We start from the raw sequence: 461,373 nt of genomic DNA, 5'->3' as shown, positions 1-461,373 counted from the left end.
GCGCCTGCCCCTCCTCGTCGATGGTGAGCGCGACGACCGCCGCCCCGTGCTCGACGACGAGCTGCATGATCTTGGTGAACCGCGAATCCGGTCCGTCGCCGTCCTCGTAGTTGACCGAGTTCACCGCGCAGCGCCCGCCCAGCGACTCCAGACCGGCTCGGATGACCTCCGGCTCGGTGGAGTCGAGCATGATCGGCAGCGTCGACGAGGTGGCGAACCGGCTGGCGAGGGCCGTCATGTCGGCGGCGCCGTCGCGACCGACGTAGTCGACGTTGAGGTCCAGCATGTGCGCGCCGTCGCGTGTCTGGTCCTTCGCGATGTCGAGGCACTTCTGGTAGTCCTCGGCGATCATCGCCTCGCGGAAGGCCTTGGAGCCGTTGGTGTTCGTGCGCTCACCGATCACCAGGAAGCTGGCGTCCTGGTCGAAGGGCACCGCGGAGTACAGCGACGACGTCTCCGACTCGTGTTCCGGGGTCCGGGTCGCCGGGGTCACCTCGGACACCGCGTCCGCGACCTGCCGGATGTGTTCGGGTGTCGTGCCGCAACAGCCGCCGACGAACTGCAGGCCGAACTCGCCCACGAACTGCGACATGGCCTGCGCGAGTTCCTCGGGCGTCAGCGGGTACTCGGCGCCGTTGGCACCGAGGACCGGCAGACCGGCATTGGGCATCACCGACACCGGGATGCGCGCGTGCTTGGAGAGGTACCGCAGGTGCTCGCTCATCTCGGCGGGACCGGTGGCGCAGTTCAGGCCGATCAGATCGATACCGAGCGGCTCCAGCGCCGTCAGCGCGGCACCGATCTCCGAGCCGAGGAGCATCGTGCCGGTCGTCTCGACCGTGACGTGGGAGATGATCGGGATCCTGCGGCCCACCCGCTCCATCGCACGGCGGGCGGCCACCACCGCCGATTTGACCTGCAGCAGATCCTGCGAGGTCTCGATCAGGATCGCGTCGGCACCGCCCTCGAGCATGCCGATGACGCATTCCAGGTAGGCGTCGCGGATGGCCGCATACGTGGTGTGGCCGAGGCTGGGCAGCTTGGTGCCCGGCCCGATCGAACCCAGGACGAAACGGTCGGTGCCGTCGGCCGAGGGACCCATCTCGTCGGCGACGCCGCGCGCGATCGTCGTTCCACTGTACGACAGCTCCCGGATCCGGTCCGCGATGTCGTAATCGCCCAGATTCGAGAGGTTGCACCCGAAGGTGTTGGTCTCCACGGCGTCGGCGCCGGCCTCGAAGTACGCACGGTGGATGCCCTCGAGGACGTCGGGCCGGGTGTCGTTGAGGATCTCGTTGCAACCCTCGAGGCCACGGAAATCGTCGAGCGTCAGATCCGCGGCCTGCAGCATGGTGCCCATCGCCCCGTCGCCGATCAGTACCCGACGCGACATCGCCGACAGAAATGTCGTGTCGAAATCGCGTGGATCGGTTCCGGAGAAGTCAGGGGACATGGTTGACAGCGTAGTTCGCCCTCTCTGCGTGTTCGGTCGTAGGCTGGATCGGTGAACGCTGAGCAGACGTCGAACCTTCCCCAGCTGCGCAGACCCATTCTGCTCGCGGCCTTCGAGGGGTGGAACGACGCCGGGGACGCCGCCAGCAGCGCTGTCGAGCACCTGGCACTCGAATGGGACGCCCGACCCCTCGCCGACATCGACTCCGATGAATACTACGACTTCCAGGTCAATCGCCCCACCGTGAATCAGATCGACGGGGTCACGCGCCGGATCGACTGGCCGACGACGTCGATCTCGTACTGCAGCCCGCGGGGCGCCGACCGCGACATCGTGCTGGTCCGCGGCATCGAACCCAACATGCGGTGGCGGGCGTTCTGCGCCGAGATCGTCGACCTCGCGCAAGAGCTCGGTGTCGAGACCACGGTGATGCTGGGCGCGTTGCTCGCCGACACCCCGCACACCCGCCCGGTGCCGGTGACCGGTGCGGCCTACAGCAGCGAGTCCGCGGCCCGGTACAACCTCGCGGAGAGTCGCTACGAGGGACCGACCGGCATCACCGGCGTGCTCCAGGATCTCTTCGTCCAGGCGGGTCTGCCGGCCGTCTCGTTCTGGGCGGCCGTCCCCCACTACGTGTCGACGCCGCCGAACCCGAAGGCCACGGTGGCGCTGCTGACCCGGGTCGAGGAGGTCCTCGACATAGAGGTGCCGCTCGGCACCCTCCCCGAGCAGGCGGAGGAATGGGAACGCGCGGTCACCGAGATGACCGAGGACGACGAGGAGATCGCCGACTACGTGCGCGGGCTCGAGGAGCGCGGGGATGCCGAGGTCGACACCGACGAGGTCATGGCGAAGATCGACGGCGACGCGCTGGCCGCGGAGTTCGAGCGCTACCTCAAACGTCGCGGCCAGGGCCCGTTCGGACCCTGAACCAGGCGTCCGGCCGGAATCCGGGTCGTCAGCCGATCTTCTCGATGGACACCACCGGGGTGGTGATCCGCCACGTGCGGACGTCGGGATCGTCGGCGGCGCGCACCCAGAATTGCGCGGACTCCCCCAGGCGACAGGACTTCACCCCGAGCAGCGGGATGTCCTCGGAGTCGCGTCGGAGCCTGCTGACCGTCCAGTCCTCGTTCTCGGTGCCGCCGACCCCGGGGGCCCGGAGCAGCGTCATCTCGGTGAAATCCAGCAGGTAGGTCGACGTCCGGGTGACGACGGTGTACACCCCGGCGTCGGTCTCGGGTCGGATCTCTTGCACGCGCGCCACGTCAGCACTCTACCCAGACGTCGGCGCGCGGACATCCGGGTGTGGGGACAACGCCTATCGGACGTCGGGGACGAGCGGGATTCCCAGCAGCGCGTCGACCGCGGCCGCGAGTTCGGCGGGCGCCGTCGTCGACGAACCGATTCCGTTGCGGACATCCGCGCACCAACCGTCCACTGCGGCAAGCGCTTTAGGGGTGTCGAGATCGTCGGCGAGATGCTGGCGGAGCCGCGCGATGACCGGTTCGGCGTCGGGTCCGGTACTCGCGCCGAGCGCCGCACGCCAGCGACCGAGGCGTTCGACGGCCGTGTCCAGGACCGCGTCCGTCCACATCCGGTCACCGCGGTAGTGGTCGGCGAGCAGTGCGAGTCGGATGGCCGCGGGGTCCACGCCCTCGCGACGCAGGACCGACACGAACACGAGATTGCCACGACTCTTCGACATCTTCTCGCCGTCGAGCCCGACCATCCCGGTGTGCACGTAGTGCCGGGCGAACCGCCGCGAACCGGTGAGGGCCTCCCCGTGGGCCGCCGAGTACTCGTGGTGCGGATAGATGAGATCGTTACCGCCGCCCTGGATGTCGAACTCGATCCCGAGCCGGTTCAGCGCGATCGCCGAACACTCGATGTGCCAGCCCGGCCGGCCCGGACCGAACGGCGACTCCCACGACGGCTCGCCCGGACGTTCGGCGCGCCACAGCAGCGCGTCGAGCGGATCGCGTTTGCCGGGACGATCGGGATCGCCGCCGCGCTCGGCGAAGAACCGTTCCATGGTCTCGCGGTCGTACCCCGACTCGTAGCCGAACTGTTCGGTGGCATCGGTGCGGAAATAGACGTCCGGGAACTGCGCGTCGTCGACGGTGTAGGCGGCCCCGGAGGCCAGCAGCTTGCCGACGACCTCGACGACCTCGTTGACCGACTCGACCGCGCCGATGTAATCGCGCGGGGGCAGGACGCGCAGAGCGGTCATGTCGTCGCGGAACAGCTGCGTCTCCCGCGCCCCGAGATCACGCCAGTCGACGCCGTCCCGGTCCGCCCGTTCGAACAGCGGGTCGTCGACGTCGGTGACGTTCTGCACGTAGTGGACCTCGTGGCCCTGATCGCGCAGGATCCGGTTGACCTGGTCGAAGGTCACATAGGTGGCGGCGTGCCCCAGGTGGGTCGCGTCGTAGGGGGTGATGCCGCACACGTACATGGTCGCGGTGGCCCCGGGGGCGACGGGACGGACCGCACGGTCGGCGGTGTCGTAGAGACGGAGGGCGGGTCCACTGCCCGGTACGGCGGGGAGTTCGAGATCGGGCCACGTCTGCATGCGTCCACTGTATTGCCCACCGCGCGCAGGCCCTTCACGGCCTCGTCCGGGACGGAGCGCACTCGCTCAGAACGGCGGCCACGGGATGGGCCGGTGACCGGGCGGGTGCGGCATGGTCGCGCTCTCGGCGACCACGATCGCGCGGATCGCGAGCGACTCGATCTCGTCGGGCGTGATGTGTTCGGCGAGCTGTACGCGCAGGGCCGAGCCGTCGGTCTCCAAGCGCTCCGCCAGTTCGGCGACATCGGCGACGAGGTGCCCGGGTACCGGTTCGCCCGCCCAGCCCCACAGCACCGTGCGCAGCTTGTCCTCCTCGTGCAGGCAGATGCCGTGGTCGATCCCGTAGACGGTGCCGTCCAGACCTTCCAGGACGTGACCGCCCTTGCGGTCGGCGTTGTTGAGGATGACGTCGAGCACCGACATGCGCTGCAACCGCGGATCGTCGGCGTGCACCAGCACGACGGGGTCGCCGTACGGGTCGTAGGCCTGCAGGACCGCGAGATAGCCGGTGGGTACCGCGCCCACCGGGCACAGGTCGACCAGGTCGACCCGCGGTTCGGTCTCCGGGATCGGGTGATCGGTGTTGTCGGGTGTCTCGACCCAGCGCTGCACCATCCCGGGCCCGAGCGGCCCGTCGCGGTGCACCGTGGTCGGGATCGTGTCCCACCCCAGCGCCTCCGAGATCAGATACGACGCCACTTCCCGTCCGGCGAGCGTGCCGTCGGGGAAGTCCCACAGCGGGACCTCACCGCGCACCGGTTTGTAGACACAGCGCACCGAGGTCCGGTCGTCGAGCACCGCATCGCAGACGAGCGTCGCGTTGCTTGCCGACGGGATCCGGCCGAGGATGGTGAGTTCGCCGTCGCGGAGGACGTGGTCGACCGCGGGCTCGTCAGTCACGCGCGGAAGAGCCGGCGTCACCGGGCTCGTCGGGGTCGTCCGGGTCACCCGACGGCGGGGTGTCCCCCGCCTGACCGAAGGGGTCGTCATCGGCCGCCAGGCCCGGATCATTCTGTGCGGCAAGGCTGTTGAAGACATCGGGGTCGATGAAGTCGAGGGATTTGCTCAACTCCGCATCCCGTTTGTATCCGTTGGTCCGGATACACAGGTGACCTTCGGGATCGAGCGGTTCGCTGCACAACGGGCACGGCTGTCGTCCCGCGGATATCACCCTCGACGAACGGGCGGCGAACTCGCGGGCCGCCGCGGTCGTCAGGAAGACCCGCACCGCGTCCGGGCCCTCGTCGGTGTCGTCGAGGACCACGCTCTCGTCGAACTCCCCCTCGGTGATGGCAAGCAACTCGACCACGACCGCCTCGGATTCGGCGTCCCAGCCGAGACCCATGGTGCCGACCCGGAACTCGGCGTCGACCGGCATCACCAGCGGACTCAGGTCACCGACCCGGTCGGTCTCCGGCGGGATCGGCGTGCCGAAGCGTCGGTGGATCTCGTCGAGCAGGGCACCGATCCGGTCGGCGAGGATCTGCACCTGCTGCTTCTCCAGCATCACGCTGATGATGCGGGCCTCGTGGACCGCCTGGAGGTAGAACGTGCGGTCACCGGGTTGCCCGATCGTGCCCGCCACGAAGCGGTCCGGGCTCCGGAACACGTGAATCGCTCGAGACATCACACCTCCTTCGTCGTCTGGTTCATTATCCCGATGTCGCCGGGATCGTCGCGGCACCGTTGGCGGACGGCGCGACATCCGCGCCCGTGTCGCCGCCCACCACCGCGTCGTCGGACGGTCGTTGCCCGTCCTGCGCCGGCGGCGGGGGCTTCGGGATGGACAGCAACTCGGTCGCATTTACCGTATGGACATACGGCCGCGACGGCGTGTAGCGGATCACGCTGATCGACGCCGGTTCGACGACGATGCGCTGGAAGGCGTCGAGGTGGCTGCCCATGGCGTCGGCGATGATCGACTTGATCACGTCACCGTGCGAGCAGGCGATCCACACCCCGGAACCGTCCGGGCCGCCGTGGACGCGGTCCAGTTCGCGGATGGCGCGTACGGCCCGTGCCTGTACGTCGGCGAGTCCCTCCCCGTCGGGGAAGATCGCGGCCGACGGCTGCCGCTGCACGACCTTCCACAGCGGTTCCTTCAGCAGTTCCGAGATCGGACGCCCGGTCCACCCGCCGTAGTCGACCTCGGCGAGATCGTCCACGACGATCTCGGGTGGCGCCTGACCACCGGCGGCCAGCGCCGCCAGCAATGGCTGGACGGTCTCGGCGCACCGATCGAGCGGCGAACGCGCCACCGCGCGAATGGACCCGAGATGGTCGCCGAGGCGCCGAACCAGATCATCGGCCTGGACGCGCCCGCGGTCGTCGAGGTGGACGCCGGCGCTGCGACCGGCGAGCACCCCTGAGGTGTTCGCCGTCGAACGGCCGTGCCGGAGAAGGATCACGGTCATCCCACAACCATAGGCACCGGCCCGGCGGGACCGCACGGCGCGACCGCCCGGCGCCGCGGCCGTGGCATCAGGTCGCCGAGACGACGCCGGTCGACAGCAGGATGATCAGCGTGACGCCCAGCACGATGCGATAGGCGCCGAACCAGTTCATGGAGTGCGCGCTGACGAACTTGAGCAGCCAGGCGATCGCGGCATAACCGACGACGAACGCGACCAGCGTCGCGACGAGCAGCTGGGGCCCGCTGGCCTCCATGCCCTCCCCGCTCGGGTTGAACGCGTCCGGGAGGCTGAACAGGCCGGATGCGGTGACCGCGGGGATGGCCAGCAGGAAGGAGAAGCGGAAGGCGGCCTCGCGTTCGAGTCCAAGGAACAGGCCGGCACTAGCGGTCGCACCTGAGCGCGACACGCCCGGGATCAGCGCCAGACACTGGGCGCCGCCCATCACGAGGCCGTCCCGCAGGGTGAGCTGCTCGAGGTTCCGCTGCTTCTGCCCGTAGCGCTCGGCCAGCCAGAACACGCCGGCGAACACGATCAACATGATGGCGACGAGCCACAGATTGCGTCCGGTGGTGCGTATCTCGTCCTTGAACAGGAAGCCGATCAGGCCGATCGGGATGGTCGCGAAGATCACGTACCAGCCGATCCGGTAGTCGACGTTCCGCTCGTCGGCATGGCGGAGCCCGCGGAACCACGCGGTGATGATGCGGACGATGTCGCGGGCGAAGAAGACGAGGACCGCGGCCTCGGTGCCGAGCTGCGTGACCGCGGTGAAGGAGGCGCCGGCGTCCTCGCCGAACATCAGTTCGGAGGCGATCCGGAGATGCCCGGACGACGAGATCGGCAGGAACTCGGTGAGACCCTGCAACGCCCCGAGGACGATCGACTGGGTCCACGTCATGGTGTCGGTCACGGCGCCCGATGCTACTTGGGACCGCCGCAGCCGACCCGACACGGCGACACGGCCCCGACCCGCCTGAGCGGCGCGCGGAAGCGGTCGCGCAAGATGGGGACATGCTCTTCCCGCGACCTTCACGCCCAAGTCACCAGTCCCACACGGGCATGTCGCGGCTACGGGGTCCGATCGCGGCCACGGCGGCACTGGTCATCGGTGTGGGCATGATCACCGCGTGCGGCTCCGACGACGGCACCCCTGACGTACCGACCGTCGTGCCCGCGACCGCGCCGGAGGCGCCCGCGAATTCGACGACGGCTCCCGCGGGCACCGTCGTGCCCGCCCCGGCCGGGGCGCGTGCGCTCGCCGCGTCGGGTGGCAGCGTCGCCGTCCTCACGGCCGACGGCAACCAGATCCTCCGCTACGACGCCGGGGCGCTGACGACCCCGCCGCAGACGGTCGCGGTCCCGGGCCTCACCGCCCTGGCCGCCGGCGACGACGGCGGGTTCGTCGGCGCGGGCCCGGGTGCGCTCGTCGTCGTCGATGCCGACGGGCGGGTCCGCACGGGCGACCTCGAGTCCGACCAGCCGACGGCGATCGCCCGGACCACGGCCGGGCTGCTCGTCGTCGGCACGGCCGATGGACGAGTCCTCGTGTACGACAACGACTTCGCGAAGAAGCACGACGTCGATCGCTTCGTACGGGTGGACTCGGTGACGGCCGCGCCCGAGTCTGCGGAAGGCCTCGACGGCCAGGTCGTCGTCCTGGATCGGGCGCAGTCGTCGGTGACCCCCGTCGACCCCGAATCCGGTGAACTGGGGCCGGCGCTGCGTGCGGGCAACGGGGCCACCAACTCGACCGTCGACGAGTTCGGACGCGTGCTGGTCGCCAACACCCGTGACGGCGAGATCCTCGGCTTCTTCGGATCACCACAGGTGATGCGCTTTCGCTACCCGGTGGCCGGCGGACCGTACGCCGTAGACTACGACGACACCCGAGACCTGCTCTGGGTCTCGACGACCGGCGACAACGAGGTGGTGGCATTTGACCTGGCAGACGGTGAACCCACCGAGGTCCGGCGGTTCGCCTCGGTCGTACAGCCCGACCGCATCGTGGTCGACGGATCGGGCACCGTCTACGTGCTCTCGGCGCGGAACGGCGGACTCCAGGTGGTTCCCGACGACGGGCGGGCCGAATGAACCCCGGCGCCGGGAGCGAAGCGAGCGGGCCGAATGAATCCCGGCGCCGGGAGCGAAGCGAGCGGGCCGAATGAATACTGACCGGCGTCCGCACGCTCGTAGTGCGCGTACTGCTGCGCGCCTCGGTTCCCGCTATCCCGACGGGTGGGAGGTCACCTCGGAGGATGTCGAGTGCATCCTGCTACGTCTTCCCCCTGACGTCACCCGGGTGACCGCCTCGATGCGGTTGGCCCTCGAGGCGGAGTTCGGCGGTTGGGAGCTGTCCCGGGTGCGCCTCTACTCCGACGGAACCCGCAAGGTGCTGCTCAAACGGCGCCGACCCCCGCGAGGTTCACGCGGGCCCGACACCGCCGACCCGACCGGCGGCCGGTCCACCGGATTGACCGACAACGACCCACGGAGCGCCCGCGCATGCTGATGTCCCGCAGCACCACCCGAGTACTTCCCGTGCTCAACCGGTGGTGCTATCCCCTGCTGCGCTCGGTCATGTTCCGCGTCGATCCGGAGCGAATCCACCACATCGTCTTCTCGGTCCTGCGCGTCGTCGGGCGGTTTCCGCCGTTGGCGTTCCTGACCGCGAGGCTGTTGGCCCGGCATGATCCGATCCTGCGGACGCGGGTGTTCGGCGTCGACTTCCCCGCCCCGATCGGTCTGGCGGCCGGGTTCGACAAGACGGCGGGCGCGGTGAACACCTGGGGTCAGCTCGGCTTCGGGTTCGCCGAGATCGGCACGATCACCGGCCAGGGGCAGCCCGGGAATCCGACGCCGCGATTGTTCCGGCTGCCCGCGGACCGTGCGCTGATCAATCGGATGGGCTTCAACAATCCCGGTGCCGAGGTGGCCGCACAGCACCTGACCGAGGTGCGCCGGGGGCCGGTGTCGGTCCCCATCGGAGCCAACATCGGCAAGACCAAGGTAGTCCCGGTCGAGGACGCCATCGACGACTACCGGCGTTCGGCGGAACTGCTCGGACCGCTCGCGGATTTCGTCGTGGTCAACGTGAGTTCGCCGAACACCCCGGGGCTGCGCGATCTGCAAGCCGTCGACTCCCTGCGGCCCATCCTGGCCGCGGTACTCGCCGCCGTGGGCGTCCCGGTGCTGGTGAAGATCGCCCCCGACCTCGTCGACGACGACGTCGACGCCGTAGCGGACCTGGCCGTGGAGCTCGGCCTGGCCGGGATCGTCGCCACCAACACCACGATCGGCCGCGAGGGTCTGCGCACCGCGTCGCACGAGGTCGACGAGATCGGTGCCGGTGGTCTGTCCGGGCCGCCGGTCGCCGCTCGGTCGCTGACGGTGCTGCGTCGCCTCTACGACCGCGTCGGCGGACGTATCGCGCTCGTCAGCGTGGGCGGCATCGAGACCGTCGACCAGGCCTGGGAGCGGATCTGCGCCGGTGCCGACCTGTTGCAGGTCTACACCGGCTTCATCTACGGCGGCCCGGTGTGGCTCGCCGAACTCCATGCCGGACTCGCCCGGCGCGCCCGCGACGGTGGCTTCGCGTCGATCTCCGACGCGGTCGGTTGCGCGGCCCGCAACCAGCCCTGACGGCCACCGATCGCCCGGTACGCAGGGCACCGGGCGATCGGCCGTGCGAGAACTCAGACGTTCTCGGCTGGTTGCTCGTAGGTGCCGACGAGGGTCGCCCGCGCGATCGCATGCGAGAACAGGTTGAAACCCAGGTAGGCCGGTGTCGCGTTCTCCGGCAGCCCGAGCGATTCGGTGTCCACGGCGTGCACGACGACGAAATAGCGGTGCGGGCCGTGTCCGGGCGGCGGCGCGGCACCGATGTAGCGGCGTAGCGAAGCGTCGTTGGTGAGAGTGACCGCGCCGTCGGGGAGCCCGGACCCGTCGTCGTCGCCGGCGCCCTCGGGCAGGCTCGTGACCGAGGCGGGGATGTCGGCGACGGCCCAGTGCCAGAACCCGGCGGCGGTCGGAGCGTCGGGGTCGTAGACGGTGACGGCGAAACTCTTGGTCTCGGCGGGGAAGCCGGACCAGCTCAGCTGCGGGGAGAGGTCCTCGCCACCCGCACCCATGATCCCGCTCACCTGCCCGTTGGCGAGTGCGGCCCCGTCGGTGAAGCTCTCCGAGGTCAGGGTGAAACCGGGAAGGCTCGGCAGCGGGGAGTACGGGTCGAATGACGACATGTGTTCACCTTTCTCACGTTTCGCGCGTCGGAAGAGTGCCGGTCGCCCTCCGAACCGGTTCGCACGGATCGGCGGGAAGGCCGTGCCGCCCACTGTAGTGATGTGCTCAGCTGTGCCGCAGAAAGTGCTCGAAGACCTTGGTGCCGAACAGAACCGAATCGACGGGCACGCGCTCGTCGACGCCGTGGAACAGCGCCGCGAAGTCGAGTTCGGGCGGCAACCGCAACGGCGCGAACCCGAAGCACCGGATGCCCAGCTTCGCGAACGCCTTGGCGTCGGTGCCGCCGGAGAGCATGTACGGCACCGTCTTTCCCTGCGGATCGTGCTCGAGGACGGCGGCGTTCATCGCATCCACCAGGTCGCCGTCGAAGGTCGTCTCGTAGGAATCGAGATGAGTGATCCACTCCCGCCGCACGTTGGGCCCGATGAGTTCGTCGATCTCCTTCTCGAACGCGGCCTGCCGCCCGGGGAGCACGCGGCAGTCGATGACCGCCTCGGCCTTCTGCGGGATGACGTTGGCCTTGTAGCCGGCCTTGAGCATCGTGGGATTGGCGGTGTCACGCAGGGTCGCGCCGATGATCCGCGCGAGGTTGCCCAGCTTGAACAGCGACGTCTCCAGGTCGGGGGCCTCGGGACTCAGGTCCAGGCCCGTCTCCGCACTGACCTCGGCCAGGAACTGGCTGACCGATTCCGTCATCACCAGGGGGAACGTGTGCCGACCGATCCGGGCGACCGCCTCGGCGACCTCGGTGACGGCGTTCTCGTCGTGCAGGAACGATCCGTGCCCGGCCCGCGCCTCGGCGGTGAGCCGCATCCACGCGAGCCCCTTCTCGGCCGTCTCGACCAGATAGAGACGTTTCTGCGTGCCGTCGGGCCGGTCGACGGTGAGCGAGAAGCCGCCGACCTCGCCGACGGCCTCGGTGATGCCCTCGAACAGGTCGGGCCGGTTCCCGACGAGCCAGTGGGCGCCCCACGCCCCGCCGGCCTCTTCGTCGGCGAGGAACGCGAACACCAGCTCCCGGGGCGGCACGGTGCCGTCTCGTTTGAACTGACGCGCGAGCGCCAGCGCCATTCCGGCCATGTCTTTCATGTCGACCGCGCCGCGGCCCCAGATGTAGCCGTCCTTGATGGCACCGGAGAACGGGTGAACACTCCAGTCGGCCGGTTCGGCGGGCACGACGTCGAGGTGGGCGTGGATCAGCAGCGCGCCGCGATCGGAGTCGGGCGGGCCGGCGAGGCGCGCAAACACGTTGCCGCGGCCGGGACGGCCGGACTCGACGTACTGCGTGGTGTAACCCACCTCCTCGAGCTGCTGGGCCACCCACTTGGCGCACTCCTCCTCGCCCTTCGTGGTCTCGGGCTCGCCCGTGTTGGAGGTGTCGAAACGGATCAATTGGCTGACCAGATCGACCACTTCGTCGGTCGCAGACTGTGAAGACACCCCTCACTCCTACGGGATTTGGGATACACGGGCAACCTCGGTTAGGGTTATCCCGCTGCAGCGAGACGGGGTCGAGAGACCACCGGCGGGAGATCGTCGGACGCTCGCCGCGGCACGCAGGTCCGAGTGGCGGAATGGCAGACGCGCTAGCTTGAGGTGCTAGTGTCCTATTAACGGACGTGGGGGTTCAAGTCCCCCCTCGGACACCAGAACAACGAGAAGAACCCCGGCTCACCGCCGGGGTTCTTCTCGTTGTGCCGCAGCCGATCTCCGCGTCAGGGTGCGACCGAGTCCGCCAGCGCCGCCCACGCCCGCGAGTACGGCAGATCGATCGAGTTCTCCACGAAGGCCCGCAGGATCGCCCGACGCAGTCGCCGCTGCACCGCCCACTGGCCGTTTGGCTTGGTCTTCACCGTCAGACGCAGGACGACCTGATCCGACGACACCTCCTGGACGCCGAGCATCTCGATCTGGCCGAGGATGTCGGTTGAGTCCTCCTCCACCGCGGTGCGCGCCGCCTCGTCGGCCACCTGCTGCGCCTTGTCGATGTCGGCGCCGGGCGCCACCGGGACGTCGACGCGCGCGACCGCGAACTCCTGGCTCATGTTGCCCACGCGGGCGATCTCGCCGTTGCGGACGTACCAGAGGGTGCCGTCGATGTCGCGCAGGGTGGTGACGCGCAGCCCCACCGATTCGACCTCGCCGACGGCCTCGCCGAGATCGACGATGTCACCCACGCCGTACTGGTCCTCGAGCAGCATGAAGACGCCGGTCACGAAGTCGCGCACCAGGTTCTGCGCACCGAAGCCGATGGCGAGGCCGACGATGCCGGCCGACGCGATGAACGGCGCGATGTTGACGCCGAGCACGCTGAGCACCGAGAGCACGACCCAGACGAGGAGCACGATCGACACCGTCGACTTGAGCACCGACCCGATCGTCGCGGCCCGCTGTGCACGGCGTGCGGCGATCTGGGCGTTGCGCTCGGTGGAGGCCGACTTCGACCGCAGTCCGCGCATGAGAGCGGAGCCGCGGCCCGGCTCCCCGCCGGCGGTCCGTGGCCGGGTGGCGCGGTCGATGGCACGGTGGATCACGAAGCGGACGATCAACGCCACGGCCACGTAGGCGACGATGCGAGCGGGGTTCTCGATCAGCCATTCGCGGTTCGTTTCCGTCCATTCGAAGGCAGAGTCCTGAATCGACATGGGTCCGACCGTACGGATGATGAGATCGTTGTCCAGTCGTGACCGACCCCGTGTTGTGTGGCGGGTGCGAGGCGGTGACGCCGGAAACCGTTGTCAGCCTGCGGTGAACGTGACGATGTTCTGATCGAGGATCATCTGCTTCTCATGTGTGCTCTCCGTCACGCCGGGGGCGAGCCGCAACAGCACCCCGGTGGCCTCCGAGGCGTCGAACGCCGCGGTGTCGACCACCCGGCCGGTGATCGTGAACTCCTCGGTCACGCTGGGCACACCCTGCGAGCCGAGGAACTCCGGCCCGTTCATGACGTGGACGTGCAGGTGCGGCGCCACCGAGTTCCCGGTGTTGCCGACCTTGCCGATGACCTCACCCCGGCGCACCCGGTCGCCAGGGGCGAAGCGGACCGACCCGGGTTGCATGTGCGCATAGTTCACGTAGAAGCCGTCGCCGATGTCGAGGACGAGGTTGTTGCCGTCGGCGTCGCCGATGGCCAGATCCGGCGGGAACGTCCCCGGTGTCTGCTCCGGCAGGTCGTTGCGGCTGGCCACCACCGTGCCGTCGGCGACGGCGAGCACGTCATCGCCGAAGATCCGGTAGCTCGCCGGATTCTTCGCGTCGCCGACGAAGATCCGGCCATCGGCACCGGCCTGCTCCCAGTCCACCGCGTACCGCTGGGCGAGGACCGGTGACCCGTTCAGGGGTAGAAGCGCGCGTGTATGCCGGACGGCGTCGCAGCACGCGTCGGCGGCGATGTAGTGCTCACCGAGCAGGGGTGGTCCCAGGACCGGGACGGTCGAATCGCCCACCGTGACGGGCGCGAGGCGTTCGTCGACATCCCGCATACCCGGTGGCGCCGCGTCGGCACGCACGGAGATCTCGTGGATCAGCTGCTTCGGCGCATTCCCGGAGAAGGTGACGTGGAGGAAGAGGACGCCGTTCTGTCCCGGCGCCAGCACGTCGGAGTACCCCTCGGGTGCGCCCGGACCGGGCGGCACCGACGGGGCGCCGGTGGGCTTGAGCCGACCGCGGACCCCGTTGTCGTCGAGGGTGAGCAGCGGTTCGCGGTCGGTGGTGGCGTCGAGCACCTCGACTCGGGCGACCGTCACCGGTGTGCGCATGTAGTTGGTCAGCGAGATCTCGTAGACGAGGTGGTTGTCGCCGTCGGAACCGGCGAACGGTGTCGGCGCGAACATCACCGACCCGACCACCGGTGTGACGACGGGAGCCGACGGCGTACCGCTAGCGCCGGCCCAACCACTCGTCGAGGAAGCCTCGTGCTCGGCGCTGTTCGCGCCGCACGCGCTCACCAGGAGGACCGCACCGGCACCCAGGGCGGCCAGCGTGTGTCGTGTCGGGGCCATCGGTTCCTCCGGGGCTCATCGGGCCGACGACGGTCCGCCCCGGCTGCCGTGAGCCTAGGGTCCCGACGGGGTGGTGGACCCGCGTTCGCAGCGGACCCGGCACAATTGTGCGGTGACCCAGCGCCTGTTCTTCGACTGCGACACCGGCATCGACGACTCACTCGCGCTGATCTATCTGCTCGCGCGCACCGACGTCGACCTCGTCGGAGTGGCCTCCACGGCCGGCAATGTGCCCGTCGATGTCGTGACGGCCAACAATCTCTCGTGGCTGGAGCTGTGCGGACGCCCCGAGGTGCCCGTCCACACCGGCCCGGCCACTCCCCTCGTCGCCGCGCTGATGACCACCGAGGACACCCACGGTCCGCTGGGCGTCGGATACGCCGAACTGCCGGCCCCGACCACGACGCCGAGCCATCTCGACGCCGCCGACGCCTGGATCGAGGCGTCGCGGGCGCACGCCGGCGAACTCGTCGGCCTGGTGACCGGCCCCCTCACGTCCCTGGCGACCGCGATCCGACGCGACCCGGACCTGCCGGCGCGCCTGCGGCGCCTGGTCATCATGGGGGGCGCCTTCCACACCCACGGCAACACGACGCCCACCTCGGAGTGGAATGTGGCCGTCGACCCGGAGGCGGCCGCCGAGGTGTTCACCGCCTTCGGCACCGCGGGCGCCCCGGAACCGATCGTCTGCGCGCTCGACCTCACCGAGTCGGTCGTCCTGACACCCGACCACGTGGTCCGGCTCGCCGCCGCGGCCGGCAGCACACCCGTCGAGTGCCCGGACCCGACCGACGAACGCGGACTCCGTTCGGTCGCCGACAACGAGATCATCCGGCATCTCGTCGACGCGCTGCGGTTCTATTTCGAGTTCCACGACGATCACGACGAGGGTTACATCGCCCACCTGCACGACCCGTTCGCCGCACTGGTCGCGCTGGCCCCCGACACGGTCGAGACCCGCCCGGCGCGCGTCGACGTCGAACTCGCCGGGACGCTGACGCGGGGCATGACCGTGGCCGACGAACGCGCGATGACCGCACCCGGACCTAACGCCCGCATCGCGACCTCCACCGACGTCGACGCCGTGTTCGACGAATTGATCGAGACGATCGGCGCGTTCGCACGCAGTCGCGCACCCGAAATCGTCGGCACCGCGCCGGAGGAGTCCACCGGACTACTCTGAACGGGTGACTCGACTCGGTTACCAGATCCCGAACTTCACCTACCCCGGCGTCGCCGCAGACCAGTTGTTCCCCACCGTGGTCGCGCAGGCGCAAGAGGCCGAGAACTCCGGTTTCGACACCGTCTTCGTGATGGATCACTTCTATCAGTTGCCGATGCTCGGTGAGCCCGACGACCCGATGATCGAGTGCTACACCCTGCTCGCGGCACTCGCCCAGCACACCTCGAAGGTCCGTCTGTCGTCGCTCGTCACCGGCAACACCTACCGCAACCCGACGCTGCTCGCGAAGACGGTCACGGCCCTCGACGTGGTGTCGGGTGGTCGGGCCCAGCTCGGCATCGGTGCGGGATGGTATGAGCTGGAACATGATTCGCTCGGGTATGAGTTCGGGACGTTCACCGATCGGTTCGAGCGCCTCGAGGAGGCGCTGCAGATCATCCTCGGCATGCTCGCCGGCGAGGCACCCAGCCTCGACGGTGACCGCTATCGGGTCACCAAGGCTCTCAATGTGCCTGCGCCGCTGTCGAAGATTCCGGTGATGATCGGCGGCGGCGGCGAGCGCAAGACGTTGCGGATGGTCGCGCAGTACGCCGACGAATCGAACCTGCTGTGCACACCCGCCGACATCCCCCGCAAACTCGACGCCCTCGCCGAACACTGCGAACGACTCGGCCGGGACCGCTCGGAGATCACCGTGACCGTGCAGACGTCGGCCTGCGTGGCGCCGACCGCAGCCGAGGCGACCGCGGAGCTGGAGGCCTACCTGGAGCGCACACCGGCGGCCGAGTCACGCCGCGGGTCGACGATCGTCGGGGATCCCGACGAGGTGGCCGCCCGCTACGCCGAGCTGCTCGCAACCGGTGTCGACGGTGTCACGGTGAACGCTCCCGCCAACGGCCATGTGCCGGGGCGGGTCTCGCTACTCGGCGAGACGCTGGCACCGCTGATCGGCTGATGCTCCAACCCCGGGGGCGCCGGGCCGCACCAGATGTCCACGCCGCCGCCGCCGGGATTGACGTCGCATGCGACCTCAGTCCGTTGACGCGACCTCGATCGAGGTCGCACGGACGGATCGAGATCGCATGCGACCTCGATCGGTGCACTCAGCGCTCGTCGAACGCGTCCACGATCCGTTGCGCGGCGAGGGCCGGGGTCAGCGACCCGTCCCGCAGTTGCTGCTCCACGTCGCCGCGGATCCCGCGCACGGCCGGTGAGTCACCGAGCCGGGACAGCACGATGTCGTTGACCATCGCCCAGGTCCAGTCGATCTGTTGCTGGTTGCGGCGGGCGGTGAACTCTCCTGCCGCGGTGAGTGTCTCGTTGTGGCGTACCACGGTCTTCCAGAACTCGTCGACGCCGGTGTTCTCGATCGCGCTCATCGTCAGCACCGGCGGCATCCACAGCGCGTCGTGCGGATAGATCAGCTTCAGCGCGTTCTTCAACTCGCGTGCCGCGCTCTTCGCCTCGTTGAGGTGTTTGCCGTCGGCCTTGTTCACCACGACCACGTCGGCGAGTTCGAGGACACCCTTCTTGATGCCCTGCAACGAATCCCCGGTGCGGGCCAGGGTGAGGAACGTGAACGTGTCGACCATGTTCGCGACCGTCACCTCGGACTGCCCGACTCCCACCGTCTCGACCAGCACGACGTCGAACCCGGCCGCCTCGACGAGCACGATGCTCTCGCGGGTGGCCTTGGCCACGCCGCCGAGCGTGCCCGACGTCGGCGACGGCCGGATGTAGGCGTTCTCGGCCGTCGACAGCCGGCCCATTCGGGTCTTGTCGCCCAGTATCGAGCCCCGCGTGCGCGTCGAACTGGGGTCGACGGCGAGCACCGCCACCTTGTGGCCCAGCTCCAGCAGGTGCATGCCGAGCGCCTCGATCGTCGTCGACTTGCCCACCCCAGGGACGCCGGTGATGCCGACGCGGAACGACTTGCCCGCGTGCGGCGTCAGCTTCAGCAACAGCTCCTGGGCGGCGGCCCGGTGATCGGCGCGCTTGGACTCGACGAGCGTGATCGCACGCGCCAGATCGGCGCGGCGATCGGCCAGGACAGCGTCGGCCAGCGCGTCGACGTCGATGGGACGTCGCGGTTGGACCGCCATCAGTTCGCGGTCGCCCCGGGCAGTTCCAGGCCGAGGGTGTCGGCGAGCTTGCCGATGAGTTCCACGGCCGAGTCGGCGATGACCGATCCGGGCGGGAAGATCGCGGCGGCGCCGGCCTCGTACAGTTCGGCGAAGTCGCCGGGCGGGATCACGCCGCCGACGACCACCATGATGTCCTCGCGGCCGACCTCACGCAGCGCCTCCCGCAGGGCCGGGACCAGCGTCAGGTGCCCGGCGGCCAGCGACGACACACCCACCACGTGCACGTCGTTGTCGGCGGCCTGCGCGGCCACCTCCTCCGGCGTGGCGAACAGCGGGCCCACGTCGACGTCGAAGCCGAGGTCGGCGAACGCGGTCGCGATCACCTTCTGGCCGCGGTCGTGGCCGTCCTGACCCATCTTCGCGACCAGGACACGCGGCTGGCGGCCCTCCGCCTCGGCGAACTGGCGCACGGCCTCGATCGCCGCGTCGATGTTGCTCACCTCGCCCGCCTCATGTCGGTACACCCCGCTGATCGTCTTGATCTCCGCCTGATGGCGACCATAGACCTTCTCGAGTGCCTCGGAGATCTCACCGACCGTCGCCTGATGCCGTGCTGCCTCGATGGCCAGCGCCATCAGGTTGTTCTCCAGGCCACCCTCCGACGACGCGGCCGCGCGGGTGAGATCGGCCAGGGCCGCCTCGACCGCAGCCGAATCGCGTTGTCCGCGAAGCCGGTCCAGCTTCTCCAGCTGCTCGGCGCGCACCTTCGAGTTCTCGACCTTGAGGACCTCGATCTCCTCGTCGTCGGCGACCTGGTACTTGTTCACGCCCACCAACGGCTGCTGGCCGGAGTCGATACGCGCCTGGGTGCGTGCCGCGGCCTCCTCGATGCGCAGCTTCGGCAGGCCCTCGTTGATGGCCTGCGTCATGCCGCCGGCCTCTTCGACCTCGCGGATGTGCTTGCGCGCCTTCTGCGCCAGCTGATGCGTGAGCCACTCGACGTAGTTCGAACCGGCCCACGGATCGATCGGACGGGTGGTGCCCGACTCCTGCTGCAGGAGTAGCTGGGTGTTGCGCGCGATGCGGGCCGAGAAGTCGGTCGGCAGCGCGATGGCCTCGTCGAGGGCGTTGGTGTGCAGCGACTGGGTGTGACCCTGCGTGGCGGCCATCGCCTCGACGCAGGTGCGGGCCACGTTGTTGAACACGTCCTGGGCGGTCAGCGACCAGCCCGAGGTCTGCGAATGTGTGCGCAGCGACAGTGATTTCGCGTTCTTCGGACCGAACTCGGCGACGAGCTCACTCCACAGCAGACGCGCCGCACGCAGCTTCGCGACCTCCATGAAGAAGTTCATGCCGATGCCCCAGAAGAACGACAGTCGCGGGGCGAACTTGTCGATGTCCAGGCCGGCCTCGAGTCCGGCGCGGATGTACTCGACGCCGTCGGCGAGCGTGTAGGCCAGCTCCAGATCGGCCGTCGCCCCGGCCTCCTGGATGTGATAGCCGGAGATCGAGATCGAGTTGAACTTCGGCATCTTCTGGCTGGTGTACTCGAAGATGTTGGAGATGATCCGCATCGACGGCTTCGGCGGATAGATGTAGGTGTTGCGGACCATGAACTCTTTGAGGATGTCGTTCTGGATGGTCCCGGCCAGCTTCTCCGGCGGCACACCCTGCTCCTCGGCGGCCACGACGTAGAGCGCGAGGATCGGCAGCACCGCGCCGTTCATCGTCATCGACACCGACACGCTGCCGAGGTCGATCCCGTCGAAGAGCTGACGCATGTCGAGGATCGAGTCGATCGCCACACCGGCCATGCCGACGTCACCGGCGACGCGCGGATGGTCGGAGTCGTAGCCGCGGTGGGTCGCGAGGTCGAATGCGACCGACAGTCCCTTCTGGCCGGCCGCGAGGTTGCGACGGTAGAAGGCGTTGGATTCGGCTGCGGTCGAGAAGCCGGCGTACTGGCGGATGGTCCACGGCTGGTTGACGTACATCGTCGGGTACGGGCCCCGGATGAACGGTGCGGCACCGGGAACGGAGTCGAGCGGGTACGGATGTTCGGCATCGTCGAGGACGGCGTCGCGCTCGGCGCGCGTGTACACCGGCGTGACGTCGATCTGCTCCGGGGTGCTCCAGGTGACCTGGTCCACCGAATAGCCGTGCGCCGAGGCGAGTTCCTCGGCGACCGCGGCCGCGGCACCATCGGCGGTCGTCGCACCGGTGTCGTCCGATGTCAGACCGATTCCGGCGAAGTTCGGAATCGTCTGTGTCAGATCGGGTTCGGTCTGGGTCATGCCGTTGCTCCCGCCGTCTTCGGGGATGTCGAGACCAGCTGGTCGAGAAGGTCGCCGAGGGTGCTCACCGCATCGATGCCGACTCGCAGCGAACCGTCGGGACGGTCGTCGCCCTCGGGCCATTCCTTGTCCGGTCCGGCGAGGAGCACCGTCGACAGACCGGCCGCGCGAGCGGCCGCGAGTGCGGCGGGCCCCTCCTCCGCATAGCGCGCCTTGGTTCCGCAGAGGACCGCGATCGGGGTGTTCGCCCCGGCCACCGCGTCGCCGACCTTGTCCGCGGTCAGCGGGCCCGGGTTGACGACGGTGATGCCACCGGCACCCAGGAAGTTCGCGACGAACGTGGTGCGGCCGTTGTGTTCGGCGACACTGCCGAGCGGGATGAGCAGGATCGACGGCCGTTCACCGTGCTCGGCGAGCACGACGTCGGACCGGTCCCGCAGTTCCTCGAAGGCGCGTCCGATCCGCGCGAGGCGCGGCGTACCGGTGACGACGTCGGTGACCGCGGAGGCCGGGGCCCCGGTCGTCTCCGACAGTGCGCGCTCGTCGATGTTGGGGAACTCGTTGACGCCGGTAACCGAGATGCGGCGATGCGCGACCTCGGTGTCGCGGCGAGCGAGGGAGGCGTCGACCTTCTCGGCGATCCAGCCCGTGTCGAGCGCGACACGGTAACCGCCGGCGGCCTCGACCTCGGTGAACACCGTCCAGGCGTTCGTGGCGAGATCGTCGGTCAGGGACTCGACGAACCACGACCCGCCGGCCGGATCGAGGACGCGTCCGATGTTGGACTCCTCGAGCAGCAGCAGCTGGGTGTTACGGGCGATGCGTCGTGAGAAGGACGCGCTCGAGGTGCGCTTGTCCGCCGGGATGGTCGCGTCGTAGCCCAGGACGGTCAGCTGGTCGGCGCCGCCGACCCCGGCGCCGAACGCCGCGATGGTGCTGCGCAGCATGTTCACCCACGGGTCCCGCTGGGAGTACATCGACAGATCGGTCACGCCGTGGGTCAGCGCTCCGCCGACCTCGGGTGCGCCGACGACTTCGGCCACCCGAGCCCAGATCTTGCGCAGCGCACGGAATTTCGCGATCGTGGCGAATTGGTCGTCGTCGGCGGAGACGCCGAAGGTGATCTGACGCAGCGCGGCCTCGGGTGAGAGGCCGGCCGCGGTGAGATCACGGAGGTGGGCGACCGCGGCCGCCACCGTGAGTGCGAGTTCGAGGCCGTTGTCGGCACCGGCGGTGGCGAAGTCGCTGCCGTCCACCCGGAAGGTACGGACCCCGTCGGGCAGCCCGGATGCGGCGAGGGCCGTGGCCTCATCGGGATCGACGGTCGCCCGGCCCGAGAACGCGGCCGTCAGCGGCGACAGGCCGAAGGAGTGGACGGTGGCCGCCGTCGGAGCGGCGGCGACCGGAGCGGCCTGGGCCTTTTCCTTCAGGCCGAGCAGTTCGCGGGCCGCCGCGATGCCCTCGGTGCCCGCATCGAGCGTCACCGGCACCAGATCGAGGTAGACGCCGCGCAGCGCCGTCGCGAGGTCGGCGACCCCCAGCCCGTCACCGGGCCTGCTCACCGAGAGCCAGAGACCGCTCGTCCCGTTGGCCATCGCCTCCAGGATGAGCTCATTGAGGTCCGCCGCCGGCGTCGCGTCGTCGCCGAACCGTTCCGTGACGCGCCAGCCGGTGGTGACGTCACGCGCGGGGTCGGCGCCGCGGACGAACGGGAAGCGACCGGGGACACCGGGCTCGGCGAGTTCGTCGCGACGTGTGTAGAGCGGCCGGATGGTCAGCCCGTCGGCGGTGTCGGTCGAGAGCAGCGCCTCGGGTGTGTCGGGCAGCTCGTCGACGTCGACGCGTCGCGACTTCGCCAGAACGGCCGCGGCGGCCGTCGACCACGCCTGGTAGGCGTCGTCGAGTTCTGACTCGGGTTTGGGCTGGTCAGTTTGCTGTGGCATGTGGGGAAGCACACCTCCGTGAATGCACTGTGATGAGCGCGTACACGACACTAGCCGATCGCTCGCTCGGCTCGGCGTCGAGGTCGGCGTGACGTGGCGCACTCGGGGACCCGGTACACCGCTGGGCCCAGCGTAGAGTGTCCGGGTGCCCGATCGATCCGCTGTCAGCGAGGATGTCGCCGGCCCGACCGCGGCCGACGCGGAGATCGCGGACGCGGCGAGCGCCGGAGACGGTCACCCGCCGACGTCGGGCCGTCGTCGGGCCGATCGACGGATCCTGCGCCGGGCTCTCGTCGCCGCCGTGCTCCTCGCCGCCGTCCTGGCCGCGTCCTACTTCGTCCCGCTGCCCTCGATCTCGAGCGTCCGCGACTGGGGCGCGGATCTGGGACCGGCCTTCGTGTGGTTGTTCTTCCTCGCCTACGCGGTCGTCACCATCGCCCCGATCCCGCGGTCGACGTTCACGGTGATGTCCGGGATCTTCTTCGGACCGCTGGTCGGTTTCGCGGGGGCGATGATCGCCTCGTCGGTGGCGGCGGTGGCAGCCTTCGTCCTGGTCCGCAGGGTCGGACGCGACCGCGTGCAGCCGTACCTGAAGGCACCGGTGGTCCGTGCCGTCGAGTACCGGCTCGAGCGTCGTGGCTGGTTGGCGGTCGGGTCGCTGCGGTTCATCGCGGCATGCCCGTTCTCGGTGGCGAACTACTGCTCGGCTCTGTCCTCGGTGCGTCTCGCGCCGTACGCGATTGCCAGCATCCTCGGTATGGCCCCCGGCACCGCGGCGGTGGTCATGCTGGGCGATTCCCTGACCGGTGACACGCATCCCCTCCAGCTCGCGGTCACCGGTGGCCTCTTTGCGATCGGCATCGCCGGTCTGGTGCTCGACTCCCGCCTGCCGGTCTCGTCGTCGAACGCGACAAGCGCAGCGACTTGATCCCCGAGGATCAAGTCACCCAGCGCGATCCCATCCAGCCAGGGGGCTTGATTCACCGCGATCAAGTGCATAGCCTTGAATGATGTTCGTACTCACCGTCGACCAACGCGGGAGTCGCCGCGACATAGACCGGGTGGACGCCATCCTCACCGCTCTCGCGACGGTCCAGACCGTACGGGCCTTCGAACGTACCGCGGGCGACGAGATCCAGGGAGTCCTCGCCGATCCGGTGACGGCCGCCCGACTGGCCGTCGAACTCACCGCCGAGGGTCACTGGAGTGTCGGCATCGGCACCGGACCGGTCGATGAACCTCTCCCCCCGTCCACCCGGGCCGGGCGCGGGCCCGCCTTCGTCCACGCTCGCGACGCCGTCGAGGCCGCCAAACGACAGCGGGTCCCCCTCTGTGTCCGCGGCCCGGAAACTCGCTGGTCCCGTCACGCCCAGACGGCCGGCCGTCTCATCGCCGATGTGATCACCGCCCGCAGTGCCGCCGGCCGGGAGGCGGTGGAGCTGATGCGCCGCGGCCTCACCCAGGTCGAGGCCGCCGCCGCACTCGACATCACGCCACAGGCCATGAGTCAGCGGCTGCGGACCGCGGCGTGGGATCTGGAATCCGATTCCCTCGGCCTCGTCGCCGACGCGCTCGCCGAGGCCGACCGACACAGCCCGTCCGGAGGATCGGCATGACCACCGCAGCGATCACCCTTCTTCTCCTGACCGCGCTGGCGACGCCGACCTGGGCGCTCGCGACGCGGAAGAAGCGCAACCACGCGCCGGTGTCCGTCGTACGCAGACTCGACGTCATCGGAGCCGTCGTCCTGCTGGTCCTGGCCGGGGTGACCGCCGTCCTCGCCGCCGTGGCCGCGCCCGCCACGGGCTTCCTCGCCTCGGCCGTCCCGGTCGTCGCCGCGCTCGCGGCGGTCACCGGCGGCGGACCCGTGGTCCGGACGGTCCTCGTCGCCGGCGGGGTCGGCCAGCGCACGGGGCCCGGACCCGATCCGGAGGGGTCGCCGGATGACGGATCCGGGGACGACACCGACGCGCCCGACTCCCCGGCGCCCGCCCCGGCCGACCCGGCCGACCCAGCCGAAGCCGGGCCGTTGCGCGGCGGCCGGGTGATCGGATACCTCGAACGCCTCGCGGTCGTCACCACGTTGATGGCGGGGTGGCCCGAAGGCCTCGCGATCATCCTGGCCGTGAAAAGCCTCGCCCGCTACCCCGAGCTGCGCGCCCCGCATGCGGCCGAGCAGTTCATCATGGGCACCTTCGCCTCGGTGATGTGGGCGGTCGGCATGGCGGGCGTCGAGCACCTCATCCGCTGAGCCGTTCTCAGGTCGTGGGCTCGGCCGGCCCCGGCTCCTCGGGCTGTACGGGCTGGGACCACGCACCATCGGTGAGCTCGGCCGGCTCGGACCCCACCGGCGACGCATGGCGCGACGCGCGCGACGCACGAGCGGTGATCTCGGGCGCGACCGGGGTGCGGGCCACCGCCTCCGCCTCGGCGACGGCCTGGGCGACCTTGGGATCGGAGGCCATCGAGAACCAGTCCTCGGTCTCCGAGTCGTCGATCGGCGAGGGCGGCGAGTCGGCCGGCTCGTACCGGAACACGCCGTCGTCTCCCTGGACACCGAAGGATTTCGCGAAACCCTGGAGGGCCGAACCGAAGTCGGACGGCACCACCCACACCTTGCTGCCCTCGCCCTTGGCCATCTCGGGCAACTGCTGCAGATACTGGTAGGCCAGGAGTTCCGGGGTCGGCTTGGCCGCCTTGATCGCCGCGAAGGTCTTCTCGATCGCCTTCGCCTCACCCTGGGCGTTGAGGTACGACGCGGCGCGGTCGCCCTGCGCCCGCAGGATGCGCGACTGCCGATCCGCCTCGGCCGCAAGGATCGCGGCCTGCTTGGCACCCTCGGCGGCGAGGATCTGCGACTGCTTGTTTCCCTCGGCGGTCTTGATCGCCGACTCGCGCTGGCCCTCGGCCGAGAGGATCGTCGCCCGCTTCTCGCGGTCGGCCTTCATCTGCTTCTCCATCGACTCCTGGATCGACGGCGGCGGCATGATCGACTTCAGCTCGACGCGCGCGACCCGGAGGCCCCAGCGGCCGGTCGCCTCGTCGAGGACTCCGCGCAGCTGGCCGTTGATGGAATCGCGGGAGGTCAGGGTCTCCTCGAGCGTCATCCCGCCGACCACGTTGCGCAGCGTCGTGATCGTCAGCTGCTCGACGCCGGCGATGTAGTCGTCGATCTCGTACACGGCGGCGCGGGGATTGGTGACCTGGAAGTAGACGACGGTGTCGATGGACAGCGTCAGGTTGTCCTCGGTGATGACCGGCTGCGGCGGGAACGACACCACTCGTTCACGGACGTCGACGCGGGCGCGGATGCGGTCGATGAACGGCAACAGCAGGGTGAGCTGGCCGGACACGGTGCGGGTGTAGCGGCCCAGTCGCTCGATGACCGCGGCCTCCGCCTGCGGGATGAGGGCGACGGACTTGACCAGCATCACCACCACGAGCAACACGAGCAAAACGATGACGGTCAGGCCGAAGATCTCGTACTCCATGGTCACCTTCCAGCGTTGTCGTTCGGCGGTGTCGCGGCGGCACACTCAGGCGCGCCACACCACCGCGGTCGCGCCGTCGATCTCCACGACGGTCACGTGGGTTCCGGGTTCGAGCACCTGGGTCGGGTCCATCGTGCGGGCCGACCACACGTCGCCGCCGATCTTGACGCGTCCGTCACGGGCGTCGACCTGTTCGGTCACCACCGCCGGCCGACCCTCGAGCGCCTCGGTGTTCATCAGGACCGCCGGACGGTTCAGCATGTGCTTACGGGCGATCGGACGGACCGCAACCAGCAGCAGCACCGAGACGAGCGCGAAGACCAGCCCCTCGACCCACAGCGGCGTCTCGAACGCGAAATCGACACCGGCGGCCGCGAATGCGCCCCCGGCGAGCATGAGCAGGACGAGTTCGCCACCGAACATCTCCGCGACCACCAGGACGATCGCGGCCGCCAACCACAGCAGGGCGCTCATGGGTCCAGTCTGCCAGAGATGTCCGAACCGCCTTCGGCGCTCACGACGCGGGTGGGCCCCGGTGGGCGTCAGGCCGTGTGCGTCACCTGGGCTCTTCGGCCGCGGTCACGAAATCGATGAGTTCTTCCACCGACCGCAGCAGATCGACCTCGAGATCCCGGAAACTGCTCACCCCGCCCAACACCCGGCGCCAGCCGTCACGAGGGTCCCCCCAGCCGAGCTCGGCACACACCCCGGTCTTCCAGTCGGTGCCCCGCGGGATGTGCGGCCACGCCGGGATCTTCACCGACGCCGGCTTCACCGCCTCCCAGACGTCGATGTAGGGATGCCCGCACACGAGGACGTGCTCCCCGACCTCGGCGGTGAGTTGTGCTTCTTTGGAACCCGCCACCAGATGGTCGACGAGGACACCGGCCCGGCGATGCGGTGCCGGCTGGAATTCGTCGAGTGCCGCCTCGAGGTTGTCGAGGCCGTCGAGGCTGACGACGACCACGCCCTCCGCGCGGAGGTCGTCACCCCACACGCGCTCGAGGAGTGTCGCGTCGTGCACGCCCTCGACGAAGAGCCGGCTGGCGCGCGCGGTCCGCGCGCGGGCGCGAGGGGCGGCTCGCGATCCCGACGCCGTCATGGCCGGCTGCTGCGGGCCCCTGGTGCGCGGCCGTACGAGCGTCACCGGCCGACCGTCGATGAGGAACGCGCCGGGGTGCATCAGGAACACCCGCGTCTGACCTCGCCGGTCCTCCAGCCGGACGAGATCGCCGGCGTAGCTCTTCTCGAGCCCGACGACCGCACCGCAGAAGCCGGTGGCGGCGTCCTCGACGACCAGATCGCGATCCGCGGCGACCTCCGCGGGACGCGGCTTCGCCCGACGGGGCTGGGAGAGCACATCGCGTCCGTAGCGGTCATCCATCGCACACCACCATCTCTCGATCGGTCATCTCGTGATCACGCCGCCGCGATGGACAGGTCGGGCGGCGCACACACCGTATGCCCCGCGGGCCCGCCCGCGGGGTTGCCACGCCCGGCTCCCACCGGCCTCGCCGGTATCCTGGCTTCTTGATGAAACGCAGCCGCCTGCTCTCCGCCACCGTCGCGTGGCCGACGTGCGCCCTCGGCGCGTGGTCGGCCGCCTGGCTCACCGGCCGGTGCTCCCCCGACGACGTGATCGAAGCCCTGGCGGAATCCGCCGACCGGCACCTCCTGCACTGGCCCGACGGCGGGGTCGCCGGGGCCGAACAGAATTCGCCCGCAACGGGTTCGGCGAACGGGGTGCTCGATCTGCTCGCGCTGCTGCGACCCGCTCGACGCCTCGTCGTCCGCCTGCCCTCCACGGGTGATCCGCAGGGACTCCCACCGCATGTCGCGACGTCGGCCGCACTCGGCGCGGGCGAGGTGCTGCTCGTCGACGACGCGGCGGGCGCCGGCACGCTCGCGCTCGTACCGGAGTTCGCCGCCGACACCGCCGATCCACCGTTCGTCACGTGCACGTGGTCGGCCTACCGCTACGACGCGACCCTCGACCTCGGTCATCTCGTATCCGCGGGACCCAGTGCCGGTGATCTGGAATACGAGCTGCGGCAAGCAGTTCGAGAGGCGACCACGATCATCGGCGGGCTCGGCGGACGCCGGTCGGCCGACGCGAGCGACCTCCGTACGGAACTCGCGGCGCTCACCTCGAGGCATCGGGTCGCCCTGCCCCCGCACCTCCTCGACGCGCGCTCCACCCGCCTGATCGACACGGCGGCACAGGTCGAGGCGATCGTCGACCTCGCCGGAGCGCGCAATGTGGAGATCGGCGACAGTGCCGGACAATGGGATTCCGGCGACGCGACGCTCCGGGGCCTCCAGGCGCTGACGCGGACCGCACGGGCGGCGGCGGTCAATCACACGATCCTCGAGCTACTGCGACGCTAGGACCCGGGCCGCCACCGCCGGAAGGTCACTCCCGGAGCCGCGGCGGACGGTCGGACACGACGCCGTACAGATCGAGTCCGTTCCGCTGCTCGGTGGCGAACAACGTCGCCCCCCATTCGTGGACGAACCAGTCCCGCAGCCGAGCGGAGCCGGTCCAGGCGTACTACGGCCGGGCCGCAGAGACACAGAACCGTTCCACTTCGCGCATCATGCGAACGAGAGCGTCGCCACCACGAGCTTCGGGAACAATCGCCGCGATCCGCACATCGACGGCATCCGATGCCGGGGAGGGCAATTGTGGGCTGGTGAGGAACTCGATCAGCCGTTCGCGGAGTCCGGGAATGGCCGCGACCCGGACGAAATCAGCCGGGCCGAGCGGCGGTTCGCCGTCGGGCGACAATTCGACATCGTGGGGATGCCAGAGCAGAATTCCGACGAGATGCTCGTTCTGGAAGGAACCCAATACGCAGCCGGCTTTGAGATAAGGCCGCACCAAGATCTCGGCCAACCATTCCCGCAGCGTGAGATCCGGGAGGTGGTCACCCAACACCCATCGATACAACGGAATGTCCTCGACCGCTCGTGCGAGTAGCTGCGTAGCAGGTCGGAGATCAACTGGGATGAGTAGTCGTTCCGCGGTCAACACTGTTGATACACGCGCACAAAGGAGAGATCACGCCGCTGTGGGCTACGTCGTCAACGCAGCCCACAGCGGAAACGGATCTCAGTTGACGGGCTCGCTGCTACCGTCCGCGGAGCCGGTGGAAAGTGTCTTCAGAATCGGTCCGAGGAAATCGATCTCGAGCCTCAGTGGTCCTTCTGCCATGGAAATTTCTCTCTCACGTTCGCACCCCGATTCAGATGCGCGTGCCACGAGAGTTTCATTTCGACTGAGGCGCAGATCACATTATGGACCGTTCCTATATCAAATCGTTATGAAGGCACACAAAGCCAGTGAATCTACGCGCGGTCAGATGGCCTCGCCGCAGATCTAGGCCGCGCCGCGGGCACACAGCACCGGTCTCGACAGGTGCTGCCGTTGTCTCCGCATCCCATCGCCGACAGGTCGCCCAAGCCCCCGGCGTAGGCCTCCACGAATTCGCCGATCATCGAGATGAACCGCGGATCGGGACCCACGGTGTCGGCGCGGACATAGTCCAGGCCGAGGCGCTCGGCGACCTCCGCGGCCTCGTTGTCGAGATCCCAGATCACCTCGAGATGGTCGGAGATGAACCCGACCGGGTAGACGACCACCCGTCGAACACCCTCCGCGGCAAGGCTCTCCAGATGGTCACAGATGTCCGGCTCCAGCCACGGGATCTGCGGTGGACCCGACCGTGACTGCCAGACCTGATCGAAGTCGGCGACGCCGAGCTCGTCGGCGACCGCCTGCGACGCCGCCAGCACCTGGCGCGAGTACAGCTTCCCGCCGTCGGCCGCCGGACCCGACGCCTCATCGGCCGAGGTCGGGACCGAATGGGCGGTGAACACCAGCCGTGGCGGCTCCTCGCCGGGCCCGAGGGCGTCCAGAGCGCGGCGCACCGCGTCGGCCCCGGCCGCGACGAACGCCGGATGCGACCAGTACTGCGGGAGCTTGCGGAGCACCACCGCACCGTCGGGTTCGCGGCTCGTCGGTTCACGGTCGGCAAGCGCGGTCACCGCCCGGTCGATGTCCTCGTGATACTGCCGGCACCCCGAGTAGCCGCCCCACGCCGAGGTCGGGAACACGAGGATCCGGCGATGACCGGCGCGGTACATCTCGGCCAGGGTGTCCTCGACCATCGGGTGCCAGTTGCGGTTGCCGAAATACACCGGGAGGTCGACACCACGTCGGTCGAGCTCGGCACGCAGGGCATCGATCATCTCGAGGTTGAGCCGGTTGATCGGTGAGACGCCGCCGTAGTGCAGGTAGTGCTCGGCCACCGACTCGAGCCGTTCGCGCGGGATCCCCCGGCCGCGAGTGACGTTCTCCAGGAACGGCATCACGTCCTCGGGCCCGTCCGGTCCGCCGAACGACAGGAACAGGACGGCATCGAACGGAGCGGGATCGAACGGAGCGGGATCCACGGGCGCGGTGTCCCCCGGTGCTGGCGAACTCATGAGCCGGTGGTCATGCCCTCCGGGAACCAGGTGTTGTGGCTGGCGCCACCGTCGACGTAGACGATGGAACCGGTGGTCGCCGGCAGCCAGTCACTGAGGAGGGCACACACCGACTTCGCGACGACGGTGGGGTCGTCGACGTCCCAGCCGATCGGGGACGCGCCGTCCCAGTACTCGTTGAGCATGTTGAGCTGCTTGGCGTCATCGGTCGCGGTACCCGCGATCGCCTTCGCGGCCAGGGTCTTGATCGGGCCGGCGGCCACCAGGTTCGACCGGATGTTCTTCGCGTTGCCCACTTCGCGCGCCACGTACCGGTTCACCGACTCGAGCGCGGCCTTCGCCACACCCATCCAGTTGTAGTACGGCATCGCGGTGCGGGGATCGAAGTCCATGCCCACGATGGAGCCGCCCTCGTTCATGGCGGGGAGCACGGCGCGGGCGAGCGAGGCGTAGCTCCACGCCGAGATCTCGAAGGCCTTGGCGGCGTCGGGGCCCGGCCCCTCCAGGAACGGCTTGGCCTCGGGACCCATCAGGGTGCGCGGCGCGAAGGCGATCGAGTGCATGACGCCGTCGATGCCCTGCGGCGCCAGCTCGGCGAGCTTCCCGGCGAGCGCGCCGAGATCGTCCTCGTTGGTGACGTCGAGCCCGATGGCCGGCGGCACCTCCTTCGGCAACCGCTTGGCGATCCGGTCGATCAACCGGAGCCGTTCCGGGATGCCGGTGATGAGGACCGTGGCGCCCTGCTCCTGCGCCATGGCGGCGGCGTGGAAGGCGATCGACGCATCGGTGATGATGCCCGTGATGAGGACGGTCTTCCCGTCCAGGATTCCGCTCACGAAGATGTGCTCCTGAGTTCGACGTTGATTGACGTGCCTTACGACTGCGCTGTGCGGGTCAGTAGCCGTGCGACCGCGCTCGGCAGTTTCAGTGCCCCATGCCCATTCCGCCGTCGACGGGCAGGACCGCACCGGAGATGTAACCGCCCTCGTCGGAGGCGAGGAAGCTGATGGCCGCCGCGACGTCCTCGGGCTTGCCGGTTCGGCCGAGCGGGATCGCCTGCTTGGCCATGTCGATGTAGCGGTCCTCCATCGATGCGGTCATGTCCGTCTCGATGAACCCGGGCGCCACGACGTTCGCGGTGATGTTGCGCGAGCCGATCTCACGCGCGATCGAGCGCGCCATCCCGATCAGGCCCGCCTTCGAGGCCGCGTAGTTCACCTGGCCGGGGATGCCGGACATCGCGACCACCGAGCCGAGGAAGATCATCCGGCCCCACTTGGCGCGCTGCATCCCCTTGGTGGCGCGTTTGGCGCATCGGAACGCGCCGGTGAGGTTCGCGTCGAGGACCTTCTCGAAGGATTCCTCGGACAGTCGCATGAGGAGCATGTTCTCGGTGATCCCCGCGTTGGCGACGAGGATCTCCACGGGACCCTGATGCGCCTCGACCTCGGCGAAGGCGCGGTCGACCGACTCCGAGTCGGTGACATCGCACTTGACGCCGAACAGTCCGTCCGGGGCTCCGGAACCGCGGTGCGTCACCGCCACCCGGTGACCGTCGGCTGCCAGTCGCTGGGCCACGGCCAGGCCGATTCCGCGGTTGCCGCCGGTCACCAGGACCGAGCGGGAGGGATTCTGCGCTTCGTTGCTAGCTGCCGTCATGGGTGTTCAACTTATCCGTTCTCGTTGCGGGGGTGACACGCGGTCGGGGGGCGGGGCGCACGGCGGCACACCCCGGACACGTCCGCGTCAGGGCAGCCGGCGGTTGATGGCCAGCGCGGCGAACGCCGACACCAGCGCGAACAACGTACCGGCGACCAGCCACGGCTTCGAATTGTCCCCTCGACGGGTTTCGTAACCGATCTCGTCCTGGAGCTGCTCGTAGACCTTGTTCAACTCGTCGAGGCTGGCCGCGGTGAAGAAGTCGCCACCGGACAGGTTGGCGATCTTGCGCAGCGAGTCGTCGTCGACCGGCACCGGCACCCGGTCGCCCTCGAGTTCGACGGTGCCGGTCCGGGTACCGAAGGAGATCGTGGAGACCGGGATCTTCTCCTCCTTGGCCTTCCGGGCCGCGGTGAAGGCACCCCGCGGGTCGTCGGGGTCGTCCGGGACGGTCTCCTTACCATCGGAGAGCAGTACGATCCGCGCAGGTGGTGCGCCCTCGGTCCCGCCGAGCACCGCGTTCAACGTGCTGATCTGCTGCAGGGCCGCGAAGATGCCCTCCCCGGTTGCCGTCTTGTCGTCGAGCCGCAGTTTGTCCACCGCGACCTTGGTGGCGTTGTGATCCGGCGTCGGCGACACGAGGCTGGCGGCGGTACCGGCGAAGGAGATCAGTCCGAGGTTGATGCCCTCGGTCAGCTCGTCGGCGAACTTCTTCGCCGCCTCCTGCGCCGCGCGGATCCGCGACGGCGACACGTCGGTGGCGTTCATCGACCGCGACACGTCCATCACCAGGACGACGGTCGCCTTGTTGCGCGGCACCTTGCGATCGGCCTGCGGCCCGGACAGCGCGACCGTCAACAGGATCAGCGAGACGATCAGCAGTGCGATCGGCAGGTGCCGCAGACGACTACGGTCCGCGGGCGCGACCGACTTCAGCAGGTCCAGGTTCGCGAAGGTCAGCGCACGCTGCCGCCGCCGGCGCAGCATGTAGACGTACGCGGCGCCGAGCAGCGCCACGACCAGGAGCAGGAGCAACCACCAGGGACTGGACAGCATCGACCTACCCCACCCCCGCCGCGAGACCGCGGCGGCGTTGTGCGACGAACTTGACGGTGTCGGCGATCCACTCCCGATCCGTGCGCAACGTCAGGATCGCGCCGCGACAGCTGCGCAGAGTGCGGTGGACCCGCTGCTGGTGTGCGCGCGCCGCGGCCGCGAAGTCGCGCCGGAGGTCGTCGGTGATCGTCACGTCGTGGGTCTCCCCGGACTCCGCGTCGGCCAGGGTGACCTCCCCGATCGCCGGGAGGTCGAGATCGCGGGGGTCGAGGACCTCGACCGCGAGGAGTTCGTGGTGTGCGCCGATGGCGCGCAGCGAGCGCTCCCAGTCGATCGGGCCGAGGAAGTCACTGATGACGACCGCGAGGCCGCGACGGCGCTGGGGCCGTCGGAGCGCCTCGATCCCCGCCTTGAGGTCACCCCGGACGCCGGGCGAGCTGCGTCGCGTGGTGGCGATGGTCTTGAGGAGGTTCTGGGCGTGCGCGCGCCCGGCACGGGCCGGTACCCGCACCACGTCGTCACCGGTCACCACCAGCGCGCCGTGCCGGTTGCCGCCGCCGGTCGTGAGGTGGACCAGAGCCGCGGCCGCGGCGACGGCCAGGTCGCGCTTGGTGCAGTCGACGGTGCCGAAGTCGAGGCTGGCCGAGGCGTCGACGACGAGCCAGGTCTCGAGTTCCCGGTCGGCGATCATCTGCCGGACGTGCGGTTGGGTCGTGCGTGCCGTGACCGACCACTCCATCCGCCGGACGTCGTCGCCCGGCTGATAGGCCCGCGCTTCCCCTGGTTCCGAACCCGGTCCGGGGATCAGGCCCAGGTGCTCGCCCTGGAGCACGCCGTCGAGTTTGCGCCGCACGGTGAGCTCGAGCATCTTCAGCGCCGCCGTCAGCTGCGCCTCGTCGAGCAGCCCGGCGCCGAGACGCGGTAGGTCCCGATTAGCCGCCATACTGAGGTGAATTCCGGTTCGCCGGGGCCGAATTCGGGTCCATCGGACCGGCGGACTGCGGGACCTGCTGTCCCGCATACCCATTCGGCCCGTGTCCGGGATTGGGCGCGTGCTGCTGTCCGGGCGGGTACTGCCCCTGCGGCACCGGTTGCGCGCCGACCTGCGGCAGTCCGACGGTCTGCAGGACGCGGGCGATGACCTGGTCGGCATCGATCTCGTCGGCCAGGGCGTCGTAGGACAGCACGAGGCGGTGCCGCAGCACGTCGGGCATGATCTCGACGACGTCCTGCGGGATCACGTAGTCGCGTCCGCGGACCAGCGCCAGGGCGCGGGCCGCGGCCACGATGCCCAGCGTCGCACGAGGCGACGCGCCGTAGGACAGCCACGACGCGACGTCGTTCAGGCCCAGCTCGGCCGGCCGGCGGGTGGCGTTGATGACCCGGACGACGTAGTCGACGAGCGCGTGATGGACGAAGACGTTCGCCGCGGTCCGCTGCAGGCGCAGCATCGCGGCGGGGTCGAGAACCTGGGAGGCGGTCGGCGGGACGTTGCCCATCCGATAGACGATCTCGCGCTCCTCCTCCACTGACGGGTAGTCGACGAGGACCTTGAACAGGAAGCGGTCCCGCTGCGCCTCGGGCAGCGGGTAGACACCCTCGTTCTCGATCGGGTTCTGCGTCGCCATGACCAGGAACGGATCCGGCATCGAGTACGTCTTGCCGCCGATCGAGACGTGCCGCTCGGCCATCACCTCGAGCAGTGCCGACTGCACCTTCGCGGGTGCGCGGTTGATCTCGTCGGCGAGCAGGAAGTTCGCGACCACCGGGCCGAGCTCGGTGTCGAACTCCTCGCGGCCCTGACGGTAGATACGCGTACCGATCAGGTCGGTGGGCACGAGGTCAGGGGTGAACTGCACTCGCGAGAACGACCCGCCGACGACGCGGGCGAACGTCTCGACAGCGAGCGTCTTCGCGACACCCGGCACGCCCTCGAGCAAGATGTGTCCGCGCGCGAGGAGACCGACGAGAATGCGCTCGACGAGCTGATCCTGGCCGACGATGACGCGCTTGACCTCGTAGATGGCCCGCTCGAGCAGGGCGACGTCGGCGTCGCTCAGCACCGAGCCGTCCGCTCCTGCCGCCGCGGGATCCCCCGTGGCCGCCTTGCCGAGGGAGTGCGATTCGGTCAACCCGTGCTCCTGTTCCTCTGAACTGCTGTTCCGTCGAACCGCGAGGGCCCACGGGCGGCGCGAACGCGCAGCGCGCAGGCGTCGACCCCGCGTGTCTGTGCCAGCCTAGCCGTGCCGGCTGAAAAGGTGCCAAGAAGACTCGACGGGTGTCGGTCGTTCACAGCTGCCGCCGGAACCACCACGCCTCAGAGCAGACGGACCACGTTCGGCATCGCACCGTTGGTGCGCAGCGGGGACACCTTGACCACGTCACCCGACTGCGGTGCCTCGACCATCTTGTTGTCGCCGAGGTACAGCGCGACGTGCGCACTCGCGTTGGGGCCGTAGAAGATCATGTCGCCGCGTCGCATCTGTGACAGCGGGAACTGCGGTCCCGAGGTGTACTGGTAACCGGTGTAGTGCGGCAGTTCGATCCCGACGCCGGCGAACGCGTAGATCATCAGGCCGGAGCAGTCGAAACCGATCTTGTTGTAGTCGCCGTAGCTGTCGGCCACACCGCCGTCGCGGATTCCCTGCGTCGGGCCGTTCGCGTCGCCACCGCCCCAGGCGTAGGGCACGTTCAGCTGCGAGAGCGCACGGTTGACGGCGATCTCGACGGCTTGCGGACCGCGCAGCCCGGGTCGGACGACGCCGCCCCCGCCCCCGCCGCCGCCGCCGGAGGAACTGCCGAACAGAGAGCCGAGGCTTCCCGAACCGAGTCGCGCACTGAGGGTGTCGCCACCGCTGCTGCCGGTGATGTCCGCACCACCGATGCCGAGCTCGTTCAGCAACTCGGACTGGGGCAACTGCTGCTGCCCGACCAGACCGGCGAGGATCGACGAACCGACGTCGATGGCGAGGCGCGCGGCGGCCTCCGCCGCGACGGCCAGTGCCTGGTTGTCGGTGGCGGGCGTGGCGGGTAGCGCCTTGAGCGCCCCCTCGGCCGACGGGTCCGTCGGGAACAGGTTCGAGAGCAGATCGCGCGCCGACGGCCCCTCGACCGTCTTCTTCGGCACGTATCCGCGAATCGTGTTGAGGCGCTTCTGGACCCGGTCGCGTTCCCCGATCAGGGTGGCCTTGCGCTTCTGCTGCGAAGCGATGGCGGCCTTCGCCTCGGTGACCGCCGCCATGGCGTCGGTCTTGCGCTGTTCGGCGCTCTTGGCCGCGAACGACGCCTGCCGGCGGGTGGCCTCGACGGCGGCGAGTCGGTTGGCCTTCTGGTTGCGGGCCACCTGCAGCCGTCGAATCATCTCCTGCTGCTTCTTGCCGACCTGATCGATCAGCTTCATGCGGTCGAGGACGCCCTGCGGGTCTTCGGAGGCAACGTAGTTCGACATCGAACCCTGCTCGGGCCCCTGCTGGTACGCCAGGCGGGCGAACCGGTCGAACTCCTTCTGCGCGTCGACGACGGCCTTGCTCGATCGGTCGAGTTCGGTGCGTGCTCCACGCGCGGCCACCGTGGCGAGGCGCTGCTGCGCGAGCGAGTTCTGGAAGTCGACGATCGATCGGTTCACGTTCTCCTGGCGGGACGCGAGCGCCTGGTCGAGGTCGGCGATGTCCTGGTTGACCGTCGCGATCCGGTTGATCAGACCGGAGATGGGCGACTCGGGCGTCTTCTTGGGCGCCGCGTCGGCATGACCCGCGCCGACCGCGCAGACGAGTGCGACAGCAAGGGCCGCCGAGACGCGCGCCGGCCATGACGCACCAGTTCTTCCTCGCCTCACCTGGAACTCCTCGCGATTCGCGGGGATCTTCCGATCCCCGGTCCGGCGACCGTCCGGGGTGTCTGAACCCGCGGCGATCACGCACTGCACTTCCGCCACATCGGACCCTGTAGAGAACACAGGCATCACACGCGACATCAGAACCGTACGTCACATCAACCACACGAGAAAACCGTGTTCGCGAATTACAAAGGCGTGATTACCTGCGAAAATGCCGTGAACTGGCGAAAGATCGAACGGTCGTCAAGGTCTCGAATTGGCAACAGACCGGAAGACACGCCGAGAAGGGTCCCCGCCGCGCGAGAACGAGGTGCCAGGAGCCGGGCCCACCCGCCGCATCGCCGGCCGGCCGAGGTGGCCCTGGCCTGCGTACTACCGGCCGGAAGCGGTCGGCTCGCGACGTGGTGCCGACGAGTCATCCGACTCCGCGGCGGTGGCCTGCACGGGTCCCAGCGGACCGGCGGCCAGGTTCTTGCGGGTGCGGACCTGCCGGAGCCGGGCGAGCACGGCTCCGCCCGCGACGACCAGGATCAGCAGGAGGCCCACGATCGTCCAGTCCACGTTGGGACCGGTCATCGTGTCGATCATCTGTCGCGCCGCACCCGCGGGGTCGGTGAGGGTCAGGCCGTCGGTGGCCTGTTCCTGCACCACCCGGCTGAATTCGGGCGACGAGCTGCCGACCGAGTTGGGGCCGAGCACGATGACGGTGCCGCCGACCTGTTCCTGCAACTGGTTCGCGACGTCGCGGTAGAGAGTGAACCGGGGCTGAACCTGGTCGATGACCACGAAGCTGACGTCATGGCCCTTCGACTGGGCGTATTCGACGACCTCGAGCATGCCGGGCAACTGTTCGGGCGTCGCCCCCGCCACGCCGTCGTCGGCGATGTCCCGCGACAGCTCACCCATGTCGACCCCGACGAGTCCGGTGAGTTCGTTGTTCTCCGCGGGAGCTGCCAGCACCAGCGTCGTCGCCTGCGGACCCATCCGCCACCCCTGCCTCTCGAGATCACCCGGGGTTGCGTGCACGTTGACGGGCGGTATCGCGCCGGCGTCGAGTGTCTCCTCGCCGAACCCCGCCCTGCACCGTACGACACAATGGACTCGTCTGGGTATTCCGGTGTCGGCAGGTCCGATCCGGCGTGTCCCGGCCCGAGCTTGGTAACAGTACGCTCGTACTGTTAGACTGGACGACGTTGTCGCGGGTGGCCCTCGCGGACATCCGATGGTGCCGGCGCAGCCCGCCGGTGCAGAACGTCAGCCGGTGCGGCACGACTGCGCCGGATCGACCAGCCCCGCCCGACCGCAAGTGGATCATCGAGTAATCGCCGGCGCAGCCCGCCGGCACACGAGGAGAGTGGATTTAGACGTGAGTATCAATTCCTTCGGCGCCCGCGGCACGCTGGACGTCGGTGACAACAGCTACGAGATCTACCGTCTGAACGCTGTCGAGGGCACCGCCAAGCTCCCCTACGCTCTGAAGGTCCTCGCCGAGAACCTCCTGCGCACCGAGGACGGCGCGAACATCACCAAGGAGCACATCGAGGCCCTGGCGAACTGGGACCCGAACGCCGAACCGAGCGTCGAGATCCAGTTCACGCCTGCCCGCGTGATCATGCAGGACTTCACCGGCGTGCCCTGCATCGTCGACCTCACGACCATGCGCGACGCCGTCAAGGAACTCGGCGGCGACCCGGACAAGGTCAACCCGCTCGCGCCGGCCGAGATGGTCATCGACCACTCCGTCATCATCGAGGCTTTCGGCAATGCCCAGGCGTTCGAGCGCAACGTCGAGATCGAGTACCAGCGCAACGAAGAGCGCTACAAGTTCCTCCGCTGGGGTCAGGGCGCCTTCGACGACTTCCGCGTCGTGCCGCCGGGCACCGGCATCGTGCACCAGGTCAACATCGAGCACCTCGCGCGCTCGGTGATGGTCCGTGACGGCGTCGCCTACCCCGACACCTGCATCGGCACCGACTCGCACACCACGATGGAGAACGGCCTCGGCGTCCTGGGCTGGGGCGTCGGCGGCATCGAGGCCGAGGCCGCGATGCTCGGTCAGCCGGTCTCCATGCTCATCCCCCGCGTCGTCGGCTTCAAGCTCACCGGCGCGACCAAGCCGGGCGTCACCGCGACCGACGTGGTCCTCACCATCACCGAGATGCTGCGCAAGCACGGCGTGGTCGGCAAGTTCGTCGAGTTCTACGGCAACGGTGTCGGCGAGGTCCCGCTCGCCAACCGCGCCACCATCGGCAACATGAGCCCCGAGTTCGGCTCGACCTGCGCGATGTTCCCGATCGACGGCGAGACCGTCAACTACCTCCGACTCACCGGGCGCAGCGAGGAGACGCTCGCGCTCGTCGAGGCCTATGCCAAGGAACAGGGCATGTGGCTGGAGAAGGACGCCGAGGAGGCCGTGTACTCGGAGTACCTCGAGCTCGACCTGGCCGACGTCGTCCCGTCGATCGCCGGCCCGAAGCGTCCGCAGGACCGCATCGAGCTGTGGGACGCGAAGAACGCGTTCCGCAAGGACATCCACAACTACGTCGAGAACGGCAACTCCGCTCCGCAGACCAAGCTGGACGAGGCGGTCGAGGAAACCTTCCCGGCGTCCGACCCCGCGACCCTGTCCTTCGCCGACGACGACGCCGAGCCGCTGCACTCGGCCGCCAACGGCGCCGAGGGCCGGCCGACCAATCCGGTCCGGGTGGATTCCGAGGAACGAGGATCGATGATCCTCGACCACGGGATCGTGACCATCGCTTCGATCACCAGCTGCACCAACACCTCCAACCCGTCGGTCATGCTCGGCGCGGCGCTCCTGGCCAAGAAGGCCGTCGAGAAGGGCCTGTCGTCCAAGCCGTGGGTCAAGACGTCGATGGCACCGGGCTCACAGGTCGTCACCGGCTACTACGACAAGTCCGGTCTCTGGCCGTACCTGGAGAAGCTCGGCTTCTACCTCGTCGGCTACGGCTGCACCACGTGCATCGGCAATTCCGGCCCGCTGCCGGAGGAGATCTCGAAGGCGATCAACGACAACGACCTCACCGCCACCGCGGTGCTGTCGGGCAACCGCAACTTCGAGGGTCGCATCAACCCCGACGTGAAGATGAACTACCTCGCGTCGCCGCCGCTGGTCATCGCCTATGCCCTGGCCGGCACGATGGACTTCGACTTCGAGACCGACGCGCTGGGCAAGGACACCGACGGCAACGACGTGTTCCTCAAGGACATCTGGCCGACCAACGAGGAGATCGAGGCGACCATCGCCTCGTCGATCTCGCCGGAGCAGTACGCCTCGGACTACGCCGACGTCTTCAAGGGTGACGAGCGCTGGCAGAACCTGCCGACCCCGTCGGGCAAGACCTTCGAGTGGGACGACGAGTCCACCTACGTCCGCAAGCCTCCGTACTTCGAGGGCATGCAGCGTGAGCCGTCGCCCGTCTCCGACATCAAGGGCGCACGCGTGCTCGCGAAGCTCGGCGACTCGGTGACCACCGACCACATCTCCCCCGCGTCGACGATCAAGCCCGGCACCCCCGCCGCGCAGTACCTCGATGCCAACGGGGTGGCCCGCAAGGACTACAACTCGCTGGGCGCCCGCCGCGGCAACCACGAGGTGATGATCCGGTCGACCTTCGGCAACATCCGCCTGCAGAACCAGCTGCTGGACGGTGTGACCGGCGGTTACACCCGCGACTTCACCCAGGAAGGTGCACCGCAGTCGTTCATCTACGACGCCGCGCAGAACTACGCCGAGCAGAACATCCCGCTCGTCGTGCTCGGCGGCAAGGAGTACGGCACCGGATCGTCGCGTGACTGGGCGGCCAAGGGCACCAGCCTCCTCGGCGTGAAGGCCGTCATCACCGAGAGCTTCGAGCGCATCCACCGCTCGAACCTCATCGGCATGGGCGTCATCCCGCTGCAGTTCCCCGAGGGCGAGTCGCACAAGTCGCTGGGCCTCGACGGCACCGAGACCTACGACATCGCGGGCATCGAGGAGCTCAACAACGGGACGACGCCGTCGACCGTGCACGTCACCGCCACCAAGGAAGACGGCTCGACGGTGGAGTTCGATGCCAAGGTCCGCATCGACACCCCGGGTGAGGCCGACTACTACCGCAACGGAGGCATCCTGCAGTATGTGCTGCGCAACATGATCAAGAGCTGACAGGAGGCACTCGACGTGCCCAAGGTCAGCGATGACCGGCTTGCCGCGCGTCGTCGGGAGATTCTCGACGGCGCGCGGCATTGCTTCGCGGAGTACGGATACGACGGCGCGACCGTCAAACGGATCGAAGAGTCCACCGGCTTGTCCCGGGGTGCGATCTTCCACCATTACCGGGACAAAGAGGCGCTGTTCCTCGCGCTCGCGCGGGAAGATGCCGAGCGCATGGCCGACGTGGCGGCCGAGCAGGGCCTGGTGCAGGTCATGCGCGACATGCTCACGCGGCCTCAGGATTTCGACTGGCTCGGCACGCGCCTGGAGATCGCGCGGAAACTACGGACGGACAACGGCTTCCGCGCGGAGTGGGTGTCCTACGCGGCCGAGGTCGAGCAGGCGACACTCAGTCGGCTGGAGCGGGGTCGGCAGGCGGGGCGCCTGCGCGACGACGTCCCGACCGACGTTCTGCTCAACTACCTCGACCTCGTGCTCGACGGTCTGATCACCCGGCTGGCCACCGGCCAGCCCACCGACGATCTGCACGCGGTGCTCGACCTCGTCGAGGAGTCCGTGCGCGCACACGACTGACCTCAGTCCGGGGCCAGCAGGGACACGACCTCGTCGATCGAACGATTCGCCGACAACCGGTAGGCCCGCACCGCCTCATCGCCGGTCAGCTGGACGACGGGATCGCCTCTCGTACCTCTCGTCGTCCAGCGTGGCGATCCGGCCACCCCTGATCCCATCGGCCGCAGCTCCGGCACCGGCAAACGGGGGTCGTTCGGGACCGGCGTGAGTCCCTGCACCTGTCGCATACGCATTCCGACGGCCGCGACCAGCCAGCACTCGGCGACGCCGACGGGTCGGATCGACGACAGGACCTGATTCGCCCCGTCGAAGGTCATGGTCATGGTGTCGGCGCGCTGTACCCGCCACATCGAGCCGACCAGGTCGAACCGTGCCATCCGGTCGTTGTGCAGATCGAACTCCGCACCGAAGCCGCGCAGCGCCGCGGTGCACTCGCCGGTCAGATACCTTGTCGCCGAATCGCGTTCGCGGCGACGCTCGTCCTCCTCGCGTCGCCGATCACCGATCGGGCGGTACTCGCGTTCGAGGGCGCCCCGGTCCGCCGCGGCCCCCTCGGCGAGGCGCCGATGCAGCCACGCCGGGTCGATCTGCAGGAAATACCGGTAATGAATCCGGCACGGCACGTCGTCCGCGGTCACCGGTCCGTCCCCGACGAGCATCTGCACACCGTGGTCGGCCGACCAGACGGCGGCGACCCGGCCGTCGACGTCGGCCACCCAGGACCAGCCCCGAGAACGGATCTCGGGCGCCGCCGCGGCGAGGACGACACTCAGCGCCGTACCCGGCTCCACAAGGAGTGAGTGTGCGTGGGAAGCGACGTCATCCCCCATCGCCACGCTGTCGCGGTCCACCTCGATCTGCAGCGCAGCCGTCACACCCCGGAGCCTAACGTCCCGCGGCCCCGGCCGACTCGCCGATCGCGCACCGCGCCGGACGGCAACACCTTCGCCACGACGACCAACCCGGACAAGCGCGCCGCGTGGTTCGGCAGCCCCGCCGGGGCGAGTGCAGCGAGCGGCCTCCCGGTCGAGCCGTACCCCGGCGTCTTCGACCATGTGATGGGCAACGGCGTCGAGGCCGTGTACGGCGCAGGCGTCGGGGGCGGGTCGCTCGTGTTCGGCTCCTTCACGCCCGTCCCCCGCCGACAGGACTTCGAGCACATCTTCCCGGCGGCCGCCGACTACGCGCAGCTCGCCCAGACCTACTTCCCGCGCGCGAAGGCCGGGCTCGGCGTCTCGCCGCTGCCCGCGGACATCCTCGCGCACCCCAAATACGTCGGGGCCCGGTCCTGGCTGAAGGTGATCGAGCGCTACGGCGCGTCACCGCACTTCTTCGACTTCGCCATCGACTGGGACATCGTCCGCGACGAACTGGCCGGCCGGGCCACCCCGTCGGTGACCGCGGGCGAACTGAGCTACGGCGTCAACAGAGGCGCCAAGAAGTCTCTCGACCGCAGCTACCTCCTCGCCGCCGAACGGACCGGCAACGTCACCGTCAAGCCGATGCACGAGGTCTTCGACATCCGGCCTCGCTCGCGCCGCGCCGGATTCGTCGTCACTGCACGGGTTCTCGACGAGCAGGGCCGCACGGTACGCACCGTGACCACCGAGGCCGATCATCTCTTCATGGCCGCGGGCTCCTTCCACACCACCCGCCTGCTCGTCGAAGCGCGCGCGCAGGGGCGCCTGCCACGACTGTCACCGCGCATCGGTGACGGCTTCGGCGTGAACGGCGACTTCCTCACCATCCGGGCGAACCCCCGCGAAGATTTCGGCGCCGTCCAGGGCGGACCGGGCTACGCACGGATCTACGAGGACAACCTGCCCGGCGGACCGGTCTCGATGGTCTATCAGGCCACCCCGCTGCCGGCACCGCTCGGCAAGGCCGCGACCACCCACCTCGTGCAGGCCCACACCGACGAACGCGGCACGATCGACTACGACCATCGCACCCGGCGGGCGCAGCTGAACTACCCCCACCCCGCCGACCGCAACGACCTCGACCGCCGGAGCAACGCCTTCATCAAGCGTTTCCACGAACGCACCGAGGGCCGTTTCGGCTTCGCCGCCAACGGAACCCACGTGTCGTCTCGCGCGCTCGGATTCGGTTCCGCGAGTACCTATCACGGGCTCGGCGGCGTCGTCATGGGTGCCGCGGCCGACACCGACGGCGCAATCCGGGGCTACGACAACCTGTGGGTCGTCGACGGTTCCTTCGTACCCGGGGCAGTCGGCCTGGTGAATCCCGCTCTGACCATCACCGCGCTCGCGGAGCGAACCATGGACAGGTTTCTCGCGACGCACTGAGGAACTGCGAAATCGGACACGACGCTAGGGTACTGTGACTCGCAACACCCCGAACGAGCGTTAGATACGGTCGTTCGGGGTGGCCATCCCCTTCGTCACGAGGAGCGTCACTCTTGTTTCCTGGAGTCTTCGCGAAATCCACCCCCGACAAGCCGGCCGTCATTCGGGCCGCTACCGGCGAGGTACTGACCTACCGACAACTGGACGAGAACTCGACCCGGCTCGCCAACTACCTCGACTCCCTCGGACTCCGACGCGGCGACAACATCGCCGTGGTCTCCGCCAACGACTTCCACGTTTTCGAGGTGTACTGGGCGGCCCTGCGCAGCGGTCTGTACGTGACCGCGGTCAACCACCACCTCACCGCGGCGGAGACCAACTACATCCTCTCCGACTGCAACGCGCAGGTCCTGTTCGCCGGCGCCTCGGTCGTCGAGGCCGTGTCGGCCGCCGGCGAGATCGAGGCCCTTGCCGGCCCGGGTCGCCGCATCGTGTGGGGTGGCGATCTCGACGGCTTCGAGAGTTACGACAAGGTCCTGGCCAATGCGTCGGCAGAGCCCCGCACCGACCAGCCGCGCGGCACCGACATGCTCTACTCCTCCGGGACCACCGGCCGTCCGAAGGGCATCAAGACACCGATGCCCGAAGGGCAGGTCGACCAGGTGCCCGACGCCTACACCGCGATCTTCGCGCCCATGTACGGCTACGACGACTCCGCGGTCTACCTGTCCCCCGCACCGCTGTATCACGCAGCGCCGCTGCGCTATTGCGGGATGACCAACTCGGTCGGCGGGACCGTGGTCATGATGGACCGGTTCGATCCCGAAGCGGCCCTCGCCGCCATCGAGAAGTATCGCGTGACCCACAGCCAGTGGGTGCCCACCATGTTCATCCGGATGCTGAAGCTGCCCGCCGACGTCCGCTCGAAGTACGACGTCAGCAGCATGAAGATCGCCGTCCACGCGGCCGCGCCCTGCCCGGTCGAGGTGAAGCGGGCGATGATCGAGTGGTGGGGCCCGGTCATCCACGAGTACTACGCATCGACCGAGGCCGCCGGCGCAACGTTCATCGGCCCGCAGGAGGCGCTCGATCACCCCGGCTCGGTGGGCAAGCCGCTGCTCGGCGTGGTCCACATCTGCGACGAGGACGGCAAGGAACTCCCGACCGGTGAGGTCGGCCAGGTCTTCTTCGAACGCGAGGACGTGGCGTTCCAGTACCACAACGACCCCGACAAGACCCGCAAGGCCCAGCACCCCGAACACGAGAACTGGTCCACCACAGGGGATGTCGGATACGTCGACGACGAGGGCTACCTGTATCTGACCGACCGCAAGGCGTTCATGATCATCTCCGGCGGCGTCAACATCTACCCGCAGGAGGCCGAGAACGTCCTCATCAATCACCCGGCGGTGTTCGACGTCGCGGTGATCGGTGTCCCCGACCCCGACCTCGGCGAGGTCGCGAAGGCCTGCGTGCAGCTCGCTGACGGCCACGAACCCACCGATCGGCTCGCCGAGCAGCTGATCGCGTTCACCACCGAGAACATCGCGGCCTACAAGGCGCCCCGGTCGGTCGACTTCGTCGACGACCTGCCGCGCACGCCCACCGGGAAGCTCGTGAAAGGCGATCTGCGCAAGCGGTATTGGCCGGAGGCCTGACACCCCACCCCCTGACGCCGAACGTTAGCTTACGCTAAGCTAACTCACACTGAGTTGGTCCGGTTACGGACACCGGCGAATCGGCCGGTGCCGCACCGCTGTTCGGAGCTGGGGAATGCAGGGTTTGGACGCGGTAGGCGGGCTTGTGCCCGATGACGATCCGGGACGGGCGGCCGTGCCGGTGGCCGACCTCCTCGTCGCGCGACTCGTCGACGCCGGGGTGCGGACCGTCTTCGGCGTTCACGGCGCCAACATCGAAGACGTCTTCGACGCGGCGGTGCGGCACCCGCTGCTCACCCCGGTCGTCGCGAAACACGAGTTCGGTGCCGGCGCGGTGGCTTTCAAGACATGCTCGACCCGCCGGACACCGTGGACCTGCGTGCCGTGGTGTCCGGCGTCGTCGGATTCTGCGGGTTCGTCGACGAGCCGGCTCGTCTCGATCAGGTCCTCGACGAGGCGTTCGCCACCCTCGCACGAGGTCTGCCGGCCGCGGTGATCCTGCCCAAAGACGTGCAGTCCTCACCCGGGTACGCCACACCGTCGCGTACGGGCCCACCGACCGAACTCCGGTCGGTGCCCCCGGCGGTCGTCGACGAACTCGCCGACCGACTCGTCGGGGTGGCGCGCGACGGCGGGTCGGTGTGCATCTGGGCGGGCGAGGAGGCATCCCGGCTCGGATTGCACGGTGCCGTACAGGATCTCGCGGAGCTTCTCGGCGCCGGGGTCGTGGTCTCACCGGGCGGTCGCGACATCGGGCGCGGGTCCTGCTCCGGCGTCACCGGGGTGATGGGGCACCCGTCGGCCCATCGGGCCGTGCGGGAATCACAGCTGATCCTGGTGATCGGCTGCCGCATGTCGATGACCGATCGCGCCGGCCTCGACGACGCCCTCGCAGCGATCCCGGTCGTGCATCTCGGCAGCGCGCCGCCGCGCACCCCGGCCGACGTCGAGCACATCGGGACGGCACGTCTCACCGAGACCCTCGGTGCGCTCCAGCGGTCACTCGCCGACCGGCTCCCCGGACGCCGCCCACCCCGGGTCCACCCGCTCGACCACCTGTCCGTCGCACCGTCGGCTCACGCCCTCGGAATGCGCGACGTGCTCGTCACCATCGGCGCCGCCCTGCCCGCGGGGTGTGCGGTGTTCGCCGACGCCGGGAACACCGGCGCGGCGGCAATCCACCATCTCCCGTTCGGCGACGCGCGGTTCGTCGTCGCTCTGGGCATGGGTGGGATGGGATGGGCCATCGCGGCGGGGATCGGGTCCGCGATCGCCGCGCGGGACATCCGTCCGGACGGTCGGGTCGTCGTCATCGCCGGTGACGGCTCGTTCCTCATGCACGGCATGGAGATCCACACCGGGATCGAACACGATGCGCCGATCACCCTCATCGTGCTCAACAACGACGCACATGGCATGTGTGTCACGCGGGAGGCGCGATTCTTCCCCGGCGCGCCGAGCGTCAACCGGTTCCGCCACACCGACATCGCGGGTGGGCTGGCCGCCATGTTCGCCGGCCTCCCGGTGCGCACCGCCGGCGATCTCCTCACCCTGCGCTCGGCATGCGACGAACTGTTCTCGCACACCGGACCGAATTGCCTCGTCGTGGAAGTGGATCCCGACGAAGAACCCCCGTTCGCCCCACTGATCTCGAGAGGTACCCCATGACCACGCACTCCTCCGCGCTGTCCGATCTCGGGGACACCGCGGCCACGCTGGACGGCGTGGTCCGGGTGGAGACCCACCCCCGTTCCGCCAACACGGCACTCGTCGTCGACAAGGTCCGCTCGGTGTATCCCCATCACCAGGTGTTCGGCGACTTCTGCCCCGTGCAGGGCTACGTCGACGCACCGCCGCACGAACTGTACGAATGGCTGGCCGACACGCGCTCGCTCGAGGAATGGACCTACAGCACACGAGGTTTCGAGCCGACCGGGGAGCCGGACCTGTGGGACGGATACGACCGCCTGAACGAGGACACCAAGATCTACGTCCGGACCGTGGCGAACGCCGACGCGATGACCGTCGACTATCACTGTGCCTGGGATCAGGGAAAGCACCTCTGGATGATCTACCTGATGCGCGTCGTCGACGCGCAACTCGTTCTCGACCGTCCGGGTTCGGTGGTCCTGTGGAACAACTGCCACCACCCGTTCTACGACGAGAACCCCTTACCCGAGACCGCTCCGGCCGGCCGGGAGGAGTGGGTCGGCGACCTGTGGGACATGTTCGGTGCCGGACATCAGATCGAACTCGACAACCTCGCCGCCATCGCCGAACACCGCCATCGCCATGGACTTCCGCTGACCCCCGAATGGATGCGCTCATGCCCGCCGACGCCCCCGCCGTCTCGCTCGCCGACCTCGCCACCTACCGCCCGGCCGCCCGGGTGCCGGCGGAGTTCTTCGCGCAGTACGCCGAGGACGACGAACTCGCCGGCAACGTCATGTTCCGGGCTCCGTCCTTCCGCCACCACGCGGCCGACGGTGAGACGTCGGCGGACATGATCGTCGCCGCCGCACGGCGTCTCGTCGAGCGCCACGGCGACGGATATCTCGACGACGTGGACGTCGTGCTCACCCACAGCCAGCTGCCGGAGGTCCCGGTCCGCGGGTGTGTCGGCGAGGTCGCACACCGCCTCGGCCTCGCCCCGCGAACCGTGCTCGACGTGCACAACGGCGGCTGTGCGGCCTTCGTCCACCTCATCGAGATCGCCGGAGCGCTCCTGCGCGCGAACGGAGGCCGCAAGGCCCTGATCGCGCTGGCGCAGAACAGCGCCGGACAGATCTTCACCCAGGAGCAGGTACGGGTGAAGGCGCAGGCCGCGATCCCCGGTGACGGCGCGGCCGTGGCGATCCTGACTCTCGGCGACGAGGGTAACCCGGTGCTGGGGACCGAATGCCGGTCCTTCGGCCAGTTCTCGGCGGACATGACCGCCGTCGCACAGCCGGAACGCAAGTACTGGGAGGCGGGCCCGGGTCAGATCCATGTCGGCTTCACCGAGGCCAAGATCGCGAAAGTACTCGCCCGCGGGAACCGGATGGTCCCGGAAGTGGCTGCGGCGCTTGCGCATCGAATCGGGGTACGCCCGTCCGATCTGGACCTTCTCGTCACGAACCAGCCCAACCGGATCTTCCTGCGCAACTGGCGCGAGGCCCTCGAACTGCCCGAGTCGCGACACCCGGACACGTTCGACGACTGCGGGAACCTGTTCGCGGTCGGGATTCCGATGACTCTGGACGCGGCGATCGACGACGGGCGCGTGCGTCCCGGTGACATCGTGATGATGTCGGCGTTCGCCCATGCCGGCGACTTCGCCGCTGCCGGAGCGATCCGGTGGAGTGGGCGTTCGTGACGGTTCTGCTGCCGGCTCCGGTCTCCGAGCGCGCCACGGACCTCGCCGGCGTGCGCACCGACATCGTCGTGCGATGCGACCGGAACGAGTCCGCCTATCCCCCGTTGCCCGCGGTCGTGTCCGCGCTGCGCGACACGGTGGCATCGGCCCACCGCTACCCGTCGTTTCGTCCCGACGGTCTGCGCGCGACGATCGCCGAGCACACCGGTGTCGAGGCAGCGCACATCAGCGTCGGCGCCGGGGCGACGGCCGTACTCTCCGCGATCCTGCAGGACTCGGCTGCACGGGCCCGGGCCAGGGGTCGTACCGGACCGCGGATCGTCACCCCCGCACCGACATTCGAGGGTTTCGCGCTGCTCGCCGAGATGATCGGGCTCGGAATCGGCATCACCCCGCTGCTCGACGACGGGCGTCCCGATGTCGGTGCGCTCGCCGCGGCCGCGGGTCCGGACACCGCGGCCGTCATCGTCTGCAGCCCGCACAACCCGACCGGATTGGTCCTCTCCGACACGGAGATCCGTGATCTGCTCATGGCTGTCGACCCAGCGATCCCGGTGATCCTCGACCAGGCGTACGTCGAGTACTGCCGGAACGCACCCGATGTCCGGACGCTGGTCGACGAGTACCCCAACCTGATCGTGGTGCGAAGCCTCTCCAAAGCCCACGGTCTCGCGGGACTGCGGGTCGGTTATGCGATCGGGTCGGCGACGTCCATCGGCGGTGCCCGCCGTCACGAGGTCCCCTTCTCGATCACCGCGGCCGCCGAACACGCGGCGTCGCTGGCACTTGCCGCGTCCGACGAGCTGGCCGGACGGGTCACGGCGATGCGCCGCGAACGCGATCGAATCGCCGACGCGCTGCGCGACTCGGGCCACCCGGCGCTGCCGAGCGAGGCGAATTTCGTGTTCGTGCCGGGCACCGACGGCATCGAGTTCGGGCGGCGGCTGCGGGCCGCGGGGGTCGTCGGCCGGGAGTTCGCCGAACACGGTCACCGGCTGACGGTGCCCGACCGCGCCGGGACCAATCGGGTCATCGAGGCGATCAGGCGAGCTCGATGAGCTCCTGATACTCCTCGCTCCAGTGGTCCTCGGTGCCGTCGGGCAACAGGATCACACGCTGCGGATCGAGCGCGGCGGCGGCGCCCGGATCGTGCGTGACCAGGACGACGGCCCCGGTGTAGCTGCGCAGGGCGTCGAGGACCTGTTCGCGCGAGATCGGGTCGAGGTTGTTGGTCGGCTCGTCGAGGAGCAAGACGTTCGCCGCCGAGGACACCAGCCCGGCCAGCGTGAGCCGGGTCTTCTCACCGCCGGACAGCGTGCCGGCCGGCTGATCGAGCTGGGCGCCGCTGAACATGAACGCGCCCAACAGGCCTCGGAGGTCCTGCTCGCCCGCGTCGGGTGCCGCGTGCCGGATGTTCTCCCACACCGACGCCCGGTCGTCGAGGGTGTCGTGTTCCTGCGCGAAGTAGCCGATCTTCAGACCGAATCCCGGCTCGATCGACCCTGTGTCCGGCTTCTCCACTCCGGCAAGCATTCTCAGCAGCGTCGTCTTGCCCGCGCCGTTGAGGCCGAGGACGACGACGCGACTGCCCTTGTCGATCGCGAGGTCCACCCCGGTGAAGATCTCCAGCGAGCCGTAGCTCTTCGAGAGTCCGGACGTCATCAACGGTGTCTTGCCGCATGCGGCCGGTTCGGGGAACCGGATCCGCGCGGTGCGGTCGGCCACCCGCTCCTCGTCGAGGGCGTCGATCATCCGCTCCGCGCGCTTGAGCATGTTCTGCGCGGCGGTCGCCTTGGTCGCCTTGGCACCGAGCTTCGCGGCCTGCGCGCGCAGGGCGGACGCCTTCTTCTCGGCGTTGGCCCGTTCGCGACGACGGCGCTGCTCGTCGGTCGCCCGGGCATCGAGGTACCGCTTCCAGCTCATGTTGTAGATGTCGGCCTCACCGCGCACCGCGTCGAGGAACCACACCCGGTTCACCACGTCGGCCAGTAGGTCGACGTCGTGACTGATCACGACGAGACCCCCATCGTGGTTCTGCAGGAAGCTGCGGAGCCACGCGATCGAGTCGGCGTCGAGGTGGTTGGTCGGTTCGTCGAGCAGAAGGGTGGTGTCGGATTTCCCCGAGCCGTCGGACGCCGCGAACAGGATGCGTGCGAGCTCGATCCGTCGGCGCTGACCGCCGGAGAGTGTCCGCAGCGGCTGCTCGAGAACCCGATCGGGCAGACCCAGGCTGTTGCAGATCCGCGCGGCCTCGGATTCGGCGACGTATCCGCCGAGGGCGGCGAAGCGCTCTTCGAGGCGTCCGTACCGCGCCACGGCCTTGTCCCGCAGCTTGTCGTCGGCGGCCTCGGCCATCTGCGCCTGCTGCTTCTCCATGTCGCGCAGGATCTCGTCGAGACCGCGCGCGGAGAGCACCCGGTCCTTGGCCAGGACGTCGAGGTCGCCCTCTTTGGGGTCCTGCGGGAGGTAACCGAGTTCACCGGACCGGCGGATCGATCCCGCGTAGGGTTCGGTCTCGCCGGCCAGGATGCGCAGCGTGGTGGTCTTGCCGGCACCGTTGCGGCCCACGAGGCCGATCCGGTCGCCGGGCTGGATGCGTAAGGCGTCGCCGGGCGCCGCCAACAGGGTCCGAGCGCCCGCTCGTACCTCCAGGTCGGTCGCGGTGATCACGACGGTCGATTCTACCGGTGCCGCGCCACTGCTTTTTCCACGTGCGGACCCCGGCGCCGTGCGGCCGAGTCGACCACCCCCGTCACGGTGGACCGATACGGTGTGGGACGTGACGCACTCCACAACGATTCCGCAGAACTTCCCGCAGTCCTCCGACCTGACCGGCCGGTCCGCGCTCGTCACCGGTGCCAGTCGCGGCATCGGTGAGGCGATCGCGACGGAACTGGCCCGTCGCGGCGCCTCGGTCGTCATCACGAGCCGGAAGGCCGAGCCACTCGAGGAGGCGGCCGGCCGGATCCGGACGGCGGTGCCCGGAGCGACGGTCTCGGCGTGTGCGGGCAACACCGGCGACGCCGACGACCGGGCGGCCGCCGTGGCCGCGGCCGTCGCACAGGGCGGCGGCATCCACATCCTGGTCAACAACACCGGGATCGCGCCGCTGGCCGGCCCACTGATGGGGGCCGACCTCGCCGCGTACCGCAAGACGTTCGACACCAACGTCGTCGCCGCGCTCGGGTTCGTCCAGGAGGCCTACCGGGCGGGCATGAAGGACACCGGCGGGTCGGTCGTCAACATCTCCTCGGTCGCGGGCCTGCGGTCGACGGGCGTGATCGCGGCGTACGGCACGTCGAAGGCGGCGCTGATCCGTCTCACCGCCGAACTCGCCTGGGAACTCGGACCGAACATCCGGGTCAACGCGATCGCCCCCTCGATCGTCCGGACCAAGTTCGCATCCGTGTTCACCGAGGGGGACAACGAGGCCCGCGCGGCGAACTCGTACCCGATGAAGCGAATCGGGGAACCCGAGGACGTCGCCCGGGCGGTCGCCTTCCTCGCGAGCGACGAGTCGGCGTGGATCACCGGCGAGACCCTGGCCGTCGACGGTGGCATGCTCGCCACCGGCGGTTCGTGACGTCCCTGCCCGACGACACGTCACCGTCCGGATCGCCGCCCGCGCCGAAGGACAGGATGTGAGTTCCGGAGTCATCGTCGCGGGGGCCGGGCCGGCCGGCCGCGCCCTCGTCCACCGCCTGGCCCGTGCCGGCGTACCGGTCACCCTGGTCGATCCGTCCCCCGACCGGTTCTGGCGGTCCACGTTCGCATGCTGGTCCGACGAGTTGCCCGAGTGGGTCGACCCGTCCGCCGTCGCCGCCCGGACCGCGCGCATCGGGATCGCGGGCCGCGAACTCGAGGAGGTGGCCCGCGGCTACACCGTCTTCGACACCCCCGGCCTGCAACGGTCACTGACCCTCGACGGGGTTCCGACCCGTTCCGCCCGGGTGGTCGAGATCGACGGCGCGCGTGTGCATCTCGATGACGGTTCGGTCCTGACCGGCGATGCCGTGGTCGACTGTCGCGGTGCGCTCCCCCACGACGCACCTCGACAGACCGCGTACGGGATCGTCGTCGACGCAGAGGTGGCCGCACCCGTGCTGGACGGGCACGAGGCACTGCTCATGGACTGGCGGGGTGGCGCGACAGACCGCCGGGCGCTGCCGTCCTTTCTGTATGTCGTGCCGCTCGGCGGGGGCGAGTACCTCCTCGAGGAGACCTGTCTCGCCGGGCATCCCGCCCTCGGTCTCGACGAACTCGAACGCCGCCTGGCCGCGCGGCTCGGTGGGATGCCGTCGGGGATCCGGCGGGTCGAGCACGTCGACTTCCCGCTGACCGGCTCGTCACCACACCCCTGGCGCGATCCCGTTTTCCGGTTCGGCGCCGCGGGCGGTTTCAAGAACCCGACGACCGGCTACAGCGTCGCGACATCGTTGATGTGCACCGACGCCGTGGTGGCCGCTCTCGCCGCGGGTCGAGAACCCGCCGCGGATCTGTGGCCGCCGTCCACCCGTGCGGTACACAACCTGCGTCTCCGTGGGCTCAGCGCTCTGCTGGGGCTCAGTCCGTCGCAGACGGTCGCCTTCTTCGAGGCGTTCTTCACGATGCCCCTTGCCGCACAACGCAGTTACCTGAGCAGACGGGACGATCTCACCGGCACGATGAGCGCGATGACCAGGGTCATCGCCGCAGTCGACATGCGTACACGCGTCGTGGTGGCGCGCGGTGCCATGTCCACCCCGGCGTGGGCCGGCGACGCCGGCTGATCAGCGCCGCAGCACCCGCCACCGCCGGATCATGTCGTCGACGTCGACGGTGTGCGCGACGACGCTGTGCGGCAGCGCCATCTGGCGGGCGGCGAGATGTGCCTCGCGCACACGGCGATTGAAGTCGACGAGGATGTCGCGGACCGCGTCCTCGTCGGCGATGTGGCGCAGCGACTCCGGGAAATCCTGCGCCTCCCGGCGCAACAGCAGCGGCGCGGGGAGCAACGCCGACGAGTCGAGGTTCTCCTCGCGGATCTTGCGCTTGACCCACCAGTCGGGATCATCGCTGTCGGTCAGATCCAACGGCTTCCCCGCACCCGGCAGGTTGTCGAATTCGCCGCGTTCGGTGGCCTCTCGGATCATCCGCTCCACCCGCGACTCGAAACGCCTCATGCGATCAACTCCCGCACGGAAGGGCTCTACACGAACAAGCGCTGGACCCGGTCGTCGATCATGACCGGGGCCGGCGCAGTGGTGTGTCCGACCGTCGGTCAGACGGTGAAGCCGAGGGCGCGGAGCTGCTCGCGACCGTCGTCGGTGATCTTGTCGGGGCCCCACGGCGGCAGCCAGACCCAGTTGATCTCCATGTCGGTGCACAGACCGCTGGAGACCAGCGCACCGCGCGACTGGTCCTCGATCACGTCGGTCAGCGGACAGGCCGCCGAGGTGAGTGTCATGTCGATCTTCGCGACCGCGTCGTCGGTCACCTCGATGCCGTAGACCAAGCCGAGGTCGACGACGTTGATCCCCAGTTCGGGGTCGACCACGTCGCGCATCGCCTCCTCGACGTCCTCGATGGCCGGCAGCGACGTCGCGGGCGCGGCGGGTGTCCCCGTCACGCCGGTGTCGGTCGGGGTGGTGGTCGGTGTGTCCGTGGTGGCTGTGTCGTCACTCATGCTGTCTCCGATCGTGTCTCGTGGCTGTCCATCGTCTGCGCGAGTGCGTCCTTGAAGGCCATCCAGCCCAGGAGCGCGCATTTGACGCGTGCCGGGTATTTGCTCACCCCGGCGAAGGCGATCCCGTCGCCGATGACGTCCTCGTCACCGGCGTCCTTGCCGCGGGAGGTCATCATCGCGTTGAACGACTCGACGGTGGCCAGTGCTTCCCCGACCGGCCGGCCGACGATGAGGTCGTGCAACACCGACGTCGACGCCTGCGAGATCGAGCATCCCTGCCCGTCGTAGGACACGTCGTCGATGCTCGAACCGTCGTCGGAGACCGCCACGCGCAGGGTGACCTCGTCACCACAGGTCGGGTTGACGTGGTGAACCTCGGCACCGAACGGTTCACGGAGTCCGCGCCCGTGCGGGTGTTTGTAGTGGTCCAGGATCACTTCCTGGTACATCTGTTCCATCCGCATGGCTCAGACCGTCCCGAAGAACTTCTGCGCCGTGACGATCGCGGCACCGAGCGCGTCGACCTCGGCGAACGTGTTGTACGCGGCGAACGACGCACGCGCGGTGGCGGCGACGCCGAAGCGCCGGTGCAGCGGCCACGTGCAGTGGTGACCCACCCGGATGGCCACGCCCTCGTCGTCGAGGATCTGCCCGAGATCGTGGGCGTGGATGCCGTCGACGAGGAAGGCCACGGCGCCGCCGCGGTTCTCCGAGGTCGACGGCCCGATGATCCGCACGCCCTCGATGTCGCCGAGATGCTCCAGCGCCCGCGCGGTCAGCGCATGCTCATGCGCGGCGACGGCGTCCATGCCGAGGTCGGTCAGGTAGCGCACCGCGGCACCGAGTCCGACGACCTGCGAGGTCATCGGCACGCCCGCCTCGAACCGTTGCGGCGGCGGGGCGTAGGTCGACCCCTCCATGGTCACGGTCTCGATCATCGAGCCGCCGGTGATGAACGGCGGCAACGCATTCAGCAGATCGGACTTGCCGTACAGCGCTCCGACGCCACTGGGCCCGAACATCTTGTGCCCGGAGAAGGCGGCGAAGTCGACGTCGAGTGCACGGAAGTCGACCGGCATGTGCGGCACCGACTGGCAGGCGTCGAGCACGACGAGTGCGCCGACCGCGCGTGCGCGCGAGACCAGCTCGGCCACATCGGCGACCGCCCCGGTCACATTCGATTGATGGGTGAACGAGACGACCTTCACCGACTCGTCGAGGGTCAGCGAATCCAGGTCGATCCGGCCCTCGTCGGTGACCCCGAACCAGCGGAGCGTCGCGCCCGTGCGGCCGCAGAGCTCCTGCCACGGAACGAGATTGGCGTGATGCTCCAGCTCGGTGATGACGACGGTGTCGCCGGGCCCGAGCGCCGAACCCCCGAGGACGTCCGCGGACCGCGGGTCGCCGAGGGTGTAGGTCACGAGGTTGAGTGCCTCGGTCGCGTTCTTGGTGAACACGAGCTCGTCGGCGGACGCCCCCACGAACGCCGCGATGACCTCCCGGGCGTCCTCATACGCATCGGTCGCCTCTTCGGCGAGCTGATGCGCGCCGCGATGCACCGCCGCGTTGTGGTGCGTGAGGAAGTACCGTTCGGCGTCGAGCACCTGGACCGGACGCTGCGAGGTCGCCCCGGAATCCAGGTACACCAGCGGCTTTCCGTCGCGCACGGTGCGCGAGAGGATCGGGAAGTCGGCGCGCAGCGAATCGACGTCCAGGGCGGTGGAAACCTCTGTCGAAAGTGTCACCTGGTACACCTCCTGTGCTGGTCGGCTCGGATCGGTCGGGCGGTCTCAGCCGGCCTTGGCAGCCGAGGTGAAACGCTCGTAACCCTTCGCCTCGAGCTCGTCGGCGAGTTCGGGACCGGCGGATTCGACGACGCGGCCGTTGACGAACACGTGCACGAACTCCGGCTTGATGTAGCGGAGGATGCGCGTGTAGTGCGTGATCAGCAGGATCCCGCCGTTGTCGCGCTCCTTATAGCGATTCACGCCCTCGCTGACCACCCGCAGGGCGTCGACGTCGAGTCCCGAGTCGGTCTCGTCGAGGATCGCGATCCGCGGCTTGAGCAGATCGAGCTGGAGGATCTCGTGACGCTTCTTCTCACCGCCGGAGAAACCCTCGTTGACGCTGCGCTCGGAGAACGACGGATCGATGTCGAGCGAGGTCATCGCCTCCTTGGTCTCCTTGACCCAGTGGCGCAGCTTCGGCGCCTCACCGCGCACGGCGGTGGCGGCGGTCCGCAGGAAGTTCGACATCGAGACGCCGGGCACCTCGACGGGGTACTGCATGGCGAGGAACAGCCCGGCGCGGGCGCGCTCGTCGACGCTCATCTCCAGGACGTCCTCACCGTCGAGGGTGATCGACCCCGAGGTCACCTCGTACTTGGGGTGACCGGCGATGGCGTAGGACAGCGTCGACTTGCCGGAACCGTTGGGGCCCATGATCGCGTGCGTCTCCCCCGACTTCACGGTCAGGTCGACACCCTTGAGGATGTGGATGGGCTCGGCGTCGGCGTCGGTCTGCGCGACATCGACGTGCAGGTCACGGATTTCCAGTGTGGTCATAGTCTCAGGATTTCTTTCTCCGGGCTGGGAAGTTCGGATGGCGAGGGTGGTCGGTCGGCGGTCAGGCGCCGGCGAGTTCGAGTTCCTGCTCGACCGCCGCCGAGAGACGCTCGCGCAGCTCGGGCACCCCGATCTTGGCGATCACCTCGCCGAAGAAGCCGCGGATGACGAGGCGTCGGGCCTGGTCCTCAGGGATGCCGCGGGCCTGCAGGTAGAACAGTTGCTCGTCGTCGAAACGACCGGTGGCGCTGGCGTGTCCGGCACCGACGATCTCGCCGGTCTCGATCTCGAGGTTCGGCACCGAGTCGGCACGCGCGTTGTCGGTGAGCACCAGGTTGCGGTTGAGCTCGAAGGTGTCGGTGCCCTCGGCCTCGGCTCGGATCAGCACGTCGCCGACCCACACGGTGTGGGCCTCACGGCTGCGATCGCCGGAGACGTCGCCCTGCAGCGCGCCCTTGTAGACGACGTTCGAGCGGCAGTGCGGCTGGCTGTGGTCGACGAGGAGTCGCTGCTCGAGATGCTGGCCGGCGTCGGCGAAGTACAGACCCCACATCTCGACGTCGCCACCGGGCGCGTCGTAGTGGACGATCGGCGACAGCCGAACCAGGTTGCCGCCGAAGCTGATCGCGAAGTGGCGGACCACGGAGTCACGGCCGGCACGCACGTGATGCGTCGCGACGTGGACGGCGTCGTCCTCCCAGTCGTGGATGTTCACGACGGTCAGTGCGGCACTGTCGCCGACGACGAACTCGACGTTCTCCGCGAACGTGCCGCTGCCCTTCTGATCGAGGACGACGACGGCGCGCGCGAACGCCTCGAGCCGGATCTGGGTGTGGCCGAAGGCGGTCTCGCCCTCGCCGGGACCGGTGACCGTGACGGTGACCGGCTCGGCGAGCTCTACCTCGCGGCCGACGGTCACCACGGTCGCCTGCGTGAACGACGAATACGCCTGCGCGGCAACACGGTCGAACGGCACGCCGCCCTCACCGAGCCGCTTGTCGTCGCGACCGACGGTCTCGACGGTCACACCCTCGACGGCCCCGGCAACCTCTACGCCGGCCTCGCCGGTCCGCTGCGCGGTTCCGTCGTGCAACCCGCGGAGACGACGGAACGGGGTGAACCGCCACGCCTCCTCGCGGGGACTCGGCACCTCGAAGGCGTCGACGTCGAACGAGGTGAACATCTCACCCTTATTGACGACGGGCGCCGCCGAGCCGGGAGTGGTCACGGGCAATGTGGGATCGGCCATCAGCCGACAGCTCCTTCCATCTGGAGCTCGATCAGGCGGTTGAGCTCGAGCGCGTATTCCATCGGGAGTTCCTTGGCGATCGGCTCGACGAAGCCGCGGACCACCATGGCCATCGCCTCGTCCTCGGTGAGACCGCGACTCATCAGGTAGAAGAGCTGATCGTCGCTGACCTTCGAGACGGTCGCCTCGTGGCCCATCGTCACGTCGTCCTCGCGGATGTCGACGTACGGGTAGGTGTCGCTGCGCGAGATGGTGTCCACCAGCAGCGCATCGCATTTCACCGTCGACCGGCTGCCGTGCGCACCGTTGTTGATCTTGATCAGACCGCGGTACGACGCCCGGCCACCACCACGGGCCACCGACTTGGAGACGATGTTGCTCGAGGTGTTCGGCGCGAGGTGGACCATCTTGGAGCCGGTGTCCTGGTGCTGGCCCTCACCCGCGAACGCGACCGAGAGGACCTCGCCCTTGGCGTGCTCGCCGGTCAGCCAGACCGCCGGGTACTTCATGGTGACCTTGGAACCGATGTTGCCGTCGATCCACTCCATGGTCGCGCCGGCCTCGGCCTTCGCGCGCTTGGTCACCAGGTTGTAGACGTTGTTCGACCAGTTCTGGATGGTCGTGTAGCGGCAGCGGCCGCCCTTCTTCACGATGATCTCGACGACCGCTGAATGCAGCGAGTCCGTCTTGTAGATCGGCGCGGTACAGCCCTCGACGTAGTGCACATAGGCACCCTCGTCGACGATGATCAGCGTGCGCTCGAACTGGCCCATGTTCTCGGTGTTGATCCGGAAGTAGGCCTGCAGCGGGATGTCGACGTGGACACCCGGCGGCACGTAGATGAAGGACCCACCCGACCACACCGCGGTGTTGAGCGCGGAGAACTTGTTGTCGCCCGCCGGGATGACGGTCCCGAAGTACTGCTGGAAGATCTCCGGGTGCTCCTTGAGCGCGGTGTCGGTGTCGAGGAAGATCACGCCCTGCTTCTCGAGGTCCTCACGGATCGAGTGGTACACGACCTCGGACTCGTACTGCGCCGCGACACCGGAGACGAGACGCTGCTTCTCCGCCTCGGGGATGCCGAGCTTGTCGTAGGTGTTCTTGATGTCCTCGGGCAGGTCGTCCCACGTGGCGGCCTGCTTCTCGCTGGAGCGCACGAAGTACTTGATGTTGTCGAAGTCGATGCCCTCGAGCCCCGCACCCCAGCCGGGCATGGGCTTCTTGTCGAAGATCTTGAGGGCCTTGAGGCGCTGCTCGAGCATCCACTCGGGCTCGCTCTTCTTCGCCGAGATGTCGGCGACGACCGCCGGGGACAGTCCGCGCTTGGCGCTCGCGCCCGCGACGTCGGAATCGGCCCAGCCGTAGCCGTACTTGCCGAGGGCGGCGATCGTCTCCTCCTGGGTGAGGGGCGCCGCTGGGGTCGGGGTGGCCGGATCGGTGACAGTCATCGCGTGGCCTTTCGGGTTGTCGTGGCGGTCGGTGTCTGGTTCGGGGTGGCGCGAGGCGATACGGGCTGCGTATCGGGGTCCGCGACGGCCCCGGGTCGGTCTTCGGTGGTCCCACCCGGCGGTGGGTGGATCGGCACATGGGTGGTGCAGGCGCAGTCACCGTTGGCGATGGTCGCCAGTCGCTGCACGTGCGTGCCGAGGAGTTCGGTGAAGACCGCGGTCTCCGCCTCACACAGCTCCGGGAACTCGGTGGCGACGTGCGCCACCGGGCAATGGTGCTGGCAGATCTGCATGCCGGTCCCGACCTGACGCGTGTTGGTCGAGTACCCAGCGCTGGTGAGCGCGTCGGCGATCTCGTCGACCGTGTCGGCGACGGTCACCGGACCGGTGCTGGGACGGACGCCGGCCACGATGCGTTCGACGCGCTCGCGGGCGAACTCGGCGACCGCGTCGGTGCCGCCGAGATCACGCAGCTTACGCATCGCCGCACCGGCCAGGTCGTCGTACGCGTGGCGCATCTTGCCGCGTCCGGAAGCGGTGAGCTGGAAGTACTTGGCGGGTCGGCCCCGGCCGCGTTGGCCGAACCCCGGCGAGGCGACCTCGATGTCCCCGGCGCCGGTCAGGGCGTCGAGATGGCGACGGACGCCGGCCGCCGAGATGCCGAGCCGCTCGCCGATGTCGCCGGCGGTGAGCGGGCCGTCTTCGACGAGCAGGGTGACCACGGCCTCCCGAGTCTGACCGTCATGGTGCGCGTCGACACCGCCGGTCACTCCGGCACCCGTACCAGCGGAGGGCACGGCGCCGGCACTGCCAGAGGGCAGCACAACATCGTTCCGCATGGTTTTCACAACACGAGTGTGACGTAATTACTTCCCTGCTGCCAGCAAGGGTGCCCTTATCGCAGGGGGTCGTGAGGCCACCACGTCCGGCGATTACAGTCGTCGTGTGCCCGAAACCACAGCTCCGCGCCGCGTGCCGGACTACTTCGGACTCGTGTGGACCCGCTTGGTCGCCCTGCTCGACTATTTCGGACTGCGCAAACAGCGCCCTGCGGCTGCCGGCGCCGAACCCGGCGACTACGGCAAGACCGTGGCCCGCCTGCACGACGACGAGCGCGAGGTCGGCCCGCTCAACGCCGAGGAGACCCGCCGGCTCCGCCGGATCAAGCTCTTCGGCGCCACCGGCTCGGTACTGATCCTCATCGGCGCCCTCGGGACCGGTGCGGTACCCGTACTGCAGAACCCCGTTGCCGGGATGCGCGTCCTGTCGTTGCCGTCACGCATGTTCGGCACCGCCCTCGCGCTGTCCATCGGTGGCGCGATCACCCTGGTCGTCGCGTGGTTGTTGCTCGGCCGGTTCGCAGTCGGCCGGTTCAGCGTCGAGGTCCGCCACGGCCGGAGCCCGGAGCGCCGCATGAGCCGCCGGCAGGCCGACCGGACCCTCATGCTGTGGATCGCCCCGATCATCGTGGCGCCGCCGCTGCTGAGCAAGGACATCTACTCGTATCTCGCGCAGAGCGCCATCGCCTTCCGGGGCATGGACCCGTACTCGGTCAGTCCGGTCCGCGGACTCGGCGTGGACCACATCCTGACCAGGTCGGTGCCCAACCTCTGGCGTGACACCCCCGCGCCCTACGGCCCGTTCTTCCTGTGGATCGGCGAGGGCATCACCAAGGTCACCGGCGACAACATCACCGCCGCGATCTTCCTGCACCGCGTCGTCGCACTGATCGGCGTCGCGCTCATCGTCTGGGCACTCCCCCGCCTGGCCCGCCGCTGCGGGGTCTCGTCGGTGGCCGCACTCTGGCTCGGCGCGATGAATCCGCTGGTCATCCTGCATCTCGTCGGGGGCATCCACAACGAGGCCCTCATGCTCGGCCTGATGCTCGTCGGTCTCGAGTTGAGTTTCCGCGCCATCTACGGCGCCGAACGGCTCCGCCGACCCGGGACCCTCGTCCCCACCCGATCGGGCTGGTTGCTCATCGGCGGCGGTGCGGTGCTCGCGGCGTCGGCGATGATCAAGGTCACCTCGATGCTCGCCCTGGGCTTCGTCGGCATCGCCTTGGCCATGCGGTGGGGCGCCACCCTGCCCGTGCTCCGCCACACGCCGATTCGGGAATGGTGGGGTCGCTCCCGGTGGTCGGTGTACATGCTGAGCGCGTCGGCGGCCTTCTACGTGGTGGTCCTGGGCATCGTGATGATGGGGATCTCCCTCGGCACCGGGCTCGGCTTCGGCTGGACGGGCACGTTGTCGACGGGCGAGATCGTCCGCTCGTGGATGTCGATGCCGACCCTGTTGTCGGTGACCACCGGCCGGATCGGCGTCACCCTCGGCCTCGGCGAGCACACGCAGGCGATCCTCGAGGTGGCCCGGCCCATCGGCCAGCTCGTCGCCGCCCTGTTCATCGTCCGGTGGATGCTCGCCACGCTCGGCGGCCGGCTCCACCCACTCGGTGCACTCGGTGTGTCGATGGCCACAGTCGTGCTGTTCTTCCCGTTCGTGCAGGCCTGGTACCTCCTGTGGGCCGTGATCCCGCTGGCCGCGTGGGCCACCGGCGCCTGGTTCCGGATCTCCACGATCGCGGCGTCGGCGATCATCGCCATCGTGGTGATGCCCACGAGTTCCAACACGAGCGGAGTGGTTCTGGCACAAGGACTTCTGGCCGGCGTGATCATGGTCGCGGTTCTCACCGCCCTGTTCTTCGAGGACCGCGCGCCCCGTCGTCGACGCCGCCGCGGGCCCGTGTCGGACGACGACGAGGCCACGGCCGGGTCGGCGTCGGCACGACGATGAGCGCATGCGCCGTGTGCCCGGTCACCGCTTTTCGTCCCTGGGCTCCGAGCGCCTAGTCTGACCAGTGTGCGCAGCACGACCTCTCGGCAGATCAACGACGACGATCGGGTGAACGATCGTCGGCTCCGCGATCCCGGGTCAGCCGCCTCCGCCGGCACCCCGGCCGCCACTGCGGCGGCCGTCGAGGTTCGTGGTCTGGTCAAGCGCTTCGGGGATCGCACCGCGGTCGATCGGCTCGATCTCACCCTCGAACGCGGCGAGATCCTCGCCCTGCTCGGTCCCAACGGCGCGGGCAAGACCACGACTGTCGAGATCTGCGAGGGCTTCACCGCACCCGACGCCGGCAGCGTCCGCGTCCTGGGTCTCGATCCCATCGCCGACAACGACGCGCTCCGGCGCCGCATCGGCGTGATGCTGCAAGGCGGTGGCGCCTACCCGGGAGCCCGGGCCGAGGAGATGCTGCGCCTGGTGGCCGCGTATTCGGCCGATCCCATCGATCCCGAGTTCCTGCTCGACGCACTCGGCCTGACCGACGTGCGTCGAACGTCCTACCGACGTCTGTCCGGTGGCCAGCAGCAGCGCCTCGCCCTCGCCTGCGCGGTCGTCAGCCGCCCCGAACTGGTCTTCCTCGACGAACCGACCGCCGGACTCGATGCCCACGCCCGCCTCGTCGTGTGGGAACTCATCGACCGGCTCCGGGCCGACGGAGCATCCGTCCTGCTCACGACGCATCTGATGGACGAGGCCGAGGAACTCGCCGACCACGTCGCGATCATCGATCACGGCCACGTCGTCGCCGACGGGACACCCGCCGACCTCACCAGCACCGGCGCCGAGAACGAACTGCGCTTCACCGCACCACGTGGACTCGACCTGTCGATGCTGGTGCTGGCCCTGCCCGAGGACTACCACTGCACGGAGGCCACCCCCGGCTCGTATCTGGTCATCGGTCCGATGACGCCGCAGGTGCTGGCCACGGTGACCGCCTGGTGCGCCAAGATCAACGTCCTCGCGACCGATCTGCGCGTGGAGACCCGCAGCCTCGAAGACGTCTTCCTCGATCTCACCGGACGGACCCTTCGACCGTGACCTCATCCGCACCCACCGGGCTCCCCCGCCCCGCCGACCGTGCTGCCGGAACATTCCCCGACGGTCTGTTCCGCCCCGCTCCCCGGGCGGCGTCGCTGCCGGCGATGATCGCCGCGCAGAGCGGCCTGGAGCTCAAGCTCCTGCTCCGCAACGGCGAGCAGTTGCTCCTCACGATGTTCATCCCGATCACGCTGCTCGTCGGTCTGTGCCTGCTGCCGATCGACACCGGGTTCGGCGACGGCCCCGCCGAGCGGGCGGCGCTGTTCGTCCCGGCGATCCTGACCGTCGCGGTGATGTCGACGGCGTTCACCGGACAGGCGATCGCCGTCGGGTTCGACCGTCGCTACGGCGCGCTGAAACGCCTCGGCGCGACGCCGATACCGCGCTGGGGCATCATCGCCGGCAAGTCGATCGCGGTCCTCGTGGTGGTCGCGCTGCAGTCGGTGATCCTCGGTGGGATCGGCGCCGCGTTCGGCTGGCGACCGAGCCCCGTCGGTCTGCTCATCGGTGCGGTGGTCCTCGCGGTCGGCACCGCGTGCTTCGCGGCTCTCGGGCTGCTGCTCGGCGGCACCTTGAAGGCCGAGGTCGTGCTGGCACTGGCGAACCTGCTGTGGTTCGCGTTCATCGGCCTCGGCAGTCTCGTCGTCGTCGACTCCAACATCCCCGACGCCGTGCACTGGATCGCGCGGTGCATCCCGTCGGGGGCACTGAGCGAGGCGCTCGAGATGGCCTCGGAGGGTTCGTTCGACGCCTTCGGGGTGGGTGTCTTGCTGGTGTGGGCCGCGGTGGCCGGCACCTTGGCGGTGAGGTGGTTCCGATTCCGATGACATCCGATACTTCGAACGCCCCGGCCACGGCCCGGTCGGGCGATCATGCCGCGGCCGCCGGCGACGCGCGCCGGCCGCTGACCGGTCCGTGGCGGTTCGTCCCCGGCTTCGGCCGGCCGACGGCACGATTCGTGCATCGCTGGGCCATCGCCCTGCTCGTCTCGAACGTGGGCATCGTGGTCACCGGCGGCGCCGTGCGCGTGACCGCCTCGGGCCTCGGTTGCCCGACCTGGCCGCGGTGCACCGACGAGTCGTTCGTGCCGCACGGCGAACTGGGCATGCACGGCGCGATCGAGTTCGGCAACCGTCTGCTCACCTTCGTGCTGATCGTCATCGCGATCGCGACCTGGGTCGCCGTCCTGCGGTCGGCCGGAGCGGCGCGCCGGGACAAGTGGCTGGTCACCCTCATCGCGCTCGGTATCCCGTTCCAGGGGGTGATCGGCGGGATCACGGTCCTGACCCAGCTCAACCCGTGGGTCGTCGCGCTGCATTTCCTGCTGTCCATGGCGTTGGTCTCCGCATCCACCGTGCTCGTCTACCGGATGCGTCCGTATCCGACGCCCACCGCGCCCGATGCCGACGCCCCCTCGACCGCCACGCGCCGGCTCGGCATCTACCTCGCCTGGCTTGTCTATCTCGTCACCTGGGGCACGATCTACCTCGGCACGGTCGTGACCGGTTCCGGCCCGCATGCCGGCGATGTGGACGCCCCGCGGAACGGTCTCGACCCCGGCAACGCGACACAGCTGCACGCCGACGCCGTCTTCACCCTCGTCGGGCTCGCGATCGCGGCCCTCGTCTACGCGCGGGTGTTCGCTCGGCCGCAACAGCGCTCGGCAGTGGTGTTCATGCTGCTCCTGCTGCTTCAGGGGCTGATCGGGTTCGTGCAGTTCGCCACGGATCTGCCCATCGCCCTGGTCATCGCGCACATGTTCGGCAGTGCGGTCCTGCTCATCGGCGCCACCTGGCAGCTCCTGATCGCGCGGAACCCGGTCGCCAAGGAATCGGCCACGAAAAAGGCAGACCCGCTGCGCGAGCCTGCCTGATCGAGCTCCGGCCTCAGAGGATGGCGCGGTTGCGCGCACGCGGGAAGCGCTTCTGCCGCGCGACCCAACCCGCCATCTTGCGGTAGTGCGACGTCGACACCGTGGTCTCCGAGGTGAGGTCACGGTCCCACTCGGCGATCTCGAGACCGTCGACGGCGTCGACCACGGCCTGCGCGGTCGCGAGATCGGGCACGACCCGGTCCCCGAGGATGCCGTTGGCGTCGCCGACGAGCGTGATCCGCACACCGGCGTCCCCGATCGCCTGGAGGACGACCTTCGCGCTGCAACCTTCGCGCTCGACGAACTTGCGTACCGAGGCGACGACCTCGGTGGGTGCCTCGACCTTCTGCTGTGTGCCCGACTTCTCGTCGTCGGTGGTGTTCGTCATGGGGGTCAGCATACCGGGGCGATCCCGGCGTGTAGAACGGTGTCGTGCGAGCTATCCAGGTGACCCGCCACGGCAGACCCGACGTCCTGACCTTCGGCAGTGTCGACGATCCCATCCCGGCCGCCGACGAGGTGATCGTCCGAACCGCAGCGGTGGGCGTGAACTTCATCGACACCTATCTGCGCCGGGGCCTGTACCCCTCCACACCGCCCTACATCCCCGGTACCGAGGGCGCGGGCGTCGTCGTCGCGACCGGCTCGGATGTGACGTCGCTGCAGGAAGGTCAGCGGGTGGCGTGGTGTGCGGCCCCCGGTTCGTATGCGGAGCTTGTCGCGGTCCCGGCCTCGAAAGCGGTCCCGGTACCCGACGCGGTCGACGACGCGGTGGCCGGGTCGTCGCTTCTCCGCGGTCTCACCGCGCACTACCTCCTCGACGGGAGTGCTCATCCCCAAGCCGGCAACACGATCCTGGTGCACGCCGGTGGCGGTGGTGTCGGCCTGATCCTCACCCAGCTCGCCAAGCGCCGCGGACTGACGGTCATCACGACGGTCTCGTCCGATGAGAAGGAGGAACTCTCGCGCGCCGCCGGGGCGGATCACGTCCTGCGCTACGGGGAGGACCTGAGTTCCCGCGTCCGTGACCTCACCGACGGACGCGGCGTGCCGGTGGTCTACGACGGCGTCGGCGCGGACACCTTCGAGCAGTCACTGGCGTCGACCGCGGTCCGGGGGATCATCGTGCTCTTCGGGGCGGCGAGCGGGCCGGTTCCGCCGTTCGACCTCCAACGTCTGAACGCGGCGGGGTCGCTGTCGGTGACGCGGCCGACACTGGCGCACTTCACCGACACCGCCGAGGAACTGAACCGCCGGGCCGGCGAGTACTTCGAGGCGATCGTCGACGGCAGTGTCGAGGTGCGCGTCGGCCAGCGTTACCGATTGGCCGATGCGGCTGCCGCACACGCCGACCTGGAGGCACGTGTCACCACGGGTTCGACGGTGCTGTTGCCGGCCGGGACGTGAGCCGCGCTCAGAAGTAGGACGAGATGGTCTGCAGGCCGACGACCGCGTCGATCGCGAGGCCGCAGAACACGATGGCGAGATACTCGTTGGACTGCAGGAACACCTTCAGCGGTGCCACCTCGGCACCGCGCTTGGTGTCGCGGTACAGCTTGGTCACACGCTCCAGGAACCAGCCGCCGGCGGTCAGCGCGATCACGGTGTAGATCCAGCTCGTCGCCGGGATCAGCAGCAGTGAGGTCACCACGGTGAGGACCGTGTAGATCAGCATCTGGCGGGTGACGCGTTCTTCGGTCGCGATCACCGGGAGCATCGGCACACCGGCCGCCTTGTAGTCCTCCTTGTAGCGCATCGCCAGCGCCCAGGTGTGCGGCGGCGTCCAGAAGAAGATGACCGCGAAGAGGACGATCGGCTGCCAGCTCAGCGAACCGGTGACCGCGGCCCACCCCACCAGGGTCGGCATACAACCCGCGGCGCCGCCCCAGACCACGTTCTGCCAGGTCCGACGCTTGAGGATCAGCGTGTAGACGCCGACGTAGAAGAGGATCGTCGCAGAGACGAGCAGCGCCGAGAGGAGGTTGGCGGCGAAGTACAGGACCGCGAAGGACGCCGCCCACAACGCGAGACCGAAGATGAGCGCGCTCCGCGGCGCGACCGCGCGGCGGGCCAGCGGACGCCGGGCCGTGCGCTTCATCTTCTTGTCGATGTCGGCGTCGGCCACCATGTTGAGGGTGTTGGCGCTGCCGGCGCCGAGCCAGCCACCGATGAGGGTGAAGGCGATGACCGCGATGTCGACGTGGCCGCGGTCGGCCTGCAGCATCACCGGGATCGTGGCGACGAGAAGCAACTCGATGACACGCGGCTTGGTCAGCGCGATGTAGGCGAGCACCGTCGCACGCACACGCCCGGCCCACGATTGATCGGCCGGTGCGACCGTTTCGGTCGATACCTGCGGATTCGATGCGGTGTCGGTCGAGTGAGATGCGGCGGAACTGTTCCCGCTCACACGCTCCCCTATCCTCACGAACACTCCTCGTCCGCCCGCACAGACGCCCGCGGGCTACTACGGAGCATGGTAGACGTTTGCCTCTGCGAACCGTGAATCGAGGCATGGCACCGCCATGCGCGAGCTCTCGACCGGCGATGACGCCAGAACTCGCCGGTAACCCTCGGTCGGCGCGCAACGCATGGCCGGCGCCGATTACTCTGGACGCGTACGCGCCGACGATCGTCGGTGGCCGACACCGGTCAGCGCCGATACCGATCAACGCCTACACCGATCCCGCTGGTACCGGTCGCCCTGGTACCCATCGCCCCTTCTACGACCTCCGACCGAGTACGAATCGCACCGAGCAGGCACAGGAGACCTTCAGCATCGTGGCCGACACAGACGAGATCCGCGCTTTGACCACCCCCCGCCACCCGGACGACTGGACCGACCTCGACACCCGCGCCGTCGACACGGCCCGGATCCTGGCGGCCGACGCAGTGCAGAAGTGCGGAAGCGGACACCCCGGTACCGCGATGAGCCTTGCTCCGCTCGCCTACACCTTGTTCCAGCGAGTCATGCGTCACGACCCGACCGACACCGACTGGGCCGGGCGCGACCGCTTCGTCCTCTCGTGCGGACACTCGAGCCTGACGCTCTACATCCAGCTCTACCTCGGCGGGTTCGGTCTCGAGCTGTCCGACATCGAGGCGCTGCGGACCTGGGACTCTCTCACGCCGGGCCACCCCGAGTTCCGCCACACCCGCGGCGTCGAGATCACCACCGGCCCGCTGGGTCAGGGCCTCGCCTCGTCGGTCGGCATGGCGATGGCCGCCCGACGCGAACGCGGCCTGTTCGACCCCGATGCGGCGCCCGGACAGAGCCCATTCGACCACTACATCTACGTCGTCGCCTCCGACGGCGACATCGAAGAGGGCGTGACGTCGGAGGCCAGCTCGCTGGCAGGCACCCAGCAGCTCGGCAACCTGATCGTGTTCTACGACCAGAACCAGATCTCGATCGAGGACGACACCGACATCGCGTTGTCGGAGGATGTCGCGAAGCGCTACGAGGCCTACGGCTGGCACGTGCAGACCGTGGAGGGCGGCGAGGACATCGTCGCCATCGAGGCGGCGATCGAGGCGGCCCAGCAGGTCATCGACCGGCCGTCGATCATCTGCCTGCGCACCATCATCGGCTACCCCGCCCCCAACATGATGAACACCGGCATGGCCCACGGCGCGGCGCTCGGCGAAGACGAGGTCGCGGCGACGAAGAAGGTCCTCGGTTTCGACCCGGAGAAGAACTTCGAGGTCACCGACGAGGTGATCGGCCACACCCGCAAGCTCATCGACCGCGGTGCCGAGGAACGCACGGCGTGGACGTCGTCGTTCGATGCCTGGGCGGAGAAGAACCCCGACGCCAAGAAGCTGTTCGATCGGCTCACCGCCCACGAACTGCCCGAGGGCTGGACCGACGTGCTGCCCAGCTGGAACGTCGGCGACAAGGATGTCGCGACCCGCAGCGCATCGGGCAAGGTGCTCGGCGCGCTCGCGCCCGTGCTGCCCGAGCTGTGGGGCGGCTCGGCCGACCTGGCCGGCTCCAACAACACCACCATGGACGGCGAGCCGTCGTTCGGACCGACCTCGATCAGCACCAAGAAGTGGTCGGCCAACCCCTACGGCCGCACCCTGCACTTCGGTGTCCGTGAGCACGCCATGGGATCGATCCTGTCGGGCATCGCGCTGCACGGGCCGACCCGCGCCTACGGCGGTACCTTCCTGCAGTTCGCCGACTACATGCGTCCCGCGGTCCGCCTCGCGGCGCTGATGGAGATCGATCCGATCTACGTCTGGACCCACGACTCGATCGGTCTGGGTGAGGACGGCCCGACCCATCAGCCGATCGAGCACCTGGCCGCGCTGCGCGCGATCCCGAACCTCGACGTCGTCCGGCCGGCCGACGCCAACGAGACCGCATACGCCTGGCAGCACCTGCTCACCCGCCGCAACCACCCGGTCGGCCTGGCACTCACCCGCCAGAACATCCCGATCCTGGAAGGCACCTCGGCGCAGGGCGTCGCCAACGGCGGATACGTCCTGAGCGACTCCGAGGGTGATCCCCACGTCGTGCTCATCGGCACCGGCTCCGAGGTGTACCTCGCCGTCGACGCACAGAAGGCGCTAGCGGAGAAGGGAATCAAGGCGCGAGTCGTCTCGATGCCCTGTGTCGAGTGGTTCGACGAGCAACCGCAGGGGTACCGCGACCACGTGCTGCCGCCGTCGGTTCCGCGCGTCGCGGTCGAAGCCGGTATCGCCATGCCGTGGCACCGCATCGTCGGCGCCGGTGGCGAGATCGTGTCGATCGAACACTTCGGGGCCTCCGCCGACTACAAGGTGCTGTTCACCAAGTTCGGCATCACCGCCGAGGCCGTGACCGCGGCCGCCGAGCGCGTCGTCGCGGGCTGAGCGCCAACAACCCACAAGGAGAGAATCGTGACCCAGAACGAGAAGCTCGCCGAACTGTCCGCCGCCGGAGTGTCGGTGTGGCTGGACGACCTGTCCCGGGACCTGATCAGCTCAGGTGACCTCGCCGAACTCATCAGCACCAAGTCGGTCGTCGGGGTGACCACCAACCCGTCGATCTTCCAGGCCGCGCTGTCGTCGGGCCATGCCTACGACGACCAGGTCAACGAGCTGGCCGCACGGGGCGCCGACGTCGACGCCACCATTCGGACGGTCACCACCGACGACGTGCGCAACGCCTGTGACGTGCTCGCCTCGACCTTCGAGTCGACCGACGGCGTCGACGGACGCGTGTCGATCGAGGTCGATCCGCGCCTCGCCCATGACACCGACGCCACGGTGGCACAGGCCGTGGAGCTGTGGAAGATCGTCGACCGGCCGAACCTGCTCATCAAGATCCCGGCCACCGAGGCCGGGCTCCCCGCGATCAGCAAGGTCATCGCCGAGGGCATCAGCGTGAACGTGACGCTGATCTTCTCGGTCGAGCGCTACGAGAAGGTCATCGCCGCCTACCTCGACGGCCTCGACGCCGCCGCCCAGGCCGGCCACGACCTCTCCCGCATCCACTCCGTCGCCTCGTTCTTCGTGTCGCGGGTGGACACCGAGATCGACAAGCGACTCGACGCCATCGGCACCCCGGAGGCCACCGAGCTCAAGGGCAAGGCCGCACTGGCCAATGCACGTCTCGCCTACTCGGCCTACCAGCAGGTCTTCGAGGTCGAGTCGCGGTTCCCCGAGCTGCTCGCCAAGGGCGCCCGCCCGCAGCGCGCACTCTGGGCGTCGACGGGCGTCAAGAATCCCGACTACCCGGACACCCTGTATGTGAGCGAGCTGGTCGCGCCCAACACGGTCAACACGATGCCGGGCAAGACGATGGACGCCTTCGCCGACCACGGCTGGGTGAACACCGAGTCCATCATCGGTCTCGCCGCCGAGTCGCAGGAGATCTTCGACAAGCTCGTCGCGGTGGGCGTCGACCTGACCGACGTCTTCCTGGTCCTGGAGAACGAGGGCGTCAGCAAGTTCGAGGACGCGTGGAACGACCTGCTCAGCGCGACCGCCGAGCAACTGTCCGCGGCGAACAAGGGCTGACCCCAGGTGGCGGGAGGCGAGGAGTCAACCGGGACCGGTTCGTGGACCAATCCGCTCCGTGACCCGCAGGACAAACGGCTGCCGCGCATCGCGGGACCGTGCAGCCTGGTCATCTTCGGGGTCACCGGCGACCTCGCCCGCAAGAAGTTGATGCCGGCGGTCTACGACCTCGCCAACCGCGGCCTCCTGCCACCGTCGTTCGCCCTCGTGGGCTTCGCCCGGCGCGACTGGACCGACGAGGACTTCGGCGCCATCGTCCACGACGCCGTCCGTGAACACGCACGGACCGGATTCCGCGAAGAGGTGTGGGAACGCCTCGCCGAGGGATTCCGGTTCGTGCAGGGCGCATTCGACGACGACGCCGCCTTCGACAGGCTGCGCGACACGCTCAAGTCGCTCGATGTCGAACGCGGGACCGACGGCAATCACGCGTTCTACCTGTCGATACCGCCGGGGGCTTTCCCGACGGTCTGCGAGCAGCTCGAGCGCAGCGGTCTCGCCACGCCGACGGGCGACAGCTGGCGACGGGTGGTGATCGAGAAGCCGTTCGGTCACGATCTCGAGTCCGCACGCGAACTCAACGCGATCGTCAACAACGTCTTCCCCGAGTCGTCGGTGTTCCGCATCGACCACTATCTGGGCAAGGAGACCGTCCAGAACATCCTGGCCCTGCGGTTCGCCAATCAGTTGTTCGATCCGCTGTGGAGTTCGCATTACGTCGACCACGTCCAGATCACCATGGCCGAGGACATCGGTCTCGGCGGCCGGGCGGGCTACTACGACGGGATCGGCGCGGCACGCGACGTCATCCAGAACCACCTGCTGCAGCTCATGGCCCTGGTCGCGATGGAGGAGCCGATCTCCTTCGAGCCCAAGCAATTACAGGCCGAGAAGATCAAGGTCCTCGCCGCGACGCGCAACGTCCTGCCGATCGACGAGAACACCGCCCGCGGTCAGTACGGACCCGGATGGCAGGGCAGCGAGAAGGTGCCGGGCCTCAAAGAAGAGGAGGGCTTCGCGAAGGACTCGAAGACCGAGACCTTCGCCGCCATCGCCCTCGAGGTCGACTCCCGTCGCTGGGCAGGGGTCCCGTTCTATCTGCGCACCGGAAAGCGCCTGGGCCGTCGCGTCACCGAGATCGCACTCGTCTTCAAGCGCGCTCCGCACCTGCCGTTCGACCAGACCATGACCGAGGAACTGAGCCAGAACGCGCTCGTGATCCGGGTCCAGCCGGACGAGGGCATCACCCTCCGATTCGGGTCGAAGGTCCCCGGGTCGAGCATGGAGGTCCGGGACGTCAACATGGACTTCAGCTACGGCACCGCCTTCACCGAGGCCTCGCCGGAGGCGTACGAGCGTCTCATCCTCGACGTCCTGCTGGGTGAACCCTCGCTGTTCCCCGTCAACGAGGAAGTCGAATTGTCCTGGCGCATCCTCGATCCGGTGCTCGACCACTGGGCCGAGTCGGGGTCGCCCGACACCTACGAGTCCGGGACGTGGGGGCCGCGCTCGGCCGAGGAGATGATGGCCCGCACCGGTCGCGCGTGGCGCCGGCCGTGACGAGACGTCCGCACGCCCGCACCGACCGATCCGTTCAGGAGGCCTCCCGATGATCGTCGAACTGCCCGACACGTCGACCGGAAAGGTCGCCAAGAAGATCATCGAGGTGCGCGCCGCGGGCGGCGCGCTGAGTCTGGGTCGCGTGCTCACCCTGGTCGTGTGCGTCGAACTGGGTGAGCCGATGGAAGGGGCCATCGAGGCGGCGGTCGGCGCGAGCCGCGAGCACCCCAGCCGCGTCATCGTCGTGTATCGCGGTGTGCGCGAGAGCGACTCACGGCTCGATGCGCAGATCCGCGTGGGCGGCGATGCCGGCGCCTCCGAGGTGGTCGTGCTGTCGCTGCAGGGCGAACTCGCCGATCATCCGGACAGCGTGGTGACCCCCTTCCTCCTCCCCGACACCCCGGTCGTCACGTGGTGGCCGGGCAAGGGACCACGACGCCCCGCCGACGATCCGCTCGGCAAACTCGGGCACCGGCGCATCGTCGACGCGAGCAAGGCGGGCGACTCGCTCGCGGTGCTGGCGCAGCGCCTCGAGACCTACTCCCCCGGCGACACCGACCTCGCCTGGACCCACATCACCCACTGGCGGGCGATCCTCGCGTCCGCGGTCGACCGACCGCCGCACACCCCGATCACCGAGGTCGTGGTCACCGGATCGCAGAACTCGCCCTCGGTGGACCTGATCGCCGGTTGGCTGCGGTCCACCCTGAACGTCCCGACGCGACGCCGCCGCGGCAGTTTCGAGATCCGACTCAACCGCGACGAGGGACCGACCATCCTCGCCGTCGACGAGGAGAACAACGCCGTGCTGACGATGCCCGGCAAACCCGATGGACGCGTCGCCATGGGCCGGCGTGAACTTCCCGCGTGTATCGCGGAGGAGCTACGACGACTCGACACCGACGAGGTGTACATCGAAGCACTCAAGGGTGTGCCCGAGGTCGAGTTCACAGATGACACCGAAGGAGTTGCCGCCCGATGACCACCGAGACCCTCGTCTTCGGCTCCAAGCAGGAACTCGTCGAGACCGCCGCGACCCGGTTCGTGGACCTCGTGACCCGGGCCCAAGCCGAACGCGGCGTCGCGAGTGTGGTGCTGACCGGCGGCAGCAACGGGATCGGCCTCCTGTCGGCGCTCGCCGCCGACAGCGGCACCATCGACTGGTCCAAGGTCGACATCTACTGGGGCGACGACCGTTTCGTCCCCGCCGACGATCCGGAACGCAATTCGGGTCAGGCGCGCGAGGCGCTGCTCGACACCGTGCCCGTCGACCCGTCGCGGGTGTTCCCGATGGCACCGTCGGACGGACCGCTCGGCGACGACATCGAGGCCGCCGCCGCGGATTACGCCGCGATTCTCGCCGGCCGGTCGAGCGACGGCGTGGCGCCGGAGTTCGATCTCCATCTGCTCGGCATGGGCGGTGAGGGACACATCAACTCGTTGTTCCCGCACACTGCGGCCACCGCGGAGACCACGAAGTCGGTGGTCGCCGTCGAGGATTCGCCGAAGCCGCCGCCGCGCCGGATCACCCTGACCCTGCCCGTCGTCAACCGTTCCCGGCAGGTGTGGTTCCTGGTCGCCGGCGCCGACAAGGCCGAGGCCGTCAGTGCCGCACACGGTGGCGCGGACCCGGCCGACTGGCCCGCCGCCGGGGCGCGCGGCACCGAAGAGACCATCTGGTTCCTCGACGACGCGGCCGCCGCCGACATCCGGTGACCGTCCGCTAGCCCGAGTTCCGCAGCGCGGTGGCGAGGCCGTTCATCGTGAGCTGGATCCCGCGCCGCACGATCGGGGTGTCCTCCCCCGCACGGAAGCGCCGCAGCAACTCGACCTGCAGCAGGTTGAGCGGCTCGAGATACGGGAAGCGGTTGTAGACCGACCGCTTCAGCGCGGCGTTGTCGTGGAGCAGGTCGTCGGTGCCGGTGATCTTCGCGCACATCGCGATCGTCCGCTCGTGTTCGTCGACGATCATGCCGAACACCCGCTCGCGCAGCTCCTCATCGGGCACCAGCTGTGCGTACCGGTGGGCCAGGCCCATGTCCGACTTCGCCAGTACCTGAGCCATGTTCGACATCACGGTGCGGAAGAACGGCCACTTGGCGTAGTACCGCCGCAACGTCTCCAACCGCTCCGGATCGTCCCCGACCCATTCCTCGAACGCCGAGCCCGTGCCGTACCAGCCGGGCAGCATCACGCGCGACTGCGTCCACGAGAGCACCCACGGGATCGCCCGCAGATCGGAGATCTTCTCGGTCTGCTTGCGCGACGCCGGCCGGCTGCCGATGTTGAGGGCACCGATCTCCGACAGGGGCGTCGAGGTGGTGAAGTACTCGACGAATCCCGGGGTCTCGTGGACCAGCCGGCTGTACGCGGCTCGCGCCTTCGCCGCGATGTCGTCCATGATTTCGTAGGCCGAATCGGATTCGTCGCCGAGACCTTCGGTGTCCAGGAGCGAGGACTCGATGGTCGCGGCGAGCAGCGTCTCCAGGTTGCGCCGCGCCGTGACCGGTTCGGCGTACTTCGCGGCGATGATCTCGCCCTGCTCGGTGATGCGCAGCGAGCCCTGAACCGCACCGGGCGGCTGGGCCAGGATGGCGTCGTAACTGGGACCGCCGCCGCGCCCGACGGTCCCGCCGCGCCCATGGAACAGACGCAACCTGGTGCCCGACCGCGACGCCACGTCGACCAGATCGAGCTCGGCGCGGTAGAGCGCCCAGTTCGCGGCCATGTAGCCGCCGTCCTTGTTCGAGTCCGAGTAGCCGAGCATGATCTCCTGAATCCCGTTCTGGGACTCGACCATCGCCCGATAGAACGGGACGTCGAGAACGGCGAGGAGGGTCGCTGCGCCCTGCTGGAGATCCTCGATCGTCTCGAACAGCGGAACCACGCGGACGCTACACCGCGGAGAACCGTCATTCGCGTCGTAGAGGCCTGCCTCCTTGAGCAGGATCAGCGCCTCGAGCATGTCACTGACCGACGTGCACATGCTGATCACATAGTTGGGCACGGCCGCGGGACCGAAGGTCGCGACCGCCCTGGCGGCGGCCCGGACGATTCCGAGTTCCTTGGTGGCCAGCTCGCTCAGCTCGGCGTCGGGACTGGTCAACGGTCGACGCGCACGCAGTTCCGCGGAGAGGATCTCGACGCGCTCGGACTCGTCGAGCGACGCATAGTCCGGATGCACACCCGCCCACGCGAGCAGCTCGGCGACCACTTCCTCGTGCATGTCGGAGTTCTGCCGCATGTCCAGTCCGGACAGGTGGAACCCGAAGGTGCGCACGGCTTCTCGCAGGGCGAGCAATCGGTCGTCGGCGATCGTGTCGTCGTTGTTCGCGCGCAGCGCGCCGTCGATCACATCGAGGTCGGCGAGGAGTTCGGCGGCGTCGCCGTACGGCTGTTTCCCGTCGATGAGGAAGAGGTCGCTCGAGGTGAGGAAGTCGTCGTCGAACATCTCCCGGGCGGTCGCCACCAGACGGGACCGGATGGAGCGCAAGGCGAGCCGGAAGGGTTCGTCGGCCCCCGGGTCGTCGGCGTCGGCCCCGGCGAGGTCGAACAGGGTGTCGCTGGCGTCGATGAGCCGGGCCGACATGCTGAGTTCCTGTGCGAGACTCTCGAGTTCGGCCAGGTGATGTCCGACTGCGGTCTGCGCGGCGAGCGTGGTGGCCAGGGTCACCACCTCGGAGTTCACGAACGGATTGCCGTCGCGGTCGCCGCCGATCCACGACCCCATCCGGATCATCGGTTCGTCGGCGAGTCCGGCGTCGGGGTACGTCGAGCGCAGCGCGGCGCGCACCGAGGTGTTGATGGCGGGCACGACCTCGAAGAACGAGGCGTCGTAATAGCGGAGCCCGGAACGGATCTCGTCCTGGATGGTGAGACGTTCGAGCCGGATGAGGGCGGTCTGCCAGAGCGTCAGGATCTGCCGCCGGATCGACTCGGTGACCGCCGCGTCCTCGTCCGGCATCAGCTCGGTCCGGCCGCGGAACCGCATCAGCTCGGTGATGCGGTTCTGGGCCTCGAAGACGGTGCGGCGACGGGTCTCGGTGGGGTGAGCGGTGATGACCGGCACCACGGCGGCATCGGCCAGCGCCCGGCCGACCTCGTCGTCGCCGAGTCCCGCCTCGGCGAGCTTGCGGTAGGTGGCGGCGAGGCTGCTGTCCTGGGGCGGGTCACCGGCCCGGACGTGGATGGCGCGGCGCCGCTCACGGTGGATGTCCTCGGCCAGGTTCGCCAGCAGCGCGAAGTGGCTGAACGCGCGGATGACCGGGACCGCGGTGGAGATGTCCAGATCGACGAACATGTCGGCGAGTTCGGTGCGGTCGATCTCGTTGCGGCGCACCCGGAATGCGGCCACGCGGGCGGCTTCGACGAGGTCGAAGACGTCGCTGCCGGAGTGCTCGCGGACGACGTCACCCAGGATCCCGCCGAGAAGGCGGATGTCCTCCCGTAGGGGTTCGGTGAGTGCTCGGCCCTCGTCGTCGACGACGATGTGGTCGACGATGGAGATCGATGGGCGCCAGTCCGGGACTCCCCGCGCGGGAACGGTTTCACTCATGCCGTCAAGTATCCCGGCAACCTACGGGCGCGGCATCCCGAGGCGCGAACGGTGACTAGCCGGACAGTTTGATGTCGACGCCCACGCCGACGATGAAGATCACCCAGATGAGCCCGACGAAGATCGTCAACCGGTCCAGGTTGCGTTCGACGACGCTCGAGCCCGAGAGGCTGGACTGGACACCGCCGCCGAACAGCGACGACAGACCGCCACCCTTGCCGCGGTGCAGCAGGATGAGCACGATCAGCAACACGCTGGTCACGATCAATCCGATGTCGAGTGCACCTTGCACAGTCACGAGTCGCAACGCCCTTCCGTAAAGCCCCTACATACAGCTGTGGCAGGTCAACCCCCGAAAAGAGGCCAACCTGCCACAGTGTACGCGTGGGTGCGACCCGTCAGGGCAAGGGGCCACCCGCGGCGATCGCCGACAGCGTCGCGAACTCGTCGGACTTCAGCGATGCGCCGCCGACCAGGGCGCCGTCGACGTCGGGACGTCCGACGATGTCGCCGACGTTCTTGGCGTTGACCGATCCGCCGTAGAGGATCCGCACCGATGCCGCGGTCTGGGCGTCGGCGATCTCGACCAGCGCCTCACGGATCGCCTTGCACACCTCCTGGGCGTCGTCCGCACTCGCCACCCGGCCGGTGCCGATCGCCCAGACCGGCTCGTACGCGATGACGGTCTGAGCGATCTCGGCCGCGGACAGACCGGCGAGCGATCCCTTGAGCTGCGCCACGTTGTAGGCCACGTGGTCGCCGGCCTCGCGGACGTCGAGCCCCTCACCGATGCACACGATCGGGGTGAGTTCGTGCTTGAGCGCGGCCTTGGTCTTGGCCAGCACGACCTCATCGGTCTCGTTGTGCAGGGTGCGCCGCTCGGAGTGCCCGACCACCACGAAGGTGCAGCCGAGCTTCGCGAGGAACGCACCGCTGATCTCGCCGGTGTAGGCGCCCGAGTCGTGCGCCGAAAGGTCTTGCGCACCGTAGGTGAGCAGGAGCTTGTCGCCGTCGACGACCGTCTGCACGCTGCGGATGTCGGTGAACGGCGGGATGACCGTCACGTCGACCTTGTCGAAGTACTTCGCCGGGAGGGCGAAGGCGATCTTCTGAACCAGCGCGATGGCCTCGAGATGGTTCAGATTCATCTTCCAGTTGCCCGCGATGAGCGGTTTACGAGTCGCCATGGATCAGCTCTCCAGAACCTTCAGTCCGGGGAGTTCCTTGCCCTCGAGGTACTCCAGCGATGCGCCACCTCCGGTGGAGATGTGCGAGAAATCGGAGTCGGGCAGACCCAGAGTGCGGACCGCGGCCGCCGAGTCGCCGCCACCGACCACGGTGAACGCACCGTTGCCCGTCGCACCGGCGATCGCCTCGGCGACACCGCGGGTGCCCGCCGAGAACTTCTCGAACTCGAACACACCCGACGGGCCGTTCCAGAAGATGGTCTTGGCGCCGGAGAGGACCGCGGCAAACCGCTTCACCGATTCCGGCCCGATGTCCAGACCCATCCAGCCGTCGGGAATGGCGTCCGAGGCCACCGTGTCCGATTCGGCGTCGGCGGCGAACTTGTCGGCCACCACGACGTCGACCGGCAGGTGGATGACGTCACCGAACCGCTCGAGCAGGCTCTTGCAGACGTCGATCTGATCTTCCTGCAGCAGCGAGGACCCCACCGAATGCCCTTGTGCGGCAAGGAACGTGAACGCCATACCGCCGCCGATGACCAGCGTGTCGACCTTGGGGGCCAACGCCTCGATGACACCGAGCTTGTCCGACACCTTCGATCCGCCGAGGACGACGGCGTAGGGTCGCGTCACCTCTTCGGTGAGCTTGGACAGCACGTCGACCTCGGCCGCCACCAGCTCGCCCGCGTAGTGCGGGAGCAGCTTGGCGACGTCGTAGACCGAGGCCTGCTTGCGATGCACCACTCCGAAGCCGTCGGAGACGAACGCGCCGTCGTCGCCGACGAGCTCGACCAGCGCCTTGGCGAGCGCCTCGCGCTCGGCGTCGTCCTTGGCGGTCTCCCGCGGATCGAAGCGGATGTTCTCCAGCAGCAGGACGTCGCCGTCGGTGAGTCCTTCCGCGCGGGCCAGCGCGTCGGTGCCGACAACGTCACCGGCGAGCTGCACGTTGCGGCCGAGTTCCTCACCGAGGCGGGCGGCCACCGGTGCCAGCGAGAACTTCGGATCCGGCTCGCCCTTCGGACGACCCAGGTGCGCGGTGATAATCACCTTGGCACCGGCGTCGATGAGCGCGTTGAGCGTCGGCAGGGACGCGAGGATGCGACCCGGATCGGTGATCGTCGACCCGTCGAGCGGGACGTTGAAATCCGACCGGACCAGCACACCCCTGCCCGAAACACCTTCGTCCAGAAGGTCTTTCAGAGTGGAAACACCCATGAGGCGTTGACTCCTAAGGTCGTTGGGGGTGGGTCAGAGCGACTTGCCGACGAGACCGATGAGGTCGACGAGGCGGTTGGAGTAGCCCCACTCGTTGTCGTACCAGGACACGACCTTGGCCTGGTCGTCGATCACCTTAGTCAGGCCGGCGTCGAACAGCGAGCTGTGCGGGTCGGTGACGATGTCGGACGAGACGATCGGTGCGTCGTAGTACTTCAGGATGCCCTTGAGCGGACCGTCGGCAGCGGCCTTGAGCGCGGCGTTGATCTGCTCGGCGGTGGCGGTCTTCGACAGCTGGGCGGTGAGGTCGGTGACCGAACCGGTGGGGATCGGGACACGCAGCGCGTAGCCGTCGAGCTTGCCCTTCAGCTCCGGGAGCACCAGGCCGATGGCCTTGGCGGCACCGGTCGAGGTCGGCACGATGTTGATGGCGGCGGCGCGGGCGCGACGCAGGTCCTTGTGCGGGCCGTCCTGCAGGTTCTGGTCCTGGGTGTAGGCGTGGATCGTGGTCATGAGGCCCTTGACGATGCCGAACTCGTCGTTGAGGACCTTGGCCAGCGGGCCGAGGCAGTTGGTGGTGCACGAGGCGTTCGAGATGATGTTCTGGCTGCCGTCGTACTTGTCGTCGTTGACGCCCATCACGATGGTGATGTCCTCGTCCGAGGCGGGGGCGGAGATGATGACCTTCTTGGCGCCGGCATCGAGGTGTCCCTGAGCCTTGGCGCGGGCGGTGAAGATGCCGGTCGACTCGACGACCACGTCGACGCCCAGGTCGCCCCACGGGATGGCGGCCGGACCTTCCTTGACCTCGAGGGCCTTGATCTTCTGCTCACCGACGACGATGGTGTCGTCGCCCTCGAGGGTGACGTCGTCGGACAGGCGACCGAGGATGGAGTCGAACTTCAGCAGGTGCGCGAGGGTCGCGTTGTCGGTCAGGTCGTTGACCGCGACGATCTCGATGTCGGTGGTGCCCAAAGCTTTTTGCGCTTCGACGGCACGGAAGAAGTTGCGGCCGATCCGGCCGAATCCGTTGACGCCTACCCGAACAGTCACAGTTGTGCTCCTTAGCGGTATTCATGGTCGGGCCTGGTGGTCAAGCCCGGTCTGGCCGCGCGTGAGCGGTCAGCGAAGCACACCTGAGTGGTCACGCCTCCGCCCACGTCGCCACCAGCCTAGTAGGCGACCCTCTGCTCGGCACACCGCAGGTCCGTGTCAGGCCTCGTCGAGCAGCTCGGAGGTCACCGCGGATTCGGTGTCGGGGATGCCGTCTTGGCGGGCCTTCTTGTCGGCCATCGACAGCAGGCGGCGGATGCGCCCGGCGACGGCGTCCTTGGTCATCGGCGGGTCGGCGAGCTGACCGAGCTCCTCCAGCGACGCCTGCCGGTGGGTGATCCGGAGCTGACCGGCCGCGATCAGATGGTCGGGCACCTCGTCGCCGAGGATGTCCAGCGCGCGTTCCACGCGGGCCGCGGCGGCGACCGCCGCACGCGCCGATCGACGCAGATTGGCGTCGTCGAAGTTGGCCAGGCGGTTGGCGGTGGCGCGCACCTCGCGCCGCATCCGGCGTTCCTCCCACACGAGCCTCGTGTCGTGGGCCCCCATCCGGGTCAGCAACGCCCCGATGGCCTCGCCGTCGCGGATGACGACGCGGTCGGCTCCGCGGACCTCGCGGGCCTTGGCCGTGACACCGAGGCGTCGGGCCGCGCCGACGAGGGCGAGCGCCGCCTCCGGCCCGGGACAGCTGACCTCCAGGGCCGACGACCGGCCTGGTTCGGTGAGCGAGCCGTGCGCGAGAAATGCTCCGCGCCAGGCGGCCTCGGCGTCGGCGACACTACCGCCGACGACCTGGGCGGGCAGGCCGCGCACCGGGCGGCCGCGCAGGTCGAGCAGCCCGGTCTGTCGTGCCAGGCCTTCGCCGTCCTTGGTGATCCGCACGATGTAGCGCGCCGACTTCCGCAGCCCGCCACCGCGCAGGACGTGGACATCCGAGGCGTAGCCGTAGAGGTCGTGGATCTCGCGGCGCAACCGGCGCGCCACGTTGCCCATGTCCACCTCGGCCTCGACCACCACGCGACCCGCGACGATGTGCAGGCCGCCGGCGAAACGCAGCAGCGCGGACACCTCGGCTCTCCGGCAACTCACCTGAGTCACCGACAGGCGACTGAGTTCGTCCTTCACCGCCGCCGTCATCGCCACCGGTACCTGTCCTCCTGTCAACAGACCACACGTCCCTCGAGTGAAAATCGCGGAGACATCGCCCGAATCAGGCGTCCGCTCGGTCAGAGTAACGGGTCAGTTCACCTTCGCACAGTTCGTTCACCACGGCGGCGACTTTCGCCGGGTCATGGACCTGCCGGCCCGGCACCGCGACGTCTCCGACATTCAGCTCCGCGCCGAACAATCCGGCCGCACGCACGAGGTGATCGCGCTCCCGTCCCGCGGGCACCGACGACGCGTCCACGAGGACGTGGTCGACGCGGAAGGTGTTCGCATGGGCGTGCAGCACATGGAGGTGACGCTCGACCGAGAACCCCGGGGTCTCCCCCGGCTCGGGGGCCAGATTGACCACGAGCACCTTGCGAGCGCTGCTGCGCTGCAAGGCCTTCAACTGTTCGGGCACGAGCACGTGCGGGATCACGCTCGAGAACCAGGAGCCCGGCCCCAGCATCAGCAGGTCGGCCGATTCTATTGCGGTCAGCGCCGATTCGCAGGCCGGCGGGTCGCCGGGCAACAGCCGGACGCGGCGCACCTTGCCGGGCGTGGTGGCCACCGCGACCTGTCCCCGGATCTCGCGACTGATGCGTGGATCGGCCTCGAGTCCCGACACGTCGGCCTCAATGTCGAGGGGCACGGTCGACATCGGCAGCACGTGCCCCGTGATGCCGAAGATCTCCCGCAACTCGGCGAGGGCCCCCACGGTGTCGCCGAGCACCTCGGTGAGTCCGGCGAGGAGCAGATTGCCGATCGGATGCCCGGCGAGCGCCCCACGGCCGCCGAAGCGGTGCTGGAGCACCTCGGCCCACAGTTCGTGCCGGCGGCGGGCCGCCGGGCCGTCGGCGGACTGTGCGTCCGGCAAGCCGTCGGGCGTACTCATCAAGGCGGCGAGCGCCATTCGCAGGTCGCCGGGCGGGATGAGTCCGAGTTCGGCGCGCAACCGTCCCGACGACCCCCCGTCGTCGGCGACGGTGACCACCGCGGTGATGTCGGCGCTCAGATAGCGCATCGCGGTCAGCGTCGCGTACAGGCCGTGACCGCCGCCGAGCGCGACGATCCGGGGCTCCCGGGAACTCATTCGCGCCCCAGATCACGATGCATGACCCGGACGTCATAGGACGCGTGGCCGGCGTCGTCGACGGCGCGGCGCAACCGAGCCGACAGTTCCTCGGCGATGGCGACACTGCGGTGCTTGCCGCCGGTGCAGCCGACGCTGATGGTCATGTAGCGCTTGCCTTCCCGCAGGTAACCGCGGCCGACGATCGAGACCAGGCCGGTGTAGAGGTCGAGGAATCCGTCGGCGTCCGGCTGGCCGAGGACATAGTCGCGGACCGGCGCCTCCCGGCCGTTGTGATCGCGCAGCTCGTCGATCCAGTGCGGATTGGGCAGGAAGCGGACGTCGGCGACGAGATCGGAATCGATGGGCAGACCGTACTTGAAGCCGAACGACTGCACCGCGATCGACAGCCGCGGTTCGGTGTCGCCCGGCGCGACGCCCTCGACGATCGCGCGCAGTTTGGCCGCGGTCAGCGCCGACGTCTCCACCACCAGATCGGCCACGTTCTTGATCGGGGCGAGGATCGCCCGTTCGCGGGCGATCCCCTCGACGAGGGTTTCCTTGCCCTGCAACGGATGTCGGCGACGAACCTGCTCGAAACGGCGAACCAGCACCTGGTCGCTGGCGTCGAGGTAGAGGAGCCGGGTCCGGATCCCGGACTCTTCGAGACGGTCCCGCAGCTGTTCGAGCTGATGGGCCAGGTTGGCGTCGGACGCGCGCAAGACCATGGCGAGCCGGGTGATCGCCGGATCGTCTTCGCGGACCATCCCGACCATCGTCGAGATCAGCGAGGGAGGCACGTTGTCGGCGACGTACCAGCCGTCGTCCTCGAGCACGTTCGCCGCGGTGGAGCGTCCCGCGCCGGACATCCCCGTCACGAACAGGACGGTGAAGTCGGTGTCGTTCGCCTCGGCGATCGCCGCGCTCTGCACTTCGGTGTGGTCACTCATCGGCACCTCGTCCCGCGTCACCGGTCGCCACCGTCATCTCCTTCTCGGCCCGCTCCGGGATCGGGGCCGGGTTCGGGGTCTGGTCGGGCGCCGCCACCTCGCCGGAGAGCGCGGTCTGGACCGCACGCGCCGTGGTGAGGCCGATCCCGGGCACCTGGGATATCTCATCCAACGATGCCTCGCGCAGGCGCGCAACCGAACCGAAGTGGGTCACCAGCGCGGTGCGGCGGGTTCGGCCGAGGCCGGGGACCCCGTCGAGCACCGACTCGGTCATGCGCTTGCTGCGCTTGCTGCGGTGGAACGTGATGGCGAACCGATGGGCCTCGTCGCGCACCCGTTGCAGCAGGAACAGTGCCTGGCTGTTGCGCGGCAGGATCATCGGGTCGTCGTCGCCGGGCACCCACACCTCCTCGAGGCGTTTGGCGAGCCCGATCACCGAGACGTCGGTGATGCCGAGTTCGTCGAGGACCGCCGCGGCGGCGTGCACCTGGGGCGCACCGCCGTCGACGACGAAGAGGTTCGGCGGGTAGGCGAACTTCCGCGGTTGCGCCGTGGTGTCGGCCGCCGCGCTGATCTCGCCGGACACCGGTGGCGGCGCATCGCGGTCGGTGCGGTGGCGCAGGAACCGGCGTCGAGTGACCTCGGCGATGGACGCGACGTCGTCGGATCGGCCCTCGCCGGCGGCGTGCCGGATCGAGTAGTGCCGATAGTCGGACTTACGCGGCAGACCGTCTTCGAAGACCACGAGGGAGGCGACCACATCGGTGCCCTGCACGTGCGAGATGTCGACGCACTCGATGCGCAGCGGCGCCTGATCGAGCAGTAGCGACTCCTGCAGTTCGGTGAGCGCCGCCGATCGGGTCGTGAGATCGCCCGCGCGTCGGAGTTTGTGCTGCGCAAGGGCTTCGCCGGCGTTGCGGGCGACGGTCTCGAACAGCGCCTTCTTGTCGCCGCGCTGGGGCACCCGCAACCGCACCCGGCTGCCGCGGAGACCGGACAGCCACTCCTCGAGCTCCTCGGCGTCGGACGGCAACTCCGGCACCAGCACCTCACGGGGTATCGACTCCCCGTGTGCCCGATCGGTCCCGACGTCGACGGTGGCGTCGAAATCGACCTGGGCGCCGTAGAACTGGGTGATGAACTCCCCCACCACATCGCCGTCGGTGCCGTTGTCGCTGCGCTCGACCACCCATCCGCGCTGGCCGCGCACCCGTCCGTCGCGGACGTGGAACACCTGGACCGACACTTCGAGCTGATCGCCGGCGAGCGCGATCACGTCGGCGGTGGTGCCGTCGCCGAGCACGACCGCCTGCTTCTCCATGGCGCGTCGCATCGCACCGATGTCGTCACGCAACCGCGCGGCACGCTCGAAGTCGAGCTCCTCGGCCGCGACGTTCATGTCCCGTTCCATCTTGCGGATCATCAGGTCGGTGCGGCCCGCGAGGAAATCGCAGAAGTCCTCGACGATCTCCCGGTGTTCCTCGGCATCCACCCGCCCGACGCAGGGGGCGGAGCACTTGTCGATGTAGCCGAGCAGACACGGGCGGTCGATCTGCCGATGCCGTTTGAACACACCGGCCGAGCAGGTCCGGGCCGGGAAGACCCGGGTCAGCAGGTCGACCGTCTCGCGGATCGCCCACGCATGCGCGTACGGACCGAAGTAGCGCACGCCGCGCCGGCGCGGACCCCGGTACACGAACAGGCGCGGGTACTCCTCGTTCAGGGTGACCGCGAGCATCGGGTAGCTCTTGTCGTCGCGGTAGCGGACGTTGAAGCGCGGGTCGAATTCCTTGATCCAGTTGTATTCGAGCTGCAGCGCCTCGACCTCGGTGCCGACCACCGTCCACTCGACGGAGGCGGCCGTCGTCACCATCTGACGGGTGCGGGGGTGCAGCGAGGCGATGTCGGCGAAGTACGACGTCAGCCTCGACCGGAGGTTCTTGGCCTTACCCACGTAGATGACACGACGATGCTCGTCGCGGAACTTGTACACCCCGGGATCGGTCGGGATGGACCCCGGGGCGGGTCGGTAGGTAGTCGGGTCGGCCACGTGTTCCAGGCTAGTGTCCGGGCCGGACAGTCCCGCGGTAGCGCTCCTCGAGCTCGCGGAATCGACCCATCGCGTCGATGGCGCGCTGACCGTCACCGGCCTGAACCGCCAGGACAGTGATGTGTTCGTCGGCCGGGAAGAGCAGCCACGCCCCGAAACCCTGCTCCGGGTAGGTGAGACCGAGAACACGGTCCCATTCGAAGAGCCGCGCCGACACCAGGTTGCGCACCTCGACGCCGGCGGCTCCGACGCGCAGTCGCGGGCGGGTGAACAGCAGGATGGCTGCCGAGATGAGCACGCCGATGAGGATGATCGCGATCTGGTCGGAACCGCCGAGATTGCGGACTCCGACGTCGTCGATCGTGAGCAGTAGACCGAACGTGATGTGGATGGCCATCACCACGACCGCGGCGGCGATGGCCCACCGCGGTAGGTTGCGGGGCCGGTAGACCAGGTCCCAGCCGGCGGAGTCGGTCGGCGGGGTGTCCGCGGGACTCACGCCGATGCTCCTCCGACCGCCACCGGGAGGGTTTCGCCACGCGCGAGCGCGCGCAGGGTCAGCGCCGACGCCAGCGCGGCGACCGTCGCCTGTGCGCCCTTGTCCTCCGTCGAGCCCGGGAGTCCGGCCCGTGCGATCGCCTGGTCCTCGGTGAGCACGGTCAGGACTCCGTTGCCGACCGGGGTCGACTCGTCGAGCGACACCCGTGTCAGGCCGGCGGTCACCGCGTCACACACATACTCGAAATGCGGTGTCTCACCCTTGATCACGACGCCCAGCGCCACGACCGCGTCGTGCGTCCGCGCCAGTGCCTGCACGATGACGGGCAGCTCGATGGCGCCGGCCACCTGCACGATGGTCGGGTCGACGACGCCGTTGTCGCGCGCGGCCCGGATGGCGCCGTCGAGGAGCGCGCCGCAGACGACCTCGTGCCACTGCGACGAGACGATCGCCAGGCGCAGCGAGCCGGCGTCGGCGAGTTCGAGGGTCGGCTCTCCGTGGCCGCTCATGCAGGTGCTCCTTCGGACGCGCCGTCGGTGGGCTGGACGTGATCGTCGAGCCCGATCAGATCGTGGCCCATCCGGTCGCGCTTGGTACGCAGGTACCGCAGGTTCTCGGCGTTGGCGCGCACCGGCATCGGGACCCGGTCGACGATGTGCAGACCGTATCCGTCGAGCCCCACGCGCTTGGCGGGGTTGTTGGTCAGCAGACGCATCGACCGTACGCCGAGGTCGACGAGGATCTGGGCACCGAGTCCGTAGTCCCGCGAATCAGCGGGCAGGCCCAGTTCCAGGTTGGCGTCGACGGTGTCGGACCCCGCGTCCTGCAGCTGGTAGGCCTGCAGTTTGTGCAACAGCCCGATCCCGCGACCCTCATGCCCGCGCATGTAGAGGATGATCCCGCGGCCCTCGTCGGCCACCATCTCCATCGCGGCGTCGAGCTGCGGTCCGCAGTCGCAGCGCAGCGACCCGAAGACGTCGCCCGTCAGGCACTCCGAGTGCACCCGCACGAGGACGTCGTGGCCTTCGCCGTCCTCGCCGGTGATGTCGCCCTTGACGAGCGCGACGTGTTCGACGTCGTCGTAGACGCTGGAGTAGCCGACGGCACGGAAGTCGCCGTGCCGGGTGGGGATCCGGGCGTCGGCGACGCGGACCACGTGCTTCTCGTGACGGCGGCGCCACGCGATGAGGTCGGCGATCGAGATCAGTGCGAGGTCGTGCTCGTCGGCGAACACACGCAACTCGTCGGTCTGCGCCATCGAGCCGACGTCCTTCTGGCTGACGATCTCGCAGATCACGCCGGCCGGGGCGAGGTCGGCCAGGCGGGCGAGGTCGACCGCGGCCTCGGTGTGCCCGGGACGACGCAGCACGCCGCCCTCCTTGGCTCGCAGCGGGACGACGTGGCCGGGCCGGGTGAAGTCGGCGGCCGCGGCGTCGGGGTCGGCCAGCAGACGCATGGTGGTGGCGCGGTCGGCGGCGCTGATACCGGTACCGATGCCCTCCCGGGCATCGACGGTCACGGTGTAGGCGGTGCCGTGCTTGTCCTGGTTCATCGAGTACATCGGCGGCAGGCCGAGCCGGTCGCAGGCGTCGCCGTCGAGCGGGACACACAGGTAGCCGGAGGTGTAGCGCACCATGAACGCCACCAGTTCGGGGGTCGCCTTCTCCGCCGCGAAGATCAGGTCGCCCTCGTTCTCACGATCCTCGTCGTCGACCACGACGACCGCCTTGCCGGCGGCGATGTCGGCGATGGCGCGCTCGATCGTGTCGAAGGCGACGGCGCCGCCACCCTCGGTTGCCGTCGCGTCGTTCCCCTCGCGCGGTGACTCGCTCATCAGAACCTCACTCGTTGTGCTCATTTCGCCCCCGCTACATCAGGAGTACCAGTCGTGTCCGAACCCAGGTGAAGGCGCTCGACGTATTTGGCGATGACGTCGACTTCGAGGTTGACCACGGTGCCGGGTCGGGCGGCGCCGAGGTTGGTCTCGTTGAGGGTCGTCGGGATCAGGGAGATCTCGAACCAGGAGTCGTCGCCGGACCCGCCGACCGCGGACACGGTGAGGGACACCCCGTCCACGGTGATGGAACCCTTCTCGACGAGATACCGGGTGAGCGTCGCCGGCACGGCGATCCGTACGACCGTCCAGTTCTCCGACGGGTTCACCGCGGCGATCGTGCCGGTGCCGTCGACGTGTCCCTGCACGATGTGGCCGCCGAAGCGGCCGTTCGCGGGCATGGCGCGTTCGAGGTTGACGGTGCTTCCGGCGGCGAGGTCGGACAGCGAACTGCGGCGCAGCGTCTCGCCCATCACGTCGACGGTGAACTCACCGGGACGGAGGTCGACGACCGTCAGACACACGCCGTTGACGGCGATGGAGTCGCCGTGACCGGCGTCGGCGGTGACCACGGGCCCGCGGACGGTGAATCGGGCGGCGTCGGAGAGATCCTCGCGGTCGGCGATGACGCCGAGTTCTTCCACGATTCCGGTGAACACGCACTCCTCCTGCTCGCTCGGAGCAGACAGGGCGGCCTCGTGTCGCCTGTTCTCTCGCATCCGGACTATGACCGTCGGCTTCGGATTCGCACCGAATCTGCTGTCCCTGCCTGGTGGCAGGCGCTCGCGGGCTGGACGATGCGGATCCACCGCACCCTCATCACCGCCGGTGGGGATTTCCACCCCGCCCCGAGAACTGGTGACATCGACGCTAGCACGGTCGGCGATGTCAGTCGCATTGCGATTCCGGTGAGCGAAATGCGTCGCGGGCATGTCGTCTCGCTCAGCTGTCGCGCGGGGTGGTCGACGGCCGCGACAGTGTGACGAGGACGTCCTCCCCGAGTCGGGTCACCGATCTCGTGCTGAACCGCTGGCCGTCGTCGAGGGTGGTCACGCCCGGGATCTCGACCGAACTGCGACCGGCACCCAGCACCAGCGGGGCGACGTAGGCGTGCACCTCGTCGACGAGGCCCGCCGCGAAGAACGCGCCGAGGATGTGTGGCCCGCCTTCGACCAGCACCCACAGCGCGTCGGGCAGCGCGGCGAGGACGTCGGCGGGGTCGTGGGAGTCGATGCGGACCAGCGGTCCGCCGGCCGGATCCCGGAGCCGGGCGTCGGCCGGGATGTCGCGGTGGCCGAGGACCACGCGCGCGGGCTGGTGCGGGTGCAGTGCGCCGTCGGCGGTGCGCGCGGTGAGCGTGGGGTTGTCGGCCAGCGCGGTGCCGGTACCGATCACGATGGCGTCGATCCGGGCGCGCTGTGTGTGCGCGTGGTCGCGAGCCTGCGGGCCGGTGATCCACTGGCTGGTGTCGTCGGGCGCTGCGATCCGGCCGTCGACACCAGACGCGATCTTCGCGGTGACGTGCGGACGGCCCAGATCCTGCCGGGTGAGCCACGGACGGAGTGGTCCGTTCTCGACGTCTTCTGCGGCAACTCCCCCGGTGACGCGCACCCCGGCGGCCTGTAGCGTCTCGGCACCACCGGCGGCGACCGGGTTCGGGTCACTCACCGCGTACTGGACTTCGGCGATCCCGGCCTCGATGAGTGCCTGCGCGCACGGGCCGGTCCGGCCGATGTGGTTGCACGGTTCGAGGGTGACGATCGCGGTGCCGCCTCGCGCGGCCTCGCCTGCGGCTCGGAGCGCCATGACTTCGGCGTGCGGCCCGCCGGGTGGTTGGGTCGCCCCGACGCCGGCGACGGTGCCGTCGGCCGCGAGGATGACCGCGCCGACGGGCGGGTTGGGCGAACTGATCCCCATCGCCTCCCGGGACGCGCTGATGGCGCGTCCCATGGCGACGGCGATGTCCATCGGCTCAGGCCTGGGTCTGTGCCCGTGCGGCGGCGGCCGACTCGCGGAGTGCGGCGACGGCCTGTCCGGGATCGTCCGCGCCGTAGACGGCCGAACCGGCGACGAAGCAGTCGATGCCGGCCTCGGCGGCCTCCTCGATGGTGTCGGCGTTGATGCCGCCGTCGATCTCGACGAGGAGCCGCAGGTCTTCGGCGTCGATGAACTTCCGGATGGCGCGGGCCTTGTCGAGGACCTCGGGGATGAACTTCTGACCGCCGAAGCCCGGCTCGACGCTCATGATCAGCAAGGTGTCGAAGTCGCGCAGGATCTCGAGGTAGGGCTCGAGCGCGGTACCGGGCTTGATCGACAGGCCCGCCTTGGCCCCGGCGGCGCGGATGTCACGGGCGACACCGATCGGGTTCTCGGTGGCCTCGGCGTGGAAGGTGACGTTGTGCGCTCCGGCCTCGGCGTACGGCGGCGCCCACCGCTCCGGGTTCTCGATCATCAGGTGGCAGTCGAGCGGGATGTCGGTGGCCTTCAACAGGCTCTCGACAATCGGGAGTCCGAGGGTCAGGTTCGGCACGAAGTGCGCGTCCATCACGTCGACGTGCAGCCAGTCGGCGCGGGTCTCCCCCGGCTGCGCCACCGCAGCGGCCTCGGCCGCGAGATTCGCGAAGTCCGCGGACAGGATGGACGGGGCGATCATGGGCGCGGTACCGGCGGTGCACATGGTCGACAAGTGTAGGACGCGGGTTCCGCTACGGACGAAAGCGTGCCGGCGTCTCAGACGCCGTTCGCCGGCCAGCCGGGGGACGGGGGCTCAGGCGGGCGCGGGGTTGGGCCGGTTCCCCTAACCGCGTCTTCAGGCAGCACACCTTCGGGGACCGGGTGCGTTCGACAGATCTCCAGTTCCGCAGAGTTGTCGCGCCCGACGGCTGCGAATTCGAAGTGGTCGGCTCGCCACCCCCCGAATACGTCCAGTCGTGCCTCACGAGCGGCGCCACGTTGCCGAGCGGGCGGCGCCTGTCCCGACCGAGTGAAGGTGATCACGGATGGGACTGCACTTTTTGGGTAAGTGGTCCAGGCTCCCGCCCCGCCTGAGTTGTCACTAGAGGCGTAACCGTACTCGCACAGAACGATCTCGTCTTGCGGACCCAGTCGCTCCCGCCTGGACGCGACGAATACGGACGTCCCCACGAGACCGCCCTCAGCGCTTTCGCTCGGGATCGCGCGAACTCGCTGCTCAATCCCCGGTGCCGATGCGTTCACGAACCCCGGATACGCCCACTTCGTGGACTGCCCCTCTCGCGCAAGGTAGAACGACTCCACGTACGCGCGCACGAAGGTTCCTTCAGCAGAGAGTGGATCGAACTCGTCGTTCCCCACCCAGCGGAAGGTGACATCGAATCCGGGTGGCCGAACAGCGCTATGCGCGGGCGTGGTCACGCCCACATCCGGACTGTCGCTCGAACCGCAAGACGAGATTGCGAGGGCCATCATCACGGCCATGCCAACTGCAGCGGGTGGCGCGGATCGCCTCACCAGCCCGCGCCGTCCGCGAAGTTTTTATCGTTCATCCTTGCCAGTTGGTTGTTGTAGTCGGTGAAGAAATAGCTGCCGCGGGCTCCGACAAGCTCCTGAACAACCGATTTGAGAGCGATTCCGTCCCAGCCTGGCGGTAGGCCGTCCTTTGCAACTGAGTCCAGAAAATCCTGATCATAGGCTTGAGATCCATAGATGGACCGGAACGAATCCGTCTCGAGAAACTCCGGATGACTGGATATGTAGCCCTCGAGCATCTCTCGGTACACCAGGTCCAGGTCTGTGTTCTTGTACAAGCTAGCGCGCAAAGAAGCGAATTCAGTCGCTGAACCAACATCCTCAGGATTCGGCGGTAAGCCGGTGACATCGAGCTTGAGCGAGGGAGCCGCTATGTCAATCGCACCCTTGATAGCCGGGCTCAACCCGGGAATACCTGTTGCGAGCGACTTCACGGAATCGAACGCGGCGCCGTGCAGGGCGTAGTCGCGCGCCGCGTCATAACGCCGGTCGGCAGTATCTTCGTCTAGCATCGCGTTCATACCGGCGGTCATTCCACCGTGTAGTCGAGCCACCTTTTCCCCGAGATCAGTGCGCTCTGGGTCGCTACCGAACACCTGTTCAAGCACATTGGCTTGCCAGAGCGCGCTTGTGTTCATCACGCGCCCGGCTTCCGGGTCCGAGGTGAGGATTTGGAACAACGACTTGAACTGATTCGCCTCGCCGAGGGCGGTTACACCGCGAGTGTCGAACAGCGTCGGGTCCACCTCGGCCAGTTCGGCCAGAAACGGACTGACTGCTCGCGCAAGCGTTCTCGTCAGTTCGGGGTTGACCTCACCCAATGAAGCGGACCCGCCGTTCATGTCTTCGAAGTCACTCTTGTTCTCGGCGATGATCCTTGCCAGCTCGCTCGCGATCTGACCGGATCTGACGCCGTCGGCCATGCGCTCGGCAGACACACCATCTGGGGTGCTGGCGACCTCGGGCATCCAATTGAACAACCGGTTGATCCCGTCGTGTTCACGTCCTGCCTTGTCTGCCCAGTCGAACTGGAATAGCTCTTTCATTGCCAGCGATGGGTCGTAGGGCTTCTCGCCCCCATCAAGACTGTGAACTGCCGGCATCGACGAGTGCGAGCCGCCTGTGGCCCCCACCACCGCATCGTGGACGGCAATGTGGTCGGACCCAGCGACTCCCAGCATTCTGTCGAGCAGCCTCTCGACGGACGGGTGCGAGATGGTTTCGTTCCGGTCGGTGATGTAACGCTCGTTTACGTCCCCGCCGGCAATCTCGCTCGCACGAGCAATGATCGCCCTGTCGACGTCGCTCCCGAGCTGGACAGATTGCGACCCGTACGAGGCGAGACCCGAGTCCTCTGACCGGTGCTCCAGGACATCCATGAGGTCGTTGAAGTCGTCAACAGAGCCGAGCCGGGTGACCTCGATCATCCGGCTACCGTCTACGCCAGACGGATCGTTGGAGATGCTCGCCTTCGACGCTGCCGGACCACTCAGAAGGTCCCGTATCGGCGCTGGGAGTTGGTTCAATCCTCCTGCCACGAGTGGCGTATTTGTCCCCAAGACCTCGGCGATCGAATTCGAATCGGTCTGTCTGGTCCGCAAGTTCGGGTTCCCCAGCAGATAGACGCCGTCGCCGAGACCTCGTTTCAGGTTCTCTCGCTCTGCGCCGATGTATCTGTCGCCGAACGACTTCAGCGCATCAAGAGACAGCGGCTGCCCCTCGGGTCCGCCACCCCAACTCGGTGTGTAGATCGCTTTCAGGTAATCGAACTGCTCCTTCGAAATCTCCGCGAAGTCCCCGCGGGCCAACGCGGCCCGCTGTTCCGCGGTCAGGCTGGTCGCACGGAAGAACCGATCTTTCTGCTCCTTCGTGGCACTACCACTCATGATGGCCTGGACATCGATGCTCGCCTGGCCGGGCGAGTAGCTCGACGCGAGTGGCGCATTACCTTCGGCATCGCCAAAGGCTGCCGCGAGAACTCTCGCCCCGTTGCGATCGTCCTCGCCCATCTGATCGGCCAGGGAATGCAACGAGAGGGTCGCCGTCTTCGCCTCCTCCGCTCGGGCGGCCTGAGCGTCGAGAATCGAGCGCTCGGTCGCACTTCCCGCCTCCACGCCCTTGAGCTCGGCCGCATAGTCTCGGGTGTCTCGTACCGTCCAGTCGTCGGCAACGCTGAACTCGTCCCGTTCCAGCCCGAGCGCTCGAACCAGTGCGGTGGTGCGATTCGGACTGATCGCAGACGACGTATCCCGGAGCGCAGTGGCGGCGCGGGTGATGTCGGCCCCGAGTTTGTTGATCTCGGTTCGATCGGAGTCGGTGCGCGTCTCACAACCCCGCTGGGAGTCCCCCACCCACCCTTTGGAGTCACCCGCTTTCATCGGCGCTTCGGCCATCCTCTGGGTGAGATCCCTCAGGTCATCCACGGCCGCGTCGAGCGCAGTCGCGACCGCATCCAGAGACATCAGGTCCCAGCCGTTGACGACGGAACGCGACGGACGCGACATCAGAACTCGCTGATGGCACGGAAGCCGCTGGCCAGGGACTCCTCGGTATCAGCGACGTCACCGGCGGCCTGGTAGCAGGTCTGCGACACCTGGTCCATCCTCGCCGCCGCGCGGCCCAGCAGTGAACGGACGGTGTCGTCTTTGCCGGCGCACGCACCACCGATGGCCGACGCCGGCATCGCCCCCGACGCATCGTCGAAGGCGGACCTCCCACTCCACAGGGCTCGCGCCTCCGAGGAGCATCGAGCAAGCGCATCGCCCACGCCGGTGATGACACCCAGCTCCTCGACACCGAACCGCTCAGCCATACAAACCCCCGAGTTTGCACCGACAACGACGTGGCGGACCGCCACGACGAACAACCTAGTACAGCATCACCGGACTGTGCGTTCGCCATCCACAATGACGCCGCTGCGAGTATCTGGATCAGGCTGGTTTCGACGCCGCTGCGTCCTGGCGGTTGATGCCCGATCGCGGGTGGAGCGACACTGCGGTGTCGTCGCGCGGTCGGGGTGATCACGTCGATGACGCGGACGCCGTCGACCATCTTCACGTCGTAGAACCAACCGGGGGCCTCCTTGGCGCGGTTGTGCAGGACGCAGGTTCCATCAGCGTTGACCGCGCTCGTCGGGCCGTGGCGCCGATGGGGTGTGGCGTGGTCGACCTCGACGATCGGTGCACCGCAGTAGGGAGTCCGGCACCGTTGGTCACGCATCCGGATGAACTGGGCGAGGGTGGTTGGGAAAGCTCGTGCCCGTGACTCCATCGCCACCAACGCGCCGTCGGACGGTCTCGCGTACAACTTCCGCATCGTCGAGGCGGTGTCCCCCTCGGGCGACACCGAATCGGCCACCAGTAGCCGCGCGACCGTCGCCGGGATCGGTCCGTATCCGTGGACGTCGGCGGCCGAATCGTCTACGCCGAACAAGGACCGTTCGGACAGAACGACATTGAGCGCGATCGGTGTCGGCTCTGCGACAGCGCGTCCGGTGACACGTTCGACCAGGGTGTCGGTCATGACCTGTGCATGATTTCGGTCGTCCTGTCCGACCACTGAGTCGGCGTGCTTCTTCAACGCGGCGTACACCGCGATCCCGTCCGCCATCGGCAGCAGCACCGACAGTTGCGTCATCAGATCCGGCGCGGGTCGCACACTGACGCGGCGGTCCTCCTCGGCTTTTGATTTACGTGCCACCACCGCTTCGGGCTCCAACTCGTAGGCGTGGCGCTTGGCCGATGCCTCGATCTCGCGGTCGGACACCCCCACCAGCGCTGCGGGATCGGCGCAGATCCGGCGGTCGATCTCCTCACGCGCTTCACGTGTCAGATAAGCGGTTTCGCGTACCAGGATCGTGGCCCGCCACTCGGTGAGCACACCGGAAGTCAGTGCCGCCATCGTATGGGGCATCTCGTGCGCCAGGGCGCGGGCGAATCCGAGGCACCGGCTTCCCTTTCGGGGCGAGACCTTGCGCGCAAGACCGATCTCGGCGGCGAGTCCGCGACCGCGCCGGCGCTCCGGTACGTTCCGTGCGGCTTCGTCGGCTGCGCGCAGCGCGTAGATTCGCGGTCTGACGCACCTGGGCCGCCGTGCATGCCGACTTGATCTCTTCTAGAAGAGTGAGCCGATCCACCGACTCCGCCTCCTCGAGACCCACGGGCATTGCCGACAGCCCACCCACGATGGACCGTAGATGCTCGGTAGCCAAGAGGCCAGTTGCGTCCGAATAGTCCTCGTACATACATTCGATGGTATCTGAAAAGCAGCACATTGCGATGCACTTTCCACAAGGCCGATGCCAGATTTTCGCTTAGCCATTGAGTTAAGCGATGGGACCTGCAACACTTAGCCACATGGCATATAGTTCGGGCGCACTCGACGAGATCTTCGGCGCTCTGTCGGATCCGACGCGCCGCGCCGTCGTCGAACGCCTGGGGCGTGGGCCGGCCAGCGTCGGCGAGCTCGCCGACCCCTTCCCCATCACCCTGCCGTCGTTCATGAAGCATCTCCGCGTGCTCGAGGACAGCGGGCTCGTCTTGACCAAGAAGGTCGGACGCACGCGGATGTGCACCCTCGACAGGCGCCGTATGCGCCGTCTGTCGACGTGGCTCGAACATCAGCGCACCGTGTGGACCGAACGCACCGACCGTCTCGAACAATTCGTCACCGACACCGAGGAGACACCATGATCGACCCCGAGCTCGACCTGACCCTGCACCGGGTGATCGGTGCTCCGCGACAACGCATCTGGGAGGCGTGGACCCAGCCGGAGAACTTCGCCAAGTGGTGGACACCGGCTCCGACCGTCACCCGCGTCGACCGCCTCGAACCCGAACCGGGCGGTGGGCTCGTGACCCGGATGAGCGACGACGGAACCACTTTCGTCCCGCACATGGATGCCGTCTTCCTCGTCGTCGATCTCCACGAGCGCCTGGTGTTCACGAATGCCGTCGACAGTTCGTGGCGCCCTGCCGAACCGGCTCCGGTCCCCATGACCGCCGAGATCACGCTGGCCGAGCACGCAGACGGAACCGAGTACAGCGTCGTCGTGCGCCATCGGAGTCCGTCCGATCGTGACCGCCATGAGGAACTCGGGTTCTACGACGGCTGGCGTTCGGTCACCGCTGCGCTCGCCACCCTCGTGGAAAGCAGAACGTCCTGACCCGGAACTAGTCCCGCGTCAACGCCGCCAGGAACATGGCGTCGGTGCCGTGGACATGCGGCCAGAGTTGAACGTGGGGTCCGTCGCCCAACAGGTCCGGGCCGAGCTTGCCCACCGTCACCAACGGGCGGGCGTCGAGTTGGCGCACACCGTCCGTCGACGCCAGGACGTCGACCACCACCGCCGTCGTCTCGGCCGGGTGCGGCGAACATGTCGAATAGACCACGATGCCACCGGGTTTCACGAGACGCAGCGCTTCGGCGAGGAGCTCCTTCTGCAGGACGACGAGTTCGTCGACGTCGGCAGTGGTCCGGCGCCAGCGGGATTCGGGTCGTCGGCGAAGCGAGCCCAGCCCCGAGCACGGAGCGTCGAGCAGGATGCGGTCGTAACCGGCGTCGAGCCCACTGGACCGGGCGTCGGCGACATGGATGGTGACCGGGAGGTCGGACACGACCTTGCAGATCAGGCCGGCGCGATGCTCGGACACCTCGACCGCATCGAGTCGGGCACCGTCGATCTCGGCGAGCGAACCGATCAATGCGGCCTTCCCGCCGGGGCCGGCGCACATGTCGAGCCACCGCCCACCGTCGTCGGCGACCTCGGCCACGGTCACCGCACGGGCGATCAGCTGACTGCCCTCGTCCTGGACACCCGCGTACCCCTCACGGATCGCGGCGACGTCGCCGGGATCGCCGCCCGGGAGGTACACGCAGTACGGGGAGTAGTCGCCGACCTCCCCCTCGCTGGTGAGGGCGAGTTCCTCGGCGGTCATGAACCCCGGACGAGCGACGAGATGTACCGGCGGTCGCTCGTCGTCGGCGGCGAGTGCCGCCTGCAGCTGTCCCGCCGAACCACCGAGAGCGTCGCGGAACACCTCCGCGATCCAGCGCGGATGTGCGTACTGGAAGGCGAGATAGCCGACGAGATCGTCCGCGGGCGACGGTGCGAGCTCTTCCACCCACATGCCCTCGTCCTTCTGGGAGACCTTGCGCAGCACCGCGTTCACGAAACCGGACGGCCCCATCCCGTTTTCGGCGCGCACCAGGTCAACCGACGTGGAGACCGCCGCATGTGCGCCGACCCTCGTCCGCAACAGCTGATAGGTGCCGAGTCGCAGGACGTCGAGCACCGTGCCGTCGATGTCGGCGACCGGCCGTTTCGCGGCGGAGGAGATCACCGCGTCGAGCAGACCCTGGGCCCGCGCGGCCCCGTAGGCCAGCTCGGTGGCGAAGGCGGCGTCTCGTCCCTCGATCTTTTTTTCGCGCAGCATCTTCGGCAGGACGAGGTTGGCATACGCGTCGCGTTCGCGCACCGCGCGGAGGGTGTCGCGGGCGGCCACGCGCGCGGGATCGAGGTCCTTCTGCCGGAACTTGCCGCTCATCCCAGGACCGTCCCGTCGGTCAGGCGCGCGCCACGAGCCCAGTCGGCGGCGGGCATGGGCTTCTTCCCCGGCGGCTGTACGGTGCCGAGTCTCACCGGCTGCGAACCGGTTCCGACGAACACCGCCTTCTTCGTGACGGCGAGTGCACCGGGCGCCAGGCCGCCGTCCCGCGCCGCATCGGGCAGACCGGGATCGTCGGCCGACGCGACCGACACCGGCCCGACCTTGATCCGCGCGTCGTCGAGGCTGGTCCACGGTCCGGGTGCTGGTGTGTACGCGCGAACCAGGCGATCGATGATGTGTGCCGGCAGTTCCCAGCGGATCCGCGCGTCCTCGACCTCGACCTTGGACGCGTGGCTCACCCCCGTGGTGGGCTGCGGTTCGGGGGCGAGTTCACCGGCCTCGAGGCCGTCGAGCGTGGACAGCAACAGTCCCGACCCGGCATCGGCGAGACGCCCGAGTAGATCACCGCTGGTGTCGGTGGGTCGGATGGTCTCGGTGAGCACCCCGAAGACCGGACCGGTGTCGAGACCCTTCTCGAGCCGGAACGTGCTGGCCCCGGTCACCTCGTCGCCGGCGGCGATGGCGGCCTGGACCGGAGCGGCACCGCGCCAGGCGGGCAGCACCGAGAAGTGCAGATTGATCCAACCGTGGCGCGGCAGGTCCAGCAGTCCGGGCGGTACGAGCCCGCCGTAGGCCACGACGGCACCGCAGTCGGGAGCCCAGCGCCGGAGCACGTCGTCGACCTCCGGCTCCGACAGCCGGCGCGGGGTGATCACCTCAAGCGCATGCTTGTCGGCGAGTTGTCCGACGGGTGACCGCATCACCTTGCGGCCGCGGCCGGACACGGCGTCGGGCCGGGTGATGACCCCGACCACCTCATGTGAGGGCGAGTCGATGAGGGCCTGCAACGACGGCACGGCGACCTCGGGGGTCCCGGCGAAAACGATGCGCATTCATCCGATCGTAGGCGGGTCGATCTGCACCCGGATCGGCCCGGTCTGTCGATGTGTGTTGCGGCGCACCTGGCCCGCGACGAGCGCCTCGGCGAGGAGCCGTCCGTGCTTGCGCGGCAACCGCACCAGGATGCGATCCATCTCGTCGTCCGCGGCGGCCTCCCACTCGGCACTGCCGGCCGGTGGGCGGACGCCGGGCGGCAACGGCACCGGGCCGAGAACATCGGCGTCGGAGGGTAACTCGAGGTGCTCGACGAAGTCGGTGATCACACCGGTCGGCCCGTCGACCGAGGCCATCGTCACCGCCGGGGGGAATCCGAGTTCCACGCGCTGTTGCAACTGGATCGAGGCGAAACCCACCGGGTCCCAACGGATCAGGGCTTGCACGGGTGCGAGCGCCGAGTCGGCGACGATGACCACTCGCCCACCGTCACCGTGCGGGGTCACCATCGCGGCGAGCGCCATCCACCGCCGGACCGCGTGCTCTTCGGCACGCAGGTCGGCCCGGTCGAGCTGGGCCCAGGTGTCGACGACGATCGCGGCGCCGTATCCGCCCGGGGCCACCGGTTCCGCGCCGGGCGTCGCGACGACGAGCCGTGCGCCGGGTTCGATCTCGTCGAGGATCGTGTTGCCGCCGCTGGTCAGCACCGGCACGCCGGCGAAGGCACGTCCCAGCTCCTCGGCGGTCCGGCGTGCACCGGTCACCGTCGCGCGCACCGAGGTGTTGCCGCACTCCGGGCACCGGAAGGACCGTTCGGGCCGTCCGCACCAGCGGCAGCTCAGTCGTTGGTCGGCATCGAGCTGCAACGGTCCGTGACAGGCCCGGCACCGCGCGTGTTCGCGGCAGCGGGTGCATGCGAGCGACGGCACGTAACCCCGGCGCGGGACGCTGAAGATCACCGGACGATCGGCGGCGAACGCCGACCGCGCCGCGTCGAACGCGACTTCGGGGATGCGCGCCGACCGGGCCATGGGGTCGCGTGCGATCTGCCGGTCGTCGTCGGAGATGGCCTGGACACGGGGGCTGCGGGTGCGGACCGTCGTGCGGTCGGCGACGAGGTCGTGCGCCCAGCCCGAGACCACCAGCGCCTGAGCCTCGGCGGTCCGGGCGAACCCGCCGAGCAGCAGGCCGCACCGCTCGTGGTGCGACCGCAGCACCGCCACCTCGCGGGGATGCGGGTAGGGCGCCCGCGGGTCTGCCATGCTGTCGTCGCCGTCATCCCACACGACGACCAGGCCGAGGTCCTTGACCGGCGCGAACACCGCGCTTCGGGTACCGATCACCAGCTGCGCGGCACCGCGGCGCACGGCCAGCCATCGGCGGTAGCGCGCGGTGGGTCCGAGTCCGGCGGACAGCGCGACCCCACGGTCGCCGATCAACGGCTCACACTCGGCCCACACCCGATCGAGATCACGCTGATCGGGGACGACGAGGATGCACCCGCGTCCCGCTGCGAGGGTCGCCGCGGCGAGTTCGGCGAGACGGCGCGGCCAGTCCTCCCCCGGTAGGGCCTGCCAGACGGCCCGCGGATGACTGTCGGCCAGGTTCTCCACGTAGGAGTCGGCCAGGGCATACAGATGCCAGTCGGCGAGTTCGGGCGATTCGACGACAGCGGCCGGGTCGGGCGTCGTCTCCTTCTCGGTGCGCGCATGCCGCGGCGGTATGGCCAGGCGCACGACGTCGCCCATCGTGCCCGCGTACCGATCGGCCACCGCACGGCACAGCGTCGCCAGCTGCGGGGTCAGTACCGGCTCGGCGGACACGACCCGGTCGAGCCAGCCCAGCTTGCCGGGATGATCGCTCTTCTCGATGCGCTCGAGGAGGTAGCCGTCGACGAGCCGACCCGAGAATCGCACGCGGACACGAACACCGGGCTGCGCGTCCTCGTCCTGGTCGACGTCGATCAGGTAATCGAAGGGACGGTCGAGGTGAGCGAGCCCCAGAACAGGAAGAACACGGGCCACCGGCAGATCGGCGGCCGGGACCCGTGCTCCTTTGGGTGTCAGTGAGAGTACTTCCGCAGAGGGTCTACAGACCCGCGGCGGCCCGCAGCTTCTCCGCGCGGTCGGTCCGCTCCCACGGCAGGTCGACGTCGGTGCGACCGAAGTGGCCGTACGCGGCGGTCGGTGCGTAGATCGGGCGCAGCAGGTCGAGGTCGCGGATGATCGCGAGCGGACGCAGGTCGAAGTTCTCGGTGATGACCCGCTCGATGACAGTCGGATCGACGTTCTCGGTGCCGAACGTCTCGACGAACAGGCCGACCGGTGCGGCCTTGCCGATCGCGTAGGCGACCTGGACCTCGATGCGGTTCGCCAGTCCCGCGGCCACGGCGTTCTTGGCCACCCAGCGCATCGCGTAGGCCGCGCTGCGGTCGACCTTCGACGGGTCCTTGCCGGAGAACGCGCCGCCGCCGTGACGGGCCATGCCGCCGTAGGTGTCGACGATGATCTTGCGGCCGGTCAGGCCGGCGTCACCCATCGGGCCGCCGAGGACGAACTTGCCGGTCGGGTTGACCAGCAGACGGTAGTCGGTGGTGTCGAGGGTCGGCAGATCGATCTCGGCGAGCACCGCGTCGACGACCTGCTTCTTGATGTCCGGCGCGAGGAGATTGTCGAGGTCGATGTCGGCGGCATGCTGCGTCGACAGGACCACGGTGTCGAGGCGGACCGGGGTGTCACCGTCGTATTCGATGGTGACCTGCGTCTTGCCGTCGGGGCGCAGGTACGGGAGCGTGCCGTTCTTGCGCACCTCGGTGAGGCGCCGCGACAGGCGGTGGGCCAGCGCGATGGGAACCGGCATGAGTTCCGGGGTCTCGTTGGTGGCGTAGCCGAACATGAGGCCCTGATCGCCGGCACCCTGGCTGTCGATCTCGTCCTCCGAGATGCCGCTGCGGCTCTCGTGCGAGTTGAAGACGCCACCCGCGATGTCCGGGGACTGCGCACCGATGGCGACGTTCACGCCGCACGATGCGCCGTCGAAGCCCTTCGTCGACGAGTCGTACCCGATCTCCAGGACCTTGTCGCGAACGATCTTGGGGATGTCGGCGTAGGCGGTGGTCGTGACCTCGCCGGCGACGTGCACCTGTCCGGTGGTCACGAGGGTCTCGACCGCGACACGCGCCTTCGGATCGTCGGTGAGGATGGCGTCGAGAATCGAGTCGCTGATCGCGTCACAGATCTTGTCGGGGTGTCCCTCGGTGACGGATTCGCTCGTGAACAGGCGTGACGAGGTGGTCATCAGATCCTCTCGAGATCTACGCGCGTCGATGGTCGCCGCGCCGCTGGCGGTGTCGGCCAGTCCGACTGGCCGGGGATGTTTCCAACCTAATCGGTCGGTCGAGCTCCTCGACCATCAGGCACCAGTTGCCGCACTTCGTCAAGTATCCGACTCGACATGAGTGTTTTCGACCCGAAGGGCAAGGCGGTCTCGTCGCCGTTGGCGGCGAGCAACCAGCCGGTGTTGTCCTCGGTCCCGAAGGCCTTGCCGTCGCCGACGGCGTTGACGACGAGGAGGTCGCAGCCCTTGCGGGCGAGCTTGGCGCGGCCGTGGTCGAGGACACCGCCGGTCTCGTCGCCGGTCTCGGCGGCGAACCCGACGATCACGGTGGCAGTGGGAATGCGGCCCTCGTCGCGTGCGGTGACGAGTCCGCGCAGGATGTCGGGATTGGTGGTGAGATGGATCGGCGCCGGCCCCTCGTCGCCCTTCTTGATCTTCGACTCGGCGACCGCAACCGGTCGGAAGTCGGCGACCGCGGCGGCCATGATCACGACATCGGCGTCGGCGGCGCGCTTGGTCATCTCGTCGGCGAGTTGCTCGGCGGTGGAGATCCGCACGATGGTGACCCCGGCCGGGTCGCCCGGGTCGGCAGTGGACCCGGCGACGACGGTGACGCTCGCGCCGCGTTGGGCCGCGGCGCGGGCCAGCGCGAAGCCCTGTTTGCCGGAGCTGTGGTTGCCGAGGTACCGGACCGGGTCGAGCGGTTCCCGGGTGCCGCCGGCGCTGATGAGCACGCGGACGCCGGCGAGGTCGTACGGGAGTGCGTCGGCGCGATCGAGCAACAGCTCGCCCACCAGGGCGATCTCCTGAGGATCCGGCAGACGACCGCGGCCCGAGTCGGTGCCGGTGAGACGGCCCGACGCGGGTGTCATCACGACCGAGCCATGCGACCGCAGCGTCGCGATGTTGGCCTGCGTGGCGGGGTGCTCCCACATCTCGGTGTGCATCGCGGGCACGAACAGCACCGGGCACCGCACGGTCAGCAGCGATGCGGTCAGCAGGTCGTCGGCACGCCCCTGTGCGGCGCGGGCCATGAGGTCGGCGGTGGCCGGGGCGATGACCACGAGGTCCGCCCCCTGCCCGAGCCGGACGTGCGCGACCTCGTCGACGTCGTCGAACACGGTCGTGGAGACGGGGTTACCGCTCAGCGCCTCGAAGGTCGCCTTGCCGACGAACTCGAGCGCAGCCGGGGTCGGCACGACGCGGACGTCATGGCCGGACTCGGTGAAGTGTCGGATCACCGAGCAGACCTTGTAGGCCGCGATCCCGCCGCCGACGCCGATCAGGATGCGTCGCCGGGTTCCGGTCGGTTTGGTCATCACCGACGACGACTATTCGCCCTCGGTGTGCTCGAGCAGGTCGGAGTGGATCTCACGCATCGCGATCGACAGCGGCTTCTCCTGGAGGCCGGGCTCGACCAGCGGGCCGACATACTCGAGGATGCCGTCGCCGAGCTGGTTGTAGTAGTCGTTGATCTGGCGCGCACGCTTGGCTGCGTAGATGACGAGTGCGTACTTCGACGACGCGCGGTCGAGGAGATCATCGATCGGCGGATTGGTGATCCCCAGCGGCGTGTCGTAGGCCGGTGCGTCGGCGATCTCGGTGATGTCGAAATTGGTCGGGGTGCTCACACGAACTCCTGCGTCGAGGTCTGGGTGTCGGAAAGGGCCGGTCAGGTCGCGGATGCGGCCGGCTGTTCAGGTCCGACCAGCAAGGATACCAACTCATCGACGGCGCGGTCGACTTCGCTGTTCACGATGACGTGGTCGAACTCGTCCTGCGCGGCCATCTCGGTGCGCGCGGTGGCCAGTCGGCGCTCGATCGCCTCGGGCGTCTCGGTGGCCCGCCCGGTCAGGCGGGCTACGAGTTCGTCCCAGCTGGGCGGCGCGAGGAAGACGGTGATCGCCTCCGGGAGCCGGGCCACGACGTTGCGCGCACCGACCAGGTCGACCTCGACCAGAACCGGTTTGCCGGCTTCCAGAGCGGCGAGCACGGGGGCGATGGGGGTGCCCGAGCGCTGCAGCCCGCCGTGGATCTCGGCCCATTCCAGGAGTTCGTCGGCGGCGATCATCTTGTCGAAGTCGCCCGCGGACACGAAGTGGTAGTCGCGGCCGTCGACCTCGCCGGGCCGTGGGTCCCGGGTTGTCGCCGAGACGCTGAAGTAGACATCGGGTACCGCGGCGCAGACCCTCGCGACCACGGTGGACTTGCCGACGGCCGAGGGGCCGACCAAAACGATCAGTCGACCCCTCGTGCGTCCGGTTCCCTCGTGGTCCGGGCGGTGGTTCACCGCCGCGTCCACGGGTTCGTTCCGCTGCCGTATCCGGTTCGGTTGCTCACGCTCAGGAGCTGAACTTCTCGAGCAGAGCCTTGCGCTGACGGTCGCCGAGACCACGCAGGCGGCGGGTCGGGGCGATCTCGAGCTCGGTCATGATCTCCTGCGCCTTGACCTTGCCGACCTTGGGCAGGGCCTCGAGCAGGGCCGAGACCTTCATCTTGCCCAGGATCTCGTCGTTCTCGGCATCCTTGAGCACCTGCTGGAGATCGGTGCCACCGCGCTTGAGGCGCTCCTTGAGCTCCGCGCGGACGCGACGAGCGGCAGCTGCCTTCTCCAACGCAGCGGCGCGCTGCTCATCGGTCAACTGGGGAAGGGCCACGGGGTTCCTCCGTCTTTCGTTCTCGAGTGGGACTGCATCGTTCGCCCGGGGGCGTCCGAGGCTCTGTTGCCGTGCGACCGCGGCTGGATCGCCATCGCCGGCCTGTCAGCCGGGTCTGCACCCGGCCGACGCCATCAAAATGTTGGCGGCGAATGCGACCGTACCCACGTGAGCAGGCATTTGCGAGTGCGACCCCCCGTTTTCGGGGCGTTTTCTCATGTTGTAGGGCCTCGTGTGCGTTCACGGGAGCACAGCACCGATTCAGTGCCTCCCCCACCGCGCTGACTACGTGTTTCGTGACATTCTCGCAGGTCAGGGCAACATCGTGCGACAAGGTGGTCGATAGCAAAGCGAACGACCTCTCGCCCGGACGTCCCTCGACTGAGACGCGTGTGACACCAGTGATGTGGCCGGAAATTCTGGGATTGGGCCGAGGCACCGCGCGTGTCGCGGGCGGTCCCACGGCATCCCTGGGGAGAGCTGCCCGCCGTCGTCGGTGCACGCGGCTAGCATGATCTGACTTTCGGGGAAGTAGCTGATCGGGGGCGGTTGATGAAGGTGGTTCCGGCGCGGGTGCGCGAACTGGGCGAGAAAATGCGTGCGGTCGACGGAACGGTACGCAGACTCGCGCCGCTCGACGGCGGGGCCGACGCCTCCAGTGGTGCCGGTGGCAACGAGCTCGCCGCGAACCTCAGGGATGCGGCGAAAGCTCTGAACAAGGTGATAGACCACCATGCCGACAGGTACCGGGGTTATGCCGACCTGTGCATGCGGGCCGCTGAGTCCTATGAGAACTCCGACCGCCATGGCGCAGCCGGGATCGAGTCCACTGCCGCCGTACCGGCGACGCCGGGAGGCTGAGCGGTGTCGGATGGATTCGCGTACACCGTCGAGAAGGTGCTGGCGTGGGACTTCGGCAGCGCGAGGACGGTCAGTGACCGGTTGACGTCGAAGTCCGCCGACTTGAGGGGTACGGCCAGAGCAGCTGTTACGACCTTCGACGGCTCACTGGGATACTGGCGCAGTGACGGCGGACGGGACGCCCGGGAGTCGTCGAACGCGCACGCGGACGCTGCCGATCGCAGTGCCACCGTGATCGAGTCGCTGGCCGGGAGGTTCGATTCCCTTCTGGCCTCGATGGAGGGCGAGATCGCCAACGTGAGGTCGAAGAAGGCCGAGGCACTCGGCTCGGAGTTCGAACTCGCCGTCGCCGGTGACGGGGAGGTCTACTCGACGAAGTCGAACCTCGAATGGCTGAAGACCTGGAAGTTGGCCTACTAGGTCAAGATCGTGCAGAAGGAGTCGCTGGAGAGCTACCTCACCAGGGAGATCCGCGGTTCTCTGCGGCGCATCGAGGAGATCGACAAGGTCGGGTCCGAAGGGCTGCGACGGATCCTCGAGAAACTCCCCGACTCCGTGAAAGCAGGTGCGGCGGGTCACCACTCCGATCCCCGGCTCGCCGAAATCCTGCGCGAGTATCAGGTCGACGCGTCCAAGGGCGGAGCGCGACTGTGGCCCTCGGGCGACCTGCTCGACACGATCCGCAGGTTCGATCCCACGTTCAAGCCCACCCTCATGACGCCCGAGGAAGTCACCATGCTCGCCGAGATGGGAGCGGTTCCGGTGACGGGCTGGCGAGAGGTCTACGACTTCTTCCAGATCCAGTCGAAGGCGGATGCCGTTGCCACCGCACGGCACCCGAATCGTGACAGGCGGGAGAACTCACTGGCAGACGGCCACGGTGACGCGTTCCGCCACACATATTGGAACGCGCTCATGACCGACCGTTTCGGTCAGGAGTGGACCACGAGGTTCGCGACTGTTCATGAAGGCCTCGGCGGAAACCCAGCCAGCCGTGAGGCCATGGATCTCTACAACAACGAGGTGGGACGACGGATCGCGACCGAGAATCCGGACGCAGACCCGCAAAGGCTCGCCGAGCTGGTGGACAGAGCCATAACCGCAGGCCGCACGGTCGTCTTGGACGAGAACGGAGAGATCGAGTGGAGCGACAAGGTCGCGAAACGCGAGACAGGAATTGCGTTGAAGACAGACATCCCGTTGCCGGCGCCGACCACGTGACCGGGCAGATTACGCTTACTGCACAACGTATCCGCAGTTTGACACTCGTGGTCGTCATTGTGATGACCGCCTTGGGTGCGGCCGCGTGCCTTCCGATCCCGAGGCTCGGCGAGAAGCCCCAAGAGGAGTGCTCGCGCGAGTTCTTCCTGTGGAGTAACGATGCCCCATTGGGTTCGTCGGCCGACTTCTTCAGGGTGGCTGACGAGCTCGCAGCGACCGCCGGCACCACGACGAGTCTCGACGACATAGCCCGACGCGCGGGTTGGTCCTCATCCGAAGACTGGGACCGCCTCATCTACATCGGAATGTCCAGTGACAGCTCGGTGCTCAATGCCGCGGCCGGTACGACCAACATCTGCTACCGAGGGTTCAGTACGAGCGATCCCGACCGCGGCTCGGACGGCTACTACGTCTTCTTCAACGGACCGAACCCAGTGCAGACGGCAGGTGCGGGGTCTCAGCCGGTGATCGCGCCCGATGAGATCCCAGCGCTCGGTCGTGACGAAACCCTCTATTCAGATACGTCGATCAAACGGCCGGTGCTGCGGAGAGTTATCGCCGGTGGGCAGTGATCCGCATCGATCGATTCGATCGTCGTCGATACTGGCGGTCGCCGGAGCGGGCGTCGCCGTGGCGACCGCCGGTTGTCTCCCGAACCCGCGACTCCTGACCGCACCTCAGCCCAGCGCGGCCTCGACCTCGTCGCGGGCGCGGACGAAAGCGTCGCGCAGGGCGATGGGATCGGGCCCGGCTCGGAGCACGCCGCGGGAACTGGCGGGCAGCACCCAGGCCGGGTCGGCCCCCTCGAACACAATCGGCAGGTCGGCGGCCGTTGCACCCTGGGCACCCAGCCCGGGGGCCAGGATCGGGCCGCGGAGGCCGGCGAGATCGAGCCCGTGCTCACGTGTCGCCCCGACGACCAGGCCGACGGTCGCGGTCCCGTCCGTGTTCTCGGCGGCCGCGGCGTCGACGATCGATTGCGCGACCGTCCGCTCCCCCACCTGTGCCCGCTGCAGCTCGCCGCCCTCCGGGTTCGACGTCCGCGCCAGCACGAAGACGCCGCGCTCGCCGGACCGCGCGAGATCCAGTGCAGAGCGCAGGGATTCGTAACCCAGGTAGGGAGACGCGGTGACCGAGTCGGCGCACAGCGGCGACGACTCGGACAACCAGGCCTGCGCGTAGGCGGCCATCGTCGAACCGATGTCACCGCGCTTGGCGTCGGCGATGACGAGGGCGCCCGCCTCGCGACAGCCCGCGACGACGCGTTCCAGCACCGCGAAACCCGCCGAACCGAACGGCTCGAAGAACGCGACCTGAGGTTTGATGACGGCGGCCACCGGACCCAGCGCCTCGACGCAGATGTCGGCGAACGCCGACAGTCCGTCGATGTCCACCGAGAGGCCCCATTCCTCGAGCAACGCGGCGTGGGGATCGATCCCGGCGCACAGACGCCCGCGCTCGACGACCGCCCTCGTGTAGCGGCCGCCGAACCCGGACGCGTCCGTCACGAGCGGCCGGCCAGGTCGGCGTGCCGGTTCTGCAGCGACCGCACCCCGATGTCGCCGGTCATCGCGGCCTCGATGCCCTGCACGGCGGCCGAGGCACCCTGCACCGTGGTGATACACGGGATGTTCACCGACACCGCGGCGCTCCGGATCTCGTAGCCGTCGACGCGGGGCCCCGAGTTGCCATACGGGGTGTTGATCACCATCGTCACCTCGCCGGCGCGGATGATGTCGACGATCGTGCGCTGCCCCTCGGCGGCCTCGAAGTGCTTGCGCACCGTCTCGCACTTGATCCCGTTGCGGCGCAACACGTCCGCGGTCCCCTCGGTGGCCAGGATGTCGAACCCCAGGTCGGCGAGGTGCTTCACGGGGAAGATCAGCGCCCGCTTGTCCTTGTTGGCCACCGACACGAAGATCTTGCCGCTGGTCGGGAGCGAGCCGTAGGCGGCGGTCTGCGACTTGGCGAATGCGCGACCGAAGTCGGCGTCGATGCCCATGACCTCGCCGGTCGACTTCATCTCGGGGCTCAGCAGGTTGTCGACCCCGCTGCCGTCATGGCGACGGAACCGATTGAACGGCAGGACCGCTTCCTTCACCGAGATCGGCGCCGTCGCCGGAGCCTCTCCGCCGCCGCCGGTGGCGGGCAGGATGCCCTGCTCCCGCAGATCGGCGATCGTCGCGCCGAGCATGACGCGCGCACACGCCTTGGCCAGGGGCACCGCGGTGGCCTTGGAGACGAACGGGACCGTCCGGCTCGCACGCGGATTGGCCTCGAGCACGTAGAGGATGTCGTCCTTGAGCGCGTACTGGACGTTGAGCAGACCCTTGACGCCGATGCCCTTGGCCAGCGCCTCGGTCGAGGTCCGCACCATCTCGAGGTCGGCGCGGCCGAGAGTGACCGGCGGCAACGCGCACGCCGAGTCACCGGAGTGGATTCCGGCCTCTTCGATGTGTTCCATCACGCCGCCGATGTAGACCTCGTCGCCGTCGCAGAGGGCGTCGACGTCGATCTCCACCGCGTCTTCGAGGAACCGGTCGACCAGTACCGGATGATCCGGGGTCAGCTCGGTCGCGCGAGAGATGTAGTCCTCCAGGGACTTCTCGTCGTAGACGATCTCCATGCCGCGTCCACCGAGGACGTACGACGGCCGGACGAGCACCGGGTACCCGATCCGGGCGGCGGTGTCGCGGGCCTCGTCGAAGCTCGTCGCGGTACCGAACGCCGGGGCCGGTAGTCCGGCGGCGGTCAGCACCTTGCCGAACTCGCCGCGATCCTCGGCGAGGTCGATGGCCGCCGGGCTGGTGCCGACGATCGGCACCCCGGCCTCCTCCAAACGGTGCGCGAGACCGAGCGGCGTCTGGCCGCCGAGCTGGACGATGACACCTTCGACGGTGCCCGACTCCGATTCGGCGTGGTAGACCTCAAGGACGTCCTCGAACGTCAGCGGCTCGAAGTAGAGACGGTCGGCGGTGTCGTAGTCGGTGGACACCGTCTCCGGGTTGCAGTTGACCATGACGGTCTCGTATCCGGCGTCCGACAGGGTCAGTGCGGCGTGCACGCACGAGTAGTCGAACTCGATGCCCTGACCGATGCGGTTGGGGCCCGATCCGAGGATCAGGACCTTGGGGCGCTCCGTCTGGGGCGCGATCTCACTGGTCGCCCCGGGGTCGAGTTCGTAGCTCGAGTAGTGGTACGGCGTCTTCGCCTCGAACTCGGCCGCGCAGGTGTCGACGGTCTTGTAGACCGGCCGTACGCCCAGCCCGATCCGGTGGGCGCGAACGGCCGCCTCGTCGGCGAAATCCGAACGCAGAGCGGCGATCTGACGGTCGGAAAAGCCGGTGGACTTGGCCTCGCGCAGCAACGCCTCGTCCAGCGTGTCGGCGTCGCGGATCTCCACTCCGAGCGCGGCGATCCCGCCGATCTCGGCGAGGAACCAGGGATCGATCGCAGTGGCCTCGTAGAGGTCCTGGATCGTCGCGCCGGCCTCGAAGGCGAGCATCAGCTTGTACAACCGGCCGTCGCGCGGGGTCTTGATGTCCTCGAGCAGGGCGGGCAGGTCGACCGTCGCCGGGTCGGGGCGGTTGGGCTCGGCCCAGAAGCCGCCGGCCTTCGTCTCCAGCGACCGCATGACCTTGCCGAGTGCCTCGGCGAAGCTGCGACCGAGGCTCATGGCCTCGCCCACCGACTTCATCGTGGTGGTCAGCGTGTCGTCGGCGCCCGGGAACTTCTCGAACGCGAACCGCGGAGCCTTCACCACGACGTAGTCGAGCGTCGGCTCGAAACAGGCCGGCGTCTCCTTGGTGATGTCGTTGACGATCTCGTCGAGGCTGTACCCGATGGCGAGCTTCGCGGCGATCTTGGCGATCGGGAAGCCGGTGGCCTTCGACGCGAGCGCCGACGACCGCGACACGCGCGGGTTCATCTCGATGACGACGAGGCGGCCGTCGCGTGGGTCCTGGGCGAACTGGATGTTGCAGCCGCCGGTGTCGACGCCGACCTCGCGCAGGATGTCGATGGAGAGGTCGCGCATGATCTGGTACTCGCGGTCGGTGAGCGTCATCGCCGGGGCGACGGTCACCGAGTCGCCGGTGTGGACGCCGACCGGGTCGAGGTTCTCGATCGAGCAGACGACCACCACGTTGTCGCGGTTGTCGCGCATGAGCTCGAGCTCGTACTCCTTCCACCCGAGGATCGACTCCTCGATGAGGACGTTCGCCGTCGGGGAGGCGGCGAGACCGCCGCCCGCGATCCGGTCGAGGTCCTCGTCGTCGTAGGCCATTCCCGAGCCGAGACCGCCCATGGTGAACGACGGCCGGACGACGACCGGGAACCCGAGTTCGGCGACGGTGTCCCGCACCTCGTCCATCGTGTGGCAGACGCGGGACCGGGCGCTCTCCCCGCCGACCTTCTCGACGATGTCCTTGAACATCTGCCGGTCCTCGCCGCGCTGGATGGCGTCGAAGTCGGCGCCGATCAGCTCGATGCCGTACTTCTCCAGTGAGCCGCGATCGTGCAGTGCAACAGCGGTGTTCAACGCGGTCTGACCGCCGAGGGTGGCCAGCACGGCGTCGATGGGATGCCCGGCGTCGCGCTCGGCCTCGATGACCTTCTCCACGTACTCGGCCGTGATCGGCTCGATGTAGGTGGCGTCGGCGAACTCCGGATCGGTCATGATCGTGGCCGGGTTCGAGTTGACCAGGCTGACCCGCAGGCCCTCGGCCTTGAGGACCCGGCAGGCCTGCGTGCCGGAGTAGTCGAACTCGCAGGCCTGACCGATCACGATCGGCCCGGACCCGATGACCAGGACGTGGTTGATGTCTTCGCGGCGCGGCATCAGGCACTCGCTCCTTGGGACTTGTCCCCTTCGAGCAGGGTGACGAACTTGTCGAACAGGTAGGCGGCGTCGTGGGGACCGGCGGCCGCCTCGGGGTGGTACTGCACCGAGTAGGCGCGACCGGAGAGCAGCTCGACGCCCTCCACGGTGCCGTCGTTGGCGCAGACATGGCTGACCCGGGCGCGGCCGAAGTCGGAGTCGAACTCCTCGCCCGCCTCGCCTTCGAGCGCGAAGCCGTGGTTCTGCGAGGTGATCGAGACCTTGCCGGTGGCGTGGTCGACGACCGGGATGTTGATGCCCCGGTGACCGAACTTCATCTTGTAGGTCGACCGGCCGAGCGCGCGGCCCAGGATCTGGTTCCCGAAACAGATGCCGAAGAGCGGGATGTCCTGGCCGAGCACCCCGCGGGTCAGCTCGACGATGTCGTCGGCCGTGGCCGGGTCGCCGGGACCGTTCGAGAGGAACACCCCGTCGGGTTTGAGGTCGGCGATGGCGTCGAGCGCGACGGTCGCGGGCAGCACGTGGGTGCGGACGCCGCGTTCGGCGAACATCCGCGGCGTGTTGGTCTTGATGCCCAGGTCGATGGCGGCCACCGTGAACCGGTGCTGGTCGAGGGGTTCGACCACGTAACCGCTGTCGGTGGTGACCTCGTCGGCCAGCCGGGCGCCCTTCATGTCCGGCTGATTGCGGACGCGGGCGACGAGTTCGTCGGTGTCGGCGAGCGCCGGGCCGGAGAAGATCCCGGCCTTCATCGACCCGTGGTCGCGGAGGATGCGCACCACGGTGCGGGTGTCGATACCGCCGATCCCGACGATGCCCTGACGGTCCAGCTCCTCTGCGAGGGAGGTCGTCGCACGCCAGTTGGAGACGCGTCGGGTGGGGTTGCGAACCGCATACCCCGCGACCCAGATCTTGCCCGAGTCACCGTCGACGCCGATGCTCCCGGCGCTGCCCGTGCTCTCGCCGTCCTCGGTGTTCCAACCGGTGTTGCCGATCTGCGGCGCCGTGGCGACCACGATCTGCCGGTGGTAGCTCGGATCGGTCAGGGTTTCCTGATAGCCGGTCATCGCGGTGCAGAACACCGCCTCGCCAAGGGTCTCGCCGACTGCGCCGAAGCTCCGGCCGGTGAACACCTGGCCGTTCTCCAGCACCAAGACCGCTGTGTTCATTCCTGTGCCCCTTGTCCCTGTGGCCCGTGTCCACTGTCGTGCGTCCCGGCGAAGGCGCTCACCCAGCCGGGGTAGATCGTTTTGTCGTCGGCGCGCACCCCGGAGTCGATCTCGGTGCCGCTGGGCAGGACCCAGCGGATGGCGAGGACGCCGTCGGCGGTCATCACCTTGCCCGCGATGCCGCGTTCGGTCCGGACCGCGGTGATCGATTCCCGGGGAATCCAGAGGTCGCTGGCTCCCTGACGCGCGATGAGGATGCCCGTCTCGAACTCGGTCAGCACCGAGGACGCCCGGTCGCCGATGTCGCCGACGGTCACCCGGTTCTGCCAGCTCGGCGCGATGGTGCTGCCGAGGTAGAGGCCGGTATCTGGACCTCTGAGCACCGCGCCCGGCTCGGCGGGGATCGTCGGCAGCGTGCCGATCAGGTCTGCCTGCGCCGCGGTCTTCTTCCGATTCCCGGTTGCCAGCAGGTAGAACACCGACGCCACCCCGAGGGCCAGCAGCGCGACCACACCGATGAACCAGGCGTTGAAGACGATTTTGCCGTATCCGAGCAGCGACGCGATCACCGAGGCGACCACCAACACCGCGAGGACCGCCGGTACCAGTCCACGCCTGGGTCTCGCGGTCATCGGGTCTCCTGCCCGTCGTGAGCCGTCACCACGCCGCGCAGCACCGTCGCGGTGACGGTGGCGGGCATGGTCATCGACTCGAACGGGGTGTTGGCCGACAAGCTCGCCAGCTCGGGACCGTGCACCACCCAGGACGTGTCCGGGTCGACGACGGCCAGGTTCGCCGGCTCGCCGACCTCGATCGGACGACCCTGATCGGTCAGTTCGACAATCTGCGCGGGCCGCTCGCTCATCACACGCGCGACGCCGCGCCAGTCGAGCAGGCCGGGCTTCACGAGGGTCTCGACGATGATCGGCAATGCTGTCTGCAGGCCGAGCATCCCGGGCTTGGCCTGGGCGAACTCGCAGCACTTCTCCTGCGCGGCGTGCGGCGCGTGGTCGGTGGCCACACAGTCGACGATCCCCTCGGCCAGCGCCTGTCGCAACGCCTCTTTGTCGCGGACCTCGCGCAGCGGCGGATTCACCTTGTTGACCGGGTCGTACGTCTCCAGCCGCGAGTCGTCGAGCAGCAGGTGATGCGGGGTCACCTCGGCGGTGATCGCGATCCCCTGGTCCTTCGCCCAGCGGAGAAGTTCGACGGTGCCCTCGGTCGAGGCGTGGCAGATGTGGATGCGCGCACCCGCGTCGCGCGCGAGCAGGGCGTCGCGGATCACGATCGACTCCTCGGCCGCCCGCGGCCAGCCCGCCAGGCCGAGGCGCGAGGCCGTGGGCCCCTCGTTGGCAACGGCTCCGACGGTCAGTCGCGGCTCCTCGGCGTGCTGGGCGATGAGGACGCCGAGCCCGGTCGCGTACTCGAGCGCGCGGCGCATCAGGAGCGGATCGTCGACGCACTTGCCGTCGTCGCTGAACATCCGGACGCCGGCGGCACCGGCGGCCATCATGCCCATCTCGGCGAGCTGCTTGCCGGCCAGACCCACGGTCACGGCGCCGACCGGGTACACGTCGACGAGTCCGACCTCGCGCCCGGACCGCCACACGTTGTCGGTGACGGTCGAGTTGTCGGCCACCGGGCTGGTGTTGGCCATCGCGAAGACCGCGGTGTAACCGCCGAGCGCGGCGGCTGCCGAACCCGACCGGATGGTCTCGGTGTCCTCGCGGCCCGGCTCCCGCAGGTGGGTGTGGAGGTCGACGAACCCCGGCAGCAGCACGCCACCTTTGCCGTCGAGGACGTCGGTGTCCTCGGGTGCGGTGACCTGATGGCCGATCTCGCTGATGATGCCGTCGACTACGAGGACGTCGATCGGGTCACCCTCGCCGTATGGACGAACGGCGCGGAGAAGAACGGATCCGGTGCGGGCGGTCACTTCACATCTCCTGACACGATGTCATGGGCGGTCATAGGTGGGCACCCGCGGAATCGGAACCGACCAGCAGCCGGAACAGAACCGCCATGCGGACGTGCACGCCGTTGCGGACCTGCTCCAGCACGGTCGCCTTCGGCGAATCGGCCACCGAGTAGCCGATCTCCATACCGCGCAACATCGGTCCGGGATGCAGGACCACGGCATCATCGGCCAGCAACGCCATCCGACGATCGTTGAGCCCGAAGCGGACCGAGTACTCGCGGGCACTCGGGAAGAACCCGCCGTTCATGCGTTCGGCCTGGACGCGGAGCATCATGACGGCGTCGACGGCCGGCAGCTCGGCGTCCAGACTTCCCGAGACGCTCACCGGCCACTGGTCCACCCCGACAGGCAGCAGCGTCGGGGGCGCCACCAGGACGACCTCGGCGCCGAGCGTCGAGAGCAGGTGGGCGTTCGACCGCGCGACGCGGGAGTGGATGATGTCGCCGACGATCGCGATCCGCCTGCCCTCGAGCGAACCGAGCCGCTGTCGCAGGGTCAGCGCGTCGAGGAGCGCCTGCGTGGGATGCTCGTGCGTTCCGTCGCCGGCGTTGATCACCGCGGGACCGTCACCGTCGGGCGTGGTCGTCCAGTCGGCGATCTGGGCCGGCGCGCCCGACGCCGGATGCCGGACGATCAGCGCGTCGGCGCCCGCCGCGTGCAGGGTCTTGGCCGTGTCGCGCAACGACTCCCCTTTGCCCGCAGAGGAACTCGAAGCACTGACGTTGATGACGTCGGCACTCATCCACTTGCCCGCGACTTCGAAGGAGACTCGGGTGCGGGTGGAGTTCTCGTAGAACACGGTCATCACCGTCCGACCGCGCAGCGTCGGCAGTTTGCGCACCTCACGCCCGGTCAGGGCCTGCTCGAAACGCTCGGCGTCGTCGAGGAGGGCGGTGGCGTCGTCACGGCTGAGGTCTTGCGTCGACAACAGATGCCGCATCATGAATCACTCTCCGCGGCAACCGAACTCGACGCCGAGGCGAGGACGACCTCGTCGATGCCGTCGTGTTCGACGAGATGGACCGAGACCTGTTCGTCGCGGGCCGTCGGGATGTTCTTGCCGACATAGTCTGCGCGCAACGGGAGTTCGCGATGGCCACGGTCGACGAGGACCGCGAGTTGCACGGCCGCGGGACGACCGAGATCGCGCAGTGCGTCGAGCGCGGCACGGACCGTCCGTCCGGAGTAGAGGACATCGTCGACGAGGATCACGATGGCGCTGTCGACGCCACCGGCCGGCACCATCGTCCGCTCGAGCGGGCGGTGTGGCTTGCCGCGTAGATCATCGCGGTAGAGCGTGATGTCGAGATATCCCACCGGCACGTCGACGCCCGCGAACTCGCTGATCTTGGCACCCAGCCGGGTGGCGAGAGATGTTCCGCGAGTGGGGATTCCGATGAGGACGACGCGAGGTGCGTCGGGCGAATCCAGAGCAGTCTTCTCGATGACCTGGTGTGCGACGCGGGCAATCGTGCGCGACACGTCAGCGGCATCGAGCAGCACCCTGGGAGCGGGGCTGGCCAAAGCCGACCTCCTTCTCCGCCTCGCAGGACGGATCGTTAAAGGATGTCTGTCTCGCGACACTCTACACCGGGCGGCGACGCCGACGAATTCCCGCGACGTACGCCACACCCGGTGCGGATCAGTTGGGCTCCGGCCGTCCGGGTGCGGCCCCACCGGGTTCGGCGGAAGCGGCTGCGCGGACCTGCGGCGCGAGCTCGGCGATCTTGGCCAGCACGCCGTTCACGAAGGCCGGCGAGTCGTCGGTCGAAAGTTCTTTGGCGAGTTCGACCGCCTCGTCGACGACGACGATCGTGTCGACGTCGAGAGAGTTGAACAGCTCCCACGTCGCCAGTCGCATGATGGCGCGATCGACGGCCGGGAGACGTTCGAGGGTCCAGTCGCGCAGATACGACGAGATGACCGCGTCGACCTGACCCTGGTCCTCGGCGAGTCCCTGGATCACGGTCGCGGTGTAGTCGTGGATCGAGCCGACGCTCTCGTCCGAGCGGACGTATTCACGACGTTCGGCGACGAGCTGCGCGGGACTGACCTTCTTGGCCTCGGCCTCGAAGAGCAGGTCCACCGCGCGCCGCCGCGCCTTGTGTCGGGCTCCGGGTTGTTTCACAGGTCAGGAGTTGACGCGGCCGAGATAGCTGCCGTCGCGCGAATCGACCTTGAGCTTGTCACCGGTGTTGATGAACAGCGGAACCTGGATCTCGGCGCCGGTCTCGAGCGTGGCGGGCTTGGTGCCGCCGGTGGAACGGTCGCCCTGGAGTCCGGGATCGGTCTGGGCGACGATCAGCTCCACCGTGACCGGCAGTTCGACGAACAACGGGTTGCCCTCGTTCAGCGAGACCTGCACGGTCATGTTCTCCAGCAGGAAGCGGGCGCCGTCGCCGACGGTGGCCGGGGGCAGGGAGAACTGCTCGTAGTCCTGCGCGTCCATGAACACGTAGTCGGTGCCGTCGTTGTAGAGGAAGGTCATGTCGCGACGGTCGACCGTCGCGGTCTCGACCTTGACGCCCGCGTTGAAGGTCTTGTCGACAGTCTTGCCGCTCAGCACGTTCTTGATCTTGGTGCGCACGAACGCGGGACCCTTGCCCGGCTTGACGTGCTGGAACTCCATGATCTGCCAGAGCTGGTCGTCCATGCGCAGCACGAGGCCGTTCTTGAAGTCGGCGGTGGATGCCATGTGGTTTTCGTTCCCTTGCAGTCAGATGACGGTGAATGTCTTGTCGGTGGCGGTCAGCAGGTCGGGGTCGCCGTCGGTGACCACCAATGTGTCCTCGATCCGGACCCCACCCCATCCGGGTAGGTAGACACCGGGCTCCACGGTGACCGCAGCACCGCATGGCAGTGTACCCGCCGCGAGTTTGCCGATTCCCGGCGCTTCGTGGATCTCCAGTCCCACTCCGTGACCGAGACCGTGCACGTAGTTCTCGCCGTGGCCGGCGTCGGCGATCACGTCGCGGGCCGCGGCGTCGACCGCCCGCAGGTCGGCCCCGGGCGTGAGGGCCCGGCGGCCGGCGGCCTGCGCGGTGGCGACGAGTTCGTAGAGGTCCCGCTGCCACGACGCCGCGCGCCTCAGGACGAAGGTCCTGGTCATGTCGGAGTGATACCCGCCGACCACCGAGCCGAAGTCGATCTTGACCAGATCGCCGTCCGCCAGAGCCGTGTGGGTGGGCCGGTGATGCGGGATCGCCGAGTGCGCGCCGGCGGCCACGATGGTCTCGAACGCGATCCCGTCGGCCCCGAGGCGGTACATCTCCCACTCGAGCGCACGCGCGACCTGCCGCTCGGTCGTCCCGGCCCGCAGGACGCCGTCGGCGATGATCTGCGCCAGGGCCGCATCCCCGATCGCGCACGCCGCCCGGAGCAGCTCGATCTCCCCCGGTTCCTTGACCGCGCGCAGGTTCTGCACGACACCGGTCGTGCTGACGAGTTCGATCCCGGAGTCCCCGACAGCCGCGGACAGCGCTCGGTGCCCGGCCACGGTCTCGGTGTCGGCTTCGAAGCCGACGCGACCCGCCCCGGCGGCCCGGGCGTGGTCGACGAGGGCACGCGCCGCCGAGCGTTCGATGATCGGCTCGACGTCGGGCACCTGTTCGGCGACCTGGGTGAGATACCGGCCGTCGGTGGCGATCCGGTCGCCGGCCGGATCGTCGACGTCGATCAGCACGGCGGCGTTGGAGCCGGTGAACCCGGTCAGGTAGCGGACGTTGACGAGGTCGGAGACGACGAGGAACGAGACCGGGTCGTCCGCGGTACGCAGCTCGGCACGCAGCCGGGCGCGGCGGCCTGCGGTGTCATGGTTGATCGGCACCCTGGCCACGCTACGGCCGGCGCCCCAGCCGCGCGAACCCGCCCGACCCGCGAAACCCGGCCACTTCGACCAGGTGTGTCCGCTGTCACCACCCCCGTGCGTAAGATGACGCGCATGTCTTCGTGGTTGGTGCGCGGTCTGACGATGACCGCAGTTCACGTCCTCGCCCGCGTCTTGCTGGGATTCGCCGTGGTGCAGGCGCCGCTGAACTCGACGATCTGGCGCACCATCGCGATCGCGGTCGTCGTGCTCATCGCCCTGGTGTGGGGTGGTTACGACGGCATCCGCGACGCCCGCGCCAACCCGGATCCCGATGACTACGAGGATCTGACCGTGCGCTGGCTGCAGGCCGGTGTCCTCGCCGGCGTCGTCGCCGGGTTGATCTCCTGGATCCTCGGCACGGTCGTCCTGGCCGGCATCGGGCAGGCCAGCCTGTTCATCGAGCTGATCGCCGGGGCGTCGTTCACCGCACTGCTCGTCTTCGTCCCGGCCTTCGTCGGCGCGGCGATCGGCCGTTTCCTCGTCCGGCGCGACCAGAACAAGGGCGCAGCCGACGACGACTGGTCGGTGCACGAGGATCGGTCCCATCGCCACGACGGTGGGACCGAGGCCGACTCGGACGCGCCGACACAGCGCATTCGCTGAGGCTCAGGAAAGAGCCCGCGTGCGAGTGGCCGGATTCTCAGCTCCCTGAGGTACGAGCGAAGCGAGCCACCTCCTGCTCCCTGAGGAGCGCTCGGAGCTTGCGGAGGGCGCGTCACGAAGGGTCTTCGCAACTCGTCTCGCCAGGACCTCGCCTCAGAGCAATATCGACGTGCTCTTCTCCGCTGAGCCACCGGCCACTGCCGAGTAGGCAGCGGCGATCAAGCCGGGGTCGGGCCCTTCGAGCCGGCCCGGCTTGGCGAGTCCGTCGAGCACGACGAAACGCAGCACGCCGGAACGGTTCTTCTTGTCCCCCGCCATCCCCTGCAGGAGATCGGCGAACGCATCCGGGTCATAGGTCGTCGGCAGCCCCACGAGATCCAGGATCGCCTTGTGCCGATCCGCCGTGGCGTCGTCGAGGCGGCCGGCCAGGCGCGAGAGTTCGGCAGCGAACACGAGACCCACCGACACCGCCGCGCCGTGACGCCAGCGGTAACGCTCGCGGCGCTCGATCGCGTGGCCGAGAGTGTGCCCGTAGTTGAGGATCTCGCGCAGCGACGACTCCTTGAGGTCCGCGGACACCACGTCGGCCTTGACCTGCACCGAGCGCCGGATGAGATCGGGCAGTACCGGCGACGTCGGGTCGAGGGCGGCCTCGGGGTCGGCCTCGATGATGTCGAGGATCGTCGGATCGGCGATGAACCCGGTCTTGATGACCTCGGCGAGTCCGGCGACGATCTCGTTGCGCGGGACGGTCTCGAGCGTGCCGGTGTCGATCAGGACGGCGTCGGGTTCGTGGAACGAGCCGACGAGGTTCTTGCCCGCCTCGGTGTTGATGCCGGTCTTGCCGCCCACGGCGGCGTCGACCATCGCCAGCAGGGTCGTCGGGATGTGGATGACCCCGATGCCGCGCATCCAGGTCGCCGCGACGAACCCGGCGAGGTCGGTGGCGGCTCCCCCGCCGAGGCTGATGACCTTGTCGTTACGTTTGAGGCCGATCCGGCCGAACACCTCCCAGCAGAACGACGCGACAGAGAGGTCCTTGCCCGCCTCGGCGTCGGGGATCTCGACGCGATGGGCGTCGAACCCCTTGTCCGCCAGATACTCTCGGATCTGTTCGGCGGTCTTGGCCAGCGGCGGCTGATACAGGATCGCGATGCGGTCGGCGCCCTGCGCGGCCGCGGCCACCTCACCGAGGAGTCCCCGGCCGATGGTCACGTCGTACGGTGCGCCGGCGTTGACCCGGATGGCGATGGGTTCGTTCGCTGCCTGTTCGTTCACGGTGATACTCGGCTTCCTCACATCAGTTCACGGGCGAGTTGGACGACCACGGCGTCCGCCACCGCGTCGGGGTCGGGGTCGGCGTCGACGTCGAAGGTGCAGACCGCCTCGTAGACGGGTATCCGCTCGGCGAGCAGTTCGGCGTACCGAGCGGCGGGGTCGTCCGTCCCCAGGAGCGGGCGGTCGGTACCCGACACGCGGTCGTACCCGCGATCGGGCGACACCCGCAGGTATACGACGCGCTGGTCGGCCAGTGCCTCGCGGATCCCGGCGGTCGTCACCGCGCCGCCGCCGAGCGACACCACCCCGCCGTGATTGTCCAGGACATCGGTGACGACGTTCGCCTCGATCGTCCGGAATCCCTCGAGACCGTCGGATTCGAAGATCTCCGGGATGCTGCGGCCGGTGCGCCGGACGAGTTCGATGTCGGTGTCGATGAAGTCGACGCCGAGCCGGTCGGCGAGCATGCGACCGACGGTGGACTTCCCGGCTCCCATGAAACCGATCAGTACGGCCGCCGGACGGCGACCGGTCGTCGGACGCGTCGGGGTCGGGGGTGCCGGGGGCTGGGTCATGCCCGGGGCGGACGCGCGTCGACGGCAGCCCGGTAGGCGGCGAGGTTCGCGCCGGTCTCGGTCACCGAGTCGCCGCCGAACTTCTCGAGAGCGGCCTGGGCCACGACGAGCGCGACCATCGCCTCGGCGACGACGCCCGCCGCGGGCACGGCACAGACGTCGGAACGCTGATGGATGGCGCTGGCCGTCTCCCCGGTCGACATGTCGATCGTGGACAGCGCTCGCGGCACCGTCGAGATCGGCTTCATCGCGATGCGGACGCGCAGGTCCTCGCCGTTGGTCATGCCGCCCTCGAGTCCGCCCGCGCGGTTGGTCGATCGCAGGACACCGTCGGCACCGGGCACCATCTCGTCGTGGGCCTCACTGCCACGCCGGCGGGCGGTGGTGAAGCCGTCGCCGACCTCGACGCCCTTGATCGCCTGGATGCCCATCAGGGCGGCCGCCAGCTTGGCGTCCAGGCGGGTGTCGCCGCTGACGTGCGAGCCGAGGCCGACGGGCACCCCCGTGGCGACGATCTCGACCACGCCGCCGAGGGTGTCGCCGTCCTTCTTCGCCGCCTCGATCTCGGCGATCATGGACGTCTCGGCATCGGCGTCGAACGCCCGGACCGGACTGGCGTCGATGGCCTCGAGGTCGGAGATGCGCGGCGGCGGGCCGACGTAGGGATCGCTCGCGCCGATGGAGATGACATGGGAGATGACGTCGACGCCCAGTACCTGGCGGAGGAAGTTGCGAGCGACCGTGCCCGCGGCGACACGCGCCGCGGTCTCCCGGGCGCTCGCGCGCTCCAGCACCGGACGGGCGTCGTCGAAGCCGTACTTGAGCATTCCCGAGTAGTCCGCGTGCCCGGGGCGGGGACGCGTCAGCGGTGCGTTACGGGCACTCCCCTCGAGTTCGGCCGCGTCCACGGGATCGGCCGCCATCACCGTCTCCCACTTGGGCCACTCGGTGTTGCCGATCTCGATCGCGACCGGGCCGCCCATGGTCTGGCCGTGACGAACCCCGCCGAGCACGGTGACCTGGTCGGCCTCGAACTTCATCCGCGCACCGCGGCCGTAGCCGAGCCGGCGGCGTGCCAGTTGCCCGGCGATGTCGGACGAGGTGACCTCGACACCGGCCACCATGCCCTCGACGATGGCGACCAGGGCGGGACCGTGGGATTCTCCGGCAGTTATCCAGCGCAACACAGTGATCGATTGTTCCATGCTGCCGAGCCCGGACCGACGGCGGCGCCGCCGAACCACGCGTAGCACGCGTCACAACAGACCGGCGACCACGATCGTGGCGGCGACGAGCGCGGGTCCGTGCGGATGAGCCCCGCGGCCGGCGGGGTCCCGGCGACCCACGCGATGCCCGACCACCGTGCCCACCGCGATGACCGAGGCGAGCGCCACCACGAGCAGGGCGGCGTCCCACCGTACGGCGAGCGCACCGCACGCGATGGCGAGCTTGACGTCCCCACCGCCGCACCATCGCATCCCGAAGGCGAGCGCGTACGGGGCCGCGGCGACGAGCGCGGCCACCGCCGCGCCGGGGTGGACTGCGCACGCGCCCACCGCACCGCAGATACCGGGCCAGACGAGCACGTTCGGGATCCGGCGGGTGTCGGCGTCGGTCACCGCGATGACCGACAGCCAGATCAGGATCACGCACTCGGCCATCGGTCGAGCATGTCGGGGTGATCGACCGGCACCGTTCGCCCGTCCACAACCGGCACGTCCTGTGGACGGAGTCGGAGCTCCCCCGGGATCAGTCGGCGGTGAGTGCCGCGACCATCACGTCGCGGGGTGCGGGCAGCCCGGTGAACTGCTCGACCTGCCGGAATGCCTGGTTGACGAGCATGACCAGACCGCCGACCACGGTTCCACCGGCCGCGTCGACCGCGGACGCGAGCGGAGTCGGCCAGGGGTCGTAGATCACGTCCACGACCTTGCGTGCCCGCGCCACGGCGGGCGTCAGGACCACGGCCGCGTCGGCCGGCACCGTCGACACGACGACCGCGGACTCGCGACACCTTCGGGCCAGCGCCTCGGCGGGTTCGAAGGGCACGACGTCTCCGTTCATCCCCAACCGCTCACACAGTTCGAGGACGGCCGCGGCCCGGCCGGCGTCGCGGGCGACCACCGTGACGTCGGTGATGCCCGTCTCGGCGAGCGCCATGATGGTCGGAAGTGCCGTGCCACCCGCTCCGACGACCACGGCGACCGGTGAGGTCCCGGCGGCGAGGTCCGCGTCGACCGCGAGGTCGGTGAGCGCTCCCGACACGCCGTCGATGTCGGTGCAGTCCGCGCGCCAACCGGTCGCCACGCGCACCAGGGTGTTCGCCGACCCGACCAGTTCGGCGCGTTCGGTGCGTTCGGCGGCGAACTCGAGGGCAGCGCGTTTGTTGGGCATGGTGACCGAGAACCCGATGAAGTCGACGTCGGCTCCCGAGACGATCTCGGGCAGACGGTCGGCGGTGCACTCGATCCGGTCGTACCGCCAGTCGACGAGCCCGAGTGCCCGGTAGGCGGCCAGATGGACACGCGGCGAGCGCGAGTGCGTGATCGGCGACCCCAGAACCGCGGCCCGACGGCGGTCACCGTGCGGTGAGCGGATGCCGGCGGGCACGGTGTTCATGGCGGGTCCGCTGCTGCTCACTGGCTGCAGCCGGTGGCCACCAGCTTGTTGCGGCAGGCGACCTGGCGGTTGCGGATGTGATCTTCGAAGGTGTTCGCGAACAACGTGGTCCCGGCGGTGTCGACGGTGACGAAGTACAGCCATCCGCCCGGTGCCGGGTCGAGCATCGCCTCCAGGGCGGGCACCCCGACCGCCGCGATGGGCGTGGGCGGCAACCCCTTGTACCGGTAGGTGTTCCACTCGTTGTCGTTCTTGTACGCCTCGCCGTGGACATCGATGTTCGTGATGTCCGCGGTGTAGTTCTGCGTCGAGTCCATCTGCAGCAGCTGGTCGCGGTCGAGGCGGTTACGGATGACCCGCGCCACCTTCGGCGCATCCTCGACATGCCGGACCTCGCGCTCGACGATCGACGCCGCGATCAGGGTGTCGTACGGCTCGAGTCCGGAGTTGTTGCGGTCGAGCAGTCCCCATTGTTCGAACATCGTCGCGCTGCTGGAGATCATCTCCCGCAGGATCTGCGTGGCGGTGTGATCGGGTTCGATGCGCTCCCAGGTGGTCGGCGCGATGAGCCCCTCGATCCGGCGGTGATCGCCCGTCATCTCGGCGACGTTCTGTTCGGCCCACTCGGGCACACCGAGCTCGGCCGGGGTGGTCTCGGCGGCGGCCTTCTCGAGGTCGGCGACCGTCACCCCCTCCTGCTGCCCGTTGAACGAGAACGACGTGGCGTTCTCGATGAGCTGGAAGATGCCCGGGGTGACCTTGCCGTCGATACCGGTCTTCGAATCGAGCTGCAGCCCCGGCGGGATCACCACCCGCCCGACGCGGTGCACGGCGCCGTCGGCGGTCAGCATCTCCACGGCCGTGGTGGCCGGAATCTGGGTGCGCATCTTGTAGAGGCCGCCGGACATCGGCTGTCCACCGGCGGCGTCGACGAACGCCCGCACGCTGCCCACCACGTCGGCGTCGACGAGGATGCGGCCGAAGTCGGCGAGCGTGGAGTTGTCCGGGATGTCGACGACGACATCGCCGGAACCGGCGGCGTTGGTGTAGTCCTTGCGCGACTCGAGCAGGCCGGTGGCGCGCACACCGTAGTAGCCGACCCCGGTGATCAGCGCGAGCATGAAGACGATCGCGACGGCGAGGACCGCACGACGCTTGCCCCGGCTGCGCTTGCGGCGCTGCGTACGGCGCTGTTGCTGGTCGGGTTCGGTGTCGTCGGCGCCGGGCCACCAGTCGTCGTGCTCGTCGTGCTCGTCGATCCGCCGGTCTCGTCGGGCGACGCGATCGTCGTCGCGGATCGGGCGCGCAATGCCCGGCGTCTCGTAACGCCCGGTCTCGTAGCGCCCGGTCTCGTGGCCACCGGTGTCGTACAGCTCGGCGTCGTGGCGTTCTGCCGCGTAACCCGCCGACTCGTAGTCGGCAGCGGTGAACTCCTCCGCGGCGTGATCGTCCGGGAAAGGACGAGATTCGTCGGGGCGAGGACCCCGGGCCGCAGGCGCCGGAGCGGCCGGACGGGCCATGGTGAAGTCGGTGTCGACGTCGTCTTCGACCGGACCCCCGGCAGCCGTTGATGGACCGGGCTGCGGCTGACCAGGCTGCGGCGGAGCGGGCCGCGGTGGTGCCACCGGCGGCGGCGGGGTGGGCGGCTGCCCCGGCGGGATGCGGACCGGCGTCGCGCGGGGGCCGGGCGTGCCGGACACCGGCCGCGCCTGTTCGGCGGGCGGGACATTCGGCGGGGCCGGGCGCCGGGGAGCCGGTTCGGCATTCTCGCCACCGGCACGCCGGCGGCGGTGCCGCGTGTGGGGCGACCCGTCGGCCGACTGCGTGAAATACCGCAGACGCTCGGGATCCATGCCCTCGGCACGGCGTCCCTGGCCGTCTCGGTGCCGGGTGCGACGCCGATCATCGGTCACCGGAGGCTCCCCTGACTCACCGTCGCGCATCCAACCACCCCTGCAGAATAGCGACCGCCGCGGCCTGGTCGATGACCGCGCGCGAGGACTTCACCGTCCGCCCGCTGGCGTGCAGTGCCTGCTGTGCGGTCACCGTCGTGAAACGTTCGTCGTGCCAGTGCACGGCCACCGGGTCGATCCGGGTCGCGAGACGGTCCCCGAAATCCTGCGCGGTCTCGGCCGCCGCCCCCGCAGTGTTCTTGAGCGTCTTCGGCAGCCCCACGACCACGCCGACGGCCTCGTACTCCGCGACCAGCGCCGCGATCCGGTCGAGATCGTCTGTGCGCGACGGGGTTCGGCGCACCGTTTCCACCGGTGTGGCGAGGATGCCGTCCGGGTCGCACACGGCGACGCCGATGCGGACGCTCCCGACGTCGATCCCGAGGAGTCGCCCGCGGGTCCGTTGGTGACCGGCGGTCCGGGGTTGCGGATCCGGCATCAGGCGACGAACTCGCGGATTCGCGTCAGTGCCGCGTCGATCCCCGCGGGATCGGTGCCCGCGCCCTGGGCCAGGTCCGGCTTGCCACCGCCACGACCGCCGACCAGCGGTGCGACCTCCTTGACGAGGTCACCGGCCTTGATCCCGGCGTCGCGGGCGGCCGCCGTGGTGGCGATCACGAACGGCACCTTGGCATCTGGTCCGTCACCGCTCGGCGAGAACAGCGCGATCACCGCCTGGCGGTCGGCGACCCGGCCGCGGAGGTCGGTCACCACCGAGCGCAACCCGTTGGCGTCGAGGCCCGGCACCCGTCCCTCGACGACGAGGGTGGCACCGACGGTCGTCGCCGTGTCGAGGAGACCGGACACCGCGGCCCGGGCCGCCTCGGCACGTACCCGCTCGAGTTCCTTCTCCGCGTCACGCAGCTTGGTGACGAGCTGCTCGACGCGGCCGGGCACCTCTTCCGACGGCACCTTGAGCGACGACGCCAGGCCGGCCAGCAGCGCACGCTCCTTCGACAGGAACCGGAACGAGTCCATGCCGACGTAGGCCTCGACGCGCCGGACACCCGACCCGACCGAGGACTCCCCGATCAGCGTGATGGGTCCGATCTGCGATGACGACGCCACGTGCGTGCCTCCGCACAGCTCCATGGAGAACGGCCCGCCGATCTCCACCACGCGGACGACGTCACCGTAGTTCTCGCCGAAGAGCGCCATCGCGCCCATCGCCTTGGCCTCGGACAGACCCGTCTCGAACGTGTTGACCTGATAGTTCGCCTCGACCGCGGCGTTGCTGATCTCCTCGATCTCGCGTCGTTGGGCCTCGGTCACCGGGCCGCTGGCGTTGAAGTCGAAGCGCAGGTAACCGGGCCGGTTCAGCGAACCGGCCTGCGTCGCGCCGGGGCCGAGGACCTCGCGCAGCGCGGCGTGGACCATGTGGGTGCCGGAGTGGCCCTGCGTGGCGCCGTGACGCCACGCGGTGTCGACCGCTGCGAGGACCTCGTCGCCCTCCTCGATCTCCCCCTCGTCGATGCGGACCTTGTGCAGCCACACCGACTTGCCGACCTTCTGCACGTCGGTGACCGACATGCGCACTCCCGACCCGGTCGTGATGGTGCCGACGTCGGCCATCTGGCCACCGGATTCGGCGTAGAGCGGGGTGCGGTCGAGGACGACCGTCAGTTCCTGGCCGGCCGACGCCGCCGGCAGCCGTGCGCCGTCGGCGACGAGGCCGAGCACCCGCGCCTCCGACACCAGCTCGTCGAAGCCGGTGAACTCGGTCGGCCCGCGATCGAGGAAGTCCCGGTAGACGCTCAGGTCGGCGTGCCCGGTCTTGCGGGCGGTCGCGTCGGCCTTGGCGCGTTGCTTCTGCTCGGCCATCAGGGCGGTGAAGCCCTCCTGATCCACCGAGAGACCGGCCTCGGCGGCCATCTCCAGGGTGAGGTCGATCGGGAAGCCGTAGGTGTCGTGCAGCGTGAAGGCGTCGGAACCGGTGATGGTCGTACGCGACGCACTCTTGGTGGCGGTCGCCGCGTCGGCGAACAGCTTCGACCCCGCGGCCAGGGTCTTGGAGAAGGAGGTCTCCTCGCCCACGGCCACGTCGACGATGTGCCGGCGCTGCGTCTCCAGCTCGGGGTACGACGGTGACATCAGGTCGATGACCTTGCCGATGATCGTGCCCATGGTCGGCTGGTTGTCGGCGGTACCGATCCGATCCGGCCCGCTCGCTTCGCTCCCGGCGCCGAGCAGCCGCATCGACCGGACGACCCGACGCAGCAGGCGGCGCAGGACGTAACCGCGGCCGTCATTGCCGGGCAGCACGCCGTCGCCGATCAGCATCGCCGAGGTCCGCGCGTGGTCGGCGACGACGCGGAACCGGACGTCGTCGGCATGCGAACCGGCGGCGTATGCACGTCCGGACAGTTCCGCGGCGAGGTCGATGATCGGCTTGCACAGGTCGGTCTCGTACACGTTGTCGACGCCCTGCAGGATGCAGGCCACGCGCTCGACGCCCATGCCGGTGTCGATGTTCTGCTTGGGCAGCGGGCCCAGGATCTCGTAGTTGTCCTTGCCGCCCCCCGGACCGCGGACGTTCTGCATGAAGACGAGATTCCAGATCTCGATGTAGCGGTCCTCGTCGGCCTCCGGCCCACCCTCGACGCCGTACTCGGGTCCGCGGTCGTAGAAGATCTCCGAGCACGGCCCGCAGGGGCCCGGGACGCCCATCGACCAGTAGTTGTCCTTCATGCCCCGTCGCTGGATGCGCTCGGCCGGCACGCCGATCTCGTCGCGCCAGATGGCCTCGGCCTCGTCGTCGTCGAGATAGACCGTCGGCCACAGCTTCTGCGGGTCGATACCGAAACCGCCGTCGTCGACGCTGTTGGTCAGCAGCGTCCAGGCGAAGGTGATGGCCTCGCGCTTGAAGTAGTCGCCGAACGAGAAGTTGCCCGCCATCTGGAAGAAGGTGTTGTGGCGGGTGGTGATGCCGACCTCGTCGATGTCGAGGGTGCGGACGCACTTCTGCACGCTGGTCGCCCGCGAGTACGGCGGCGTCTGCTCACCCAGGAAGAACGGCTTGAACGGGACCATGCCGGCATTGACGAACAACAGATTGGGGTCGTCGAGGAGCAGCGAAGCGCTCGGCACCTCGGTGTGCCCGGCCTTGATGAAGTGGTCCAGAAAGCGCTTCCGGATGTCATGCGTCTGCACTGTGGGTTTCGTCCTAGCCGTTGGTGGTCCCAGCCGTTCGGGTAGCGGCCGTTGTTGTCGCGACATCCCAGCCTACCGTCGGCGAGTCGCCGGGGGCGCAGGGACTCTGCACTGGGAAAACGCCCAGCACGGACGGTCAGCGCGACCGGCGCCGCGACACCGCGCCACGCACGATCGATCGCAACTTCGCGACCCGCGGCCCGATTTCGCGTTCCAGCCCATGGTCGGTGGGCTCATAGTAGTCCCGACCGACCAGGTCGTCGGGCGGATACTGTTGTGGCACAACCCCGTCGGGATCATCGTGCGGATAGCGGTATGCGACACCGCTACCGAGCTTCTTGGCCCCCGGATAGTGACTGTCACGCAGATGAGCCGGAACCGCGCCGGCCTTGCCCGACCCGACATCGGCGAGGGCCGCGCCGATCGCCGACACCACGCCCGCCGACTTCGGTGCCGTCGCGAGGTGGATGGTGGCCTGTGTGAGCGCGAGTTTGGCCTCCGGCATCCCGACGAGGTTCACGACCTGAGCGGCCGCGACCGCGGTCTGCAGGGCCGTCGGGTCGGCCATGCCGATGTCCTCGCTGGCGTGGATCATGAGGCGCCGCGCGATGAACCGCGGGTCCTCCCCCGCCGCGATCATGCGGGCGAGATAGTGGACGGCGGCGTCGACGTCGGAACCCCGGATGGATTTGATGAACGCACTCGTCACGTCGTAGTGCTGGTCGCCGTCCCGGTCGTACCGGACGGCGGCGCGGTCGATCGCGGTCTCCACGTCGGCGAGGTCGATCCGGTCGGTGGCGTCGGCGCTGGCCTCCAGCGCCGTCAGCGCCCGGCGCGCGTCCCCACCGGACACCGCGACGAGGTGGTCGTAGGCGGCGTCGGTCACCTCGACCCTGCCGTCGAGCCCACGCGGGTCGGCGACCGCACGGGTCAGCACCTCCCGGATGTCGGCATCGGTCAGCGACCGCAGCTGCAGGACCAGCGACCGCGACAGCAGCGGCGCGACCACCGAGAACGACGGGTTCTCGGTCGTGGCCGCGACGAGCAGCACGATCCGGTTCTCCACGGCGTCGAGCAACGCGTCCTGCTGGGTCTTCGAGAACCGATGGACCTCGTCGATGAACAGGACCGTCTGCTGACCGCCGTTCTTGCCGTCACCGATGAGCCGGCGCCGGGCCACGTCGATGACCGCGCGCACCTCCTTGACCCCCGCCGACAGCGCGGACAGGGCCTCGAAGCGGCCGCCGGTGGCGCGCGCGATCAGCGAGGCCATGGTGGTCTTGCCGGTTCCGGGCGGCCCGTAGAGCAGCACCGACGCCGCGCCCGAGCCACTGATCAGCCTGCGCAGCGGCGAACCGGTACCAAGCAGGTGCTGCTGTCCGACGATCTCGTCGAGGGCCTGCGGCCGCATGCGGACCGCCAGGGGTGCGGTCGGAGCCGGCGGCGCGGTGAGACCACCGGCGCTGCCATGCCCGTCGGAGCCGGCCCGAGGATGGTCGGGTGGGTCGAACAGTCCGTCCACGAGCGTGTCAGGCCAGCCAGATGCGTTGCAGCGCGACGCCCATCGCGGTCGCGAACACCGCGATCTCCTCGTCGCCCGCGCGTCCCGCGGCGGCGGCGAGGTCGGTCCAGCGGCTGACGATCACGCGGGGGTCGTTCGTGTGCAGCGCCCAGTCATGCGTGAAGCCGGCGGCAGTGACGTCGGCCGGCTCGAAGTCGGGCGCTTCGACGTCCGCGTCCGGGCCGGTGGGAGCCAGCGGGTCGCTCGGCAGCATCCACACCGTCGACAGCCACACCCACAGCTGACGGGCGAGCAGCACCTTGCGCTGCATCTCCCGCTCATGGGCGAGCGCCGGCCAGATCGAGTGCACCTCCGAGCGCCAGGCGTCGACCATCGAGACCTCGAGGTCGGTGGCCCGGGCAGTGGTCCGGGGCGGAAGCTGCGCGGTGATGGTCACGAGCGCGTAGGCGATGTCGAGGGTGGCGTCGCGGAAGCCGCCCCACTCGTAGTCCATGAACTGCACGCCGTCGTCGTTGAGCAGGATGTTCTCGGGCCCGACATCCGACGGACTGAATGCGCGGTGATCGCCCTCGTCGAACAGCGTCGCCGCGGTACGCAACGACTCCACCACCTGCTCGGGGACCTCGACGTCGAGCGCGGCCGCGTGCCCCACCACCGAGTCGATCGACCGCAACGCCTCGTCGCGCAGGATGTCGCGTCCCTGCATCCCCGACGGTCCGCGCCGCAGCAGCGCGAGGAAGTCGCCCTCGCCACCGACCGTCGCCGCGTGCATCCGGCCGAGTGCCTGGCCCCAGGCACTGACAGCACGTGAGGTCTCGACCGGGTCGACGCCGGCCAGGTACTCGAGCATCGTCCGGCCGTGGCCGAGGTCGGAGAGCACCATGATGCGGAGATCGGTGTCGGAGGCGATCAGCTGCGGCCCCGGGCGCGATTCGTTCGGGAGTGCGGTCGCGTACTTGTACGACGCGATCTCCCGGTGGAAGGCCTGTGGGTCCTCGTGTTCGGGAAGGGCCTTGATCACCAGTGAGCGGTCCAGGCTGAGGGGGTTCTGGGCGACGCGGACCCGCACGACCGTGGTGCGTCCGCTGCCGCCGAGGTCCTCGGGATCGTCGAGAACCACTGCTGATCCGGCGCGGTGTGACAGCAGCGCCTCTGCCGCCCGCACCACGCTGGTGATGCGGCTTTCCGTAATGACCGTCATGTCGCCAACCAACCTACCCGTTGCAACGTTGTCGCAACAGCGCGTTCGTCCATCTGTACCACGTCGTTACCGGTATAGCCCGAAAACGTGCGACGAAAACACTGTGGCACAGCGACTTACCGAGCAAGCGAGTCCGATGTGCCCGGTTCAGCCCGCGGTGAGGTCATCTGTCGGCCGGACGTCGACCGACACGTCGATCCGGCTCTTCGTGGAATCGGTGTAGATGACCCCTCGGAGAGGCGGCACGTCGTCGTAATCCCGCCCCCACGCCAGTGTGACGTGGCGTTCGTCGACCAGCTTGTCGTTGGTCGGATCGAACGACAGCCAGCGGCCGTCGGGCATCCAGACGGCCGCCCAGGCGTGACTGGCGTCGGCACCGAAGACCTTTTCCTTGCCGGGCGGCGGCTCGGTCGCGAGATATCCCGACTCGTACCGCGCGGCGAGACCCTGTGACCGCAGACAGGCGATCGCGATCCGGGCGAAGTCCTGGCAGACGCCCTCGCGACGCTGCAGGACGGTGTCGACCCGGGTGGAGATGGCCGTCGACCCGGACCGGTAGGTGAAGTCGGTGAAGATCCGCGACGTCAGATCGATGACCGCCTCCGCCAGCGGCCGACCGGGGGTGAAGATGCCGGCGGCGTAGTCGCGCACCGCGGGGGTGATCTCCGGCGGGTCGAGATCGAGGACGAACTCGGCGGCCAGGGCGCTGTCCCGCCCGTCGACCACACACGGTCGCGCCTGTTCCCACGGACCCCGGGCCGCCGGACTCAGGAGGACGCCGGGGTCCACGGGATCCACCTCGACGACCGACCGCGCGGTCACGGTCAGCTCGCGGTGCGCAGTCCGGACGTGGAAATAGCTGTCGTGGTTGCCGTAGACGTCGAGCCCCGTCGACCGGTCGTCGGGTTCGGGTTCGATCTCGACCGACGTCGAGTGCACGCGCTGGCCGGGGAGGTCGCGCGGGGTCAGATGGCAGCGCCCGTACGAGGACGACACGTCGTCGTCGTAGGTGTAGCTGGTCCGGTGCAGCACACGGTAGACGCGCGTGGTCACGATTCCCCACCGGCCCAGATCGGTCGCGCCTGGCGCGGGGTGGCGAAGCGTGTGCGGGTGAGCAGGTCGGAGAGTTCACGCGCCCCGGTGCGCAGGGTCGTCATCAGTTCGACGAGTTCCGGGCGCCTCCGGTCGGCGTCGACCCGCACGAGGTCGGCGGGGTCGCCGCGGCGCAACTCGGCGATCATGTCCTGCACGGCCCGTTCGGCGCCCGCCGACCGCAGGGTCTCCGGAACGGACGACAGGTCGGCGTTCATCTTGTCGAGGCAGAAGATCATCGATCGCGGATTGGTCGGGTCGAACAGCAGCAGCTCGGCGACACTGGCCGCCTGATACAGCCCGCGGTTGCGGCGACGGTAGATCACCGACGATTCGTTGGCCACCAGGTAAGACTCCAGCAGCGCCTGCTCGACGTCGGTGTCCTGCGCGTCGGCGAACATCGCGAGCGTGAGGTCGGCGAGGGTGACGGCCCGTTCGATGCGTCGGCCGACGTCCATGAACATCCAGGCGGGGTCGTGCACCATCGACTCGGCCTGCAGCCCGGTCAGCGCCAGGACACCGTGCAGGATCTCGTCGTGCGCGCGGGCCAGATCGGGTCCGAGGTCCAGCGCGGCGGCGCCCGCCCCGGCGTCCGCGCGCGACCGGAGGACCAGCCGGGTCGTGCTCGCCATGATCCGTTCGACCGGCGCGAGCACCATCCAGGTGCTCGTGGACATCTGGTCCCGGACCGCCCGGACCGTGCTGATCAGCCGGTCGACCGAGTAGGCGATGGTCCCGGACACCGATCGCGACACGGTCAGGTCGGCGATCTTCTCGATCGCCTCGTTGACCTGATCGGGTGACGGCGGCCGGTCCGAACCCGGCAACAGCAGGTCGGCGGTGTCAAGGTAGCGCGCGGTGCCCGTCACCGTGGCGACCGCGTGCAACAGCAGCGGTACCGCCGGCGTGCCCGACATCCACGGCCGGTACTGGAAGTCCTGATAACGCTCGCGGGACACCTTGGCCAGGCGGGTCACGAGCTCGGTCCGCTCCCCGTAGCGGCCCAGCCAGAACAGGTCCGCCAGGACGCGCGGACTGGCCGCGGCCGCGACGTCGGAGTACTCCCGGGTCACCGGGCGACCCGCCGACGTGCCCGCGACGACCTCCCCGGCCGGCTCACCGCGGGTCTCCGACCGCCGCGACACGTGCCCGCCCACCTCGGTGCTGGTGACCCACACGTCCTTGGCGGCCACCACGTGGTGGGCGGCGCCGGCGACCCCGTCGGCGAGAACGGCCCCCAGGCCGCCCGGCATGACCGCGTACCCGGGACCCTGCGCCACGCTGAACGCGCGCACCGACACCGGCGCCGCCCGCAGCGTCGCGATCGGTCCACCGGAACCGCTGCCGGGGATGATCGTCGGGGCCACCGAGAACGCCTCGAGCTCGCGGGCCACCCACTGCCAGGTCTGGGCCTCGATCCGGGCGGCGAGGTCGGCGCGATCGGTCGCGGCGAGCAACGGGCCGATGAACTCCTCCCCCGTACTCGTGTTCGTCAGGACCAGGGCGGCCAGACGATCACGGATCAGGCTGCGCTGCAACGGATCTCCGGCCCAGTACGTGGTGACCGAGCCCAGCCGCAGGTCCTCGTCGAGCAGGACGGGCGCGAGACGTTCCAGCACGGTGTGCAGCGCCGGGTTCTCCAGCACCCCCGAGCCGAGGGTGTTGAGGACCGTCACCGTGCCGCGCGAGATCGCCTCGACCAGCCCGGCGACGCCGAGCTGGGAGTCCGTCCGCAGGTCCAGCGGATCGGAGTAGGCGGCGTCGACCCGTCGCAGCAGCACGTCCACCCGCTTGTAGCGACCCAGCGAGCGCATGTAGACCGCGCCGTCCCGAACGGTGAGGTCGGCGCCCTCGACGAGGGGGAAGCCGAGCACCGACGCGAGATAGGCCTGGTCGAAGGCGGTCTCGGACATGCTGCCGGGGCTGAGGACCGCCACCGTCGGGTCGTCGACCCCGGGCGGCGCGTACTCGGTGAGTGCCAGCCGCATCGTGCCGGCGAAGGTGGTCATCGGCCGCGGTGCGCACGCCTGGAACAGCTGCGGGAAGGTCTTCGACATCAGCCGCCGCCCGACGATCGCGTATCCGATCCCCGACGGCGCCTGGGTGCGGTCCCGGTAGGCAACGAACCGGCCGTCAGCAGTACGCGAGATGTCGACCGCGTGCAGGAACAGCGCGTGCGGCCCGGCGACCTCCAGTCGGGCGGCCTTGCGGATGTAACCGGGATGGCCGAAGACCATCTCGGGCGCGACCAGACCGGCCGCGATCGTCTTCTGATCGCGGTAGAGGTCACGCAGGAGCAGGTCGAGCAGCATCGACCGCTGCGTGATGGCCTTCTCGAGTTCGGCCCATTCGACGCCGTCGATCACCAGCGGCACCGCGTCGACATCCCAGTCGCGGGTCACGGTGTGCTGCCCGTCGAACTCGTTGTAGACCACGCCGTCGTCGCTGACCGCTGCGGCCAGCCGGGCCGCGGAGTCGCGGAGGCGGTCCGGACCGCGCAGCTGGTAGATGCGGGCCAGGTCGGCCCACGCCGGACGGATCGCGCCGTCGGCTTCCAGGAGCTCGTCGTAGGAGTCGGCCGGCCGGTCCGCGGATGCGGCCAGACGGGTCAGACGGTCGGGATCGAAGAGAGTGTGGCCCTCGGCGCGGTAGCGGTCGAACACCGCGGAAGCGTTGCCCGGCGAAGAGGTCACCGAAGAACTGTACGTGCCCGCCGGAGGTCGAGGATCCCGGGCACCCCGAAGTCGGTGGCCTGCCGGGACTGTCGTTCGCGCAACAGCCCGACGTCGACGGTGCCGGTCGTGTGACCGGCCGCCTCGAACCGCCCGTTGCGCCGGGACTCGGCCTCGACCGCGTTCACCGGCGGCCGATCGTAGGCACGTCCTCCGGGATGCACGACGTGGTAGGTGGCACCGCCCACCGATCGGCCGTTGACCGTGTCGATCAGGTCGAAGGTGAGCGGGGTGTCGATGGTGATCGTCGGGTGCAGCGAGCTCGGCGGCTGCCAGGCCCGGAACCGGATGCCGGCGACGCGTTCACCGGTGCGACCGGTGGCACGCAGTGGGATCGGGAAACCGTTGCAGTCAACAGGTAACGATCGTCCTCACCACCCAGGACGCGCACCTGCGCGCGCTCGACAGAGGAGTCGACGTACCGGGCCGTTCCCGTTCCGGTTGCCTCCTCCCCCAACGTGTTCCACGGCTCGATGGCACCGCGCAGCTCGATCTCCTGGTCCCGGATCTGGACGGTCCCCAGACGCGGGAAGCGGAACTCGGTGAACGGGTCCAGCCAGGCGGTCTCGAACGGATAGCCGGCCTCGCGGAGCTCCTCGGCGACCAGCGCGATGTCGGCGATGACGTAGTGCGGCAACAGATGTTTGCCGTGTAGGTCGCCGCCGTGGCGGATCAACCGGGCCCGGTAGGGCTTCTCCCAGAACCACGACACCAGGCTCCGCACCAGCAGCGACTGCACCATCGCCATCCGGTGGTGGGGCGGCATCTCGAACGCCCGCAGCTCCAGCAGGCCCAGCCGGCCGCGCACCGAGTCGGGACTGTAGAGCTTGTCGATGCAGAACTCGGCCCGGTGCGTGTTGCCGGTGATGTCGGTGAGCAGATGCCGCAGCGCCCGGTCGGTGACCCAGGGGTTCGGGGGCGCGCCGTCGAACCGTCCGCCGACGGCGTCCTTGACCGCGAGCCGATCGATCTCGGCGAAGGCGATCTCCAGCTCGTACAGCGCGGATTCCCGGCCCTCGTCGACGCGCGGCGCCTGCGAGGTGGTGCCGATGAACCGGCCGGAGAACAGGTACGACAGCGCGGGATGACGTTGCCAGTAGGTCAGCATCGACACCAGCAGGTCGGGGCGGCGCAGCATCGGCGAATCGGCGGGCGTGACGCCGCCGAGGGTGATGTGGTTGCCGCCGCCCGTGCCACCGTGGCTCCCGTCGAGGTCGAAGCTCTCGGTGCCCAGCCGCACCTGTCGGGCATGGTCGTAGAGCGATTCGAGCAGCTCGGACTGCTCGGCGAAACTCCCGGTCGGCTGGATGTTGACCTCGACAACCCCCGGGTCCGGGGTCACCGACAACGAGACGAGTCGCGGATCGGCGGGCGGTCCGTACCCCTCGACGACGACCGGCGTCGACACCGTGGCGGCGGCGTCCTCGACGAGTTCGACGATCGCGAGATACTCCTCCAGGGTCGAGGTCGGCGGCATGAACACGTGGACCACGCCGCCGCGGACCTCGGCGACGAGGGCGGTCCGGGGCAGGAACTGCGCGGGGTCCACCTCGCGGACGGTGTGCCCCAGCGCCGCCGACGGGTCGGTCGGCAGGTCGTCGTGGCGTGCGGACGGATCGGCTTCGAACAGCGTCGGGGCCGGACCCCACGACAGCGAGTTGAGCGGCAGCCGCAAGCCGGCCGGCGAGGTGCCGGGGGTCAGCACGATCCGTCCCCGCCGGGTCGTCCACACCGCGCTCTGCCACGCGGTCCGGTCCTCCGAGCGGCTCAGCGGCAACACGTGCGCACTCGGCTGGGTGACGGCGGCGTCGAGCCGCTCGATCAGGGCTCGTCTGCGTCGGACGGAATCCGTTGTCGGAGCGAGGCTCTCGTCGTCGTCGCCGTCCGCCGAATCGGCGTCGACGGCGATCTCGGCCTGCGCGAACGACCGTGCGGCGGGCAGGGTGGGGTCGGTTCCGGGGTCACCGGGCGGCATCGCGGCGAGTTCCCGCATCCGGACCAGCGGGTCCTCGTAGGCCGGCACGACCTGGGCGATCGGAAGTCCCAGTCGCGTCGCGAAGGCGGTGAGCAGTTCCCGTGCCGGGCCGGGGTCGCCGAGGTCGTCGGGGTTCGGGCCGTGGGTCTCGCGGTCGATCGCCGCGGCACAGTCGTCCGGCGTCGCCCACGGGTCGGCGAGCAACTCCGCATTCCGCCAGATCGGCAGACCGTCGGCGCGCCACATCAGTTCGAGATGCCACCGCGGCAGCGGTTCACCGGGATACCACTTGCCCTGGCTGCGCCGCATCAGGCCGCCCGGCGCGTACGCCGTCATGAGGCGGTCGGCCAGCCGCCCGGCCAGCAACCGTTTGTGCGGACCGTCCGCGAAGGTGCGCCACTCCGGGTCCGTCTGGTTGTCGATGGACACGAACGTCGGCTCGCCGCCCATCGTCAGGCGTACGTCGTTGCGTTCCATCCGTTCGTCGACCAGCGCGCCGAGGTCGGTGACCCGGCCCCACTGCTCCGCGGTGTAGGGCAGCGTGACGCGTGGGTCCTCGTGGAACCGCGTGACCGTGTTGGTGAAATCCAGAGTGGCGTGGCACGGGCCGGTCGAACCGGTGATCGGTGCGGCGCCGACCGGATGCGGGGTGGCCGCCAAGGGGATGTGCCCCTCGCCGGCGAACAGACCCGACGTCGGATCCAGTCCGACCCAACCGGCCCCGGGGAGGTACACCTCGGTCCACGCGTGCAGGTCGGTGAAATCGGCGTCGGGACCCGACGGACCGTCGAGCGACTTCACGTCCGAGGTCAGCTGGACGAGGTATCCGGACACGAAGCGTGCCGCGAACCCGAGTTCGCGGAGGAGGGCGACCAGCAACCAGGCCGAGTCCCGGCAGGAACCGATGGCACTGGAGAGCGTGTACTCCGGCGACTGCACGCCGGCCTCGAGGCGGACGGTGTAGCCGACGGCGTCGCGCACCGCGGCGTTGAGGCGCACCAGGAAGTCGATGACCCGCGTGCGGCCGGCCGGCCGGTGCTTTGCCGCGAACCTCGCGATCTCCGGATGCACCGGCGCACCGGCGAATTCACCGTCGGTGACCCCGGCCGGCCGGAGGAAGATCTCGAGGTCGCGCCGCAGCTCGGCCGGATAGTCGAAGCCGTAGAACTCGGCCCACTCCTCGATGAAGAAGTCGAACGGATTGATCGCGGTGAGGTCCGCGACCAGACTCACGGTGATCCCGAGGGTGGTCGAGGGTTCCGGGAACACCAGGCGCGCCAGATAGTTGCTGAACGCGTCCTGCTGCCAGTTCAGGAAGTGCTCACCGGGGTCGACGGTGAGCGAGTACGCCTCGATCGGTGTGCGCGAGTGCGGCGCCGGACGCAGGCGGACGACGTGGGGGTAGATCTTGGTCGCCCGGTCGAACGAGTACACCGTCCGATGCTCGAGGGCAACCTTGATCGTCACCGGCGGAACTCCCCGCCGGCGCCCGTCACCACGGTTCCGGCAGCCGACTCGATCCCACCGCTGTGCGCCATGGTGGAGATCTCATCACAGATGACCTCCAGGCGCCGGGTGACTAGTACCGGACCGGGGCCGCGGTGGCCGAAGTCACGTCGGCCCACCGTTTTTCGGCTCAGGCAGTGCTCCCGGCGTCCTTCTGGTCGGCGTCCTTCTGGTCGGCGCCACCCCGCGGTGCGGGCTTGGCGTCGATCCCCGATTCCTTGCGCTGCTGCGGGGTGATCGCCGCGGGGGCGTCGGTCAGCGGGTCGACGCCGCCACCCGACTTGGGGAACGCGATGACCTCGCGGATGGACGACTCGCCGGCGAGCAGGGCGGTGATGCGGTCCCAGCCGAAGGCGATGCCGCCGTGGGGCGGAGCGCCGTAGGCGAAGGCGTCGAGCAGGAAGCCGAACTTCTCCTGCGCCTCGTCGTGGCCGATGCCCATGATCTCGAAGACGCGCTCCTGCACGTCCCGCCGATGGATACGGATCGATCCGCCGCCGATCTCGTTGCCGTTGCACACGATGTCGTAGGCGTAGGCCAGGGCCGAACCCGGATCGGACTCCAAGGCGTCGATCGACTCCGGCTTGGGTGAGGTGAACGCATGGTGCACTGCGGTCCAGGCCGAATGTCCCAGTGCGACATCGCCGGACGCGGTCGCGTCGGCAACCGGCTCGAACATCGGCGCGTCCACCACCCAGGTGAACGCCCAGTCCCCGTCCTTGATGAGCCCGAGCTTCGAGGCGATCTCACCGCGCGCGGCACCGAGCAGGGCGCGGGTCGACTTCACCTCTCCCGCACCGAAGAACACGCAGTCACCCGGCTCCGCGCCGACATGCGCGGCCAGACCGGAGCGCTCCTCCTCGGAGAGGTTCTTGGCGACCGGCCCGCTGAGGGTCCCGTCTTCGGCGATGAGGACGTACGCCAGACCGCGTGCCCCGCGCTGCTTCGCCCATTCCTGCCATGCGTCGAGCTGGCGGCGCGGCTGCGACGCACCGCCGGGCATGACGACCGCTCCGACGTACGGTGCCTGGAACACGCGGAACGGGGTGTCCTTGAAGTACTCGGCACACTCGACGAGTTCGATACCGAAGCGCAGATCCGGCTTGTCCGAACCGAATCGGCGCATCGCATCGGCGTAGGTCATCCGCGGGATCGGGGTGGTGATGTCGACGCCGATGAGCTTCCACAGCGCGACGAGGATCTCCTCGGCGACAGCGATGACGTCGTCCTGGTCGACGAAGCTCATCTCGATGTCGAGCTGGGTGAACTCCGGCTGCCGGTCGGCGCGGAAGTCCTCGTCGCGGTAGCAGCGCGCGATCTGGTAGTACCGCTCCATGCCCGCGACCATCAGCAGCTGCTTGAACAGCTGCGGGCTCTGCGGCAAGGCGTAGAAGGTGCCGGGCTGCAGGCGCGCCGGCACCAGGAAGTCACGTGCCCCTTCCGGCGTCGACCGGGTCAGCGTGGGCGTCTCGATCTCGGTGAAGTCGTGGGCGGCGAGCACGCCGCGCGCCGCCGCGTTCGCCTTGGACCGCAGGCGGAGCGCCGCGCTGGGCCCCGCACGCCGCAGGTCGAGGTAGCGGTGACGCAGGCGCGCCTCCTCGCCCGGCGACTCGTCGAGCTGGAACGGCAGCGGCGCGGACTCGTTGAGGACCTCGAGCTCGACGGCGTTGATCTCGATCTCGCCGGAGCTCAGGTTGGGGTTCTCGCTGCCCTCGGGACGCACCTCGACGACGCCCGTCACGGTGACGCAGTACTCGGCGCGCAGACGGTGGGCGGCCGGCGCGACCGACTCGTCGCGGAAGACCACCTGGACCAGTCCGGTGGCGTCGCGCAGGTCGATGAAGACCACGCCACCGTGGTCGCGTCGGCGTGCGACCCACCCGGCGACGGTGACGGTCTGCGACGCGTCGGCGCGGCGCAGCGAACCTGCGGAATGCGTGCGGAGCACTGAGAATCCTTCCAGGAGTCGAAATCGGTCGGCGGAAACGCAGACCAGGTGTCCATGGTGCCGTATCCGCGCCCCCGGCCGTCAATCGCATACCTTCGCCGAGGCAGCGAGGGGCGGGTGACGATCGTGCCAGAATGGCCGCGTGACCTTCCAAGGCAGCGGATCGATCGACACCGGCAGCGTCTCCGGAGGCGGTGGAGGCGGTGGGGGCCGGATCGCGCTGGGCGGCGGCGCGGGACTCCTCATCACGATCGTCGCGCTGTTCTTCGGGGTGAACCCCGGCGATCTGCTCGGCGCCGGCGGCCCCACTCCCGGCACCTCGTCGGACGCCGCGCAGATCCAGCAGCAACTGGAAGAGTGCACCTATGAGATGGCCAACGAGAACACGATCTGCCGGATCAAGGCGACCACCGTCAGCGTCGACACGGTGTGGTCGGATCTGTGGCCCGAGTACGAGCCACCGCAGACGGTCATCTTCTCCGACGCGGTGAACACCGGGTGCGGCGCGGCGAGTTCGGCGACCGGCCCGTTCTACTGCCCCGCCGATTCGACGGCGTACTTCGATCCGACGTTCTTCGCCCAGCTGCGTCGCATGGGCGGCAGCGACGGGCCCCTCGCGCAGGAGTACGTCGTGTCCCACGAGTACGGACACCACGTGCAGAACCTCACCGGCGCCCTCGCCAAGGGTCAGCGGATGGGGTCGCAGGGACCGCGATCGGGTTCGGTACGGGTCGAATTGCAGGCCGACTGCCTCGCCGGGGTGTGGGCCCATCACGCCGACGACGGCCCCGACGCCCTCCTCGCGCCCATCACCGAGGAGCAGATCGCGACGGTCATCCAGACCGCGAAGGCCATCGGCGACGACACCATCCAGGGCGCGGGCTCCAATCCCGAGGGCTGGACTCATGGTTCGGCGGCCCAACGCACGCGGTGGTTCACCGTCGGCTACCAGTCGGGCGATCCGGATCGCTGCGACACCTTCGCCACCGACGACCTGTGAACGCCACCGACCCCGGCGGGACCGGCCCGCGCAGGCCCACCGCCGTCGATGCGATCGCCGAGGCGCATCTGGACCAGTTGTGCGAGCTCGATCCGCTGTTCGCCACCGAGATCGGGCGCGGTGGGCACGACGACCGGCTGACCGACTTCTCCGCGCAGGGGTGCGCCGAACGCGCCGAGGTCGCCGCCGGCACCCTCTCCGCCCTGGGCGGCGCCGACGTCGTCGATGCCATCGACCGCGTCACCGTCGCGACCATGAGCGCCTCGCTGCGTCGCGAGCTCGCACTCGCCGACGCGGGCGAGCACATCGGCAACTGCAATGTCATCGCGTCACCGTTGCAGGCGCTGCGCGACGTCTTCGACCTCATGCCCACCGACACCCGCGAGCAGCGGGAGACCTTCTTGTCCCGCCTCACCGCGATCCCGGCGTCGCTCACCGACGTTGTCGACGGCCTCGCCCACCGGCTTCGTCACGGTCCGCCGCCGGCCCGTCGACAGGTGGCGGCGGTCGCCCGGCAGGCCGACACCGCGGCCGACGCCATCGCCGGCAACACCGCACCGATCGCGGCCGACCCGGCGCTGGCCGGCACCCTCACCACCGCGCTCGACGCGGCGCGGACCTCGTTCGGGACCTTCGCCCACTACCTGCGCACCGGCGTTCTCGCTCAGGCCGTCGACGACGACGCGGTCGGCCGCGACCGCTACCTGCTGCACCTGCCGGCCTACCTGGGCGCCGACGCCGACCCCGACGACGCCTACGCCTGGGCGATGACCCGGTTGCGGCAGATCGTCGCCGAGCAGCAGGAGATCGCGGAGGGTCTGCTCCCCGGACAGGGGGTCGCGGCGACGCTCGCCTGGCTGGATCGTCAGCCGCAGTACCAGATCCACGATCGCGCGGAATTCGTCGACTGGATGCAAGCGACGTCCGACGCGGCGGTCGCCGGTCTGGCGGGCACGCACTTCGACCTCCCGGCCCGGCTGTCCCGGCTGGAGTGCCGGCTCGCCCCGTCGTCGACCGGCATCATCTACTACACCCAGCCCAGCGAGGATCTGTCCCGCCCGGGCCGGATGTGGTGGGCGGTGCCCGACGACCAGACCGTCTTCCACACCTGGCAGGAGAAGACGACGGTGTACCACGAGGGCGTGCCCGGGCATCATCTCCAGCTCGGATCGGCGATCGTCGACCCCGACCTCAACGCCTGGCGCAAGCTCGCGTCGTTCACCTCCGGACACGGCGAGGGCTGGGCGCTCTACGCCGAACGCCTGATGGACGAGCTCGGCTGGCTCGAGGACCCGGGCGACCGCATGGGGATGCTCGACTCGCAGCGGCTGCGGGCCGCGCGGGTCGTGGTCGACATCGGGGTCCACTGCCGCCTGCCCGCGCCGGAGTCCCTCGTCGGCGGGATGTGGGACGCCGACAAGGCCTGGACGTTCCTGACCTCGTCGGTCGCGATGGACCACGCCGTGTTGCGTTTCGAACTCGACCGCTATCTGGGCTGGCCCGGCCAGGCGCCCTCGTATGCGCTCGGCCAGCGCGTGTGGGAGCAGACGCGTACCGCCGCCCTCCGCCGGCACCCGGACTGGACGCTCAAGGACTTCCATTCGCGCGCACTGGCTCTCGGCGGTGTCTCGCTGGACGTCCTCGCGGCCGAGGTCGCCGGCGAGGACCAGGAGACGCGCCGCTGAAAACCACCCTCCGCAGCTTCGCCGACGCCTTTGAGCAGTCGCCGGTCCTGCACTGGGCGGTTTTCAGCTGCGAATGTATGCGCTGACCTCAGCCCAGGAGACGACGGACCTCGGCGACCAAGTCGTCCAGGGCGACCCGGTGCTGTTCGCCGTTGCTCAGGTCCTTGATCTCCAGCCGGCGCTCGGCGAGTTCGTTCTCCCCGAGCACCAGCGCCAGCCGCGCCCCCGAACGGTCGGCCGCCTTCATCGCGCCCTTGAGGCCACGATCGCCGTAAGCCAGGTCGACACTGATCCCGGCGGCGCGCAGAGCGCCTGCGACACCGACGAGTTCGGCTTTGGCCGCCGAGCCCAGCGGCACTCCGAAGACCTGGCAGCGGGCCGCCTCGGTGCCCGCGACACCCTCGGCCTCCAGCGCCAGCATCGTCCGGTCGACGCCGATCCCGAACCCGATGCCCGACAGATCCTGCTTGGCGCCCAGCTGTCGCATCAGACCGTCGTAGCGCCCGCCGCCGCCGATGCCCGACTGCGCACCGAGACCGTCGTGGACGAATTCGAACGTAGTCTTCGTGTAGTAGTCCAGGCCGCGCACCAGACGCGGGTTGATCTCGTAGACGACACCCAGCCGGTCCAGGTGCGCCAGGACGAGGTCGAAGTGCGCCTTCGCGTCGTCGGACAGATAGTCGATGAGCAGCGGCGCGCCTGCGGTCGCCGCCTTGATCTCCGGCCGCTTGTCGTCGAGGACACGCAGCGGGTTGATCTCGGCGCGCATCCGGGTGGCCTCGTCGAGATCGAGCCCGAACAGGAACTCCTGCAACGCCTCTCGATAGCGCGGACGGCTCTCGTCGTCACCCAGCGAGGTGATCTCGAGGCGGAACCCCGTCAGGCCGAGTCGGCGATAGCCCTCGTCGGCGATCGCGATGACCTCGGCGTCGAGCGCCGGGTCGTCGACACCGATCGCCTCGACGCCGACCTGCTGCAGCTGGCGGTACCGGCCGGTCTGCGGCTTCTCGTAGCGGAAGAACGGCCCGGCGTAGCAGACCTTCACCGGTAGCTGGCCGCGGTCGAGACCGTGCTGGATCACCGCGCGCACCACGCCCGCGGTGCCCTCGGGACGCAGCGTCACCGAGCGGTCGCCGCGGTCGGCGAAGGTGTACATCTCCTTGCTCACGACATCGGTCGACTCCCCGACCCCGCGTGCGAACAGCGCGGTGTCCTCGAACACCGGCAGTTCGATGTGGCCGTAGCCGGCACGACGCGCTGCGTCGGTGAGCGTGTCCCGGACCCTCCGGAAGTCCGCCGAGTTCGGCGGGAAGTAGTCCGGGATGCCCCGGGGGGCCTGAAATGCTCCGCTCACAGTCCGTGTCGTCCCTTCGGTCGAGTGCTCTGGTGCTCGAGGCCGGCCAGGAAGGGATTGCTCGCACTCTCCTGGCCGATGGTGGTCTGGGGTCCGTGGCCGGGCAGGACCAGCGTCTCCGCGGGCAGCGGCAGGAGTTTCGCCGCTATCGAGTCGAGCAACTGCTGATGGTTGCCCCCGGGGAGATCCGTCCGGCCGATCGAACCGGCAAACAATACGTCACCGGAGAAGCAGACCCCGACCACCGACGGCGTGTCGCGCCCGGCCTGATCCCGGGCCTCGTCCGGCACGTCGACGTCGACCCCGAGCAGCACCGAGCCCTGTGTGTGCCCGGGCGCGAGATCGACAGAGAACGCGACCCCGGCGAGTTCCACCGACTCGCCGTCGGCGAACTCGACCACCTTCTCCGGCTCGGTGAACACCTGGTCGCCGATCATCGCGCCCAACGCCCGTCCGATGCCGAGACCGGGATCGGCGAGCATCGGACGATCCGCGGGATGGATGTAGGCCGGGATCGAGTACTCGTCGCAGAGTTCCGTCGCGTTCCAGGTGTGGTCGAGATGACCGTGCGTGAGCAGCACCGCCACCGGGGTGAGGTCGTGTTCGGCGAGCAGTTCCCGCACCCGCGGCGCCGCATCCTGGCCCGGATCGATGATCACCGCCTCCGATCCCGCCTCGGCGGCGACGATGTAGCAGTTCGTCTGGAACATCCCGGCGGGGAATCCGGTGATGAGCATGCTGCTCCTCGGGTCGGCGCGGACAGGACGACGCACACACGTCGGTCTCCATTGTTGCGTAGGCGCCAGGGCTCGCGACCCGCCGCACCCCGTTCTCAGGTACAACTGGCACACTTGCCCCCGAGTAAGTGACATCCACGACGATGTCGGCACAGCCATGCCGAGGTTTCAGGAGGATCCACCCGCGTGTCCACCAATGAGGAGCGCCGCGAGGCGGCGAAGCGGAAGCTCGAAGAACGCCTCGAGACCGAGCGCCTCGCCCGGCGCAAGCGGAAGATCGTCATCGCCTCCGTCTCGACCGCCGTCGTGGTCGCCGTGGTCGCGGGCGTGACCGCCGTCGTGGTCAAGAAGATCATGGACGACCGCGAGGCCGCACGCTGGACGACCTGCGCCTACGAGGACTCCCCGAGCCGCTTCGACCAGCTGCCCGATCAGGTGCCCGACAACGTCCCGGCCGATCAGCGAGCGCAATACCAAGCCGAACTCGACGAGCTGAAGGCGGCCGCGGAGAACGAGCGGACCTCGCCCAAGCCCGACGAGCGCGTCCTCAAGTCGGGCACCGAGAAGGCCACGTTCGTCACCTCCCAGGGCACCCTGCCGATCACGCTCGAACGCGATGGCGCGCCGTGCAACACCGCGGCGGTGACTTCGTTGATCGAGAACAAGTTCTACGACGACTCCACCTGCCACCGCATGACCACCAGCGAGACGCTGAAGATCCTGCAGTGCGGCGACCCCACCGGCACCGGCATGAGCGGGCCCGGCTGGACCAGCCCCGACGAGCCGCCGACCGATCTGCAGACGGTCGGGCAGCCGGATCCGACGACCGGTTCGCAGCCCGTCATCTACCCGCGCGGCACCATCGCGATCGCCAACAGCAGCCAGGGCGGACAGAACCCGAACACCGGGTCCAGCCAGCTCTTCATCGTGATCAACGACAGCCAGTTGGGCCCGGACTACTCGATCGTCGGCAAGGTCGACGAACCCGGACTCGCGGTGCTCGACAAGGTCTACGCCGGCGGCATCAACCCCGGCCCGATCGGCAGTCAGCCCGGGGACGGCGAGCCGAAGCTCCCGGTGACCATCGAGACGGCCACGATCGACTAGATCCCGACCGACCGGGGGCCTCGGTCGGCCGTTCAGGCGGCCGAGGTCACCCGGTAGACGTCGTAGACGCCTTCGACGTTGCGCACGACGTTGAGCACGTGCCCGAGGTGCTTCGGGTCGCCCATCTCGAAGGTGAACTTGCTGATGGCCACCCGGTCCCGGCTCGTCGTCACCGACGCGGACAGGATGTTGACGCGTTCGTCGGCGAGCACCTTGGTCACGTCCGACAGCAGCCGGTGCCGGTCGAGCGCCTCCACCTGGATCGCCACCAGGAACACCGATTCCGGCGACGGGGCCCAGGACACGTCGAGAATTCGTTCCTCTTGCTGCCGAAGCGATTCGGCGTTGGTGCAGTCGGTGCGGTGCACGCTGATCCCGCCGCCGCGGGTGACGAAACCGAGGATGTCGTCGCCGGGCACCGGGGTGCAGCACTTGGCGAGTTTGATCACGACGTTGTCGAGGCCGTCGACCATGACGCCCGCGTCGCCGCCCTGACGTGCCCGGGTCGGCATCGTCGACGGCGTCGACCGCTCGGCGATCGCCTCTTCGGCGTCCTCGATGCCACCCAGTGAGGCGACCAGCCGGTTGACGACATGCCGTGCGGAGACATGGTTCTCACCGACCGCGGTGTAGAGCGCGGTGACGTCGGTGTAGCGCAACTCGCGGGCGATCGCCGACATCGATTCCGCGCTGAGGAGCCGCTGGAGCGGGAGCCCGCCGCGGCGGACCTCCTTGGCGATCGCGTCCTTGCCGGCCTCGAGGGCCTCCTCGCGTCGCTCCTTGGCGAACCACTGCCGGATCTTGGCCTTGGCGCGCGGCGAGACCACGAACGTCTGCCAGTCCTTCGACGGACCCGCGGTCGGCGCCTTGGAGGTGAACACCTCCACCACCTCGCCGTTCTCGAGCGTGCGCTCGAGCGCGACCAGCCGGCCGTTGACGCGCGCGCCGATACAGCGGTGCCCGACCTCGGTGTGGACCGCGTAGGCGAAGTCGACCGGGGTCGACCCGGCGGGCAGCGTGATGACGTCGCCCTTCGGGGTGAACACGAAGATCTCGCGCACGGCGAGGTCGTAGCGCAGCGACTCCAGGAACTCACCCGGGTCCGCGGCCTCCCGCTGCCAGTCGAGCAGCTGGCGCATCCAGGCCATGTCGTCGATCTCGGCGGTGTCGGACTTCTTGCCCGACTTGCGGTAGCCGTTCTCCTTGTAGCGCCAGTGCGCGGCGATCCCGAACTCGGCCGTGCGGTGCATCTCGTGCGTGCGGATCTGCACCTCGAGCGGTTTGCCCTCGGGTCCGATGACGGTCGTGTGCAACGACATGTAGACGCCGAACCGCGGCTGGGCGATGTAGTCCTTGAAGCGCCCCGCCATGGGTTGCCACAGCGAGTGCACGACACCGACGGCGGCGTAGCAGTCGCGGTCCTCCTCGCAGAGGATGCGCATCCCGACGAGGTCGTGGATGTCGTCGAAGTCGCGGCCCTTGACGATCATCTTCTGATAGATCGACCAGTAGTGCTTGGGCCGCCCCTCCACGGTGGCGTTGATACGCGCACCGGCCAGCGCGTTGTTGATGTCGGCTCGCACCCGGGCCAGGTAGGTGTCGCGGGACGGCGCGCGGTCGGCGACGAGCCGGACGATCTCTTCGTAGCGCTTGGGGTGCAGGATCGCGAACGACAGGTCCTCGAGTTCCCATTTGACCGTCGCCATGCCGAGTCGATGAGCAAGTGGCGCAATGACTTCCAGGGTCTCGCGGGCCTTGCGCGCCTGCTTCTCCGGCGGCAGGAAGCGCATCGTGCGCATGTTGTGCAACCGGTCGGCGACCTTGATGACGAGAACGCGCGGATCGCGCGCCATCGCGATGATCATCTTGCGGATGGTCTCGGCCTCCGCGGCGCTGCCGAGGGCGACCTTGTCGAGCTTGGTCACGCCGTCGACGAGGTGTGCGACCTCGGGTCCGAAGTCCTTCTCCAGCGCCTGCAAGGAGTAGCCGGTGTCCTCGACCGTGTCATGCAGCAGCGCCGCGATGAGGGTCGTGGTGTCCATGCCCAGATCGGCGAGGATCGTGGCGACCGCCAGCGGATGGGTGATGTAGGGATCGCCGGACTTGCGCTTCTGGCCGCTGTGCCGTTCGTCGGCGACGTCGTAGGCGCGCTGCAGCAACGCCACGTCGGCCTTCGGGTAGATCTCGCGGTGCAGAGTGACCAGCGGTTCGAGGACCGGCCGGACCTGACTGCGGGTCGCGGTCATACGGCGCGCGAGGCGGGCGCGCACCCGGCGTGAGGCCGAAGCACCCGGCTGGATGGAGCCGACCGCGGCCGGTGCGTTCGGCCGGTCGGCGGTCTCGGCCGACGTCGCTCCGGCGTCCGGGGTACCCGCGGGGGTCACGCCACGCTGCGCCGTGTCGGATTCATCGGGCATCAGCGGTCCTCCTCACGGTTGTCTGTCGGCATACGGTGACCCGTCCGGCCTACCGGGCGGGCTCAGCCGATTCTAGTCGCGGCCCGCCCATGACCGGGTCGACGCCGTCAGTCCAGTGCGACCGCATGGACGGGAACATCCGGTCCGAGGCCACGGGCGATCGTGTCCCGGCCGCCGAGACCCGCGAGTTCCATGATCACCGCGACCCCGACGACGTGCGCACCCGCACGATGGAGCAGTTCGGCCGCGGCGACCGCCGTCCCACCGGTGGCGAGCACATCGTCGACGAGCAGGACACGCCGGCCGCTGAGGTCGAGGCCGTCGGCCGGGATCTCGAGCGTGGCCTGTCCGTATTCGAGGCTGTAGTCGATGGCGAGGACCGGCGGCGGCAGCTTGCCGCCCTTGCGGACCGCCAGCACCCCGACCTCGAGCTCACGCGCGACCGCGCCGCCCAGCAGGAACCCGCGCGCGTCGATACCGGCCACGAGGTCGATCGACGAACAACCATGCGTGAGCGCGGTGACGATCGTCGACAGCCCTTCCGGGTCCGCGAGGACCGGTGTCAGATCCTTGAAAGCGATTCCGGGAGCCGGGAAGTCGTCGACGAGGCGAGCGTGTTCGGCGATCGCCGCCTGCGCTCGCGAGACCGCCTCCGCCGTACGGTCGGGCACGACACCACCCATCGCTTCACTCCCCTGCTCAACCACGGATCGTCCACCGATCCATGTTCCATCCGGTGCCGTCGCGGCCGAGACCGGCCACCACGTTGCCCACCCGATCCTTCCACTGCCGTATCCGCGGCGCCGCGAAGAGGGGCACCGACGGCATCGTCGCCCAGGTCGCGTTCTCGATGGACCGGGCCAGACGGAGTCGGTCGGGCGCCGAGACGGTCGTCGCGAGCTGATCCACTCCCCGACTCACCATCGGCTCCCGGATGCCGGACAGGTTCAACGGGTCTCCGCCGCGCAACGCGTAGGCGTCCCGGCTCGGGTCGGCGGCGCCGGCCGCGGCGAATGACGCACCACCGGCGACGATGAGTGCGTCGACATCGCGGCCCAGCGCGTCGGGCCGCAGGTCGGGTGAGGACGCGTCCTCGACGACGATCTCGGCGGCGCGGCACGACGCCGCGATCGCCGCGGTCATCTGCTGCCACCGCGGAGTCGGCGCGACGTAGCCGATGCGTACCGTCCGCGGTCGCAGCGCGACCTCCGAACCGGCCGCCTCGCCGCCGGCCGGGTCCTGTACCGCGCCCTGCCCGGTGGCCGCCCGGACGAGTCCGCGCGCTCGTTCGATGTCCGGCCGCTGATAGGCCTGGCCGAATTCGGTGTTCATCTGTGCGGCCAGGTTGTCTGCCGGGGAGAGCACCCGGAGATTCCAGACCTGCGCGCCGGCGCCGAAGTCGCGCGCGAGGTCGGCTCGCGGGACGCAGGAGGCGAACGCCCGGCGCATCCGGACATCGCCGAACAAGCCGCGGCCGGCCAGGACGAGTTCCTCGACGCCCAGCGCGCGCGCCGGCGAGGACGGCCCGGCGGCCCCCGCCGAACCGGCGATGTCACCGTCGACGAGGCCGGCCGTCACGTCGACGACGTCGAACCGGCCGTCGGGGAGCCGGCGGGTCGCGTCGGTCCCGCGCCCCCAGACGACGATGCGCGAGGTCTCCGGCTTGTCGCCCCACCACTCGTCGTTGGGCACCAGGACGAGTCCGCCCGAGCGCGAGTACCGGTCGATGCGATACGGACCCGACGCCGGATAGTGCGCGTGATCGATCGGTCCGAACGTCAGGTCGAAACCGGTGTTCCATGCGTCCGCGATGCGTCCGACGGCGGCCCGGTCCATCGCCCGGATCGGGTCGATGACGTCGGAGAGGCCTGCCACGCGGGCCACCACATGCGCCGGCATCATCGCCCCGGCGCCGAAGAGCGAGAGCCAGTTCCGGTACTCCCGTCCGGGCGCGAAGGTGACGGTCGCGCTCTTGTCGCCGGCCCCGCAGTTCACCGAGTCGATGTCGCGATAGCCGGCGGTGGTCGCCGGGGTGAAGCCGGGCAGCCGTCCGCTCATCGCCGCCCAGGCGAGCACGAGATCGTCGCAGTCGAGGGCCACCCCGTCGGAGAAGACCGCCTCGGGGTTGAAGTCATACCGCAGGGTCGGCACGCGGCCGGGCACCTGGGTGACCGTGCCGACGTCGCGATCCGGGATGACCTGGCCGGCCGGGCCCAGCAGACTGAAGCCGGGCAGCAGCCGGGTGGTCGCCATGAGGACGCCATCGGCGTTGCCGCTCACCGTGTTCGCGTTGTAGGTCGTGATCCGCGCGTCGACCACGTAGTCGATCGTCGGCGGCCCGTCGTCGCCGCAGGCCGTCACCAGCCCGACGACCGTGACGAGCCCGACGAGGAGGCTCAGGACCCTGACGAACTCCCGGCGTCCAACGCTCACGTCGCAGAGACTAGCGGTTGCGACGGCGTTTGCCGGTCGGGACCGCGCGGTCCGCGTCGTCGGTGTCGACTGCTGCCCCGGCGGACGCCCCTCGGCGCGTCCGGACCGGCCGCGGCTCGTCGGACGGGAGCCCGGCGCGACGCCGGAGGACCTTCTCGGTGTGCCGGCCGATGTCGGGGCGACGTTCCTTCAGTGTCGCCAGGAGCGGCGCGGCGAGGAAGACCGACGAGAACGTACCGACGAGGACACCGACGAGCTGGATCAGCCCGAGATCCTTGAGCGTTCCGACGCCGAGCAGCCAGACCGCGATGACCATCAGCGCGATGATCGGCAGCACCGAGATGACGGTGGTGTTGATCGACCGCATGAGGGTCTGGTTCACACCCAGGTTGGCCTGTTCGGCGTAGGTGCGCCGGGTGGTCTGGAGCACCGAGCGGGTGTTCTCGGAGATCTTGTCGAACACGACCACCGTGTCGTAGATCGAGAAGCCGAGGATGGTGAGCAGGCCGATGACGGTCGCCGGGGTGACCTCCCACCCGACGAGCGAGTAGATACCGGCGGTCACGATCAGGTCGAAGAACAGCGACCCCATCGCCGCGATGGACATCTCCCGGTCGAATCGCACCGCGATGTAGACGAAGACGATGACCAGGAACACGGCCAGCGCGATCAGCATGCGCTCGGTTATCTCGCTGCCCCACGTCGAGCTCACATCCGAGATGCTCACCTCGGCGGGCGCGAGTTCGGGACCGAATTCGTCGGCGAGCGCGCGCGTCACCGATTCCGCCTGGGCGAGATCGAGGGTCTCGGTGCGCACCTGGACCGTCTGGCTGCCACCGGCTCCCGCGGTCTGTACCGATTCGGGCGCCTCGCCGAGGGTCGCGGTGACAACTTCTTCGACGGACTCCGCGGTGATCTCCGAGGAGACGACCGGCACCGACATCTGGGTACCGCCCTCGAAGTCGATACCGAGGGTGAACCCGCGGATTCCGATCGAGGCCAGGCAGATCAGCAGGATCGCCGCGGTCACGCCGTACCACATGCGGCGGCGTCCCACGATCTCGAAGGCACCGGTACCGGTGTAGAGCCGGGACAGGAACGAGCGGTTGCGATCGGCGACGAAGTCGGCGTCCGCGCCGGGCTGCGCCTTGTCGGCGTCGAGGACGGCCGAGTCGCCGGTTGCCTTGTTGTACGGCCCGGTCATCGCACGGTCCCCTTCTCCCGAGTGGCGTCAGTGGTGTCGTCGGCGTCCGTCGGCGGCGCAGACGTGTCGGCGGTGGCCGCACCCGCTTGCCGGTGCGCGGCGACACGACGCTGGCGGGCGACCTCGCTGATCGCCCCGAGTCCGTTGACGCTCGGCTTCGACAGGAACGTCGAACGGCTCGCGTAGACGACCAGCGGGTGGGTGACCAGGAACACGACCATGACGTCGAGGATCGTGGTGAGACCCAGTGTGAACGCGAAGCCGCGGACCTCACCGATCGCCAGGATGTAGATGACCGCGGCGGCGATGAAGCTCACCGCATTGCCGGACCAGATCGTGCGGCGCGCGCTCGCCCAACCGCGGGGCACCGCGGACCGGAAGCTGCGCCCCTCGCGCATCTCGTCCTTGATTCGTTCGAAGTAGACGACGAACGAGTCGGCGGTCATACCGATACCGATGATCAGACCCGCGATGCCGGCGAGGTCGAGGGTGAACCCGATCCAGCGACCGAGCAGCACGATGATGCCGTACACCATGGCCCCGGCGAGGACGAGCGACAGCACCGTCAGGATGCCGAGCATGCGGTAGTAGGCCAGGGCGTAGATGAACACCGCGATCAGGCCCACCAGTCCGGCGATCAGACCGGCCTGCAGCGACGCGAGACCCAGTGTCGCCGAGATCGTCTCGGCGTCGGAGGCGGTGAAGGACAACGGCAGCGAGCCGTACTTCAGCACGTTGGCGAGTTCGTTCGACGACGACTCGGTGAACGGACTGGCGCTACCGCCGCTGATCCGGGTCTGCCCGCCCGGGATGGGCTCGTTGATCGCCGGCGCCGAGACGACGCGCGAATCGAGCGTGAAGGCGGTCTGGGTCCGGTTGGGGGCCTGCTCGGCGGTGTACCTGGGCCAGAAGCTGGCGGCCTCACCCTCGAATTCGAGGGTCACTACCCATTCGCCGGTCTGCGGATCGGTACCGGCGTTCGCGTTCTTGATGTCGCGACCGTCGATGATCTCCGGGCCGAGGAGGTAGACCTCCGAGCCGTCCGTCGAGCAGGCCACGAGGTACTCATCGGGGCGGTCGTTGCCCAGAAGCGGGTCGTTGGCCGTCGGCGAGCAGTCCATCTTCGCCATCTGCTGCTGGAGTGCCTCGAGCTGCTGCGGGGTCGCGTTCCCCGGCGCCTGACGGAGCTTGCGCTGCTCGTCGATGGCGGCTGCCGCGGCCTCGGTGGGCAGGGTGTCGGCCTGATCGTCGGCACTCTCGGGCTTCGGCGGTTGCGGAGTCGCCATGGCCGGCTGCCCGACGACCGGTCGGACGTACAGGCGCGCCGTCTGCCCGAGTGACTTGGCCTGCGCGCCGTCCTGGCCGGGGACCGTGATGATCAGGTTGTCACCGCTGACGACGACCTCCGAACCGGAGACGCCGAGCCCGTTCACGCGCTGCTCGATGATCTGCTTGGCCTGATCGAGCTGCTCTCGGGTCGCCGCCTGACCGTCCTCGGTCCGCGCGGTCAGCGTGACGCGCGTACCGCCCTGGAGGTCGATACCGAGCTTCGGTTCGATGGTCTGGGGTCCGGTGAAGAAGATCAGTCCGTAGACGACCGCGAGCAGGCCGATGAAGGCCACGAGCGGACGCCACGGCGGGATCTCTCGAGCCGGTCGCGACCGCTTCCCTGCAGTCCGGCCCTTCCCCGAAGTCCGAGAGGGAGTTGTCACAGCTGTTCAGGTCTCCTTGAGAGCGTCAACCGGCCGACGAGCAGCCCGACCGGCATGACCCATCGTCCACTCCTGGCCGGGACACGCCGGAAGCGCGTCGGAGGCGTGCAAACGGATGGGCGCGCCGCGTCGTGGATCGACGCGGCGCGGATGCGGCTTACTTGTCGTTGTCGCGCGCGTCGTCGGTGGCAGGCTTGTCCAGGCTGACCGAGTCGGCGTCGTCGTAGTCGTCGGACTCGATCTCCGGGGCGACGTGGCCGGGGTAGGTGGCCGCGGCCTCATCCGTCGGGACGACGCGCATGACGGCCAGCCGGTTCCAGCGGGTGACCACGCCGGTGGCGATCTCGACATCGACGACGTCGGGCGAGCTCGCGTCGATCACGGTTCCGAAGAGACCCGAGGTCAGCTGGACGCGGGTACCGGTGGACACCGAGTTCTGCATCTCCTGCATCTCGGCCACACGCTTCTTCTGCTTCCGCATCGACAGGAACATGAAGCCGGCCAGCAGGGCGAGCAGAAGCGGGAAGAGCAGAGCGTCCATGAGTGCGAGTCAGTCCTTTGGGTATCAGTGGGTACGGCGTGAGCGAGCGGCCTGTCCGGACGAATCCGGGCAGCATCAGCTCAGCTGTGCTCCACACAGTGTGCCACGTGTTGCGCGGAGCTCATCCCCGCAGGTGGTGCCCGTGCGGTCAGAGGTCATCGAACAGCGTCGCCGCGCCGACGTCGCGGGGACGGACGCCGAAGGTGGCGTTCATCGCACCGGCGGGCGGGGTGAGTCCGAGATGATGCCAGGCGGCGGCAGTGGCCACCCGCCCGCGCGGCGTCCGCGCGATCATGCCCGCGCGCACCAAGAACGGCTCGCAGACCTCCTCCACGGTCGCCGGCTCCTCGCCGACGGCCACGGCCAGCGTGGACACCCCGACCGGCCCCCCGCCGAAGGCGCGGATCAGGGCGTCGAGCACGGCTCGGTCCAGACGGTCGAACCCGAGTTCGTCGACGTCGTAGACCGCGAGGGCCGCGCGGGCGACGTCCACGGTGATCGACCCGTCTCCCCTTACCTCGGCGTAGTCGCGGACCCGGCGGAGCAGCCGGTTCGCGATGCGGGGCGTGCCCCGCGACCGGCGCGCGATCTCGCCCGAGGCGTCGCCGCGGAGTTCCATGCCCAGAATCCCGGCCGAGCGGTGCAGCACCCGGACGAGTTCGTCGGGCTCGTAGAACTCCATGTGCGCGGTGAACCCGAACCGGTCGCGCAGCGGGCCGGTCAGCGACCCCGACCGTGTTGTCGCCCCGACCAGCGTGAACGGCGCGACGTCGAGCGGGATCGAGGTCGCTCCCGGGCCCTTGCCGACCACGACGTCGACGCGGAAGTCCTCCATCGCGAGGTACAGCATCTCCTCGGCCGGGCGCGCGATGCGATGGATCTCGTCGATGAACAGCACGTCGCCCTCGACGAGATTCGACAGCATTGCCGCGAGGTCGCCGGCGCGCTCGAGTGCCGGACCAGAGGTCACCCGGATGGCGGCGCCCATCTCCGAAGCGATGATCATGGCCAGCGACGTCTTGCCGAGCCCGGGCGGTCCCGACAGCAGGATGTGGTCGGGGGTGCCACCGCGGCCCTTGGCCCCGTGCAGGACCAGTTCGAGCTGTTCGCAGACCCGCGGCTGGCCGATGAAATCAGCGAGTGACCGGGGACGGAGACCGGCGTCGAGGTCGCGGTCGGAGCGCACCGGCATCGCGCTCACGTCCCGGTCGTCGACGTCGTCCGGATCGCCGCCCATCTACGACGCCTTGCCGAGCAGTGACAGCGAGGAACGCAGCGCGGTGGACGCATCGGCGTCGGGATTCTCGGCGAGTACCGCCGTGACCGCCTTCTCCGCCGGACCGGCGGTGAACCCGAGCCCGACGAGCGCCTCGGCGACCTGCTCGCGAATACCGCCGACGGCGGTCACACCGGTCGACGCCTCGCCCGTGGGCCGGTCCACCTTGTCCCGCAGTTCGACGCACAGCCGTTCGGCCACGCGTTTGCCGATGCCGGGTACCGAGGTCAGTGACTTGGTGTCCGATTCGGCGAGCGCGCGTCGCAACGCATCCGGTTCGAGAACCGCGAGGGTCGCCATCGCGAGTCGCGGGCCGACGCCGGTGACCGTCTGCAGCAGCGCGAACAGCGCACGGGCGTCGGGTTCGGTGAAGCCGTAGAGCGTCATCGAGTCCTCGCGGACGATCATCGAGGTCAGCAGCGTCGCCTCGTCGCCGCGGCGCAGCCGGGACAGCGTCGCGGGCGTCGCCAGCACGCGGTAACCCACTCCCCCGCAATCGATCACGGCGTGGTCGAGCGCGATCTCGAGCACCGGTCCGCGGACTGACGCGATCATGCGCGACTCCCTTCTCGTGCCTGGGCCACCCGCGCGCGGTGCCGCGCCGCGGCCGCGTCGGCCTGCTTCTGTGCGGCTGCCATCCGCTCCATCATGGGTCCGCGCCAGCAGTGACAGATCGCCAGCGCGAGCGCATCTGCGGCGTCGGCGGGACGCGGCTTGGTCTGCATGCCGAGAATCCGGGTGACCATCGCGGTGACCTGAGACTTGTCGGCTCGTCCGCTGCCGGTCACCGCTGCCTTCACCTCCGACGGGGTGTGGAAGCGCACCGGTACGTCGCGCTGGGACGCCGCGAGCGCGATGACGCCGCCGGCCTGCGCGGTCCCCATGGCCGTGGACACCTGGTTCTGCGCGAAGACCCGCTCGATGGCCACCACGTCGGGCTGGTGCACATCGAGCCAGTGACACGCGGAGGTGTAGATCGCGAGCAACCGCTCGGCGAGTTCCATGTCACTCGGGGTGCGCACGACGTCCACGTCGAGGGCGGTCACCGTCCGCCCCCGACCCGACTCGACCAGCGCGATACCGCACCGGGTCAGACCCGGATCGACGCCCATGACGCGCACTCGTACCCTCCCAGGCATCGTGATCTGCGAACAGTTGTTCGAGATCTTATCGGGGAGAGCGGACAAGTCCGGTGATCAACACACCGGGCGGGCGGCGGGGTGTCAGTCGTTCTCGAGTTCGGCGAGGACCTCGTCGCTGATGTCGACGTTGCTGTAGACGTTCTGGACGTCGTCGGAGTCCTCGAGGGCGTCGATCAGCTTGAACACCTTGCGGGCGCCGTCGGCGTCCACCGCGACCTCGACCGACGCCCGGAAGCTGGCCTCGGCGGAGTCGTAGTCGATCCCGGCTTCCTGCAGCGCGCTGCGGACGGCGATGAGATCGCTTGGCTCGCTGACGATCTCGAAGGACTCGCCGAGATCGGTGACCTCTTCGGCGCCCGCGTCGAGCACGGCCATCAGGACGTCGTCCTCGGTCTGTCCGTTCTTCTCCAGCGTCACCACGCCCTTGCGGGTGAACAGGTAGGAGACCGAACCCGGGTCGGCCATGTTGCCACCGTTGCGCGTCATCGCGGTCCGGACCTCGCCGGCCGCACGGTTGCGGTTGTCGGTGAGGCATTCGATGAGCACGGCGACGCCGTTGGGCCCGTAGCCCTCGTACATGATGGTCTGCCAGTCCGCGCCGCCGGCCTCTTCACCACCGCCGCGCTTACGTGCGCGTTCGATGTTGTCGTTGGGGACCGAGGACTTCTTCGCCTTCTGGATCGCGTCGAACAGCGTGGGGTTACCCGCCGGGTCACCGCCGCCGGTCCGCGCCGCCACCTCGATGTTCTTGATGAGCTTGGCGAACATCTTGCCGCGCTTGGCGTCGATGGCCGCCTTCTTGTGCTTGGTGGTGGCCCATTTGGAGTGGCCGCTCATGTCCGTCGATTCCTTTCCCGGCGCCGGCACGTGCGGCGGGCCGTGGCCCGCATCCGGCGCACTCCTACCTGTATCCGGTCGCCCTGTTGGTGGTGCGCCCTGTTGGGTTGTTCCCGGCGTGCCGGGCTCGTGGTCTACCGCTGGTTCGGCACGATCTTACCGACGCACCATCTGCACGAAGTATTCATGTACGCGCCGGTCGCCGGTCACCTCCGGGTGGAACGACGTCGCGAGCACGTTCCCCTGACGCACCGCGACGATCCGCCCGGCCGCCGGGCCGTCGGGAACACGCGCCAGGACCTCGACCTCCGGGGCGACGGACTCGACCCACGGCGCCCGGATGAACACCGCGCGCATCGGCGCGGCGCCCTCGGCGTCGGTGATCCCGGTGAACTCCAGGTCGGTCTCGAAACTCTCCACCTGACGCCCGAATGCGTTGCGCCGCACCGTGACATCGAGGGCGTCCAGATGCCGTGCATCGGGCCGGGTGTCGAGGATGGTGGAGGCGAGCATGATCATGCCCGCGCACGACCCGTACGCCGGGAGGCCGTCGGACAGCTTGTCCACCAGCGGGTCGAACAGGTCGAAGATGCCGAGCAGTTTGCTCATCGTCGTCGATTCACCGCCGGGGATGACGATTCCGTCGATCTCGTCGAGTTCGGCCGGGCGTCGCACCGCCACGGCGTCGGCACCGGCCGCCTCCAGCGCGAAGACGTGCTCGCGCACATCGCCCTGCAGTGCCAGAACCCCGATGCGCGGCCGGTTGCCCTCGCTCACCGATTGGTCCGGGCGTGCTGGTCGTCGGGCATCACGCGGCCGGTGCGCGCCAGCCCCTCCTGGGTGACCGCCGCGACCAGGCGGCCCTGTCGATCGAAGATCCGTCCCTGGGTCAGCGCGCGACCACCGCCCGCCGACGGCGACGTCTGGTCGTAGAGGAGCCAGTCGTCGGCCCGGAAGGGGCGCATGAACCACATCGCGTGGTCGAGGGAGGCGACCTGCGGGTTGGACTCCGGATGGGGCACCCGCGAGGAGCCGAGCAAGGTCATGTCGCTCATGTAGGCGAGCGTGCCGACATGGAAGACGGTGTCGTCGGGCAGACGATGGCGGTAGCGGAACCAGACTCGTTGCTGCGCAGCGAAATACGACGAGGTGACCATCATCTCCGGGGGCACGATGCGCAGATCGAAGTTGCGCCACTCCTTGAACACCGCGCGCTCTTCCTCGGCCAGCTCGTCGAGGCGGTCGGTGAGCTCGTCCGGTTGCGGCGCCGGCGGCATCCGGTCCTGGTGCTCGTAGCCCTGGTCGGTCCGTACATGGAACGACGCAGACATGGTGAAGATCGCCTCACCGTTCTGGATGCCGGTCACCCGCCGGGTGACGAACGACCGTCCGTCGCGGATGCGGTCGACGAGAAACACCGCCGGACGATCCGGGTCACCGGGACGCAGGAAGTAACCGTGGAGGGAATGGACGTCGAACTCGTCGGACACCGTGCGGGTCGCCGACATCAGGGCCTGACCGGCGACCTGGCCGCCGAAGGTGCGCTGAAGGTGACTCGGGAACGCACCGCCGCGGTAGATGTCGGTCTCGATCTGTTCGACCTGGAGTATGTCCTCGATGGCTGCCACGCAGACCAGTATCGCGCACGGCGCCGGTGGGCACTCCCCTGCCCGCCGAAGCGCGGCCGGCGATCAGAGTTCGTCGAGGGTCATGATCCCGTCCTGGATGGCCCTGGCGACCAGCGATGCCTTCGTCGGGGCCGGACGGCCGATCTCGGCGTACTTGGCCCGGATCCGGGTGAGGTGGGTGTTCACCGTACCGAGCGAGATGTAGAGCTCCTGGGCCACAGCAGGTTTGGAGTCGACGAGCATCCAGGTGCGCAGGACCTCGACCTCGCGCGAGGTGAGATTCGGCTTGGCGCGGTCGGCCGTGGCCTCCGCGACCTCGGGGACCTCGGCGAGCGCGGGAACGGCGACCGCACGGTGCAGGTGGGGGTGTCCCGGACGATGGCCCAGGCCGAGCGGCTGACCCGCGCGCGGTGTCTGGATCTGGTGGCCGGGCAACGGCATCCGGCGAGCCGCCAGACGCGCCAGGGCTTCCTTCCGGCGGGCGATGGCCTCCGCGTCACGACGAGCGCTGACCGAGCGCAGGTGCTGGGGGGCCTGATGGGCGATCGCAGTCATGTGTGCTTCCTCTTCACTCATTCAACCGGTGGTCTTCCGGGTTCTCCCGGCGATGAGATGAAGATTATGGGCTGCGGCCCGGGTGGTCGATGGGGAGAACTCCCCTACCCGTGGGGAGAACTACCCACGGTGAAACCGCAGGTCAGCGGCGTGCAGACGCGGCGGCTGACTCAGTCGGCCGCGTTTCGGGCCGCCTCGGCGTCGATGAGGGGGAGATCTTCTCGCGTGACGATGCGTGACGACACCGCGTACTCCACCAGTTTGGTCCGGCGGTTGCTCGCGAGTTTCCCGCCCCCGCCGCGCATTCCGCTCACCCCGAGTTGATCGAGCTTGTCACAGACGTTGTCGAGCTTGCGATTGAACTTGGTCAGCGGCCAGCCCAGCCGGCGCGCCGCCTGCGCCGACGACGGGATGGCACTCGAGCCGGTCCCCTCACGCCGCAGGATCTCCTCGGCCAGCACGATGATCAGCAGCTTCTGACTCTCCGTGAGCGTCGGCACGCCCTGCGTCGTGTGCCCGCCGCTGTATTCCGGACGCGTCACCGACTTCACCTGCGGCGCGCGGGCGAATAGGCTCAGCTCGTAGGTCGTCGGCCCGGCGGTGAACACGATGGTCGTCTTACCGAAGACGAGCGGCATCCGCGCACCGGGGCCCAGGGTCGCCGAGAACCCGACGTCGCCCGCCGAGACGCTCGCCGACAGGTGCGTGCCGAGATTGGTGAGCCACCAGAGCCCGTTCTCGTTGTGTATCACCAAGAATCGGCGATGAAGGTACGGGTTGTCGTCGATGGACAGATCCGCTTCGCGGCCGATGAAGAACCGTCGGTCGGCGTCGAGCGCGATGCGCTCGCCGCAGTATTCGACGTAGGTCGCCCCGGCGTCCAGCGCGGCGCCGCCGGACTCTGCGGGGGATGTCTCGGCCCGGTCCTGACCCGTGGTCATCAGTCCTCCGATCAGCTCGGGTCGGGGGCCGGAGCAGCTCCGGCGGCCTCTCCCTGCGCCGAGTCGTCGAGCGCGGGCATCGTGAGAGTCGGCACCGATTCGTGGACACTCACAACGATGACGGTGACGTTGTCGTGCGCGCCGAGCGCCAGCGCGGCGTCGACGAGCCGCTCGGCCGCCTGCCGGGAGTCCTCCGCATTGCGCAGGATGTCACCGATCTCCTCGTCGGGCAGCTCCCCGGTCAGACCGTCGGTACACAGCAGCAGCACATCCCCCGGGAATGCCGGCGTACTCGAGTAGTCGGCGACCGGGTCGACCATGCCCGCGCCGAGCGCACGCGTGATCACGTTGCGGCGCGGATCGGTTCGGGCCTGCTCGGGCGTGAGGAATCCGGCGTCGATGAATTCCTGGACCTGCGAGTGGTCGGTGGTGAGCTGGTTGAGCGACCCGTTCTGGAAGCGATAGGTCCGCGAGTCGCCGATGTTGAGCACCAGCCAGTGCGGGCTCTGCTCGTGGGTGACGAGCACGATGCCGGTGGCGGTGGTACCCGCGCGTCGCTCGGTCTCGGTGTCGATCTCGCCGATGCGCCGCTGGGCGGCGAGCAACAGATCGTCGAGTTGCAGTTGGGTCGCCTTGAGTTCACCCGCGCTGGTGGCCTCCGACAAGGTGAGCAGTGCGGCCTCGCTGGCCAGTTCGCCGCTGTCGTGCCCGCCCATGCCGTCGGCGAGCAGGTACATCCCCGGCAGCGCGAGCGCCGCGTCCTCGTTCGTCTCCCGGACTCGCCCCACATTGCACGCGGCGGACCACTCGAGCCGCAATTCACCCACGATGTGTGTGCCCGAGACCGAAGCGTCTCGAACGATGGTCGCCGCATCCATGATCAGCAGATACTACCGCCGCGAAGCCCCTGACCCGCCACGCATGTCGACTGTTCGGTCTCCGGCGTGTTGAGACGGGGCGCCGCGGCGGCCGGCGGTCGGTCTGACCACCTACGATCCGGACGAAGCGGTCACCAGCCGCGCTCGGCGAGGCGGTGCGGCTGCGGGATGTCGTCGACGTTGATGCCGACCATCGCCTCGCCCAGGCCGCGCGAGACCTTCGCCAGCACGTCGGGATCGTCGTGGAATGTGGTCGCCTGCACGATCGCTGCGGCCCGCTGTGCCGGGTTGCCCGACTTGAAGATCCCCGAACCGACGAACACACCCTCGGCGCCGAGCTGCATCATCATCGCCGCATCGGCCGGGGTGGCGATCCCGCCGGCGGTGAACAGCGTGACCGGCAGCTTGCCGGCCTCGGCCACCTCGACCACGAGTTCGTAGGGAGCCTGCAACTCCTTTGCCGCGACGTACAGTTCGTCCTTCGGCAACGAGGTCAGACGCCGGATCTCGTCGCGGATCTTGCGCATGTGGGTCGTCGCGTTCGACACGTCGCCGGTGCCGGCCTCGCCCTTCGAGCGGATCATGGCCGCCCCCTCGGTGATCCGGCGCAGGGCCTCACCGAGATTGGTCGCACCGCACACGAACGGCACCGTGAAGGCCCACTTGTCGATGTGGTTGCTGTAGTCGGCCGGGGTCAGGACCTCGGATTCGTCGACGTAGTCCACGCCGAGGCCCTGCAGGATCTGCGCCTCGACGAAATGACCGATGCGGGCCTTGGCCATCACCGGGATCGAGACGGCGGCGATGATGCCGTCGATCATGTCGGGATCGCTCATCCGCGACACCCCGCCCTGGGCACGGATGTCGGCGGGCACCCGCTCCAGAGCCATGACGGCCACCGCGCCGGCATCCTCGGCGATCTTCGCCTGCTCGGGGGTCACGACGTCCATGATCACGCCGCCCTTGAGCATCTCTGCCATGCCGCGCTTGACCCGGGCCGTGCCCTGGCCGACCTCGGGAACGGTCGTGCCGTTGTGACTCACTGAAGATCTCCTCGTGTCGCAGTCCCGACCTGCCGCGTTCGCGGCGGCGGTATGCCCACCAGTCTAGGTGAGGGGCCGATGGCCCCCGACGAGGGATCAGTCCGCCTGGCCTGGGGTGACGCGCTCGATGATCTCGAAGTACTCCGGGGGTGCCGCGTGGCCGCCGAGCCGCAGCCACCGGACAGGCCGGCGTTGCGCGAGGGCCCTGGTGTCGCGAACGGCGTCGTTGTAGAACCGACGCGCCATCATCACCCGCGTCTCGGCGTCGGCGAGTTCGACGACGAGGGCCGCGGACCGACGATTCGGGTCGGTGCGCGCCAGTGCGGCCGACAGCGCGTTCTCGGCGTCCTCACGTGCCGACGGCGCGGCCCGCTCGGCGCGATCGGCCAGCGTGGCGAGCTCGCGCGCCTGAGCGGCGACGCCGTCGTCGACGGACGTGCGGGAGTTCGTGGCGCCGTCGCCGGCGATCATCTCCGCCGACACGGCACGCACGACCACCGCGCGCCGGTCGAGGTTCGATTCGAGCGCCTGGCGGGCGAGATCGACACGGACGTTGAGCCGGTCGAGTCGGTTGGCCGTGTGGTAGGCCCATCCCGCCACGAGCAGCACGGCCACCACGCCGAGAACGATCCAGGTGGCCATCAGTCCGACACCACGACCGGACCGGCTCCCACCGTGACGGTGTCGTAGACCCGGAGGATCTGGTCGGCCACCCGCGACCAGTCGTACTTGTCGGCCCGAATCCGTCCGGCGGCGACGAGATCGGCGCGCGCCTCCGGGTCGGCGAGGAGTTCGACGAGGCCGGCGGCGAGTTGATCGGGGGACCCCGTCTCGACGAGTCGCCCGGCCCGGCCGTCGTCGAGCACTCGCCGGAAGGCGTTCAGGGAGCTGGCGATCACCGCCGCCCCGGCCGCCATCGCCTCGACCAGGACGATGCCGAAGCTCTCGCCGCCGAGGTTGGGTGCGCAGTAGACGTCGGCGGAGGCCAGCGCCCGCGCCTTGGTCGCGTCGTCGACCTGTCCCAGGAACACCAGGTGTTCGGCGAGTGGACCCGCCCGCCGCCGCAGCGCCGCCTGGTTGCCGCCGCCGACGACCAGGATCCGCACGTACGGGAACCTCTCCACGACCGCGGGCAGCGCACGCATGAGCACGTCGATGCCCTTGCGCGGTTCGTCGAAACGGCCGAGGAACAGGATCGTGCCACCCGGGTGCGGATACCCCTCGAGGGGCTCGGCGTCGGCGAAGGACGCGACGTTGATGCCGTTCGGGATCTCGACGGCATCGGAGCCGAGTGACTCCATCTGCCAGCGACGCGCGAGCTCCGAGACGGCGATTTTGCCCGCGATCCGTTCGTGGTATGGCCGCAGGATCCCCTGGAACACGCTCAGCCACAACGATTTCGACGTAGCGGTGTGGAACGTTGTGACGATGGGGCCGGAGGCCACCATCAACGACAGCATCGAGATGCTCGGCGAATTCGGTTCGTGGACGTGCAGGACGTCGAAGCCGTTCTCGGCGACCCACCGGCGCAGTCGCAGGTATCCCTTGGGACTGAAATTCACCCGGGAGACCGAGCCGTTGTACGGGATCGCCAGCGCGGGCCCAGCCCGGACGACGTACTCCGGCAGTTCGGTGTCGCGGCCGGCCGGGGCGAGCACGCTGACCTCGTGGCCCCGGTCGAGGAAGACGTCGGCGAGTTCGGTGACGTGGGCCTGCACACCCCCGGGCACGTCGAACGAGTAAGGGCAGATCATTCCGATTCGCATGGCACTCCCCTGGTCGTCGTCATGTCGGCGTCCCGTCCTGCTCGACGCGACCGCGCTGACGGTCGGTCCAGTCGCTCTCCCAGAGCGGCTGCAGCATGTGCCAGTCCGCCGGATGCGCGGCGATGTTGACCGCGAAGGCGTCGGCGAGGGCCTGAGTGGCGGCTTCGATCCCACCGGAGACGTCGATCTGCTCCCCGCAGCACATCATCGAACGCGGCGCCTCCTCGAACCAATGATGGACGGGCATCAGCGCGGCACCGGTCTCCATCGCCAGCCGTGCGGACCCCGCCGGCATGCGGGTTCGTTCGCCGAAGAAGGTCACCGGCACCCCGTGCCGGGCGATGTCGCGTTCGCCGAGCAGGCACACGATGCCGCCGGCGCGGAGCCGGTCGGCCAGCTGCCCGATCGGGGGTTGCTCGCCGCCGCTCAACGGGAAGATCTCGAAGCCCAGTGATTCCCGGTAGGCGACGAACCGGTTGAACAGTGACTCCGGCTTCAGGCGTTCGGCGACCGTCGCGAACCTGCCGTAGTGGTGGACGAGCCAGACACCGGCCATGTCCCAGTTGCCGGTGTGCGGCAGAGCCAGGATGACGCCCTTACCCCTGGCCAGCGCGGCGTCCAGTCGGGCCCGGTCCTCGTCGGGGAGCGTGACGGTGGACGTGACGGTGGCACGATCCTGCGTCGGCAGGCGGAACGCCTCGCACCAGTACCGGGCGTAGGAGCGCATGGCGTCGGCGACGAGGTCGTCGGGCACCTGCGCGGGTTCCACGCCCAGGACACGGGCCAGGTTGCGGCGCAACTGGTCCGGGCCACCGCCACGACGACCCGCGTAGCTGCCGGCACGGTCGAACAGACCCCGCGCCGCCCGTTCCGGAGCCCAGCGGACGGCGGCCCAGCCGGCCCGGTACCCGAGATCAGCGGCCATCGCGCCGAGATCGGTCATCGCTGTCCCGCGGGCGGGGTCTGACCGTCCGAGCCGGACGAGGGTTCGGCATCGCCGTTCTCGGCTTCTGCGGGCTCGGTGTCTGCGGGTTCCGAGGCGATGGGGATGAGGTCCCGCGCACCCGGCGACTGCGCGATCGACCACATCCGCTGCCCGACGGTGATGACACTGGCGACCGCGAGGAACCACATCGCGACGTGGATGGCCCACCACAGGCCGAGACCCGTGAGACCGGCGCCGACGAGCACGATGATCAACCGGTCGGGCCGCTCGATGAGACCGCCGTCGCCGTACAGGCCGCTCGCCTCCGCGCGGGCCTTGGCATAGGAGATGACCTGGGAGGTCACCAGACAGATGAGGGTCGCGACGAGGAGCAGGTCGTGGGGTTCGGTGACCGCGCACCACCAGGCGAGGCCCGCGAAGATGGCGCCGTCGGCGACGCGGTCACAGGTCGCGTCGAGAACGGCGCCGAATCGCGTGCCACCGCCCCGGGCACGGGCCATCGCGCCGTCGAGCATGTCGAACATCACGAACAGCCAGATGACCAGCGTGCCCCAGAACAGCTCCCCCATCGGGAACAGCGTGAGGGCGGCTGCGACGCCGGCCAGCGTGCCGATCACCGTCACCGAGTCCGGCGTCAGCCCGGTCCGCAGGAGCGCGCGACCCATCGGGAGGGTCACCTTCGAGACCGATGCCCGACCCAGAATGCTCAGCATCGCCGAGTTCCTCCCCCATCTCGCGCCGCGTCGTGGCACAGCGCTTCCCGATCGCTCTCGTCTGACATCGCCTCACCTGATCGCACCGGCACCCGATCGCTCACAGCGGGGTCAGTCGTCCAGCCGTTGCCAGGCGGTGGCCAGCAGTCCGCGGGTGTCCCGGAGCAACTGCGGCATGACCTTCGTCTCGCCGACGATGGTGATGAAGTTCGCGTCGCCCATCCATCGCGGCACGATGTGCTGGTGGAGGTGCTCGGACAACGAACCGCCCGCCGCGTAGCCGAGATTCAGACCCACGTTGAACGCGTTGGGGTTCGACACCGCCTTGATCGTGCGGATCATCCGCTGCGTGAACGCCATCAGTTCCGCGGACTCCGCGGCGGTCAGATCCTCGAGGTCGGCGACCTGCCGGTACGGCACCACCATGGTGTGCCCCGGGTTGTAGGGGTACAGGTTCAACACCGCGTAGACGGTGTCACCACGCGCCACGATGAGACCGTCCTCATCGCTCATGGTCGGGATGTCGAGGAACGGGTGCCCCGTCTTCTCGGCCGGTTGCGGGTCGGCGATGTAGGTCATCCGGTGGGGACTCCACAGCCGTTGCAGGCGATCCGCCACACCGACACCCTCGTCGCGGATCTCGCCGGGCGCCTCACCGAACGCGGCGTCACTCATCGAGCGCTCCCGCCACCACGACCGTCTCCACCTCGCCGAGCGCGGCCTCGACCAACTCCTTGGTGGGCGACTCGTTGCGCCTGCTCCGGACCCACTCGACGATCACCGACACCGCATCGGCGACCGGCACGCCGTTGACCTGCGTGCCGTCGCGGAACCGGAAGCTCACCGCCCCGGCCTCGACGTCGCGTTCGCCGGCGAGCAGCATGAACGGCACCTTGCCGGTGGTGTGGTTGCGGATCTTCTTCTGCATGCGGTCGTCGGAGGCGTCGACCTCGGCGCGGACACCGGCGGCGAGAAGGTCGGCTACCACGTCGTACAGATGTCCCTCGAACGCCTCCGCGACCGGGATGCCGACCACCTGGACCGGTGCGAGCCACGCCGGGAACGCGCCCGCGTAGTGCTCGGTGAGCACGCCGAAGAACCGCTCGATGGAGCCGAACTTCGCCGAGTGGATCATCACCGGCTGCTGCTTGGTGCCGTCGGCGGCGGTGTACTCGAGGTCGAATGCGGCCGGCTGGTTGAAGTCGTACTGGATGGTCGACATCTGCCAGGTACGCCCGATCGCGTCCTTCGCCTGAACCGAGACCTTCGGTCCGTAGTAGGCGGCACCACCCGGGTCGGGCACGAGGTCGAGACCTGATTCGACGCACACCTCTTCGAGGATGGCGGTCGCGGCGGCCCACTGCTCCGCGGAACCGATGAACTTCGGCGAGTCGTCACGGGTGGACAGCTCGAGGTAGAACTCGTCGAGGCCGAAGTCGCGCAGCAACCCGAGGATGAAGTCGAGCAGATGCTTGATCTCGTCCTTGGCCTGTTCCGGCGTCACATAGCTGTGCGAATCGTCCTGGGCGAACCCGCGGACGCGGGTCAGACCGTGCACGACGCCCGACTTCTCGTAGCGGTAGACGTGACCGAACTCGAAGAGCCGCAGCGGCAGTTCACGGTACGACCGTCCGCGCGACCGGAAGATCAGATTGTGCATCGGGCAGTTCATTGCCTTGAGGTAGTAGTCCTGCCCCTGGCGGGTGATCTCCCCTGCCTCGTTGCGTTCCTCGTCGACGTGGATCGGCGGGAACATGCCGTCGGCGTAGTACGGCAGATGGCCCGACAGGTGGAACAGATGTTCCTTCGAGATGTGCGGGGTGCCGACGTACTGGAAGCCGTTCTCGATGTGCTTCGCGCGGACGTAGTCCTCCATCTCGCGCTTGATGATGCCGCCCTTCGGGTGGAAGACCGGGAGTCCCGAGCCGAGCTCGTCGGGGAAGCTGAACAGGTCGAGTTCGGCGCCGAGCTTGCGGTGATCGCGCTTCTCGGCCTCCGCGAGCATCTCCAGGTGTGCGTCCAGCGCCTCCGACGATTCCCACGCGGTGCCGTAGACGCGCTGCAGACCGGCGTTGGCCTGATCGCCGCGCCAGTACGCCGCCGAGCTGCGGGTCAGCTTGAAGGCCGCGATGTACTTGGTGGTCGGGACGTGCGGTCCGCGGCACAGGTCGCACCAGATGCGTTCTCCGGTGCGCGGATTGAGGTTGTCGTAGACCGACAGTTCCCCGCCGCCGACCTCCATCACCTCGGCGTCGTCGGCCGCGCCCTTGTCGTCGATGAGTTCGAGTTTGAACGGCTCGCCGGCCAGTTCGGCGCGGGCCTCGTCCTTCGACTCGTACACCCGCCGCGAGAACCGCTGACCCGACTTGATGATCTGCTTCATCTTCTTCTCGAGGGCGGTGATGTCCTCGGGGGTGAAGGGTTCGGCGACGTCGAAGTCGTAGTAGAAGCCGTCCTTGATCGGCGGGCCGATCCCGAGCTTGGCCTCGGGGAACAGCTCCTGGACCGCCTGCGCGAGAACGTGTGCGGTGGAGTGCCGGATCACGCTGCGGCCGGCCTCGGTGTTCGCGGCGACCGGTTCGACATCGGTGTCGGCGTCGGGTGCCCACGACAGGTCGCGGAGGTCCCCGCCCGCGTCACGGACGACGACGATGGCCTCCGGGCCCTTGTTGGGCAGCTCGGCCTCGCGCAGTGCGGTGCCCGCGGTCGTCCCAGCCGGCACACGGATCGTGGCGGGGCTGGTCACCTGGACGTCGTCGGGCACGGGGGCGCTCCTCGGGTTGGGGCGGACACGCGAAGACGCGTCCGGGTCGGACGTTTGCGACTCTGATGGTATCCGCGACGGGTCGTCGTGGAGTGCACCCCTACCTTGCGGCGTCGGAGATCAGCCGAAGATCGGACTCGCCAGCCAGCCGTAGTCGAGGCCGACCCACCCGGCGACGGTGTTGAGCGCGCCGAGAACCCACAGGGTGGCGATGACGATGGCACAGGTTGCGAGCCAGAAGACGGCCTGTACCGACCAGTGTTGCCGACCGATCCAGTCCATCCAGGCGTCGTATTTCGCCCGCGCGAACTTCAGCAACCGGTGCGCCCAGTCGAACTCGGACGCCAGGATGCCCAGTCCGAGGAACACGATGAGCCAGCCCGGGCCCGGGTACGGGATCGCGACGATTCCGCACAGCAGGACGATCGTGCCGATGGTCCCGACCGCGATGCGGTACATGCCGTGCCACTTCGGGTTGCTTCGCACGACGTAGCGACGATGGCGTGCGCGGATGCGCAGGCGATGCCGGAGAGACCCGCGGTCCGCGTCGGCCGACGTCCGCGCGCCGCTCGGTGTGGACGTCTCGTTCACTCCGGACTCGCTCGCCCCCGGTGTCGGCATCGTCTCCCACCTCGTTCATTCGGCCCGCTGCGCACTTCGGCCCGGTGTCCGTCTCAGCCTGGAAAGTGACGTCCAGGCTACGCGATGCAGGTGTGGGCCTCCGGCGTCGGCAGGGTGGTCGAGCGGCGCCGTCGCCTCCGCCGCGCGCCGTCGATCAGAGTCGCGGACACGGTGACCGCGAGAAGCAGCGGATAGCAGCCCGAGTACAGCACGACGAGCAGATCGCCCACGACGGAGTCGTCACCGTCTCGCGGCATCATGAAAAGCCCCAACGCCATTGCATGGTCGGAGGTCAGGTATGGCCCGCTGTCCCACCAGTGCCGCCACCAGGTGAACGTCAGCGCCGCCACGCCGGCCGGCGCGAGCCAATACCACCACGAGCGAGCCGTACTCCCCTGCCGCATCGCCAGATCCAGCGCGACGACGAACAGCGGCACGCACCAGACCCAGTGGTGTCCCCACGCGAAGGGTGAGACCGCACACATCGTCATCCCGACGATCGTGGCCGCGAGGACGTCGCGACCGTCGCGGTGGGCAACCACCGCGGCGAGCAGTCCGAGCGCGGCGACGACCAGCGCGAGCGGGAGCCACAGCCACGTCGGCGCGACGAAGACGGGCCCGCCGGGTGCGGGCTCGGCGAACCGCCCGATGTCGAAGTTGGACAGCATCTGTGACACGAATCCGCGCACCGACTGATTGGCCGGCGAGTCGGCCCGGCCGATGCGTTCGGTGTCCGTGAGGTGGCGGGTCCAGTAGGTCCACGAGTCGGCGGGGACGGCGAGGAATCCGATCATCACGGTCGCCGCGAACGTCGCCAGCGCCGTGGCTGCCGCGCGCCACTGGCGGGTCACCAACAGGTAGACGACGGCGAACAGCGGTGTCAGTTTGATCCCGGCCGCGATGCCGATGGCGACTCCGCGCCACCGCGAGGTCGTCGAGAGGAACACCAGGTCGACGAGGATCAGGGTCATCACCAGGAGGTTGACCTGTCCGAGCCAGATGGTGGTTCGGATGGGTTCGAGGGCGGTCGACGAGATCGCGAGCAAGGCGGCAAACATGATCAGGCGACCGTCCGGCCGGTAGCGCAGGCTCCGAAGGCACATCCCGATCACGCCGGTGAGCGCGGCGAAACCGATTGTCCACCAGACGATGTTGGCGACGGCCTCGGTGAGCAGAGCCAGCGGGACGAACACGACCGCGGCGAACGGCGGATAGGTGAAGTGCAGACGCCACAGGACGGGTGCGTCGTACAGCGGACCCGCGTCGAGCACGGTGGCCGCGCCCGCGCGATAGACGCGGGCATCAGTGGCGTTCTCGAAGAGCCCGTAGAACGGGTTGGTGATCGGGAACGCCGCGATGTGCCAGGCGACCACCCCGACCGCGACGACGGCCGCCACGACGATCGCCGCCGTCGAGATCCGTGCGGGCACAGGACGAGACGACTCCGGCAGATTGACGGCAGTCTTCGCGGCCACGCGGCGAGCGTACGCCCTGTCTGTGAGCTGCATCACGCGCAACGCCGTGGGGCGTGGTCGGTTGTTCGGTGGACAGCCGGATCGCGACAGTCCGTGCCGGACTACCGTTGACCTCGGTGGGTGACGAGATCACCTTGGGGACGACACCATGTCATCACTACGAGCAACCCTCGGAGTCGTACTGGTCATCGCGGCATCATCGACGCTGACCGTCGCATGCGTCGGGGAAGGCATCGAGCCGGTCGCGATGACGCGCGACACCTCGTCGAGCACCGCCGACGGTCCGGTTCCACCGATCCACATCGCACTCGAGACCCCGTCCGAGGTCGTGCGCCCGCGGCTCGACCCCTGGCCACTCCCCGACGACTCTGCGCTACGACCCGACCAGCGGCGAGTGGTCGACATACTCATCGATCTCTCGACCGGGAACGACGGTGAGGAGCTCGCCCAGCGGTCGACCTGCCGCGTTCTCGACGGCATCCAGTCACCGCCGGCCGACGCGCCGGCCTGGCAGGCGCGCATCGTCGCCACGGTGACGATGCGACACGGTTACGCGCTCCTCGCCGCGCCGCAGCGGCGGTCTGCGGACGCCGCGGTCGTCGTGCTGGCCCGGGCTCTCGACGACGTCGATGCGGTTGCGGGACAGCCATACCGGCCGGTGTTCGTTCAGGGGTGCGGTCCGTACTGACGCAGACCGGGGATGCCGAACAGACGAAACGCTGGTGCAGCGCCTACCACTGCCATCGCAAACCGGCGCTGTTTGACTGTCGGCACGTGGCGATGCCGTCGGTTTGGTACACCATCGCGCGAGCACCGAGCTTCGGGCAGGGTGTGCCGATTCGGACCTTGGTCGCACGGCTTACCGCGTAGCTGCGCCAGCTGGCGTTTTCGGCAGAGCAGTACAGCGTGCCGTCGGCAGAGTCCATCCCGTACTCGTGCTGATAACAGGGTCCACCTTCGCGCTGAACCGAAGACGGTGCCGCCGACGCCCCGCCGACACCCGCTATCAGTCCTCCGTTCAAAGCCATCGTGACGAGGATTCCGGTGATGAGTCGCTTCATCGTGCCTCCAAGCATGTGCCTGCGGCCGTGACCTCCCGATGACCCAACTGCCGCTGCCGCCGGATCGTAGCGCCGCGAGGCGAGGTGATCGGCGGTTCCGAGGCACTGTTCATCCGATCGACCGAACCCGGGTTCCGGCGAGACGAGCGGGTGAGATCGAACAAAAAAGCCCCGCCGATGTCGGCGGAGCTTGAGGGACTGCGGTGGTCCCGGCTGGGATCGAACCAGCGACCTTCCCGGTGTGAACGGGACGCTCTTCCACTGAGCCACGGGACCGTGGCGGGCGCCTTGAGTCAGTGCCGGGGGCGCCTGCGCACGAGCCAGAAGATTACACGGGTTGCGCAGAAGTCCCAAATCACCGCGGTGGGCCACGTCACAAACCCTCCTCCACGGCACGGAAGCGAATCACACGCTGGGGATTCACTCGCGGCCACGTCGCTGACCAGGCGATTTGGATAGTTCGGAAACCATCGCGTAAGTTTCTCTTCGCACCGCGAGCAGCACGATCCACAAGATCGCTCGTGGGCATGCGGATGTAGCGCAGCTGGTAGCGCATCACCTTGCCAAGGTGAGGGTCGCGGGTTCGAATCCCGTCATCCGCTCGGCGCGAGTCGACTCGCATCTGGTGGTGTGGCCGAGTGGTGAGGCAACGGCCTGCAAAGCCGTGTACACGGGTTCGATTCCCGTCGCCACCTCCACCCCTGGACAATTCCATACCCGCGCGATTAGCTCAGTGGGAGAGCGCTTCCCTGACACGGAAGAGGTCACAAGTTCAATCCTTGTATCGCGCACCATTGTTAGTGCAGGTCAGCCCCGGTTCGCCGGGGCTTTTCTGTTTTCGTGCAACACACGTGCAATTACGGTTGGCCACTCCCCCTATATAGAGAGGCACGCCGTGATCCCAGACCGCACCGCATGGATAGACCGCTGCTGCGCCGCGCTCGATCAACTGCACGCTGACGACATGGCGACTGAGCAGCTTGCCGCGCTGGCGGTGATGCTCGAGAACTTCAATGCTCTGCACCAGGCGACCGCGGCGCCGGTCCTGCGCCTGGTCTGAGACGTGAGGAAATTCCTCACTTACGACGTGCGGAAATTCCGCACTTTTCGACGTGGCAAAGTTTTCCACGTCAGATAGCGAACGACCCCGGGTTCTCCACCATGCCTAATGGAGACCGGGGTCGTTCTGTGTCCTGAGGTAGGTAACCCACCGAACCGCTCAGGACACGTCGAGTGACACCAACTCGACAGTTCGGGCGCCCACCTGATCGGTGCGGGCGATGACCGGACGAACACTGCCGTCAGGCAGCGTGACGACGTCGCCGACGTCGGGCAGGTTGGCGCCAGGCTGCACAAAGATCGTCGCCGACGAGACGGCCTCTTCGCCGTTGGCGGTCTGTATCGTCTTCACGCCGAACTGCACCCGCGCCGGCACCGTGACGAGGTCGCCGTAGACCGGGCCGAAGCTCGTCCGGCCGGACAGCGGGCGGTAGGTCAGCTGCTGCGGGAGCAGCCGGGTCGGGATCATCGTGCGCGCCGGCGGTAGCGGTTGAGGATTGCCAACTCGGCCAGCGTCCACCCCTCGACCACCTGACGCTGCACCTCGTAGTCGCCGATCTTCTCCGACCGGAGGTTCTCGGGGTTGGCGACCAACCGCGCCGTCGAGGTGAGGATGACGGTGTCGATGTCCGGCGCCGGCTGTTCACCGGAGAATCCGCGGCCGCGGGTGTAGGCCCAGACCTGAGCGGTGACAACCTGCTGCGCCTGCTGGGCGACGGTGACCAGGTCAGTGTCACCAGAGCGGCCGAGCAGGGCCAGGACGTCGTTGTTGTCGGTCACGGCGCCGCGGTCAGGACGGTGACCGCCTTCGGCTGCAACAGTGCCAGGTCGTAGCGGGCGACGACACGCAGTGCGACTTCGTCGGTGTCGAAGTAGCGGGAGCTGTCGACGGTGACCGACGGGCTCATGTCGCGGGCGATGGCGACCATGTTCATGTCGGCGAGTACGGCCTTGCCGGTGGGCACCTGGGCGGTGACGGTCACCGGCACACCGAACAGCACCTCTTGGCCGGCCTGGGTGAGGTCGGGTTGCAGGATGTAGCGGCCGTCGGCGTCTTTGACCTTGCGGATGGACAGGTAGTCGGCGGGGCTGAGGAACCAGCGGTTGGGCTTGACCTCGTTGGCGCGGGCGACGCCGATGCCGTCGAGCAGGCTGTCGGGCTCGTCGGCGTCGAGGGTGCCGGTGGCCACGCCGCTCTGATTGAGCAGACCGCGGATGGTGTTCGATGATCCGGTGCCGGTGAACAGGGCAACGTCGAGCGCCTTGGCGGTGTCAGTTACCAGGCGCTGCTTGAGGATTGCGTCGAGCGCCTGGGCCGACGAGCGGAGCACCTCGGAGGTGACGCGGCTGATGACCTTGAGGCTCTTGAGCGTCGAGGGAAGCATCGAGACTTCGTCGAGGCCGACCGAGCTTTCGGGGATCGCAGCACCTTCGGCGACGAATCCGACGGTCAGGCCGGAGGCGATACGCGGGATGCGGATCGGGCCGTTGGTGTCGATGACCTTCGGGCCGGAGGCGAGGAACACGCTCTCGGACTCGAGGGGTTGCACAAGTAGCTGCTGGATCTGGGTCTGTTGCAGCGTGGACAGGGTTGCGGTGGTCTGGGTGGCCATGCGGGGCTCCTACGTGAGTGTGAGATTCACGTCGAGCGCCCGGCTCGCAACGTCTAGACAGGCATCTGGCCTGCATCCATCATGACAGGATGCAGGCCAGATGACAACGATTGTCGATTAGTTGGCGATGACGTGACCGTCGGAGTCACGTGGCGCGTGCGCTGCGAGTGCTTGAAAGGCCTGGGCGAGGGCGAGTTTGATATCGGCGCGGTTGCCTGATTCGACGATTCCCTCAAGGATCGCCTTCTGTGCGTCGATGTACGCCTGTCCGAGTCCGCTGGTATCTGCCATGTGTGCCTCCTGTGGGTCAGGCTCGGCCTTGCATGATGCCGAGCAGGTCGACACCGGTGGTGGTGCCGGACTCACCCTGCCCTACCGCACCGACAATGCGGCGAGCCTTGAGGTGCGGTTTGGCCGAAAGCAACTGATCGATGGACGCGGTCAGCTTGTCGGGGTCCTCGAGGTGCTCGGCGTCGAACGGCATGTCGGTCGGGTCGGCGAGCTTGCCGGTGGCTCGGACGAGTTCGGTGTGCAGACGCTTGGCGAGGTCGTCGGCGGCCTTGGCGCGGTTGCGGTAGTCGGCGTTCTCTCTGCGGAGGTCTTCGACGTAGGCCCGCGGGAACGTGTCGGGCTCAGGTTCCGGCGTCTGTTCGTTCTCGGCTGGCTCGTCGGGTGCCGGTGTCTCGAGCGTCTCGGTCTCGGTCACGGTTGGCTCGTCGGGTTGCTGCTGCTCGTTTGGCTGCTGCGGATCGTTGGGCATCGGAGTTCTCCTTCTCGGTGGGTGTTGCCGGCGCCTGGGTGCAGGAACAGCCGGTGTGGTGCCACATGGGCGTTTCGATGGGTAGGACGGTGCCGGCCAGGTTGCGGCAGGCAGGACAGGCACCGGAGTTCGGTACGCGTTTCCAGAACTTGACCTCGTGGCGGTGTAGCCCGGAGGCGTAGCACTCGCGCGCGGTCTCGAGGGTGCGGCCGCGGGCGGCGGTCTCGAGCTTGGTCCGCGGGTCAGGATCGTCAAGCGCCTCCCGAATGAGGTTGTGTAGCAGCGATTTCGGCGGATTCGGTGCCGGGACGCCGACCGGTAGGGATACGGCGCCGAGTTGTGCGGTGAGGATGGCGGCCACGCCGACGTCGGCCAGGGTGGCCGCCCGGTGATCGTTGACCGTGAGGGCGGTGGTGGCCAGCTCGACGAACAGTTCGACGGTCAGCTCACCGGCCAGGAACCGGTCGTAGAGCGCCTGTACCGACTCGCTGGTGGACTGGGCCAGCGTGGCCACGCGATCGGCGTAGGCGTTCACCTCGGGGCCTCGGCGCCGGGTAGCAGGCTGGTCACGTCAGCTCCCGCGGAGTCCATCGCCTCGAGCCTTGTGGCGGTGCGGATTTCGACGACGTCGGTGTCGCTGTAGCCGAGTCGCTTGAGGGCGTAGGTCGCCGGCAGTAGACCGGCCTGATGCAGCTTGACGACGGCGTCGGCCTCTTGGGCGATAGACCGGGTGCTGGGGTCGGCCCACTGCACCGACGCCTCGACCTCGGCCGGGTTGATGCCCTCGCGCACCGCGACAATCAGCCGCGCCACCTGCTCCCAGCTCCGGCCGAACAGCGCCTGTTTGGCTTCGGCACGCGCGGTCAGCGCGGCTTCGGCGGCGCGCATGGCGTCAGCGCTGGCGGGGTTGGCCGAGGTGATGCCGACGTAGTGCGCCGGCAGAGCGCTGACGGCCATGATCTGCTCGAGCAGCACCTTGACGCTCGATTCGTAGGCGGCGATGCTGGCGGCCTCGAGCTGACCGAACTTGGCTTGCACCTCCTCAGCGATCATCATGCGGTTGTTCTCGGGGTAGGGATTGGTCTCTTCGACGACCGGGTCGCCGTCGTCGTCGAGCACCGGGTTGCCGTCGTCGTCGAGTACGGGTTCCTCGACGAGCTCGACGCCGGAGGCCCAGCGGCGCGGTCGTGCGTAGTACTCCGAGCCGACGAGCATGTCGGCCAGCGTCTTGTTGAGGGCGTCGACGAGCGGGATCAGGTCGGTGATCTCGGAGACCGGGTCGCCGAGGATGCGGTCGGTGTTGGCCAGCCGGACCACCGGCACCACGCCGAGCGGGTTGTCAAGCACCTCGACCGTCTCGAATCCTGCGGTCGTCGCGCCGACGTTGTTGGCCCTCAGCCGGGTGATGGTGTCGGCCTCGAAGATGGTTGCCTCGGTGGTGGTGTCGGTCGTCCAGCGTTTGCAGGCGGCGACAATCTGACGGGTGCCGGGGTCGACCTTGACCGACATCTGATGCGCCGACTCGATGGACACCTGCGGGCGCCCCTGAGCGTCGGCCCACACCACGACGTAGTTGGCGCCGAGCAGCAGCGCTTCGCGGTGGGCGACCGGGGCGAGCTGGTCGAGGTCGTTGCGCAGCCAGTCTCCCCAGACGTCAGCGCCGGTGAATCCGGTGACCCGCAACCGTTCGGCGATCGAGGTCACCGAGAGGCGGCAGAGGTTCGATGCGATGCGACCGAACCTGTCCCCCAACGCTTTACGCGCCTCGGGGGCGAGGAATGCCAGCGGTTGTTCGCCGACGTAGTAGCGGTCGAGGACCGCGTAGCGGGCGGCCGGATGGTCGATGCGTTGCAGTAGATCGGTGTGTAGGGCGTTGGTCACGTGAAGCTCCTTGCTCGTTTCTTCTTCTTGGAGGCGCGCCAGGTGGCACGCGAGTGCGCCATGACCGCGCACGCGGCCAGGTCGATCTTTCGGGCCTTCGCCGATCGGCTGGCCTTGCTCAGGCGGATGCCGCGGGCGTCCTCGGTGATGACCGCGGCGCCGATGTGCTCGGCGAGGGTGCGGTCGCCGGAGTGGCTCAGACGCTTGTTGAGGCAGGCGTTGTAGAGGTCACCGGTCGCCGCCGTCAGGCGCGCCGGCGAGTGCGGGAACTCGACCACCGGCAGCCGCTCAGCCTCGAGGGCTTGCAGGGTGCGGGTCCAGCGGAACGGGTCGGCGATGATCTCCACGACCTGCCAGTACCGACACGCCTTGCGTATCTCGTCTTCGACCTCGGCGATGGGTACCCGCCAGGTGGTGTCATCGCGGTCGGGCCGCTGCCACACCTTCACCTTGTCCATGTGCGGCTCGGTCGAGACCGTGGCCACCAACAGTGCGGTGGTGTCGTCGGAGAACGACCCGTCGAGCGCGAGCACTACCCGCGCACCCTTGGGTACCGGATGCCCGGTCGAGAGGTCTGCCCACACGCCAGCGGGCAGGAACGCGCCGTCGGTGTCGGAGGCGAACTGACACAGGCGCGCTCGGCGGAACGTCGCCTCGCGGGTCTTGGGCGGCAGTAGCGCGGTCAGCGCGTCGCGGTGCAGGAAGTCGTCGAGCGCCGGGTTGGCCAGCTCCCAGCAGTGCTCGCAGTCGACGGGGTGATCCTCGAAGCCTGCGGCCGAGTGCTCCCGCCATACCAGGCTCTTGTCGTCGGGGTGCTCGTCGGCGTAGTTGCGCAGATCGACCAACACCTGGTCGTTGGGGTCAGGACCGGGCGTGCCGATACAGACCAGCGTGGAACGTTCCCGCTTGCCCTGCGCCAGTGTCAGCACCTCGTAGCTGTCCCGGTTCGCGACGCCGGCCTCGTCGAGGATCGCCAGCGTGTAGTCCAAACCTTCCAGGCGTTTCGGCTCGGCAGGCAGGCAGTGGAAGTAGGAGTCGGTGGTCGGGTTGTACAGCCGCTCCTTGAACACCTGCACCCGGCCCGCGAGGTCGTCGTCGAGTTCCACCATGCGTCGGGCGATGCCGAACACGATGCCGGCCTGACGCTCGTCTACGGCGACGACGACCACCACGGCACCCTCACCGTCGGTGAAGAACCGATAGATCCCGTACGCGGCCAACAGGGTGCTCTTGCCCTGGCCGCGGGGCAGCATCCATCCCGCGGTGCGGGGCGTCTGCTCGGCGTCCTCCACAGACCCGATCAGCTCGCGTTGCCAGTCCCGCGGCCGCAACGCCTTGAGCGCGTTGGTGCCCTTCGGCACCTTGATGAAGCGCTCGCAGAACTTGACGAACCGTGCCGACCCAGTGACCCTCGGCGACCACGGCAGCGGAGTCGCGTCTACAGCGGCCTTCGGTCCGGCCTTCACGCGGCACCACCGCCCGCCGGGTACCCCCCGGGGGTGTGTAAGGGCCTTCGCGGCTCCCCCCCGCCGAGTCCCGTCCCCCCTCGCGGGGGCTGCCCCCCAGGCCGGGCGCGGCCCTTGCGGGCGTTGCAGCGGCGGCACAGGACGTCGATGTCTTGCAGCCTGATCGGCTTGCCGGCGTCGTGGCGGCGCCAGGCTTCCTCGGAGTGGTCGGCGGTGAGGTCGTCGCGGGTGCCACAGTCGGAGCACCACGGCTGCATCCGTCGGGCCTGGCGGCTGAGCTTGTCCCAGGCGGTGCCGTAGCCGCGGCTACGGGCGCTCGTCGTGGGCAGGTCGGTGCGGGTGACGCTGCGGTGCGCGGGTGCGCAGTCGTCGCAGCGCGTGGCGTCTGCGGGCTCACCGCACTCGATGCAAGGGCGCCTCACTGGTCGTCCTCGTCGTCGAGGTTGTCCCGGTCGAGGTCGGGTTCGGCCATCATGCGGAACCACTTGGGGATGTCTTCGGAGGCGACGCCAGCAGTCGGTGCGTGCAAGACAGCGAGTCCGATGGTGACCGAGACACCACCGAGCCACATTGCCGTCTGCTCTTCGATACTCAACGATCCGAGGTAGTTGCGCACGAGGTCGCTCTTGCCTTCGGCTCGAAGGGCACAGAGGTAGTAGTAGGCGTTCATGCCTTCGGTCACTTGCTCATCGGCGGTGGGCTTACTCATCGGTCCAACTCCTGGTGGTCTCGTAGTAGTGGGTCAGCAGGGCGTCGAGGTAGATGCGCTGACGCTCGGAGAGCCGGCCTTTGCGGGCGTGCTTCTCGAGCAGTTCGAGGCGGTTGGCCAGCGTCCTGGGATGGGTAGGCGGTTTGGGTTCGGTCATGGCTGTGACTCCCGCTGACACCGCGCGAGGTACGCGGCCTCGGACTCCGACTCGGTGATGTGGTCCAGGCGCTCGCGGGTCTCGGGCGCGAGGTCGGCACGCTCGTCGCGCAGATAGATGAGGGCGGTCAGCCCGTAGGGCAGGGCGCGGGTCTCGATCACGATGCACACCCCGCGTGGTGACCTGCCGCGACGTCAGGCGGGTAGGTCATCGAGAGGCCACAGGCGGAGCAACCCTCCGAGTTGTTCCAGATATGTAGAGCGGGGCGTATAGGCGACCCCTGTCCTTCCCTCTCTCTTTCAGTTGTCCTATGTGCCTGTACTGACTTTTCTGGGACAACTAGCGCTGTCGGGTCGATGTCCTCGGCGAGGTAGTAGCGCCAGAGCGTGCGCTGATCTCCCTGCGCTTCTTCGTCACAGGTGAGGACGCCGAGCATGTGCAACGCCTGTAGCTGTCGATCAACGGTGTTGCGCGGTTTGTCGATCCGCTTCCGCACCTCCGTTGTGCTCGACCCCGGGTGCGAGGCGATGTCATCGACGATCGCCAACCGCAGCGGCGGCATTGAGTCGCGGGCGCACCGAATCGCCAGGCGCAGTGCGTGGCCTCGGTCCATGCCTAGTGCCACACCGCCACGGACAATCTGCGCCAACTGTTTGGCGAATCGGGTTGGCATCTCAGGGGCATGGGCGTCGATGACGTCGCCGCGGTAGTCGAACTCGACGCCGGTACGGGCCAACGTCACGAGGTCTGCGGCTGAGAGAACACGCTCGGTCTCGTCGTCAGTCAGGGCGACGTCGCGCACGAGCTCGCGGCGGAGCAAGGCGCCGACGGCCGACGCGAGCTCTTCACGCATGGCCGCCTCGTGACCTGTATTACCTATGGCCCGTCGGCCGGCCTTCTGTCGACCTGTTCGGGAATCCATGCGCACGAGGACGAATCGATCGCCCATCGAGGCGATGGCGGAGTGGGCCTTGTCCCACGCTGTCGTCACCGCTCCGACGACGGTGATCCGGCCATGCCAGTCGAGGGTGCGGCCGCCGTCGGTTCCGACGTTGCGCGACCAGTGCCCGTCATAGACCTCCCGCAGCGCGGCGAGCACTTCGGCGCGAGCGTCCTTGTTCATCGACAGGACGCTGGTGACATCCTTGATGACGAGCACCCCGCGCGGCCCGAGCTTGCGCAGGAGTCCGCCGGTGGCGTCCTTGGCCTTGTCCTTGGCTGCGGTGGCAGACAGCAGGGCACCTGGCGAAGACACTGTCGAGGTGACGGTGGCACCCGCGCCGGCCAGCGCCTGGGCGGTCTCGGTCTTGGCGTTGCCCGAACCAGAGATGAGCAGCAGCCACAACGGATCACCGTCGAGACGCTCGACCGCGGCGGCGGCCAGGACTGCGTCGAGGGCGTCAAGGTCGTAGTCGTCGCCGAGCCACTCGGTGAAGGCGCTATGGACGTCGTCAAGGGTCGCGACTTCGAGTGGCAGCCCGTCTTCGTCGTCTTCGGTCGTTCCGTAGTAGTTGGGGATCTCGATCGTCATGCGATCACCCGCCTAGCCCACGGATTAGCCGCCAACCACCTGTTGTGTTCGGTCACCTGGCCCCAGTCGGTGCCCACGAAAACGTCGATGGCTGCGGCCTTGTAGCGTGCGGCCAGATCACGGTTCTCGGCGTCGAGCTGCTCGGCCAGGCGTTGCGGGAGCTGCGCCGTCTCGGTGACCCATGCGACGCCGGCGCGGACCACGGCCGCGAGCTTCGCCGGGTCGTAGTCGTCGAGCGCGGCCCATTCTGTCGAGCCCGCGGCGGGCACGTAGGGGAGGTCGTAAAAGTCGGCGGCCCATGCCTTTACGAGCGGAGCGTTGGGCAGACCGAACGACGGCCACACGCTAGACTGTGCGGTGTCGGCTTGCTTGGTGGCGACTGACTCGGAGAGGTCCTCGATTGGCGCGGGGGCCTCTTCTTCGTTTGGGGGCCTCAAGCGGCACCACCAAACGGACGCATGGAAGCGTCAACCTCGTTGAGGTCCAAGCGTACGAATTTGCCGTTGCGATAACCGCGCAACCGGCCGTCAGCGATCATCTGCCGGACTGTGCGGTCAGTGACGCCGAGATAGTCGGCAGTGTTTTTGATGGTCGCCCACTGGCGACGAACAGAGGACATCGGGGAAGAGACTCCAGACACAAGACAACCGCCGACGACGGCTTGTTAGGTGTCCTTTTCGCCCCACGTCGGGGACCCGGCGTTCGTGACAGAACCGATCGGCGGTTACTGCCTTCCGCGCTCAGATCGTCCTCGGCGTCCTACGGCGTACTCCGGTCTGAGTCTCTTCGAGTGCGATCCTACATGGCACTTCCGCGCACTTCCCTAGTGCGACACAAACTATCCGTCGGCGAGTCTCGAGAGCATGGCCGCAATCTCGCGGTCTCGGCCGTCGATCACGTGCTGATAGCGCAGCGCCGCCGTCGGTGTTGAGTGCCCTAGTCGGTTCATCAGCTCGGCCAGCGTGGCGCCCGTGGAGGCCGCGAGCACCGCACCGGTATGCCGGAGGTCATGGAACCGGAGGTCGTCGCGTCCGGCAGCGGAGCGCGCCGGGTAGTAGTGCCGGTAGAACGTGCTCGGTGCGAGGTAGCCGCCATGGTCGGCCGGGAACAGCAGCGCACCGGCGCCGGAGTCGACATGCTCGGCCAGGTGCGCTTCGATCGTCGGTAGCAGGTGCGGCGGAATCGACACCGCTCGCTCCCCCGCTTCGGATTTCGTGGTGTCCTTCCGCCGTTCCCCCGACACCCGCACCGCGCCCTTGCTCACGTCCAGCTCACCGGCGATCAGCACACCGTCACCGTCACGGACCAGCACGACGTCGCCGCGAGTCAGTGCGGTCAGCTCACCGAAGCGCAACGCGCACCACGCGGCCAGCAGCACCATGACCTTGAACCGCTGCGGCATCGCCTCCACAATGGCCGCGAGCTGCTCGAGGGATGCGGGCCGAATCTTCTTCACCCGCTTGGAGTATCCGGCGCCAGTGATGATGCAGGGGTTCGTCGGGATCAGTGAATCGCGGACGGCCGTGGCCATGATCGTCGACAGGAGGCTGTACGCCTGGGCGGTGTACGACGGCGTCGCCGTCCCTTCGTCAGCGTGCCAACGCTTCACGTCCTCCGCAGTGATCGATCCGACCGGCAGCGCCCCGAACGTCGGGAGCAGGCGGTGACTTAGCAGCGCCTCGTAGTGCTCGCGGGTGCGGGCCTTGAGTGGCCGGCCATTCACCAGACGGTGTGCGAGCCACTCGGCCGAATACTCCGAGAACGTCGTCGACCTCGCGACCGGCGCGTCTGGCCGCGGCGGTGACCACAGCTCGCGGTCGATCTCGCGCCGTCGGTCCGTCAGCCACGCCTCGGCGTCGATCTTCGCTGCGAAGGTGGACGGCGCCGCGTAGACACGACCGTCTGGGCCGCTGTAGGAGGCTTGGTACCGACCGCTCGGGAGCTTGCGCAACCGGCCGAACGACCGTCGGGTGCGCGCCTTCTGTCGTGCCATAGTGACCCCCTCGTGCAACATACGTGCAATAAGAACCTACCAAAGGTTCCGCTTGCTTCCGCACCCTTCACGCGATACTGTCTCGAATACCAGCAGCTCAGAGCACTAAGCCGCTGGTCAGGGGCCACACCGCAGATGCACCATGATTCAAGTTCAATCCTTGTATCGCGCACCACGAAACCCCCGGTGACTCCGGGGGTTTTTCGTATGAGTCGACGCCCGGTGCGGCGGACGGCAACCCCAGCTGAGTGGGGATACTGTGAGCGATCGTGACCGAGCATCCGACTGATCGCCGTCGCACCATCCGGCGGGCGGCGGCGCGGGCTGTACTGACACCGGCGCGGGTGGTGGCGCTCGGCTTCGCGGCCGCGATCGCTGTCGGAACGGTTCTGCTCATGCTGCCGGTGGCCACGCAGAGCGGAACCGGCCCGGGCCTGGTCGATGCCCTGTTCACCTCGACCTCGGCCACGTGTCTGACCGGCCTGATCGTCGTCGACACTCCCGTGTACTGGTCGGGTTTCGGGCAGGGGGTGATCCTCGCGCTCATCCAGATCGGCGGACTCGGCATCATGACGATGGCGTCGCTGGTGGGCCTGTTGCTCGCCAACCGGATCGGCCTGAAGGCCAGACTCAACACCGCCGCCGAGGCAAGAGCTTCCGGCCTCGGAGATGTCCGCTCGGTCATCGTCGGAGTGGTGCGGGTGAGTCTGATGTTCGAGGCGGTCACGGCCGCGATACTGGCGCTCCGATTCGCCCTCGGATACGACGAGGCCCCCCTACGGGCATTGTGGTTGGGCGTCTTCCACTCGATCTCGGCATTCAACAACGCGGGTTTCGCGCTCTTCAGCGACAACATGATCGGCTTCGCCGAGGACCCGTGGATCTGTGTGCCGTTGATGATCGCGGTGATCTGCGGTGGGCTCGGATTCCCGGTCCTCTTCGAGATCGGCCGCCGACTCCGGCAGGGCCGCACCGGTTCCGCGCCGCGGCGATGGAGCCTCCACACCCGCCTGACCGTCGTGGTGACGGGGATTCTCCTGGTGGCGGGGGTCGGATCGGTTCTCGCCCTCGAATGGTTCGGCACGCTGCAGCACCACGGCTTCGGGTCGAAGCTCCTCATCGCCTCGTTTCAAGGTGTGATGCCCCGCACCGCGGGCTTTAACAGCGTCGACTATGCGCAGATGGACGATGCAACCCTGCTCGTCACCGACATTCTGATGTTCATCGGCGGCGGCAGCGGGGGCACCGCAGGCGGGATCAAGGTGACGACTCTCGCGGTGCTGCTGTTCGTCATCGTCGCGGAGGTCCGAGGCGACAGATCGGTGACGGCGTTCGATCGCCGCATCGAACCGCGGCTGCAGCGGCAGGCGCTGACGGTGTCGGCGATAGGTGTTGCTCTCGTCGCGGTACCGACCGTGGTGCTGCTGGCCGGCACCACGTTCGATCTCAATGTCCTCCTGTTCGAGGTGACCTCCGCCTTCGCCACCGTCGGACTCTCGACCGGCATCACCGCCGCGTTGCCGGACTGGGGGCAGTTGATACTGGTCGCGCTCATGTATCTCGGACGGATCGGGCCCATCACCCTCGTCAGTGCGCTCGCTGCGCGGCAGCGCGGCCGTCGCTACGAACTCCCCACAGAAAGGCCGTTCATTGGCTAGGCAGGCACCCTCCGACGTGGTCGTCGTCCTCGGACTCGGACGCTTCGGCAAATCCCTCGCTCTCGAACTGATGGACCAGGGCACCGAGGTACTCGGACTCGATTCCAGCGAACCCGTCGTCCAGAAGCTGGCCCACCGTCTGACGCACGCGGCGGTGGTGGACACCACCGACGAAGAATCGTTGCGCCAGTTGTCGGTTCACGAATACGAGCGGGCGGTCGTCGGAATCGGTTCCGACCTCGAGGCGAGCCTGCTCACGGCCTCGGCCTTGATCAACCTCGGGGTACCGAACATCTGGGCCAAGGCGATCAGCCATTCGCACGCGAAGATCCTCTCCCAGATCGGCGTACATCACGTCGTCCGACCCGAACACGACATGGGCAAACGAGTCGCACACCTCGTCCGGGGACGCATGATCGACTACATCGAATTCGACGACGGCTTCGCCATGGTGAAGACCTCACCGCCGTCGTCGGTGGTCGGCCGGCCCCTCGCCGAGACCGCGATCCGGACGAAGTTCGGTGTGACGGTGGTGGCGATCAAACGTCCGGGCGAGGGATTCACCTATGCGACGGCCGACACCGTTCTCGCAGCGGACGACACCATCATCGTCTCCGGGCAGGTCCGCGACGCCGAACGTTTCGCCGATCACACCTAGCCGACCGTCCACAGACGACCACCGTCAGCGGAGTCGTTCGGCTCCTGACGCCGCCTGCCACCCCGCGAAGACCTCGCGCAGGGTTGTTGCCGTCGGCCGGGAGGGTGGAGGCAACGCGGTCCGGGAGAACCGCGGTGCCGGCGCGGGGGCGATCGCACCGTCGACGCGCACGAAAGAACCGCGTTGCACCGCGACCGGGTCTGCGGCGGCCTCGTCGAAGTCGAGAACTGGTGTCACGCAGGCGTCCACACCGTCGAACACACTCCCCCACTCGTCGCGCGTACGCGACCCGAAGCGGGCTTGCAGTGCCGCGCTGATCACCGGCCACGCGGCACGGTCCCACCGGTCGGGCAGGTCGCCGATGCCGAGGGTGTCGATCAGGTTCCGCCAGAACTTCTCCTCGAGCGCGCCGACGGCGACGAACTTGTCGTCGGCGCACCGATACGTCGCGTAGAACGGCGCCGAGCCGTCGAGCAGGTTGCCCTGGTCCCGAGAACCCCAGCGTCCGGCGGCCTTCCACGACCACTGCAGCGCGCCGAGTAGTCCGGCACCGTCGACCATGGCGGCGTCGATGACCTGGCCTCGGCCGGTCCGCGAGCGGTCGTGCAGAGCGGCCAGCACGCCGACGACGAGCAGCATCGATCCCCCGCCGAAGTCGCCGACGAGCGAGAGCGGCGGCACCGGAGGCGCGCCGGCCGGACCCATCGCCTCGAGCACACCGGTGACCGCCAGGTAGTTGATGTCGTGTCCGGCTTTCGCGGCACGATCCCCGTCCTGACCCCACCCGGTCATGCGCGCGTAGATGAGTTGCGGTGCGTCGGAGCAGATCTCGGGACCCAGGCCGAGGCGTTCCATAACGCCCGGCCGGAACCCCTCCACGACGATGTCGGCGCGCCGGATCAGCTCTCGGATGCGGGCCACGTCGTCGGGGTCCTTGACGTCGGCGTCGACGGTGCGTCGCGACCGGTACAGACCGGCGTCGGCATCCGGGATACCGTCGGGCCCGGGCAGATCGGGGCCGGGCCGCCGGATCCGGATGACGTCGGCGCCGAGATCGGCGAGCAGCATGCAGGCGTGCGGGGTCGGCCCGAGTCCGGGCATCTCGACCACCCGCACGCCGGCGAGTGGTCCGCTCACGACGTCGGACGATGGTGGAGAACGCCACCGATCGTGAAGTCGACGTAATCGCGGACCAACTGGTCGACATCGTGAGAGTCGTTGAGCCACCAGCTGATCCCGTTCATCAGGTCCAGCACCGCGATCGCCGACTGGTGTGGGTCGCGGACCTCGAACAGCCCCAGTCGGGCGCCGGCGGCGATGACATCGCGAGTTCGACGCTGGTAGTACTTCCGATAGTCGGTGACCACCCGTCGGTGCTCGGGTGTCAGCGCCGACAATTCGCGAAGAGCGACAAGGTGTTCCACCCGGTGCCGCGCCAGACGCCGGACGTGGGCCTCGATCAGGTTCGTGAGCCGTTCGACGGGACCGCCCTCGGCATCGAGCAGCAGCAGATCCTGTTGGGGGTCCTCGGTCATCCGCAGCGCGATGGCGTAGAGGATCTCCTCCTTGGACTGAAAATGGTTGTACAGGCTCGCGCCTCGCATACCGACCGCCTGGGCGATGTCACGCATCCCGGCGTTGGAGTAGCCGTGATCGGCGAAGTAGCGGGCCGCGGCCTCGACGATCTCGTCGCGGCGTCGGCGGGGCCGCCGCGCCGGCGCCGTCCGGTGTTCGTCGGTTGCCGCGTCGGCGTCGATCTCAGCCCTGACCGGTTCCATAGGCCTTCCTCAACTCGCGCTTGAGCAGTTTGCCCTGGGCGTCGGTCGGCAACGCGTCGACCACGTGGACCTCCTTGGGCACCTTGTACGATGCCAGGTCGGTCCGGCAGTACTCACGGATGTCGGCGCCGGTGTGTTCCGCGCCGGCGCGGAGCACCACGAATCCGGTGACCGCCTCCGACCAGTACGGGTCGGGCAGCCCGACGACGGCGGCACGCTCCACGTCGGGGTGCGCCTGCAGGACACGCTCGACCTCTTGCGACGCGACGTTGAATCCGCCGGTCTTGATCATGTCCTTGCGCCGATCCCGGAAGAACAGGTTGCCCTCCGCGTCGATGCGGACGATGTCGCCGGTGTGCACCCAGCCGCCCTCGAAGACCTGCGCGGTGCGCTCCGGGTCCTTGAAGTAGCCGAGCATGACCGACGGTGTGCGACAGAGCAGCTCGCCCTCGTCGGCGTCGTTGCCGTCGGCGTCGACGACCCGGACCTCCAGGTGACCGACCGGCTTGCCGATCCAGGTCGGGTCCTGGTCCGGTACGTCTTCGAGCCGCCGGAACCAGCCCACCGAGCCGAGCTGGGTGAGCTCGGACTGTCCCCAATAGGTGCCCCACACGGACTCCGGGGTGGCCGCGGCCCACGCGTCGACCGCGTGCGGTGACACCTGACCGCCGTAGGTCAGGCAGCGGCGCACCGAACCGACGGTGTCGGCTCCGAAGTCCGGGTGGTTGGCGAGCGCGATGAAGAAGGTCGGCGTCTGGGCCAGCACCGAGATCTTCTCGTCGCGGATCATCCGCAACGCCGTCGCCGGGTCGACCGAGGCCGGCAGCACCAGGGTGGCGCCCAGCAACGTCAACGAGGTCAGCGAGCCGATCCCGGCGATCGTGTGGAACGGCATCACGTAGAGCCACACGTCGTCGTTGCGGCAGCGCAGCCCCACGTGTACGCCGGCGAGGTGGAGATGAGGTAGTTCCGATGGGCGATCTCGACGCCCTTCGGCGTCGACTCGGTGCCGCTGGTGTAGACGATCATCGCGAGGTCGTGTTCGTCGACCTCGCAGTCGGGTTCGGAATCGTTAGCCGCCGCGACGGACTCGTCGAACGAGTTCCACGAGTTCGCCTCGTCGTCGCCGACGACGAGAACCGAGATACCCAGACCGTCCGCGATGGGGCCGGCCAACGCGGACAGCGGCTGCTCGACGACGAGCACCGCCGGTTCCAGGTGCCGGAGCTGCTGGGCGACCTCGCCCTCCCGGAACATGGGACTGACGCCGGAATACGCGGCACCGACCTTGAGGGCGCCGTAGTAGGTGGCGACCGTCTCGACCCGGTTACGACTCATCACCGCAACGCGATCCCCGCGCCCGACGCCGAGGTCGAGCAGCACATGGGCGACCCGGTTGGCCATCGTGTTCAGCTCCGCGTACGACGTCGACGTCCGGCAGCCTTCCGCGTCGTAGGCCACGATCGCCGGGGTCGACCCCTGGGACCGGGCCAGGCGACGCAGCTGGTCACCGATCGTGGCCCGGCCCAGCATCGAGGTCTGTGCGGGAGAGAGAGTGCGCGTCGAGGGGTTCACGGCGGGGGCGCTCACGCGAACATCCGGTTGTCGAAGCGGTCGAGGAAGGCGATCTCCTCGACCGGAGTCCGGGACAGCTTGCGCGGGAAGTCGTCACGCGGATAACCGACGGCGATGTGGGCGGCGGTGAGATAACCCTCGGGGATGCCGAGGAGGTCCTTCACCTGGTTCTCGGCAGCGCACAGCAGGGTCGTCAGCGCAGTGGCCACGCCTTGCTGCCGAAGCGCAAGGGTGAGGTTCTGGACGCTCGGGTAGATCGACGCACCGCCGACGACGCTCAGCCTCCCGAGCTCATGGTCGGTCGGGTGCAGTCCGTCCATCTCGGCGCACACCACGATCAGGGCGGGCACCTCGGCGAGGTGGTGCGCGAAATAGTTGGCGCTCTCCACGGTCTTGGGGATGGCGCCGACCTTCTTCGACCCCTCGACGACTGCGGCGTAGTAGCCCTCCCAGAACGGCAGGTAGAGGTCGGCGAGAGCCTTCTTGGTCACCTCGTCGCGGACGACAACCCAACGGACGGGTTGGCGGTTGCCGCCCTGCGGGCCGAATCGCGCGTCGTCGAACGCCCGGAACAGCACCTCGTCCTCCACCGGACGGTCGCTGAAGTAGCGGCAGGTGCCCGTCGTGCGCATTGCCTCGCTGAGATCCATGTCAATCCTCCGTGCTCACTAACCGTTGTTAGTATGACTGAGGACACAGTGACACAGCCGGCTTTGGTCGTCAAGAGCCGTCAGACGGAGCTGAAGGCGGTGTTGACGTCGCACTACTAACAGTGGTTAGTTTGAATTATGACATCTGTTTCGCTGCGTCCGGAGACGCGCCCGACCACAGCGGAGATCCGGGCATTCGTGGCGGCGGGCAACATCCCGACCCTGCTCGCGGTCCTCGTGGAGATGACGGGTGACCACCGGTGGATGGCCGATCGATACCGCCCGACGCGGAGCCGAGGCATGGACGACAACTCCTCGGGCGGGCTCGGAGAGGACGTCCAGCAGGAGATCCGCGCGGCGGTCGTCGACGCCCTCGAGGACTGGTACGACCACGGCCGGCCCGCGCGGAAGCCGGCCGACGAGGCACTCGTCGCATCGTTGATGTCGTTCACCGCGGGCGAGCAGGTGGCCCCGGAATTCGCGCCGATGATGACCGAGATCGTCCGCGGCGACCTCCGGGACACACATCTGCCGGCGTTGCCCGACGATCTCGCCACGTCGATGGACGCATTGGTCATCGGCGCCGGTGTGGCCGGCATGCTGATCTCCACGCAACTCGCCGAAGCCGGCGTCGAGCACACCGTGCTGGAGAAGAACGACGAGGTCGGCGGCTCGTGGTACGAGAACCGCTACCCCGGCGCCGGCGTGGACACGCCGAGCTACCTGTACTCGATCTCGTCCTTCGACCACCCGTGGTCCACGCACTTCGGCAAGCGCGACGAGGTGCAGGGCTACCTGCAGGCCTTCGCCGACCGGCACGCGGTGCGCGACCGCGTCCGCTTCGGCACCGAGGTCCTCTCGGCTGCCTACGACGCCGAGACCCAGCGCTGGACGGTCCACGTCCGTGACCGCGAGGGCCACCCGGACACCCTGACCGCCCGGATCCTCATCAGCGCAGTCGGTCTCCTCAACCGCCCCAAGCTTCCCGAGCTTCCGGGGATGGACGACTTCACCGGTCCGATCTTCCATTCCGCGCAGTGGCTCGACGAACTCGACGGGCCCGGCGCGCTCACCGGCAAACGGGTCGCCATCGTCGGGTCCGGTGCCAGCGCGATGCAGATCGGGCCGGCCATCGCCGATCGGGTCGGATCGCTGACGATCTTCCAGCGCTCGCCGCAGTGGATCGCGCCGAACGATGACTACTTCGCGCCGGTCGGCGACGACGTGCACTGGCTGATGGACAACCTCCCCGGGTACCGGGAGTGGTACCGCGCACGGCTGTCGTGGATCTTCAACGACAAGGTCCACTCGACCCTGCGCATCGACCCGGACTGGCCCGAGCCGACCGCGTCGATCAACGCCGTCAATCACGGTCACCGCGAGTTCTACCTGCGCTACCTGCGCAGCGAACTGGGTGACCGCGACGACCTCATCGACCTGTCGACGCCCGACTATCCGCCCTTCGGGAAGCGGATGCTGTTGGACAACGGCTGGTTTCGCATGCTGCGCAGGCCGAACGTCGAGCTGGTACCGCACGGCGTCGAACGGGTCACCTCCGATGGACTCGTCGACGGCACCGGCACCGCCAACGACTTCGACATCATCGTGTTCGCGACCGGATTCCACAGCGACCGCTACCTCTACCCCATGGACATCGTCGGACGCAGCGGGCAGAACACCGTCGAGGCGTGGGGTGATCACGACGCGTACGCCTACCTCGGGATCACGGCGCCCGACTTCCCCAACCTGTTCATCCTCACCGGACCGAACACCGCACTGGGACACGGCGGCAGCTTCATCAGCATCCTCGAGTACCAGGTGCGCTATGTCTGCGACGCCCTGCGCGCGATGATCGAGAACCGGCTGGGCGCACTGGAAGTCCGGCGGGACGTCACCGAGGAGTACAACGACGCCGTCGACCGCGCCCACGCGCAGATGGTGTGGACGCATCCGGCGATGACCAATTGGTATCGCAACCCCGACGGACGCGTCGTCGCCGTCCTGCCGTGGCGGATCGTCGACTACTGGGCGCGGACGCGCAGTGTCGACCTCGACGATTTCGTCGCCGAACCCCTCGGCGACTGACGGGACTACCGTGGCTGTCATGACGCCTCTCATCTCCGCCACCGATCTCGCCGCCCGACTCGGCGAGGAGAACCTCCGCATCGTCGACGCCACCGTCCATCTGACCTTCGATGCCGACGGCGCACACGTCGCCTCCGGTCGGGAGACCTATCTGGCCGGGCACCTGCCCGGCGCGGTGTTCGCCGATCAGATCACCGACCTCAGCGACCCCGACGGCGAGGCACCGTTCGCCGCAGCAGACTCCGCGCGTTTCGCCGATGCGGTCGGCCGCCTCGGCATCGGCGACGACTCCACCGTCGTCGTGTACGACACCGCCAACGGCATCTGGGCCACGCGACTGTGGTGGCAGTTCGGACTCGAGGGCTTCGACGACGTACTCGTCCTCGACGGCGGATACGCCGCCTGGACCGCGGCCGGCCTCCCGGTCGAGACCGGCGAGGTCACGACCACCCCGGCTTCGTTCACTCCGCGCCGCCGGCCCCAGCGGATCGTCTCCACCGACGAGGTCGCGGCCGCCACCGGCGATTCGTCCGTCCTGCTGGTCAACGCGCTCGACCGGGAGTCGTTCGCGGGCGGCCACATTCCCGGCAGTGTCAACGTGCCGTTCGCCGAACTGGTCGACGACGCGGGGCGACTCCGGCCGCTCGAGGAGCTGCGCGCACTGTTCGCAGACGTCGGCGCCCTCGATCCGTCGGTACGCCCGGTCACCTACTGTGGCGGCGGGATCGCCGCCACCGCAGCGGCTTTCGCGCTGCACAGCCTCGGACGCGACGACGTCGCGGTCTACGACGGATCGATGAACGCCTGGACCGCCGATCCGGCTCGTCCGCTGTCGTGACCGACCCCGGTGCCGCCGACCTCGCCGATGTCACCGTGGAGGTCGTGACCGACCCCGCAGCGGCGGCGGGAGTAGCCGAGGTCGCCGCCGTCACGTTCCCGCTCGCGTGCCCGCCGCACGCTGCACCGGCCGACATCGAGAACTTCGTCGCCGACAACCTGCGGGAGAACAGCTTTCGTGATCATATCGCCGATCCGACTGCCGATGTCCTGGTCGCGCGCGACGGTGTCGGCGGACCGATCCTCGGCTACGCGCTGGTGCTGCATGGCGACCCAAGGCACCCCGACGTGTGTGCGGTCGTGACCGAGCGTCCGGTGAGCGAGATCTCGAAGATGTATGTGCTGCGCGACCATCATTCGCGGCAGGGCGCGACTCCGTCGCACCTGCTCATGGGTGCCGCGCTCGATCGCGCACGGTCGCACGGCAGCGCTCTGGTGTGGTTGGGCGTGAACCAGCTCAACGTCCGGGCCCAGCGGTTCTACACGAAGATGGGTTTCGAACGCGCCGGCGCGAAGACCTTCACCCTCGGTGACAGCATCGAGCACGACTACGTGTTCACGCAGCGGCTGTGAGCCTTCGGTTCGATCGGACGTCGCACCTGGACTGGTGACTTCGGCCACGCGCTGTCAAGACACCACGCTTTCCGTGTGACCATTCGAGAGTGTCCGCAGAGCGTCATGCAGTAGTCACCGCGATCTCGGCGGCGGCCGCCGACGCCGGGATCGTGCTGGACCCTCAGCAACGGCTACTCGTCGATCGGCTCGCCGTCCTCGTTCCGGAGGGACGCCGGCGGACACGACGCTCGTCGGGCCCGCGCGGGCTCTATGTCCACGGTTCGGCCGGTCGGGGCAAGACGTGGCTGGCCGATGCCTTCTACAACGTGAGCCCCGTACCGAGGAAGACGCGGATCCATTTCCACAGCTTTTTCGAGGAACTCCAGCGCCGAGTACACGAGCACCGGCACGACCCGCACTCGCTACGCCTGGGCATGGACGATGTCCTCGGCAACAGCGAGCTGTTGTACTTCGACGAGCTTCACGTGCACGACTCCGGGGACGCACGTCTCCTCATCCGATTGCTGGAGTACGTGCTCGCCCGCCGGATCACCGTCCTCGCGACGTCGAACTACGCCCCGGATGACCTTCTGCCGAACCCCATCTGGCATCACCTCTTCGAGCCCGGCATCACGCTGATCAAGAATCATTTCGACGTCCATCACCTGAACGGGCAGACCGACTACCGCACATCTCCCCGCGGGGACTCCGTCGGCTTCGCCGCGGGAACTTGGATCACAGTGCCGCCGTCAGGTCGCGTGTCCGAGACCACCCAGACAGTCGGGCTCACTGTTCGTGGGCGACGTTTCGAGGTCCACTCCGAGCGTGACGGGTGTCTGCAGGCCTCGTTTGCGCACTTGTGTGACGCGCCGGTGTCAACCATCGAGTATCTGACGTGGGCGCGAATGTATCCCCGATGGACGATCACCGACGTACCGACATTCGATGTCGCCGACGAGGAGGCGCAGCAGCGGTTCATCAACCTTGTGGACATCCTGGTCGACGAGGACATCGCCGTCACGTTCACCTCGCCCCACTCCTTGCCCGACTTCTGCGCCGCCGCAACGGCCTCCCGTCCCGATGCATTTCGTATGACCAGTCGTCTGCGGTTGATCCGCTCGACTCCGTAATCGCGGCGTTCCGCCGTCGTGGTCGAATCCCTGGCGTTTTCTTGAGTCGAACCAACTTAAGTTCGCGCCACATCACGGGACAACCGGATACTCCTGTGACTGAAGGTGCGTTCTCGTGGTAATCACGCCTCGATCCACATTCTCAGAGTGATTGCAGTGCAACAGTATTCATGTGCAAAACCCCTGGCGCTCGCCAGGATGTCGAGTACCTTGGAGGCATGACCGATCTCACACTGCTTCTCGATCAACTGGTCGACGCCGAGTCACCAGCTGATGATCCCGCCGGGCGTGCAGCTTTCATCGAGCTGGAGACGCTGCGGCTTATGCGGAACGTGATCGATCACCGGATCGCCATGCGCTCAGCAAAACTGGGTCGCCTACGAGTCGCTGAGCGAAACCACTCGACGCTACGGAGACTGCTGATCGAGATGGGCTTCGCGCCCGCTGTGGCCTCGCGAATCGTGCGGATCGTTGACAGACTAGAAGATCTACCCAAGGTTGCCGGCCACGCCGCCGACGGCCGTCTTTCCGCCGAGATCGTCGACGCCGTCGCCCGCGGCCTGGATCACATCGAGAAGCGCTCGGCCACTGCGCTTGTCGACGACGACCGAGCCGCCTTCGAGACCGAGTTGATCACCCAGGCACTGTCCGGGGCCACGCCCGCAGAGGTGCTGCGACGTGCTCGAGCCCTCGGCAACACGGTTGCCGAGACCAACGGCGGAGTCCCGGCCGCCGAGGATCGGACACTCAATGCCGTCGTCCACAACGTCACCGACGATGGCCGGGTCGAGATCGCCGCCGACTTGACCAACGTCATCGGCGAGAAGTTCATCGCCATGATCGACGAGCGCTCCGTCCCGCGACCCGAACCCGACGGCGCCGGCGATCGCCGCTCGCCCGCAGAACGGCGCGCCGATGCGCTCGAACTGATCCTCGACCAGGCATGCCTGGGCGCCACCGTCCAGACCGCGGGAGCCCCACGCACACAACTGATCCTGACCATCCCCGCCGACGCCACCGACCTCGGCACCCTGCCATGGACGGGCACCATCACCGACACCACCGCCCGCGCTCTCACGTGCGACGGCACCCTGACCGAGATCGTGGTCGACTCGGCCACCGTGCCCCTCGACATGGGTCGCGAAAAGCGGGTCTTCCCACCGGAATTGCGCAAGGCCGTGGTCGTCCGGGACGCCTGCTGCATCAAATGTGGTGCGCCACCGTCACATACCCAGGTCCACCATCTCGAACACTGGGCGGACGGCGGAACGACCAGCCTGGACAACGGCTGCTTGCTCTGCCAGCGATGCCACACGCAGGTTCACCTCCATGGCTGGGACGTCGTCCTGGGTTACGACCGACATCCGTGGCTGATACCACCCGTCGAAGTCGACCCCGCGCGCCGACCGCTCCCCGCCTACAACCGACGCACCATGCGCCTCGACGACGCCGCCTGAGTCACCGGACCTCGACAACCTCGGCCGCCTGCTGGTGGCACGTTGTCGCGGGGGGCCCGAAACCCGGGCTGCTCCACGTACATTGACAACTCCACAGTGTGAGGGCCGCCGACGACGGCCTCTACCCCGAAGTCAGGCCGCCGACTCCGCGAACCGCGAGAGAGCCAGCAGGCGCGACGTGGCGCGTAGGTACTTCTTGCGGTAACCGCCGGCGAGCATCTCCTCGGTGAAGATCTCGTCGAGCTTCGCGCCCGAGACGGTCACCGGGATGTGGGCGTCGTAAAGACGGTCGGCGAGCACCACCAGGCGCAGGGCGACCGACTGGTCCTCGGCCGGGTGCACCCCAGAGATGCAGACCAGGGAGACGCCGTCGACGAGGTCCTTGTACTTCGACGGGTGCAGGGTGCTGAGGTGGTCGCACAGTGCGTCGAAGTCGTCGAGGGTCGCGCCGTCGGTGGACTCGGCGATCTCGGTCAGTTCGGACTCGCTGCGCGGCTCCGGCGCCGGCGGCAGATCGCGGTGACGATAATCGGGACCGTCGACGCGGATCGTCTCGAACACCGAGGACAGCTTGCGGATCTCCCGTAGGAAGTCCTGGGCGGCGAACCGGCCCTCCCCCAGCTGGCCGGGGAGCGTGTTGGAGGTGGCGACGATCGACACGCCCTTGGCGGTGAGTTCGGTCAGCAGCCGGGAGACGAGCATCGTGTCGCCCGGGTCGTCGAGCTCGAACTCGTCGATACACAGCACCGTGTGCTGCGAGAGCCGCTCGACGGCGTTCACGAAGCCCAGCGCGCCGACCACGTGTGTGACCTCGACGAACGTGGCGAACGACTTCGGTGCGGGCATCGAGTGGTAGATCGACGCCAGCAGGTGGGTCTTGCCGACGCCGAAGCCGCCGTCGAGGTACAGACCGACCCCTTGGGCCGGCGCCTTCCGGGAGAACAGGCCCTTCTTGCCCGAGCGCGCCTTCGACGCCCGCGCCACAAAGTCGCGCGCCTTGGCCACCGCCTCGGCCTGCGACGGCTCGTTGGGGTCGGGGATGTAGGAGTCGAAGCTCACGTCGTCGAAGGTCGACGGGGGCACCATCTCGTCGATGAGTGCGTCGGGCGAGGTCGCAGGGTTGCGATCGCAGAGTCGGGCCACCATGTGTGGAGAGTAGCCAGGCGCGGAATGATGAACGCATGTTCCACCTGCAGAAAGCGACCCAGGTCACATCCGAGGACGAGCTGGTCCGGCTGGCCGAGCTCTACTCGTACCCACCTCGATCGTCCACGGATCCGGACGACGGCGCGCCGTTCGTGCGGGCGAACATGGTGTCGTCGATCGACGGTGCGGTCACCGTCGACGGCAAGTCCGGCGGTCTCGGCGGTCCCGGCGACAAAGCCGTGTTCCGCGTGCTGCGAGGGCTCGCCGACGTCGTCCTCGTCGGTGCGGGCACGGCGACCACCGAGGGATATGGGCAACCCGAGCCCGACGACGCCCTCGCCGCAGTCCGGCGATCGCTGGGGCAGGCGCCCGCCCCGGCACTCGCGCTTGTGTCCCGGTCGCTGTCGATACCGCCCGACTTCGAGCCCGTGTCCCACGAGAACACCGTCGTCCTCACCTGTTCGAACGCGCCCGCCGATCGCCGGCGGGCTCTGCTCGATGCCGGCGCGACGCTGGTGGACTGCGGCGACGACGCCGTGTCGACCGCGGCCATCCTGGAGCACTGCGGTGTTCGCGGATGGTCCCGGGTGCTCTGCGAGGGCGGTCCGAGTCTGCTCGGTTCGCTCGTGGCGGCCGATGCCGTGGACGAGCTGTGTCTGACCACGAGCCCGCACCTCGTCGGCGGGATCGCCGGCCGTATCGCGGTCACCGACGAGGGGGCGGCGGTCCTGCGCGCACTGCACCCGGCGTCGATCATGACCGATGACGACGGGTTCGTGTTCACCCGCTGGGTCCGCGACGGCCGCCCGTCCACCCGGTGAGCTGTCCGCTCCCGGTCCGGGACTCAACCGACACCCGGCTCGAGCGTCCTCGCGGATTCGTTGACTACGCTCGCGGACATGCCAAGAGCGCACACCCCGGCCGTCGGCGCAGCACCGAACTCCCGCCCGAGGGCTCTCGCGGGTGTGGTCGCCGGCGTGATCGCGGCGATCGTCCTGTCCTCTTGTGCCGTCGGTCCCGACCGTGGTCCCGACCTGATCCCGGGCGGCGGCGGTCAGGAGGGACCGGCACCGTCGTCGTCGACCGCTCCCCCCGCCCCCGCGCTCGCGGTGCCGAAGACCGATCTCGAGTGGAGCGAGTGCGCCGCCGAGACGAGCGAACGATACGGGGTGCCACGTCCGGAGGGCGTGACGATCGAATGTGCCGAATACGACTCGCCCATCGACCGCGACCAACCCGACGGCGAGGTCGTGTCGATCGCGGTGACGCGCGCCCGGATCGCGGACACCCCACCCGACGCCGCGCCGCTCGTCCTCACCTCCGGTTCCGATCTGCCGTCGTCGCGGACGCTGATGGTGATGACCGCCGGCCCGGGCCGGGCGTTCCTCTCCTCGCACCCCGTGGTCGCGGTCGACCACCGCGGCATCCCTCTCAGCAGCGACATCGACTGCATGACCCGACTGGAACGCACGACGATCGCCAACAACGGCCTCGTCGACCGCGCCACGACGACGGACGCGCGGATCTCGCGCCTGTCCACGGCCGCGTCATCGGCCTCGGACGGGTGCACGGAGACGCTCACCCCCTACCAACTGAGTTTCGGGGCCGCGAACGCCGCCGCGGACCTCGAGTCCCTGCGGCAGCGCTGGGGCGTCGAACATCTCGGGCTCATCGGCACCGGTGAGGGTTCCGACGTCGTGCTCACCTACGCGTCCCTGTACGGCGGACGCGCCGGGCGGATCATCCTCGACACCCCGACCCCGTTCGGCGCGAACGCACGGGATCGCGCACAGTCCCAGGCGCGGGGCGTCCAGGTGGCGCTCCAGGGCTTCGCACAGCGGTGCTCGGCGTTACCGGGCTGCGCGCTCGGATCCAACGGGGTCGCGACGATGACCCGCATGCTGGGCAAGGCACGGGCGGGCGACCTCGAGTCGCTCTCCGACACGGCCGCGATCGATGCGATCACCACGACCCTGGCCCTGGCGCCGGACCGCCCCCAATCGTTGCTCGACCTCGCAGATGCCATCGCAGCGGCCGACCGCGGTCAGCCCGCGGCGCTGGCCCGCCTCGCCGATCGCGCCGCGACCCTGCGGCTCCCCGACGGCGCCCTGGTCTCCCGCTGCAACGACGTGACCGGCCCGGTCGGACAGAACGAGGTGCCGGGTCTGGTGGACGCGTGGTCCAAACAGAACCCCCTCACCGGCGCGAACAGTGCGCTGTCACTCGTCCGGTGCAACGGCTGGGCGTCGGGCAATCCGGTCCGGCCACCCACGTCGCTGCCCGCCGACCCGTTGATCCTCAACGGGACGCGCGACCCGATCAACGGTGGCGAGGGAGCCAATGCTCTGGTGCCGCTGTTCATGAACGCCGAGGCCGAACCGGTGACCGTCACCTGGGACGGCCTGGGGTATTCGGTCCTGGGACGCAGTGCGTGCGCCGCCGAGGTCGTCGCGGAGTACGTCGATCGGGCGCCGCTGCAGGGTCCGACCCAGCGGGGCTGCCCCACCTGAGTTCCCGGACCACGCCGCACGGTTCTGAGCTCGGCGGCGCGCGTAGTACGGTTCGCGGGTGGCCAATCTCGACAGGTATCTTGAACCTGGCAGTCGGGGTGAAATCGCCGTGAACTGGGATTACAGGGTGTCGGCGCGTCTAGATTGACATGCACAACGCTCCCAGTCAAGATATTTCACATGGCGCGCCCGAGTCCTGCCCCTATCCCGCTGGCCGACCTAGTCGAGTCGTGGGTGCTCTCGCTGCGCGCTTCGCGCAAGTCGGCGGGCACCATCGCCAACTACACAACGGGCGTCCGACAATTCCTCGACTGGTGTAAGAAGACAGATACGCCAGCGGTCCTGGACAGGGCGACGGTGAACGGGTTCATCGCCCACCTCCTGGAGAAGGGCGCCGAGGCGTCGACCGCCCACGCGCGTCAGCGTGCCGTACGTCGGTTCTCCTCCTGGCTCGCTGAAGAGGGCGAGATCGACTCCGATCTCCTGCTCGGGATCAAGGCACCGAAGGTCGACACGAAGGTAATCCCCTCGCTGACCGAGGATCAGGCACGGGCTCTGGTCAAGGCGTGCAAGGGCCGCGACCTGAGAGACCGCCGGGATGAGGCCATCGTCCGACTGATGCTTGAGAGCGGCACTCGAGCCGGCGAGGTGGTCAACCTCCACATGACCGATCTCGACCTTGCTTCGCTGACAATCGTGATCCGCCGCGGCAAGGGTGGGAAGGGCCGCGCAGTTCCGATCTCGGCGCAGACAGGCACGGCCATCGACCGCTACCTGCGCGCGCGCCGGGGGCACCGGCTCGCCGACACCGACGCAGTGTGGCTCGGCGAGAACGGGCAGTCGTTCGGCTACAACGCGCTCTACAAGACCCTGGGCTGGCGCGCAGACCTCGCGGGAATATCCAAGTTTCACCCGCACATGCTCCGGCATACCGCGGCGTCCAGATGGCTCGCTCGCGGCGGGTCAGAGGGTGGCCTAATGGCTGTTGCGGGATGGTCGAGTCGCTCGATGATTGATCGCTACGTGGCCGATACTGCGTCCTCGCGCGCCGCCGAAGAAGCGCGACGACTCGGGCTCGGTGATCTGTGATGCGCCTACGTCTGTTCTGCCCATGTACAGCATCGGCCGGAGTTATCGACGACGAAAGCGGACAGCCGGAATGGCTGTCCACTCGCCGGTTCGGCAGCGCCGGAAGGCTTTTCGATCTCGCCGCCTCGGAGCATGGCGATGGCGTTGTCGACCTCGGAGCCGGCATGGCTATCGGAGCGATTAAATCGACGCTCGCCGACGAGGACGAAACGCGAGGACGCACCACCACGGAGCAGAGTCGTGTCAGCGTCGTCCGCGGCGGCAATTCGTTGTACGGCACGTGCTCGAAGGGCCACTTTGTCACCGCTGACGCAACCGAGCTCTACGACGCGTTCACATCACGACGTCGCCGATTCGTCACCGAACGTGTGTCCTAGCGCTTGAATGCACAGTGTTGCGCTACGCTGTGCAGCACACTAGCCAGAGCCGCTCAGGCCGAATTACCGCTGTCTTTCGGGCGAGACCGCACCTTATTTGAGGTGCCTTCAACATGTCTCCCCAGTCCGAGCGATCTCTCATCGCTCAACTCGCAGCCCACGAATCCTGGGCGAAAACACCCGATCGAACCGCACGAACCGCCAACGCACGCCGCGCCCTCGAGGAGAAGTTCGAGCGCGAAGTCGATCCCGAGCGGCTGCTCTCCCCTACTGAACGCGCCAAGCGCGTCGAGAACGCTCGCAAGGCGTACTACGCCCGTCTCGCGCTGAAGTCGGCTCGGGCCCGACGAGCCCGTAGGGGTGGTGCAGCTTGAGGCCCCCGAATAGCGAAGAGGCCCCCGCGCCAATCGAGGACCTCTTCCAGTCAGTCGCCACCAAGCAAGCCGACAGTGGTCATTCTACCGACCTCGCATTCGCATGGCAGCTCGACGCGCTCGGCATCCCAGTATTCTGCCTGCCGCCTGGCGACGACGAATTCACCTGGTCCGGCGACACCGGCTGGCAGCACTACACTGCAGACGGCAACACCGAACGTCTCAGCCGATGGCGGCCGGGATGGTCGGTCAATGCGGTGTGTGGCGAGACGTTGACCGTTCTCGATGTCGATACCAAGAACGGTGCTGACATCGAACAGGCGCGACAGTTTCTCGCCGACAACGATATTCGCGTGTTCGGTGAGGTATTCACACCATCGGGTGGCCGGCACTTCTACCTCGCCGGCCACCCTGACCTACGTAAGTTCACACCTCACGGTTTCGACCGCACACATGTCGACCTGCAGGCCAACGGCTGCAACGTTTACGCCCCTGGCACCCGGCGGCCCAAGTACGGCGGAATGGGTTACGTGGTCGGTGCTGATGGCCTCGACGACGCGCTCGCCGAAGGTGACGAGGCCATCGAGGTACTTGTCGGCATGCACGCGGCCAAGGTTGCTGCGAGGACGCAGCGCCCGCCGGTGCAGCCGTGGAGCGGCGAGCCTCTCGACACACGGCAGAAGGCCTATGTCAGCACCGCGTTGCGCGACGAGGCCCGCATCCTCGCCAGTACGGCCGAGGGCAGCCGACAGGATCGCCTCTACGAGGCGGCAATCAAGCTCGGCTCACTGATGGCGGGCACCGGTCTCGACGAGACGGAGATCCGTCGAGAGCTGACCCAGGCCGCCGAGCGCAACGGCTACCTCGCCGACGACGGCCCCGCTGCCGTGCAACGGCAGATCGACCGCGGCCTGGACTACGGGGCAAGGAACCCCCGCGGGGTACCACCGGCTGACGACCCGACACCCCCGGCTGCCGCGGACACGCCGCGCCTGGCCACGAAAGTGCTCTCTCGCACCGACTTGCGTGCCCTGCCCAACCCTGACCCACTCATCCACGACACCCTCGACCAAGGCACCACCGTGCTGCTCTACGGCAAGTGGGGCACCGGCAAAAGCTTCATCGCGCTCGACTGGGCCGCCAACGTCGCCACCGGCCGCAACTGGCAAGGCAGGCCAGTGGCACGACGTCGTGTCCTCTACGTCGCAGCAGAGGGCGCGTTCGGACTCAAGGGACGCGTGGACGCCTGGGAGCACGCCTGGAAACGCGACATCGACGCCGACGACCTGACCGTGTTGCCCGAGCCAGTGAACCTCACCAACGGAGTGCAAGTCGCCGAGCTGTGCCACCTCGTCGAGTGGGGGTCGTTCGGCCTCGTCGTACTCGACACGCTGGCGCGGTGCATGGTCGGCGGCGACGAGAACAGCGCCAAGGACGCCGGCGTCGTCATCGACGCCATGACGAAGATTCGGCAAGCCACACCAGGCGGGCGCGGCGTGGTCCTCGGAGTCCACCACACCGGCAAGGACGCGAAGACGTTGCGCGGCTCGTCAGCCTTCGAGGCAGGCGTGGACACGGTCTATCAGGTGACCACCGACGGCGGCGCGATCGACCTCATTCGGGAGAAGCGCAAAGACGGTCCAGCCGAAGACCGCCACCGTCTGAAAATCGAGCCGATCATGGGCACGACATCGGCGGCAATCACGTGTCACACCCCCATGACATGGGGCACGTGTGCCGACAGGGTCATGTCATCGTTTCTGTCATCTTTCGCGGCCACGGGCGCCAGTAAATCCGAGCTTCGGACGGTGGCTGAAATGCCGCCCGCATCGTTCTACAAAGGCGTATCCGAGCTGGTAGAAGCCGGTCGGCTGGTCAACGTCGGCACCGACAAACAGCCCTTCTACAAGGAGGGTCAGAATGCCTGATCTGTCACGTGTCACGGAATGTCACACCCCTGGTGACGGTGTCATGTCACACCACCCCCCTTTAGGGGGTGACAGACCGTGTGTGGATGACATGACGGTCTCTGAGTCTCGTCGACTTCCCTACGGTCTGGTCGCGCTGATCTACCTCCGCGGCGACCGGGAGCTCGCCGACCTCGAACCCGAGACCCGCGACCGCCTCGACCACATCACCGAGTCGGAGTCCGAAGCCGCGTACCTCGCGCGCTGTCAGCGGGAGTCACAGCAATGACCGAACCCAAACCGCCTACCCATCCCAGGACGCTGGCCAACCGCCTCGAGCTGCTCGAGAAGCACGCCCGCAAAGGCCGGCTGACCGAACGCCAGCGCATCTACCTCGACGCGCTGCTGACCCACTACTACGAGACCACCAGGAGTTGGACCGATGAGTAAGCCCACCAACCTCGATGACCTTGCGCACCGAGACTCGATCAACCACTACCTCGCGTTGTGTGCCCTTGTCGCCGAGGGTCGCAAGCGTGATGCCTTCGACTACATCGTCAGCCTTGAGGACACCGAGAAGGCAGACATGTGGCTCGCAGGCTGCTCCATCACCATCGCCTTTGCCGACGACTGCCGCCGCTTCCACAAGGTACCGGTGGAGCTTCCGGCGTGGTTGCGCCTCATGGCGCTCGCCGACGAGGACGGCGCCCAGTGATGGGCCTCATGCGGCCGTGCGTCGAGTGCGGCGAACCCGCCGAGGACACCCGCTGCGCCGAGCACACCGTCAGCCACCGTGCGGTCACCCGTACGCCCGAATCCCGTCCGTCCCGCCGCGCCGGCTATACGACGGCGTGGGACCGGCTCTCGAAACGTGCCCGACGTCTGCAACCGTTCTGTTCCGACTGCGGTACGCGCGACGACCTGACCGCCGACCATTCGCCCGAGGCATGGCGACGCCACGATGCCGGCAAGCCTGTACGGCTCTGTGACATCGACGTCGTGTGCCGCCGATGCAACTCCCGCAGAGGCCCCGCGAGGCCGTCAGCGGCCCGCTCAGACCCCAGGGGGGTGCCCCCTGCGCCGGGGGGTGGGAGCCAACGGGGGGAGTGCGAATATCGCTCTCATACCCCCAAGGGGTACCCGATGGAAGGTGGTGCGGCATGAAGGCCGGTGTCAAGCAACAGATCACGGTCGACCCGCTCGATCTGAGCGACTATCCGACCGACCGGGCGCAGCGGATCGCCCGGTTCATCGAGGATCATTTGCTGATCCCGAAGGGTGTCGGTGCCGGGGAGCCGGTGCAGTTGCCGGACTTCCAGCGCGAGATCATCGTCGGCGCGTTCGCTGACGGTATCCGTCAGGCGCTGGTCTCGATCGCCAGGGCCAACGGAAAGACGGGTCTGGCGGCGATGGTGGGCGTGGCCGAGCTGTTCGTCGGGGGTGAGTCCCCGGAGGTGCTCGTGGTGGCCTCAGATCAGCGTCAGGCGAACATCACGCTGCGGGTGGCGCGCCGCATGATCGAGATGGTGCCGGCGCTGGCCGAGCGGACCCACATCTACGCCGACAAGCTCGTCACGCCGCACAACGGCGGTCTGCTGCAACCGTTGCCGGCCGATCCGGCGGCGCTGCATGGTTGGGACCCCACGCTGCTGATCGTCGACGAGCTGCACGTCGTCACCGAGGAAGTGTGGGAGGCCGTCACCTCGATGGTGGGCAAGCGGCCGGTGTCGACGACGCTGGCGATCTCGACACCGGCGACGAGCATCGAGTCCGTCATGTGGCGGTTGGTGCAGCACGGTCGCACCGGCGATGACCCGGCGTTCTATCTGCGCGAGTTCGCCGCACCCGAGGGGTGCGACCTCGACGACCGGGCGGCGTGGGCCATCGCGAACCCGGCGATGGGTCTGTTCCTGGCCGAGGACGGTATGGCCGCGGCGCGACGCACGTTGCGTGAGCCGGTGTTTCGTCAGCTCCGTTTGGGGCAGTGGGTGGGCCAGGTGGACCGCTGGCTGCCGTGGGGTGTGTGGGAGCCGTTGGCCGACGCCGCCCGCACGGTGGGCAAGCGCGACAAGGTGGTCCTCGCCTTCGACGGGTCGGCCTCCGGTGACTCCACGGCGCTGGTCGGCTGCACGGTCGGACCGAACCCGCATTTGTTCACCATCGCGGTGTGGGAGAACCCCGGCGATCCGCGGTGGCGGGTACCCCGCGGTGAGGTCGACGCCACGGTGGCGCGCACGTTCGATCGGCTCAACGTCGTTGAGCTGGCCGCCGATCCGTGGGGCTGGCGCTCCGAGCTCGAAGCGTGGGCGTCTCGTCACGGCGAGAAGCGGGTCCTCGAGTGGAACACCGCCAACGCCGCCCGGATGGCGCCGGCCACCGATCGGCTGTACCAGGCCGTCGTCGACCAGACCGTCTCTCACGACGGTGACGAACGTTTGGCCCAGCATCTGGGCAACTGCGTCGCCAAGGCGACCCCGATGGGTGACCTCGTCAGCAAAGACAAGAAGGGCAGCAAGAACAAGATCGACGCCGCGGTCGCGGCAATCGTGGCTCTGGACCGGGCCGCGTTCCACACCAACAAGCCGCGCAAGCGGGCTAGGAGTTTCACACAATGACCATCCCCTCCCTGCATACGAAATTGCTCCAGAAGATCGACGAACCGCTCGCCCGCTACGCGGTCCTCGACCGCTACTACCGCGGCGAACAACCGCTCGCATTCCTGGCGCCTGAGGCGCGTAAAGCGTTGGGAGACAGGTTCGGTCGCATGTCGTCGAATCTGCCGAGGCTGGCGGTGACCTCGATCGCCGAACGTTTGCGGATCACCGGATTCACCGGCGCCGAGGTGTGGGCCGACTGGCTTCGGAATGACATGGATCAGCTCGCGCCGGTGGCCCACCGAGAGGCACTGCTGCTCGGCGCGGGCTACGTGCTGGTGTGGGCTGACGCCGCGGGCCGTCCGCAGGTGTCGGTGGAAAGCGCGCATCAGATGAGCGTCATCACCGACCCCGGCACCCGCCAGATCGTCGCAGCGTGCAAGCGATGGACCACCGACACCACCACCGAGGCAACGATTTTCGAGGCCGACAAGATCACCCGGTTGCGCGCCAACAACACCGGCGCCACCACGGCAGGATTCGAGACCGTCGAGATCCTCGACAACCCGATCGGCCAAGCGCCGGTGGTGCGCCTGTCGAACATCGACCGCGTGCTTGGTGAGCCGGTGAGTGAGATCGCCGACCTGATCCCGCTCAGCGATGCGCTCTGCAAACTGCTCGCCGACCTGATGGTCTCGAGTGAGTACACCGCCCGCCCCCGCCGTTGGGCCACCGGCGTCGAACTCATCGAGGAACCCGTTGTCGACGACCAGGGCAACCCGGTACTCGACGACGACGGCGACCCGGTGCTCGAGGAGGTCAGCCCCTACCCGGAGTCGAATCGAATGATGATCTCCGAGGCCGCCGAGGCGAAGTTCGGTCAGCTCGAGGGATCGGGTCTGGGCGGCTACCAGACCGCGGTCCGGCTGATCGTCGAGCAGATCGAGGCCGTGTCCGCGTTGCCCGGTCACTACCTCGGGGTGACCGCGGCGAACCCGGCGTCGGCGGATGCGATGCGGGCCGCTGAGGCCGCGCTCACCGCCCGCGCCGAGGCCAAGCAGGCTCTGTATGGCCGCGCATGGGAACAGGTCGCTCGTCTGATGGTCGCGGTGCGCGACGGTGCCGATCCGGCCGAGGTCGACGTCTCGGTGCGATGGGCCGACCCGTCGACCCGTTCGATCGCCCAGGAGGCCGACGCGATCACGAAGCTCTATCAGGCCGGCCTGCTGCCCGCCGACTACGCGCTGCGGCGCCTGGGCTACAACGACGCCGAGATTCTCGAGATCCGCGCGGCCCGCCGGATCGAGGCCCTCGACACCGCCGGAACCGACCTGACCGCCCTCGTCCCGTGAGCTACACCGAGACGATGGCCGCGCTCGCCGCCTCCACCGACGAGCGGGTCCAGGCCCTCTACGCCGCCTACGAACGCGGCGAGATCGACCAGGAGACGTTCGTTGCCATGGCAACCGCGGTCCTCGCCGGCGGGGAGAGCAAGGCCGTGTCGCTGGCCGACCTCGCGCTGGCGGGTGCGCTCACCGCGGGCACTGCCGCGGTGCGGACTCCGGTCGGCCTGCTGCCCGACACCGGCGCCGAACGTCGCGCCGCGGTGGCGATCGCCGACGCTTTGGCCGACCCCGATCCGCCGGCCAAGCTGACCGTCAACATTCGCGACGCCGTGCTCGAGACCGCCCAGCGCAGCTATGGGACCGCGATGCGCCGCCAAGGCGTGAAGCGCTGGACACGCCGGCTCAACTCCGGTGCGTGCGAATTGTGCCGAGACCTCGCCGGAGACGTCCTGCCTGTCGCCGCCGACATGTACCGCCACAAAGGGTGCGGATGCTCCCAGAAACCCATCATCGAAAGTGAGAAGTGATGACCACCGAGACCCACTCCGAAACCTCCACCAACACAACCGAAACCGTCGAACCGACCACCGTCACCGAACAAGCCGACGAGACGACGGCCGAGACCGAGCAGACCTCCGAGCCAGACACCTTCGCGCGATCCTACGTCGAGAAGCTCCGGGCCGAGAACGCCGAAGCGCGCGTCAAGGCCAAGGCTGCCGACGACCTCGCCCAGCGGCTGCACGTCGAACTGGTGCGCGCCACCGGCAAGCTCGCCGACCCCACCGACCTCGGATTCGACGCCGCCCACCTCGAGGACCCGGAGAAGCTGGCGGCCGCGGTCGACGAGCTGCTCGCCCACAAGCCGCACCTCAAGGCCCGTCGGATCGGCGGTGACGTCGGGCAGGGGCAGGCCGGCGCGGTGTCGTCGGTCAGCCTGCTCGGAATGCTGCGCGACCGCGCCTAATCGACAACCGTTGTCATCTGGCCTGACCTCGTGAGATACTGGGGTCAGGCCAGGTGCCGTTCTGAAACGTAGTGAGCCAGGCGCTCAACGTGAAATCCGTTGTTTCCCTTCACGTTTGGAGCCCTATTCCCATGGCAAACTCAACCGTCACCGCTGCGGAACTCACCGCCACCCAGGTACAAACCATGCTGGTGCAGCCTCTCGAGGCGCAGTCGCAGTTCCTCGCGGCCGGTCCCCGCGTGTTCGACAGCGCTTCCCCGGTCCGCATCCCCAAGCTCGGCGGCGCGGTCACCGATCCCGGATGGACCGGCGAGAACGAGCAGATCCCCGAGCGCGACGCCACCTTCGACGAGGTGACCTTGCTGCCCAGCACCATGAAGTCGGTGAAGGTGCTCACCCGCTACAGCAACGAACTCGCCCGTCAGTCGGTGGTGGCGCTCGACGCCGCGCTCCAGCAGCGTCTGGTCAAAGACGTTGCCGACAAGCTCGACACGCAATTCTTCTCCGCCTCCGGTGACGGCACCACGACCCCCAAGGGCCTGTTCGCCTGGTCGGGCATCCAGACCGTCGCCGTAGGCGGTGCGATCACCCTCGATGCGCTCATCGACGCCTGGGGCAAGGCGCTGTCGGCGAACGTGAACCTCGCCGCGCTCAAATGGGTTCTGACCCCGCGCGAGTTCGTGAAGATCCGCAAGCTCAAGGACGGGCAGAACCGCTACCAGCTCCAGCCCGACCCCACCCAGCCCGGAGGGTTCCAACTGTTCGGGTCCCCGGTCATCGTCACCCAGCGAGTCCCCGACACCACCGGAGGCACCCCGACCGCCCGCGCCGCGCTGGTCGACTTCTCTCAGGTCGCCGTCGCCCGCGACGTCGCACCGTCGGTCAAAATTCTCGACCAGACCTTCGGCGACTACGACCAGCAGGCGATCCGCGTGGTCGCCCGCTACGATGTCGCCCCGCTCAATGCCGAGGCCGTCGTGGCGCTGACGGGCATCACCATCTGATGACCGACAACAACGACGTCCTCGCGCTGCTCGGCCGCTCTGGTGACACCGAGCTAGTCCCAGTCGCTCAGCAGGCGCAGCAGGTCGTCACCGCTCAGGTGCGGGCCTACACCCGCGGCCGCGGGTTCTCCGGTGAGCAGCCGGCACCCGACCTCGACACCGTCATCCTCACCTCGACGGCGCGGCTGGTCGCCAACCCCGAGAACCTGCGGTCGGAGAAGATCGGTGACTACGAGGTCCAGCGTCAGGTGGTCGAGGGGTGGACGCTGGCCGAGTTGGCGATCCTCAACCGCTACCGCAGGCGCGCACGATGATCCCGACCCGGCTGCTCCCACAGCAGCTGACCTACCGCCCGATGACCGGCCGCACGAGTTTCGGCCCGGTCTATGGCGACCTGGTCACGGTGCCGGCGCGGGTGCAGTTCGGCGTCAAGACAATACAGACCGCCAACGGCGAAGAGGCCGTCTCGTCGGCGACGATCTTTGTGCAGCCTGGCGCCAACCTGCCCGACGTCGGCGACGTCGTCACGCTGCCTGACGGCAGTGTTCGTCCGGTCATCGCCCGCACCGATCAGGTGGGCGCCCGAACTGTCGAGTTGGTGTCACTCGACGTGTCCTGAGCGGTTCGGTGGGTTACCTACCTCAGGACACAGAACGACCCCGGTCTCCATTAGGCATGGTGGAGAACCGGGGTCGTTCGCTGTTTGCAGGTGTGGCATTTGCCCCACCTGTAGTGATTCACTACGTCTCAGCTGTCTGGATTCCGGACAGGTGTTCCAGATGGAACAGGTGCCTACACCAGGCGCAGGACCGGCGCCGCGGTCGCCTGGTGTAGAGCGTTGAAGTTCTCGAGCATCACCGTCAGCGCGGCAATCTGCTCGGTCGACATGTGGTCGGCCTCGAGCCGGTCGAGCGCGGCGCAGCAGCGGTCTATCCAAGCGGTGCGATCTGGGATCATGTGACGGCCTCTCGGTAAAGGATATTCGCGGGCACAGCGGACGCCGACGACCTTGCTAAAGTCCCGTAATGCACAATGCTGACGTGCCCCTTCTCGACAGGTATCTCTATCCCCCGATGAGTGCTCAGCGGATCATCCCGATGGTCCTGTGGCCGATCAGCCTGCTCATGGTCGTACACCGCTCGGTGTTCCTCGGGGTCAACGGTGACCGCACCGACGACTTCAAACCGGTGTACGCCGCGGCCTACAACTTCCTCAACGGCCTGCCGGTCTACGGCGAGAACTACGCCACGGTCGACCCGCACTACCTCTACCCGCCGTCGGGCACCCTGCTGATGGCGCCGGTCGCGGTCATCGACTACGAGCGCGCCCGCTGGGCCTTCATCGCGGCGAGCGTCATCGCGCTGCTGATCTGCGCCTACCTGCTCACCCGCATGTTCGGGTTCGCGTTCAACTCGTGGGTCATGCCGACGGTCCTGTTCTTCTTCTTCAGCACCGAGACCGTCTCGCACACACTGATCTTCACGAACTTCAACTCGTTCGTGTTCCTCGGCCTCCTCGCCTTCCTGATGCTGATGCTCAGCCGGCACGATTGGTGGGCGGGCGTGCCGATGGGCCTCACCCTCGCGGTGAAACCGGTGCTGGCGCCGCTCATGCTGCTGCCGCTGCTCAACCGGCAGTGGCGGGTGTTCGCGCTCGCCATCGTGGTTCCGGTCGTCCTGACGATCGTCGCCTGGCCCCTGTCGGTCGACGCGAACGACTTCATCAGCCGGACCGTCCCGTACCTCGGCGAGGCGCGCGACTACTACAACAGCTCGATCGCCGGCAACGGCGCGTACTTCGGCGTCGCACCCTGGCTGGTACTACTGCTTCGCGTCGCCTTCGTCGCGATGGCCGCGTTCTCGCTGTGGTTCCTGTACCGCTACTACCGCAAGACCAACGAGTTGCTGTGGATCACGGCATCGTCGGGGGTGCTGCTGTGCACGACCTTCCTCGTCGGTTCGCTCGGCCAGGGCTACTACTCGATGCTCCTGTTCCCGCTCCTGATGACGGTGCTGCTGCCCGGATCGCCGATGCGCAACTGGCCCGCCTGGCTCGGTGTCTACGGGTGCATGACCTTCGACGGTTTCTACTCCGACCGCTGGACGGCGTTCGGCTGGATGGTCGAGTACAACAAGGTCACCTGGGGTTGGTCACTCCTGATGATCGCGGTGTTCTGCTCGCTGCTGTTCCGCTACCTCGACATGCGTTCCGACGGGGTGGCCGGCATGGTGCCGGTCCGCTCGGAGACCGACGCGCCACGCATCCCCGCCGCCGAGACCGGTGCCACCGAGAACGAGACCGTAGGCCTGTCGAAACAGCGCTGACACAGTCGATCCTGCCGGGCGCGCTACCGTGGAGGACATGACCGACAGCACCCCGTCGACCGACGCCGAGAATCTCGCCGAACTCACCGACGAGCAGTGGCGCCAGCGCCTGACGCCGGCCGAGTACCGTGTCCTCCGCCAGGCGGGCACCGAGGCGCCGTTCACCGGTGAGTACACCGACACCAAGACGGTCGGCATCTACCGGTGCCGCGCCTGCAACACCGAACTGTTCCGTAGCGAGCAGAAGTTCGAATCGCACTGCGGCTGGCCGTCGTTCTTCTCCCCGCTCGCCGGCGACAAGATCATCGAGGTCGAGGACAACTCGTTGGGCATGCGGCGCGTCGAGGTGCTCTGCGCGAACTGCAAGAGCCACCTCGGCCACGTCTTCGCCGGTGAGGGCTACGACACCCCCACCGACCTGCGCTACTGCATCAACTCCATCAGCCTGACGCTGGAACCGGCCGAGTAGCAGCCGGTCCCTCGGCGCGGCTCAGGGCAGGGCGTCGATCAGCGCCGGCACCTCGACCCGCGGTCCGGTGAAGAACGGGGTCTCCTCGCGCACGTGCATCCGCGCCTCCGTGGCGCGCAGATCACGCATGAGATCGACGATGCGGTGCAGCTCCGGCGCCTCGAAGGCCAGCAGCCACTCGTAGTCGCCCAGCGCGAACGACGACACCGTGTTGGCGCGGACGTCCTTGTACGCGCGCGCTGCCTTCCCGTGGTCGGCGAGCATCTTGCGCCGCTCCTCGTCGGGCAGCAGGTACCACTCGTAGGACCGCACGAACGGGTACACGCAGATGTAGTTGCCGGGGTCCTCGCCCGCGAGGAACGCCGGGATGTGGCTCTTGTTGAACTCGGCGGGCCGGTGCAGCGCGACGTTGCTCCACACCGCGTTGCACGCCCGTCCCAGAACGGTCTCGCGACGGAACTTCGCGTAGGCGGCCTGGATCGGCTCGACGTCCTCGGCGTGCCACCAGATCATGAAGTCGGCGTCGGCGCGCAGACCCGACACGTCGTAGACACCGCGGACGACGACCCCGGTGTCATCGAGGGACTTGAAGAAGTCCGCGGCGTCGGATTTGGCCTGATCGCGATCAGCACCCAGTTCACCTGGGCGGACCGCGAACACCGAGAACATCAGGTAGCGGATCGTCGAGTTGAGTTCTGCGTAATCCAAGCGGCTCATGGATGCCATCGTGCCACCGGCGCCCACCCAGCGACCAGGCAGGTCAGCGGAGTCGGGTCACGTCAGATCTGCCAGCAGTTCGGCCGCCGCGCGACCGGCCCGACCGATACAGGCCGGCACCCCGACACCGGCATACGACGACCCGGCCAAGGCCAGACGCGACGGCCGCGCGGCCAGCACCTGCGACATCGCGGCGAGGTGCCCGGGCGCATACACCGGCAGTCCGTCGTCCCAACGCTGCACGTATGCGTCGACAACCCGCGACGACACCGGTGCGACACCGGCGGCGCGGCACACCTCGTCAAGGTCCTCGAGTGCTTCACGACACAGCCGGTCGTCGACGCCGGGTTCGGCCGTCTCATCCGGTACCACCGCACCGAACCTCCCGAACGACGCCCGCACCGAGACCGGCCGGCCCACATCCGACAGATGCGCCCACTTCTGCGAGCTGAACGTGAAAGCCTTGGCGCGCAATCCTTCTCCGGTCCCCACCAGCACACCGGAGTGATCGGGCAGCTCGGTCCCCGGCGCGAGCGCGATCGACACCACCACCGACGAGGCGCCCCGGACCGCGCGCAACGGCGCGGACAGGTCCGGCGCGGACCGACCCAGGAGCTCCCCCGCCCTCCAGGCCGGCACGGCCAAGAGCACGGCGTCGTACGGTCGCGGGTCGCGAGGCTTACCGAATTCGAGCACCCACCCGGCCCCCGACGGAGTGACATCGGTGACCGGACAAGAGATCTCGGGTTCGACGCCGGCCGCGGCCCGCAGGGCGTCGAGGAGGACCGTGTATCCGCCCACGAGGGCGCCGAAGACCGGACCCGAGACCCCGGCCCCCGCGGCGATGAGGTCGTTGACGGCAGCGGTGAGCGACGGCGCGCCCGCGTCGAGGCGCGTGGCCAGCGCCGGTAGCGCCTCGCGGACCCCGATGTCGCCGGCGAGACTGGAGTACACACCGCCGAGCATCGGGTCGACGGTGCGCGCCACCACCGAGGGCCCGAACCGGTCGGCGACCAGCTGCCCGACCGACGTATCGGTCCCGGCTTCCCACCGCATCGAACGGTCGGGTTCACCGGACATGCGGTCGACGTCCTCGGGGTCGGCGAGACCGTCGACGACGGCCGGTCCGGCCGGGATGCCCATCAGCGCCGGACTGGGCAACGGATGCAACCGCTTACCCGACCACACCGCGGGACGGCGCGGCGTCGGCGAGACGATCCGGTCGGCGAGGCCCAGTTCGGTGACGAGTTCGAGCGCCTCGGGTCGCCGGACGATGAACGCCTCGGCCCCGACGTCGACGGCCCGACCGCCGACCGTCGTGGTGTGCAGGACCCCGCCCACCCGTCCGGAGGCCTCGAGCAGGTCGAGGTGCGCGTCGGGCCCGAGCGCACGACGAAGGCGGTAGGCGGCGGTCAGACCGGAGATCCCGCCGCCGACGATCGCGATCCGGACCCGCGGGGACATCAGAGGCTGTGGATGACTTCGACGGCGCGTGTCAGCACGTCCGGGTCGGTGCCGGGCAGCACGCCGTGTCCGAGGTTGAAGATGTGCCCGACCGCCCCGGCGGCGATCGCCCGGTCACCGTCGGCGACCACCCGGCGAACCTCGGCGTCGACGACGTCGGGACCGGCGAACAGCAGTGTCGGATCGAGGTTGCCCTGCACGGCCTTGCCCGGGCCCACCCGGCGCACGGCCTCCTCGAGCGGCACGCGCCAGTCGACGCCGATGACATCGGCACCGACATGCGCCATCGGGGCGAGCAGCTCACCGGTGCCGACGCCGAAGTGGATGCGCGGAACGCCGTACCCGGCGACCTCCGCCAGGACACGAGCGCTGTGCGGTGCAACGAAACGCTGGTAGTCGGCGGCCGACAGCATGCCCGCCCACGAGTCGAAGAGTTGGATCGCGTCGACCCCGGCCTCCAGCTGGACGCGCAGGAACGCGATGGTGATGTCGGCGAGACGCGCCATCAGCTCGGCCCACGTCTCCGGGTCGCCGTGCATCATCGCCTTGGTCCGCTCGTAGTTGCGGCTCGGGCCGCCCTCGATGAGGTACGAGGCCAGGGTGAACGGCGCTCCGGCGAAGCCGATCAGCGCCACCTGGTCCCCCAGCTCGCCGAGCAGCAGTTCGATGGCCCGCGCGATCGAGCCGACCGCCGCCGGTTCCAGGCGAGGGATGCGCGACACCGCGTCGGGCGAGCGCACCGGCTCGGCGATCACCGGCCCGGTGCCCGCGACGATGTCGAGGTCGATGCCGGCGGCCTTGAGCGGCACCACGATGTCGGAGAACAGGATCGCCGCGTCGACGTCGTGCCGGCGGACGGGCTGCATGGTGATCTCGCAGACCAGTTCGGCGTCGAAGCAGGATTCCAGCATGCCGTGATCGGCGCGGATGGCCCGGTACTCGGGCAGCGAGCGGCCCGCTTGCCGCATGAACCACACCGGACGGCGTGACGGGGTCGCGCCGGTGGCCGCGGCGACGAGCGGCAGGTTCGACCTATGGACCCGGGTACCAGTTGCGTTCGACATCACCGCTTACTCTGCCATGCCCCTCGATCTGCGCACGGGTGGTCCTCGGCGCGCCTCCGCCGTGGCCGGGCACCCCAGCCCTACGGTCGAACGGTGACCTCTTCGGGAGCTCCGGACGAGCCTGCTGATTTCCGCGCGGCGGTGGAGTCGCTGCATGCTGCCCGGGTGCGCCGCGAGATCGAGGTCGGGCCCATCCGCCCGCCGCAGCGCCTGGCGCCGTACAGCTACGCCGTCGGCGCCGAGGTGCGCCCGCCCGAGGACCTCGACGTCGTGCCCACGGATTCGCAGGGCAGCGCCTTCGGGCGCCTCATCCTGCTGTTCGATCCCGCCGGACAGGACGCGTGGAACGGCACCATGCGCCTCGTCGCGTTCCTCCAGGCGGAGGTGGAGGCCGCCCTGGCCATGGATCCGCTGCTGCCCGAGGTGGCCTGGAGCTGGCTCAGCGACGCCCTCGGCGTCCCGGTGGGCGCGACCGCCACGCCCGACGGTTCCGCCCACCGCGTCGAGGCGACCGCGCTCGGCGGCACCGTCACCTCCACTACGTCGGTCCGGTACGGCGACATCGCCGGACCGCCGCGCGCACATCAGCTCGAGGTGCGCGCCTCGTGGACCGCCCTGAGCTCGGACGGCCTGAACAACCACCTCGAGGCGTTCTGCGACGTGCTCGCCTCCGCCGCCGGCCTCCCGCCGGTCGGGGTCACCGAACTCGGCGCGACGTGAACGACTCCGCCCCCGGGGATGCGGCCGAGAACCCGATCGAGCCGGACCCCGCGCCGGAGGTCACCCCATTGCTCCGGCCGGCCGACGGCGTGCCCCCGGTACTGGCGACCGCCACCGAATTCGCCGACGCGGCAGCCGCTCTGGCAGCCGGCGACGGGCCGATCGCCGTCGACACCGAACGCGCGTCGGGCTACCGGTACTCGCAACGCGCCTATCTGATCCAGATCAAACGACGCGGATCGGGGAGCTTCCTGCTGGACCCGATCGGTGATCCCGGCGCGCTGGCGCCCGTCATCGACGCGATGCGCGGACCGGAATGGGTGCTACACGCGGCCGATCAGGACCTCCCGTGCCTCCGCGAACTCGGTTTCGAGTGCGTCGAGCTGTACGACACCGAGTTGGCCGGACGCCTCCTGGGCCTGGCGAAGGTCAACCTCGCCGCGATGGTGGCGGAGTTCCTCGGGCTCGGACTCCTCAAGGGACACGGCGCCGCCGACTGGTCGCGCCGCCCGCTGCCCGACGAATGGCTGAACTACGCCGCGCTCGACGTCGAGGTCCTCGTCGAACTGCGCGACGCCATGGATGCCGCACTCACGGAAGCGGGCAAGGACGACTGGGCGCGAGAGGAGTTCGCGTACGTCCTGGGCCGGCCACCGGCACCGCCGCGCACCGACCGGTGGCGCAAGACGTCGAACGTGCACACCGTCAAGTCCACCCGCGCCCTCGCCGCGGTCCGCGAATTGTGGACTGCGCGTGAGGAACTGGCGCAGCGTCGGGATGTCGCGCCCGGACGTGTCCTGCCCGACACCGCCATCGTCAACGCCGCGACCGTGAACCCCCAGTCCATCGCCGAACTCACCAAGCTGCCGGTCTTCGGCGGCCCGCGTCAGCGCCGTCAGGCCGGGATCTGGATGTCCGCGCTGCAGCGGGCGCGCGAGATCCCCGACAGCAAGCTGCCCTCGCGGAAGTCGACCGGACCGGGCCTGCCCCCGGTGAGCCGGTGGGATCAGCGCAATCCGGAGGCCGCGGCGCGGCTGCAGGCGGTCCGGCCGGTGCTCAAACAGATCGCCGAAGACCACACCCTGCCGGTGGAGAACCTCCTCGCACCCGACGTGGTGCGACAGCTGTGCTGGGACGGGTTGCCGGAACCGATCACGACCGAGGCGCTCGATGCACATCTGGCCGCCGCCGGCGCCCGCACATGGCAGCGGGCGCTCTGTGTGGAGGCCCTGACCGAGGCCCTCCTCGACGCCGCCCGACCTGGGCCGACGGCGGCCGCCGAGTAGATCGCCAAGCCCGACGAGACCCCCGGCCATCGCGCTGTGGCGCCGACATTCGCGTACATTCGGGGGTCACGACCCGAATGCCATCACCCGAGTACGCGAGCCACCGGGAAGTCACCTCCGGTGAGCACACCACCTTCCGCGATGGGAGCAGATCCGTGGCCACAGTCTCCGTCGGCATCGACTCCGACCTCGAACCGAGCGCAGCATGGGCGCTCGCCAGCAACCTCTCGCGCTTCGACGAGTGGATGACCATCTTCGGCGGGTGGCGCTCGCCGGTCCCTGACACGATCGCCGAGGGCACCACCATCTCCTCCCTCATCAAGGTCAAGGGCTTCCGCAACGTGATCCATTGGACCGTCACCGACTACGACGAGCCGCGGCTCATCGCGCTCTCGGGAACCGGCCGCGGCGGGGTGAACATCGATCTGGCGATGAAGGTCGACGAGATCGCCGACGGCTCCCACTTCGACCTGTCGGCCGAGTTGTCCGGCGGTCTGCTCAACGGCTCGGTCGGCAGGCTTGTCGCCAAGATCCTGGAATCCGATGTGCACAAGTCGATCTCGAATCTGGCGACACTAAGGTGAACTGATCGACTTCAGACGGGCGGGTGCAGCGTCGCGGTACGGACCACGGCGAGAGCTGATCCGGACTCCTCGAAGAGGCGCCGCTGCCGAGAGGCCCCGTTGCCCTCCAGCCGCAGCCGGTCCAGCGTCTGTGCGACGCCGTCCCGCTCACCGAGTCGGTCCAGCGCCGGCGCGAGCACGGTGAGCAGCTGTTCGACCCGCGTCCAGACCGGCACCAACGCTCCGGTCGTCGGGTCGAGCGCACGCCCGTCGACGCCGTCGTGGGCGGCGATCCAGTACGCGGCCGACAGCAGCGCCGGATCGAGGTCCGCGGCCGGGAATCGCCGATCTCCCGTCCGCAGGTCGTCGAGGGCGGTCATCACCGCCGCACGGATGAGGGTGGCGAAGGCCTGTGTCTCCTCCACCCGCATCTGCACGTCCCCGACCCGCACCTCGACCGTGGGCAGGTGATCCGACGGCCGGGCGTCCCAGTACAGCATGTGCGGGTCCAGGATCGTGCCCGTGGCCACGAGGAGTTCGACGGTCTCGGCGAAGTGCTCCGCCGACCGGAGATGGGGCGGCGGACCGGCGGCCGGCCACCGCGACCACAGAACCGAGCGCCAACTGGCGTGGCCGGAGTCGGCGTCGCGATAGATCGCCGAGTTCGCCGACAGCGCCAGGAGTATCGGTAGCCACGGGCGCAGGCGATTGCACACCGCGACGGCGGTGTCGGTGTCCGGGACACCCACGTGGACGTGACAGCCACTGATGCCCTGTTCGTGGGCCAGCATTCCATACCGAGCGGCGATCGCCCGGTAGCGGCCGGTGTCGGTCACCGGAAACGACTCGGGCACGCGTGGCGGCACCCCGCAGGCGACCACGTCCACGCCTGCGTCATCGGCCGCCGCCGCCAGGATGCCCCGCAACCGGCGCAGGTGGTCGCCGATCTCCTGACTCGTGGCCGCCGTCGGCGTGGCGATCTCCACCTGCGACGAGGTGAGTTCCAACTCGAGGTCGAGGCCGCGCGCGGACGCCGCGGCCGCCACCTCGCGGTTGCGCCCGACCGGCCGTCCGGTCTCCCGGTCGACGAGGACGAACTCCTCCTCGACCCCGAGGGTCGGCGCCGGAATGCCCCGGAAATCCCCGCCCGCGGAACCGTGCTCGTCGTTCACACGGAGAAAATGCCCAGCGGCGGCATCGGTCAAACGGGACGTCAGTCCTCGACACGGCTCTCGGCCGGATCGGGCGTGTTCTCGATCGCCCGGTCCAGGCCGGGACCGGCCTGCATGCCCGAGACCGTCGCGGTGATCGACCGAGCGAGGTCCTGCGCGGTCAATCCGAGATCGGCCAGGATCTCGTTGCGCGAGGCGTGCGCGATGAACTCCTGCGGGATGCCCTTGATCTGTACCGGTACCAACACCTCTGCCGCCGACAGCGCGGCGGCGACCGCGGAACCGACGCCGCCGCTGGTGCACCCGTCCTCGAGCGTCACGACGAGACGGTGGCGGCGCGCGACCTCGACCACCGAGGTGGGCACCGGCAGCGCCCAGCGCGGATCCACGACCGTCGCATCGATTCCCTGACGGGCCAGGCGTTCGGCGGTGTCGACGGCCAGCCCGCAGAAGGCACCGACCGCGACGATGAGCACGTCGCCGCCCGCCGGACCGAGGTCCCGGTCCGTCCGGTGCAGCACGTCGACACCGTCGTCGAGCCGCTCGACCGCGCGGATGTCTTCGGGGACAGCACCTTTGGAGAATCGAAGGGCCGTGGGGCCGTCGGCGACGCCGAGTGCCTCGTCGAACTCCTCGCGCAGCCGGACGGCGTCACGCGGTGCGGCGACCCGCAGGCCGGGCACCATCGCCATCAGCGAGAGATCCCACATGCCGTGGTGGCTGGGGCCGTCGGGACCGGTGATGCCGGAACGATCGAGGACGAGCGTCACCGGTTGCTTCAGCAGCGCGACGTCCATCAGCAGCTGATCGAACGCGCGGTTGAGGAACGTCGAGTAGATGGCGACGACCGGATGCAGTCCGCCGAGCGCGAGACCGGCCGCCGAGGTCATCGCATGCTGTTCGGCGATGCCGACGTCGAACATGCGGTCCGGATAGCGCTCGCCGAAGGGGGTGAGTCCCGTCGGTCCGGGCATCGCCGCCGTGATCGCGACGACGTCGGGACGGTTGGCGCCGGCGTCGAGCAGCGCGGCGGAGAACACGGCGGTCCAGTCCTGGGGTGAGACGCTCGTGGGCCGGCCGGTGACCGGGTCGATGATGCCGGTCGCGTGCATGAGGTCGGCGACGTGGTTCTCGGCGTGGGCATAGCCCATGCCCTTGCGGGTCACGGTGTGCACGATCACCGGGCCACCGAAGTCGCGGGCCTGCCGCAGCGCGGACTCGACCGCGTCGATGTCGTGACCGTCGACGGGCCCGACGTACTTCAGGCCGAGATCGGTGAACATCGCCTGCGGGGCCAGGAGATCCTTGAGCCCGCTCTTCATCCCGTGCAGGACGGCGTACGCCGGCTCCCCGACGACCGGCACCTGCTTGACGACGCGACGACCCTCGTCGAGGAACTTCTCGTACCCGGGTTGCAGGCGCAGCCCCGACAGGTGACTCGCGAGTCCGCCGATCGTCGGCGCATACGACCGACCGTTGTCGTTGACCACGATGACGACCCGACGGTTGCAGGCGGCGATGTTGTTGATCGCCTCCCAGCACATGCCGCCGGTCAGGGCGCCGTCGCCGACCACCGCGACCACCGTGCGATCCGGCTGACCGGTCAGTTCGAAGGACTTCGCGAGCCCGTCCGCATACGACAGCGCCGCCGACGCGTGCGAGGACTCCACCCAGTCGTGTTCGGACTCCGCGCGCTCCTGGTATCCGGTGAGCCCGCCGCGTTGGCGCAGCTGATCGAAGCCGTCCTTGCGTCCGGTGACGATCTTGTGGACGTAGGACTGGTGGCCGGTGTCGAACAGGATCGGATCCGACGGCGAGTCGAAGACGCGGTGGATTCCGAGGGTCAACTCGACGACTCCGAGGTTCGGTCCGAGATGTCCGCCCGTGGCGGCGACCTTCTCGATCAGGAACGTCCGGATCTCGGCCGAGAGGACCTTCATCTCCTCGTCCGACAGCGGCCGGAGATCGGCCGGCGAGCTGATCCGGTCGAGCACACCCATCGTTTCCTCCATCACCGGCGTGACGCCAGGTCGGCTGTCGAGCCGGAGAGCGTCCGGCACATGTCTGGTCAGTCTACGGAAGCATTCGTCGCGAGCCCGATCGACGGATGGCCGACGCGTCGGGATCCCGGACCTCGCGAGCGCGCCCCGCTCACCCGTCGGCGGCCGGAACGAGGCAGGCCACCGCCTCCACGTGGTGCGTCAGCGGGAAAGCGTCGAAACCGCGTATGTCGACGACACGGAATCCGCGTGCGGCGAAGTATCCGAGATCACGTGCGAATCGGGCGGCGTCACAGCCCACGTGGACCACGATGCCGGGCCGGGCGTCGGCGATCGCCACGATCACCCGTTCTCCGGCTCCGGTACGCGGGGGATCGAGGACGACGACGTCCGGCCGCGCGGTGAGGTCCGCGATCCGGGCCGCGACCTCCCCGCGGTGGGTGTGAACCCGATCGCCGCCGCCGGCGAAGGCCTGTTCGGCGGCGTCGAGTGCGGCCGGATCCGAATCGACGATGTGCACCGTGTCCGGCGCACCGGCCGGGCCGTCGAGCAGTGCGCCCGCGAACACCCCTGCCCCGCCGTACAGATCCCACGCCACACGTGGCGGTCCCCCGAGATGCGCACCGACGAAGTCGACGACGGTCTCGGCGTAGGCCCGCGGCGCGTCGCGGTGCGCCTGCCAGAATCCCGCGACGGGAATGTTCCACGACCGCCCGCCGACCCGTTGGACGGCCGTCGCCTCACCTTCGACGACCCGCTGGGCACGGGGCCGTGCGTGCCGGGCGCGGTTCTGCTGCGCCCGGCGCCGGCTGTCGGCGCGGCCCCGCCGCGGCTCCGCCACGGGCGCGAGTTCGGTGACGTGGCGCGCGCCGTCAGCGTCGAGCACGACGGCGAGTTCGGAGTGCGGGGTGAAACCGCGGTCGGCGAGTCCGTCGAGCATTCCCGGGGCGGGCTGGACACAGGCCTCGGTGACGACGCCGCGGCCGCGGAACGCCGACTGCCCCGGGCGCCCCCGGCCGTCCACGGCCAGACGGGTCCGGATTCGCCACCCCGTGTCGGCGTCCCCGAGACGCCGCACGCCGTCGGTCGCCAGCTCGGTGCCGGCCACGATCGCGCCCGGTAGACGGCCCACGCGATCCAGGACATCGCGCAGCACAGCCTGTTTCAGGTCCCGCGCGTGACCGGGTGCCACGTGCGCGAGATCACAGCACCCGGCCCCGGCCGCGGCCGCCGGACACCGCGGCGCCACCCGATGCGGCGAGGCGTCGAGCACCTCCGCCACCTCGGCCCGCCAGTACGAGTCGTGCCGGTCGTCGGTGATCTCGGCGACCACCCGTTCGCCGGGGATCGCCCCGCGGACGAACACGACGCGGCCGTCGGCGCGGCCCACGGACTCACCGCCGTTGGCCGGACGGTCGACGGTCACCTCGACCCGGCGCGGTGTTGCCGGGCCGCTCACGGTCGCCGTTCGGGTTCGCCGAGCGCACGACGGGTCTCCCCCGGCGCCCAGTACGCGCGGTCTTCCTTGCGCCGGTCCGACGAGGTGAGCTGCCACGGCACCGAGGTCACCATCACGCCGGGCTCGAACAGCAGCCGGCCCTTGAGGCGCAGCGCCGACTGGTTGTGCAGGATCTGCTCCCACCAGTGCCCGACGACATACTCCGGGATGAACACGGTCACGACGTCGCGCGGCGACTCACGCCGCACCCGGCGCACGTATTCGATGACGGGCCGGGTGATCTCGCGATAGGGCGAGGCGATGACCTTCAGCGGGACCGTGATGTCACTGGCCTCCCACTCCGAGACGAGCTTGCGGGTGTCGCGGTCGTCGACGTTGACCGTGATCGCCTCCAGCACGTCCGGACGGGTGGCCCGCGCATACCGCAGGGCCCGCTTGGACGCCATGTGCAGGCTGGACACGAGCACGATCGAATGCGTGCGGCTCGGCAGGACGGCCTCGTCGTCGTCCTCGGCGCGGTCGAGTTCGCGCTGCACCGACGCGTAGTGGTGATGGATGAGTTTCATGATCACGAACAGCGAGACCATCGCGATCACGGCGATGTAGGCACCCTCGGTGAACTTGGTGATCAGGACGACGACCAGGACCGTCGCGGTCATCACCAGGCCGACCGTGTTGACCACCCGGGACTGCATCATCCGACGCCGCGCGCTCGGGTCGGTCTCGGTACGCAGCAGGCGGGTCCAATGCCGCACCATGCCCGTCTGGCTCAAGGTGAACGACACGAACACGCCCACGATGTAGAGCTGGATCAGGGACGTCACCTGCGCGCCGAACGCGACGACGAAGATGATCGCGGCGATCGCGAGGAAGAGGATGCCGTTGCTGAACGCCAGGCGGTCGCCTCGGGTGTGCAACTGGCGCGGCAGGTAGCGGTCCTGCGCGAGCACCGAGCCCAGCACCGGGAAACCGTTGAAGGCGGTGTTCGCGGCCAGTAGCAGGATCAGCGCGGTGACGGTGGCGACGAAGAAGAAGGCCGGCGGGAAGGAGTCGAAGACGGCGTGGGCCAGCTGGGCGATCATGGCCTTCTGCTGGTAACCCTCCGGCGCCCCGATGAGGTCCTGCTCCGGGTTCATCACGTACTTCGCGCCGATCTTCTCCGCCAGCAGCACGATGCCCATCAGCAGGGTGATGGAGAACGCGCCCAGCAGCAGCAGTGTCGTCGCGGCGTTGCGCGACTTCGGTTTCCGGAAGGCCGGCACCCCGTTGCTGATGGCCTCCACCCCGGTGAGCGCCGCACAGCCCGAGGAGAACGACCGGGCGACGAGGAACATCAGCGCCAGCCCGGTGAGGTTGTCCTGTTCGGGCACGATGCCGAAGTCGGCGGTCTCGGAATGGATGTCCTGACCGAGCACGTAGATCTCGGTGAACCCCCAGATGAGCATGCCCAGGACACCGATGATGAACCCGTAGGTCGGGATCGCGAGCACGGCCCCGGACTCCTTGATGCCACGCAGGTTGACCGCGGCGAGCAGCATGATCGCGCCGACGCAGAACCACACCTTGTGCTCTTCGACGAACGGGATCGCCGAACCGATGTTCTCCGCCGCCGACGTGACCGACACCGCCACCGTGAGCACGTAGTCCACCAGCAGGGCGCTGCCGACGGTCAGGCCCGCGTTGGGACCGAGATTGACGGTCGCGACCTCGTAGTCGCCGCCACCCGAGGGGTAGGCGTGCACGTTCTGGCGGTAGCTCGCGACGACCACGGCCATGACGACGGCGACGGCGATCGCCACCCAGGGCGTGAACGCCAGCGCGCTGATGCCGGCGACGGACAGGACCAGGAAGATCTCCTGCGGCGCGTACGCCACCGAGCTCATCGCGTCGGAGGCGAACACCGGCAGGGCTATCCGCTTGGGCAGCAGGGTGTGACCGAGCGTGTCGCTGCGGAAAGGCCTGCCGAGCAGGAGGCGTTTCGTCGCAACGGACACCTTGGAGACGGTGGACACCAGGCAACCCTAGAGCGTTGGCGCCGAGGCGGGTAGGTTCGACTCGCGGCAGACGAGCCGCGTGTGGAGAGGAATGCCGTGCAGGTGGTCATCATGGGTTGCGGGCGGGTCGGATCCGCGCTCGCGATGTCGATGCAGAAGCGCGGACACGACGTCGCGATCATCGATCGGGATCCGAGCGCGTTCGTGCGGCTGAGTCCCGACTTCGCGGGCCGCACGATCACCGGGGTCGGGTTCGACCGCGAGATCCTCGTCAAGGCGGGCATCGAGCACGCCGACGCGTTCGCCGCGGTGTCCTCCGGGGACAACTCGAACATCATCTCGGCGCGGGTGGCCCGCGAGACCTTCGACGTCGAGCGCGTCGTCGCCCGGATCTACGACGCCAAGCGCGCCGAGGTGTACGAGCGACTCGGCATCCCCACGGTGGCGACCGTCCCCTGGACGACCGAGCGATTCGTCTCGGCGCTCGGCGAGACGACGACGATGGAGTGGCGTGACCCGTCGGGTTCGCTGGCGATCGCCCAGATCGACGTCGACGACTCGTGGATCGGGATCTCGGTCGGCAAGTTCCAGGAGCAGACCGGCGCGCGGGTGGCCTTCCTCAGCCGTGTCGGACGTCCGGTTCTCCCCGAGGCGAAAACCGTTCTGCAACAAGACGATGTGGTCTACGGGGCGGTCATGCTCGACAACCTCAAGAACGCCCGCGGCGTCGCCGCGCGGCCGTTCACCCAGAACGAGTCCGGATGACCCGGGCCGAAGGAGTCCCGAAGTGAAGGTCGCCATCGCCGGAGCCGGCGCGGTCGGGCGCTCGATCGCCCGCGAACTGCTGGTGAACGCCCACGAGGTCACGCTCTTCGAGCGCAACGCCGGCCACATCGACACCGACTCCGTCGTCGGCGCGGGGTGGGTGCTCGCCGACGCGTGTGAACTCGCCAATCTCGAAGAGGCGCAACTACAGACCTACGACGTCATGATCGCCGCGACCGGCGACGACAAGGCCAACCTCGTCGTGAGCCTGCTCGCGAAGACCGAGTTCGCCGTCAATCGGGTCGTCGCCCGCGTCAACGACCCGCGTAACGAGTGGCTGTTCGGCGAGGACTGGGGGGTCGACGTCGCAGTCTCGACCCCGCGCCTGCTCGCCTCCCTGGTCGAGGAGGCGGTGTCCGTCGGCGATCTGGTCCGGTTGATGACGTTCCGTCAGGGGCAGGCCAACCTCGTCGAACTCACCCTGCCGTCGAACACCCCCCTCGCCGGCAAGCCCGTCCGGAAGCTGGAACTGCCGCGCGACGCCGCGCTCGTCGCGATCCTGCGCGGCGGCCGCGTCATCGTCCCGCAGCGCGACGACCCCATCGAGGGCGGCGACGAACTGGTCTTCATCGCACCCACCGAGGCCGAGCCCGCCCTCTACGAGGCTATGCAGATCGCGCGGTGACGTCCGCGTCCGGCGGGGTGCCGGCGCGCGCCGCCTCGGCTCGCTGCGCCCGGCGGACCAGGAGGATCGTCGCGAGCACCACGAGCGCGGTCAGCGGCCACCCCATCGCGATGCGCGCGAACGCCAGCCACCCGGTGGCCCCGTCGTCGTACAGTTCCGACTGCGTCAGATAGCGCGCCGCGAAGAGCACCGCCCACAGTGCGGTGGCGATGTCGTAGGCGCGGAGGATGGACCGCTGCTTGCGCCAGCCGGAACCCTCGCCGTTGATCAGATGCCAGGCCACCCCGATGAGGGGCCACCGCACCAGGATCGAGCCGGCGAACACGATCGCATAGACGAGGGTGCTCCAGATCCCGAAGAGGAAGTAGCCCTTGGCATCCCCCACCCGGTCGGCGATGAAGACGCAGATGGCGACGCCGAGCAGACCCGAGATCGCGGGGGTCAGGGGTTCGCGGCGCACGAGCCGTACGACGAAGAGCAGCGCCGCCACGCCGAGAGCCGCGTAGATGGCGGTCCGGAGGTCGAAGAAGGAGTTGACGGGGACGAACACCACCACGGGCACGGTCGAATAGACCAGGCCGGAGACGCCACCGATCTGTTCGAGCACCGTGGGCGCCGCCTGCTCGGGTGCTGACCGTCCGGGTGCCGACGGTTCGGCGTCCGGCTGTCTCGAGGCCGGATGCTCGGGGACCGGACCGGTCACTCGTCGACGCCGTGCAACTCGTAATAAGGGTTGTAGATCACCTTGTGGCCGTCCTGCTCGGCGAGCCGGCCCCGGACGGTGACCTTGCGGCCGGGCTCGATGCCGGTGATGCGGTTACGGCCCAGCCACTTCAGCATCACGATGTCGGAGCCGTCGAAGAACTCGGCCTTCACCCCCGCCTTGGCCGACCGCGAACAGGTCTCGACCGCACGCAGTTCGCCGTGCATGGTGACCTCGTCACCGCGGCAGCACTCGGATGCGCGCTGGGCACCTGTCGCCTTGGATTCCTCGGCGATCTTCTCTGCGTCGGCGTCACCGAGATCTTCGGTCAGCCGACGGGTCAGTCGTTTGAGATAGCCGGCAGTGGGCATCTCGACCCTCCCAATGGATTTCGGCCGGCACCGCAGGGCTGTACAGAGCGGTGTCCGTGGGTCGCCGAACGAGTGATCGGTGACCTGCCCGCCAGCGTAGACCTCGGCCTCGGCCAGTGACAACGTCGGCGACCGCGGGGCCATTCCGTGGTCGCCGGACCCCCGCTGTCCAGGTCTGCGCGGGGACCTCCGGACACCCTAGTGGTGTGTCTCGGAAACAAGCGAATGGTCCCCGGCGCCCCACCGGATACCGGCCACCTCTTTTCGAGACACACCACTAGGGGATGATGCCCTGATGCCTGGCACCGACGGTCCGCACCGCCCTCGCCCGACGGCTCTGGTCGGCATACCCGGAACGGGTTCCGACGCCGATCACGTCACCCGTTCCTTTCAGCGCGCCGCAGCTGACCTGGAGGTAGAGCTCATCGCGCTGGACCCGACAACGCCGTTGATCGACGGCCACCTCCGCGGGCTGGAGCGGGCCGCCGGAGCCCACCGCTCGATCCTCGTGGGCGGGGTGTCGATCGGGGCCGCGATCGCGCTCGAGTGGGCCCTGCAGGACACCGACCGACGCTGCGCCGGGGTGCTCGCCGCACTGCCGGCATGGAGCGGCGACGCCCACTCGGCACCCGCGGCCGCGAGTGCCGGCGCCACCGCCGAGGCGCTCGAACGCGACGGACTCGAGGCGACCATCGCGGCGATGGCGAGCAGCAGCCCGGCCTGGCTGGCCGCGGAACTGACCCGGTCGTGGCGGGGTCTGTACCCGGGCCTCGCCGGCATGTTGCGCGAGGCGGCTCGTCATCGGGCGCCGACGCCGGCCGAGATCGCCGGGCTCACGGTGCCGCTGGCCATCGTCGCGGCCGCCGACGATCCGGTCCACCCCATCGCCGTCGCCCGCGAATGGCATGCTGCCGCACCGCAATCGACCCTCGTCGAGATCACGCTCGACGACTGGGGCCACGATCCGGGTGTGCTGGGAGACGAGCTCCGGGCCGGGCTTGTCGCACTCACCGACCCGCCGGGGTGATCGGAGCCCGGTGTGGCCGGAGCTTCAGCGGCGGCGGCGGAAGCGCTGCATCGCCGAACCCGACGACGGCGGCAACGGCTCCTCGTCGACCTCGGGATCGGCGGGAGCCACCGGAGTCGCGGACTCCGCATCCGGGGCAGCGGCCGCCTCCGGCTCGTCGCGGTAGGCGTTCTCCCCGTAGACGGTGGCGTGGGCGACCTGATCGAGCGCGCCCCCGGCAACGGGTACCGAATCGTCGGTCGCGTCCTCGGTGGACGCGGCACCCGGGCCCGCGTCCTGTGCGGCGGGGTTCGGGGCGGTGGGGTTCTGGGCGGAGGGGTCCGGGGATTCCTGTCCGGCCGGGGGGCCGGCGAACATCTGCTGCTGGGCGGCCGCGACCTGCTCGGCGAGCACCGGCGGCAACACGACGGGCAGCGGATCCCGCGGGGGGAACGGCTCGGACCCGCGTCGGACCACCGTCTCGGCCAGTACGGCGCGGCTCAACCGTGCGAGGTCGTCCGCATGCTCGGTGGGTCCGCTGCCCACGCACCGGACGAGCCAGCGCGGGCCGTCGACCCCGATGAACCGGTGGCTCGCACCGTCCGTCTCGGCGACCACCTCACGCCCCCAGTGCCCGTCTTCGACACTCGTGGCCGCGCCGTCGTCGCGGAGGGAAGCGGCCAGCTCACGGACCACCTCACGCCACATCCCGGGGGACTTGGGTGCGGCGAAGGCGCTCACCGAGATCCGGCCGATGGGGGTCACCAGATACACGTTCTGCGGCTGGTGGGCCTCGGACATCTCGACGGTGACCTGGCCACCCTCGACCACCGGGACCAGCACCGATCCGAGGTCCAGATGGGAGTTCTCGAGCTCTTGCGGCCGGGTCGCCAGTGCGTCGATGTCATAGGGACCGCGCGCCTGACCGACCCGCAGCTCCTCTGATCCGTCCTGTGCCATCGCGTCACTCCTCGTTCGTCACCGCCGGCGACAACGATCCGCCGGACACACGGGAAACACTAATCGACTCCCGCCGGAGAGAGCCCCGGGCGACGGTTCGCCGCAGAGGTCAGGCGAGAATCGCCGATCCCCCGCTCGATCCGTACCCGCCGTCGCCGCGTGCGGTGTCGTCGAGTTCGTCGACCTCGACGAAGTCGGGCAGCTCGACGCGCTGCACGATCAGCTGGGCTATGCGGTCGCCCCGTGAGATGGAGATCGTCTGCTCCGGATCGTGGTTGATCAGGCAGACCTTGATCTCGCCGCGATAGCCCGCGTCGATGGTGCCGGGGGTGTTCACGACCGACAGGCCGGCCCGGGCGGCCAGTCCCGACCTCGGGTGGATCAGCCCCACGGTGCCGATCGGCAACGCCACGGCGATCCCGGTCCCGACGAGTTGACGGCGTCCGGCGGGCAGTTCGAGATCGATCGTCGAATAGAGATCGACCCCCGCGTCCCCGGGGTGCGCCCTGGTCGGCAGCGGTAGGTCGGGATCGAGGCGTCGGAGCGCGATCGGCGCCGGGTCAGCGGGGTGCGCGGGGGGGAGATCTGAGGCCACGCAGGCAGACTACGCTGGTCACGTGACCGCAGATCATTCGCCCGAGCGCCCCGGAGGACCCTCGGACGCCTCTCCCGCCACCACCGGGCGGAACGCCGGCGTCACCGACTCGACCGCCGATCTGTTCGACGAGCGCCTGTACGTGCCGTGGTGGTGGTGGTTGGCAGCCGTGGTCCTCACCGGCGTGGTGGGCTACGAGATCCAGCTGTCGGCGCGCGGGAGCGCCTGGAGCATCATCGGATACGTGGCCACCGGCGTGCTGTGCGTCGTGATGCTGTGGTCGATGAGCCGCACCCGCGTCCGGGTGACCGCGGATCGGGAGCTGCATGCCCACCGCGCGGTCCTGCCGCGTGCCGTCGTCGCGCGGGCGGCGACGGTCCCGGCGACCGCGAAGAGCGCCGCTCTCGGGCGGCAGCTCGACCCGGCGGCCTATCTCGTGCACCGGTCCTGGGTGAAGACGATGGTCCTCATCGTGCTCGATGACCCCGACGACCCGACTCCGTATTGGTTGGTCTCGACACGTCGGCCGGCCGAACTCCTCGCGGCGCTGGGCGTCGACGACGCCGCGGCCGACCGTCCCGCACCCACCGCCTGACCCGGGCACGCTTCCTACCCGAGACACGACGAAGGGGCCGCGCCGTATTCGGCGTCGGCCCCCTTCATCAGCTGTGACAGCTGGACTCAGTTCATCTCACGCGCAGTCGACGCAGATGAGCGAGCTTCCGTTCTCCTCGGCCAACCGGCTGCGGTGGTAGACGAGAAAGCAGCTGGTACAGGTGAACTCGTCGGCCTGCTTGGGGATGACACGCACGGACAGTTCCTCGCCCGAGAGATCGGCGCCCGGGAGTTCGAAGGACTCCGCGGTATCACTCTCGTCGACATCCACTGCCGAGGACTGCGCCTCGCTGCGTCGGGCCTTCAGTTCTTCGAGCGAGTCCTCGTTGAGGTCCTCGGTCTCCGTCCGTCGTGGCGCGTCGTAATCTGTAGCCATTCCTTGCCTAACTTGTCGAGAGTGTGAGGGGCGCTCACGGTGACGGCGCTGGCGTCGCCACCCGGTGTTATTGCGCACGACTCCGCCGGGATTGTCTTACCGATGGGGTCACTGCAACGTCGTCTCGGGCGAGATTCGTACCAGAGGATCAGACGTATTGCGTGATTTCGATCACGGTTTCATATCGGGCGCACCCCGGGTCTGGAAGCGCGGGCGCCCGAAGCATAGTCGACACGTCATCGAAGGTCAATACCCGGGACCCAACTCGTCGGTAAGTTTCGGGTTGGTACCCGATCGATGCCCCGGGACACCCCCGTCGAACCGCTTCCGGCGAGGCTCGTGGGGCACTGCGGGGTCACCCTCTACAGTGATCCGAGATCACGCAACGCCCAGTGAGGAGTCAGTCCACGGTGGTGTCGAAGATTACGGTCGGCTATCCGACCGACGAGCAGGGCCGACCCTACCGTCGGCGGCGCTACGCACCGGCGATCGTCACGGTCGTCGTCCTGATGGTCGTCGGTGTGGTGGTGTGGGCGGTTGCGCTGGGCGGCGGCGAGTCCGAATCCGTTCCGACAGCGTGCAATCAACCGACTCCGCCGACGTCGGTGGAAGCGGGCGCGCCACCTCCGCCGGCCCCGCCGACCCTCACCGTCGTCGGACGGGACGAGATGCTCGGAGTCGCTCCGGCCCCGCTGTCGACCTTCGGCGTCCGCGTCCTCAACGCCTCCGACGAACGAGGCGCGGCCCGCACGGTGTCCGACGACCTGACCGCGCAGGGGTTCAGCCCGGTGCCGGACACGCCGTACGCCGATGACCCGGTCTATCCCAATCGGGATCTCAACTGTGTCGCACAGATCCGGTTCGGGCCGGCCGGTCGCGCTGCGGCGGCGGCCACGTGGCTGGCGTTCCCGTGCGCCCAGTTGGTCGACGACGGCCGGCGCGGTACGGCCGTCGACGTCGCACTCGGGGTCCACCACTCGGGTGGCGAGATGTCGCAGGACGCGCAGGCTGCCCTGGAGGCGCTGCGGTCGGCGGATCCGAAGAATCCGGCGAGTGGTGTCGACCCGGTCCTCGTCGAGGCCGTGCACTCCGCCCCCTGCTGATCTCTGCACACCGTCCGGCGGCCGCCGACCCCATGGCGAGATGCGGGAGGGCCGTCAGGTGAGCGGGCTGCGGGCGTCGAATTCGTCGAGCAGCGCGAGGAATTCGTCGGCCACCCCGGGCGCGACAGCGACGGTGATGTGACCCTCGTCGGCCCGTGAATCCGGTGGCGGAGTCTGGACGACGGCGCCGGCCTCGGCGGCGATCAGTCCGCCGGCGGCCCAGTCCCACGGGCTCAGACCGTGTTCGTAGTGGGCGTCGACCGCGCCGGCCGCGACCATGCAGAGGTCGAGGGCCGCGGCGCCGATGCGTCGGACGTCGCGGACACGAGGGAGCAGTTCGGCGACGATGCGTCCCTGCTGCCGGCGGCGCGCCGCGTCGTACCCGAAACCCGTTGCGACGAGCGCCAGTTCGGCCCTGTCGACCGGATTGCAGCGGAGCGGCCGGCGTACCCCGGCGGAGTCCGCCGCCCACGCTCCCCCGCCGAGGGTCGCGCCGTACGTGACGTCGCGGGCGACGTCGACGACGACCCCGGCGACCGACTGTCCGTCGACCTGCGCCGCGATGGACACCGCGTAGGCCGGCACGCCGTACATGAAGTTGACGGTCCCATCGATCGGATCGACCACCCATCGGACACCGGACGGCACCGCCCGGCTCCCGCCGTCCTCCTCGCCGAGCACCTCGTCGTCGGGGCGCGCCTCACGGAGCAGTGAGCGGATCAGGCGTTCGGTCTCGGTGTCGGCGAGGGTGACCGGATCGGTTTCCGTCGACTTCGTCGACACAGGCTGCACCGTCGACTTCGTCGACACGGGCTGCACGGTGGAATCCACCGCGGCGGGCTGCGGCGGCTCGCCGTGTCCCGGTGTCGCACCGAACAATTCGGGCCGGCGGCGACGTACGTGCGCGGCGGCCTCCCGGGCCACGGCGCCGGCGACCGCGGCGAGCTCGTCCACCGGAATTGTCTGATCCACGCCCTCCATGTGAGCACATGGCCCGTGCGCACCACCGATCGCGGTGACCGATCTCTCCCCCTGCGTGGTCGAATCGTGTCGACATGCGTTGCGATGACGGGCGTTGCGCCGGTCGCGTGAATAGGCTGGTCTCGGATGCCCGCCCCCACCCTCAGACACCGACCCGGACAGGGAGCCCGCCATGACCGACACGTCCGTCCCCGGATCGTCCGACTCCGATGTCGCCGGCCCCGATGATCCGACACCTCCGAAGAACCTCGGTTTCGGGGTCGACGTCGGCGGTTCCGGGATCAAGGGCGGCATCGTCGATCTCGACACCGGTGAACTCGTCGGCGAACGGTTCAAGGTGCTCACCCCGCAGCCCGCGACACCCGAGGCCGTGGCCCGGGGCGTCGCCGAGGTGGTCGCGCATTTCGACTGGACCGGCCCGGTGGGTGTCACCCTCCCCGGGGTCGTGACCGACGGGATCATGCGCACGGCGGCGAACATCGACAAGGCCTGGATCGGCACCGACGTCTACGACCTCTTCAGCGGACACCTCGGCGGTAGGCAGGTGTCGGTCCTCAACGACGCCGACGCCGCGGGTATGGCCGAGGACGCGTACGGCGCGGGCAAGGGCGTGGCGGGGGTCGTGATGCTGCTGACGTTCGGAACCGGTATCGGGTCGGCGATCCTGATCAACGGCACCCTCGTGCCCAACACCGAGCTCGGTCACCTACAGGTCGGCAAGAAGGAGGCCGAGCACCAGGCGTCTTCGCGTGTCCGCGAGGAGAAGGGCTGGTCGTACGAGAAGTGGACCGAGAAGGTCTCCGAGGTCCTCGAGACCTACGAGGCGCTGTTCTGGCCGAATCTCTTCATCGCCGGCGGCGGTATCAGCCGCAAGTCCGACAAGTGGATTCCGCTGCTGACCAACAAGACGCCCGTGGTACCGGCGACGCTGTTGAACACCGCCGGCATCGTCGGTGCGGCCATGTCAGTGTCCCAGGGGCTGAAGACGTGACGCCGCGCAGGGCGTGACCAGGGCTTTGACACACCGGGGACGGCGATGTCGTTACAATGGTCGTCACCGGTCATTCCAACCGAGAAACCAAGACCTCGTCCACGGCGGCTCATGCTGCCGTGTCGCGTCTGGTGACAGACGACAGAAGACACCACAGAAGACAGTTCGAAAGGTTGTACGTGGCAGCCATCACGACCCACCAGGGTGATGCAGAGGCCGAGTCGACGGAGTCGACCCCAGCCGCGACCGACGCCCCGGCGAAGCGAACCGCCAAGAAGGCTGCGAAGAAGACCGCTGCCCGCAAGGCCCCCGCCAAGAAGGCCCCGGCGAAGAAGGCCACCAAGAAGGCGGCACCGAAGAAGGCCGCCAAGAAGGCCGCGTCCGCGGAGGGTTCCGGCGACGATCCGAACGCCGAGCCCGACGACCCGGACTCGATCGACGACATCGACGGTCCCGACGCCGAACTCGAGGACGTCGAGATCGACGACGACCTGGAGGTCGACGACGACGACTCCGAGGACGAGTCGGAGGACGACGACGAGTCCGAGGAGGCGACCGCGCCCGCCGCCGGCGGCGCAACCCCGGCCGCCGCGAAGGCCGCGTCCAAGGACGAGGCCGCCGCCGCGAAGTCCGGCGACTTCGTCTGGGACGAAGAGGAGTCCGAGGCGCTGCGTCAGGCCCGCAAGGACGCCGAGCTCACCGCCTCCGCCGACAGTGTCCGCGCGTACCTGAAGCAGATCGGCAAGGTCGCCCTCCTCAACGCCGAGGAAGAGGTCGAACTCGCCAAGCGCATCGAGGCCGGACTGTTCGCCACCGAACGTCTTCGGCGCATCATGGATGCCGGCGAGAAGCTCAGCACCGCCCAGAAGCGTGACCTGAACTGGATCTCCCGCGACGGCAACCGCGCCAAGAACCACCTGCTCGAGGCGAACCTGCGCCTCGTCGTGTCGCTGGCCAAGCGCTACACGGGCCGCGGCATGGCGTTCCTGGATCTCATCCAGGAGGGCAACCTCGGTCTGATCCGCGCGGTCGAGAAGTTCGACTACACCAAGGGCTACAAGTTCTCGACGTATGCCACCTGGTGGATCCGTCAGGCGATCACCCGCGCCATGGCCGACCAGGCCCGCACCATCCGTATCCCGGTGCACATGGTCGAGGTCATCAACAAGCTCGGTCGCATCCAGCGTGAACTCCTCCAGGACCTAGGCCGCGAGCCGACGCCGGAAGAACTCGCCAAGGAGATGGACATCACCCCGGAGAAGGTGCTGGAGATCCAGCAGTACGCCCGGGAACCCATCTCGCTGGACCAGACCATCGGCGACGAGGGCGACAGCCAGCTCGGCGACTTCATCGAGGACTCCGAAGCCGTCGTGGCGGTCGACGCGGTCAGCTTCACGCTGTTGCAGGACCAACTGCAGTCGGTGCTCGAGACCCTGTCCGAGCGTGAGGCCGGCGTGGTCCGCCTACGCTTCGGACTGACCGACGGCCAGCCCCGCACCCTCGACGAGATCGGGCAGGTGTACGGCGTGACCCGCGAGCGCATCCGTCAGATCGAGTCGAAGACGATGTCGAAGCTGCGTCACCCGTCGCGCTCGCAGGTCCTGCGTGACTATCTCGACTAGTCGGTGACGACAACACCCTCATCGCCCCCGGAACCTCACGGTTTCGGGGGCGATGTCGTTGTGCCATCCACATCGACATCGATCTGTCAATAGTTCTGCGCGCTCCGATTTGGACACGACCGGATTCTCGGGCTTTCGGGGACGCACTACATAGGATGGCGCGGTGACTTACGCAGTGACCGGGAGCAGACGCGGCGCCATGCTGGTGCGTCGTGCCACCGTCGACCTGCTGCGCACAGCATCGATGCTGTGTCTGTGACGCGACAGACCCCACCCGAGGGCGAGAACGCCACCTGCGATCCCCTCCTCCGCGTTCCACTTCGTCGCGGGCACTGAGTGCCTGCCCCAGCCTCGTCACGTCCCTGACGGCGTGACTTCCCGGAAAGACCACTATGAGAACGATTGTCCTGATCGGCCTCGTCGGCTTCGCTGCTCAGCTCGTCGACGGCAGTCTCGGCATGGCTTATGGCGTCACCACCACGACCCTCCTCCTCGCCATCGGTACCAACCCGGCTGCCGCCTCGGCCACCGTGCACCTGGCCGAGATCGGCACCACGCTGGTCTCCGGCGTCTCGCACTGGAAGTTCGGGAACGTCGACTGGCGCGTCGTGCGCCGTATCGCGATCCCGGGAGCCATCGGCGCCTTCCTCGGCGCCACGATCCTGTCGAGTCTCTCCACCGAGACCGCTGCGCCGGTCATGGCCGTGATCCTGCTGCTGCTGGGGCTCTACATCCTGGTGCGGTTCACCTTCCAGGGCATCCCCCGCCACAACCTCGGCAAGCCGCTGCGCAAGCGATTCCTCAGCCCGCTCGGATTCGTCGCCGGATTCGTCGACGCCACCGGTGGCGGCGGTTGGGGTCCGGTCGGCACCCCGGCCATCCTGGCCAGCGGCCGTCTCGAGCCCCGCAAGGTGATCGGTTCGATCGACACGAGCGAGTTCATCATCGCCGTCGCAGCGAGCCTCGGCTTCCTGTTCAGTCTCGGTTCGCAGGGAATCAACTTCGCATGGGTTGCCGCCATCCTCGTCGGCGGCGTGATCGCCGCTCCGATCGCGGCCTGGCTCGTGCGTCACATCCCGCCGCGCCTGCTGGGCGCCTCGGTCGGCGGCCTGATCGTCCTCACGAACACCCGCAGTCTGTTGAAGAGCGACTTCATCGACGCCCCCGGTTCGGTGCGCAACGTCTTCTACATCGTGATCGCCATCGCCTGGGCCGCGGCGTTCGCCTACTCGCTCCGTGAGTACCTACGCGACCGGGAGAACGAGTCCTCCGACGCGGTCACCCATTTCCGCGAGGAGCAGGAAGAGGCGCTCGTGGGCGCCGAGGGCGCGGAACGCCCCGGCTCCGAGGGAACGTCGACGTCGGATATCCCGGCCGCCGAGTCCGCACCCGAACCCGATGCGGGTGCGAGCGGAACACACACCCCCACGCGGACGAGCTGACCGAACGACTCGTCCCGCGCACAACGCGTAGAGTGGTGCGACCCGGCCCCATGGCCGGGTCGCATTGCGTTCGGACGATCGTTGTTCAGTTGTTGCCTGGTGTAAACGGTGAGTGACGACACACCGAGAGCACCGTCGGAACAATACGAACGCCCCGAGCGTCTGACAGAGTGAGGTTGACGCATCGCCCGGATGTGTCGGCTCGAAGGGAAGGCGACCGGACACCCGGCGCCGGACCGGGACGGAGGAACGAACCATGACTGACATCGCCACCACAGCCCCGATCTACCTGCCGCTCACTGCCGCCGATCGCTGCGATCGCTGCGGCGCCGCAGCCAAGGTACGGGCCGTCCTGCCCAAGGGCGGCGAACTTCTCTTCTGCCGCCACCACTTCAACGAGCACGAGGCCCGCCTTGTCGAGTTGAGCGCCACCGTCGTCGAATCCGCCGGCGAGCTGGTCTGACACCTCCGACGATCGAACGCGGGCTTTCCCTACGCGCACAGAGCCCGGCCGGAACAATCCGGCCGGGCTCTGTCGTGTCCGGGGCCTGTTCCGGCCCGCCCGACCAGCGCCGCTGCGAAGCCTCTGTCAGCGCCACTCGCGCAGTGCGGCGATCCGTTCCTTCAGCTGATCGGCGCTCGCCATCGCGGTCGGCGGCCCGCCCAGCCGAGTCCGCAACTCGTTGTGCACCATGCCGTGTGGTTTGCCCGTGCGGTGATGATGCATCGCGACGAGCGTGTTCAGTTCCTTACGCAGGGCGTGCAGGTTCTCGCCGGTGGTTCCCGCCGGCCGGCCGGGAGTGGGCGGCTCGGCAGCCGACGATTCCGAGGACGACGCGACCGTCCGCGCCGTGACCTGTTCCTCCTGGCGTTTGCGCAGGAGGGCACGCACCTGGTCGGCATCGAGCAGCCCGGGCAACCCCAGATAGTCCGACTCCTCGTCGCTACCGGCGAACGTGGCCGTGCCGAACGAGGTGCCGTCGAAGATGACCTGATCGAGTTCGGCGTCGGCATGCAGCGACTGGAACTTCGGCTCGTCCTCCCCCGGCTCGTCCTCCTGCTTGTTGGCGTCGATCAGCAATTGGTCGTCGAGGCCGTCGCTCTCGCGGTGCGGCTTGCCGAGCACGTGATCGCGCTCGACCTCCATCTGGCTGGCGAGGTCGAGCAGCACCGGGACCGACGGCAGGAAGACGCTCGCGGTCTCACCCGGACGACGCGATCGCACGAACCGTCCGATGGCCTGGGCGAAGAACAGCGGCGTCGACGAGCTGGTGGCGTACACACCCACGGCCAGGCGGGGGACGTCGACACCCTCGGACACCATGCGGACCGCCACCATCCACTCGTCGGTGGACGCGGCGAACTGGCCGATCCTCGACGACGACTTCGGGTCGTCGGAGAGCACCAGCGTCGGCGGCTTGCCGGTGATGGCGGTGAGGAGTTCGGCGTAGTCGCGGGCCGCGGTCTGATCGGTGGCGATGACCAGCCCGCCCGCATCCGGTGTGCCGGTCGCACGGAGCTGTCCCAGCCGCGTGTGTGCGGCGGTGAGGACCGCCGGAATCCAGTCGCCGTGGGCGTCCAGCGCGGTACGCCAGGCTCGGGTGGTGTGCTCCGCGGAGAGCGGTTCACCCAGCCGGGCGGTGTACTCCTCGCCCGCGCTGTCGCGCCAGCTGGCCTCACCGGAGTAGGCGAGGAACACGACCGGACGGACGACGCCGTCCTTCAGTGCGTCGGCGTAGCCGTAGGTGTGGTCGGCCTTGGAGCGCTGATGCCCGCCGGCCTCCGGTTCGTAGGTGACGAACGGGATCGGCGAGTCGTCGGAGCGGAAGGGTGTACCGGTCAGCAGGAGCCGGCGCTCGGCGTCGTCGAAGGCCTCCCGGATCGCCTCGCCCCACGACTTGGCATCGCCACCGTGGTGGATCTCGTCGAGGATGACCAGGGTGCGATAGTTCTCGGTGCGCACCCGGTGCCGGGCCGGATGGGCGGCCACCTGTGCATAGGTGACGACGACGCCGTGGAAGTCCGAGCTGGTCTGTCCGGCGGCGTTGGTGAACCGCGAGTCGAGCGCGATCCCGACCCGCGCGGCGGCCTCGGCCCACTGGTGCTTCAGGTGTTCGGTCGGGGCGACCACGGTGATCTTGTCGACAGTGCGGTCATCGAGGAGTTCGCGGGCGATACGCAGGCCGAACGTCGTCTTTCCGGCGCCCGGCGTCGCCACGGCGAGGAAGTCCTTCGGCTTCTGCGTCAGGTACTTGGTCAGCGCACGACGCTGCCAGGCGCGGAGCTGGAATTTCGGGCCGGCGGTGGATCCGGAGGGTTCGGCTGACGTCACCTTCTGGGCTGCTCCTCCACGCGTGCGGGTTTCCGGCCGGACATGAAACGACCCCTCGCGTGCGGGGCCCGCGCCCGAGGGGACCCGCCAATGGTACCGCCGAAGCGCGACAGCTCCCGCATCCCGACACCGGGCCGCGGCGTCCGCCGCGACGGGCGCCCGTGGGCGATCCGAACGACTCGCCTGGTGACCCGGGTACCCAATCGGCCTCCCGATCGGGGATATTGAACACATCACAACGCGCAAGAGGAATCCGGTCCCACTGGCCGACGACCCGTCGTCGGTGGTTGCCGCGAGCCCGCCCGCCGTCCCGCCGGGTCCCGTGTCGGCTGCGGTCACCGCGCCGATCGGCGACCCACTCGCCGATGTCGGGGCCGCGACCGAACCCCTGCGCGCGCCGCTGCGGTCCGCCCCGGCCTCCGGGGACGTCGAAGTCCTCCGCGGCGCGAAGGGGTCGACCGAACCGGACGCTGGGTCGGAGAAGACCGGGAACGACGATCCGGAACGAACCGAGGCGGCGTCCGGACCGGGCCTGCCGGTCCTGCCGAACATCCATCGCGTGGTCTGGCGCACGATCGTCAAGTCCTGGGACGACGGGATCATCGGCTGGGCCGCACAGGCCGCGTTCTGGCAGGCGCTGTCGCTGCCGCCGCTGCTGCTCGGTCTGCTCGGCTCGGTCGGTTACGTCGCCGGCTGGTTCGGCCCCGACACCGTCGACGTCGTCTACGCCCGCATCATCGACCTCGCCGGCCGGACCTTCACCCCCACGGTCGTCGACGACCTGATCACCCCGACGGTCGACAGCGTGCTCGGGCGTGGCCGGATCGGCCTCATGTCGGTCGGGTTCGTCATCTCATTGTGGGCGGGATCGTCGGCCGTCTCGTGCTTCATCGCCTCGATCGCGCACGCACACGACCAGCACGAGGTCCGACACCCGGTGTGGCAGCGGTTCTTCGCGCTATTCCTCTACGTCGGCTTCCTGAGCGTCGCCGTGTTCCTGCTACCCCTCGTCGCGCTCGGACCGAACTACCTGCGGGCGATCGTGCCGGAGTCGTGGGGATCGTTCGTCACCACCCTCATCGACTACGGCTACTTCCCGTTCGTCGCCGTCCTCCTGCTGTTCGTCCTGACGACGCTCTACCACCTCGCGCTGCCCAATCCCCTGCCGTGGCATCGGCTCATCGGCGGGGCGATCGTGGCCGGCGTGTTCTTCTGGGTCGCGAGCTACGTGCTGCGCATCTACCTGACCAAGATCACCGAGGCCGGGGTCTCCTACGGGGCGCTGGCCACACCGATCGCGTTCCTGCTCTTCACGTTCTCACTGGGCTTCGGCATCGTGATCGGCGCCGAGTTCAACGCGGCCGTGCAACAATTCTGGCCGGCGAAGGCGTCGACCACCACGCAGGTCCGGCACTGGGTGAACTCCCAGACCTCCGACTTCACCGGACAACTCCGGACCCTGCCCGACCGGCTGTCCTCCGGCCCGATCCGCCGGCAGGCGCGGCACCGCGACCGCGGCTGACCGGCGACGCCCGCCGATCAGCCGCGTCGCGTCACTTGCGCATCTTGTTGTAGATCTTCTTGCACTTCGGGCACACCGGCGACCCGGGCTTGGCCGACCGGGTCACCGGGAAGGTCTCGCCGCACAGCGCGACGACATGATTGCCCATGACCGCACTCTCGGCGATCTTGTTCTTCTTCACGTAGTGGAAGAACTTGGGACGATCGTCGTCACCCCGGTCGGTCGCGTCGGCATCGGGACGCTCGTCGGTCTTGGTGTCGGACCATTCGTCGAGGTCCGGGCGTTCGATGGTTTCGGTTCCCATTCGTCCATTGTGCGTCACAACCGGGCCGACGGAACACCCGAGTGCACATTCGCCCCGCTCGCTACGCTCCCGGCGGCGGGACCCGATTCGCCCCGCTCGCTACGCTCCCGGCGGCGGGACCCGATTCGCCCCGCTCGCTACGCTCCCGGCGGCGGGTGCAATAGACCGACAGAAGGAGGACAGTGGAGAGGGTGTTCGAACAAAGGGAATCCATGGGTGAGTCCGGTCGCGGACAGCAGGGCCGCAACAGCACGTCGCCGCACGTCGACGAGCACGGACATCCCGCGTCGAAACGTCCGGGCGCCGAGGCCTACCTGATCACCGACGCACCGGACTCGCTCGAGGCCCAGCACCGGGCGCGTGTGCGTAAGTACCTGTTCCTCATGGCTTTCCGCGTGCCGGCACTCGCCATCGCCGGTATCGCCTACGGCATCACCGGGTCCGGACTACTGGCGCTGGCCATCGTCGCGATCTCCATCCCGCTGCCATGGGCGGCGGTCCTGATCGCCAACGACCGTCCGCCGCGCAAGCGCGGCGAGGTCCCCCAGTACAAGTACGGCGCCGACCATCACGTCGTCGGACCCCCGGCACTGACCGACACCGGCACCGACCACCAGCTGTCGCGCACCATCGACGGGCAGGTCGTCGATCCCGACGACCCCCGCGCCTGACACCTCCGGACGAGACGGGTCGGCACCGCGGCCCCGCGCGTTCCCCGCGTTCCCTCCGGTTCCCCCGCGCGCGACATCTCAGCAACTTCTCAGCCGGTTGTCGAGTCGCGAAAAAGAATGCGCAGGTCACCAAGCCTCGGCGAGGTTTGCTCCGAACCACTCTCGGGAACTATCGCCCACACAAGGGCGTTGGACCCAGTGAACGCACTCAAGTCAGGAGGCCGCATGTCACGCTCGACAGTTGCACGTTCGACCCCGACCAAAGGTTTCGCCGAAGTCACCCCTCCGGGTACCCGGCCGGCGATGACCGAACAGGATCTCGACGCCCAGTCTCCAGCGGCGGATCTGGTCCGTGTCTACCTGAACGGAATCGGTCGCACCGCCCTTCTCAACGCGGAGCAGGAGGTCGAACTCGCCAAGCAGATCGAGGCCGGGCTCTACGCCAAACACGTTCTGGCCAACAAGAAGCGGCTGTCCGCAGCCAAGAAGCGTGACCTGGCGGTCATCGTCCGTGAAGGCGAGGCCGCCCGGGCCCACCTGCTCGAGGCGAACCTCCGCCTGGTCGTGTCGCTGGCCAAGCGCTACACCGGCCGCGGCATGCCTCTCCTCGACCTGATCCAGGAGGGCAACCTCGGTCTGATCCGGGCGATGGAGAAGTTCGACTACGCCAAGGGCTTCAAGTTCTCGACCTACGCCACCTGGTGGATTCGTCAGGCGATCACCCGCGGAATGGCGGACCAGAGCCGCACGATCCGGCTCCCCGTCCATCTCGTGGAGCAGGTCAACAAACTGGCCCGCATCAAGCGCGAGCTGCACCAGCAGCTCGGCCGCGAAGCGACCGACGATGAGCTGGCCAACGAATCGGGCATCCCGGCGGAGAAGATCGCCGATCTGCTCGACCACAGCCGCGATCCGGTGAGCCTCGACATGCCGGTGGGCAGCGACGAGGAAGCTCCCCTGGGCGATTTCATCGAGGACGCCGAGGCCACCTCCGCCGAGAACGCCGTCATCGCCGGCCTGTTGCACTCCGACATCCGCGCCGTCCTGGCGACGCTGGACGAGCGTGAGCAGCAGGTCATCCGGATGCGCTACGGCCTCGACGACGGCCAGCCGCGCACCCTGGATCAGATCGGCCGCATGTTCGGGCTGTCGCGCGAGCGCGTGCGTCAGATCGAGCGCGAGGTCATGGGCAAGCTCCGCCACGGCGACCGTGCCGAGCGCCTGCGCGCCTACGCCAGCTGAGCGTTCCCGCACGCTCAGCCGCCTCCTTCACTGAGTCCACTCGGTCACCCGAGTCGCCTGGGTCCGGTGTCCCGCCTGTCGGGCACCGGGCCCACGCGTATGCGGGCATTGAGAACGGCCGCGCCGTCGACCGAGGCCAGGATCGGATCGCAGACCACCTCGCGGACCTCCGGGATGTCGTCGGTGAGCGTCGAGATGCGCAGCAGCAGATCGGCGAGCGCCTCCTTGTCGGCGGGCTCCTCCCCTCGGTATCCCGACAGCAGCGGTGCCGAACGCGGCTCCTCGATCAGTTCACGTGCATCGAGTTCGGACAGCGGGACGGCGCGGTAACCGTGGTCGCCCAGCAGATCGAAGGTCCGCCCGGACAGACCGAACGACATCACCGAACCGAACGACGGATCGTCGCGCACCCGGATGACCGTGCCGACGCCCTTCGGCGCCATCTTCTGCACGTGCAGCACGCGGTCGCCGGTGAGTTCGGTCAGTTCGGCGAACGCCGTCACCACCGTGGTCGCGTCGGGTAGATCCAGGCGCGCGCCCTCGCGATCGAGACGACCGCGCCACTTGTCCGACGTCGCCTTCACCGCCACCGGCAGCCCGAGTTCACGGGCCGCCGCGGATGCCTCGTGCATCGTGGTCACCTCGCGGAACGGGACCACGTCGATCCCGTACCAGCGCAACAGCTTCGCCGACTCCACATGCCCCAGCAACCGTTCGGCGGGACGACCGGTCGCACCGTCGCCGACCATCGCCTCGCGCACGAACATCCGTGCGGCCTCGGGATCGGTGCCGTCGGGACGGTGGACCACCGATTCCGGCCGCAGGCGCCACCGGGCGTACTGCCACGCCCTCGCCAGTGCGGCGGCAGCGCGCTCGGGCGAGCCGTACGAGGGAATCGACCCCTTGGTCGGCATGCCGTTCGGACCGGGCCGGGTCAACCCCGGCGGAATGCCGTCGACGGCGAGGAAGGTCGTGACGATCGGCTTGTCGGCGTCGGCGTCGGGGGTGTTGGCCGCCGCCATGAGCGCCCGGGCGTGCCAGTCGGCCCCGACCGCGACCGGCGGCACGAACACGACGATGATCCCGTCCACGCCCGGGTCGGCCATCGCCGCCGAGACCGTCGACTCGAACTCCTCCTCCGAGGCGCCGGCACCGAGATCGACGGTGTCGACGACCTCGAGGCCGCCGTTGCGCGCGGTGTCGGCCGCCAGACTGCCCAGCACCGACGAATTGCCGATGATGCGGACGCGCGGGCCGCGCGGCAGCGGCTGGTAGGCGAACACGGCCGCGCAGTCGAACAACTCGGGGATCGTGTCCACCTGGATGACGCCGGCCTGTTCGAGCATCATGCGGGCGATCTGGTCGTCGAGGGTGGCCGCCGAGCGCGCCGCCCGGACCGGCGTCATCGCACCCCGGCCGGATTTGACCGCGATGATCGGCTTCGAGCGTGAGACCCGCCGCGAGATCCGGGAGAACTTTCGCGGGTTACCGAAGCTCTCCAGGTAGAGCAGGATGACGTCGGTGGTGGCGTCGGTGTCCCAGTACTGCAGGAGGTCGTTGCCGGACACGTCCGCGCGGTTGCCGGCAGAGGCGAACGTCGACAGGCCGATCTGGCGACGGGCCGCGGTGTCGAGGATCGCGATGCCCAGCGCGCCCGACTGACAGAAGAACCCGACCCGGCCGGCGGCCGGGATGCGGGGCGCCAGGGTCGCGTTGAGCGCGACCGCGGGGTCGTTGTTCGCCACGCCCAGCGCGTTCGGCCCGACCAGTCGCATCCCGTGCTCGCGGACCTGGGCGACCAGGCGGCGCTCGTTCTCGAGGCCCTCCTCCTCGCCGGACTCGCCGAAGCCCGACGACACCACGACGAGCGTGCGCACACCCTTGACCAGGCAGTCGTCGAGCACGTCGTCGACGCGCGCGGCCGGCACCGCGACCACCGCGAGGTCGACGGGGTCGGGGATGTCGCGGACGGTCTCGTAGGCCCGGATCCCCCGCACCGACGGCGGTCGTTCCCGGGTGCGACGACGCGCCGGCGTCGGTTCGCGGCCGACACCGGGCCGTCCCGGCTCGGGCTCCTCCTCGACCCGGGCGGGGCCGTTGACCGGAAACACCGGCCCGGTGAATCCCCCGGCGATGATGTTGGCCAACAGGGCGTTTCCGACCTTGTTCGGGTCGGTCGAGGCCCCGATCACCGCGACCGACGCGGGTCGCAGCAGATTGGCGACGCTGCGGGCCTCCGACGCGCGTTCACGGGCGTTGCGCACCGACAGCAGCGCCTCGGTGGGGTCGATGAGGAACTCAACGTGCACGGTCGAGCCGTCGAAGCTCCGTGCGAGTTGATACCCCGCGTCGCGGAACACCGCGACCATGTTCGGGTTCTCGCTGAGGACCTCGGCCTCGAAACGGGTGAAACCGTTCTCCGCCGCCGCACCGGCCAGGTGTTCGAGCAGGATGGGTCCGAGGCCGCGGCCCTGGTGTTCATCGGCGACGACGAACGCCACCTCGGCCGATTCGGGTTTGCCGTCGAAGCCGAGACCCTCGTAGATGCCGACCGCGATGATCTCGCCCCCGAGTTCGGCGACGATCGCGACACGCTGCTGGTGGTCGACGGTCGTCATCCGGGCCACCTCGCGCGGCGGCAGGGTCGGAGTCGGACCGAAGTACCGCATGTACCGGGTGCGCTCGGAGAGCTTGGAGTGGAAGGCCACGATGCGGTCGGCGTCGTCGGGCACGATCGGTCGCAGGTGCACGACGCCGCCATCGGAGGCCAGCACATCTGCGATCCAGTGCCGCGGATAATCCCACGGGCTACGCGGTTCCGGCTGATCGGCCATGGCGGGAGTGCCTGCGGGCGCGGTGGCGTCGGCGGTCGAGGTGTCGTCAGTCACGGGGGTCCTCCGGGTCGAGACCGTGAAGCGGGTAGACCGCGCGTCGGGTGGCGAGGATCGCGCGGTCGGTCTGGCGTTGGGCGTTGGCCGCGACACCCTCGGGTGGTTCCTGGCCGGCGTCGCCGGCCCACGGCTGGTAGTCGACGATGCCCCCGTCGCCCATGACCCGAACGGGCGGGGCGGCGTAGTCGGAGTGCACCTGCTCGGAGATCTGTTCGGCTGTGGCACACCAGGATTCGTCGATGACCGACGACACGTCGACCTCGCGACCGAGGGCGACGCCCAGCAGATGCGTCCAGCTGCGCGGCACCACGTTGACGACGCCGTAGCCACCGCCGCCGACCGCGATCCAGCGGCCCTCGCAGTACTTGTCGGCGAGGTCGCGCATGGCGATCATCGCCGCCCGCTGTCCGTCGACGGTCAGCGAGAGGTCGGTCAGCGGATCGGCGCGGTGGCTGTCGGCACCGCACTGGCTGACGATGATCTGCGGCCGGAACTCGGCGATCAGCGACGGCACCACGGCGTGGAAGGCGCGCAGCCACAACCGGTCCTCGGTGTTGGGCATGAGGGCCAGGTTGACCGCGCTGCCCGCCGCGTCGCCGTCCCCGACCTCGGTCGGCCATCCGGTGCCGGGCCACAGGGTCGCCGGGTGCTGGTGCAGCGAGACCGTCATCACCCGCGGGTCGGCGGCGAACTCGACCTGGACGCCGTCGCCGTGGTGGGCGTCGACGTCGATGTAGGCGATGCGGTCGAAGCCGTGGTCGAGCAGATACCTGATCGCGATGGCGCAGTCGTTGTAGATGCAGAATCCGGCGGCGCGCGAACGCATCGCATGATGCATGCCGCCGCCGATGTTGACCGCCCTCGTCGCCGCCCCGGAGACGACCGTCTGCGCCGCGGCCAGCGTGCCGCCGACGAGCAGGCGCGCGGCCTCGTGCATCCCGGTGAAGACCGGGTTGTCGGCGTCGCCGAGGCCGAACAACCGCTCGAGCAACGGCCCCGACAGCGACGCCGTCCCCGAACCGACCGCACGGACCGCGTCGATGTAGTCGCGGCTGTGGACGACGGTCAGGGCGTCGTCGTCGATGGCCTGCGGCGGGATCGTCTCGACGTCGTCGAGGACTCCGAGGCTCTGCGCGAGGGTCATCGTGAGGGCGAGTCGGACCGGGTTCATCGGGTGCGTGTGGGCCCATCGGTAGGACAGGAAGTCCTCGCTCCAGATGACGGCCGTCGTCATCGGGCGCTCGTAGTGTTGATCACGACCTCAGGCTAGTGGTACACATCGCGCAGCGGCCACGGATGTCGCGTCGGACACGAGTGCGCGCCACGTACCGCCGCCCCGGGACTCCCCGGTCGCGGTGAGATCGCGGTCACCACTCCCGAAGAGGGTAATCTTGGCGGGGACGAAAGGGATTGCGCACAGTGAACGACCTGGTTGACACCACCGAGATGTACTTGCGAACGATCTACGATCTCGAAGAAGAGGGCATCGTGCCGCTGCGGGCGCGAATCGCCGAGCGTCTGGACCAGTCCGGTCCCACCGTGTCGCAGACCGTTGCCCGCATGGAGCGCGACGGTCTCCTCCGGGTCGCCGGGGACCGGCACCTCGAACTGACCGACCGCGGACGCACGCTCGCTGTCGCGGTGATGCGCAAGCATCGCCTCGCCGAGCGCCTCCTGGTCGACGTCATCGGAATGCCCTGGGATCAGGTCCACGAGGAGGCCTGCCGCTGGGAGCACGTGATGAGCGAGAACGTCGAACGCCGCCTGCTCGCGGTCCTCGAATACCCGACGACCTCGCCCTACGGAAACCCCATCCCGGGACTGGAGTTGCTGGGCGTGGAGGTGCCGAGCTCCGACGACGGCGCCACCCGCCTCGCCGACCTCCCGCCGGGTGAGACGGTGCCGGTCATCGTGCGTCGCCTGTCCGAACACGCCCAGTCCGACACCGAACTGATCGGCGCGCTGCGCGAGGCGGGCGTGGTTCCCAACGCCCGTGTGACGGTGTCGAACACGGCCGGCACGATCACGATCGACACACCCGGTCACGACGGCCTCGAACTCTCGTCCGACATGGCGCACTCGCTGTTCGTCGAGAAGGTCGTCGAGAAGGTCTGACACAGCCGAGGTCTGCAGTGGTCACCCGGCGGTACGCAGTGTCGCCGCCGGGATGACGACGCCGAGGCGTTTCGCGGCGTCGTAGGACTTCTCGATGGTGCCCCACAGCCTGGCCGGGCGGACACCTGCCCGCAGGGCGGTGTCGAGCAGCGTGGCCAGGTGGTCGGCGTCCGTGCTCGCGAGTGCGACGTCGAGGGCGACACCGGTGTAGGCGCCGTCCCCGCCGATGTAGTGCAGGTGTGCGAGAAGTGTTGCGGCGGTGGACCGTCCGCGTCCGGTCAGCCGCCGGGTGAGTTCTCGCCAGAGGTGTTCGGCGGCTCCCCGGAGTTCGGTGACCGACAGGGCGAGCGCGGCGTCGCGGACGTCGGGGCGCAGGATCGCCTGTTCCAGTCGGTCCAATTCGCCACAATCCAGTGGTTGTTCCGTTTCGATCATCGCGCTGATGACCAGGTCGAGTGCGCGCGTCGAGGCCTCGACGTCCTCCTCGTCGGGATCGAACAAGTCGAGACCGCTCTGATCCAGGTCGATGCCCCGGCATGCCCGACAGTCCGGCAGCGGACGTCCCGGACCGCATTCGCCGTCGAGCGGTTCGAGCATCGTCCGCATCTCCGAGCGCCGGGCGAGAATCCGCCGTCCCGAACGCACCGCCTCCGCGACCGCGGTCGGACTCGTGTGCGGATCGTCGAGTTGTCCGGCCGACCCCGCGGACACGTCGACCGACCAGGCTCGGTCCTCCGGACACCAGATGGTCGACCAGTGCACGCCGGCATCGAAGCCCGGCACCACGAACCCGGCGGCCACACCACCGACATCGCCGAAGTACCGGTCGCTCATTGCGAGGATCCGCCGATAACGACGGTCGTCCGCCGGGTAGCGGTCATCGGCGATCACGACCAGGATCTCCTCGATGCCGTAGGTGGACGTGATCTCACCAAGTCCGGCGAGGACGACGACCAGTTCGCGCGTGGGGCTGCCGTCGGGCGCGAGGGCGAGGTCGTGCCGCATGGTCGCGTTCACCGTGCGGTCGCCGGCGACGGCGATCGCGATGATCGACCGCTCGGGGACGAACCCCAGTCGAGCGGGGATCGAGGTGAGCAGCGTCGTCGGGTCGTGGGGGCCATGCGGTGGCGGTTCGAGGATCTGCATGGCGACAGCGTCACCCGTGGCCGAGCCGCTCGAACGGCGGTCGACACACGCTGTGGACAACCAGGAGAGGTCATCCACAGGGCGGTACTGGTCAGCCGAACGCGGCCGCGAGCGCCTTTCCGAACAGCGTGTCGAGCGCGGCGGACGCTTCGGGAGGTACGGGACCTGCTGCGGGCCAACGGTATTCGGTGTACACCCGGACGCCGTCCCGCTCGCCGAGCAGCGTGAGAGCGCTCGTGGTGGACGGGACACCGCCGCCGGTCACGATCGTGCGGCGGAGCGTCGCGGTGTCGACCCCGTCCGGCGCCGGCGGCGGGGGCAGCACCTCGGTGGTGATCGTCGAGGACGCCCCGAACGTGGTCGTGGTGGTCTCGGGGCAGCGCTCGGCCAACTCGACCACGTCGTCGAGCGGCGTCTCGACACCGGCCACGACCGAGGTGAGGGTGGCCCGCTCCCCCGGGCCGGGACCCAGGAACGCGACCGCTCCGTCCGCGGGGACGGACGCGGGTGCACACTCCGGCGGCGACACCTCGGTGCCCGCCTGTCCGGGCATCGGCGCCCCGGTCACGTCGGCCAGGGCGTTCGCGACCGCCGAAGTCGGGATGGGACTCGCGGCGCCGTCCGGGAAGTCCGCGGCCTCGACCGATCGCGCGGACAGGTCCGGACTCGACGGCTCCGGCTGACCGCCGACGGAGCAGGCGGACAGCACGAGCGCCGCGGCGACGAGACCGGCCACCGTGCCGGGAACGAGGCGGCCGGGCAGGGACAGGCGCAGTCGGGGCGCATGCGGCTCGATCACAACGGTCTACTGTGCCACCGGCGTCTTCGCCAGGTGTCGAGGACACACCCCTGGGGAACAACAAAACAGGAACACCAACGGGGGGAATCACCGGTGTGTCGCGGTGGTTGCACCGAGGCGAGTGGCCATCGCCGGGTGCGGTGCGAGACAATGGACGTTCAGCTGTCTCTTCCGGGACAGCTGCCAGCAGAAGGAGGGACGACGTGGACGAGCAGCCCGCGCGCAACGACGCGCTGTATGAACTCGCCTTTCCCGCTCCGCAGGTGACCCGGCCCGACGGCACGGGTCCGGTACTGATCCACGCGCTCGAGGGCTTCGCCGACGCCGGGCACGCGGTCGCGCTGGCCGCGACGCACCTCCGCGACAGCCTCGAGTCCGAGTTGGTCGCGACCTTCTCCTCCGACGAGCTGATGGATTACCGGTCACGCCGGCCGACCATCTCGTTCAGCGGCGAGACCTTCACCGACGTCGAGATGCCGACGCTGGCGCTGCACGCGATCCGCGACAACTCGGGCAAGGGTTTTCTCCTGCTCGCCGGTTCCGAACCCGACCTCCGGTGGGAGCAGTTCGTCGACGCGGTCCGACGCCTGAGCGACGGACTCGGCGTCACCGATGTCATCGGCCTCAACGCGATCCCGATGGCCGTGCCGCACACCCGACCGCCGTCGATCACGGCGCACGGCAGTGATCCCGACGCCCTCGGTGACCTGCCCCGGTGGGGCTCGGCGATGAAGCTGCCGGCCAGCGCGTCGATGCTCCTCGAGTTGCGGATGGGCGAACACGACTACCGGGCGTCGGGCCTGTCGGTACATGTCCCGCACTATCTCGCGCAGACCAACTACCCGGCGGCGTCCGCACGCCTGCTGGCGGCGGTCGCCGAGCTCGCCGGTCTCGACCTCCCCCTCGCCGCTCTCGACAGCGCCGCCGAGAAGGTACGCGCACAGGTGGACAACGAGGTCGAGGGCAACTCGGAGATCGAGTCCGTGGTGGCGGCGCTGGAGACCCAGTACGACACGTTCACCCAGGCCGCGCAGGAACGCTCGTCGCTGCTCGCCGCCGAGGAATCGCTGCCCAGCGGTGACGAACTCGGCGCCGAACTCGAACGGTTCCTGGCCGAGCAGACCGGCGACGGTGAGGCCGGCCCCGGGGACGAGGGTCCGCGATCACCGATCTGATCCCGGACACCGCACCGATACCCGCGCCGCACGTCCTGGTCCCCACCGACGACGAGGACACCGCACTCGAGCGGTACACCGAGTGGTGGACGGGACGCGGCCTCGACCTCTACCCGCATCAGGAGGAGTCGCTTCTCGAGCTCCTCGCCGGCAGCCACGTGATCCTGGCGACGCCGACGGGCTCGGGCAAATCCCTCGTCGCGGCTGGCGCGCTGTACTTCGCGCGCTGCCGCGGCGAGCGTGCGTTCTACACCGCACCCATCAAGGCGCTCGTCAGCGAGAAGTTCTTCGAGCTGTGCGCCATGTTCGGCGCCGACCAGGTCGGACTGCTGACCGGCGACGCTGCCGTCAATGCCGACGCACCCATCGTGTGCGCGACCGCCGAGATCGTCGCCAACCTCGCCCTCGCCGCCGGCGGTGCGAGCGACATCGGCACGCTCGTCGCCGACGAGTTCCACTACTACGGCGAACCCGACCGCGGCTGGGCATGGCAAGTACCGCTCATCGAATTGCCGTCGACGCAGTTCCTGCTGATGTCGGCGACGCTCGGCGACGTGTCGTACTTCGTCGACGACCTGACCCGGCGCACCGGACGCGAGACGGTCGAGATCACCGGCGCCGAGCGTCCGGTCCCCCTGGACCACGCCTACGCGATGACCCCGATCCACGAGACGATCGAGGAGCTCGTCTACCGGGGGCGGGCGCCCATCTACGTGGTGCACTTCACCCAGGCCGCCGCGGTGGAGCGCGCGCAGGCGCTGCTCAGCGTCCGGATCTGCGACAAGGCGGAGAAGGCGGCGATCGCCGAGGCGATCGGCGACTTCCGGTTCTCCACCGGCTTCGGCAACACACTGTCCAAACTGCTGCGCGCCGGTATCGGCGTCCACCACGCCGGGATGCTCCCCCGCTACCGCCGTCTGGTCGAACGTCTTGCGCAGCAAGGGCTGCTGAAGGTGATCGCCGGCACCGACACCCTCGGCGTCGGCATCAACGTGCCGATCCGCACGGTCCTGTTCGCGGCCCTGAGCAAATACGACGGACGGCGGGTCCGTCGCCTGCGGGCACGCGAGTTCCATCAGATCGCCGGCCGGGCCGGGCGGGCCGGTTTCGACACGATCGGCTACGTCGTCGCGCAGGCCCCCGACCACGACGTGGAGAACGCCCGTGCGGTGGCCAAGGCCGGCGACGATCCCAAGAAGCTCCGAAAGCTGGTGCGCAAGAAGCCACCCGAGGGTTTCGTCTCGTGGGGGGAGAAGACCTTCCTCCAGCTCGTCGATGCGCCCGACGAGCCCCTGCGCAGCCACTTCCAGATGACGACGGCCATGCTCCTCGAGGTACTCGGCCGACCGGGCGACTGTTTCGCCGCGGTTCGCCACCTACTCGAGGACAATCACGAACCGCGCGACCGCCAGCTGCGCACCATCAAGCACACGATCGAGCTCTACCGGGGGCTCCGGGACGCGGGCATCGTCGTGCAACTCGCCGAACCCGACGACACCGGCCGGCACATCGCCCTGAGCGTGGACATGCCGGAGAACTTCGCGTTGACCAACCCGCTGTCCGCCTTCGCGCTGGCGACGTTCGAAATCCTGGACCCCGAGTCGTCCACGCACGCACTCGATGTGGTCTCCATCCTCGAATCGACCCTGGAGAACCCGCGACCGCTGCTGCTGGCCCAGCGCAAGGTCGCGCGCGACGCCGCGATCGCGGAGATGAAGGCCGACGGCATCGAGTACGAGGAGCGGATGTCGCGCCTGGAGGAGATCACCTGGCCGCAGCCGCTGGCCGAGGAGATCTTCGCCGCGTTCGACATCTATCGTCGCGGGCACCCGTGGGTGTCGTCGTTCCCGCCGGCGCCGAAGTCGGTGCTCCGCGAGATGCTGGAGAAGGCCATGACCTTCACCGAGCTGATCTCCGCGTACGGGCTGGCGCGCAGCGAGGGCGTGCTGCTGCGCTATCTGTCGGACTGCTATCGCGTTCTCCGGCAGGGTGTTCCGACGAGCGTCGTGACCCCCGAGATCGAGCGGATCGTCGAGGAGCTGGGCACCATGGTCCGTGAGGTCGACTCGAGTCTCGTCGACGAGTGGGAGGCTCTCGCCGCACAGGCGGCCGCGGCCGAGATGGCCGGCGGCACGGTCTAGAGCGCGGTCACGGCACCGGTCGCGCCGACGAGATCGCCGATGAGAGAGCCCAGTTCGCGGTAGGCCTCGTCGTGGCGCGCGGACGCCCGGAAGACCAGGCCGATCCGCCGCCCCGGCCGCGGGGCCGCGAAGGTCGCGGTGGCCAGATCACCCGACGCCGTCTCGGAGGCCACCGCCGTCTGCGGGATGAGCGTCACGCCGAGTCCGCCGACGACACAGTGCACCGCGGTGGTCAGCGAGGCGGCCCGGGTCTGACCCAGATCGGGCCGCACGCCCGCGAGCCGGCACACCTCGAGCGCCTGATCGCGCAGACAGTGCCCCTCGTCGAGGAGGAGGAGCGGCAGGTCGGCGAGCGCGGTGGGATCGACGCGGCGGCGTCCGGCCAGCGCATGACCGGACGGGAGTGCGAGAACGAAATCCTCACGGTAGATGGGAACTTCGACGATGCCGGGCATGTCGACGGGGAGAGCGAGCAGCGCGACGTCGAGCGTGCCGGTGCGCAGTTGTTCGATGAGGCGGGCGGTCTGTTCCTCCACCACTCGGGGTACGAGGTCCGGGAGCCGTTGCCCGAGTCCGCGCAGCAGGGTCGGCAGGACGTAGGGCGCCACCGTCGGGATGACCCCCAGCCGCAGCGGCCCGCTGAGCGGGCGGCCCGTTCCGGCGGCCGCCGAGGTGAACTCGTCCATGGCCTCGGTCACCGCGATCGCTCGCGGGAGGAGTTCGTCACCCTCGGCGGTCAACAGGACACGCCGCGTGGTGCGTTCGACGAGGGTCACACCGAGACCGGACTCCAACGCCGACAACGCCTGCGACAGCGATGGCTGACTGACACCGAGATCGGCTGCCGCAGTGCCGAAGTGGCGTCGGTGCGCGAGTGCGACGAAGGCACGCAACCCGGCCACGGTCGGCTGATAAGTTCTATCGGACATGCTTATCAGTATAGTGCTAGTCATCACGTTTCGTTTTCGACCGGAATCCGGCACGATGGTACCCGTACGTCGCGAAACTCATTCGCGCGCAGATTCCGTACATTCACCAGCTGAAGGAGCGATACATGGCCCTGCTCACCATCGGTGACCAGTTCCCTGCCTACAACCTCACCGCCGTCATCGGTGGCGACCTCAGCAAGGTCAATGCCCAGCAGCCCGACGACTACTTCACCACCGTGTCGTCCGACGATCACCCCGGCCAGTGGCGCGTCGTGTTCTTCTGGCCGAAGGACTTCACCTTCGTGTGCCCGACCGAGATCGCCGCGTTCGGCAAGCTGAACGACGAGTTCGCCGACCGCGACACCCAGGTGCTCGGCGCCTCGGTGGACAACGAGTTCGTCCACTTCCAGTGGCGCGCACAGCACGAGGACCTCAAGACCCTCCCGTTCCCGATGCTGAGCGACCTCAAGCGCGAACTCGCCACCGCCGCAGGCGTTCTCAATGCCGACGGCGTCGCCGACCGCGCCACCTTCATCATCGACCCGAACAACGAGATCCAGTTCGTGGCGGTCACCGCGGGCTCCGTGGGCCGCAACGTCGACGAGGTCCTGCGCGTCCTCGACGCACTGCAGTCCGACGAACTGTGCGCCTGCAACTGGAAGAAGGGTGACCCGACGATCGACGCCGGCGAGCTCATGACGGCCGGCGTCTGAGAGGAGAACAGATGAGCATCGACAACCTGAAGGAAGCACTTCCCGAGTACGCCAAGGACCTCAAGCTCAACCTCGGTTCGATCAGCCGCACCACCGCGCTGACCGAGGAGCAGCTCTGGGGAACCCTGCTGTCGACCGCTGCCGCCACGCGAAACGCCAAGGTGCTCAGCGAGATCGCCGACGAGGCCGCCGACACGCTGTCCGCCGAGGCCTACAACGCCGCGCTCGGGGCCGCGTCGATCATGGGGATGAACAACGTGTTCTACCGGGGTCGCGGCTTCCTCGACGGCAAGTACGACGACCTGCGTCCGGGCCTGCGGATGAACATCATCGGCAACCCCGGCGTCGACAAGGCCGTCTTCGAGCTGTGGTCGTTCGCGGTGTCCTCGATCAACGGCTGCGGTCATTGCGTCGCCGCGCACGAGAACACCCTGCGCGAGGCCGGCGTCGACCGTGAGGCGATCCTCGAGGCGCTCAAGGTCGCGTCGATCGTCAGCGGTGTCGCCCAGGCGATCGCGACCACCGAGGTGCTCGCCAACGCCTGATCCGTCGCATGTGAGACGACGACGGGGCCCGGCTGCGCTACGCAGCCGGGCCCTGTCGTTCTCAGGCGCACTCACCGCGGTCCGGCGATGACCACCGGATCGTCGGGATGACCACGACAAGGCCGTGGCCTGCGTCGTCAGCTCAGCGCCGCGCGCATCCGGTCGGCGAGTTCGCCGACCTCGGCGGTCGTCATCACGAACGCGGGCGAGATCTGCAGCGCCCCTTGACCTGCGGCCCGGGTGCTCACCCCGTGTTCGCGCAGCTTGACCACCGTCGCCGGCGCCGTCGCGGGGTCGGCCAGCTGTACCGCGGTGACCGCGCCCAGGCCGGTCCGGACCTCGGCGACCGTGTCGAGGTCGGCGAGCGGCGACAGCGCTGCGGCGAGGTCGCCTTCGAGCCGTGTCGCCTCGGCGAGGAGGTTCTCGCGCCGGATGATCTCGAGGTTGGTCAGCGCGGCGGCCGCCGCGCCCGCGTGACCGCCGTAGGTGTACCCGTGCCGCCACCAGACGCCGCCGGCGAAGAACGGCTCGGCGATCCGCGGTGCGATGAACACCGCGCCCATCGGGACATACCCGGAGGTGAGCCCCTTGGCGGTGGTGATCATGTCCGGTTCGAGGCCGAATCGTGCGGAGGCGAACCAGGATTCGCCGCCGATGCGGCCGAAGCCGGTGACGACCTCGTCGACGACGAAGAGGATGTCGTGGTCGCGGCAGATGCCCCGCACCTCGGCGAGGTAGCCCTCCGGCGGGAGATAGATGCCGCCGGCCCCGATGATGGGCTCGCAGAAGAACGCGGCGATGTTGTCGGCGCCCACGCGCTCGATGAGACCGAGCAGGCTCTTCGCGTCGTCCCATTCGACGTTCTGGACGTCGTGCATGAGTTCGCCGTAGCCGTCGTGGTTGAGCGGGATGCCCGCCAGCGAGGTACCCGCGGCATGCATCCCGTGATAAGCCTTGGTGCGGCTGACGACGACCCGCTTGGATTCGCGTCCGTGTTCCACCCAGTAGCGGCGGGCGAGTTTGACCGCGGTGTCGATCGAGTCGCTGCCGCCGGAGGTGAAGAAGATCTTCGATCCGGGTACCGGCGCGATGGCGCCGAGCTCCTCGGCGAGCCGCAGGGTGACGTCGCTCGCGAAGTCACCGAAGTTGGAGTAGTGCGCGAGGGTGCCGAGCTGGCGCGCGACGGCATCGGCGATCTCGGTCCGGCCGTGCCCGACGTTGGTGAACCACAGTCCGGCGGTCGCATCCAGGTAGGAGTTGCCGTCGCGGTCGAAGATCCGCGCACCCTCTCCCCTGGTCACGACGAACGGCCCGCTCGCGGTCACCGCACCCATGTCGGCGAAACCGTGCCACAACGATCCAGTACCAGTGCTCGAACCATCAGCCATGGCCCCATGATGCCGGTCCACGCGGCCCACGCGGCCACTGGGGTGAACCGGCCTCGGCGCTTCCCCATATCCTGGAGTGATCATGTCGGCCCCGTCCTCGTCACCTGACCCGTCCCCGTCTCCACCGGACACCGCTGCATCGGACATCCCCCGCTCGGATCTGCTCCGCGCACTCGACGACGTGGGCCTCGTCGACGCCGACCGGTTGCGTCGTCGCATCGATCGGCTCGCCGCGCGCCCGGATGCCGCGAAGTGGCGACAGTTGGTCGCCGATGTCGACAAGGCACGCGCCCGTCTCGACCGGCGGCGCGCGACCGTGCCGATTCTGCGCTTCCCCGACGAACTACCGGTCTCCGCCGCACGCGACGAGATCGCCGAGGCGATCCGCAACCACCAGGTCGTGGTCGTCGCGGGCGAGACCGGCTCGGGCAAGACCACCCAGCTCCCCAAGATCTGCCTCGAACTCGGGCGTGGCATCCGCGGGTCGATCGGGCACACCCAGCCCCGGCGCATCGCCGCGAGCTCGGTCGCCAAGCGCATCGCCGACGAGACCGACACCGAACTCGGCGACGCGGTGGGCTACTCCGTCCGGTTCACCGACCGGTCGGGCGCCGACACCCTCGTCCGGGTCATGACCGACGGCATCCTGCTCCGCGAGATCGCCACCGACCCCATGCTGCGCCGCTACGACACCCTCATCATCGACGAGGCCCACGAGCGCAGCCTCAACATCGATTTCATCCTCGGCTATCTGCGCCGCCTGCTGCCCCGACGCCCCGATCTGAAGGTGATCATCACCTCGGCGACGATCGAACCGGCGCGCTTCGCACGGCATTTCAGCACGCCGAAGACCTCGGTCCCGGTCATCGAGGTATCCGGACGCACCTATCCGGTCGAGATCCGGTACCGACCGCTGAGCCTGCAGGAACGCCCCGACGACGGGGACGACGCCGGCGGCGGCGAACATGCCGACCTCGACCAGATCCAGGGCATCGACGCCGCCGTCGACGAACTGTGGGCCGGTGGCCGCGGCGACATCCTCGTGTTCCTGCCCACCGAACGGGACATCCGAGAGACCGCCGAGGCGCTCCGTCGACGAACCGGCGGCAGCAAGGGTCCCGGTGCCGAGATCGTGCCGCTCTATGCGCGACTGTCGATCGCCGAGCAGCAGAAGGTGTTCTCCCCCTCCGACGGACGCCGGATCGTGCTGGCGACCAACGTCGCCGAGACGTCGGTGACCGTGCCCGGCATCCGCTACGTCATCGACACCGGCACCGCCCGTATCAGTCGGTACTCGACCAGGACCAAGGTCAATCGTCTTCCCATCGAACCGGTCTCACAGGCCAGTGCCCGGCAGCGGGCCGGTCGATGCGGTCGTGTCGCCCCGGGCGTCTGCATCCGTCTCTACAGCGAGAACGACTTCGACTCCCGGCCGGCCTTCACCGACCCGGAGATCCTGCGCACCAACCTCGCGGCGGTCATCCTCCAGATGACCTCGCTGAAACTGGGTGAGATCGCCGAGTTCCCGTTCGTCCAGCCGCCCGACGACCGCGCGATCCGCGACGGTATGGGTGTTCTCACCGAACTCGGCGCCATCACCGTCCCGCGCGAGGGCGGGCCCCCGCGACTGACCCCTATCGGCCGGTCGATGTCGCGCATCCCGGTCGATCCCCGGGTCGCCCGGATGCTCATCGCCGGACACGAACTGGGTTGTCTCGACCACCTTCTCGTGATCGCCGCCGCGATGTCGCTCCCCGATCCACGGGAACGGCCGGCCGAGCACCGGGAGGCCGCCGACGCCCAGCACCGGCGCTTCGTCGTCCCGCAGTCGGACTTCCTGTCCTACGTGGAGCTGTGGCGGTACCTCGGCGAACAGCGCAAGGAGTTGTCCGGCAGCCGCTTTCGGCGCATGTGTGAGCGCGAGTACCTCCACTTCCTGCGCATCCGGGAATGGCAGGACCTCCATCGGCAGCTGACCGAGATCGTCAAGGACCTCGACTGGTCGGTCGCGCCCACCGAACTCGACGCCGACGCCGTCCACCGATCCATCCTGTCCGGGTTGCTCAGCAACATCGCCGCCCGCAACACCGAGGGCCGCGAGTTCACCGGTGCGCGCAACACCACGCTGATGATCTTCCCCGCCTCTCCGCTCGCCAAGAAGCCGCCCGCCTTCATCATGGCGGCCGAGGTTCTCGAGACGTCGCGCCTGTTCGCCCACACCGTCGCCGGGATTGATCCGCTGTGGGCCGAGAAACTCGCCGGGGATCTGGTGAAGCGGACCCACAGCGAGCCGCATTGGTCGGCGAAACGCGGAGCGGCGATGGCCTACGAACGCGTGACCCTGTACGGGGTCCCGCTCGTCGCCCGCCGGCGCGTCGACTACGGCCCCATCGACCCGGTGGTCTCGCGGGAGCTGTTCATCCGGCACGCTCTCGTCGAGGGCGATTGGCGGACGCAGCACGCCTTCTTCGACCGCAATCGCACGCTTCTCGAGGCCGCCTCGGACGTCGAGAACCGCACGCGCACCCGGGGTCTGGTGATCACCGAGGACCAGCTCTTCGAGTTCTACGACCAGCGGCTACCGGCCGACGTCACCTCCGCTCGGCACTTCGACACCTGGTGGAAGAAGGCCCGCCGGGCCGAACCCGATCTGCTGGATCTGCGCCCCGAGGACGTCACGGGAGGCACCGACGTCGCCCCCACGGACTATCCCGGCGCCTGGCAGCAGGGCGACACCCGACTCGAACTGCGCTACCGGTTCGAACCGGGCGCACCCGACGACGGCGTCACCGTCGTGATCCCGCAGGCACTGCTACCCCATGTCCGACCGGCCGGCTTCGACTGGTCGGTCCCGGGCATGCGCGCTGAACTGGCCACCGCACTGGTCAAGTCGCTGCCGAAACAGCTCCGCAAGAGCATGTCGCCCGCGCAGCGATTCGCCGAACTCGCGCTCGGCCGGCTCACCCCGCGCAAGGAGCCGCTCACCACCGGGCTGGCCCGCGAGCTCTCGGCGATCACCGGGATGCGGGTGACCGCGGGCGATTTCGACACCGACCGGGTACCGCCGCACCTGCGCATGCATTTCGCGGTGGCCGACGACTCCGGACGGATCGTCGCCCGCGCCGACTCGTTGCCCGAACTCCAGCAGACCGGAACGCCCGCGGCGCCGAAGACGGTGTCGCGCAACCTGTATAAGACCTGGACCGCCGACGGGATCGGCTCGCTCGCCGAGCAGACGACGGTCGATGTCGCGGGGCAGCGGCTGACCCGGTACCCGACGATCGACGTGGTCTCCGACGAGAAGGGCCACGCACGGGGCGTCGTCGTCGTCGATGCGGCGAGCCCCGAGACACGAGACCGCCTCCTGCGACGCGGGATCGTCGCCCTCCTCGACTTCGCGATACCTCCGCTGCACAAGCGGATCGCCGGCTCGTTGAGTCCGGTCGAACGACTCGCCCTGAGCCAGAGCCCGTACTCGACCACCGAGGCACTGCTCGCCGACTGCACCCGACGGGCCATCCGGGACACCGTCGCCGACACCGACGACGCAGAGCTCGCCGCGGTTCGCTCACCACAGTCCTTCTCGGCGCTGCTCGAACGAATCCGGCCACGGGTCTCCGCAGCCGCACCGGACTACTTCTCGCTGGCCGTCGCAGCTCTCGAACGGATGGCCCCGCTGAGGGCGGCGATCGACCGGCACGCCGGTTCGCTGGCTGCCGACGACGTCGCCGAACAGGTCGCCCACCTCGTGTTCGACGGATTCGTGGCGGCCACCGCGCGACGCCACCTGGAGAATCTGCCGCGCTATCTCGACGGCGCGCAAGCACGTCTGGAGGCACTACCCGCGTCCGCAGCACGCGACCAGGCCGGGGTGGCCGCCGTCGATCGCGTCGTCGAACGGTGGGCCCAGCGCCTCGAACAGGTACCCGAGCACCGGCGGGCGGTGGTCGACGACGAAGCGCAGTGGCTCGTCGAGGAGTTGCGCGTGGGGCTGTTCGCCCAGCGTCTCGGTACCGCGTTCCCGGTGTCGGAGAAACGGGTCCTACGAGCTCTGGACCGGCTCGGCTGACACGGGTTCGGCGAGCGCGCTCCCGGAACCCGATGCCGCCTTCAGGTCGTCGATCTCACGCTGGAAGTCCTCCACCGAGTCGAACGACCGGTACACCGAGGCGAAGCGCAGATACGCCACCTCGTCGAGATCGCGGAGCGGGCCCAGGATGGCGAGTCCGACCTCGTTGCTGGGGATCTCGGCCGATCCACTGGCGCGCACCGTGTCCTCGACCTGCTGGGCGAGTTGCGCGAGCGCGTCCTCGGCGACGTGGCGGCCCTGACAGGCTCGCCGCACGCCGCGCATGACCTTCTCCCGGCTGAATGGTTCGGTCACGCCGTTGCGTTTGACCACCGCGAGCACGGCGCTCTCCACGGTCGAGAACCGGCGACCGCACTCCACACAGGAGCGACGGCGGCGGATGGCCTGCCCTTCATCTGCGACACGCGAGTCGATGACCTTGGTGTCGTCGTTCTTGCAGAAGGGGCAGCGCATCGTGTCCTCACGCAGGTCGCGGGACGCTGGAACGCACCCGAAGCGTGCGCCCCGCCGCTTGTCGGCCGGCCCCTGTGACATCGAGGATACCGCCCAGCCTCAGCGGTACCGGGGGGTGAGCAGGGGCTGGCCCACCTGCAGCGCGCTCGACCCCAGATCGTTCATCGCGACGATCTCGTCGATCACGACCTCGCGCGGCATCTCGGGTGCCACCCGGCCGGCGATCGAGCTGAGCGAGTCCCCCGAGCGCACGTGGACGACCTCGGCACTCACGGCGGACGGGGTCAGCGAGTCCGAGTAGTTCTGGCCCACGACACCGAACACCCACACGACGAACGCCAGCCCGACGCCGGCGAGGAGCGCGACCGCGGTGCGGCGGCGGCGACGGAACACCGCCGCGTCGGGTCCGACCGGGCCACGCCCGCGCACCCCGACCGGAGAGCCACAGTGGGTGCCGCCGACCCGCGGGGTCACCGGCGACGCACCCCGCGGTCGGGTGCCGGCCGGCCGGTTGTCTACCGGGCGGCCGCCGTCGGACAGCGGGGCGCGCGTCCGGACCCCATCGGCGCGGTCGGTGGGGGGCCGGACAGCGTCGGGACGGTCGGTGCGGACGGGAGCGACGAGAGTGGCGGTGCGCATGGTGCCCTCCGGTGTTCGGGTGTCTGGGATCGTGCGGGGTGTGACGGTCGGTGTTCGAACATCGATCAGATGTTCGATGCACTGATGTTCGAATTTGTAGCACGACGTCCCGACAAAGTCTCGCGACACATCGAACAAATGTTTGAGGTGCCGGTCGCACTCGGCTAGGCTCGGACCCGGTGCAAGCCATCTACCAGCACGTTCCGAAGACGAGAGGAACCGAACATGAGTGACACCGGCGATAGGCGCGGCCGAGCGCGGGGCGCCGACGACGAGGCCCCGTTCGACGCCGCCGCCGCCGAGGCCTCACTCACCCCGCGACAGGCCGGGGTCCTGGAGGTGATCCGCCGCTCGGTGCGCGAGCGCGGTTATCCGCCGACCATCCGGGAGATCGGCGACGAGGTCGGCCTGGCCTCGACGTCGTCGGTGGCCCATCAGTTGCGGACGCTGGAACGCAAGGGGCTGCTCAAGCGCGACGCGAACCGTCCCCGTGCGGTCAACATCGCCCCGAGTGACACCCCGTCGCCGGACACCCCGTCGGCCGGTCAGCTGCCCGAGCCGACCTTCGTGCCGGTTCTCGGCCGAATCGCGGCCGGCGGTCCGATCCTGGCCGAGGAGGCCGTCGAGGACGTCTTCCCGCTGCCCCGTGAGCTGGTCGGCGAGGGATCTCTCTTCCTGTTGCGCGTCGTCGGCGAGTCGATGATCGACGCCGCGATCTGCGACGGCGACTGGGTCGTGGTCCGGCAGCAGAACGTCGCCGACAACGGCGACATCGTCGCGGCCATGATCGACGGCGAGGCCACCGTGAAGACCTTCAAGCGTCAGGGCCCCAACGTCTGGCTCATGCCGCACAACGAACTGTTCGATCCGATCCCGGGCAACGATGCCGTCATCCTCGGCAAGGTCGTCACCGTGATGCGGCGAGTCTGACCTCTCCACCGACCGAACCGTCGAGCACCGCCGCGGCAGCCTCGCGCGCCGCGGCGGGATCCGAGGTGGCCAGGGCAGCCTCGGCGGCGGCCCGGCAGTCCGGTGCGGACACCTCGCCGAGCCGGGCCCCCACGGCCGCGGCAGCAGCCGGCGCGCTGGACAGCGAGGTGACCCCGAGACCGACGAGCACGCAGGCGAGGTTCGGATCGGCGGCGGCCTCGCCGCACACCCCGACCGGCTTTCCCTGACGTGCACCCGCTGCCGCGACACCCGCGATGAGGCTCAACACGGCCGGTTGCCACGGGTCGGTCAGTCCGGCGAGATCGGCCGACATCCGGTCGGCCGCCATCGTGTACTGGGTCAGATCGTTGGTGCCGATGGATACGAAGTCCACCTCGGCGAGGACGGCTTCGGCCAGGATCGCCGCCGCGGGCACCTCGATCATCACCCCGGCGACCAGACCACGGCCGCGGACCTCGGCGGCGAAGGTGCGCGCCTCCGCCGGCGAGGCGATCATCGGCGCCATGACCCACGGCGCGACGGCCGACCCCGACGCGGCCTGCGCGATCGCGTCGAGCTGATGCGCGCGGATCTCGGGGTGCGCCAGCGCGATCCGATCGCCCCGCACGCCGAGCGCTGGGTTCGATTCGTCGGGATGGGTCACGAACCGGAGCGGTTTGTCGGACCCGGCGTCGAGGGTGCGGATGACCACCTTCTGCCCGTCGAACGCATCGAGCACCTCCCGGTAGATCGCGGCCTGCTCGTCCACCGACGGTTCGTCGGCACGCTCGAGGAACGCGAGTTCGGTGCGGAAGAGCCCGACGCCCTCGACGGGGTACCCGGCCGCGGCGCGTGCCGACGATCCGTCGGCGACGTTGGCGAGCACCGCCACGGCCACCCCGTCGGCGGTCTGCCCCGGACCGGTCCAGCCGGCGACGAGTGCGGCATGCCGCCGATCCTCGTCGACGCGAGCCCGGGCCGCCTCCGCATCGGGCTCCACCTCGATTCGCCCGGTGCTGCCGTCGACGAGAATGGTTGTGCCGGGCTCGATCTCGTCCAGGTCGGCCACCGCCACCACGCACGGGATCCCCAGCTGGCGCGCGATGATCGCGGTGTGGCTGGTCGGTCCGCCGAGGCGGGTGACGAGGGCGATGGTGCTCGTGGGGTCGAGGCCCGCGGTGTCGGCGGGCGCGAGGTCGTCGGCGAGCAGGACCGACGGCACCTCCGGAGTGGGCACACCAGGTTCGGGTAGGCCGAGCAGTTCGGCGAGGACCCGGTCGCGCACGTCGTTGAGATCGGTGACCCGCTCGGCCATCAGTCCGCCGAGCTTGGTGAACACCGCCGCGAACTGTTCGGTGGCCGCGACGGCAGCGGCCTCGGCGGGGGCGCCCTTGCCGATGAGCGCGGTCGCGGCACCGATCCAGCCGCGGTCCTCGGCCAGGCCCGCCGTCGCGGCGAGCACCTCGGCCGTCACCCCGGTGTTCTGCGACGCGCGCGTGCGCAGCCGCGCGGCGACGGCGCCGGCCGCGGTGGCGAAGCGCGTGACCTCGTCGGCGCGCCGTTCCTCGGCGATCTCCACACCGACGCCGAGCTTCTCCGGCGAGTGATCGGGTCGCTCGCCCGGCCACAGCGCGGGACCGTGGGCCAACCCGCCGACCACCGGGGTTCCCGTCAGGATCTGCGCCATCGTCTTGCCTCTCATTCGACTACCGATGTGACCACCGTTACAAAAAGTGCTTGACTTGTCAACACAAACAGGCGTAAACACAGTAACTACAACATCCAATCCCACACGCCTCAACAAGCGGGGTGGTCGAAACCGGAGATCGGAGCCGTGTGTACGCCGAGGAGAGACAACAGGCGATCGTCGACGAGGTGCGCCTCGCGGGGCGGGCATCCGTGGCCGCGCTCGCCGAGAAATTCGACGTCACCAGCGAGACCGTCCGACGCGATCTCGCGGTACTGGAACGCGCCGGACATCTCCAGCGGGTCCACGGCGGCGCCGTACGCGCCGAGATCATGCGCACCCTCGGCGAGCTCGGGATCGACGAACGAGAGTCGAGCCAGATCGAGCAGAAGACCGCGATCGGCCGCGCGGCCATCCGGTTCCTGCCGCCCGACGGCGGTTCGGTGCTCTTCGACGCCGGCACCACCACGTACCGCGCGGCCAAGGCGACCGCACCCGATCGGAGGCTCACCCTGTTCACCAACAGCCTGCCCATCGCCGGCCTGCTCGCGGGCACCCATCCCGACGGTCTCCATGCCCTCGGCGGTCGCGTACGCGGTCTCACCCAGGCGACCGTGGGCGTCGAGACCGTGGACGCGCTTCGCCGACTGCGCGTGACCACCGCTTTCATCGGGACGAACGGGCTGAGCGAGGCCCACGGGTTGTCGACACCCGACCCCGACGAGGCCGCGGTCAAGGCGGCGATGGTCGCGGCCGCACAACGCGTCGTGGTCCTCGCCGACAGCTCGAAGATGGACCGGGAGGACCTCACCTCCTTCGCCGGACTCGACGACGTCGACGTCCTCATCACCGACTCCGGGATCGACCCGGCCTATTCGGCGGCCCTGTCCGCGCGTGGCGTCGAGGTCGTGATCGCATGATCGTCACCGTCACCGCCAACCCGAGCCTCGACCGCACCCTCGAACTCGGCGCACCGCTCGCCCGCGGCGAGGTGCAGCGCGCCGGCGTGGTCCGCACCGAGCCGGGCGGCAAGGGCGTCAACGTGGCCCGGGTCGTCGCGGCCGCCGGCCTGGCCACCCGCGCACTGCTCCCGGCGCGGCCGGGCGACCCGCTGCGGGCCGCACTCGACGACCTCGCACTCCCCTACGACGCCGTGCCGGTCGACGGCGAGGTCCGGTCCAACATCACCATCGCCGAATCCGACGGGACGACCACCAAGATCAACGCACCGGGCGTCACCTTGACGGGCCCGGACCGCGAGGCGCTCGTCGGGCTGATCCGTGAGCACGCCGGCTCCGCGCAGTGGGTCACCCTCTGCGGGTCGCTGCCTCCCGGCGTCCCCGACGACTGGTACCGCTCGATCGCCGACGACCTCGTCCTCGCCGGCTGCCGGGTCGCGGTGGACACCTCGGGCGCTCCCCTCCGTGCCAGCGTCACCGGTCGCGTCGACCTGATCAAGCCCAACGAGGACGAGCTCGCCGAACTGGCCGGCGCCGACCCCGGACAGCTCCGAGAAGCACTCGCGCGCAACGATCTCGGACCGGTCATCGACGCCGCTGCGACCATCGCCGAACAGATCGGGGGCAACGTCCTCGCCACCCTCGGCGCCGTCGGGGCCGTGTTGGTCACCGCATCCGGCGTGTGGTCGGCGACCCCGCCGCCGATCGTCCCGCGCAGCACCGTCGGCGCCGGCGACTCGTCACTGGCCGGCTACCTCATCGCGCAGAGCACCGGGGCCGCGCCCGCCGACTGCCTCCGGTCGGCCGTGGCGTACGGCGCGGCGGCCGCATCGCTCGCCGGCACCCAGGCCCCCACGCCCGACCACCTCGACCTCCCCGGCGTGCGGGTGACCGAACTGTCGGGAGCCGCGCGCATGACCTGACGGCACCGTCCCGGCGAGTCCCCACATCCATCCAACACCGCACCCATCCAGCACCGACTCCATCCACCATCGACCCACCCAGCACCGACCCCACCCTTTCCACCGAAGGACATCCCATGACCGAGCAGATCATCACCGCGCAGACGGTGAGTCTCGACGTCGACGCCGGCGGCGATCCCGCCGCCGTCATCACCACGCTCGCCGACGCCCTCGCCGCGGCCGGCCGGACCACCGATCCCGCCGACCTCGCGCGGGCCGCACTGGACCGAGAAGCCAAGTCCACCACCGGACTTCCCGGCGGCATCGCCATCCCGCACGCCCGTACCGCGTCGGTGACCGCGGCCAGTCTCGCCATGGCGCGGCTGTCCCGCACGGTCGACTTCGGCGCACCGGACGGGCCGGCCGACCTGGTCTTCCTCATCGCCGCGCCCGAGGGGGGTGCCAGTGCGCACATGAAGCTCCTCAGCTCGCTGGCCCGCTCACTCGTCCGGCCCGACTTCGTGGCCTCGCTCCGCGCGGCCGAGAACGAGGAGCGGGTCATCGAATTGGTCAACGAGGCCATCGACCCCGCACCCCCGGCCCCCGCCACCGCGCCGACCGCCACCCCGTCGACCCCTGCCCCGTCGACCACTGCCCCGGCCGCCGCGGCAGCACCAGCGACGTCGACCACGGAACCCGAAGGTGCGCCGGCCCACCCGGACTCGGACCGGACCCCGGACCCGGGACCGGCCACGCCGCGCATCGTCGCGATCACCGCATGCCCGACCGGCATTGCCCACACCTACATGGCGGCCGACGCCCTGAAGTACGCCGCCGAGCGGGCCGGCGTCGAGTTCGCGGTGGAGACCCAGGGGTCCTCGGCGACCACGGCCTTCGATCCGGATGTGATCGCGTCGGCCGACGCCGTCATCTTCGCCACCGACGTCGGGGTCAAGGACCGCAACCGGTTCCGCGGCAAACCCGTCATCGCATCCGGGGTGAAGCGCGCCATCAACGAGCCCGACGCCATGATCGCCGAGGCGGTCGCGGCGGGGCGCGACCCGAACGCGGCGCGCGTCACCGGCGACGGCGCGGACGCGGACGCGGCCGACTCGTCGAAGTCGGGCATCGGTCTCGCCGGCCGTACACGCCAGGCACTCATGACCGGTGTGAGCTACATGATCCCGTTCGTCGCGGCGGGCGGACTGCTCATCGCGCTCGGCTTCCTGCTCGCCGGCTACGAGGTCGCCAACACGAACCTCGACGACGGCGGCACCCTCAGCGACGGCGCGTTCATCGCCCTGAACAACAGCCTCTGGGATCTGCCGGCGGGCGGGTTGTTGCAGTACCTGGGCGCGGTGAGCTTCGCGATCGGCTCGGGCGTGATGGGCCTGGCCGTACCGGTCCTCGCGGGCTACATCTCCTTCGCGATCGCCGACCGCCCCGGTATCGCACCCGGTTTCGTGGCCGGCATCGTCTCGCTCGCCGTGGGCGCCAGCTTCATCGGCGCACTGATCGGCGGTCTCATCGCCGGCGTGGTGTGCCTGTGGATCGCGCGGACCCCGGTGCCCCAGTGGGCTCGTGGTCTCATGCCGGTCGTGGTCATCCCGCTGTTCGGCAGCATGATCGTCGGCGGACTGCTCTACATGGTCCTCGGCAAACCGCTCGCCTGGCTGACCGAGCAGATGAACAGCGGCCTCGAGAGCATGTCCGGCGGATCGGCCATCGCCCTCGGCATCGTGCTCGGCCTGATGATGTGCTTCGACCTCGGCGGACCGGTCAACAAGAGCGCGTACCTGTTCGCCACCGCCGGGATCGCCGACGCGGCGACTGCCGGACCCGCGCAGTTCCAGATCATGGCGGCGGTCATGTGTGCCGGCATGGTGCCCCCGCTCGCCCTGGCTCTCGCCACCGTCGTCCGACCGGGCCTGTTCACCGAACCGGAGCGCGAGAACGGCAAGGCCGCATGGCTCCTCGGCGCGTCGTTCATCTCCGAAGGTGCCATCCCGTTCGCCGCGGTCGACCCCTTCCGGGTCATCCCGTCGATGATGGCCGGTGGTGCCCTCAGCGGTGCGCTGATCATGGCCTTCGGCGTCGAACTGCGCGCCCCGCACGGCGGCATCTTCGTCTTCTTCGCCATGAACAACTGGGTCCTGTTCCTCGTCGCGCTGGTCGCCGGTACGGTGCTGTCCGCTGTCCTGGTGGTCGCGGCCAAGCAGGTGCACCGCAGTCGCGACGCCGTCGCCTTCGACGAACTCGAGGCGGTCGCCGTCTGACACCCGATCACACGACCACCTGACATCCGGGGCGCTCCCCGGCACCGAATTGCCCGACAACCACCACAGAACACACGACAACACTCGAAGGAGTTCCCATGCCCAGCACCACCGCCACCGTCGGCTCCGCAGTCGGACTGCACGCCCGCCCCGCCACGATCATCGCCGAGGCGGTCGCCGAGACCGGCAGCCCGGTGACGCTGGGCCTCGAGGGCGGTGACCCGGTGGACGCGGGGTCGGCGCTGATGATCATGACGCTCGGGGCCGAGAAGGGCACCCGCGTGGTCGTGACGGCCGACGACCAGGCCGCGCTCGACACCATCGTCGGTCTCGTCGAGAAGGATCTCGACGCCGACTAGGTCCGTACAGCCGACTAGGTCCGTACAGCCGACTGGGTCCGTACAGCCGACTAGGTCCGTACAGCCGACTGGGTCCGTACAGCCGACTGGGTCCGTACAACCGGCGAAGCGCTCAGATCCGGAGGTCCGCGATCTCGCCCGCGAAAGCGGCCGGGACGCGGACCTTCATCGTGGTGCCGGTCTCGGTGTGCTCCGACGAGATGACCTCGCCCTCGCTGTGGACGCGAGACACGACATCACCCCGGTCGAACGGCACCTCGATGGTCATCTCGACGTCCTCGCGACCGACGAACTCGCGCACCCGCCCGAAGAGTTCGGGCAGTCCCTCACCGGTTCGGGCGGAGATGAACACCGCATCCGGACCGAGCGCGCCACGCAACTCGGTGAGGCGGTTGCCGTCGATGGCGTCGATCTTGTTGATGACCAACAACTCCGGCGGCGCGGTGACGCCCTCTTCGGCGACGATCTCGTTGATGACCTGACGGACGGCCGAGATCTGCTCCATCGGGAAGGCGTCCGCACCGTCCACGACGTGCAGAAGCAGATCGGCGTCGACGACCTCCTCGAGCGTCGACCGGAACGCCTCGACGAGCTGGGTCGGCAGATGCCGGACGAACCCGACCGTATCGGTGAAGACGACCGCGCGGCCGTCGTCGAGCGTCGCCCGCCTGGTGGTGGGATCCAGGGTCGCGAACAACGCGTCCTGCACGAGGACACCAGCGCCGGTCATCGCGTTGACCAGGCTGGACTTGCCCGCGTTGGTGTAGCCGGCGACGGTGATCGTCGGGATCGAACCGCTCTTGCGCGCAGCACGTTTGGTGTTCCGCGCCTTCTTCATGCCACGGATCTCGCGCCGCAGCTTGGCCATCCGCTCCCGAATGCGGCGACGGTCGGTCTCGATCTTGGTCTCACCGGGACCGCGCAGGCCCACACCGCCGTTGCTGCCCGCCCGGCCACCGGCCTGCCGGGACATCGATTCACCCCAGCCGCGCAGACGCGGGAGCATGTACTCCATCTGCGCGAGGGAGACCTGCGCCTTGCCCTCGCGAGAGGTCGCGTGCTGGGCGAAGATGTCGAGGATCAGCGCGGTGCGGTCGATGACCTTCACCTTCACCACCTTCTCCAGCGCATTGAGCTGGGCGGGCGTGAGCTCACCGTCGCAGACGACGGTGTCGGCGCCGGTCGCGAGGACGATCTCGCGTAATTCCTCGGCCTTGCCACTGCCGATGTAGGTGGCGGGATCGGGTTTGGAGCGACGCTGGATCACCGCGTCCAGGATCTGGGAACCGGCTGTCTCGGCGAGGGCGGCCAGCTCGGTCATGTTGGCCTTCGCGGCAGCCGCGCTGCCCTCGGTCCACACGCCGACCAGGACCACGCGTTCGAGTCGTAGCTGCCGGTACTCGACCTCGGTGACGTCGGTGAGTTCGGTGGAGAGTCCCGCGATGCGCTGCAGTGAGGCGCGCTCGGACAGTTGGAGTTCGCCGGTGGTGGGATCCGCGGTGTCGCGGATCCCGAGATCGGCCGCGGACATGATCTGTGCTTCTGATTCGGTCATACGGGAACCATGGTCTCACGACCGTCCAGGACCGAGCACGCGAATATCGAGCTCAGCGCTCCCAGCCGGGCCGCAGCACCCCGTCGGCGACCAGCATCGACGGCCCGCGCAGGGTCGAGCCATCGGGACGGATCGTCACGGTGACCTCACCGCCGGGGATGCCGATGCGCAGCTCGCCGGTGTCCGCGCCGCGGGCGTCGAGAGCGGCGCGCGTCGCCGCGACCAGGCCGGTTCCGCAGCTGCGCGTCTCCCCGACGCCCCGCTCGAACACCCTCATCCGCGCGGTCAGGCCGCCGTCGGGGCCTTCCACGGGTGGGGTCAGCAGCTCGACGTTCGCGCCGTGCGGGAAGTCGGCGGCCTCGATGATCACGCCGGCGGAGAAGTCGACCGCGTCGAGGTCGGCCGCGGTCATGTCCGCGACGACGCACGCCAGGTGGGGGTTGCCCACGTCGACCATCGCACCGGGGTAGATGTCGTCACCGATGCGGACCACCGACGACCCGTCGATCCGCGCCGGACCCATCTCCACCGTGACCTCGGCGTGCACGGCGTCGAAGGAGTGGATGGTGACGCCGCGGGCACCCGCACGGGAACCGACGGAGAACGTGTCGGTGTCGACGAGTCCCGACGCCCGGACGTAGTGGGCGAAGACGCGTACCCCGTTGCCGCACATCTCCGCGATCGAACCGTCGCCGTTGCGGTAATCCATGAACCAGTCGTCGGCCGACACGTCGTTGGGCAGGGCGTCGAGGACACCGGCCGCGACGAGGGCGCCCGAGCGGGCGACGCGCAGCAATCCGTCGGCGCCGATCCCCCGTTGCCGGTCGCACAGCGCCGCGACCGTAGCGGCGTCGAGCGCGATCTCGGCGTCGGGGTCGGCGAGGACCACGAAGTCGTTCTGGGTGCCATGACCCTTGACGAAGTGCAGGCCGTCGCTCGCACTGCTCTGCGGGGCGGAAGTCACGGATCACAGCCTACGGGGAAGGCGCGTCGACGATGCGCAGCGCTCGGTCGAGCAGATCGGGTGCGGCGGCGTCGAGCCACTGCGCCCGGTGATCGCGGCGGAACCACGAGCGCTGCCGACGCACATAACGCCGGGTGCCGATGAAGGTCAGCTCCTCGGCCTGCGCGAGGTCGTACTCGCCGTCGAGCGCCGCGAGGACCTGTTTGTAACCGATCGCCTGCGACGCGGTGCGTCCCTCTCGCAGTCCGCGGGAACAGAGGTCCTCCACCTCGTCGACGAGGCCCTGCTCGAACATCGCTCTCGTCCGACGGCGGATCCGGTCGTCGAGTTCCTCGGTGTCCCGGTCGAGGGCGAGGATGAGCGTGCCCCAGCGCGGTTCGCCGATGGTGGGCTGCGACGCGGCGAAGGGCGCACCGGTCAGCTCGACCACCTCCAGCGCCCGCACGATGCGGCGACCGTCGGTGGCCAGGATGGTCGACGCCGCGGCCGGGTCGACCTCCGCGAGCAACCGGTGCATCTCGCCCACTCCGCGCTCGTCGAGCAGGTCCTCGTAACGCCGGCGGACCTGCGGGTCGGTGGGCGGGAACTGCCAGTCGTCGAGGAGTCCCTGGACGTACATCATCGATCCCCCGACGATCACCGGGACCCGACCCGCGGCGCGCAACCGGTCGACGTCGGCCCGCGCGGCCTGCTGATAGCGCGCGACGGTCGCCACCTCGGTCACGTCGAGCACGTCGAGTTGGTGATGCGGGATGCCGCGGCGTTCGTCGGGCGAGAGCTTGGCCGTCCCGACGTCCATGCCGCGGTACTGCTGCATGGCGTCGATGTTGACGATCTCGCCGCCGAGCCGTTCGGCGAGGTCGAGGGCCAGATCGGACTTGCCGCCGGCAGTGGGTCCGACAACAGCGATCGGGGTGGGCGGCGCGGTCATCGGGCGTGCTCGCCGTCGTCGACGGTCCAGGTCGCGACCACGTAACCCACGCCGAAGGGCGCGTCGGCGAAGTCGGGCACCGCCCGGACCGACCGGTCGCCGACGAGACCGGCCGCCACCTGCCACGCGACCCGGCCGCCGACGCCCTCGGCATCGCACTTCGCAGGGTCGAGTGCCATCAGCGTGTCCGTGTCCGCCGATCCGAGCGCAGCCACGATCGCGTCGTTCAGCGCCACCGCCGATTCCCGACGCCCCCCGCCGGGGGCCTTGTCGGTCAGCGCCGTCGACCCGTCGCCCACCACCAGGACCCCGACGGCGTCCGAGCCCTCGTCGAGACGGGCGGCCAGCCGGGTACCCACCGCGACGCACTCCGCGGGCGGCGTGGCGGAACCGACGCTGCACACGCTCAGCGGACCCAGCGACATCCGCTCGGCGATCCACCCGGCGATCAGCGCCGACAGACTCATCCGCGGCAGCGGGTCGGTGACCGCGACATCGGCGATAGCAACATCGGTGATCGCGGAGTCGATCGTGACCGGGACGTCCACGCCGAACCGCGCGAAGGTGCCGCGCAAGGGCTCGCCCACGAGGCCAGCGGTCGACCCGTCGGCGGTTCCGACCGCCACCCAGCGGTCGACGCCGAGCGCGCCCGCGACCGCGTCGAGAGCTGCGCGCCGCACCGGCTCGGTGTCGAAGGCGGCCGGTCCGGCCAACTCAGGGACGAGCAGCGGGGCACTCGGAACGAAGACGACGGCCGCAAGCACACCACGACGCTAGTCGACAGGATCCGTCCCGCTCGCTCCGCTCCCGGCGCCGGTTACCCCGCGCCGCGACCCACCAACTCGGCACGGACGCCACATCGACGGGCCTGAACTGCTTGAATGGAACGGTACTTGTCGGCGATCGCGGGCGTAGGATGCCCGGCGAGAACCGACTCCAGCGACCGGCAGCCGTGACGCGCGGCACCACTGAGCGGCAGGACACGTGCACATGAGCAACCCGACCGAATCGGCTTCCGAACCCCAGCAGGCACCCGCCGGGCAGGACACACCGAAGCCGGGACCCAAGCCGGGACCCCGGCCCAAGCCCGGACCCCGCCCAGGCATCGCGTCCGAACCGGTCGTCACGCATCTCGTCACCGGCGATCCGCACCGCTTCGGTCGTATCGACGAGTCGGGTGTCGTGTGGCTCAAGACCGACAAGGGCGAACGCGAGATCGGTTCGTGGCAGGCCGGCACGGTCGAGGAGGGGCTTGCGCACTTCGGACGCCGGTTCGACGACCTCGCCACCGAGGTCGAGATCCTCGAGGAACGGCTCACCGCCCGCTCGGGAGACCCGCGTAAGGCCCAGCAAGCCGCCAAGCACCTGCTCGACGAGTTGCCCAACGCGCATGTGATCGGTGACGTCGCCGCGCTGCAGCGCCGCCTCGAGGCCATCGTCGGCAGCGCCGACGAGGTCGCCGAGACCATCCGCGCCGAGCGCGAGAAGACCCGGTCGGAGGCCATCGCGCGCAAGGAGGTCCTCGCCGCCGAGGCCGAGCAGATCGGCGCCGACGCGACCAACTGGAAGAGCGCGGGCGACCGGCTGCGCGAGATCCTGGACGAGTGGAAGTCCATCAAGGGCGTCGACCGCAAGACCGACGACGCGCTGTGGAAGCGGTACGCCAAAGCGCGCGACGCCTTCAATCGCCGGCGAGGTGCGCACTTCGCCGAACTCGACCGCGAGCGCGCCGGTGCGAAGGAACGCAAGGAAGCACTCATCGCCCGCGCCGAGGAGCTGTCCGGCTCCACCGACTGGGGTCCGACGTCGGCCAAGTTCCGGGAACTGCTCGGTGAGTGGAAGGCGGCCGGCCGCGCCCCGCGGGACACCGACGAGGCCCTCTGGCAGCGGTTCAAGGCCGCACAGGACGTCTTCTTCGGCGCCCGCAACGCGGCGTCGTCGGAACGCGACGCGGAATTCTCCGCGAACGCGACCGCCAAGGTCGCCCTGCTCGATGCCGCCGAGAAGGCCATCGACCCGGCCGCCGATCTCGACGCGGCCCGCCGCGAGTTCCGGTCGTTCCGCGATCAGTGGGACGAACTGGGCAAGGTCCCGCGCGATCAGATGCACAGCCTGGAGGCCCGCGCGCGGGCCCTGGAGAAGCGCATCCGCGACGCCGAGGACGCTCAGTGGCAACGGACCGATCCCGAGGCACTGGCGCGGGCGGCGCAATTCGCCGATCGCGCAGCGCAACTCGAGGACCAGGCACGCAAGGCGGCCGAACGCGGAAAGGACCGCGACGCCGCGAAGTTGCGCGATCAGGCTGCGCAGTGGCGCGAGTGGGCCGCCGCCGCGGAGAGTGCCGTCACCGACCGCTGAGTCCGGTCGGGCCGGCCGGATCAGTCCTCGTTCGGGTTCTTGCGGTACAGCGCTGCGGCGTAGGCCTCCTGCTCGGCGGCCTGCCGGCGCCGCTCGTCCTCGAGCGCGAGCTGATAGGAGCTCCGCGCCCACACGACGCGGGACCAGTGGAACGTGAGCACGAAGACCGCGATCCAGCCCAGCACGAGGCCGATGCCGACGCCCGACGGCGGCTCGACGCCACCGACGCCCGGCGTGTTCCGCGACCACCACGCCAGCATCCCGGCGACGCACGCGATGGCGCACCCGCACAGCGCGATCCACGCCAGGAACCACCGGCGGGTGAGCAGCGCGAGCATGGAGACGACGATGCCGAAGATCGTCACCAGGTAGACGAAGATCCTCGACACGATCGTGACGCGCTCGGCGGCCGCCTCGGGCGTGAAGGTGAGGACCTCGAGCCCGGTGACGGATCCCGTGTGCGGCAACACCATCGACACCATGGCGAGGACGACGGCCACGGCGACGACGACCGCGCGCGCACCCGGGTCGATCTCGCCGGCCACCCGCCGTTCCGCCTTGCGCAGGTCGTTCTCGTACTGCTCGAACGCGGCCTTCTCGGACGCAGAGCTGCCGGACGCCTCGTTGTCGGACGCCGAATTCTCGGACATGGTCATCGCCTCACTTCGTGATGGTGGTCAGCTGCCGCAGCCACTGCCGCAGCCGGCGTCGGCCGGGACGGCGGCGGGGGCACCGAACCCCGGCAGCCCGAGCCCGACGCCGACGGGCGCGGTGGTGGGGGTACGGCTCTGTTCGTGTGCGTCGCCGGCGCGGGTGCGGCGGTGCGCGAGAACGCCGGAATCGGCGATCAGATGGTGTGGTGCCGCTGCGGTGAGCTGCGTGTGCACGACGTCACCCGGGCGGATCCCCGACGCCGTTCCGGGCGCGAAGTGCACCAGGCGGCCGTCCCGGGCGCGGCCGGTCATGCGCTGGGTCTTCGCCGACTTGCGCCCCTCGTCGGCGACCACGAGCAACTCCACCTCGGTCCCGACCAGCGCCTCGTTCTCGGCCAGGCAGATCCGCTCCTGCAGCGCGATGAGACGCCGGTAGCGATCGGCCACGACCTCGGGCGGCACCTGATCGGCCATCGTCGCGGCGGGCGTGCCGGGGCGGGGCGAGTACTGGAAGGTGAACGCGCTCGAGAAGCGGGCGCGCTCGACGACGTCCAGGGTGGCCTGGAAGTCCTCCTCGGTCTCGCCGGGGAAGCCGACGATGATGTCGGTGGTGATCGCCGCATGCGGCATGGCCTCGCGGACCTTGTCGAGGATGCCCAGGAACTTGGTCTGCCGGTAGCTGCGGCGCATCGCGCGCAGGATGCGATCGGACCCCGACTGCAGCGGCATGTGCAGTTGCGGACACACATTCGGCGTCTGGGCCATCGCCTCGATCACGTCGTCGGTGAACTCGGCGGGGTGCGGTGAGGTGAATCGGACGCGTTCGAGCCCCTCGATGTCACCGCAGGCGCGCAGCAGTTCGGCGAAGGCGCCCCGGTTGCGGGGCTGATCGGGATCGGCGAAGGACATCCCGTAGGCGTTCACGTTCTGGCCCAGCAGCGTCACCTCGACGACACCCTGGTCGACGAGGGCCTGTACCTCGGCGAGCACCTCGCCCGGCCGGCGGTCGACCTCCTTGCCGCGCAGCGACGGCACGATGCAGAACGTGCAGGTGTTGTTGCACCCCACCGACACCGACACCCAGCCCGAGTAGGCGGAGTCGCGCTTGGCCGGCAGGGTCGACGGGAACCGCTCGAGCGCGTCGAGGATCTCCACCTGGGCGGCGTCGTTGTGGCGGGCACGATCGAGCAACGCGGGCAGCGACCCGATGTTGTGTGTGCCGAAGACGACGTCGACCCACGGGGCCCGGGACAGCACCGTGTCCTTGTCCTTCTGCGCGAGGCAGCCGCCGACGGCGATCTGCATGCCGGGCCGATCGGACTTGACCGGGGCGAGGTGCGACAGGTTGCCGTACAGCTTGTTGTCGGCGTTCTCCCGGATCGCGCAGGTGTTGAAGACGACGAGATCGGCGGGGTCGTCCTCACCCGCGCGCACGTACCCGGCGTCCTCGAGCAGACCGGCGATGCGCTCGGAATCGTGGACGTTCATCTGGCAGCCGTAGGTACGGACCTGATAACTGCGCGCGGCGGATGCTGCCTGCTCAGGCCGATCCGACAACTCGATACTCACCCCTACGAGGGTACGGGGCGCACGCAAATCGACTCCCACAGGACACCGTGTTCCACGTCGGCCGATAGGGTGCCCCAATGACCGTTTCGCCGAGTAAGTCCGCGGACCCAGGGTCCCAGCCGATGATCGCGATGCGCGGGGTGCAGAAACACTTCGGGTCGTTGCACGTCCTCAAGGACATCGATCTCGAGGTCCCCGCCGGTCAGGTCGTGGTGGTCCTCGGACCGTCGGGCTCGGGCAAGTCCACCCTCTGCCGCACGATCAATCGCCTCGAGCCGATCGACGGCGGCGAGATCCTGGTCGAGGGGCAGGTGCTGCCCGCCGAGGGCAAGGACCTCGCCCGGCTCCGCGCCGACGTCGGAATGGTCTTCCAGTCCTTCAACCTGTTCTCGCACAAGACGATCCTCGAGAATGTCACGCTCGCGCCGATCAAGGTGCGCAAGAAGAGCAAGGACGAGGCCGGCAAGCGCGCCCTCGAACTGCTCGAGCGCGTCGGCATCGCCAGCCAGAAGGACAAGTACCCCGCCCAGCTCTCCGGCGGCCAGCAGCAGCGCGTGGCCATCGCCCGGTCGCTGGCGATGAACCCGAAGATCATGTTGTTCGACGAACCGACCTCGGCCCTCGACCCGGAGATGGTCAACGAGGTGCTCGACGTGATGGTGTCCCTCGCGAAAGAGGGCATGACGATGGTGGTCGTCACCCACGAGATGGGCTTCGCGCGCAAGGCCGCCGACCGCATCATCTTCATGGCCGACGGGGCGATCATCGAGGACTCCGATCCGGAGACGTTCTTCAGCAACCCGTCGACCGATCGCGCCCGGGACTTCCTCGGCAAGATCCTGGGGCACTGACATGACACAGCGAACCACCCGCCCGATGCGGACCGCGGGCCTGGTCCTCGCGGTCGGCGCCCTGCTCGCCACCGTGTTGTCCGCCTGCGGCAGCACCGAACCGCGCAATCTGCTCGACTCCATCCGCGAGGGATCGGTCGTGCTGGGCGTCAAGTTCGACCAGCCGGGTCTCGGTCTGTACGAACCCGACGGCAATGTCGAGGGTTTCGACGCCTCGGTGTCGCGCTATGTCGTCAACCACATCGCCGACGACCTCGGTGTCCCCCATCCCGAGGTCACCTGGCGCGAGACCCCCTCGGCGCGCCGCGAGGCGATGATCGACAACGGTGAGGTCGACCTGATCGCGGCCACGTACTCGATCAACGCGGCGCGCTCGAAGAAGGTGTCCTTCGGCGGTCCCTATCTCGTCACGTACCAGGGTCTGATGGTGCGTGCCGACGACAACACGATCGACGAACTCGCCGACCTCGACAAGGGCAAGAAGCTCTGCTCGGTGACCGGCTCGACACCGGCGCAGAACGTCAAGGCACAGCTGCCCGCGGTCCAGTTGCAGGAGTACGACTCCTACTCGGCCTGCGTCGAGGCGCTGCGTCGCGACAAGGTCGACGCGGTGACCACCGACGAGGCGATCCTCGCCGGCTACTCCAACTTCTGGGAGGGCGAGTTCAAGCTCGTCGAGATGACCTACCTCAAGGACGCCTGCGTGAAGGATGCCCTGAAGACCGCGGGCAGTCCGTTCTCCACCGAGCGCTACGGCGTGGGGCTGGCTCTGGACGACACGGCGTCGCAGAACGCCGTCAACACGGCACTCGACGCGATGCTCGCGCCTTCCGTCGACGGCGAGTCGGCCTGGAACGCCGCGCTGCGCGAGGCGCTCGGCAATCCCTACGTGGACGAGATCATCGCCCGCGCCGACCGTCCGGACTCGAAGTTCCCCTACCTGCCCGATCCCGGCGACCTCGACTTCCTCGACTCGCCCTCCACACCGTGCCCGCCCGGGCTGCAGTGAGCGACGGAGCTACCGATGAATGACGTCTCTCTGTGGGAGAGCATGGGTCCAGAGCTGTGGCCCGCCTTCTGGGTGACCATCCAGCTGACCTTCTACTCGGCGATCGGCTCGCTGGTGTGGGGCACGATCCTCGCGGCCATGCGGGTCTCCCCGGTGCCGGTGATGCGCGGCTTCGCCGAGGTCTACGTGAACATCGTCCGCAACACGCCGCTGACACTCGTGGTGCTGTTCTGTGCGATCGGCCTGTACCAGAACCTGGGCCTGACCTTCGCGCCGACGATCGAGTCGAACAACTTCTGGCTCGCCGTCCTCGCCTTCGTGCTGTACACCTCGACGTTCGTCTGTGAGACGCTGCGCTCCGGCTTCAACACGGTCCCGCTCGGGCAGGCCGAAGCCGCTCGCTCCCTCGGCCTCTCGTTCACGCAGGTCTTCGGGGTCATCGTGCTGCCGCAGGCGATCCGGTCGGTGATCGGTCCGCTGGGCAGCGTCCTGATCGCGCTCACCAAGAACACGACGGTCGCCTCGGTGATCGGCGTCGCCGAGGCGGCGGCTCTGATGAAGACCGAGATCGAGACCTACTCCGACCAGCTGTTCGTCATCTTCGGCGTCATCGCGGCGGGATTCATGATCATCACACTCAGCGAGGGTGCCGTCTTCGGCTACCTCGCCAAGCGACTGGCGGTGAAACGATGAGCGCTGACTCGACCGTCCTCTACGACGCCCCGGGACCACGCGCCCGCACCCGGAACCGCTTGCTGGCGATCGCGTTCATCGCGGTCCTGGCCGCGATCGCGATCTACGTGATCGCCGTCCTCGCCGCCAACGAACAGTTCACCGCCGAGAAGTGGTCGCCGTTCGTCACGTGGAGCACTTGGACCGGCTACATCCTGCCGGGCCTGTGGCGGACCCTCGCGGCCGCGGCGGTCTCGATCGTGCTGTCGTTGTTGCTCGGTGCGGTCCTCGGTATCGGCCGACTCTCCGATCACCTGTGGGTACGCACCATCGCGGGCCTGTTCGTCGAGGTGTTCCGCGCCATCCCGGTGCTGATCCTGATGGTGTTCACCTGGTTCCTGTTCGCGATCTACGGGATCTTCCCGTCGTCCTTCCTGGCATTCGCGGCGGTGGTCACCGGACTCACCCTGTACAACGGGTCGGTCATGGCCGAGATCCTGCGATCCGGTATCAACTCACTGCCCAAGGGACAGACCGAGGCGTCGATGGCACTGGGTCTGCGCAAGAGCCAGATGATGCGCATCATCCTCCTGCCTCAGGCGATCACGGCGATGATGCCCGCACTGATCTCGCAGATGGTCGTGGCGCTGAAGGACAGTGCGCTGGGCTACATCATCGGTTACTCCGAGGTGGTCCGCAGCGGCCTGCTCTCGGCGTCGCGCTACGGCAACTACATCCCGGCACTGATCGTCGTGGCCATCATCATGATCCTGATCAACTTCGGGCTCTCGACCTTCGCCACCAGCCTCGAACGCCGGCTCCGGCAGGGGCGCCGGTCGTCCGCACCGCCCGCGGATCCGGAAGAGACCGAACTCGCTGCGTCGGAGAACCTGCCGACCGGCAGGTGACACCCGCACGATCGTCGTGTGGGGGCGCTCAGCCGCTACGCAGCTCGCTGAGCGCCTCCCCCACGACGTCGAACGCCAGGGACTGGGAATAGCCGCGCCGCACCAGCATTCCGACGAGACGTCGCATCGCCTTGTCGCGTTCGGCGCGATCCTCGGCTATCCGGTCGACGACCGAGGGCGTGAGTTTGCGCACGACCAGACCCGACGCGATCTCACGTTCGTCGTCGGGGTCGATGTCGGCGAGGGCCTCGGCGATGATCGACTCGTCGATCCCCTTGGTGCGGAGCTCGTGTCGTAACGCGACGCGCCCCTTACCGGAGTTGAGGTGGCGGGATCGTACCCACTCGGAGGCGAACTCCTCGTCGTCGAGGAGGTTGTGTTGCTCCAGGCGCGCCATCACGTCGTCGACCGCCTCGGGTTCGAAACCCTTGCGCGTCAATCGCTCTCGCATCTCCTGGCGTGAACGCGCACGGACCCCGAGCAGTCGGAGCGCCGAGTCCCATGCACTGGGTCCCTTACGGTCGGGATCGTTGTCCCGCCGCGTGCGCGTCTGCCCGGGGTCCGTTGCCTCGCTCACGGTCTACCTGAACTCGCCTTCGATGTCAGAATTCGACTGGGGCGGGAGCGATGTCGTCGGCGTCGACGGTGGCGCCGATGCCCAGCTTCTCTTTGATCTTCTTCTCGATCTCGTCGCGGATGTCGACGTTCTCGAGCAGGAACTTGCGCGCGTTCTCCTTGCCCTGGCCGAGTTGATCGCCCTCGTAGGTGAACCACGAACCGGACTTGCGGATGAAGCCCTCCGCGACACCCATGTCGATCAGCGAGCCCTCCTTGCTGATGCCCTGGCCGTAGAGGATGTCGAACTCGGCCTGCTTGAACGGCGGTGCGACCTTGTTCTTGACGACCTTGACGCGTGTGCGGTTACCGACCGCGTCGGTCCCGTCCTTGAGGGTCTCGATCCGGCGAACGTCGAGGCGCACCGACGAGTAGAACTTCAGTGCCTTTCCGCCCGTGGTGGTCTCGGGCGAACCGAACATGACGCCGATCTTCTCGCGCAGCTGGTTGATGAAGATCGCGGTGGTCTTCGACTGGTTCAGCGCGGAGGTCATCTTCCGCAGGGCCTGGCTCATCAGGCGGGCCTGCAGACCGACGTGGCTGTCGCCCATCTCGCCCTCGATCTCGGCCTTGGGGACCAGCGCGGCCACCGAGTCGATGACCAGGATGTCGAGCGCGCCCGATCGGATCAGCATGTCCGCGATCTCGAGCGCCTGCTCACCGGTGTCGGGCTGGGACACCAGCAGCGCGTCGGTGTCGACGCCGAGTTTGGCGGCGTAGTCGGGATCGAGTGCGTGCTCGGCGTCGATGAACGCGGCGATGCCGCCCTGCGCCTGGGCGTTGGCGACGGCGTGCAGGGCGACGGTCGTCTTACCCGAGGACTCCGGACCGTAGATCTCCACGACGCGGCCGCGGGGCAGTCCGCCGATACCGAGGGCGACGTCGAGCGCGATGGACCCGGTGGGGATGATCTCGATCGGCTGACGGGTCTCCTCGCCGAGGCGCATCACCGAACCCTTGCCGAAGTTCTTGTCGATCTGCGCGAGGGCGAGGTCGAGAGCCTTCTCGCGGTCTTGGGGCGCAGGTGCCATGGGAGTTCTCCTCGGTTGTGAGCCGGATTTCCGGCGGGCGGTCTGTGCGGTCCGGGCGTTCATGTGATGAAAGTAGCCGGTGGGTCCGACAACTCTTCAGACGCAGACTCGGCCCGTGTGGTTCCGTCTGATTTCACCTCTGGGCACCAGGATGAACGAACACCTGTTCGATGGCAAGTGTGACACGCGGTGGCGCGTCACCAGCGATGGCGCGGTACGTCGAAGTCGCGACAGATCGCGATCCAGACGTCGCGCGGGTCGACCCCGTCGTCGATCGCCTGGGCACCCGTGCGTCCGCCGACCTCGATCAGGATGTGATCGGACAGGATCGAATCCGCCGACGGCACACCGAATTCGGTGGTCATCAATTCGGTGAACTCGGTCAGACGCACGGGTCCAGCCTAGGTGACGCCGCCAGAACGCGATGCGCGACCGCCACCGGGTCGACGACGTCGGTCACCGACTCCCCGATCGCACCCGCCGCGCGTGCATGTGCCGGATCGTCCAGGACGGCCCGCACGGCGTCGGCAACCGCGTCCGCGGTGACCGGACGCACCGCCTGCCCCGCTCCGGCTCGTCGGATCCGGGCGGCGAGCTCCCACTGGTCACCCCCACCGGGCACCGCGACGACCGGCACCGACGCGAGCATCGCCTTGGCGAGGATCCCGTGCCCGGAGCCACAGATCAGCAGGTCGGCGTGCGCGAGCACCTCGTCCTGCCGGCCCGGCCCCGCCGTGATCAGTTCCCCGCGGAAGCGGGCGAGATCAGCCCCGTCGGGGTCGCGGAGCCCCGAGACCACCACCCGCACGGTCCGGGCCAGTGTGTCGGGCGACAGGGCTTCGAGAGCCTCGCCGAGCATGTCGGCGGCGCCGGTCTGCGCGGTCGACGGGGCGACGACGACGAGAGGGTGATCGCCGGTAGGCACGGTGAAGTGATCGTCGGTGGGCTCCCACACCAGGGGTCCGACGAGATGCGTGTCGGTCGGCCAGTCGGGGCGCGGGACCTCGAGGCCGGGAAGGGTGGCGATGAGTCGCGCCGCCGGTTCCGCGTCGACGTCACCCAGCCCGATCGTCCGCCGGGCAGCGTCCCGCTGCCGCACGCCCTGGCGGATCGACGACGCGGTGGCGGCGCGCATCAGCGTGTCGCGCAGCCGACCCCCGACGCCGCGACCCGGTTCGAGCCCGGACCCGATCGGCGGTAGTCCCCGGGACGGCCGGTACAGCGGATGCGGCGACAGCTCGATCCAGGGCAGTCCACACAGTTGAGCGGCCCAGCCCCCGCCCACGGTGATGACGTCGGAGATGACGAGTTGGGTCCCGGCCGCACGCAGCGGCCCGACGAGCTGCTGGGCCATGCGCGCGGCGCGGGCACTCAGTTTGGCTCCGGCGTCGGAGTCGTCGTCGGAGTCCTCGGCGCGCAGCCCCGGGAGATCAGCGATGTCGATCCCCCGGCGGCGCGCGGCCTCCGACCATGCGAGGGAGGTGAACACGACCGGTGTGTCACCGGCGGAGCGGAACCGCTCGGCCAGCGCGAAAGCCGGGAAGGCATGCCCGGCGTCGGAGCCCGCGACGATCGCGACGCGCACGGGTTCGTCGTGCACGCGGGCGCGATCTGTCAGTTCTGCTGGGGCGGCTCGGTGGTCGGCGGCGCGGACTGGGTCGCCGGCTTCTGCAGACCCGGTGCGGTCGTCCCGGCGGCAGGCAGCGCTTCACCGCACATGCTTGCGCGGATCTGCTCGAGACGGGAATGTCCGGCCATCTGCACGCCGGCCTGCTCGACCTCCTGCATGCGGCCCTGCACGGAGTTCTTGGCCAGCTCCGCCGAACCGAGCGCGTTCGCGTAGCGTCGTTCGATCTTGTCGCGGACCTGGTCGAGGCTCGGCGTGTTACCGGGCACCGACAGCTCGCTCATCTGGTTGAGCGACGCCGAGACCTGCTCCTGCATCTTCGCCTGCTCGAGTTGACTGAGCAGCTTCGAACGCTCGGACAGCTTCTGCTGCAGGATCATCGCGTTGCGCTCGACGGCCTTCTTGGCCTGATCGGCCGCCTGGAGCGACTGGTCGTGCAAGGACTTGAGGTCCTCCACGCTCTGCTCGGCGGTCACCAGCTGGGCCGCGAACGCCTCGGCAGCGTTGGTGTATTCGGTCGCCTTCTGCGTGTCACCGGCCGCGGCGGCCTGATCGGCCAGCGTCAGCGCCTGGCGGGTGTTCGCCTGCAGCCGCTCGACGTCCTCGAGTTGCCGGTTCAGCTTCATCTCGAGCTGCCGCTGGTTGCCGATCACCGAGGCCGCCTGCTGCGAGAGCGCCTGGTGCTGACGCTGGGCGTCCTCGATCGCCTGCTGGATCTGGACCTTCGGGTCAGCGTGCTCGTCGATCTTCGCGTTGCCGAGTGCTGTGAGGTAGCGCCACAACTTCACGAACGGGTTCGCCATGCTCGTCGTACTCCATTCAGGGGTCTGAGAACTCTGGTGACCAATCTAGCGTCTGCGAGTCCGGTGTTGAGTCGGTGTCGTTCAGACGGTGCGGGTCAGGCAGCCGCGAGAGCCGTGGCCTCCCGGCGGCCGGCGGGAGCCGGGATCACGACCTTGGTCGCGGTCAGTCCGGCCTCGGTGGCTTCGACGCCGTCACCCATCGGCTCGGCGCCGACCACGACGGGTTCGGCACCGGCCGGACGCATTGCGCTGCCGACTTCGAGGAGCAGGTCGGCGATCTCGACGTCGAGCGCGTCGCAGATCGCGGCGAGCAGTTCGCTCGACGCCTCCTTCTGACCGCGTTCGACTTCCGAGAGGTAGCCCAGACTCACCCGCGCACCGGTGGACACCTCGCGCAGGGTCCGGCCCTGCTGCGTCCGGACCCGACGCAGGCTGTCGCCGAGCGCCTCGCGTAAGAGCATCGCCATCGAGTCTCCTCCCTACTGAACGTCTCGGCCCAACGGAACTACTCGGCGCCCACCGAACCGGCGGCGCGCCTGCTGCCCTACCCAACGCTTCGCGGTCCCGACGGGTTCCCCGCAGCACCGGCGGCATCGGCACCCACGGTCGGGGCAGCACCGTCTGATCGACGATAGTCGAAGTCAGCGACCGCCGCCGGTTCCTCCCACAGCACGTCCGCGCGGTGCCACCGGCCGGGGTGCGGTCTCATCGCGATCGGACCGGACCTTGACCGCCTGCCAGGTGTAGTCCAGACCCGTGTAGATCGTCACCACCACCGCCAGTCCCATCAGGATGTCGGCGGCGAGCTGCCACGGCCCGCCGAGCGGGAGGAGGTACAGACCGATGGCGAGCGCCTGCAGCAGCGTCTTGAGCTTGCCGCCGCGGCTGGCCGGGATGACCTTGTGCCGCAACACCCAGAAACGCAGCGCCGTCACCCACACCTCGCGGGCGACGATCACCACGGTGACCCACCACGGCAGGATGCCGAGGATCGACAGCCCGACGAGGGCACCGCCGATGAGGGCCTTGTCCGCGATGGGGTCGGCCAGCTTCCCGAAGTCGGTGATCAGGCCGCGCTGCCGGGCGATCATCCCGTCGTACCGGTCGGTCAGCGCCGCGACCCCGAAGACGATCGTGGCGATCGTGCGCCACAGCGTCGACTCGCCCGACTCCATGAACAGCGCGACCAGGAACACCGGCACCAGGACGATCCGGAACACCGTGAGCGCATTGGCGATGTTGACCACCGGCACCGGGTCCACCGGGTCGGTGATGTGGTCGGGCCCGCGGCCCACATTGGCGATGCCGTTCTCTTCGACGGCGCGCCGGATCCGGTCGGTCATGAGCTCGCTCCTGACCGCGGCGTCGTGCCGCAGTTCAGGGCAGTCCTCAAGTACACGCCCATCAGGGTATCGGCAGTCCCGGCGAACGACGTGCACAGGTCGCCCCATCGCAGAGACTAAGCTGAATTCCCATGTCCCCCGCCGATCACGTCGTCATCCGTCGTGCGCGCACCTCCGACGTCCCGCGGATCAAAGAACTGATCGACCAGTACGCCGGGAAAATCCTCCTCGAGAAGAACCTCGTCACGCTCTACGAGTCCGTCCAGGAGTTCTGGGTCGCCGACGTCGACGGCCTGGTCGTCGGTTGTGGTGCGCTGCATGTGCTCTGGGCCGATCTCGGCGAGGTCCGCACGGTCGCCGTCGACAACGCCCACGCCGGGCGCGGCATCGGCCACCTCCTCGTCGACCGGCTCATGGCGGTCGCCCGCGAACTGCAGCTCTCGCGCGTCTTCGTGCTCACGTTCGAGACGGCGTTTTTCGCGCGGCACGGTTTCGCCGAGATCCAGGGCACCCCGGTCACGCGCGAAGTGTTCGAGGAGATGTGCCGGTCCTATGACACCGGCGTCGCAGAGTTTCTCGACCTCAGTTACGTCAAACCCAACACCCTGGGCAACACCCGGATGCTGGCAACCATCGAGCAGGAGTGACCATGCCGTTCTTCGCCGTGCAGTACACCTATCGCCCCGCCAAGGCCGCCCTGCGGGATCAGCACCGGCCTTTGCACCGGGAGTGGCTCGCGGAAGAACACTCGGCGGGCAACGTGCTGATCGCCGGCCCCTATCCCGACGGGTCGGGCGCGCTCATCGTCATCCGCGCAGCCGACCTCGAGGCGGCCGAGGCATTCCTCGCCAACGACCCGTTCCAGGCGCATCAGGCCGTCGACGCCATCCGCATCGACGAGTGGACGCAGGTGTTCGGGCCGTTCCCGGGCTGATGCCACGTCCACCCGTCGGCGACGGGTGGACGTGGACGGGTCAGGAGTCCTTGGACTTCCGTGCCGGGGCGTCGGTCGTGTCGCCGGCGGATTCGACCTCCGGCGACTTCGCCATCCCGCGACTCTTGATCAGGCTGGCCACCGTGGTGATCACCAGGACACCGAGGATCACCGACAGCGACAGCCCGGTCGAGATCTCGGGGACCGCCACGTGCTCGCCACCGTTGATGAACGCCAGGGTGTTCTCGTGCAGGGCGTGGAGGACCAGCTTGACGCCGATGAAGGCCAAGATGATCGACAGGCCGATGGACAGGTACACCAGGCGGTCGAGCAGTCCGCCGATGAGGAAGAACAGCTGACGCAGACCCATCAGGGCGAACGCGTTGGCGGTGAAGACCAGGTAGGGCTCGGACGTGAGGCCGTAGATGGCCGGGATCGAGTCGAGCGCGAACAGTACGTCGGTGAAGCCGATGACGATGAGCACCATCAGCATCGGGGTCGCGAGGCGCTTGCCGTTGACGCGGGTGAACAGCTTGTCGCGGTCGTACGAGTCGTGCGTGCGCAGGTAGCGCTTGACGAAGCGCTCGAGGCGCGTCTCGCGCTCCTCCTCGTGCTCGACCGGGTCGTCACTCTCGCGGAGCAGCTTGACGGCGGTGAAGATCAGGAACGCGCCGAACAGGTAGAAGACCCAGCTGTAGGCGTTGATCGCGGCCGCACCGACAGCGATGAAGATGCCGCGCATGATGAGGGCCATCAGGATGCCGAGCAGCAGGACCTTCTGCTGGTACTCCTTGGGCACCGCGAACTTCGCCATGATGATGACGAAGACGAACAGGTTGTCCACCGACAGCGCCTTCTCGGTGACGTAACCGGCGAAGTACTCACCGCCGAAGGTCGAACCCCAGTTCCACCAGACGAACAGACCGAAGATGACGGCGAATCCGATGTAGATCGCCGACCAGATGCCCGACTCCTTGAGCGACGGCGCGTGGGGCACGCGCACGTGGGTGAAGAAGTCGAACGCGAATAGGGCGAGGATCACCGCACAGGTGATCAGCCATACGGACAGCGAAACATCCACTTGTAACCTCCAGCAGGCAGCATGAGCTGACGAGCCAGAGGTCTCTCCCACCGAACGGGGGCCGACGCTCCGGGTCAGGGCCGCGACGATGATCGGCATCGTTGCGAATCGTGACCGTATTGACGGAGACGCCGCTTTGGGGATACTCCCCTCATGGATCTCCGGCTACCTTATACAAAGCGCAGGAAACCTGCAGAAACCGCAGGTCAGCGACCCGAGTCAGGTGCCGGAACTGTCCGTTTCGTCGCCGCCGCCGGTGATCGAGGCGATCACCCCCGCCAGATCGTCGGGCTTCACGAGCACCTCTCGCGCCTTGGAGCCCTCGCTGGGGCCGACCACTCCGCGCGTCTCCATCAGGTCCATGAGACGGCCGGCCTTGGCGAACCCGACCCGCAGCTTGCGCTGCAGCATCGACGTCGACCCGAACTGGCTCGACACGACCAGTTCGATCGCCTGCAGGAGATCGTCGAGGTCGTTGCCGATGTCGCTGTCGATGTCCTTCTTGTCGCCCGCCTTCGCCGCGGTGACACCCTCGGTGTACTCCGGCTCGGCCTGCTCCTTGGAGAAATCGACGACCGCGGCGATCTCCTCGTCGGTGATGTAGGCACCCTGCATGCGGATCGGCTTGTTGGCGCCCATCGGGAGGAACAGGCCGTCGCCCATGCCGATCAGCTTCTCGGCACCCGGCTGATCCAGGATGACGCGTGAGTCGGTCAGCGACGACGTCGCGAACGCCAGCCGCGACGGCACGTTGGTCTTGATCAGACCGGTGACGACATCGACCGACGGACGCTGCGTCGCGAGCACCAGATGGATGCCGGCGGCGCGCGCCTTCTGGGTGATCCGCACGATCGCGTCCTCGACGTCGCGGGGCGCGGTCATCATCAGGTCGGCGAGCTCGTCGACTATGGCCAAGATGTACGGATACGGCTTGTAGACGCGTTCGCTGCCCAGCGGGGCGGTGATGTCTCCCGACCGGACCTTCGAGTTGAAGTCGTCGATGTGGCGCACCCGCGAGGCCTTCATGTCCTGGTAGCGCTGCTCCATCTCCTCGACGAGCCAGGCGAGTGCGGCAGCGGCCTTCTTCGGTTGCGTGATGATCGGCGTGATGAGGTGCGGGATTCCCTCGTACGGGGTGAGCTCGACCATCTTCGGGTCGATCAGGATCATCCGCACCTGCTCCGGCGTCGCACGGCTGAGCAGCGACACGAGCATCGAATTGACGAAGCTCGACTTGCCCGAGCCGGTCGACCCGGCGACCAGCAGGTGCGGCATCTTCGCCAGGTTGGCGCTGACGAAATCACCCTCGATGTCCTTGCCGAGCCCGATCACCAACGGATGCTTGTCCTTCCGGGTCGACGGCGAATTCAGCACGTCGGCCAGGCGAACCATCTCACGGTCGGAGTTGGGGACCTCGATACCGACCGCGGACTTGCCGGGGATCGGCGCGAGCAGGCGCACGTTGTCCGTTGCCGCGGCGTAGGCGATGTTGCGTTGCAGCGCGGTGATCTTCTCGACCTTCACGCCCGGGCCGAGTTCGATCTCGTATCGCGTGACGGTCGGCCCGCGGGTGTATCCGGTGACCGCGGCGTCGATCTTGAACTGCTCCAGCACGCCGGTCATCCGGTCGATCATGTCGTCGTTGGCGCTGCTGCCCATCTTCGGCGGATCGCCCTCGAGGAGAAGGTCGGCGGGCGGCAGGCGATAGTCCCCGTCCGCGGTGGGATCGGACGGGATGAACGCCTCGTCGTCCGACATCCCCTCGTCCGTCATCTCGTCGTCGAGATCGGGTTCGTGCCGGGGCTCCGGTTCGGGTGCGGGACGCGGCGCGGATCGCGCGGTGGCCCGCCGGGCCGGGGTGGCGCGGGTACGGGGGCTCGGCGCGATCACCTCGGTTACCTGCTGGTCGGCATCCGCGAAGTTCTCGGTGACGGCCTCCTCGAGCGGGGCGACGTCGGCGACGTCGGCGGGCTTGCGCCGCGACGTCCGTCCCGAGGTCCGCGCCGGCGCCGAATCCGGCGGGTAGTTGTCGTACGGGTTCGACGAGTACGGCCGACGCCGGGACCGCGACTCGAGCGCACCGGAGTCCCAGGGATCCGACTCGGCGCTGTCGGTCTCGGTATCGGGTTCGTCGAAATCCGGATCGTCGTAGTTCTCGGCGTCGGCATCCCACTCGTCGTCGTCCCAGGGCGCGTCGTCGCCCCGTCCGACACCCAGCCCGAGGTAACCGGCGGCGGCGTCGACGACCTCGCGGACGGTTCGGCCGCTGAGGATGAGTACGCCGAATGCCATGCACAACAACAGGATCGGCACCGAGACCCACGCGGTGACACCCGCGGTCAACGGTGTGCCCACCGCGAAGCCGACGAACCCGGCCGCGCCGGACCGTCCGGGGAGGTCGACCGGCGCACCGGCGACGAGGTGCATCAGACCGAGCAGCGGAAGGATCACCAGGAACCCACCTGACAGGTAGCGGCCGCGTCGCTCCGGGGCGGCCGGCCGTCGCATCAGGACCACTGCCAGCGCGAGGAGACCGACCGGCACGAGCACGGCCGCCGACCCGATGACCGCGCGGATGAGGGCCTCGATGAAGGCGCCCACCGGACCCGCCGCACCGAACCAGACACTGGCGCCGACGAGCAGACCGAAGGCGAGGAGACCGAGTGCTGTCCCGTCCCGCCGATGGCTGTGACCGCCGGGCCGGGGTCGACCGTTGCCGTCGGACCCGTCGTCGAACTCCTCGAAGTCCGGGTCGGTGTCGTCGATGTCGTCGAACTCTCCGACGACTTCGGTGCGCGGTCCGCGGCCGACGCCCGAGCCCGCCCGGGCGGCGTTGCCGACGCCCCGCGCGAACAACGACCATCCGGCACCGATGCCCTTGCCCACCGCGGACGCCCCGGCCGCGGCGACGGAACGACGATGCAGGTCCACCGACTCCGCTGGTGCAGCGGACCGGGAACTCTTCCGCGATGCCCCGGCCTTCGACCTCGTCGAGGCACCGGCGCCCGTACGACGCGAACCACCGCTCTGCGACCCGCCGCTCTTCGAACCGTCACCCGTCGAGCGGCGAGCGGCGGTCGAACTCCCTCGAGCCGAACTCGCCCGCCCCGAACCACCGCGTGCGGATCCACCGCGCGTGGAACCAGCAGCGCCGCGCGCGGAGGACGCGCGTGTACCCGTGCTTGCCTTCGAAGCCATACCGACAGACTAGTGGGCAGCGGTCACATCAGTCACACGGGCAACACAGACAACGGATGCGTGTCGAAGTTGTGATCGCTCAGAGGCCGCGCGAACTCTCGCGGACGCCCGTGATCGCGGCGGCGTCGCCGGCGAATGTGACGTCGACCGGTGTACGGCCGAACGCGAACAGCACCAGCTCACCGACACGACCGGTCACGATGACGTCGTCACCCGATCCCGCCGTCACCAGATCCTCGCCGTCCGGGGTGCGCAGGGTCACGCGGGCCGGGACCTTCTTGAGCGTCATCCGGCCCATCGACTGGGCCGGCGTTCGCAACTCCGCCTCGAGTTCGGGGGCCAGCGACCGGGGCGTCCACGGCCCGTCGGGGTCGACGCCGCCACGCAGGACGTCTTCGTGGTGGACGAACATCTCGGCGAGGTTGGCGAATCGGTCGATCAGCTTGAACGGCGAGTAGACCGGCGGTCCGGAGGCGAGCAACGCGAGTTGGGCATCCCAGTCCTTCGACGTCGCCTGGGCCCGCACCTTCTCGGTGTGGCCGGCGAAAGCCGGGATGAGAATGCCCGGCCCGGTGTCGGGGCGTCGTTCCCGGACCACGAGATGCGCCAACAGATCGCGAGTGGTCCAGCCCTCACATAAGGTGGGCGCGTCGGGGCCCACCTTTCGAAGGGTCTCGACGAGGGCTGCTCTTTCCTTCTGCGCTCCGGTCACACGACCACGGTAGCGACAAAACCGTGGTCTCGTTCCTCGGCGCCGGTCAGTCCCCGACCGCGATGACCGTCGGCACGATCATCGGACGGCGACGATAGGCGGTCGACACCCAGCGCCCGACCGCACGGCGAATCCCCTGGGCGATCCGGTGTGTGTCGGAGACACCCTCGGCCGCCAGCGAATCCAGCGTCTGGTTGACGATGTTCGCCGCCTCCTTGAGCGCGTCCGGGTCGTCGGAGAAGCCGCGGCCGGAGACCTCGGGTGTGCTCACCGCACGGCCGGTGGTCACGTCCACGGCGACGGTGATGGCGATGAAGCCACCCTCCCCCAGCACGAGCCGTTCGGAGAGCGTCGACTCCCCCACGTCGCCGACCGAGAGGCCGTCGACGTAGACGTGCCCGACCGGAACCCGTCCGACGATGTCGGCGCGACCGTCGACGAGGTCGACCACCACGCCGTCCTCGGCGAGGACGACCCGGTCCTCGGGCACACCGGTCGCGACCGCGAGCGCGGCGTTGGCGCGCAGGTGCCGCCATTCGCCGTGCACGGGCATCGCATTCGAGGGGCGCACCGCGTTGTAGAGGTAGAGCAGCTCACCGGCCGAGGCGTGGCCCGAGACATGGACTTTCGCGCTCTGCTGGGTGATGACGGTCGCGCCGCGCTTGGCCAGCCCGTTGACGACGGCGAACACCGAGTTCTCGTTGCCGGGGATGAGCGAGGACGCCAGCACGACGAGGTCGTCGGCCCGGATGTTGATCTGCCGGTGCTCTCCGCGCGCCATCCGGGAGAGCGCGGACAGCGGCTCGCCCTGCGAGCCGGTGGAGATCAGCACGACGCGGTGGTCGGGCAGGGTTGCCGCGGTGTCGAGATCGACGACGACGCCGTCGGGTACCGAGAGGTAGCCGAGATCCTGCGCGATCTGCATGTTGCGCACCATCGAACGGCCGACGAAGGTGACCCGCCGATTGTGGGTGTGCGCCACGTCGATGATCTGCTGGATGCGATGGACGTGGCTCGCGAACGACGCCACGATGACCCGTTGTGTGGCCTTGCCGATGACCTGGTCGAGCACCCCGCCGATCTGACGTTCCGGGGTCACGAAACCGGGCACCTCGGCGTTGGTCGAGTCCACCAGGAACAGGTCGACGCCCTCATCGCCGAGGCGGCTGAACCCGGCGAGGTCGGTGAGGCGACCGTCGAGGGGCAGCTGGTCGAGCTTGATGTCGCCGGTGTGCAGCACAACGCCGGCGGGGGTCCGGATCGCGACGGCCAGGGCGTCCGGGATCGAGTGGTTGACGGCGAAGTACTCGCACTCGAACGGGCCGTGCGAGGTCTTCTGCCCTTCGACGACCTCGACGAGCTTGGGCCGCAGGCGATGCTCGCGACACTTGGCCTCGACCAGGGCGAGCGTGAACTTCGCGCCGATCACCGGGATGTCGCTGCGTAGCCGGAGCAGGAACGGCAGAGCGCCGATGTGGTCCTCGTGGCCGTGGGTAAGGATCACCGCGTCGACGTCGTCCATGCGGTCTTCGATGTAGCGGAAGTCCGGCAGGATCAGGTCGACGCCCGGTTGGGCGTCCTCGGGGAAGAGCACACCGCAGTCGACGATCAGCAGACGGCCGTTGTACTCGAAGACGGTCATGTTGCGGCCGATCTCGCCGATGCCGCCGAGCGCCACCACGCGCAGACCGCCCTTGGGCAGTCGGCGGGGTGTGCCCAGTCGGTCCACGGGGGCCGGGGTCGCCGGTTCGGGCCGGCGGCCGCCGCGGGCGTCGCCGCGCTCGTGGCGGGGGCGACGGGTGTTCGACGCGGGACTCGCCGGACGCTTGGCCGCATGCTTCGGCGAGTTCGCGTCGGACTTCGGCTCCGATGATCCGGTCCGCTCGGCTCGCGCGCGCCGGGGTTCCCGTGCCTTCGAGGTCACCTCGACGGGCTCGGCGGACGGGGTGGGCTCGGCGGGCGGGGTCGGCTCGGCGGGGGGCGGACTCGGCGGGCCGGCCTTGCGGGCGGCGGCCCGGCGTCGGGTCCGGGGGCGGACGGTGCCGGTGGTGTCGTTGCCGGTGTGGGGGCCGGTGGTGTCGTTGTCCGTCATCAGAGCAGCACACCCGCCGCGCGCAGATCCACGATCAGTTCCTCGATCTGCGCCGGGTTCGCGGGCACCTGCGGCAGGCGCGGGTCGCCGACCTCCAGCCCGAGGATGCGCAGTGCCGCCTTCACCATCGTGACCCCGCCGAGGCGCCCCATGGCGTTGACCAGCGGCAGCATCGAGGTGTTGATCGCGCGGGCGGTCGGCAGATCGCCCTTCTCGACAGCGATCTGCATGTCGCGCAGGCGATCCGGAACGAGGTGGCCGATGACGCTGACATAACCGGTCGCGCCGATCGACAGCCACGGCAGGTTGAGTGCGTCCTCGCCGGACAGGTACTCCAGGCTGGTGCTGGCGATCAGGCCGGCCGCCGAGTGCAGGTCGCCCTTGGCGTCCTTCACCCCGCGGATGTTGGGGTGTTCGGCCAGGGCGAGCATCGTCTCGTTCATGATCGGGACCACCGATCGCGGCGGGATGTCGTAGAGCAGCACCGGCAGCGCGGTGGCGTCGGCGACGGTCCGGAAGTGCGCGAGGAGCCCGGCCTGCGGCGGCTTCGAGTAGTACGGGGTCACCACGAGGAGCGCGTGCGCACCGATCTTCTCGGACTCGATCGCGAACCGGACGCTCTCGGCGGTGTCGTAACTGCCTGCGCCCTGGGTGATCCGGGCCCGGTCGCCCACCGCGTCGAGGACCACCCGCAGCAACTCGAGCTTCTCCGGCACGGTGGTGGTCGGCGATTCACCGGTGGTGCCGGACACGACCAGCCCGTCACATCCCTTGGCGACCAGATGGTCGGCGAGGACGGCGGCCTTGTCCAGATCGAGGCTTCCGTCCGGGCGGAAGGGGGTGACCATCGCAACCACGTTCGTCCCGAAGGGATGCTCGTGCAGCGGTTCCTGGACTGCGTTCATGGTGCTCAAGGCTACCGCCTCCCTGTTGGTGACGATCCTCACCCTTCCAGCACGAATGGTGAGGTGGCGACCTCGGTCCCGTCGGCCAGGGTGCCGATCTCGAAATCGCCGAACACGGTGGGCGCCACCCGCATCAACTGGCGTAGACACTCCACCGCGAGCTGGCGGATCTCGACGTCGGCGTGCTCGGTGGCGCGCATGCCGACGAAGTGCCGCCAGGCGCGATGGTTGCCGGTGACGACGATCTTTGTCTCGGTGGCGTTCGGCAGTACGGAGCGAGCGGCCTGACGTGCCTGTTTCCGACGCAGGATGGCGTTGGGGACGTCGGCGAACTTCCCCTCCAGCGCCGCGAGGAGCTCGGTGTAGGCCGCCCGGCTCGCGTCGGTCGCCGCGGTGAAGAGGTCCTCGAGCTCCGGGTCGCCCACGATCGCCGGCGGCGCCACGACGTTGGAGTCGTGCTCGGGCACGAACCGCTGGGACAGTTGCGAGTACGAGAAGTGACGGTGCCGGATCAGTTCGTGGGTGCACGAGCGGGAGATGCCGCTGATGTAGAACGTCACCGATGCGTGTTCGAGCAGCGACAGGTGCCCGACCTCGAGGATGTGCCGCAGGTAGCCGGCATTGGTGGCGGTACGCGGGTTCGGCTTGTCCCAGCTCTGGTAGCACGCCCGGCCGGCGAACTCGACCAACGCCTCACCGCCCTCGGCGTCGGTGCTCCACGGCACGTCTCCCGGCGGGGTGAACTGGGTCATCGCCACCATCTGCACCTTCAGCGGCACCAATTCGGACACGCATGTCTCCTGTCGTCCGTCGCGGCCACACGTCCGCGTGCCGCGCGGTATCCGATTCTCCCCCACCACGTGAGTACCGCACCGTCGGGCTCCGCCCGCGGTAGAGTCCCTGCAGGCGTGGGCGAGTACCCGGGGGTGGATGCGATGACGACGCGACGCGACTTCCTGCGCACGGGCGCGGTCGTGACCGGTGCGGCGCTCGCCTCCCCCGCCGTCGTCGCCCAGGGCGCGCCGCGGTCGCCCGGGCCCCCGTCGGCGGCAGTGTTCCGCCACGGCGTCGCGTCCGGCGACCCGCTCCCCGACGCCGTCGTCCTCTGGACCCGCATCACCCCGACCCCGGCTGCGACACCCGGTTCCGGCCTGGGGCCGGCGAGCCTCGTCCGCTGGGAGATCGCCCGGGACCCCGGCTTCGGCGCCGTCGTGGCCGCGGGCGAGGTGCGGACGTCCGCCGACTCCGACCACACCGTGAAGATCGACGCGTCGGGTCTGACGCCGCGCACCTGGTACCACTACCGCTTCGCGGTGCTGTCCGGACCCGCGACCGGCGCGGTGTCGCCCGTCGGTCGCACGTGCACCGCCCCCGCGACCGGTGCCGATGTCGCGAAGATCCGATTCGGCGTCGTGTCGTGTGCCAACTGGGAGGCCGGATACTTCGCCGCCTACCGGCATCTGGCCGCGCAGCCGGCACTCGACGCGGTGGTCCACCTGGGCGACTATTTCTACGAGTACGAGACCGGGCGGTACACCGGCAAGACCGGAACCGTCCGGCCGCACGACCCCCGCCACGAAATCATCACCCTGCGCGACTACCGGACACGCCACGCGCAGTACAAGACCGACCCCGATCTCGCCCGGCTGCACCGGGACCTGCCGTTCATCTGCATCTGGGACGACCACGAGTCGTCGAACGACTCGTGGTCGGGCGGGGCGGAGAACCATCAGGCGGGCGAGGGCTCCTGGGCCGCGCGGCGCACCGCCGCACTGCGCGCGTACGCCGAGTGGATGCCGATCCGCCCCGCCGTCGACACCGCGGGCCGGCACCTGTTCCGCAGGCTCCGCTTCGGCCGTCTGCTCGAATTGTCCATGCTGGATCTGCGCTCCTACCGCGACCTGCAGGTCAGCGCCCGGTCGGCGGCCATCGACGATCCCGCCCGCTCGATCCTCGGCCGGTCTCAGATGTCGTGGCTGACCAACGGACTCACGTCGTCGGAGACCCGCTGGAAGATCGTCGGCAACCCGGTGATGATCGCCCCGGTGCTGATCCCCCCGCTGGACCCGCAGACAACCGGCGCGGTCACCGCACTGCTCGGCATCCCGCGGGAGGGCATCCCGTACAACGCCGACCAGTGGGACGGTTACGCCGCCGATCGTCGACGTCTCCTCGAATCACTGCGCCGCAACCGCGTCGACAACGTCGTCTTCATCACCGGTGACATCCACTCGTCGTGGGCGTGCGACATCCCGGCCGACCCGGCGAACTATCCCGGCGGCGGGAGTGTCGCAACGGAATTGGTCGGCACCTCGATCACGTCGACCAACATCGACGACATGCTGAACGTGCCCGCCAACACCGCCGGGGTCGCGGTGTCCTCGGCCTTCGCGGCCACGAACCACCACGTGCGCTGGAGCGAGTTCGACGCGCACGGGTATTCGGTCCTGACCGTGACGCCGGCGGCGACGCAGATGGACTGGTACTTCGTGCACGACAAGACGGAGCCGCGCTCCGGCCAGTATTACGCGAGGTCTTACCGGGTCGCGAACGGCACCCAGCGGGTCGTACCGGCGGGCGGGCCGGTCGACTAGCTGCCCGTCTCGACCTGATCCAGCAGCGCCGACAGCTTCGCGTGGGTGTCGGGCCAGCCGTGGACGGCGATAGACGTGATGCCCAGAGCCTTGACCGGGTAGTCGTTGCCGCCCTCGTCGAGCCGGTCGCCGAAGAACAGGATGTCGCTGGTGCTGAGGCCGAGGATGTCCATCAACTTCAGTGCGCCGTAAGCTTTGTCGATGCCCTTCTTGGTGACGTCCACCGACGTCGACCCGCCGCTGCGCACCTCGAGGTCGGGAAGTCGCTCGGCGGCGTAGGCACGCAGGGACTCTTTCTTCGCTCCGTCGGGGTCCCAGGCCGCCTTCGCGTCGACGGGCGCCTTCTGCCCCAGCGCGCTGAAGGTGATCTGGCTGCCGCGGTCCTCGAGGATGTCACCCCACGTCTCGCTCTCCCACAGACCCAGTTCTTTGGCGCCGGTCTCGAGCACGTCGAGCGTGCGCTGCTTCTCGTCGTCGGTGAGGAACTCCGCGTAGACCGTCTCCCAGTCGTTCCCGGACCACCGCACGTACTGCGTTCCGCACGTCGGCATGAGGTGGAGGTTGGCGACGCTGTCGAAGTTGCCGAGCCGCGCGAGAACCTGCTTCTCGAACTGGGTGAAGTTGCCGCCGGAGATGATGCAGCCCAGGCTCACGTCGAGCATCCGCCGCAACAGATCGACCATCTGGTCGTCGAGCGGGCTCTTCGACGGGGCCAAGGTGTCGTCGAGATCGAACATCACCAATCGGTAGTCGTTGCCCTCATACGACACGGTCATCGCTTCGTCTCCCATCGCTGTCGTGAACTTTCGATCCTCAGCATCGCATCACTCGGGGTGAGTCACGCGACGTGCAGCACCCGTTGAAGGTCGGGCGCCAGGTCGCCGCGTCCCGACACGACGACATCGTCGAGGTCCTGCCAGCCGGCGAAGCTCCGCAGATCCGCGGACAGCCGTTCGGCGACGAGGCCTCGGGAACGACCCGGCTCGCAGTAGGCCCCGAGCACCTGCAGGGTGCGGTTCTTGCGGTCGGCCTTCAGGTCCACGCGCGCGGCGACGTCGGTGCCCAGCAGATACGGCAGCACGTAATAGCCGTGCACGCGTTTGTGTTCGGGCACATAGATCTCGATACGGTAGTGGAAGTCGAAGAGTCGTTCGGCGCGGGGGCGGAAGAACACGAGCGGGTCGAACGGCGACAGGATCGCCGAGGCGTCGACGCGCCGCGGGATAGCCGCGCCGGCGGCCAGGTAGGCCGGGTCGCGCCAGCCGTCCACGGAGATCTCCTGCAGCACACCATCTTCGACGAGTTCGGCGACCGCCGGCCGCGCGTCGGCCGGCCGGAGCCGGTAGTAGTCGGCCAGATCGGCCACGGTGGCGACACCGAGCGCCTGGGCGGCACGGCTGACGAGTTCACGGTGCGCCTGCCCACGGTCGGGTCGCAGCGCGACGATGTCCGCGCCGACGATCCGTTCGGTGAGGTCGTAGTGCCGCACGAAGTTCCCGTTGCGGACCGCCGACAGGTCACCGGCGGCGAACATGGCCTCGCACAGGTGCTTCACCTCGCCCCGCTGCCACCAGCTCCCGGCTGCACCGGGTTCACGTTCGATGCCCAGTTCCGCTTCGATGGCACGGGGCGTGGTCGCGCCGACCACCTCGATCACAGCCCGGACGTCGGCGACCAGAGAACGGTTGCGACGCATCACATCTCGCGTGTGCCGATACCGACCGTCGGCGAAGTCGTCCATCCGCCATCGGAAGAGGGGCCAGTCGTTCACCGGGATCAGCGCGGCTTCGTGGGCCCAGTACTCGACGAGCAGCCGCCGACCGCGTCCGGGCTGCCACGCGGCGCGGTGCAACAGGTCGGGATCGTAGGCACCCAGGCGAGAGAACAGCGGCATGAAGTGCGCACGCGCGGCAATGTTGACCGAGTCCATCTGCAGCAGCCGCGTCCGGCCGACGACGCGCTTCAGGTGTGCCATGGTGGGCGCGGCGGCGGGCCGACGGTCGGTGAAACCCTGTGCGGCGAGCGCGATTCGACGCGCCTGTGCGATCGAGAGACGATCCGGCGCCATCAGCCCTGCCGAGCGCGCCGATAGTCGACGAAGCGGTACCCGATGCCGCTCGTCGAGGTCTGCCACTCACCGCGATGTGCCAAAGCCCACTCGTCGGTGATCTCCGGGGCGAACGCGTCGGCACCGTCGATCTCGACGTCGATCTCCGTGACACACAGTTCAGTGGCGAATTCCATTGCCAAGCGGTAGATCTCGCCGCCGCCGATGATTCCGATCCGTTCGCCACCGGCCAGCTCGAGCGCCTCGGCGACCGATCCCACGACCGAGGCGCCGTCGGCCGACCACCCCGCGTCGCGGGTGACGACCACATTGGCGCGACCGGGCAGCGGCCGAAATCGCGGCGGCAGCGAATCCCATGTCTTGCGGCCCATGACAACCGGGTGCCCGACCGTCAGTTCCTTGAACCGTGCCACATCTTCGGGGACCCGCCACGGGATCGTGTTGTCCCGGCCGATCGCCCCGCCGCGTCCCTGCGCCCAGACCAGGCGCACCTCACGCGAGCCCTCCCCCGCGAGGTCGGACGTCACACCGCCACCGGGGCTTTGATCCCGGGATGGGACCGGTAGTCGACGATGGCGATGTCGTCGTACTCGTAGTCGAAGATCGAATTCCGCTTGCGCAGTTCGAGTTTCGGGTACGGGTACGGGTCGCGTGACAGTTGCAACGTCACCTGCTCGACGTGGTTGTCGTAGATGTGGCAGTCGCCGCCGGTCCACACGAACTCGCCGACCTCGAGGCCCGCCTGTTGGGCCATCATGTGCGTCAGCAGCGCATACGACGCGATGTTGAACGGCACGCCGAGGAACAGGTCGGCGCTGCGCTGGTACAGCTGGCACGACAGCTTGCCGTCGGCGACGTAGAACTGGAAGAACGCGTGGCAAGGCGGCAGTGCCATCTGCGGGATCTCCCCCACGTTCCATGCGGACACGATGTTCCGGCGCGAATCGGGGTTGGTCTTGAGCAGGTCGAGGGCGGCCGCGATCTGGTCGATGTGCTCGCCGGACGGGGTCGGCCAGCTCCGCCATTGCACGCCGTAGACGGGTCCGAGTTCACCGTTCTCGTCGGCCCACTCGTCCCAGATCGAGACCCCGCGCTCCTGCAGCCATCGGACGTTGGAGTCGCCGCGCAGGAACCACAGCAACTCGAAGACGATCGACTTCAGATGCACCTTCTTGGTGGTGATCAGCGGGAAACCCTCGGCGAGGTCGTAGCGCAATTGCCTGCCGAAGAGGCTGCGCGTCCCGGTGCCGGTGCGGTCGGCCTTCGGCGTCCCGGTCTCCATGACGAGGCTCAGCAGGTCCTCGTACGGAGTCGGGATGGTCCCGGTCGATGACATGTCGCGGATGGCCGTGCTCACGGGTGCCAGTCTAGGCAAAGCACCAGTCGCACCGCCGGGCGCACGACACGACCCCGACTCGGCCTGTGACGGCTGTGACTCGTGTGATCCGAGCGGTAGGCTCCTCCCGTGGCCACCCGCAGCACCACCCGCGCCAATCGGTACGCCAAGCGTCGTCGCAAGCGTGTCGCGGCCCGCGACAACGACCTCACCGACGCCCAGTGGCTCGCGCTGCAGGAGGCCTGGGGTGGGTGCGCGTACTGCGGCGCGGTGGGCGTCGCCCTCCAGCGTGACTGCATGTTGGCCATCTCCCGCGGCGGCCGGTACACCGTCGCCAACGTCGTGCCGTGCTGCGGTTCGTGCAATGCGAGCAAGTGCAATTCCGAGGTCACGACGTGGATGCGGCGTAAGAAGCTGGATGAGAAGGCGTTCCTGGTCCGGCAGTTCGAGGTGAGCCGCGCGCTCGCCGCCGCCGTTGACCCGGCCGCCGGCCAGGACGAGTGATCAGCCGGCCCGCGCCACGCGTCGCACTCGGCCGGGTGTGGACCCGTTGACCCGCTTGAACGCCCGGCTGAACGCCGCCTCGGACGAGTAACCGAGCGCGCCCGCCACCGACGCGACAGACGCATCCGGGTCTCGGAGGCGATCCGCCGCCACATACATCCGCCACCGGGTGACGTACTGCATTGCCGGCTCGCCGACGACGGCGGTGAACCGGGCTGCGAACGTCGACCGCGACATCGCGCATTCACGGGCCAGTCGTTCGACGCTCCACTCCGCCGCTGGATCGCGATGGACCGCGGCGACCGCACGCCCGAGTTGCGGATCGGCGAGAGCCCCGAGCCAGCCGGTGCGGGTGCCCTCCGCGTCCTGCAACCACGATCGGATCGCGTGGATGACGATGATGTCGGACAACCGGGTGATGACCGCCTCCCCACCGGGTCGGAGTTCGCCGGCCTCGTCGATCACGATGCGCATGAGGTCGCGCAGCCACGAGCTGCTTGCACCCGCACGGGGATCAGCGGCGCGGATGGCGAGGATCGGCGGCAGCATCGACGTCAGCGACCGTGCCGAGGGATGGTCGAAACGGACGACGGCACAGATCAGGACCGAGCGTTCGGGCCCGTCGCCGCCATGTCGCAGGATGGCATACCGATCGCTCAGGTAGTCGTGCGGCAGATCCGTGACGACCGGGGCGAACATCGCCTCGCCGTCGCCGCGGACGACGTGCGATCGGCCGTGCGGCACGACGACGAGATCTCCCGGCGCGAATCGCAGCGACTCTCCGTCCGGCGCGGACAACCGCAGCGACCCCGACACGACGAGGTGCACGCACAGACAGTCCTCCCAGACCGGCATGGTCAGCGCCCAGGGCTCGGTGAGCTCCGACCGGCAGTAGAAGGCACCGTTCAGACGGAAGAAGTGCAGGGCCTCCCCGAGGGGGTCGGGGCTGTGGAACGGGTCCGGGTGACTGCCGTCGGGTCTGCGCACCCGTCCATGATCGGTCATCGTGATCCGATCGTCTGCCGTTTCGGACGATTGAGCATGCATTGCGGACTGTGAGCGCTGTTTCGTCCGGCAACTCCGCTTCACTCTGGACATACGACATCGAACGATTCAGGAGGTCCTCATGTACACAATCCTCGGGGCAACAGGCACCGTCGGCGCACAGGTCACCACCCGCCTGCTCGACGCCGGACACCGGGTTCGGGCGGTCGGGCGTTCTTCTGAGCGGCTCGACGCCCTCGCTCGGCTCGGTGCCGACACCGCGGTAGCCGACACCACCGATTCGTCCGCGCTCGCCACCGCCATGCGCGACTCGGACGCGGTGTTCGTGATGCAACCCGTGGATCACACCGCCGCCGACCACCTCACCTCGCAGCGGACGATGACCGACGCGATCGTCCGCGCCCTCCGCGAGTCCGGTGTGCCGCGTGTGGTCGCGCTCAGCAGCGTCGGCGCCGAGATCAGCTCCGGCACCGGATTTCTGGCCGGTCTGCACATCCTGGAGCAGCGGCTGGCGGAGTTGTCCGGCGTCGAGGTGCTCGCTCTGCGTGCCGGCTGGTTCTACGACAACGCCCGCTCCTACCTCCCGCTCATGCAGAATGCGGGCATCGTCGCGGACTCGCTGGATCCGCATGTCGCCGTTCCGATGGTCGCCACGCGGGACATCGCCGCGGCAGCGGTGGATGCGCTGACCGGAACAGGCTGGGGCGGTGGACATCTGAGCCGGGAGATCCTGGGTCCGGTGAACGTCGACCAGGCCACCGTGACGGCCGCGTTGGGACGTGCCTTCGGCCTTCCGAAGCTGCGGTATGAGCGCTTGTCCGACGACGACATGGTCGCGACGCTCGTCGACGAGGCCGGATTCAGTCCCGATGTCGCAGGCCATCATGTGGGCATGACACGGGCCATCAACGACGGCCGGGTCGTCGGCCGACGTCCGGGGACCACGGTGCTCACCGGGCCGACGACCATCGCCGACTACGTCACAGGCCTGGCGGCAGCCGCGATGGCGACGACCTCGAGTCCCACCGATCAGCTGTCCCGCTGATAGACATCCGGGATGCCGTCGTGATCGTCGTCCCGGGACTCGTCTTCGGCGACCCGGCGATAGTGGCGGTTGCGCATCCGCAAGATGACCGCCGCGGCCGAGGCGGCCGTCAGCGAACCGACCAGGACACCGATCTTGACGTACTCCGCGCGGTCGGATTCCGGGTCGTACGCGAGGTCGCCGATGAGCAGCGAGACCGTGAAGCCGATGCCGGCGAGCATGGCCACACCGGTCACGTCGATCCATCGGATGCTGGCGTCGAGGGTGGCGCGCGTGAACCGGGCGAGAAGTGCGGTGGTGCCGACGATGCCCACCGTCTTGCCGACCACCAGACCGAAGATGATGCCCAGCGCAACGGGATTCGTGAGCGCCTCGCGGAGGCCGCTGAGACCACCGATGGTGACGCCGGCGGCAAAGAAGGCGAACACCGGGATGGCGAAGCCGGCCGAGATGGGCCGGATTCGGTGTTCGAAGTGTTCTGCCAGGCAATGCCGGGTGTCCGTCTCGTCGCCCCCGGCCCGACGGAGCACTGGGACCGTGAAGCCGAGGACGACGCCGGCGACGGTGGCGTGGACCCCGGACTCGTGGACGAATGTCCACGTGAGGGCCGCCAATGGGAGCAGGAGCCACCACGAGGTGACCCGCCGCTGCACGAGAAAGGCGAACGCCGCGAGTGGGATCAGGGCCAGGGCCAGCGCTGCGCCGTTGATGGAGTCGGTGTAGAAGACCGCGATCACGGTGATGGCCAGCAGGTCGTCCACGACGGCCAGGGTGAGCAGGAAGGTACGCAGTGCGGCGGGCAGATGCGTCGAGATCACGGCCAGCACCGCGACCGCGAACGCGATGTCGGTGGCGGTGGGAATGGCCCAGCCCTGCACGGCTCCATCCCCCGCCCGCATGGTGACCGCAACGAAGATGAGTGCGGGAACAGCCATTCCACCGACCGCCGCGGCAATGGGCAGCGCGGCCCGCGCGGGGTCGCGGAGGTCGCCGGCGACGAACTCGCGCTTCAGCTCCAGACCGACGACGAAGAAGAAGATGGCAAGGAGACCGTCGGCAGCCCAGGTCGCGAGGGACAGGTCGAGGTGCAGACCGAGCGCGTCGGACCCCACATGGATGTCGCCGAGGCCGAAGTAGGCGGCCGACCACGGCGAGTTGGCCCATACAAGGGCTACGACCGCGGCGACGAGCAGCAGCATGCCGCCGATGGTTTCGCGCCGGAAGATGTCGGCGATGCGGGAAGCTTCGGGCCAAGAGCCGCGCGAGAAGAGCGTCGGGGTGGCCCGACGTGAGTCGGTGTCAGTCATGGTGCGTACGGAGTCCTTCGTCGGGTGGGCTACGTACGCGTCGTGGCCGCCCCATCGTGCGGGGCTCACCGTCAACGCGCAGCCGACCAGACTTCCCGGCACACCGCGTGTCAGTCTAACAGCTAGGCGCTTACGCGGCCCTTTGCACAGCGGGCTGGGAGCGAGTTGCGTTGCGTGCCTTCCACTCCCACACCGCGTAGAGCACCTCGGTGGTGTACCCCAGGTCCATTCGACCACCGCCGATCGGCACCGTCGCATCTACCCCGATTCGTTGATCGGGTCGCCACCCGTCCGGTTTCGACGTCGGTGGCGCCACCTCGATCTCAGTGCCGTCCGAGCGATGAAACGTGAATTGCTGCAACCCATGTGCGGTGATCGAGAACTCGCCCCGATGCAGCGAGCGGTGACACGACCCACACAACAAGATCAGATTGTCCGGATCGGTCCGCCCACCCGCCGACCAGAACCGCACATGATGGGCATGCAGATGACGCGTCCGTCCACACCCCGGCACCTGACAACACCGATCCCGCACGAACAACGCCCGCACCAACGCCTTGTTCGGCGCCCGCTTCCGACGACCCACCCCCAACAACGCCAGCTTCCCCGGCTGCCCGGGAACCCTGCGGCTCACCACATCCCGCGTCGACGCACCACACCGGGCTTCGTCCACCTCAGCCTCCGACAACGCCGGCCCATCATCGAGATGAGCCGACTCCACACCCTCACCGGCATGGATCAAGATCTCCGCGCCCGGAGCAAGATCGGGCATCGCGATCCCCTCATGCACCATGTCGGCCATCGCCACCACCGCCGGCGCCACATTCGACGGCACGTGCCGCCACAGATCCCGACGCCGCGACGGAATAGCCTCCGATTCCTGCCCCGAATCCTTAGGTGCCGAACCGGCGTCAGTGTTCCGCGGAACACTCTCCAACGTCGGTAGATCTCGGTCGTCGCGGGTCCGGGTGCGTTCATATTCCGCCCGCACCGTCCCAGCGAGGAACCGCGCACCATCCAACGGACTCAACGTCAACGACACCGACAACGACCCGTCATCGTTCCACTTCCACCGGCCCGTCGACTCCACCGGCGGCCGGCCCTCGTCTTCGACGCCACGGTTGCGGTCGATCCGGCCCATCGCCCGCACCGCCCGATCCAATTGACTCGCCGTGCACGACAACGCCAGATTCACCAACTCCTGCTCACGTTCAGGCGTGGCCACTCGCGTCAACGCGCGGACCTTCGAATACGACAGCCGACCTTCGCGAAACGCCGTGCGGATCGCCGGCAATGCTCGTATCGCCTTGGCGACCCTCACCTGCTCATGCGCCGTTCGCGGTGCAATGCCGGCCTTCCACGACAACCAGTGCGCCAGCGAATGAATCCCCGGCCCCCGCCACGACTCCCGCCCATCCAGTTCTGCCACCAGTTCCAGGAAGTCCGCTGTCAGAGCCGTGATCTGAGCCGCATACCCCAGCACCCGAGCCTCGAGCACCTCATCCGACAGCGACTCAGGATCCGCACCATCGAACATCGACGACGCATCTCCACCGCAACGAAAAGCACTGACCCCCAACGCAACCCCCTGAACCGAGCGAGAAGTACAGGAACAAGGTATCGCCAGGCACCGACAATTCCTCGAGCCTCAACCCGAGGTCACGAGTGTTCCGCGGAACACTCGTTCATCCCTCCATCAACCCCGCTGCCACCGTCGCACCCAACTCCCAGCACGCTTCGCGGTCGTCCTTGCCCGGGGCGCCCGAGACGATGACGTACTCGGCGGTCTTGGTCCAGCCGAGGCCGGAGGTGATCGAATCGACCGCTCGCACAGCTCCTTCGGTGCCCTGGTTGCCGTGCATGTACAGCCCGAACGGCCGACCCTGAGTCGAGTCGAGGATCTGGTAGTAGCTCACGTCGAACGCGTGTTTCAGTGCGCCGCTGATGTATCCGAGGTTGGCGGGCGTGCCGAGGAGGTAACCGTCGGCGTCGAGGAAGTCGGAGGCGGTGACGGCGAGCGCCGCGCGTCGGATCACCTCGACGCCTTCGATCTCGGGGTCGGTAGCACCGGACACGACTGCCTCGAACATCTCCTGGCATGCCGGTGACGGGGTGTGGTGGACGATGAGCAGCCGGCTCATCGGTCTACTGCTCCCGGCCGTGGTACTGGGCGACAGCCCGTTTCATCATCGAGCGGGCACGGGTGCGGTCGCCGGCGTAGTCGTAGGCACGGGCGATGCGGTAGGTGTTGCGCCAGTCGCTCGGGTCGGCCTCCCATTCGGCCTTCACCTGGGCGAAGAGCTCGTCGGCCGCGTCGCGCTCCATCCGGCCCGATGCGCGGTGCGGCAGGTTCGAGATGTCGAGTTCACGTCCCTCGTCGGCCATGATGGCGGCGAGTTTCTGGTGCTCGAGGCCCGCCCGCAGCGTCGCGTAGACCAGCCACGCCCCGATCAGCGGCAGCGCGATCACGCCCAGACCGAGACCGATCCCGGCGGCCGACCCAGAGGCGATCAGCTGGAAGCCACGCCATCCGAGCAGAACGAAGTACACGATGAGCGCCACGACGAGGAATGCGATCATCCAGACGATCGGACGGGAGTCCTTCTTCCGCGGACCGAGTCGGGGTGCGCCGCCCTCGGTGTCGTCGTCGTGGGCTGGTTCGTTCGGCGGGCCGGAGGAGGTCATCGTCAGAGGTCCATCAGTTCTTCGAGCCCGATCGTGAGCCCGGGACGGCCGGCGATGCTCCGCACGCCCAGGAGCACTCCGGGTGCGAACGACGCCCGGTCGAGGGAGTCGTGCCGGATGGTCAGCGTCTCGCCTTCGGTGCCGAGCAGCACCTCCTGATGTGCCACGAGTCCCGCGAGGCGCACCGAGTGGACACGTACGTCGTCGACGACCGCGCCGCGGGCGCCGTCGAGTTCCTCGGTCGTGGCATCGGGACTGCGTCCGACACCGGCCTCGGCCCGCGCGCGCCCGATCAGCTCTGCCGTCCGATAGGCGGTTCCCGACGGCGCGTCGGCCTTGTGCGGGTGATGCAACTCGATGACCTCGACCGAGTCGTAGTACTTGGCGGCCTGGGCGGCGAAACGCATGGACAGCACCGCGCCGATCGCGAAGTTGGGTGCGATGAGGACGCCGACGCCGGGGTTCTCCGACAACCAGCCGCGGACGGTGTCGAGGCGTTCCTCGGTGAATCCGGTGGTCCCGACGACGGCGTGAATTCCGTTGGCGATGAGGAACTTCAGGTTGTCCATGACCACATCGGGATGGGTGAAGTCGACGACGACCTGGGTCTCGGTGTCGGTGAAGAACTCGAGTGAGTCACCTTTGTCGACGCCCACGGTGTAGGTGAGGTCGTCGGCATTCTCGACCGCCGCGACGATCGCCTGCCCGACCTTGCCCTGGCTGCCCAGGACGCCCACCTTGATCCCGCTCATGTCCACCTCTTCGTGTCGTGTCCTGCCGGCCGAGTCGCTGCCGGGCCAGTCTAGTGGCGTCTCTCCTCAGAAGATCGGGGCACCGCCGCGGCGGTGTTCGAACACCAGCGACGTGGTGGTTCCGGCGACCTCCGGCCGGCCGTTGAGTCGTTCGACGAACTGGCGCAGCGCCTCGGTGTCGGCGGCGGCGACATGCAGCAGGTAGTCGTCGGTGCCGGCGAGGAAGAACACGTCGATCACCTCGTCGTGGGTGGCGATCTCGCCGACGAAGCGCCGGATCTGACCGCGCGCGTCGGACTGCAGACTGACGGCGACCATGGCACGCAGCGGGCGCCCCAGCGCCGCCGGGTCCACGTCGGCGAAGAAGCCGCGGATGATGCCGAGGTCGACGAGCCGACGCAGGCGGCCGTGGCAGGTCGACGCGGCGATGCCGACGCGCTGCGCCAGTTCGCTGTTCGGCATCCGCGCATCGGACTGCAGCAGGCGGAGCAGCTCCCGGTCCGTCGCGTCGAGTTCACCGGCCCGAACATCCTTCGGTGTGGTGGCCATCGCGCCCTCCGTCCTCACACGATCGTCGGCAGACCGAGCTGCACGAGAATATTCTTCCGCACGATTGTGCCATGGCCGATGTTCCTTCACGCTGAAAACCAGTTCATCGAGGAACGTTCAGGAGACCACAACCCGACGGAGTCATCATGCGCATCGGCATCCCTACCGAGATCAAGAATCACGAATACCGCGTGGCCATCACCCCCGCCGGCGTCGCCGAACTCCACCAGCGCGGCCACGACGTGATCGTCCAGGCCGGCGCGGGCGAGGGATCCGCCATTGCCGACAACGACTTCAAGGCCGCCGGTGCACAGATCCTGGGAACCGCCGCCGCGGTCTGGGAGCAGGCCGAACTACTGCTGAAGGTCAAGGAACCGATCGCCTCGGAGTTCGCGCTGATGCGCCGGGATCAGACGCTGTTCACCTACCTGCACCTGGCCGCCGGCAGGGCCTGCACCGACGCGTTGCTGGCGTCGGGCATCACCTCCATCGCCTACGAGATGGTCCGGACCGCCGACGGCGCGCTCCCGTTGCTGGCCCCGATGAGCGAGGTCGCCGGACGCCTCGCACCGCAGGTGGGTGCCTATCACCTGATGCGTTCGGCGGGCGGTCGGGGCGTACTCATGGGTGGCGTGCCGGGAACCGAGCCCGCCGACGTGGTCGTTCTCGGCGGTGGCGTCAGCGGCGTGAACGCGGCGCAGATCGCGCTCGGCATGGGCGCCCAGGTCACCGTCTTCGACATCGACATCGCCAAACTCCGATCGATCGACGCCCGCTTCGGCGGCCGCGTCCACACCCGGTACAGCACGGCCCTGGCGGTCGAGGAGGCGGTCGTCGGTGCCGACCTCGTCATCGGAGCCGTCCTCGTGCCGGGCGCCAAGGCACCGGTCCTCGTCTCGAACGGCACGGTCGCCCAGATGAAGCCGGGCGCGGTGCTCGTCGACGTCGCGATCGACCAGGGCGGCTGCTTCGAGGACTCTCGACCCACCACCCACGACGACCCGACCTTCGCCGTCCACGACACCGTCTTCTACTGCGTCGCGAACATGCCTGGCAACGTCGCGCGTACGTCGACACAGGCGCTCACCGGTGCGACCCTCCCCTACGTCCTCCGGCTGGCCGACTCGGGAACGGAGCAGGCGTGCGCAGCCGACCCGGCACTCGCCTCGGGACTGAGCACGCGGCAAGGTCAACTGTTCACCGCCGAGGTCGGCGCCGCACTCGACCTGGACGTGTCGCCGAACCCCTTCGCGCACAACTGATCAGAACGTCAGCGTGGTGGTTCCGCGGCGTCGGCCCCGCCAGCCGTAGCGGCGCTCGGTCATCGATCCGTGGCCGTCGTACCCGACGCGCAGCAGGGTCGATGCCCGGGTGCCGTACCCGGAGATGTTGATGAACATCGGCGACAGCGCCGCCTCGGCCTCGGGTCCGACGCCGGTGTCGGGCAGACGCGTCGGGTCCGGCCGATCCTGGTCGGCCAGCATGGCGAAGTAGGACTCGTCCGGAGACCCAGCCGACCCGCCGCCGTCTGCCTCGACCAGACCACTCAACGCCGCCGCGCCGTCGACGACCTTAGGCCAGTCGTTGTCCAGGGCGCCGTTGGACAGACCGTGCACGCCGTCGGCCACCCGCTCGGCGCGCGGTTCCGGCCAGTTGGTCATCCACCACAGCTCGTCCCGATCGGCGACGAGCAGATTCACCGGATCGTACGCCGCCGCATCGTCGAGGACCCGGTGAGCGTACACCTTCGGGTCGTCGTCGCCGATCAGATAGTCCACGGGAAGCTGTCCGCGCGAACGGATTCCGGCCCGTCGAGCCGGCCCGACCCGGACGTTCGTGACCATGGCCACCCGGTCGGGGACCTCGGCCGAGACAGCCATCCACGTACCGCCGGCGACGGCATCGCGACCGCCGAGGATCGGCAGGTCGTCCCAGTGCGACAGCGCGAAGGTGCGGCGACGGTGCTGCTCGTCCCGATTGGCGGCCACGATCAACCGCTGAGTGGGGTGCGCGTTCCACGCAAAAAGGATCAGGCACATCGGGATTCAGGTCACCTGCTCGGGTCCGGGAAGAAGTCGGCTCATGGTCGACATGCGGCGCTGCACTCCGGCGATCTCGCGGACCGCTTGCCCGAGCAGGCTGCGGTCCAGCGGGGACAACTGCCTGACATCGAACCGATCGCCGGGCGGATCACCGTTGTCGAACTGTGCGACCTGATATCGCAGCCGAACGCGCTGCAGCACCTCGAAGACCTCGATGAGCGTCGACGCCTGATCGGTCGGCAGCATCTCGCTGCCGGACGCCGCGCGCAGACGGCCGCGGGTGTCGACGTCGGTCGAACCCACACTGACCGCGGCCCACCGCGCGATGTTGACGAGCGGTGTCACCGCATGCCCCTTGATGTCGACGATGTTGCCCCGACCGGTCAACACATCCCGCCGGGACCGCAACCGGGCCCGCGTCGAAAGGGTTTCGGCCAGCAGCAGATTCATCGTCCGCGGGTCGCGCCGCAACCCGGCGATCATCGCGACCGCAGGCGTCGCCGACACCGCGGCGCGCCCGCGGACAGGCCGGCCGTCGAGCATCAGCGATGTGAAGATCATGCCCTTGCCGGCGAGCGGATCATCGATCCACGCTCGCGCCGCCGTCTGCCACTGCGTGTGGGTCCGCGCGAACAGCGGCTTCGACGCGACGGCGCCGTTGTCGTCGACCCGCAGTCCCGCGTTCCGCAACACCTCGTCGACCTCACCGAAGGCTGCCCGATAGCGTTCGATCTCGCCGCCGGCCGAATCGTCGAAGGAGACAGCCGAATCCACGTCCGAGCTCAGCACCGGTTCCCGACGGGCGTTGCTGCCCAGCGACAACCAGGTGAACGCCGCGGGATCGAGTTCGGGATGTGCGGTCAGGACGACATCGAGCGCGCGACCGACGACCGCGTCGACGATCATGGACGCCGCGCGCGAGATCTCGTACGGCGGTCGGTCCCGGCGAACCTGGTCGGCCACGAACTGCGGCAGCCTGCGCGCATGCCCCTGCAGCTCCTCGACGTCGATCGAACGTCGGATCTGTTCGCGCAGCGGGATGCCCGCACCGACGGGGTCGGCGACGAAATCCCCCGCCCCGACGACACCGATCACCTCGCCGTCGGCGCCACGGACGGGGACGATCGCCAGATCGCGGTCGACGAGCTCGGTCAGCACGTCCATCGACGCCGCACCGGCATCGACGACGAACGCCGGTTCCGTGACGATCTCCCCGACCGAGGTGTCGACGCTGCGGCCGGCCGCGACCACCTCGGCCCGGATGTCGCCGTCGGTCAGCACGCCGAAGCTCCGGTCCGGCAGCGGGATCACCACGTAGTCCTGTCCGCGCTCGGTCATCAACGCGGCCGCCTGGCGGACGGTCATGTCGGCCCGGCCGATCACCGGTGCGGTGCGGAGCAGTTCGGCCACGGCGCTCGCCGCCGAGATCCCGCCGGCGTCCCGACGCCGCGCCACCGTCAGCTGCGGCTTCTCCTCACCGGCCATGTCTGCAGAGTCTAGGCGGGCCCGGGGTCTGCGAAGACCGTCGGCCGGTCGAATGATTCGGAGTCCGGCCGGCACACCGCGGGGCCCGGGTTCGGCTCGAAGGGAGCAGACACCCTCTCGGAGCAAAGGACCCCCGATGATCAAGCCGCACGTCGCCGCCGCGACCACCCTGCTGGCCGCTCTGGCCGTGGCAATGGGCACGACCGCCCCCGCAGCCGCCATCACGCCCGAGTACGCCGACACACTCACCGCCGGCCAGGGCATCCTGATCGGCGACGGCCTGTGTTCCATCGGGTTCTTCGGGACCAACGCCGACGGTGACCGTCTCGCCGTCACGGCCGGGCACTGCGCCGAGGGCGTCGGCGACGAGGTCACCACCACCGACGGCGAGACGATCGGTGAGGTCGTGGACTGGCAGGACGACGGCGGCACCCCCGACGGGTCGATCACGCTCGCCGATCCCCGCGGTTACACCGTCATCGCGATCGAGGACGACTGGGAGGTGGACCCCGTCTTCGCGACGGCGGCCGACCCCGAGGTCGGCGAACCGGTCGCCAAGACCGGCGAACGCACCGGGACGACCGTCGGCACCGTGACCGCCCTGCTGCATCAGGACGCCGCGCCCGAGCATCGTCTCGTCAACGCCGAACTCGTCGTCCTCGGCGGGGATTCGGGTTCACCGTGGTACCAGCAGACCCGTGGCGGACGGTATGTCCTCGTCGGGATCTCCTCGAGCGGCAACTTCGGCACGCAGAACCCCGACCAGGCGATCTCGACGGCCCAGACCATCGAGGGCCTCTACGAGCAGATCGCCGGCTCCGGGTCGGCGTGGACCGACGGCTTCGAGATCAGCTTCGACACCGCCGAGCGATCCTGACGGCGGCTTCGAGACGACACCGGGGCCCGCCGTCCGCAATGGACGACGGGCCCCGGTGGGTCGTACTCAGATCAGGCGTCGGCCTTCACCGCGTCATCCTTGGCCGCGTCGGGGGCGGGGGCGTCGGCCTTGTCGGCGTCGTCGTCGACCGGGACGAGGCTGATCTTGCCGCGCTCGTCGATGTCGGCGATCTCGACGCGGAGCTTGGAGCCCACGTTGACCACGTCCTCGACCTTGTTGATGCGCTTGCCCTTGCCGAGCTTCGAGATGTGCACGAGGCCGTCGCGACCCGGGAGCAGCGACACGAAGGCGCCGAACGCGGTGGTCTTGACGACGGTGCCCAGGAAGCGCTCCCCGACCTTGGGCAGCTGCGGGTTGGCGATCGCGTTGATGCGGTCGATCGCCGCCTGCGCGGACGGGCCGTCGGCCGCGCCGACGAACACGGTGCCGTCGTCCTCGATCGAGACGTTGGCGCCGGTCTCCTCGGTGATGCCGTTGATCGTCTTGCCCTTCGGGCCGATCAGCTCGCCGATCTTGTCCATCGGGATCTTGATGGTGGTGATCCGCGGCGCGAACGGGCTCATCTCGTCGGGCTCGTCGATGGCCTCGGCCATGACGTCGAGGATGGTCAGTCGGGCGTCCTTGGCCTGGCTGAGCGCACCCGCGAGCACCTGCGACGGGATGCCGTCGAGCTTGGTGTCGAGCTGCAGGGCGGTCACGAAGTCCTTCGTGCCCGCGACCTTGAAGTCCATGTCGCCGAACGCATCCTCGGCGCCGAGGATGTCGGTCAGTGCGACATAACGGGTTTCGCCGTCGACGGTGTCGGAGACGAGGCCCATGGCGATACCGGCGACCGGGGCGCGCAGCGGCACACCGGCATTGAGCAGCGACATGGTCGACGCACAGACCGAGCCCATCGAGGTCGAACCGTTGGAGCTCAGTGCCTCGGACACCTGGCGGATCGCGTACGGGAAGTCCTCGACGCTCGGCAGCACCGGCATCAGGGCACGCTCGGCGAGCGCACCGTGGCCGATCTCGCGACGCTTGGGCGATCCGACGCGACCGGTCTCACCGGTCGAGTACGGCGGGAAGTTGTAGTGGTGCATGTACCGCTTGGACGTCTCGGGTCCGAGCGAGTCGATCTGCTGCGCCATCTTGACCATGTCGAGTGTGGTGACACCCATGATCTGGGTCTCGCCGCGCTCGAACAGCGCACTGCCGTGGGCGCGCGGGATGATCGCGACCTCGGCCGAGAGGGCACGGATGTCGGTGATGCCGCGGCCGTCGATGCGGAAGTGGTCGGTCAGGATGCGCTGCCGGACGAGCTTCTTGGTCAGCGACCGGTAGGCCCCGCCGATCTCCTTCTCGCGGCCCGCGAACTGCTCACCGAGCTGCTCGAGGACGTCGGCCTTGAGCTCGTCGGTCTTGTCGTCGCGCTCCTGCTTGCCGGCGATCGTCAGGATCTCCGACAGGCGATCGGTGGCGGCGGCCGCCACGGCGTCGTAGGCATCCGACTGGTACGCCGGGTACAGCGGGAACTCGGCGGTCTCCTTGGCCGCGGCGGCGGCCAGGGACTTCTGCGCCTCGCAGAGGCGGGCGATGAACGGCTTGGCGGCTTCGAGGCCCTCGGCGACGATCGCCTCGGTCGGTGCCTGCGCGCCGCCGGCGATGAGGTCGATGACGTTGTCGGTGGCCTCGGCCTCGACCATCATGATCGCGACGTCGGCGCTGTCACCGGAGCCGGCGACGATCCGGCCCGCGACGACCATGTCGAACACGGCGCCCTCGAGCTGCTCGACGGTCGGGAACGCCACCCACTGGCCGGCCTTGTTCTCCTCGGTCGGGATGAGCGCGACACGCACGCCACCGACCGGACCGGAGAACGGGAGACCCGCGAGCTGGGTGGAGGCGGACGCGGCGTTGATCGCGACGACGTCGTAGAGGTCGTTCGGGTTCAGCGAGAGGACGGTCACGACGACCTGGATCTCGTTGCGGAGACCGTCGACGAACGACGGGCGCAGCGGACGGTCGATGAGGCGGCAGGTCAGGATCGCGTCGGTCGACGGACGACCCTCGCGACGGAAGAACGATCCGGGGATGCGGCCGGCGGCGTACATCCGTTCCTCGACGTCCACGGTCAGCGGGAAGAAGTCGAAGTGCTCCTTCGGGTGCTTCGACGCCGCGGTGGTCGAGAGCAGCATGTTCTCGTCGTCGAGGTAGGCGGTCACCGAACCGGCGGTCTGCAGCGCGAGGCGTCCGGTCTCGAACCGGATCGTGCGGGTGCCGAAGCTCCCGTTGTCGATGACGGCGGTCGCCTCGGTGATCGCGTCGTCGTAGTCGTCGGCGAAGTCTTCGGTGGTGTTCACATCTGTCATGTGGGGTGGAATCCCTTCGTAGCGGCTGCCGGTGGCGGCCGTCTGACGCGGCCACGAGAAGGTGGCCGCTTGTGCGGTTGGGGGTGGCCTTCGCGGAGGTGCGCAGCACGAACTCACGTGTCACGTCGAGCGGGCTCGCACAGGAGCGCACGCGCGGATCGGACCTACCCAGAACGCGCCGAGAATGTGCGGCAGCACGGTGAATGGCGCAGCGTGTCTGCGCCGGATGAGTGCTCAGACGGCCTTCGATCGAAGCGGCCGGAATCCTGCGCGCCCGAGGGTTGCCCGGGCGAGGGTTCCGGCGGCCACTACCGAGGACCGATCTGGCTGGTCGTTCCGCACTGCCTCGAGTTCCGGCACGATCCGTCTGTCAGCGTATCACCGCCGACTGTCGATACCTCAATACGACGACCCCCGATACGACAAAGCCGGCCGCCCCCGTTTCGGGGGCGGCCGGTGGAAGTCGGGAGATCAGCGACGCAGGCCGAGACGCTCGATGAGCGAACGGTAGCGGTTGATGTCGACCTTGGCGACGTACTTCAGCAGACGACGGCGACGGCCGACCAGCAGCAGCAGACCGCGGCGGCTGTGGTGATCGTGCTTGTGCTGCTTCAGGTGCTCGGTGAGGTCGGTGATGCGCTTGGTCAGCATCGCGACCTGGGCCTCGGGCGAGCCGGTGTCGGTCTCGTGCAGACCGTACTCGGCGAGGATTTCCTTCTTCTGCTCGACAGTCAAAGCCATGGAGTTACTCCTGTTTCTCAGTACCGCGTCCGAAACAACCACGGTGCGCCACCGCGGACTGCAGCAACACCGACTGATCAGGCTACCGCCCGGGTGGGACCCGGCCCAAATCCAGGGCTCAGCTCTCGGCCGCCGCCAGGATCTCGCGCGTCTTCGTCACGTCGTCACCCATGGCGGTGATCAGGTCGTCGACGCCGTCGAACTGTTCCATCCCGCGGATGCGGTGCACGAAGTCGACGGCGACGTGCTGCCCGTAGAGGTCGGCGCTCTTGTCCAGAACGAATGCCTCGACCGTTCGGGTTCGGCCGGAGAAGGTGGGGTTGGTGCCGACCGACACCGCGGCCTGGTAGCGCTCCCCCGGCTCGACCTCGCCGACGACCGGGCCCGCGCCCAGGATCGTGAACCAGGCGGCGTAAACGCCGTCGGCGGGGATCGCGGCGTACATCGGCGGGGCCACGTTGGCCGTCGGGTACCCGAGGTCGCGGCCACGGCCGTCGCCGCGCACCACCACACCCTCGACCCGATGCGGGCGGCCGAGCGCCTCGGTCGCGCGGTCGACGTCACCGGCCGCGACACACGAGCGGATGTAGGTCGACGAGAAGGTCACCGCATGTTCACCGAACAGCGAGACCGATTCCACCGAGAAGCCGAATTTCCCACCGAGTTCGGCGAGCTTGGCCACGTCGCCGGCCGCCTTGCGTCCGAACGTGAAGTTGTCGCCGACGACCACGACGGCCGCGTGCAACGTCTCCACGAGGATGTCGTGGGCGAAGTCCTTGGGCGACCGGGCGGCGAGTTCGGGTGTGAACGGCATGACGCAGAAGACGTCGATGCCGAGCTCCTCGGCCAGCTCGGCGCGTCGTGTCAGCGTCGTCAGTTGCGGCGGATGGGATCCCGGGCGGACCACCTCGGACGGGTGCGGGTCGAACGTCATCAGCACCGCCGGGACGCCGTGCTCCTTCGCCGCCTTCGTGGCGGCGTTGATGAGCTCCGCATGTCCCCGGTGAACACCGTCGAAGACACCTATGGTGACCACGCACCGTCCCCAGCCCGCGGGGATGTCGTCCAGACCTCGCCAACGCAACACGCGACCAGACTACGGGCACCCGGTGTTCCAAACCACCACCGCCACTCGCGTTTGCGGTGGGGTTAAGCTCTTGGTCATGCCTCGGGGAACGGATCGTCCGGTGACAGAACTGTCACAGGTGACCCAGGACTATCTGAAAGTGATCTGGACCAGCCAGGAGTGGGAAGACGTCAAGGTCACCACCAAGCTGCTGGCTCAATCCCTCGGCGTGTCCGCATCGACCGCGTCGGAGGCGATCCGCAAACTCGCCGACCAGGGCTTCGTCTCGCACGAACCGTACGGCGCGGTCACCCTCACCGCCGCGGGCCGGTCCGCGGCCGTCCTGATGGTGCGCCGCCACCGGCTGATCGAGACCTTCCTGGTGCGCGAGCTGGGCTACCGCTGGGACGAGGTCCACGACGAGGCGGAGATCCTCGAACATGCGGTGTCCGACCGGCTGATGGCCCGGCTCGATGCGAAACTCGGCTTCCCCGACCGGGATCCGCACGGCGACCCGATTCCCGCACTCGACGGCTCGATCCCCGCGCCGGACGCGGCACTCCTGGCCGACCTGGAGGTCGGGGCGTCGGGCGCTATCGCCCGAATCTCCGACACCGATCCCGAGATGCTGCGCTACTTCGACCAGGTGGGCGTCGCCCTCGACTGTGTGGTGACCGTCGCCGAGAAGCGCCCGTTCGCGGGCACGATCTCGGTGTCGCTCGACGACGGCGATCCCATCGACCTCGGCGACATCGCCGCACGCGCCATCTTCGTCGTCCCGCGCGGCTGACCCGTTTCTTCGGCAGGGCGCGTCAGCGCAGGGTCGCCGGCCGCACCACCATCACCGAACTCGCGCGGCGACCCTTTTCCTGGATCAGCGCGATCGCCTGTTCCCGCGGATCGACGACAACATAGATCTCCTTGCGGCCGATCGGCTCCAGCCATCGCCCCTGACTGATCGACTCGGCCTCGTCGTCGTCGATGTCGCGGCGCGGGAACGAGATCTTGACCGCCTCGTCGATGTCGAGGCTGACGCGCGGCTCGTCGCGGACGTCGTCGAGTGTGCGCGCATGGTCGAGGGTGAACGGGCCGACCGCCGTCCGCCGGAGTTCGGTCAGGTGCCCCCCGACCCCGAGCGCGGCGCCGAGGTCGCGCGCCAGTGACCGGATGTACGTGCCCGACGAACAGTCAACGGCCACGTCGAGATCGACGAACGCGGCGTCGCGCCGGGCGTCGAGCAGCTCGAAGCGGGACACGGTGACCGGGCGCGCCGCGAGGTCGAAGTCGGCTCCGGTCCGCACCAGTGCGTGCGCTCGCCGCCCGTCGACCTTGATGGCGCTGACCTTCGCCGGGACCTGCTGGATGTCACCGGTGAGATCGGCCATGGCCGCGGCGATGTCGGCGTCGAGGACCCCGGATGCGTCTGCCGTGTCGAGGATCTCGCCTTCGCGGTCGTCGGTCGTGGTGGACGCGCCGAGTCGGATCGTCGCCGTGTACGACTTCGTCGTCAGCGAGAGGAGTCCGAGAAGCTTTGTGGCCCGCTCGATCCCGACGACCAGGACACCGGTGGCCATCGGGTCGAGGGTACCGGCGTGCCCCACGCGGCGGGTGTTGAAGATCTTCCGGCATCGTGACACGACATCGTGGCTGGTCATCCCGGCCGGCTTGTCGACGACGAGCAGTCCGGCGTTCTCGATGGTTGCGTCGGCCACGTCAGGTCAGCGCGATCGTGGTGGTGATGATGCCGCGCTCGACCAGCCAACGTCCGGAGAACTCCAGCAGCGGCGGTCCCCCGTCGGCGGCGGCCGGGTCGATGAGGATGCGCGAGGTGAACGTCCCCGACGTCGGGGTGGACTGTTCGAAGGTGATGTGCGCGTCCTCGAAACCCAACCAGCGCTTGGCGACCGGGAACCAGGCCTTGTAGGTGGCCTCCTTCGCACAGAACAGCAGACGGTCCCAGTGCAGGTCACCCGACCGGGTCGCGAGCACCTCGCGCTCGGCGGGCAGGCTGGTGTGCTCGAGCACACCGTCGGGCAGGCTGTCGTGCGGCTCGGCGTCGATACCGAGGGAACGCACCGACATCGCGTAGGCGACCGTCGCGGCGCGATAACCGTCGCAGTGGGTGAGGCTGCCCACGATCCCGGCCGGCCACACGGGTGCCCCCTTGTCCCCCTTGAGGATCGGGACGGGCTCGTAACCCAGCTCCCCCAGCGCCTGCCGGGCGCAATGCCGAACGGTGGTGAACTCGCGACGACGCTTCTCCACCGCGCGCGAGATCAGGCTCTGCTCGGCCGGCAGCAGGACGAGATCCGGCGGATCGGCGAACGCCTCCGCCGAGGCGACGCCGGCCGGCAGGAGCTGTTCGATCATCGGTTGTCCTCTCGCGCTTGCCGTTCCGCTTGCCGCTCGGCCTGTCGTGTTCGTCGTTCCGCCTGCCGCTGCTCGACCCGCTGCCGGAACTCGGCGGCCCGTTCGGCGTAGTCGGGCGGCAGGTCGAACCGGACTCCGTGCTCGGGCAGATCGGACGCACCGAGCCCGTCTCCGGGAACGATGTTGCGCATCAATGGGTTCGGGAGTCCGCGGCGCTTCCACTCCCGCGGGTAGCCGACCGACACCTCCTCGAACCGGATGCCGTCGTACCAGGTGGTCCGGGGGATGTGCAGGTGCCCGTACACGCAGCACGCTGCGTTGAACTCGGTGTGCCAGTCCGCGGTCAGCTCGCTGCCGCACCACAGCGCGAACTCCGGATAGATGAGCGCGTCACACGGTTCGCGGCGCAGCGGCCAGTGGTTGATGAGGACCGTCTTCTCGGCGGGGTCGATGGCCTGCAGCCGACGCCGGGTGATCTCGATCCGCGCCCGACCCCAGGCGTCCCGGGTCGGGAACGGCTCGGACGACAGCAGGAACTCGTCGGTGGCCACCACATTGCGTTCCCGGGCGAGCGCGAGCGCGGTCAGTTTGTTGGCCGTGCCCTCCGGGCGGAAGGTGTAGTCGTACAGCAGGAACATCGGGACCACGCGGACGGGATCGGAGCCATCGCCCGGATCGAACAGCGGGTAAATGTCCTCCGGGGTCACCACGCCGATGTCGCGGCAGGCCTGGACGAGGTAGTCGTACCGCGCGACCCCGAACACCTGCAGCGGATCCTTCGCCGTCGTATACAGCTCGTGGTTGCCCGGGACCCACACGACGGTGGCGAACCGAGCCCGCAGACGACGCAGGGTGTCGACGATGTCGTCGGTGCGTTCGGCGACGTCACCGGCGACGATGAGCCAGTCGTCCGGCGAGGTCGGCCGGATGCTGTCGATGATGTGCTCGTTGCCCCGATGCGCGATGTGCAGATCGCTGATCGCCCACAGAGTAGCCACGAGGATCCATCGTGCCAGAGGATCGCGATCAGGCGCGGACCGCACCTGCCCGGCGCCATCGCCCCGAGCGGATCCGCCACACCACGGTGGCCAGACGCACGAGCATGAACACCACCAGGCCGGACCACACACCCGCGAGTCCCCAGTCGAACACGAGCGACAGCCAGATCAGCGGCAGGAACCCGATGAGGGCGCCGGCGAGGGTCGCGGTGCGCAGGAAGGCGGCGTCGCCGCTGCCGAGGAGCACGCCGTCGAGCGCGAAGACCACGCCGGCGATCGGCAACATGCCGACGAAGAACCACCAGGGCACCCCGACGGCGTCGAGGACGGCGGCGTCGGAGGTGAAGATACGCGGGATCAGCGTCGCACCGGCCGCGAAGAGGGCAGCCATCGCGGTGGCGGCGACCACGGACACCGCGGTGACGCGCCGGGCGACGGAGTCGGCTGCGCCGAGTCGTCCCGCTCCCAGCGCCGCGCCCACCAGCGCCTGGGCGGCGATGGCCACCGAGTCGAGGAACAGAGCCATGAACTCCCACAGCTGCAGCACGAGCTGGTGCGCCGCCACCTGGGCGACCCCGAATCGCGCCGCGACCGCGGCCGCCGAGACGAAGCAGATCTGGAACGACAGACTGCGCACGATGAGATCCCGCGCCATGACCAGTTGCGCGCGGATGATCGACCAGTCGGGTGCGAAGGCGCGCGAGCCGGGCCCGTGGCCGGCACCCACGGCGACCCGCCGTGCCTCGCGGACCACCCGCACGGCGAACAGCACGCCCGTCACACCCTGTCCGATCACGTTGGCCACCGCGCTGCCGTCGAGACCGAGACGCGGGAACGGGCCGACGCCGTGGACCAGTCCGACGACGAGGACCGCGGCGAGGGACAACCCGACCACGACGTAGACGACGGGACGACGAGTGTCCTGGACGCCGCGCATCCACCCGTTCCCGGCCATCGACAGCAGGATCAGCGGGACGCCGAACATCGCGATCCGCAGCCAGCCCGCCGCGTCCTCGGCCACCGCGGCGGACTCCGGCGAGGACGTCCCGACCAGCAGACGCATCACGACCGGGGCGCACGGGTAGGCGACGGCGACGATCGGGACGCCGACCGCCACCGCGATCCAGCTCGCCTGTACGCCTTCGACGACGGCGCCGGGCCGGTCACCGGAGCCGAAGCGACGGGCGGAGCGGGCGGTGGTGCCGTAGGACAGGAAGGTCAGCTGCGTACTGACGATCGAGAGCACCAGGGTGCCGACGCCGAGAGCGGCCAGTTGTTCGCCGCCGAGGCGTCCGACGACCGCCAGGTCCAGCAGGAGGTACAGCGGCGGCGCGATGAGGACGGCGAGAGCCGAGACGGTGAGGGTGGCGATGCGTGCCACGCCCGGGGCGTCCCCGGCATCCGGCTCCGACGCGAGGCTCAGAGCGACTCCAGCAACCTGGCGACCACCTCGTCGGCGGTACCGGTGTCGCTGTACCCGGAGGCCTGACGATGCCCGCCGCCGCCGTGCGCCCGGGCGATCGGTACGAGATCGACGATGTCCTTGGACCGCAGCGAGACCGTCCAGACACCCGGCTCGCCCTCCTTGAACACCGCTGCCACCTCGGCCTCGCGGGCGGTCCGGATGGTGTCCACGACGCTCTCGGACTCCTCCCAGCTCATCCCGGCCAGCGCCTGCTGGTCGACCACGGCGTACACCAGACCCTCACCGTCGCAGGCGGTGGGTACGAGCTGCGCCGACGCCAGGACACCCGACATCATCGAGAACCAGGCGAACGGATGGGAGTCGAACAGGATCCGGCTCCACTTCCGCGTGTCGACGCCGGTCTCCAGGAGCCGGGCCGCGACGCGGAACGACGCCGGACGGGCCCAGCGGAACGAGCCGGTGTCGGTACTGAGGCCGGCGTAGACGCAGGTGGCGATGTCGGCGTCGAGTTCGACGCCCAGATCGTCGAGGACGTCGAGCACCAGCACGGCGGTGCAGTCGGCGGCCGGATCCACCAGGTCGAGATCGCCGAAACCGGGGTTCGACGCGTGGTGGTCGATGACGATCGAGGTCTGCGCCGCGGTGAACGTCTCACCGAGCGAGTCCAGCCGCTCGAGGTTGGCGGCGTCGACCGCGACCACCAGTGGGTGTCCGACGACCTGCGCGGGAGCGCACAGCAACTTGCCACCGGGCAGCCCGGCGAGCGACGCCGGGAGCTGTTCGGTCCCCGGGTAGGAGACCTCGACGTCGACGCCCCGGCGGTCGAGTGCCAGCCCCAGCGCCAGACCGCTGCCGATCGTGTCCGCATCGGGGCGGACATGACAGCAGATGGTCACCGCGGTCGCGGAGGCCAGCGTCGCGGCGATCGCCGCACTCGACGAACTGCTCACTCGCGGGTACCGGTGGTGTCGTCGTCCGCCGAGCGGTACGGGTCGGACTCCCCCGCCGGCTTCGCCTCGGCAGCGCGTCGGGCGACGAGTTCGTCGTTCGCGCGGGCGCGGGCGACGAGCTCCTCCATCTGACGCGCGGCATCGGGAACCGTGTCGAGTACGAAGCGCAGGGTCGGGGTGAAGCGCACCCCGGTACCCGCACCGACCTTCGACCGCAGCACGCCGGTCGCCTTCGCCAGACCCGCGGCCGCGGCCTCGAAGTCGGGTTCGGCGTCGATGGATTCACCCATCACGGTGTAGTAGATCGTCGCATCGTGGAGATCGTTGGTCACCCGGGCATCGGTGACCGTCACATACGCCAGTCGCGGATCCTTGATCTCGTGCGCGATCGCCGACGCGACGATCGACGAGATCCGCTTGGCCAGGCGCTGAGCCCGTGCCGGATCTGCCATTCCAGGACTCCTTCCATAGCGCTGCGTGCGCGCCGACCGGAGACGGGTCGGCGCGCACCACAGCTGTCGAGATGTCGTACGAGGGTGGTCGTCGCCGCGATCAGTCGCGCGGCTTCTCCCGCAGCTCGTAGGTCTCGATCACGTCGTCCACCTTGATGTCCGAGTAGGTCAGCGTGAGACCACATTCGTAGCCTTCGCGAACCTCGGTGGCATCGTCCTTCTCACGCTTGAGCGACGACACGGTGAGGTTCTCGGCGACCACCACGTTGTCGCGCAGCAGGCGGGCCTTGGCGTTACGCCGCATGATGCCCGACTGCACGAGGCAACCGGCGATGTTGCCGACCTTCGACGACTTGAAGATCGCGCGGATCTCGGCGCGGCCGAGCTCCACCTCTTCGTAGATCGGCTTGAGCATGCCCTTGAGCGCGCTCTCGATCTCGTCGATGGCCTGGTAGATCACCGAGTAGTACCGGATGTCGACGCCCTCGCGGTTGGCCAGCTCGGTGGCCTTGCCCTCCGCCCGGACGTTGAAGCCGATGATGATCGCATCCGAGGCCGCGGCCAGGTTGACGTTGGTCTCGGTGACGCCACCGACACCGCGGTCGATGATCCGCAGCGAGACCTCGTCGCCCATCTCGATGTTCAGCAGGGCCTCTTCGAGGGCCTCGACCGTACCCGAGTTGTCACCCTTGAGGATGAGGTTGAGTTGGCTGGTCTCCTTGAGAGCCGAATCCAGGTCTTCCAGGCTGATCCGCTTGCGACTGCGTGCCGCCAGCGCGTTGCGCTTGCGCGCGTTGCGCCGGTCGGCGATCTGCCGGGCGATGCGGTCCTCCTCGACCACGAGCAGGTTGTCGCCTGCGCCGGGGACCGAGGTGAAGCCGATGACCTGGACCGGACGCGACGGCAGCGCCTCGGGGACGTCGTCGCCGTGTTCGTCGACCATGCGTCGGACACGTCCGTAGGCGTCGCCGGCGACGATCGAGTCGCCGACCTTCAGCGTGCCGCGCTGGACCAGCACGGTCGCCACCGGGCCGCGGCCGCGGTCGAGGTGCGCCTCGATGGCGACACCCTGGGCGTCCATGTCCGGGTTCGCACGCAGGTCCAGCGACGCGTCCGCGGTGAGCAGGACGGCCTCGAGCAGCGCGTCGATGTTCTCGCCCTGCTTGGCCGAGATGTCGACGAACATGGCGTCGCCGCCGTACTCCTCGGGGACCAGACCGTATTCGGTCAGCTGCCCGCGGATCTTCTGCGGGTCGGCGCCTTCCTTGTCGATCTTGTTCACCGCGACCACGATCGGCACGTCGGCCGCCTGGGCGTGGTTGACCGCCTCCACCGTCTGCGGCATGACGCCGTCGTCGGCCGCGACCACGAGGATCGCGATGTCGGTCGCCTTGGCGCCGCGGGCACGCATGGCGGTGAACGCCTCGTGACCCGGGGTGTCGATGAAGGTGATCAGGCGATCCTCACCGTTGAGGTGGGTGTTCACCTGGTAGGCACCGATGTGCTGCGTGATGCCGCCGGCCTCGCCCTCCCGGACGTTGGCCTTACGGATCGTGTCGAGCAGTCGGGTCTTACCGTGATCGACGTGGCCCATGACGGTGACCACCGGCGGACGCTGTTCGAGGTCTTCCTCGCCGCCCTCGTCCTCGCCGTAGGTGAGGTCGAAGCTGTCGAGCAGCTCGCGGTCCTCGTCCTCGGGGCTGACCACCTGGACGCGGTAGTTCATCTCCGAGCCGAGCAGCTCGAGCGTCTCGTCGTTGACCGACTCGGTCGCCGTCACCATCTCGCCGAGGTTGAACAGCGCCTGGACCAGCGAAGCCGGGTTGGCGTCGATCTTGTCGGCGAAGTCGGACAGCGACGCACCGCGGGCGAGACGGATGATCTCGCCGTTGCCGCGCGGCAGCCGGACGCCACCGACGGCCGGTGCCTGCATGTTCTCGTACTCGGCGCGTTTCGCCCGCTTCGACTTGCGACCACGGCGCGGTGCACCACCGGGACGACCGAAGGCGCCTGCTGCGCCGCCGCGTCCACGGCCGCCACCGCCACCGCCGCCGGGACGTCCGCGGAAACCGCCACCGGGAGGTCCTCCCGGTGCACCGGCTCCGCCGCCGCCGCGGTAACCACCGCCGCCGCCGGGGCCACCACGGCCTCCGCCGGCACCGCCGCGACCACCCGGACGGGCGTCAGGACGGGCCGCACGCGACGGCATGGCGCCGGGACTCGGACGCGGGGGCATGTTGCCGGGATTGGGACGGGGACCGCCCTGGCCGGGAGCGGGACGACCGCCACCGGGACGCGGACCACCCTGGCCGGCGGCGCCGGGACGGCCACCGCCGGGACGCGGACCGCCCTGACCCGGTCCGGGACGGGCAGCCGGACGCGGCGCGGGCGCCGGTGCCGACGAATACGGGTTGTTGCCCACCCGCGGCGTACGCGGACCCGGCTTCGGGCCGGGACGCGGACCCGGGCTCGACGTGGGGGCAGACGGTGCTGCCGACGCGGCCGGGGCCTGCGGCGCCGGTGCCGCGGGAGCGGGACGTGGGCTGGGACGTTCCGCCGCGGGGGCGGGCGCCGGGGCCGGGGTCTCCGCCGGTGCGGGTGCGGGCTTGGGTGCGCCCGGCTTCGGCGCGTTGGTGCGCGGGCCGGGGCTCGGACGGTCGGCGACCGGCGCCGACGGGGTTGCGGGTGCACCGGGCTTCGGTGCGTTCGTGTTGCCGGACGGCTTGGGTCCGGGCTTGGCGCTCTGGCGCGGGCCGGGGGCCGGGGACGACTTGGAGTCCTTGGCTCCCCCGTCCTTGCCGGGGAACGATTCACGCAGTCGACGGGCCACGGGGGCCTCTACCGTCGACGACGCCGATTTGACGAACTCGCCTTGCTCCTTCAGACGCTCGAGCACCTGCTTGCTCGTGACGCCGAGCTCTTTGGCCAGTTCGTGCACGCGGGCTTTGCCTGCCACTGCTCTCCTCACTTGGAGGCCAAGCGGCTCACCCGCTACGGCCTCGATTTAAGTCCGGTACATGCTCATCGTGACTTCACGGTGTGCTCATGTCTTCTGCTACCTGTTCCGGCTCCGGGGAGCCATCCTCTGGTGGGTGATCGCGCCGAGCTGTTCGGTGAGATCGTCCGGGTCCACGGTCAGACCGGGGGTCCGGAGTGCCGCGGCGAAGGCCCGGCGTCGCGTCGCGGTGGAGATGCACTCCGACCGCGCGTGCAGCCACGCGCCTCGTCCCGGCATGGTCTTCGCGGGATCGACCACGACTGTCGGGGTGTCACCGCACAGCTGTGCGACGACACGGACCAACTCGCCGGCCTCTGCCCGCTGCCGGCAACCGATGCACATCCGGATGGGTGTGCCGCCGGCTCGCGAACGGGGGGCGGATCGCTGAACCATCGATCAGTCTAGCGCGAGCGGGCCCGGCGGGGACAATCGGCCGCTGCGCGTCACTCCGGCCCGCCCTCGGCCGCCGGCGCGGCGTCGGACCGGATGTCGATCCGCCACCCCGTGAGCCGGGCCGCGAGCCGGGCGTTCTGGCCCTCTTTGCCGATGGCCAGCGACAGCTGATAGTCCGGGACGATGACCCGCGCGGCCTTGGCGGCGGCGTCGACGACCGTCACCGAGACAACCTTCGCGGGCGACAACGCATTCCCGACGAAGACCGCCGGGTCGGTGTCGAAGTCGATGATGTCGATCTTCTCGCCGGCGAGTTCGCTCATCACGTTCCGTACGCGCTGGCCCATCGGACCGATGCACGCGCCCTTCGCGTTGAGGCCGGCCACGCCGGTGTGCACCGCGATCTTCGACCGGTGGCCGGCCTCGCGCGCCACGGCGACGATCTCGACGCTGCCGTCCTCGATCTCGGGCACCTCGAGGGAGAACAGTTTGCGCACCAGGTTCGGATGGGTCCGGGACAGGGTGATCTGCGGACCGCGCGGTCCGCGGCTCACGCCGACGACGTAGCACTTGATCCGGTCGCCGTGGGTGTAGACCTCGCCCGGCACCTGCTCGGCCGGCGGGATGATCCCCTCCGTCGAGTTGGCGTCACTGCCGATCTGGACGACGACCATCCCGCGCGCATTGGCGCGCGAGTCCTGCTGCACGACGCCGCCGACGATCTCACCCTCGTGGGCGACGAGGTCGCCGAAGTTCTTCTCGTTCTCGGCGTCGCGCAGGCGCTGGAGGATGACCTGCCGTGCGGTCGTCGCCGCGATGCGGCCGAAACCCTCGGGGGTGTCGTCCCATTCGTGGACGACGTTCCCGTCCTGGTCGACCTCCTGCGCCATCACGCGGACGGCGCCGGACTTGCGGTTGACGTCGACACGGGCGTGCGGCGCGAAACCGTCGGTGTGGCGGTAGGCCGTCAGCAAGGCGGTCTCGATGGCGGTGATGACGGTCTCGATCGAGATGCCCTTGTCGGCCTCGATCATGCGCAGGGCGGCGATGTCGATGTTCATGTCGTCGGTCTCCTATTCACTTGTCGTGTTCATTTGTGGTGTTCAGTTGTCGCGCCGCGGCGGGGGCGCGGCGCGCTTCGATCTCGTCGGGTTCGAGGCCGCACAGTTCGAGCTCGCGGACGCTCGGCTGAGAGAAATCCACCTGCACCACGGCTTTGGTCACCGAGGCGAGGTCGACGGTCTCCACCGCGATCCGCCCCTTGTGGTTCGCGACCACCTCGACCGCCGGCGCCGGGTCGTCGAGCAGCCTGCCGATGCGTCCGGCGACGGTGCGCGGCTGCGATCCGGGTCCGCCGTCGACCTCCACGACGACGCGCCGACCGGTGTTGCGACGCCAATGCCGGGGCAGGGTCAGCGGGCTGTCGACGCCGCGCGAGGTGACCTCGAGCACATAGGCGAGGTCGGCGAAGTCGGGCGTGGCGTCGAGGAGGTCGGAGACCTCGGTGCTGAGTCCGGCGAGAACGTCGAGGTCGCTGCCACCGTCGCGGTCGACCACGATCGACAGTTCCTCCTGGCCGTCCCGGCTGCGCACCGTGATGACCTCGAGGTCGAATCCCCGCTCGGCGACAAGCTTTTCGACGAGTTCGCGCACCTGCGTCGGGCTGATCGGCATGCCACTCCCCTCGTCTTCAGTTGTCGGGCCGTGCCGGGTCTCGCACGACGTTGCTCCGAACATCCTAGTGGATCGATCGCGCGGAGAACTGCTGGCATGATGTCCCGGGTGAGCATGCCCCCGATCGAGCGACGGACCCTGCGGCACCCGATCGACCGGCGCACCGCCTTGCGCGGCGGACTCCTCGCGGGCGCCGTCGTCGTCGGCGCCGGGGCGGCCGGCGTCGGACTGACCGGTTGCGATTCGTCGCCCTCCGCGGAGACCCTGTTGGCCGAGAGCCTGGTGCCCCTGGTGCGCTCGGCGTCCGCGGACGAGAGCACCGCGCGCGCCCTGGTCGCGGTCGAGCCCGCATACGCCACCGCACTCGGTGTCGTGGCCGATCAGCGCGCCCAGCACGCTCGCGCACTGCGCGAGGAGATCATCCGGCTCGACCAGGAGGTGGCGGCGACACTCGACCGTCCCGCCACCTCGGCGACCGCCTCGACTTCCCCGGCGGGTACCCCACCGGCCCCACCGTCCCTCGCTCGACTGCGCGTCGATCTCGACGCCGCGGCCGGGCAGGCCCGCCGGGTCGCGCTCGGCGCCGCCGGGTACGCAGCCGGGCTGACCGGGTCGGTCGCCGCGGCCGTCACTTCGATGCGAGAGGTGCAACTGGCATGACGTCCCCCGTGAACACACCGGCGTCGGATTCACCGGCAGCGCAAGCAGATCCCGACGACCCGCTGGTCGTCGCCGCCGAGACCGAGAACGCCGCGATATTCACCTACGGTGTCATCACCGCCTTCGTCGCCGCCTCCCGTCGACGCACCGTCGCCGAGTACGCCGACGCCCATCGCGCCCGACGCGACGAGATCGACCGGACGATCGAGGCGGCGGGGAACACACCGCCGCTGGCGGCCGCCGGCTACACGCTGCCGATCGAGGTCACCGACCCGACCACCGCGGCCCGCGCCGCGCTCGGCGCCGAGATCGACTGCGCAAGCGCTTATCGGGCATTGCTGGAGCAGGCCGACGACGAGACCGGACGCCGGATCGGCGCCGACGGGCTGTCGGAGAGCGCGGTGCGCGCCGCGCGCTGGCGGGTGGCTCTGCAGGAGAGCCCGGTCACGGTGGCGTTCCCCGGGTCTCCCGCAGGCGGCTGAGCCGCCTCAGCCGCGGGCGGCCGCCACCACCGCGTCGACCGCGGTGTCGACCGCGACCTCGGCGGCCTCACCGGTGAAGCGGTCGCGGATCTCGATGGTGCCGTTGGCATATCCGCGACCGACGACCACCACGGTCGGCATCCCCAGGAGTTCGGCGTCCTTGAACTTCACTCCGGGCGACGCCTTCCGGTCGTCCAGGAGCACCTCGAGACCGGCCGCGTCGAGGTCGGCGGCGAGCTGCTCGGCGCCGGCGACGGCGGCCTCGTCCTTGTTGGCGATGACGAGGTGAACCGCGAACGGCGCCACCGACTTCGGCCAGCGCAGGCCCTTGTCGTCGTGGGACTGCTCGGCGATGACCGCGACGAGGCGCGACACCCCGACACCGTAGGAACCCTGGGTCAGGCGGACCGGCTTGCCGTTCTCGCCGAGGACGTCCACCTCGAAGGCGTCGGTGTACTTCTGGCCGAGCTGGAAGATGTGCCCGATCTCGATGCCCTTGGCACTCACCAGCGGTCCGGCGCCGTCCGGCGACGGATCGCCGTCGCGGATCTCGGCGGCCTCGACCGTCCCGTCGGGCGTGAAATCGCGGCCGGCGACCAGACCGACGTAGTGCCGGCCCGGCTCATCGGCGCCGGTGATCCAGGACGTCCCCTCGACCACCCGCGGGTCGACGAGGTAGCGGATGCCGTTCTCGGCCAGCGCCTTCGGTCCGATGTACCCCTTGACGAGGAACGGGTTCGCGGCGAAGTCGGCGTCGGTGAGCAATTCGACCTCGGCGGGCTCGACGGAGGCCTCGAGACGCTTGACGTCGACCTCGCGATCGCCCGGGACACCGATGCCGGTGATCTCCCAGTCACCGCCCGGCACACGGAGTTTCACGAGCACGTTCTTGAGGGTGTCGGCGCCGGTGTACTGCCCGTCGAGCGTCGCGTTCGCCCAGTCGACCAGGCTGTCGATCGTCGGGGTACCGGGCGTGTCGTGGACGACCGCCGCGGGCAGGTCGTCAAAGGGCAGCGGGTCGGGCGCGCGGGTGATGACCGCTTCGACGTTGGCGGCGTAGCCGGATTCGACGCAGCGCACGAACGTGTCCTCGCCGACCGCCGACTCGGCCAGGAACTCCTCGGAGGCGCTGCCACCCATCGCGCCGGAGGTCGCGGCGACGATGACGTACTCGATCCGCAACCGCTCGAAGATCTTCTGATACGCCTCACGGTGCGCGTTGTAGGCGGTCTTGAGTCCGTCGTCGTCGAGGTCGAAGGAGTAGGCGTCCTTCATCACGAACTCACGTCCGCGGAGGATGCCCGCGCGCGGCCGTTCCTCGTCGCGGTATTTGGTCTGGATCTGGTAGAGGATGACCGGCATGTCCTTGTACGACGAGTACTCGCCCTTGACCAGCGTCGCGAACAGTTCCTCATGGGTCGGGCCGAGGAGCATGTCGGCACCCTTGCGGTCCTTGAGGCGGAAGAGCGAGTCGCCGTATTCGGTCCAGCGGTTGGTGGTGTCGTAGGGCTCGCGGGGCAGCAGGGCGGGCAGCAGGATCTCCTGGCCGCCGATGGCGTTCATCTCCTCGCGGACGACGTTCTCGATCGCCTTCAGCACGCGTAGACCGAGCGGCAGCCACGAGTACACACCGGGCGCGACTCGGCGGATGTAGCCGGCTCTGACCAGCAGCTTGTGGCTGGGGACCTCCGCGTCGGCGGGGTCGTCGCGCAGGGTCCGCAAGAACAGGGTCGACATGCGTGTGATCACGACCAACCAGCTTAGTTATGGTGTTGCGGTGCGCGTCATCCTGCCTCCCTCCGAAACAAAATCCGACGGCGGGCGCGGCGCTCCCCTGGATCTCGACACGCTGTCCTTCCCCGAGCTGAACCCGGTCCGCAAGCAGGTCGCCGACGCGCTCGTCGCCCTGGCCGCCGACCTCGAGGCCAGTCGTACCGCGCTCGGGCTCGGCGCCACCCAGCTCGACGAGGTCGACCGCAACGCCGACCTGTGGCTGTCCCCCACCCGGCCGGCTCTCGAGCGCTACACCGGCGTCCTCTACGACGCCCTCGATCACCGGTCGCTGACCCGGGCGGGCAAGACCAAGGCCGCCGACCGGCTGGCGATCGGGTCGGCGTTGTTCGGTGTCGTGCGGGCACCCGATCCGATTCCCGCGTACCGACTCTCAGGCGGTTCCAAGCTGCCCGGCATGCCGACGCTGGCGGCGCTGTGGAAGCCGGATCTGTCCCCCGCGCTGGACGCGGTCGACGACTTCGTCGTGGATCTGCGCTCGGGCGTCTACCACCAGCTCGGTCCGGTGCGCGGCGCGGTGACGGCGACCGTCATGACCGAGCAGAAGGACGGCTCACGCAAGGTGGTCAGCCATTTCAACAAGCACTACAAAGGTCTGATGGCCCGCGAACTGGTCCGCACGCGGCGTTCCGTACGCGACGTGAACGGTGTGGCCGCGGTCCTCGCCGACGCCGGGCAGCGGGTCGAGATCGAGGCCCCGGACCGCATCGTCGTACTGACCGACTGACCCGGCACCGAGGTCCGCGACGCTACTGCGCGTCGAAGTCGAAGAGGGTTGCGCCGCCGGGCTCCACGGTCTGCAGGACGGTCGCCCGTCGCGGCGTCACCCGGTAGACGTACCAGGGCGGCGGGCCGGCCGACGGCGCACTGAAGTCGGCGGTCAGCGCGGCACCCGACTCGTCGACGCGGCACGGCCACCCGTCGCCCGCCCACAGCTCTGCCATCTCGGCGACGACGGCTCGGTGACCAGGTTCGCGTCGCCCTCGACCACCAGGTCGGCCTCGTCGAGTGCCACCGACAGGGTGCAGCGCGGGTCGCGGGCGAGGTTGCGCGCCTTCCGGGTCGACGGACCGGTCTCCAGCCAGATCGCGTCCCGATGCCACAGCGCCCCGATTCCGGTGACGTGCGGGCTGCCGTCGGCGTTGATCGTGGCGATCCACCAAATGTGCCGGTCGGGACCACCGGTCCCCGGCGCCTGGGACACCCCGGCGGTCAATCGGGCCGCGACGGGCCGCCAGTCGAGCGTGCCGATGTCGTAGAGCTCAGCGAGATTCTTGGCGTCCATACCGGGACCGACCGTGCGTCCGCCCGGAATTCATCGCCGGGTGTCGGACCCCGGGGTGTTCGGCTCGGCGTCGAGCCCGGCGTCGAGCCCGGCGTCGGCGGCTTCCTGGGCGGCCTGTCCCTCGGCGACCTGCTCGGGCGTGAACCGCATGAACAGCACGACGATCGCGGCGAGGACGGCGATGCCCGCGCAGGCGGCGAAGGCCAGCCCGTAACCCTCGGCCTGCGCGGCGAGCTGGGTGGGGTTCATCGTCTCGACCGGCGCGGTGGTGCCGCCCTTCGACAGCGCGCGCGAGGTGACCATCGCACCGACGGCGACCAGGCCGACGGCCCCGCCGAGGTTCTGCGCGACCTGCGCGAGCGCGGTCAGGGGGCCGATCTCGGTGGTGCCCACCCCGGCCACCACGGACAAGGTCAGCGGGATGACTGCCAGACCGACGCCGAAACCGATCACGACGACGGGGACGAAGATGCTCGGGAAGTAGTCCGGTGAGTCGGTCGCGATCGACGATGCGTAGAGGCAGCCGACGAGGATCACCGCGCCGCCGACCAGGACGAGCCAGCGCGGCTGGATCATCAGCGCCAGCTTCGACGCGATCGCCGCGGCGATGCCCAGCCCGAACGCGAACGGCACGACCGCGAGCCCGCTCTGGATCGGCGAGTAGTGCAGGATGCCCTGCAGGTACAGCGAGATGAACACCGCCATGCACATCATGATCATGCTGGCGAGCAGGATGGCGAGCAGGGCTGCGACGCGTGAGCTGTTGTCGAAGAGGGAGAACGGCAGCAGTGGGTTCCGGGCGCGCCGTTCGACCACGATGAACGCGGCCAGGGCGAGGGCGCCGAGGATGAACGAGCCGACCACGACCGGCGCCGTCCAACCGTTGGGCCCCTCGTTCACCGCGAGCACCAGCAGGGTGCAACCGAGGGTGCCGAGGACCGCGCCGGGCACGTCGAGAGGCAGCCGCTCACCCTGGGATTCCCGCAGCGCGACGATCGCCCCGACGACGACGATCAGACCGATCGGCACGTTGATGAGGAAGACCAGGCGCCACGACAGCTCGGTCAGCACCCCGCCGAGGATGAGCCCGGCCACCGATCCCACGCCGGTCATGGCCGCGTAGACCGCGAAGGCCTGACTGCGCGGTTTGCCGGGCGCGAAGGTGGTGGCGACCAGCGCCATGGCGGTGGGCGCCGCGATCGCCGCCGACGCGCCCTGCAGGGCCCGGCCGGCGAGGAGGCTCGCCTCGTTCCAGGCCAGTCCGCACAGCAGCGAGGTGAGGGTGAAGGCGACCACGCCGACGATGAACATCCGTTTGCGCCCGAACGTGTCACCGAGTCGGCCGCCGAGGAGCATGAGACCGCCGAACGCCAGCACGTAGCTGCTGATGACCCAATTGGCGCTGGACTCCGAGAGCGTGAGCGCGTCGCGGATGCTCGGGAGCGCCAGCGCGGCCACGGTGCCGTCGAGCACGACGAGCAACTGCATCCCGGACAGCACCAGGATCGGCAGGCCGAAGACCGGACGGAACTGCTCGCTGTTCCCCGCTCCTGTGTTCACCGTTCCAGTGTTCACGGTTCCGGTGTTCGCAGCTCCGGGAGTCGACATAGAGAACGACCGTACCGGCCGACCGCCGGGACATGCCAATCTGCGTTGATCCGGTTTGGGTTGATCTGGTCAGGCGCCCTCGGTGAACGCGGCCACGTCGCCGATGACGACGATCGCGGGCGGACGCAACCCCTCGGCCTCCGCGACCTCGCCGGCGTGGGCGAGATCGGTACGCAGCAGACGCTGGGTCGGCAGGGATCCGTTCTCGATCATCGCGACCGGGGTGTCGGGCCGCCGGCCGCCCTCGAGCAAGGCGTCGGCGAAGACCTCGACGCGTTCGACCGCCATCATCAGGACCAGGGTGCCGCGCAGCTTGCCCATGGCCGACCAGTCGATCAGCGAGTCGGGGTGGCCGGGCGGCACGTGGCCCGAGGCGATCACGACCTCGTGGGTGACGCCGCGGTGCGTCACCGGGATGCCCGCCGATGCCGGTGCGGCGATCGAGCTGCTGATCCCCGGCACCACGGTGACCGGGACCCCGGCGGCCACACAAGCCTGCAGTTCCTCGAAACCCCGCCCGTAGACATAGGGGTCGCCGCCCTTGAGGCGGACCACGAACTTGCCCTCCTTGGCCTTCTCCACGAGGACGTCGTTGATGGCTTCCTGCTTCATCGCGCGGCCGTAGGGCACTTTGGCGGCGTCGATCACCTCGACCTGCGGGCCGAGTTCGGCGAGCAGTTCGGGGGGCGCGAGCCGATCGGCCACCACCACGTCGGCCTCGGCGAGGAGCCGTTGGCCGCGGACGGTGATCAGGTCGGGGTCGCCGGGACCGCCACCGACGAGGGCCACGCCGGCGGCGTGCGGGGCGGCGTCGTCGACACTCAGCGACCCCTCGGCGAGGGCACGGCTCATCGCGGCGCGGAGTGCGGCCGACAGTTTGTGGTCGCCGCCGGCGAGGACGCCGAACTGGACGTCGCGGTGACGGCCGGATGCCGGGGTGACGGCGGTGCCGTGGCGGGCGTCGTCGGCCCGGACACAGAACGTGTGCCTGCGCTCGGCCTCGGCCACCACCGCCTCGTTGACGGCGGGATCGTCGGTGCAGGCCATCGCGTACCAGGCGCCCTCCAGATCACCGTCGGCGTAGCGGCGCTGGGTGACGGTGATGCCGGTGAAGGATTCGACGGCCGGGGTGGGATCGAGCGCGATGACGTGCACGTGGGCACCCGCGGCGACCAGATTTGGCAGCCGCCGCTGCGCGACGGACCCGCCGCCCACCACGACGACCTTGCGTCCGCGGAGGTCGAGGCCGACCAGGTAATGCCCCTCTGCGGAGGGGAAGGCGTCGGGCCCGGGGACGTTCGGGGGCGACGCGGACTCAGGCTCGGACATGGGAGCTGACATTACCGGGACGGGTGACCCAGGGCGTCACCTCACCCGTGCGGCGGAGGTGTGCCGGTCACCGGTCGCGCGACTCACGTGAACGCTGCCGGGCCAGGGCGCGTTCACGCGACTCCTCGAACTTGCGCACCTTGACGTCCATCTGTTCCAGGAACGCCGCGAGGCGTTCGCGGTAGTGCTCGCCGACCGGCCCGAAGTCGTTGCGCTCGAAGATGCGCCACTTCCGCAGGACGGGCATGACGACATCCGACATGTGTTGCGGCAGATCGTAGATGCCGCCCTTGGCGATCAACACGGCGTTGCGCCGGAAGTTCGGCATGGTCGCGCCGGGCATCTGGAAGTTGGTCACGATCGCGTGGATGGCGGCCATGGTCTGGTCGGGAACGAGGTCGAGCGCGCCGGCGACGATGTTGCGGTAGAAGAGCATGTGCAGGTTCTCGTCGGCCGCGACACGCTGCAGCATGCGGTCGGCGATCGGGTCCCCGCATGCCTTCCCGGTGTTGCGGTGCGAGACCCGGGTGGCCAGTTCCTGGAAACTGACGTACGCGACCGCGAACAGCATGTCGAAGCTGTGGTCGCGCTGCCCGTCGTCGTCGGGCAGGGGGTTGAACCCCGACGTCATGTGCGCCATGCGGATCTCTTCGAGTTCGACCGGGTCGACACCGCGGGTCACCACCAGGTAGTCGCGCATCACGATCGAGTGGCGGTTCTCCTCGGCCGTCCAGCGCCCCACCCACCAGCCCCAGGCATCGTCGAGGGTGAAGTTGTCGGCGATCACCCGGTGGTACGACGGCAGGTTGTCCTCGGTGAGCAGGTTGGTGATCATCGCGGCCTTGGCGACGTCGGAGAGCCGGGACTGTGCCGGATCCCAGTCGAGTCCGCCGAGAGCCGCGAAGTTGCGTCCGTCGTCCCAGGGCACGTAGTCGTGCGGGTGCCAGTCGCGCGTCATCTTCATGTGCCGCTCGACCTCGGTCTCGCACACGGGCAGCAGTTCACGCAGTAGATCCGAACCGGTCATGCCGCGGTCGGCGGGTTCGGCGTCGGGGGGTCCGATGAGGGTGGTCACGTGCTCTCCTGATCACAGCGGGGGTCGTACCATCCACTCTGCGCGGCGGGACGGGTGGTGCTCGTGAGGCGAAGGTCCCGCCTGTATGGGGTCCGACGTCGCGACTTCCCGACGCCGCACATCCGGTACTTTCAGACCCATGTCCCCTGTCACGACCGATTCGGCCACCACCGATCCGACCCCGTCCCCGAATCCGGTCCGCGCCTACCTCGTCGACGACCACGAGCTCGTCCGGCGCGGTCTGCGCGACCTGCTCGGGACCGCCGGCGACATCGAGGTGGTGGGCGAGGCGGCCTCGGTCGGCGAGGCCCTCGTCGGCATCCTGGCGACCAAACCCGATGTCGCCGTGCTCGACGTCCGGTTGCCCGACGGCAACGGGGTCGAGCTGTGCCGGGACGTCCGCGCCGCCGAACCGGGGATCAAGTGCCTGATGCTCACGAGCTACGCCGACGACGACGCGCTGCTCGCCGCGGTCCTCGCCGGCGCCTCGGGTTTCGTGCTCAAACAGATCCTGGGGCACAACCTGGTCGCCGCGGTCCGGACCGTCGGCCGGGGCGGTTCACTGCTCGACGATCGGTCCACGGCGGCCCTGCTCGCCAAGCTGCGCAACGAGAAGCAGACCGAGAAGGATCCGCTCGCCGAGCTCACCCATCAGGAGCGCGAGGTGTTCGCCCTGATCGGCGAGGGCCTGACCAATCGCCAGATCGCCGGCCGGATGTTTCTGGCGGAGAAGACGATCAAGAACTACGTGTCCCGCATCCTGGGCAAATTGGACATGCAGCGACGCACCCAGGTCGCCGTGATGGCGACCAGACTCCGCGACGGCAAGGAGTGAGTCAACCCACCAGCGGCACCGACCAGGTGAGCGTCGTCCCGCCGCCGCTGGTCCGGCCCTCGCTCGTCCCGCCCCCACTCGTCCCCCGCGGGCGGGTGACGATGCTGAACGTCCCGTCGCAGTCCTCGGCCCGGCGCGTCAGGTTCTCGAGACCGCGATAGGTGACGTCGGCGCCGATGCCGACCCCGTCGTCGCTGATCTCGACGGTCAGGACGTCGTCGGCGGTCACCGACACCGCGATGTGGTCGGCCCGCGCGTGCCGGAGCGCGTTGCTCAAGCCCTCTCGCAGGACGGCGTCGATGTGTGGTCCGAGGGAGTCCGGGACCACCGTGTCGACGGGGCCGTCGAACTCCACGCTCGGCGAGATCGACGCGTGCCCGGACAGTTCGGAAACGATGTCGAGCACCCGCCGCCGCAGCGTCGGGCCGATGTCGGTTCCGTAGGGCGTCTGCAGGTCGAAGATCGAGGTGCGGATCTGCGCGATCGTGCGGTCGAGGTCGGTCATGATCTGCTCCAGGCGCGCGGCCGCGGCGGCCGGATCGGTGGTCCCGGCCAGCAACGTCTGTACCGACATCCCGACCGCGAAGAGTCGCTGGATCACATGATCGTGCAGGTCGCGGGCGATGCGGTGCCGGTCTTCGAGGACCTCGAGATCGCGGGCGATCTGTTGCTGCTCGGCGTAGACGACCGCCAGCGAGGCGACCTCGGCGACACCGGCGAGCCCGGCGATCTCCTCGTCGTCCCAGTAGGGGCGGTTACGGTGGGTGATGAGCATCCAGCCGAACGCCCCCGATGCGCGCTGGAGGGGTTGCACCGAGGTCCAGCGGGCGCCGCCCCGTATCAGCGACTCGGCGATCTGGCCGGAACGCTGCACCCGCAGCGCCGTGGCGTCCGGCGGGACGAAGTTCTCGATCTCCACCGGATCGCCGGTGTGCCCGCGTAGTTCCACCTCCCCCGCCATCTCGGTGAGCAGGTAGACATCGACCGCGCCGACGAGACCGGCGACATCGGCGCACATCCGGGACATGGTGTCCGACAGCGCGATTCCGGCCAGCGGCTCCGACCCACGCCGGGCCAGGACCTGCATCCAGCGGTGGCGGGTGCGGGCCCGTTCGAAGAGACCCGCGTTGTCGACGGCGATCCCGGCGGCCACCGCCAGCACCGCGACGACGGTCTCGTCGACCTCGGAGAAGTCCTCCGCGGACCGCTTCTCGGTCAGGTACAGACTGCCGAACACCTCGCCGCGCACCATGATCGGAGCACCGAGGAAGGTGTGCATCGGGGGGTGGTTGGGCGGGAACCCGACCGACGTCGGATGGGCGCCGAGGTCGTGGATGCGGTGCAGGCGGGGATCGTCGATGAGCAGGCCGAGGACCCCGCGGCCGACCGGCAGATGTCCCATGGTGGCGCGTTGCGCATCGGTGATGCCGATGTGCACGAATTCACTCAGCCCGCCGTCCGGCCCGCGCACGCCGAGGGCACCGTACTGGGCGTCCACGAGTCCCGCCGCGACCTCGACGATGCGCTGCAGCGCGCGGTCGAGTTCGACCCCCTGCCCGACCACCAGCACCGCCTCCAGCAGTTCCCGGAGCAGGGCGGGATCGTCGGCACCGTGATCGGCGAGCGCGTCGAGCGTCTCGCGGAGCCGGTGCGCCAGCATCAGGACGCCCCGGGGGCGTCGCCGACGGACTGGGGCGTCGGCACCCGCCCACTCTCGGCGGATCGGGACACGAAGCGGCACAACGCTTCCGGGATCGCGGCCGGATGCAGATGCAGGTACGAGGCGTGCACTGCGGCCGTCGCGACCCCGTGCATCGACGCGCGGCCCGCCGAATCCCGCCAGGCCCAGGCCGGGGCGAGCGCGCCGTCGCCGACCCCGCTGCGGTGGAACTCGTGACCGGTGACGCGTTCGCCGGTCCGGAACAGGGCCGAGTCGCCCACGGCCACGGCATCGCGGTATCCCAGCGTCAGGGTCGGGCCGAAGTGGCCGGGGATGTCGAGGACGCCGCTCATCGGGTGCCCGTCGAGTTCGGTGCACAGGTACAGCAGGCCCGCGCACTCGGCGTGGATCGGCCGACCTGCCGCGGCGTGCGCCCGGAGGTCGGCGCGCAGGAGATCGTTGGCGGCCAGCGCCTCGGCGTGTTCTTCCGGGAATCCGCCACCGATCACCACGCCGGCCGCGTCCGCGGGCAACCGGTCCACGAGCGGGTCGAAGACGACGACGCGCGCGCCGGCGGCGGTCAGCACCTCGGCGTGCTCGGCGTAACCGAAGGTGAACGCCGCGCCCCCGGCGACCGCGATCACCGGCGAACCGGCCGACGCGGCGGGACGATACGGCGCGACGGCTTCCGCAGCCGACCAGGCCGCGGCGTCGGGGACCGCACGTCCGCGGGCGGCGGCCACGATCGCCGGCAGGTCGAGGGCGCCGCGCAGGTGCGCGGTCATCGCGTTCACGGCGGCGACCGCGTCGGCGTTGCGTTCGGCGGCCGGGATCAGGCCCAGGTGCCGGGAGGGCACCGTCAGCGACGGGTGGCGCCGCAGCACACCGAGAACCGGCAGTCCCACCCGCGCGGCGGCCTGTCGCAGCACCATCTCGTGGCGTGGCGAACCGACCCGGTTGAGGATGACGCCCGCGATCGACACCGAGGGGTCGTAGGAGAGGAACCCGTGCAGCACGGCGGCCAGCGACTGGCTGTGGCCCGCGGCGTCGACGACGAGGATCACCGGCGCACCGATGATCGACGCGACGTGCGCGGTGGAGCCGACGCCGAGCGAACCGGCATCGCCACCTGGACTGCCGCCCGTGCCGTTGCCGCTGTCGGAATCCACGATCCGGCCGTCGAAGAGGCCCATCACGCCCTCGACGACCGCGATGTCGGCGCCCGCGGCGCCGTGGGCGAAGAGCGGCGCAATGCGTTCGGCGCCCACGAGATTCGGGTCGAGATTGCGTCCGGGTCGTCCGGCCGCGACGGCGTGGTATCCGGGATCGATGTAATCGGGGCCGACCTTGAACGGCGCCACCCGGTGTCCGGCCGCCCGCAGAGCGCCGATGAGGCCGGTCGTCACGGTGGTCTTGCCGCTGCCCGACGACGGCGCGGCGATCACGACGGCGGGCGTCGACGCCCGCACGGAGGTCACCATTCGATCCCCTTCTGCCCCTTGCGTCCGGCGTCCATCGGGTGGGCGATCTTGTGCATCTCGGTCACGAGATCGGCAGCGTCGACGAGGGCCTGCGGGGCGCGCCGGCCGGTGATGACCACATGCTGGCGTCCGGGTCGGCGGGCGAGGGTGTCGAGCACCTGAGCGGTGTCCACCCAGCCCCAGTGCAGCGGATAGGTGAACTCGTCGAGGACGTAGAAGTCGTGTTCGCCGGCATCGAGACGGCGTGCGATCTCCGCCCACCCGGCCCGGGCGGCGGCGGCGTGGTCGTCGTCCTGGTCGTCGTTGGCCCGCAACCAGGACCAGCCCTGACCCATCTTGTGCCATTCCACCGGCCCACCGGCGCCGGTCTCCGCGTGCACCCGGTCGAGGGTGAGCATCGTCGACTCCTCCCCCACCTTCCACTTCGCACTCTTGACGAACTGGAACACCGCGACCCGCATACCCGCGTTCCACGCGCGCATCGCCATCCCGAAGGCGGCGGTCGACTTGCCCTTGCCGTCGCCGGTGTGCACCGCGAGGACGGGCTGATTACGGCGCTGTCGCGTCGTCAAGCCGTCATCGGGGATGCTGACCGGAACTCCCTGGGGCACTCGACTTCTCCTCTGGTCTCAGATCGGGGTGGCGGGGCGGTCAGGCCGCTCCCCGCGCGGGTGCGTGTCCCGTCAGCGCGGTGGCGGACAGTTCGTCCATGGGGATCAGGCTCGCGCCGAGATGGGCCGCGAGATCGCCGGCGAGTCCGAGCCGGACCATCCCCTGCTCGCAGTCGACGACCACGGACCCGATGCCGCGACGACGGATACCGTCCGCGGCTTCCCGCGCCCGTGCCATCGCGCCTCGTCCTGAGGTGGCACGACCGTCGGTGAGCACCACCAGCAGCGGCCGCCGGTCGGGCTCGGCGCGGCGACACCGCTGCACGACATCGGCGGCGAGCTGCAGGCCCTCGCCGAGCGGTGTCCGGCCGCCCGTGCGGACCTCCTCGAGGCGGCGCACCGCGATCTCGACCGATTTGGTGGGCGGCACCGCAAGCGTCGCGGAGGAACCCCGCGCCACGACCACCGCGACACGGTCGCGCCGGGTATACGAGTCGCGCAACATTTCCACGCACAGTTCGGACACCGCGGCCAGCCGACGCCGGGCGGTCATCGACCCGCTGAGGTCGACCACGAAGACGACGAGGTTGGCCTCCTGGCCGACCCGCTGCGCCGACCGCAGGTCGGGGGCCGCGATCCGCACACCGCGCTCGGACCCGGTCCCGCCACGACCGGCCCGGCCCGCGGCGGCGAGCACCGTGCCGAACAGATGCACCGGTCGGCCGGCATCGAAGTCCACGGCGTGGGTGGTGTGTCCGCGACGGCTCCGCGCCTTCGAGCGGCGACCCGGGTCACCGTCGCCGAGTCCGTCGACGCGCAGGGTCGGCATGCGGCGAGCCGTCGAGATCGGCACGGACCCGAACGCCGGGCCGGGAGCGTGCTGGGGGGCGTCGGTGTCGCCGGTCTCGGGAGCCGCATCGGGGTCGGTGTCGGGCGCCGGGCCGGTGTCGGATGCGGAGTCCGGGGCCTCACCGCCGCCACCGGGCGGTGGTGTCTCGGGCGGTTCCGGGTCGTCATCGGGTGTGTCGGGTCCGGCCGCGTCCTCGCCCGCCGACATCGCCTCGTCGAGCTGGTCGCGGGTGAGCCCCGACTCGTCGAAGGGGTTGCGGCGGCGCCGATGCGGCAGCGCGAGCTCGACGGCCGCCCGGACGTCGGTGTCCTCGACGGCGGTGGCCCCGCGCCAGGCGGCATGAGCGAGCGCGGTCCGGGCCACCACGATGTCGCCGCGGAGTCCGTCGACGTCGAGGTGGGCGCAGATCCCGGCGATACGGCGCAATTCCCGGTCCGGGAGGGCCACCGCACCCACGGCGGCTCGTGCGTTCGCGATCCGTTGTGTCAGTTCGTGTTCGGCGGCGGCGTGGGCCTCGACGAACGACGCCGGGTCGGCGTCGTACGCCATGCGGCGGCGCACCACCTCCACGCGTTCGTCGACCTCGCGGCCGGCGGCCACGTCGACGGCGAGCCCGAACCGGTCGAGCAGCTGCGGGCGCAGCTCCCCCTCCTCCGGGTTCATGGTGCCGACGAGAACGAAATCGGCCGCCTGGGTGTGCGACACACCATCGCGTTCGATCGTGACCCGTCCACTGGCCGCCGCGTCCAGCAGCACGTCGACGAGGTGGTCGGCGAGCAGGTTGACCTCGTCGATGTACAGCACCCCGCGGTGCGCCCGGGCGAGCAGACCGGGAGTGAACTCGGCACGGCCGTCCCGCAGCACCGAGGTGAGGTCGAGCGAGCCGATCACACGGTCCTCGGTCGCACCGATGGGCAGTTCGACCACGCGGCCGGCGGTGTCCTCCGTGGCACCGGGGACGCTGAGCAGCGGACCGAGCCCGCGCACGATGGTCGATTTCGCCGTGCCCTTCTCCCCGCGGATCAGGACACCCCCGATACCCGGCGAGATGGCCGACAGGATCAGTGCGAGCTTGAGCTGCTCCTGCCCGACGACGGCGCTGAACGGATAGCGCACGTCAGCGTGCGGGTCCACAGAAGCGGGGAGTTCACCGACGGTCGTCATCGTGACCCGGCGCGGAGCATCGACACGTGGGGAATCCCGTCCTCGAGGTAGTCGTCGCCGTCGCGGACGAAGCCGAACTTGCCGTACATCTCGGTGAGGTAGGTCTGCGCCTCGATCCGGCACGGGCGTTCGCCGACCTCGGCGAGCGCGGCGGTCATGAGGGTCGCCACGAGGCCGTGACCCCGATGGTTGCGTTCGGTGCAGACACGGCCGATCCGGAAGACCTGTCCGCCGTCGGCCTCCGGTTCCTCGAGCAGACGCAGCGTCGCCAGTACCGCCCCGGGGTCGGGCCCGTCCTCGTCGCTTCCGTCGGTCCGGTCCCCACCGTCGGTGATCCAGAACTGGCGCGTCGTCGGTTCCAGGTCTCGGCCGTCGAGTTCGGGATACGGACAGGCCTGCTCGACGACGAAGACCTCGACCCGCAGCCGGAGGACCCGATACAGCGTGGCTGCGTCCATGTCGTCGGCCAGGGCGCGGTGCACCCGCGGTTCAGAGATCATGTGTCGTGGTTAGCACACAAGGCGACCGGACTTCACCTCGCGCGGATCAGCCGGCGGTGGCGGGCGCGAGCCGGCCGGTCTCGGCGGGGACCTCGTTCCGGTCGGTCAGCTGCAGCGTCTTGTTCGTCCAGTCCCACACCTGGCGGTACAGGTCGCGGTTGTCGTTGAGCTTCTGACCGAAGGACGGGATGATCGCGGTCAGCTTCGACGACCAGCCCGCGTACTCCTTCGGGAAGCACTGTTCGAGCACCGAGATCATCGCCGGCACGGCGGTCGACGCGCCGGGGGACGCACCGAGGAGCCCGGCGATGGTGCCGTCGCCGGCCGCGACGACCGCGGTGCCGAACTCGAGCTGACCACCCACCCCGGTCTTGCGGATGACCTGCACGCGCTGTCCGGCGGTGATGAGCTCCCAGTCGGCGCCGAGCGCGCGGGGGACGAATTCCGACAGCGTCTTCACCCGGTCGGCCGGCCCGGCGGCGAGCTCGCTGATGAGGTACTTGAGCAGCCCGAATTCCTTGGGCGCGATCGACACCATGGGGAGCAGGTTGCCCGGCTTGATCGAGGCGGGCAGGTCGGTGATCTTGCCGCTCTTGAGGAACTTCGGCGACCACCCGGCGTACGGGCCGAACAGCAGGCCCGGCTTGTGGTTGATGACGCGGGTGTCGAGGTGCGGCACCGACATCGGCGGGGCGCCGACGGCGGCCTGCCCGTAGACCTTCGCGTGATGCTCCGCGACGAGATCGGGGTTGGTGCAGCGGAAGAACTCACCGGACACCGGGAACCCGCCGAACCCCTTGGCTTCTTTGATGCCCGACTTCTGCAGCAGGTGCAGCGCACCGCCGCCGGCACCGACGAACACGAACTTCGCGTGCACGCACAGCTTCTGCCCGGTCCGGCCGTTACGGACCTTCACGATCCAGCTGCCGTCGGACTGCTTGGACAGGTTGGTCACCGAATGGCCGAAGTAGATGTCGGCGCCCTGGGCGACGTAGTTGAGGAGCTGCTGGGTGAGCGCGCCGAAATCGACGTCGGTACCCTGATCGAACCAGTTCAGTGCGACCGGGTCGGCGAAGTCGCGTCCCTCCGACATCAGCGGCAGTCGCGCGGTGAACTCGGCCGGGTCGTCGATGAACTCCATGCCCTCGAACAGGGTCTGGGTCGCAAGATTGTCGTAGCGCTTGCGGAGGTACTTCTGGCCTTCGGCGCCGTGGGTGAAGGCGACGTGCGGGATGGGGTTGATGAACTCCGACGGGTCACCGAGGATGCCGTTGTCGACCGAGTGGGCCCAGAACTGGCGCGACACCTGGAACTGCTCGTTGATGGTGAGCGCCTTGTCGATGTTGACGTCGCCGTCGGCGGTCTTCGGCGTGTAGTTCAGCTCGCAGAGTGCCGAGTGTCCGGTGCCGGCGTTGTTCCACGGGTCGCTGCTCTCGGCGGCTGCGGCGTCGAGCTGCTCGAACAGGCTGATCGACCAGTCGGGCTGAAGCTGTCGGAGCAGCGCTCCGAGGGTCGCACTCATGATTCCCGCACCCACCAACGCGACGTCGGTCGTGATCACCGTTTTCGACACCTGGACTCCACTTCACCTGGAGGGACACTGTGACCGGTGTTCGTCGCGGCACGTCGTCCCGGATGGCAACTTCTCGACCGGGCACTTCTCACCCGGTCCTTGTCGATCGTCATTGTCCAGCATGGCACGTCCAGCACGAGAATCGACCTTCGCAACTGTGTGCTGCACGACATCCGGGCAGCCGGTGACCTGTCACTATGCTGGTCGCCGTGAGCGCATCCGCAGCCGCCGACTGGCAGCCCGACCGATTTCTCGAGGACTACCGGCAACGCGTGCTCCCCCTGGGCCCCGATCCCGACGGTGAATCGCCGATCACCGCGACCCTGGTGCGACGCGCCGAGTCGTCACCCGCGCGCGGCGCCGTGCTCTACGTCCACGGTTTCACCGACTACTTCTTCCACGAGCCGCTCGCCGACTTCTTCGTCGACCGCGGGTACGCGTTCTATGCCGTCGACCTGCGAAAATGCGGGCGATCGCGGCAATCGCACCACACGCCGCACTTCACCACCGACCTCGCGATGTACGACGAAGAGCTCAACGCGTCGCTGCGGATCATCCTCGACGAGGTGGGACCCGACTGCCGGGTCGTGGTGGCCGGGCATTCGACGGGCGGCCTCATCACCGCACTCTGGCTCGACCGGTTGCGACAGCGCGAGCCGGCGCTGCACGCGGCGGTCAACGGACTCCTGCTCAACTCGCCCTGGTTCGATCTGCAGGGCGACGCGGTGCTGCGCACCCTCCCGGTCACGCTGCTCGTCAAGGCGATCGCCGCCGTCGCGCCGACCAGGGTGATACCGAAAGAACTCTCGCAGGCCTACGGCGAGAGCCTGCACGACAGCGCGCACGGTGAATGGAACTACGACCTGTCGGCGAAACCGCTGGGCGGATTCCCGGTCACCTTCGGTTTCCTCGACGCGGTGCGCAGCGGTCAGCGTCGCCTGCACCGCGGCATCGACGTCGGTGTTCCCGCGCTCGTGTTACGTTCGGACAAAACGCATTTCGCCAGGACCTACTCGGCGTCCACCGATCATGCCGATGCCGTCCTCGACGTCACCCACATCGCCCGCTGGAGCGGGTGCCTCGGCGGCCGCGTGACCGCGGTACCCATCCCCGACGCCCGGCACGACGTCTTCCTCTCCGTCGCACACGCCCGCGAGCACGCCTATCGCGAGGTCGACCACTGGCTGTCCGCCGTCCTCTCAACCGAAAGCGAGAATCCCCTATGACCGCCACGCAGGTCGTCGACCTGGCCATCATCGGCTCCGGCAGCGGCAACGCCATTCCCGATGACCGCTTCGCGGACAAGACCCTCGCGATCTTCGAGGAGGGCGTCTACGGCGGCACCTGCCTCAACGTGGGGTGCATCCCGACCAAGATGTTCGTCTACGCCTCCGAGGTGGCCGAGATCGCCACGCACGGTGCGCGCCTGGGCGTGCACTCGAAGGTGGACTCGGTCGACTGGCCCGGCATCGTCGAGCGCGTGTTCGGCCGCATCGACCCGCTGTCGCAGGGCGGCAAGGAGTACCGGGTCGACCGGTGCGAGAACATCACCGTGTACGACTCCCATGTCGAATTCGACGGGCGCGACGACGACGGCCGGTACCGGTTGGTCACCCGAGACGGCGACACGGTCCTCGCCGACGAGGTCGTGCTCGCCGCCGGATCGCGCGCGGTCATCCCCCAGATCGTCGCCGACTCGGGGGTCACCTACTACACCAACAACGACGTCATGCGTCTCCCCGAGCTGCCCGAACGCCTGATCATCGTCGGGAGCGGTTACATCGCAGCGGAATTCGCACACGTCTTCGGCGCGCTGGGCTCACATGTGTCGATCATCGCGCGCGGCCCGGGTCTGCTCCGCAAGCAGGATGCCGACATCTCCAACCGCTTCACCCAGGTGGCCCGGGAGAAGTGGGACGTGCGGCTGGAGACCACGATCACCGAGGCCGAGGACCTGCCCGACGGCGGTGTGCGGGTCGGGCTCTCCGACGGCGCGACACTCGAGGCCGACGTCCTGCTGATCGCGACCGGCCGGCAGCCGAACGGCGACCGGCTCAACCTCGACTCCGTCGGCATCGAGCTCGACGACGAAGGTCGCGTGCGCTGTGATCAGCACGGTCGCACCGCCGCCCGCGGAGTGTGGACGCTGGGCGACGTCAGCTCGCCGTACCAGCTCAAACACGTCGCCAACCACGAACAGCGGGTGGTGCAGGCCAATCTCCTGAAAGGCTGGGACGCAACCGATCTGGACTCCTTCGACCACCGGTACGTCCCGGCGGCCGTGTTCACCCACCCGCAGATCGCCGCGGTGGGCCTCACCGAGGACGAGGCTCGCGAGGCCGGCCACGACATCGCCGTCAAGGTCCAGGCCTACGGCGATGTCGCCTACGGCTGGGCGATGGAGGACACCACCGGATTCTGCAAGCTGATCGCCGAACGCGGCACCGGCCGGTTGCTGGGCGCACACCTCATCGGCCCGCAGGCACCGACGGTCATCCAGCCGGTCATCCAGGCGATGCACTTCGGCCAGACCGCACACGAACTCGCCCGCGGGCAGTACTGGATCCACCCGGCGATGCCCGAGGTCCTGGAGAACGCGATCCTCGGCCTGGACATCTGACGGCCAGGCCCTCCGCGCGAGCTCAGAAAATCGTTGAGCGCAGGGCGATCTCGCTGGCGAGGGCCGGGGCCGCGCGCTGCGGAATCCAGTGGTCCACGCCCGCGAGTTCGCAGTAGCGGAAGTCGCCGTAGACGTACCGACCGCTGCCCTGCGCCTGTTCGCGACCCAGGGCGGTGTCGGCGTCGCTCCACAGCAGCGTGGTCGGGATCTCGACCGGCGGGCACGCCATCGTCGCCTTGATGTCGCCGGTGAAGTTCGCGCGGTACCAGTTCAGCGCCGCGGTCAGGGCGCCCGGTTCCCGCAGCGGGGCGAGTTCGTCCTCGGAGATCCCCACCGCCCGCAGCTCGGCGGCGTCGTCGGCGAGCAGCCTCTCCTCGGCCCCGTCGGCCACGAAATCGAGGATGTACGAAGAACGTTCACGCTGGTCGCTACCGACGAGCGCGTCGCGCATGGCCGACGGATGCCCGGTGCTGGCGACGACGAGACCGGTGAACCGGTCGGGGTACTTCCCGGCGAGATGCCACGCGACGATGCCGCCCCAGTCGTGCCCGACGAGGATCGCGTAGCCGATGCCGAGGGCGTCGAGAACCCCGATCACATCGGACACGAGGTGGGTGAGCCGGTAGTCGTCCACCCCGGGCGGCCGCGCGCCGGGGCTGTACCCGCGCTGATCGATGACCAGCGTCCGCAGCCCCGACTCGTGCAGGCGCGGCAGTACGTCGTCGTAGCAGCTCCCGTTCACCGGGAACCCGTGCAGCAGCAGAACCCACGGACCGGTCTCCGGTCCCCCGATCCGGACGTCGAAGGTGAGGCCGCCCACGGTCACCTGACGTCGGTCGTCGATCATGGGGCGGTCTTCAGTCATGGCGCCCACGATAACCCGTCTCCACGACCCCGGCGTCTACAAGTCCTCGAGGTGGTGACGGATGACCTTGGGGTGGCGCGGCGGCCCTTGTCGGATCAGCCGCATGACAGCGTCGAGGTCGAGGTGCTCGGTGACGAGGTCGGCCATCGCGTCGACCTGTCGCCGACGTACGGCGTCGACATCGGTGTCGGGCGCCACGCGGAATCCACGGACCCCGGCCTCGGCCGCCACGTCGGCCAGAAGTCGACGCCGGAAGTCGTTGCACGCCAGTAGTCCATGCCAGTGGGTACCCCGGACCGCCCCCCGCACCGCGCCCTCCGGACCGTGCCGGTCGTCGACGATCCACGTGTTCTCGGCCGATCGGGTCACCCGGCCGTGATGGATCTCGTAGCCGCTGATCGCGACGCCGGACGCCTCGCCGTCGGTCCCGGTCACCTGCCGCACGGTCTTGTCGGCGTGGAACTCGATGTCGAGGTCGAACAACCCCAGCCCGGGGACCCGCCCGCGACCGGATTCCACCCGGTCGTCGAGGGTGCGGCCCAGCATCTGGAATCCGCCGCACACGGCGACGATCGGACGTCCGCGGGCCGCGCGTTCGGTGAGCGCCTCCCCCAGACCGCGCGCCCGCAGCCACTCGAGGTCGGTCACGGTGGCGCGGGTGCCGGGCAGCACGACGAGGTCGGCGGCCGCCACCCCGGCCGGGTCGTCGACCCAGGTGACGTCGACACCGGGTTCGCAGGCCAGCGCCTCGACGTCGGTCGAATTGGAGATCCGCGGCAGGCGGATGGCGGCGACCCGCAATCGGGGTCCTCCGGTCGCGGAGGATTCGGTGAACGAGCGCGGTGGCCCGACCCGCCGCCCGACCGGCGCCGCGAGCGAGTCCTCGGCGTCGAGCCACAGGTCGTCGGCGAAGGGCACCACCCCGAGCGTCGGTCGTCCCGTGATCGCCTCGACCTGCTGCAGTCCCGGCTCGAGGATCGACGGGTCACCACGGAACTTGTTGACCACGAACCCCGCGATCAGCCGCTGATCGGCGTCATCGAGGACCGCGGTGGTACCGAACAGATGGGCCAGCGACCCGCCGCGGTCGATGTCGGTGACCAGCACCACCGGGAGGTCCGCCGCCTGTGCGAGACCGAGATTCGCGATGTCGTTGGCGCGCAGGTTGATCTCGGCGACCGAACCCGCACCTTCGCAGAGGACCACGTCGAAGTCGCGTCGGAGACCGGCCAACTCGTCGGCGACGACGGCACGCAGCCGCGCCCGCCAGTGCAGGTAGTCGGCGGCCCCGACGTCTCCGGCGGGCCGACCGCGGAGGATCACGTGCGAGCGGCGGTCACTGCCCGGTTTCAGCAGCACCGGGTTGAACCTGGTGGAGGGTTCGAGGCCACAGGCGAACGCCTGCAACGCCTGGGCACGACCGATCTCGCCGCCGTCGAGGGTGACCACCGAGTTGTTGGACATGTTCTGCGCCTTGAACGGTGCGACCCGCACACCGGTGCGCCGCAGCGCACGGCACAGCCCGGCGACGATCAGGCTCTTCCCGGCATCGCTGCTGGTACCGCCCACGAGCAATGCGCCACCGAGTCCGTCCACCCGGAACAGACTAGAGGCCGAACCCGAGGCCGCGACCACGGTGGCGTCGTTCACAAGTCCCACCGTTGCGCTCGCGGTCGTGCGGGTCTGGATACAGTGACCCGGACGAACAGGTCGACAGCCGGTCGTTCAGAGTCGAGGGGGTCATCGGACGTGGAGGTCGTGAAGCCCGGGTCCGTGTTCGCCGGATATCGCGTCCTCTCGATGCTCGGGCGAGGCGGCATGGGACAGGTCTGGCTCGTCGAACACCCCACCCTGGGCCGCCGCGAGGCCCTCAAGATCATCTCGCCGAACCCCGCCGATCCCAGTTTCGCCGAGCGGTTCCGCAACGAGGCCCGCACCGCCGCGGCCCTCGATCACCCCGGCATCGTCACGGTCTACACCCACGGCGTGGAGAACGGCAGCCCGTGGTTCTCGATGTCCTACCTCGAAGGCGAGGACCTCGCCGCCGCGTCGGCCCTGCCGGTCGATGACGTGGTGACGGTCGTCGGCAAGGTCGCCGACGCGCTCGACTATGCCCATACCCGGCGCGTCATCCACCGCGACATCAAACCCGCGAACATCGTGGTCGCCCGCGGCCCCGACGGCCGGATCGCCCGGGTCACCGTGCTCGACTTCGGCATCGCCCGCCTGATGGACGGCGCGAAGATGACCGCGACCAACCTGTTCGTCGGCACCCTCGCCTACGCCGCACCCGAGATCCTCACCGGCGAACCGGCGATCCCGGCGTCGGACCAGTACGCGCTCGCATGCACGACGTTCCAGCTGCTCACCGGATCGCAGCCCTACCCCGGGCAGACCCCGATGGCCCTGATCGCCGGCCACGTCAACACGCCCGCACCGCGGATCTCCGAGCGCCGCCCCGACCTCGTCTACGTCGATGCCGTGTTCGCGCGCGCCCTCGCCAAGAACCCCGCCGACCGGTTCGCGTCCTGCTCCGAGTTCGCCGCGGCGCTCGCCCGGGCGGTCGAGATCGGGTCGACAGCGCCCTCCGTCGTCGCGGCGCAGGCACCCGGCCGTCCGTTCTCACCACCACCGCCGCCCACCCAGCAGGCGCCGGTGAACCCGGTGGCCCACCGCGCTCAGCCACCCGGCGGTCACCCACCGTTCCCGGCGTACGGTCCCGGCGGACCGCCGCCGGGCCCACCGCCCGGATATGTGACCGGGCCCGGCGGACCCCACGGCCCCGGCCCGGGATCACGGGGAACGGGCTCACGCACCGCGTGGATCGTCGCCGCGGTACTCGGCGTCGTCGTCCTCGTCGTCGGTGTCGTCGGCGCCGCGATCGCCCTCAGCGGATCGGGATCCGATCCCGGGACGGCGCCGGTCGCCGGGTCATCGACGACGGCGCCGAGCAGTTCCGGCGGATCCTCCACCGGCAGCGATGAGTTCGAGTCCATCGCTTCCAGCGGCGACAGCACGTGTGCGGTGCGCGAGGCCGAGCTGTACTGCTGGGGCGACAACGAACGGGGCACGCTGGGCGACGGTACGACCACCGACCGCCCGCGCCCGGTCCCGGTCACCGGCATCTCCGACGTCTCGGCGGTCAGCATGGGCGGCCTCGGCACGACCTGCGCGATCAGTTACGGAGACCTCTACTGCTGGAGTTACGGGATCGGACCGCCCGGGCAGAACGTGCCGCTGCCGACGAAGGTGTCCGGCCTGTCCCGGGTGTCGGCGGTGTCGGTCGGGCTGACGATCTGCGCGATCAGCGACGGCGACGCCTACTGCTGGCGCAACAACGCGAGCGGCCAGGTCGGCAACGGCAGTACCGGGTCGGTGGACGTGCCCACCCGCGTCGCCGGTCTCTCGGACGTGACCGCCGTGTCCACGTCGCACACCACGAGTTGCGCCATCGCCGGCGGTTCGGCGTACTGCTGGGGCAACAACCGGGAAGGCCAGATCGGCGACGGCACCACACTCGACCGCCTCACCCCGACCCGGGTCCTCGGACTCGACTCGCCCACGTCGATCAGCACGAGCCTGTACTCGACGTGTGCGGTCGCCGGCTCCGGCGGCGTGTTCTGCTGGGGCCAGAACACCAGCGGCCAACTCGGCGACGGTACCGAGCAGAACCGGCGGACCCCGACCCGCATCGACGTCCGCGGGGCCACCGAGGTGTCCACGGCGGCCTATGGCGGATGCGCCGCCGCGGGCAGCTCCGCCTACTGCTGGGGTTCGCGCAGCGATCAGCCGGACAAGAGCCCCGACCGCGTCAACGGACTGTCGGGGGTCACCGAGGTCACCACCGGTTCGGCGAACGTGTGCGCGGTCGCGGACGACGAGATGTACTGCTGGGGCCTCAACGGCCAGGGTCAGCTCGGCAACGGGACGACCACGACGAGCAGCGAACCGCAACCCGTCCGCTTCCCCGCCTGAACGTCTCGGCTGTCGGCCGAACCTCAGTTGTCGGGCCCGATGTCAGTTGTCCGGCACAGTGAGGATCTCGGCGCCGTCGTCGGTGACGACGAGGGTGTGCTCGAACTGCGCGGTCCACCGGCGGTCGGCGGTCACCACGGTCCAGCCGTCGTCCCACATCTCCCACGGCAGTGCGCCGAGATTGATCATCGGCTCGATGGTGAAGACCATCCCGGGTTCGAGGACCGTGTCGACATTCGGCTCGTCGTAATGCAGCACGATCAGTCCGTTGTGAAAGGTCTCACCGATGCCGTGGCCGGTGAAATCGCGCACGACCGTATAGCCGAACCTGTTCGCGTAGGACTCGATGACCCGACCGATGACATTCAGCTCGCGACCCGGCTTCACGGCCTTGATGGCCCGCTCGGTCGCGATCCGCGTCCGCTCGACGAGATCGGCGGCCTCCTGGTCCACGTCGCCGGCGAGGAAGGTCGCGTTGGTGTCGCCGTGCACGCCGTGGATGTAGGCGGTGACGTCGATGTTGACGATGTCCCCGTCCTCGATCACCGTCGAATCCGGGATGCCGTGGCAGATCACCTCGTTCAGCGAGGTGCAGCACGACTTCGGAAAGTCCTTGTAGCCCAGGGTCGACGGGTAGGCACCGTGGTCGATCATGTACTCGTGCGCGATCGCGTCGAGTTCGTCGGTGGTCACGCCCGGGGCGACGGCCTTGCCCGCCTCGGCGAGTGCGTTGGCCGCGATCTTGCTCGCGATGCGCATCTTCTCGATCGTCTCGGCGGTCTGCACCCAGGGCTCATGGCCCTCGTTCACCGTCGGCTTCCACACGTATTCGGGACGTTCGATGGAGTCGGGCACGGACCGGATGGGCGACACGATCCCCGGCGTGAGGGCACTGCGAACTGGCATGCGACCAGACTATCCCGGCCCGTCGCGGCGAGGCCCGTGGGCGGACACCGCGGCGAACGTCACTAAGCTCGCCGGGAGGAGCCGATGGGAGGGCATCGGAGTCGACGATGGAGGTGTGCGGTGCGGACGAGGGGGTTACCGGCGGCGCTGGTGATGGTGCTGACCGTGCTGAGCCTGTCGGCGTGCTTCGTCACCCCGATCGAGCAGGAGCGGCACTCGCCGGGCGCGCATCTGCGCGACGGCCCGCAGACTGCGACGCTCGCGGAGTCCGACGTCACCCCCGTCGTCGAGAACCCCACCCCGCGACTCCCCGCCACCGTCGACTCGCTCCGGTACGGGGACGTGACCGTCGCCGATGCCGACCGGATCATCGCCGTGGACATCAACGGAACCCTCGGCAACATCGTGTACGCCCTCGGACTCGGGTCCCACGTGGTGGGGCGCGACACGTCCACCGCCTTCCCCTCGGCGAGATCGCTGCCGGTGGTGACCAACCGCGGACACAGCCTCAACGCCGAATCCGTTCTCGCCCTTGACCCGAGCGTCCTGCTCGTCAGCGAGTCCACTGTGCCCACCGCCGCCGTCGACCAGATCCGCGACTCCGGCGTCGCGGTCGTCGTGTTCCCGGCCGCCCGCAATCTGGAGTCGAACGACACCCTGATCCGCTCGGTCGCAGCCGCACTCGGCGTCGCCGACGCTGGAGAGAAGCTCGTCGCCCGGACCGCTGCGCAGATCGAGGACGCACGCGAGCTGGTCCCGGACCCGTCCGGGGATCCCACCATCGCTTTCCTCTACATCCGCGGACGCAACCTGCTGCTGCTGGCCGGGCCCGGATCGGGTGCCGACGACCTCATCGAGGCGCTCGGCGGCCGGGATGCCGGCGCGGCAGCCGATCTCACCGGCGCGTTCACCGCGATCAGCGCCGAGGCCATGATCACGGCCGACCCGGACGTCATCCTGGTGATGACCCAGGGTGCGGCCACCGTCGGCGGACCAGAGGGAGTGCTGACCCTGCCGGGTGTGGCCGACACCGAGGCCGGCCGCAACGGACGGGTCGTGCAGATGGACGAGAGTCAGATCCTGGCGTTCGGTCCCGAGGTCGGACTCGTGCTGGGTGCGCTGGCGAGGTCGATCTACGCATGACCGACCCAGCGCGGACCACGACGGACCCGGCGACCGAGCCGACTACCCCGTCGGCCGTCGTCGCTCCCCCGGCCGGCACGTCGCATCGGGTCCGTGACCTCACGGTGGTGGCGGTGATGCTGGTCGCCTTGGTCGTGCTCGTCATCGTGTCCGCGGGCACCGGAAAGGTGTCGGTGCCGCCGCTCGAGGTGCTCGGCAGCCTCGCCCACCATTTCCACCTCGATCTCGGACCGCTCCCCTCCCACCCGAACGGCGAAGGCGCGCTGTGGAATGTGCGCTTCCCGCGCATCGTGCTCGGACTGTTCGTCGGAGCCGCGCTCGGCGCCGCGGGTTGCCTCCTGCAGGGAGTGCTGGCGAACCCGCTGGCCGAACCGGGGATCATCGGCGTCTCCTCCGGCGCCGCGGTCGGCGCCTGTCTGATGATCGTGCTCGCCGGCGGGACCGCCGGAGCCGGTGGCGCGGCGGGCAATTGGGCTCTCGCCGGGGCCGCCTTCGTGTTCGGCCTCATCACCGCGGCGGCGGTGTACGTGTTGTCCCTTCGCGACGGGTCGTCGTCGGCGATCATGCTGGTGCTCACCGGTATCGCGGTCAACGCGTTCGCGGCCGGGATCATCGCGTTCCTCACCTTCGTGGCCACCACCGCCGCCCGCGAGCAGATCATCTTCTGGCAGCTCGGCTCGCTCGCCGGACGCACCTGGAGCGAGATCTGGGTCGTCGCACCGCTCGTCGTCGTGGGTGTCGCGGCCTCCCTGTTCCTGGTCTCGAAGCTCGATCTGCTCGCGCTGGGCGACATCCAGGCCGCCTCCCTCGGCGTGAACGTGGAGGCCGTCCGCCGGCAGGCGATCGTGCTCACCGCGGTGCTGACCGCCGCGGCGGTCGCCTTCTCCGGGATCATCGCCTTCGTCGGCCTCATCGTGCCGCACGTGATGCGCCTCATCGTCGGACCGCGCCACGCGATCCTGTTACCCACCAGCGTGATCGGTGGAGCGCTGGTCATCACCGGTGCCGACCTCGCCGCCCGGACGATGCTCGGTGACGCCGACCTCCCGCTCGGCATGTTCACGTCCCTGATCGGTGGCCCGGTCTTCTTCATCCTGTTGCGTCGCAGCCGTCACGCGGGTGCCGGATGGTGACGACCGAAACCGCCGCGACGACGGCCCCGGGCATCCACGCCCGAGACGTCTCGGTCGTTCTCGGCGGACGCGAGGTGGTGCGCGAGGTGACCCTCGACGTCTCACGTGGTGAACTCGTCGCCCTCGTCGGTCCCAACGGGTGTGGAAAGTCCACGCTACTGTCGGCGCTGTCGGGTACCCGCACACCGCACCGCGGTCACATCGAGGTCGACGGCCGGGACGTCGCGACGACCTCGATGCGCGAACTCGCCCGCCACCGCTCGCTGGTGACCCAGCAGAACCGGGTGGACACCCCCTTCACCGTGGCCCAGGTCGTCGCGATGGGCCGCTACCCGTGGCTGCGGACACCGCGCGCGGCGAACTCCCCAGCGGTCATCGCCGACGCGATGGCACTGTGCGAACTCGGCGACATCGCCGACCGGCCGTTCGGACAACTCTCCGGCGGCCAGCAGGCACGCGTCTCCCTGGGTCGTGCCCTCGCCCAGGACACCCCCGTCATGATGCTCGACGAGCCGACCGCGGCACTCGACATCCACCATCAGGAGCAGGTCCTCGACATCCTGCGCGTCCACCGCGATGCCGGGAACGCCGTGCTGCTGGTGGTGCACGACCTCACCCTCGCGGCCGCCTACGCCGACCGGGTGGCCGTGATGAAGGACGGCCGGCTGCTCGCGATCGGGCCGACGTCGGAGGTGATGACCGTCGACCTGCTCAGCCACACCTACGACCACCCCGTCGAGGTGATCGAGCATGCCGGGCGACGGGTGATCCTCCCCGTCCGGACACCCGGTAGCGCCTAGAAAAGGTGGTGCCACTGTGGTTGAGGGCGCCTCAGGAGAGAGGACGCACCGCGTAGCCCGGTCCGAGACCGGCGAAGAAGTCGCGGGTGACGGCCACCGCGTTGTTCGAGTCACCGCCGCCCACGACGAGGGTGGCGAAGGCGATGTCGCCGCGGTAGCCGGCGAACCAGGCGTGTGACCCGCCGGCGAACTCCGCCTCACCGGTCTTGCCGAACACCGCACCCTGGCCGTCGATCACCGACGCCGTTCCGCTCGTGATGACCTCACGCATCATCGGGCGCAGCTGGGCGTAGACCTCGGGTGCCATCGTGGGCGTCGGTCCCTCGACCTTCGTGGGCTTGTCCAGGATGAGTTGCGGCACCGGGGCCTTCCGCCCGTTCGCAACGGTGGCGGCCACCAGGGACAGCCCCAGCGGCGAGACGAGGACCTTGCCCTGCCCGAAGCCGTCCTCACTGCGGGCGACGAGTTCGTTCTCGATCGGCACCGAGCCGGACACGGCGTCGAGGCCGGCGATCTCGTACTGTTGTCCGACGCCCATCGCGGCCGCGGCGTGCGCGAGGTCCGACGGTCCCATCTCGCTGGCGAGTTTGGCGAACGTGGTGTTGCAGGACTGCGCGAACGCCCGCAGCATCGACACCGTCCCCAGCGAGAACCCGTCGTAGTTCGGGATCAGGCGCGGACCGATCTGGATGGCGCCGGGACATCCGACGGGAGTGTCGGGGGTGGCCATCCGATGGCTGATCGCGGCCGCGGCGGTCACCATCTTGAAGGTCGACCCGGGCGGGTACAGACCGGTCGTCGCGATGGGCCCCGACCGGTCGGCCGCGGGATTCTGGGCGACCGCGAGGATCCGACCGGTGGACGGCTGCACGACGACCAGCGCGATCTGGAACCGGTTGGTGGCGTTGACCGCTCGCTGGGCCGCGTTCTGCACCGTCCGCGACAGACTCAACGAGACCGCCGGCGCGGGGTCCGGGTCGTGGTCGGCGAGGACGTCGGCGTCGAGGCCGTTGGGGTTGACCGTCACCACCCGCCAGCCCGCCCGCCCCGACACCTCGGAGTCGACGACCTTCTTGACCTCGGTCAGCAGGGCGGGCGCGAATCTCGGGTCCTCGGGGACCAGTTCGGCCTGTTCGTTGGTCACGACGCCGGGGATCGCCAGTTGGTCGCGCAAGCGGTCGAACTGGTCGTGGGACAGCCGGGCGAGCGGGTACTGCTGCCGGTTCGCGGTGACCTGTTCGATGATCGTCTGCTCGTTGAGCGAGGGACTGAACCGGCGCAGTACCGCGACCGCACCGGTCACCGACTCGGCGACCGACGCGCCCTGTTCGGCGGCGGCGGTCGCATCGAAGTTGACGCCCACGACGGTGCCGTTGACCATCACCTCCGAGCCGTCGGACTCATTGACCGTCGCGCGCGGCGCCTCGACGATCTGGAGCGAAAGGCGTTGATCGGCACCGAGTTTCGGATGGATGTTCGTCGACGCCCAGCGCACCGCCCAGCCGTCGTCGGACCGGCCCATCCGCAGGGTGGCGTCGTAGGCCCAGTCGCGGCCCCGCGGCAGCGCCCACGTGTAGTCGACGTCCACCTCGGCGGTGTCCCCGGTGACGCGGACCCGCCCGGCCTGCGACTCGAGTGCCTCGGCACCCAGCCCGGCCCAGGCCGACTCCATCGCGGACTCCGCGGCAGCGGGGGTGTCGGTCAGCGCCGCCGCGGACGCGACCTTTCGATCGGCGTAGGCCTGCAGGAAGCGCTCCGCGGCGCGGCGCGGGCCGTCGTCCTCGGAGGCCGAACAACCGACGGTGGCCACCGTCACGGCAGCACACACTGCGACGATCACCGCCGGGGTCCATCGAGTTCGCATGCGCCACATCGCGGTCGAGTCTAGGGTGGCCCGGCCGGAATCCCGCGACGCCACGCGGGGCGGGCACTCAGTCGACGAGGACGGTCGCGAAGGTGCCGACCTCGGTGAACCCGATGCGGTCGTACACCGCGCGCGCGGTCACGTTGAAGCTGTTGACGTACAGACTCGGAATGCGGCCATGAGCGGCGACGGCCTCCGCGACGGCCGCGGTACCACCCAGTCCCAGTCCCTCACCGCGCCGGTCGGGATCCACCCAGACTCCCTGGATCTGGCCGACCCGGCGGGACAGCGAGCCGATCTCGGCCTTGAACACGACGTCGGGGCCGTCGAACCGAGCGAACACCCGCTGCGCGGTGATGAGCGAGGCGAGGCGTCGTCGGTAGGAACGACCGCCGTCGCCGGCCGTCGGATCGACGCCGACCTCGCCGATGAACATGTCGATGGCCGCGGGCATGTACGCGTCGAGGTCGTCGAGGGTCACCAGCCGCACGAGCGGGTCGGCGGGTACCGCTGCACAACACGTGAGGGCGAGCAGTGGCTGCACCGGCCGGACCTCACGCGCCGGACCCCACACCGGCTCGATCTGTTCCCACATCTGCATCACGAGGTCGGCGCGGCCGACGATGGAGGAGCATGCACGCGGTCCGGCGATGGCGCGGTCGGAGAAGTAGTCGAGATCCTCGGGCGAACCGGTGAGCGGGATCAGGTTGGCGCCGGAGAAGCAGAGGGACGACGCGGGATTCTGCGCGGTCCACAGCTCGCCGCCCAATAGCCGAGGGTTGATCCCGTGCGTCTCGAAGCGGGCCGCGACCATGCACATCGCCACCGGGTCCGAGGTGAGGACACGTTCGACAGCAGCCGCATCACGAGCGCCGAGCGGCTTGTCGCCCAGTAGCTTCAGCAACGCCGCTCCTCCCTCTCGAGCCTGCCGCCGACCTAGGAAACGGTCACCACGGGCGGGCCCACGTGAGTACCGTCTCCAGTTTCTCCTGTTTCCTCGGCGATTCGCAGCGCTTCTTCGATCAAGGTCTCCACGATCTGCGCCTCGGGAACCGTCTTGATGACCTCGCCCTTGACGAAGATCTGCCCCTTGCCGTTCCCGGAGGCCACGCCGAGGTCGGCCTCGCGGGCCTCACCGGGGCCGTTGACGACGCACCCCATCACGGCCACGCGCAGCGGGACCTCCATGCCCTCGAGTCCGGCGGTGACCTCGTCGGCCAGCTTGTAGACGTCGACCTGGGCGCGGCCGCACGACGGGCACGAGACGATCTCGAGTTTGCGCGGGCGGAGATTGAGCGACTGCAGGATCTGGTCGCCGACCTTGATCTCCTCGGCCGGCGGGGCCGACAGGGACACCCGGATGGTGTCGCCGATGCCCTCGCTGAGCAGCGCGCCGAAGGCGACGGCGGACTTGATCGTGCCCTGGAAGGCGGGCCCGGCCTCGGTGACCCCGAGGTGCAGCGGGTAGTCACAGGCGGCGGCGAGCTGGCGGTAGGCCTCCACCATGATCACCGGGTCGTTGTGTTTCACCGAGATCTTGATGTCGCCGAAGCCGTGCTCCTCGAACAGCCCGGCCTCCCACAGCGCCGACTCGACGAGCGCCTCCGGGGTCGCCTTGCCGTACTTCTGCAGGATCCGCTTGTCGAGGGACCCGGCGTTGACGCCGATCCGGATCGGGATCCCGGCGTCACCGGCTGCCTTGGCGACCTCCTTGACCCGGCCGTCGAACTCCTTGATGTTGCCCGGGTTGACGCGCACGGCGGCACAGCCGGCGTCGATCGCGGCGAAGATGTACTTCGGCTGGAAGTGGATGTCGGCGATCACCGGGATCTTGGACTTCTTGGCGATGATCGGCAGCGCCTCGGCGTCTTCGGGACGCGGGCACGCGACGCGCACGATGTCGCACCCCGAGGCCGTCAACTCCGCGATCTGCTGCAGGGTGGCATTGATGTCATGGGTCTTGGTGGTCGTCATCGACTGCACCGAGATCGGGTGGTCGCTGCCGACGCCGACCGAGCCGACGAAGAACTGCCGGGTCTTCCGACGCGGGGCGAGCACCGGCGGTGGTCCGGCGGGCATGCCGAGTCCGATCGGCACGGCGGTCGCGGGAGTCGGGGCGTTCATCTCGTTCACCTCTGGGGGTTTCGGTTCTCTGGTGGTATTCGGCGCCGGACGGCGACCCGGATCGTCCGGGTCACTGCCACGGGTTGATCGGGTTGATGATGTCGGCCGTGAGCGTGAGGACCATGAAGCCGGCCATCACAACCACGGCGGCGTAGGTGATCGGGAGCAGTTTGTAGTAGTCGACGGCCCCACCGGGTGCCCGGCCGAACCAGCGCCGCACGGTGTCGCGGCCCTTCTCGTAGCCCACGATCGCCATGTGACCGCCGTCGAGCGGGAGGAGCGGGACCAGGTTGAACAGCCCCAGGAAGAAGTTGATGCTGATCAGGAGCATCCAGAACATGTCCCACAGACCACGCTCGACGGCCTGACCGCCGAGCACCGAGGCGCCGTACACGCTGACCGGGGTGTCGATGGCACGCTCACCGCCGGTGACCGCCGTCCACAGCGCACCGATCTTCGACGGCAGGGACAGCAGCGCGTTCCAGGTCTCGACCGCCAGTTCGCCGGTGAATCCGATCGCGCCGGGCACGATCTCGAGGCCGCTGTAGGTGATGACGTTCGGCGGGACGTCGTAGGCGATGCCGACCATGTTGTAGGTCTGGGTCTCGGAGGTGCCGTCGGCGTTCGTCGCCGTCACCGTGGTGGGCTCGGGGGTCATCGTCAGGTCGAGTCGCTGACCGTCGCGGTCGACCGTCAGCGCGACCGGGCCGCTGGACTCGCGGATCACCGGGGTCAGATCCGACGCCTGCCCGACCGGCTGACCGTTGATCGCCACGATGTCGTCACCGGGGAGCAGCCCGGCGGCACCCGCCGGGCCGGTGCCGGTGCAGGGCGCGTCGGTCTGCTTGTTGCCCTCGATGGTGATCGTCGACGGGACGCACTGGGTCTTGCCGACGGTTGCCGGAGTCGGGCCGGGGTTGAGATTGGGCAGTCCGAACGTCAGTCCGACAATAATGATGAGGACGAAACCGAGCAGGAAGTTCTGGGCCGGTCCGGCGAACAGCACGACCAGGCGCTTCCAGGCCTTCTGCTTGTACATCGCCCGGTCCTTCTCGTCCCAGGCGAGTTCCTCGTGCGGGGTCATCCCGGCGATGTCGCAGAAACCGCCGAGCGGCAGCGCCTTGATCCCGTACTCGGTCTCGCCGCGCCGGGTGGACCAGATCGTGGGACCGAAGCCGACGAAGTACCGCCGGACCTTCATGCCCGTCGCCTGCGCGGCCCACATGTGGCCGCACTCATGCCAGGCGACCGACAGCAACAGCGCCACGGCGAACAGCGTGACGCCGATCGCGAAACTCACGTACCTACTCCATCCGGATCACGGGGCGCACCCGCTCACGAGAGCCGCCGATCAGACGGATGCGGCCGCGACCAGCTGCGCAGCGCGATCCCGGGCCCACCGATCGGCGGCGAAGACCTCTTCCACAGTACCTGGCGTCCGGCGCCACTGATCTGCCTCGCCGAGCACCTCCTCGATGACCTCGACGATGCGTGGGAACCGGATCGCACCTGCGAAGAACCCGGCTGCGGCGGCCTCGTTGGCGGCGTTGTACACGGCCGTCAGGCTGCCTCCCGCCGCACCGGCGCGTCGAGCCAGGTCGATCGCCGGGAACACCGCGTCGTCGACAGGCTCGAACGTCCACGACGACGCCGTCGAGAAGTCGCAGGCCGTCGACGATCCGGGCACCCGGTCCGGCCATCCCAGGGCCAGGGCGATGGGCAACTTCATCGACGGCGGTGAGGCCTTCGCCACCGTCGCCCCGTCGACGAAGGTCACCATCGAGTGCACGATCGACTGCGGGTGGACGGTGACGTCGATGCGGTCGTAGTCCACGTCGAACAGCAGGTGCGCCTCGATGACCTCGAGGGCCTTGTTGACCAGGGTCGCGGAGTTGAGCGTGATCATCGGGCCCATCGACCACGTGGGATGTCGGCCGGCCTGCTCGGGCGTGACGTCCTCGAGTTGCGCACGGGTCCATCCGCGGAACGGGCCACCCGACGCGGTGAGGACCAGTCGGTCCACCTCGGCGGCCGTCCCCGCGCGCAGACACTGTGCGATCGCGGAATGCTCGGAGTCGACCGGGACGATCTGCCCGGGCGCAGCGGCGTCGAGGACCAGTGCCCCGCCCGCGACGAGTGATTCCTTGTTGGCCAGCGCGAGCCGGGCACCCGATCGGAGTGCGGCGAGACTGGGCGCCAGGCCGATCGAGCCGACGACGGCGTTGAGGATCACATCCACCCCGGTGTCCGCGGCGACGGCGTCGATCAGGTCGCACATCGCGTCGGCACCGCCGAGGACCCGGTCGCCGAGGCGTTCGGTGAGCTCGTCCGCCCGCGTGGCGTCCGCGACGGCGATCCGCGAGGCCGGCACGCCGAACGCGGCGGCCTGATCGGCGAGCAGATCGGGATTCGACCCGCCGGCACCCAGACCGGCGACCTCGAAACGATCCGGATGCTCGGCGATCACCTCGAGAGCCTGGACGCCGATGGAACCGGTGGAGCCGAGAATCAGCACGCGTGTGGGCACGCACCCATTCTGGACCATCCTCGTCGACGAACCGCCGCCGGTGACACCGGACCGACCTGCGGGCGGGGGTGCCGCTATGCTGCTCGGAGAACTACTACCGATCGTCAGACATCTGACGTCCGCGCTGTGAGGAGTGGCTGTGGCAAGCACCGATGTTGAGCACACTGTGGGGCACGGCGATGGAGGGCATGGCGAAGTCGAGGTCATCGACACCGGCTGGCGTCGCGAGCCCGCCGATGCCCCGTCCGCCCGGTTCGGCTGGCACGGAGCGGCAACCAAGACCTTCTACGGTGCGGCCATCTTCTTCGCGCTGTTCCTACTTGCGATGATCATCGGCAACCACACCGGACGCATCGAGGACCTGTATCTCATCGCCTTCGCCGCGGGCACCCTGTTCTTCGCCGTGCGCGGATGGTGGATGAACCGCGGAAAGTGGTCCTGACCGGCCACCTCGCCACATCTACGACAAACGCCGAGCGGTGATCCGCTCGGCGTTTGTCGTCTGCGCGGTCTGAGCCGGTCCCTGTCCGGCACATCGAGGTCTCAGCGCTCTTCGGCCGCCAGCTGTCCACAGGCAGCGGCGATCTCCTGCCCGCGCGTGTCGCGAACGGTGCACGAGACTCCCTGCTCGCGGACCCGGCGTACGAACTCGCGTTCGACCGGTTTGGGACTGGCGTCCCATTCCGAACCCGGCGTCGGGTTCAGCGGGATGAGATTCACATGAACGAGTGACCCGAGGGCCCGGTGCAGCTTCTCCCCCAGCAGGTCGGCCCGCCAGGGCTGGTCGTTGACGTCCCGGATGAGTGCGTACTCGATGGAGACGCGCCGTCCGGTGGTGTCGGCGTAGTAGCGGGCCGCCTCGAGCACCTCGGCGACCGACCACCGGTTGTTGACCGGGACGAGGGTGTCGCGCAGTTCGTCGTCGGGCGTGTGAAGCGAGACGGCGAGCGTCACCGCGAGCCCCTCGTCGGCGAGACGGCGGATCGACGGCGCGAGACCGACGGTCGACACGGTCACCGAGCGGGCGGAGATCCCGAGGCCCTCCGGCGCCGGCGATGTGATCTGCCGGACGGCGCTGACCACGCGCTTGTAGTTGGCCAGCGGCTCACCCATACCCATGAACACGACGTTCGACAGGCGTCCGGGCTCGCCGAGTTCCCCGTCGCGCAGCGCGCGGGCCGCGGCCCGCACCTGATCGACGATCTCGGCGGTCGACAGGTTGCGGTCCAGTCCGCCCTGCCCGGTGGCACAGAACGGGCAGGCCATGCCGCAACCCGCCTGGCTGGAGATGCACAGCGTGTTGCGATCGGTGTAGCGCATGAGGACGCTCTCGAGGAGCGTGCCGTCGTGCAGGCGCCAGAGCGTCTTGCGGGTGGAGTCGTCGTCGCAGGAGATGTGCCGGACCGGGGTGAGCAGCTGCGGGAAGAGCTTGTCCCGCACCGATTCGCGCGACGCCGCCGGCAGATCCGTCATCTCGTCGACGTCGCCGTTGAGGCGCGCATAGTACTGGCGGGCCAGTTGATCGGCCCGGAACTTCGGCAGCCCCAGGTCGGCCAGCGCCGCGACGCGACCGGCGGGGTCGAGGTCGGCGAAGTGTGTCGGCGGCCGCCCACGCTTGGGCGCGTCGAACACAAGTGGCAATGAGGTCATTTCGCCATTGTCGCATGTCATGATGAAGTGATGACGACACCCGAGGACCGACGGCACACGGGTTCGGTACCGGCGTGGGGCGAACAGCCCGCCGGGTCACCGCCACCGGCGACCGGTCACGCGCACACCCCGGAGCAGCACGCCCCTGACCCGGACCATCGCGATCGTCTCCGCCGCACGGTCGCCGACGTGGAGCACACGCGGACGCGCGCCACCTGGTTCGGCGTGGTGATCGGCGCGATCATCCTGGTCCTGTTGCTCGTCTTCATCGTGCAGAACCTCCAGTCGCAGACCATCGACTTGCTGTTCTGGGAGGTCAACCTGCCCCTCGGGGTCAGCCTGCTGATCGCGGCCATCGCCGGTGCACTGGTCGTCGCGCTCGTGGGCGGCCTGCGGATGCTGCAACTGCGGCGCGCGCTGAAGAAGGCAGCCAAGTAGCGTTCGGCGGCGCGGTGGCGCGTGCTCAGAGCAGCGCGGTGAGCACGACCCACACCACGAACGCCGACGGCAGCAGGCTGTCGAGCCGATCCATGATGCCACCGTGGCCGGGCAGCAGCGTGCCCATGTCCTTGATCCCGAGATCGCGCTTCACCTGGGATTCGACGAGATCGCCGAGGGTCGCGCAAACCACCAGGACCGGCCCCAGGATGATGCCGATCCACCAGTGGCTCTCGAGCAGGAACACCACGCAGCCGACCGCACCGACAGTGCCGACGACGAGCGAGCCCACCATGCCTTCCCAGGACTTCTTCGGACTGATCGCCGGCGCCATCGGGTGCTTGCCGAACATCACGCCCGCGGCATAGCCGCCGACGTCGGAGCACACCACCACGACCATCAGCGTGGCCACTCTGGCAGCCCCGTCGTCCTGTACCACCAGGTGGGCGCCGAACGACGCGAGCAGTGGCAACCACGCCAGCACGAACACGGTGACGGCGAGGTCGCGGAGGTAGTTGACCGGCGCCTTGTCGATGCCCTGCCCGAGGAGCTTCCACACCATCGACACCAGGGCCGTCGCCACGAAGGCGACGAGGGCTCCGGTCGGACCCCAGGGCCAGCTCGCCCAGATGATGGCCTGGCCACCGATGAGCAGCGGCCAGAGGGCGACGTCGTAGCCACCGGTGCGGAGACGTTTGATGACCTCCCAGGTGGCGACCGCGAACGCGACCGCCACGAGGCCGTACCAGACCTTCGGGACGAAGATCAGGATCGCGATGATGCTGATACCGAGTGTGCCGCCGACCGCGATCGCGGCCGGCAGGTCGCGGCCGGCGCGCGACTTCTTCTCATCGCCCCGTTGCGGAACCTCGTTCACACCTCGAGCAATTCGTCTTCTTTGTGCTTGACCAAGTCGTCGATCTGGTGCACGTAGGTCGCCGTGGTCTTGTCCAGTTCCTTCTCGGCGCGCGACACCTCGTCCTCGCCGGCCTCGCCGTCCTTCTGGATGCGCTTGAGCTCGTCGGCGGCCTTGCGGCGCACGTTGCGGATCGCCACCTTCGCGTCCTCACCCTTGCCTTTGGCCTGCTTGACCAGATCGCGGCGACGCTCCTCGGTGAGCTGCGGGACGGCGACCCGGATGATCGTGCCGTCGTTGGTCGGATTGACCCCGAGGTCGGAGTTGCGGATCGCGGTCTCGATGTCGCGCAGCGTCGACGCCTCATACGGCTTGATCACGACGAGTCGCGGTTCGGGCGTGTTGATGCTCGCGACCTGGGTCACGGGGGTCATCGAGCCGTAGTACTCGATGTTGACCTTGTTGAACATGGCCGGGTTCGCCCGCCCGGTGCGGATGGAGCCCATGTCCTCCTTGGCGACGTTGACCGCCTTCTCCATCTTCTCCTCGGCGTCGAGCAACGCGTCGTCGATCATCTTCGTCCTTGTTCCGTTCGGTCGGTGTTCTCGTCGATCTCGGGTCAGTCGCCGGGTCAGGTGCTGACCAGGGTGCCGATGCGGTCGCCTGCGACCGCACGGGCGATATTGCCCTGCTGGAGCAAATTGAACACCAAGATCGGCATCTTGTTGTCCATACACAGGCTGAAGGCCGTCGCGTCGGCGACCTTGAGCTCCTTGTCGAGCACCTCGCGGTGAGTGATCTCGGTGAAGAGGGTGGCGTCGGGGTTGGTGCGCGGGTCGGCGTCGTACACGCCGTCGACCGCCTTGGCCATCAGGACCACCTCGGCCTTGATCTCCAGCGCACGCTGGGCCGCGGTGGTGTCGGTGGAGAAGTACGGCATCCCCATGCCGGCGCCGAAGATGACGACGCGGCCCTTCTCCAGGTGCCGCTGGGCACGCAACGGGAGATACGGCTCGGCGACCTGCCCCATCGTGATGGCGGTCTGCACCCGGGTCGAGATCCCGCGCTTCTCCAGGAAATCTTGCAGCGCAAGGCAATTCATGACCGTGCCGAGCATGCCCATGTAGTCCGAGCGGCTTCGGTCGAGCCCTCGTTGCTGGAGTTCGGCGCCGCGGAAGAAGTTGCCGCCGCCGATCACGACGGCGACCTGGACACCGGAATTGACGACGTCGGCGATCTGGTCGGCGACGGTACCCACGACGTCGGGGTCGAGCCCGACTTCGCCGCCACCGAACATCTCGCCGCCCAACTTCAGCAAGACCCTACGGAATCCATCCCGCCGGATGGGGTCGGACGCTTCACTCATCGGCTTCCTCACTCGTCGGTTCGGTGAACTATCGTACGTCGTCACCGGAACCGACCCGCGATACGCGTCGTGCGCGCCGCGCGAGGGTGCCCTGGGGATTCAGCCGCGTAGGGCCGCCTCGAACTGCGGCCAGGCACGATGCAGTTCGTCCTGCCAGTACGGCCACGCATGGGTCCCGCCCTCGTAGAGGTGGAACGTCGCCGGCACACCGATGTCGCGCATCCGCCGCTGGAGGTTCCTCGTGCACTGCGCCGTGGCGGTCTCGATCACCGCCCCGACCGCGATCTGGTCGAACAGCTTGGAGCCGTTACCCTCGATGCCGGGGCCGTCGAGGGTGTCGTACCGGCCCGGCATCCCGGATCCGTTCGAGACGTAGATCGGGCTTCTCCTGTCGCTCCTGTTCTTCAGCGTGTTCGCCGGGTTCTTCTTCACCGTGTCGATCTCGGCTCAGTTCGGACTCGGCTACTCGGCATTCCGGACCGGGATGCTGGCCCTGCCCTTCGCGATCGGCGCCGCGGTCGGCTCACTCGCCTCACCACGCGTGGTCGCCCGCGTCACCGCACCGCACACCCTGATGGCCGGATCCGTCGCCGTCGGAGCCGGATTCGTCTGGCTCGCGATGATCATCGAACCGGCTGCGGAGACCCTGCCGGTGCCCGGCATCCTCGGTCCCCTCGTACTCGGCGGTCTGGGGACGGGTGTGTTCATCGCACCGCTGCAGGCCGTGATCCTGTCCGACACGACCGAAGCCACGGTGGGCACGGCAACCGGGACGATCCCCACTGTTCAGCAGATCGGCGCCTCGATCGGGCTGGCGGTCGTCACCCTCTTCTTCTTCGGTCAGGTCGCCGGCCAGACGAGCGAGACGGTTCCGGCGGTGAGAGCCGAACTCGTTGCGTCGCTGTCGGAGTCACCGGTTCGCCCGGTGCTGCACGGGGCGGTCGCCGATCGTTTCGCATCCTGCGCGAGCGATCAGCTGCGGTCCGCACATCCGGAGCGACCGGCGCCCGCCTGCGCGGGCGGACCGACGTCGCCTGCGGTCGCCGCGGTCGCCGCGCAGGCACGGCCCTGGACTCAGGATGCGGCCCGGTCGGTGACCGCTCGGACTTTCCTGGCCGCGCTGAAGACGACCTTGATGATGCTGGGTCTCGTCGCCGTGGCGATCGGGGCACTCGCCGCCGCTCTGCGGACGCGACGGACCCCGTGAACGCACATCGCCCCGTCTCCTGGACGGAGACGGGGCGATGTGGAACGCGTTCGATCAGGCCTGGCCGACCTCGAACCGGGTGAAGGCCTTGACGGTCACACCGGCGTCGTCGAGCAGGGCCTTGACGGACTTCTTCGAGTCCTGGACCGAGGCCTGGTCGAGCAGCACGACGTCCTTGTAGAAGCCGTTGACGCGACCTTCGACGATCTTGGGCAGGGCCTGCTCGGGCTTGCCCTCCTCCTTGGCCGTCTGCTCGGCGATACGACGCTCGTTCTCGACGACGTCCGCGGGGACCTCGTCGCGGGTGGCGTAGCGCGCCTTGAGCGCGGCGACCTGCATCGCGGCGCCGCGAGCGGCCTCCTCGGCGGCCTCGCCCTCACCGGTGTAGGACACCAGCACGCCGACGCCCGGAGGCAGATCAGAGGCACGCTTGTGCAGGTACACGGCCACCGGGCCGTCGTAGTAGGCCACGCGACGGAGTTCGAGCTTCTCGCCGATCTTGGCCGAGAGAGCCGCCACGGCCTCGTCCACGGTGCCGTCGCCGAGCGGAGCCTTCTTCAGCTCGTCGAGGTCGTTGGTCTTCGCCGCGGCCGCCGCGTTCACGATGTCATCGGCGAGCTGCTGGAACTCACCGTTCTTCGCGACGAAGTCGGTCTCGGAGTTGATCTCGATGAGCGCGCCGCCCTTGGCCGCGACCAGGCCCTCGGCCGTGGAGCGCTCGGCGCGCTTGCCCACGTCCTTGGCGCCCTTGATACGCAGCTCTTCGACGGCCTTGTCGAAATCGCCGTCGTTGTTGGCCAGCGCGTTCTTGCAGTCGAGCATTCCAGAGCCGGTGAGCTCACGGAGACGCTTCACATCAGCTGCGGTGTAGTTCGCCATCGTCGGCGAGCCTCCTTAGAGAAAGTGTTGGGGACCGGACTGCGAGCAGTCGGGACTACTGAGCAGCCGGGGCGTCGGTCGCGGCGGCGTCGCCGGCCGGTGCCGCAGCCTGGGTCAGCAGTTCCTGCTCCCACTCTGCCAGCGGTTCGCCACTGCCGGCCTCGGGCTTGGCGTCGCCACTGGCGGCGCCGGCACGGGCCTGGACACCCTCGGCCACGGCCGAGGCCACGACGCGGGTGAGCAGTGCTGCGCTGCGGATGGCGTCGTCGTTGCCCGGGATCGGGTAGTCGACGAGGTCGGGATCGCAGTTGGTGTCCAGGATCGCGATGACCGGGATGTTCAGCTTGCGCGCCTCGCCGACGGCGATGTGCTCCTTGTTGGTGTCGACGACCCACACGGCCGACGGAACCTTGGCCATGTCGCGGATACCGCCGAGGGTGCGCTCGAGCTTGTTCTTCTCACGCGTGAGCATGAGGATTTCCTTCTTGGTGCGTCCCTCGAAACCGCCGGTCTGCTCCATGGTCTCGAGCTCCTTCAGGCGCTGCAGGCGCTTGTGGACGGTCGAGAAGTTGGTGAGCATGCCACCGAGCCAGCGCTGGTTGACGTACGGCATGCCGACACGGGTCGCCTCCGCCGCGATCGATTCCTGTGCCTGCTTCTTGGTGCCGACGAAGAGGATGGTGCCGCCGTGGGCGACGGTCTCCTTGACGAACTCGTACGCCTTGTCGATGTAGGTCAGCGTCTGCTGCAAATCGATGATGTAGATGCCGTTGCGGTCGGTGAAGATGAATCGCTTCATCTTCGGGTTCCAACGGCGGGTCTGGTGCCCGAAGTGTGCGCCGCTGTCCAGCAGCTGCTTCATGGTCACGACAGCCATGATCGTCCTTTTCTCGCAGTTGTCGTCGGTACCGTCGGTACCGACCCTGGCGCCTGCGGCCGAGTGCCACCCGAGACGGCATGGGCCGTTCCGGGACTGCTGACTTGGCGTGTGTTTCTCGACTGCGCTGGTCAGGGCGTCAAAGCCCGGAGCGTCACAGACCTGAGTGCAGGCGCGCGAAGTCACCTCATCAACGGGCGATGAGGTGCGTGGGAGAGTTTACGCCGCGACGGATGGAACACCAAAACGCCTTCGACCACGTCGGAGACGGTTGTGGTGATGCAGTCGGAGACGGTTGTGGGCGGATCCCATCCGGCTTCCGCTGCGTCCAATCAGCGTGCCATCCCGATCACCGCGTGTCCTCGCCGCGTTCCTGCCGACTGTCCTCTGCGTCGTCGGTCCGGTCCCCGCCGCTGCGTCCGTCGGTGGGTACGCGGCGCCGTTGTCGCCCCGGCCCACCGTGGTGACCGCCTACGACGAGCCCGAGAAGCGATGGCAACCCGGCCACCGGGGCGTCGACCTCGCGGCCGGGCCCGGCCAGACCGTCCGCGCGGCGGGCGCCGGTCGCGTGCGCTTCGCGGGAACGGTCGCCGGCCGGCCGGTGGTCTCGGTGTCCCATCCGGACGGCGTGACCACGACGTACGAGCCGGTGGAGGCGAGTGTCGACGCGGGTGATCACGTCTCGCGGGGTGAGGTCATCGGGACCGTGACGACCGGTCATCCGGGATGCCCGGTGCCCGCCTGCCTGCACTGGGGCGCCCGACGCGGCAGCGGACGTGCGGCGGACTACCTGGACCCGCTGGGTCTGCTCGGGGCCGTGCGCGTCCGGCTCAAACCGGTCGACTGACGGCGGTCACGCTCGCGGGTGCGCCTGTCGATGGACGGCACGCAGACGTTCGACGCTCACATGCGTGTAGATCTGCGTCGTGGCGAGCGACGAGTGTCCGAGCAGTTCCTGGACGACGCGCAGGTCGGCACCACCCTCGAGCAGATGAGTGGCGGCGCTGTGCCGGAGTCCGTGTGGCCCGGTCGCCGGGCCTCCGCTCGCCTCGACCGCGCGTGACACGACCGAGCGCGCCATCCGCTGGTCGAGCCGTCCCCCGCGGGCACCCAGCAGCAAGGCTGGTCCGGACGCGTCGGTCACCAGGGCCGGGCGTCCGGAACGCAGCCAGGCGTCGATCGCGCGTGCGGCGGGCTCTCCGTAGGGGACCGACCGTTCCTTGTCGCCTTTGCCGATCACCCGCACCACCCGTCGCCCGGCGTCGACGTCGCCGACGTCCAGCCCGCACAACTCCCCCACTCGAACTCCGCTGGCGTACAACAACTCCAGGATGACCCGGTCCCGCAGGGCGATCGGGTCGTCGGGGGCACGATCCACTCCGGTGGCCGCGATCGCGGCTTCTGCCTGGGCGGGGGCCAGTACGGCGGGCAGGGTCCGGTGCGCCTTGGGAGCCTTCAACCGCTGTGACGGGTCGGCCGCCAGGTAGCCCTCGCGGACCGCCCACGCGCAGAACGTCTTCGCCGCGGAGACCTGCCGGGCCACGGTCGTGCGCGCGGCGCCGCGCCGGGTCAGTTCCGCGAGCCAGGCCCGCAGCAGCGGGAGATCGATGTCGGCCACCGCGATTCCGCGGGCACCGGCGAACGAGACGAGGGCGCGAGCCCCACCGACATAGGCGCGGATCGTGTGCTCGCTGCGCCCTTTCTCCAGGCGCAGGTGATCGGCGAAGTCGTCGAGCATGGTCACGACCTCACCCCGTCGGGCACCCGAGTGCAACCGCACACGCGGCGTCGTGGCCGAATCGGTGCCTGTCCGGCCTGTGGGCCTCAGCCCTGGGCGCCGACGGCCTCCTCCTCGGCCCGCAGGTCGGCCTTCCATTGCCGGAACCCCTCCTCGGTCCGGCCGCGCCGCCAGTACCCGGAGATCGAGGCGTTGGCCGCACTCACGCCGCGTTCCTTGCGGATGTAGGCACGCAGGTTGTGCATGACCGCCTGCGCCTCTCCGTGGATGAACACGTGCGGTTCGCCGTCGAGCCATTCCGTCGCGCGCACGGCCGCGATCAGCGGGCCGTTGTCACCGGCGAGCGAATCGTCGACGTCCGCCGCGGGTCCGCCGCGGTGCACCCAGGAGACCTGCGCCCCGGCGGGTGCGTCGAGGTCGAGTTCGTCGTCGGGGCCGGCGACCTCGATGAAGACCTTGGCGACGGCGTCGGCGGGAAGGGCTTCGAGTGCGGCGGCCACCGCGGGGAGACCCGCCTCGTCGCACGCCATGAGATGCCAGGGGGCATCGGATCGCGGACGGTAGCCACTGCCCGGCCCGATGAAGCGGATCGTCTCGCCCGGCTCCACCGAGGCCGCCCAGGGGCCGGCGATGCCCTCGGTGCCGTGCACGACGAAGTCGACGACGAGCTCGCGGGCCTCCGCGTCGATCCGGCGCACCGTGTAGGTACGCAACACGGGTTGCCGCTCGGGCGCCTCGTTCGTACGGATCTCCTGGAGATCGAACGGTTCGGGATAGCTGACACCCGGCGGGGCGAAGACGAACTTCACATACATGTCGGTGTCGGGTTCCCCGGACTTGCCCAGCGCCGGTAGGAAGTCGTCGAACCCCTCCCCGCCCAGGTACAGGCGTACGAAATGCGGGCTGATCCGCTCTCTCCGTAGCACCGTCATCGTGTTCACGCGTTTCGCCATCGAACCTCCCTTTCGGGTCAACCCTACGCCTACGAGATTAGGCCACCCTTAGCTTTAGAGCGGCGAACCACCCATCCGCGGTTGTAAGGTTTTCTATCGATCAAGCGATGTGAATTCGAGACTTTGCCATTCCTAAAGTCAGACGTCGCGAGACCCGACCAGAGGTGACTCCATGCCGGATCAGCCCGTGGACCAGTCCACCCCGCGCCGCGGCTCGCGGCTCAGTGTGGACGACTGGCTGGAGGCCGCGACCCAGATCCTGGTCGACGACGGGATCGACACCCTCAAGATCTCGCGCCTCAGTGCGCGCCTCGGTGTGACCAAGGGCAGCTTCTACTGGCACTTCACCGACATCGGGGCGCTGAAGACCGCGCTCGCCGAACACTGCCGACGGGCACAGTCGGCGGCGGCCGACCGGATCGAGGCACTGGAAGCCCTACCACCGGTCGAACGGGTCGAAGGGATGGCGCGCCTGCTGTCGGATCCTCGCCGCTGGGCGATGGAGTCCGCCCTGCGCCGCTGGGCCCAGACGGACGAGTCGATCGCGAACTCGGTCGATGCACTCGACTGCCGGATCTTCTCGATCGCGATCTCGGCCATGCGCGAACTCGGGTTCTCGGAGGCCGAGGCACACGCTCGCGCGACGACGCTTCTGTACGCGGGAATCGGTTACGTCCATGCTCATGGCCGTCTGAACGAGGCGACGGTCGAGGATCTGCATGTCATCATCGACGTCCTCACCCGCCGCTGAGGTCACGCCAGCCGCCATCGTCCGTCCACGTTCTCCACATACCCCTTGATGTCGAGGTGCGCGAGCGCCGCGCGGACGGTTCCGATGTCGAGGCCGGCGGCGAACGCGATCTCGTCGATCCCCACTCCACCCCGGCCGGGAATGGCGTCGTGGACCCGTAGTTGCTCGGCGTCGAGCGCGTCGGTCGGTTTCGCGCGGCCGCGGCCGATGTCGCCCCCACCGTCGGGTCGTACCAGGTTGACCACCGACGCGACGTCGGACACCAGCACGGCGAGCTCGTCGGCGATCATCCGGTGGCATCCCACCGAGGTCGCCGAGGTGACGGGACCGGGAACGGCTCCCAGCGGCCGGCCGAGCTTGCGCGCCCATGCCGCAGTGTTCGCCGCGCCGGACCGTCGCCCGGCCTCGATGACCACGGTCGCGCCGCTCATCGCGGCGACCAGTCGGTTCCGGGTGAGAAATCGATGTTTCGCCGCTGTCGTCCCGGGCGGGTACTCGCTGATCACCGCGCCCGTACGCGCGATCGCGGTCAGCAGCGACGAGTGTGACGCCGGATAGTCGCGGTCGATCCCACACGCCATCACCGCCGCGGTCACCCCGCCCGCCGCGACGACCGCGCGGTGAGCGGCGCCGTCGATGCCGAACGCCCCGCCGGACAGCACCGCGAAACCCTGGGCCGACAACCCCGACGCGAGCGTCTGCGTGACGTGTTCGCCGTACGACGACGCGGCACGGGACCCGATCAACGCGACCGACGCAGCGGCGAGGTCGTCGAGCCGGGCCGGACCGCGCACCCACAGGGCGAGCGGTTCACCTCCACGAGCGGCCGTGTCGGCCTGCCCCAGCGCCAGCAGCGACCAGGCCGGCCACTCCGGATCGGCACGGGTCACCAGGCGCGCACCGATCCGCTCGGCGGTGTCCAGATCATCGATCGCACAGTCGGATTCGCTCCGGGCATCAGTGGCGGCGAGCACCGCCTCGTGGCCGCCGGGCACGGTGCGTCGGCGGATCGCCGCGGCCGCCTCGACCGGACCGATGTCGTCGACGAGCGCGATGACCGCGGCGCACGGCGGTTCGGCGACCCGCGCCAGATAGGCCCAGGCGATGGATTCCGGCGACCGGGGTTCCGACGGATGGGCGGAGATCACCAGGTCGCTCCTCGGTCTCGGTACAGAAGTGCTTGTGCGACATCGTCTTCGACGGGACGCCCGGACCCGCTCAGATCGCTGAGGGTCCATGCCAGCCGCAGAGCGCGATCGGCACCGCGGGCGGTCACGCGGCCGTCTCGGAGGAACAGTTCGATGGGCCGCAGCACGTCGGGCGGCAGCCGGAACCGCTGCCGCAGCGCGGACCCGGGAACCTCGGCATTGGTGCGCCACCCGAATTCCGACCACCGCTCGATCGCGGTGGCGCGTGCGGCGGTGACGCGGGCGCGGACGTCGGCACTCGACTCCCCGGCACCGCTCATCAGCGCGGTGTTGCCCGGTGGGTCCATCCGCACGCGGATGTCCACGCGGTCCAGCAGCGGTCCGGACAGCTTGCCCAGATAGCGCCGCCGCACGACGGCCGTGCAGACGCAGTCGACGTCGTGGGCGGGCGCGCACGGACACGGGTTCGCCGCGAGGATCAGCTGAAAGCGCGCGGGATAGACCGCCATGCCGTCACGCCGGGGCACCCGGACCTCGCCGTCCTCGAGGGGTTCCCGCAGGGATTCGAGCGACTTGACACTCATCTCGGCGCACTCGTCGAGGAACAGCACTCCTCGATGCGCCTTGGACGCCGCGCCCGGCCGGGCGAAACCGGTACCGCCACCGAGCAGGGCTGTGATCGATGAGCTGTGGTGCGGGGCGACGAACGGCGGTTCGGTGATCAGCGGACGTCCGGGCGACAACTCCCCCACCAGGGAATGGATCGCCGTCACCTCCAACGAGTCCTCCAGACCCAGCGACGGCAGAATGCCCGGCAGCCGCCGCGCGAGCATCGTCTTGCCGATCCCCGGCGATCCGGTCATCAGGACGTGATGAGCTCCCGCGGCGGCGATCTCCAGCGCGTGCCGGGCCTCGTGCTGCCCGACCACGTCGGCCATGTCGGGAACCGGCGGCGCGTGCGTCGTCGCCGCCGCATGCACCGTGTCGAGCACGTTGTCACCCGCCAGCCACTGCGTCACCTCTTTCAGACTGCTCGCTCCACCGACGTCCATCCCCTCGACGAGCGCCGCCTCGGCGACGGTCTCGATCGGCACCACCGCCCGTCGATACCCCTCCTGCCGCGCCGCGATCACCGCCGGCAACACCCCGCGGATCGGCCGCACGGTGCCATCCAGACCGAGCTCGCCCAGAAAAACCGTCGACGACAACTTCTCCGCCGACACCTGTTGCGTGGCAGCCAGAATGGACACGGCCATCGACAGATCGAACCCCGGACCGATCTTCGGCATGTCCGCCGGCGACAACGCCACCGTCACCTTCAACTCGGGAAAACTGAACCCGGAGTTCTTGATCGCAGCCCGCACCCGATCCCGCGCCTCCCGAACCGACGAATCCGGATTACCCGTCACCGCGAACCCCGGCAGACCCGAACTCACACTCGCCTGCACGTCGACGACCTGCGCGACAAAGGCATTGAGCCCCACCGCCTGTGTTTGCCCCAACATGGGCACAGTCTCGCCGGGAACACGCGTGGCGCGCGGCGCCGAACCACTCACACAGCCGATCTGTGGATGACCTCGCGGTTGTGCACCACCGTTCACAGCAGCCCGACTAGGCTCGACAACCGATGGACGACGGAACATTCGACGATGCGTTCGTCGGCGATCTCGACCGACTACTCCGATGGCGACGCGACGTCCGTTGCTTCCGCCGCGAACCACTCGAACCCCACGTGCTCCCCGACATCCTCGACGCAGCCGAACTGGCTCCGTCCGTGGGCAACAGCCAACCGTGGCGCTGGGTCGAGGTCCGGTCCACCGAAGCCCGGCAATCGGTGCGCGACAGCTTCACTCGCTGCAATGCCGACGCGCTGGACGGTTATCCGGCCGAACGCGCACAGCTGTATTCGTCGCTCAAGCTAGCCGGTCTCGACGATGCTCCCGTCCACCTCGCCGTATTCTGCGAGCCCGGTGTCGAGCAGGGCCGGGGACTCGGCCGACAGACAGTGCCCGAGACGCTGGAGTATTCGGTCGTCACCGCGATCTCCACACTCTGGCTGGCGGCGCGGGCCCGAGGCGTCGGGGTGGGGTGGGTGTCCATCATCGAACCCGATCGGGTGACCGCGGCACTCGACGTACCGTCGTCCTGGAAGCTGGTCGCCTACCTGTGTATCGGCTATCCCGCGCACGACTCGGAGACACCGGAACTCGAACGTGTCGGCTGGCAGTCACGGACGTCCGCCGGGGAACGCTTCTTCGTGCGCTGACACCAGATCGTGACCCCGCGGACCGCGCGATCCGCATGTAACTCCAGTAACAATAGTCACGTCAATCACTTCTATCGCAAGAGTAACTGGAGGACGCGCGTGTCTAGCCGTCTCACCACGAGTGTCCGACTGGCCCTCGCCGGGGTCATCGCCTTCAGCGGCACCGCGGTCGCGCTGACGACCGGTGCCGGCGTCGCGCACGCCGCGCCGTGCGGCAACGCGAGCACGGGCTCGAGCTTCCTGGGCTTCGGGTCCAGCGGTTCCAGCGGCTCGAGTGGCTCCAGCGGGTCGGAGGGCTCGTCGGGCAGCTCGATTCCGAACCCGGGACCGCAGCGGCCGTTGATCCCCTATGTCGGTTCCAAATCCCGCACCGTCGGATGGGTCACGGGCCCGCTCAGCGCCAACCGCACATTCAGCCGGTTCGGTATCGGCGGCACCGATCTCGGCGTCTCCTGGGACAACGGCCGCGGCCAGACGCTGATGGCCTTCGGAGACACCTTCGGCAACTGCAACGAGCCGGGACAGCAGTGGCGGCACAACGTGCTGCTCCGCACCGACGACGACAACCTCGCGAACGGACTCTCCGTCCCGGCCGGTCGCGCCGGCGACGTGACGTCGGGTTCGGTGATCGCGCCCGGTCAACCGAACTACGCGCAGGAACTGATCCCGTCGCTCGGCATCTCCAACGTCGAGGTCACCACGATCCCGACGGCGGCGATCTCTCTCCCGCACGGCGACGGCTTCCGCCAGTACATCAACTACATGTCGGTGCGCTCGTGGGGTTCGCCGGGCAACTGGGTCACCAACTTCTCGGCGATCGCCCATTCCGACGACAACGGCCAGACCTGGGTCACCGATCAGGACACGATCCTCATCAATGCTCCGGTCTCGCTCCGACTGCCCGGCGAGTTCCGGCCGATCGAGTTCAACAACGGCAAGTTCCAGCAGAACGCGTACGTCCGCGGCCGGCCCGGGACACCCGAAGCCGAGTACGTCTACCAGTTCGGTACCCCGAACGGACGATTCGGCGCCGCCTTCCTCGCGCGGTTCAAACCCACGGACATCCTCGACCTCGACGCGTACGAGTACTGGGCCGGGAAGAGTCGCGGCTGGGTGGACGACATCGCCGCGATCCCCGACGACGGCTCGGCGGTCGTCGTCCGACAACCGGTCACCGAACTCTCGGTCGCCTGGAGCCCGTACCTCGAGAAATACGTCATGCTCGATGGCGACAACGACATCACGCTGCGCACCGCCGATCATCCCGAAGGCCCGTGGAGTGCACCGAAGACCATCGTGCCCCGAGGTGCGCTCGTCGTCTACGGACCGATGATGCTCCCCAACTCCCCCGCGCTGCAGGGGGATTCGAAGGAGCTCTACTTCAACGCGTCGCGATGGAGCGACTACAACGTGATGCTGATCCGGACCGATCTGAGCAAGCTCTGACACCCGGGCTCACACGTGCACACCCTGGTGATGCCGCACCTGCGCGCGAGCCAGATCGTCGGGAGCGGCCTGGTCGAGGCGCACGCTGACGACGTCGAACCGGATCTGCGACCATCGTCGGTCCTGCGCCGCCAGCCACATCCCGGCGAGTCGGCGCATCCGGGCGAGCTTCGTCGGCGTGACCGCCATGACCGGATCGTCGTACGTGCGGCTCGCGCGAGTCTTGACCTCGACGATCACCAGGACCGACCCATCCGCGGCCACCAGATCCAGTTCGCCATAGCGGGTACGCCAATTGCGCTCCAGGACAGTCCAGCCCAGCGATATAGCGTAATCCGCGGCCACGTCCTCACCGAGCCGGCCGATATGACCGCGGCGATCGGGGCGAGGATGGTCGCGCGCTTGTGCACTCATGCCGATCAGATTCGCGCAGAACCGATTTCGTCGACCGTCCGAAAGCGAGCAACGCCCTGATCTGTGAACGATCAGGGCGTTGTCAACAGATTGCGCGTGGTCAGGGCTCGTCGGGCAGGCGGAGTTCCGACTTCTCGAGTTCCTCGATGTTGACGTCCTTGAACGTGATCACGCGGACCTGCTTGACGAACCGCGCCGGGCGGTACATGTCCCACACCCAGGCATCGCTCATGCGGAGTTCGAAGTAGACCTCGCCATCGGTGTTGCGCGGGATCATCTCGACCGCGTTGGCGAGGTAGAAGCGCCGCTCCGTCTCCACCACATAGGTGAACTGCCCGACGATGTCCTTGTACTCGCGGTACAGAGAGAGTTCCATCTCGGTTTCGTACTTCTCGAGATCCTCAGCACTCATCCTGTCAGCCTATCCCTGTTGTCGTTTGCGCTGGTGACCACACGTGCCGCGACATTACGGTACGACATGCGGTGTTGTGGTGAGGGGCCGGCGGCGTCGATGCGCGACATGTGCAACGCCGTGCTGTAGCCCTTGTGGATGGCGAAGTCGTACCCGGGCAGGTCGTCGTCCATGGCGACCATGATGCGGTCTCGGGTGACCTTGGCGATGATGCTGGCGGCGGCGATGCACGCGGCCGCCCCGTCTCCTCCGATCACGGGCAGGGACGGCGCCGTCAGTCCCGGCACCGCGAAACCGTCGGACAGCACGTACCCCGGTTTCACGTCGAGGGCGGCCACCGCCCGGCGCATGCCCTCGATGTTCGCGACGTGGATGCCGATGCGATCGATCTCGGCGGCTTCGATGATCACCGCACTCCAGCTCTGCGCGTAGCGCGTCACCGAGCGGTACAGCTCCTCGCGGGTGCGCTCGGTCAGACGTTTCGAGTCGTCGAGGTCGGCGAGGGAGACGAGCTGCGTCGGCTTCAAGACGCAGGCCGCCACGACCAGCGGGCCCGCGCACGCTCCGCGGCCGGCTTCGTCGACCCCCGCCACGGGCCCCAGACCCTGCCGGTGCAGGGCGAATTCGAACGTCCGCAGGCCCGCGGCACGGCGGACGGGTGAGCGGGGTGGCCATCGAGTCGTCACAGCTGTCTCACCCCTGCTGCGGATTGAACGAACCGACACCACCGATCCGCGAGAAGGGGTAGATGATGAACCGGACCTTGCCGCGGATATCGCTGACCGGGACGGTGCCCTGGTACTGGTCCTCGACGTGGTAACGCGAGTCCTGCGAGTTCAGTCGGTTGTCACCCATGACCCACACATTGCCCTCGGGCACGGTGATCGGACCGAAATCCGGCCCGAGACACGGAGGTACCTGGTCACCCGGCCCGGCGACACCGGGCCCGAACGACGCGACCGTCTCCTCCTGGAGCTTCATGTCGATGTAGGGCTCGCGCAACGGGCGACCGTTGACCTTCACACCGACGCCCTCGTCGTTGCGACATTCGACCGTCTGACCGCCGGTCGCGATGACCCGCTTCACGAGGTTGTTCTCGTCCGGAGGCGCGAACCCGAACCACGACAGCGCATCCTGCGCCTTGTGCATCATCGGGTTCGTCGATCGGGGCGACACCCAGGCGCCGTTCCACGACTCCGACGGGCCCTTGAAGACGACGACGTCGCCGGGTTGCGGATCACCGAACCGGTACGTGAGCTTGTCGATCACGATGCGGTCGTTGGTGCAGCCGTCGCACCCGATGAGGGTGGACTCCATCGACTCCGACGGGATGACGTACTGCCGACCGATGAAGGTCTGCAGCACCCAGGTGAGGAGAAGGACGCACCCCACGATGATGACGACTTCGCGCAGGAGAGAACCCGAGCCGGACTTGCGCTTGCCGCGATCGTCGGCATCGGATTCGGCCGGGTCGGTCTTCAACCTCCACGGACGCTTGGCGTCGTCGGCGCGGTCGTCGTCGGGGGCATCGTGGGGTCGCTGTGTGTCGGCCACCTCGTCAGGTTAGACGCGTCAGCGCTTTTCCTTGATCTTGGCTGCCTTGCCGCGCAGATCGCGCAGGTAGTAGAGCTTGGCGCGACGGACGTCACCGCGGGTGAGGACGTCGATCTTGGCGATGTTCGGGCTGTGCACCGGGAAGGTGCGCTCGACGCCGACGCCGAAGGACACCTTGCGGACGGTGAAGGTCTCGCGCACGCCGCCGCCCTGACGACGGATGACGACGCCCTTGAACACCTGCACGCGCTCCTTGCTGCCCTCGATGACCTTGACGTGGACGTCGAGGGTGTCACCGGGGCCGAAGTCCGGCACGTCGTCGCGGAGGGACTGCTTGTCGAGGAAGTCGAGCGTGTTCATGTGTCGTGGTCCTTGTCTGGCGGAGAACGTTGAGCAGAGGAACCTGGCGGCCCGTGGGCTCGACCGGTTCGTGCTCCGAGTCGTTGGCGTCGCAACCGGCGGTCTCGGAGAGACAGCCCCGGACACGGGGCATCGTCGGCAGGCAACCCGACTATTGTGCCAGAGACACCCCGGGCCGACGAAATCGCCGAGCCACTACGTCCGTGGCGCCACGATCACGACGTCGTCGGCCTGCAATGCCGAGATGGTGGCGGGCTCCATCGGCGTCGCCGCGGCGATCGCTCTCGGCGTCACACCGGCATGCACCATGTGGTCGCGGACCGCGAGTTCGGGCGCCTGGCCGTTGGCGGTGAGTGCCTCGTCGTCGGCGAGTTCCATCCCCACCCGCTGATACGGCTGCGGGTCGTTGGTCCCGACGACGACCACCGGGGCTCCCCGCGGGCCGATCCCGACGCCCACCGCGGTCCGGAACCAACCTGCGATCGATGCCGGGACCGTGGTCTGGAGTCGCTCGGCTCGCCCCCGCAACCAGGTCAGGTCGTTCGCGCCGATCACGTCGCGGTCGGCGCGAGCCCGCGCGCCGGCCAGACCCCCGAGACCGGCAGCCATCGCACCCGCCGCACCCAGTGCCCCGAGCGGCATCATCGGCATCATCCCGCTCGTCGCCGCGGGTGCAGCGGCGCTCTGCCCGGCCTCACCCGACCGTTCGGTGTGGTCGTCCCCCGCCGCGGTGAGGGCCATCCGGCCGGTGCTCGCGGCCTCGACCCGCCACGTGTCGTCACCGATCGCGGCGTTCACCTCGGCCCGCCGGATGTCGCGGTCGGCGATCAGTGCGACCACCGACATCTGCTGCTGCGTGTCGATCACCGTCCGGGCATACGCGTCCAGCGACGTCTCGAGCGCGCGCAGCCGTTCCGCCGCTCCGGGCAGATCGGCACGGGCGATCTGTCCGAGCCCGTCGACGACGGCATCGTGGAACCCGCCCGCGGTCGAGTCCCCCGTCGCGTACGAGTCGGTCACCGACGCCACCGCCTCGGCGAGGCCGGCCACCCTCTCGGCGAGTGCTCGCACGCGCTGTGCCGAGTCGCTCAGTGCCGCCGCGTCGGCGGTCGGCCACACCCCCGGGGCCAGTTCCTCGGCGATCCGCTCGGCCTCGCCACGCGCCGTCATGCGTCGGCCCGGCCGATACGCGCCGAGGCCTCGGCATCTCGGTCGAGGAGGTCGTCGATGCCGGCGACGAGGGCGCGGCGGCGTTGTCCGAGACGGTTCTCGACGTCGTGCAGACGATCCGTCGACGCCGCGGCCGCCGGCGAGAACCCCGCCCGGAACGCACCCGCCGATTTCCCGGTGCCTACTGCCATGTCGACGTCGATGAGCAGGGCGGCGAGCTCGGTCTGTATCGCCGTGAGTTCCGCCGCCGCTGCCTGCAGTCGCGTCGCCACGACGGCGGCGGCACCGGGGTCGGCGGCGACCCGGGGACCGGCGTCGGCGGCCGGCGAGAGGTCAGGGTCGGTCATCGGCGACCACACTGTCGAGGCGGGCGTCGGCGTAGTCGATCGGCAGATCCGTTGCGCCGGAGAGGATGTCGGCGGATCTGGTGCGCAGCGCGGTGTCCGCCTCGGCGATCAGCGTGGTCAGCAGGGCGGACAGTTGATCCGCGCGGTATCGACGCATTGCGGAGGGTTCGATCATGATGTCCACCGCACGGCCGCGCGCGTCGACCGTCACCGCGACGAGCCGGTCGTGACTGGTCGCCCGGGAGGTCAGCTGCGACAACGACTTCCGGACCCGTTCGAGTTCGGTGCGTTGCCGGTCGAGTTCCTCGACCATGGCCGAATACCCCTGCATCGTCTGCTGGACCCCCGTCCGAGTCGAACCTCTGCCGAATCCTAGTCGGTATCGCCCGGATGGTCCGCGGAGGAGTCCACAGGGTCCGGGAGGAGATCAGGCCGGCGCGCGCGCGTCCGCTCGAGGGCCTGTTCGGTACGCCAGCGTGCCACCTTCGCATGGTCGCCACTGAGGAGTACGGGCGGGACGTCCAGACCGCGCCAGGACACCGGCCGCGTGTAACTCGGACCTTCGAGCAGCCCGTCGGAGAACGAATCCTCCTGATGCGAGCGGGGATTGCCGAGTACGCCGTCGAGCAGCCGGACGGTCGCCTCGATCATGGCCATGACCGCGACCTCTCCCCCGATGAGGACGAAGTCGCCGAGGGAGACCTCTTCGACGCGCACCCGTCGGGCCGCGTCGTCGAAGACACGCTGGTCGATACCCTCATACCGGCCGCAGGCGAACACCAGATGCGGCTCGGTGCTCCAGCGACGCGCGGTCTCCTGGGTGAACGGCACACCGGCGGGGGTCGGCACGATCAGCAGCGCGTCGTCGGGGCACACCTCATCGAGGCACGGCCCCCAGACGTCGGGTTTCATCACCATGCCGGGCCCGCCGCCGTACGGCGAGTCGTCCACGCTGCGATGGACGTCGTGCGTCCAGTTGCGTAGGTCGTGGACCGCCACGCTGATCCGTCCGGCGTCGATCGCCTTGCCCAGCAAAGCAACTCGGAGCGGATCGAGGTACTCGGGGAAGATCGACACGACGTCGAGACGCATCACGGCGCCTCGTCGAGCGAATCCGGATCCAGCAGCCCCTCCGGGGGGTCGATCACGATCAGCTCGCGACCGACGCTCGGCACGATCTCGCGCACGAACGGCACCAGCACCTCACGGTCGTCGGTGGTGCGTACCGACAGCAACTCGCCGCCGGGCAGATGCAGGACCGATTCGACGACGCCGACCGCGGAGCCGTCGGTGAGTTGTACGGGCACGCCCTCGAGTTCGTGGTCGTAGAACTCGTCCGGGTCGTCGGAAGGCTCCACCTGCGAACTGTCGATGAGGAACAGGGTGCCGCGCAGGGCGTCGGCGGAATCCCGGTCCGCGATGCCGGCCAGGGACACCAACAGCCGCCCGGAATGATCCCGGGCGGCTGTGACGGTGAAATCCCGTTCCCCGGCACCGCGCGGCAGACGGCCACGCAGCACCGAGTTCGGGGCGAAACGCATCTCGGGCTCGTCGGTGCGGACGTCCACGACGACCTCACCACGGATTCCGTGTGACTTGACCACACGGCCTACGACGAGATCCACGATGCGCTCGGTGTTCGGGTTCGCGGTCAGCGGTCGGTGTCGACGATGTCGACGCGCATCCCGCGGCCGCCGATCCCGGAGACCAGGGTGCGCAGCGCGGTGGCGGTACGACCGTTGCGACCGATCACCTTGCCGAGGTCGTCGGGGTTCACGTGAACCTCGACGAGCCGGCCGCGACGGCCGGTGACGAGGTCGACCCGGACGTCATCGGGGTTGGAGACGATTCCGCGGACCAGGTGCTCGACCGCGTCGGCGACGACTGCGCTCACGCGTCACCCTCGGCGGCGGGAGCCTCGGCAGCCTCGTCGTCCTTCTTGGCGGCCTTCTTCTTGGGGGTGGTCGCGGCGGCGACCGGCTCGTTGTCGGCGGCGGCGAGCGCGGCGTTGAACAGGTCGAGCTTCGACGGCTTGGGCTCGGCGGTCTTCAGGGTGCCCTCGGCGCCCGGCAGGCCCTTGAACTTCTGCCAGTCACCGGTCACCTTGAGGATCGCGGCCACGGGCTCGGTCGGCTGCGCACCGACGCCCAGCCAGTACTGCGCGCGCTCGGAGTCGACCTCGATCAGCGAGGGCTCTTCCTTGGGGTGGTACTTGCCGATGGTCTCGATGACCCGGCCGTTGCGGCGGGTGCGGGCGTCGGCGACGACGATGCGGTACTGCGGGTTGCGGATCTTGCCGAGCCGCGTGAGCTTGATCTTGACAGCCATGTCTACATCTCTTTCGTGTGGTCACTGCGCAATTCAGCAATCCGCCCGGAGTGGCGGACCCGGTTTTGCGTCTGTAGTGGTGTGACCGTCGGGCGGCCGTGACCGGATCCGACGAACCAGCGAATCATTGTGCCAGACCGGGCGGTGAGTACCGAATCCGGTGATCGGCCTGCAGAAGGAACAGCCGATGGACCGGCATGTGGTCACCCACCCCGCGAGGACGACCACATGCCGAACGTCACTTCCGTCACTCTGTCGGTGTCGGCTCATCCGCGTCCTGATGCGCGACACCGCCGGAGCCTCCCTCGACCCCCGGCTCCGACGGGCCCGCGCTCTCGGATCCGGGCCGCGGATCCGAGGTGGACTGATCCGGTTCGTCCTGGCCGAACCGTTGCAACGCCGTTGCTACGTTACGCGGCGGTAAGGAAGGCAACCAGCCACTACCGTGTGGCTTTGCTCACACGAGGTGGCGACCAGACGAGACCACTGCCACCGGGTGTCGCAACGTGCCCAGGTCGTCGCACGGGTTGTCCGCGTACACGACGAAGTCGGCGCGGTGCCCGTCCTCCAGGAGGTCGGCGCCCAGCCAGGCGCGCGCATTCGTCGACGCCGCCGCGATCGCACCCGCCGGGCCCAGGCCCACGTCCGAGAGCGCCTCGATCTCGTCGACCATGCGTCCGTGCTCGACGAATCCGCCCGCGTCGGTCCCGGCGAAGATCTGGACACCGGCCTCACGCGCGGCGGCGAACACCGCCGGGGCGCCCGCATGCAGGGCGCGCATGTGCGCGGCGTAGGTCGGGAAGCGTTCGGCTCCGTCGGCGATCCCGGGAAAGTTCTCGACCTGGATCATGGTGGGCACCAACGCGATCGAGCGGTCGACGAGCTGGTCGACTAGATTGGGAGTCAGCCCGGTGCCATGCTCGATGCAATCGACACCGGCCCCGATCAGGTCGACGAGAGCATCGGTTCCGAAGACATGGGCGGTGATCCGGGCGCCGTGCTCGTGCGCCACCGCCACCGCCGCCTCTATCTGTGCACGGGTCCACAACGGGGCCAGGTCGCCGACCTCGCGGTCGATCCAGTCGCCCACGATCTTCACCCAGCCGTCGCCGGCCTGCGCCTGCCGGGCCACCTCGGCCGCGAGTTCGTCCGGATCGTCGAGGTCGACGCCGTAGTCGCGCAGATACCGCTTGGGCCGGGCGATGTGCTTGCCCGAGCGGATGAAGCGCGGGCAAGCGGGGTCGTCGTCGAGTGGGTGCGTGTCGAGCGGCGACCCGACCTCGCGGATCAGCAGGGTGCCTGCGCGCGCATCGGCGTAGGCGTACCCACGGGCCTGCTCGATGTCGACCCCGAGGCCCGGCGCGATCCCCACATGATTGTGGGCGTCGACGAGGCCCGGCAGAATCCAGCCACCGTCGACTGCCGTCTCGGCGTCGGGAACCGCGGTGAGGCTGATGGTGTCGTCGGACACCCAGAACTCGACCGGTTCGGACGTGAGCGGATCGGTGCCCCGGTAGTGGCGGGCCATTGCACCCTGTTCCGGGCCACCCACCGTCATTTCTTCTTCTTGGGCTGCTGGAACTGCGACACGTCGATGCCCTCGAGACCCGGGGGCAGCTGATCGAGACCGGCCGGCATGTTCGACAGGTCCGGGAACCCGGCCGGCATGCCTCCGGGCATACCCGGGAAGCCGCCGCGCGCCGCCTTCGGCGGGGTGGGGCCGCGGCTCTTGCCCTTCTTGCCCTTCTTGCCCTTGCGGTTGGACTTGCGGTTCATCGCGCCCATGCCCATGCGACCCGACATCTGCGCCATCATCTTGCGGGCCTCGAAGAACCGGTCGACGAGCTGGTTGACCTCGCTGACGGTCACACCCGACCCGTTGGCGATCCGGATCCGGCGTGAGGCGTTGATGATCTTCGGGTTGTCGCGCTCGGCGGGGGTCATGCCGCGGATGATCGCCTGCACGCGGTCGAGCTGCTTGTCGTCGACCTGCGACAGCACGTCCTTCATCTGGCCGGCGCCGGGCAACATCCCCAGGATGTTGCCGATGGGACCCATCTTGCGGATCATCAGCATCTGCTCGAGGAAGTCCTCGAGGGTCAGCTCGCCCTGGGTGATCTTGGCGGCCGCGGCCTCGGCCTGCTGCGCATCCCAGTGCTGTTCGGCCTGCTCGATGAGCGACAACACGTCGCCCATGCCGAGGATGCGGCTGGCCATGCGGTCGGGATGGAAGACGTCGAAGTCCTCGAGCTTCTCGCCCGAGGACGCGAACATGATCGGTTGGCCGGTCACCTCGCGTACCGACAACGCCGCACCGCCGCGCGCATCGCCGTCGAGCTTGGTCAGCACGACGCCGGTGAAGCCCACACCCTCCTGGAAGGCCTCGGCGGTGGTGACGGCGTCCTGACCGATCATCGCGTCGACGACGAACAGCACCTCGTCGGGCGAGGTGGCGTCGCGGATGTCGGAGGCCTGCTTCATCAGTTCGGCGTCGATGCCGAGCCGGCCGGCGGTGTCGATGACCACCACGTCGTAGTGCTTGCTCCGCGCCTCGTCGACACCGGCCTGCGCGACCGAGACCGGATCGCCCGAGGTCACACCGAGCACACCCTCGCCGCCGACGCTCGTGCCCGGATGCGGCGCGAAGACCGGTACGCCGGCGCGCTCGCCGACGATCTGCAGCTGTGAGACCGCGCCCGGACGCTGCAGGTCACAGGCGACGAGCAGCGGGGTGTGACCCTGCTGCTTGAGCCAGTTGCCCAGCTTTCCGGCGAGTGTCGTCTTACCGGCACCCTGGAGACCGGCCAACATGATGACGGTCGGGGGGTTCTTGGCGAACCGCACCCGCCGCGTCTCCCCGCCGAGGATTCCGATGAGTTCCTCGTTGACGATCTTGACGACCGTCTGCGCCGGGTTGAGTGCCGCGGAGACCTCGGCACCCTTGGCGCGCTCCTTGATCCGGGCGATGAAGGACCGGACCACCGCGAGCGAGACGTCCGCCTCGAGCAGGGCGAGCCGGATCTCGCGGCAGGTGCGGTCGATGTCGGCGTCGGACAGCCGCCCCTTGCCACGCAGATCCTTCAGAGCACCGGTCAACCGGTCGGAGAGGGAATCGAACATGGGTCCCATCCTTCCATGCGGGTCCCGGGACGAAACATCTAGGAGATCGGCACTCCGGACCGTCCCGTCCCGCCATAGGACTGCGGTCCGTCGCCGTCCTCCTCGCGCGCCGGCTGCGGCGGCGGGCAGACCGCGACGACGGCCTCGGCCAGCTTTGCCCGTGCGTCCTCGGTGTCGGTCGCCAGCCGCAGGCCGAAGATGTCGACCCCGGTGGCGCCCAGGGTCGCCACCTTGGCCCACCGGATGTCGGCGCCGTGGCGTTCCAGGACCGCACTGACCCGGCTGAGCAGGCCGATCCGGTCGTCCGAGCGGACCTCCAGCACCGCCTCACCCACCGGGGCGTCCAGCCACGTCACCCGCGGTGGCGCCACGGCGAAGAGCGCGGGTACCGCGTTCTTCGGATGCCCGGCCCCGTCGACCTCGGGATCGGTGCTCCCGGCGCTGGCGCCGATGGTCACCACGGTGCCGGGAATCGTGGTGACGGTGCCGATCGTCGGAATCGGCGAGTCCCGCTCGCGCGCGTCGAGCCGCGCGAGGACATCGATCTTGCCGTCGACGGCCGCGATCAGCTGCTGGCGCAACAGGCCGGCATCGGGCGGACTGCCGAACATCGGGACGACCAGGAACGAGTTGATCGCCTTCCCGTCGGCGCTCTGGGCACACGCCGAGTGGGACCGCAACCCGCCCAGGGCGAGGACCCCGGCCATCTTCGACAGCAGGCCGGGTTGATCAGGCGCCACCATGGTGACGCGGTACGTGTGTTGCCCGTCGGCCCGGACGAGCCGGACCGCGTAGTCCCCTTCCGCCGCCGTGGCCAGGTCCTCGGCCGTCAGCGGCTCGGGCGCGCTCGGCTCTTCGCCGTCGATGAGTCGCATCGACCGGCGGACGAGGTCGTGGATGAGCGAGGCCTTCCACTCCCCCCACACCCCCGGCCCGGTGGCCAGCGAATCCGCTTCGGCAAGTGCGGCAAGCAGTTCCAACAGCACCCGGTTGTGTCCCAGGGTGTCGGCGACCGACTCGGCGGTGGCCGGGTCGTCGAGGTCCCGGCGGGTGGCGACCTGCGGCAGCAGCAGGTGGTGTCGCACCATGTCGGCGAGGATCGCCACATCCTGCGGCCAGAGACCGAACCGGTTGCCGACCTGAACCGCCAGATCAGCGCCGACGATGCTGTGGTCGGCACCCCGACCCTTGCCGAGGTCGTGGATCAACGCACCGAGGACGAGCAGGTCGGGCCGGGACACCCGGGTGGTCATCGCACTCGCGTACGCCGCGGTTTCCACGAGATGCCGGTCGACGGTCCAGGTGTGGATGGCATCGCGCGGCGGGAGGTCGCGCACCGCACCCCATTCCGGCAGGAGCCGGCCCCACAGGCCGGTGCGGTCGAGCGCCTCGATCGGGTCGACCATGTGATGTCCCGAACTGAGCAGGACCAGCAGGTCGCTGAGTGCTTCGGCCGGCCACGGCTCACGCAGTTCCGGCGCGTAATCGGCCAGCCGGCTCAGCGTCGACGCGCTGATCGGGAGGCCGGTTCGGGCCGACGCGGCGGCGACCCGCAGGATGAGTCCCGGGTCTTTGCTCGGAATCGCGTTGCGCGCCAACACGATCTCCCCGCTGTGCTCGACGACGCCCTCGTCGAGCGGACGGCGCAGCGGCGAACGCCGCAGCTTGGCCAGACCGCGACGCGGCAGGGCGTTGCCCGCGGTCCGCAGGCCGACGTCGATGGAGTAGCTGATGGTGCGGGCCGAGTCGCTGATGACGCGGGCGAGATCGAACCGGTCCCCGATCCGGAGGGCCGCCCCGATCTCGTCGGCGTCCTGGGCCTGCACGTGCTCGCGGGGACGCCCGGCGATGCGGTGCAGTTCGGTACGGATGTCGAGGAGCCGCGTGTAGGCGACCTGCGGTCCGGCACCGGGCGAATCGGGTCGTAAGCTCGCCATCCCGCTGGTGAGCTGGGCGATCGCCAGCGCCCCCAGGAGCTGGACGTCACGCAGGCCGCCCCGGCCGCTCTTGAGGTCGGGTTCGGCGCGATGTGCGATGTCGCCGGCTCGCCGCCAGCGGTCCTGCGCGTGCGTGACCACCTCGGGGAACCGATTGCGGATGTCGTTGCGCCACTGCTGGCGGACCCCGCCGATCAGCAACGTGGACAGATCCTCGTCGCCGGCTATGTGGCGCGCCTCGAGGAGGCCGAGGGCCGCGGTGACGTCGTCGCCGGCGACCTGCAGCGCCTGCGGCACCGTCCGCACACTGTGGTCGAGCGGGATGTTGGCGTCCCACAACGGGTACCAGAGTCCGTCGGCGACCTCGGACACCCGCTCGGCGGGCATGTCGTCGTGCAGCAGGATCAGATCGAGGTCCGAATACGGGAGCATCTCACCGCGACCGAGTCCGCCCACGGCGACGATCGCGAACCCGCTGTGCGGCTTGATGCCGAGTTCGGCGCCCTTGCTGGTCAGCCAGAATTCGTGCAGGTCGACGAGCACCTGGCGCAGTGCCGGTGCGTCGAGTTTTCCCGATCGGCCGGATTCGGTGAGTTGCCGTCGGGTCTTGGCCAGGTCTGCGGCGCTTACGACTGCCTCCAAAGTGTTTGGGAGAGAAGGGAACAAGAGGTGTGGAACTCCGACGGCCCCGCGCCCGACTGGTCGTCGGGCACGGGGCCGTTCACCGGGATTTCGTCGACGCCTCGGCGGGCTCGCTACAGTGCGTCGCCACCGCGCTCGCCGGTTCGGACGCGAACCACGGACTCGACCGGCGAGACCCACACCTTGCCGTCACCGATCTTGCCGGTCCGGGCGGCCTCGACGATCACGTCGACGACCTTGTCCACGGCGGCGTCGTCCACCACGACCTCGACGCGGACCTTGGGTACGAAGTCGACCGAGTACTCGGCGCCGCGATAGACCTCGGTGTGACCCTTCTGGCGGCCGTAGCCCTGGACCTCACTCACGGTCATGCCCAGGATGCCGGCCTGCTCCAACCCGGCTTTGACATCCTCGAGCGTGAACGGCTTGACGATTGCAGTGATCAGCTTCATTAGTTATCCCTCTCCACAGGATTCAGCGTAGTAGCGAATGGCTTCGAGCGTCATGCCAGCTCATAGGCCGTCTCGGCGTGTTCTGCCTCGTCGATGCCGCTCTTCTCGTCCTCGTCGCTGACGCGCCAACCCAGCGGCTTGAGCACCAGGGCGATGATCGCGGTGAGAACACCGGTGAACACGAGGGCGAACAAGGCGATCACGACCTGGACCACCAGCTGCTTGTAATCGCCACCCCAGAAGAGGCCCACGTCCTCGCCGATCAGGCCGATGGCCACCGTGCCCCAGAGGCCGGCGACGAGGTGGACACCGACGACGTCGAGCGAGTCGTCGTAGCCGAACTTGTTCTTCAGGCCGATCGCGACGGCGGCGAGAGCACCCGCGATGACACCGAGGATGAGCGAGCCGACCGGGGTCAGCGAACCACACGCGGGGGTGATGGCGACCAGACCGGCGACCACACCCGAGGCGGCGCCGACGCTGGTGGCGTGCTTGTCGCGGATGAGTTCCACCGCGAGCCAGCCGAGGATCGCCGCGGCGGTGGCAGCGGTGGTGTTGACCCACACCTGACCGGCGAGCAGATCGGCGCCCAGCTCGGAACCGACGTTGAACCCGAACCAGCCGAACCAGAGGAGTGCTGCGCCCAGCATCACGAACGGGATGTTGTGCGGACGGTAGGCGGTGCGGCCGAAGCCGACGCGCTTGCCGATGATGAGGACCAGGACCAGCGCCGCGATACCGGCGTTGATGTGCACGACCGTGCCGCCGGCGAAGTCGATCGGCGCGACGTTGGCCGCACCTTCCTCGTCGGTCCCGAACATCTTGGCCGCCAGACCGTCCTCACCGCCGCCGAGGAGGCCGCCGCCACCGACGAGCCCGCCCCAGACCATGTGGGACAGCGGGAAGTACACGATCGTCGCCCACAGGACGGTGAAGACCATCCAGGTGGAGAACTTGACGCGTTCGGCGAGCGCACCGCTGATGAGGGCGACGGTGATGACCGCGAAGGTCAGCTGGAACCCCATGAAGACGATCGCCGGGATGGTCAGGCCGCCGGTGACGTACATCTCGGTGTCGCCCTCGCCGATGGTGCTCATCAGCTGGTCGGACCCGAAGAGCGCGAACGGGTTCGCGAAGATGCCGCCGATGTCGCTGCTGCCGGTGATCCCGTCGCTGAACGACATCGAGAAGCCCCACAGCACGTACACGACGCTGATCGACGCGAGTGCTCCGAAGGACATCATCATCATGTTCAGGACGGACTTGCCTCGCGCCAACCCCCCGTAGAAGAACGCGAGGCCTGGGGTCATCAGCAACACGAGCGCGGCCGACACGAGCATGAATGCCGTGTTACCCGTGTCGATCGGGCCAAACGATTCGTTTGGCAACTGAGCCAACTCCACTACGAAACCTCCTCAGGATGCGCCGACGGCTCGGCGCCTCCAAAGAGATTGTCGGCAGTCGGTTTCGGCCGTGGTGCCCTGACGTTTCGGGCGCGTAACCCCCTGGGCGGTTTGTATTTCGCCCATGTAACATCCCAGTTCGGCTCTGAGCTGTCTCTCAGACTCCGCGGCCGATGTCTGACCCGACATTTCCGATCACAGATCCCGACTTCACGGCAGCGTCCGCCGGCGTCAGAGGAGGGCGTCGACGAATGCGTCCGGTTCGAAGGGCGCGAGGTCGTCCGCGCCCTCCCCCAGTCCGACGAGCTTGACCGGCACGCCGAGTTCCTTCTGGACGTGGAACACGATGCCGCCCTTGGCGGTGCCGTCCAGCTTGGTCAGCACCACGCCGGTGATGTTGACGACCTCGGCGAACACCCGGGCCTGCATCAGGCCGTTCTGTCCGACGGTCGCGTCGAGCACCAGCAGTACCTCGTCGACCGGCGCCTTCTTCTCCACGACGCGCTTGACCTTGCCCAGCTCGTCCATCAGGCCGGTCTTGGTGTGCAGCCGGCCGGCGGTGTCGATCATGACCACGTCGACGCCGCTCTCGATGCCCCGGTCGACGGCGTCGAATGCGACGGCGGCGGGATCGGCCTGTTCCTTGCCGCGCACGATCTCGGCGCCGACCCGCTCGCCCCACGTCTGCAGCTGGTCGGCGGCGGCCGCGCGGAACGTGTCCGCCGCGCCGAGCAGGACACGACGCCCGTCGGCGACCAGGACGCGTGCCAGCTTGCCGGTCGTGGTGGTCTTGCCGGTGCCGTTGACGCCGACGACTAGGACGACGGCGGGACGGCCCGCGTGTGGCAGCGCCCGGATCGACCGGTCGAGCGTCGGGTCGAGCTGCTCGACCAGGACCCGCTTGAGCAACGCCCGGGCCTCACCCGCGGTGCGGACCGGGTTGGCCGCGAGCTCGGTGCGCAGGGTCTCGACGACGGTGGCCGTCGTGGACGCACCAAGATCGGCCATCACCAGCGTGTCCTCGATCTCCTCCCAGCTGTCCTCGTCGAGATCGCCGGCGCCCAGCAGGCCCAGCACACCCTTGCCGATCGCGCCCTGTGACCGGGACAGCCGGCCGCGCAGCCGACCGATCCGGCCCGCCGTCGGCGCGATCTCGTCCAGCGGCGGCGCGGTGGTCGCCTCCGCGACATCGTCGGGTACCCGGGTCCCGGGCTCGGTCGTTGCCGGCTCGGTCGTTGCCGGCTCGGCGGTGGCCGGTTCGGGTTCGGTGACCTCGGGTGCGGCGGTTGCGGCTGTGGCGGACGCGGGCTCGGCCACGTCCGGCTTCGCCGTCTCGGGCTCGACGGTTTCGGGGCGGGCGGTGGCAGGTTCTGCGGTCTCGGGTTCGGTGGTGTCCGGCTCGGGCAGCGACACCTCGGTGACGCCGCGCCGGATCGAATCCCGCGGCACCGCGGAGTCGTCACCGACGCCCGGCTGACCGTCGACATCGGTGCGCTCTCCGGGCGGCCGGATCACCTCGGGTGCCGGCGTCGCAGACTCCGGAGCCGGGGGTTCCGGCCTCCGTCGCGGCGGTTCCGCGAGGGCGGTGTCACCCGCGGCCTCCCCGCGACTGAAGCTGAACCCCGATCCGGCCTGGTAGCCCCCGGACCGGTCGACCTGGCGGGTCGTCCCGTCGACGATCTCCGGTTGCCGCTCGTCGGTCAGCGAGATGCGCCGGCGGCGCGACAGCACCAGCCCCAGCACGATCAGCGCGATCACGACGAGCACCGCAACGACGATGCCGATGATGATTCCGGTGTTCACTGGCTGGTGTCCTCCTGTTGACCGACGGGCATGTTCACTCCGCGCATGCGTTGCGAGATGACCGTCGTGATGCCGTCGCCGCGCATGCTGACTCCGTAAAGCGCATCCGCGACCTCCATCGTGGGCTTCTGGTGGGTGATGACGATGAGCTGCGACTTCTCCCGCAATTGGGCGAACAACGTGATCAGTCGCCGCAGGTTGGTGTCGTCGAGCGCGGCCTCGACCTCGTCCATGACGTAGAACGGCGACGGGCGGGCGCGGAAGATCGCCACCAGCATCGCGACCGCGGTCAGCGACTTCTCCCCGCCCGAGAGCAGCGAGAGCCTCTTGACCTTCTTACCGGGCGGACGCGCCTCGACCTCGATGCCCGTCGTGAGCATGTCGCCGGGTTCGGTCAGGACGAGCCGGCCCTCGCCGCCGGGGAACAAGGTCTGGAAGACCTGGCCGAACTCGCGTTCCACGTCGGCGTACGCCTCGGTGAACACCTGCAGAATCCGGGCGTCGACCTCTTCCACGACGTCGAGGAGGTCCTTGCGGGCCGCCTTGACGTCCTCGAGCTGCGACGACAGGAAGTTGTATCGCTCTTCGAGAGCGGCGAACTCCTCGAGCGCCAGCGGGTTCACCTTGCCGAGCGTGTTGAGATCCTTCTGTGCCTTCTTGGCGCGGGCCTCTTGTGTAGCCCGGTTGTAGGGCATCGGGGCCGGTGCGACGACCTGCTCGCCGCGTTCCCGGGCCTGCTCGTACTCGGCCATCTCCAGCGCCGACGGGGGCATCGGCACGTCGGGACCGTATTCGGCGATCAGATCGTCGGGCGCCATCGCGAAGGTCTCGAGGACCTGCTCTTCGAGCTGTTCGATCCGCAGCGCGACCTGGGCCCGCGCCACCTCGTCGCGGTGGACGGTGTCGCGCAGCGAATTGAGGGTGGTCGTCAGTTCGCCCGCCCGGGCCCGGAGCGCGTCGAGGGTCGCGGTGCGGGCGGTCCGGATCTCCTCGAGTTCGTCGCGCCCGGCCTGCGCCGAGGCCACGGCCGCGGCGAGACGCTCACTGACCTGTGCACCGGCGCGTTCGACGGCTGCCGCCACGCCCGCGGCCTGGCGTCGGATCTCGTCCTGCCGACGAGCCCGCTCGCGTGCCTCGCGCTCGCGCTGTGCGGCCCGCCGCAGCGAGTCCGCCTTGCCCCGGACGGATGCCAGGCGTTCCTCGGCTGTCCGCAGGGTCAGGCGCGCCTCCATCTCGGCGCTGCGTGCCACGCCGACGGCGGTCGCGGCGTTCGCGCGGTCGGTGTCGTCGGCGGACATCTCGGTCCCCACCTCGGACTCATCGCGGGCGAGACGCAATCGCTCGGTGAGTTCCTGCAGGTTCTCGAGGGTTTCCTCGCGACCCTTCTCGAGCAGGTTGCGCTGTCGGGTCAGCTTGTCGGCCTCGGCACGCGAGGCTCTGATCTCCTGGCCCAGCCGGGCCATCTGCTCATAAGCGGCGCCGACGCCGGCGTCGGACTCGTGCAGCGCCGCGAGCGCCTCCTCGGCCGCCTCCCGCCGATCGTGCTGCTCGGTGAGCGCACCGGCGAGCGCCGCCTCGAGTTCTTCGACGCGCCTGCGGGTCGAGGCGAGTTCGGCGGTCGCCGCATCGATCGCCGACTGGACCTCCAGCGTGGAGGGGCGGCGTGACGAACCGCCCTCGACCGACGCCGCCGAGATGCGGTCGCCGGCGGGCGTCACCGCGCGCACCCCGAGACGGCGGGCGAGTTCGAGCCCCTGCGCAGGGTCGTCGACGATGACGGTGTCGGCCAGGACGGTGTCGATCGCACCGCGGATCTCCGGCCGGGTGTCGACCACCGAGGCCGCCCACCTCGCCCCGTCGGGCAGCGCCACGTCGGTCGATCGGTCCGGGCCGGTGAGTCCGCCGCAGATCAGCGCGGCCCGTCCCCCGTCGCCCGACTTCAGGGCCGCCAGCGCCCGCACCGCGGCGATCCCGTCCACGGTGACGATGCCGTCCACGGCGGGTCCGAGCGCCCCGGCGATGGCCGTCTCGAAACCCGCTTCGACCGTGACCAGCTCCGACATCGGTCCGAGCAGGCCGTCGGGCGCGTTCTCCAGGAGCCATGCGCCGCCGTCGCCCCGCTCGAGTCCCATGGCGAGTGCGTCCACCCGGGCCGACAAGGAGGCGATGGCGTGCTCGGCGTCGCGGTGTGCGGCCTGCAGGGTGGCCACGCGCTCGTTGGACAGGTTCAGCGCGGCCACGCATCGTTCGTGGTGTTCGTCGAGCGCCTGTTCGGCGGCTTCCAGCTGTGCCAGCTCGCTTGCCGCCGAATCCTGTTGCGTGACTGCGACTTCGGCGCGTTCGGTGGCGGCCGAGATGGCCGCGGTGAGGCGTTGCGCCTCGGCGTCGACCGACTCCGAGCGCGTCCGCAGGTTGTCCACCTGCCCTTCGAGGCGCGCCAGACCCTCGCGACGGTCGGCGATGGCGCGGACAGCCGCGAGGTGAGCCGCCTCCGCGGCCTCCGCGATCGACTCGCGTTCGCCGAGCACCTCGCGGGCGCTCTCGAGCTGTTCGGCGGCGATCTCGACACCCTCGGTCAGCTCGGCTTCGAGTTCGGCGGCCTCGAGGGCCTGCTCGTCGAGCTCCTCCGGGTCGGGCCCGGACGCCTCGCTCGACGGCTCGCTGAGGTACCGGCTGCGTTCGGCGGCCACCCGGCGGGTCGCGTCGACGCGCTCGGCGAGCGCCGACAACCGGAACCAGGCGCGGTTGGCCGCGGCCGCGGCGGGCGTGATCTCGGCGAGATGCTGTTCGTGTTCGGCCACTTCCGCGTTCGCACGATCGAGCTCGGCGGCCACCTCGTCCTGCCGACGCCGGACCTCGTCCTCGACGGCGGCGTGTTCGGCCATCTCGGCGCGGCGGGTGACGAGGTCGTCGGCGGCCAGACGCAACCGGGCGTCGCGGAGATCGGCCTGGACGGTCTGGGCCCGGCGGGCGACCTCGGCCTGGCGTCCCAGCGGTTTGAGCTGGCGACGGAGTTCGGCCGTCAGATCGTTCAGACGCGCCAGGTTGGCCTGCATCGCGTCGAGCTTGCGGACCGCTTTTTCCTTGCGCTTGCGGTGTTTGAGGACCCCGGCCGCCTCTTCGATGAACGCGCGGCGGTCCTCGGGCCGGGACTCGAGGATCGCCGACAACCGTCCCTGGCCGACGATCACGTGCATCTCGCGACCGATACCGGAGTCCGACAGCAGCTCCTGCACGTCCATGAGGCGACAGGAACTGCCGTTGATCTCGTACTCGCCGGCGCCGTCGCGGAACATCCGGCGCGTGATGGACACCTCGGAGTACTCGATCGGCAGCGCACCGTCGGCGTTGTCGATGGTGAGGGTGACCTCGGCGCGGCCCAGCGGAGGACGGCCCGAGGTGCCGGCGAAGATGACGTCCTGCATCTTCCCGCCGCGCAGTGCTTTGGCGCCCTGCTCGCCCATCACCCAGGTCAGGGCGTCGACGACGTTCGACTTACCGGAGCCGTTGGGACCGACGACGCACGTGATACCCGGCTCGAAGCGCAGGGTCGTCGCCGAGGCGAACGACTTGAAGCCCTTCAGGGTCAGGCTTTTGAGGTGCACGACGGTACAGACTACTCACCATCGCGACGTGTTTCGGCTCTCCTCACCGTTCGACGAAGCCGTCGAGGTCCCCGCGCGGTTCATCCACACGCTCGACCACCAGGTCCACCCGTCCGGGCGTGGTTCCCGACCGGAGCGCGTCGAGCAGGGCGAGGGCCTTGTCCCGTGGCCCCTCGGCAACGACCAGCACCCGGCCGTCGGCCTGGTTCGACGCGTAGCCGACAAGCCCGAGTTCGAGAGCACGCGCTCTGGTCCACCACCGGAAGCCCACGCCCTGCACGTGCCCGTGCACGTGCGCGGTGAGCCGGACGCGGTCGGTGCCGTCCTCGCTCATGCGGTCACTCCGTCTCGATCCGCAGATCCACCTCGGCGCCGGCCTTCACCGTGCGCCCGACCGTGCACACCGCGTCGATGGCGCGTTCGACGACGACGAGCAACCGGGCCGCGGCGTCGGGCTCGAGTTCGGACAGGTCGATCTCGAGGATCTCCTCGATGCGCGGGTACACCTCGTTCTCGCGGTCGGCGTCGCCGCTGACGCGGATCGTCGCGTCGTAGTCGTCACCGAGGCGTCGCGCCAGCGGCCGGTCCGACGACATGCCGGTGCAGGCGGCCAGCGCGATCTTGAGCAGCTCACCCGGGGTGAAGACGCCCTCGACGTCCTGCGAGCCGATCAGCACCTCCGCGCCGCGCGAGCTGCGACCGGTGTACCGGCGCGTGCCGGTTCGCTCGACCCACAGATCGGTGTGGGCCTGGTCGGCGGGAACCCCGGACGCGGGGGCAGTTGCTTCGGTGGTCATCGAAGACGGGTCCTCTCAAGATGTTGTCGGCCGGCGCCGCTGGCATCGCGACCAATAGTAAGAGCCCCGGCACGTCGATTGTTCCCGGCGCGGCTCCGCCTGCGCGTCAGCCCGGGTTCGCCTTCGGCGGCCGCTGGCATCGCGGACACGAGAACGAGCCACGGTTCATGAACTGCTCGCGGCGCATGATCGCGCCGCACCGGCGACACGGCTCCCCCGCCCGTCCGTAGGCGTTGAGGGACCGCTCGAAGTAGCCCGACTATAGCAGTATGTGACATTCATATTGATACTCTGCCGCCATGACGATCGCAGCGGTCTATCTCCGCGTTTCGAAGTCGGATGAGCAGGACGACGAGTCGCTCACCATCGAGACTCAGAGGCGGCGCATCGCTGCGCTGTGCGAAGCCCGGGGCTGGACGTACGGGCCGGAGTACCTGGATGAGGGCGTGAGCGCGACGAAATCCCGCGGCACGTCGACGAGGTGGTCAGAGATGCTGTCGCACGTCGGCACCGGACGGTTCGACGTCATCGTGGCCCGCGACCTCGACCGGCTGCTGCGCACCCTGCAGGACCTCGTAAAGCTGATCGACCTCGGCGCCAAGGTCGCCACCGTGGACGGCGAGATCGACCTCACCACCGCCGACGGCGAGTTCAGGGCGACGATGCTGGCCGCGGTGGCACGGTTCGAGATTCGGCGGAAGTCCGAACGATCGGTGCACGCCAACGAGACCAGGAGACGCAGGGGCCTGCCCATCGTGCGGGCGAAGATCCTGGGGTACGACGACGACGGCGTGACCCAGATCGATGACGAGGCCGCCGCGGTCCGCGGCGCGTTCGAGGACTTCGTGATGGGCAAGCGGATCACGCACGTCGCGCGCGACCTAGCCGCGGCGGGGTTCACCACCTCGCGGAACCGGGAGTGGAGTAACGAGAACATTCGGGCGCTCCTACGGAACGCGAAATATAAGGGTGTGCTGACGAAGTGGGGGTCTGACGAGGAGTACTCCGGCGACTTTGAGGCGATCGTGCCCGTCGACCTTTGGGAGGCTGCGCAGGCGAAGCTGGACGACCCCGATCGCAAGCGCGCGTGGGGAACTCAGCCGCAGTACCTGCTGAGCGGGATCGCACTCTGCGGCAAGTGCGACGACGGGAAGACCAAGCTCTACACGAGCTACTACCAGCGGTCTCCGTACACGGGCAAAGACGGCATGTACCGCGAGTTCGAGCCGCGACGGATCTACAAGTGCCTGACGCACCAACACCTTTCGCGCGGCGCCGAGGACGTCGAGCAGTTCGTCGAGGCGGTGGTGATTGGACGCCTTAGCGCGCAGGACGCGCGCGAGGCACTCGCTCCGCGGGACGACGGCCTCGATCGGGACGCGCTGAGGTTCGAGCGACGGACGCTGCAGACCCGATTCGACGGGCTGGCCGCTCTCGCGGCCGACGGGGTTCTGCCGCTAGACCAGGTGCGCGAGCAGTCCGCACGACTGCGGTCGCGCCTCGCCGAGATCGACGGGGTCCTCGCACCGTCCACACTGTCGCCGGTCACGGCGATGCTGGACGCCGACGACGTGGCAATGGCCTGGAGCGCGATGGACATAGCACAGCGGCGTGCGATCGTGCAGGCACTGCTGACGGTGACGATCCTCCCAGCGAAGCGCGGAGCGAAGGGATTCGACCCCGCCCTCGTGTGCGTGGCTTGGCGGTCGTAGCTGAAGGCGTTTCGCAAGTTGGGCGCAGCTGAGCGCAGAATGGCAGGTCAGGCGGTTATGGGCTAGAGTGGCCAGCGTAGTCATAGAGCGTGATCACACGACGATTGACGCGTCCTGGCGCGGTGAAAGTGCTTGCAGCACTGACGAACTGGCGGCGCCCGCCGACCGTGAGGTTGGCGGTGTGTACTAGGCCCGGGACACGCGGTGCGCCCCGGCACCCGCGTAAAAGCGGTCCAGCGTGATGATTGAGTGATCTGGCGTCGGTGAAAGTGCTTACAGCACTGACGAACCGGCGGCGGCGGCCCGGCCGTGAGGCCCGCCGGCGCACTAGGCCCGGATCACGTGGTGTTCCCAGACGGACACCACGTAAGCACGACGAACGGCCCCGGTGGGGACGTGATCGCTCCTCATCCGAGGAGTCCCGTCGTGCCCATGTCCGCGTCCGTAGAGCCGACAGACGCTGTCGCCGATACCGATACCCGCATCACCCCACCTGACGACCCTTTTCGCTGGCTTTGGCTCTCCGAAGCCGCCGCCGAACACTACGGTGCCAGGTCTACTCTCCGCCGCCACATCGCCGAAGGCCGACTGGCAACAGCCCAGAAGATCGGTCGGTCGTGGCGCGTCCGTAAGTACGACCTCGACAGCCTCATCGTCGAGCGTGCGGCCGAACCCAGCTGTGAGGACGTCGAGGCCGCAGTGGCGCGCATCGTCGCGTCAGCGCCTCCACTCACCGACGCACAGATCCGGACACTGAGCGCCGCGTTCGTCGACCAGCTTAAGCAGCGGCAGACGGTCGGTGCCAAATGAGCGCATACCTGTCGTCGCCTCGATGTGGCAACAACGTCCGGGCATACCGGGACCACGGCCGCGTCGGCTCGGGTTTCGGCGCCTGGTCAGGTGGCGAAAAGGCTGCGGTAGCCGTGCTGCTCGGCGACAACGGTCTACTGCGCGAGCTTGGCTGGGCGTCGGCCGCCGCGGCGTGCGCAGCGTACGGCTGGCCGCACCCGTTGTACATCGACTACGCGGTTGTCGATGCCTGATGACCGCACACGACAACCCCGGAGTCACCGACTCCGGGGCCACCAGAGTCGGCGGCGGCCACTCCCGCGATGATGCCTGGACAGGCGATTTCCGGCAGTTGTGGCTGCCACTGTGGCCACTCGCATCAGACGACCTCCTCGAGGGCGTCTACCGGCAGTCCCGGACGTCCGCTCTCGGCCGCCGCTACATCGAGGCCAACCCGCAGGCGATGTCAAACCTGCTCGTCGTCGACATCGACCACCCCGATGCCGCGCTGCGCGCACTTAGCGCGCAAGGCTCGCACCCCATGCCGAACGCGATCGTGTCCAACCGTGCCAACGGACACGCACATGCGGTCTGGGCGCTCGCCGAGCCGGTCACCCGCACCGAGTACGCACGGCGCAAGCCGCTGGCGTACGCCGCCGCGGTAAACGAGGCGCTGCGCCGCGCCGTCGACGGCGACAAGGGTTACAGCGGGCTCATCACCAAGAACCCGGTACACGAGCATTGGGACACTGAGTGGCTCCACGCTGAGCTGCGATCGCTGCCACACCTGGCCGACGAACTCGGCACCCGGATGCCGCCGGCGAAGTGGCGCCAGCAGAAGCGCTACCGCGACAGTCCGACCCCACTGGGTCGCAACTGCATGATCTTCGATTCGGCGCGGCATTGGGCGTATCGAGAGGCCCGATACTACGTAGGCACCCGAGACGTGGCCGGCCTCGGCCGCGCGATCACCAGAGAGGTCGCCAGTCGCAACGCGGCAATCCCGATCACCGACACGTGCCCCGGCCCGATGCCGCCATCTGAGGCCCGTGCGATCGCCGCAAGCATCCACCGCTGGATCGTGACCCGCTCGCGCATCTGGGCCGACGGCGCGGCCGTCTACGAAGCCACCTTCTCGACGATTCAGGCCGCGCGAGGCCGTAAGAGCGGTCGGGCCCGACGTGCAGGATCGCCTATCCAGGAGGTCCTAAATTGATCGCCTACCACGACCGGATTTCTCGGGGCGGAAGAACTGCCCGCGACGTGGCGGAGCAGGCCGGCCTATCCCTCCGCCAGGTGCAGAGATGGACGTCAGAGCCACGTACGACATACCTGGCAGGGGTCCAGGCGCGACGCCAGAAGATCCGTGCTCTGCGGGCCGAAGGTCTATCGATGCGTCAAATTGCCGCCGAACTCGGATGCTCAGTCGGTACCGTTCACCAGGCACTGACCGAGTGACGAGTCGACCGCGTCGCGTCTGACTTGGTTCGGGTCGTACCTTGAACACCTGGGCGGGATCCGACACCCGGTTCCGGACCCAGCGTGGCTGGGGTACGACGAAACATCTGACTTGGTTCGGGTCGTACCTTGAACACCTGGGCGGGATCCGACACCCGGTTCCGGACCCAGCGTGGCTGGGGTACGACGAAACATCTGACTTGGTTCGGGTCGTACCTTGAACACCTGGGCGGGATCCGACACCCGGTTCCGGACCCAGCGTGGCTGGGGTACGACGAAACATCTGACTTGGTTCGGGTCGTACCTTGAACACCTGGGCGGGATCCGACACCCGGTTCCGGACCCAGCGTGGCTGGGGTACGACGAAACATCTGACTTGGTTCGGGTCGTACCTTGAACACCTGGGCGGGATCCGACACCCGGTTCCGGACCCAGCGTGGCTGGGGTACGACGAAACATCTGACTTGGTTCGGGTCGTACCTTGAACACCTGGGCGGGATCCGACACCCGGTTCCGGACCCAGCGTGGCTGGGGTACGACGAAACATCTGACTTGGTTCGGGTCGTACCTTGAACACCTGGGCGGGATCCGACACCCGGTTCCGGACCCAGCGTGGCTGGGGTACGGCGCGTGGGAGTCGGCATAGATTGAGTAAGCAATGACCAACCGAATCGGAGTCGATGCAGCGTCGACCGCGGCCTCGCGTCGCCGCGGCCGCGGCCCGCGCCGCCATCGAGATCCGCGAGTACGACGGCCGCGATGTCCCGGAATGGCTCCGCGCAGCCGCACGGCTGACTGACCCGCCGCAGAACCGGCACGTGCCGTGACGACGACCCAAGACGCTGGACGAGCTGGTGGGACAAGATCACCTGACCAGGCCGGGACCTGGTCAGCATGAGTCTGCGCAGTCAGATCGATCGACTCGCCAGAAGAGTGGGCGCGAGCGACGAAGTCTGCCGCCGAGCGCTCAGTGCGTATCGCCAGGCGACTGGGGAGGCCTGCTGATCCAGCCGCCGACGAACTCACGGAAGCGACGCTGGAGGAACTCGCCGAACGGCGCCGCCAAAAGAAGCGGACACAGCAAGCGTACGAGCACCGTGAATCTGATTCCGATCCGAATCGCGCGGATGACCGTGCAGAAGCATCCAATGCGGTGTATGACGACTCGGACAGCGGCGGACGATAGATCTCTTCAGGACAACGCCGGCCAGGGTTCTCTGAGACCGCTACCAGGCATACGAGGCGATGCTGCTCATCGGCGAATGTCACAGGCGCCTCTACCATCTGCTACCCAGCTGCGGGTTCTTGGTCTCGGCGGCCACCCAGTGTCGCGCCGGGAGCTACTTTGTCTCATTCGGATGACTGGTATGCACCTGCTCCAGGAATACTGTGCGGCCTTCCACGTAGAACCAGATGCGAGCGTCGCCCTTGATTGTCGGCTTGTGCTGCCAGCGATTGTGGGTCTGCCCGTTACGGGTCACTCGTGCGAGATCTCCGCGCAGCGCGTAGTTCGTTGAAGTCTCCTGTGTCGGCGTGCGTGTGAGGAAGTCCCAGGTGTCAGCGAGTGGGCCACGAATCGTCGCCGCGAGGTCCCTCCACCCTCTCTTGGCGCCGGCCGATGCGTACCGGATCACATACTCGGACTTTTTCGTCGGTCGAGGGACAGTGTCGTCTTGTTTCGCCACGACTACGGACGCTCGACGACTGCGGCGTCGCTGTCGTCATCGAGCCATTCGACATCATCCCCGCCGAGGCCAGCCGCGAGAGCGGTTGCGGTCTCACGCCAAGCATTCACCTCTGCGAGTACGCGGTGCGGCTGGTCAGTGGAGAAGGAGGCACGCGCGGCGTCCACAAGGTTCTGCGCGCAGTTCTCCCGATCCTGCTCGGAGAGCGCGAGCATCCACGGGAATGGCTTGGACATCCGCTCGGCGAGGGGCCCGTCGTCATCTACTGCCACGCCAATCAGCTGTGCCGCGAACTCCAGCATGCGGTTGCGTCCCTCGGCTTCACGCCGAGACATCAGCACGAGGTCCTCGCCGTCGCGCCGAGTGACCGTAACCGGGTGGTCTTCAGCCTCAGCGAAGACCTCGGCGGGGTGCTTGCTCAAGTCCGAGGAGCGACGCGTCGTGGTACGGAACGCTGTGGTGGTCATGCAGCCAGCATATTCGGAACGTGTTCGGAAGTCCACACCCCAACGCCCTCCGCCGACCCAACCCACAACCCACCGAGCACTCGCCCGGCACAGCGACGACGAGGTGTCCAGTCGCGAGGGCGCGAGAAGCACCGCGGGAAGCGGGCGCGAGGCCAGACCAACCGCGCGCGAATTCAGGCGCTCATCGGTCAGCAGTTCGACGAACTTGGGACGGTGCCCGCGCACCGAGATCATGGCGGAGACAGGTCTTTCGCGGGCGACAGAGAGCCACGATCTGGCGTCACTCCGCGACGCCGGCATACTTCCGGAATAGAGGGGCTCACACCCGGTCGGCTAGCGGAACGAGCGAGTCCGTGGCTTCGCTAAGCTAAGAAGAGCCTACGCTGGCATCAATGTCATGGTCAGTCGGCCAGCGGTCGGCCAGGCGATAGTGGTGTGTCGACGCCGCCGAACGGGTCGCCTCCGTTGTGTCGCTGCTCTCGCCGGGCGACCTCGTCCGCAATCGCCTTCTCTACGAAATGGGACCAGGTGCGGTCGTCCTCAGCTGAACGTGTGGCGTGATAGGCGAGGCGTGCCTTCGTGTAGACCTCCGGTGAGATATAGATCGTGACGGCCTTGTTGGTTTGCTTCTTCTCGGAAGGCTCCGTCGCCGGGCGCCTGACGGTCAGCTTCTGGTCGGTGGAAAGCCAGTGCAGTCCTTTGATGTTGCGCTGAGGTTCATTCATGATGCGCCCTCCTGCAATGCAGCAGTTTTGGATAAAGCTACTGATTCGACCAGATCGTCGGCAGCAGACGTCGCGGAGCGGAGTGCGAACACCTTGCCGGCGTTGTCTCCGCGAGAAAACTGTAGAGCTGGTGCGCGTCAGCGGGACGGAGGACACTGAAACCGGAGGCATTCAAGGAGGGCCAAGGATGACCAACACCGACGAAAACCTCGTGCAGCGCAGGCCACGCCCTCGAGTCGCCGCTGCCGCGGCCCGCGCCGCCATCGAGATCCGCGAGTATGACGGCCGCGATGTCCCGGACTGGCTCCGCGAAGTCGCAACGCGCGGTGCCTCCGCGGAGGCTTAACGGGAATAGTGCGGTCAGGTAAGTGTCAGTACTACCGTCCCTAACGTGCACCTGCACTCGTCCCGCGCGATTCTGTGCGCGCGAGAGCCGGTAGCACTGGCTCCAAGGGGCGTCACTGCGGTCTATCGACTGATAGCGCCGCTAACACCCTCACTCAAGGGACGTCAGTGCTGTCCCTCAAGTGTCCGACAAGCGCCGGTTGAGTTCTGCCGACCACGACGCCACCCGCTCAGACGAGTCCAAGACTCGGCGCTTCGCTTCGGCCTGGTCGTCGCGGTCCTCGCACGCGTCCTTCTCGGTCTCCGGGTGCCCGCTCACCACCACAGAATATCGCCGGCCCCACCCGACCACAGCGAGGCAGCCCGTGCTGGTTGTCGGCGGTGCGCACCTGACCCCCACAAAGGCGAGTCGGGTACGGCGCCAGCGGCAGAGCATTCGTTTCCGTCCGTCAGGGCGGGGTACATCGGCCCCACCCGAGACGGCGCTGGCGGCCGGGTCGGCCGCCGATCAGGGCTCCGCCCGCTCCTGGCCGGGTAGCCCCCGTACGCAGCACTCGGGGCGGCCTTGGGGTCCAGGGGCGCGCAGCGGCCCCTGGCGGGCCCACGCGACCCCGAGCGAAGCGAGGGCGGCATACAGGAGGCGCGAAGCGCCGACTGTATGACGGCGTGGATGCTCGCCGAGTGCGTCATCGTCTGGCGCACAGCGCCTGACGATGACGTAGTGTAGCCCCATGACGGCGGTGGACAGCGCGCAGAGATCGAGGCCGCAGGCCCTCGATCTCGGAGAACTGGCTACCGCCGTCACCGCGGAGGTGACCGGCCCCCGGGGCCGGGCGCCGGAGCTGTCCGCGGTGACGGAGTCACTGCGGCAGCGAGCCGCGGGCGAGCCGTACTCGTCGATCGCGGCAGCGGTCGGTGTGACCGAGAAGCGGGCGGCGAGCTGGTGCCGCACGGCGGCACGCCTCGACAAGCGCTTCGACGCGAGGGAGGCGAAGGTCCGCAAGAGCACGGGCGCAAGCCGCACGATGCTCTCGGCGCGGATCGAGGACGACGTGATCGGCCTCGTCCACAAGCGGGCGCATGCCGAGGGCCGCTCGGTCACCTCAGTGGTCGAGAGCGCATTGCAGAGCTATGTCGGCCGCAAGGTCGCCGGCCTGGAGACCGCTGTGCGGCGGGAGCTCCGCAAGAACCTGCGGGGCGAGCTGCGGGATCTGGCCGCGGCGATCGGCGCGGCCAGATCCGAGCTGACCAAGCAGGGCGTCAATCTCAACCAGCTGGCGCTTTTCTGCAACAGGTACCGGGAGCTGCCGGGCAGCATCACCGACGAGCTGGAGCGCACCCGCCAGGCGCTCGACGAGAACCGCGCCGCGATCGAGGCGCTGCACGCGAGCGTGCTCGCGCGGTTCGAGACCGAGGACTGAGCATGGTCTCCACCGTGATCTCGGCCACCAAGAATGCCTACGGCCTGGACCTCTACCTGAGCCCGGCGACGGCGGCGCACGACCAGTCCAACCCTGGCGGGCCGAGCGTGCGCGTGGCGCACTGCTCGACCATCGGCGACTGCACGCCCGAGACCTTTCTCGAGGACGTCGGCCGAGTCCGCGAAGACTTCGCCAAGACGAGCCTCGAGCTGGAGACCTACCATGTGATCCTCAGCCACTCCCACGAGGAGCTTGACCCGGACAGCGAGTTCGAAGTGTGGCTGGCTCACGATTTCGCCCGTGAGCAGATGGCGCGGGCCTTCCCGGGCCGGCAGATCAAGATCGTGACACAGGCCGACAACGGGCGGTGGGAGGCGGCCGGGACCGCCGAGAAGATCTGGGTCAAGGGCAAGGTGCATTCGCACTGCCAGATCGCGAATGTAGCCGAGGAAGCGGTCGAGCTGACGTGGCGCGATGCCGACGGCAACAGCTCGACCGTGCACTACCCCGCCGGTCGCGCGTTCTCTTCCGCGATGAAGAACATTCACCGCGTGCGGGCGGTGACCGACGAGGTCGTGCTGCAGCGCTTCCAGTACGACAACCAGGCTTTTATGCAGTCGTGCCGAGAGCACGCGCGGACCGCAGGCATGGGCACCGGCGATCGCAAGACCTTGGCTCGGCAGGCCGAGGGAAAATTGTCTCACTACGACGAACTGCGAATGCGGCTGCGGATTGCTCGTGCCCAGGCGACCGACTGGGACGACTACACCGCACGCTTGGCCGCCGATGGCGTGGAGGTCAAGCGCCGCGGCGGCCATGGCGACGGGGTCTCCTACAAGTGGCTCGACACGCCGCCGGCCCGCGCGGGCGGCCGCTCGGGGGTGGGTGACGATTACAAGTACGCCGCGGTGGTCGAGCAGTGCGAGCGCAACGCACAGTCATTGAGGCGCGGCGAAGAGCTGGCGATCCCGGCGCGGTCGTTGGTGGTGCCGACCAGCTCGCTCGCCCAGGACCGGCCACGACCGGTCTACCTCACCGAGGACGGCAAGCCGCCGTGGCAGCAGGGCGATGACTCCTACGCCGCGCACGTCCGCCAGACCGGCGGCACCTACGAAGGCAGGGCCGCGCAGGCCGTGGCCACCGGCGAAGCCGGTGAGGGTGTGACGCTGACCCGCGACACAGACGACCGGGTCACCGCCGCGGTCGACGCCGGCGCCGGGCCCCTCGTCGTCGACGTCGACCCTGCCCTGCTATCTCGTGTACACGAGGTGGAGTCCCGCGAGGCCGCTGTCACCCGAGCCGAAGCCCGCGCCGCTGAGACGATCCAGTCGGCAAAGGATGAGGCGACGACGATCCGTCGTCAGGCCCGCGCAGACGAGGCCGCACGAGTCCGTACTGAGTGGGCTGCGATGCGCCCTCAGGTGATCGCCGAAGCCGAGGCCGCCGGACGGCAGCACGGCCAGGCGGCCTGGGAGCGCGACGAGAGGCCCGCCCTCGTCACTGCCGCTCGCGTCGAAGGCTTCAAGCGAGGTCACGCCGAGGGGCGTCAGGAGGTCACCGACGAGCTGGAGGCGGCGCGCAAGGATCGTCGAGCGGCCGCCGAGCAGCTGCGCGAGGTCTCCGGCCTGACGCCCGAGGAGGCCGCCGAGCGCGTGCTCGACGAACACACAGTGAAAGCGCGGGTCGCGCTGACGCGGTACCGGGTCCCGAAGGTCGCCTACGACGCGGACGGCACACCGCATCGAGTGACCGGTGCCGACGGGAAACCTGCGGTCACCAATGCGTGGGAGCAGATGAAAACCGATGTCGCGCACGGCCCGGGCCGTACCGATGACGTCACCGTCGGCCAGGCGCGTCGGGCCGGACGCCAGGACCGGCAGAATCTCGCCGACCGTGCCGAGCGGCAGAAAGCGCGATCGCGAGAAAAGCGTAAAGACAAGGGGTTCGGGCTGTGACGTACACGCCGAGCACGAAAGACGAGCGGACCGCCCGGGCCGCGGTCCACCGTCAGAACTCTCGTCCTCGTGACCATCGTCGGAGTCGTCGCCATCTTGATTCAGACCGCAGATCAACGGCGATAGGGGCCAGTCACCGCGTAGGGTTGTCACGCGCTGCCGCTGGGCGTCCGGAACGGCATTCACCCAAACGTCTACCGAGACTTCTATTAAGCAGTGTCGACTGGTCGATTCTGTGGTGCCAGATGCAGCCACATGCGTCAGCGGTCCCCTCCGCGCGCCGTGTCAGGCTGCTTTCCCTCTGGGGTCAAATCACCTTCTTCAGTGATATCGACGAGCACTCGCTTGATCCGGGTGTCGTCGTCATCGGCAGAGGTCTCGGCGATGACGGCCGTGACGCGATGTTCGATGAGTGCGATCGACCTTGCCCGCAGATCCTTCGGAACGGTGCCGCTGATGCGTGTTCCGTCGTCGAGGTCGAGGTCGAAGACCGACCTCACGCTGCTGGCGGTCCGCCACTTTCCGCTGTAGGTCGCGTTGATGGTCGACAACTCGCGCTGTCTGATGAACGTCCGCAGCGCCGATGCCTGCGCTGGCGAGAACGAGAACCAGTCGGTGGTAGTCCGGGATCGGAAGTCGATAGTGAAGTCTCCATCGACGCACCGCGCCGACAGTTTGGCGATTTTGCCCCAGGCGACGGGTCCGATCGCGTCGGCGCGCGCGGCGAACGCCTCGTGATCGTGCATGTCGGCCGATCCGCGCAGGACCGCGAGCACGCGGGAAAGTGCTGTCGCGGTGGATGTCTGGAGTTCGTCGAGTTCGCCCATCATGGTCTGATCAGGCGTCTCGGCGGGGCGCTCGCCGTCCTCGTGCGTTGTGGGGTCCGGGCACACGAGGTCGATCTGGATCGAGCCGATCAGCACCGGTCGCATCAGCATGCCCAGCTTCTCGCGGGCCGCGTCGTTCACCGAGGGGAAGGGCTTGGGCAGCGAGTCGTTGGCCACCGCGATGACAGCGTCGTTGAACTCGTACGAGGCGCGCAGAATCTGGTGGGCCGGCGCGGTGTGTCCGACGACCTCGCCCTCGTGGAAGCGGGCGATGACTCCCTCACGGTTGCGTAGGCGAGACTCCCGGACGAGATCGTGCAGGGCCGCCGCGGAGTCCGCGTTGGCGGCGGTCATCCAGTCGTCGCTGCCACGTCCGCCTCTGGAGATGGCTGCGAGCTGTTCTTCCATCGCGAACAGGTCATGGTCGGTGATGCCCATCAGAACCTCACCTCCACGAATCCTTTGCGCTCCACCTCGCCGGTCGCGCGAGAGCGTTGCCACCAATCGTCCCAGTAACCGCGCGTGCGGAGATACTCGGCGCAGGTCGGGTGGTTGTCAGGGACCTTGACCACTGCGTAACCGTCTACCAGAAGGGTACGACCAACGTGTGGGTGCGGCAGGGTCTTCCATCGGTCCTTGGGATTGAGCCAGTCGTCGAAGTCCTCGATTGGGGCACTGGCCGGTCCGTCGACGATGGTGGTTATGTCGATGTCGCCGGGGTCGATCTTGTCCGAGGTGAAGCTGCCGTCGATCCAGTAGCTGATGATCGCGAGGCCGCAACGGACCTGCTGTTCGCGATAGGTCAGGAAGTCGTCGAGTATCAGCTGACGACGCGCTCGATCGATGGTGCGCGCGTGCACAAAGCGATCGGCGAAGTCGCCTAGGGAGCAGGGATGGCGGCCGGGAGGCAGGACACGATAGCCGTCGGCACCGTCGATGAAGTCGGGAAGTCCGGGCCCGGTAGTTGCCACCTGACATTCATATCAGCGTCAATGCCCTCGGTTTAGGTCTCCCTCGCGGGCGTGCCGACCGGGCTACCAGGCCTCGGGTTCTGAGTCGTTGACGATGGCAGGTTCGGCTGGTCGGTGGCCCACTCCGACGGGACCAGCGCATTCTCCAGCAGTGCGTAGCGGCGGAGGTTAACGCAGTGTTCTCGCAGACTCTCGAAGGCGCCGGAGTCCTTGAGCTCGCCACCCCGCACCGCGGTTTCGCGCCACCTGAGAACGGTTTCCATGATCGCGCCGACGTGCCATCTAAGGGATTGAGCTCGCGCCTTTGGTAGTACTCCCCGGACGAGTTGGGCTGCCGTTTGCCACCAGTCGGGGCCGCGTCGCTGGCACGCGACTTCCACGGCGGTGCCGGCGGCCTCAATCGCGTACACAAGCACGAAGTAGTCGTCGATCTGTAAGGCTGACAGATTGCCGCGCCGCGCGGGCACCTCGTTCGCGTAGACCTGCGCAGGGTCTTCTCCGTCATTGATCCGATATAGCCGTCCACGGGCGCCGTTCGTCCGGTCGCTCGTAAGCTCGCGATGGGCGCCAATCAGCTGGAGCGCCGCGTCCCGCCGCCGACCCGCCAATCCGACAACCAGGATGGTGAGCAGGCCGATGAGGAAGCCCAGGAGCGGACCAATCACGAGACGACCACCCGAACTTGCTTCGCCCGCTCCACGGCTCGGTGCACGGTGGCTCGACTGATCCCGAAGTCCGCGGCCAGCTCGGTGATGGAGTACTCGCCGGACGCGTGCAGCTCGACCAGACGCTTCTCCTGGTTCGGCGGCAGCTTGGGCTTCTTGCCCTTGAGCCGGCCCCGAGCCTTGGCCACGGCCATGCCCTCCTTGGTGCGCTGACGGATGAGGTCGGCCTCGAACTCCGCGAACGTGGCCATGATGTTGAACATCATCTTGCCCATCGCGTCGCCCGGGTCGTAGGCGCTGCGTCCGATCTGGAGCACGGCGCCATTGGCGACGAGCTGGTCGGCGATGTCCTTCGCGTCACGGATCGAGCGGGCCAGCCGGTCGAGCTTTGTGACGACGAACTCCGCGCCGGGGTGGCTCGCGGCAGCCAGCGCCTGTGCTAGGCCGGGCCGCTGACGATTGGTCCCGGTGAAACCGGGGTCGGAGTAGATGTTCTTCTCGTCGACGCCGAGGGAAACCAGCTCATTGATCTGCGCGGTGAGGTCCTGGCGGTCGGTGCTGACGCGCGCATACCCGATCTTCATTGCCTCAAGTGTACGTTGGAGGTACCTTAACCGCGACGCTTTCCGTACAGGCCTTACGAACGCCCGTCGGGATTGGTGGTGTGGCTTCGTTCGCTTGGTGGCGGGGTTTTTGCAGCGCTCCGTGGCGGTCTTGTTGCCGCGATCACGCAGGACTGGCTGCAGGTAGGTGTCGCGGTCTGAACCGAGAGGGGTGCGCCCGGTCGGGGCCGTTTGGATCGCTGCCGCTACGTCAGAGTCCGAAGGCTCCGCCGCTGACGAGGATCACGATGCCGAGGCCGATGAGAACGATGGGGAAGAGGATGTGCTCCCAGCGTTCGAGCACTTCGGCGATCGGGGGGCGGGTGGCGACGAACTTTGCCAGGGCCACCAGGACCGCGACGAGCGCGAGGAAGATGATGCAGTAGGCGACTACTGCGAGAGGTTCCACGCTGAGGAAGACAGGGGTGTAGACGCCGATGTTGTCGCCGCCGTTGGCAAGGGTGACGCCTGCGACTGTCCACACGCCGACCTTCTTGCCGGCAACCTTGACCTCGTCGTCATCGTCGTCATCGTCTCCGCGCCAGGCCTGCCATGCGGCCCAGAGGCCGAGGCCCAGAGGGATGAGACCGAAGTACGGGATGGCTGCCGAGGGCAGGAATGCTCCGGCACCGATAGTCACCAGGACCGCGGCACCGAGGATGCCGGCGAATCCGAGGTACTGGCCGGCCAGAATGCGGGCGGTAGTGCCGCGCTGGCCTGCCCCTCGCGCGAAGAAGAGGGAGAGCACGATGATGTCGTCGATGTTGGTCGCTGCGAACAGGCCCATCGCCTGCAAGACCGAGGTGAGGATCATGCGCCCTCCCCAGCTGCGTCGCATCCGGGAAGCGAGCAGGCGGGATCGATGCACGGGGCGTCTTCGTCCACTGCCAGGGTGGCATCGACCAGTGCCGTCAGCGCCTGCGCCAGGTGCGAATCGGCGATCTCATATCGTGTCCGACGACCCTCGGGCTCGGAGACGACGATCCCGCAATCGCGCAGGCATGCCAGGTGGTTGGACACGTTCGGGCGTGTCAGGTCCAGATCTCGGGCCAGTTCCGCCGGGTAAGCGGGATGGTCGAGCAGGGTCAAGATGATCCGGGATCGAGTGGGGTCGGCCAGTGCACGACCCAGGCGGTTCATCACGTCGAGACGCGAAGCAATAGTCAGCATGGACTGAACTATACAGCGCGCACTGAACACTCGGTCACAGGCGTCAGCCCAGATCGCATGCCCGTAAGGGGAACCCTCACCGGACACCACCGCTACTTATCGAGAGGAACGTGTGGGTTTGAGTGCTTTGCGGCGGTTTTCTGTGATCGCTTGGGGGCCATATGTACGGTCCCTCAGGGCCATCCGTCACCAGACTCGCAATGCGTGTCAATACCTCTTTGAGGAGCAGAGTGAGTACCTCGTCGGACAAGCCAGGACGGTATGCGAGTCCATACGAGTAGCCGCCCGGTTTTGCTTCGGCAACGATGTACGCCACCGAACCTTCTGACGGCCCCTCTGTGACGATCCGGGGGGACTCCTCGACTCGAAAGCCGGCCTCGGCGAGCGGAACCAGCGCCTCAGGTATCTCGGTCATAGGCAGGGAACCTACCGACTGTCAGCTGAGGAACCCCCGCGCAGCGGAGACTTGTTAGTAGGGCAGGTGCTCCCATGTCACACTGTGAGCAGTGGCTCCCTTCTGCATGTCTTCGAAGAAGGAGTAGCCCTGGTCGACGTCTGAGAAATCGCGCTCGTGGAACTCGCCGTCGTACGTCTTCCAGGTGACCCGGTAGGTCACGGGCACCCCATCGACGGTCCATCTGGACCCGTCCCACTGCTTCCCGCCACGGCCCGTCTCGTCGGTGTCGCCGCTCTCCACGTGATCGTGATCGCCGCCGAAGGTACTGGTCAGCCTGTCGAAGAAGCCCATTGCTCGATGGTCTCAGGACCCGCACTCCGTATGGAGCGAAGTCCCGCCTCGTGGTGTGCGTAGACGATCGCTTCTCGCATTGCGAAAGCCGACAACGGTGCCGGCGAGGTTGACTGCTGTGGGAGCACCGCCCGATCGTAGAACCGTGCCCGACCAAAGGGACCCAACCTGCCCGTCGGCCGCGGCATTGAATGTTGACGATCGTTACCTGGCTTGCCGACGCTGGTTGTGTGCACGGACCTCGCGAGCGGCGGAGATTGTCCCGCTGATGAGGCCCAAGCCCCCTAGTAGAGGGCCGATGATCATCCAGATGCGGGTCCAGGGAGTCCCGTTCGTAGCGCGCCAGACGAAGTAGGCCAGGAGTAGTCCCCACAGGACGACGACGCCGGTCACTATCGAGCGGGCGTGCCGTGCCATCCACCGCTCGGTCGCGGTGGGACCGGAAGGGACAGGCCGATCGCTCATGTTTGCGAGGGTATGCGGCCGCCTCGGCGGAGCGGGACAGCAGGGTCGGTCTTTAGTGACCGGGATGTCGGGTGGTGTTCCGCCGGGACCGGCTTGTGAGAGTCATCGCGCAATGTGCGACAACGATCGGCAAACGCGACACCGGACCACCCCGACCGCTCAGCGCACAGCCTCAGGACGCGGTGTCGTGTGGGTTTGAGTGCTTTGCGGCGGTTTTCTGTGATCGCTTGGGGGCGTTAGTTTCCGATCACGAGGATGCTGGCGGCGGATTCTATGACGTCGTCGGTGATGGTCTCGAGTTGGTTGATCTTGAGCACTCGGGCGATCTGAGGGAAGAGGCGTTCGAGGAGGCGGAAGTTGCCCCGGGTGATGCGTTCGATCGCGGCGATCGCTTGAGCGTCGGTGAAGTCGTCTGGGTCAAGAGTGCGGCCGAGGCGTTTCCAATGGCGATCGAGGACGAAGAGCAGTTCCTCGCGTCCTAGTGCCCGGTATCGGTGTGAAAATCCGAGGCGGCTGTAGAGCTGAGGGTAGTGGCGAAACCGCTGGTCAATGCCAGGCATGCCGATGAGGATGATCGCCAGGTCGTAGCGGTCGTGTTCATCACGGAGGAGTTCGAGTGCGGTCGGGGCCAGTCGTTCGGCTTCATCGATGATGAGCAGCTCGACCCACTTGTTGGTATGACCTGAGCGGGCGCCGGTGACTTTGCCGATGTTGCGCTGGTGTTCGTCGATGCAGATGCCGAGCTTTGTCTGCAGGTGCGCGATCTCGTGCATGAGGATTTTGGGCCTGGGGAGCACCTCGGGGGTGTAGAACACGGTCCGGCACCGGTTCGCAGTTGCATAAAGCTTGGCGTCGTCTTCGGTGCGCGGCCCCCATTCGGTGATGAACGGTTCCACGGTGTCCCAGTGGGCGTATCGGCGTGCCGATTGGGTCTTGCCGATGCCGGCGTCGCCGTGACAGATGCCGATGGTGCGTTCCTTGCGTACCGCGGTGGCGAATTCGGTGAACCGGCGATGTTCCTTGGTGATGATGAAGTCCTTGGCCATCCTTAGTCCTCTTCGTAGGTGCGCAGCTTGGTTGGCCGCGCTCCGGGGGCGGCGGTGCGCGGTTCGGCCCGATCGGCGATACGCGGGATGCGGTCGTTGATGTCTTTGCGCAGTTGGCGCCGGCGGGCTCGGCGTGCGGTCTCGACTTCTTGCAGGCTTACCCGTTGGTTCGGGTGCGCCTCATCGATGGCCACGCAGAGGAAGGTGTCGCGGTCGTATACGCGAACCTCGGAGATGTCACGCGGGTCGTAGCGGATCGTCACCGGGCGGCCAACGAACGGTGCCAGAGTTGGCGCGAGGTAGCGCCGGCCTTGGAAGTGGATGCCGTCACGCTGCACGGTGCGGTGCTTGGGCACCGTCAGCAGCAGTCCGTCGAGTTCATCGAGGGATTCGGGCATGCGTGGCAACCACCCGTCACCGATCCACGCCTTCTTCGGGCTCGTCCCGATCTCCCGGTGGGTCCGCTCGTTGTAGGTGGCGATGAAACCGGCGATCGCCTGATCGAGCGCAGGTAGATCCAGTGATGGAGGTGTCTTGGCCCCTGGTGCCAGATGTCCGGGCAGGGTGGCCAGGAGCTCGGTGTTGACTGTGCCGAAGAACCGCTCGATCTTGCCTCGGCCTTGCGGGCGACCGACGGTGGAGAAGATGAGGCGGATTTTCAGTGAGACCGCGGTGTACTCGAGGTGGCGGCTGGTGAAGTCGCTGCCGTGATCGATATAGAGGACGTCGGGTAGTCCGCACATCGCCCAGGCCGGTTCGGTCTTGCGCCAGATCGCCTGTCGTAGCACCAGCGCGGTGTTCATCGCCGATGGCGCCCCGGTGAAGACCATGTACCCGCAGACCGCGCGGGAGTAGTCGTCCATCACCACCGTCAGCCAAGGCCGGTCGGGGGTGCCGCTGGCGCCGGTGATGAGGATGTCGAGTTCGGTGTGATCGGCTTGCCACGTCACATTCGGCCGTTCGGCGCGATGGCGGAACACCAGTTCATAGCGGTCCCGATATGCTGCCGGCCCCTCCAGAGCAAGCGTCACCAGGGCCGGGTCCAAAGCGTGGACGATGGCGCGGACCGTGGCATAGCTCGGGGCCGCCAAACCCAAGCGACCCGCTTCGGCCGTGGTGAGCCGGTGCAATGCAGCGGTGCTCGGGCGTGGGCGGGTCAGCGCGAGGTGCTCGAGAAACGTGACCAGTTCCGCCGGAGTGCGTCGAGATCCCGTGTCGCGTCGTGGCCGCGGCTCCAACGCCGCGATGCCGCCGGTCTTGTAAAGCTGGTGCCAGCGTTGCAGTGTCCGCAGCCCGGTGCCGGTGTCACGGGCCAGGGTCGTCAGCGAGATGCCGTCCTCGACGTGAAGCCGGAGGATTCGCCACCGCTGCGGCCCGTCCATGTCACACCTGCTGGGAGACCATGTCGCGGTCGCGGGCAGCCTGTTGGTGCCGGTACAGCGTGGCGCGAGACCATCCGACCAATCGGGCGGCTTCCTCGGCGGTGCGACCCTTGGCGCGGGCGTCCCGAGCGATGTCGAGTTTCTCCGCAATCACCGCCGGGTCAACAGGCGGCCGACCGAACCGGGTACCGCTCTGCTTCGCCGCAGCGATGCCGGCATTGACTCGCTCGGTGATCAGCTCGCGCTCGTACTCGGCCAGCGTGGCCAGCATGCCCAGCATTAACCGGCCGGAAGTGGTCTCCGGGTCGATGCCGTCCGAAAGCGACTTGATCTTTACGCCCTTGTCGCGCATCAGGTTCACGGTGTTGAGGACATCGATCAAGGATCGGCCGAGCCGGTCGATGCGCCACACCACGACCGTGTCGCCGGACTCGGCATAGTCCAACAGGCGCTTCATCCCCGGGCGTTCGATCGCGGTCCGGCTACCCGAGGTCACATCCGCGAACACATCCCGCTTCTGCACCCCGGAATCCACGAGTGCATCCAACTGCAACTGCGCGTCCTGACTCGCAGTGCTCACGCGGGTGTACCCCAAGAGCCTCATGACATGATTATGACTCACAAACCCCTACCGAGCACCACCCTGCGACAGTTCACGGTGAGACGACTTCGCGAGAGGCAGAAGGTGCCCATCGGCCCATGAAGCGGTCTCGGCGTCCGGTCCCCGCCTGGTGTCTCATAAGACTGTAGGTTTTTAAGGCACATTCACGGCGCCAGGCGGGCCGCCGCGGGAGCCCTCGTCCACCCCGCTGGGGCCGCGGGTTTCAGGCGCAGCATGACGTCGGCATCTGGTTTCGGAAGAGGCCGGCCACGATGCGCAGGCTTTCGCTCATGGTCAGGTACGGCGCCCAGGTGTCGGCCAGATCGTCGACGGTCATGCCGCTTTTGATGGCGTAGGTGGCCGCCAGCATGATCTCCCCGGCCCCGTCCGCCAGAGCGTGCACGCCCAGAACCTTGCCGCTCACGGCGTCGGCGACGAGCTTCACCGCCCCGCGGGTGTCGTGCTGAACGAGCGCCCGGGGGACATCGGACAGGTCCAGGACGCGGCAGTCGCACGCGTGCCCTCGGGTGAGGGCCTCGTCCTCGGTCAACCCCGCCGAGGCCAGCTGGGGCCGGGTGAACACGACCGCAGGAAAGCCGGCGTAGTCGACCCGAGCTGCCGGCGGGTACCTGTCCTCGGTCAGGGCGTTGAGCGCGGCGGCCCGACCGCCGGCGGCGGCGGCGTAGACGTACTGGGGAGCCCCCGAGACGTCACCGGCGGCCCAGACGCGCGGGTTGGAGGTGCGCTGGGTCTGGTCGACCACGACGAAGCCGCGCTCGTCCACGTCCACACCGGCAGCGGCCAGGTTCAGGCCGTCGGTGCGGGGCAGGCGTCCGGTGGCCACCAGGACCTGCGCGCCGCGCACCTGTTCGCCCGAGTCCGTGGTCACCACCACCTCTCCTGCGGGGCCTGGTTCGCGGGCCACAGTGGTCGCGCGCTCTTCGACCACGGTGATGCCGTCGTCGGTGAAGACTTCCCGAAGTCTCTGGGCCAGCTCCGGCTCGGCGTGCGGCGCCAGACGCCCGACCACAGAGACCCGGGTGCCGAGGTGAGCGAACAGCTGGGCCTGCTCCATCCCGACGTACCCGCCACCGATAACGACCAGGGACTCAGGCAGCTCGGTCAGCTGCATCGCGGTGGTGGACGTCAGCCGGTCCACAGAGTCGAGACCGACCACCTCCGGGATGGCGGGGGTGGCACCGGTGGCGACCAGATAGGCCCGGGCCCGCAGCGCCTGGCCGTCGACGGCCAGGGTGTCCCCGTCCAGGAAGCTGGCCTGGCCTGGGCGGACCTGGAAGCCGTAGGCAGCGGCCACATCGGCGTACTTCGCATCACGCAGGCGCTCGATGAGTGCGTCCTTCTGGGCCACCAGATCGCCGAGGTTCACCGGTGCGGCTGACGTTGGGGCACCTTTGAAGGGATTGGTGAGAGCGGCGTGCCGGGCCCCGGCGGCCGCCAGGAGCGTCTTGGACGGCACGCAGCCGATGTTCACGCACGTCCCGCCCAGAACACCGCGCTCAACCAGCACGACGCTCTTACCGGCCTGGCTGGCCGCGATGGCGGCGGACATCGCCGCGCCTCCTGAGCCGATCACGGCCAGATCGACGTCGTAGTCCACACCCATTTGCCCACCTTCCTTCGCGTGACCCCTCTTCAGCGTCCATAGTGGACGTTCCAGCGCAGGGGAAGGTCAAGGCGAACATGGACGAGAGCCGAGAAAGGGGCCACTGTGCGCATCGGTGAGTTGGCCGTGGCCAGCGGCACCACAACCAAGACGCTGCGCTTCTACGAAGAAGCCGGCCTACTACCTGCGCCTGAGCGCACCGCCAACGGATACCGCGACTACACCCCTGCGGCCCTGGCGCGCCTGGACTTCGTTCGCCGCGGCCGCACCGCTGGGCTCACCCTGGCCCAGATTCGCGAGATCCTCGACATCCGCGACGCCGGAGTCGCACCCTGCCAGCACGTGCACGCCCTGCTCGAAGCCCACCTGGGCGACCTGGACCGCCAAATCGCCGACCTGCAAGCACTGCGACACACCGTCGCGCACCTTCACCACAGTGCCACCACCAGCGACCCCACCAAATGCGACACCACGACCGTCTGCCGCTATCTGTGACCAGACCGGTGCTCGCGTGTATCGCCATGAGCAGATGCCGCCACAGAGCGTCGACAGAACCCCGCCATATAACGGCGAAAGCCACAATTGGTGGACCGCGGGGTGCGAGGCGTTCGTTCACCGACCGGCTTGCGAACACCGCCCAGTGGCACACGGGGCGCACGATGCCAAGCCATAGAATTTCGTCGGTGACCACGAACCTCGCCTGGCTCCCCGACCACCACCTTCCCGTTGCTGCGACGCTCGCGCACGCCGACGACCTCATCGGGCAGGTCGGTGAACTGCTGTTCGCGTGCCAGTCCGAGTCCGACGGCCTGTTCGAGCTGCGCGAGGAGTCCGACGGAGTCGTCAATAGGGCCGTCGTGGCGTCGCTGACGCCGATCCCGAGGAAGCTGCCAATGCTGGTGGCCGACGCGCTGGTGGCTCTGCGCGGTGCCCTGGAGCACACCTTGTTCGCCGAGATCGTGCACCGCGACGGCGTGTTGGGCGAACGCGTGGCCAAGCTCGTGGAGATGCCAGCCAGATCCACTCGCGCAGACTTCGACGAGTGGAAGGAGAGGCGGGACCGCAAGGGGCCGCCGTCACTGTCGGCCAATGGCGACCTGATGTGCTCGATCGAGTCGCTGCAGCCGTTCCAGCGGGTGAAGTCGCCCGCCGACCACCCGCTGGCGCGGCTGGCGTCGTACACCAACCACGCCAAGCACCGCACGCCCGCGGTCGCCGCGGTCATGCTGCCCGTGGTCTACCGAGAGGACCAGTTGCCGAAGTCGTTCGCCGACCTGCCGCAGCGCGACGAGCGGCCGCTGCAGATCGGCGAGGTGGTCTTCGAGTCGCCGGTCGGCGATATCGTGCCACTGACGCTGCACCCAACGGTCGGACTCAACCGGCCGGGCACCGATCTGTGGCCAGTCCTGATGCACGAGCTGCGCGACATCGCCGAATGGGTGCGCATGCAGGCGGTCCCGCGCCTGATCACCGGCGGCGACCCACCCACCGACGCGCTGCCAGCGAGCTTCGACATATCGGTGGGCCACGACGACGAGCGCCGCGCTATCGCAGAGGGCTCGCACACCACGGGGTTCGATCGCCAGTTGACCCACCTGACAGCGGCGAAGACAGCGCGCCCGGGCCTCATTGAGATCGTCGGAATGACCCCCGGGGCACCGAGTCTGGATCTGGTCCGACGCTGGGCCAATCATCTGACGGACGAGCAGGCCGTCGAGAAGGCCGAGCGGCTGGAGGCGTTCAGGAACATTACGACGGCCGCGGACCAGGCGCGCGCAATGGGCGTGGTGGACGGACTGCTGAGAGAGGCCCAGGAGTTCGTCGATGAGGAAGCGTAGAAGAGAAAGGACCCCGGCACCGGATCTCGGTGCAGGGGGTGCTCGTCGCGGTGCTGCCCGGTTACGGAGGATCGGTGTCGTCGTCGAGATGGGGTGCGATCGTGTTCGCCAGGTCGGTGAGCCTGTCTGCGACGTCCCACACCGACATGTCATCACTCGGCCGGGTAGGAGTCCATTGTGGAGTACTCCAGCAGCTTCGCTGCTGTCGCTGACCGTTCGCGCTCGCCGGAGAAGGTACTGAGTCACGGGCGGCGGCGAGGGAGCGGGATGACACTTCGGGCAGTAATACTAACTGCGGCTCATGAACACCACCCACTGATTGGCATACCGCACTGCTTGCACGGCAGACCTTCCGGCCCATATGAATACTCCGAAGCCTCAGCCCGAACCGCGACGCTTCGGCCGCAGCGCTTCCGCGTGCAGATTTATGACCTCCGGCGTAGATCACCGACCCACAGGGCTTGCTGCATCACCACGTCGCGCAGATGAAATGATCAGGAGACCGTCGGCAGCTGACAGCCGAACCTATGTGACCTGCGAGAGGTAGCGTTCGTGGCCAGATTGAACCTAAAGGCAGTCGAGGAGCGCGTCACTCCCCTAGCCCGGCGTGAGACGTACGACCGTGAGTTCATCTTCGACCTGCTGCTGGCCTACGGGAAGCCGAAGGGCAACGTCACCCGGTTGCGCAACGGCTCATTGAACGTCGCAGCCGAACCTGATCGCGAAGTCGCGCAGAAGAATGTTGTCTATTTCCGGGAGACCGACCGACAGCCGTTGGCAGGTGTCGAGGAGCTGCGTACCTCCCCGGACGTGGTTCGTTACAACCCTCGGTTCGTGATTGCCACTGACTATGACGAGCTGGTCGCTGTCGATATGAAAACCGGGGAGAACAAGGTCTTCCCGATCCGTGACATCGACAAGCACTTTACGTTCTTCCTTCCCTGGGCCGGGATGGAGAAAGCGCAGTACACGTCTGAGGCGCATGCGGACGTCAAAGCCGCCGAGCGCATGGGCAAGCTGTTCGACGAACTGCTCCAGGCAAATCCGGAACTCATCGACGAGCAGCACGGCCGACATGCGTTGAACGTGTTCTTCACGCGGCTGCTGTTCTGCTTTTTCGCCGAGGACACCGGGATCTTCGACGATGGCCAGTTCACCACCGCGGTAGGTTCGCACACGCAGTCCGACGGTTCCGACGTGCAGGAGTTCCTGACCGACCTATTCGACGCTCTAGACGCCGAGAAGCCTGAAGACAAGGCAAGCTATCTGTCGGCGTTCCCGTACGTCAACGGTCGACTGTTCGAGGTCACCAGCCAGCACTTGGTGCCGGCGTTCACCAAGAGCGCCCGTGGGCTGCTGCTCGACCTCGGAGCGCTGGACTGGAGCGAGATCAACCCTGACATCTTCGGGTCGATGTTCCAGGCGATCGTCACCCCCGGAAAGCGGTCGGACCTCGGGCAGCATTACACGTCGGTGCCGAACATCCTCAAGACGATCGAGCCGCTGTTCCTCGACGAGCTGAAGGAGCAGTTCGACGCCGGATTCAACAGTGTCGGCAGGCTGGAGAAGCTGCTGGAGCGGATCGGAGCGATCAAGGTCTTCGACCCGGCGTGTGGGTCGGGGAACTTCCTGGTCATCGCCTACAAAGAGCTGCGCAGGCTGGAGCATGCGATCCTCGAGCGCCTCGCCGATTTGAGCCCTAAGCACCAGGTGCTGTACGCGGTGTCGAAGATCGACATCGAGAACTTTTACGGCATTGAAATCGACGACTTCGCCGCCGAAGTGGCGATCCTGTCGTTGTGGATCGCCAAGCACCAGATGAACCGCGAGTTCAAGGACAAGTTCGGTGTCGAGATTCCGCTCATTCCGCTGAAGGAGACCGGTCGAATTCGTGTCGACAACGCGACGAGGGTGGAGTGGAACGACGTATGCCGCAACGATGGCCACTCGGAAATCTTTCTGATCGGCAATCCACCCTATTATGGGTCCAGTAAGCAAAGCGCCACACAGAAGCAAGATTTTCCATACGTTTTTGGGAGTCGAAAGTACTCCAAAAAGCTTAACTATATCTCTCTCTGGTTCGTCAAAGGGGCGGACTACATTGCACAGACAAGAGCGCAACTCGCCTTCGTTACAACGAAGACAGTGACGCAAGGTGAGCATGTTGCATTGATGTTTCCGTGGATCTTCTCGCAGAATGTGGAAATTGGATTCGCGCAAACCGGGTTTCAATGGAATAACAATGCAAAAGGCGGCGCCGACGTCACCGTTTCGGTGATATCACTTAGGTCACAGAATAGTTCACCGAAGTTTCTCTACATGGGTGACCTTAGGGTCGCCGCACGAAATATTAATGGCTATTTAGCGGATGGCGATAGCACTTTTGTAACAAGTCGCCCGAAGCCTCTCACTTCATTTCTTCCGGCGATGGTGTACGGATCTAAACCAACCGATGGCGGAAATCTGACGTTAGGTCCTGCTGAACGTGAAATTCTATTGAGGGAGGCGCCGGGCGCCGCCAACTACATTAGGAGATTCCTTGGATCGGATGAGTTTATAAAGGGGAAAGATCGCTATTGCCTCTGGATCCCTCCGGGCGAGTACGAATCTGCCAACTCGTTCCCCGCCATCCGTGATCGATTCGAACGTACATCAGCAATGCGGTCTTCTAGCACAAAGCTATCGACTAAAAAGCTAGCAGCCACGCCGCACGTCTTCGCGGAAATTCGACACAAGTCGACAGAGTCGATTCTGATTCCAAGCATGTCTTCAGGTCTCCGGGAGTACATTCCGTTTGGATACCTTGCCAGCGACGAGATTATATCCAATAACGCTTTCGCGATTCCTGAAGCGGCCCCGTGGGTCCTGTCACTCCTGACTTCTAGGATGCATATGGTGTGGATTAACGCAGTCGCTGGACGTATGCGTATCAACTATCGATACTCCAACACGATTGTTTACAACAATTTTCCAGTACCCCCGCTGCCGGACCAGATCAAAGAGCAGCTGACTGAAGCGGCATTGCGGGTCTTAGATATACGTGAATATCACTGTGAGAAGACATTAGCCGAGCTTTATGATCCGGACAAGATGCCTGAGGATCTGCGTGCGGCGCACGCTGAGGTCGACGCACTGGTCGATTCGATCTACTCAAAGCAGGGATACGAGACGGATGAGCAGCGGTTGTCGGACCTGTTCGCCATGTATGAGGAGATGACCGCTGCGGAGCAGGCGGCGAAGCCTGCGAAGAGGAGCAAGACGTGAGCAGCACGGTGAACGTCGTCGACGTGATGTACGCGCAAACCGGCGCCTCGGTGAATACCGACGCGTTGGGTATGCGGGAGATGCAGCAGCGTGTGTTCACCAAGCGGGATGCGCAGCACTTGTTGATCAAGGCTCCGCCGGCCTCGGGTAAGTCGCGGGCCTTGATGTTTGTCGGCTTGGACAAGTTGTTCAACCAGGGGCGCAAGAAGGTGATCGTCGCTGTCCCGGAGCGTTCGATCGGAGCATCGTTCTCGACGACAAGACTGACCTCCCACGGCTTCTTCGCAGACTGGGAGGTCAAGCCGGAGCGGAACCTGTGCACGCCCGGGTCGTCAGCGGGCAAGGTTGATGCGTTCGTTGACTTCCTAAACAGCACTGATCCGATTCTGGTGTGCACGCATGCGACGCTGCGGTTCGCGTTCGAGCGGCTGGCGCCGGATGAGTTCAACGGCACGGTGCTGGCGATCGACGAGTTCCACCACGTGTCGGCTGACACTGAGAACTCCCGCCTGGGTGCGCTGTTGAAGGAAGTGATGGCCGGCTCGGACGTGCATATCGTGGCAATGACCGGTTCGTACTTCCGCGGAGACTCGGTGCCAGTGCTCTCATCTGAGGACGAGGCGCAGTTCACGCCGGTGACGTTCAATTACTACGACCAGCTCAACGGCTATCAGTATCTAAAGTCCTTGGGGATCGGGCACCACTTTTATCAGGGCCGCTACACCGAGGCACTCGGTGAGGTGCTCGATCTGGACAAGAAGACGATCGTGCATATCCCGAATGTGAACTCGGGCGAGTCGACGAAGGACAAGATCGAAGAGGTCGGGTTCATCATCGACACCATCGGCGACGTGATCGACACCGAACCAGACACCGGGATCATCCGCATCCGACGGGCCGACACCGGTGAGGTCCTACGGGTGGCCGATCTCGTCGATGACGCCGATCAAAAGAAGCGCGCCGACACCCTGCACTACCTGTCGACGGTCGCGGCGAAGGCCCGCGACGGCGTGGACATCATCATCGCGCTAGGCATGGCCAAGGAAGGCTTCGACTGGCCGTTCGCCGAGCACGCCCTGACGGTCGGGTACCGGGCTTCTTTGACCGAGATCATCCAGATCATCGGCCGCGTCACCCGCGACAGCCCAGGTAAGGCGCACGCGCAGTTCACGAATCTGCTGGCCGAACCGGATGCAGAGCGGGGCGAGGTGACGGTGTCGGTGAACAACATGCTCAAGGCCATCACAGCGTCGCTGCTGATGGAGCAGGTGTTGGCACCGAACTTCAACTTCAAGGCCAAACGCGGCAACGACGACGCACCCGAGCCAGGCACGATCAAGATCAACGGGTTTAAGGAGCCGTCGAGCGAACGGGTCAAGCAGATCGTCGAGACAGACTTGAACGACCTGAAGGCCAACATCCTGCAGGACGAAACGTTCGCCAAGGCCGCCGCTGGCAGTGTCGATCCCGAGACCACGAACAAGGTTCTGATCCCCAAGATCATCCGCGAGCGCTACCCGGACCTGACCGATGAGCAGGTCGAGGAGGTGCGCCAGCAGGTCGTGGTGGACTCGGTGATCAAGAACGGCGAGGTCCGCGAGGTCGGCGACAAACGGTTCATCAAGATGGCCGACACGTTCGTGAACATCGACGAGGTCAGTATCAACCTGATCGACACGATCAACCCATTCCAACGCGCGTTCGAGGTGATGTCGAAGTCGGTGACCCCATCGGTACTCAAGATCATCTCAGACGCGATCACCAGCACACGAGTGGAGATCAGCGAGGACGAAGCACTCGCCCTGTTCCCCAAGATCCAGACTTGGGTCAAGGTCAACGGGCGACATCCCGAGGTGCGCTCAGACGACCCCACAGAGAAGCGCTACGCCGAGGCCCTGCTGTTCCTGCGGCGCCTCAAGCAGCAGCGCGAGGCACAGAAGCAAGCAAGCGAGATCAGGAAGGATCAATGACGACCGCGGACGATTCAACCTCGGAGAGCGGTAACGCGGAGCAAGCAGACGCGTTTCAGCAGCTGCTCGATTCAGATGTTGACGGCCTCCTGAACATGCCGGAGAAGCCGAAGAAAGTCACCTCCAGTGACCGGCTGGAGCGGGCGTTTCTTGAGATCGTGGAGTTCCGACGCAATCATGGTCGACTTCCGAGCTCGACCACGAGGGAGATATCCGAACGTAAGCTCGGCGCACGACTAGACGGCATACTCGCCAATGACAGCAAGATCGAAGCGCTCAAACACCTCGACGAGTTCGGCCTGCTTGACGTACCTGATGCGCCTGGCTCGATCGACGAGCTGTTGGAGCATGACCCACTCGACCTGTTGGGAGACGACACCGGTATCTTGGACGTCTCGAGCCTTCCGATCCGCAAGCAGCGCTTCGAAACTGAGGAGGTAGCACGCCGTCGACCTGCTCAAGACTTCGCCGAGTTCGCTCCCCTGTTCGAGCAGAAGCATGCCGAGTTGCGCGACGGCGCGAGCCAGTTGATGCCGTATTCGGGGATGCAGCACATCATTCCAGGTGCGTTCTTTGTACTCAACGGTGTAATGCTCTTTGTCGCTGAAGTCGGTGAGACCGAGTACAAAAAATCGACTGTGCGCGAGAACAAACGTGAACGTCTGCGCTGCGTCTTTGAGAACGGCACCGAGTCGCGGATGTACAGGCAGTCCCTCGGGATCAGGCTGGCAGATGAAGACGGCCAGATCGTCGTAGCTCGACAACAACCGGAGATCCTCACCGACGACGAGGTCAGCGGCTACATCTACGTTTTGCGTTCCCGTAGCAACGATCCGCAGATCGCCGGCATCGCTAATCTGCACAAGATTGGATTCTCACGCGGACCAGTCGAGACTAGGATCAAGAACGCCGACAAGTCGCCCACCTACTTGATGGCGCCCGTCGAGGTGGTTGCCACCTACCGCATCTACAACACGCGTGTCTCAGTGTTGGAGAACCTGCTCCATCGAGTCTTCGCCGAGGTGCGTTTGGATCTGACACAGGTCGACAAGTCGGGCCGCGACTACGATCCGTCCGAATGGTTCGTCGTTCCACGTGACGTGATCGATCAGGCGATCGAGCTGATTATGTCGGGTGGCATCGTCGACTATCGGTATGACGCAAAGTCTCAAGGCCTCGTCGCAGTTGGCGACTCCTGAACGACCCAACTGATCGGTCCTGCGGTACGCCCTTGTAGCAACTCACCGAAGCCCAGCCCCGTCGCGTCAACGGCGTGGGCTGCGCTGACAACGAGGACAGTAGAACGAGCTCCGATTCATGAAGGCCTCTCGCCTGATCGGCGTTCCGCATCTGTGACAGGGTTGCCCTTCACGCCCGTATGAATGTAGTTCTCTGCTGAAGTACCCGGACTGTCCGTTGACGTTCACGTAGAGCGCGTCGAACGAGGTACCGCCGACCTTCAGCGCATCCGCCATCACGTCGGTGACGGCATCGATGAGTTCGCGCAGTTTCTTGCGACTGATCGTCTCGGCGATCCGCGAGCCGTGCAGACGTGCGCGCCACAGCGCTTCGTCGGCGTAGATGTTACCGACGCCGGAGATCACCGTCTGATCCAGCAGGACCCGTTTGATCTCGGAGTGTTTGGCGCGCATGCGATCCACCACGCGGACGGGATCGAAGGCCGGGTCGAACGGATCGGTTGCGATGTGCGCCACCGAGACCGGGATGTCGGCGGGCGACGGGTCGGTCGTGTCCGTACTCCCCGAGGGCGCGTACACGTCGGGTGTGTAGTCGTCGAGATGCCAACCCCCGAAGGTCCGTTGATCGACGAAGCGGAGTTCGTTCTCGTCGTCGAGGACCGCGCGGATCCGCAGGTGCGTGTGATCGGGAGTTCCGGTCCGGGCGATCAGCATCTGGCCGCTCATCCCGAGGTGGACGACGAGCGCCGCACGGTCGGCGGAGTCGGCGACATCGATCCACAGGTACTTGCCGCGGCGCCGGACGCCGGTCACCCGCTTGCCGGCGAGCCGACCGATCAGATCCGGCTCACCGCCGGCGTGACGACGGACCGCACGCGGATGAAGGACCTCGGTCGAGGCCACCACCCGACCGACGAGATGGGTCTCGAGACCGATGCGGACGGTCTCGACCTCGGGGAGTTCAGGCATGGCGGATCGCGAAAAGCCGGTTGGGAGAAGGGTTCACGACGCCGACGCGCGCTCGGTCAGCACTTTCCAGGCGTGTGCGGCGGCCTGCTGTTCCGCTTCCTTCTTGGTCCGGCCGACACCCTCGCCGAGGCTCTCGCCGGCGACCAGCGCGGTCGCGGTGAACTCTTTGTTGTGGTCGGGACCGGTCGCGCTGATCTGATACTGCGGCGGACCGAACCCGCGCTCCGAACTCAACTCCTGCAGCGACGTCTTCCAGTCCAGCCCTGCGCCGAGGTTGCCGGCACGTTCGAGGCGCTCGTCGAACAGACGCAGGATGACGCGCTGCGAGGTCTCGAGTCCGTGACTGAGGAAGACCGCGCCGAACAGCGACTCCAGACCATCGGCCAGGATCGAGTCCTTGTCGCGCCCGCCGGTCATCTCCTCGCCGCGGCCGAGGAACAGGTACTTGCCCAGACCGCCCTCGTCCCCGAGACCACGCGCGACGTCGGCGAGCGCATGCATGTTGACGACGCTGGCCCGGATCTTCGCCAGCTCACCCTCGGGGCGGTCGGGATAACGCAGGTAGAGACGCTGGGTGATGACGACACCGAGCACCGAGTCCCCGAGGAACTCCAGTCGCTCGTTGGTCGGCAGACCGCCGTGTTCATACGCGTAGGAACGATGGGTCAGTGCCAGCGTCAGCAGGTCGTCGGGAATGTCGGTGTCCAGCGCGTCGAGCAGGGCCGCACGCGGACCGTCCGCACGCACGGCCTCAGTCACGATGTCGTTCCGGGTCGGGGTCGTTTGCGGCACCGTCCGTCGGCGAATCGTCCTTCCCGAGGTCGGCGAACTTGTCGGCGAGTCCGGCCCAGCGCGGGTCGATGACCTCGTGGGAGTGACCCGGTTCGGCGATGGCCAGACGCACCCCGCAGGTCTGGCACAGACCCTCGCAGTCCGACGAACAGAGGGGCGACATCGGCAGTTCGAGTGCCACGGCGTCGATGATCGACTGTTCGAGGTCGATACGGTCGTCGGCGATGCGATGGATGTCGTCGGCGTCGGTGGTCTGCTCGGTCGCGCTGTCCGGGTAGGCGAACAACTCGGTGAGGAAGACCGTCACCGTGCCGTCGATCGGCTCGAGGCAGCGCGAGCACTGACCGACGGTTTCACCGCACACCGTCCCGGTCACCAGGATTCCCTCGGACACCGCCTCCAGACGGAGGTCGAGGTCGACATCGGAATCCGCTGGGATCCCGACCATCTCGACGCCCAGCCGTTCGGGTGTCCGGACAGTACGGTGCACCTCCGACATCGTGCCCGGGCGGCGTCCCATCGAACGCACATCCAGCACGAAGGGCTCGCGCCTGGGAGTAGAACCGGGACCGTGCGACGGCTCTGATGTCACAGCATGATCAGCCACAAACGCCCACCATACGCTCGCACCCGGGAATGATCGACCGACGCCGGCGGCGAGTGGACAGCCGGGTCGACGAGCGTGTCACACCGCGAGCGGCGAACCGTGGTCACGGTCGTAGGTGTGGCGGGCCGAGGTCTCGCGCGAGCGGGGATCGTCGCCACGGGACTCGCGCGAACGCGCACCGTCGCCACGCCCGGACTCGTCGACACCACGGGGGTACTCGACATAGTCGTGCATGCCGGCGCCGGTCCGTAGCTGGTGCCGACCCCGGTTCACCGATCGCAGCGTGCCGGTCAGGATCTCTTCGAACTGGGCGAGCTTCTCGTCCACGTAGACGTCACAGTCACCGCGCAGGCGGTCGGCCTCGGCGTGGGCGGCGTCGATGATCCGCTCGGCCTCGGACTTCGCCGCACCGACGACCTCGGTCTCGGAGACGAGGCGCTGCTGCTCGGCGATACCGTCGGCCACCGACTTGTCGTAGGAGTTGTTGGCGGCGTCGATGGTGCGCTGCGCCTCGGCCCGCGCCCGACCGGTGACGGCCTCGAACTCGCGCGCCGCGCTGGTCTGCAGACGGTGTGCCTCCTCGGCGGCGTCCTCCACCAGCGAGCTCGAGTGCGCGCTCGCCTCGTCGACCATACGGTCGGCCTGCGCCTTCGCCTCGGAGAGGATCCGGTCGGCCTCGGCGCGAGCGTGCGCGAGGACCGCCTCGGACTCCGAATCCGCCTTGGACACCGTCGTCTCGGCGTGCTCGCGGGCATCACCGATCAGCGTGTCACGCTGGTCGAGGACATCCTGCGCGTCGTCGAGCTCGCCGGGGATGGAGTCCTTGATGTCGTCGAGGAGTTCCAGCACGTCACCGCGCGGCACGACGCACCCGGCGGTCATCGGCACACTCCGCGCCTCTTCGACGATCGCGACCAGCTCGTCGAGAGCCTCAAATACCCGGTACACAGCCACCCCAATCCGGCGCTTGCCTGGTTGCAACAGTTGGTGATTCTGTGACTATTGTGCCGAATGTTGCGCTTGTGACTCGTGAAGCGCGTGGGGTGTGTCGCGCCCGACCGAGGGGTCAGGCCGAGAGCTCGCCGGACAGCCGGCTCATCAGGCTCTTGTGGACATGTGCGGACAAGAAGGGCGTCACGTCCCCACCCAACTTCGCCACCTCCTTCACCAGCGAGCTCGAGACGTGGGCGAATCGTGGGTCGGTGAGCAGGAAGATCGTCTCCACATCGGCGAGCTCGCGGTTCATCTGGGCCATCGGCACCTCGTAGTCGAAGTCGACGGCGGAGCGCAGCCCCTTCACGATGGTGTGGATCGACTCCTGCCGCAGGTAGTCGACGAGCAGGCCCTCCCACCGGTCCACCCGCACATTCGCCAGGTCCGCACAGTCCTCTTCGATGAGTTCGATCCGCTCGTCCACACCGAACATGCCTCGCTTGTTGGGGTTGACCACCACGGTGATCACGACCTCGTCGAAACACGCCGCAGCGCGTTCCACCACGTATCGGTGGCCGAGGGTGAAGGGATCGAAGGAACCGGGACACACTGCCGTCGTCATGGCCCGAACTTACCGGTCAGACCAGGCGGGCAATCTCCACCCGGGTGTCGCCATAGGACTTGTCGACGACCACCTCGTATTCGGATGGCCAGATTTCGCCGGTGGACCGCGTCGAGCGTTCGACGACGATCAGCGCGTCGTCGTCCAGGTGTGACCGCAGCAGCGCCAGGTCCGCGGCGATCCGGTCGGCCTGGAGGTCGTACGGCGGATCGGAGAAGACGAGGCCGAACCGCCGTTCCGCGGCGCCGGCGAGGTAGGCCGACACCATGCGCGTATGTACGGTGGCATTCGGGGCCACCCCACAGGCCCGCACGTTGGCGGATATCGTGACCGCGGCCCGGCGCCCGGAGTCGACGAACGTCGCCCCTGCAGCACCACGCGAGATCGCCTCGAGACCCAGCGCCCCCGATCCCGCGTACAGGTCGAGGACCCAGACTCCGTCCAGATCGGATCGGGCGGCCAACATGTTGAACACCGATTCGCGAACCCGGTCAGAAGTGGGCCGGGTACCCTCGCCCGGAACACGCAGTCGGCGCCCACCCAGCCGGCCGGCGATGATCCTCGTCATGAGGCCATTCTGCAACCCCGGAAGCCACCCGAACCAATCCGGAATCACGTCTTTGTGACCCGCTTCACATTGCATGTCTGAACAGGGACAAGGTAGGCGTTCCGCGGACCAATTTCCGCAGGTACATGACTTCTACGACACGCATTGTTAACGTCGATTGCGTTATGAGCCCTTCCCAAACAAGAACGGCCCCGACAACAACCCTCACCGTCGATTACCGGGTTCCCACGGTCGACGACGGTATCCGCCTCTGGGAAATCGCGTCGGACTCACAGGTTCTCGACGTCAACTCGAGCTACTCCTATGTGCTGTGGTGCCACGATTTCGCCACCACCTCGATCGTCGCCGAGGTCGATGGCCGCGCAGTCGGTTTCGTCACCGGCTACCGGCGGCAGAGCGACCCCTCCACCCTGATGGTCTGGCAGGTCGCCGTAGACGACGAGGTGCGCGGACACGGCATCGCGGCGAAAATGCTGCACGAGCTGTTCGACCGCGTCAACCGTCAGGGCATGGTCGCCATGCACACGACGATCAGCCCGGACAACGTCCCGTCCCAACGCTTGTTCGCCTCGGTGGCCAAGACCCGCGGACTTCGTTTCGAGCGTCGAGACCTGTTCGCGGCGAACGCATTCCCCGACTCCCACGAGCGGGAAGATCTCTACATGCTCGAGCCGGAGATCCCCGAGCCCTGAGTCCGGCGCGATCCCGGTCGTCGTCTTGGACCACAGGGCCGACGCCTCAGATGCGGCACGCGCGCAAGATTTCCATCCTGCCGACCCCGTAATCGGTTGTCCCGCATGACATCCCGACCAAAGGCCGACCCCAGCCCATGGGGCTCAGCCGAACCCGGTGATCGCGATGACGCGACCCCGAGCCGGGCACATGAACCCCACGTTGTCACACCAGAAGGAAGCACACGACATGCCACTTCTCGACACCCACATGGACGATTCAGTCTTCACCGCCCACGAATCCGAGGTGCGCAGCTACTGCCGTAACTGGCCGGCTGTGTTCACCACCGCCAAGGGCTCCTACATCACCGATCAGGACGGCCGCGAATACCTCGACTTCTTCGCGGGCGCCGGGTCCTTGAACTACGGCCACAACAACCCGGTTCTGAAGAAGGCCCTCCTGGAGTACATCGAGTCCGACGGCATCACCCACGGTCTCGACATGGCGACCGTCGCCAAGGGGAACTTCATCGAGAAGTTCACCAGCCACATCCTCGAGCCGCGCGGACTCGACTACAAGATCCAGTTCCCCGGCCCGACGGGTACCAATGCCGTCGAGTCGGCACTCAAGCTGGCGCGCAAGGTGACCGGTCGCGAGTCGATCATCAGCTTCACCAACGCCTTCCACGGCATGACGCTCGGATCGCTGTCGGTGACCGGTAACTCGATGAAGCGTGCCGGCGCTGGTATCCCGCTCGTCCATGCGACGCCCATGCCGTTCGACAACTACTTCGGCGGCGTCATGGAGGACTTCGCCTGGTTCGAGCGTGTGCTCGACGACTCGGGCAGCGGCCTGAACCGCCCGGCGGCGGTGATCGTCGAGACCGTCCAGGGCGAGGGCGGCGTGAACGTCGCTCGTGCCGAGTGGCTGCGGGCCCTCTCCGACCTGTGCCAGCGTCGCGACATCCTGCTGATCGTCGACGATGTGCAGATGGGCTGTGGCCGCACCGGCGAGTTCTTCTCGTTCGAGGAAGCCGGCATCAAGCCCGACATCGTCACCCTGTCGAAGTCGATCAGCGGCTACGGGCTGCCGTTCGCGCTGACCCTGTTCAAGCCCGAGCTCGACGTGTGGAGCCCCGGCGAGCACAACGGCACCTTCCGCGGGAACAACCCGGCCTTCGTGACCGCCGCCAAGGCGATCGAGACCTACTGGGCCGACGACGCGCTGACCCGCGACATCCATGCCAAGGGCGAGCGGATCCACGAGGTCTTCACCGACCTGTGCAACCGCTACGACGGCATCTCCACCCGGGGGCGTGGCATGGTGCGCGGACTCGCGTTCGAGGACCATACCGCCGCGGGCAAGGTCTGCGCGCAGGCCTTCGGCGCGGGACTCTTGGCCGAGACGTCGGGCCCGTCCGACGAGGTGGTGAAGCTGCTCCCGCCGCTGACCATCTCGCGCGAGGACCTCGACCGCGGCCTGTCCATCCTGTCCGATGCAGTCAAGGAGGTGATCGGATGATCGTCCGAACCACTGAAGAAATCACCGGCACCGACCGCGACGTCGCCGACCCCAAGGGCAACTGGGTCTCCAAGCGCATCATCCTCGGCGGCGACAATGTGGGCTTCTCGTTCCACGAGACCACGATCAAGGCCGGCTCGGTCAACGAGTTCCACTACGCCAACCATGTCGAGGCCGTCTGGCTCGTCGAAGGCACCGGCACGCTCCTCGACCGAGAGACCGGCGAGACCTATCCGCTCGCGCCGGGCACGATGTACCTGCTGAACGGCCACGAGCGGCACACCGTCACCGCCGACACCGAGATGCGCATGCTGTGCGTGTTCAACCCGCCTGTCGTGGGCACCGAAGTCCACGACGAGAACGGCGTGTATCCGCTGGTGACCGTGCCGCAGCCGGCCGGCAAGCACGCGGAGACGCCCGTCACCTGACGGCTCTCGCAGACACCTCGAGTACGCACCCTGCCTATCCTGGGCAGGGTGCGTACTCGTCTCCAGCTCGGCTCCGCCCCGGCCGAACACACCCCCCTCGACGATGACGTCGCGGACCGGATCGCACTGGCCGCCGACATCCTCGCCGGACGCCGTTTCGCGGTTCTGACCGGCGCCGGCATCTCCACCGACTCCGGCATCCCCGACTACCGGAGTCCCGGCTCGCCGCCGCGGACGCCCATGACCCTCGAGATGTTCCTCTCGTCGCCGGACTTCCGACGCCACTACTGGGCACGCAACCACCTCGGCTGGCGGCACATGGACGCCGCGGTCCCCAACAGAGCCCATCTGGCGCTCACCGAACTCCAGCAGCGCGGGTGGATGTCGCGGGTGCTCACCCAGAACGTCGACATGCTGCACACCAAGGCCGGCACCCGCGGGGTCATCGAACTCCACGGATGCTACGGCCGTGTCCGCTGTCTGAACTGCGACTGGCGTATCTCCCGTCACCGGCTCGCCGGACAACTCGAAGAGATCAACACCGAGTTCGCGCGTCGGGTCAGCGGCCGCGGTGCCATCGAAGTCGCGCCGGACGCCGACGCCACCCTGTCCGACACGTCCGACTTCATGATGATCGACTGCCCGAACTGCGGCGGCATCCTGAAGCCCGACATCGTCTACTTCGGCGAGACGGTCACGAAAGACGTTGTGGACGAGGCGTATTCGGTGGTCGACGAGGCCGACGCCCTGCTTGTCGTCGGGTCGTCGCTCACCGTCATGTCCGGCCTGCGATTCGCGCGGCGCGCGCACCGCGCCGGCAAGCCGCTGATCATCGTGAACCGCGGGGTCACCCGCGCCGACGAGATCGCGACCTTAAAGATCGATCACGAGGCCGGTTTCGTGCTCCCGGCGCTGGCGACGTTCTGACCTCTGGTCAGCGGCCCACGACCACCAGATCGTCGGCGTGCACCACCGGACGCTGTAGTTCAGGTGGGAGGTCGCCGGTGGAGCGGCCGACCATCGACGCGATGTCGTCGACGCCGTAGGCCGCGACTCCCCTGGCCCGCACCGTGTCGTACTGGTCGACGAGTTCGACGACGTCGCCCTCGTAGAACCTGCCGGTGACCCCGACGATCCCCGCGGCGAGCAGTGAACGCCGCCTGCGCGACACCGCGTCCACGGCGCCGTCGTCGAGCACGATCCGACCCCGCGCGTCGGCGGCGTGACGCACCCAGAACCGACGCGCGGACAGCCGCTCGGGCCGGGCGGCGAACACCGTGCCCACCGAGGCGTCGGCCAGCGCCTGCGCCGCCGAGGAGGCGGCCGCCAGCAATACGGGCACGCCGGCATCGGCCGACAAGCGGGCCGCGGCCAGCTTGGAGGCCATGCCACCCGTACCCAGCGCGCCGCCGGAGCCGGCGATCACCCCGTCGAGATCCTCGGGGCCGTTGACCTCGGGTATCAACCGGGCGCGACGGCCGTCGACGTCGACCCGGCGCGGATCACCGTCGTAGAGGCCGTCGACGTCGGAGAGCAGGATGAGCGCATCGGCACCCGACAGGTGGGCGACGAGCGCGGCCAGCCGGTCGTTGTCCCCGAAACGGATCTCGTTGGTGGCCACGGTGTCGTTCTCGTTCACCACCGCCACGGCGCCGAGTGAACGCAGACGGTCAAGTGTCCGTTGGGCATTCGCGTGGTGACCGCGGTTGGAGATGTCGTCGGCGGTGAGCAGGACCTGACCCACCGTGCGGCCGTAGCGCGCGAACGACGTACCCCACGCATGCGCGAGAGCGAGCTGTCCGACGCTTGCTGCCGCCTGCTTGGTGGCGAGATCCGTGGGTCGCTTCTTGAGTCCGAGCGGGGCGATCCCGGCCCCGATGGCCCCCGAGGACACGACGATCACATCCGAGCCGGCCCGCATCCTCGCCTCGAGGGCGTCGGCCAGTGCGTCGAGGCGGTCGCGGTCGAGTCCCTCGGTGAGGTCGGTGAGTGCCGACGAGCCGATCTTCACGACCACGCTGCGCGCGTGCGCGATCCGGTCGCGTACCGACCCCTCGTGAACGCGGTCGGCGGATCCGGTGCTCACGGGAGGTCTCGCTCCCCGCCGTCCTCGTCCGGCAGCCCGCGCCGCAGGCGACGAGCCTGTTTGCGTTCGGCAGCGCCGACGCGATCGGAACGATCGAGCCGGATGTCGGTGCCGCGCCCGGTGATCGGGACGTCGTCGCCCATCGGCGTGGACGGTTCCCAGTCGAAGGTGACCGCACCGATGGTGACGGGCGCACCCGGTTGTGCACCCCGCTTCACCAGTTCGTCTTCGACGCCGAGCCGGTTGAGCCGATCGGCGAGGTAACCGACGGCCTCGTCGTTGTCGAACTGCGTCTGCGCGATCCACCGCTCCGGGCGGGAACCGCGGACGATGAAGCCGCCCTCGTTGTCCGGGTCGGTCTCGATCGTGAAGCCGGTGTCGTCGACGGCCTTGGGGCGGATGATCGCGCGCCGAGCGACCTTGGCGGGCTGGGCATCTCGGTATTCGCGCACCATCCGCGCCAGCGCGAAGGTGAGCTCGCGCAGACCTTCGTGGGCGACCGCCGAGATCCGGAACACGGGCCAACCACGTTCGGTCAGTTCGGGTTCGACGAGGTCGGCGAGCTCGGCGGCGTCGGGTACGTCCAGCTTGTTGAGGATCACCACGCGGGGGCGGGAGGCGAGGTCGCCGAGTCCGTGGTCGTCGTCGAGTGCCGGGACGTACGCGGCCAGTTCGGCTTCGAGAGCATCGATGTCGGAGATCGGGTCGCGCCCGGGTTCCAGTGTGGCGCAGTCGACGACATGCGCGAGCACCGCGCAGCGCTCGAGGTGGCGGAGGAACTCGAGGCCGAGCCCGCGGCCGGTCGAGGCGCCCGGGATCAAACCGGGGACGTCGGCGATGGTGAACACATCGCCCGCGGTCTGCACGACCCCGAGGTTCGGGACCAGCGTGGTGAACGGGTAGTCCGCGATCTTCGGCTTGGCGGCCGAGAGCACCGACACCAGGGACGACTTGCCGGCCGACGGGAAACCGACGAGCCCGACGTCGGCGACCGACTTGAGTTCGAGGACGAGCGAACGCTGCTGCCCCTCTTCGCCCAGCAGGGCGAAGCCGGGGGCCTTGCGCGCCTTCGACGCGAGCGCCGCGTTCCCCAGCCCGCCGCGGCCGCCCTGCGCGGCCTCGAAGACCGTCCCCTCGCCGACCAGATCGGCGAGGATCGTGCCGCGCTCGTCGAGGACGACCGTGCCGTCGGGAACCTTGAGGACGAGGTCGCCGCCGGTGGCGCCGTCGCGGTTGTCGCCGGCCCCAGGCTTGCCGTTCGAGGCCTTCGCGTGCGGGTGGAAGTGGAAGTCGAGGAGCGTGTGCACCTGAGGGTCGACGACGAGCCGCACGGACCCGCCGTTGCCGCCGTTGCCGCCGTCGGGTCCGCCGAGAGGCTTGAACTTCTCGCGATGGACCGACGCGCAGCCGTGGCCGCCGTTCCCCGCGGCGACGTGGATGGTCACGCGGTCGACGAACCGAGACATCGAAATCCTTCTTCCGTCAAAAAAGAACAGGGCGGGCGGGGTACGCGATGACCCTGCCCGCCCTGTGTAAGAGCTTGTCGTGCCGGTTGCTCAGGTCAGACCGAAGCGGTTTCCGGGACGATGTTGACCGTCTTGCGGCCACGCTTGGAGCCGAACTCCACCGCGCCCGCGGCGAGCGCGAACAGGGTGTCGTCGCCACCGCGACCGACGTTGACGCCGGGATGGAACTTGGTGCCGCGCTGGCGGACCAGGATCTCACCGGCGCTCACCTGCTGGCCGCCGAAGCGCTTCACGCCGAGTCGCTGGGCGTTGGAATCGCGACCGTTGCGCGAGCTGGACGCGCCCTTCTTGTGTGCCATGTGTCAGTCCTCCTGAGGTCTTCTCGAAGCGGGTCGAACTACTTGATGCCGGTGACCTTGAGGACCGTCAGCTTCTGACGGTGACCCTGGCGCTTGTGGTAGCCGGTCTTGTTCTTGAACTTGTGGATGCGGATCTTGGGGCCCTTGACGTGGTCGACGACCTCGCCGGTGACCGAGATCTTGGCCAGCTTGTCGGCATCGGTGGTCAGGTTCGACCCGTCGACGACCAACGCGACCGGCAGGCTCACCGTGCTGCCGATCTCTCCGTCGATCTTCTCGACCTTCACAGTGTCGCCTTCAGCGACCTTGTACTGCTTACCGCCGGTCTTGACGATCGCGTACGTTGCCATCGAAGTATTCCTCTTACTCGTCTACTCGGACCCTGGGGGCGCGAGCGCTCCTGGGGCGTTTGTGTTGTGCGTGCCGGGGCGGGCCGCAGGGCACCCGGGCATGTGGCCGGGGAAGCTGCGGTTCGCACCAGAGGGCCTGCCGACGGACTACGCACCGTTGCTGTGCCGAAGCGGGCAGAACAGCGCAGACCCTCCGCGGGAGGCGACTTTCCAAGGTTACGGGAACGTCGGCGGTCGGGTCAAACTCGCCCGACCCGGGTCCGGCGCGGCCCGGTCACCCGGGTCAGTCGTCGGCCGGTGGCGGTCCCGCGGGACGGCCCGCGCTGCGCTTGCGCGGCCGGCGCCGTACCGCGACCGCCGCCTCCGAGTTAGCGGCGGAGACCGGACCCGAGGTCGTCACCGGCGTCTCCGCCACGACATCCGCCGCGGTCATCACCACGGTGTCGGGCGGAGTGGTCGTCTGCGCCGGACGCCGGACGACCCGCCGACGACGCCGTGCGGCCGCCGGAGCCTGTCCGTCGGTGGCCGAGCCGACCGGCTCGGGCACCGTCTCGACCGCCGCAGGCTCGGACTCAGCCGATTCCGTCCCAGCCGAATCCGTTCCAGCCGAATCCGTCTCAGCCGGTTCCGTCGCCACCGGATACGGCAGGGTCTCGGTCGGCTCGGCAACAGCGGTGTCCACCCGGCTGTCGGCCGTCTGCTGCGGCGACGAACCCTCGACGACGGGTTTCGCCGCATCCTCGACCCGACTCGTGGTGTCACCGTCGGTGGTCGCGCCGGACTCCTCGCCGTGTTCGTCGTCGTGCGCGTGCGCCGCCATCGCCCGGAACATCGGGTGCTCGGCCGGCTTGTGAGCGGGCGCGACGGCCGGGGCGACTGCCTCCGGTTGCGCGTCGGCCTTCTTCTTGCCTCGACGGGGCCGCTTCGAGCCGGCACCGTCGCCACGCGAAGAGTCGTCGGTCTTCACCTCGACGGGATTCGCGTGCACGATGATGCCTCGACCGCTGCAGGCGGTGCAGGTGGTCGAGAACGCTTCCAGCAGACCGGTTCCCAGACGTTTACGCGTCATCTGGACGAGGCCCAGCGAGGTCACCTCGGACACCTGGTGACGGGTGCGATCACGAGCGAGCGCCTCGGTGAGCCTGCGGAGCACCAGATCCCGGTTCGACTCGAGCACCATGTCGATGAAGTCGACGATGATCATCCCGCCGATGTCGCGCAACCGCATCTGCCGCACGATCTCCTCGGCGGCTTCGAGGTTGTTGCGCGTCACCGTCTCCTCGAGGTTGCCACCCGAGCCGGTGAACTTGCCGGTGTTGACGTCGACGACGGTCATCGCCTCGGTGTGCTCGATGATCAGCGTGCCGCCGGAGGGCAGCCACACCTTGCGGTCGAGCGCCTTCGCGAGCTGCTCGTCGATGCGGTGCACGACGAACGAATCCGGCGCGTCGGCGTGCGGCTTGTCGAATTTCTCGACCCGCTCCATGAGATCCGAGGCCACCGAGCTGACGTAACCCTCGACCAGGTTCCAGGCCTTGTCACCTTCGACGACGAGCTTCTTGAAGTCCTCGTTGAACAGGTCACGGACGACGCGCACCAGGAGGTCGGGCTCCTCGTACAGCGGCTTCGGGCTCGACGACCCGCCCTTCTTGGCCTGGGCCACCGCCTCGTCGATGGACTTCCACTGCGACTCGAGGCGGGCGATGTCGGCACCGAGTTCCTCGGCGCTGACTCCCTCCGACGCGGTGCGGATGATGACCCCGGCCTCGTCGGGGACGAGCTTCGCCAGGATCTGCTTGAGACGTTTGCGCTCGACGTCGGGCAGCTTGCGGCTGATCCCGGTCGACGAACCACCGGGCACGTACACCAGGTAGCGGCCGGCGAGGGAGATCTGCGTGGTCAGACGGGCGCCCTTGTGACCCACCGGGTCCTTGCTGACCTGGACGAGCACGTTGTCGCCGGGCTTGAGCGCCTGCTCGATCTTGCGCGAACCGCCGTCGAGTCCGGCAGCGTCCCAGTTGACCTCACCGGCGTAGAGCACGCCGTTGCGTCCGCGACCGATGTCGACGAATGCGGCTTCCATACCCGGAAGGACGTTCTGGACGCGTCCGAGGTAGATGTTGCCGACCATCGACGACGACGTCGCGGTCGTCACGAAATGCTCGACGAGGACACCGTCCTCGAGGACCGCGACCTGCGTGTAGTCCTCGACCGCGGCGTGCTCGTGCCCGTCGTTGCCGGAGATGCGGCTGTTCGCGCTGCGCTCTCGGACGACCATGACGCGGTCGACCGCCTCACGGCGTGCCAGGAACTCCGACTCGGTCAGGATCGGCGGACGACGCCGGCCGGCATCGCGCCCGTCGCGCCGGCGCTGACGCTTGGCTTCGAGTCGGGTCGACCCCGAGATGCCCTGCACCTCGTCGCGGGCGCGCTTGCTGCGCGGCTCGCGCTCGTGCACCACCGTGTTCGGCGGATCGTCGGGAGACGCCTCATCGGGTTCGCCGCCACCTTTGCGACGGCGACGGCGACGGCGGCGGCGAGTCGACGAGGAGTCACCGGAGTCGTCGTCATCGGATGCGTCTTCGGCGTCGGCGGAGTCGGCATCGTCACCGGACTCGTCGGCGCGGTCGCCCGTGGCGCCGGACGCCTCGGAGTCCTCCGCCTTGTCCGCACCCGAACGACGGCTGCGGCGGCGGGTGCGTTTGCCCGACGGACGGCCCTCCTCCGAGCGCGAGTCCTCGGCCGACTCGTCGGACGTGGTGTCCTCCGAGTCCGTGTCGGCATCGGTTGCCCCGTCACCGGTCGACTCGTCGGCATCGGACGCCTCGGCGTCGGACTCATCCGTGTCCGAATCAGAGTCGCCCCCCTGGTCTCCCCTACCGCGCCCGCGTCCACGACGTCCGCGTCGACGCCGGCGACTCCGGCCCGACCCGGAATCATCAGCGTTGGAATCATCGGCGTTGGAATCATCGGCGTCGTCGGCGCCGGATTCGTCCGGGGTCGAGACGTCGGCGTCCCGGTCGGCCGCAGTCGAATCATCGGCTCTCGACCTGTCCGAGCGGGCGGGCGCGTCCGCTGATGTCGAGGTCGCGGTCTCGGCAGCGACGGACTCGTCTGCCGGGGTGTCCGCCGACTCGTCCTTCGCGCCCGTCTCAGCGCGGGTCTTCGCACGACCCGAGCGGGCGGCGCGGGGCTTGTCGGCCGGGGCCTGAGGCTGCAGGAACAGCGGCTGCGCGCCGGTCGAGGCGTCGGTCTCCGCGGCCGGGGTCGCCACCGGTGCGTCGTACTGGGCGGCCGAGAACAACGTCGGGGCTGCGGTCGGTGCCGCGGGCGAGTCGTCGGCGGTGGTCTGTGCAGCATCCTCGGTCGATGCGACTTCGGCCGTCGGTGCGTCGTCGGCGGGCGCCGCTTCGGCGGACACCGCCTCGGTTGGTGCGGCTTCGACCGATGCCGCCTCGGCCTGTGCCGCGTCCGTCGGCGGGGTGTCGGCAGGGGCCTCGGCCGGCGTCGTGTCGGCAGCGGCGTCAGGCAGAGCCGCGTCGCCGGCCGGGGCGGCCTGCGGCGGCGTCTCGCCGGTCTCGTCGACGCCGGAGCGCACCCGTTCGGCCACGGCTTTCGCCAGGTCACGATCGACGCTGGATTGCGGGCTGCGGGTCTGCACGCCGAGATTCGCCAGGTGAGCCAGAACCTGTCGACTCGTGAGGCCCAGGAAGCGGGCCAGGGCGTGCACACGAAGTTTGCTGGGAAATTCTTCCGCCGATTCCGACGCTGCGTTCGCGTCAGCCGGCGACCCGTTGTCGGTCACTCAGTCTCCTCGAACCCCCGGGCGCGTCGGGCTGACGCGGCCACGCGAGGGTCTGCTCTGTGTCCCGGTCCTCGTCGGACCGGTGTTGTGTGGTCTGCGCGTCGTCGCGGCGGTCCGTCTCACGGGTCGTCTGACGACGCTCTTGCTGTGTCGATGACCGCGTCCCTGATCGCTTTCCACGCCACCGGGCACAGGCGGAACCTGAGTGTTCGCCCGCTGGCAGCAGGGCGAACTCGGTGGGGTCAGCTGCGGTTCCGTGGCGTCGCGGTGCGTCAGTGCCGCACCGCGACGCGCCGGTACCGGGGCGCGTCATCCGGTCGTCGTCGACAAAGTGTGTCGGCGATAACTGTGCAAGTATCCCACACCGCGGTCGGATGACCGCAAAGGATGAGCGTTTGACGTTGCGCGTCGAGCCGAGGCGCTCGCGTTCAGCCCTCGAGTCCGGGGAACCAGAGAGCGATCTCGCGCTGTGCCGATTCGGGCGAATCGGACCCGTGGACCAGGTTGTACTGGGTGTCGAGCGCGAAGTCGGCACGGATCGTTCCGGGCACGGCCTTCTCGACCGGGTCGGTACCGCCGGCGATCTGGCGAAACGCCGCCACCGCGCGGGGCCCCTCGAGAACGGCCGCGACCAGCGGACCGGACGTGATGAACTCGAGCAGCGAGGGGTGGAACGGCTTGCCCTCGTGCTCGGCGTAGTGCCCGCGAGCGACCTCGTCGCTCGCGGTCTTGAGTTCGAGAGCCACCAGGGTCAAGCCCTTGCGCTCGATACGGCTGATGATGTCGCCGACGAGGTTGCGTTCGACGCCGTCCGGCTTGATGAGTACGAGAGTGCGTTCAGTCACGACTGACACCCTATCGACCGGCTACGGTCACGTACCGGTCAGGAGCAGTACTCGCCGGCGACCGGGAAGAAGCCGTAGTCGAAAAGGCTGCCGGTGCGCGAGCGCGGATCGACGACCACCTGCAGACAGCCGCCGGGCGAGGCGAGCGCGCCGGCGAGCGCGAGATCGAACTGTTGCGCCAGACCGAGATTCGCGGGCCGGTACTGGGCGGGCACCGGGAGGCTGGCGATGGCCTCGGGCGCCTTCATGGTCGCGGCACGCTGGGTGATCTCGTGGGTGGCGACATAGCTGTACTCCCCCGGACCGACGGGAACAGGTGCGTCCGCGGCGGGTATGAGGTTCGCGATCCCGATGGGTGCCTGGTCCTGCTCCGGTTCGGCCGCCGCCGTGGCCGGGACGGTCAGTGCGAGCGCCGCGCCCGCGAGGACGACGACGGGGAGCACGGGGCGTCGGGTTCGGGCGGAGGTGGTCCGGAAGAGCTGGAACTGCACGTATGTCCTCACATCGGGTGTCTCGAGAAGGGGTTCGACAAGCTGCGAGGATCGACTTGTCGGCCCCCGCGGCATGGGCCATTGTTACAGCAAGCCCACCTGGCCGCCCGGGTTCGGCGATAACGGTCCGGCCACAGGTCTTGCGGCCACCAAACCCCGCCCTGAGCAACGAGAACACCGCTGGTCGGACAGCCGGCGGCGAGACGGCCGTGGCCGCCGGACCGATTACTCGATCGGCTCCTGGCCGGGCAGCATCCCGCGTTCGACCCGTTTCTCGACGTCGGCCTTGATGTAGCGGATGTACAGCCAGACCGACCCGAAGACGACTCCCACCACCGCGATCGACCAGTGGAAGAGCCCCCCGATGATCAGCACGACCTGCAGGCCGAGATCGAGGTTGATCGCGTACGGCCGGCCCTGCATCCCGGCGGCCAGGATCATCGCGATGACGACGAGCGTGAGGTATCCGCCGGACAACCAGGTCAGCCCGTCGCCGAGGCGCCACACGATCGGGAACGCCAGGATCACGACGATGACCTCCAGGATCATCGTGCCGGCCATCACGCCGCGGAGCCCCTTCCACGGATCGTTCGTGGGTGGGGTGTACCGGGTCATGAGGGTTCCTTACCGAAGAGTGTTCGCGCGGCACCGGCGGTCACGACGGACCCGGTGATGACCACGCCCGCACCGGACACGCGTTCGCCGTCGGCTTCCTCGGCCAGTGCGATGGCCTCCTCGACGGCGTCGGGCAGGAAGGGTTTGACGACCACGCGGTCCTCGCCGAACACCTCCCGCGCGTACTCCGCGAGCGTCTCGGGCTCCAGGGCCCGTGGCGACCCGTTGTCGGTGACGACGACCGCGTCGAGCACCGGCTCGAGGGCTTCGAGGACTCCGCGGGCGTCCTTGTCACCCAGCACGCCGATGACGCCGACGAGTCGACGGAAGTCGAACTCCTCGGCCAGCGCCTGCGCCAGCGCCGCGGCTCCGTGGGGATTGTGCGCCGCGTCGGCGAACACCGTCGGGGCGCTGCGCAGTCGCTCGAGCCGTCCGGGGTTGGCGACGGACGCGAAACCCGTACGCACCGCGTCGATGTCGAGCTGACGATCGGCGCCCGCACCGAAGAACGCCTCCACCGCCGCGAGCGCCAGCGCCGCGTTGGCCGCCTGATGTGCACCGTGCAGCGGCACGAAGATCTCGTCGTAGACACCGCCGAGGCCCTGGATGGTGAGCATCTGCCCACCGACGGCGATGACCGAGTCGAGGACCGCGAACTCCGATCCCTGGCGGGCGACGATGGTGCCCGCATCGACGGCCGCGCGCAGCAGGACGTCCATCACCTCGGGGCTCTGTTCGGCGATCACCGTGACGGGATCGACGGTGCCGGCCGCATCGGGTTCGGCGGGCTTGATGATGCCGGCCTTCTCCCCCGCGATGGCGGTCAGGGTGTCGCCTAGATAGTCCGCGTGGTCCATCGCGATCGGTGTGATGACCGAGACCGTGCCGTCGATGACGTTGGTCGCGTCCCATCGACCGCCCATGCCCGTCTCGACGACGGCGACGTCCACCGGCGCCTCGGCGAAGACCGCATACGCCATCGCGGTCAGCACCTCGAACTTGCTCATCCGGGGTCCACCCGCCGCTGTCGACGAATCGTCGACCATGGTGATGTACGGCTCGAGTTCCCGATAGGTGTCGATGTAGGTGCGTGCCGGAATCGGCTTGCCGTCGACCGAGATCCGCTCGGTGACGCGCTGCAGGTGCGGACTCGTGATCCGGCCCGTGCGCCGGTGCAGCGCGGACAGCAACGCGTCGACCATCCTGGTGACCGACGTCTTGCCGTTCGTCCCGGCGATGTGGATCGCGGGGTATCCGTGCTGGGGGGATCCGAGCAGATCCATGAGCGTCGCGATGCGGGTCAGCGACGGCTCGATCTTGGTCTCGGGCCACCGGGTGTCGAGCTCGGCCTCGACCTCGGCGAGTTCGGCGAGATCGTCGGCGCTGTCAGTGACGCGCAGCCGCGCCGGCTCGGCATCCGGATCGGGTTCGTCCTCCCCCAGGATCGCCGAGAGACCCAGGGGGTCGCCTGCCGCATCCATTCCCAGGACGGCTGGATCCTCTTCGGGGAAACCGGTGTCGTCGCTCACGCGCCGGCCAGACTCGCCAGCTTCGCGTTCAACCGTTCGACCTCTTCGGTCGCGATCCGCTGACGGTCCCGGATCTTGGCGACCACGTGGTCGGGCGCCTTGGACAGGAACTGTTCGTTGCCCAGTTTCGCCGAGGTCGTCGACAGTTCCTTCTCGGCCACCGCCAGGTCCTTGGCGAGCCGCTTGCGTTCGGCTTCGACGTCGACGGTGCCCGAGGTGTCGATCGCGACGACCACGGTGGCCACGCTCAGGCGGACCTCGATGGTCGCGGTCGCGCCGAAGTCGGGACCGGCCGGGTCCAGGCGCGCGAGGGAGGTCACGTACGGCAGCAGGTGTTCGAGCCCGGCTTCGCCGAGTCCGTCGAACTGCACGGCGACGCGCTGGCCCGGACGGAGACCCTGATCGCTGCGGAAACGCCGCACCTCGGTGATCAGTCGCTGCAGATCGTCCACGCGGGCGGCCGAATCCGACGACCAATCGCGTCCGGAAGTGGTCGGCCAGGGGGCGACCACGAGCGATTCACCCCCGGTGAGCGCCTTCCACAGCACCTCGGTGACGAACGGCATCACCGGCGACAGCGCGCGCAGCAATGGTTCGAGGACCGCGCCCAGCACGAGCGACGTTGCTTCCGAACGCTTCTCGTCGTTCTCGGCGAACTGCACCTTCGCGAGTTCGAGGTACCAGTCGCAGACCTCGTCCCACGCGAAGTGGTAGAGCGCCTCGCATGCCTTCGAGAACTCGTAGGACTCGAACCCGGCGTCGATCTCGGCGAGCACCTCGTCGAGCCGGCCGAGGATCCACCGGTCGGCGTCGGTCAGCGTCTCGGCGTCGGGGAGCTCGCCGACCTTCGCGCCGTTCATCAACGCGAACTTGGTGGCGTTGTAGAGCTTGGTGGCGAAGTTGCGCGACGACTGGGCGTGGTCCTCGCCGACCGAGATGTCCGAACCGGGGTTGGCACCGCGGGCGAGCGTGAAGCGCAGGGCGTCGGCCCCGAAGCGCTCCACCCAGTCGAGCGGGTCGATGCCGTTGCCCTTCGACTTCGACATCTTGCGGCCGTGCTCGTCGCGCACCAGGCCGTGCAGGAACAGGTTGTGGAACGGGATCTCGTTGCCCGGACCCAGATCCTTGCCCACATAGGTGCCGAACATCATCATGCGGGCCACCCAGAAGAACAGGATGTCGTACCCGGTGACGAGAACCGAGGTGGGATAGAACTTCTCGAGATCCGCGGTCTGATCGGGCCAGCCCATCGTGGAGAACGGCCACAGCCCGGAGGAGAACCAGGTGTCGAGGACGTCGGTCTCCTGGACGTAACCCTCGGGGGCCTGCTCGTCGGGTCCGACGCACACCACCTCGCCGTCGGGTCCGTACCAGATCGGGATGCGGTGACCCCACCACAGCTGACGCGAGATACACCAGTCGTGCATGTCGTCGACCCAGCTGAACCAGCGCGGCTCCATCGACTTCGGGTGGATCACCGTGGACCCGTCCCGCACCGCGTCGCCGGCCGCCGCGGCCAGCGTGGAGACCGCCACCCACCACTGCATCGACAGGCGCGGTTCGATCGGCTCGCCGGTGCGCTCCGAATGCCCGACGCTGTGCAGGTACGGACGCACCTCTTTCACGATCCGGCCCTGTTCGGCCAGCGCCTCGCGCACCTTGACACGCGCCTCGAAGCGGTCCATGCCGTCGAATTCGGTTCCGGTGTCGGCGATCCGGGCGGATTCGTCCATGATCGTCGGCATCGGCAGGTTGTGCCGCTGACCGAGCGCGAAGTCGTTGGGGTCGTGTGCCGGCGTGATCTTGACTGCGCCGCTACCGAATTCGGGGTCGACGTAATCATCGGCGACGATCGGGATCATCCGGTCGACAAAGGGGTGCGGCAGTGCGGTGCCGACCAGGTGGGCATACCGTTCGTCGTCGGGGTGCACCGCGATCGCGGTGTCGCCGAGCATCGTCTCGAGTCGGGTCGTCGCGACGACGATGTGAGGCTCGGTGTCGTCGAGTGACCCGTAGCGGAAGCTGACGAGCTCGCCCTCGACGTCGGCGTAACTCACCTCGATGTCGCTGACGGCGGTCTTGAGGACCGGCGACCAGTTGACGAGGCGCTCGGCCTGATAGATCAGCCCGTCGTCGAACATCTTCTTGAAGACCGTGTGCACCGCGCGCGACAGACCCTCGTCCATCGTGAAGCGTTCGCGCGACCAGTCGACACTGTCGCCGAGCCGGCGCATCTGCTCGCCGATGTTGCCGCTGATCTCGGCCTTCTCGGCCCACACCCGGTCGATGAACGCCTCCCGGCCGAGGTCGTCGCGCGTCTTGCCCTCGGCGGCGAGCTTGCGCTCGACCATCGTCTGCATCGCGATCGCCGCGTGGTCCATGCCGGGGAGCCACAGCACCTCGTAGCCCTGCATCCGACGACGACGCGAGAGCGCGTCCATCAGGACGTGCTCGTAGGCGTGGCCCATGTGCAGCGAGCCGTTGACATTCGGCGGCGGGATCACGATGGAGAACGGCGGCTTGTCACTCGCCGCGTCCGCGGTGAAGTACCCGGCGTCCACCCAGCCCTGGTAGAGCGACGCCTCGTGCTCAGCGGGGTCCCAGGACTTCGGCAACCCGGTCTCGGGTACGGCAGTCCGGGGCGACGCTGTCTCGGGCAACGCGGATGTCTGGTCGGGTGATGTCACGGCCGCTATTCTATGTTTTCGCCGGGCCGGACCTCGCCCGGGACCCGTCCGCGCCCGAGCGCTTCGTGCTAACCCGCGGAGACCCGCAGTCTGTGCAGGTCCTCGGGCGCGTTGACGTTGACCAGCCAGTCCGGATCGGAGATCCCCACCCGATGGGTGTTGAGCGCCTCGATCGCGCCCAGCATGCGCCGTTCACCGCCGGCGACGACATCCGCGATCATCGCCGCGGCATCCGTGCGGTAGATCCCCGCCATCGGATGATCCCGCTGGGCGTCGTGGGCGATGACCGCCTGCGTCGAGTCGGTCAGCCCCAGCCGCAGCTCGTCGATCAGTTCCGGCGCGATCAGCGGCATGTCCGTGGCACAGACGAACGCGAACTCGGCACCCGCGGCAGCCGCCGCGGACAGGCCCGCGACGAGCCCGCCGAGCGGACCCGTCCCCTCCTGTTCGTCGGTCACCCAGTGCACCTTCGACGAATCGATCCCCGGCGCCGCCCGGTCGCGGATGTCGTCGACGCCGCGGAATGCCGCAGACGTCTCGCCCGCGACGACCAGCACCGGATCGCAGCGCTGGGACACCACCCGCACCACTCGCGCGAGCATGGGTTCACCGTCCCAGTCGAGCGCGGCCTTGTCGCTGCCCATCCGTCGCGAACGTCCACCCGCCAGCACCAGGCCGGCGAGCACCGAGGTATCCGATCCGTGTTGAGTCACATCGCTCAGTGTGCTCGATGTGGCACCGCCGCGGGGCGAGATGGACAAGAGAAAGCCCCGCCCGGGTCTACCCGGGCGGGGCTTTCTCGTCGTCAGTCGTGCGCGTCAGGCGCTCTTGTCGCGACGCTCGTCGCTGGAGGCCTTGCGGGGCACGATGGTCGGGAGGACGTTGTCGCGGACTGTCTCCCCGGTCACGACGACCTTCTCGACGTCGTCGCGGCTCGGGATGTCGTACATCACCGGCAGCAGGACCTCTTCCATGATGGCCCGCAGGCCGCGGGCACCGGTGCCGCGGTGAATTGCCTGATCGGCGACCGCCTCGAGGGCGTCCTTGGTGAACTCCAGCTCGACATTGTCCATGTCGAACAGCCGGGTGTACTGCTTCACCAGCGCGTTCTTCGGCTCCGACAGGATGCTCACCAGCGAGTCCTTGTCCAGGTTCGTCACCGACGCGACGACCGGCAGACGGCCGATGAACTCCGGGATCAGGCCGAACTTGATCAGGTCCTCCGGCATGACGTCGGCGAACTGATCCGAGGTGTCCACCTCGTCCTTGCTCGCCACTTCGTTGCCGAAGCCGAGACCGCGCTTGCCGATCCGCTCGGACACGATCTTCTCCAGACCGGCGAACGCGCCGGCCACGATGAACAGCACGTTCGTCGTGTCGATCTGGATGAACTCCTGATGCGGATGCTTGCGTCCACCCTGCGGCGGCACCGACGCCTGCGTGCCCTCGAGGATCTTCAGCAGCGCCTGCTGGACTCCCTCACCGGACACATCGCGCGTGATCGACGGGTTCTCGCTCTTGCGGGCGATCTTGTCGACCTCGTCGATGTAGATGATGCCGGTCTCGGCACGCTTGACGTCGTAGTCGGCGGCCTGGATCAGCTTGAGCAGGATGTTCTCGACGTCCTCGCCGACATATCCGGCCTCGGTCAGCGCGGTTGCGTCGGCGATCGCGAACGGCACGTTGAGCATCTTCGCCAGGGTCTGCGCCAGGTACGTCTTGCCGCATCCGGTGGGGCCGAGCATCAGGATGTTCGACTTCATCAGCTCGACGGTCTCACCCGTCCGGGCGTCCTTCTTCTCGCCCGCCTGGATGCGCTTGTAGTGGTTGTAAACCGCCACCGCGAGCGTCCGCTTCGCCGTGTCCTGGCCGATGACGTACTTCTCGAGGAAGTCACGGATCTCGGTCGGCTTCGGCAGCTCGTCGAGCTTGACGTCGCCGTTCTCGGCCAGTTCCTCTTCGATGATCTCGTTGCACAGGTCGATGCACTCATCGCAGATGTACACGCCGGGGCCGGCGATGAGCTTCTTCACCTGCTTCTGGCTCTTGCCGCAAAAAGAGCACTTGAGCAGGTCGCCGCCGTCTCCGATTCGTGCCATCTCGCGCTGTACCTACTTCCTCGTTGCCGGACTGTCGTGTCTGGTCCGTCGCGTCGCACGCAGCCGGGCATGGGTCATTTGATCGACACTCGAATGCCCAGTAACCCGACGGTACCCGCGTGTCGCTCGAACTTCGACCGATAAGGCCAAATGTCGCGGCAGAAAATCACCGGGACTTCTGCACTGCCACAACTACTTCTTGGCCAGGACTACTTCTTCATCGACTTCTTGCGGTACTCGAAGACCTCGTCGACGATGCCGTACTCCTTGGCCGCGGCCGCGGTCAGGATGTTGTCGCGGTCGGTGTCCTTGCGGATCTTCTCCTTGTCCTGACCGGTGTGGCTGGCCAGGATCTCGTCGAGGCGATCGCGGATGCGCTCGATCTCGGCGGCCTGGATCTCGAGGTCGGAGACCTGACCCTGGTAGGCGCCGCCGGTGCGCGGCTGGTGGATCAGGACCGTGGCGTTCGGCAACGCCGCACGCTTGCCCGGGGTTCCGCCGGCGAGAAGGATCGCCGCCGCCGAGGCCGCCTCACCGAGGCAGACGGTCACGATGTCACAGTGCACGTACTGCATCGTGTCGTAGATGGCGAGCATGTCGGGCACGCTGCCACCGGGCGAGTTGATGTACATGGTGATGTCGCGGTCGGGGTCCTGCGATTCGAGGACGAGCAGCTGCGCCATGACGTCGTTGGACACGACCTGGTCGATCGGCGTGCCGACGAACACGATCCGCTCTTCGAACAGCTTCGCGTACGGGTCGTACTGTCGCTGGCCGTTCGGGGTGTGCTCGATGAACGACGGCAGGATGTACCGCGCTTCGATGTTCTTCAGCGCCAGGGCCGACGCGGGGATGCCGGCGGCGACCTCGGCGGGCATGCCGTCGAAGGAAAGGGAGTTGGTCATCTGTTGCTCCATTGGGTAGAGGTGGCTCGGCGGTGGGTACGGGAGCGGTCGTCGGACCGGGGTCTCACCGACCCGGGCGCGCGATCACCTTGTCGACGAAGCCGTACTCCTTGGCCTCTTCCGCGGTGAACCACTTGTCGCGGTCGGCGTCGGCCTCGATCTTCTCGAGCGGCTGACCGCTGAACTCGGCGTTGAGCCGGTTCATCTCCTTCTTGGTGAGCGCGAATTGCTCTGCCTGGATGGCGATGTCGGCGGCGGTACCACCGATGCCGGCGGACGGCTGATGCATCATGATGCGCGCGTGCGGCAGTGCATGTCGCTTGCCCTTGGCGCCGGCGGCGAGCAGGAACTGGCCCATCGACGCCGCCATACCCATCGCGTAGGTCGCGACGTCGCATTCTGCGAGCTGCATGGTGTCGAAGATCGCCATTCCGGCGGTCACCGATCCACCGGGCGAATTGATGTAGAGGTGGATGTCCTTCTGCGGGTCCTCGGCCGAGAGCAGCAGGATCTGCGCGCACAGCCGGTTCGCGATGTCGTCGTCGACCTGGGTGCCCAGGAAGATGATGCGCTCGCGCAGCAGACGCTCGAACACCGAATCGGTCAGGTTCAACCCAGCCACACCCGAACTCATCGTGGGTGTGTGGATGGTCGGCTCACTCACGGGTTCCTACCTTTGCCTTGTTGTCATGACCTGCGCGTCACCCGCGGGTGACGCGCACGCACACCGAATGCTTCTCTGATGACGTCCTCACCGACACTAACCAATCGACACCCGCGGACACTCCCGAGGACACGCCTCTTCGCTGAGAGCAGAACGGCCTTCGGCACCGTGAACGGCCCGTGTGTGATGGTGGACCGACGACGATCGCCGGCCCTCGTACTTCGAGGACCGGCGATCGCGGAGAAAAGTGCGGCTGTGCTGGACCGCGGGAGCCCGATCAGTTGTCGGAGTCGGACTCGTCCGCAGCGGACTCGTCGGCGTCGTCGTTGCCGCCGAAGTACTCGGCGGTGTCGACGGTGGCGCCCTTGGTGTCGGTGACGGTCACGTCGCCGACGATGCTCGCCAGCGACTTGCCGCGCCGGACGTCGGCGTAGACGGCGCCGACCTGGTTGGCCTGCGTCAGCTGCTGGATGAACTCCTGCGGCTGCATGCCGTAGCGCTGGGCGGTGAAGATGATCTGCTGGGTCAGCTCGTCCTGGCTGACCTCGGTGTCCTGCTGATCGGCGATCGCGTCGAGCAGCAGCTGCTGCTTGACCGACTTCTCCGCCTCGGCACGGGACTCGGCATCCCACTCCTCGCGGGTCTTACCCTGCGCCTCGAGGAATTTGGCGACCTGCTCGTCGTCGTGTCCGAGCGCGTGGATGACCTGGTGCTGCTGGCCCTCGACCTCTTCGTCGACGACCTTCTCCGGCAGCGGGATCTCGACGGTCTCCAGGAGCTTGTCGAGCACCGCGTCGCGGATCTTGTTGGCCTGCTCCAGCTTCGCGGACTGCTCGACCCGCTCGGCGAGGCTGGCGCGCAGCTCCTCGACGGTGTCGAACTCGCTGGCCATCTGGGCGAACTCATCGTCGACCTCGGGCAGCTCGCGCTCCTTGACCGACTGCACGGTCACCTTCACGAGGGCCTCCTCGCCCGCGTGATCGCCGGCGACGAGCTTGGTCGTGAACTCTTTGTCCTCGCCGGCCTTCAGGCCGATGAGCGCCTCGTCGAGTCCGTCGATGAGCTGGCCGGAGCCGACCTCATGGGACAGCCCCTCCGTGGTGGCCTCCTCGACGGCCTCGCCGTCGACGGTCGCGGCCAGGTCGATCGACACGAAGTCGCCGTTCTCCACGCCGCGCTCGACGCCCTTGAGGGTGCCGAAGCGGGCGCGCAGGCCTTCGAGCTGCTCGTCGACCGCCGCCTCGTCGACCTCGATCGCGTCGACCTCGACCGACAGGGTCGAGTAGTCGGGCAGGGTGATCTCGGGACGGACGTCGACCTCGGCCGTGAAGGTGACCGACTCGCCGTACTTCAGCTCGGACAGGTCGATCTCGGGCTGGCCGATGGCCTTGGTCTCGGTCTCGGCGACGGCCTCGGAGTACTTGGCCGGGATGGCGTCGTTCACGACCTGCGCGAGGATCGAATCGCGGCCGACACGGGCCTCGATCAGCTTCGCGGGCGCCTTGCCCGGACGGAATCCGGGGATCCGGATCTGCTGGGCCAACGACCGGTAGGCCCGGTCGAAGTCTGCCGACAGCTCCTCGAACGGGACCTCGACGTTGAGCTTGACCCGGGTCGGGGTGAGTTGCTCGACAGTGCTCTTCACGCCTGAATACTCCTTGTATCTACGGTGGTGGAAGTTCGGTCGTTCGCGGGCCGTGCACCGGGTGACCGGTCGGGCCACATCGATCAAGTCGGGATGACAGGATTTGAACCTGCGACCCTCCGCTCCCAAAGCGGATGCGCTACCAAGCTGCGCCACATCCCGGGGTCCGAACACGCGAGGGAACCCCGGAGGGCGACCGCGCATCAGGGCCAACAAGAGATAGTACGTGCCACCGCGGCCGGGCCCGCGCACGGGTGCCGCGGCGACGCCGGAACCGATGGTCGTCCATCGGATGCCACCTCGTCGCATCCACCCCGATTTCGGTTCCGGCGCCGCTGCCGGTACAGTCACTCTTCGCACGCGACGCCGGGATCTCGACGGTCACCGCGAGCAACGCGGGTGTAGCTCAATGGTAGAGCCCTAGTCTTCCAAACTAGCTACGCGGGTTCGATTCCCGTCACCCGCTCCACCGGCTCGGAGACATTGTCTCCGAGCCTTTTTCGTCGGTCCGGGCTACTCCGGGCGCCTAGTTGAGCGGCTCCGGCGGCTTGTTCCACGGCAACGGCAGGGGCGCGTACTCGTAGACGATCTCGGGAGTCGCCTTCTCCTCCGGGTGCCCGGGTGCCGACGAATCGCCGGGGCCGGTCGAGACGATCGGTGGTGGGCAGGGCGCGAACTGGCCTGGCGTTTCCCTCACGTTCCTCCGCTGTCTGCGAACCACATGCGATTCGGGTCGGCGATGTCACAGATCCCCGCCCAAGTCACCCGACCGGACCACATCCCGCCGGCCCGGACTCGTCCTGTGATCCACGCCACACCAGGCGTACCGTTGACCCATGTCCTCCAGCCACACGAAAACCCAACGCCGGTGCGGATCCTGCGGCGCACCCCTGTACGTCCGCCGAGACGTGACCGAGTCCGAGGCCGGCATCGGTCGCGTCGACGTGATGCTCGTCTGCCGGGACGAGGCGTGTTCGCAACCTGCGCAACACCTTCGCACCGAACATCCACAACCCGCCTGAGCGGGAACACGGCGCCCCGAACGAGCAGTCCCCAGTGGGACAAACGATCCTGTTGCATACGAGGGTCCAGCGGCCACAATGAGTCCCACGCCGGAACCCACTGCGCATGCGCGACCTCTAATGTGACGACCGTCACACGCGGTGTCGACAACGGCGCTACCTCGGGTTTTGCCACGTCGTACTGAGGGTTCGCGATGGCGGCGTCATTCGGTGTGACCCGCTCCTTGGACCCAAGGCAACGGTTGTGTAACGATGGTTCCGCGCTCAGGCCGATGCGCGGAAAGAACCATCGAACCGAAGGTACGACCTGTGTTGAACTCTCACCTGCCGACCCCGCGCGCCTCGCGCCGCCGTTCGGCCCGACGACTCACGGCTGTCGTCTTCGGCGTCCTGGCCATGGCCCTCGCACTTCCCGGCGTCGCGAACGCCGTCCCGGTCACCGTGATCCCCGGCCTGCCGCCGGTCGAGATCCCCGCGGTCCCCGGTCTGCCGACCCCGCCGGCGCCGACTACCCCCGAAGCTCCGCAGCCGCCGCCGTCGACGACCGAGGAGAAGCCGGCCGGGCCGGTCATCCCGAACGTCAAGACCGAGACCGGTTACATCGCCCTGGCCGACGACAACACCCACACCATCACCTGGTGGCACAACGGCAAGGTCGTCCGGACGATGCCGATCTCGATGGGTTCGGACAAGAACCCCACCTCGAACGGCGTGTACTACACCAAGGAGAAGTACCGCGACATGTACATGGACTCGTCCACGTACGGCGTCCCGGTCGACTCCGCCGAGGGCTACCGCACCTACGTCGAGTACGCGACCCGGATGTCGTGGGACGGCATCTTCATCCACGGCGCCCCCTGGTCGGTCAATCAGCAGGGTCGCAGCAACGTGAGCCACGGCTGCATCAACGTCACCAACGATCACGCCAAGTGGGTCTACGACAACGTTCCCCGCAACACCCCGATCGTGGTGCGCAACACCATCGGTGGGAAGTATCAGAACACCTAGTCTCGAGCAGACTACGAGGGCCGGTCACCGTCAGGTGACCGGCCCTCTGTCGTGTGACCAGGTGGCGGCCTGGTCGGCGAACGTCGCCTGGACCTGAAGCCACTGGGCGATGACCTGACAACCGGTGGACGCCGGATCGGTGACCGAGGTCCGCCGATAGGGGTCGCTCCGATACGACGTGTGCCGGCCACCCACGGCGTTGGTCAGCCACACACCACCCACCCGGATGCGCGACGGGAGGTAGCACCTGACCTCACGCCACGCCGCCAGCATCCGCCCGGGGTCGCGCCGACACTGCGCCGGCCGGACCGACGTCCGCCGTGCGTTCTGCAAGTCGTTGGCGCGCAACACATCCCACGCACTCCTCCCCCATCGGCCGAGCCCGGCCAGCGTCATCGAGCCGGTGAGGTCGGCGACGTCGCGGACAAGCGAGTCCGCGTCGGCGTTGCAGATCACGTCCTGGGACGCGCCCACCCAGTACACGGGCAGCCCGGTCGGCAGATCCGCTCCCGGGCCGGCGACTCCCCACCCGTCGCAACCGGGCACCACGCCCGGCGGCTGGTGCGGGTCGGCGACCAGCCCGACACCGAGTACCCGGTCCAGGTCGGATGCAGTCTCGGCGTCCCCGGTCGCCAGATCGGCGACCGCGGATCGGATGACCACGGCCCCCTGCGAGTAACCCACCAGCGCGACCGGTCCGGCCGTGGCGCGGATGGCCGCCCGCAGTCGGCCCGCACCGATCCCGACGCTCTCGACGAAACTCATCCCGCCCGGACGCGGGGCGGGACCATAGCTCGCGGGGTATCCGATCCACCGACAGTCGAAGCGGTCATCGAGTTCGTCGGCCACTCCGGTGAGGAGCCCGGACACCTCGGTCCGTGGGTCACCGGGGTACGACTCCCCCGTCCCGCCGACCACGAAGACAGTGATCGGCGGTGCCCCGCCGGGCCGTGGCGGGGTTCTGACATGCTGCACCTCACCCATGGTGGGTCCCGGACGTGTGAACCGCCCGCAGGAGCGCTGAGGGCTCCCTGAGATTCCCACCTCGACCGTGTCATGGCGCCGCGGCACGCACCTCGCAGCCGTGACCGATCAGGATGCTTGCGCCGGTGGCGGTTTGGCGACGTAGTCGGCGGTCTCGATGATCGCCACGAAGAAACCGCTGCCCTCGATCACATTGGCGCTGTGCACCAGGCCGGCCGGTATGTAGATGCTGGCGGGTGCCTCGACCTCGTAGACCTCGTCCCCGAGCGTGATCTCGTAGACAAGACGGTCGAGCGACAGCAGGATGTTGATCTCCGGGCAGTCGTGCACGTGCGGCTCGCAGTAGTCACGTGAAGCCGCCGAGACGGCCCGCATCTCGTGTGCCACGACGCGTTTCTCGGCTTCCGGGAAAAGGTCGCCACCGGCCAGCACACGGCGGGTGATCGGCGCGTCGGCCGCGCCGTGGAAAGGTACGTCTCGGAGTGGGGACACCTCGCCCCGCGAGATCAGTCCGGCATGAGACCGGATGCTTTCGCTGATTGTCACACTGCCCCCTCTTGTCTCCCCGACCGTTCGCATGAGTAAGAACCTCACGGCTCCGCACATGCTACTAAGGTTCGGCTATCCACACCGACCGGGCAGTAACCTGTCAGGTCTGGCAGACGGGGCACCAATACAGTTTTCGGGCCTCCAGATCGGCGATCAGGACGGGTGTCCCGCAGATCCGGCATGGCTCGCCCGCCCGCCGGTACACGTAGGTCCGCGGACGGTTCGGGGCGTAGGACGGCGCCCCGGAATCGTCTTCGGGCCGGATCACGTGAATGCGTCCACGACGCACGCCGATCTTCATGAGAGTCACCAGGTCGGACCACAGAGCGTCGAATTCGTCTCGGAGAACACGCTTTCCGGGTCTCATCGGATCGATGCCCGCGCGGAAGAGGATCTCGGCGCGATACACGGTGCCGATCCCGGCGATGACCTTCTGGTCCATCAGCAGGGCGCCGACGGGCCGCGCGGACCGCGAGATCGCCGACCATGCCCGGCCGGGGTCGGCGTCGCGTCTCAGCGGATCCGGACCGAGTCGGGCGACCAACGCCTCGAGATCGGCGGGGTGGTAGATCTCACACGCCGTCGGACCCCGAAGGTCCGTTCCGGCGGTCTCGGTCTCGATGCGGAGTCGAACCTGCCCGACCGGTTCCGGCACGGGCACCGCGAGTTCGGTGAACGAGCCGTACAGCCCGAGGTGGATGTGCACCATTCGTTCGGCACGCCCGTCCCGGTAACGATGGACGAGATGCTTGCCCCAGGCCTCGGCCGCGTGGAAGGTGAGTCCGTCCACCATCGCTGCACCGTCGGCGAAGCGACCCTGCGGGCTGCTGACGCGAACCCGCTGCCCGCCGAACAGTCGCTGCTGCCGGCGGGCCAGTCGATGGAGAGTGTGGCCCTCGGGCACGGACTCGGCCGAGACCTACTGGGCCGGGGCCCCCGGCACCTCGGGAGCCTCGCCGGTGCGCTCGTACTCCGCGAGGATGTCGATGCGCCGCTGGTGCCGCGCCTCTTCCGACCACGGGGTGGCCAGGAACGCGTCGACGATGGCCAGCGCCTCGGCGGTGCTGTGCATCCGGCCGCCGATGCCGATGAGCTGTGCGTTGTTGTGCTGACGGGCGAGCTGGGCGGTCTCGACGCTCCAGGCGAGTGCGCAGCGCGCGCCGGGGACCTTGTTCGCGGCGATCTGTTCGCCGTTGCCGCTGCCACCGAGGACGATTCCCAGGCTGCCGGGGTCGGCGACGGTCTTGGCCGCGGCGGCGATGCAGAACGCCGGGTAGTCGTCGGCGGGGTCCATCTCGTGGGCACCGCAGTCCACGACCTCGTGGCCGGTGGCCTCGAGGTGGTCTGCGATCTGGTTCTTGAGTTCGAATCCGGCATGGTCGGCACCGAGGTAGACACGCATGGCGTCACTATAGATTGAGGGCGTGGACACGCCCCTGCCCGTCCCCCGCGAGCCGGCCGCCGGCACACCCGACTCCGGGGCACCGATCCCCAACGTGCCCGGCGTCGCCGACCCGCCGCCACCCGCGCCCGCCGACCCCGGTCGACGGTGGCTGCGCCCGGCGCACTACGCCGCGCGGCCGCGGCTGCACCCCTGGGAGATCCCCACCCTCGTGCTGGTGATCCTCGCGACGGTGGTCGGGTACGCGGCGATCATCGTCCTCGTCGCGCTGGGCACCCTCGACCAACTCCTGTTGGGCGCGTTGCTGTTTCCGCTCCTGCTGTTCGTGATCCGCGGCCTGACCTATGCATCACCGCGGGTCAACGGCGTACAGATGACGCCGACCCAGTTCCCCGACGGACACCGGATGGTCGTCGAAGCCGCAGCCCGCTTCGGACTGGAGTACGTGCCGGATGCCTACGTCGTCCTCGGCAACGGCGCGATCAACGCATTCGCCTCCGGGCACGGGTTCCGGCGGTTCGTCGTCGTGTACTCCGACCTGTTCGAGGTGGGCGGCG

At 68.6% G+C, this 461,373-nt stretch carries 435 protein-coding genes, 7 tRNA genes, 7 pseudogenes and 1 riboswitch (2 of these 450 only partly in view); of the genes and pseudogenes, 149 read left to right on the top strand and 300 right to left on the bottom strand.

Annotation, left to right across the window (positions count from 1 at the left end; genetic code table 11):
• On the bottom strand, positions 1-1,453 hold the 5' end (the start) of the coding sequence (metH, locus tag LEL84_RS02720) for a methionine synthase (protein WP_226513266.1). The gene continues 2,138 nt to the left of window position 1, outside the view; the window shows 1,453 of its 3,591 coding nt (coding positions 1-1,453); it begins with the start codon at positions 1,451-1,453; the stop codon falls past the left edge of the window.
• Positions 1,454-1,504: 51 nt separating this feature from the next.
• On the opposite strand from metH, the gene LEL84_RS02715 reads away from it, so the two are divergent.
• A complete protein-coding gene (locus LEL84_RS02715; RefSeq protein WP_058250418.1) occupies positions 1,505-2,383 on the top strand; it encodes a PAC2 family protein in 879 nt (292 codons plus the stop codon).
• Positions 2,384-2,411: 28 nt separating this feature from the next.
• Here the strand turns inward: LEL84_RS02715 and LEL84_RS02710 are convergent, their stop codons facing one another.
• The 6 genes from LEL84_RS02710 to LEL84_RS02685 all read right to left on the bottom strand — a co-directional run bounded on the left by LEL84_RS02710 (position 2,412) and on the right by LEL84_RS02685 (position 7,352).
• Positions 2,412-2,720 carry a hypothetical protein gene (locus LEL84_RS02710; RefSeq protein WP_058250417.1) on the bottom strand — a complete coding sequence of 103 codons (309 nt, stop codon included), beginning with the start codon at positions 2,718-2,720 and terminating at the stop codon, positions 2,412-2,414.
• A gap of 54 nt (positions 2,721-2,774) precedes the next feature.
• Entirely contained in the window at positions 2,775-4,028 is a 1,254-nt protein-coding gene (gene mshC, locus LEL84_RS02705; RefSeq protein ID WP_226513265.1) for a cysteine--1-D-myo-inosityl 2-amino-2-deoxy-alpha-D-glucopyranoside ligase, read from the bottom strand.
• 66 nt (positions 4,029-4,094) lie between these two features.
• Positions 4,095-4,949 (bottom strand): SCO1664 family protein, encoded by an 855-nt coding sequence (locus tag LEL84_RS02700; RefSeq protein WP_226513264.1) that lies wholly within the window; start codon positions 4,947-4,949, stop codon positions 4,095-4,097.
• Entirely contained in the window at positions 4,921-5,655 is a 735-nt protein-coding gene (locus LEL84_RS02695) for a DUF3090 domain-containing protein (RefSeq protein ID WP_226513263.1), read from the bottom strand. The genes LEL84_RS02700 and LEL84_RS02695 overlap by 29 nt, the downstream gene beginning before the upstream one ends.
• 25 nt (positions 5,656-5,680) lie before the next feature.
• Entirely contained in the window at positions 5,681-6,442 is a 762-nt protein-coding gene (locus LEL84_RS02690) for an MSMEG_4193 family putative phosphomutase (protein ID WP_226513262.1), read from the bottom strand.
• 67 nt (positions 6,443-6,509) lie between these two features.
• Positions 6,510-7,352 (bottom strand): undecaprenyl-diphosphate phosphatase, encoded by an 843-nt coding sequence (locus tag LEL84_RS02685; protein WP_058250412.1) that lies wholly within the window; start codon positions 7,350-7,352, stop codon positions 6,510-6,512.
• A 149-nt stretch (positions 7,353-7,501) separates the two neighbouring features.
• Here LEL84_RS02685 and LEL84_RS02680 point away from each other — a divergent pair, with 149 nt between their 5' ends.
• The 3 genes from LEL84_RS02680 to LEL84_RS02670 all read left to right on the top strand — a co-directional run bounded on the left by LEL84_RS02680 (position 7,502) and on the right by LEL84_RS02670 (position 10,081).
• Positions 7,502-8,533 (top strand): hypothetical protein, encoded by a 1,032-nt coding sequence (locus tag LEL84_RS02680; protein ID WP_226513261.1) that lies wholly within the window; start codon positions 7,502-7,504, stop codon positions 8,531-8,533.
• Positions 8,534-8,603: 70 nt separating this feature from the next.
• Positions 8,604-8,951, top strand: coding sequence for a DUF5703 family protein (locus LEL84_RS02675; RefSeq protein ID WP_226513260.1), 348 nt, complete (start codon positions 8,604-8,606; stop codon positions 8,949-8,951).
• On the top strand, positions 8,945-10,081 hold the full coding sequence (locus tag LEL84_RS02670; RefSeq protein ID WP_226513259.1) for a quinone-dependent dihydroorotate dehydrogenase: 1,137 nt from the start codon (positions 8,945-8,947) through the stop codon (positions 10,079-10,081). Before LEL84_RS02675 ends, LEL84_RS02670 begins: the two co-directional genes overlap by 7 nt.
• A 53-nt stretch (positions 10,082-10,134) precedes the next feature.
• Here LEL84_RS02670 and LEL84_RS02665 read toward each other — a convergent pair whose 3' ends face one another.
• Positions 10,135-10,680 (bottom strand): YbhB/YbcL family Raf kinase inhibitor-like protein, encoded by a 546-nt coding sequence (locus LEL84_RS02665; RefSeq protein WP_065632231.1) that lies wholly within the window; start codon positions 10,678-10,680, stop codon positions 10,135-10,137.
• Between the two features lie 106 nt (positions 10,681-10,786).
• The gene (locus LEL84_RS02660; protein WP_226513258.1) at positions 10,787-12,121 is read right to left on the bottom strand and encodes a M20/M25/M40 family metallo-hydrolase; all 1,335 of its coding nucleotides are present in this window, start codon (positions 12,119-12,121) and stop codon (positions 10,787-10,789) included.
• A gap of 120 nt (positions 12,122-12,241) precedes the next feature.
• On the opposite strand from LEL84_RS02660, the gene LEL84_RS02655 reads away from it, so the two are divergent.
• Positions 12,242-12,330, top strand: a tRNA-Leu gene (locus LEL84_RS02655).
• Positions 12,331-12,396: 66 nt separating this feature from the next.
• Here the strand turns inward: LEL84_RS02655 and LEL84_RS02650 are convergent.
• Both LEL84_RS02650 and LEL84_RS02645 read right to left on the bottom strand, forming a co-directional pair.
• The gene (locus LEL84_RS02650; protein ID WP_065632191.1) at positions 12,397-13,326 is read right to left on the bottom strand and encodes a mechanosensitive ion channel family protein; all 930 of its coding nucleotides are present in this window, start codon (positions 13,324-13,326) and stop codon (positions 12,397-12,399) included.
• Positions 13,327-13,419: 93 nt separating this feature from the next.
• Positions 13,420-14,682 carry a M23 family metallopeptidase gene (locus LEL84_RS02645; RefSeq protein ID WP_226513257.1) on the bottom strand — a complete coding sequence of 421 codons (1,263 nt, stop codon included), beginning with the start codon at positions 14,680-14,682 and terminating at the stop codon, positions 13,420-13,422.
• 112 nt (positions 14,683-14,794) lie between these two features.
• Here LEL84_RS02645 and LEL84_RS02640 point away from each other — a divergent pair, with 112 nt between their 5' ends.
• Positions 14,795-15,865 (top strand): nucleoside hydrolase, encoded by a 1,071-nt coding sequence (locus LEL84_RS02640; protein WP_226513256.1) that lies wholly within the window; start codon positions 14,795-14,797, stop codon positions 15,863-15,865.
• A 4-nt stretch (positions 15,866-15,869) separates the two neighbouring features.
• Positions 15,870-16,820 (top strand): LLM class F420-dependent oxidoreductase, encoded by a 951-nt coding sequence (locus LEL84_RS02635; protein ID WP_065632189.1) that lies wholly within the window; start codon positions 15,870-15,872, stop codon positions 16,818-16,820.
• A gap of 148 nt (positions 16,821-16,968) precedes the next feature.
• On the opposite strand, the gene meaB is transcribed toward LEL84_RS02635, so the two are convergent.
• Genes meaB through LEL84_RS02620 form a run of 3 tightly spaced genes read right to left on the bottom strand, consistent with a single transcriptional unit; the run spans position 16,969 to position 22,186 of the window.
• Entirely contained in the window at positions 16,969-17,967 is a 999-nt protein-coding gene (gene meaB / locus LEL84_RS02630) for a methylmalonyl Co-A mutase-associated GTPase MeaB (protein WP_058250405.1), read from the bottom strand.
• The gene (gene scpA / locus LEL84_RS02625; protein WP_137810566.1) at positions 17,967-20,243 is read right to left on the bottom strand and encodes a methylmalonyl-CoA mutase; all 2,277 of its coding nucleotides are present in this window, start codon (positions 20,241-20,243) and stop codon (positions 17,967-17,969) included. Before scpA ends, meaB begins: the two co-directional genes overlap by 1 nt.
• A complete protein-coding gene (locus LEL84_RS02620) occupies positions 20,240-22,186 on the bottom strand; it encodes a methylmalonyl-CoA mutase family protein (protein WP_137810565.1) in 1,947 nt (648 codons plus the stop codon). Before LEL84_RS02620 ends, scpA begins: the two co-directional genes overlap by 4 nt.
• Before the next feature lie 145 nt (positions 22,187-22,331).
• Between LEL84_RS02620 and LEL84_RS02615 the strand changes: the two genes are divergently transcribed.
• The 3 genes from LEL84_RS02615 (at position 22,332) to LEL84_RS02605 (ending at position 24,437) form a co-directional block, all read left to right on the top strand.
• Positions 22,332-23,114, top strand: a complete 783-nt coding sequence (locus LEL84_RS02615) for a TVP38/TMEM64 family protein (RefSeq protein WP_058250402.1) — start codon at positions 22,332-22,334, stop codon at positions 23,112-23,114.
• Between the two features lie 82 nt (positions 23,115-23,196).
• Positions 23,197-23,802, top strand: a complete 606-nt coding sequence (locus LEL84_RS02610; RefSeq protein WP_226513255.1) for a hypothetical protein — start codon at positions 23,197-23,199, stop codon at positions 23,800-23,802.
• On the top strand, positions 23,799-24,437 hold the full coding sequence (locus LEL84_RS02605; RefSeq protein WP_065632183.1) for a hypothetical protein: 639 nt from the start codon (positions 23,799-23,801) through the stop codon (positions 24,435-24,437). Before LEL84_RS02610 ends, LEL84_RS02605 begins: the two co-directional genes overlap by 4 nt.
• Positions 24,438-24,444: 7 nt before the next feature.
• Here the strand turns inward: LEL84_RS02605 and LEL84_RS02600 are convergent, their stop codons facing one another.
• From LEL84_RS02600 to LEL84_RS02590, 3 genes are all read right to left on the bottom strand, one after another.
• A complete protein-coding gene (locus LEL84_RS02600; RefSeq protein ID WP_065632229.1) occupies positions 24,445-25,677 on the bottom strand; it encodes an SPFH domain-containing protein in 1,233 nt (410 codons plus the stop codon).
• Between the two features lie 45 nt (positions 25,678-25,722).
• Positions 25,723-26,151, bottom strand: a complete 429-nt coding sequence (locus LEL84_RS02595) for an NfeD family protein (RefSeq protein ID WP_065632182.1) — start codon at positions 26,149-26,151, stop codon at positions 25,723-25,725.
• 82 nt (positions 26,152-26,233) lie between these two features.
• Positions 26,234-27,061, bottom strand: a complete 828-nt coding sequence (locus tag LEL84_RS02590) for a DUF3097 domain-containing protein (protein ID WP_159370749.1) — start codon at positions 27,059-27,061, stop codon at positions 26,234-26,236.
• Positions 27,062-27,210: 149 nt separating this feature from the next.
• Here LEL84_RS02590 and LEL84_RS02585 point away from each other — a divergent pair, with 149 nt between their 5' ends.
• A complete protein-coding gene (locus LEL84_RS02585; RefSeq protein ID WP_065632180.1) occupies positions 27,211-28,065 on the top strand; it encodes a serine/threonine protein kinase in 855 nt (284 codons plus the stop codon).
• Between the two features lie 163 nt (positions 28,066-28,228).
• Here the strand turns inward: LEL84_RS02585 and LEL84_RS24795 are convergent, their stop codons facing one another.
• The 9 genes from LEL84_RS24795 to LEL84_RS02540 all read right to left on the bottom strand — a co-directional run bounded on the left by LEL84_RS24795 (position 28,229) and on the right by LEL84_RS02540 (position 37,699).
• A complete protein-coding gene (locus tag LEL84_RS24795; RefSeq protein ID WP_319005255.1) occupies positions 28,229-28,573 on the bottom strand; it encodes a hypothetical protein in 345 nt (114 codons plus the stop codon).
• Between the two features lie 452 nt (positions 28,574-29,025).
• Positions 29,026-30,165, bottom strand: a complete 1,140-nt coding sequence (locus tag LEL84_RS02575; RefSeq protein WP_226513254.1) for a ferrochelatase — start codon at positions 30,163-30,165, stop codon at positions 29,026-29,028.
• A complete protein-coding gene (inhA, locus tag LEL84_RS02570) occupies positions 30,162-31,001 on the bottom strand; it encodes an NADH-dependent enoyl-ACP reductase InhA (protein ID WP_137810558.1) in 840 nt (279 codons plus the stop codon). The genes LEL84_RS02575 and inhA overlap by 4 nt, the downstream gene beginning before the upstream one ends.
• Before the next feature lie 88 nt (positions 31,002-31,089).
• The gene (gene fabG1 / locus LEL84_RS02565; RefSeq protein WP_058250394.1) at positions 31,090-31,824 is read right to left on the bottom strand and encodes a 3-oxoacyl-ACP reductase FabG1; all 735 of its coding nucleotides are present in this window, start codon (positions 31,822-31,824) and stop codon (positions 31,090-31,092) included.
• An 87-nt stretch (positions 31,825-31,911) separates the two neighbouring features.
• A complete protein-coding gene (locus LEL84_RS02560) occupies positions 31,912-32,880 on the bottom strand; it encodes a VWA domain-containing protein (RefSeq protein WP_068971571.1) in 969 nt (322 codons plus the stop codon).
• A 4-nt stretch (positions 32,881-32,884) separates the two neighbouring features.
• The gene (locus LEL84_RS02555; protein ID WP_226513253.1) at positions 32,885-33,823 is read right to left on the bottom strand and encodes a DUF58 domain-containing protein; all 939 of its coding nucleotides are present in this window, start codon (positions 33,821-33,823) and stop codon (positions 32,885-32,887) included.
• Positions 33,813-35,012, bottom strand: coding sequence for an AAA family ATPase (locus tag LEL84_RS02550; RefSeq protein ID WP_065632174.1), 1,200 nt, complete (start codon positions 35,010-35,012; stop codon positions 33,813-33,815). Before LEL84_RS02550 ends, LEL84_RS02555 begins: the two co-directional genes overlap by 11 nt.
• 185 nt (positions 35,013-35,197) lie before the next feature.
• The gene (locus tag LEL84_RS02545; protein WP_226513252.1) at positions 35,198-36,715 is read right to left on the bottom strand and encodes an NlpC/P60 family protein; all 1,518 of its coding nucleotides are present in this window, start codon (positions 36,713-36,715) and stop codon (positions 35,198-35,200) included.
• Positions 36,716-37,087: 372 nt separating this feature from the next.
• A complete protein-coding gene (locus LEL84_RS02540; protein WP_226514225.1) occupies positions 37,088-37,699 on the bottom strand; it encodes a DUF6676 family protein in 612 nt (203 codons plus the stop codon).
• A 382-nt stretch (positions 37,700-38,081) separates the two neighbouring features.
• On the opposite strand from LEL84_RS02540, the gene LEL84_RS02535 reads away from it, so the two are divergent.
• Both LEL84_RS02535 and LEL84_RS02530 read left to right on the top strand, forming a co-directional pair.
• Positions 38,082-40,883, top strand: a complete 2,802-nt coding sequence (locus tag LEL84_RS02535; protein ID WP_058250389.1) for an aconitate hydratase — start codon at positions 38,082-38,084, stop codon at positions 40,881-40,883.
• A 15-nt stretch (positions 40,884-40,898) separates the two neighbouring features.
• Positions 40,899-41,465: a TetR/AcrR family transcriptional regulator gene (locus tag LEL84_RS02530; protein ID WP_058250388.1), complete on the top strand. Its 567-nt coding sequence runs from the start codon at positions 40,899-40,901 to the stop codon at positions 41,463-41,465.
• A 2-nt stretch (positions 41,466-41,467) separates the two neighbouring features.
• On the opposite strand, the gene LEL84_RS02525 is transcribed toward LEL84_RS02530, so the two are convergent.
• Positions 41,468-42,256, bottom strand: coding sequence for a hypothetical protein (locus LEL84_RS02525; protein WP_223258976.1), 789 nt, complete (start codon positions 42,254-42,256; stop codon positions 41,468-41,470).
• 66 nt (positions 42,257-42,322) lie between these two features.
• Between LEL84_RS02525 and LEL84_RS02520 the strand changes: the two genes are divergently transcribed.
• The 7 genes and pseudogenes from LEL84_RS02520 to LEL84_RS02495 all read left to right on the top strand — a co-directional run bounded on the left by LEL84_RS02520 (position 42,323) and on the right by LEL84_RS02495 (position 49,842).
• Complete coding sequence (locus tag LEL84_RS02520; protein WP_413466965.1) at positions 42,323-43,771, top strand: GMC oxidoreductase; 1,449 nt, start codon at positions 42,323-42,325, stop codon at positions 43,769-43,771.
• Positions 43,772-43,884: 113 nt separating this feature from the next.
• Positions 43,885-45,429: an AMP-binding protein gene (locus LEL84_RS02515; RefSeq protein WP_165630106.1), complete on the top strand. Its 1,545-nt coding sequence runs from the start codon at positions 43,885-43,887 to the stop codon at positions 45,427-45,429.
• A gap of 115 nt (positions 45,430-45,544) precedes the next feature.
• Positions 45,545-45,712, top strand: a pseudogene (locus tag LEL84_RS24790) (hypothetical protein); the annotation flags it as partial.
• A 65-nt stretch (positions 45,713-45,777) separates the two neighbouring features.
• Positions 45,778-47,097: a thiamine pyrophosphate-dependent enzyme gene (locus LEL84_RS02510; protein WP_319005254.1), complete on the top strand. Its 1,320-nt coding sequence runs from the start codon at positions 45,778-45,780 to the stop codon at positions 47,095-47,097.
• Positions 47,094-47,756 (top strand): annotated as a pseudogene (locus LEL84_RS02505) (SRPBCC family protein); the annotation flags it as partial. The gene LEL84_RS02510 and the pseudogene LEL84_RS02505, both read left to right, overlap by 4 nt.
• Entirely contained in the window at positions 47,756-48,784 is a 1,029-nt protein-coding gene (locus tag LEL84_RS02500) for a 3-oxoacyl-ACP synthase III family protein (protein ID WP_137808827.1), read from the top strand. The pseudogene LEL84_RS02505 and the gene LEL84_RS02500, both read left to right, overlap by 1 nt.
• A complete protein-coding gene (locus tag LEL84_RS02495; protein WP_226513250.1) occupies positions 48,781-49,842 on the top strand; it encodes a pyridoxal phosphate-dependent aminotransferase in 1,062 nt (353 codons plus the stop codon). The genes LEL84_RS02500 and LEL84_RS02495 overlap by 4 nt, the downstream gene beginning before the upstream one ends.
• Here the strand turns inward: LEL84_RS02495 and LEL84_RS02490 are convergent.
• A complete protein-coding gene (locus tag LEL84_RS02490) occupies positions 49,826-51,454 on the bottom strand; it encodes an ABC-F family ATP-binding cassette domain-containing protein (protein WP_137808826.1) in 1,629 nt (542 codons plus the stop codon). The two genes, LEL84_RS02495 and LEL84_RS02490, sit on opposite strands and share 17 nt — an antisense overlap.
• Before the next feature lie 100 nt (positions 51,455-51,554).
• Here LEL84_RS02490 and LEL84_RS02485 point away from each other — a divergent pair, with 100 nt between their 5' ends.
• Together LEL84_RS02485 and LEL84_RS02480 are read left to right on the top strand one after the other, a co-directional pair.
• Complete coding sequence (locus tag LEL84_RS02485; protein WP_065632167.1) at positions 51,555-52,367, top strand: SDR family oxidoreductase; 813 nt, start codon at positions 51,555-51,557, stop codon at positions 52,365-52,367.
• 58 nt (positions 52,368-52,425) lie between these two features.
• Positions 52,426-53,553, top strand: coding sequence for a lycopene cyclase family protein (locus tag LEL84_RS02480; RefSeq protein WP_226513249.1), 1,128 nt, complete (start codon positions 52,426-52,428; stop codon positions 53,551-53,553).
• Here the strand turns inward: LEL84_RS02480 and LEL84_RS02475 are convergent, their stop codons facing one another.
• The 8 genes from LEL84_RS02475 to LEL84_RS02440 form a co-directional block, all read right to left on the bottom strand.
• Entirely contained in the window at positions 53,554-53,946 is a 393-nt protein-coding gene (locus tag LEL84_RS02475; protein WP_058250383.1) for a DUF1992 domain-containing protein, read from the bottom strand. It lies immediately after the preceding gene.
• 98 nt (positions 53,947-54,044) lie between these two features.
• Complete coding sequence (locus LEL84_RS02470; protein ID WP_226513248.1) at positions 54,045-54,449, bottom strand: metal-sulfur cluster assembly factor; 405 nt, start codon at positions 54,447-54,449, stop codon at positions 54,045-54,047.
• Positions 54,446-54,913: a Fe-S cluster assembly sulfur transfer protein SufU gene (gene sufU / locus LEL84_RS02465; protein WP_226513247.1), complete on the bottom strand. Its 468-nt coding sequence runs from the start codon at positions 54,911-54,913 to the stop codon at positions 54,446-54,448. Before sufU ends, LEL84_RS02470 begins: the two co-directional genes overlap by 4 nt.
• A gap of 3 nt (positions 54,914-54,916) precedes the next feature.
• The gene (locus tag LEL84_RS02460) at positions 54,917-56,194 is read right to left on the bottom strand and encodes a cysteine desulfurase (RefSeq protein WP_226513246.1); all 1,278 of its coding nucleotides are present in this window, start codon (positions 56,192-56,194) and stop codon (positions 54,917-54,919) included.
• 45 nt (positions 56,195-56,239) lie between these two features.
• Positions 56,240-57,013, bottom strand: coding sequence for a Fe-S cluster assembly ATPase SufC (gene sufC / locus LEL84_RS02455; RefSeq protein WP_226513245.1), 774 nt, complete (start codon positions 57,011-57,013; stop codon positions 56,240-56,242).
• Between the two features lie 61 nt (positions 57,014-57,074).
• Positions 57,075-58,262 (bottom strand): Fe-S cluster assembly protein SufD, encoded by a 1,188-nt coding sequence (gene sufD, locus LEL84_RS02450; protein ID WP_226513244.1) that lies wholly within the window; start codon positions 58,260-58,262, stop codon positions 57,075-57,077.
• Positions 58,262-59,710: a Fe-S cluster assembly protein SufB gene (gene sufB, locus LEL84_RS02445; protein WP_058250379.1), complete on the bottom strand. Its 1,449-nt coding sequence runs from the start codon at positions 59,708-59,710 to the stop codon at positions 58,262-58,264. The genes sufD and sufB overlap by 1 nt, the downstream gene beginning before the upstream one ends.
• A complete protein-coding gene (locus LEL84_RS02440; RefSeq protein WP_058250378.1) occupies positions 59,707-60,549 on the bottom strand; it encodes a helix-turn-helix transcriptional regulator in 843 nt (280 codons plus the stop codon). The genes sufB and LEL84_RS02440 overlap by 4 nt, the downstream gene beginning before the upstream one ends.
• A 133-nt stretch (positions 60,550-60,682) precedes the next feature.
• On the opposite strand from LEL84_RS02440, the gene mptB reads away from it, so the two are divergent.
• The 4 genes from mptB to LEL84_RS02420 all read left to right on the top strand — a co-directional run bounded on the left by mptB (position 60,683) and on the right by LEL84_RS02420 (position 65,465).
• A complete protein-coding gene (gene mptB / locus LEL84_RS02435) occupies positions 60,683-62,503 on the top strand; it encodes a polyprenol phosphomannose-dependent alpha 1,6 mannosyltransferase MptB (protein WP_413466964.1) in 1,821 nt (606 codons plus the stop codon).
• Positions 62,504-62,611: 108 nt separating this feature from the next.
• Positions 62,612-63,592 carry an ABC transporter ATP-binding protein gene (locus tag LEL84_RS02430; protein ID WP_083229431.1) on the top strand — a complete coding sequence of 327 codons (981 nt, stop codon included), beginning with the start codon at positions 62,612-62,614 and terminating at the stop codon, positions 63,590-63,592.
• Entirely contained in the window at positions 63,589-64,419 is an 831-nt protein-coding gene (locus LEL84_RS02425; RefSeq protein WP_058250375.1) for an ABC transporter permease, read from the top strand. Before LEL84_RS02430 ends, LEL84_RS02425 begins: the two co-directional genes overlap by 4 nt.
• The gene (locus LEL84_RS02420; RefSeq protein ID WP_226513242.1) at positions 64,416-65,465 is read left to right on the top strand and encodes a COX15/CtaA family protein; all 1,050 of its coding nucleotides are present in this window, start codon (positions 64,416-64,418) and stop codon (positions 65,463-65,465) included. Before LEL84_RS02425 ends, LEL84_RS02420 begins: the two co-directional genes overlap by 4 nt.
• A gap of 13 nt (positions 65,466-65,478) precedes the next feature.
• Here the strand turns inward: LEL84_RS02420 and LEL84_RS02415 are convergent, their stop codons facing one another.
• Complete coding sequence (locus tag LEL84_RS02415; protein ID WP_226513241.1) at positions 65,479-65,865, bottom strand: hypothetical protein; 387 nt, start codon at positions 65,863-65,865, stop codon at positions 65,479-65,481.
• 32 nt (positions 65,866-65,897) lie between these two features.
• On the opposite strand from LEL84_RS02415, the gene LEL84_RS02410 reads away from it, so the two are divergent.
• Complete coding sequence (locus LEL84_RS02410; RefSeq protein WP_226513240.1) at positions 65,898-66,872, top strand: quinone oxidoreductase family protein; 975 nt, start codon at positions 65,898-65,900, stop codon at positions 66,870-66,872.
• 7 nt (positions 66,873-66,879) lie between these two features.
• Here LEL84_RS02410 and LEL84_RS02405 read toward each other — a convergent pair whose 3' ends face one another.
• On the bottom strand, positions 66,880-67,875 hold the full coding sequence (locus tag LEL84_RS02405) for a heme o synthase (protein WP_065632157.1): 996 nt from the start codon (positions 67,873-67,875) through the stop codon (positions 66,880-66,882).
• Between the two features lie 371 nt (positions 67,876-68,246).
• On the opposite strand from LEL84_RS02405, the gene tkt reads away from it, so the two are divergent.
• From tkt to pgl, 5 genes are read left to right on the top strand one after another with little or no spacing between them, the layout of a single operon-like run.
• Positions 68,247-70,325, top strand: coding sequence for a transketolase (gene tkt / locus LEL84_RS02400; RefSeq protein ID WP_226514224.1), 2,079 nt, complete (start codon positions 68,247-68,249; stop codon positions 70,323-70,325).
• 27 nt (positions 70,326-70,352) lie between these two features.
• On the top strand, positions 70,353-71,474 hold the full coding sequence (tal, locus tag LEL84_RS02395; protein WP_226513239.1) for a transaldolase: 1,122 nt from the start codon (positions 70,353-70,355) through the stop codon (positions 71,472-71,474).
• 6 nt (positions 71,475-71,480) lie between these two features.
• Entirely contained in the window at positions 71,481-73,034 is a 1,554-nt protein-coding gene (gene zwf / locus LEL84_RS02390) for a glucose-6-phosphate dehydrogenase (protein ID WP_065632155.1), read from the top strand.
• 49 nt (positions 73,035-73,083) lie between these two features.
• Entirely contained in the window at positions 73,084-74,016 is a 933-nt protein-coding gene (locus tag LEL84_RS02385; protein WP_226513238.1) for a glucose-6-phosphate dehydrogenase assembly protein OpcA, read from the top strand.
• Positions 74,013-74,750 (top strand): 6-phosphogluconolactonase, encoded by a 738-nt coding sequence (pgl, locus tag LEL84_RS02380; protein WP_137808811.1) that lies wholly within the window; start codon positions 74,013-74,015, stop codon positions 74,748-74,750. The genes LEL84_RS02385 and pgl overlap by 4 nt, the downstream gene beginning before the upstream one ends.
• Before the next feature lie 7 nt (positions 74,751-74,757).
• Here pgl and ppc read toward each other — a convergent pair whose 3' ends face one another.
• The 18 genes and pseudogenes from ppc to LEL84_RS02290 all read right to left on the bottom strand — a co-directional run.
• On the bottom strand, positions 74,758-77,589 hold the full coding sequence (gene ppc / locus LEL84_RS02375) for a phosphoenolpyruvate carboxylase (RefSeq protein ID WP_226513237.1): 2,832 nt from the start codon (positions 77,587-77,589) through the stop codon (positions 74,758-74,760).
• Positions 77,590-77,644: 55 nt separating this feature from the next.
• Positions 77,645-77,881: a preprotein translocase subunit SecG gene (gene secG / locus LEL84_RS02370; protein ID WP_010841002.1), complete on the bottom strand. Its 237-nt coding sequence runs from the start codon at positions 77,879-77,881 to the stop codon at positions 77,645-77,647.
• Between the two features lie 106 nt (positions 77,882-77,987).
• Complete coding sequence (gene tpiA / locus LEL84_RS02365; protein WP_226513236.1) at positions 77,988-78,776, bottom strand: triose-phosphate isomerase; 789 nt, start codon at positions 78,774-78,776, stop codon at positions 77,988-77,990.
• A 3-nt stretch (positions 78,777-78,779) separates the two neighbouring features.
• Complete coding sequence (locus LEL84_RS02360) at positions 78,780-79,991, bottom strand: phosphoglycerate kinase (RefSeq protein ID WP_165630119.1); 1,212 nt, start codon at positions 79,989-79,991, stop codon at positions 78,780-78,782.
• Between the two features lie 33 nt (positions 79,992-80,024).
• Positions 80,025-81,044: a type I glyceraldehyde-3-phosphate dehydrogenase gene (gap, locus tag LEL84_RS02355; protein ID WP_058250365.1), complete on the bottom strand. Its 1,020-nt coding sequence runs from the start codon at positions 81,042-81,044 to the stop codon at positions 80,025-80,027.
• 159 nt (positions 81,045-81,203) lie between these two features.
• Positions 81,204-82,181 (bottom strand): DNA-binding protein WhiA, encoded by a 978-nt coding sequence (whiA, locus tag LEL84_RS02350; RefSeq protein WP_174316851.1) that lies wholly within the window; start codon positions 82,179-82,181, stop codon positions 81,204-81,206.
• Positions 82,182-82,254: 73 nt separating this feature from the next.
• Positions 82,255-83,283 carry a gluconeogenesis factor YvcK family protein gene (locus LEL84_RS02345; protein WP_226513235.1) on the bottom strand — a complete coding sequence of 343 codons (1,029 nt, stop codon included), beginning with the start codon at positions 83,281-83,283 and terminating at the stop codon, positions 82,255-82,257.
• A complete protein-coding gene (rapZ, locus tag LEL84_RS02340; protein ID WP_065632222.1) occupies positions 83,280-84,212 on the bottom strand; it encodes an RNase adapter RapZ in 933 nt (310 codons plus the stop codon). Before rapZ ends, LEL84_RS02345 begins: the two co-directional genes overlap by 4 nt.
• Positions 84,205-86,262 (bottom strand): excinuclease ABC subunit UvrC, encoded by a 2,058-nt coding sequence (gene uvrC, locus LEL84_RS02335; RefSeq protein WP_065632150.1) that lies wholly within the window; start codon positions 86,260-86,262, stop codon positions 84,205-84,207. The genes rapZ and uvrC overlap by 8 nt, the downstream gene beginning before the upstream one ends.
• A 10-nt stretch (positions 86,263-86,272) precedes the next feature.
• Positions 86,273-86,761, bottom strand: coding sequence for a PH domain-containing protein (locus LEL84_RS02330; RefSeq protein WP_068971584.1), 489 nt, complete (start codon positions 86,759-86,761; stop codon positions 86,273-86,275).
• A complete protein-coding gene (gene ribH / locus LEL84_RS02325) occupies positions 86,758-87,270 on the bottom strand; it encodes a 6,7-dimethyl-8-ribityllumazine synthase (RefSeq protein WP_058250361.1) in 513 nt (170 codons plus the stop codon). The genes LEL84_RS02330 and ribH overlap by 4 nt, the downstream gene beginning before the upstream one ends.
• Entirely contained in the window at positions 87,267-88,595 is a 1,329-nt protein-coding gene (locus tag LEL84_RS02320) for a bifunctional 3,4-dihydroxy-2-butanone-4-phosphate synthase/GTP cyclohydrolase II (RefSeq protein ID WP_226513234.1), read from the bottom strand. Before LEL84_RS02320 ends, ribH begins: the two co-directional genes overlap by 4 nt.
• 20 nt (positions 88,596-88,615) lie before the next feature.
• Positions 88,616-89,254, bottom strand: a complete 639-nt coding sequence (locus LEL84_RS02315) for a riboflavin synthase (protein ID WP_226513233.1) — start codon at positions 89,252-89,254, stop codon at positions 88,616-88,618.
• Positions 89,255-89,298: 44 nt separating this feature from the next.
• Positions 89,299-89,455, bottom strand: a riboswitch (FMN riboswitch).
• A gap of 82 nt (positions 89,456-89,537) precedes the next feature.
• A complete protein-coding gene (ribD, locus tag LEL84_RS02310; protein ID WP_226513232.1) occupies positions 89,538-90,563 on the bottom strand; it encodes a bifunctional diaminohydroxyphosphoribosylaminopyrimidine deaminase/5-amino-6-(5-phosphoribosylamino)uracil reductase RibD in 1,026 nt (341 codons plus the stop codon).
• 4 nt (positions 90,564-90,567) lie between these two features.
• Positions 90,568-91,272 carry a ribulose-phosphate 3-epimerase gene (gene rpe / locus LEL84_RS02305; RefSeq protein WP_058250359.1) on the bottom strand — a complete coding sequence of 235 codons (705 nt, stop codon included), beginning with the start codon at positions 91,270-91,272 and terminating at the stop codon, positions 90,568-90,570.
• A gap of 808 nt (positions 91,273-92,080) precedes the next feature.
• The gene (locus tag LEL84_RS02300) at positions 92,081-94,606 is read right to left on the bottom strand and encodes a hypothetical protein (RefSeq protein ID WP_065632146.1); all 2,526 of its coding nucleotides are present in this window, start codon (positions 94,604-94,606) and stop codon (positions 92,081-92,083) included.
• Complete coding sequence (locus LEL84_RS02295) at positions 94,606-94,914, bottom strand: hypothetical protein (RefSeq protein ID WP_065632145.1); 309 nt, start codon at positions 94,912-94,914, stop codon at positions 94,606-94,608. The genes LEL84_RS02300 and LEL84_RS02295 overlap by 1 nt, the downstream gene beginning before the upstream one ends.
• Before the next feature lie 98 nt (positions 94,915-95,012).
• A pseudogene (locus LEL84_RS02290) lies at positions 95,013-96,267 on the bottom strand (DUF222 domain-containing protein); the annotation flags it as partial.
• Between the two features lie 190 nt (positions 96,268-96,457).
• Between LEL84_RS02290 and LEL84_RS02285 the strand changes: the two are divergent.
• The gene (locus tag LEL84_RS02285) at positions 96,458-96,793 is read left to right on the top strand and encodes an ArsR/SmtB family transcription factor (protein WP_137808807.1); all 336 of its coding nucleotides are present in this window, start codon (positions 96,458-96,460) and stop codon (positions 96,791-96,793) included.
• A complete protein-coding gene (locus tag LEL84_RS02280; RefSeq protein WP_065632143.1) occupies positions 96,790-97,266 on the top strand; it encodes an SRPBCC domain-containing protein in 477 nt (158 codons plus the stop codon). Before LEL84_RS02285 ends, LEL84_RS02280 begins: the two co-directional genes overlap by 4 nt.
• Before the next feature lie 7 nt (positions 97,267-97,273).
• On the opposite strand, the gene LEL84_RS02275 is transcribed toward LEL84_RS02280, so the two are convergent.
• From LEL84_RS02275 to mihF, 8 genes are all read right to left on the bottom strand, one after another.
• Entirely contained in the window at positions 97,274-98,647 is a 1,374-nt protein-coding gene (locus LEL84_RS02275; protein WP_226513231.1) for an RsmB/NOP family class I SAM-dependent RNA methyltransferase, read from the bottom strand.
• Positions 98,644-99,603, bottom strand: coding sequence for a methionyl-tRNA formyltransferase (gene fmt, locus LEL84_RS02270; protein ID WP_226513230.1), 960 nt, complete (start codon positions 99,601-99,603; stop codon positions 98,644-98,646). The genes LEL84_RS02275 and fmt overlap by 4 nt, the downstream gene beginning before the upstream one ends.
• Entirely contained in the window at positions 99,604-101,568 is a 1,965-nt protein-coding gene (locus LEL84_RS02265) for a primosomal protein N' (protein WP_226513229.1), read from the bottom strand.
• Positions 101,569-101,632: 64 nt separating this feature from the next.
• Positions 101,633-102,841, bottom strand: coding sequence for a methionine adenosyltransferase (metK, locus tag LEL84_RS02260; RefSeq protein ID WP_159370733.1), 1,209 nt, complete (start codon positions 102,839-102,841; stop codon positions 101,633-101,635).
• An 86-nt stretch (positions 102,842-102,927) separates the two neighbouring features.
• Complete coding sequence (gene coaBC / locus LEL84_RS02255; protein ID WP_068971593.1) at positions 102,928-104,199, bottom strand: bifunctional phosphopantothenoylcysteine decarboxylase/phosphopantothenate--cysteine ligase CoaBC; 1,272 nt, start codon at positions 104,197-104,199, stop codon at positions 102,928-102,930.
• 12 nt (positions 104,200-104,211) lie between these two features.
• Entirely contained in the window at positions 104,212-104,511 is a 300-nt protein-coding gene (rpoZ, locus tag LEL84_RS02250; RefSeq protein ID WP_004021987.1) for a DNA-directed RNA polymerase subunit omega, read from the bottom strand.
• A gap of 41 nt (positions 104,512-104,552) precedes the next feature.
• Entirely contained in the window at positions 104,553-105,182 is a 630-nt protein-coding gene (gene gmk, locus LEL84_RS02245) for a guanylate kinase (RefSeq protein WP_137808803.1), read from the bottom strand.
• 40 nt (positions 105,183-105,222) lie between these two features.
• Complete coding sequence (mihF, locus tag LEL84_RS02240) at positions 105,223-105,537, bottom strand: integration host factor, actinobacterial type (RefSeq protein ID WP_004021989.1); 315 nt, start codon at positions 105,535-105,537, stop codon at positions 105,223-105,225.
• 552 nt (positions 105,538-106,089) lie between these two features.
• Here mihF and LEL84_RS02235 point away from each other — a divergent pair.
• The 4 genes from LEL84_RS02235 to LEL84_RS02220 are packed head-to-tail and all read left to right on the top strand — an operon-like array spanning position 106,090 to position 108,191.
• Positions 106,090-106,398 carry a type VII secretion target gene (locus LEL84_RS02235; RefSeq protein WP_226513228.1) on the top strand — a complete coding sequence of 103 codons (309 nt, stop codon included), beginning with the start codon at positions 106,090-106,092 and terminating at the stop codon, positions 106,396-106,398.
• 3 nt (positions 106,399-106,401) lie between these two features.
• Complete coding sequence (locus tag LEL84_RS02230; RefSeq protein WP_226513227.1) at positions 106,402-106,818, top strand: hypothetical protein; 417 nt, start codon at positions 106,402-106,404, stop codon at positions 106,816-106,818.
• A gap of 9 nt (positions 106,819-106,827) precedes the next feature.
• A complete protein-coding gene (locus LEL84_RS02225) occupies positions 106,828-107,619 on the top strand; it encodes a DUF6973 domain-containing protein (protein WP_226513226.1) in 792 nt (263 codons plus the stop codon).
• Complete coding sequence (locus tag LEL84_RS02220; RefSeq protein WP_226513225.1) at positions 107,616-108,191, top strand: hypothetical protein; 576 nt, start codon at positions 107,616-107,618, stop codon at positions 108,189-108,191. Before LEL84_RS02225 ends, LEL84_RS02220 begins: the two co-directional genes overlap by 4 nt.
• 105 nt (positions 108,192-108,296) lie before the next feature.
• On the opposite strand, the gene pyrF is transcribed toward LEL84_RS02220, so the two are convergent.
• The 10 genes from pyrF to LEL84_RS02170 all read right to left on the bottom strand — a co-directional run bounded on the left by pyrF (position 108,297) and on the right by LEL84_RS02170 (position 119,432).
• Positions 108,297-109,127 carry an orotidine-5'-phosphate decarboxylase gene (pyrF, locus tag LEL84_RS02215; RefSeq protein ID WP_068971596.1) on the bottom strand — a complete coding sequence of 277 codons (831 nt, stop codon included), beginning with the start codon at positions 109,125-109,127 and terminating at the stop codon, positions 108,297-108,299.
• Positions 109,124-112,459 carry a carbamoyl-phosphate synthase large subunit gene (carB, locus tag LEL84_RS02210; protein ID WP_226513224.1) on the bottom strand — a complete coding sequence of 1,112 codons (3,336 nt, stop codon included), beginning with the start codon at positions 112,457-112,459 and terminating at the stop codon, positions 109,124-109,126. Before carB ends, pyrF begins: the two co-directional genes overlap by 4 nt.
• Positions 112,459-113,628, bottom strand: a complete 1,170-nt coding sequence (gene carA, locus LEL84_RS02205) for a glutamine-hydrolyzing carbamoyl-phosphate synthase small subunit (RefSeq protein ID WP_068971598.1) — start codon at positions 113,626-113,628, stop codon at positions 112,459-112,461. The genes carB and carA overlap by 1 nt, the downstream gene beginning before the upstream one ends.
• Positions 113,625-114,260 carry a hypothetical protein gene (locus LEL84_RS02200; RefSeq protein WP_068971599.1) on the bottom strand — a complete coding sequence of 212 codons (636 nt, stop codon included), beginning with the start codon at positions 114,258-114,260 and terminating at the stop codon, positions 113,625-113,627. The genes carA and LEL84_RS02200 overlap by 4 nt, the downstream gene beginning before the upstream one ends.
• Positions 114,257-115,564 (bottom strand): dihydroorotase, encoded by a 1,308-nt coding sequence (locus tag LEL84_RS02195; protein WP_226513223.1) that lies wholly within the window; start codon positions 115,562-115,564, stop codon positions 114,257-114,259. The genes LEL84_RS02200 and LEL84_RS02195 overlap by 4 nt, the downstream gene beginning before the upstream one ends.
• 31 nt (positions 115,565-115,595) lie before the next feature.
• Positions 115,596-116,546, bottom strand: coding sequence for an aspartate carbamoyltransferase catalytic subunit (locus LEL84_RS02190; RefSeq protein WP_058250562.1), 951 nt, complete (start codon positions 116,544-116,546; stop codon positions 115,596-115,598).
• Positions 116,546-117,130 (bottom strand): bifunctional pyr operon transcriptional regulator/uracil phosphoribosyltransferase PyrR, encoded by a 585-nt coding sequence (pyrR, locus tag LEL84_RS02185; RefSeq protein WP_058250344.1) that lies wholly within the window; start codon positions 117,128-117,130, stop codon positions 116,546-116,548. The genes LEL84_RS02190 and pyrR overlap by 1 nt, the downstream gene beginning before the upstream one ends.
• Before the next feature lie 118 nt (positions 117,131-117,248).
• The gene (gene nusB / locus LEL84_RS02180; RefSeq protein ID WP_137808795.1) at positions 117,249-117,734 is read right to left on the bottom strand and encodes a transcription antitermination factor NusB; all 486 of its coding nucleotides are present in this window, start codon (positions 117,732-117,734) and stop codon (positions 117,249-117,251) included.
• Between the two features lie 3 nt (positions 117,735-117,737).
• On the bottom strand, positions 117,738-118,301 hold the full coding sequence (gene efp / locus LEL84_RS02175) for an elongation factor P (protein WP_058250342.1): 564 nt from the start codon (positions 118,299-118,301) through the stop codon (positions 117,738-117,740).
• Between the two features lie 21 nt (positions 118,302-118,322).
• Positions 118,323-119,432 carry an aminopeptidase P family protein gene (locus tag LEL84_RS02170; protein ID WP_137808794.1) on the bottom strand — a complete coding sequence of 370 codons (1,110 nt, stop codon included), beginning with the start codon at positions 119,430-119,432 and terminating at the stop codon, positions 118,323-118,325.
• Between the two features lie 114 nt (positions 119,433-119,546).
• Here LEL84_RS02170 and LEL84_RS02165 point away from each other — a divergent pair, with 114 nt between their 5' ends.
• Positions 119,547-120,077 (top strand): B-4DMT family transporter, encoded by a 531-nt coding sequence (locus LEL84_RS02165; protein WP_226513222.1) that lies wholly within the window; start codon positions 119,547-119,549, stop codon positions 120,075-120,077.
• Between the two features lie 153 nt (positions 120,078-120,230).
• On the opposite strand, the gene aroB is transcribed toward LEL84_RS02165, so the two are convergent.
• From aroB to aspS, 14 genes and pseudogenes are all read right to left on the bottom strand, one after another.
• Positions 120,231-121,355 carry a 3-dehydroquinate synthase gene (aroB, locus tag LEL84_RS02160; RefSeq protein WP_068972555.1) on the bottom strand — a complete coding sequence of 375 codons (1,125 nt, stop codon included), beginning with the start codon at positions 121,353-121,355 and terminating at the stop codon, positions 120,231-120,233.
• A 17-nt stretch (positions 121,356-121,372) separates the two neighbouring features.
• Entirely contained in the window at positions 121,373-121,930 is a 558-nt protein-coding gene (locus tag LEL84_RS02155) for a shikimate kinase (protein WP_065632128.1), read from the bottom strand.
• A complete protein-coding gene (aroC, locus tag LEL84_RS02150) occupies positions 121,927-123,135 on the bottom strand; it encodes a chorismate synthase (RefSeq protein ID WP_065632127.1) in 1,209 nt (402 codons plus the stop codon). Before aroC ends, LEL84_RS02155 begins: the two co-directional genes overlap by 4 nt.
• A 51-nt stretch (positions 123,136-123,186) precedes the next feature.
• Complete coding sequence (locus LEL84_RS02145; RefSeq protein WP_065632126.1) at positions 123,187-123,591, bottom strand: A24 family peptidase; 405 nt, start codon at positions 123,589-123,591, stop codon at positions 123,187-123,189.
• An 88-nt stretch (positions 123,592-123,679) separates the two neighbouring features.
• The gene (locus tag LEL84_RS02140; RefSeq protein ID WP_226513221.1) at positions 123,680-124,549 is read right to left on the bottom strand and encodes a shikimate dehydrogenase; all 870 of its coding nucleotides are present in this window, start codon (positions 124,547-124,549) and stop codon (positions 123,680-123,682) included.
• A gap of 17 nt (positions 124,550-124,566) precedes the next feature.
• Positions 124,567-126,492, bottom strand: a complete 1,926-nt coding sequence (gene mltG / locus LEL84_RS02135) for an endolytic transglycosylase MltG (protein WP_226513220.1) — start codon at positions 126,490-126,492, stop codon at positions 124,567-124,569.
• The gene (ruvX, locus tag LEL84_RS02130) at positions 126,479-126,940 is read right to left on the bottom strand and encodes a Holliday junction resolvase RuvX (RefSeq protein WP_226513219.1); all 462 of its coding nucleotides are present in this window, start codon (positions 126,938-126,940) and stop codon (positions 126,479-126,481) included. Before ruvX ends, mltG begins: the two co-directional genes overlap by 14 nt.
• Positions 126,940-129,651, bottom strand: a complete 2,712-nt coding sequence (gene alaS / locus LEL84_RS02125) for an alanine--tRNA ligase (RefSeq protein ID WP_226513218.1) — start codon at positions 129,649-129,651, stop codon at positions 126,940-126,942. Before alaS ends, ruvX begins: the two co-directional genes overlap by 1 nt.
• 136 nt (positions 129,652-129,787) lie before the next feature.
• Positions 129,788-131,173 (bottom strand): replication-associated recombination protein A, encoded by a 1,386-nt coding sequence (locus LEL84_RS02120; protein WP_226513217.1) that lies wholly within the window; start codon positions 131,171-131,173, stop codon positions 129,788-129,790.
• 7 nt (positions 131,174-131,180) lie between these two features.
• The gene (locus tag LEL84_RS02115) at positions 131,181-132,374 is read right to left on the bottom strand and encodes a hypothetical protein (RefSeq protein WP_068971407.1); all 1,194 of its coding nucleotides are present in this window, start codon (positions 132,372-132,374) and stop codon (positions 131,181-131,183) included.
• Positions 132,375-132,521: 147 nt separating this feature from the next.
• Entirely contained in the window at positions 132,522-133,427 is a 906-nt protein-coding gene (locus LEL84_RS02110; RefSeq protein ID WP_226513216.1) for a transglutaminase family protein, read from the bottom strand.
• On the bottom strand, positions 133,424-136,159 hold the full coding sequence (locus LEL84_RS02105; RefSeq protein WP_226513215.1) for a circularly permuted type 2 ATP-grasp protein: 2,736 nt from the start codon (positions 136,157-136,159) through the stop codon (positions 133,424-133,426). Before LEL84_RS02105 ends, LEL84_RS02110 begins: the two co-directional genes overlap by 4 nt.
• Positions 136,156-139,640 (bottom strand): annotated as a pseudogene (locus tag LEL84_RS02100) (DUF2126 domain-containing protein). Before LEL84_RS02100 ends, LEL84_RS02105 begins: the two are co-directional and overlap by 4 nt.
• A 169-nt stretch (positions 139,641-139,809) precedes the next feature.
• Positions 139,810-141,627 (bottom strand): aspartate--tRNA ligase, encoded by a 1,818-nt coding sequence (gene aspS / locus LEL84_RS02095; protein WP_226513214.1) that lies wholly within the window; start codon positions 141,625-141,627, stop codon positions 139,810-139,812.
• A 142-nt stretch (positions 141,628-141,769) separates the two neighbouring features.
• Between aspS and LEL84_RS02090 the strand changes: the two genes are divergently transcribed.
• Both LEL84_RS02090 and LEL84_RS02085 read left to right on the top strand, forming a co-directional pair.
• Positions 141,770-142,627, top strand: coding sequence for a neutral zinc metallopeptidase (locus LEL84_RS02090; protein ID WP_226513213.1), 858 nt, complete (start codon positions 141,770-141,772; stop codon positions 142,625-142,627).
• A complete protein-coding gene (locus LEL84_RS02085; protein ID WP_226513212.1) occupies positions 142,624-144,312 on the top strand; it encodes a DUF885 domain-containing protein in 1,689 nt (562 codons plus the stop codon). The genes LEL84_RS02090 and LEL84_RS02085 overlap by 4 nt, the downstream gene beginning before the upstream one ends.
• Before the next feature lie 88 nt (positions 144,313-144,400).
• On the opposite strand, the gene hisS is transcribed toward LEL84_RS02085, so the two are convergent.
• The gene (gene hisS, locus LEL84_RS02080) at positions 144,401-145,666 is read right to left on the bottom strand and encodes a histidine--tRNA ligase (RefSeq protein ID WP_205334344.1); all 1,266 of its coding nucleotides are present in this window, start codon (positions 145,664-145,666) and stop codon (positions 144,401-144,403) included.
• Complete coding sequence (locus tag LEL84_RS02075; RefSeq protein WP_226513211.1) at positions 145,663-146,403, bottom strand: MBL fold metallo-hydrolase; 741 nt, start codon at positions 146,401-146,403, stop codon at positions 145,663-145,665. The genes hisS and LEL84_RS02075 overlap by 4 nt, the downstream gene beginning before the upstream one ends.
• Before the next feature lie 186 nt (positions 146,404-146,589).
• Between LEL84_RS02075 and LEL84_RS02070 the strand changes: the two genes are divergently transcribed.
• Positions 146,590-147,510, top strand: coding sequence for a peptidylprolyl isomerase (locus tag LEL84_RS02070; RefSeq protein ID WP_226513210.1), 921 nt, complete (start codon positions 146,590-146,592; stop codon positions 147,508-147,510).
• A gap of 32 nt (positions 147,511-147,542) precedes the next feature.
• On the opposite strand, the gene LEL84_RS02065 is transcribed toward LEL84_RS02070, so the two are convergent.
• The 24 genes from LEL84_RS02065 to LEL84_RS01950 form a co-directional block, all read right to left on the bottom strand.
• Entirely contained in the window at positions 147,543-149,927 is a 2,385-nt protein-coding gene (locus LEL84_RS02065) for a RelA/SpoT family protein (protein WP_226513209.1), read from the bottom strand.
• Positions 149,928-150,034: 107 nt separating this feature from the next.
• Positions 150,035-150,610 (bottom strand): adenine phosphoribosyltransferase, encoded by a 576-nt coding sequence (locus tag LEL84_RS02060; RefSeq protein WP_058250276.1) that lies wholly within the window; start codon positions 150,608-150,610, stop codon positions 150,035-150,037.
• Between the two features lie 16 nt (positions 150,611-150,626).
• A complete protein-coding gene (locus LEL84_RS02055) occupies positions 150,627-152,360 on the bottom strand; it encodes an ABC transporter substrate-binding protein (RefSeq protein WP_226513208.1) in 1,734 nt (577 codons plus the stop codon).
• 10 nt (positions 152,361-152,370) lie between these two features.
• A complete protein-coding gene (secF, locus tag LEL84_RS02050) occupies positions 152,371-153,564 on the bottom strand; it encodes a protein translocase subunit SecF (RefSeq protein WP_226513207.1) in 1,194 nt (397 codons plus the stop codon).
• Entirely contained in the window at positions 153,561-155,276 is a 1,716-nt protein-coding gene (gene secD, locus LEL84_RS02045; protein ID WP_396266573.1) for a protein translocase subunit SecD, read from the bottom strand. The genes secF and secD overlap by 4 nt, the downstream gene beginning before the upstream one ends.
• Before the next feature lie 157 nt (positions 155,277-155,433).
• Positions 155,434-155,817, bottom strand: coding sequence for a preprotein translocase subunit YajC (gene yajC, locus LEL84_RS02040; protein WP_226513205.1), 384 nt, complete (start codon positions 155,815-155,817; stop codon positions 155,434-155,436).
• Positions 155,818-155,965: 148 nt separating this feature from the next.
• Positions 155,966-157,054: a Holliday junction branch migration DNA helicase RuvB gene (ruvB, locus tag LEL84_RS02035; RefSeq protein WP_226513204.1), complete on the bottom strand. Its 1,089-nt coding sequence runs from the start codon at positions 157,052-157,054 to the stop codon at positions 155,966-155,968.
• Positions 157,055-157,648, bottom strand: a complete 594-nt coding sequence (gene ruvA / locus LEL84_RS02030) for a Holliday junction branch migration protein RuvA (RefSeq protein ID WP_226513203.1) — start codon at positions 157,646-157,648, stop codon at positions 157,055-157,057.
• On the bottom strand, positions 157,645-158,214 hold the full coding sequence (ruvC, locus tag LEL84_RS02025; protein WP_058250269.1) for a crossover junction endodeoxyribonuclease RuvC: 570 nt from the start codon (positions 158,212-158,214) through the stop codon (positions 157,645-157,647). The genes ruvA and ruvC overlap by 4 nt, the downstream gene beginning before the upstream one ends.
• Positions 158,215-158,316: 102 nt before the next feature.
• Entirely contained in the window at positions 158,317-159,072 is a 756-nt protein-coding gene (locus LEL84_RS02020; protein ID WP_058250268.1) for a YebC/PmpR family DNA-binding transcriptional regulator, read from the bottom strand.
• A 156-nt stretch (positions 159,073-159,228) separates the two neighbouring features.
• Complete coding sequence (pdxT, locus tag LEL84_RS02015) at positions 159,229-159,849, bottom strand: pyridoxal 5'-phosphate synthase glutaminase subunit PdxT (RefSeq protein WP_226513202.1); 621 nt, start codon at positions 159,847-159,849, stop codon at positions 159,229-159,231.
• A complete protein-coding gene (locus LEL84_RS02010) occupies positions 159,846-160,700 on the bottom strand; it encodes an acyl-CoA thioesterase (protein WP_226513201.1) in 855 nt (284 codons plus the stop codon). Before LEL84_RS02010 ends, pdxT begins: the two co-directional genes overlap by 4 nt.
• A gap of 63 nt (positions 160,701-160,763) precedes the next feature.
• Positions 160,764-161,255, bottom strand: a complete 492-nt coding sequence (locus LEL84_RS02005) for a helix-turn-helix transcriptional regulator (protein WP_226513200.1) — start codon at positions 161,253-161,255, stop codon at positions 160,764-160,766.
• Between the two features lie 170 nt (positions 161,256-161,425).
• Positions 161,426-162,196 (bottom strand): FHA domain-containing protein, encoded by a 771-nt coding sequence (locus LEL84_RS02000; RefSeq protein WP_226513199.1) that lies wholly within the window; start codon positions 162,194-162,196, stop codon positions 161,426-161,428.
• Between the two features lie 11 nt (positions 162,197-162,207).
• Positions 162,208-163,074: a PP2C family protein-serine/threonine phosphatase gene (locus tag LEL84_RS01995; protein WP_058250263.1), complete on the bottom strand. Its 867-nt coding sequence runs from the start codon at positions 163,072-163,074 to the stop codon at positions 162,208-162,210.
• A gap of 131 nt (positions 163,075-163,205) precedes the next feature.
• A complete protein-coding gene (pdxS, locus tag LEL84_RS01990; protein ID WP_226513198.1) occupies positions 163,206-164,117 on the bottom strand; it encodes a pyridoxal 5'-phosphate synthase lyase subunit PdxS in 912 nt (303 codons plus the stop codon).
• A gap of 96 nt (positions 164,118-164,213) precedes the next feature.
• Positions 164,214-164,759 (bottom strand): LemA family protein, encoded by a 546-nt coding sequence (locus tag LEL84_RS01985; RefSeq protein WP_226513197.1) that lies wholly within the window; start codon positions 164,757-164,759, stop codon positions 164,214-164,216.
• Positions 164,759-165,883: a glycosyltransferase family 4 protein gene (locus tag LEL84_RS01980; protein ID WP_226513196.1), complete on the bottom strand. Its 1,125-nt coding sequence runs from the start codon at positions 165,881-165,883 to the stop codon at positions 164,759-164,761. The genes LEL84_RS01985 and LEL84_RS01980 overlap by 1 nt, the downstream gene beginning before the upstream one ends.
• Before the next feature lie 19 nt (positions 165,884-165,902).
• A complete protein-coding gene (locus LEL84_RS01975) occupies positions 165,903-166,826 on the bottom strand; it encodes a phosphatidylinositol mannoside acyltransferase (RefSeq protein WP_226513195.1) in 924 nt (307 codons plus the stop codon).
• Positions 166,823-167,542: a phosphatidylinositol phosphate synthase gene (pgsA, locus tag LEL84_RS01970; RefSeq protein WP_068971774.1), complete on the bottom strand. Its 720-nt coding sequence runs from the start codon at positions 167,540-167,542 to the stop codon at positions 166,823-166,825. The genes LEL84_RS01975 and pgsA (LEL84_RS01970) overlap by 4 nt, the downstream gene beginning before the upstream one ends.
• Positions 167,543-167,653: 111 nt before the next feature.
• On the bottom strand, positions 167,654-168,217 hold the full coding sequence (locus LEL84_RS01965; RefSeq protein WP_058250257.1) for an HIT family protein: 564 nt from the start codon (positions 168,215-168,217) through the stop codon (positions 167,654-167,656).
• Positions 168,210-170,306, bottom strand: coding sequence for a threonine--tRNA ligase (thrS, locus tag LEL84_RS01960; protein ID WP_226513194.1), 2,097 nt, complete (start codon positions 170,304-170,306; stop codon positions 168,210-168,212). The genes LEL84_RS01965 and thrS overlap by 8 nt, the downstream gene beginning before the upstream one ends.
• Before the next feature lie 120 nt (positions 170,307-170,426).
• On the bottom strand, positions 170,427-170,927 hold the full coding sequence (locus tag LEL84_RS01955) for a TIGR02611 family protein (RefSeq protein WP_083207463.1): 501 nt from the start codon (positions 170,925-170,927) through the stop codon (positions 170,427-170,429).
• Between the two features lie 77 nt (positions 170,928-171,004).
• Positions 171,005-172,402 (bottom strand): glycosyltransferase 87 family protein, encoded by a 1,398-nt coding sequence (locus tag LEL84_RS01950; RefSeq protein ID WP_226513193.1) that lies wholly within the window; start codon positions 172,400-172,402, stop codon positions 171,005-171,007.
• A gap of 148 nt (positions 172,403-172,550) precedes the next feature.
• Here LEL84_RS01950 and LEL84_RS01945 point away from each other — a divergent pair, with 148 nt between their 5' ends.
• Positions 172,551-173,090, top strand: coding sequence for a hypothetical protein (locus LEL84_RS01945; protein ID WP_226513192.1), 540 nt, complete (start codon positions 172,551-172,553; stop codon positions 173,088-173,090).
• A gap of 43 nt (positions 173,091-173,133) precedes the next feature.
• Here the strand turns inward: LEL84_RS01945 and LEL84_RS01940 are convergent, their stop codons facing one another.
• Positions 173,134-173,463: a hypothetical protein gene (locus LEL84_RS01940; RefSeq protein WP_226513191.1), complete on the bottom strand. Its 330-nt coding sequence runs from the start codon at positions 173,461-173,463 to the stop codon at positions 173,134-173,136.
• Between the two features lie 204 nt (positions 173,464-173,667).
• Positions 173,668-173,739, bottom strand: a tRNA-Val gene (locus LEL84_RS01935).
• Between the two features lie 253 nt (positions 173,740-173,992).
• Between LEL84_RS01935 and LEL84_RS01930 the strand changes: the two genes are divergently transcribed.
• The 3 genes from LEL84_RS01930 to LEL84_RS01920 all read left to right on the top strand — a co-directional run bounded on the left by LEL84_RS01930 (position 173,993) and on the right by LEL84_RS01920 (position 174,257).
• Positions 173,993-174,065 (top strand) — tRNA-Gly (locus tag LEL84_RS01930).
• Positions 174,066-174,087: 22 nt separating this feature from the next.
• Positions 174,088-174,161: transfer RNA gene (locus tag LEL84_RS01925), tRNA-Cys, on the top strand.
• A gap of 21 nt (positions 174,162-174,182) precedes the next feature.
• Positions 174,183-174,257, top strand: a tRNA-Val gene (locus LEL84_RS01920).
• 425 nt (positions 174,258-174,682) lie between these two features.
• Here the strand turns inward: LEL84_RS01920 and LEL84_RS01915 are convergent.
• From LEL84_RS01915 to LEL84_RS01840, 16 genes are all read right to left on the bottom strand, one after another.
• Positions 174,683-174,991, bottom strand: coding sequence for a hypothetical protein (locus LEL84_RS01915; RefSeq protein WP_226513190.1), 309 nt, complete (start codon positions 174,989-174,991; stop codon positions 174,683-174,685).
• Positions 174,988-175,302, bottom strand: coding sequence for a hypothetical protein (locus tag LEL84_RS01910; protein WP_226513189.1), 315 nt, complete (start codon positions 175,300-175,302; stop codon positions 174,988-174,990). Before LEL84_RS01910 ends, LEL84_RS01915 begins: the two co-directional genes overlap by 4 nt.
• Entirely contained in the window at positions 175,299-176,135 is an 837-nt protein-coding gene (locus LEL84_RS01905) for a phage major capsid protein (protein ID WP_226513188.1), read from the bottom strand. Before LEL84_RS01905 ends, LEL84_RS01910 begins: the two co-directional genes overlap by 4 nt.
• Before the next feature lie 117 nt (positions 176,136-176,252).
• Positions 176,253-176,426, bottom strand: coding sequence for a hypothetical protein (locus LEL84_RS01900; RefSeq protein WP_226513187.1), 174 nt, complete (start codon positions 176,424-176,426; stop codon positions 176,253-176,255).
• Between the two features lie 16 nt (positions 176,427-176,442).
• Entirely contained in the window at positions 176,443-176,841 is a 399-nt protein-coding gene (locus tag LEL84_RS01895) for a hypothetical protein (RefSeq protein ID WP_226513186.1), read from the bottom strand.
• The gene (locus LEL84_RS01890) at positions 176,768-177,430 is read right to left on the bottom strand and encodes a hypothetical protein (RefSeq protein ID WP_226513185.1); all 663 of its coding nucleotides are present in this window, start codon (positions 177,428-177,430) and stop codon (positions 176,768-176,770) included. The genes LEL84_RS01895 and LEL84_RS01890 overlap by 74 nt, the downstream gene beginning before the upstream one ends.
• Positions 177,427-178,776, bottom strand: a complete 1,350-nt coding sequence (locus LEL84_RS01885; protein WP_226513184.1) for a phage portal protein — start codon at positions 178,774-178,776, stop codon at positions 177,427-177,429. Before LEL84_RS01885 ends, LEL84_RS01890 begins: the two co-directional genes overlap by 4 nt.
• The gene (locus tag LEL84_RS01880; protein ID WP_226513183.1) at positions 178,773-180,242 is read right to left on the bottom strand and encodes a terminase large subunit domain-containing protein; all 1,470 of its coding nucleotides are present in this window, start codon (positions 180,240-180,242) and stop codon (positions 178,773-178,775) included. The genes LEL84_RS01885 and LEL84_RS01880 overlap by 4 nt, the downstream gene beginning before the upstream one ends.
• Positions 180,239-180,664, bottom strand: coding sequence for a hypothetical protein (locus LEL84_RS01875; RefSeq protein WP_226513182.1), 426 nt, complete (start codon positions 180,662-180,664; stop codon positions 180,239-180,241). Before LEL84_RS01875 ends, LEL84_RS01880 begins: the two co-directional genes overlap by 4 nt.
• The gene (locus LEL84_RS01870) at positions 180,661-180,951 is read right to left on the bottom strand and encodes a hypothetical protein (protein WP_226513181.1); all 291 of its coding nucleotides are present in this window, start codon (positions 180,949-180,951) and stop codon (positions 180,661-180,663) included. Before LEL84_RS01870 ends, LEL84_RS01875 begins: the two co-directional genes overlap by 4 nt.
• Positions 180,944-181,108: a hypothetical protein gene (locus LEL84_RS01865; protein WP_226513180.1), complete on the bottom strand. Its 165-nt coding sequence runs from the start codon at positions 181,106-181,108 to the stop codon at positions 180,944-180,946. The genes LEL84_RS01870 and LEL84_RS01865 overlap by 8 nt, the downstream gene beginning before the upstream one ends.
• Entirely contained in the window at positions 181,105-181,269 is a 165-nt protein-coding gene (locus tag LEL84_RS01860) for a hypothetical protein (protein ID WP_226513179.1), read from the bottom strand. Before LEL84_RS01860 ends, LEL84_RS01865 begins: the two co-directional genes overlap by 4 nt.
• Positions 181,266-182,639, bottom strand: a complete 1,374-nt coding sequence (locus tag LEL84_RS01855; protein ID WP_226513178.1) for a helix-turn-helix domain-containing protein — start codon at positions 182,637-182,639, stop codon at positions 181,266-181,268. The genes LEL84_RS01860 and LEL84_RS01855 overlap by 4 nt, the downstream gene beginning before the upstream one ends.
• The gene (locus LEL84_RS01850; RefSeq protein ID WP_226513177.1) at positions 182,636-182,983 is read right to left on the bottom strand and encodes a DUF2742 domain-containing protein; all 348 of its coding nucleotides are present in this window, start codon (positions 182,981-182,983) and stop codon (positions 182,636-182,638) included. Before LEL84_RS01850 ends, LEL84_RS01855 begins: the two co-directional genes overlap by 4 nt.
• An 89-nt stretch (positions 182,984-183,072) precedes the next feature.
• Complete coding sequence (locus tag LEL84_RS01845) at positions 183,073-183,258, bottom strand: excisionase family DNA-binding protein (RefSeq protein ID WP_226513176.1); 186 nt, start codon at positions 183,256-183,258, stop codon at positions 183,073-183,075.
• Between the two features lie 219 nt (positions 183,259-183,477).
• Complete coding sequence (locus LEL84_RS01840; protein ID WP_226513175.1) at positions 183,478-184,632, bottom strand: tyrosine-type recombinase/integrase; 1,155 nt, start codon at positions 184,630-184,632, stop codon at positions 183,478-183,480.
• Positions 184,633-185,027: 395 nt separating this feature from the next.
• Between LEL84_RS01840 and LEL84_RS01835 the strand changes: the two genes are divergently transcribed.
• Both LEL84_RS01835 and LEL84_RS01830 read left to right on the top strand, forming a co-directional pair.
• Positions 185,028-186,290, top strand: a complete 1,263-nt coding sequence (locus LEL84_RS01835; RefSeq protein ID WP_226514222.1) for a TrkH family potassium uptake protein — start codon at positions 185,028-185,030, stop codon at positions 186,288-186,290.
• Positions 186,283-186,948, top strand: a complete 666-nt coding sequence (locus LEL84_RS01830; protein WP_226513174.1) for a potassium channel family protein — start codon at positions 186,283-186,285, stop codon at positions 186,946-186,948. Before LEL84_RS01835 ends, LEL84_RS01830 begins: the two co-directional genes overlap by 8 nt.
• 24 nt (positions 186,949-186,972) lie before the next feature.
• On the opposite strand, the gene LEL84_RS01825 is transcribed toward LEL84_RS01830, so the two are convergent.
• The 4 genes and pseudogenes from LEL84_RS01825 to LEL84_RS01810 form a co-directional block, all read right to left on the bottom strand.
• Positions 186,973-188,085 carry a CaiB/BaiF CoA transferase family protein gene (locus LEL84_RS01825; protein ID WP_226513173.1) on the bottom strand — a complete coding sequence of 371 codons (1,113 nt, stop codon included), beginning with the start codon at positions 188,083-188,085 and terminating at the stop codon, positions 186,973-186,975.
• Positions 188,082-188,726 carry a TetR/AcrR family transcriptional regulator gene (locus LEL84_RS01820; protein WP_226513172.1) on the bottom strand — a complete coding sequence of 215 codons (645 nt, stop codon included), beginning with the start codon at positions 188,724-188,726 and terminating at the stop codon, positions 188,082-188,084. The genes LEL84_RS01825 and LEL84_RS01820 overlap by 4 nt, the downstream gene beginning before the upstream one ends.
• Positions 188,707-190,316 (bottom strand): annotated as a pseudogene (locus tag LEL84_RS01815) (class I adenylate-forming enzyme family protein). Before LEL84_RS01815 ends, LEL84_RS01820 begins: the two are co-directional and overlap by 20 nt.
• Entirely contained in the window at positions 190,313-190,951 is a 639-nt protein-coding gene (locus LEL84_RS01810; protein ID WP_226513171.1) for a nitroreductase family protein, read from the bottom strand. The pseudogene LEL84_RS01815 and the gene LEL84_RS01810 overlap by 4 nt, the downstream one beginning before the upstream one ends.
• Positions 190,952-191,089: 138 nt before the next feature.
• Here LEL84_RS01810 and LEL84_RS01805 point away from each other — a divergent pair, with 138 nt between their 5' ends.
• The 5 genes from LEL84_RS01805 to LEL84_RS01785 all read left to right on the top strand — a co-directional run bounded on the left by LEL84_RS01805 (position 191,090) and on the right by LEL84_RS01785 (position 197,015).
• Positions 191,090-193,036 (top strand): flavin-containing monooxygenase, encoded by a 1,947-nt coding sequence (locus LEL84_RS01805; RefSeq protein WP_226513170.1) that lies wholly within the window; start codon positions 191,090-191,092, stop codon positions 193,034-193,036.
• 19 nt (positions 193,037-193,055) lie between these two features.
• Positions 193,056-193,874 carry a sulfurtransferase gene (locus LEL84_RS01800; protein ID WP_226513169.1) on the top strand — a complete coding sequence of 273 codons (819 nt, stop codon included), beginning with the start codon at positions 193,056-193,058 and terminating at the stop codon, positions 193,872-193,874.
• Entirely contained in the window at positions 193,871-194,446 is a 576-nt protein-coding gene (locus LEL84_RS01795) for a GNAT family N-acetyltransferase (protein ID WP_205334116.1), read from the top strand. The genes LEL84_RS01800 and LEL84_RS01795 overlap by 4 nt, the downstream gene beginning before the upstream one ends.
• Positions 194,447-194,535: 89 nt before the next feature.
• Positions 194,536-195,558 (top strand): cell division protein ZapE, encoded by a 1,023-nt coding sequence (zapE, locus tag LEL84_RS01790; protein ID WP_226513168.1) that lies wholly within the window; start codon positions 194,536-194,538, stop codon positions 195,556-195,558.
• A 218-nt stretch (positions 195,559-195,776) separates the two neighbouring features.
• On the top strand, positions 195,777-197,015 hold the full coding sequence (locus tag LEL84_RS01785; protein WP_211540518.1) for an HNH endonuclease: 1,239 nt from the start codon (positions 195,777-195,779) through the stop codon (positions 197,013-197,015).
• Between the two features lie 132 nt (positions 197,016-197,147).
• On the opposite strand, the gene zapE (LEL84_RS01780) is transcribed toward LEL84_RS01785, so the two are convergent.
• Positions 197,148-198,161 carry a cell division protein ZapE gene (gene zapE, locus LEL84_RS01780; RefSeq protein WP_058250238.1) on the bottom strand — a complete coding sequence of 338 codons (1,014 nt, stop codon included), beginning with the start codon at positions 198,159-198,161 and terminating at the stop codon, positions 197,148-197,150.
• Between the two features lie 35 nt (positions 198,162-198,196).
• On the opposite strand from zapE (LEL84_RS01780), the gene LEL84_RS01775 reads away from it, so the two are divergent.
• The 16 genes from LEL84_RS01775 (at position 198,197) to LEL84_RS01700 (ending at position 210,945) form a co-directional block, all read left to right on the top strand.
• Positions 198,197-198,982 carry a pyrimidine reductase family protein gene (locus tag LEL84_RS01775; RefSeq protein WP_226513167.1) on the top strand — a complete coding sequence of 262 codons (786 nt, stop codon included), beginning with the start codon at positions 198,197-198,199 and terminating at the stop codon, positions 198,980-198,982.
• Positions 198,983-199,060: 78 nt separating this feature from the next.
• Positions 199,061-200,671, top strand: coding sequence for an alpha/beta hydrolase (locus tag LEL84_RS01770; protein WP_226513166.1), 1,611 nt, complete (start codon positions 199,061-199,063; stop codon positions 200,669-200,671).
• Between the two features lie 180 nt (positions 200,672-200,851).
• Positions 200,852-201,760 (top strand): tyrosine-type recombinase/integrase, encoded by a 909-nt coding sequence (locus tag LEL84_RS01765; RefSeq protein WP_226513165.1) that lies wholly within the window; start codon positions 200,852-200,854, stop codon positions 201,758-201,760.
• The gene (locus tag LEL84_RS01760; RefSeq protein ID WP_226513164.1) at positions 201,760-202,137 is read left to right on the top strand and encodes a hypothetical protein; all 378 of its coding nucleotides are present in this window, start codon (positions 201,760-201,762) and stop codon (positions 202,135-202,137) included. The genes LEL84_RS01765 and LEL84_RS01760 overlap by 1 nt, the downstream gene beginning before the upstream one ends.
• A 113-nt stretch (positions 202,138-202,250) precedes the next feature.
• A complete protein-coding gene (locus LEL84_RS01755) occupies positions 202,251-202,511 on the top strand; it encodes a hypothetical protein (RefSeq protein ID WP_226513163.1) in 261 nt (86 codons plus the stop codon).
• On the top strand, positions 202,508-204,439 hold the full coding sequence (locus LEL84_RS01750) for an AAA family ATPase (protein WP_226513162.1): 1,932 nt from the start codon (positions 202,508-202,510) through the stop codon (positions 204,437-204,439). The genes LEL84_RS01755 and LEL84_RS01750 overlap by 4 nt, the downstream gene beginning before the upstream one ends.
• A 91-nt stretch (positions 204,440-204,530) precedes the next feature.
• Positions 204,531-204,707: a hypothetical protein gene (locus tag LEL84_RS01745; protein WP_226513161.1), complete on the top strand. Its 177-nt coding sequence runs from the start codon at positions 204,531-204,533 to the stop codon at positions 204,705-204,707.
• On the top strand, positions 204,704-204,868 hold the full coding sequence (locus tag LEL84_RS01740) for a hypothetical protein (RefSeq protein WP_226513160.1): 165 nt from the start codon (positions 204,704-204,706) through the stop codon (positions 204,866-204,868). Before LEL84_RS01745 ends, LEL84_RS01740 begins: the two co-directional genes overlap by 4 nt.
• Positions 204,861-205,133 carry a hypothetical protein gene (locus LEL84_RS01735; RefSeq protein WP_226513159.1) on the top strand — a complete coding sequence of 91 codons (273 nt, stop codon included), beginning with the start codon at positions 204,861-204,863 and terminating at the stop codon, positions 205,131-205,133. Before LEL84_RS01740 ends, LEL84_RS01735 begins: the two co-directional genes overlap by 8 nt.
• Positions 205,134-205,578: 445 nt before the next feature.
• On the top strand, positions 205,579-207,033 hold the full coding sequence (locus tag LEL84_RS01730) for a terminase large subunit domain-containing protein (protein WP_226513158.1): 1,455 nt from the start codon (positions 205,579-205,581) through the stop codon (positions 207,031-207,033).
• Positions 207,030-208,364, top strand: a complete 1,335-nt coding sequence (locus LEL84_RS01725) for a phage portal protein (protein ID WP_226513157.1) — start codon at positions 207,030-207,032, stop codon at positions 208,362-208,364. The genes LEL84_RS01730 and LEL84_RS01725 overlap by 4 nt, the downstream gene beginning before the upstream one ends.
• On the top strand, positions 208,361-208,885 hold the full coding sequence (locus LEL84_RS01720; protein ID WP_226513156.1) for a hypothetical protein: 525 nt from the start codon (positions 208,361-208,363) through the stop codon (positions 208,883-208,885). Before LEL84_RS01725 ends, LEL84_RS01720 begins: the two co-directional genes overlap by 4 nt.
• Positions 208,885-209,322, top strand: coding sequence for a hypothetical protein (locus LEL84_RS01715; RefSeq protein WP_226513155.1), 438 nt, complete (start codon positions 208,885-208,887; stop codon positions 209,320-209,322). The genes LEL84_RS01720 and LEL84_RS01715 overlap by 1 nt, the downstream gene beginning before the upstream one ends.
• Positions 209,323-209,453: 131 nt before the next feature.
• Positions 209,454-210,326, top strand: coding sequence for a phage major capsid protein (locus tag LEL84_RS01710; protein ID WP_226513154.1), 873 nt, complete (start codon positions 209,454-209,456; stop codon positions 210,324-210,326).
• On the top strand, positions 210,326-210,640 hold the full coding sequence (locus tag LEL84_RS01705; protein WP_226513153.1) for a hypothetical protein: 315 nt from the start codon (positions 210,326-210,328) through the stop codon (positions 210,638-210,640). The genes LEL84_RS01710 and LEL84_RS01705 overlap by 1 nt, the downstream gene beginning before the upstream one ends.
• The gene (locus LEL84_RS01700) at positions 210,637-210,945 is read left to right on the top strand and encodes a hypothetical protein (protein ID WP_226513152.1); all 309 of its coding nucleotides are present in this window, start codon (positions 210,637-210,639) and stop codon (positions 210,943-210,945) included. The genes LEL84_RS01705 and LEL84_RS01700 overlap by 4 nt, the downstream gene beginning before the upstream one ends.
• Before the next feature lie 173 nt (positions 210,946-211,118).
• On the opposite strand, the gene LEL84_RS01695 is transcribed toward LEL84_RS01700, so the two are convergent.
• On the bottom strand, positions 211,119-211,283 hold the full coding sequence (locus LEL84_RS01695; protein ID WP_226513151.1) for a hypothetical protein: 165 nt from the start codon (positions 211,281-211,283) through the stop codon (positions 211,119-211,121).
• 83 nt (positions 211,284-211,366) lie between these two features.
• Between LEL84_RS01695 and LEL84_RS01690 the strand changes: the two genes are divergently transcribed.
• Positions 211,367-212,650, top strand: a complete 1,284-nt coding sequence (locus LEL84_RS01690) for a glycosyltransferase family 87 protein (RefSeq protein ID WP_226514221.1) — start codon at positions 211,367-211,369, stop codon at positions 212,648-212,650.
• 37 nt (positions 212,651-212,687) lie between these two features.
• The gene (msrB, locus tag LEL84_RS01685) at positions 212,688-213,119 is read left to right on the top strand and encodes a peptide-methionine (R)-S-oxide reductase MsrB (RefSeq protein WP_058250317.1); all 432 of its coding nucleotides are present in this window, start codon (positions 212,688-212,690) and stop codon (positions 213,117-213,119) included.
• A gap of 21 nt (positions 213,120-213,140) precedes the next feature.
• Here msrB and hemQ read toward each other — a convergent pair whose 3' ends face one another.
• From hemQ to hemE, 3 genes are read right to left on the bottom strand one after another with little or no spacing between them, the layout of a single operon-like run.
• Positions 213,141-213,836, bottom strand: a complete 696-nt coding sequence (gene hemQ, locus LEL84_RS01680) for a hydrogen peroxide-dependent heme synthase (RefSeq protein WP_226513150.1) — start codon at positions 213,834-213,836, stop codon at positions 213,141-213,143.
• Positions 213,837-213,893: 57 nt separating this feature from the next.
• Positions 213,894-215,300 carry an FAD-dependent oxidoreductase gene (locus LEL84_RS01675; protein ID WP_226513149.1) on the bottom strand — a complete coding sequence of 469 codons (1,407 nt, stop codon included), beginning with the start codon at positions 215,298-215,300 and terminating at the stop codon, positions 213,894-213,896.
• Positions 215,300-216,364 carry a uroporphyrinogen decarboxylase gene (gene hemE / locus LEL84_RS01670; RefSeq protein ID WP_078112320.1) on the bottom strand — a complete coding sequence of 355 codons (1,065 nt, stop codon included), beginning with the start codon at positions 216,362-216,364 and terminating at the stop codon, positions 215,300-215,302. The genes LEL84_RS01675 and hemE overlap by 1 nt, the downstream gene beginning before the upstream one ends.
• Positions 216,365-216,457: 93 nt before the next feature.
• Here hemE and LEL84_RS01665 point away from each other — a divergent pair, with 93 nt between their 5' ends.
• The 3 genes from LEL84_RS01665 to LEL84_RS01655 all read left to right on the top strand — a co-directional run bounded on the left by LEL84_RS01665 (position 216,458) and on the right by LEL84_RS01655 (position 218,954).
• Positions 216,458-217,084: a DUF3000 domain-containing protein gene (locus LEL84_RS01665; protein ID WP_226513148.1), complete on the top strand. Its 627-nt coding sequence runs from the start codon at positions 216,458-216,460 to the stop codon at positions 217,082-217,084.
• A complete protein-coding gene (locus tag LEL84_RS01660) occupies positions 217,081-218,370 on the top strand; it encodes an HRDC domain-containing protein (RefSeq protein WP_226513147.1) in 1,290 nt (429 codons plus the stop codon). The genes LEL84_RS01665 and LEL84_RS01660 overlap by 4 nt, the downstream gene beginning before the upstream one ends.
• A gap of 155 nt (positions 218,371-218,525) precedes the next feature.
• Positions 218,526-218,954, top strand: coding sequence for an SRPBCC family protein (locus LEL84_RS01655; RefSeq protein WP_068969826.1), 429 nt, complete (start codon positions 218,526-218,528; stop codon positions 218,952-218,954).
• Positions 218,955-218,965: 11 nt separating this feature from the next.
• On the opposite strand, the gene LEL84_RS01650 is transcribed toward LEL84_RS01655, so the two are convergent.
• The 4 genes from LEL84_RS01650 to LEL84_RS01635 all read right to left on the bottom strand — a co-directional run bounded on the left by LEL84_RS01650 (position 218,966) and on the right by LEL84_RS01635 (position 225,576).
• Positions 218,966-220,105: a glutamate--cysteine ligase gene (locus LEL84_RS01650; RefSeq protein WP_226513146.1), complete on the bottom strand. Its 1,140-nt coding sequence runs from the start codon at positions 220,103-220,105 to the stop codon at positions 218,966-218,968.
• Positions 220,106-220,146: 41 nt separating this feature from the next.
• The gene (gene dxs, locus LEL84_RS01645) at positions 220,147-222,105 is read right to left on the bottom strand and encodes a 1-deoxy-D-xylulose-5-phosphate synthase (RefSeq protein WP_226513145.1); all 1,959 of its coding nucleotides are present in this window, start codon (positions 222,103-222,105) and stop codon (positions 220,147-220,149) included.
• A 151-nt stretch (positions 222,106-222,256) separates the two neighbouring features.
• The gene (locus LEL84_RS01640) at positions 222,257-223,564 is read right to left on the bottom strand and encodes a class I SAM-dependent RNA methyltransferase (RefSeq protein ID WP_226513144.1); all 1,308 of its coding nucleotides are present in this window, start codon (positions 223,562-223,564) and stop codon (positions 222,257-222,259) included.
• Entirely contained in the window at positions 223,561-225,576 is a 2,016-nt protein-coding gene (locus LEL84_RS01635; RefSeq protein WP_159370689.1) for an APC family permease, read from the bottom strand. The genes LEL84_RS01640 and LEL84_RS01635 overlap by 4 nt, the downstream gene beginning before the upstream one ends.
• 78 nt (positions 225,577-225,654) lie before the next feature.
• Between LEL84_RS01635 and LEL84_RS01630 the strand changes: the two genes are divergently transcribed.
• On the top strand, positions 225,655-226,323 hold the full coding sequence (locus LEL84_RS01630) for a potassium channel family protein (RefSeq protein ID WP_058250313.1): 669 nt from the start codon (positions 225,655-225,657) through the stop codon (positions 226,321-226,323).
• Between the two features lie 22 nt (positions 226,324-226,345).
• A complete protein-coding gene (locus LEL84_RS01625; protein WP_058250226.1) occupies positions 226,346-227,008 on the top strand; it encodes a potassium channel family protein in 663 nt (220 codons plus the stop codon).
• On the opposite strand, the gene LEL84_RS01620 is transcribed toward LEL84_RS01625, so the two are convergent.
• The gene (locus tag LEL84_RS01620; protein ID WP_139104502.1) at positions 226,989-227,615 is read right to left on the bottom strand and encodes a DUF3159 domain-containing protein; all 627 of its coding nucleotides are present in this window, start codon (positions 227,613-227,615) and stop codon (positions 226,989-226,991) included. The two genes, LEL84_RS01625 and LEL84_RS01620, sit on opposite strands and share 20 nt — an antisense overlap.
• A gap of 92 nt (positions 227,616-227,707) precedes the next feature.
• A complete protein-coding gene (locus LEL84_RS01615; protein WP_004018839.1) occupies positions 227,708-228,082 on the bottom strand; it encodes an OB-fold nucleic acid binding domain-containing protein in 375 nt (124 codons plus the stop codon).
• Positions 228,083-228,377: 295 nt separating this feature from the next.
• Here LEL84_RS01615 and LEL84_RS01610 point away from each other — a divergent pair, with 295 nt between their 5' ends.
• A complete protein-coding gene (locus LEL84_RS01610) occupies positions 228,378-229,109 on the top strand; it encodes an alpha/beta fold hydrolase (protein ID WP_159370687.1) in 732 nt (243 codons plus the stop codon).
• Positions 229,110-229,133: 24 nt separating this feature from the next.
• On the opposite strand, the gene LEL84_RS01605 is transcribed toward LEL84_RS01610, so the two are convergent.
• Both LEL84_RS01605 and dut read right to left on the bottom strand, forming a co-directional pair.
• Positions 229,134-230,048, bottom strand: a complete 915-nt coding sequence (locus tag LEL84_RS01605; RefSeq protein WP_226513143.1) for a DUF3710 domain-containing protein — start codon at positions 230,046-230,048, stop codon at positions 229,134-229,136.
• Positions 230,049-230,157: 109 nt separating this feature from the next.
• Positions 230,158-230,643, bottom strand: coding sequence for a dUTP diphosphatase (gene dut / locus LEL84_RS01600; protein ID WP_065628893.1), 486 nt, complete (start codon positions 230,641-230,643; stop codon positions 230,158-230,160).
• A 22-nt stretch (positions 230,644-230,665) separates the two neighbouring features.
• Here dut and LEL84_RS01595 point away from each other — a divergent pair, with 22 nt between their 5' ends.
• Positions 230,666-231,238, top strand: a complete 573-nt coding sequence (locus tag LEL84_RS01595; RefSeq protein ID WP_226513142.1) for a DUF3093 domain-containing protein — start codon at positions 230,666-230,668, stop codon at positions 231,236-231,238.
• Positions 231,239-231,334: 96 nt separating this feature from the next.
• Here LEL84_RS01595 and LEL84_RS01590 read toward each other — a convergent pair whose 3' ends face one another.
• A complete protein-coding gene (locus LEL84_RS01590) occupies positions 231,335-231,634 on the bottom strand; it encodes a DUF4193 domain-containing protein (RefSeq protein ID WP_004018846.1) in 300 nt (99 codons plus the stop codon).
• 410 nt (positions 231,635-232,044) lie between these two features.
• Between LEL84_RS01590 and cei the strand changes: the two genes are divergently transcribed.
• A complete protein-coding gene (gene cei / locus LEL84_RS01585; RefSeq protein ID WP_065628895.1) occupies positions 232,045-232,737 on the top strand; it encodes an envelope integrity protein Cei in 693 nt (230 codons plus the stop codon).
• Positions 232,738-232,791: 54 nt separating this feature from the next.
• Here the strand turns inward: cei and LEL84_RS01580 are convergent, their stop codons facing one another.
• Positions 232,792-233,718: an inositol monophosphatase family protein gene (locus tag LEL84_RS01580; protein WP_226513141.1), complete on the bottom strand. Its 927-nt coding sequence runs from the start codon at positions 233,716-233,718 to the stop codon at positions 232,792-232,794.
• Positions 233,719-233,890: 172 nt separating this feature from the next.
• On the opposite strand from LEL84_RS01580, the gene ppgK reads away from it, so the two are divergent.
• The 4 genes from ppgK (at position 233,891) to LEL84_RS01560 (ending at position 238,236) form a co-directional block, all read left to right on the top strand.
• On the top strand, positions 233,891-234,709 hold the full coding sequence (gene ppgK, locus LEL84_RS01575) for a polyphosphate--glucose phosphotransferase (protein WP_226513140.1): 819 nt from the start codon (positions 233,891-233,893) through the stop codon (positions 234,707-234,709).
• A gap of 56 nt (positions 234,710-234,765) precedes the next feature.
• On the top strand, positions 234,766-236,331 hold the full coding sequence (locus tag LEL84_RS01570) for an RNA polymerase sigma factor (RefSeq protein WP_137808735.1): 1,566 nt from the start codon (positions 234,766-234,768) through the stop codon (positions 236,329-236,331).
• A gap of 392 nt (positions 236,332-236,723) precedes the next feature.
• The gene (locus tag LEL84_RS01565; RefSeq protein WP_068970903.1) at positions 236,724-237,773 is read left to right on the top strand and encodes a sulfite exporter TauE/SafE family protein; all 1,050 of its coding nucleotides are present in this window, start codon (positions 236,724-236,726) and stop codon (positions 237,771-237,773) included.
• A gap of 256 nt (positions 237,774-238,029) precedes the next feature.
• Positions 238,030-238,236, top strand: coding sequence for a hypothetical protein (locus tag LEL84_RS01560; protein WP_004018852.1), 207 nt, complete (start codon positions 238,030-238,032; stop codon positions 238,234-238,236).
• Positions 238,237-238,362: 126 nt separating this feature from the next.
• On the opposite strand, the gene LEL84_RS01555 is transcribed toward LEL84_RS01560, so the two are convergent.
• Complete coding sequence (locus LEL84_RS01555) at positions 238,363-240,105, bottom strand: DEAD/DEAH box helicase (protein WP_058250215.1); 1,743 nt, start codon at positions 240,103-240,105, stop codon at positions 238,363-238,365.
• 283 nt (positions 240,106-240,388) lie between these two features.
• On the opposite strand from LEL84_RS01555, the gene LEL84_RS01550 reads away from it, so the two are divergent.
• The gene (locus tag LEL84_RS01550) at positions 240,389-241,627 is read left to right on the top strand and encodes a YihY/virulence factor BrkB family protein (RefSeq protein WP_226513139.1); all 1,239 of its coding nucleotides are present in this window, start codon (positions 240,389-240,391) and stop codon (positions 241,625-241,627) included.
• 31 nt (positions 241,628-241,658) lie between these two features.
• On the opposite strand, the gene LEL84_RS01545 is transcribed toward LEL84_RS01550, so the two are convergent.
• A complete protein-coding gene (locus LEL84_RS01545; RefSeq protein WP_058250213.1) occupies positions 241,659-241,931 on the bottom strand; it encodes a DUF3039 domain-containing protein in 273 nt (90 codons plus the stop codon).
• 212 nt (positions 241,932-242,143) lie between these two features.
• Here LEL84_RS01545 and LEL84_RS01540 point away from each other — a divergent pair, with 212 nt between their 5' ends.
• Together LEL84_RS01540 and LEL84_RS01535 are read left to right on the top strand one after the other, a co-directional pair.
• Positions 242,144-242,602: a DUF3099 domain-containing protein gene (locus LEL84_RS01540; protein WP_226513138.1), complete on the top strand. Its 459-nt coding sequence runs from the start codon at positions 242,144-242,146 to the stop codon at positions 242,600-242,602.
• Positions 242,603-242,905: 303 nt separating this feature from the next.
• Positions 242,906-243,844: a sigma-70 family RNA polymerase sigma factor gene (locus LEL84_RS01535; RefSeq protein ID WP_171011532.1), complete on the top strand. Its 939-nt coding sequence runs from the start codon at positions 242,906-242,908 to the stop codon at positions 243,842-243,844.
• A 44-nt stretch (positions 243,845-243,888) separates the two neighbouring features.
• Here LEL84_RS01535 and LEL84_RS01530 read toward each other — a convergent pair whose 3' ends face one another.
• Complete coding sequence (locus LEL84_RS01530; RefSeq protein WP_226514220.1) at positions 243,889-246,678, bottom strand: bifunctional GNAT family N-acetyltransferase/acetate--CoA ligase family protein; 2,790 nt, start codon at positions 246,676-246,678, stop codon at positions 243,889-243,891.
• A 46-nt stretch (positions 246,679-246,724) separates the two neighbouring features.
• A complete protein-coding gene (locus LEL84_RS01525; protein WP_058250210.1) occupies positions 246,725-247,969 on the bottom strand; it encodes an acetoin utilization protein AcuC in 1,245 nt (414 codons plus the stop codon).
• Between the two features lie 185 nt (positions 247,970-248,154).
• Between LEL84_RS01525 and LEL84_RS01520 the strand changes: the two genes are divergently transcribed.
• Positions 248,155-248,850 (top strand): metal-dependent transcriptional regulator, encoded by a 696-nt coding sequence (locus tag LEL84_RS01520; protein ID WP_065628906.1) that lies wholly within the window; start codon positions 248,155-248,157, stop codon positions 248,848-248,850.
• Positions 248,851-248,871: 21 nt separating this feature from the next.
• On the opposite strand, the gene LEL84_RS01515 is transcribed toward LEL84_RS01520, so the two are convergent.
• Positions 248,872-249,996: a DUF4192 domain-containing protein gene (locus LEL84_RS01515; RefSeq protein WP_226513137.1), complete on the bottom strand. Its 1,125-nt coding sequence runs from the start codon at positions 249,994-249,996 to the stop codon at positions 248,872-248,874.
• Positions 249,997-250,087: 91 nt separating this feature from the next.
• Positions 250,088-250,795 carry a hypothetical protein gene (locus LEL84_RS01510; RefSeq protein WP_374100842.1) on the bottom strand — a complete coding sequence of 236 codons (708 nt, stop codon included), beginning with the start codon at positions 250,793-250,795 and terminating at the stop codon, positions 250,088-250,090.
• Positions 250,796-250,998: 203 nt separating this feature from the next.
• On the opposite strand from LEL84_RS01510, the gene LEL84_RS01505 reads away from it, so the two are divergent.
• Positions 250,999-251,970, top strand: a complete 972-nt coding sequence (locus LEL84_RS01505; protein WP_065628907.1) for a proteasome assembly chaperone family protein — start codon at positions 250,999-251,001, stop codon at positions 251,968-251,970.
• 17 nt (positions 251,971-251,987) lie between these two features.
• Positions 251,988-254,111, top strand: a complete 2,124-nt coding sequence (locus LEL84_RS01500; protein ID WP_226514219.1) for a DEAD/DEAH box helicase — start codon at positions 251,988-251,990, stop codon at positions 254,109-254,111.
• On the opposite strand, the gene LEL84_RS01495 is transcribed toward LEL84_RS01500, so the two are convergent.
• Positions 254,108-255,040, bottom strand: a complete 933-nt coding sequence (locus LEL84_RS01495; protein ID WP_175404260.1) for a hydrogen peroxide-inducible genes activator — start codon at positions 255,038-255,040, stop codon at positions 254,108-254,110. The two genes, LEL84_RS01500 and LEL84_RS01495, sit on opposite strands and share 4 nt — an antisense overlap.
• Before the next feature lie 125 nt (positions 255,041-255,165).
• Between LEL84_RS01495 and LEL84_RS01490 the strand changes: the two genes are divergently transcribed.
• Together LEL84_RS01490 and LEL84_RS01485 are read left to right on the top strand one after the other, a co-directional pair.
• On the top strand, positions 255,166-255,753 hold the full coding sequence (locus LEL84_RS01490) for a peroxiredoxin (protein ID WP_226513136.1): 588 nt from the start codon (positions 255,166-255,168) through the stop codon (positions 255,751-255,753).
• Between the two features lie 11 nt (positions 255,754-255,764).
• Positions 255,765-256,298: an alkyl hydroperoxide reductase gene (locus tag LEL84_RS01485; RefSeq protein ID WP_058250203.1), complete on the top strand. Its 534-nt coding sequence runs from the start codon at positions 255,765-255,767 to the stop codon at positions 256,296-256,298.
• Between the two features lie 137 nt (positions 256,299-256,435).
• Here the strand turns inward: LEL84_RS01485 and LEL84_RS01480 are convergent, their stop codons facing one another.
• Entirely contained in the window at positions 256,436-257,686 is a 1,251-nt protein-coding gene (locus LEL84_RS01480) for an aspartate aminotransferase family protein (RefSeq protein ID WP_068969895.1), read from the bottom strand.
• Positions 257,687-257,768: 82 nt separating this feature from the next.
• Here LEL84_RS01480 and hrpA point away from each other — a divergent pair, with 82 nt between their 5' ends.
• Positions 257,769-261,755, top strand: a complete 3,987-nt coding sequence (gene hrpA / locus LEL84_RS01475) for an ATP-dependent RNA helicase HrpA (protein ID WP_226513135.1) — start codon at positions 257,769-257,771, stop codon at positions 261,753-261,755.
• On the opposite strand, the gene nrdR is transcribed toward hrpA, so the two are convergent.
• A complete protein-coding gene (gene nrdR, locus LEL84_RS01470) occupies positions 261,729-262,229 on the bottom strand; it encodes a transcriptional regulator NrdR (RefSeq protein ID WP_226513134.1) in 501 nt (166 codons plus the stop codon). The genes hrpA and nrdR overlap by 27 nt on opposite strands.
• 99 nt (positions 262,230-262,328) lie before the next feature.
• Positions 262,329-262,868, bottom strand: a complete 540-nt coding sequence (locus LEL84_RS01465; protein WP_226513133.1) for a LysM peptidoglycan-binding domain-containing protein — start codon at positions 262,866-262,868, stop codon at positions 262,329-262,331.
• Between the two features lie 225 nt (positions 262,869-263,093).
• Between LEL84_RS01465 and lexA the strand changes: the two genes are divergently transcribed.
• Positions 263,094-263,798, top strand: coding sequence for a transcriptional repressor LexA (gene lexA / locus LEL84_RS01460; protein ID WP_226513132.1), 705 nt, complete (start codon positions 263,094-263,096; stop codon positions 263,796-263,798).
• Here the strand turns inward: lexA and LEL84_RS01455 are convergent.
• Complete coding sequence (locus LEL84_RS01455) at positions 263,776-265,485, bottom strand: phosphoenolpyruvate--protein phosphotransferase (protein ID WP_226513131.1); 1,710 nt, start codon at positions 265,483-265,485, stop codon at positions 263,776-263,778. The genes lexA and LEL84_RS01455 overlap by 23 nt on opposite strands.
• A 149-nt stretch (positions 265,486-265,634) precedes the next feature.
• Between LEL84_RS01455 and LEL84_RS01450 the strand changes: the two genes are divergently transcribed.
• From LEL84_RS01450 to LEL84_RS01435, 4 genes are all read left to right on the top strand, one after another.
• Positions 265,635-266,405 (top strand): DeoR/GlpR family DNA-binding transcription regulator, encoded by a 771-nt coding sequence (locus tag LEL84_RS01450; protein ID WP_226513130.1) that lies wholly within the window; start codon positions 265,635-265,637, stop codon positions 266,403-266,405.
• Positions 266,402-267,367 (top strand): 1-phosphofructokinase family hexose kinase, encoded by a 966-nt coding sequence (locus LEL84_RS01445; protein WP_226513129.1) that lies wholly within the window; start codon positions 266,402-266,404, stop codon positions 267,365-267,367. The genes LEL84_RS01450 and LEL84_RS01445 overlap by 4 nt, the downstream gene beginning before the upstream one ends.
• Positions 267,368-267,483: 116 nt before the next feature.
• Positions 267,484-269,622, top strand: coding sequence for a fructose-specific PTS transporter subunit EIIC (locus LEL84_RS01440; protein ID WP_226513128.1), 2,139 nt, complete (start codon positions 267,484-267,486; stop codon positions 269,620-269,622).
• A gap of 98 nt (positions 269,623-269,720) precedes the next feature.
• On the top strand, positions 269,721-269,981 hold the full coding sequence (locus tag LEL84_RS01435) for an HPr family phosphocarrier protein (protein WP_058250193.1): 261 nt from the start codon (positions 269,721-269,723) through the stop codon (positions 269,979-269,981).
• A 112-nt stretch (positions 269,982-270,093) separates the two neighbouring features.
• Here the strand turns inward: LEL84_RS01435 and hflX are convergent, their stop codons facing one another.
• The 4 genes from hflX to LEL84_RS01415 are packed head-to-tail and all read right to left on the bottom strand — an operon-like array spanning position 270,094 to position 274,195.
• Positions 270,094-271,536 carry a GTPase HflX gene (hflX, locus tag LEL84_RS01430; RefSeq protein ID WP_226513127.1) on the bottom strand — a complete coding sequence of 481 codons (1,443 nt, stop codon included), beginning with the start codon at positions 271,534-271,536 and terminating at the stop codon, positions 270,094-270,096.
• Positions 271,537-271,588: 52 nt separating this feature from the next.
• Positions 271,589-272,500, bottom strand: coding sequence for a diaminopimelate epimerase (gene dapF / locus LEL84_RS01425; RefSeq protein WP_226513126.1), 912 nt, complete (start codon positions 272,498-272,500; stop codon positions 271,589-271,591).
• 10 nt (positions 272,501-272,510) lie between these two features.
• Positions 272,511-273,431, bottom strand: a complete 921-nt coding sequence (gene miaA / locus LEL84_RS01420) for a tRNA (adenosine(37)-N6)-dimethylallyltransferase MiaA (protein ID WP_226513125.1) — start codon at positions 273,429-273,431, stop codon at positions 272,511-272,513.
• The gene (locus LEL84_RS01415; RefSeq protein ID WP_226513124.1) at positions 273,428-274,195 is read right to left on the bottom strand and encodes a hypothetical protein; all 768 of its coding nucleotides are present in this window, start codon (positions 274,193-274,195) and stop codon (positions 273,428-273,430) included. The genes miaA and LEL84_RS01415 overlap by 4 nt, the downstream gene beginning before the upstream one ends.
• 226 nt (positions 274,196-274,421) lie before the next feature.
• Between LEL84_RS01415 and LEL84_RS01410 the strand changes: the two genes are divergently transcribed.
• Entirely contained in the window at positions 274,422-275,789 is a 1,368-nt protein-coding gene (locus LEL84_RS01410; protein ID WP_226513123.1) for a DUF349 domain-containing protein, read from the top strand.
• 20 nt (positions 275,790-275,809) lie between these two features.
• Here LEL84_RS01410 and LEL84_RS01405 read toward each other — a convergent pair whose 3' ends face one another.
• Positions 275,810-276,445: a hypothetical protein gene (locus LEL84_RS01405; RefSeq protein WP_078112298.1), complete on the bottom strand. Its 636-nt coding sequence runs from the start codon at positions 276,443-276,445 to the stop codon at positions 275,810-275,812.
• A gap of 21 nt (positions 276,446-276,466) precedes the next feature.
• Positions 276,467-277,999 carry a tRNA (N6-isopentenyl adenosine(37)-C2)-methylthiotransferase MiaB gene (gene miaB / locus LEL84_RS01400; protein WP_226514218.1) on the bottom strand — a complete coding sequence of 511 codons (1,533 nt, stop codon included), beginning with the start codon at positions 277,997-277,999 and terminating at the stop codon, positions 276,467-276,469.
• A 134-nt stretch (positions 278,000-278,133) separates the two neighbouring features.
• Between miaB and LEL84_RS01395 the strand changes: the two genes are divergently transcribed.
• Genes LEL84_RS01395 through LEL84_RS01380 form a run of 4 tightly spaced genes read left to right on the top strand, consistent with a single transcriptional unit; the run spans position 278,134 to position 281,451 of the window.
• Positions 278,134-278,862 (top strand): amino acid ABC transporter ATP-binding protein, encoded by a 729-nt coding sequence (locus LEL84_RS01395; RefSeq protein ID WP_171011537.1) that lies wholly within the window; start codon positions 278,134-278,136, stop codon positions 278,860-278,862.
• 1 nt (position 278,863) lies between these two features.
• Positions 278,864-279,871 (top strand): glutamate ABC transporter substrate-binding protein, encoded by a 1,008-nt coding sequence (locus tag LEL84_RS01390; RefSeq protein ID WP_065628923.1) that lies wholly within the window; start codon positions 278,864-278,866, stop codon positions 279,869-279,871.
• 15 nt (positions 279,872-279,886) lie between these two features.
• Positions 279,887-280,564 carry an amino acid ABC transporter permease gene (locus tag LEL84_RS01385; RefSeq protein WP_058250184.1) on the top strand — a complete coding sequence of 226 codons (678 nt, stop codon included), beginning with the start codon at positions 279,887-279,889 and terminating at the stop codon, positions 280,562-280,564.
• The gene (locus LEL84_RS01380; RefSeq protein WP_137808711.1) at positions 280,561-281,451 is read left to right on the top strand and encodes an amino acid ABC transporter permease; all 891 of its coding nucleotides are present in this window, start codon (positions 280,561-280,563) and stop codon (positions 281,449-281,451) included. Before LEL84_RS01385 ends, LEL84_RS01380 begins: the two co-directional genes overlap by 4 nt.
• 28 nt (positions 281,452-281,479) lie before the next feature.
• Here LEL84_RS01380 and LEL84_RS01375 read toward each other — a convergent pair whose 3' ends face one another.
• The 7 genes from LEL84_RS01375 to pgsA (LEL84_RS01345) form a co-directional block, all read right to left on the bottom strand.
• Positions 281,480-282,028, bottom strand: a complete 549-nt coding sequence (locus LEL84_RS01375; RefSeq protein WP_058250182.1) for a regulatory protein RecX — start codon at positions 282,026-282,028, stop codon at positions 281,480-281,482.
• A 25-nt stretch (positions 282,029-282,053) separates the two neighbouring features.
• Complete coding sequence (recA, locus tag LEL84_RS01370) at positions 282,054-283,097, bottom strand: recombinase RecA (RefSeq protein WP_006866461.1); 1,044 nt, start codon at positions 283,095-283,097, stop codon at positions 282,054-282,056.
• A gap of 197 nt (positions 283,098-283,294) precedes the next feature.
• Entirely contained in the window at positions 283,295-283,489 is a 195-nt protein-coding gene (locus LEL84_RS01365) for a DUF3046 domain-containing protein (protein ID WP_058250181.1), read from the bottom strand.
• On the bottom strand, positions 283,480-284,682 hold the full coding sequence (locus LEL84_RS01360) for a glycosyltransferase (RefSeq protein WP_226514217.1): 1,203 nt from the start codon (positions 284,680-284,682) through the stop codon (positions 283,480-283,482). The genes LEL84_RS01365 and LEL84_RS01360 overlap by 10 nt, the downstream gene beginning before the upstream one ends.
• 29 nt (positions 284,683-284,711) lie before the next feature.
• Positions 284,712-285,527, bottom strand: coding sequence for a phage shock protein PspA (gene pspA / locus LEL84_RS01355; RefSeq protein ID WP_226513122.1), 816 nt, complete (start codon positions 285,525-285,527; stop codon positions 284,712-284,714).
• Positions 285,528-285,622: 95 nt separating this feature from the next.
• The gene (locus LEL84_RS01350) at positions 285,623-285,994 is read right to left on the bottom strand and encodes a helix-turn-helix domain-containing protein (RefSeq protein WP_058250179.1); all 372 of its coding nucleotides are present in this window, start codon (positions 285,992-285,994) and stop codon (positions 285,623-285,625) included.
• Between the two features lie 174 nt (positions 285,995-286,168).
• Positions 286,169-286,870 carry a CDP-diacylglycerol--glycerol-3-phosphate 3-phosphatidyltransferase gene (gene pgsA, locus LEL84_RS01345; protein WP_226513121.1) on the bottom strand — a complete coding sequence of 234 codons (702 nt, stop codon included), beginning with the start codon at positions 286,868-286,870 and terminating at the stop codon, positions 286,169-286,171.
• A gap of 131 nt (positions 286,871-287,001) precedes the next feature.
• On the opposite strand from pgsA (LEL84_RS01345), the gene LEL84_RS01340 reads away from it, so the two are divergent.
• Both LEL84_RS01340 and LEL84_RS01335 read left to right on the top strand, forming a co-directional pair.
• Complete coding sequence (locus LEL84_RS01340; RefSeq protein WP_058250177.1) at positions 287,002-287,517, top strand: amino-acid N-acetyltransferase; 516 nt, start codon at positions 287,002-287,004, stop codon at positions 287,515-287,517.
• Between the two features lie 2 nt (positions 287,518-287,519).
• Positions 287,520-287,804, top strand: coding sequence for a YciI family protein (locus tag LEL84_RS01335; RefSeq protein WP_068969879.1), 285 nt, complete (start codon positions 287,520-287,522; stop codon positions 287,802-287,804).
• Positions 287,805-287,844: 40 nt separating this feature from the next.
• On the opposite strand, the gene LEL84_RS01330 is transcribed toward LEL84_RS01335, so the two are convergent.
• The 6 genes from LEL84_RS01330 to thyX all read right to left on the bottom strand — a co-directional run bounded on the left by LEL84_RS01330 (position 287,845) and on the right by thyX (position 296,583).
• A complete protein-coding gene (locus LEL84_RS01330) occupies positions 287,845-288,885 on the bottom strand; it encodes a TerC family protein (RefSeq protein ID WP_226513120.1) in 1,041 nt (346 codons plus the stop codon).
• A 219-nt stretch (positions 288,886-289,104) separates the two neighbouring features.
• A complete protein-coding gene (locus LEL84_RS01325) occupies positions 289,105-292,083 on the bottom strand; it encodes an FtsK/SpoIIIE family DNA translocase (RefSeq protein ID WP_226513119.1) in 2,979 nt (992 codons plus the stop codon).
• Between the two features lie 79 nt (positions 292,084-292,162).
• Positions 292,163-292,795: a TIGR03085 family metal-binding protein gene (locus LEL84_RS01320; protein WP_226513118.1), complete on the bottom strand. Its 633-nt coding sequence runs from the start codon at positions 292,793-292,795 to the stop codon at positions 292,163-292,165.
• A 46-nt stretch (positions 292,796-292,841) separates the two neighbouring features.
• Complete coding sequence (locus LEL84_RS01315) at positions 292,842-294,887, bottom strand: ribonuclease J (protein WP_226513117.1); 2,046 nt, start codon at positions 294,885-294,887, stop codon at positions 292,842-292,844.
• Complete coding sequence (gene dapA, locus LEL84_RS01310) at positions 294,887-295,792, bottom strand: 4-hydroxy-tetrahydrodipicolinate synthase (RefSeq protein WP_137808707.1); 906 nt, start codon at positions 295,790-295,792, stop codon at positions 294,887-294,889. The genes LEL84_RS01315 and dapA overlap by 1 nt, the downstream gene beginning before the upstream one ends.
• A gap of 38 nt (positions 295,793-295,830) precedes the next feature.
• Entirely contained in the window at positions 295,831-296,583 is a 753-nt protein-coding gene (thyX, locus tag LEL84_RS01305) for an FAD-dependent thymidylate synthase (protein ID WP_226513116.1), read from the bottom strand.
• A 144-nt stretch (positions 296,584-296,727) separates the two neighbouring features.
• Between thyX and LEL84_RS01300 the strand changes: the two genes are divergently transcribed.
• Positions 296,728-298,386: an alkaline phosphatase D family protein gene (locus LEL84_RS01300; RefSeq protein WP_226513115.1), complete on the top strand. Its 1,659-nt coding sequence runs from the start codon at positions 296,728-296,730 to the stop codon at positions 298,384-298,386.
• Here the strand turns inward: LEL84_RS01300 and LEL84_RS01295 are convergent.
• From LEL84_RS01295 to LEL84_RS01280, 4 genes are all read right to left on the bottom strand, one after another.
• Positions 298,383-299,162: an HAD-IIB family hydrolase gene (locus LEL84_RS01295; protein WP_137808704.1), complete on the bottom strand. Its 780-nt coding sequence runs from the start codon at positions 299,160-299,162 to the stop codon at positions 298,383-298,385. The genes LEL84_RS01300 and LEL84_RS01295 overlap by 4 nt on opposite strands.
• Before the next feature lie 62 nt (positions 299,163-299,224).
• Positions 299,225-300,454 (bottom strand): winged helix-turn-helix domain-containing protein, encoded by a 1,230-nt coding sequence (locus tag LEL84_RS01290; RefSeq protein ID WP_226513114.1) that lies wholly within the window; start codon positions 300,452-300,454, stop codon positions 299,225-299,227.
• Positions 300,454-300,981 (bottom strand): dihydrofolate reductase, encoded by a 528-nt coding sequence (locus LEL84_RS01285; protein ID WP_068969787.1) that lies wholly within the window; start codon positions 300,979-300,981, stop codon positions 300,454-300,456. Before LEL84_RS01285 ends, LEL84_RS01290 begins: the two co-directional genes overlap by 1 nt.
• A complete protein-coding gene (locus LEL84_RS01280) occupies positions 300,978-301,811 on the bottom strand; it encodes a thymidylate synthase (RefSeq protein WP_319005253.1) in 834 nt (277 codons plus the stop codon). Before LEL84_RS01280 ends, LEL84_RS01285 begins: the two co-directional genes overlap by 4 nt.
• Before the next feature lie 108 nt (positions 301,812-301,919).
• Between LEL84_RS01280 and LEL84_RS01275 the strand changes: the two genes are divergently transcribed.
• Complete coding sequence (locus LEL84_RS01275) at positions 301,920-302,294, top strand: HNH endonuclease (protein ID WP_058250166.1); 375 nt, start codon at positions 301,920-301,922, stop codon at positions 302,292-302,294.
• On the opposite strand, the gene LEL84_RS01270 is transcribed toward LEL84_RS01275, so the two are convergent.
• A complete protein-coding gene (locus tag LEL84_RS01270) occupies positions 302,295-303,299 on the bottom strand; it encodes an AraC family transcriptional regulator (RefSeq protein WP_083229280.1) in 1,005 nt (334 codons plus the stop codon). It abuts the gene before it with no gap.
• 121 nt (positions 303,300-303,420) lie between these two features.
• On the opposite strand from LEL84_RS01270, the gene LEL84_RS01265 reads away from it, so the two are divergent.
• Positions 303,421-304,344 (top strand): NAD(P)H-binding protein, encoded by a 924-nt coding sequence (locus LEL84_RS01265; protein WP_068969788.1) that lies wholly within the window; start codon positions 303,421-303,423, stop codon positions 304,342-304,344.
• Here the strand turns inward: LEL84_RS01265 and nhaA are convergent.
• The 6 genes from nhaA to LEL84_RS01235 form a co-directional block, all read right to left on the bottom strand.
• A complete protein-coding gene (gene nhaA / locus LEL84_RS01260) occupies positions 304,329-305,651 on the bottom strand; it encodes a Na+/H+ antiporter NhaA (RefSeq protein WP_068969789.1) in 1,323 nt (440 codons plus the stop codon). The two genes, LEL84_RS01265 and nhaA, sit on opposite strands and share 16 nt — an antisense overlap.
• Positions 305,652-305,781: 130 nt before the next feature.
• Positions 305,782-307,188, bottom strand: a complete 1,407-nt coding sequence (locus LEL84_RS01255; protein WP_226513113.1) for an HNH endonuclease signature motif containing protein — start codon at positions 307,186-307,188, stop codon at positions 305,782-305,784.
• 148 nt (positions 307,189-307,336) lie between these two features.
• Complete coding sequence (locus LEL84_RS01250; protein ID WP_226513112.1) at positions 307,337-307,792, bottom strand: flavodoxin family protein; 456 nt, start codon at positions 307,790-307,792, stop codon at positions 307,337-307,339.
• Positions 307,793-307,796: 4 nt separating this feature from the next.
• A complete protein-coding gene (locus LEL84_RS01245) occupies positions 307,797-308,336 on the bottom strand; it encodes a hypothetical protein (protein WP_065628941.1) in 540 nt (179 codons plus the stop codon).
• A 2-nt stretch (positions 308,337-308,338) separates the two neighbouring features.
• Entirely contained in the window at positions 308,339-309,088 is a 750-nt protein-coding gene (gene dapB / locus LEL84_RS01240) for a 4-hydroxy-tetrahydrodipicolinate reductase (RefSeq protein WP_058250146.1), read from the bottom strand.
• A 66-nt stretch (positions 309,089-309,154) separates the two neighbouring features.
• Positions 309,155-309,637: an Lrp/AsnC family transcriptional regulator gene (locus tag LEL84_RS01235; protein ID WP_058250145.1), complete on the bottom strand. Its 483-nt coding sequence runs from the start codon at positions 309,635-309,637 to the stop codon at positions 309,155-309,157.
• 146 nt (positions 309,638-309,783) lie between these two features.
• On the opposite strand from LEL84_RS01235, the gene ald reads away from it, so the two are divergent.
• Entirely contained in the window at positions 309,784-310,899 is a 1,116-nt protein-coding gene (ald, locus tag LEL84_RS01230; protein ID WP_065628942.1) for an alanine dehydrogenase, read from the top strand.
• Here ald and LEL84_RS01225 read toward each other — a convergent pair whose 3' ends face one another.
• Both LEL84_RS01225 and LEL84_RS01220 read right to left on the bottom strand, forming a co-directional pair.
• The gene (locus tag LEL84_RS01225; protein ID WP_226513111.1) at positions 310,900-311,676 is read right to left on the bottom strand and encodes an NRDE family protein; all 777 of its coding nucleotides are present in this window, start codon (positions 311,674-311,676) and stop codon (positions 310,900-310,902) included. It lies immediately after the preceding gene.
• A gap of 6 nt (positions 311,677-311,682) precedes the next feature.
• On the bottom strand, positions 311,683-313,164 hold the full coding sequence (locus tag LEL84_RS01220) for a putative nucleotidyltransferase substrate binding domain-containing protein (protein WP_226513110.1): 1,482 nt from the start codon (positions 313,162-313,164) through the stop codon (positions 311,683-311,685).
• 136 nt (positions 313,165-313,300) lie between these two features.
• Between LEL84_RS01220 and LEL84_RS01215 the strand changes: the two genes are divergently transcribed.
• Positions 313,301-314,041 (top strand): S1 family peptidase, encoded by a 741-nt coding sequence (locus tag LEL84_RS01215; RefSeq protein ID WP_226513109.1) that lies wholly within the window; start codon positions 313,301-313,303, stop codon positions 314,039-314,041.
• 71 nt (positions 314,042-314,112) lie between these two features.
• On the opposite strand, the gene LEL84_RS01210 is transcribed toward LEL84_RS01215, so the two are convergent.
• The 3 genes from LEL84_RS01210 to LEL84_RS01200 all read right to left on the bottom strand — a co-directional run bounded on the left by LEL84_RS01210 (position 314,113) and on the right by LEL84_RS01200 (position 318,244).
• Positions 314,113-316,416 (bottom strand): polyribonucleotide nucleotidyltransferase, encoded by a 2,304-nt coding sequence (locus LEL84_RS01210; RefSeq protein WP_226513108.1) that lies wholly within the window; start codon positions 316,414-316,416, stop codon positions 314,113-314,115.
• A gap of 471 nt (positions 316,417-316,887) precedes the next feature.
• Positions 316,888-317,157 carry a 30S ribosomal protein S15 gene (rpsO, locus tag LEL84_RS01205; RefSeq protein ID WP_004021887.1) on the bottom strand — a complete coding sequence of 90 codons (270 nt, stop codon included), beginning with the start codon at positions 317,155-317,157 and terminating at the stop codon, positions 316,888-316,890.
• A 118-nt stretch (positions 317,158-317,275) separates the two neighbouring features.
• Positions 317,276-318,244 (bottom strand): bifunctional riboflavin kinase/FAD synthetase, encoded by a 969-nt coding sequence (locus tag LEL84_RS01200; protein WP_082652846.1) that lies wholly within the window; start codon positions 318,242-318,244, stop codon positions 317,276-317,278.
• Positions 318,245-318,344: 100 nt separating this feature from the next.
• Here LEL84_RS01200 and LEL84_RS01195 point away from each other — a divergent pair, with 100 nt between their 5' ends.
• Positions 318,345-319,013: a metal-dependent transcriptional regulator gene (locus LEL84_RS01195; protein ID WP_078112279.1), complete on the top strand. Its 669-nt coding sequence runs from the start codon at positions 318,345-318,347 to the stop codon at positions 319,011-319,013.
• 22 nt (positions 319,014-319,035) lie between these two features.
• Here LEL84_RS01195 and truB read toward each other — a convergent pair whose 3' ends face one another.
• From truB to rimP, 10 genes are all read right to left on the bottom strand, one after another.
• Positions 319,036-319,935 carry a tRNA pseudouridine(55) synthase TruB gene (truB, locus tag LEL84_RS01190; protein ID WP_058250137.1) on the bottom strand — a complete coding sequence of 300 codons (900 nt, stop codon included), beginning with the start codon at positions 319,933-319,935 and terminating at the stop codon, positions 319,036-319,038.
• Position 319,936: 1 nt separating this feature from the next.
• Positions 319,937-320,593, bottom strand: coding sequence for a 4'-phosphopantetheinyl transferase family protein (locus tag LEL84_RS01185; protein ID WP_058250136.1), 657 nt, complete (start codon positions 320,591-320,593; stop codon positions 319,937-319,939).
• Positions 320,590-321,591 carry a metallophosphoesterase family protein gene (locus LEL84_RS01180; protein WP_175404254.1) on the bottom strand — a complete coding sequence of 334 codons (1,002 nt, stop codon included), beginning with the start codon at positions 321,589-321,591 and terminating at the stop codon, positions 320,590-320,592. The genes LEL84_RS01185 and LEL84_RS01180 overlap by 4 nt, the downstream gene beginning before the upstream one ends.
• 28 nt (positions 321,592-321,619) lie before the next feature.
• Positions 321,620-322,972: an MATE family efflux transporter gene (locus LEL84_RS01175; RefSeq protein WP_175404253.1), complete on the bottom strand. Its 1,353-nt coding sequence runs from the start codon at positions 322,970-322,972 to the stop codon at positions 321,620-321,622.
• Between the two features lie 38 nt (positions 322,973-323,010).
• The gene (locus LEL84_RS01170) at positions 323,011-323,967 is read right to left on the bottom strand and encodes a DHH family phosphoesterase (protein WP_058250134.1); all 957 of its coding nucleotides are present in this window, start codon (positions 323,965-323,967) and stop codon (positions 323,011-323,013) included.
• Positions 323,964-324,419, bottom strand: coding sequence for a 30S ribosome-binding factor RbfA (rbfA, locus tag LEL84_RS01165; RefSeq protein WP_065628950.1), 456 nt, complete (start codon positions 324,417-324,419; stop codon positions 323,964-323,966). The genes LEL84_RS01170 and rbfA overlap by 4 nt, the downstream gene beginning before the upstream one ends.
• 100 nt (positions 324,420-324,519) lie before the next feature.
• Positions 324,520-327,375: a translation initiation factor IF-2 gene (infB, locus tag LEL84_RS24710; RefSeq protein WP_159370654.1), complete on the bottom strand. Its 2,856-nt coding sequence runs from the start codon at positions 327,373-327,375 to the stop codon at positions 324,520-324,522.
• Between the two features lie 99 nt (positions 327,376-327,474).
• Complete coding sequence (locus LEL84_RS01145) at positions 327,475-327,759, bottom strand: YlxR family protein (protein ID WP_058250131.1); 285 nt, start codon at positions 327,757-327,759, stop codon at positions 327,475-327,477.
• Between the two features lie 101 nt (positions 327,760-327,860).
• The gene (nusA, locus tag LEL84_RS01140) at positions 327,861-328,871 is read right to left on the bottom strand and encodes a transcription termination factor NusA (protein WP_058250130.1); all 1,011 of its coding nucleotides are present in this window, start codon (positions 328,869-328,871) and stop codon (positions 327,861-327,863) included.
• Between the two features lie 16 nt (positions 328,872-328,887).
• Entirely contained in the window at positions 328,888-329,484 is a 597-nt protein-coding gene (gene rimP / locus LEL84_RS01135) for a ribosome maturation factor RimP (RefSeq protein WP_226513106.1), read from the bottom strand.
• A 96-nt stretch (positions 329,485-329,580) separates the two neighbouring features.
• Here rimP and LEL84_RS01130 point away from each other — a divergent pair, with 96 nt between their 5' ends.
• On the top strand, positions 329,581-330,144 hold the full coding sequence (locus tag LEL84_RS01130; protein ID WP_226513105.1) for a hypothetical protein: 564 nt from the start codon (positions 329,581-329,583) through the stop codon (positions 330,142-330,144).
• The gene (locus LEL84_RS01125; RefSeq protein WP_137809366.1) at positions 330,141-330,626 is read left to right on the top strand and encodes a ferritin-like domain-containing protein; all 486 of its coding nucleotides are present in this window, start codon (positions 330,141-330,143) and stop codon (positions 330,624-330,626) included. Before LEL84_RS01130 ends, LEL84_RS01125 begins: the two co-directional genes overlap by 4 nt.
• 6 nt (positions 330,627-330,632) lie before the next feature.
• On the opposite strand, the gene LEL84_RS01120 is transcribed toward LEL84_RS01125, so the two are convergent.
• On the bottom strand, positions 330,633-332,363 hold the full coding sequence (locus LEL84_RS01120; RefSeq protein WP_226514215.1) for a proline--tRNA ligase: 1,731 nt from the start codon (positions 332,361-332,363) through the stop codon (positions 330,633-330,635).
• Between LEL84_RS01120 and yaaA the strand changes: the two genes are divergently transcribed.
• A complete protein-coding gene (gene yaaA, locus LEL84_RS01115) occupies positions 332,362-333,144 on the top strand; it encodes a peroxide stress protein YaaA (RefSeq protein WP_226513104.1) in 783 nt (260 codons plus the stop codon). The genes LEL84_RS01120 and yaaA overlap by 2 nt on opposite strands.
• 22 nt (positions 333,145-333,166) lie before the next feature.
• Here the strand turns inward: yaaA and LEL84_RS01110 are convergent, their stop codons facing one another.
• The 5 genes from LEL84_RS01110 to LEL84_RS01090 all read right to left on the bottom strand — a co-directional run bounded on the left by LEL84_RS01110 (position 333,167) and on the right by LEL84_RS01090 (position 337,714).
• On the bottom strand, positions 333,167-333,361 hold the full coding sequence (locus tag LEL84_RS01110; protein WP_226513103.1) for a pyridoxamine 5'-phosphate oxidase: 195 nt from the start codon (positions 333,359-333,361) through the stop codon (positions 333,167-333,169).
• Positions 333,298-333,702 carry a pyridoxamine 5'-phosphate oxidase family protein gene (locus LEL84_RS01105; protein ID WP_226513102.1) on the bottom strand — a complete coding sequence of 135 codons (405 nt, stop codon included), beginning with the start codon at positions 333,700-333,702 and terminating at the stop codon, positions 333,298-333,300. Before LEL84_RS01105 ends, LEL84_RS01110 begins: the two co-directional genes overlap by 64 nt.
• 30 nt (positions 333,703-333,732) lie before the next feature.
• Complete coding sequence (locus LEL84_RS01100) at positions 333,733-335,190, bottom strand: DHA2 family efflux MFS transporter permease subunit (RefSeq protein WP_226514214.1); 1,458 nt, start codon at positions 335,188-335,190, stop codon at positions 333,733-333,735.
• Between the two features lie 189 nt (positions 335,191-335,379).
• Positions 335,380-336,639 carry a uroporphyrinogen-III C-methyltransferase gene (cobA, locus tag LEL84_RS01095; protein ID WP_226513101.1) on the bottom strand — a complete coding sequence of 420 codons (1,260 nt, stop codon included), beginning with the start codon at positions 336,637-336,639 and terminating at the stop codon, positions 335,380-335,382.
• 67 nt (positions 336,640-336,706) lie between these two features.
• Positions 336,707-337,714 (bottom strand): acyl-ACP desaturase, encoded by a 1,008-nt coding sequence (locus LEL84_RS01090; protein ID WP_226513100.1) that lies wholly within the window; start codon positions 337,712-337,714, stop codon positions 336,707-336,709.
• A gap of 139 nt (positions 337,715-337,853) precedes the next feature.
• Between LEL84_RS01090 and LEL84_RS01085 the strand changes: the two genes are divergently transcribed.
• Entirely contained in the window at positions 337,854-338,549 is a 696-nt protein-coding gene (locus LEL84_RS01085) for a response regulator (protein WP_226513099.1), read from the top strand.
• A gap of 1 nt (position 338,550) precedes the next feature.
• Here the strand turns inward: LEL84_RS01085 and LEL84_RS01080 are convergent, their stop codons facing one another.
• The 6 genes from LEL84_RS01080 to mqo are packed head-to-tail and all read right to left on the bottom strand — an operon-like array spanning position 338,551 to position 346,388.
• The gene (locus tag LEL84_RS01080; protein ID WP_226513098.1) at positions 338,551-340,209 is read right to left on the bottom strand and encodes a GAF domain-containing sensor histidine kinase; all 1,659 of its coding nucleotides are present in this window, start codon (positions 340,207-340,209) and stop codon (positions 338,551-338,553) included.
• Positions 340,209-341,690: a cobyrinate a,c-diamide synthase gene (locus tag LEL84_RS01075; protein ID WP_226513097.1), complete on the bottom strand. Its 1,482-nt coding sequence runs from the start codon at positions 341,688-341,690 to the stop codon at positions 340,209-340,211. Before LEL84_RS01075 ends, LEL84_RS01080 begins: the two co-directional genes overlap by 1 nt.
• Positions 341,684-342,301, bottom strand: a complete 618-nt coding sequence (gene cobO / locus LEL84_RS01070) for a cob(I)yrinic acid a,c-diamide adenosyltransferase (protein WP_226513096.1) — start codon at positions 342,299-342,301, stop codon at positions 341,684-341,686. The genes LEL84_RS01075 and cobO overlap by 7 nt, the downstream gene beginning before the upstream one ends.
• A gap of 40 nt (positions 342,302-342,341) precedes the next feature.
• A complete protein-coding gene (locus LEL84_RS01065) occupies positions 342,342-344,315 on the bottom strand; it encodes a VWA domain-containing protein (RefSeq protein ID WP_226513095.1) in 1,974 nt (657 codons plus the stop codon).
• On the bottom strand, positions 344,312-344,815 hold the full coding sequence (locus LEL84_RS01060) for a GNAT family N-acetyltransferase (protein ID WP_226513094.1): 504 nt from the start codon (positions 344,813-344,815) through the stop codon (positions 344,312-344,314). Before LEL84_RS01060 ends, LEL84_RS01065 begins: the two co-directional genes overlap by 4 nt.
• 46 nt (positions 344,816-344,861) lie before the next feature.
• A complete protein-coding gene (gene mqo / locus LEL84_RS01055; protein ID WP_226513093.1) occupies positions 344,862-346,388 on the bottom strand; it encodes a malate dehydrogenase (quinone) in 1,527 nt (508 codons plus the stop codon).
• Positions 346,389-346,585: 197 nt separating this feature from the next.
• Here mqo and LEL84_RS01050 point away from each other — a divergent pair, with 197 nt between their 5' ends.
• Positions 346,586-347,614: an alpha/beta hydrolase gene (locus LEL84_RS01050; protein WP_226513092.1), complete on the top strand. Its 1,029-nt coding sequence runs from the start codon at positions 346,586-346,588 to the stop codon at positions 347,612-347,614.
• On the top strand, positions 347,611-349,008 hold the full coding sequence (gene mtr, locus LEL84_RS01045; protein WP_226513091.1) for a mycothione reductase: 1,398 nt from the start codon (positions 347,611-347,613) through the stop codon (positions 349,006-349,008). The genes LEL84_RS01050 and mtr overlap by 4 nt, the downstream gene beginning before the upstream one ends.
• Before the next feature lie 22 nt (positions 349,009-349,030).
• On the opposite strand, the gene LEL84_RS01040 is transcribed toward mtr, so the two are convergent.
• The gene (locus LEL84_RS01040; protein WP_078112257.1) at positions 349,031-349,834 is read right to left on the bottom strand and encodes an alpha/beta fold hydrolase; all 804 of its coding nucleotides are present in this window, start codon (positions 349,832-349,834) and stop codon (positions 349,031-349,033) included.
• Positions 349,835-349,909: 75 nt separating this feature from the next.
• Entirely contained in the window at positions 349,910-351,469 is a 1,560-nt protein-coding gene (locus tag LEL84_RS01035; protein WP_226514213.1) for a cobyric acid synthase, read from the bottom strand.
• A 153-nt stretch (positions 351,470-351,622) separates the two neighbouring features.
• Here LEL84_RS01035 and LEL84_RS01030 point away from each other — a divergent pair, with 153 nt between their 5' ends.
• A complete protein-coding gene (locus LEL84_RS01030) occupies positions 351,623-353,848 on the top strand; it encodes a protein kinase domain-containing protein (RefSeq protein WP_413466925.1) in 2,226 nt (741 codons plus the stop codon).
• Positions 353,849-353,890: 42 nt separating this feature from the next.
• Here the strand turns inward: LEL84_RS01030 and map are convergent, their stop codons facing one another.
• The gene (map, locus tag LEL84_RS01025; RefSeq protein WP_058250111.1) at positions 353,891-354,754 is read right to left on the bottom strand and encodes a type I methionyl aminopeptidase; all 864 of its coding nucleotides are present in this window, start codon (positions 354,752-354,754) and stop codon (positions 353,891-353,893) included.
• Between the two features lie 120 nt (positions 354,755-354,874).
• Between map and LEL84_RS01020 the strand changes: the two genes are divergently transcribed.
• The 3 genes from LEL84_RS01020 to LEL84_RS01010 are packed head-to-tail and all read left to right on the top strand — an operon-like array spanning position 354,875 to position 357,830.
• Positions 354,875-355,897, top strand: a complete 1,023-nt coding sequence (locus LEL84_RS01020) for a heme/hemin ABC transporter substrate-binding protein (protein ID WP_226513089.1) — start codon at positions 354,875-354,877, stop codon at positions 355,895-355,897.
• The gene (locus LEL84_RS01015) at positions 355,894-357,030 is read left to right on the top strand and encodes a FecCD family ABC transporter permease (protein ID WP_226513088.1); all 1,137 of its coding nucleotides are present in this window, start codon (positions 355,894-355,896) and stop codon (positions 357,028-357,030) included. The genes LEL84_RS01020 and LEL84_RS01015 overlap by 4 nt, the downstream gene beginning before the upstream one ends.
• The gene (locus LEL84_RS01010) at positions 357,024-357,830 is read left to right on the top strand and encodes a heme ABC transporter ATP-binding protein (RefSeq protein WP_226513087.1); all 807 of its coding nucleotides are present in this window, start codon (positions 357,024-357,026) and stop codon (positions 357,828-357,830) included. Before LEL84_RS01015 ends, LEL84_RS01010 begins: the two co-directional genes overlap by 7 nt.
• Positions 357,831-357,861: 31 nt before the next feature.
• On the opposite strand, the gene LEL84_RS01005 is transcribed toward LEL84_RS01010, so the two are convergent.
• From LEL84_RS01005 to dxr, 5 genes are all read right to left on the bottom strand, one after another.
• Positions 357,862-359,703: a penicillin-binding transpeptidase domain-containing protein gene (locus tag LEL84_RS01005; protein ID WP_226513086.1), complete on the bottom strand. Its 1,842-nt coding sequence runs from the start codon at positions 359,701-359,703 to the stop codon at positions 357,862-357,864.
• Positions 359,704-359,761: 58 nt separating this feature from the next.
• Complete coding sequence (locus LEL84_RS01000) at positions 359,762-360,598, bottom strand: GNAT family N-acetyltransferase (protein ID WP_065628972.1); 837 nt, start codon at positions 360,596-360,598, stop codon at positions 359,762-359,764.
• A 32-nt stretch (positions 360,599-360,630) separates the two neighbouring features.
• Positions 360,631-361,818, bottom strand: a complete 1,188-nt coding sequence (gene ispG / locus LEL84_RS00995) for a flavodoxin-dependent (E)-4-hydroxy-3-methylbut-2-enyl-diphosphate synthase (protein WP_065629080.1) — start codon at positions 361,816-361,818, stop codon at positions 360,631-360,633.
• Positions 361,819-361,888: 70 nt separating this feature from the next.
• Positions 361,889-363,118 carry a M50 family metallopeptidase gene (locus LEL84_RS00990; protein ID WP_226513085.1) on the bottom strand — a complete coding sequence of 410 codons (1,230 nt, stop codon included), beginning with the start codon at positions 363,116-363,118 and terminating at the stop codon, positions 361,889-361,891.
• A gap of 51 nt (positions 363,119-363,169) precedes the next feature.
• Positions 363,170-364,345 carry a 1-deoxy-D-xylulose-5-phosphate reductoisomerase gene (dxr, locus tag LEL84_RS00985; protein WP_226513084.1) on the bottom strand — a complete coding sequence of 392 codons (1,176 nt, stop codon included), beginning with the start codon at positions 364,343-364,345 and terminating at the stop codon, positions 363,170-363,172.
• Positions 364,346-364,484: 139 nt separating this feature from the next.
• Between dxr and LEL84_RS00980 the strand changes: the two genes are divergently transcribed.
• Entirely contained in the window at positions 364,485-364,787 is a 303-nt protein-coding gene (locus LEL84_RS00980; RefSeq protein ID WP_065628975.1) for a DUF2631 domain-containing protein, read from the top strand.
• A 101-nt stretch (positions 364,788-364,888) separates the two neighbouring features.
• On the opposite strand, the gene rlmN is transcribed toward LEL84_RS00980, so the two are convergent.
• A complete protein-coding gene (rlmN, locus tag LEL84_RS00975; protein WP_065628976.1) occupies positions 364,889-365,995 on the bottom strand; it encodes a 23S rRNA (adenine(2503)-C(2))-methyltransferase RlmN in 1,107 nt (368 codons plus the stop codon).
• 30 nt (positions 365,996-366,025) lie between these two features.
• Between rlmN and LEL84_RS00970 the strand changes: the two genes are divergently transcribed.
• Positions 366,026-366,433, top strand: a complete 408-nt coding sequence (locus LEL84_RS00970) for a lipopolysaccharide assembly LapA domain-containing protein (RefSeq protein ID WP_058250101.1) — start codon at positions 366,026-366,028, stop codon at positions 366,431-366,433.
• 25 nt (positions 366,434-366,458) lie between these two features.
• On the opposite strand, the gene LEL84_RS00965 is transcribed toward LEL84_RS00970, so the two are convergent.
• The 4 genes and pseudogenes from LEL84_RS00965 to LEL84_RS00950 all read right to left on the bottom strand — a co-directional run.
• A complete protein-coding gene (locus LEL84_RS00965; RefSeq protein WP_065628977.1) occupies positions 366,459-367,310 on the bottom strand; it encodes a phosphatidate cytidylyltransferase in 852 nt (283 codons plus the stop codon).
• The gene (frr, locus tag LEL84_RS00960) at positions 367,307-367,864 is read right to left on the bottom strand and encodes a ribosome recycling factor (protein ID WP_058250099.1); all 558 of its coding nucleotides are present in this window, start codon (positions 367,862-367,864) and stop codon (positions 367,307-367,309) included. The genes LEL84_RS00965 and frr overlap by 4 nt, the downstream gene beginning before the upstream one ends.
• A gap of 56 nt (positions 367,865-367,920) precedes the next feature.
• On the bottom strand, positions 367,921-368,655 hold the full coding sequence (gene pyrH / locus LEL84_RS00955; protein WP_058250098.1) for a UMP kinase: 735 nt from the start codon (positions 368,653-368,655) through the stop codon (positions 367,921-367,923).
• A gap of 99 nt (positions 368,656-368,754) precedes the next feature.
• Positions 368,755-369,045: pseudogene (locus LEL84_RS00950) on the bottom strand (esterase family protein); the annotation flags it as partial.
• A 19-nt stretch (positions 369,046-369,064) separates the two neighbouring features.
• On the opposite strand from LEL84_RS00950, the gene LEL84_RS00945 reads away from it, so the two are divergent.
• Complete coding sequence (locus LEL84_RS00945) at positions 369,065-369,862, top strand: hypothetical protein (protein WP_226513083.1); 798 nt, start codon at positions 369,065-369,067, stop codon at positions 369,860-369,862.
• Positions 369,863-369,916: 54 nt separating this feature from the next.
• On the opposite strand, the gene tsf is transcribed toward LEL84_RS00945, so the two are convergent.
• Together tsf and rpsB are read right to left on the bottom strand one after the other, a co-directional pair.
• Complete coding sequence (tsf, locus tag LEL84_RS00940; RefSeq protein WP_058250094.1) at positions 369,917-370,741, bottom strand: translation elongation factor Ts; 825 nt, start codon at positions 370,739-370,741, stop codon at positions 369,917-369,919.
• A 55-nt stretch (positions 370,742-370,796) separates the two neighbouring features.
• Entirely contained in the window at positions 370,797-371,618 is an 822-nt protein-coding gene (rpsB, locus tag LEL84_RS00935; protein WP_058250093.1) for a 30S ribosomal protein S2, read from the bottom strand.
• 337 nt (positions 371,619-371,955) lie between these two features.
• On the opposite strand from rpsB, the gene LEL84_RS00930 reads away from it, so the two are divergent.
• A complete protein-coding gene (locus LEL84_RS00930) occupies positions 371,956-372,465 on the top strand; it encodes a M23 family metallopeptidase (RefSeq protein WP_396266507.1) in 510 nt (169 codons plus the stop codon).
• A 6-nt stretch (positions 372,466-372,471) separates the two neighbouring features.
• On the opposite strand, the gene LEL84_RS00925 is transcribed toward LEL84_RS00930, so the two are convergent.
• Positions 372,472-373,356: a tyrosine recombinase XerC gene (locus tag LEL84_RS00925; RefSeq protein WP_058250297.1), complete on the bottom strand. Its 885-nt coding sequence runs from the start codon at positions 373,354-373,356 to the stop codon at positions 372,472-372,474.
• Between the two features lie 86 nt (positions 373,357-373,442).
• Complete coding sequence (locus LEL84_RS00920) at positions 373,443-374,309, bottom strand: siderophore-interacting protein (RefSeq protein WP_137809347.1); 867 nt, start codon at positions 374,307-374,309, stop codon at positions 373,443-373,445.
• A gap of 172 nt (positions 374,310-374,481) precedes the next feature.
• Between LEL84_RS00920 and LEL84_RS00915 the strand changes: the two genes are divergently transcribed.
• Complete coding sequence (locus LEL84_RS00915; RefSeq protein ID WP_065628982.1) at positions 374,482-375,060, top strand: TetR/AcrR family transcriptional regulator; 579 nt, start codon at positions 374,482-374,484, stop codon at positions 375,058-375,060.
• A gap of 2 nt (positions 375,061-375,062) precedes the next feature.
• On the opposite strand, the gene dprA is transcribed toward LEL84_RS00915, so the two are convergent.
• On the bottom strand, positions 375,063-376,205 hold the full coding sequence (gene dprA / locus LEL84_RS00910; protein WP_137809372.1) for a DNA-processing protein DprA: 1,143 nt from the start codon (positions 376,203-376,205) through the stop codon (positions 375,063-375,065).
• Positions 376,205-377,713 carry a YifB family Mg chelatase-like AAA ATPase gene (locus LEL84_RS00905; RefSeq protein ID WP_159370635.1) on the bottom strand — a complete coding sequence of 503 codons (1,509 nt, stop codon included), beginning with the start codon at positions 377,711-377,713 and terminating at the stop codon, positions 376,205-376,207. The genes dprA and LEL84_RS00905 overlap by 1 nt, the downstream gene beginning before the upstream one ends.
• Positions 377,714-377,835: 122 nt before the next feature.
• Here LEL84_RS00905 and bluB point away from each other — a divergent pair, with 122 nt between their 5' ends.
• A complete protein-coding gene (gene bluB, locus LEL84_RS00900) occupies positions 377,836-378,474 on the top strand; it encodes a 5,6-dimethylbenzimidazole synthase (protein ID WP_226513082.1) in 639 nt (212 codons plus the stop codon).
• 99 nt (positions 378,475-378,573) lie between these two features.
• Entirely contained in the window at positions 378,574-379,920 is a 1,347-nt protein-coding gene (locus LEL84_RS00895) for a DUF4185 domain-containing protein (RefSeq protein ID WP_226513081.1), read from the top strand.
• A gap of 9 nt (positions 379,921-379,929) precedes the next feature.
• Here LEL84_RS00895 and LEL84_RS00890 read toward each other — a convergent pair whose 3' ends face one another.
• The 22 genes and pseudogenes from LEL84_RS00890 to LEL84_RS00785 all read right to left on the bottom strand — a co-directional run.
• Positions 379,930-380,334 (bottom strand): YraN family protein, encoded by a 405-nt coding sequence (locus LEL84_RS00890; RefSeq protein ID WP_058250086.1) that lies wholly within the window; start codon positions 380,332-380,334, stop codon positions 379,930-379,932.
• A gap of 100 nt (positions 380,335-380,434) precedes the next feature.
• Entirely contained in the window at positions 380,435-380,746 is a 312-nt protein-coding gene (locus LEL84_RS00885; protein WP_004572292.1) for a DUF2469 domain-containing protein, read from the bottom strand.
• Positions 380,743-381,432: a ribonuclease HII gene (locus LEL84_RS00880; protein WP_058250085.1), complete on the bottom strand. Its 690-nt coding sequence runs from the start codon at positions 381,430-381,432 to the stop codon at positions 380,743-380,745. Before LEL84_RS00880 ends, LEL84_RS00885 begins: the two co-directional genes overlap by 4 nt.
• Before the next feature lie 7 nt (positions 381,433-381,439).
• Entirely contained in the window at positions 381,440-382,300 is an 861-nt protein-coding gene (lepB, locus tag LEL84_RS00875; protein ID WP_159370632.1) for a signal peptidase I, read from the bottom strand.
• Between the two features lie 18 nt (positions 382,301-382,318).
• Positions 382,319-382,660 carry a 50S ribosomal protein L19 gene (rplS, locus tag LEL84_RS00870; protein WP_004572295.1) on the bottom strand — a complete coding sequence of 114 codons (342 nt, stop codon included), beginning with the start codon at positions 382,658-382,660 and terminating at the stop codon, positions 382,319-382,321.
• 195 nt (positions 382,661-382,855) lie between these two features.
• On the bottom strand, positions 382,856-383,830 hold the full coding sequence (locus LEL84_RS00865; protein WP_226513080.1) for a hypothetical protein: 975 nt from the start codon (positions 383,828-383,830) through the stop codon (positions 382,856-382,858).
• Positions 383,827-384,177 (bottom strand): hypothetical protein, encoded by a 351-nt coding sequence (locus LEL84_RS00860; protein WP_058250082.1) that lies wholly within the window; start codon positions 384,175-384,177, stop codon positions 383,827-383,829. Before LEL84_RS00860 ends, LEL84_RS00865 begins: the two co-directional genes overlap by 4 nt.
• On the bottom strand, positions 384,164-384,508 hold the full coding sequence (locus LEL84_RS00855; protein WP_159370630.1) for a YbaB/EbfC family nucleoid-associated protein: 345 nt from the start codon (positions 384,506-384,508) through the stop codon (positions 384,164-384,166). The genes LEL84_RS00860 and LEL84_RS00855 overlap by 14 nt, the downstream gene beginning before the upstream one ends.
• Before the next feature lie 41 nt (positions 384,509-384,549).
• Positions 384,550-385,269, bottom strand: coding sequence for a tRNA (guanosine(37)-N1)-methyltransferase TrmD (gene trmD / locus LEL84_RS00850; protein WP_058250080.1), 720 nt, complete (start codon positions 385,267-385,269; stop codon positions 384,550-384,552).
• Entirely contained in the window at positions 385,269-385,802 is a 534-nt protein-coding gene (rimM, locus tag LEL84_RS00845) for a ribosome maturation factor RimM (protein ID WP_065628991.1), read from the bottom strand. Before rimM ends, trmD begins: the two co-directional genes overlap by 1 nt.
• 26 nt (positions 385,803-385,828) lie before the next feature.
• Positions 385,829-386,071 carry an RNA-binding protein gene (locus LEL84_RS00840; protein ID WP_004572301.1) on the bottom strand — a complete coding sequence of 81 codons (243 nt, stop codon included), beginning with the start codon at positions 386,069-386,071 and terminating at the stop codon, positions 385,829-385,831.
• Positions 386,068-386,505, bottom strand: coding sequence for a 30S ribosomal protein S16 (gene rpsP, locus LEL84_RS00835; protein ID WP_058250078.1), 438 nt, complete (start codon positions 386,503-386,505; stop codon positions 386,068-386,070). Before rpsP ends, LEL84_RS00840 begins: the two co-directional genes overlap by 4 nt.
• A gap of 457 nt (positions 386,506-386,962) precedes the next feature.
• Positions 386,963-388,033, bottom strand: a complete 1,071-nt coding sequence (locus LEL84_RS00830; protein ID WP_226514211.1) for an amidohydrolase family protein — start codon at positions 388,031-388,033, stop codon at positions 386,963-386,965.
• 26 nt (positions 388,034-388,059) lie between these two features.
• Positions 388,060-389,625, bottom strand: coding sequence for a signal recognition particle protein (ffh, locus tag LEL84_RS00825; RefSeq protein ID WP_068972354.1), 1,566 nt, complete (start codon positions 389,623-389,625; stop codon positions 388,060-388,062).
• 38 nt (positions 389,626-389,663) lie between these two features.
• Complete coding sequence (locus tag LEL84_RS00820; RefSeq protein ID WP_226513079.1) at positions 389,664-392,204, bottom strand: [protein-PII] uridylyltransferase; 2,541 nt, start codon at positions 392,202-392,204, stop codon at positions 389,664-389,666.
• A 113-nt stretch (positions 392,205-392,317) separates the two neighbouring features.
• Complete coding sequence (locus tag LEL84_RS00815; RefSeq protein ID WP_004572306.1) at positions 392,318-392,656, bottom strand: P-II family nitrogen regulator; 339 nt, start codon at positions 392,654-392,656, stop codon at positions 392,318-392,320.
• Between the two features lie 50 nt (positions 392,657-392,706).
• Positions 392,707-394,059 (bottom strand): ammonium transporter, encoded by a 1,353-nt coding sequence (locus tag LEL84_RS00810; RefSeq protein WP_189340149.1) that lies wholly within the window; start codon positions 394,057-394,059, stop codon positions 392,707-392,709.
• 231 nt (positions 394,060-394,290) lie between these two features.
• Positions 394,291-395,862 (bottom strand): signal recognition particle-docking protein FtsY, encoded by a 1,572-nt coding sequence (gene ftsY, locus LEL84_RS00805; RefSeq protein WP_068972343.1) that lies wholly within the window; start codon positions 395,860-395,862, stop codon positions 394,291-394,293.
• Positions 395,859-399,467, bottom strand: a complete 3,609-nt coding sequence (gene smc, locus LEL84_RS00800) for a chromosome segregation protein SMC (protein ID WP_226513078.1) — start codon at positions 399,465-399,467, stop codon at positions 395,859-395,861. Before smc ends, ftsY begins: the two co-directional genes overlap by 4 nt.
• A 43-nt stretch (positions 399,468-399,510) precedes the next feature.
• Complete coding sequence (locus tag LEL84_RS00795; protein WP_137809334.1) at positions 399,511-399,801, bottom strand: acylphosphatase; 291 nt, start codon at positions 399,799-399,801, stop codon at positions 399,511-399,513.
• Positions 399,802-399,805: 4 nt separating this feature from the next.
• On the bottom strand, positions 399,806-400,264 hold the full coding sequence (locus LEL84_RS00790; protein ID WP_058250071.1) for an OsmC family protein: 459 nt from the start codon (positions 400,262-400,264) through the stop codon (positions 399,806-399,808).
• A gap of 106 nt (positions 400,265-400,370) precedes the next feature.
• Positions 400,371-400,523: pseudogene (locus tag LEL84_RS00785) on the bottom strand (zinc finger domain-containing protein); the annotation flags it as partial.
• A gap of 40 nt (positions 400,524-400,563) precedes the next feature.
• Here LEL84_RS00785 and LEL84_RS00780 point away from each other — a divergent pair.
• The 6 genes from LEL84_RS00780 (at position 400,564) to LEL84_RS00755 (ending at position 405,050) form a co-directional block, all read left to right on the top strand.
• The gene (locus tag LEL84_RS00780; RefSeq protein ID WP_226513077.1) at positions 400,564-401,976 is read left to right on the top strand and encodes a recombinase family protein; all 1,413 of its coding nucleotides are present in this window, start codon (positions 400,564-400,566) and stop codon (positions 401,974-401,976) included.
• A gap of 432 nt (positions 401,977-402,408) precedes the next feature.
• Positions 402,409-402,786 (top strand): helix-turn-helix domain-containing protein, encoded by a 378-nt coding sequence (locus LEL84_RS00775; RefSeq protein ID WP_226513076.1) that lies wholly within the window; start codon positions 402,409-402,411, stop codon positions 402,784-402,786.
• Complete coding sequence (locus LEL84_RS00770) at positions 402,783-403,019, top strand: hypothetical protein (RefSeq protein ID WP_226513075.1); 237 nt, start codon at positions 402,783-402,785, stop codon at positions 403,017-403,019. Before LEL84_RS00775 ends, LEL84_RS00770 begins: the two co-directional genes overlap by 4 nt.
• A complete protein-coding gene (locus LEL84_RS00765; protein WP_226513074.1) occupies positions 403,019-403,981 on the top strand; it encodes a replication initiation protein in 963 nt (320 codons plus the stop codon). The genes LEL84_RS00770 and LEL84_RS00765 overlap by 1 nt, the downstream gene beginning before the upstream one ends.
• 47 nt (positions 403,982-404,028) lie before the next feature.
• Complete coding sequence (locus LEL84_RS24875; RefSeq protein ID WP_413466963.1) at positions 404,029-404,223, top strand: helix-turn-helix domain-containing protein; 195 nt, start codon at positions 404,029-404,031, stop codon at positions 404,221-404,223.
• Between the two features lie 680 nt (positions 404,224-404,903).
• The gene (locus LEL84_RS00755; RefSeq protein WP_226513073.1) at positions 404,904-405,050 is read left to right on the top strand and encodes a hypothetical protein; all 147 of its coding nucleotides are present in this window, start codon (positions 404,904-404,906) and stop codon (positions 405,048-405,050) included.
• A gap of 860 nt (positions 405,051-405,910) precedes the next feature.
• Here the strand turns inward: LEL84_RS00755 and LEL84_RS00750 are convergent.
• Positions 405,911-406,375 (bottom strand): prevent-host-death protein, encoded by a 465-nt coding sequence (locus tag LEL84_RS00750; RefSeq protein ID WP_226513072.1) that lies wholly within the window; start codon positions 406,373-406,375, stop codon positions 405,911-405,913.
• A 401-nt stretch (positions 406,376-406,776) separates the two neighbouring features.
• Positions 406,777-407,100, bottom strand: a complete 324-nt coding sequence (locus tag LEL84_RS00745) for a ParB family protein (RefSeq protein WP_226513071.1) — start codon at positions 407,098-407,100, stop codon at positions 406,777-406,779.
• 187 nt (positions 407,101-407,287) lie between these two features.
• On the opposite strand from LEL84_RS00745, the gene LEL84_RS00740 reads away from it, so the two are divergent.
• From LEL84_RS00740 to LEL84_RS00730, 3 genes are all read left to right on the top strand, one after another.
• Positions 407,288-407,446, top strand: a complete 159-nt coding sequence (locus LEL84_RS00740; RefSeq protein ID WP_226513070.1) for a hypothetical protein — start codon at positions 407,288-407,290, stop codon at positions 407,444-407,446.
• A 730-nt stretch (positions 407,447-408,176) separates the two neighbouring features.
• Positions 408,177-408,866 carry a hypothetical protein gene (locus LEL84_RS00735; RefSeq protein WP_226513069.1) on the top strand — a complete coding sequence of 230 codons (690 nt, stop codon included), beginning with the start codon at positions 408,177-408,179 and terminating at the stop codon, positions 408,864-408,866.
• A gap of 2 nt (positions 408,867-408,868) precedes the next feature.
• A complete protein-coding gene (locus LEL84_RS00730; RefSeq protein WP_226513068.1) occupies positions 408,869-410,821 on the top strand; it encodes a relaxase/mobilization nuclease domain-containing protein in 1,953 nt (650 codons plus the stop codon).
• Positions 410,822-411,081: 260 nt separating this feature from the next.
• Here the strand turns inward: LEL84_RS00730 and LEL84_RS00725 are convergent, their stop codons facing one another.
• The 11 genes from LEL84_RS00725 to merA all read right to left on the bottom strand — a co-directional run bounded on the left by LEL84_RS00725 (position 411,082) and on the right by merA (position 420,922).
• A complete protein-coding gene (locus LEL84_RS00725) occupies positions 411,082-412,086 on the bottom strand; it encodes a hypothetical protein (RefSeq protein WP_226513067.1) in 1,005 nt (334 codons plus the stop codon).
• Complete coding sequence (locus LEL84_RS00720; protein ID WP_226513066.1) at positions 412,086-412,619, bottom strand: DUF6932 family protein; 534 nt, start codon at positions 412,617-412,619, stop codon at positions 412,086-412,088. Before LEL84_RS00720 ends, LEL84_RS00725 begins: the two co-directional genes overlap by 1 nt.
• A 32-nt stretch (positions 412,620-412,651) precedes the next feature.
• Positions 412,652-413,284 carry a hypothetical protein gene (locus tag LEL84_RS00715; protein WP_226513065.1) on the bottom strand — a complete coding sequence of 211 codons (633 nt, stop codon included), beginning with the start codon at positions 413,282-413,284 and terminating at the stop codon, positions 412,652-412,654.
• Complete coding sequence (locus LEL84_RS00710) at positions 413,281-413,868, bottom strand: recombinase family protein (RefSeq protein WP_226513064.1); 588 nt, start codon at positions 413,866-413,868, stop codon at positions 413,281-413,283. Before LEL84_RS00710 ends, LEL84_RS00715 begins: the two co-directional genes overlap by 4 nt.
• A gap of 229 nt (positions 413,869-414,097) precedes the next feature.
• Positions 414,098-414,700: a cadmium resistance transporter gene (locus tag LEL84_RS00705; protein ID WP_048695616.1), complete on the bottom strand. Its 603-nt coding sequence runs from the start codon at positions 414,698-414,700 to the stop codon at positions 414,098-414,100.
• Complete coding sequence (gene cmtR, locus LEL84_RS00700; protein ID WP_006590980.1) at positions 414,697-415,056, bottom strand: Cd(II)/Pb(II)-sensing metalloregulatory transcriptional regulator CmtR; 360 nt, start codon at positions 415,054-415,056, stop codon at positions 414,697-414,699. Before cmtR ends, LEL84_RS00705 begins: the two co-directional genes overlap by 4 nt.
• Positions 415,057-415,525: 469 nt before the next feature.
• Positions 415,526-415,804: a hypothetical protein gene (locus LEL84_RS00695; protein ID WP_226513063.1), complete on the bottom strand. Its 279-nt coding sequence runs from the start codon at positions 415,802-415,804 to the stop codon at positions 415,526-415,528.
• Positions 415,805-416,505: 701 nt separating this feature from the next.
• Positions 416,506-417,315: an AAA family ATPase gene (locus LEL84_RS00690; protein ID WP_094364516.1), complete on the bottom strand. Its 810-nt coding sequence runs from the start codon at positions 417,313-417,315 to the stop codon at positions 416,506-416,508.
• Positions 417,316-417,317: 2 nt separating this feature from the next.
• Positions 417,318-418,697, bottom strand: a complete 1,380-nt coding sequence (locus tag LEL84_RS00685) for a Mu transposase C-terminal domain-containing protein (protein ID WP_094364517.1) — start codon at positions 418,695-418,697, stop codon at positions 417,318-417,320.
• A gap of 1 nt (position 418,698) precedes the next feature.
• The gene (locus tag LEL84_RS00680) at positions 418,699-419,301 is read right to left on the bottom strand and encodes a recombinase family protein (protein WP_094364518.1); all 603 of its coding nucleotides are present in this window, start codon (positions 419,299-419,301) and stop codon (positions 418,699-418,701) included.
• 220 nt (positions 419,302-419,521) lie between these two features.
• On the bottom strand, positions 419,522-420,922 hold the full coding sequence (merA, locus tag LEL84_RS00675; protein WP_017838447.1) for a mercury(II) reductase: 1,401 nt from the start codon (positions 420,920-420,922) through the stop codon (positions 419,522-419,524).
• A gap of 105 nt (positions 420,923-421,027) precedes the next feature.
• Here merA and LEL84_RS00670 point away from each other — a divergent pair, with 105 nt between their 5' ends.
• The 5 genes from LEL84_RS00670 (at position 421,028) to LEL84_RS00650 (ending at position 429,193) form a co-directional block, all read left to right on the top strand.
• On the top strand, positions 421,028-421,417 hold the full coding sequence (locus tag LEL84_RS00670) for a heavy metal-responsive transcriptional regulator (protein ID WP_007928756.1): 390 nt from the start codon (positions 421,028-421,030) through the stop codon (positions 421,415-421,417).
• 188 nt (positions 421,418-421,605) lie between these two features.
• The gene (locus tag LEL84_RS00665; RefSeq protein WP_226513062.1) at positions 421,606-422,760 is read left to right on the top strand and encodes a hypothetical protein; all 1,155 of its coding nucleotides are present in this window, start codon (positions 421,606-421,608) and stop codon (positions 422,758-422,760) included.
• Positions 422,761-423,312: 552 nt separating this feature from the next.
• The gene (locus LEL84_RS00660) at positions 423,313-426,024 is read left to right on the top strand and encodes a DNA methyltransferase (RefSeq protein ID WP_226513061.1); all 2,712 of its coding nucleotides are present in this window, start codon (positions 423,313-423,315) and stop codon (positions 426,022-426,024) included.
• A 26-nt stretch (positions 426,025-426,050) separates the two neighbouring features.
• Positions 426,051-427,994: a DEAD/DEAH box helicase gene (locus LEL84_RS00655; RefSeq protein WP_226514209.1), complete on the top strand. Its 1,944-nt coding sequence runs from the start codon at positions 426,051-426,053 to the stop codon at positions 427,992-427,994.
• Complete coding sequence (locus LEL84_RS00650) at positions 427,991-429,193, top strand: GIY-YIG nuclease family protein (protein WP_226513060.1); 1,203 nt, start codon at positions 427,991-427,993, stop codon at positions 429,191-429,193. The genes LEL84_RS00655 and LEL84_RS00650 overlap by 4 nt, the downstream gene beginning before the upstream one ends.
• 66 nt (positions 429,194-429,259) lie before the next feature.
• Here LEL84_RS00650 and mutM read toward each other — a convergent pair whose 3' ends face one another.
• The 6 genes from mutM to rsmD all read right to left on the bottom strand — a co-directional run bounded on the left by mutM (position 429,260) and on the right by rsmD (position 433,684).
• The gene (gene mutM, locus LEL84_RS00645; RefSeq protein WP_226513059.1) at positions 429,260-430,162 is read right to left on the bottom strand and encodes a bifunctional DNA-formamidopyrimidine glycosylase/DNA-(apurinic or apyrimidinic site) lyase; all 903 of its coding nucleotides are present in this window, start codon (positions 430,160-430,162) and stop codon (positions 429,260-429,262) included.
• A 33-nt stretch (positions 430,163-430,195) separates the two neighbouring features.
• On the bottom strand, positions 430,196-430,921 hold the full coding sequence (gene rnc / locus LEL84_RS00640) for a ribonuclease III (protein ID WP_065628999.1): 726 nt from the start codon (positions 430,919-430,921) through the stop codon (positions 430,196-430,198).
• Positions 430,914-431,546: a YceD family protein gene (locus LEL84_RS00635; RefSeq protein WP_171011583.1), complete on the bottom strand. Its 633-nt coding sequence runs from the start codon at positions 431,544-431,546 to the stop codon at positions 430,914-430,916. Before LEL84_RS00635 ends, rnc begins: the two co-directional genes overlap by 8 nt.
• 93 nt (positions 431,547-431,639) lie before the next feature.
• Positions 431,640-432,509 carry a DivIVA domain-containing protein gene (locus LEL84_RS00630; RefSeq protein WP_078112236.1) on the bottom strand — a complete coding sequence of 290 codons (870 nt, stop codon included), beginning with the start codon at positions 432,507-432,509 and terminating at the stop codon, positions 431,640-431,642.
• Positions 432,510-432,627: 118 nt separating this feature from the next.
• A complete protein-coding gene (gene coaD / locus LEL84_RS00625; RefSeq protein WP_078112235.1) occupies positions 432,628-433,116 on the bottom strand; it encodes a pantetheine-phosphate adenylyltransferase in 489 nt (162 codons plus the stop codon).
• A 16-nt stretch (positions 433,117-433,132) separates the two neighbouring features.
• Positions 433,133-433,684: a 16S rRNA (guanine(966)-N(2))-methyltransferase RsmD gene (rsmD, locus tag LEL84_RS00620; protein WP_226513058.1), complete on the bottom strand. Its 552-nt coding sequence runs from the start codon at positions 433,682-433,684 to the stop codon at positions 433,133-433,135.
• Between the two features lie 164 nt (positions 433,685-433,848).
• On the opposite strand from rsmD, the gene ectA reads away from it, so the two are divergent.
• The 4 genes from ectA (at position 433,849) to LEL84_RS00600 (ending at position 437,232) form a co-directional block, all read left to right on the top strand.
• Complete coding sequence (gene ectA / locus LEL84_RS00615) at positions 433,849-434,376, top strand: diaminobutyrate acetyltransferase (protein ID WP_226513057.1); 528 nt, start codon at positions 433,849-433,851, stop codon at positions 434,374-434,376.
• 229 nt (positions 434,377-434,605) lie between these two features.
• Positions 434,606-435,877, top strand: a complete 1,272-nt coding sequence (gene ectB / locus LEL84_RS00610) for a diaminobutyrate--2-oxoglutarate transaminase (protein WP_226514208.1) — start codon at positions 434,606-434,608, stop codon at positions 435,875-435,877.
• Positions 435,874-436,305: an ectoine synthase gene (locus tag LEL84_RS00605; protein WP_058250063.1), complete on the top strand. Its 432-nt coding sequence runs from the start codon at positions 435,874-435,876 to the stop codon at positions 436,303-436,305. The genes ectB and LEL84_RS00605 overlap by 4 nt, the downstream gene beginning before the upstream one ends.
• Before the next feature lie 48 nt (positions 436,306-436,353).
• Positions 436,354-437,232, top strand: coding sequence for a Sir2 family NAD-dependent protein deacetylase (locus tag LEL84_RS00600; RefSeq protein ID WP_226513056.1), 879 nt, complete (start codon positions 436,354-436,356; stop codon positions 437,230-437,232).
• Positions 437,233-437,239: 7 nt separating this feature from the next.
• On the opposite strand, the gene proB is transcribed toward LEL84_RS00600, so the two are convergent.
• From proB to LEL84_RS00520, 16 genes are all read right to left on the bottom strand, one after another.
• Positions 437,240-438,391 carry a glutamate 5-kinase gene (gene proB, locus LEL84_RS00595; RefSeq protein ID WP_226513055.1) on the bottom strand — a complete coding sequence of 384 codons (1,152 nt, stop codon included), beginning with the start codon at positions 438,389-438,391 and terminating at the stop codon, positions 437,240-437,242.
• Entirely contained in the window at positions 438,388-439,857 is a 1,470-nt protein-coding gene (gene obgE / locus LEL84_RS00590) for a GTPase ObgE (RefSeq protein WP_226513054.1), read from the bottom strand. The genes proB and obgE overlap by 4 nt, the downstream gene beginning before the upstream one ends.
• Before the next feature lie 95 nt (positions 439,858-439,952).
• Positions 439,953-440,216, bottom strand: coding sequence for a 50S ribosomal protein L27 (gene rpmA / locus LEL84_RS00585; RefSeq protein WP_004019626.1), 264 nt, complete (start codon positions 440,214-440,216; stop codon positions 439,953-439,955).
• Between the two features lie 38 nt (positions 440,217-440,254).
• Positions 440,255-440,566 (bottom strand): 50S ribosomal protein L21, encoded by a 312-nt coding sequence (gene rplU / locus LEL84_RS00580; protein WP_004019625.1) that lies wholly within the window; start codon positions 440,564-440,566, stop codon positions 440,255-440,257.
• Between the two features lie 283 nt (positions 440,567-440,849).
• Entirely contained in the window at positions 440,850-444,371 is a 3,522-nt protein-coding gene (locus LEL84_RS00575; protein ID WP_137809331.1) for a translation initiation factor IF-2 N-terminal domain-containing protein, read from the bottom strand.
• A gap of 428 nt (positions 444,372-444,799) precedes the next feature.
• Positions 444,800-445,216: a nucleoside-diphosphate kinase gene (ndk, locus tag LEL84_RS00570; protein ID WP_058250057.1), complete on the bottom strand. Its 417-nt coding sequence runs from the start codon at positions 445,214-445,216 to the stop codon at positions 444,800-444,802.
• 38 nt (positions 445,217-445,254) lie between these two features.
• Positions 445,255-445,707: a hypothetical protein gene (locus LEL84_RS00565; protein ID WP_065629007.1), complete on the bottom strand. Its 453-nt coding sequence runs from the start codon at positions 445,705-445,707 to the stop codon at positions 445,255-445,257.
• 225 nt (positions 445,708-445,932) lie between these two features.
• The gene (locus LEL84_RS00560; RefSeq protein WP_058250055.1) at positions 445,933-446,322 is read right to left on the bottom strand and encodes a DUF4233 domain-containing protein; all 390 of its coding nucleotides are present in this window, start codon (positions 446,320-446,322) and stop codon (positions 445,933-445,935) included.
• Complete coding sequence (folC, locus tag LEL84_RS00555; RefSeq protein WP_068972581.1) at positions 446,319-447,851, bottom strand: bifunctional tetrahydrofolate synthase/dihydrofolate synthase; 1,533 nt, start codon at positions 447,849-447,851, stop codon at positions 446,319-446,321. Before folC ends, LEL84_RS00560 begins: the two co-directional genes overlap by 4 nt.
• On the bottom strand, positions 447,848-450,511 hold the full coding sequence (locus tag LEL84_RS00550) for a valine--tRNA ligase (RefSeq protein ID WP_137809370.1): 2,664 nt from the start codon (positions 450,509-450,511) through the stop codon (positions 447,848-447,850). The genes folC and LEL84_RS00550 overlap by 4 nt, the downstream gene beginning before the upstream one ends.
• 95 nt (positions 450,512-450,606) lie before the next feature.
• Positions 450,607-451,251, bottom strand: coding sequence for a molybdenum cofactor guanylyltransferase (locus LEL84_RS00545; RefSeq protein ID WP_264186770.1), 645 nt, complete (start codon positions 451,249-451,251; stop codon positions 450,607-450,609).
• A 105-nt stretch (positions 451,252-451,356) separates the two neighbouring features.
• Positions 451,357-452,637 (bottom strand): ATP-dependent Clp protease ATP-binding subunit ClpX, encoded by a 1,281-nt coding sequence (gene clpX / locus LEL84_RS00540; RefSeq protein ID WP_058250051.1) that lies wholly within the window; start codon positions 452,635-452,637, stop codon positions 451,357-451,359.
• Positions 452,638-452,846: 209 nt separating this feature from the next.
• On the bottom strand, positions 452,847-453,542 hold the full coding sequence (locus LEL84_RS00535) for an ATP-dependent Clp protease proteolytic subunit (RefSeq protein WP_058250292.1): 696 nt from the start codon (positions 453,540-453,542) through the stop codon (positions 452,847-452,849).
• Between the two features lie 64 nt (positions 453,543-453,606).
• On the bottom strand, positions 453,607-454,206 hold the full coding sequence (locus LEL84_RS00530; RefSeq protein WP_078113597.1) for an ATP-dependent Clp protease proteolytic subunit: 600 nt from the start codon (positions 454,204-454,206) through the stop codon (positions 453,607-453,609).
• A 277-nt stretch (positions 454,207-454,483) separates the two neighbouring features.
• Positions 454,484-455,851 (bottom strand): trigger factor, encoded by a 1,368-nt coding sequence (tig, locus tag LEL84_RS00525; protein WP_068972583.1) that lies wholly within the window; start codon positions 455,849-455,851, stop codon positions 454,484-454,486.
• 88 nt (positions 455,852-455,939) lie between these two features.
• Positions 455,940-456,013: transfer RNA gene (locus LEL84_RS00520), tRNA-Pro, on the bottom strand.
• A 233-nt stretch (positions 456,014-456,246) separates the two neighbouring features.
• Here LEL84_RS00520 and LEL84_RS00515 point away from each other — a divergent pair.
• Positions 456,247-456,320 (top strand) — tRNA-Gly (locus tag LEL84_RS00515).
• A 57-nt stretch (positions 456,321-456,377) separates the two neighbouring features.
• Here the strand turns inward: LEL84_RS00515 and LEL84_RS00510 are convergent.
• A complete protein-coding gene (locus LEL84_RS00510; RefSeq protein WP_156422429.1) occupies positions 456,378-456,548 on the bottom strand; it encodes a hypothetical protein in 171 nt (56 codons plus the stop codon).
• Positions 456,549-456,687: 139 nt separating this feature from the next.
• Between LEL84_RS00510 and LEL84_RS00505 the strand changes: the two genes are divergently transcribed.
• A complete protein-coding gene (locus tag LEL84_RS00505; protein WP_058250048.1) occupies positions 456,688-456,873 on the top strand; it encodes a hypothetical protein in 186 nt (61 codons plus the stop codon).
• 309 nt (positions 456,874-457,182) lie between these two features.
• A complete protein-coding gene (locus LEL84_RS00500; protein ID WP_137809329.1) occupies positions 457,183-457,881 on the top strand; it encodes a L,D-transpeptidase in 699 nt (232 codons plus the stop codon).
• 30 nt (positions 457,882-457,911) lie between these two features.
• On the opposite strand, the gene LEL84_RS00495 is transcribed toward LEL84_RS00500, so the two are convergent.
• From LEL84_RS00495 to LEL84_RS00480, 4 genes are all read right to left on the bottom strand, one after another.
• Positions 457,912-458,865: a PE-PPE domain-containing protein gene (locus LEL84_RS00495; RefSeq protein WP_165630201.1), complete on the bottom strand. Its 954-nt coding sequence runs from the start codon at positions 458,863-458,865 to the stop codon at positions 457,912-457,914.
• Between the two features lie 108 nt (positions 458,866-458,973).
• Positions 458,974-459,411, bottom strand: a complete 438-nt coding sequence (locus LEL84_RS00490; RefSeq protein WP_078113594.1) for a homocitrate synthase — start codon at positions 459,409-459,411, stop codon at positions 458,974-458,976.
• A gap of 103 nt (positions 459,412-459,514) precedes the next feature.
• Positions 459,515-460,318 (bottom strand): Fpg/Nei family DNA glycosylase, encoded by an 804-nt coding sequence (locus tag LEL84_RS00485; RefSeq protein WP_226513053.1) that lies wholly within the window; start codon positions 460,316-460,318, stop codon positions 459,515-459,517.
• A gap of 15 nt (positions 460,319-460,333) precedes the next feature.
• A complete protein-coding gene (locus LEL84_RS00480) occupies positions 460,334-460,816 on the bottom strand; it encodes a ribose-5-phosphate isomerase (RefSeq protein ID WP_058250044.1) in 483 nt (160 codons plus the stop codon).
• 22 nt (positions 460,817-460,838) lie between these two features.
• Between LEL84_RS00480 and LEL84_RS00475 the strand changes: the two genes are divergently transcribed.
• Positions 460,839-461,373: the 5' portion of a M48 family metallopeptidase gene (locus LEL84_RS00475; RefSeq protein ID WP_165630203.1), read on the top strand. It continues 512 nt past the right edge of the window; the window shows 535 of its 1,047 coding nt (coding positions 1-535); its start codon is at positions 460,839-460,841; its stop codon lies beyond the right edge, outside the window.

This window comes from Gordonia sp. WA4-43, from assembly GCF_020520305.1.
Taxonomy (GTDB): domain Bacteria; phylum Actinomycetota; class Actinomycetes; order Mycobacteriales; family Mycobacteriaceae; genus Gordonia; species Gordonia hongkongensis.
Note: the sequence above shows the minus strand (reverse complement) of the source record. Positions and strands in the feature narration are given on the sequence as shown.

Excerpts from the sequence above, each read along its gene's own strand:
- mshC (WP_226513265.1), bottom strand. The coding sequence starts at position 4,028 with ATGCAGACGTGGCCCGATCTCGAACTCCCCGCCGTACCGGGCAGTGGA.
- LEL84_RS02695 (WP_226513263.1), bottom strand. The coding sequence starts at position 5,655 with ATGTCTCGAGCGATTCACGTGTTCCGGAGCCCGGACCGCTTCGTGGCG.
- LEL84_RS02690 (WP_226513262.1), bottom strand. The coding sequence starts at position 6,442 with ATGACCGTGATCCTTCTCCGGCACGGCCGTTCGACGGCGAACACCTCA.
- LEL84_RS02680 (WP_226513261.1), top strand. The coding sequence starts at position 7,502 with ATGTCGCGGCTACGGGGTCCGATCGCGGCCACGGCGGCACTGGTCATC.
- LEL84_RS02675 (WP_226513260.1), top strand. The coding sequence starts at position 8,604 with ATGAATACTGACCGGCGTCCGCACGCTCGTAGTGCGCGTACTGCTGCG.
- LEL84_RS02670 (WP_226513259.1), top strand. The coding sequence starts at position 8,945 with ATGCTGATGTCCCGCAGCACCACCCGAGTACTTCCCGTGCTCAACCGG.
- LEL84_RS02665 (WP_065632231.1), bottom strand. The coding sequence starts at position 10,680 with ATGTCGTCATTCGACCCGTACTCCCCGCTGCCGAGCCTTCCCGGTTTC.
- LEL84_RS02650 (WP_065632191.1), bottom strand. The coding sequence starts at position 13,326 with ATGTCGATTCAGGACTCTGCCTTCGAATGGACGGAAACGAACCGCGAA.
- LEL84_RS02645 (WP_226513257.1), bottom strand. The coding sequence starts at position 14,682 with ATGGCCCCGACACGACACACGCTGGCCGCCCTGGGTGCCGGTGCGGTC.
- meaB (WP_058250405.1), bottom strand. The coding sequence starts at position 17,967 with ATGGCGGTCCAACCGCGACGTCCCATCGACGTCGACGCGCTGGCCGAC.
- scpA (WP_137810566.1), bottom strand. The coding sequence starts at position 20,243 with ATGACCCAGACCGAACCCGATCTGACACAGACGATTCCGAACTTCGCC.
- LEL84_RS02620 (WP_137810565.1), bottom strand. The coding sequence starts at position 22,186 with ATGCCACAGCAAACTGACCAGCCCAAACCCGAGTCAGAACTCGACGAC.
- LEL84_RS02610 (WP_226513255.1), top strand. The coding sequence starts at position 23,197 with ATGTTCGTACTCACCGTCGACCAACGCGGGAGTCGCCGCGACATAGAC.
- LEL84_RS02605 (WP_065632183.1), top strand. The coding sequence starts at position 23,799 with ATGACCACCGCAGCGATCACCCTTCTTCTCCTGACCGCGCTGGCGACG.
- LEL84_RS02600 (WP_065632229.1), bottom strand. The coding sequence starts at position 25,677 with ATGGAGTACGAGATCTTCGGCCTGACCGTCATCGTTTTGCTCGTGTTG.
- LEL84_RS02595 (WP_065632182.1), bottom strand. The coding sequence starts at position 26,151 with ATGAGCGCCCTGCTGTGGTTGGCGGCCGCGATCGTCCTGGTGGTCGCG.
- LEL84_RS02590 (WP_159370749.1), bottom strand. The coding sequence starts at position 27,061 with ATGGATGACCGCTACGGACGCGATGTGCTCTCCCAGCCCCGTCGGGCG.
- LEL84_RS02585 (WP_065632180.1), top strand. The coding sequence starts at position 27,211 with ATGAAACGCAGCCGCCTGCTCTCCGCCACCGTCGCGTGGCCGACGTGC.
- LEL84_RS02575 (WP_226513254.1), bottom strand. The coding sequence starts at position 30,165 with ATGAGTTCGCCAGCACCGGGGGACACCGCGCCCGTGGATCCCGCTCCG.
- fabG1 (WP_058250394.1), bottom strand. The coding sequence starts at position 31,824 with ATGACGGCAGCTAGCAACGAAGCGCAGAATCCCTCCCGCTCGGTCCTG.
- LEL84_RS02560 (WP_068971571.1), bottom strand. The coding sequence starts at position 32,880 with ATGCTGTCCAGTCCCTGGTGGTTGCTCCTGCTCCTGGTCGTGGCGCTG.
- LEL84_RS02555 (WP_226513253.1), bottom strand. The coding sequence starts at position 33,823 with ATGGCGGCTAATCGGGACCTACCGCGTCTCGGCGCCGGGCTGCTCGAC.
- LEL84_RS02540 (WP_226514225.1), bottom strand. The coding sequence starts at position 37,699 with ATGGGTCCGCAGGCGACGACGCTGGTGCTGGCAGCTCCCGCGGAGAAC.
- LEL84_RS02510 (WP_319005254.1), top strand. The coding sequence starts at position 45,778 with ATGCTCGACCCGCCGGACACCGTGGACCTGCGTGCCGTGGTGTCCGGC.
- LEL84_RS02500 (WP_137808827.1), top strand. The coding sequence starts at position 47,756 with ATGCCCGCCGACGCCCCCGCCGTCTCGCTCGCCGACCTCGCCACCTAC.
- LEL84_RS02475 (WP_058250383.1), bottom strand. The coding sequence starts at position 53,946 with ATGAGGCGTTTCGAGTCGCGGGTGGAGCGGATGATCCGAGAGGCCACC.
- LEL84_RS02470 (WP_226513248.1), bottom strand. The coding sequence starts at position 54,449 with ATGAGTGACGACACAGCCACCACGGACACACCGACCACCACCCCGACC.
- sufU (WP_226513247.1), bottom strand. The coding sequence starts at position 54,913 with ATGCGGATGGAACAGATGTACCAGGAAGTGATCCTGGACCACTACAAA.
- sufC (WP_226513245.1), bottom strand. The coding sequence starts at position 57,013 with ATGACCACACTGGAAATCCGTGACCTGCACGTCGATGTCGCGCAGACC.
- sufD (WP_226513244.1), bottom strand. The coding sequence starts at position 58,262 with ATGGCCGATCCCACATTGCCCGTGACCACTCCCGGCTCGGCGGCGCCC.
- sufB (WP_058250379.1), bottom strand. The coding sequence starts at position 59,710 with ATGACTGTCACCGATCCGGCCACCCCGACCCCAGCGGCGCCCCTCACC.
- LEL84_RS02440 (WP_058250378.1), bottom strand. The coding sequence starts at position 60,549 with ATGCGGAACGATGTTGTGCTGCCCTCTGGCAGTGCCGGCGCCGTGCCC.
- LEL84_RS02420 (WP_226513242.1), top strand. The coding sequence starts at position 64,416 with ATGACATCCGATACTTCGAACGCCCCGGCCACGGCCCGGTCGGGCGAT.
- LEL84_RS02415 (WP_226513241.1), bottom strand. The coding sequence starts at position 65,865 with ATGCTGACCCCCATGACGAACACCACCGACGACGAGAAGTCGGGCACA.
- LEL84_RS02385 (WP_226513238.1), top strand. The coding sequence starts at position 73,084 with ATGATCGTCGAACTGCCCGACACGTCGACCGGAAAGGTCGCCAAGAAG.
- pgl (WP_137808811.1), top strand. The coding sequence starts at position 74,013 with ATGACCACCGAGACCCTCGTCTTCGGCTCCAAGCAGGAACTCGTCGAG.
- ppc (WP_226513237.1), bottom strand. The coding sequence starts at position 77,589 with ATGAGTGAAACCGTTCCCGCGCGGGGAGTCCCGGACTGGCGCCCATCG.
- tpiA (WP_226513236.1), bottom strand. The coding sequence starts at position 78,776 with ATGGCGACTCGTAAACCGCTCATCGCGGGCAACTGGAAGATGAATCTG.
- LEL84_RS02360 (WP_165630119.1), bottom strand. The coding sequence starts at position 79,991 with ATGGGTGTTTCCACTCTGAAAGACCTTCTGGACGAAGGTGTTTCGGGC.
- whiA (WP_174316851.1), bottom strand. The coding sequence starts at position 82,181 with ATGACGGCGGCGGTGAAGGACGAACTCAGTCGCCTGTCGGTGACTCAG.
- LEL84_RS02345 (WP_226513235.1), bottom strand. The coding sequence starts at position 83,283 with ATGAGTTCCCGGGAGCCCCGGATCGTCGCGCTCGGCGGCGGTCACGGC.
- rapZ (WP_065632222.1), bottom strand. The coding sequence starts at position 84,212 with ATGAGTGACCACACCGAAGTGCAGAGCGCGGCGATCGCCGAGGCGAAC.
- ribH (WP_058250361.1), bottom strand. The coding sequence starts at position 87,270 with ATGAGCGGCCACGGAGAGCCGACCCTCGAACTCGCCGACGCCGGCTCG.
- LEL84_RS02320 (WP_226513234.1), bottom strand. The coding sequence starts at position 88,595 with ATGAGCGAGTCACCGCGCGAGGGGAACGACGCGACGGCAACCGAGGGT.
- ribD (WP_226513232.1), bottom strand. The coding sequence starts at position 90,563 with ATGGACATCGCCGTCGCCATGGGACGCGCCATCAGCGCGTCCCGGGAG.
- rpe (WP_058250359.1), bottom strand. The coding sequence starts at position 91,272 with ATGTGCACCGCCGGTACCGCGCCCATGATCGCCCCGTCCATCCTGTCC.
- LEL84_RS02300 (WP_065632146.1), bottom strand. The coding sequence starts at position 94,606 with ATGTCGCGTCCGTCGCGTTCCGTCGTCAACGGCTGGGACCTGATGTCT.
- LEL84_RS02295 (WP_065632145.1), bottom strand. The coding sequence starts at position 94,914 with ATGGCTGAGCGGTTCGGTGTCGAGGAGCTGGGTGTCATCACCGGCGTG.
- LEL84_RS02285 (WP_137808807.1), top strand. The coding sequence starts at position 96,458 with ATGGCATATAGTTCGGGCGCACTCGACGAGATCTTCGGCGCTCTGTCG.
- LEL84_RS02280 (WP_065632143.1), top strand. The coding sequence starts at position 96,790 with ATGATCGACCCCGAGCTCGACCTGACCCTGCACCGGGTGATCGGTGCT.
- LEL84_RS02275 (WP_226513231.1), bottom strand. The coding sequence starts at position 98,647 with ATGAGCGGCAAGTTCCGGCAGAAGGACCTCGATCCCGCGCGCGTGGCC.
- fmt (WP_226513230.1), bottom strand. The coding sequence starts at position 99,603 with ATGCGCATCGTTTTCGCCGGGACCCCCGAGGTCGCCGTGCCGTCGTTG.
- metK (WP_159370733.1), bottom strand. The coding sequence starts at position 102,841 with ATGACCACCTCGTCACGCCTGTTCACGAGCGAATCCGTCACCGAGGGA.
- coaBC (WP_068971593.1), bottom strand. The coding sequence starts at position 104,199 with ATGACCAAACCGACCGGAACCCGGCGACGCATCCTGATCGGCGTCGGC.
- LEL84_RS02235 (WP_226513228.1), top strand. The coding sequence starts at position 106,090 with ATGAAGGTGGTTCCGGCGCGGGTGCGCGAACTGGGCGAGAAAATGCGT.
- carB (WP_226513224.1), bottom strand. The coding sequence starts at position 112,459 with ATGCCGCGCCGCGAAGACATCAACCACGTCCTGGTCATCGGGTCCGGG.
- carA (WP_068971598.1), bottom strand. The coding sequence starts at position 113,628 with ATGAACACAGCGGTCTTGGTGCTGGAGAACGGCCAGGTGTTCACCGGC.
- LEL84_RS02200 (WP_068971599.1), bottom strand. The coding sequence starts at position 114,260 with ATGACCGCGAGACCCAGGCGTGGACTGGTACCGGCGGTCCTCGCGGTG.
- LEL84_RS02190 (WP_058250562.1), bottom strand. The coding sequence starts at position 116,546 with ATGCGGCATCTGTTGTCGACGCAAGACCTCAGCCGTGACGACGCCACC.
- efp (WP_058250342.1), bottom strand. The coding sequence starts at position 118,301 with ATGGCATCCACCGCCGACTTCAAGAACGGCCTCGTGCTGCGCATGGAC.
- LEL84_RS02165 (WP_226513222.1), top strand. The coding sequence starts at position 119,547 with ATGTCTTCGTGGTTGGTGCGCGGTCTGACGATGACCGCAGTTCACGTC.
- LEL84_RS02155 (WP_065632128.1), bottom strand. The coding sequence starts at position 121,930 with ATGACCCAGCCCCCGGCACCCCCGACCCCGACGCGTCCGACGACCGGT.
- aroC (WP_065632127.1), bottom strand. The coding sequence starts at position 123,135 with ATGGAACAATCGATCACTGTGTTGCGCTGGATAACTGCCGGAGAATCC.
- LEL84_RS02145 (WP_065632126.1), bottom strand. The coding sequence starts at position 123,591 with ATGGCCGAGTGCGTGATCCTGATCTGGCTGTCGGTCATCGCGGTGACC.
- LEL84_RS02140 (WP_226513221.1), bottom strand. The coding sequence starts at position 124,549 with ATGAACACCGTGCCCGCCGGCATCCGCTCACCGCACGGTGACCGCCGT.
- mltG (WP_226513220.1), bottom strand. The coding sequence starts at position 126,492 with ATGCGCGACGGTGAGTCAGGGGAGCCTCCGGTGACCGATGATCGGCGT.
- ruvX (WP_226513219.1), bottom strand. The coding sequence starts at position 126,940 with ATGCCGGATCCGCAACCCCGGACCGCCGGTCACCAACGGACCCGCGGG.
- LEL84_RS02115 (WP_068971407.1), bottom strand. The coding sequence starts at position 132,374 with ATGACGGTCATTACGGAAAGCCGCATCACCAGCGTGGTGCGGGCGGCA.
- LEL84_RS02075 (WP_226513211.1), bottom strand. The coding sequence starts at position 146,403 with ATGCTCATCACCGGATTCCCCGCCGGGATGTTCCAGACGAACTGCTAC.
- LEL84_RS02065 (WP_226513209.1), bottom strand. The coding sequence starts at position 149,927 with ATGCCCGATGAATCCGACACGGCGCAGCGTGGCGTGACCCCCGCGGGT.
- LEL84_RS02060 (WP_058250276.1), bottom strand. The coding sequence starts at position 150,610 with ATGGGTGGTGTCGTGCCCGACCGTACGGCGGAGGCGGTCTCGCGAGCG.
- secF (WP_226513207.1), bottom strand. The coding sequence starts at position 153,564 with ATGACCGGGCCGTACAACAAGGCAACCGGCGACTCGGCCGTCCTCGAC.
- yajC (WP_226513205.1), bottom strand. The coding sequence starts at position 155,817 with ATGGACGCTCTGCTCTTCCCGCTTCTGCTCGCCCTGCTGGCCGGCTTC.
- ruvB (WP_226513204.1), bottom strand. The coding sequence starts at position 157,054 with ATGGGCGGCGATCCGGACGACGTCGACGACCGGGACGTGAGCGCGATG.
- ruvA (WP_226513203.1), bottom strand. The coding sequence starts at position 157,648 with ATGATCGCGTCAGTCCGCGGACCGGTGCTCGAGATCGCGCTCGACCAC.
- LEL84_RS02020 (WP_058250268.1), bottom strand. The coding sequence starts at position 159,072 with ATGAGCGGCCACTCCAAATGGGCCACCACCAAGCACAAGAAGGCGGCC.
- LEL84_RS02005 (WP_226513200.1), bottom strand. The coding sequence starts at position 161,255 with ATGACTGCGATCGCCCATCAGGCCCCCCAGCACCTGCGCTCGGTCAGC.
- LEL84_RS02000 (WP_226513199.1), bottom strand. The coding sequence starts at position 162,196 with ATGACCACGGGTCAGGACCGGGCCGAGACATCCCCCGCAGAGTCCGGC.
- LEL84_RS01995 (WP_058250263.1), bottom strand. The coding sequence starts at position 163,074 with ATGGATGCGGCGACCATCGTTCGAGACGCTTCGGTCTCGGGCACACAC.
- LEL84_RS01985 (WP_226513197.1), bottom strand. The coding sequence starts at position 164,759 with ATGGCCACCTGGATCGTTCTCGGCGTGGTGGCCGTGCTGCTCGTGGCG.
- LEL84_RS01980 (WP_226513196.1), bottom strand. The coding sequence starts at position 165,883 with ATGCGAATCGGAATGATCTGCCCTTACTCGTTCGACGTGCCCGGGGGT.
- LEL84_RS01975 (WP_226513195.1), bottom strand. The coding sequence starts at position 166,826 with ATGACCGATCTCGGCGCGATGGCCGCTGATCTCGGGTACCGGGCCGGC.
- pgsA (WP_068971774.1), bottom strand. The coding sequence starts at position 167,542 with ATGCTGAGCATTCTGGGTCGGGCATCGGTCTCGAAGGTGACCCTCCCG.
- LEL84_RS01965 (WP_058250257.1), bottom strand. The coding sequence starts at position 168,217 with ATGAGTGACGCCGCGTTCGGTGAGGCGCCCGGCGAGATCCGCGACGAG.
- LEL84_RS01955 (WP_083207463.1), bottom strand. The coding sequence starts at position 170,927 with ATGCCGACACCGGGGGCGAGCGAGTCCGGAGTGAACGAGACGTCCACA.
- LEL84_RS01945 (WP_226513192.1), top strand. The coding sequence starts at position 172,551 with ATGTCATCACTACGAGCAACCCTCGGAGTCGTACTGGTCATCGCGGCA.
- LEL84_RS01940 (WP_226513191.1), bottom strand. The coding sequence starts at position 173,463 with ATGAAGCGACTCATCACCGGAATCCTCGTCACGATGGCTTTGAACGGA.
- LEL84_RS01915 (WP_226513190.1), bottom strand. The coding sequence starts at position 174,991 with ATGATCCCGACCCGGCTGCTCCCGCAGCAGCTGACCTACCGCCCGCTG.
- LEL84_RS01905 (WP_226513188.1), bottom strand. The coding sequence starts at position 176,135 with ATGGCCACCCAGACCACCGCAACCCTGTCCACGCTGCAACAGACCCAG.
- LEL84_RS01900 (WP_226513187.1), bottom strand. The coding sequence starts at position 176,426 with ATGGCAGATACCAGCGGACTCGGACAGGCGTACATCGACGCACAGAAG.
- LEL84_RS01870 (WP_226513181.1), bottom strand. The coding sequence starts at position 180,951 with ATGAGTAAGCCCACCGCCGATGAGCAAGTGACCGAAGGCATGAACGCC.
- LEL84_RS01865 (WP_226513180.1), bottom strand. The coding sequence starts at position 181,108 with ATGACCGAACCCAAACCGCCTACCCATCCCAGGACGCTGGCCAACCGC.
- LEL84_RS01855 (WP_226513178.1), bottom strand. The coding sequence starts at position 182,639 with ATGACGATCGAGATCCCCAACTACTACGGAACGACCGAAGACGACGAA.
- LEL84_RS01845 (WP_226513176.1), bottom strand. The coding sequence starts at position 183,258 with ATGTCCTCTGTTCGTCGCCAGTGGGCGACCATCAAAAACACTGCCGAC.
- LEL84_RS01840 (WP_226513175.1), bottom strand. The coding sequence starts at position 184,632 with ATGGCACGACAGAAGGCGCGCACCCGACGGTCGTTCGGCCGGTTGCGC.
- LEL84_RS01835 (WP_226514222.1), top strand. The coding sequence starts at position 185,028 with ATGCTGCCGGTGGCCACGCAGAGCGGAACCGGCCCGGGCCTGGTCGAT.
- LEL84_RS01820 (WP_226513172.1), bottom strand. The coding sequence starts at position 188,726 with ATGGAACCGGTCAGGGCTGAGATCGACGCCGACGCGGCAACCGACGAA.
- LEL84_RS01810 (WP_226513171.1), bottom strand. The coding sequence starts at position 190,951 with ATGGATCTCAGCGAGGCAATGCGCACGACGGGCACCTGCCGCTACTTC.
- LEL84_RS01805 (WP_226513170.1), top strand. The coding sequence starts at position 191,090 with ATGACATCTGTTTCGCTGCGTCCGGAGACGCGCCCGACCACAGCGGAG.
- LEL84_RS01800 (WP_226513169.1), top strand. The coding sequence starts at position 193,056 with ATGACGCCTCTCATCTCCGCCACCGATCTCGCCGCCCGACTCGGCGAG.
- LEL84_RS01785 (WP_211540518.1), top strand. The coding sequence starts at position 195,777 with ATGACCGATCTCACACTGCTTCTCGATCAACTGGTCGACGCCGAGTCA.
- zapE (WP_058250238.1), bottom strand. The coding sequence starts at position 198,161 with ATGGTGGCCCGACTCTGCGATCGCAACCCTGCGACCTCGCCCGACGCA.
- LEL84_RS01775 (WP_226513167.1), top strand. The coding sequence starts at position 198,197 with ATGTTCCACCTGCAGAAAGCGACCCAGGTCACATCCGAGGACGAGCTG.
- LEL84_RS01770 (WP_226513166.1), top strand. The coding sequence starts at position 199,061 with ATGCCAAGAGCGCACACCCCGGCCGTCGGCGCAGCACCGAACTCCCGC.
- LEL84_RS01765 (WP_226513165.1), top strand. The coding sequence starts at position 200,852 with ATGGCGCGCCCGAGTCCTGCCCCTATCCCGCTGGCCGACCTAGTCGAG.
- LEL84_RS01760 (WP_226513164.1), top strand. The coding sequence starts at position 201,760 with ATGCGCCTACGTCTGTTCTGCCCATGTACAGCATCGGCCGGAGTTATC.
- LEL84_RS01755 (WP_226513163.1), top strand. The coding sequence starts at position 202,251 with ATGTCTCCCCAGTCCGAGCGATCTCTCATCGCTCAACTCGCAGCCCAC.
- LEL84_RS01745 (WP_226513161.1), top strand. The coding sequence starts at position 204,531 with ATGACGGTCTCTGAGTCTCGTCGACTTCCCTACGGTCTGGTCGCGCTG.
- LEL84_RS01740 (WP_226513160.1), top strand. The coding sequence starts at position 204,704 with ATGACCGAACCCAAACCGCCTACCCATCCCAGGACGCTGGCCAACCGC.
- LEL84_RS01735 (WP_226513159.1), top strand. The coding sequence starts at position 204,861 with ATGAGTAAGCCCACCAACCTCGATGACCTTGCGCACCGAGACTCGATC.
- LEL84_RS01730 (WP_226513158.1), top strand. The coding sequence starts at position 205,579 with ATGAAGGCCGGTGTCAAGCAACAGATCACGGTCGACCCGCTCGATCTG.
- LEL84_RS01725 (WP_226513157.1), top strand. The coding sequence starts at position 207,030 with ATGACCATCCCCTCCCTGCATACGAAATTGCTCCAGAAGATCGACGAA.
- LEL84_RS01715 (WP_226513155.1), top strand. The coding sequence starts at position 208,885 with ATGACCACCGAGACCCACTCCGAAACCTCCACCAACACAACCGAAACC.
- LEL84_RS01710 (WP_226513154.1), top strand. The coding sequence starts at position 209,454 with ATGGCAAACTCAACCGTCACCGCTGCGGAACTCACCGCCACCCAGGTA.
- LEL84_RS01705 (WP_226513153.1), top strand. The coding sequence starts at position 210,326 with ATGACCGACAACAACGACGTCCTCGCGCTGCTCGGCCGCTCTGGTGAC.
- LEL84_RS01700 (WP_226513152.1), top strand. The coding sequence starts at position 210,637 with ATGATCCCGACCCGGCTGCTCCCACAGCAGCTGACCTACCGCCCGATG.
- LEL84_RS01695 (WP_226513151.1), bottom strand. The coding sequence starts at position 211,283 with ATGATCCCAGATCGCACCGCTTGGATAGACCGCTGCTGCGCCGCGCTC.
- msrB (WP_058250317.1), top strand. The coding sequence starts at position 212,688 with ATGACCGACAGCACCCCGTCGACCGACGCCGAGAATCTCGCCGAACTC.
- hemQ (WP_226513150.1), bottom strand. The coding sequence starts at position 213,836 with ATGAGCCGCTTGGATTACGCAGAACTCAACTCGACGATCCGCTACCTG.
- LEL84_RS01675 (WP_226513149.1), bottom strand. The coding sequence starts at position 215,300 with ATGTCCCCGCGGGTCCGGATCGCGATCGTCGGCGGCGGGATCTCCGGT.
- hemE (WP_078112320.1), bottom strand. The coding sequence starts at position 216,364 with ATGTCGAACGCAACTGGTACCCGGGTCCATAGGTCGAACCTGCCGCTC.
- dxs (WP_226513145.1), bottom strand. The coding sequence starts at position 222,105 with ATGGGTGTGCTCGACCGGATCAGCTCGCCGGCCGATCTCCGGCCGCTG.
- LEL84_RS01615 (WP_004018839.1), bottom strand. The coding sequence starts at position 228,082 with ATGCCCACTGCCGGCTATCTCAAACGACTGACCCGTCGGCTGACCGAA.
- LEL84_RS01610 (WP_159370687.1), top strand. The coding sequence starts at position 228,378 with ATGCCTGGCACCGACGGTCCGCACCGCCCTCGCCCGACGGCTCTGGTC.
- LEL84_RS01605 (WP_226513143.1), bottom strand. The coding sequence starts at position 230,048 with ATGGCACAGGACGGATCAGAGGAGCTGCGGGTCGGTCAGGCGCGCGGT.
- LEL84_RS01590 (WP_004018846.1), bottom strand. The coding sequence starts at position 231,634 with ATGGCTACAGATTACGACGCGCCACGACGGACGGAGACCGAGGACCTC.
- LEL84_RS01580 (WP_226513141.1), bottom strand. The coding sequence starts at position 233,718 with ATGGAGGGCGTGGATCAGACAATTCCGGTGGACGAGCTCGCCGCGGTC.
- ppgK (WP_226513140.1), top strand. The coding sequence starts at position 233,891 with ATGACCGACACGTCCGTCCCCGGATCGTCCGACTCCGATGTCGCCGGC.
- LEL84_RS01570 (WP_137808735.1), top strand. The coding sequence starts at position 234,766 with ATGGTCGTCACCGGTCATTCCAACCGAGAAACCAAGACCTCGTCCACG.
- LEL84_RS01565 (WP_068970903.1), top strand. The coding sequence starts at position 236,724 with ATGAGAACGATTGTCCTGATCGGCCTCGTCGGCTTCGCTGCTCAGCTC.
- LEL84_RS01560 (WP_004018852.1), top strand. The coding sequence starts at position 238,030 with ATGACTGACATCGCCACCACAGCCCCGATCTACCTGCCGCTCACTGCC.
- LEL84_RS01545 (WP_058250213.1), bottom strand. The coding sequence starts at position 241,931 with ATGGGAACCGAAACCATCGAACGCCCGGACCTCGACGAATGGTCCGAC.
- LEL84_RS01540 (WP_226513138.1), top strand. The coding sequence starts at position 242,144 with ATGGGTGAGTCCGGTCGCGGACAGCAGGGCCGCAACAGCACGTCGCCG.
- LEL84_RS01535 (WP_171011532.1), top strand. The coding sequence starts at position 242,906 with ATGACCGAACAGGATCTCGACGCCCAGTCTCCAGCGGCGGATCTGGTC.
- LEL84_RS01530 (WP_226514220.1), bottom strand. The coding sequence starts at position 246,678 with ATGGCCGATCAGCCGGAACCGCGTAGCCCGTGGGATTATCCGCGGCAC.
- LEL84_RS01525 (WP_058250210.1), bottom strand. The coding sequence starts at position 247,969 with ATGACGACGGCCGTCATCTGGAGCGAGGACTTCCTGTCCTACCGATGG.
- LEL84_RS01515 (WP_226513137.1), bottom strand. The coding sequence starts at position 249,996 with ATGCAGATCCTCGAACCGCCACCGCATGGCCCCCACGACCCGACGACG.
- LEL84_RS01495 (WP_175404260.1), bottom strand. The coding sequence starts at position 255,040 with ATGTCCGATAGAACTTATCAGCCGACCGTGGCCGGGTTGCGTGCCTTC.
- LEL84_RS01490 (WP_226513136.1), top strand. The coding sequence starts at position 255,166 with ATGGCCCTGCTCACCATCGGTGACCAGTTCCCTGCCTACAACCTCACC.
- LEL84_RS01485 (WP_058250203.1), top strand. The coding sequence starts at position 255,765 with ATGAGCATCGACAACCTGAAGGAAGCACTTCCCGAGTACGCCAAGGAC.
- LEL84_RS01480 (WP_068969895.1), bottom strand. The coding sequence starts at position 257,686 with ATGGCTGATGGTTCGAGCACTGGTACTGGATCGTTGTGGCACGGTTTC.
- hrpA (WP_226513135.1), top strand. The coding sequence starts at position 257,769 with ATGTCGGCCCCGTCCTCGTCACCTGACCCGTCCCCGTCTCCACCGGAC.
- nrdR (WP_226513134.1), bottom strand. The coding sequence starts at position 262,229 with ATGCGCTGCCCCTTCTGCAAGAACGACGACACCAAGGTCATCGACTCG.
- LEL84_RS01465 (WP_226513133.1), bottom strand. The coding sequence starts at position 262,868 with ATGCGCACCGCCACTCTCGTCGCTCCCGTCCGCACCGACCGTCCCGAC.
- lexA (WP_226513132.1), top strand. The coding sequence starts at position 263,094 with ATGAGTGACACCGGCGATAGGCGCGGCCGAGCGCGGGGCGCCGACGAC.
- LEL84_RS01455 (WP_226513131.1), bottom strand. The coding sequence starts at position 265,485 with ATGGCGCAGATCCTGACGGGAACCCCGGTGGTCGGCGGGTTGGCCCAC.
- LEL84_RS01445 (WP_226513129.1), top strand. The coding sequence starts at position 266,402 with ATGATCGTCACCGTCACCGCCAACCCGAGCCTCGACCGCACCCTCGAA.
- LEL84_RS01440 (WP_226513128.1), top strand. The coding sequence starts at position 267,484 with ATGACCGAGCAGATCATCACCGCGCAGACGGTGAGTCTCGACGTCGAC.
- LEL84_RS01435 (WP_058250193.1), top strand. The coding sequence starts at position 269,721 with ATGCCCAGCACCACCGCCACCGTCGGCTCCGCAGTCGGACTGCACGCC.
- hflX (WP_226513127.1), bottom strand. The coding sequence starts at position 271,536 with ATGACCGAATCAGAAGCACAGATCATGTCCGCGGCCGATCTCGGGATC.
- miaA (WP_226513125.1), bottom strand. The coding sequence starts at position 273,431 with ATGACCGCGCCGCCCACCCCGATCGCTGTTGTCGGACCCACTGCCGGC.
- LEL84_RS01410 (WP_226513123.1), top strand. The coding sequence starts at position 274,422 with ATGAGCAACCCGACCGAATCGGCTTCCGAACCCCAGCAGGCACCCGCC.
- LEL84_RS01405 (WP_078112298.1), bottom strand. The coding sequence starts at position 276,445 with ATGACCATGTCCGAGAATTCGGCGTCCGACAACGAGGCGTCCGGCAGC.
- LEL84_RS01395 (WP_171011537.1), top strand. The coding sequence starts at position 278,134 with ATGATCGCGATGCGCGGGGTGCAGAAACACTTCGGGTCGTTGCACGTC.
- LEL84_RS01390 (WP_065628923.1), top strand. The coding sequence starts at position 278,864 with ATGACACAGCGAACCACCCGCCCGATGCGGACCGCGGGCCTGGTCCTC.
- LEL84_RS01385 (WP_058250184.1), top strand. The coding sequence starts at position 279,887 with ATGAATGACGTCTCTCTGTGGGAGAGCATGGGTCCAGAGCTGTGGCCC.
- LEL84_RS01380 (WP_137808711.1), top strand. The coding sequence starts at position 280,561 with ATGAGCGCTGACTCGACCGTCCTCTACGACGCCCCGGGACCACGCGCC.
- recA (WP_006866461.1), bottom strand. The coding sequence starts at position 283,097 with ATGGCACCTGCGCCCCAAGACCGCGAGAAGGCTCTCGACCTCGCCCTC.
- pspA (WP_226513122.1), bottom strand. The coding sequence starts at position 285,527 with ATGGCGAACCCGTTCGTGAAGTTGTGGCGCTACCTCACAGCACTCGGC.
- LEL84_RS01350 (WP_058250179.1), bottom strand. The coding sequence starts at position 285,994 with ATGGCGATGCTCTTACGCGAGGCGCTCGGCGACAGCCTGCGTCGGGTC.
- pgsA (WP_226513121.1), bottom strand. The coding sequence starts at position 286,870 with ATGACCGACCGGATCCGGCGCGCCGTCGAAGAGAACGGCATCGCCAAT.
- LEL84_RS01340 (WP_058250177.1), top strand. The coding sequence starts at position 287,002 with ATGTCCCCCGCCGATCACGTCGTCATCCGTCGTGCGCGCACCTCCGAC.
- LEL84_RS01335 (WP_068969879.1), top strand. The coding sequence starts at position 287,520 with ATGCCGTTCTTCGCCGTGCAGTACACCTATCGCCCCGCCAAGGCCGCC.
- LEL84_RS01325 (WP_226513119.1), bottom strand. The coding sequence starts at position 292,083 with ATGGCTTCGAAGGCAAGCACGGGTACACGCGCGTCCTCCGCGCGCGGC.
- LEL84_RS01315 (WP_226513117.1), bottom strand. The coding sequence starts at position 294,887 with ATGACGGACAACGACACCACCGGCCCCCACACCGGCAACGACACCACC.
- dapA (WP_137808707.1), bottom strand. The coding sequence starts at position 295,792 with ATGAACGCAGTCCAGGAACCGCTGCACGAGCATCCCTTCGGGACGAAC.
- LEL84_RS01300 (WP_226513115.1), top strand. The coding sequence starts at position 296,728 with ATGACGACGCGACGCGACTTCCTGCGCACGGGCGCGGTCGTGACCGGT.
- LEL84_RS01295 (WP_137808704.1), bottom strand. The coding sequence starts at position 299,162 with ATGACCGTGTCGTATGAGGGCAACGACTACCGATTGGTGATGTTCGAT.
- LEL84_RS01290 (WP_226513114.1), bottom strand. The coding sequence starts at position 300,454 with ATGGCGCCGGATCGTCTCTCGATCGCACAGGCGCGTCGAATCGCGCTC.
- LEL84_RS01270 (WP_083229280.1), bottom strand. The coding sequence starts at position 303,299 with ATGACCGATCATGGACGGGTGCGCAGACCCGACGGCAGTCACCCGGAC.
- LEL84_RS01265 (WP_068969788.1), top strand. The coding sequence starts at position 303,421 with ATGTACACAATCCTCGGGGCAACAGGCACCGTCGGCGCACAGGTCACC.
- nhaA (WP_068969789.1), bottom strand. The coding sequence starts at position 305,651 with ATGACTGACACCGACTCACGTCGGGCCACCCCGACGCTCTTCTCGCGC.
- LEL84_RS01255 (WP_226513113.1), bottom strand. The coding sequence starts at position 307,188 with ATGTTCGATGGTGCGGATCCTGAGTCGCTGTCGGATGAGGTGCTCGAG.
- LEL84_RS01250 (WP_226513112.1), bottom strand. The coding sequence starts at position 307,792 with ATGAGCCGGCTGCTCATCGTCCACCACACCCCGTCACCGGCATGCCAG.
- LEL84_RS01245 (WP_065628941.1), bottom strand. The coding sequence starts at position 308,336 with ATGACCTCCTCCGGCCCGCCGAACGAACCAGCCCACGACGACGACACC.
- dapB (WP_058250146.1), bottom strand. The coding sequence starts at position 309,088 with ATGAGCGGGATCAAGGTGGGCGTCCTGGGCAGCCAGGGCAAGGTCGGG.
- LEL84_RS01235 (WP_058250145.1), bottom strand. The coding sequence starts at position 309,637 with ATGGCCACCACACCGAAGGATGTTCGGGCCGGTGAACTCGACGCGACG.
- ald (WP_065628942.1), top strand. The coding sequence starts at position 309,784 with ATGCGCATCGGCATCCCTACCGAGATCAAGAATCACGAATACCGCGTG.
- LEL84_RS01225 (WP_226513111.1), bottom strand. The coding sequence starts at position 311,676 with ATGTGCCTGATCCTTTTTGCGTGGAACGCGCACCCCACTCAGCGGTTG.
- LEL84_RS01220 (WP_226513110.1), bottom strand. The coding sequence starts at position 313,164 with ATGGCCGGTGAGGAGAAGCCGCAGCTGACGGTGGCGCGGCGTCGGGAC.
- LEL84_RS01215 (WP_226513109.1), top strand. The coding sequence starts at position 313,301 with ATGATCAAGCCGCACGTCGCCGCCGCGACCACCCTGCTGGCCGCTCTG.
- LEL84_RS01210 (WP_226513108.1), bottom strand. The coding sequence starts at position 316,416 with ATGACAGATGTGAACACCACCGAAGACTTCGCCGACGACTACGACGAC.
- rpsO (WP_004021887.1), bottom strand. The coding sequence starts at position 317,157 with ATGGCTTTGACTGTCGAGCAGAAGAAGGAAATCCTCGCCGAGTACGGT.
- LEL84_RS01185 (WP_058250136.1), bottom strand. The coding sequence starts at position 320,593 with ATGATCGAACAGCTCCTGCCGGCCGGCGTCGCCTCGGCGGAGGCGTTC.
- rbfA (WP_065628950.1), bottom strand. The coding sequence starts at position 324,419 with ATGGCAGATCCGGCACGGGCTCAGCGCCTGGCCAAGCGGATCTCGTCG.
- LEL84_RS01145 (WP_058250131.1), bottom strand. The coding sequence starts at position 327,759 with ATGTGCATCGGTTGCCGGCAGCGGGCAGAGGCCGGCGAGTTGGTCCGT.
- nusA (WP_058250130.1), bottom strand. The coding sequence starts at position 328,871 with ATGAACATCGACATCGCCGCCCTGCGCATGATCGAGGCCGACAAGGGC.
- rimP (WP_226513106.1), bottom strand. The coding sequence starts at position 329,484 with ATGCCGATCAGCCCGACGCAGGTGCGCGAACTCGTCGAAAAGCTTGTC.
- LEL84_RS01130 (WP_226513105.1), top strand. The coding sequence starts at position 329,581 with ATGATGTCCCGGGTGAGCATGCCCCCGATCGAGCGACGGACCCTGCGG.
- LEL84_RS01125 (WP_137809366.1), top strand. The coding sequence starts at position 330,141 with ATGACGTCCCCCGTGAACACACCGGCGTCGGATTCACCGGCAGCGCAA.
- yaaA (WP_226513104.1), top strand. The coding sequence starts at position 332,362 with ATGCGTGTGATCACGACCAACCAGCTTAGTTATGGTGTTGCGGTGCGC.
- LEL84_RS01120 (WP_226514215.1), bottom strand. The coding sequence starts at position 332,363 with ATGTCGACCCTGTTCTTGCGGACCCTGCGCGACGACCCCGCCGACGCG.
- LEL84_RS01110 (WP_226513103.1), bottom strand. The coding sequence starts at position 333,361 with ATGGCAGAGCTGTGGGCGGGCGACGGGTGGCCGTGCCGCGTCGACGAG.
- LEL84_RS01105 (WP_226513102.1), bottom strand. The coding sequence starts at position 333,702 with ATGGACGCCAAGAATCTCGCTGAGCTCTACGACATCGGCACGCTCGAC.
- LEL84_RS01100 (WP_226514214.1), bottom strand. The coding sequence starts at position 335,190 with ATGCAGTTGCTCGTCGTGCTCGACGGCACCGTGGCCGCGCTGGCGCTC.
- cobA (WP_226513101.1), bottom strand. The coding sequence starts at position 336,639 with ATGTCCGAGCCTGAGTCCGCGTCGCCCCCGAACGTCCCCGGGCCCGAC.
- LEL84_RS01085 (WP_226513099.1), top strand. The coding sequence starts at position 337,854 with ATGTCCCCTGTCACGACCGATTCGGCCACCACCGATCCGACCCCGTCC.
- LEL84_RS01080 (WP_226513098.1), bottom strand. The coding sequence starts at position 340,209 with ATGCTGGCGCACCGGCTCCGCGAGACGCTCGACGCGCTCGCCGATCAC.
- LEL84_RS01075 (WP_226513097.1), bottom strand. The coding sequence starts at position 341,690 with ATGGTGACCTCCGTGCGGGCGTCGACGCCCGCCGTCGTGATCGCCGCG.
- LEL84_RS01065 (WP_226513095.1), bottom strand. The coding sequence starts at position 344,315 with ATGACGACCGTCGGTGAACTCCCCGCTTCTGTGGACCCGCACGCTGAC.
- LEL84_RS01060 (WP_226513094.1), bottom strand. The coding sequence starts at position 344,815 with ATGATCTCTGAACCGCGGGTGCACCGCGCCCTGGCCGACGACATGGAC.
- LEL84_RS01050 (WP_226513092.1), top strand. The coding sequence starts at position 346,586 with ATGCTGGTCGCCGTGAGCGCATCCGCAGCCGCCGACTGGCAGCCCGAC.
- mtr (WP_226513091.1), top strand. The coding sequence starts at position 347,611 with ATGACCGCCACGCAGGTCGTCGACCTGGCCATCATCGGCTCCGGCAGC.
- map (WP_058250111.1), bottom strand. The coding sequence starts at position 354,754 with ATGCCAGTTCGCAGTGCCCTCACGCCGGGGATCGTGTCGCCCATCCGG.
- LEL84_RS01015 (WP_226513088.1), top strand. The coding sequence starts at position 355,894 with ATGACCGACCCAGCGCGGACCACGACGGACCCGGCGACCGAGCCGACT.
- LEL84_RS01010 (WP_226513087.1), top strand. The coding sequence starts at position 357,024 with ATGGTGACGACCGAAACCGCCGCGACGACGGCCCCGGGCATCCACGCC.
- LEL84_RS01005 (WP_226513086.1), bottom strand. The coding sequence starts at position 359,703 with ATGTGGCGCATGCGAACTCGATGGACCCCGGCGGTGATCGTCGCAGTG.
- ispG (WP_065629080.1), bottom strand. The coding sequence starts at position 361,818 with ATGAACGCCCCGACTCCCGCGACCGCCGTGCCGATCGGACTCGGCATG.
- rlmN (WP_065628976.1), bottom strand. The coding sequence starts at position 365,995 with ATGACCTCATTGCCACTTGTGTTCGACGCGCCCAAGCGTGGGCGGCCG.
- LEL84_RS00970 (WP_058250101.1), top strand. The coding sequence starts at position 366,026 with ATGACGACACCCGAGGACCGACGGCACACGGGTTCGGTACCGGCGTGG.
- frr (WP_058250099.1), bottom strand. The coding sequence starts at position 367,864 with ATGATCGACGACGCGTTGCTCGACGCCGAGGAGAAGATGGAGAAGGCG.
- pyrH (WP_058250098.1), bottom strand. The coding sequence starts at position 368,655 with ATGAGTGAAGCGTCCGACCCCATCCGGCGGGATGGATTCCGTAGGGTC.
- tsf (WP_058250094.1), bottom strand. The coding sequence starts at position 370,741 with ATGGCGAACTACACCGCAGCTGATGTGAAGCGTCTCCGTGAGCTCACC.
- rpsB (WP_058250093.1), bottom strand. The coding sequence starts at position 371,618 with ATGGCTGTCGTGACCATGAAGCAGCTGCTGGACAGCGGCGCACACTTC.
- LEL84_RS00925 (WP_058250297.1), bottom strand. The coding sequence starts at position 373,356 with ATGCTCGACGACTTCGCCGATCACCTGCGCCTGGAGAAAGGGCGCAGC.
- LEL84_RS00920 (WP_137809347.1), bottom strand. The coding sequence starts at position 374,309 with ATGGCGAAACGCGTGAACACGATGACGGTGCTACGGAGAGAGCGGATC.
- LEL84_RS00915 (WP_065628982.1), top strand. The coding sequence starts at position 374,482 with ATGCCGGATCAGCCCGTGGACCAGTCCACCCCGCGCCGCGGCTCGCGG.
- LEL84_RS00905 (WP_159370635.1), bottom strand. The coding sequence starts at position 377,713 with ATGTTGGGGCAAACACAGGCGGTGGGGCTCAATGCCTTTGTCGCGCAG.
- bluB (WP_226513082.1), top strand. The coding sequence starts at position 377,836 with ATGGACGACGGAACATTCGACGATGCGTTCGTCGGCGATCTCGACCGA.
- LEL84_RS00890 (WP_058250086.1), bottom strand. The coding sequence starts at position 380,334 with ATGAGTGCACAAGCGCGCGACCATCCTCGCCCCGATCGCCGCGGTCAT.
- LEL84_RS00885 (WP_004572292.1), bottom strand. The coding sequence starts at position 380,746 with ATGAGTGCTGAGGATCTCGAGAAGTACGAAACCGAGATGGAACTCTCT.
- rplS (WP_004572295.1), bottom strand. The coding sequence starts at position 382,660 with ATGAACACGCTCGACTTCCTCGACAAGCAGTCCCTCCGCGACGACGTG.
- LEL84_RS00865 (WP_226513080.1), bottom strand. The coding sequence starts at position 383,830 with ATGACGGCGCGTGGCGAGGCCGAGCGGATCGCCGAGGAACTGGCCCCG.
- LEL84_RS00860 (WP_058250082.1), bottom strand. The coding sequence starts at position 384,177 with ATGACCGACCCTGACCTCTCGCCGGCCGCCGACGCCGGTCCCCGGGTC.
- LEL84_RS00855 (WP_159370630.1), bottom strand. The coding sequence starts at position 384,508 with ATGCAGGGGTATTCGGCCATGGTCGAGGAACTCGACCGGCAACGCACC.
- trmD (WP_058250080.1), bottom strand. The coding sequence starts at position 385,269 with ATGCGTCTCGACGTCGTGTCGATCTTCCCCGAGTACCTCGATCCGCTC.
- rpsP (WP_058250078.1), bottom strand. The coding sequence starts at position 386,505 with ATGGCTGTCAAGATCAAGCTCACGCGGCTCGGCAAGATCCGCAACCCG.
- LEL84_RS00830 (WP_226514211.1), bottom strand. The coding sequence starts at position 388,033 with ATGGCCCGCCACTACCGGGGCACCGATCCGCTCACGTCCGAACCGGTC.
- ffh (WP_068972354.1), bottom strand. The coding sequence starts at position 389,625 with ATGTTCGATTCCCTCTCCGACCGGTTGACCGGTGCTCTGAAGGATCTG.
- LEL84_RS00815 (WP_004572306.1), bottom strand. The coding sequence starts at position 392,656 with ATGAAGCTGATCACTGCAATCGTCAAGCCGTTCACGCTCGAGGATGTC.
- LEL84_RS00795 (WP_137809334.1), bottom strand. The coding sequence starts at position 399,801 with ATGAGCGAGGACGGCACCGACCGCGTCCGGCTCACCGCGCACGTGCAC.
- LEL84_RS00790 (WP_058250071.1), bottom strand. The coding sequence starts at position 400,264 with ATGACCACCGAAGCAACTGCCCCCGCGTCCGGGGTTCCCGCCGACCAG.
- LEL84_RS00780 (WP_226513077.1), top strand. The coding sequence starts at position 400,564 with ATGACGATCGCAGCGGTCTATCTCCGCGTTTCGAAGTCGGATGAGCAG.
- LEL84_RS00775 (WP_226513076.1), top strand. The coding sequence starts at position 402,409 with ATGTCCGCGTCCGTAGAGCCGACAGACGCTGTCGCCGATACCGATACC.
- LEL84_RS00770 (WP_226513075.1), top strand. The coding sequence starts at position 402,783 with ATGAGCGCATACCTGTCGTCGCCTCGATGTGGCAACAACGTCCGGGCA.
- LEL84_RS00765 (WP_226513074.1), top strand. The coding sequence starts at position 403,019 with ATGACCGCACACGACAACCCCGGAGTCACCGACTCCGGGGCCACCAGA.
- LEL84_RS00755 (WP_226513073.1), top strand. The coding sequence starts at position 404,904 with ATGCAGCGTCGACCGCGGCCTCGCGTCGCCGCGGCCGCGGCCCGCGCC.
- LEL84_RS00750 (WP_226513072.1), bottom strand. The coding sequence starts at position 406,375 with ATGACCACCACAGCGTTCCGTACCACGACGCGTCGCTCCTCGGACTTG.
- LEL84_RS00745 (WP_226513071.1), bottom strand. The coding sequence starts at position 407,100 with ATGAATGAACCTCAGCGCAACATCAAAGGACTGCACTGGCTTTCCACC.
- LEL84_RS00740 (WP_226513070.1), top strand. The coding sequence starts at position 407,288 with ATGACCAACACCGACGAAAACCTCGTGCAGCGCAGGCCACGCCCTCGA.
- LEL84_RS00735 (WP_226513069.1), top strand. The coding sequence starts at position 408,177 with ATGACGGCGGTGGACAGCGCGCAGAGATCGAGGCCGCAGGCCCTCGAT.
- LEL84_RS00730 (WP_226513068.1), top strand. The coding sequence starts at position 408,869 with ATGGTCTCCACCGTGATCTCGGCCACCAAGAATGCCTACGGCCTGGAC.
- LEL84_RS00725 (WP_226513067.1), bottom strand. The coding sequence starts at position 412,086 with ATGGGCATCACCGACCATGACCTGTTCGCGATGGAAGAACAGCTCGCA.
- LEL84_RS00710 (WP_226513064.1), bottom strand. The coding sequence starts at position 413,868 with ATGAAGATCGGGTATGCGCGCGTCAGCACCGACCGCCAGGACCTCACC.
- LEL84_RS00705 (WP_048695616.1), bottom strand. The coding sequence starts at position 414,700 with ATGATCCTCACCTCGGTCTTGCAGGCGATGGGCCTGTTCGCAGCGACC.
- cmtR (WP_006590980.1), bottom strand. The coding sequence starts at position 415,056 with ATGCTGACTATTGCTTCGCGTCTCGACGTGATGAACCGCCTGGGTCGT.
- LEL84_RS00695 (WP_226513063.1), bottom strand. The coding sequence starts at position 415,804 with ATGGGCTTCTTCGACAGGCTGACCAGTACCTTCGGCGGCGATCACGAT.
- LEL84_RS00690 (WP_094364516.1), bottom strand. The coding sequence starts at position 417,315 with ATGGCCAAGGACTTCATCATCACCAAGGAACATCGCCGGTTCACCGAA.
- LEL84_RS00685 (WP_094364517.1), bottom strand. The coding sequence starts at position 418,697 with ATGGACGGGCCGCAGCGGTGGCGAATCCTCCGGCTTCACGTCGAGGAC.
- LEL84_RS00680 (WP_094364518.1), bottom strand. The coding sequence starts at position 419,301 with ATGAGGCTCTTGGGGTACACCCGCGTGAGCACTGCGAGTCAGGACGCG.
- merA (WP_017838447.1), bottom strand. The coding sequence starts at position 420,922 with ATGGGTGTGGACTACGACGTCGATCTGGCCGTGATCGGCTCAGGAGGC.
- LEL84_RS00655 (WP_226514209.1), top strand. The coding sequence starts at position 426,051 with ATGTACGCGCAAACCGGCGCCTCGGTGAATACCGACGCGTTGGGTATG.
- LEL84_RS00650 (WP_226513060.1), top strand. The coding sequence starts at position 427,991 with ATGACGACCGCGGACGATTCAACCTCGGAGAGCGGTAACGCGGAGCAA.
- mutM (WP_226513059.1), bottom strand. The coding sequence starts at position 430,162 with ATGCCTGAACTCCCCGAGGTCGAGACCGTCCGCATCGGTCTCGAGACC.
- coaD (WP_078112235.1), bottom strand. The coding sequence starts at position 433,116 with ATGACGACGGCAGTGTGTCCCGGTTCCTTCGATCCCTTCACCCTCGGC.
- rsmD (WP_226513058.1), bottom strand. The coding sequence starts at position 433,684 with ATGACGAGGATCATCGCCGGCCGGCTGGGTGGGCGCCGACTGCGTGTT.
- ectA (WP_226513057.1), top strand. The coding sequence starts at position 433,849 with ATGAGCCCTTCCCAAACAAGAACGGCCCCGACAACAACCCTCACCGTC.
- ectB (WP_226514208.1), top strand. The coding sequence starts at position 434,606 with ATGCCACTTCTCGACACCCACATGGACGATTCAGTCTTCACCGCCCAC.
- LEL84_RS00605 (WP_058250063.1), top strand. The coding sequence starts at position 435,874 with ATGATCGTCCGAACCACTGAAGAAATCACCGGCACCGACCGCGACGTC.
- obgE (WP_226513054.1), bottom strand. The coding sequence starts at position 439,857 with ATGTCTCGGTTCGTCGACCGCGTGACCATCCACGTCGCCGCGGGGAAC.
- rpmA (WP_004019626.1), bottom strand. The coding sequence starts at position 440,216 with ATGGCACACAAGAAGGGCGCGTCCAGCTCGCGCAACGGTCGCGATTCC.
- rplU (WP_004019625.1), bottom strand. The coding sequence starts at position 440,566 with ATGGCAACGTACGCGATCGTCAAGACCGGCGGTAAGCAGTACAAGGTC.
- LEL84_RS00560 (WP_058250055.1), bottom strand. The coding sequence starts at position 446,322 with ATGACCCGGTACACCCCACCCACGAACGATCCGTGGAAGGGGCTCCGC.
- clpX (WP_058250051.1), bottom strand. The coding sequence starts at position 452,637 with ATGGCACGAATCGGAGACGGCGGCGACCTGCTCAAGTGCTCTTTTTGC.
- LEL84_RS00535 (WP_058250292.1), bottom strand. The coding sequence starts at position 453,542 with ATGACCAACTCCCTTTCCTTCGACGGCATGCCCGCCGAGGTCGCCGCC.
- LEL84_RS00505 (WP_058250048.1), top strand. The coding sequence starts at position 456,688 with ATGTCCTCCAGCCACACGAAAACCCAACGCCGGTGCGGATCCTGCGGC.
- LEL84_RS00495 (WP_165630201.1), bottom strand. The coding sequence starts at position 458,865 with ATGGGTGAGGTGCAGCATGTCAGAACCCCGCCACGGCCCGGCGGGGCA.
- LEL84_RS00480 (WP_058250044.1), bottom strand. The coding sequence starts at position 460,816 with ATGCGTGTCTACCTCGGTGCCGACCATGCCGGATTCGAACTCAAGAAC.